General features: G+C 32.6%; 391 protein-coding genes, 7 tRNA genes and 3 riboswitches (2 of these 401 cut by a window edge). Of the genes, 187 read left to right on the forward strand and 211 right to left on the reverse strand.

Features of this window, described 5'->3' with window-relative positions; all coding sequences use genetic code 11:
• On the reverse strand, positions 1 to 1069 hold the 5' portion of the coding sequence (gene pafA / locus Q4487_RS05960) for an alkaline phosphatase PafA (RefSeq protein ID WP_303540921.1). 626 nt of this gene lie to the left of the window's left edge; the window shows 1069 of its 1695 coding nt (coding positions 1-1069); the start codon lies at positions 1067 to 1069; its stop codon lies off the left edge, out of view.
• A gap of 113 nt (positions 1070 to 1182) precedes the next feature.
• Between pafA and Q4487_RS05965 the strand changes: the two genes are divergently transcribed.
• Positions 1183 to 1920 carry an ABC transporter permease gene (locus tag Q4487_RS05965; RefSeq protein ID WP_100893654.1) on the forward strand — a complete coding sequence of 246 codons (738 nt, stop codon included), beginning with the start codon at positions 1183 to 1185 and terminating at the stop codon, positions 1918 to 1920.
• Entirely contained in the window at positions 1920 to 2687 is a 768-nt protein-coding gene (locus Q4487_RS05970) for an ABC transporter ATP-binding protein (RefSeq protein ID WP_303540920.1), read from the forward strand. The genes Q4487_RS05965 and Q4487_RS05970 overlap by 1 nt, the downstream gene beginning before the upstream one ends.
• Here Q4487_RS05970 and Q4487_RS05975 read toward each other — a convergent pair.
• The 9 genes from Q4487_RS05975 to porV form a co-directional block, all read right to left on the reverse strand.
• On the reverse strand, positions 2684 to 4189 hold the full coding sequence (locus tag Q4487_RS05975; protein WP_303540918.1) for a DUF389 domain-containing protein: 1506 nt from the start codon (positions 4187 to 4189) through the stop codon (positions 2684 to 2686). The genes Q4487_RS05970 and Q4487_RS05975 overlap by 4 nt on opposite strands.
• An 11-nt stretch (positions 4190 to 4200) precedes the next feature.
• Entirely contained in the window at positions 4201 to 5271 is a 1071-nt protein-coding gene (locus Q4487_RS05980) for a mannose-1-phosphate guanylyltransferase (protein WP_303540916.1), read from the reverse strand.
• Between the two features lie 4 nt (positions 5272 to 5275).
• Positions 5276 to 5875, reverse strand: a complete 600-nt coding sequence (locus tag Q4487_RS05985) for a SprT-like domain-containing protein (RefSeq protein WP_100893658.1) — start codon at positions 5873 to 5875, stop codon at positions 5276 to 5278.
• Positions 5876 to 6057: 182 nt separating this feature from the next.
• Positions 6058 to 6738, reverse strand: a complete 681-nt coding sequence (locus Q4487_RS05990; protein WP_100893659.1) for an SDR family oxidoreductase — start codon at positions 6736 to 6738, stop codon at positions 6058 to 6060.
• A complete protein-coding gene (locus tag Q4487_RS05995) occupies positions 6738 to 7697 on the reverse strand; it encodes a M28 family peptidase (protein ID WP_303540912.1) in 960 nt (319 codons plus the stop codon). Before Q4487_RS05995 ends, Q4487_RS05990 begins: the two co-directional genes overlap by 1 nt.
• An 85-nt stretch (positions 7698 to 7782) precedes the next feature.
• Positions 7783 to 9408: a pyruvate dehydrogenase complex dihydrolipoamide acetyltransferase gene (locus Q4487_RS06000; protein WP_303540910.1), complete on the reverse strand. Its 1626-nt coding sequence runs from the start codon at positions 9406 to 9408 to the stop codon at positions 7783 to 7785.
• Between the two features lie 3 nt (positions 9409 to 9411).
• Complete coding sequence (gene pdhA, locus Q4487_RS06005) at positions 9412 to 10410, reverse strand: pyruvate dehydrogenase (acetyl-transferring) E1 component subunit alpha (protein ID WP_100893662.1); 999 nt, start codon at positions 10408 to 10410, stop codon at positions 9412 to 9414.
• Positions 10411 to 10578: 168 nt separating this feature from the next.
• Entirely contained in the window at positions 10579 to 11061 is a 483-nt protein-coding gene (locus Q4487_RS06010; protein ID WP_303540907.1) for a cytidine deaminase, read from the reverse strand.
• Positions 11062 to 12213, reverse strand: a complete 1152-nt coding sequence (porV, locus tag Q4487_RS06015) for a type IX secretion system outer membrane channel protein PorV (RefSeq protein WP_100893664.1) — start codon at positions 12211 to 12213, stop codon at positions 11062 to 11064. It abuts the gene before it with no gap.
• Between the two features lie 405 nt (positions 12214 to 12618).
• Here porV and gldJ point away from each other — a divergent pair, with 405 nt between their 5' ends.
• The gene (gene gldJ, locus Q4487_RS06020; protein ID WP_100893665.1) at positions 12619 to 14286 is read left to right on the forward strand and encodes a gliding motility lipoprotein GldJ; all 1668 of its coding nucleotides are present in this window, start codon (positions 12619 to 12621) and stop codon (positions 14284 to 14286) included.
• A 67-nt stretch (positions 14287 to 14353) separates the two neighbouring features.
• Complete coding sequence (murF, locus tag Q4487_RS06025) at positions 14354 to 15631, forward strand: UDP-N-acetylmuramoyl-tripeptide--D-alanyl-D-alanine ligase (protein ID WP_303540900.1); 1278 nt, start codon at positions 14354 to 14356, stop codon at positions 15629 to 15631.
• A gap of 36 nt (positions 15632 to 15667) precedes the next feature.
• On the opposite strand, the gene Q4487_RS06030 is transcribed toward murF, so the two are convergent.
• Genes Q4487_RS06030 through Q4487_RS06050 form a run of 5 tightly spaced genes read right to left on the reverse strand, consistent with a single transcriptional unit; the run spans position 15668 to position 20044 of the window.
• Positions 15668 to 16444, reverse strand: coding sequence for an RMD1 family protein (locus Q4487_RS06030; RefSeq protein ID WP_303540898.1), 777 nt, complete (start codon positions 16442 to 16444; stop codon positions 15668 to 15670).
• Positions 16445 to 16446: 2 nt separating this feature from the next.
• Positions 16447 to 16746 (reverse strand): hypothetical protein, encoded by a 300-nt coding sequence (locus Q4487_RS06035; protein ID WP_303540896.1) that lies wholly within the window; start codon positions 16744 to 16746, stop codon positions 16447 to 16449.
• Between the two features lie 2 nt (positions 16747 to 16748).
• Entirely contained in the window at positions 16749 to 17723 is a 975-nt protein-coding gene (locus Q4487_RS06040; RefSeq protein ID WP_303540894.1) for a deoxyhypusine synthase family protein, read from the reverse strand.
• Positions 17713 to 18657, reverse strand: coding sequence for an agmatinase (speB, locus tag Q4487_RS06045; RefSeq protein ID WP_303540892.1), 945 nt, complete (start codon positions 18655 to 18657; stop codon positions 17713 to 17715). The genes Q4487_RS06040 and speB overlap by 11 nt, the downstream gene beginning before the upstream one ends.
• A complete protein-coding gene (locus Q4487_RS06050; RefSeq protein WP_303540890.1) occupies positions 18641 to 20044 on the reverse strand; it encodes an arginine decarboxylase in 1404 nt (467 codons plus the stop codon). Before Q4487_RS06050 ends, speB begins: the two co-directional genes overlap by 17 nt.
• A 582-nt stretch (positions 20045 to 20626) precedes the next feature.
• Here Q4487_RS06050 and Q4487_RS06055 point away from each other — a divergent pair.
• Positions 20627 to 22549, forward strand: coding sequence for a DUF294 nucleotidyltransferase-like domain-containing protein (locus tag Q4487_RS06055; RefSeq protein WP_303540888.1), 1923 nt, complete (start codon positions 20627 to 20629; stop codon positions 22547 to 22549).
• Entirely contained in the window at positions 22546 to 23211 is a 666-nt protein-coding gene (locus Q4487_RS06060; protein ID WP_303540887.1) for a PolC-type DNA polymerase III, read from the forward strand. Before Q4487_RS06055 ends, Q4487_RS06060 begins: the two co-directional genes overlap by 4 nt.
• A gap of 65 nt (positions 23212 to 23276) precedes the next feature.
• Here the strand turns inward: Q4487_RS06060 and Q4487_RS06065 are convergent, their stop codons facing one another.
• The 11 genes from Q4487_RS06065 to ccoS all read right to left on the reverse strand — a co-directional run bounded on the left by Q4487_RS06065 (position 23277) and on the right by ccoS (position 34475).
• Positions 23277 to 23687, reverse strand: a complete 411-nt coding sequence (locus Q4487_RS06065) for a heavy-metal-associated domain-containing protein (RefSeq protein WP_303540885.1) — start codon at positions 23685 to 23687, stop codon at positions 23277 to 23279.
• 66 nt (positions 23688 to 23753) lie between these two features.
• Positions 23754 to 26249, reverse strand: a complete 2496-nt coding sequence (locus tag Q4487_RS06070; protein WP_303540883.1) for a heavy metal translocating P-type ATPase — start codon at positions 26247 to 26249, stop codon at positions 23754 to 23756.
• A gap of 69 nt (positions 26250 to 26318) precedes the next feature.
• On the reverse strand, positions 26319 to 26876 hold the full coding sequence (locus Q4487_RS06075; protein ID WP_303540881.1) for an AraC family transcriptional regulator: 558 nt from the start codon (positions 26874 to 26876) through the stop codon (positions 26319 to 26321).
• A gap of 203 nt (positions 26877 to 27079) precedes the next feature.
• The gene (locus Q4487_RS06080) at positions 27080 to 28348 is read right to left on the reverse strand and encodes an acetyl-CoA hydrolase/transferase family protein (RefSeq protein WP_100893677.1); all 1269 of its coding nucleotides are present in this window, start codon (positions 28346 to 28348) and stop codon (positions 27080 to 27082) included.
• Between the two features lie 18 nt (positions 28349 to 28366).
• Positions 28367 to 29068 (reverse strand): sulfite exporter TauE/SafE family protein, encoded by a 702-nt coding sequence (locus tag Q4487_RS06085; protein WP_303540878.1) that lies wholly within the window; start codon positions 29066 to 29068, stop codon positions 28367 to 28369.
• A 2-nt stretch (positions 29069 to 29070) separates the two neighbouring features.
• Positions 29071 to 29517 (reverse strand): FixH family protein, encoded by a 447-nt coding sequence (locus tag Q4487_RS06090; protein ID WP_100893679.1) that lies wholly within the window; start codon positions 29515 to 29517, stop codon positions 29071 to 29073.
• An 11-nt stretch (positions 29518 to 29528) separates the two neighbouring features.
• Positions 29529 to 30944: a cytochrome c oxidase accessory protein CcoG gene (gene ccoG / locus Q4487_RS06095; RefSeq protein WP_303540875.1), complete on the reverse strand. Its 1416-nt coding sequence runs from the start codon at positions 30942 to 30944 to the stop codon at positions 29529 to 29531.
• A gap of 31 nt (positions 30945 to 30975) precedes the next feature.
• Positions 30976 to 31869 (reverse strand): cbb3-type cytochrome c oxidase N-terminal domain-containing protein, encoded by an 894-nt coding sequence (locus Q4487_RS06100; protein ID WP_100893681.1) that lies wholly within the window; start codon positions 31867 to 31869, stop codon positions 30976 to 30978.
• A gap of 4 nt (positions 31870 to 31873) precedes the next feature.
• Positions 31874 to 32068 carry a CcoQ/FixQ family Cbb3-type cytochrome c oxidase assembly chaperone gene (locus tag Q4487_RS06105; RefSeq protein ID WP_077407023.1) on the reverse strand — a complete coding sequence of 65 codons (195 nt, stop codon included), beginning with the start codon at positions 32066 to 32068 and terminating at the stop codon, positions 31874 to 31876.
• Between the two features lie 4 nt (positions 32069 to 32072).
• Positions 32073 to 34271: a cytochrome-c oxidase, cbb3-type subunit I gene (ccoN, locus tag Q4487_RS06110; RefSeq protein WP_303540871.1), complete on the reverse strand. Its 2199-nt coding sequence runs from the start codon at positions 34269 to 34271 to the stop codon at positions 32073 to 32075.
• A 3-nt stretch (positions 34272 to 34274) separates the two neighbouring features.
• Entirely contained in the window at positions 34275 to 34475 is a 201-nt protein-coding gene (gene ccoS / locus Q4487_RS06115; protein ID WP_100893683.1) for a cbb3-type cytochrome oxidase assembly protein CcoS, read from the reverse strand.
• A 184-nt stretch (positions 34476 to 34659) separates the two neighbouring features.
• On the opposite strand from ccoS, the gene Q4487_RS06120 reads away from it, so the two are divergent.
• Positions 34660 to 35919 (forward strand): alginate export family protein, encoded by a 1260-nt coding sequence (locus tag Q4487_RS06120; RefSeq protein ID WP_303540868.1) that lies wholly within the window; start codon positions 34660 to 34662, stop codon positions 35917 to 35919.
• Between the two features lie 68 nt (positions 35920 to 35987).
• On the opposite strand, the gene Q4487_RS06125 is transcribed toward Q4487_RS06120, so the two are convergent.
• Entirely contained in the window at positions 35988 to 38363 is a 2376-nt protein-coding gene (locus tag Q4487_RS06125) for a heavy metal translocating P-type ATPase metal-binding domain-containing protein (protein WP_303540866.1), read from the reverse strand.
• A gap of 121 nt (positions 38364 to 38484) precedes the next feature.
• Between Q4487_RS06125 and Q4487_RS06130 the strand changes: the two genes are divergently transcribed.
• Together Q4487_RS06130 and Q4487_RS06135 are read left to right on the forward strand one after the other, a co-directional pair.
• Complete coding sequence (locus Q4487_RS06130; protein WP_303540864.1) at positions 38485 to 39171, forward strand: Crp/Fnr family transcriptional regulator; 687 nt, start codon at positions 38485 to 38487, stop codon at positions 39169 to 39171.
• Between the two features lie 94 nt (positions 39172 to 39265).
• Complete coding sequence (locus tag Q4487_RS06135) at positions 39266 to 40108, forward strand: universal stress protein (protein ID WP_303540862.1); 843 nt, start codon at positions 39266 to 39268, stop codon at positions 40106 to 40108.
• A 65-nt stretch (positions 40109 to 40173) separates the two neighbouring features.
• Here the strand turns inward: Q4487_RS06135 and nagB are convergent, their stop codons facing one another.
• Together nagB and Q4487_RS06145 are read right to left on the reverse strand one after the other, a co-directional pair.
• The gene (gene nagB, locus Q4487_RS06140) at positions 40174 to 42102 is read right to left on the reverse strand and encodes a glucosamine-6-phosphate deaminase (RefSeq protein ID WP_303540860.1); all 1929 of its coding nucleotides are present in this window, start codon (positions 42100 to 42102) and stop codon (positions 40174 to 40176) included.
• Between the two features lie 342 nt (positions 42103 to 42444).
• Positions 42445 to 43308 carry an outer membrane beta-barrel protein gene (locus tag Q4487_RS06145; RefSeq protein ID WP_303540858.1) on the reverse strand — a complete coding sequence of 288 codons (864 nt, stop codon included), beginning with the start codon at positions 43306 to 43308 and terminating at the stop codon, positions 42445 to 42447.
• A gap of 392 nt (positions 43309 to 43700) precedes the next feature.
• Between Q4487_RS06145 and Q4487_RS06150 the strand changes: the two genes are divergently transcribed.
• From Q4487_RS06150 to Q4487_RS06170, 5 genes are all read left to right on the forward strand, one after another.
• Complete coding sequence (locus Q4487_RS06150) at positions 43701 to 44006, forward strand: hypothetical protein (protein ID WP_303540856.1); 306 nt, start codon at positions 43701 to 43703, stop codon at positions 44004 to 44006.
• A gap of 227 nt (positions 44007 to 44233) precedes the next feature.
• Positions 44234 to 44923, forward strand: a complete 690-nt coding sequence (locus Q4487_RS06155; protein ID WP_303540854.1) for an ABC transporter ATP-binding protein — start codon at positions 44234 to 44236, stop codon at positions 44921 to 44923.
• Positions 44924 to 44926: 3 nt separating this feature from the next.
• Complete coding sequence (locus tag Q4487_RS06160; protein WP_303540852.1) at positions 44927 to 47425, forward strand: TonB-dependent siderophore receptor; 2499 nt, start codon at positions 44927 to 44929, stop codon at positions 47423 to 47425.
• Between the two features lie 3 nt (positions 47426 to 47428).
• On the forward strand, positions 47429 to 48862 hold the full coding sequence (locus Q4487_RS06165; RefSeq protein ID WP_303540850.1) for a DUF3526 domain-containing protein: 1434 nt from the start codon (positions 47429 to 47431) through the stop codon (positions 48860 to 48862).
• A gap of 1 nt (position 48863) precedes the next feature.
• Positions 48864 to 50204 (forward strand): DUF3526 domain-containing protein, encoded by a 1341-nt coding sequence (locus tag Q4487_RS06170; RefSeq protein WP_303540848.1) that lies wholly within the window; start codon positions 48864 to 48866, stop codon positions 50202 to 50204.
• A 33-nt stretch (positions 50205 to 50237) separates the two neighbouring features.
• On the opposite strand, the gene Q4487_RS06175 is transcribed toward Q4487_RS06170, so the two are convergent.
• The 8 genes from Q4487_RS06175 to Q4487_RS06210 all read right to left on the reverse strand — a co-directional run bounded on the left by Q4487_RS06175 (position 50238) and on the right by Q4487_RS06210 (position 57569).
• Complete coding sequence (locus Q4487_RS06175) at positions 50238 to 51290, reverse strand: succinylglutamate desuccinylase/aspartoacylase family protein (protein WP_303540846.1); 1053 nt, start codon at positions 51288 to 51290, stop codon at positions 50238 to 50240.
• Between the two features lie 215 nt (positions 51291 to 51505).
• Positions 51506 to 51580: transfer RNA gene (locus Q4487_RS06180), tRNA-Val, on the reverse strand.
• 89 nt (positions 51581 to 51669) lie between these two features.
• The gene (locus Q4487_RS06185; protein WP_303540844.1) at positions 51670 to 52881 is read right to left on the reverse strand and encodes a folylpolyglutamate synthase/dihydrofolate synthase family protein; all 1212 of its coding nucleotides are present in this window, start codon (positions 52879 to 52881) and stop codon (positions 51670 to 51672) included.
• Positions 52882 to 52935: 54 nt separating this feature from the next.
• Positions 52936 to 53847 (reverse strand): energy transducer TonB, encoded by a 912-nt coding sequence (locus Q4487_RS06190; RefSeq protein ID WP_303540842.1) that lies wholly within the window; start codon positions 53845 to 53847, stop codon positions 52936 to 52938.
• Positions 53847 to 54233 (reverse strand): biopolymer transporter ExbD, encoded by a 387-nt coding sequence (locus Q4487_RS06195; protein ID WP_100893691.1) that lies wholly within the window; start codon positions 54231 to 54233, stop codon positions 53847 to 53849. The genes Q4487_RS06190 and Q4487_RS06195 overlap by 1 nt, the downstream gene beginning before the upstream one ends.
• A gap of 10 nt (positions 54234 to 54243) precedes the next feature.
• Positions 54244 to 54936 (reverse strand): MotA/TolQ/ExbB proton channel family protein, encoded by a 693-nt coding sequence (locus Q4487_RS06200; RefSeq protein WP_100893692.1) that lies wholly within the window; start codon positions 54934 to 54936, stop codon positions 54244 to 54246.
• A gap of 50 nt (positions 54937 to 54986) precedes the next feature.
• Positions 54987 to 56321, reverse strand: a complete 1335-nt coding sequence (gene nhaD, locus Q4487_RS06205) for a sodium:proton antiporter NhaD (protein WP_303540838.1) — start codon at positions 56319 to 56321, stop codon at positions 54987 to 54989.
• A 21-nt stretch (positions 56322 to 56342) separates the two neighbouring features.
• Positions 56343 to 57569: a Glu/Leu/Phe/Val dehydrogenase dimerization domain-containing protein gene (locus Q4487_RS06210; protein WP_100893694.1), complete on the reverse strand. Its 1227-nt coding sequence runs from the start codon at positions 57567 to 57569 to the stop codon at positions 56343 to 56345.
• A gap of 304 nt (positions 57570 to 57873) precedes the next feature.
• On the opposite strand from Q4487_RS06210, the gene Q4487_RS06215 reads away from it, so the two are divergent.
• From Q4487_RS06215 to Q4487_RS06255, 9 genes are all read left to right on the forward strand, one after another.
• On the forward strand, positions 57874 to 59016 hold the full coding sequence (locus Q4487_RS06215; protein WP_303540836.1) for an acyl-CoA dehydrogenase: 1143 nt from the start codon (positions 57874 to 57876) through the stop codon (positions 59014 to 59016).
• 235 nt (positions 59017 to 59251) lie between these two features.
• Positions 59252 to 63763 carry a glutamate synthase large subunit gene (gene gltB / locus Q4487_RS06220; RefSeq protein ID WP_303540835.1) on the forward strand — a complete coding sequence of 1504 codons (4512 nt, stop codon included), beginning with the start codon at positions 59252 to 59254 and terminating at the stop codon, positions 63761 to 63763.
• A gap of 6 nt (positions 63764 to 63769) precedes the next feature.
• Complete coding sequence (locus Q4487_RS06225; RefSeq protein ID WP_303540833.1) at positions 63770 to 65236, forward strand: glutamate synthase subunit beta; 1467 nt, start codon at positions 63770 to 63772, stop codon at positions 65234 to 65236.
• Positions 65237 to 65304: 68 nt separating this feature from the next.
• Complete coding sequence (locus tag Q4487_RS06230; protein ID WP_013621600.1) at positions 65305 to 65496, forward strand: cold-shock protein; 192 nt, start codon at positions 65305 to 65307, stop codon at positions 65494 to 65496.
• A gap of 163 nt (positions 65497 to 65659) precedes the next feature.
• Positions 65660 to 66319 (forward strand): ribulose-phosphate 3-epimerase, encoded by a 660-nt coding sequence (rpe, locus tag Q4487_RS06235; RefSeq protein WP_303540831.1) that lies wholly within the window; start codon positions 65660 to 65662, stop codon positions 66317 to 66319.
• Complete coding sequence (locus Q4487_RS06240; RefSeq protein WP_303540830.1) at positions 66319 to 67284, forward strand: YpdA family putative bacillithiol disulfide reductase; 966 nt, start codon at positions 66319 to 66321, stop codon at positions 67282 to 67284. The genes rpe and Q4487_RS06240 overlap by 1 nt, the downstream gene beginning before the upstream one ends.
• A 141-nt stretch (positions 67285 to 67425) precedes the next feature.
• Positions 67426 to 69417 carry a sensor histidine kinase gene (locus Q4487_RS06245; RefSeq protein WP_303540828.1) on the forward strand — a complete coding sequence of 664 codons (1992 nt, stop codon included), beginning with the start codon at positions 67426 to 67428 and terminating at the stop codon, positions 69415 to 69417.
• Positions 69404 to 70051 carry a response regulator transcription factor gene (locus Q4487_RS06250; RefSeq protein WP_303540826.1) on the forward strand — a complete coding sequence of 216 codons (648 nt, stop codon included), beginning with the start codon at positions 69404 to 69406 and terminating at the stop codon, positions 70049 to 70051. The genes Q4487_RS06245 and Q4487_RS06250 overlap by 14 nt, the downstream gene beginning before the upstream one ends.
• Before the next feature lie 106 nt (positions 70052 to 70157).
• Entirely contained in the window at positions 70158 to 70550 is a 393-nt protein-coding gene (locus Q4487_RS06255) for a hypothetical protein (protein WP_303540824.1), read from the forward strand.
• A gap of 166 nt (positions 70551 to 70716) precedes the next feature.
• Here Q4487_RS06255 and Q4487_RS06260 read toward each other — a convergent pair.
• From Q4487_RS06260 to mraZ, 15 genes are all read right to left on the reverse strand, one after another.
• Positions 70717 to 70790: transfer RNA gene (locus tag Q4487_RS06260), tRNA-Arg, on the reverse strand.
• Positions 70791 to 70808: 18 nt separating this feature from the next.
• The gene (locus Q4487_RS06265) at positions 70809 to 71258 is read right to left on the reverse strand and encodes a GatB/YqeY domain-containing protein (RefSeq protein ID WP_303540822.1); all 450 of its coding nucleotides are present in this window, start codon (positions 71256 to 71258) and stop codon (positions 70809 to 70811) included.
• Between the two features lie 98 nt (positions 71259 to 71356).
• Positions 71357 to 73333, reverse strand: a complete 1977-nt coding sequence (gene ftsZ / locus Q4487_RS06270) for a cell division protein FtsZ (RefSeq protein WP_100893739.1) — start codon at positions 73331 to 73333, stop codon at positions 71357 to 71359.
• Between the two features lie 46 nt (positions 73334 to 73379).
• A complete protein-coding gene (ftsA, locus tag Q4487_RS06275; RefSeq protein WP_100893740.1) occupies positions 73380 to 74738 on the reverse strand; it encodes a cell division protein FtsA in 1359 nt (452 codons plus the stop codon).
• Positions 74739 to 74741: 3 nt separating this feature from the next.
• The gene (locus Q4487_RS06280) at positions 74742 to 75461 is read right to left on the reverse strand and encodes a cell division protein FtsQ/DivIB (RefSeq protein WP_303540819.1); all 720 of its coding nucleotides are present in this window, start codon (positions 75459 to 75461) and stop codon (positions 74742 to 74744) included.
• On the reverse strand, positions 75458 to 76804 hold the full coding sequence (murC, locus tag Q4487_RS06285; protein ID WP_303540817.1) for a UDP-N-acetylmuramate--L-alanine ligase: 1347 nt from the start codon (positions 76802 to 76804) through the stop codon (positions 75458 to 75460). Before murC ends, Q4487_RS06280 begins: the two co-directional genes overlap by 4 nt.
• Entirely contained in the window at positions 76801 to 77892 is a 1092-nt protein-coding gene (gene murG, locus Q4487_RS06290; protein ID WP_303540815.1) for an undecaprenyldiphospho-muramoylpentapeptide beta-N-acetylglucosaminyltransferase, read from the reverse strand. The genes murC and murG overlap by 4 nt, the downstream gene beginning before the upstream one ends.
• Positions 77879 to 79072 (reverse strand): FtsW/RodA/SpoVE family cell cycle protein, encoded by a 1194-nt coding sequence (locus Q4487_RS06295; protein ID WP_303540813.1) that lies wholly within the window; start codon positions 79070 to 79072, stop codon positions 77879 to 77881. The genes murG and Q4487_RS06295 overlap by 14 nt, the downstream gene beginning before the upstream one ends.
• Before the next feature lie 19 nt (positions 79073 to 79091).
• On the reverse strand, positions 79092 to 80426 hold the full coding sequence (gene murD / locus Q4487_RS06300) for a UDP-N-acetylmuramoyl-L-alanine--D-glutamate ligase (protein WP_303540811.1): 1335 nt from the start codon (positions 80424 to 80426) through the stop codon (positions 79092 to 79094).
• Positions 80427 to 81650 carry a phospho-N-acetylmuramoyl-pentapeptide-transferase gene (mraY, locus tag Q4487_RS06305; protein WP_303540809.1) on the reverse strand — a complete coding sequence of 408 codons (1224 nt, stop codon included), beginning with the start codon at positions 81648 to 81650 and terminating at the stop codon, positions 80427 to 80429.
• Between the two features lie 26 nt (positions 81651 to 81676).
• Positions 81677 to 83140 (reverse strand): UDP-N-acetylmuramoyl-L-alanyl-D-glutamate--2,6-diaminopimelate ligase, encoded by a 1464-nt coding sequence (locus Q4487_RS06310; RefSeq protein WP_100893747.1) that lies wholly within the window; start codon positions 83138 to 83140, stop codon positions 81677 to 81679.
• Positions 83137 to 85143 carry a penicillin-binding protein gene (locus Q4487_RS06315; RefSeq protein ID WP_100893748.1) on the reverse strand — a complete coding sequence of 669 codons (2007 nt, stop codon included), beginning with the start codon at positions 85141 to 85143 and terminating at the stop codon, positions 83137 to 83139. Before Q4487_RS06315 ends, Q4487_RS06310 begins: the two co-directional genes overlap by 4 nt.
• A complete protein-coding gene (locus Q4487_RS06320) occupies positions 85143 to 85460 on the reverse strand; it encodes an FtsL-like putative cell division protein (protein ID WP_100893749.1) in 318 nt (105 codons plus the stop codon). The genes Q4487_RS06315 and Q4487_RS06320 overlap by 1 nt, the downstream gene beginning before the upstream one ends.
• Complete coding sequence (gene rsmH, locus Q4487_RS06325) at positions 85460 to 86356, reverse strand: 16S rRNA (cytosine(1402)-N(4))-methyltransferase RsmH (RefSeq protein ID WP_303540804.1); 897 nt, start codon at positions 86354 to 86356, stop codon at positions 85460 to 85462. Before rsmH ends, Q4487_RS06320 begins: the two co-directional genes overlap by 1 nt.
• Entirely contained in the window at positions 86343 to 86807 is a 465-nt protein-coding gene (gene mraZ / locus Q4487_RS06330; RefSeq protein WP_100893751.1) for a division/cell wall cluster transcriptional repressor MraZ, read from the reverse strand. Before mraZ ends, rsmH begins: the two co-directional genes overlap by 14 nt.
• A 239-nt stretch (positions 86808 to 87046) precedes the next feature.
• On the opposite strand from mraZ, the gene Q4487_RS06335 reads away from it, so the two are divergent.
• Positions 87047 to 87811, forward strand: coding sequence for an alpha/beta fold hydrolase (locus Q4487_RS06335; protein ID WP_100893752.1), 765 nt, complete (start codon positions 87047 to 87049; stop codon positions 87809 to 87811).
• Between the two features lie 24 nt (positions 87812 to 87835).
• The gene (gene yihA / locus Q4487_RS06340) at positions 87836 to 88456 is read left to right on the forward strand and encodes a ribosome biogenesis GTP-binding protein YihA/YsxC (RefSeq protein ID WP_100893753.1); all 621 of its coding nucleotides are present in this window, start codon (positions 87836 to 87838) and stop codon (positions 88454 to 88456) included.
• Here the strand turns inward: yihA and Q4487_RS06345 are convergent.
• Complete coding sequence (locus Q4487_RS06345; protein WP_303540799.1) at positions 88440 to 88814, reverse strand: GTPase; 375 nt, start codon at positions 88812 to 88814, stop codon at positions 88440 to 88442. The two genes, yihA and Q4487_RS06345, sit on opposite strands and share 17 nt — an antisense overlap.
• 124 nt (positions 88815 to 88938) lie before the next feature.
• On the opposite strand from Q4487_RS06345, the gene Q4487_RS06350 reads away from it, so the two are divergent.
• The 3 genes from Q4487_RS06350 (at position 88939) to Q4487_RS06360 (ending at position 92311) form a co-directional block, all read left to right on the forward strand.
• A complete protein-coding gene (locus Q4487_RS06350; protein ID WP_303540797.1) occupies positions 88939 to 89250 on the forward strand; it encodes a hypothetical protein in 312 nt (103 codons plus the stop codon).
• 68 nt (positions 89251 to 89318) lie between these two features.
• Positions 89319 to 91715: a TonB-dependent receptor gene (locus tag Q4487_RS06355; protein ID WP_303540794.1), complete on the forward strand. Its 2397-nt coding sequence runs from the start codon at positions 89319 to 89321 to the stop codon at positions 91713 to 91715.
• Between the two features lie 20 nt (positions 91716 to 91735).
• Positions 91736 to 92311 carry a type 1 periplasmic binding fold superfamily protein gene (locus Q4487_RS06360; RefSeq protein WP_303540793.1) on the forward strand — a complete coding sequence of 192 codons (576 nt, stop codon included), beginning with the start codon at positions 91736 to 91738 and terminating at the stop codon, positions 92309 to 92311.
• Positions 92312 to 92386: 75 nt separating this feature from the next.
• Here Q4487_RS06360 and gldC read toward each other — a convergent pair whose 3' ends face one another.
• Positions 92387 to 92725: a gliding motility protein GldC gene (gene gldC, locus Q4487_RS06365; protein WP_303540791.1), complete on the reverse strand. Its 339-nt coding sequence runs from the start codon at positions 92723 to 92725 to the stop codon at positions 92387 to 92389.
• On the reverse strand, positions 92726 to 93691 hold the full coding sequence (gldB, locus tag Q4487_RS06370) for a gliding motility lipoprotein GldB (protein WP_303540789.1): 966 nt from the start codon (positions 93689 to 93691) through the stop codon (positions 92726 to 92728). It lies immediately after the preceding gene.
• 96 nt (positions 93692 to 93787) lie between these two features.
• Here gldB and nadE point away from each other — a divergent pair, with 96 nt between their 5' ends.
• The 3 genes from nadE (at position 93788) to Q4487_RS06385 (ending at position 96650) form a co-directional block, all read left to right on the forward strand.
• Positions 93788 to 94576 (forward strand): NAD(+) synthase, encoded by a 789-nt coding sequence (nadE, locus tag Q4487_RS06375; RefSeq protein WP_100893760.1) that lies wholly within the window; start codon positions 93788 to 93790, stop codon positions 94574 to 94576.
• 170 nt (positions 94577 to 94746) lie between these two features.
• A complete protein-coding gene (locus Q4487_RS06380; protein WP_013621571.1) occupies positions 94747 to 95376 on the forward strand; it encodes a response regulator transcription factor in 630 nt (209 codons plus the stop codon).
• Positions 95377 to 95543: 167 nt separating this feature from the next.
• Positions 95544 to 96650, forward strand: coding sequence for an MBL fold metallo-hydrolase (locus Q4487_RS06385; RefSeq protein ID WP_303540786.1), 1107 nt, complete (start codon positions 95544 to 95546; stop codon positions 96648 to 96650).
• A 22-nt stretch (positions 96651 to 96672) separates the two neighbouring features.
• Here Q4487_RS06385 and dnaG read toward each other — a convergent pair whose 3' ends face one another.
• Positions 96673 to 98646, reverse strand: coding sequence for a DNA primase (gene dnaG, locus Q4487_RS06390; protein ID WP_303540784.1), 1974 nt, complete (start codon positions 98644 to 98646; stop codon positions 96673 to 96675).
• A gap of 208 nt (positions 98647 to 98854) precedes the next feature.
• Between dnaG and Q4487_RS06395 the strand changes: the two genes are divergently transcribed.
• Complete coding sequence (locus tag Q4487_RS06395; RefSeq protein ID WP_100893762.1) at positions 98855 to 99280, forward strand: hypothetical protein; 426 nt, start codon at positions 98855 to 98857, stop codon at positions 99278 to 99280.
• 161 nt (positions 99281 to 99441) lie between these two features.
• Here the strand turns inward: Q4487_RS06395 and Q4487_RS06400 are convergent, their stop codons facing one another.
• The 4 genes from Q4487_RS06400 to Q4487_RS06415 form a co-directional block, all read right to left on the reverse strand.
• Positions 99442 to 100506, reverse strand: a complete 1065-nt coding sequence (locus tag Q4487_RS06400) for a hypothetical protein (RefSeq protein ID WP_303540781.1) — start codon at positions 100504 to 100506, stop codon at positions 99442 to 99444.
• A 100-nt stretch (positions 100507 to 100606) separates the two neighbouring features.
• Positions 100607 to 101362: a hypothetical protein gene (locus tag Q4487_RS06405; protein ID WP_303540779.1), complete on the reverse strand. Its 756-nt coding sequence runs from the start codon at positions 101360 to 101362 to the stop codon at positions 100607 to 100609.
• A 13-nt stretch (positions 101363 to 101375) separates the two neighbouring features.
• On the reverse strand, positions 101376 to 101945 hold the full coding sequence (locus tag Q4487_RS06410; RefSeq protein WP_100893765.1) for an RNA polymerase sigma factor: 570 nt from the start codon (positions 101943 to 101945) through the stop codon (positions 101376 to 101378).
• Between the two features lie 111 nt (positions 101946 to 102056).
• Positions 102057 to 103034: a polyprenyl synthetase family protein gene (locus Q4487_RS06415; RefSeq protein WP_100893766.1), complete on the reverse strand. Its 978-nt coding sequence runs from the start codon at positions 103032 to 103034 to the stop codon at positions 102057 to 102059.
• A 203-nt stretch (positions 103035 to 103237) separates the two neighbouring features.
• On the opposite strand from Q4487_RS06415, the gene Q4487_RS06420 reads away from it, so the two are divergent.
• The gene (locus Q4487_RS06420) at positions 103238 to 103921 is read left to right on the forward strand and encodes a Lipl32 family lipoprotein (protein ID WP_100893767.1); all 684 of its coding nucleotides are present in this window, start codon (positions 103238 to 103240) and stop codon (positions 103919 to 103921) included.
• Positions 103922 to 103984: 63 nt separating this feature from the next.
• On the opposite strand, the gene rlmN is transcribed toward Q4487_RS06420, so the two are convergent.
• The 8 genes from rlmN to rsgA form a co-directional block, all read right to left on the reverse strand.
• Positions 103985 to 105028, reverse strand: coding sequence for a 23S rRNA (adenine(2503)-C(2))-methyltransferase RlmN (rlmN, locus tag Q4487_RS06425; RefSeq protein WP_100893768.1), 1044 nt, complete (start codon positions 105026 to 105028; stop codon positions 103985 to 103987).
• Positions 105029 to 105120: 92 nt separating this feature from the next.
• Positions 105121 to 106170: a tRNA preQ1(34) S-adenosylmethionine ribosyltransferase-isomerase QueA gene (queA, locus tag Q4487_RS06430; RefSeq protein WP_100893769.1), complete on the reverse strand. Its 1050-nt coding sequence runs from the start codon at positions 106168 to 106170 to the stop codon at positions 105121 to 105123.
• Positions 106171 to 106372: 202 nt separating this feature from the next.
• A complete protein-coding gene (locus Q4487_RS06435; RefSeq protein ID WP_303540772.1) occupies positions 106373 to 107602 on the reverse strand; it encodes a 3-phosphoshikimate 1-carboxyvinyltransferase in 1230 nt (409 codons plus the stop codon).
• Between the two features lie 33 nt (positions 107603 to 107635).
• Positions 107636 to 107962, reverse strand: coding sequence for a nucleotide pyrophosphohydrolase (locus Q4487_RS06440; protein WP_100893771.1), 327 nt, complete (start codon positions 107960 to 107962; stop codon positions 107636 to 107638).
• The gene (locus Q4487_RS06445) at positions 107962 to 109974 is read right to left on the reverse strand and encodes a DUF3858 domain-containing protein (protein WP_303540770.1); all 2013 of its coding nucleotides are present in this window, start codon (positions 109972 to 109974) and stop codon (positions 107962 to 107964) included. The genes Q4487_RS06440 and Q4487_RS06445 overlap by 1 nt, the downstream gene beginning before the upstream one ends.
• 45 nt (positions 109975 to 110019) lie before the next feature.
• On the reverse strand, positions 110020 to 111933 hold the full coding sequence (locus Q4487_RS06450; protein ID WP_303540768.1) for a DUF3857 domain-containing transglutaminase family protein: 1914 nt from the start codon (positions 111931 to 111933) through the stop codon (positions 110020 to 110022).
• A 54-nt stretch (positions 111934 to 111987) separates the two neighbouring features.
• On the reverse strand, positions 111988 to 112440 hold the full coding sequence (gene dtd, locus Q4487_RS06455) for a D-aminoacyl-tRNA deacylase (protein WP_303540766.1): 453 nt from the start codon (positions 112438 to 112440) through the stop codon (positions 111988 to 111990).
• On the reverse strand, positions 112437 to 113390 hold the full coding sequence (gene rsgA, locus Q4487_RS06460) for a ribosome small subunit-dependent GTPase A (RefSeq protein ID WP_303540764.1): 954 nt from the start codon (positions 113388 to 113390) through the stop codon (positions 112437 to 112439). Before rsgA ends, dtd begins: the two co-directional genes overlap by 4 nt.
• Positions 113391 to 113500: 110 nt before the next feature.
• Here rsgA and Q4487_RS06465 point away from each other — a divergent pair, with 110 nt between their 5' ends.
• Positions 113501 to 113944 (forward strand): hypothetical protein, encoded by a 444-nt coding sequence (locus tag Q4487_RS06465; RefSeq protein ID WP_100893776.1) that lies wholly within the window; start codon positions 113501 to 113503, stop codon positions 113942 to 113944.
• A gap of 63 nt (positions 113945 to 114007) precedes the next feature.
• Here the strand turns inward: Q4487_RS06465 and Q4487_RS06470 are convergent, their stop codons facing one another.
• From Q4487_RS06470 to Q4487_RS06485, 4 genes are all read right to left on the reverse strand, one after another.
• On the reverse strand, positions 114008 to 115090 hold the full coding sequence (locus tag Q4487_RS06470) for a bifunctional 3-deoxy-7-phosphoheptulonate synthase/chorismate mutase type II (RefSeq protein WP_100893777.1): 1083 nt from the start codon (positions 115088 to 115090) through the stop codon (positions 114008 to 114010).
• Positions 115091 to 115096: 6 nt separating this feature from the next.
• Positions 115097 to 115957 (reverse strand): prephenate dehydrogenase, encoded by an 861-nt coding sequence (locus tag Q4487_RS06475; protein ID WP_303540760.1) that lies wholly within the window; start codon positions 115955 to 115957, stop codon positions 115097 to 115099.
• 70 nt (positions 115958 to 116027) lie between these two features.
• The gene (locus Q4487_RS06480) at positions 116028 to 117173 is read right to left on the reverse strand and encodes a pyridoxal phosphate-dependent aminotransferase (protein ID WP_303540758.1); all 1146 of its coding nucleotides are present in this window, start codon (positions 117171 to 117173) and stop codon (positions 116028 to 116030) included.
• Positions 117170 to 117997 (reverse strand): prephenate dehydratase, encoded by an 828-nt coding sequence (locus Q4487_RS06485; protein WP_100893780.1) that lies wholly within the window; start codon positions 117995 to 117997, stop codon positions 117170 to 117172. Before Q4487_RS06485 ends, Q4487_RS06480 begins: the two co-directional genes overlap by 4 nt.
• A 413-nt stretch (positions 117998 to 118410) precedes the next feature.
• Between Q4487_RS06485 and gldA the strand changes: the two genes are divergently transcribed.
• Positions 118411 to 119301: a gliding motility-associated ABC transporter ATP-binding subunit GldA gene (gldA, locus tag Q4487_RS06490; RefSeq protein ID WP_303540755.1), complete on the forward strand. Its 891-nt coding sequence runs from the start codon at positions 118411 to 118413 to the stop codon at positions 119299 to 119301.
• Here the strand turns inward: gldA and Q4487_RS06495 are convergent.
• The 21 genes from Q4487_RS06495 to Q4487_RS06595 form a co-directional block, all read right to left on the reverse strand.
• Positions 119291 to 120379, reverse strand: a complete 1089-nt coding sequence (locus tag Q4487_RS06495; RefSeq protein WP_303540753.1) for a serine hydrolase — start codon at positions 120377 to 120379, stop codon at positions 119291 to 119293. The genes gldA and Q4487_RS06495 overlap by 11 nt on opposite strands.
• A 19-nt stretch (positions 120380 to 120398) precedes the next feature.
• Positions 120399 to 121199 (reverse strand): head GIN domain-containing protein, encoded by an 801-nt coding sequence (locus tag Q4487_RS06500; protein WP_303540752.1) that lies wholly within the window; start codon positions 121197 to 121199, stop codon positions 120399 to 120401.
• A 10-nt stretch (positions 121200 to 121209) separates the two neighbouring features.
• Complete coding sequence (locus Q4487_RS06505) at positions 121210 to 122298, reverse strand: acyloxyacyl hydrolase (protein WP_303540750.1); 1089 nt, start codon at positions 122296 to 122298, stop codon at positions 121210 to 121212.
• 62 nt (positions 122299 to 122360) lie between these two features.
• Positions 122361 to 123314 (reverse strand): methylenetetrahydrofolate reductase [NAD(P)H], encoded by a 954-nt coding sequence (metF, locus tag Q4487_RS06510; RefSeq protein WP_303540748.1) that lies wholly within the window; start codon positions 123312 to 123314, stop codon positions 122361 to 122363.
• Positions 123315 to 123427: 113 nt separating this feature from the next.
• Entirely contained in the window at positions 123428 to 126118 is a 2691-nt protein-coding gene (gene metH / locus Q4487_RS06515) for a methionine synthase (RefSeq protein WP_303540746.1), read from the reverse strand.
• On the reverse strand, positions 126118 to 127125 hold the full coding sequence (locus Q4487_RS06520) for a homocysteine S-methyltransferase family protein (protein WP_303541297.1): 1008 nt from the start codon (positions 127123 to 127125) through the stop codon (positions 126118 to 126120). The genes metH and Q4487_RS06520 overlap by 1 nt, the downstream gene beginning before the upstream one ends.
• Before the next feature lie 200 nt (positions 127126 to 127325).
• A riboswitch (SAM riboswitch) is annotated at positions 127326 to 127443 on the reverse strand.
• A 127-nt stretch (positions 127444 to 127570) separates the two neighbouring features.
• Positions 127571 to 128632 carry an NAD(P)/FAD-dependent oxidoreductase gene (locus Q4487_RS06525; RefSeq protein WP_013621542.1) on the reverse strand — a complete coding sequence of 354 codons (1062 nt, stop codon included), beginning with the start codon at positions 128630 to 128632 and terminating at the stop codon, positions 127571 to 127573.
• Between the two features lie 49 nt (positions 128633 to 128681).
• A complete protein-coding gene (locus tag Q4487_RS06530) occupies positions 128682 to 129269 on the reverse strand; it encodes a bifunctional precorrin-2 dehydrogenase/sirohydrochlorin ferrochelatase (protein WP_303540744.1) in 588 nt (195 codons plus the stop codon).
• 63 nt (positions 129270 to 129332) lie between these two features.
• Positions 129333 to 130115 (reverse strand): uroporphyrinogen-III C-methyltransferase, encoded by a 783-nt coding sequence (cobA, locus tag Q4487_RS06535; RefSeq protein ID WP_303540742.1) that lies wholly within the window; start codon positions 130113 to 130115, stop codon positions 129333 to 129335.
• Positions 130116 to 130119: 4 nt separating this feature from the next.
• On the reverse strand, positions 130120 to 132210 hold the full coding sequence (locus tag Q4487_RS06540; protein ID WP_303540740.1) for a HEPN domain-containing protein: 2091 nt from the start codon (positions 132208 to 132210) through the stop codon (positions 130120 to 130122).
• A 104-nt stretch (positions 132211 to 132314) separates the two neighbouring features.
• The gene (locus Q4487_RS06545; protein ID WP_013621538.1) at positions 132315 to 133562 is read right to left on the reverse strand and encodes a sulfate adenylyltransferase subunit 1; all 1248 of its coding nucleotides are present in this window, start codon (positions 133560 to 133562) and stop codon (positions 132315 to 132317) included.
• 111 nt (positions 133563 to 133673) lie between these two features.
• Positions 133674 to 134609, reverse strand: a complete 936-nt coding sequence (cysD, locus tag Q4487_RS06550) for a sulfate adenylyltransferase subunit CysD (protein ID WP_075695817.1) — start codon at positions 134607 to 134609, stop codon at positions 133674 to 133676.
• A gap of 55 nt (positions 134610 to 134664) precedes the next feature.
• The gene (locus Q4487_RS06555; protein ID WP_013621536.1) at positions 134665 to 135288 is read right to left on the reverse strand and encodes a phosphoadenosine phosphosulfate reductase family protein; all 624 of its coding nucleotides are present in this window, start codon (positions 135286 to 135288) and stop codon (positions 134665 to 134667) included.
• 18 nt (positions 135289 to 135306) lie between these two features.
• Positions 135307 to 135570 (reverse strand): DUF2061 domain-containing protein, encoded by a 264-nt coding sequence (locus Q4487_RS06560; protein ID WP_013621535.1) that lies wholly within the window; start codon positions 135568 to 135570, stop codon positions 135307 to 135309.
• Positions 135571 to 135782: 212 nt separating this feature from the next.
• On the reverse strand, positions 135783 to 136190 hold the full coding sequence (locus Q4487_RS06565; RefSeq protein ID WP_013621534.1) for an Rrf2 family transcriptional regulator: 408 nt from the start codon (positions 136188 to 136190) through the stop codon (positions 135783 to 135785).
• A 110-nt stretch (positions 136191 to 136300) separates the two neighbouring features.
• Complete coding sequence (locus Q4487_RS06570) at positions 136301 to 137464, reverse strand: PLP-dependent aspartate aminotransferase family protein (RefSeq protein WP_303540738.1); 1164 nt, start codon at positions 137462 to 137464, stop codon at positions 136301 to 136303.
• 124 nt (positions 137465 to 137588) lie between these two features.
• A complete protein-coding gene (gene thrA, locus Q4487_RS06575) occupies positions 137589 to 140972 on the reverse strand; it encodes a bifunctional aspartate kinase/homoserine dehydrogenase I (RefSeq protein WP_303540735.1) in 3384 nt (1127 codons plus the stop codon).
• Positions 140973 to 141037: 65 nt separating this feature from the next.
• Entirely contained in the window at positions 141038 to 142327 is a 1290-nt protein-coding gene (locus Q4487_RS06580; RefSeq protein WP_303540734.1) for an O-acetylhomoserine aminocarboxypropyltransferase/cysteine synthase family protein, read from the reverse strand.
• A 137-nt stretch (positions 142328 to 142464) separates the two neighbouring features.
• Positions 142465 to 142578, reverse strand: a riboswitch (SAM riboswitch).
• A gap of 330 nt (positions 142579 to 142908) precedes the next feature.
• Positions 142909 to 144165 (reverse strand): methionine adenosyltransferase, encoded by a 1257-nt coding sequence (gene metK / locus Q4487_RS06585; protein WP_013621530.1) that lies wholly within the window; start codon positions 144163 to 144165, stop codon positions 142909 to 142911.
• A 277-nt stretch (positions 144166 to 144442) separates the two neighbouring features.
• Positions 144443 to 147211, reverse strand: a complete 2769-nt coding sequence (locus Q4487_RS06590) for a carboxypeptidase-like regulatory domain-containing protein (protein ID WP_303540732.1) — start codon at positions 147209 to 147211, stop codon at positions 144443 to 144445.
• Positions 147212 to 147239: 28 nt separating this feature from the next.
• Positions 147240 to 148073, reverse strand: coding sequence for a GLPGLI family protein (locus Q4487_RS06595; protein ID WP_303540730.1), 834 nt, complete (start codon positions 148071 to 148073; stop codon positions 147240 to 147242).
• Between the two features lie 285 nt (positions 148074 to 148358).
• On the opposite strand from Q4487_RS06595, the gene Q4487_RS06600 reads away from it, so the two are divergent.
• Positions 148359 to 148979: a deoxynucleoside kinase gene (locus Q4487_RS06600; RefSeq protein ID WP_013621527.1), complete on the forward strand. Its 621-nt coding sequence runs from the start codon at positions 148359 to 148361 to the stop codon at positions 148977 to 148979.
• Positions 148980 to 149037: 58 nt separating this feature from the next.
• Here Q4487_RS06600 and Q4487_RS06605 read toward each other — a convergent pair whose 3' ends face one another.
• The 4 genes from Q4487_RS06605 to Q4487_RS06620 all read right to left on the reverse strand — a co-directional run bounded on the left by Q4487_RS06605 (position 149038) and on the right by Q4487_RS06620 (position 155794).
• A complete protein-coding gene (locus Q4487_RS06605) occupies positions 149038 to 151482 on the reverse strand; it encodes a sodium-translocating pyrophosphatase (RefSeq protein WP_303540728.1) in 2445 nt (814 codons plus the stop codon).
• Between the two features lie 120 nt (positions 151483 to 151602).
• On the reverse strand, positions 151603 to 152130 hold the full coding sequence (locus Q4487_RS06610) for an inorganic diphosphatase (RefSeq protein ID WP_013621525.1): 528 nt from the start codon (positions 152128 to 152130) through the stop codon (positions 151603 to 151605).
• An 84-nt stretch (positions 152131 to 152214) separates the two neighbouring features.
• Entirely contained in the window at positions 152215 to 154713 is a 2499-nt protein-coding gene (locus Q4487_RS06615) for a DUF5686 family protein (protein WP_303540726.1), read from the reverse strand.
• A gap of 103 nt (positions 154714 to 154816) precedes the next feature.
• Positions 154817 to 155794 carry a pyruvate dehydrogenase complex E1 component subunit beta gene (locus Q4487_RS06620; protein ID WP_100893806.1) on the reverse strand — a complete coding sequence of 326 codons (978 nt, stop codon included), beginning with the start codon at positions 155792 to 155794 and terminating at the stop codon, positions 154817 to 154819.
• A gap of 168 nt (positions 155795 to 155962) precedes the next feature.
• Between Q4487_RS06620 and Q4487_RS06625 the strand changes: the two genes are divergently transcribed.
• The 6 genes from Q4487_RS06625 (at position 155963) to Q4487_RS06650 (ending at position 161428) form a co-directional block, all read left to right on the forward strand.
• Positions 155963 to 156709 carry an electron transfer flavoprotein subunit beta/FixA family protein gene (locus Q4487_RS06625; RefSeq protein ID WP_100893807.1) on the forward strand — a complete coding sequence of 249 codons (747 nt, stop codon included), beginning with the start codon at positions 155963 to 155965 and terminating at the stop codon, positions 156707 to 156709.
• 3 nt (positions 156710 to 156712) lie between these two features.
• Positions 156713 to 157681 (forward strand): electron transfer flavoprotein subunit alpha/FixB family protein, encoded by a 969-nt coding sequence (locus Q4487_RS06630; protein ID WP_303540723.1) that lies wholly within the window; start codon positions 156713 to 156715, stop codon positions 157679 to 157681.
• Positions 157682 to 157772: 91 nt separating this feature from the next.
• Complete coding sequence (locus tag Q4487_RS06635; protein ID WP_303540721.1) at positions 157773 to 158405, forward strand: bifunctional nuclease family protein; 633 nt, start codon at positions 157773 to 157775, stop codon at positions 158403 to 158405.
• Positions 158350 to 159918: a NupC/NupG family nucleoside CNT transporter gene (locus Q4487_RS06640; protein ID WP_303540719.1), complete on the forward strand. Its 1569-nt coding sequence runs from the start codon at positions 158350 to 158352 to the stop codon at positions 159916 to 159918. The genes Q4487_RS06635 and Q4487_RS06640 overlap by 56 nt, the downstream gene beginning before the upstream one ends.
• 169 nt (positions 159919 to 160087) lie before the next feature.
• Complete coding sequence (locus Q4487_RS06645; protein WP_100893811.1) at positions 160088 to 160912, forward strand: thymidylate synthase; 825 nt, start codon at positions 160088 to 160090, stop codon at positions 160910 to 160912.
• A gap of 18 nt (positions 160913 to 160930) precedes the next feature.
• Positions 160931 to 161428 carry a dihydrofolate reductase gene (locus Q4487_RS06650; protein WP_303540716.1) on the forward strand — a complete coding sequence of 166 codons (498 nt, stop codon included), beginning with the start codon at positions 160931 to 160933 and terminating at the stop codon, positions 161426 to 161428.
• Positions 161429 to 161434: 6 nt separating this feature from the next.
• Here Q4487_RS06650 and murI read toward each other — a convergent pair whose 3' ends face one another.
• The 8 genes from murI to Q4487_RS06690 form a co-directional block, all read right to left on the reverse strand.
• Entirely contained in the window at positions 161435 to 162226 is a 792-nt protein-coding gene (murI, locus tag Q4487_RS06655) for a glutamate racemase (RefSeq protein WP_303540714.1), read from the reverse strand.
• Positions 162227 to 162321: 95 nt separating this feature from the next.
• A complete protein-coding gene (locus Q4487_RS06660) occupies positions 162322 to 162831 on the reverse strand; it encodes an OmpH family outer membrane protein (protein WP_100893814.1) in 510 nt (169 codons plus the stop codon).
• 57 nt (positions 162832 to 162888) lie between these two features.
• Positions 162889 to 163674 carry an OmpH family outer membrane protein gene (locus Q4487_RS06665; protein ID WP_100893815.1) on the reverse strand — a complete coding sequence of 262 codons (786 nt, stop codon included), beginning with the start codon at positions 163672 to 163674 and terminating at the stop codon, positions 162889 to 162891.
• Between the two features lie 101 nt (positions 163675 to 163775).
• Positions 163776 to 166400, reverse strand: a complete 2625-nt coding sequence (locus Q4487_RS06670; RefSeq protein ID WP_303540711.1) for an outer membrane protein assembly factor — start codon at positions 166398 to 166400, stop codon at positions 163776 to 163778.
• Positions 166372 to 167112, reverse strand: coding sequence for an isoprenyl transferase (locus Q4487_RS06675; protein ID WP_100893817.1), 741 nt, complete (start codon positions 167110 to 167112; stop codon positions 166372 to 166374). Before Q4487_RS06675 ends, Q4487_RS06670 begins: the two co-directional genes overlap by 29 nt.
• A 9-nt stretch (positions 167113 to 167121) precedes the next feature.
• The gene (locus Q4487_RS06680; protein ID WP_100893818.1) at positions 167122 to 167817 is read right to left on the reverse strand and encodes a DUF6089 family protein; all 696 of its coding nucleotides are present in this window, start codon (positions 167815 to 167817) and stop codon (positions 167122 to 167124) included.
• 118 nt (positions 167818 to 167935) lie between these two features.
• Positions 167936 to 168817, reverse strand: coding sequence for an NAD kinase (locus Q4487_RS06685; RefSeq protein WP_303540707.1), 882 nt, complete (start codon positions 168815 to 168817; stop codon positions 167936 to 167938).
• 4 nt (positions 168818 to 168821) lie between these two features.
• Complete coding sequence (locus Q4487_RS06690) at positions 168822 to 169478, reverse strand: CBS domain-containing protein (protein ID WP_100893820.1); 657 nt, start codon at positions 169476 to 169478, stop codon at positions 168822 to 168824.
• A 146-nt stretch (positions 169479 to 169624) separates the two neighbouring features.
• On the opposite strand from Q4487_RS06690, the gene Q4487_RS06695 reads away from it, so the two are divergent.
• The 6 genes from Q4487_RS06695 to clpX all read left to right on the forward strand — a co-directional run bounded on the left by Q4487_RS06695 (position 169625) and on the right by clpX (position 175070).
• Entirely contained in the window at positions 169625 to 170338 is a 714-nt protein-coding gene (locus tag Q4487_RS06695) for a pyridoxine 5'-phosphate synthase (RefSeq protein ID WP_303540704.1), read from the forward strand.
• Positions 170338 to 171108 (forward strand): alpha/beta fold hydrolase, encoded by a 771-nt coding sequence (locus Q4487_RS06700; RefSeq protein ID WP_303540702.1) that lies wholly within the window; start codon positions 170338 to 170340, stop codon positions 171106 to 171108. Before Q4487_RS06695 ends, Q4487_RS06700 begins: the two co-directional genes overlap by 1 nt.
• 19 nt (positions 171109 to 171127) lie before the next feature.
• The gene (locus tag Q4487_RS06705) at positions 171128 to 171478 is read left to right on the forward strand and encodes a phage holin family protein (protein ID WP_303540700.1); all 351 of its coding nucleotides are present in this window, start codon (positions 171128 to 171130) and stop codon (positions 171476 to 171478) included.
• Between the two features lie 98 nt (positions 171479 to 171576).
• The gene (tig, locus tag Q4487_RS06710) at positions 171577 to 172905 is read left to right on the forward strand and encodes a trigger factor (protein ID WP_303540698.1); all 1329 of its coding nucleotides are present in this window, start codon (positions 171577 to 171579) and stop codon (positions 172903 to 172905) included.
• A gap of 203 nt (positions 172906 to 173108) precedes the next feature.
• Positions 173109 to 173789, forward strand: a complete 681-nt coding sequence (gene clpP, locus Q4487_RS06715) for an ATP-dependent Clp endopeptidase proteolytic subunit ClpP (protein ID WP_100893825.1) — start codon at positions 173109 to 173111, stop codon at positions 173787 to 173789.
• Positions 173790 to 173834: 45 nt separating this feature from the next.
• Positions 173835 to 175070 carry an ATP-dependent Clp protease ATP-binding subunit ClpX gene (gene clpX / locus Q4487_RS06720; RefSeq protein ID WP_100893826.1) on the forward strand — a complete coding sequence of 412 codons (1236 nt, stop codon included), beginning with the start codon at positions 173835 to 173837 and terminating at the stop codon, positions 175068 to 175070.
• A gap of 47 nt (positions 175071 to 175117) precedes the next feature.
• Here clpX and Q4487_RS06725 read toward each other — a convergent pair whose 3' ends face one another.
• Positions 175118 to 175708 (reverse strand): hypothetical protein, encoded by a 591-nt coding sequence (locus Q4487_RS06725; RefSeq protein WP_303540694.1) that lies wholly within the window; start codon positions 175706 to 175708, stop codon positions 175118 to 175120.
• Positions 175709 to 175777: 69 nt separating this feature from the next.
• Positions 175778 to 177292 carry a GH3 auxin-responsive promoter family protein gene (locus Q4487_RS06730; protein WP_303540691.1) on the reverse strand — a complete coding sequence of 505 codons (1515 nt, stop codon included), beginning with the start codon at positions 177290 to 177292 and terminating at the stop codon, positions 175778 to 175780.
• A gap of 83 nt (positions 177293 to 177375) precedes the next feature.
• Here Q4487_RS06730 and Q4487_RS06735 point away from each other — a divergent pair, with 83 nt between their 5' ends.
• On the forward strand, positions 177376 to 178170 hold the full coding sequence (locus Q4487_RS06735; protein ID WP_303540689.1) for a DUF2797 domain-containing protein: 795 nt from the start codon (positions 177376 to 177378) through the stop codon (positions 178168 to 178170).
• On the opposite strand, the gene Q4487_RS06740 is transcribed toward Q4487_RS06735, so the two are convergent.
• Positions 178160 to 180901, reverse strand: coding sequence for an AsmA-like C-terminal region-containing protein (locus tag Q4487_RS06740; RefSeq protein ID WP_303540687.1), 2742 nt, complete (start codon positions 180899 to 180901; stop codon positions 178160 to 178162). The two genes, Q4487_RS06735 and Q4487_RS06740, sit on opposite strands and share 11 nt — an antisense overlap.
• Before the next feature lie 111 nt (positions 180902 to 181012).
• Positions 181013 to 181723, reverse strand: coding sequence for a queuosine precursor transporter (locus tag Q4487_RS06745; RefSeq protein WP_100893831.1), 711 nt, complete (start codon positions 181721 to 181723; stop codon positions 181013 to 181015).
• A 132-nt stretch (positions 181724 to 181855) separates the two neighbouring features.
• On the opposite strand from Q4487_RS06745, the gene folK reads away from it, so the two are divergent.
• Positions 181856 to 183001, forward strand: coding sequence for a 2-amino-4-hydroxy-6-hydroxymethyldihydropteridine diphosphokinase (folK, locus tag Q4487_RS06750; RefSeq protein WP_303540684.1), 1146 nt, complete (start codon positions 181856 to 181858; stop codon positions 182999 to 183001).
• A 164-nt stretch (positions 183002 to 183165) separates the two neighbouring features.
• On the opposite strand, the gene Q4487_RS06755 is transcribed toward folK, so the two are convergent.
• Positions 183166 to 183699, reverse strand: coding sequence for an RNA methyltransferase (locus Q4487_RS06755; protein ID WP_038505914.1), 534 nt, complete (start codon positions 183697 to 183699; stop codon positions 183166 to 183168).
• A gap of 157 nt (positions 183700 to 183856) precedes the next feature.
• On the opposite strand from Q4487_RS06755, the gene mutS reads away from it, so the two are divergent.
• The 12 genes from mutS (at position 183857) to Q4487_RS06815 (ending at position 195137) form a co-directional block, all read left to right on the forward strand.
• Complete coding sequence (mutS, locus tag Q4487_RS06760; protein WP_303541295.1) at positions 183857 to 186439, forward strand: DNA mismatch repair protein MutS; 2583 nt, start codon at positions 183857 to 183859, stop codon at positions 186437 to 186439.
• A gap of 142 nt (positions 186440 to 186581) precedes the next feature.
• Positions 186582 to 186653 (forward strand) — tRNA-Gly (locus Q4487_RS06765).
• A 45-nt stretch (positions 186654 to 186698) separates the two neighbouring features.
• Positions 186699 to 186782 (forward strand) — tRNA-Leu (locus Q4487_RS06770).
• Between the two features lie 166 nt (positions 186783 to 186948).
• Entirely contained in the window at positions 186949 to 187302 is a 354-nt protein-coding gene (locus Q4487_RS06775) for a hypothetical protein (protein ID WP_303540681.1), read from the forward strand.
• A gap of 10 nt (positions 187303 to 187312) precedes the next feature.
• The gene (locus Q4487_RS06780) at positions 187313 to 187816 is read left to right on the forward strand and encodes a hypothetical protein (protein WP_303540679.1); all 504 of its coding nucleotides are present in this window, start codon (positions 187313 to 187315) and stop codon (positions 187814 to 187816) included.
• Positions 187817 to 187835: 19 nt separating this feature from the next.
• On the forward strand, positions 187836 to 188021 hold the full coding sequence (locus Q4487_RS06785) for a hypothetical protein (RefSeq protein WP_303540676.1): 186 nt from the start codon (positions 187836 to 187838) through the stop codon (positions 188019 to 188021).
• Positions 188022 to 188274: 253 nt separating this feature from the next.
• Positions 188275 to 189048, forward strand: a complete 774-nt coding sequence (locus tag Q4487_RS06790; protein WP_303540674.1) for a hypothetical protein — start codon at positions 188275 to 188277, stop codon at positions 189046 to 189048.
• A gap of 11 nt (positions 189049 to 189059) precedes the next feature.
• Positions 189060 to 189797, forward strand: a complete 738-nt coding sequence (locus Q4487_RS06795; protein ID WP_303540672.1) for a hypothetical protein — start codon at positions 189060 to 189062, stop codon at positions 189795 to 189797.
• 3 nt (positions 189798 to 189800) lie between these two features.
• Positions 189801 to 190181, forward strand: a complete 381-nt coding sequence (locus Q4487_RS06800; RefSeq protein WP_303540670.1) for a DUF5071 domain-containing protein — start codon at positions 189801 to 189803, stop codon at positions 190179 to 190181.
• Positions 190182 to 190320: 139 nt separating this feature from the next.
• On the forward strand, positions 190321 to 192351 hold the full coding sequence (locus Q4487_RS06805) for an ATP-dependent endonuclease (RefSeq protein ID WP_303540668.1): 2031 nt from the start codon (positions 190321 to 190323) through the stop codon (positions 192349 to 192351).
• Between the two features lies 1 nt (position 192352).
• The gene (locus Q4487_RS06810) at positions 192353 to 194143 is read left to right on the forward strand and encodes a UvrD-helicase domain-containing protein (RefSeq protein ID WP_303540666.1); all 1791 of its coding nucleotides are present in this window, start codon (positions 192353 to 192355) and stop codon (positions 194141 to 194143) included.
• 85 nt (positions 194144 to 194228) lie between these two features.
• Entirely contained in the window at positions 194229 to 195137 is a 909-nt protein-coding gene (locus Q4487_RS06815; protein ID WP_303540664.1) for a hypothetical protein, read from the forward strand.
• Here Q4487_RS06815 and Q4487_RS06820 read toward each other — a convergent pair whose 3' ends face one another.
• Positions 195138 to 195899: an AraC family transcriptional regulator gene (locus Q4487_RS06820; RefSeq protein WP_303540662.1), complete on the reverse strand. Its 762-nt coding sequence runs from the start codon at positions 195897 to 195899 to the stop codon at positions 195138 to 195140. It abuts the gene before it with no gap.
• Between the two features lie 39 nt (positions 195900 to 195938).
• On the reverse strand, positions 195939 to 197081 hold the full coding sequence (locus tag Q4487_RS06825) for an MFS transporter (protein WP_034643121.1): 1143 nt from the start codon (positions 197079 to 197081) through the stop codon (positions 195939 to 195941).
• Positions 197082 to 197350: 269 nt separating this feature from the next.
• On the opposite strand from Q4487_RS06825, the gene Q4487_RS06830 reads away from it, so the two are divergent.
• The 3 genes from Q4487_RS06830 to Q4487_RS06840 all read left to right on the forward strand — a co-directional run bounded on the left by Q4487_RS06830 (position 197351) and on the right by Q4487_RS06840 (position 200858).
• Entirely contained in the window at positions 197351 to 198757 is a 1407-nt protein-coding gene (locus Q4487_RS06830) for a pyridoxal-dependent decarboxylase (protein WP_303540659.1), read from the forward strand.
• Positions 198758 to 198789: 32 nt separating this feature from the next.
• Positions 198790 to 199875: an SGNH/GDSL hydrolase family protein gene (locus Q4487_RS06835; protein WP_303518321.1), complete on the forward strand. Its 1086-nt coding sequence runs from the start codon at positions 198790 to 198792 to the stop codon at positions 199873 to 199875.
• Between the two features lie 164 nt (positions 199876 to 200039).
• Positions 200040 to 200858 (forward strand): DUF1080 domain-containing protein, encoded by an 819-nt coding sequence (locus Q4487_RS06840; protein WP_013621483.1) that lies wholly within the window; start codon positions 200040 to 200042, stop codon positions 200856 to 200858.
• Between the two features lie 50 nt (positions 200859 to 200908).
• Here Q4487_RS06840 and metE read toward each other — a convergent pair whose 3' ends face one another.
• Complete coding sequence (metE, locus tag Q4487_RS06845) at positions 200909 to 203227, reverse strand: 5-methyltetrahydropteroyltriglutamate--homocysteine S-methyltransferase (protein WP_303540657.1); 2319 nt, start codon at positions 203225 to 203227, stop codon at positions 200909 to 200911.
• Between the two features lie 157 nt (positions 203228 to 203384).
• On the opposite strand from metE, the gene Q4487_RS06850 reads away from it, so the two are divergent.
• Complete coding sequence (locus Q4487_RS06850; protein ID WP_034643358.1) at positions 203385 to 203846, forward strand: Lrp/AsnC family transcriptional regulator; 462 nt, start codon at positions 203385 to 203387, stop codon at positions 203844 to 203846.
• Positions 203847 to 203883: 37 nt separating this feature from the next.
• Here the strand turns inward: Q4487_RS06850 and Q4487_RS06855 are convergent, their stop codons facing one another.
• Together Q4487_RS06855 and Q4487_RS06860 are read right to left on the reverse strand one after the other, a co-directional pair.
• The gene (locus tag Q4487_RS06855) at positions 203884 to 204399 is read right to left on the reverse strand and encodes a hypothetical protein (RefSeq protein ID WP_303540655.1); all 516 of its coding nucleotides are present in this window, start codon (positions 204397 to 204399) and stop codon (positions 203884 to 203886) included.
• 127 nt (positions 204400 to 204526) lie between these two features.
• Positions 204527 to 206110, reverse strand: coding sequence for a S41 family peptidase (locus Q4487_RS06860; RefSeq protein WP_303540653.1), 1584 nt, complete (start codon positions 206108 to 206110; stop codon positions 204527 to 204529).
• Between the two features lie 159 nt (positions 206111 to 206269).
• On the opposite strand from Q4487_RS06860, the gene Q4487_RS06865 reads away from it, so the two are divergent.
• Together Q4487_RS06865 and Q4487_RS06870 are read left to right on the forward strand one after the other, a co-directional pair.
• Positions 206270 to 206905: a vancomycin high temperature exclusion protein gene (locus Q4487_RS06865; protein ID WP_303540651.1), complete on the forward strand. Its 636-nt coding sequence runs from the start codon at positions 206270 to 206272 to the stop codon at positions 206903 to 206905.
• Positions 206906 to 206918: 13 nt separating this feature from the next.
• Positions 206919 to 208193, forward strand: a complete 1275-nt coding sequence (locus Q4487_RS06870; RefSeq protein WP_303540648.1) for an NRAMP family divalent metal transporter — start codon at positions 206919 to 206921, stop codon at positions 208191 to 208193.
• A gap of 47 nt (positions 208194 to 208240) precedes the next feature.
• On the opposite strand, the gene acs is transcribed toward Q4487_RS06870, so the two are convergent.
• The 8 genes from acs to Q4487_RS06910 all read right to left on the reverse strand — a co-directional run bounded on the left by acs (position 208241) and on the right by Q4487_RS06910 (position 220253).
• Positions 208241 to 210148 (reverse strand): acetate--CoA ligase, encoded by a 1908-nt coding sequence (acs, locus tag Q4487_RS06875; RefSeq protein WP_303540646.1) that lies wholly within the window; start codon positions 210146 to 210148, stop codon positions 208241 to 208243.
• A gap of 319 nt (positions 210149 to 210467) precedes the next feature.
• The gene (locus tag Q4487_RS06880; protein WP_303540644.1) at positions 210468 to 212396 is read right to left on the reverse strand and encodes an OmpA family protein; all 1929 of its coding nucleotides are present in this window, start codon (positions 212394 to 212396) and stop codon (positions 210468 to 210470) included.
• Positions 212397 to 212406: 10 nt separating this feature from the next.
• A complete protein-coding gene (locus tag Q4487_RS06885) occupies positions 212407 to 213381 on the reverse strand; it encodes a type IX secretion system membrane protein PorP/SprF (protein WP_303540642.1) in 975 nt (324 codons plus the stop codon).
• An 11-nt stretch (positions 213382 to 213392) separates the two neighbouring features.
• Positions 213393 to 215642 carry a gliding motility-associated C-terminal domain-containing protein gene (locus Q4487_RS06890; RefSeq protein ID WP_303540640.1) on the reverse strand — a complete coding sequence of 750 codons (2250 nt, stop codon included), beginning with the start codon at positions 215640 to 215642 and terminating at the stop codon, positions 213393 to 213395.
• Positions 215643 to 215801: 159 nt separating this feature from the next.
• The gene (gene fabD, locus Q4487_RS06895; protein ID WP_100893856.1) at positions 215802 to 216686 is read right to left on the reverse strand and encodes an ACP S-malonyltransferase; all 885 of its coding nucleotides are present in this window, start codon (positions 216684 to 216686) and stop codon (positions 215802 to 215804) included.
• Between the two features lie 71 nt (positions 216687 to 216757).
• On the reverse strand, positions 216758 to 217276 hold the full coding sequence (locus Q4487_RS06900) for a gamma carbonic anhydrase family protein (protein WP_100893857.1): 519 nt from the start codon (positions 217274 to 217276) through the stop codon (positions 216758 to 216760).
• Positions 217277 to 217298: 22 nt separating this feature from the next.
• Entirely contained in the window at positions 217299 to 218030 is a 732-nt protein-coding gene (locus tag Q4487_RS06905) for a LytTR family DNA-binding domain-containing protein (RefSeq protein WP_303540636.1), read from the reverse strand.
• Between the two features lie 30 nt (positions 218031 to 218060).
• Positions 218061 to 220253, reverse strand: coding sequence for a histidine kinase (locus Q4487_RS06910; protein ID WP_303540634.1), 2193 nt, complete (start codon positions 220251 to 220253; stop codon positions 218061 to 218063).
• Positions 220254 to 220463: 210 nt separating this feature from the next.
• Here Q4487_RS06910 and Q4487_RS06915 point away from each other — a divergent pair, with 210 nt between their 5' ends.
• Positions 220464 to 221645 carry a VWA domain-containing protein gene (locus Q4487_RS06915; RefSeq protein ID WP_303540632.1) on the forward strand — a complete coding sequence of 394 codons (1182 nt, stop codon included), beginning with the start codon at positions 220464 to 220466 and terminating at the stop codon, positions 221643 to 221645.
• 68 nt (positions 221646 to 221713) lie between these two features.
• Here the strand turns inward: Q4487_RS06915 and Q4487_RS06920 are convergent, their stop codons facing one another.
• Complete coding sequence (locus tag Q4487_RS06920) at positions 221714 to 222739, reverse strand: type IX secretion system membrane protein PorP/SprF (RefSeq protein WP_100893861.1); 1026 nt, start codon at positions 222737 to 222739, stop codon at positions 221714 to 221716.
• Positions 222740 to 222858: 119 nt separating this feature from the next.
• Here Q4487_RS06920 and Q4487_RS06925 point away from each other — a divergent pair, with 119 nt between their 5' ends.
• The 3 genes from Q4487_RS06925 to Q4487_RS06935 all read left to right on the forward strand — a co-directional run bounded on the left by Q4487_RS06925 (position 222859) and on the right by Q4487_RS06935 (position 225173).
• A complete protein-coding gene (locus tag Q4487_RS06925) occupies positions 222859 to 223761 on the forward strand; it encodes a NifU family protein (RefSeq protein ID WP_303540629.1) in 903 nt (300 codons plus the stop codon).
• Between the two features lie 60 nt (positions 223762 to 223821).
• Positions 223822 to 224022, forward strand: a complete 201-nt coding sequence (locus Q4487_RS06930; RefSeq protein ID WP_100893863.1) for a dodecin family protein — start codon at positions 223822 to 223824, stop codon at positions 224020 to 224022.
• A gap of 329 nt (positions 224023 to 224351) precedes the next feature.
• Positions 224352 to 225173, forward strand: a complete 822-nt coding sequence (locus tag Q4487_RS06935) for a mechanosensitive ion channel family protein (RefSeq protein WP_100893864.1) — start codon at positions 224352 to 224354, stop codon at positions 225171 to 225173.
• A gap of 52 nt (positions 225174 to 225225) precedes the next feature.
• On the opposite strand, the gene tsaB is transcribed toward Q4487_RS06935, so the two are convergent.
• From tsaB to queG, 22 genes are all read right to left on the reverse strand, one after another.
• On the reverse strand, positions 225226 to 225909 hold the full coding sequence (gene tsaB / locus Q4487_RS06940; protein ID WP_303540626.1) for a tRNA (adenosine(37)-N6)-threonylcarbamoyltransferase complex dimerization subunit type 1 TsaB: 684 nt from the start codon (positions 225907 to 225909) through the stop codon (positions 225226 to 225228).
• Positions 225910 to 225991: 82 nt separating this feature from the next.
• Positions 225992 to 227323 carry a TolC family protein gene (locus Q4487_RS06945; RefSeq protein ID WP_303540624.1) on the reverse strand — a complete coding sequence of 444 codons (1332 nt, stop codon included), beginning with the start codon at positions 227321 to 227323 and terminating at the stop codon, positions 225992 to 225994.
• A 31-nt stretch (positions 227324 to 227354) separates the two neighbouring features.
• On the reverse strand, positions 227355 to 228494 hold the full coding sequence (locus tag Q4487_RS06950) for an efflux RND transporter periplasmic adaptor subunit (RefSeq protein ID WP_303540622.1): 1140 nt from the start codon (positions 228492 to 228494) through the stop codon (positions 227355 to 227357).
• Between the two features lie 33 nt (positions 228495 to 228527).
• The gene (locus Q4487_RS06955; protein WP_100893868.1) at positions 228528 to 229790 is read right to left on the reverse strand and encodes an ABC transporter permease; all 1263 of its coding nucleotides are present in this window, start codon (positions 229788 to 229790) and stop codon (positions 228528 to 228530) included.
• Position 229791: 1 nt separating this feature from the next.
• Positions 229792 to 231021: an ABC transporter permease gene (locus Q4487_RS06960; protein WP_100893869.1), complete on the reverse strand. Its 1230-nt coding sequence runs from the start codon at positions 231019 to 231021 to the stop codon at positions 229792 to 229794.
• Positions 231014 to 231715: an ABC transporter ATP-binding protein gene (locus Q4487_RS06965; protein WP_100893870.1), complete on the reverse strand. Its 702-nt coding sequence runs from the start codon at positions 231713 to 231715 to the stop codon at positions 231014 to 231016. Before Q4487_RS06965 ends, Q4487_RS06960 begins: the two co-directional genes overlap by 8 nt.
• A 264-nt stretch (positions 231716 to 231979) precedes the next feature.
• Positions 231980 to 232192 carry a hypothetical protein gene (locus tag Q4487_RS06970; RefSeq protein ID WP_303540618.1) on the reverse strand — a complete coding sequence of 71 codons (213 nt, stop codon included), beginning with the start codon at positions 232190 to 232192 and terminating at the stop codon, positions 231980 to 231982.
• 10 nt (positions 232193 to 232202) lie between these two features.
• Positions 232203 to 232742 carry a DUF420 domain-containing protein gene (locus tag Q4487_RS06975; protein WP_100893871.1) on the reverse strand — a complete coding sequence of 180 codons (540 nt, stop codon included), beginning with the start codon at positions 232740 to 232742 and terminating at the stop codon, positions 232203 to 232205.
• On the reverse strand, positions 232735 to 233463 hold the full coding sequence (locus Q4487_RS06980; protein ID WP_100893872.1) for an SCO family protein: 729 nt from the start codon (positions 233461 to 233463) through the stop codon (positions 232735 to 232737). The genes Q4487_RS06975 and Q4487_RS06980 overlap by 8 nt, the downstream gene beginning before the upstream one ends.
• A gap of 16 nt (positions 233464 to 233479) precedes the next feature.
• Positions 233480 to 234109, reverse strand: coding sequence for a hypothetical protein (locus tag Q4487_RS06985; protein WP_100893873.1), 630 nt, complete (start codon positions 234107 to 234109; stop codon positions 233480 to 233482).
• Between the two features lie 67 nt (positions 234110 to 234176).
• Positions 234177 to 234617 carry a cytochrome C oxidase subunit IV family protein gene (locus Q4487_RS06990; RefSeq protein ID WP_100893874.1) on the reverse strand — a complete coding sequence of 147 codons (441 nt, stop codon included), beginning with the start codon at positions 234615 to 234617 and terminating at the stop codon, positions 234177 to 234179.
• Between the two features lie 47 nt (positions 234618 to 234664).
• Positions 234665 to 235645, reverse strand: a complete 981-nt coding sequence (locus tag Q4487_RS06995) for a cytochrome c oxidase subunit 3 (RefSeq protein ID WP_303540614.1) — start codon at positions 235643 to 235645, stop codon at positions 234665 to 234667.
• 160 nt (positions 235646 to 235805) lie between these two features.
• Positions 235806 to 236387 (reverse strand): cytochrome c oxidase subunit 3, encoded by a 582-nt coding sequence (locus Q4487_RS07000; protein ID WP_100893876.1) that lies wholly within the window; start codon positions 236385 to 236387, stop codon positions 235806 to 235808.
• Positions 236388 to 236440: 53 nt separating this feature from the next.
• Positions 236441 to 237340, reverse strand: a complete 900-nt coding sequence (gene cyoE, locus Q4487_RS07005) for a heme o synthase (RefSeq protein ID WP_100893877.1) — start codon at positions 237338 to 237340, stop codon at positions 236441 to 236443.
• A gap of 146 nt (positions 237341 to 237486) precedes the next feature.
• Positions 237487 to 238287: an energy transducer TonB gene (locus tag Q4487_RS07010; protein ID WP_303540609.1), complete on the reverse strand. Its 801-nt coding sequence runs from the start codon at positions 238285 to 238287 to the stop codon at positions 237487 to 237489.
• A 161-nt stretch (positions 238288 to 238448) separates the two neighbouring features.
• Complete coding sequence (locus Q4487_RS07015) at positions 238449 to 239171, reverse strand: energy transducer TonB (protein WP_100893879.1); 723 nt, start codon at positions 239169 to 239171, stop codon at positions 238449 to 238451.
• Positions 239172 to 239232: 61 nt separating this feature from the next.
• Positions 239233 to 239625, reverse strand: coding sequence for a VanZ family protein (locus Q4487_RS07020; RefSeq protein ID WP_368411506.1), 393 nt, complete (start codon positions 239623 to 239625; stop codon positions 239233 to 239235).
• On the reverse strand, positions 239618 to 239998 hold the full coding sequence (gene gcvH, locus Q4487_RS07025; RefSeq protein WP_100893881.1) for a glycine cleavage system protein GcvH: 381 nt from the start codon (positions 239996 to 239998) through the stop codon (positions 239618 to 239620). Before gcvH ends, Q4487_RS07020 begins: the two co-directional genes overlap by 8 nt.
• A 146-nt stretch (positions 239999 to 240144) precedes the next feature.
• Positions 240145 to 247272 (reverse strand): cell surface protein SprA, encoded by a 7128-nt coding sequence (gene sprA / locus Q4487_RS07030; protein ID WP_303540605.1) that lies wholly within the window; start codon positions 247270 to 247272, stop codon positions 240145 to 240147.
• A 5-nt stretch (positions 247273 to 247277) separates the two neighbouring features.
• On the reverse strand, positions 247278 to 247859 hold the full coding sequence (ruvA, locus tag Q4487_RS07035) for a Holliday junction branch migration protein RuvA (protein WP_100893883.1): 582 nt from the start codon (positions 247857 to 247859) through the stop codon (positions 247278 to 247280).
• 32 nt (positions 247860 to 247891) lie between these two features.
• The gene (locus tag Q4487_RS07040; RefSeq protein WP_303540601.1) at positions 247892 to 250186 is read right to left on the reverse strand and encodes an NADP-dependent malic enzyme; all 2295 of its coding nucleotides are present in this window, start codon (positions 250184 to 250186) and stop codon (positions 247892 to 247894) included.
• Positions 250187 to 250241: 55 nt separating this feature from the next.
• A complete protein-coding gene (queG, locus tag Q4487_RS07045) occupies positions 250242 to 251171 on the reverse strand; it encodes a tRNA epoxyqueuosine(34) reductase QueG (RefSeq protein ID WP_303541292.1) in 930 nt (309 codons plus the stop codon).
• Positions 251172 to 251315: 144 nt separating this feature from the next.
• Between queG and ppk1 the strand changes: the two genes are divergently transcribed.
• The 7 genes from ppk1 (at position 251316) to thiH (ending at position 258959) form a co-directional block, all read left to right on the forward strand.
• Complete coding sequence (gene ppk1 / locus Q4487_RS07050) at positions 251316 to 253334, forward strand: polyphosphate kinase 1 (RefSeq protein WP_303540599.1); 2019 nt, start codon at positions 251316 to 251318, stop codon at positions 253332 to 253334.
• Between the two features lie 69 nt (positions 253335 to 253403).
• Positions 253404 to 253497, forward strand: a riboswitch (TPP riboswitch).
• A 113-nt stretch (positions 253498 to 253610) separates the two neighbouring features.
• Positions 253611 to 253814 carry a sulfur carrier protein ThiS gene (gene thiS, locus Q4487_RS07055; protein WP_100893887.1) on the forward strand — a complete coding sequence of 68 codons (204 nt, stop codon included), beginning with the start codon at positions 253611 to 253613 and terminating at the stop codon, positions 253812 to 253814.
• 23 nt (positions 253815 to 253837) lie between these two features.
• Entirely contained in the window at positions 253838 to 255700 is a 1863-nt protein-coding gene (gene thiC / locus Q4487_RS07060; protein WP_100893888.1) for a phosphomethylpyrimidine synthase ThiC, read from the forward strand.
• Positions 255701 to 255824: 124 nt separating this feature from the next.
• Entirely contained in the window at positions 255825 to 256439 is a 615-nt protein-coding gene (locus Q4487_RS07065) for a thiamine phosphate synthase (RefSeq protein WP_303540596.1), read from the forward strand.
• Entirely contained in the window at positions 256432 to 257094 is a 663-nt protein-coding gene (gene thiE / locus Q4487_RS07070) for a thiamine phosphate synthase (protein ID WP_303540594.1), read from the forward strand. The genes Q4487_RS07065 and thiE overlap by 8 nt, the downstream gene beginning before the upstream one ends.
• Complete coding sequence (locus tag Q4487_RS07075) at positions 257084 to 257857, forward strand: thiazole synthase (protein WP_100893891.1); 774 nt, start codon at positions 257084 to 257086, stop codon at positions 257855 to 257857. The genes thiE and Q4487_RS07075 overlap by 11 nt, the downstream gene beginning before the upstream one ends.
• On the forward strand, positions 257850 to 258959 hold the full coding sequence (thiH, locus tag Q4487_RS07080) for a 2-iminoacetate synthase ThiH (protein ID WP_303540591.1): 1110 nt from the start codon (positions 257850 to 257852) through the stop codon (positions 258957 to 258959). The genes Q4487_RS07075 and thiH overlap by 8 nt, the downstream gene beginning before the upstream one ends.
• Here the strand turns inward: thiH and ruvB are convergent, their stop codons facing one another.
• The 10 genes from ruvB to Q4487_RS07130 all read right to left on the reverse strand — a co-directional run bounded on the left by ruvB (position 258960) and on the right by Q4487_RS07130 (position 272658).
• Positions 258960 to 259982, reverse strand: a complete 1023-nt coding sequence (gene ruvB, locus Q4487_RS07085; RefSeq protein WP_100893893.1) for a Holliday junction branch migration DNA helicase RuvB — start codon at positions 259980 to 259982, stop codon at positions 258960 to 258962.
• Between the two features lie 49 nt (positions 259983 to 260031).
• On the reverse strand, positions 260032 to 260853 hold the full coding sequence (locus Q4487_RS07090; RefSeq protein ID WP_303540589.1) for a DUF2807 domain-containing protein: 822 nt from the start codon (positions 260851 to 260853) through the stop codon (positions 260032 to 260034).
• 143 nt (positions 260854 to 260996) lie between these two features.
• On the reverse strand, positions 260997 to 262802 hold the full coding sequence (locus Q4487_RS07095) for a cbb3-type cytochrome c oxidase subunit I (RefSeq protein WP_100893895.1): 1806 nt from the start codon (positions 262800 to 262802) through the stop codon (positions 260997 to 260999).
• A 46-nt stretch (positions 262803 to 262848) separates the two neighbouring features.
• Complete coding sequence (locus Q4487_RS07100) at positions 262849 to 263916, reverse strand: cytochrome c oxidase subunit II (RefSeq protein WP_303540587.1); 1068 nt, start codon at positions 263914 to 263916, stop codon at positions 262849 to 262851.
• A gap of 36 nt (positions 263917 to 263952) precedes the next feature.
• Positions 263953 to 265278 carry a quinol:cytochrome C oxidoreductase gene (locus Q4487_RS07105; RefSeq protein WP_303540585.1) on the reverse strand — a complete coding sequence of 442 codons (1326 nt, stop codon included), beginning with the start codon at positions 265276 to 265278 and terminating at the stop codon, positions 263953 to 263955.
• Positions 265279 to 265294: 16 nt separating this feature from the next.
• Entirely contained in the window at positions 265295 to 265855 is a 561-nt protein-coding gene (locus Q4487_RS07110; RefSeq protein WP_100893898.1) for a cytochrome c, read from the reverse strand.
• Positions 265856 to 265869: 14 nt separating this feature from the next.
• Positions 265870 to 266391, reverse strand: a complete 522-nt coding sequence (locus Q4487_RS07115) for a DUF3341 domain-containing protein (protein ID WP_013621427.1) — start codon at positions 266389 to 266391, stop codon at positions 265870 to 265872.
• Between the two features lie 2 nt (positions 266392 to 266393).
• Positions 266394 to 268136, reverse strand: a complete 1743-nt coding sequence (gene nrfD / locus Q4487_RS07120; RefSeq protein ID WP_100893899.1) for an NrfD/PsrC family molybdoenzyme membrane anchor subunit — start codon at positions 268134 to 268136, stop codon at positions 266394 to 266396.
• Between the two features lie 32 nt (positions 268137 to 268168).
• Positions 268169 to 271294, reverse strand: coding sequence for a TAT-variant-translocated molybdopterin oxidoreductase (locus tag Q4487_RS07125; protein WP_303540580.1), 3126 nt, complete (start codon positions 271292 to 271294; stop codon positions 268169 to 268171).
• 35 nt (positions 271295 to 271329) lie between these two features.
• Complete coding sequence (locus tag Q4487_RS07130) at positions 271330 to 272658, reverse strand: cytochrome c3 family protein (RefSeq protein WP_303540578.1); 1329 nt, start codon at positions 272656 to 272658, stop codon at positions 271330 to 271332.
• A gap of 230 nt (positions 272659 to 272888) precedes the next feature.
• On the opposite strand from Q4487_RS07130, the gene Q4487_RS07135 reads away from it, so the two are divergent.
• Together Q4487_RS07135 and Q4487_RS07140 are read left to right on the forward strand one after the other, a co-directional pair.
• Positions 272889 to 273260, forward strand: coding sequence for an SPOR domain-containing protein (locus Q4487_RS07135; protein WP_303540576.1), 372 nt, complete (start codon positions 272889 to 272891; stop codon positions 273258 to 273260).
• Positions 273261 to 273733: 473 nt separating this feature from the next.
• Positions 273734 to 274102, forward strand: coding sequence for an SPOR domain-containing protein (locus tag Q4487_RS07140; RefSeq protein WP_100893903.1), 369 nt, complete (start codon positions 273734 to 273736; stop codon positions 274100 to 274102).
• 71 nt (positions 274103 to 274173) lie between these two features.
• Here the strand turns inward: Q4487_RS07140 and infB are convergent, their stop codons facing one another.
• The 3 genes from infB to rimP are packed head-to-tail and all read right to left on the reverse strand — an operon-like array spanning position 274174 to position 278778.
• Positions 274174 to 277026 carry a translation initiation factor IF-2 gene (gene infB, locus Q4487_RS07145; RefSeq protein ID WP_303540573.1) on the reverse strand — a complete coding sequence of 951 codons (2853 nt, stop codon included), beginning with the start codon at positions 277024 to 277026 and terminating at the stop codon, positions 274174 to 274176.
• A 41-nt stretch (positions 277027 to 277067) separates the two neighbouring features.
• A complete protein-coding gene (gene nusA / locus Q4487_RS07150; protein ID WP_100893905.1) occupies positions 277068 to 278300 on the reverse strand; it encodes a transcription termination factor NusA in 1233 nt (410 codons plus the stop codon).
• Positions 278301 to 278313: 13 nt separating this feature from the next.
• Entirely contained in the window at positions 278314 to 278778 is a 465-nt protein-coding gene (rimP, locus tag Q4487_RS07155) for a ribosome assembly cofactor RimP (protein WP_100893906.1), read from the reverse strand.
• A 200-nt stretch (positions 278779 to 278978) separates the two neighbouring features.
• Here rimP and Q4487_RS07160 point away from each other — a divergent pair, with 200 nt between their 5' ends.
• The gene (locus Q4487_RS07160) at positions 278979 to 280328 is read left to right on the forward strand and encodes a cation:proton antiporter (RefSeq protein ID WP_303540570.1); all 1350 of its coding nucleotides are present in this window, start codon (positions 278979 to 278981) and stop codon (positions 280326 to 280328) included.
• 47 nt (positions 280329 to 280375) lie between these two features.
• Here the strand turns inward: Q4487_RS07160 and Q4487_RS07165 are convergent.
• A tRNA-Gln gene (locus tag Q4487_RS07165) sits at positions 280376 to 280450 on the reverse strand.
• Between the two features lie 155 nt (positions 280451 to 280605).
• Between Q4487_RS07165 and Q4487_RS07170 the strand changes: the two genes are divergently transcribed.
• Positions 280606 to 283959: a DUF2723 domain-containing protein gene (locus Q4487_RS07170; RefSeq protein WP_303540568.1), complete on the forward strand. Its 3354-nt coding sequence runs from the start codon at positions 280606 to 280608 to the stop codon at positions 283957 to 283959.
• Positions 283960 to 284022: 63 nt separating this feature from the next.
• Here Q4487_RS07170 and Q4487_RS07175 read toward each other — a convergent pair whose 3' ends face one another.
• The 3 genes from Q4487_RS07175 to Q4487_RS07185 all read right to left on the reverse strand — a co-directional run bounded on the left by Q4487_RS07175 (position 284023) and on the right by Q4487_RS07185 (position 286415).
• Positions 284023 to 284319, reverse strand: coding sequence for a co-chaperone YbbN (locus tag Q4487_RS07175; RefSeq protein WP_100893909.1), 297 nt, complete (start codon positions 284317 to 284319; stop codon positions 284023 to 284025).
• A 91-nt stretch (positions 284320 to 284410) separates the two neighbouring features.
• The gene (locus Q4487_RS07180; protein ID WP_303540565.1) at positions 284411 to 285637 is read right to left on the reverse strand and encodes a metallophosphoesterase; all 1227 of its coding nucleotides are present in this window, start codon (positions 285635 to 285637) and stop codon (positions 284411 to 284413) included.
• Between the two features lie 49 nt (positions 285638 to 285686).
• Entirely contained in the window at positions 285687 to 286415 is a 729-nt protein-coding gene (locus Q4487_RS07185; RefSeq protein WP_303540562.1) for a copper homeostasis protein CutC, read from the reverse strand.
• Positions 286416 to 286456: 41 nt separating this feature from the next.
• Here Q4487_RS07185 and Q4487_RS07190 point away from each other — a divergent pair, with 41 nt between their 5' ends.
• Positions 286457 to 287449: an isoaspartyl peptidase/L-asparaginase family protein gene (locus Q4487_RS07190; RefSeq protein WP_303540560.1), complete on the forward strand. Its 993-nt coding sequence runs from the start codon at positions 286457 to 286459 to the stop codon at positions 287447 to 287449.
• Between the two features lie 47 nt (positions 287450 to 287496).
• Positions 287497 to 290340 (forward strand): DNA polymerase I, encoded by a 2844-nt coding sequence (gene polA, locus Q4487_RS07195; RefSeq protein WP_303540558.1) that lies wholly within the window; start codon positions 287497 to 287499, stop codon positions 290338 to 290340.
• Between the two features lie 72 nt (positions 290341 to 290412).
• Here polA and Q4487_RS07200 read toward each other — a convergent pair whose 3' ends face one another.
• Both Q4487_RS07200 and Q4487_RS07205 read right to left on the reverse strand, forming a co-directional pair.
• Complete coding sequence (locus Q4487_RS07200) at positions 290413 to 290898, reverse strand: lipocalin family protein (RefSeq protein ID WP_303540556.1); 486 nt, start codon at positions 290896 to 290898, stop codon at positions 290413 to 290415.
• A 71-nt stretch (positions 290899 to 290969) separates the two neighbouring features.
• On the reverse strand, positions 290970 to 293594 hold the full coding sequence (locus Q4487_RS07205; RefSeq protein WP_303540554.1) for a DUF5916 domain-containing protein: 2625 nt from the start codon (positions 293592 to 293594) through the stop codon (positions 290970 to 290972).
• 241 nt (positions 293595 to 293835) lie between these two features.
• On the opposite strand from Q4487_RS07205, the gene rplM reads away from it, so the two are divergent.
• The 11 genes from rplM (at position 293836) to Q4487_RS07260 (ending at position 305014) form a co-directional block, all read left to right on the forward strand.
• A complete protein-coding gene (gene rplM / locus Q4487_RS07210) occupies positions 293836 to 294288 on the forward strand; it encodes a 50S ribosomal protein L13 (RefSeq protein ID WP_100893916.1) in 453 nt (150 codons plus the stop codon).
• Positions 294288 to 294674, forward strand: a complete 387-nt coding sequence (gene rpsI, locus Q4487_RS07215) for a 30S ribosomal protein S9 (RefSeq protein WP_100893917.1) — start codon at positions 294288 to 294290, stop codon at positions 294672 to 294674. Before rplM ends, rpsI begins: the two co-directional genes overlap by 1 nt.
• A gap of 254 nt (positions 294675 to 294928) precedes the next feature.
• Positions 294929 to 295960 (forward strand): 30S ribosomal protein S2, encoded by a 1032-nt coding sequence (gene rpsB / locus Q4487_RS07220; RefSeq protein WP_100893918.1) that lies wholly within the window; start codon positions 294929 to 294931, stop codon positions 295958 to 295960.
• A gap of 96 nt (positions 295961 to 296056) precedes the next feature.
• Positions 296057 to 297022, forward strand: a complete 966-nt coding sequence (gene tsf, locus Q4487_RS07225) for a translation elongation factor Ts (RefSeq protein ID WP_303540549.1) — start codon at positions 296057 to 296059, stop codon at positions 297020 to 297022.
• Between the two features lie 172 nt (positions 297023 to 297194).
• Positions 297195 to 297902, forward strand: a complete 708-nt coding sequence (gene pyrH, locus Q4487_RS07230) for a UMP kinase (RefSeq protein ID WP_100893920.1) — start codon at positions 297195 to 297197, stop codon at positions 297900 to 297902.
• 41 nt (positions 297903 to 297943) lie between these two features.
• Positions 297944 to 298501 carry a ribosome recycling factor gene (gene frr / locus Q4487_RS07235; protein ID WP_100893921.1) on the forward strand — a complete coding sequence of 186 codons (558 nt, stop codon included), beginning with the start codon at positions 297944 to 297946 and terminating at the stop codon, positions 298499 to 298501.
• A gap of 11 nt (positions 298502 to 298512) precedes the next feature.
• The gene (locus Q4487_RS07240; protein WP_303540546.1) at positions 298513 to 298911 is read left to right on the forward strand and encodes a hypothetical protein; all 399 of its coding nucleotides are present in this window, start codon (positions 298513 to 298515) and stop codon (positions 298909 to 298911) included.
• Positions 298912 to 299000: 89 nt separating this feature from the next.
• Positions 299001 to 301418 (forward strand): RND family transporter, encoded by a 2418-nt coding sequence (locus Q4487_RS07245; RefSeq protein WP_303540544.1) that lies wholly within the window; start codon positions 299001 to 299003, stop codon positions 301416 to 301418.
• Between the two features lie 68 nt (positions 301419 to 301486).
• The gene (gene asnS / locus Q4487_RS07250) at positions 301487 to 302920 is read left to right on the forward strand and encodes an asparagine--tRNA ligase (protein WP_303540542.1); all 1434 of its coding nucleotides are present in this window, start codon (positions 301487 to 301489) and stop codon (positions 302918 to 302920) included.
• A gap of 37 nt (positions 302921 to 302957) precedes the next feature.
• Positions 302958 to 304409 carry an RNA polymerase factor sigma-54 gene (gene rpoN, locus Q4487_RS07255; RefSeq protein ID WP_100893925.1) on the forward strand — a complete coding sequence of 484 codons (1452 nt, stop codon included), beginning with the start codon at positions 302958 to 302960 and terminating at the stop codon, positions 304407 to 304409.
• A gap of 122 nt (positions 304410 to 304531) precedes the next feature.
• Positions 304532 to 305014, forward strand: a complete 483-nt coding sequence (locus tag Q4487_RS07260) for a hypothetical protein (RefSeq protein WP_303540539.1) — start codon at positions 304532 to 304534, stop codon at positions 305012 to 305014.
• Here the strand turns inward: Q4487_RS07260 and Q4487_RS07265 are convergent.
• The 8 genes from Q4487_RS07265 to Q4487_RS07300 all read right to left on the reverse strand — a co-directional run bounded on the left by Q4487_RS07265 (position 305009) and on the right by Q4487_RS07300 (position 310166).
• The gene (locus Q4487_RS07265) at positions 305009 to 305683 is read right to left on the reverse strand and encodes a porin family protein (protein WP_303540537.1); all 675 of its coding nucleotides are present in this window, start codon (positions 305681 to 305683) and stop codon (positions 305009 to 305011) included. The genes Q4487_RS07260 and Q4487_RS07265 overlap by 6 nt on opposite strands.
• Positions 305684 to 305769: 86 nt before the next feature.
• Positions 305770 to 306252: a biopolymer transporter ExbD gene (locus Q4487_RS07270; protein ID WP_303540535.1), complete on the reverse strand. Its 483-nt coding sequence runs from the start codon at positions 306250 to 306252 to the stop codon at positions 305770 to 305772.
• Between the two features lie 17 nt (positions 306253 to 306269).
• Entirely contained in the window at positions 306270 to 306896 is a 627-nt protein-coding gene (locus tag Q4487_RS07275; RefSeq protein WP_303540533.1) for a biopolymer transporter ExbD, read from the reverse strand.
• Between the two features lie 12 nt (positions 306897 to 306908).
• Positions 306909 to 307358, reverse strand: a complete 450-nt coding sequence (locus Q4487_RS07280; RefSeq protein WP_100893930.1) for a hypothetical protein — start codon at positions 307356 to 307358, stop codon at positions 306909 to 306911.
• Positions 307359 to 307382: 24 nt separating this feature from the next.
• Positions 307383 to 308120 (reverse strand): MotA/TolQ/ExbB proton channel family protein, encoded by a 738-nt coding sequence (locus Q4487_RS07285; protein ID WP_100893931.1) that lies wholly within the window; start codon positions 308118 to 308120, stop codon positions 307383 to 307385.
• Positions 308121 to 308201: 81 nt separating this feature from the next.
• Positions 308202 to 308289: transfer RNA gene (locus tag Q4487_RS07290), tRNA-Ser, on the reverse strand.
• 67 nt (positions 308290 to 308356) lie between these two features.
• Complete coding sequence (locus Q4487_RS07295) at positions 308357 to 309385, reverse strand: asparaginase (protein WP_303540528.1); 1029 nt, start codon at positions 309383 to 309385, stop codon at positions 308357 to 308359.
• Positions 309386 to 309398: 13 nt separating this feature from the next.
• A complete protein-coding gene (locus Q4487_RS07300) occupies positions 309399 to 310166 on the reverse strand; it encodes a TatD family hydrolase (RefSeq protein WP_303540526.1) in 768 nt (255 codons plus the stop codon).
• Positions 310167 to 310274: 108 nt separating this feature from the next.
• On the opposite strand from Q4487_RS07300, the gene Q4487_RS07305 reads away from it, so the two are divergent.
• Positions 310275 to 310715 carry a TIGR02281 family clan AA aspartic protease gene (locus Q4487_RS07305; RefSeq protein ID WP_303540524.1) on the forward strand — a complete coding sequence of 147 codons (441 nt, stop codon included), beginning with the start codon at positions 310275 to 310277 and terminating at the stop codon, positions 310713 to 310715.
• Positions 310716 to 310805: 90 nt separating this feature from the next.
• Positions 310806 to 312149 (forward strand): cytochrome-c peroxidase, encoded by a 1344-nt coding sequence (locus tag Q4487_RS07310; protein ID WP_303540522.1) that lies wholly within the window; start codon positions 310806 to 310808, stop codon positions 312147 to 312149.
• Positions 312150 to 312219: 70 nt separating this feature from the next.
• Here the strand turns inward: Q4487_RS07310 and odhB are convergent, their stop codons facing one another.
• Both odhB and Q4487_RS07320 read right to left on the reverse strand, forming a co-directional pair.
• Complete coding sequence (gene odhB, locus Q4487_RS07315) at positions 312220 to 313440, reverse strand: 2-oxoglutarate dehydrogenase complex dihydrolipoyllysine-residue succinyltransferase (protein WP_303540520.1); 1221 nt, start codon at positions 313438 to 313440, stop codon at positions 312220 to 312222.
• Between the two features lie 27 nt (positions 313441 to 313467).
• On the reverse strand, positions 313468 to 316236 hold the full coding sequence (locus Q4487_RS07320; RefSeq protein ID WP_303540518.1) for a 2-oxoglutarate dehydrogenase E1 component: 2769 nt from the start codon (positions 316234 to 316236) through the stop codon (positions 313468 to 313470).
• 101 nt (positions 316237 to 316337) lie between these two features.
• On the opposite strand from Q4487_RS07320, the gene Q4487_RS07325 reads away from it, so the two are divergent.
• Positions 316338 to 316874, forward strand: coding sequence for an alpha-ketoglutarate decarboxylase (locus Q4487_RS07325; protein ID WP_303540516.1), 537 nt, complete (start codon positions 316338 to 316340; stop codon positions 316872 to 316874).
• Here the strand turns inward: Q4487_RS07325 and Q4487_RS07330 are convergent.
• Genes Q4487_RS07330 through Q4487_RS07365 form a run of 8 tightly spaced genes read right to left on the reverse strand, consistent with a single transcriptional unit; the run spans position 316871 to position 323037 of the window.
• The gene (locus Q4487_RS07330; protein WP_303540514.1) at positions 316871 to 318643 is read right to left on the reverse strand and encodes a DNA mismatch repair protein MutS; all 1773 of its coding nucleotides are present in this window, start codon (positions 318641 to 318643) and stop codon (positions 316871 to 316873) included. The two genes, Q4487_RS07325 and Q4487_RS07330, sit on opposite strands and share 4 nt — an antisense overlap.
• Positions 318644 to 318689: 46 nt before the next feature.
• Positions 318690 to 319052 carry an MmcQ/YjbR family DNA-binding protein gene (locus tag Q4487_RS07335; RefSeq protein WP_303540512.1) on the reverse strand — a complete coding sequence of 121 codons (363 nt, stop codon included), beginning with the start codon at positions 319050 to 319052 and terminating at the stop codon, positions 318690 to 318692.
• 11 nt (positions 319053 to 319063) lie between these two features.
• Positions 319064 to 319399, reverse strand: a complete 336-nt coding sequence (locus tag Q4487_RS07340; RefSeq protein WP_303540510.1) for a Dabb family protein — start codon at positions 319397 to 319399, stop codon at positions 319064 to 319066.
• An 11-nt stretch (positions 319400 to 319410) separates the two neighbouring features.
• Positions 319411 to 320049 (reverse strand): DUF4230 domain-containing protein, encoded by a 639-nt coding sequence (locus tag Q4487_RS07345; protein WP_303540508.1) that lies wholly within the window; start codon positions 320047 to 320049, stop codon positions 319411 to 319413.
• Positions 320050 to 320092: 43 nt separating this feature from the next.
• Positions 320093 to 320842: a cyclase family protein gene (locus tag Q4487_RS07350; protein ID WP_100893943.1), complete on the reverse strand. Its 750-nt coding sequence runs from the start codon at positions 320840 to 320842 to the stop codon at positions 320093 to 320095.
• A 21-nt stretch (positions 320843 to 320863) separates the two neighbouring features.
• Positions 320864 to 321994, reverse strand: a complete 1131-nt coding sequence (hemW, locus tag Q4487_RS07355; protein WP_303540504.1) for a radical SAM family heme chaperone HemW — start codon at positions 321992 to 321994, stop codon at positions 320864 to 320866.
• Between the two features lie 4 nt (positions 321995 to 321998).
• The gene (ruvC, locus tag Q4487_RS07360) at positions 321999 to 322553 is read right to left on the reverse strand and encodes a crossover junction endodeoxyribonuclease RuvC (RefSeq protein ID WP_100893945.1); all 555 of its coding nucleotides are present in this window, start codon (positions 322551 to 322553) and stop codon (positions 321999 to 322001) included.
• 7 nt (positions 322554 to 322560) lie between these two features.
• On the reverse strand, positions 322561 to 323037 hold the full coding sequence (locus Q4487_RS07365; protein WP_100893946.1) for a hypothetical protein: 477 nt from the start codon (positions 323035 to 323037) through the stop codon (positions 322561 to 322563).
• Positions 323038 to 323338: 301 nt separating this feature from the next.
• Between Q4487_RS07365 and Q4487_RS07370 the strand changes: the two genes are divergently transcribed.
• The 12 genes from Q4487_RS07370 to Q4487_RS07425 all read left to right on the forward strand — a co-directional run bounded on the left by Q4487_RS07370 (position 323339) and on the right by Q4487_RS07425 (position 340480).
• Positions 323339 to 324223 (forward strand): AraC family transcriptional regulator, encoded by an 885-nt coding sequence (locus tag Q4487_RS07370; RefSeq protein ID WP_303540502.1) that lies wholly within the window; start codon positions 323339 to 323341, stop codon positions 324221 to 324223.
• A 118-nt stretch (positions 324224 to 324341) separates the two neighbouring features.
• A complete protein-coding gene (locus Q4487_RS07375) occupies positions 324342 to 325646 on the forward strand; it encodes a GntP family permease (protein ID WP_303540501.1) in 1305 nt (434 codons plus the stop codon).
• Between the two features lie 163 nt (positions 325647 to 325809).
• Positions 325810 to 326820: an L-rhamnose/proton symporter RhaT gene (locus Q4487_RS07380; RefSeq protein ID WP_303540499.1), complete on the forward strand. Its 1011-nt coding sequence runs from the start codon at positions 325810 to 325812 to the stop codon at positions 326818 to 326820.
• Positions 326821 to 326894: 74 nt separating this feature from the next.
• Complete coding sequence (locus tag Q4487_RS07385; RefSeq protein WP_303540497.1) at positions 326895 to 328061, forward strand: mandelate racemase/muconate lactonizing enzyme family protein; 1167 nt, start codon at positions 326895 to 326897, stop codon at positions 328059 to 328061.
• Positions 328036 to 329484 carry an aldehyde dehydrogenase family protein gene (locus Q4487_RS07390; protein WP_303540495.1) on the forward strand — a complete coding sequence of 483 codons (1449 nt, stop codon included), beginning with the start codon at positions 328036 to 328038 and terminating at the stop codon, positions 329482 to 329484. Before Q4487_RS07385 ends, Q4487_RS07390 begins: the two co-directional genes overlap by 26 nt.
• Positions 329484 to 330431, forward strand: coding sequence for a 2-dehydro-3-deoxygalactonokinase (locus tag Q4487_RS07395; RefSeq protein ID WP_303540493.1), 948 nt, complete (start codon positions 329484 to 329486; stop codon positions 330429 to 330431). The genes Q4487_RS07390 and Q4487_RS07395 overlap by 1 nt, the downstream gene beginning before the upstream one ends.
• Positions 330421 to 331065, forward strand: a complete 645-nt coding sequence (locus Q4487_RS07400) for a bifunctional 4-hydroxy-2-oxoglutarate aldolase/2-dehydro-3-deoxy-phosphogluconate aldolase (protein ID WP_303540491.1) — start codon at positions 330421 to 330423, stop codon at positions 331063 to 331065. Before Q4487_RS07395 ends, Q4487_RS07400 begins: the two co-directional genes overlap by 11 nt.
• Positions 331066 to 331088: 23 nt before the next feature.
• Positions 331089 to 333146 (forward strand): DUF5696 domain-containing protein, encoded by a 2058-nt coding sequence (locus tag Q4487_RS07405; protein WP_303540489.1) that lies wholly within the window; start codon positions 331089 to 331091, stop codon positions 333144 to 333146.
• A gap of 25 nt (positions 333147 to 333171) precedes the next feature.
• Positions 333172 to 336402 carry a glycoside hydrolase family 2 TIM barrel-domain containing protein gene (locus Q4487_RS07410; RefSeq protein WP_100893955.1) on the forward strand — a complete coding sequence of 1077 codons (3231 nt, stop codon included), beginning with the start codon at positions 333172 to 333174 and terminating at the stop codon, positions 336400 to 336402.
• Positions 336403 to 336418: 16 nt separating this feature from the next.
• On the forward strand, positions 336419 to 336739 hold the full coding sequence (locus tag Q4487_RS07415; protein WP_100893956.1) for a hypothetical protein: 321 nt from the start codon (positions 336419 to 336421) through the stop codon (positions 336737 to 336739).
• A gap of 152 nt (positions 336740 to 336891) precedes the next feature.
• Positions 336892 to 338346: a sulfatase gene (locus tag Q4487_RS07420; RefSeq protein ID WP_100893957.1), complete on the forward strand. Its 1455-nt coding sequence runs from the start codon at positions 336892 to 336894 to the stop codon at positions 338344 to 338346.
• Positions 338347 to 338374: 28 nt separating this feature from the next.
• Positions 338375 to 340480 carry a glycoside hydrolase family 127 protein gene (locus tag Q4487_RS07425; protein WP_100893958.1) on the forward strand — a complete coding sequence of 702 codons (2106 nt, stop codon included), beginning with the start codon at positions 338375 to 338377 and terminating at the stop codon, positions 340478 to 340480.
• 80 nt (positions 340481 to 340560) lie between these two features.
• Here Q4487_RS07425 and Q4487_RS07430 read toward each other — a convergent pair whose 3' ends face one another.
• Both Q4487_RS07430 and Q4487_RS07435 read right to left on the reverse strand, forming a co-directional pair.
• On the reverse strand, positions 340561 to 342741 hold the full coding sequence (locus Q4487_RS07430) for a molybdopterin cofactor-binding domain-containing protein (protein ID WP_303540484.1): 2181 nt from the start codon (positions 342739 to 342741) through the stop codon (positions 340561 to 340563).
• Between the two features lie 2 nt (positions 342742 to 342743).
• Complete coding sequence (locus Q4487_RS07435) at positions 342744 to 343202, reverse strand: (2Fe-2S)-binding protein (RefSeq protein ID WP_100893960.1); 459 nt, start codon at positions 343200 to 343202, stop codon at positions 342744 to 342746.
• A 294-nt stretch (positions 343203 to 343496) separates the two neighbouring features.
• Here Q4487_RS07435 and Q4487_RS07440 point away from each other — a divergent pair, with 294 nt between their 5' ends.
• The 4 genes from Q4487_RS07440 (at position 343497) to Q4487_RS07455 (ending at position 351993) form a co-directional block, all read left to right on the forward strand.
• Positions 343497 to 345149 (forward strand): sulfatase, encoded by a 1653-nt coding sequence (locus tag Q4487_RS07440; RefSeq protein WP_303540480.1) that lies wholly within the window; start codon positions 343497 to 343499, stop codon positions 345147 to 345149.
• Positions 345150 to 345157: 8 nt separating this feature from the next.
• Entirely contained in the window at positions 345158 to 346642 is a 1485-nt protein-coding gene (locus Q4487_RS07445) for a sulfatase-like hydrolase/transferase (protein WP_303540478.1), read from the forward strand.
• Between the two features lie 429 nt (positions 346643 to 347071).
• Positions 347072 to 350239, forward strand: coding sequence for a TonB-dependent receptor (locus tag Q4487_RS07450; RefSeq protein WP_303540476.1), 3168 nt, complete (start codon positions 347072 to 347074; stop codon positions 350237 to 350239).
• 17 nt (positions 350240 to 350256) lie between these two features.
• Complete coding sequence (locus tag Q4487_RS07455; protein WP_303540474.1) at positions 350257 to 351993, forward strand: RagB/SusD family nutrient uptake outer membrane protein; 1737 nt, start codon at positions 350257 to 350259, stop codon at positions 351991 to 351993.
• A gap of 98 nt (positions 351994 to 352091) precedes the next feature.
• Here the strand turns inward: Q4487_RS07455 and Q4487_RS07460 are convergent, their stop codons facing one another.
• The gene (locus tag Q4487_RS07460) at positions 352092 to 353639 is read right to left on the reverse strand and encodes a tetratricopeptide repeat protein (RefSeq protein WP_303540472.1); all 1548 of its coding nucleotides are present in this window, start codon (positions 353637 to 353639) and stop codon (positions 352092 to 352094) included.
• A gap of 202 nt (positions 353640 to 353841) precedes the next feature.
• On the opposite strand from Q4487_RS07460, the gene Q4487_RS07465 reads away from it, so the two are divergent.
• The 27 genes from Q4487_RS07465 (at position 353842) to Q4487_RS07595 (ending at position 381898) form a co-directional block, all read left to right on the forward strand.
• Complete coding sequence (locus Q4487_RS07465) at positions 353842 to 355464, forward strand: sulfatase (RefSeq protein ID WP_303540470.1); 1623 nt, start codon at positions 353842 to 353844, stop codon at positions 355462 to 355464.
• Positions 355465 to 355496: 32 nt separating this feature from the next.
• Positions 355497 to 357422: an FAD-dependent oxidoreductase gene (locus tag Q4487_RS07470; protein ID WP_303540468.1), complete on the forward strand. Its 1926-nt coding sequence runs from the start codon at positions 355497 to 355499 to the stop codon at positions 357420 to 357422.
• Between the two features lie 2 nt (positions 357423 to 357424).
• Positions 357425 to 358540 (forward strand): hypothetical protein, encoded by a 1116-nt coding sequence (locus tag Q4487_RS07475; RefSeq protein WP_303540466.1) that lies wholly within the window; start codon positions 357425 to 357427, stop codon positions 358538 to 358540.
• Between the two features lie 393 nt (positions 358541 to 358933).
• Positions 358934 to 359548 (forward strand): lipopolysaccharide assembly protein LapB, encoded by a 615-nt coding sequence (locus Q4487_RS07480; protein ID WP_198519395.1) that lies wholly within the window; start codon positions 358934 to 358936, stop codon positions 359546 to 359548.
• A gap of 135 nt (positions 359549 to 359683) precedes the next feature.
• Positions 359684 to 360886: a GAF domain-containing sensor histidine kinase gene (locus Q4487_RS07485; protein ID WP_303540463.1), complete on the forward strand. Its 1203-nt coding sequence runs from the start codon at positions 359684 to 359686 to the stop codon at positions 360884 to 360886.
• 274 nt (positions 360887 to 361160) lie between these two features.
• A complete protein-coding gene (locus tag Q4487_RS07490) occupies positions 361161 to 363929 on the forward strand; it encodes a TrlF family AAA-like ATPase (RefSeq protein ID WP_303540461.1) in 2769 nt (922 codons plus the stop codon).
• A 211-nt stretch (positions 363930 to 364140) separates the two neighbouring features.
• Positions 364141 to 365133 carry an alpha/beta hydrolase gene (locus Q4487_RS07495; RefSeq protein WP_303540459.1) on the forward strand — a complete coding sequence of 331 codons (993 nt, stop codon included), beginning with the start codon at positions 364141 to 364143 and terminating at the stop codon, positions 365131 to 365133.
• A 41-nt stretch (positions 365134 to 365174) separates the two neighbouring features.
• Positions 365175 to 365711 carry a hypothetical protein gene (locus Q4487_RS07500; protein WP_157811058.1) on the forward strand — a complete coding sequence of 179 codons (537 nt, stop codon included), beginning with the start codon at positions 365175 to 365177 and terminating at the stop codon, positions 365709 to 365711.
• A gap of 339 nt (positions 365712 to 366050) precedes the next feature.
• Complete coding sequence (locus tag Q4487_RS07505) at positions 366051 to 367037, forward strand: alpha/beta hydrolase (RefSeq protein ID WP_303540457.1); 987 nt, start codon at positions 366051 to 366053, stop codon at positions 367035 to 367037.
• Positions 367038 to 367199: 162 nt separating this feature from the next.
• Positions 367200 to 367691, forward strand: coding sequence for a hypothetical protein (locus Q4487_RS07510; RefSeq protein WP_303540455.1), 492 nt, complete (start codon positions 367200 to 367202; stop codon positions 367689 to 367691).
• Between the two features lie 233 nt (positions 367692 to 367924).
• Complete coding sequence (locus tag Q4487_RS07515) at positions 367925 to 368341, forward strand: hypothetical protein (RefSeq protein ID WP_100893977.1); 417 nt, start codon at positions 367925 to 367927, stop codon at positions 368339 to 368341.
• Positions 368342 to 368370: 29 nt separating this feature from the next.
• On the forward strand, positions 368371 to 368529 hold the full coding sequence (locus tag Q4487_RS07520) for a hypothetical protein (RefSeq protein WP_303540451.1): 159 nt from the start codon (positions 368371 to 368373) through the stop codon (positions 368527 to 368529).
• Between the two features lie 86 nt (positions 368530 to 368615).
• Complete coding sequence (locus Q4487_RS07525; RefSeq protein ID WP_303540449.1) at positions 368616 to 369671, forward strand: ATP-grasp domain-containing protein; 1056 nt, start codon at positions 368616 to 368618, stop codon at positions 369669 to 369671.
• A 161-nt stretch (positions 369672 to 369832) separates the two neighbouring features.
• Positions 369833 to 371497 (forward strand): DNA mismatch repair protein MutS, encoded by a 1665-nt coding sequence (locus Q4487_RS07530; RefSeq protein WP_303540447.1) that lies wholly within the window; start codon positions 369833 to 369835, stop codon positions 371495 to 371497.
• A gap of 150 nt (positions 371498 to 371647) precedes the next feature.
• Positions 371648 to 372106: a hypothetical protein gene (locus Q4487_RS07535; protein ID WP_303540445.1), complete on the forward strand. Its 459-nt coding sequence runs from the start codon at positions 371648 to 371650 to the stop codon at positions 372104 to 372106.
• 71 nt (positions 372107 to 372177) lie between these two features.
• Positions 372178 to 372366 carry a hypothetical protein gene (locus Q4487_RS07540; RefSeq protein WP_303540443.1) on the forward strand — a complete coding sequence of 63 codons (189 nt, stop codon included), beginning with the start codon at positions 372178 to 372180 and terminating at the stop codon, positions 372364 to 372366.
• A gap of 80 nt (positions 372367 to 372446) precedes the next feature.
• Positions 372447 to 372749, forward strand: coding sequence for a DUF5031 domain-containing protein (locus Q4487_RS07545; RefSeq protein ID WP_303540441.1), 303 nt, complete (start codon positions 372447 to 372449; stop codon positions 372747 to 372749).
• Positions 372750 to 372968: 219 nt separating this feature from the next.
• Positions 372969 to 374627: a DUF3137 domain-containing protein gene (locus tag Q4487_RS07550; protein WP_303540439.1), complete on the forward strand. Its 1659-nt coding sequence runs from the start codon at positions 372969 to 372971 to the stop codon at positions 374625 to 374627.
• 1 nt (position 374628) lies between these two features.
• Positions 374629 to 375177 carry a LemA family protein gene (locus tag Q4487_RS07555; RefSeq protein ID WP_303540437.1) on the forward strand — a complete coding sequence of 183 codons (549 nt, stop codon included), beginning with the start codon at positions 374629 to 374631 and terminating at the stop codon, positions 375175 to 375177.
• A gap of 68 nt (positions 375178 to 375245) precedes the next feature.
• Entirely contained in the window at positions 375246 to 375620 is a 375-nt protein-coding gene (locus tag Q4487_RS07560; RefSeq protein ID WP_100893982.1) for a cupin domain-containing protein, read from the forward strand.
• Between the two features lie 113 nt (positions 375621 to 375733).
• Positions 375734 to 376669 carry a hypothetical protein gene (locus Q4487_RS07565; RefSeq protein WP_303540434.1) on the forward strand — a complete coding sequence of 312 codons (936 nt, stop codon included), beginning with the start codon at positions 375734 to 375736 and terminating at the stop codon, positions 376667 to 376669.
• Between the two features lie 62 nt (positions 376670 to 376731).
• On the forward strand, positions 376732 to 377220 hold the full coding sequence (locus Q4487_RS07570) for a hypothetical protein (RefSeq protein ID WP_303540432.1): 489 nt from the start codon (positions 376732 to 376734) through the stop codon (positions 377218 to 377220).
• Between the two features lie 229 nt (positions 377221 to 377449).
• Entirely contained in the window at positions 377450 to 378721 is a 1272-nt protein-coding gene (locus Q4487_RS07575; protein ID WP_303540430.1) for a site-specific integrase, read from the forward strand.
• Positions 378711 to 379745: a hypothetical protein gene (locus tag Q4487_RS07580; RefSeq protein WP_303540428.1), complete on the forward strand. Its 1035-nt coding sequence runs from the start codon at positions 378711 to 378713 to the stop codon at positions 379743 to 379745. The genes Q4487_RS07575 and Q4487_RS07580 overlap by 11 nt, the downstream gene beginning before the upstream one ends.
• Before the next feature lie 93 nt (positions 379746 to 379838).
• Positions 379839 to 380123, forward strand: a complete 285-nt coding sequence (locus Q4487_RS07585; RefSeq protein WP_303540426.1) for a helix-turn-helix domain-containing protein — start codon at positions 379839 to 379841, stop codon at positions 380121 to 380123.
• 10 nt (positions 380124 to 380133) lie between these two features.
• Entirely contained in the window at positions 380134 to 380649 is a 516-nt protein-coding gene (locus tag Q4487_RS07590; protein ID WP_303540423.1) for a hypothetical protein, read from the forward strand.
• Entirely contained in the window at positions 380639 to 381898 is a 1260-nt protein-coding gene (locus Q4487_RS07595; protein WP_303540421.1) for a DUF3987 domain-containing protein, read from the forward strand. The genes Q4487_RS07590 and Q4487_RS07595 overlap by 11 nt, the downstream gene beginning before the upstream one ends.
• Before the next feature lie 121 nt (positions 381899 to 382019).
• Here the strand turns inward: Q4487_RS07595 and Q4487_RS07600 are convergent, their stop codons facing one another.
• The 12 genes from Q4487_RS07600 to dinB all read right to left on the reverse strand — a co-directional run bounded on the left by Q4487_RS07600 (position 382020) and on the right by dinB (position 400160).
• Positions 382020 to 385139: a type I restriction endonuclease subunit R gene (locus Q4487_RS07600; protein WP_303540419.1), complete on the reverse strand. Its 3120-nt coding sequence runs from the start codon at positions 385137 to 385139 to the stop codon at positions 382020 to 382022.
• Between the two features lie 13 nt (positions 385140 to 385152).
• Positions 385153 to 386163, reverse strand: a complete 1011-nt coding sequence (locus Q4487_RS07605; RefSeq protein WP_303540417.1) for a PIN domain-containing protein — start codon at positions 386161 to 386163, stop codon at positions 385153 to 385155.
• 1 nt (position 386164) lies between these two features.
• The gene (locus Q4487_RS07610) at positions 386165 to 387328 is read right to left on the reverse strand and encodes a restriction endonuclease subunit S (protein ID WP_303540415.1); all 1164 of its coding nucleotides are present in this window, start codon (positions 387326 to 387328) and stop codon (positions 386165 to 386167) included.
• Entirely contained in the window at positions 387325 to 388830 is a 1506-nt protein-coding gene (locus Q4487_RS07615) for a class I SAM-dependent DNA methyltransferase (protein ID WP_303540413.1), read from the reverse strand. The genes Q4487_RS07610 and Q4487_RS07615 overlap by 4 nt, the downstream gene beginning before the upstream one ends.
• A gap of 62 nt (positions 388831 to 388892) precedes the next feature.
• Positions 388893 to 389216, reverse strand: coding sequence for a helix-turn-helix domain-containing protein (locus Q4487_RS07620; protein WP_303540411.1), 324 nt, complete (start codon positions 389214 to 389216; stop codon positions 388893 to 388895).
• Positions 389217 to 389739: 523 nt separating this feature from the next.
• On the reverse strand, positions 389740 to 390384 hold the full coding sequence (locus Q4487_RS07625) for a DUF4276 family protein (protein ID WP_303540409.1): 645 nt from the start codon (positions 390382 to 390384) through the stop codon (positions 389740 to 389742).
• A 9-nt stretch (positions 390385 to 390393) separates the two neighbouring features.
• On the reverse strand, positions 390394 to 391473 hold the full coding sequence (locus tag Q4487_RS07630; protein ID WP_303540407.1) for an AAA family ATPase: 1080 nt from the start codon (positions 391471 to 391473) through the stop codon (positions 390394 to 390396).
• 235 nt (positions 391474 to 391708) lie between these two features.
• Complete coding sequence (locus tag Q4487_RS07635) at positions 391709 to 392299, reverse strand: hypothetical protein (protein WP_303540405.1); 591 nt, start codon at positions 392297 to 392299, stop codon at positions 391709 to 391711.
• A 215-nt stretch (positions 392300 to 392514) separates the two neighbouring features.
• A complete protein-coding gene (locus tag Q4487_RS07640) occupies positions 392515 to 394023 on the reverse strand; it encodes a DUF5677 domain-containing protein (protein ID WP_303540403.1) in 1509 nt (502 codons plus the stop codon).
• A 172-nt stretch (positions 394024 to 394195) separates the two neighbouring features.
• Positions 394196 to 395725, reverse strand: a complete 1530-nt coding sequence (locus Q4487_RS07645) for an ATP-binding protein (RefSeq protein WP_303540401.1) — start codon at positions 395723 to 395725, stop codon at positions 394196 to 394198.
• Between the two features lie 215 nt (positions 395726 to 395940).
• The gene (locus tag Q4487_RS07650; protein ID WP_303540399.1) at positions 395941 to 398943 is read right to left on the reverse strand and encodes a DNA polymerase III subunit alpha; all 3003 of its coding nucleotides are present in this window, start codon (positions 398941 to 398943) and stop codon (positions 395941 to 395943) included.
• Positions 398943 to 400160, reverse strand: coding sequence for a DNA polymerase IV (gene dinB, locus Q4487_RS07655; RefSeq protein ID WP_303540397.1), 1218 nt, complete (start codon positions 400158 to 400160; stop codon positions 398943 to 398945). The genes Q4487_RS07650 and dinB overlap by 1 nt, the downstream gene beginning before the upstream one ends.
• 133 nt (positions 400161 to 400293) lie before the next feature.
• On the opposite strand from dinB, the gene Q4487_RS07660 reads away from it, so the two are divergent.
• Positions 400294 to 401049: an SOS response-associated peptidase gene (locus Q4487_RS07660; protein ID WP_303540395.1), complete on the forward strand. Its 756-nt coding sequence runs from the start codon at positions 400294 to 400296 to the stop codon at positions 401047 to 401049.
• A gap of 291 nt (positions 401050 to 401340) precedes the next feature.
• Here Q4487_RS07660 and Q4487_RS07665 read toward each other — a convergent pair.
• Positions 401341 to 401420: transfer RNA gene (locus tag Q4487_RS07665), tRNA-Leu, on the reverse strand.
• Positions 401421 to 401583: 163 nt separating this feature from the next.
• Between Q4487_RS07665 and Q4487_RS07670 the strand changes: the two genes are divergently transcribed.
• The 3 genes from Q4487_RS07670 to pth all read left to right on the forward strand — a co-directional run bounded on the left by Q4487_RS07670 (position 401584) and on the right by pth (position 403904).
• Entirely contained in the window at positions 401584 to 402525 is a 942-nt protein-coding gene (locus tag Q4487_RS07670) for a ribose-phosphate pyrophosphokinase (protein ID WP_100893984.1), read from the forward strand.
• A gap of 45 nt (positions 402526 to 402570) precedes the next feature.
• Positions 402571 to 403182: a 50S ribosomal protein L25/general stress protein Ctc gene (locus Q4487_RS07675; RefSeq protein ID WP_303540392.1), complete on the forward strand. Its 612-nt coding sequence runs from the start codon at positions 402571 to 402573 to the stop codon at positions 403180 to 403182.
• An 86-nt stretch (positions 403183 to 403268) separates the two neighbouring features.
• A complete protein-coding gene (gene pth / locus Q4487_RS07680) occupies positions 403269 to 403904 on the forward strand; it encodes an aminoacyl-tRNA hydrolase (RefSeq protein ID WP_100893986.1) in 636 nt (211 codons plus the stop codon).
• On the opposite strand, the gene Q4487_RS07685 is transcribed toward pth, so the two are convergent.
• The gene (locus tag Q4487_RS07685; protein ID WP_303540389.1) at positions 403905 to 404582 is read right to left on the reverse strand and encodes a hypothetical protein; all 678 of its coding nucleotides are present in this window, start codon (positions 404580 to 404582) and stop codon (positions 403905 to 403907) included.
• The gene (locus Q4487_RS07690) at positions 404579 to 408352 is read right to left on the reverse strand and encodes a reprolysin-like metallopeptidase (RefSeq protein ID WP_303540387.1); all 3774 of its coding nucleotides are present in this window, start codon (positions 408350 to 408352) and stop codon (positions 404579 to 404581) included. Before Q4487_RS07690 ends, Q4487_RS07685 begins: the two co-directional genes overlap by 4 nt.
• Positions 408353 to 408400: 48 nt before the next feature.
• Between Q4487_RS07690 and Q4487_RS07695 the strand changes: the two genes are divergently transcribed.
• The 7 genes from Q4487_RS07695 to mgtE all read left to right on the forward strand — a co-directional run bounded on the left by Q4487_RS07695 (position 408401) and on the right by mgtE (position 416470).
• Positions 408401 to 409330: a bifunctional riboflavin kinase/FAD synthetase gene (locus Q4487_RS07695; protein ID WP_303540385.1), complete on the forward strand. Its 930-nt coding sequence runs from the start codon at positions 408401 to 408403 to the stop codon at positions 409328 to 409330.
• Positions 409327 to 410637 carry an HTTM domain-containing protein gene (locus Q4487_RS07700; protein ID WP_303540383.1) on the forward strand — a complete coding sequence of 437 codons (1311 nt, stop codon included), beginning with the start codon at positions 409327 to 409329 and terminating at the stop codon, positions 410635 to 410637. Before Q4487_RS07695 ends, Q4487_RS07700 begins: the two co-directional genes overlap by 4 nt.
• A 90-nt stretch (positions 410638 to 410727) precedes the next feature.
• Positions 410728 to 411999 carry a serine--tRNA ligase gene (gene serS / locus Q4487_RS07705; protein WP_100893991.1) on the forward strand — a complete coding sequence of 424 codons (1272 nt, stop codon included), beginning with the start codon at positions 410728 to 410730 and terminating at the stop codon, positions 411997 to 411999.
• A 58-nt stretch (positions 412000 to 412057) separates the two neighbouring features.
• A complete protein-coding gene (locus tag Q4487_RS07710; RefSeq protein WP_303540381.1) occupies positions 412058 to 413845 on the forward strand; it encodes a tetratricopeptide repeat protein in 1788 nt (595 codons plus the stop codon).
• Between the two features lie 51 nt (positions 413846 to 413896).
• Positions 413897 to 414229, forward strand: a complete 333-nt coding sequence (locus Q4487_RS07715; RefSeq protein WP_100893992.1) for a DUF4286 family protein — start codon at positions 413897 to 413899, stop codon at positions 414227 to 414229.
• Positions 414230 to 414276: 47 nt separating this feature from the next.
• Positions 414277 to 415137 carry a 16S rRNA (adenine(1518)-N(6)/adenine(1519)-N(6))-dimethyltransferase RsmA gene (gene rsmA / locus Q4487_RS07720; RefSeq protein WP_303540378.1) on the forward strand — a complete coding sequence of 287 codons (861 nt, stop codon included), beginning with the start codon at positions 414277 to 414279 and terminating at the stop codon, positions 415135 to 415137.
• Positions 415124 to 416470, forward strand: coding sequence for a magnesium transporter (mgtE, locus tag Q4487_RS07725; RefSeq protein WP_303540376.1), 1347 nt, complete (start codon positions 415124 to 415126; stop codon positions 416468 to 416470). The genes rsmA and mgtE overlap by 14 nt, the downstream gene beginning before the upstream one ends.
• On the opposite strand, the gene Q4487_RS07730 is transcribed toward mgtE, so the two are convergent.
• Positions 416465 to 416917, reverse strand: a complete 453-nt coding sequence (locus tag Q4487_RS07730) for an Lrp/AsnC family transcriptional regulator (RefSeq protein WP_303540374.1) — start codon at positions 416915 to 416917, stop codon at positions 416465 to 416467. The genes mgtE and Q4487_RS07730 overlap by 6 nt on opposite strands.
• Before the next feature lie 161 nt (positions 416918 to 417078).
• Between Q4487_RS07730 and Q4487_RS07735 the strand changes: the two genes are divergently transcribed.
• The 8 genes from Q4487_RS07735 to Q4487_RS07770 all read left to right on the forward strand — a co-directional run bounded on the left by Q4487_RS07735 (position 417079) and on the right by Q4487_RS07770 (position 423616).
• The gene (locus Q4487_RS07735) at positions 417079 to 418230 is read left to right on the forward strand and encodes a histidine decarboxylase (protein ID WP_303540372.1); all 1152 of its coding nucleotides are present in this window, start codon (positions 417079 to 417081) and stop codon (positions 418228 to 418230) included.
• A gap of 103 nt (positions 418231 to 418333) precedes the next feature.
• A complete protein-coding gene (locus Q4487_RS07740; RefSeq protein ID WP_303540370.1) occupies positions 418334 to 419329 on the forward strand; it encodes an MBL fold metallo-hydrolase in 996 nt (331 codons plus the stop codon).
• A gap of 40 nt (positions 419330 to 419369) precedes the next feature.
• Positions 419370 to 421040, forward strand: coding sequence for a gamma-glutamyltransferase (gene ggt, locus Q4487_RS07745; protein WP_303540368.1), 1671 nt, complete (start codon positions 419370 to 419372; stop codon positions 421038 to 421040).
• Between the two features lie 17 nt (positions 421041 to 421057).
• On the forward strand, positions 421058 to 421423 hold the full coding sequence (locus Q4487_RS07750; RefSeq protein WP_303540366.1) for a cupin domain-containing protein: 366 nt from the start codon (positions 421058 to 421060) through the stop codon (positions 421421 to 421423).
• 2 nt (positions 421424 to 421425) lie between these two features.
• Positions 421426 to 422364: a 2-hydroxyacid dehydrogenase gene (locus Q4487_RS07755; protein WP_303540364.1), complete on the forward strand. Its 939-nt coding sequence runs from the start codon at positions 421426 to 421428 to the stop codon at positions 422362 to 422364.
• 31 nt (positions 422365 to 422395) lie between these two features.
• Positions 422396 to 422851, forward strand: coding sequence for a DUF1801 domain-containing protein (locus tag Q4487_RS07760; protein ID WP_303540362.1), 456 nt, complete (start codon positions 422396 to 422398; stop codon positions 422849 to 422851).
• A 7-nt stretch (positions 422852 to 422858) separates the two neighbouring features.
• Positions 422859 to 423242, forward strand: a complete 384-nt coding sequence (locus Q4487_RS07765; RefSeq protein ID WP_303540360.1) for a VOC family protein — start codon at positions 422859 to 422861, stop codon at positions 423240 to 423242.
• Between the two features lie 59 nt (positions 423243 to 423301).
• Complete coding sequence (locus tag Q4487_RS07770) at positions 423302 to 423616, forward strand: TM2 domain-containing protein (RefSeq protein ID WP_303540358.1); 315 nt, start codon at positions 423302 to 423304, stop codon at positions 423614 to 423616.
• Between the two features lie 55 nt (positions 423617 to 423671).
• Here the strand turns inward: Q4487_RS07770 and Q4487_RS07775 are convergent, their stop codons facing one another.
• The 4 genes from Q4487_RS07775 to Q4487_RS07790 form a co-directional block, all read right to left on the reverse strand.
• Positions 423672 to 424676 carry a carboxypeptidase-like regulatory domain-containing protein gene (locus Q4487_RS07775; RefSeq protein ID WP_303540356.1) on the reverse strand — a complete coding sequence of 335 codons (1005 nt, stop codon included), beginning with the start codon at positions 424674 to 424676 and terminating at the stop codon, positions 423672 to 423674.
• An 11-nt stretch (positions 424677 to 424687) separates the two neighbouring features.
• Complete coding sequence (locus tag Q4487_RS07780) at positions 424688 to 426496, reverse strand: lysophospholipid acyltransferase family protein (protein WP_303540354.1); 1809 nt, start codon at positions 426494 to 426496, stop codon at positions 424688 to 424690.
• A gap of 79 nt (positions 426497 to 426575) precedes the next feature.
• Complete coding sequence (locus Q4487_RS07785; protein WP_100894006.1) at positions 426576 to 427826, reverse strand: aspartate kinase; 1251 nt, start codon at positions 427824 to 427826, stop codon at positions 426576 to 426578.
• Positions 427827 to 427863: 37 nt separating this feature from the next.
• Complete coding sequence (locus Q4487_RS07790) at positions 427864 to 428343, reverse strand: GNAT family N-acetyltransferase (protein WP_303540352.1); 480 nt, start codon at positions 428341 to 428343, stop codon at positions 427864 to 427866.
• A 113-nt stretch (positions 428344 to 428456) separates the two neighbouring features.
• Here Q4487_RS07790 and fbp point away from each other — a divergent pair, with 113 nt between their 5' ends.
• Entirely contained in the window at positions 428457 to 429467 is a 1011-nt protein-coding gene (gene fbp, locus Q4487_RS07795) for a class 1 fructose-bisphosphatase (RefSeq protein WP_100894008.1), read from the forward strand.
• A 71-nt stretch (positions 429468 to 429538) separates the two neighbouring features.
• On the opposite strand, the gene Q4487_RS07800 is transcribed toward fbp, so the two are convergent.
• Positions 429539 to 429961 (reverse strand): TerB family tellurite resistance protein, encoded by a 423-nt coding sequence (locus Q4487_RS07800; RefSeq protein WP_100894009.1) that lies wholly within the window; start codon positions 429959 to 429961, stop codon positions 429539 to 429541.
• A gap of 236 nt (positions 429962 to 430197) precedes the next feature.
• Here Q4487_RS07800 and Q4487_RS07805 point away from each other — a divergent pair, with 236 nt between their 5' ends.
• From Q4487_RS07805 to Q4487_RS07850, 10 genes are all read left to right on the forward strand, one after another.
• Positions 430198 to 430923, forward strand: coding sequence for a GLPGLI family protein (locus Q4487_RS07805; RefSeq protein WP_303540349.1), 726 nt, complete (start codon positions 430198 to 430200; stop codon positions 430921 to 430923).
• 48 nt (positions 430924 to 430971) lie between these two features.
• Positions 430972 to 431730 carry a GLPGLI family protein gene (locus Q4487_RS07810; RefSeq protein WP_303540347.1) on the forward strand — a complete coding sequence of 253 codons (759 nt, stop codon included), beginning with the start codon at positions 430972 to 430974 and terminating at the stop codon, positions 431728 to 431730.
• A 94-nt stretch (positions 431731 to 431824) separates the two neighbouring features.
• Entirely contained in the window at positions 431825 to 432538 is a 714-nt protein-coding gene (locus Q4487_RS07815) for a GLPGLI family protein (RefSeq protein ID WP_303540345.1), read from the forward strand.
• Positions 432522 to 433232: a GLPGLI family protein gene (locus Q4487_RS07820; protein WP_303540343.1), complete on the forward strand. Its 711-nt coding sequence runs from the start codon at positions 432522 to 432524 to the stop codon at positions 433230 to 433232. Before Q4487_RS07815 ends, Q4487_RS07820 begins: the two co-directional genes overlap by 17 nt.
• A complete protein-coding gene (locus Q4487_RS07825) occupies positions 433222 to 433989 on the forward strand; it encodes a GLPGLI family protein (protein WP_303540341.1) in 768 nt (255 codons plus the stop codon). Before Q4487_RS07820 ends, Q4487_RS07825 begins: the two co-directional genes overlap by 11 nt.
• Positions 433990 to 434288: 299 nt before the next feature.
• The gene (locus Q4487_RS07830) at positions 434289 to 434495 is read left to right on the forward strand and encodes a hypothetical protein (RefSeq protein ID WP_303540339.1); all 207 of its coding nucleotides are present in this window, start codon (positions 434289 to 434291) and stop codon (positions 434493 to 434495) included.
• A gap of 70 nt (positions 434496 to 434565) precedes the next feature.
• Positions 434566 to 435306, forward strand: a complete 741-nt coding sequence (locus tag Q4487_RS07835; RefSeq protein WP_303540337.1) for a GLPGLI family protein — start codon at positions 434566 to 434568, stop codon at positions 435304 to 435306.
• A gap of 11 nt (positions 435307 to 435317) precedes the next feature.
• A complete protein-coding gene (locus Q4487_RS07840) occupies positions 435318 to 437990 on the forward strand; it encodes a carboxypeptidase-like regulatory domain-containing protein (protein WP_303540335.1) in 2673 nt (890 codons plus the stop codon).
• Positions 437991 to 438035: 45 nt separating this feature from the next.
• On the forward strand, positions 438036 to 441377 hold the full coding sequence (mfd, locus tag Q4487_RS07845) for a transcription-repair coupling factor (RefSeq protein ID WP_303540333.1): 3342 nt from the start codon (positions 438036 to 438038) through the stop codon (positions 441375 to 441377).
• Positions 441378 to 441460: 83 nt separating this feature from the next.
• Positions 441461 to 442777 carry a TlpA disulfide reductase family protein gene (locus tag Q4487_RS07850; RefSeq protein ID WP_303540331.1) on the forward strand — a complete coding sequence of 439 codons (1317 nt, stop codon included), beginning with the start codon at positions 441461 to 441463 and terminating at the stop codon, positions 442775 to 442777.
• Positions 442778 to 442788: 11 nt separating this feature from the next.
• On the opposite strand, the gene Q4487_RS07855 is transcribed toward Q4487_RS07850, so the two are convergent.
• Together Q4487_RS07855 and Q4487_RS07860 are read right to left on the reverse strand one after the other, a co-directional pair.
• Positions 442789 to 443448: a hypothetical protein gene (locus Q4487_RS07855; protein WP_100894019.1), complete on the reverse strand. Its 660-nt coding sequence runs from the start codon at positions 443446 to 443448 to the stop codon at positions 442789 to 442791.
• A gap of 154 nt (positions 443449 to 443602) precedes the next feature.
• Positions 443603 to 443962 carry a YraN family protein gene (locus tag Q4487_RS07860; protein WP_303540328.1) on the reverse strand — a complete coding sequence of 120 codons (360 nt, stop codon included), beginning with the start codon at positions 443960 to 443962 and terminating at the stop codon, positions 443603 to 443605.
• Between the two features lie 195 nt (positions 443963 to 444157).
• Here Q4487_RS07860 and Q4487_RS07865 point away from each other — a divergent pair, with 195 nt between their 5' ends.
• Both Q4487_RS07865 and Q4487_RS07870 read left to right on the forward strand, forming a co-directional pair.
• Positions 444158 to 445651: a DUF1800 domain-containing protein gene (locus Q4487_RS07865; RefSeq protein WP_303540326.1), complete on the forward strand. Its 1494-nt coding sequence runs from the start codon at positions 444158 to 444160 to the stop codon at positions 445649 to 445651.
• A 9-nt stretch (positions 445652 to 445660) separates the two neighbouring features.
• Positions 445661 to 447382 (forward strand): DUF1501 domain-containing protein, encoded by a 1722-nt coding sequence (locus tag Q4487_RS07870; protein WP_303540324.1) that lies wholly within the window; start codon positions 445661 to 445663, stop codon positions 447380 to 447382.
• Between the two features lie 63 nt (positions 447383 to 447445).
• On the opposite strand, the gene Q4487_RS07875 is transcribed toward Q4487_RS07870, so the two are convergent.
• Positions 447446 to 447616, reverse strand: coding sequence for a hypothetical protein (locus tag Q4487_RS07875; protein ID WP_157811061.1), 171 nt, complete (start codon positions 447614 to 447616; stop codon positions 447446 to 447448).
• A gap of 169 nt (positions 447617 to 447785) precedes the next feature.
• Here Q4487_RS07875 and metG point away from each other — a divergent pair, with 169 nt between their 5' ends.
• The 5 genes from metG to Q4487_RS07900 all read left to right on the forward strand — a co-directional run bounded on the left by metG (position 447786) and on the right by Q4487_RS07900 (position 454272).
• Positions 447786 to 449864 (forward strand): methionine--tRNA ligase, encoded by a 2079-nt coding sequence (metG, locus tag Q4487_RS07880; protein ID WP_100894023.1) that lies wholly within the window; start codon positions 447786 to 447788, stop codon positions 449862 to 449864.
• Positions 449865 to 449892: 28 nt separating this feature from the next.
• Positions 449893 to 450411, forward strand: coding sequence for a ferritin (locus tag Q4487_RS07885; protein WP_100894024.1), 519 nt, complete (start codon positions 449893 to 449895; stop codon positions 450409 to 450411).
• 423 nt (positions 450412 to 450834) lie between these two features.
• Entirely contained in the window at positions 450835 to 451314 is a 480-nt protein-coding gene (locus tag Q4487_RS07890) for a lipocalin family protein (RefSeq protein WP_100894025.1), read from the forward strand.
• Between the two features lie 41 nt (positions 451315 to 451355).
• Positions 451356 to 452060, forward strand: coding sequence for an OmpA family protein (locus Q4487_RS07895; RefSeq protein WP_100894026.1), 705 nt, complete (start codon positions 451356 to 451358; stop codon positions 452058 to 452060).
• A gap of 88 nt (positions 452061 to 452148) precedes the next feature.
• Positions 452149 to 454272: a Tex family protein gene (locus tag Q4487_RS07900; RefSeq protein WP_100894027.1), complete on the forward strand. Its 2124-nt coding sequence runs from the start codon at positions 452149 to 452151 to the stop codon at positions 454270 to 454272.
• Between the two features lie 65 nt (positions 454273 to 454337).
• Here the strand turns inward: Q4487_RS07900 and Q4487_RS07905 are convergent, their stop codons facing one another.
• Complete coding sequence (locus Q4487_RS07905) at positions 454338 to 454673, reverse strand: single-stranded DNA-binding protein (protein ID WP_303540296.1); 336 nt, start codon at positions 454671 to 454673, stop codon at positions 454338 to 454340.
• A gap of 401 nt (positions 454674 to 455074) precedes the next feature.
• On the opposite strand from Q4487_RS07905, the gene Q4487_RS07910 reads away from it, so the two are divergent.
• The 8 genes from Q4487_RS07910 to Q4487_RS07945 form a co-directional block, all read left to right on the forward strand.
• Positions 455075 to 455251: a hypothetical protein gene (locus Q4487_RS07910; RefSeq protein WP_303540294.1), complete on the forward strand. Its 177-nt coding sequence runs from the start codon at positions 455075 to 455077 to the stop codon at positions 455249 to 455251.
• 2 nt (positions 455252 to 455253) lie between these two features.
• Positions 455254 to 455835, forward strand: coding sequence for an ABC-three component system protein (locus Q4487_RS07915; RefSeq protein WP_303540292.1), 582 nt, complete (start codon positions 455254 to 455256; stop codon positions 455833 to 455835).
• 52 nt (positions 455836 to 455887) lie between these two features.
• The gene (locus tag Q4487_RS07920; protein ID WP_368411507.1) at positions 455888 to 456337 is read left to right on the forward strand and encodes an ABC-three component system middle component 5; all 450 of its coding nucleotides are present in this window, start codon (positions 455888 to 455890) and stop codon (positions 456335 to 456337) included.
• Positions 456324 to 458234 carry an AAA family ATPase gene (locus Q4487_RS07925; protein WP_303540288.1) on the forward strand — a complete coding sequence of 637 codons (1911 nt, stop codon included), beginning with the start codon at positions 456324 to 456326 and terminating at the stop codon, positions 458232 to 458234. Before Q4487_RS07920 ends, Q4487_RS07925 begins: the two co-directional genes overlap by 14 nt.
• Before the next feature lie 230 nt (positions 458235 to 458464).
• The gene (locus Q4487_RS07930; RefSeq protein WP_303540286.1) at positions 458465 to 459103 is read left to right on the forward strand and encodes a DUF4145 domain-containing protein; all 639 of its coding nucleotides are present in this window, start codon (positions 458465 to 458467) and stop codon (positions 459101 to 459103) included.
• 110 nt (positions 459104 to 459213) lie between these two features.
• Entirely contained in the window at positions 459214 to 459777 is a 564-nt protein-coding gene (locus Q4487_RS07935; RefSeq protein ID WP_303540284.1) for a hypothetical protein, read from the forward strand.
• 159 nt (positions 459778 to 459936) lie between these two features.
• Entirely contained in the window at positions 459937 to 460755 is an 819-nt protein-coding gene (locus tag Q4487_RS07940; RefSeq protein ID WP_303540281.1) for a hypothetical protein, read from the forward strand.
• A gap of 176 nt (positions 460756 to 460931) precedes the next feature.
• On the forward strand, positions 460932 to 461373 hold the 5' portion of the coding sequence (locus tag Q4487_RS07945) for a hypothetical protein (RefSeq protein WP_303540279.1). The gene runs 128 nt beyond the window's last position; only the first 442 of its 570 coding nucleotides appear in the window; the start codon lies at positions 460932 to 460934; its stop codon lies beyond the right edge, outside the window.

Genomic DNA, 461373 nt, shown 5'->3' on the forward strand with positions numbered 1-461373 from the left:
CTTTATCTAATTCCTTAAATAACCTTTCTAAGTCCCTATCTAATCTAATGTAAGTATCTTCAATCTCTTTAGAATTTACTCCAAATTGATGACCTACATAATCTGTAGATGAAAAACTAACAGCTAAAAAATCTGTAATTTCATCTTTACCTAAATTTTCTCCTTTTAAAGCTGCAATTGCAAAATCTGCTGTTAAGCTATTTCCGTATGGAGTTGCTTTTATAATGTCAAAACCTCTATTTTGCTCCCAAATAGCTGGTAAATTATGAGGAAATGATGTGCTTGTTTCTCCTTTAAACTTTCCTTCGTAATTGTTTTCATCAGAACCACTCTCTATGTAAGTACTAATATCTTTTAAAGTAGTCCAAGATTTTTTATATTTTTCAGCAGCATCAGAATCATTAAAAGCAGTAACCCAACTTGGTAAACTGTTCATATAATACGTGCTCGTTATAAAATTAGCCTCATCCTTACCCATAAACCAATATGCGGCATTAGCTGCGTGACCACCAGGCAGTACAGCACCTCTATCTTTTATAGCTACAGCAATTACTTTACCTTTTTTTTGAGTGTGTAAACGTAATTGATCTGTAACGGTTGTAGTTAACATTCTATGTGGACTCATTTTTCCTTCAGAACCACTTGTTCCTACACTGTTATAGTTGCTATCACCTGCACAATATACATTTACCCCTAAATCTTTATCATACCAGTTATTACCTATTATACCGTGCATAGCTGGTGTTGTACCAGTATAAACAGAGGTATGTCCAGGACCAGTACTTGTAGGTGAATAATTATAGTGATGATTTTTAGCATTAAACCCTTCATTAATCATACGTTTAAATCCGCCTTCTCCATATTGATTATAAAAACGAGTAAGATAATCGTACCTCATTTGGTCTACAATTATACCAACAACTAACTTTGGAGTTGTTTTTATAGGGGTAGCTCTTTGCTGCTCTACATCATTTTTACTCTTTCTTTTAGATTTTTTTTGCGCATTAACCTCCTCTACATTTGTCATAAAACAAACAGCTAATAATGCTACAAATAGACTTCTCTTCATTGCAAATAATTTTATTGATACCGTAAAAGTAAATAAATAAACTTTTAATTTTTTTATTTGAATGTCAAATGAGAGTTAATATTATTATTTTTACAGACAGAAGTCTATTTTATATGAATTACATAGCATCTATTGGCAGTTATTTTATAATGATTAAGGAGGTTTTTAAAAAACCCACAAAGTGGTCTATTATGAAAACTCTTATTTTAAAAGAAATAGACGAATTGGTTTTTGGTTCCTTGGGTATCATTATATTTATTTCGTTTTTTATTGGTGGTGTAGTAACCATACAAACTGCTTTAAACCTTACCAACCCTTTAATACCAGAAAGTCTAATTGGTTTTGCTGCTAGGCAATCTGTTATTTTAGAATTTGCCCCTACGTTTACCTCTATAATAATGGCAGGTAAGGTTGGGTCTTACATTACATCTAGTATAGGAACTATGCGTGTAACAGAGCAAATTGATGCTCTAGAAGTTATGGGGGTAAACTCTTTAAACTACTTAGTATTTCCTAAAATTATAGCTTTACTATTATATCCGTTTGCAATAGCCATTGCAATGTATGTTGGTATTTTTGGAGGCTGGATCGCTGGTGTTTTTGGTGGTTTTACCACAAGTGCAAGTTTTATTGAAGGAATACAACTAGACTTTATACCTTACCATGTCACCTACGCATTTATAAAATCTATAATATTTGCTTTTGTTATTGCCACAATACCATCTTTTCACGGTTATTATATGAAAGGTGGAGCTTTAGAAGTAGGTAAAGCAAGTACCACTGCCTTTGTTTGGACGAGTGTTGCTATTATTATTTTAAACTACATATTAACTCAATTACTATTAGGATAATGATAGAAGTAGACAACTTACATAAATCTTTTGGTGACGCACACATTTTAAAGGGTGTAACCACTAGTTTTGAAAAAGGAAAAACAAACCTAATTATTGGGCAAAGTGGATCTGGTAAAACTGTATTTTTAAAATGTTTACTTGGTTTATTTACTCCGGATAAAGGACACATTTGCTATAACGGAGATATTTATAACGATTTGTCTGCCGACCAAAAAAGAAACTTAAGACAAGAAATGGGAATGGTTTTTCAGGGCAGTGCTTTGTTTGATTCTCTTACTGTTGAAGGTAACGTAATGTTTCCATTAGAAATGTTTACAAAACAGCCTAAATCTGAAATGCAAGACCGTGTTAACACTGTTTTAAAGCGAGTAAACTTAATTGATGCACACCATAAATACCCATCAGAAATATCTGGAGGTATGCAAAAAAGGGTAGCCATTGCAAGAGCAATTGTAATGAACCCTAAATACTTATTTTGTGATGAGCCTAACTCTGGTTTAGATCCTAAAACCGCTATACTAATAGATAACCTTATTCAAGAAATTACTCAAGAATATGATATCACAACTGTGATTAACACTCATGATATGAACTCTGTTATGGAAATAGGAGAAAAAATCTTATTTCTTAAAAACGGACATAAAGAATGGGAAGGCACAAATAAAGAAATTTTTAAAACCGATAACAAAGCTGTCACAGATTTTGTTTATTCTTCTGAGCTATTTAAAAAAGTAAGACAAATGTATATTGAAGAAAGAAATTAGTTTGCTAATTCTCTAACTTGAATATTTTTATCTTTTAATCTTAATTTTAACCAATCCGCTATTTTTTTAGCATCAGCTTGCTTGTCTTTTGATTTTGTTTTGGGTTTCCAATTAATTTCAAAAACAGGGATAGTATCAACTTTTTTAAAGTCTGTACGTATAGTATAAGAATAACCTATAGAGGCCAAATTCTCATAATTAGCTTTAGCTTCTGCACTAACGTCATTAAAAGGAATTTGTTTAGATACAATTTTTTGTAATTGAGTTAACTCTTTTTCTAATAAGGCAATTTTTTCCTCTTTACCCATTAACTCAGCTTTTTTAGCTTGGTATAGCTCTTCTACATATTTTATTTGATCTACTTCTTTATTTTTAGAACCCTGAATAATTTTTAAATCAGTATTTGCAAGCTCTTTAAAATCTTCATTTTTTATTTCATTCCAACTAGCAATAATATTATCTGGCACTAATTCTTCGCCCATAAACATTACTTCTATTACAGATTTTTGTTCATTTTTATTCTTTCTAAATATTTTATCAAACAAAGAACTATCACCTCCGTGGTATTCAATATTAGTTAAATTATTTAAATACAAACCGTTACCTGCAAATTTATACTTTGCTATATTTTCTGTTATAAATTGCTGAGCCTGACTTTTAAACTGAGATTCCTCCCAAGCCTTAAAGAATGTCCAACTTGCAGGCACCATAACCAATATTGCAACTATAGATGCAAGCCTACTAATTAATCTACGACGCTCAGAGTTAGCGTAACGCACCATTGGAAAACGTAATATTTTTATAACTAAAAATGTAGCTAAAGCAATAAAAATAGTATTAATAGTAAATAAGTACATTGCTCCCGTTGCATAATCCCAATTACCAATTGCTAAACCAAAACCTACAGTACACAAAGGAGGCATTAATGCTGTTGCAATTGCCACACCAAATATAACACTGGCTATTGTTCCCTTTTTTGCACGTGCAATAACCAAGGCTAAACCACCAAAAAATGCAATAAGAACATCTCTAATATCTGGTGCTGTACGTGCTAAAAGTTCGGAAGACTCATCTCGTAAAGGAAAAAACTTAAAGAATAAAAAGGCAGTAAGTATACTTAACACCACCATTACCCCAAAATTTTTAAGTGAACGACGCAACGTATCAATATCATTAATAGCTAATGATAAACCCATTCCTAAAATAGGCCCCATTAATGGAGAAATTAACATGGCACCAATTACAACTGCTGTAGAATTGGCATTTAAACCAATAGAAGCTATAAAAATAGAACAAATTAAAATCCAAGAAGTATGCCCCTTAAAAGGTATATCTGCCACTATAGACTCTCTAGTAGCTTCTTGGTCTGTATTATTACGAATATCTAAAAGTTCCTTTAAAAACTTTTTAGTAGACCCAAGTAAACCCTGAAAATCTTTTTTTACGTTATCTGATGATTCACTACCAGTTACGTTATTATTTTGCTCTGTATTATTACTCATACACAATGGTATTATTCACCAAACTTATCTTTTACCTCGTTTAAGATAACTTTTATGTCTTGCTCTTTTTCTTTTGGACAAATTAACAAAACATCTTCTTTATCCACTACAATGTAATTATCTAAACTATCTAAAACTACAACTTTGTTCTCTTTGGTACGCACAATGTTGCCTGTTGCATTTCGGTCTAGCAATTTTGCTCCAACTACTGCATTCGTATTTTCATTCTTATCTAGCTTGTCATATAAAGATCCCCAAGTACCAAGATCATTCCAATCAAAAGTAGCTGGTAACACATGAATATCTTTAGAGTGTTCTAAAATGGCGTAATCAATAGATATATTTTCTGCTAATGCATAATTATCTGCAATAAACTTTTGTTCATCATTAGTATTATAGCTATCCATACCTGCAAAAAATAAATTATATTGCTCTGGCTGAAACGCTTTAAATGCATCAACTATTGTTTTAACGCTCCACATAAATATACCTGCGTTCCACAAGAAATTACCTTGACTAATAAAGTCCTTTGCTGTATTGTAATCTGGTTTTTCTCTAAACTGATTTACTTTTTTAATTTCAATAGCCGGATTCTTATCAAACTCTATATACCCAAACCCTGTATTAGGAAATGTTGGTTTTATACCTAAAGTACATAATACAGCTTCATTTTCGCACTTCGTAAAACACTGTTTAACGTCGTCTTCAAAAGCTTGCTCATCTTCAATCCAATGGTCACTAGGAGCAACAATCATAACAGCATTAGGATCTTTTTTCTTGATTTTTAATGCTGCATATAAAATGCAAGGCGCTGTATTACGCATAGCCGGCTCTAAAACTACCTGATCCTGTGTAAGCATAGGTAATTGCTCTAAAACTAAGCTGTTATAACTCTCATTGGTTAACACTAATATATTCTCTTTTGGAATAAACTTATTAAGCCTTTTAAAGGTTTTCTGAATTAGTGTATCACCAGAACCTAACATATCATGAAATTGCTTTGGATATTCAGCTGTACTTACCGGCCAAAACCTTGAGCCAATACCACCTGCCATTATAACTGCGTAATAATTACTGTTCATATGATTAGTCTTTTATAAGTTCTACTTCTGCATTGGGCTGAAAAACAAACGTTCTACCACTAGAGAGTTCTATACACTCGTATCTTTTTATTTTTTTTGCTCCTTTTTTAAATAATTTACCATTATAAATTCTAAAGACACTACCAATTGGTAACTCAAAAATATATGTTTTATTTGAAATAGGATCAAACTGCTTTAATGCTAACGATAACTTAGCATCAGTATCACTACTTGCCTTTGGATTTTTAAAATGATTTGCAATAACAGGAAGCACTTTTGTTGGAAAAATTTCTGGTCTAATAAAAGGCAACATTAACGCCTGAAATGTTTTTTTCCATTCTAAACCGTGAGGCTTTATTCGTCTCCCGTATTTTTCAAAAGCTACTAAATGTGCTATTTCATGTACTAAAGTGATTAAAAATCTATATTTATTTAATGATGCATTTACTGTTATTTGATGCATTCCATTAGACAACCTTCTATAATCACCGTGACGTGTAACCCTATCACCAACAATTTTAAGATGTACTGCATTGGCTTTAATTAAAGAAGCACAAGGCGCTACAGCTCTTTCTGGTAAGTATTTCAGAAGGGTTTTCTCCATATACACAAAAATAACAGATTCTACCTGTTAACACTAGGGTTTTAAGTATATTTTGTAGTAAAATACAACTTTTTATTTTCTTTATTTATTGATGTTGTACTTTTTGGATATAATATAGCAAAACAAAACTGCCTATTTTACAAACAGACAGTTTTATTAACTTGTATATTTCTTTAGTTGAACTAAGGTGTACTGTTACTAACTTGTAGCAATTTACCATTATACATTTTATGTCCAGTAAGGGCAAAATTCTCTATATACTCAGCCATTTCTAAAGCGGTAATTGGTGCTTTGTAACCAGGGAAAGCCTCTTCCAACATTTCAGTTTGTACAGCACCTAATGCAAGTACATTAAAAGAAGGTCCGGTTTCTTTAAACTCCTCTGCCCACAGCTCTGTTAACGTTACCACAGCTCCTTTACTAGAACTGTATGCAGATAGGCCCGCAAATTTAACACTGCCTTGCACACCTCCCATAGAACTAATAGTTACTACGTGTCCGTTTTTAGGCATTTTAGGTATTACTAATTTTGTAATACTTGCTACACCAAAAACATTTACTTTATATACAGCTTCAAAATCTGCTGTTGTAGTTTCTAAAAAAGGTTTATTGGCTAATTTTCCTGCATTATTAATTAATACATCTACTTGTTTCCAGTTAGTGTTTATAAACTCTTCTACTTTATTTAAATCTTCTTCTTTTGAAATATCAAACGAAAATGAAAAAATATTTGGATTTTTGAGCGATGCTATTGGCTCATTATTTCTAGACAATGCTAAAACTTTATGTCCATTACTTGCAAACAACTGTGCCATTTGAAACCCTATTCCTCTACTACAACCAGTAATTATAATATTTGCCATTAATTGTATTTTATTTCTTTTGTATCTGAATTTACAATGCCCTTTATTACGGGAACAAATTTATTTATAAGACTAGCCATATGATTAAAATCCATTACACTTGGCTCATCACCAACCTTGTGATAATGCTCAAAATTTGTAAAATCAAAAGTAGAATATGTTTGTGAAGGCACATTAAACTCTTGGTGAAAAGGATAATTATCTGACCTCATAAACAATCTAAACTCACCAGCTTTTGGTAAAAACCCTGCTATATTTTCACCTGCATAATTATTACTAATTTTTGCTAAATTAGACTCATTAAAGCCTGTTAAGTAAGTTAAATAATCTTTGTTTTGCATAGGTATGCCTATCATCTCAAAATTAAGCATAGCATATAAATTAAGATTTTCTTTCTTTAGCTTCTTAGCTAAGTGCTTAGACCCTAAAAGTCCCATTTCTTCTGCAGAAAACAATGCAAAAATTATGCTACGCTTATTCGCTTTTGTTTTTCCAAAATAGCGTGCAAACTCCATAACTGCAGAAGTACCAGATGCATTATCATTAGCTCCATTTGCAATAACATCATCACCGTCTGCTTTGGCACTACCAATATGATCATAATGTGCACCAAGAATTATAACTTCATTTTTAAGTTTGGGATCTGTACCTTCTATATAACCAACAATATTATATGCAACACCTTTACTTGCATCAAAGTTTGTTAATGTATCTTTATATGATGAAAAATAAGGTTTTACTCCGTTAGACTTAAAATTGTTTTCTATAAAAGAAGCAGCTTCTGCAATACCTTCTGTACCAGACATACGACCTTGCAGGTCATCTGAAGCTAAAAAGGCTACTATTTTCTCTACTTCGGCTGCAGTTGTTGCTATTTTATTATCTACCGTAACTTCTTGCGCCCTACTAGAACAAGAAACAATAGCTAATAAACCTAAAAAATAAAACGTCTTTTTCATATTTAATTTATTTAAGCACTAAAGATAAAAAAAGCATCTCATAAATTAATGAGATGCTTTTTAATATAATTTAATACTGTTTTAATTATGCAAGCATAGTAACAGGATTTTCAATATAACTTCTTAATGTTTGTAGAAACTGTGCTCCTACAGCACCATCTACGGTTCTATGATCACAAGCTAACGTTAACTTCATTGTATTTCCAACTACAATTTCTCCATTTTTAACAACTGGTTTTTCTACAATTGCACCAACAGATAATATTGCTGAGTTAGGCTGATTAATTATTGACGTAAACTCCTGAATTCCAAACATACCTAAGTTAGATACTGTAAATGTACTACCTTCCATTTCTGAAGGAGCAATTTTTTTAGATCTTGCTTTACCTGCCAAGTCTTTTACAGAAGCACCAATAGTTGTTAAACTCATTTGGTCTGCAAACTTAAGTACAGGAACAACTAAACCTTCATCTACAGCAACAGCAACACCCATATGAATATGCTTGTTGTAACGTGTTACATCATCTTTCCAAGTTGTATTTACTTGCGGATGCTTTCTTAACGCCATTGCACAAGCTTTTAATACCATATCATTAAATGATACTTTAGTATCTGGCAAACTATTAATTTGTGCTCTAGATGCTTTTGCATTATCCATATCTACCTCTATAGTAAGGTAAAAATGTGGAGCTGTAAATTTAGACTGACCAAGAACTTTTGCAATTACTTTACGCATTGAAGAATTTTTAACATCTTCAAAACCTTCTTCACCAACAGGTGCATATATAGCTGGTTGTGCTTTTGCTTCTGGAGCAGAAGCTTTAGCAGTTGCTGGTGCCGCATTAGAAATAGCAGAAGGAGTAAAGTTCTCTACATCTTTCTTTATAATTCTTCCGTTATCACCAGAACCAGTAACATCAGACAAATTAATTCCTTTATCTGCAGCAATTTTCTTAGCTAAAGGAGAAGCAAAAATACGCTTACCATCGGTAGAAGTATTATCTACAGCAGCAGCTTTTTCTTCTTTTTTAGCTTCTTCTTGCTTTGGAGCCTCTGAAGTTGCGGCAGCAGGAGCGCTATTACCAGAGTTAAGTACAGCATCTACATCTGTACCTTCTGGGCCTATAATTGCTAAAACTTCATCAACAGGAGAAGATTCTCCTTCTTTTATACCTACATATAATAGAGTACCAGAGTAAAAAGACTCAAACTCCATTGTAGCTTTATCTGTTTCAATTTCAGCAAGAATATCTCCTTCTTCAACTTTGTCACCAACTTGTTTTAACCAAGCAGCAACAGTACCTTCTTCCATAGTATCACTAAGACGAGGCATTTTAACAACCTCTACTCCTTCTGGAATAGCGGCTGAAGAAGTTTCTTTTGCAGGTGCAGCAGTCTCTTCTGGTTTTTCCTCTTGCTTTTCAGCAGCAGGAGCCGAAGTACCTCCAGATAATAAACCAGAAATATCTTCACCTTCATCTCCAATAATAGCTAAAAGAGAATCTACAGGAGCAGTATCTCCTTCTTGTATACCTATATGTAAAAGAACACCCTCATTAAAAGACTCAAACTCCATTGTAGCTTTGTCTGTTTCAATTTCAGCAAGAATGTCTCCTTCTTCAACTTTATCACCAACATTTTTAAGCCAAGCAGCAACAGTACCTTCTTCCATGGTATCGCTAAGTCTTGGCATATTTACTATAACTGCCATCTTTTATAATTTATGTTGTACAAATGGAAAATCTTCTTGTTCGTAAACCATATCATATAATTGGCTTACTGGTGGGTAGTCAGAATTTTCAGCAAATTCTTCACACTCTTTTACCATACGCTTAACTTCTTTGTCCATTGCAGAAATTTCATCTTCTGTAGCGTATTTCTTTTCTTTTATAACATCTAAAACCTGCGTAATAGGATCTATCTTCTTGTACTCCGCTACTTCATCTTTAGTTCTGTAGTGTTGTGCATCAGACATAGAATGACCTCTATAACGGTATGTTTTTATTTCTAAGAAAGTTGGTCCGCCTCCAGATCTTGCTCTTTCTACAGCCTTACTAACTTCTTCAGCTACAGTAACAGGGTTCATCCCTTCTACAGCCTTACAAGGCATTTCATATCCTAATCCTAGCTTCCAAATTTCTGTAGAATGAGATGTTCTAGCAACAGATGTACCCATTGCATAACCGTTGTTTTCACAAATAAAAACTACTGGCAGTTGCCAAAGCATTGCTAAGTTAAATGTTTCATGTAAAGATCCTTGCCTTACAGCACCATCTCCCATGTAACATAAAGTAACCGCATCGTTACCTGCATATTTGTCTCCAAATGCAAGACCAGCACCCAAAGGAATTTGACCACCAACAATACCATGACCACCATAAAAACGGTGTTCTTTAGAAAAGATATGCATAGAGCCTCCCATTCCTTGAGAAGTACCAGTTACTTTACCATAAAGTTCTGCCATTACTCTTTTAGGGTCTACACCCATACCTATTGGTTGTACGTGGTTACGGTAAGCCGTAATCATTTTATCTTTAGTAAGATCCATTGCATGTAATGAACCAGCCAATACAGCTTCTTGTCCATTATACAAGTGTAGAAAACCTCTAACTTTTTGTTGAATATATACTGCAGCAAGTTTATCCTCGAACTTTCTCCAGAATAACATATCCTTGTACCAATTAAGGTAAACTTCTTTGGTTATTTTTTTCATTGAAAACTATTTTAAAAAGTCTGTTTTACAGAGTAGCAAAAATACACATTAAATCCACTATCAAAAAAAAATTAAAGAAAAAGCACAGACAAGATGCCTATTGTTTTTTTTAATTAAATTTTTATCAAAAAATTAGGAATAAAAAAATAATTCATCAAAGAATATCGCTTATAAGAAAGAATTACTAAAAGCTAAAGGTAAAATATCTGATATAGAATTACATTTTATAACAGCACCTTCTTCTCCCATTAGCAATAATGAGATAGCTTCTTTTTGTTTTTGCTCATATTCTATCATAGATTGTCTGCAATTACCGCAAGGAGCAGCTGGCTCTAAAACCTTATAATTTACAGAAGTGGCAGATATTGCTACAGAAAGTATTTTTGTGTTTGGGTAAATTGCTGCCGCATGGTAAATAGCCACTCTCTCTGCACAAAGTCCAGATGGGTAAGCAGCATTTTCTTGATTGTTACCAAGTACAATTTTTCCGTTTTCTAGTAAAACTGCCGCACCTACAAAAAAATTAGAGTATGGTGCGTAAGCATTTTTACGTGCTTCTACAGCTTTAAGCATAAGATCTTTGTCTGTTACAGGCAACTCATTTACAGAGTCGTAAACAGACATATCAAAAGATAAGGTATGTTTCTTCATTTAGTCGTTTAATAATTCTTCACCTAGGTTAAAGGTAAGAGAAAAACGCAAAGTATTTTCTAATGGATTTTTTATTTTTGAAGTAGAGAATAAATAAGACAAATCTACCTGAGTTGCTTTAAACTTAAATCCGGCTCCAAGTGAGAAGAATTTACGTGCTCCTTTTAACTCGTTTTCATTAAAGTAACCCGTTCTAAGCATAAATGCATCTTGGTAAGTATACTCTGCTCCTAATGCCCAAGTTACCTCTTTAATTTCTTCACTAAAACCGTCTGGTGCATCTGTAAAAGAATCAAAGGCTCCCTCTAAAAAACTAATTTGTTGGTAACGTTCGTTGTCCTCACTATCTATTTGTCCGTCCTCATTAAAATCTTGAGGCGTTGGCACTAATAACTTATTAAATTCTGTATTTAAAGATAACGTATTATCTTGATCTAAAATAAAATCAAAACCACCACCAAATTTTAGGTTCCCTGGTAAAAAGTTTTGTTGTCCGTTATTATCATAAGATATTTTACTTCCAAGGTTAGATATATTAAAACCTGCTCTCCATCTACCATCAAACTTTTCGTAGGCAATTTCTGGAGATCTATAAAAACCAGATATATCTACTGCAAAAGCTGTAGCTGCACTAGTATCTTCACTAGAATCATCTGAAGGAAATTTTAAATTAGATGTTATAAACCTACCACCAACACCCATAGAAAAAGTGTTAGATAATTTTAATGCATAGGCACCTTCTAAAACAAACTCATTAGGTTTTGCTATTCTTGCAGGCTCATCTATAGTTTGTCTAAGTTCCACCTCTCCTAAACCAAAGTAACGCAAACCAAAAGCAAACGCACTCCTATCATCTATTTTATTATAAAAACTTGCGTTTAACAAAGCTACATCTGTAACTATGTTTTCTAAATAAGGTGTATAGCTAATACCAAAACCCATTTTTTGATCTGCAAAAGCAAACTTAGAGGCGTTCCATTGTAAGGAATAGGCATCTGCTGAAGTTGCTACACCCATATCTCCCATACCTGCTGCACGTGCATCTGCGGCAATATTTAAAAAAGGTACGGCTGTTGTAATTGATCTGTTTTGCTCTTGAGCATTGCCAAAATATACGGACACCAAAAGTGTTAAGGCTAGTATTTTTTTCATCGTTTTTATAATATAGGTTCTTTTCATAGTAATTTAACCATAATAAAATGGCACAATATTTTAATAAACGCTCTTTTTAAGAATATCTTATAAATTAAGAACTTTATTTTTTAACATTACTTATTTGACGGTAATATACTATAAAATTTAAAACTCTTTATTTCCTTATTATTAAGCACATAAGTAATTCTACAAAAAAGAATTAAAAAAATAATACTATTCTAATATTTACGCCGTTATAGATTTGTTGAACCTTGTTTTAATGCTTGTTTAAGTTTTTTTTAGGAACTATAAAATATTCTAAGAAAATTTGCGTTTAATAAGCCGATAGTAAGCAAAGTTTAAAAACAAATAAGTATAGTATAACTGCAATTTGCAGTAAAGTATAGAACTCAAGTCTTAATTATGAAAAAACAATTCATTAAAGTTGTACTCTCGTGTGCTGTTGTTGCAGGTAGCATAACTAGTTGTAAAAAATCATCTTCATCTAAAGATGTATCTCGTGCCACAGGTTGGAAGATTAACGCCAAAGAAGGTGGTTTTCAGCACAACTCTGATTTTAAAGAACAAGTTACCGCACCGGGTCTTGTATTTATAGAAGGTGGTACATTTACTAAAGGTAAGGTACAAGATGATGTTATGCATGATTGGAATAACACTCCAACACAACAACACGTACAATCCTTTTATATGGATGAAACAGAAGTAACTAATAAAATGTACCTACAATTTTTAGATTACTTAAAATCTGTATATCCACCAGAAGACCCAAAATATGCTAACATATATAAAGGTGCTTTGCCAGATACATTGGTATGGAGAAACAGACTTGGTTTTAATGAAACTATGACAAACAACTATTTAAGACACCCTGGTTATGCAGAGTATCCTGTAGTTGGTGTTAACTGGGTGCAAGCTACGCAATTTGCAGAATGGCGTACAGACCGTGTTAACGAATTAATGCTAGAAAAAGAAGGCTACCTTAATAAGGAAGCTAAATATAAAGCCTTAAACGGAGAGTCTGCGGGTACTTTTAGTACTGAAGCTTACTTAAACAGACCAGAGTCTGTTTATGGTGGACAAATAGATTCTTTACAAGGAAAAGCTAAAAAGAACGATTCTGTATCATCTTTTGCAAAAAGAAGTAGTGGTGTAATTTTACCAGAGTATAGACTACCTACTGAAACAGAATGGGAATATGCTGCACAAGCTAACCAAGGTTCTAGAGAATACAATAACTATAGAGGTAGAAAAAAATATCCTTGGGAAGGAGATTACACTCGTAACGGACAACGTGTTGGTAGAGGTGATCAATTAGCTAACTTTAAACAAGGTAAAGGTGATTACGGCGGAATTGCTGGTTGGTCTGACGATGGTGCAGATATTACCAACGCAGTTATGTCTTACAAACCAAATGATTTAGGTCTTTATGATATGGCTGGTAACGTTTCTGAATGGGTTGCCGATGTATACAGACCAATAGTAGATGATGAAATTAGTGATTTTAACTACTATAGAGGTAACATATATATGAAAACAGCAATTGGCGAGGACGGTAAAGTAAACGTACTTAGAGATTCTGTTGTTTATGACACATTACCAAACGGAAAAATAGTAGCTGTTAATTTACCAGGTGAGATTAAAATGGTTGCTGTAGATGAAGAAGAAACTTATTTAAGAACAAACTTCTCTTCTAGTGATAACAGAGGTTATAGAGATGGTGAGCCAGGATCTACAAGATTTTATGACAGGTTTAATGAAGCTGATGGTGACGAAGAAAATAAAAAATCTATGTACAACTCACCTACTAACAAAATAGAAAGAGATAGTGCTGGTAATTTTGTTAGAAACTATGATAAGTCTAACTACAGAACATCTTTAATTAATGATGAGGTTAGAGTATACAAAGGTGGATCTTGGAGAGACCGTGCATTTTGGTTAGACCCTGCACAACGTAGATACTTACCACAGTATATGGCTACAGATGATATTGGATTTAGATGTGCAATGTCTAGAGTTGGTTCTAAGTCTAAAACTAAGAACAAAACTGCAAGAGGTAAAAAAGTAAAATAATTTACAACAATATATTTTTTTAAAAAAGACTGCTCCTTTGAGCAGTCTTTTTTTTTATATTCGCCTTATGACAATAGCACAAATCCATCAACTATTTTTAACACATTCTACCGTTTGTACAGATACTAGAAAAATAACTAAAGACTGTATCTTTTTTGCCCTTAAAGGCGATAATTTTAACGGTAATAAATACGCTGCAGAAGCACTACAAAAAGGCGCTGCTTATGCTGTTGTAGATGAAAAAGAATACGCAATTAACAGTAATTTTATTTTGGTTGATGACGTATTACAAGCATTACAACAACTAGGTAAGTATCATCGTAAACAATGTAATGCAAAAGTAATAGGCTTAACGGGGAGTAACGGAAAAACCACAACCAAGGAACTTATTAAAGCTGTTATTCAAAAAAAATATAAAACCGTTGCAACTTTAGGCAACTTAAACAACCATATTGGAGTTCCTTTAACATTGCTTACTATTAAAGAAGATACAGAAATTGCTATTGTAGAAATGGGTGCTAATCACCTAAAAGAAATAGAATTTTTAAGCAACTTAGCAGAACCAGATTTTGGATATATCACCAATTTTGGCAAAGCGCACCTAGAAGGCTTTGGCAGCACAGAAGGTGTTATACAAGGTAAAAGTGAACTATACAAGTATTTAACTACAAACCAAAAACATGTTTTTTTAAATGCAGATGATCCTATACAAGAAAGTAAACTTGGGACTTATGTAAAAAAAATAGGGTTTAGCAGTAGCAATAGCAATTATTTTAAAATAGAATTACTTAGCGCAGACCCTTTTGTTACTATACAAGTGGAAGATATTACCATAACCTCTAACCTAGTTGGAGCGTATAATTTTACAAACTGTTGTGCTGCTATAACAATGGGTAAGTATTTTAATATAAGCTTGCCACAAATAAAAGAAGCAATAGAAGGCTACATACCTGCTAATAACAGATCTCAAATATTAGAACAAAAAGGATTTAAGATAATACTAGATGCTTACAATGCTAACCCAACAAGTATGGCGGCAGCATTAGACAATTTTAACGGTATAAAAGCTGCACATAAAATTGTTTTTTTAGGTGATATGTTTGAGCTGGGAAACACCGCAGCTGCAGAACACCAAGAAATAGCAGATAAGGCTTGTAAAATGAATTTCACCACTACTTTTTTAGTAGGAGAAAATTTTGCAAAAGCAAAAACTGAAGCAATACAACTTGCCACTTTTAACGACTTAAAAGAATACTTAAAAGAACATCCATTACAACCAAACAGCAATCTTTTAATAAAAGGTTCTAGAGGCATGGCACTAGAACGCATTTTAGATATATTATAAAAAAAGCCTCTCTGTAAAGGAGAGGCTTTTTAATTTTTAAGTCAGTTTTAAAATAAACATATCTAAAACTTCTATTACAATTAATATTATAATAATCCACTCTAGCCTACTACTTTCTTTGTGGTCCATAATATCTTTAAATAGCTCTAGATTTTCTTTAATAACACCTAAACGCTCATAAATATATCTGTACCTATCTTTTAAGTCAAACGTTTTTTTTAACTCTAAATTTAAAAGACTTAAAGCTTCATTATCCCAAGTTATATCTGGAGAATCAAAAATATAAAGGTTTTCAGAAATTTCATTCTTAATATTTAAAACCCTACCTATAAATCGTTTTAACTTATTACCAGATATATTTAGTTTTCCTTTTTGTTCTAGATATTTAGTATGCTCGTTTGTTTCTCCTAATAATTGCTCTGTTATATCAAAATAATTATCTAAAGCCACAGACTGCGATGCATTTAATACTATTAAACGTATAGCCTCATAATCAAAAGAAGGTATTATTATCTTGTTAAATGACACTTCTTGTATTGTTGGCTCTATAACAACATTTACTTCTTCAGAAAATCGCTCCTCTTTTAAACCTTTACAAAAGGGTTTAATACTATCTAAAATTGTTCTTTTTTCTTCTAAAGTATGATTAAAAAAACCAACCATACCATATTGAAAAATGTAAACAAATTTTGTGTCTCCCATTTTATAAAATAACTCGTCTCCGTCTGAAAAAATGAGATCCCAAGTTAAGTTACGCTTGCATTCTCTAATACTTATAGAGGCTGCAATTTGGTATGCATCTACGCTATACATAACTAATTTTGATCATCATCTAAAGGAATATCTGGTATAGCGTTAGGATCGTCATCATCAAAATTTTCATAATCATCCTCATCATAATTAGCCATAGTTACCTCTAACTTTTCACTAATTTTAACCAAATACTTTGTATCTTCTGTTAGTACTTCTACAGCTTCTATGCGCTCTCCTTTTGCGTTATAAAAACTTATAACATTAAGATCATCATAACCATCTGGATACTTCTCTACCAAAAGTTTTAAAACTTCTGGAGTAAGTTTTTTAAAATCTACAATAACTCTTTTTAAATTATCCATAGTTACATATTTAGCAAGTAAGCAAAAATTAATGGCGCAACAATAGTAGCATCACTCTCTATTATAAATTTAGGCGTATCTATATCTAATTTACCCCAAGTAATTTTTTCATTAGGCACAGCACCAGAGTACGATCCGTAACTTGTTGTAGAATCGCTAATTTGACAAAAATAACTCCAGAATGGTGTATCTGTACGCTCCATATCTTGGTACAACATTGGCACTACACAAATAGGAAAATCACCTGCAATACCACCCCCTATTTGAAAAAATCCAATTCCGTTTTCAGAATTCTCTGTATACCAATCTGCCAAGAATGTCATATATTCTATACCAGATTTTATAGTACTAGCTTTAAGCTCACCTTTTAACACATATGAAGCAAAAATGTTACCCATTGTACTGTCTTCCCAACCAGGACAAACTATTGGTAAGTTTTTTTCTGCTGCTGCATACATCCAAGAATCTTTTAAATCTATCTCATAATACTCTTCTAAAACACCAGAAAGTAGCATTTTGTACATATACTCATGAGGCAAGTAACGCTCTCCAGCAGCTTCTGCATCTTTCCAGATTTTTACAATATGTTCTTGTAAACGTCTAAAAGCTTCTTCTTCTGGTATACACGTATCAGTTACACGGTTTAAGCCTTTTTCTAGTAAATTCCACTCTTGTTGCGGAGTTAAATCTCTATAGTTAGGCACACGTTTGTAATGTGAGTGCGCTACCAAGTTCATAATATCTTCCTCTAGGTTTGCACCAGTACAGGATATAATTTGCACTTTGTCTTGACGAATCATTTCTGCAAATATTTTTCCTAACTCTGCAGTACTCATTGCACCAGCCAAAGAAACTAACATTTTAGATCCTTCGTTTAATTGATCTTCATACCCTTTTGCTGCATCTACCAAAGCAGCAGAATTAAAGTGTAAGTAGTATTTTTCTATAAAATTAGAGATAGCTCCTTTAGTTTTCATCTTCTTCAAATTTTGAAATAGTAGAGTTACCAGCTTTTAGATCTATAGCATATGCATTGTCATAAGCATCATCTACAGCTTCACCCATAAATTTATAACTCAACATTTTGTAGTATAATTTTGCTGCCAAAAAATCTGACGATTTATCTGCCTTATTAGGACAAAGCTCTACAATATCAAACCCTACAACATTTTTTTCTGTAAACACTTGTTTTAAAAACTCTAGTGTTTCATACCAAAACAGACCTCCTGGCTCTGGCGTTCCTGTAGATGGTAATATAGATGGGTCTAAAGCATCTAAATCTAAAGTAATAAAAACGTTTTCTGTCATTTGGTCTACAACCTTATCCATCCAATACTCATCATTAACCATATCATGGGCAAAAAATGTTTTTTCTTCATCCATATATGTTTTTTCAATAGCATCCATACTACGTATACCAACTTGCAATAAATTAGTTTGCTGGCTTGCCTCATGCACTGCACAAGCGTGATTGCAAGTTGTGCCCTCATAAGACTGTCTTAAATCTGCATGCGCATCAATATGTAAAACAGTTAGGTTATTAAAACACTCATTAAAAGCCCTAATAGTACCTATAGAAATGGAATGCTCACCACCAAATAACGTTACAAATTTGTTACGCTTAATGTACTTTTTAGTGATTTTATGCACCTCATCTACCATAGCTTCTGGCGAGCTATTTTCTGTAATGGCATCAGCAAGGTATATTCCTTGTTGGTATGGTTCTGTACCGGTTTCAATATCGTACAATTCCATATTTTCTGATGCAGCTAAAAAAGCTTCTGGACCTTTATCTGCTCCTTTTCCCCAAGTACTAGTTCCGTCATAAGGAACTGGGATTAAAACTACTTTTGCGGTTTCCAATTGCGCAAACTCATCTGGAATGCCTGCGTAATTATTTGTTGTGCTCATATCCTAAAATTTTAAGCAGATCTTCTGCCTTTTGTTGTTCATTAAATAATTTGGTTGTTATTTTTCCTTCTGCATCTTTGTTTATTAATATGTGCTTTGGCTGTGGTATTAAGCAATGTTGTAATCCGCCATAACCACCAATACTTTCTTGGTAAGCGCCTGTATTAAAAAACCCAATGTATAAAGGCTTATTTTTTTTATATTTTGGTAAATAAATAGCATTTGTGTGTTGCTCACTGTTGTAATAATCATCACTATCACAAGTTAAGCCACCAAGCAATACACGCTCATACTCATCATTCCACCTGTTAATTGGCAGCATAATAAACCTTTTATTAATTGCCCAAGTATCTGGCAATGTTGTAATAAAAGAAGAATCTATCATGTTCCACTTTTCTCTATCGTTTTGTTGCTTCTGATATAAAATTTCATAAATAGCTCCACCTGCTTCACCTACAGTAAAACTGCCAAACTCAGTAAAAATATTTGGCACATCTACATTTGCTTCATCACATGTTAATTTAATCTGATTAATTATTTCATCAATCATATATTGGTAATCATAATCAAAAACTAAAGAGTTTTTTATAGGAAAACCACCACCAATATTTAAACTATCTAGAGACGGACAAATCTTTTTTAATTTTACATAAACCTTTAAACATTTTAAAAGCTCGTTCCAATAGTATGCATTGTCTTTTATACCTGTATTTATAAAAAAGTGCAACATTTTTAACTGCACCTTATCATTATCTCTAATTTGATTTTCATAAAAAGGAACAATGTTTTTGTAGCCAATTCCTAAGCGAGAAGTATAAAACTCAAATTTTGGTTCTTCTTCAGACGCTATACGAATACCAACTTTAAAGTCATCCTTAATTTCATTAGACAACAAGTCTATTTCCTCATAATTATCTATAATTGGTATACAATTATGGTGTCCTTCATTAATTAACCTTGCTATGTTTGTTATGTACTGGTCTCTTTTAAAACCGTTGCATATTACATAAGTATCATCTTTAATTTTACCTTCTTGTTTTAAGTGCTCAACAATATTAATGTCAAACGCAGAAGAAGTTTCTATATGTATATTGTTATTTAAAGCCTCATGTAATACTGGTTTAAAATGAGAACTTTTTGTACAGTAGCAGTAGTGGTATTTACCTTTATATTGGTATTTTTCCATTGCAATAGCAAACCAATTTTTAGCTCTAGAAATATTATCAGAGATTTTTGGCAAGTATGTAAACTTTAACGGACTACCGTATTGTTCTACCAGCTGTTTTAATGGTATGTTATGAAACATTAAACTTTCACCATCTAACTTAAATTCTTCTTGTGGAAAATGATAAGTCTGGTCTATTAAATCAATATATTTAGTATTCATTAAATTATTATTTGATAAATTAAAATTTTAAAACACAGAAAAACTTGTGCTTTTGGGCGTTTTTGCGACTAAAATTTTAAAAAACTAAACAATGATTTGACGTTTCGTGGTTGGCACGAAAAAGTAGTCATGCTGACTGCTGACTATAGAAGTGTTACCGGAAGTTAGCTTTAAAATTCGGTTACCTATCTTATAGGTTGTTTTTGGGTATGACTTCCTAATTCCCAAAAATCCGAACATAGAAACATTATACATTTATGCTCAGCTATATGCTAAATTGCCAAAATCTAATATCTTATTTTGACGGGGCAAATGAAAACAAAAAAAATGAAAAAAATAATATTCCATCAAAAAAAATAAAAAAAATAATTTTCTGATAACATAAAGCTAACAGAACATTAAAAAAACCGTTTAAAACAAGTGACACAAGAGTTATAATCAATTTAAAAACAAGTCTTAAAAATCTTATATTTTTAAAAAAAAGCTCTTTTTTAAGCTAAAAACACTTGTTACTTTAAGCTATTTTAATTCCGTTTTTAACTTATTCTCTCTTAAATTTACAAAACAGTAGCAACAAAACGTATGAAAAATACCATATCACATAGAGTAGCAGATTTTTTAAAAAACTACCCACCTTTTAATCAATTATTATTAGAGGAATTACAAGAATTAGCTACACAAATATCTATTATTTACAAAGAAAAAGACGCAATTATATTTAATGAAAATGATACACCACACACTCATTTTTATATTATACATAAAGGTGCCGTATCTTTAAATAAAACAGAAACCAATACTATTGTAGATATTTGTGATGAAGGAGATATTTTTGGTTTACGCCCTTTAATTGCTAATGAAAATTATAAAATGCAAGCAAAGGCACATGAAGAAAGTATACTATATGCCATACCTATTATTACTTTTAAACCATTTGCTACTAGCAACAGAGATGTAGGTAATTTTTTAATAGACAGTTTTGCATCCAACACTAGAAACCCTTATTCTAAAAGTTACAGAGGCACTTTGTATGGAGAGCCAGAGAGCGGTGAAGTTTACAACCCTAGCGCAGAGTTGTTTGACTTGCAACCTGTAAAATATTCTAAAAAACTAGTAAGCTGTTCTCCTAAAACGCAAGCAAAAGTATTAGCCGCAAAAATGACTAGCAAAAATGTTGGTGCTATTTTAGTTTTAGAAGACAAATTGCCAATTGGTATTATTACAGACAAAGATTTGCGTAACAAAATTGTTACTGGAAAACTACCCATATCTGCTACTGCTAGGGAAATTATGACATCGCCAGTAATTACGTATTCTAAAAAATTAACTATTACACAGGCGCAAATGGCAATGATAAAAAGTAATATTAGCCATTTATGTTTAACAAAAGATGGTACTGTTAACTCTAAAGCTGTTGGCATTTTATCTAAACATGACGTTATGCTAGCGGTTGGCAACAACCCAACAGTACTAATTAAAGCTATAAAAAGAGCTACTAGAACTAAAGAGATTAAGCAGGTAAGAAAAAGTATTATGATGCTGCTAAAGGGATATTTAAATCAGAATATACCAATGACATTAATTTCTAAAATTATTTCTGAACTTAATGATGCCTGTATTAAACAAATTATAAAAAACTCTATTACTAAGTTAGATACTCCGCTACCCGTATCTTTTAGTTGGCTAGCATTAGGTAGCCAAGGCAGAAGCGAACAATTGCTACACACAGACCAAGACAATGCCCTGGTTTTTGAAGATGTTCCTGCAGAAAAACTAGAAGAAACAAAAGCAATATTTATAAATTTTGCCAAACAAGTAACACAAAGATTAAACGTTATTGGCTACGAGTATTGTCCTGCAGAAATGATGGCATCTAACCCAAAATGGTGCTTAAGCCTTAGTGAATGGAAAACCAATGTTACCTCTTGGATTACAAACCCAGGTAAGGATGAAGTACTACTGTCTTCTATATTTTTTGATTATAACAATGTGTATGGCAACCAAGAGTTGGTTACAGAACTATCAAACCATATATTTAAAACAGCAAAAAATTACCCTAATTTCTTTTTACATTTAGCTAGCGGATCTTTACAAAACCCATCCCCTACCGGTTTTTTTAGGCAATTTTTAGTAGAGCAAGATGGTGCAAATAAAGATTTTTTTGATATTAAAAGACGTGCACTTATGCCATTAACAGACGCTGCTAGAGTTTTAATATTATCCCATAATATTAAGTCTATAAATTACACTGCAGAGCGTTTTGAAAAATTAGCAGAGTTAGAACCTAACAATGCAGAGTTGTTTATTGCTGCATCTTATGCTACCAAAGCATTATTAAAATTTAGAACCAAACAAGGTTTATTACATAATGATTCTGGCAGGTATATATCATTAAGTAAACTAACTAAAGCAGAGAAAATAAAGCTTAAACGAACCTTTAGGACTATTAAAGAGATACAGGAATTAGTGTATATTAGATTTAAAGTATCAAACCTATTAAGATGATAAATTTCTTTAAAAAAAGTAAATTAGATTTACCAGAGTATTGGGTTGCTTATGAAAATCTTTTCAATACCAAACAGCCAGAAAACATACAAGATATTACGTTTGTTGTTTTAGACACAGAAACTACTGGCTTTAGTTATGAAGAAGACCGTATGCTTTGTATAGGTGCATTAAAATTAATAAATAAAGATATTAATGTGGGTGATAGTTTTGAGGTTTTTATACATCAAGATCACTACAACCAAGAGACTGCTGAAATACACGGGATATTAAAAGAAGGAAAAACTACTAGGCTTGAAGAGTTAGAAACTTTAAAACTTTTTTTAGCTTATTTAAAAAATGCAGTTATTGTTGCTCACCACGCAGGTTTTGATGTTACTTTTATTAACTCCGCTCTTGAACGCCACGGTTTACCTAAACTTAAAAATAAAATATTAGACACTTCTACACTCTACAAAAAAACACTTATACGCTCTAATTTATTAGAAAAAAAAGACCATTACTCTTTAGATGAATTAGCCGAGAAATTTAACATCTCTGTTAAAGACAGGCATACAGCCCTAGGCGATGCTTATATTACTGCTATTGCCTTTTTAAAGATTTTGGTAAAATTAAAAGAGAAAAAAATAACAACTTTAAAACAGTTACTCCGTATTTATTAAAAAAGCATAAAAAAAGCAGCAAAAAAGATATACCTATTTGCTGCTTTTTTTTAGTTAATTGTATATTATTCTTCTACACTCATTGCCATTTCATGATCATATTTACAACAGGCAGGTAATTCTTTATAAGCATCTTCACTACCCGTAGATTTTTCTGTGTCGTAACCAGATTCTGCTATAGCTTTATGAAATGCTTCTTCATTAGTTTTATCACCATTAAAAGCAATTGTAATTTGTTTCTTTTTAACATCCCAATTGGCACTAGCAACCCCCTCTACAGATTTTGCTGCTTTTTCTATAGTACTTTTACACATACCGCAGTTACCACGGACACCAAAAGTTGTTTTAGCAGTAGCTACCTCATCGTTTACAGTACTAATTTCTTTAGCCGACTCTGTTGTTTGCTTTTCTTCATTTTTACAACTTGTAAAGGCCAATAAGCCAAATACAGTTGCAGTCAAAATCATCTTTTTCATAGTAGAAATTTATTAATCTTTGTTAATATAATAATTTTTATGCTAGGTTTTAAAAGAGCTTTCCTATTATATTTTTATTTTTTTTAATCGTAATGCATTTGCAATTACAGAAACCGAACTAAAACTCATTGCTAAAGCTGCTATCATTGGAGAGAGTAATAACCCAAAAACAGGATACAAAACTCCTGCTGCTATTGGTACACCAATAGTATTATAAATTAAAGCAAAAAATAAATTTTGTTTAATATTTCCAAGCACTGCATTGCTAAGACTATAAGCCTTTACAACGCCTTGTAAATCACCTTTAACAAGTGTAATCATTGCGCTTTCAATAGCCACATCTGTACCTGTACCCATTGCAATACCAACATCACTTTTTGTCAATGCAGGAGCATCATTAATGCCATCACCAGCCATAGCTACTACTTTACCTTGTTGTTGTAATTTTTCAACTTCTTTTAACTTATCTTCTGGCAACATACCAGCTTTAAAACTATTTAAATTAAGTGAGTCTGATACAGATTTAGCTGTATTGTAGTTATCACCAGTAAGCATAATTACAGCTATGCCTTTTTGTTGTAATTGTTTAATTGCTTGCGCGCTGGTTTTTTTAATTTTATCTGCTATAACAACATATCCTACCACGGTTTTATCTACTGCTACATAAGAAACCGTTTTTCCTTGTTTTTGATATACATCTACTTCTTCTTCCATTGCTGAAGAAATAGCAGCATTGGTAAACTCCATCATTTTTAAGTTACCCAAACTTATTTTAGTATCAAAAATAACACCTTCTACACCTTTACCTGTAATAGCATTAAAGTCTTCTACTTTCAAAAAATTAGCACCATTTTCTTTAGCATAATTTACAGTAGCCGCTGCTAAAGGGTGCTCACTAGAACTGTTTAAAGAAGCTATATACTGTGTAATTTTATCTGTGGTAAAATCAGTTGAAAAACTACCTACTTTTTCTACCGTAGGTTTTCCTTCTGTAACGGTACCTGTTTTATCTACAATTAAAACATCTATTTTATTCATTAGTTCTAGAGCGGCCGCATTTTTAATTAAAACACCATTTTGTGCTCCTTTACCAACACCAACCATAACAGACATAGGAGTTGCTAAACCTAAAGCACAAGGGCACGCAATAATTAAAACTGCAATGGCATTTACTAGGGCAAAAACATAAGCAGGCTCTGGTCCCCAAATTACCCAAGCAACAAACGTAAGTATAGATATAACAACTACTGTTGGCACAAAATAACCAGAAACTTTATCTGCTAATTTTTGTATTGGTGCTCTACTACGACTAGCATCATTCACCATTTTCACTATCTGAGAAAGTAATGTATCTGCACCAACTTTTTCTGCTTGCATTAAAAAAGATTGATTGCCATTAATTGTACCACTACTAACCTCATCTTTTACAGTTTTACTCACCGCAATGGGCTCTCCAGAAATCATAGACTCATCTACCGTTGTTTTTCCTTCAGTAATAAAGCCATCTACCGGTATTTTTTCTCCTGGTTTAACCTTTAAAACATCTCCTTTTACAACCTTGTTTATTGCAACTTCCTCTTCTACCCCGTTTACAACTTTAATAGCTTTATTAGGCGCAAGTTTAAGTAACTCTTTAACAGCTGCATTTGTTTTACTATGTGCGCGGGCCTCTAATACCTGCCCCATTAATACTAGCGTAAGTATTACAGTAGCAGCTTCAAAATAAACGTGTACTGCTCCACTTTCTGTTTTAAATTCAATTGGAAAAAAATCTGGAATTAGCAAACCAAAAACACTAAATAACCAAGCTACACCTGCACCAATACCAATTAAGGTAAACATATTTAAATTCCATGTTTGTATACTTTTATAAGCACGCTCAAAAAATAGCCAAGTGGCATAAAAAACAACAGGAATAGAAAGCGCAAATTGTACCCAATTCCAATATTTTTGATTTAGAATAGTGTACAATGGATTATTAGGTAGCATATCACCCATTGCTATTAAAAAAATAGGTAATGTAAACCCTAACGCTACCCAAAATTTACCAATAAGCTTGTTGTATGTTTTTTCTTCTGATGAAAGACTAGGTGCCATTGGCACTAAGTCCATACCACAAATAGGACAATCCCCAGGCTCACCTTTTACAACCTCTGGATGCATAGGACAGGTGTATTGCTGTTCTGTAATAGCAGTTAAATTCTGTTCCTCTACCAAGTCCATTCCACAAACCGGACAGTCACCAGGCTTGTTATAAGTCTTATCCTCTTCACAATGCATTGGACAATAAAAAACACCTGTTCCTTGCCCTTTTGGCTTTTCTTCCTTTTTAGGTATAATCACGTGCTCACCAGCATTGTGTATACTATATCTATCTCCCTCCTTTTTTAAAGCTTCTTTTAAAGTATCTATAGAAATATGAGATTCAGACTCTATTATGGCTTCTGCTTTTTCTAAATTAACACTAGCATTGGTAACATCTTTTACATTAGAAAGTATTTTTTCTACGTGACCACGGCAACCATTACAAGTCATTCCGTGTATGTGATAAGTATGTTTCATTTTATCTCTATTTACACTACAAAACTAAGCAGACATTATTTGTAGTGTTTTCACAATTCCGATTCTTATTTATACAATTTGGTCTAGTGTTTTTCTGTCCCAATTACCTAAGCTTTTATAAGTACTCATAGACATTCCTGTAACTGTTTTAAACTGGCGTGCCAAATGGCTACTTGTTTTATAATTTAAGCTATAGGCTATTTCAGAAAAATTTAGTTGTCCTAACTGTATGTATTCTTTTACTTTTTCAATTTTTAGGTTGATGGTATATTTCTCTAACGTTATACCTTCAGACTTACTAAAAAGCTTACTTAATGCAGTTTCTGTTTTACCAAATTCTTTGGCTAGTGATTGAAAAATGTGTGCTGTTTCGCCACTTTCAATCTTATTAATTATAGCAACTTTAAGTTGTTCTATTAAAGTATCTGTCTCGCTTTCTATTATTTCAAAACCTGTTTTAGCAAGCACTTTACTTAGGTTTTCAAAACTACTTTCTATTCCTTTTGTTGCTATTACTTTACCTAGCTCAACAGACTCTACCACAAAACCTTCTGCATTAAAAATATCTAAAACCGAAGCTATACAGCGGTTACAAACCATATTTTTTATATAAAAAGTATCTTGCATAAGTAAAGCTTTGTGTAATTAAATTAATGTAGCTTTTATTTAAAAAACAACATAAAAAAAATACACAAATGAGCAATTTAAAGCTGCTACAATGGTGTATTTTTTTGTAATGAAATCATTGTAAACAATGCGTCAAAATTACTTAAAAAAAAGAATTACTAGTGTTACAACACTCTTAAAACAATACTTTTTAAGTTTTACATTTAGCTTTTAAAACGATTGTGGGCTTCTTTCTCTAACTCCTCTCTAAAATTAGGATGCGCAATAGAAATTAATGCCTTTGCTCTTTCTTGTAAATTTTTACCGTATAAATTAACTACACCGTATTCTGTGGCTACATAATGTACGTGAGCACGTGTTGTAGTAACGCCCGCTCCTTGTTTTAAAAACGGTGTTATTTTAGAAATACCTTTAGCTGTAATAGATGGCATTGCAAAGATAGGCTTACCTCCTTTAGATAAAGATGCTCCGCGTATAAAATCCATTTGTCCGCCTACACCAGAATATTGCCTGCTACCAATTGTATCTGCACAAATTTGGCCCGTAAGATCTATTTCTATAGCACTATTAATTGCTGTAACCTTAGGATTTCTGCGTATAATAGAAGTATCATTAGTATAAGCAGCTTCTTTAAAGTGCACCAATGGATTATCATCTACAAAGTCGTATAATTTTTGAGATCCTACAGCAAAACAAGTTACAATTTTTCCGTGTTTTACAGCTTTGTCCTCACCTGTAACTACTCCGCTTTCTATTAAAGGTAACACACCATCAGAAAACATTTCTGTATGTATACCCAAACGTTTGTGATTACCTAAATTACTTAATACAGCATTTGGTATATTACCTATGCCCATTTGCAATGTTGCCCCATCTTCTATTAAACCTGCAACGTGTTTTCCTATCTCTTGTTCTATGTTAGATATTGGTGTAATACCGTGTGTATGTATTGGCGTATTAACCTCAACAGCACAGTCTATATCTCTTATATGAATAATACCATCGCCGTGAGTTCTGGGCACGCAAGGATTTATTTGTGCTATCACTTTTTTAGCCGTTTGTATAGCTGGCAATGTAATATCTACCGACACACCCAAAGAGCAATAGCCGTGTTTATCTGGTGGTGATACTTGCACAACAGCAACATCTAACGGTAGAATTCCGTTTCTAAACAATAGGTTTATTTCGCTTAAAAAAATTGGAATATAATCTCCCTGTGTAGTGTTTATTAATTGCCTAACATTGCTACCAACAAAGCAACTATTCATTTTAAAACTATTGCTATAAGGTTCTTGTGCATACTTTGCCTCACCTTCTGTGTGTATAGATACAATTTCTACATTTTCTAATTCTTCATACCTATTACACAAAGCATCTATTAATACATTAGGAGTCATTGCAGCCCCTTGTAAAAATACTCTATTACCAGATTGTATAGATTTTGCGGCTTGCGCTGCAGAAACAATATTCATAAAATTAAATTTTAATAATTAGTGACATTCCATAGTTGTAGAAACCATTTCTACAACTGGTTTAGGAGATATGTAAGGAATACCAAGACCTAGACCTCTAAGTATAAAAAGCACACCTATTACAACCACAAAAACAGGAATTAATTGCTGAACTTTTTTACGTGCCACACCTTTTAACATTCCGCCAAAATAAACGGCAATTGTCATAAGTGGTATGGTGCCAGCTCCAAAAATAACCATATATAAAGAGCCTTGCGCTGCGTTACCCATTGCAATAGCACCAAACAATGCCATATATACTAAGCCGCAAGGTAAAAATCCGTTTAAAAAACCAATGGTTAAAAACGTGTCTGGAGTTCTTTTTTTTAGCTCTTTTCCTAATCTAGATTTTACTTTAGATATAAGTTTATAAATAGGTTTAGACACATTGTATTTTTGCATTTTTTTAGATGGAATTAAGACGATAACAATCATTAAAACTCCAATAGCTATTGACAATTTTTGTTGTAAACCAAAAACATATAAGCCTTTACCTAACAAACCAAAAACAAGCCCTATTAATCCGTAAGCAAGCAACCTACCAAAATGATAAATAAATATCTGAATTGTTTTTTTAAACTTACTATGTCTATCTACAGGTAACATAAAAGCTATGGGTCCGCACATACCAACACAGTGCAAACTTCCCATTAACCCTAATATAAAAGCAGATAGCAACATACTTAATACGTTATACTTTGTTTATGTAAATATTCTTCTTTGTTATATTGCCAAGCAATTTTAATGTCCCATCGACCATCTAACAAACGTTTGTCAGGTATGAGCAAATGTGTTTTGGATAAACTTATGGGTAAGCTAAAATCCAATTGCTTATTAGATGGTCTGTATAGGGACACTTTGCCTGTTATTTTTTGAGACTCTTGGTCTTTAGGAAAATTAATTAGTAGTCCGTCTTCCGTTTGCTCTATAGTTAGTTTATGAGTTAGTTTATATGCATTAGTAACATCATTAATTTCTTTTTGATAACCTAGCTCTGCCTTGTAATACTCCTCTGTAACCAAATCATGTTTAGCTCTGTTTTCAGAATTCATTCTAACAACAAAATATAATATAAAGCTAATGAAGCCTATAAATGCTAGTACAACTCCTGTTCCCCAATTTATTTTCATAATTTATTTTTTTATTTGTAGCTTCTTGGTGCTAAAAAGCGAGCTGTAGTAGTTTCTACTAGTTGTCCTTTACTGTACACACCAATTTTTAGCTTGTCTTTATCGCCATTTAAAGCCGCATTATTTATCTCTATAAACAATGTACCTTCTGCTAGTTCTTGCGCTGGCACTTTAAAGTTTTTATTTGTAACCAGCTTTATAGTTCCTTTGTGAGAAAGCAACTTAAAGCTAACATCATCTACATCTTCTGTTGTTTTGTTTACTAATTTAAAAGTATATACATTACTAATTATATTCCCTTCTTTATGCTCGTATAACTGACCTGGAAGTCTTAAAATATTTGCTTCTAAATCGTTTCTTAAAAACAACATTCCTACGAGCAACCCTATTAAAATAACCAATACAGCGGTGTAACCTTTAAGTCTAGGTGTAAACTTAAACTTAGCCTTTTTCTCTATATTATCTTCACTTGCATACCTAATTAGACCTTTTGGCAAGTTTACTTTTTCCATAATAGTATCGCACTCATCTATACAAGCAGTACAATTAACACACTCTAGTTGAGTACCATTTCTAATATCTATACCAGTTGGGCAAACATTTACACATTGTGCACAGTCTATACAATCTCCGTGACCAAGTGCAGAACGGTCTTCGTTTTTTCTAAACTTTTTTCTACCTTTTTCTCCTTCTCCTCTTTTATGATCATAGGCAACTACAATAGATTTATTATCTAAAAGTACACCTTGCATACGCCCATAAGGACAAGCTATAATACAAACTTGCTCTCTAAACCAAGCAAAAACAAAATAAAAAACAGCTGTAAAAATCAACAATGAAATCATTGTGCTGGTATGCAAAAATGGTCCGTCTGTAATATATTTTATTAAAGTATCACTACTAATTAAATATGCTAAAAACACATTAGCTATAATAAATGAAATGATAAAAAAGATAACCCATTTGGTTACTCTTTTTCTAATTTTAACAGCATCCCACTTTTGCTTATCTAAGCGCATTTGTGCACCACGGTCACCCTCTATCCAATATTCTATTCTACGGAAAACCATTTCTAAGAATATGGTTTGTGGACACATCCAACCACAAAAAATACGCCCAAAAGCAACTGTAAATAAGGCTATAAAAACAACGCCAATAATCATTGATATTACTACCAAATGAAAATCTTGCGGCCAAAAAGGAAAACCAAATATATTAAAACGACGATCTACAACATTAAATAATATAAACTGGTTGCCATTTATTTTTATAAAAGGAGATACTAGCAAAAATAACAGTAATGAGTAACTAACTAATTTGCGATAATTGTAAAATTTACCACTAGGTTTTTTAGGAAAAACCCAAGCTCTTTTACCGTCAGTATCTATTGTACCAATAGAATCCCTAAACTTTTCATCTGCAGCCATTTTTGTTATTTTTACTAGTAATAATACTCCTTTATTTACTCTCTTCTGTTGGTTCTGGTTTCCAGATATCTCCCTGCGGTTCTTTAGGACTAGCTGGTGTTGTACCTTGTAATGTTAAAACATAACTTGCTACTTGTGCACGCTCTAAAGGTTTTAATATTTGTTTCCAAGCAACCATACCTTTACCGTCTCTACCACCTTCTGATATAGTGTTAAAAACGTTTTTTATACCACCGCCTAAAAGCCAATATTCATCTGTAAGGTTAGGCCCTATACCACCACCACCATCTATAATATGACAAGCAACACAACTGGTTTCGTATATTTTTTTACCTGCCTTAATATCTGCAGCATCTGTTAGCACCTCTACAGTATTAACATCCACTAAGCCTTTAGCTGTTTTTTTGTATTCTTCTATTTCTATTTTGGCAGCAGCAACATCTTGCTCATATTCTAAAGCTTGGTCATAATCATTAAACACATGAAACCTTGCTAAATACACCACACCAAATATGATACCTGCATAAAAAAGGTACACCCACCAAGGCGGTAAATTATTATCTAACTCTTGTATACCATCATAATTATGATCTAAAATTATTTCATGCTCTTCTTCCATAGGTTTAGAACCTAATAGTTTAGCATATACTCTTTTACCCCATTTCCACTCAAACTTTTTAGTATCATCTTCTAAATACTTCTGTTTTGCTTCTTCTGGTAAGGTCTGAAACATTACATTCTCTATAGACCTAACTATTACTTCTGATGCTATTAAGATTAATAATACTAGTACTAAAAAACCTAAAACAATTGGGTAAGCAATAAACGCTGGTTGGTCACCAGAGTCTATAAAGTATTCCATCAATCCAAAAACGATAAAGAAAACTAGAGGTATCCTTATCCACCAAGGTGTCATATTTTTCATAGTATTATTCTTTTGTTAGGTTGGTTTTATCATCATCTTCTAGAGGTATATTACTTACCTCTTTAATATGCTCTTTTGTTGCTGTAAACACCCACCAGAAAAGTATGGTGAAAAACACAAAAAATATAAGTAGCGATATCATAGGATAGGTTGCTATACCTTCCATACTCTCCATATGACCTTTTATAAACTTTAGCATAATTTTATTTTTTAGCGGTTGTTTCTTCTGAGTTTTTTATTTTAATATCTGTACCTAAACGCTGTAAGTAAGCTATTAGAGATACTATTTCTCTGTCTCTCATTTCTACAAAAGGTTCGCCGTTATTTTTAGCATATTTTTTATCTGCTTCATAACTTTTTGCAAAATCTGGATCTGAATACAAGTTTTTCTCAATTTTAGTAGCCTGTACATCCATAGATTTTTCTGCGTTAGCAATATCTTCTTCTGTATATGGTACACCAAGGGTTACCATTGCTTCCATTTTAGCTTTAATATTACTTCTATCGTGCTCATTACGAACAAGCCATTGGTAAGCTGGCATTATAGAACCAGATGAGGTACTTTGCGGATCATACATATGGTTTAAGTGCCAATTGTCTGAATATTTACCACCAACTCTTAATAAATCTGGACCAGTACGTTTACTACCCCATAAAAATGGATGATCGTATACAAATTCTCCTGCTTTGGCATACTCACCGTAACGCTCTACCTCTCCTCTAAACGGACGTACCATTTGTGAGTGACAACCCACACAACCTTCTCTTATATATAAATCTCTACCCTCTAACTCTAAAGGTGTATATGGTTTTACACTAGTTATGGTTGGTATATTAGATTTTACCAAAATAGTTGGTATAATTTGTACTATACCACCAATTAAAATAGCTACAGTTGCCAATATTGTTAACTGTACTGGTTTGCGCTCTAACCAAGAGTGGTATGTTTCTCCTTTTGTTCTTTTTTTAGATACTCTGGTAAGTGGAGCAGCTTCTGCTAACTCATCCTCTACTTTTTGTCCAGAACTCACTGTTTTAAACACGTTAAATAACATAATAAATGCACCTAATATGTACATACTACCACCAATTGCACGCATCCAATACATTGGTATAATTTCTTTTACAGTTTCTAAAAAGTTACCGTAAACCAACGTACCATCTGGGTTAAAATCTTCCCACATCAAAGCTTGTGTAAAACCTGCTACATACATTGGTAATGCATATAAAATAATACCCAAAGTACCAATCCAGAAATGCGCATTAGCTAAACCTGTAGAGTGTAATTTTGTTTTAAACATTTTTGGTACCAACCAGTAGATCATACCAAAAGTTAAAAATCCGTTCCAAGCTAAGGCACCAACGTGTACGTGTGCAATAATCCAGTCACTAAAATGCGCAATTGCATTTACATTTTTCAATGATAACATAGGACCTTCAAAAGTTGCCATACCGTAACCAGTAATAGCTACTACCATAAATTTAAGTGTAGGATCTGTACGTACTTTATCCCAAGCCCCACGCAAGGTCAAAAGTCCGTTTATCATACCTCCCCATGAAGGAGCAAGTAACATAATAGAAAACGCTACACCTAGATTTTGTGCCCAATCTGGTAAAGAAGAGTACAATAAATGGTGTGGTCCTGCCCATATATATATAAATATTAAAGACCAAAAGTGCACAATAGACAACCTGTAAGAATACACAGGCCTGTTTGCTGCTTTAGGAACAAAATAATACATTAAGCCCAAAAAAGGTGTTGTTAAGAAAAATGCAACAGCATTGTGTCCGTACCACCATTGCACTAAGGCATCTTGTACACCGGCATAAACAGAGTAACTTTTTAATCCGCTAACTGGCAATTCCAAACTGTTAAAAATATGTAATACAGCTACAGTAACAAATGTTGCCAAGTAAAACCAAATTGCAACATATAAATGTCTTTGTCTTCTACGTAGCATTGTACCAATAAGGTTCCAACCAAAAGCTACCCAAACTACTGCAATAGCAATATCTATTGGCCACTCTAGTTCTGCATACTCTTTAGATGTACTATACCCTAATGGTAAAGTTATAGCTGCAGCAACAATTATAGCTTGCCAACCCCAAAAGTTAAAATTACTTAACCCATCACTAAACATACGTGCCTTTAACAAACGCTGCGTAGAGTAATATACTCCCGCAAAAATAGCATTACCTACAAAGGCAAAAATTACTGCATTTGTGTGTAGTGGTCTTAACCTACCAAAACTTAACCATGAAATACCATCGGTTAAATTTGGAAAAAGAAACATAAAGGCCAATAACAGACCCACTGACATACCTACAATACCCCAAAATATTGTAGCGTAGAGAAATTTCTTTACGATTTTGTTATCGTAATAAAACTGTTGTACTTCCATAATTTAATTCATCTTAGTTTGTTCGATTTTTTTATTCTCTAGAGTTTTAGAGCTCTTTTTTACTAGTTCATCTTCAAAAAGCATACGTACAGACGGTGTATAAGAATCATCATACTGACCACTCTTTACCGATACTATAAATGCTACAAAGAAAAACAGCGCTACTACAATACTTATAGTTAGCAACACATAAATTACACTCATACCTACCTGAATTTATAAGACAAAAGTAACGGCAATGCATTTTATAGAATATGATATATATCATACTTTACAGAAATACAGAAAAAATATATGCACTCTAAAAACTGTTAAGGTTACAGTGTAAATGTGCCCATCATTTAAAAGCTAGTATATTTGAAAAATCATTAAAAAAAAGAGAACTATAATGAAGTTATTGAAAAATACATTTTTTATTGGATTACTAATTTTTATACAGCAAGCTAACGCACAACAATTTGATTTAAGTGGAGAGTTAAAACCCCGATTTGAATACAGAAATGGCTATAGCACTTTAAATTCTGACGCTGTAGATCCTGCTTCTTTTGTATCGCAAAGAACAAGGCTAAATTTTGCTTATAAAAGCGAAGAGTTTAATGCCTTTGTAGCAGCACAAAATGTTAGAGTTTGGGGAGACAGAGCTACTTTAGCTACCACAGATGAAAACGGAATTACACTACAACAAGCTTGGGCAGAAGTTACCACAGGGAAATTTAGTTTTAAATTAGGTAGACAAGAAATTGCTTACGACGCGGAACGTATTTTTGGCGGTGCTAACTGGAACCAACAAGGGCGTAGCCACGATGCCTTTAAAATAAAATTTATGGCAGACGCTAATAACAGAATAGATGTTGGCTTTGCTTTAAACGAGACTTCACAATCTATTTTTGAGGAAGAATACACGTTAAACAATTATAAAAACTTTCAGTACTTATGGTACAACACCAAATTTAATAGAGTTGGGTTAAGCTTTTTATTTTTAAATACTGGTTTTGCTTTTGATGATAATAACGAACAAGAAATAGCATACAACCAAACTATAGGATTAACAACTGCTATAAATGAAAATAAATGGAGTGCAGATGCTTCTGTATACTACCAAACAGGAAAAATTGAAAATACAGATTTGTCTGCTTTAAATGCAAGTGCAAATTTTAGCTATAATTTAAATTCTGAATTTTTACTTGGTCTTGGCGCAGAGTATATGTCTGGTACAGATATGAATGAAACAAATGGCAACTTAAACTCTTTTACTCCTTGGTTTGGCACCAACCATAGGTACAATGGTATAATGGACTATTTTTATGTTGGTAACCATAGTAATTCTGTTGGCCTGGTGGATATTAATGCTAAACTTAACTATTCTAAAAATAAATTCTCTGCTAATTTAGCTCCACACTTTTTTAGTTCTGCAGCTACTATTGTAAATACAAATGGTATAGAACAAGATAGTTATTTAGGTACAGAAATAGACCTTACTTTAGGATACAAGGCATCAAAAAGTATTTTAATAAATGCTGGCTACTCACAAATGTTTGCTTCTGACTCTATGGAGATTATTAAAGGAGGAGACGCCTCTAAAACCAACAATTGGGCTTGGGCAATGATAACTTTTAAACCACATTTTTTAACTTATACCAAAAATTAATTACAGTAATTTTTAATCTATTTTAAGAACAGAGGAGCAACTATATACTTTATAAGTTGCTCCTTTTTTTATATCAGTTTTTTACCCACCAAATTAGTAGCTATAGTAGTAAACAAAACAATACTTATAGAACTTAAAGGCATTAAAATAGCTGCTATTACCGGCATTAACTGTCCTGTTGTAGCAAAATACAACCCAATTAAATTATATAATAAAGAAAACCCAAAACTAAGTTTTATAATTTTCATTGCACTTTTTGATGCTTTTATATATTGATATAGTTGTTTAAATTTTGATGCATCCAAAATACCATCACACGCAGGTGAAAATACATTTACATTTTCAGATATAGCAATGCCAACATCACTCTGTGCTAAAGCACCAGCATCATTTAAACCATCACCTACCATAAGTACTTTCTTTCCCTGCTTTTGCAAACTCTTAATAAAATCTAATTTATCTTCTGGTTTCTGATTAAAATATAGTGGTGTCAATTTAGGTAATAAAGCTTCTAATCTTTCTTTCTCCCCTTCATTATCACCAGATAAAACGCCTAAATCTAGTGTTTTTTGCATTTTAGAAAATAACTTAGACACACCATCTCTGTATTGGTTAGAAAAAACATATCGTCCTTTATAATCATCATTACTACTAATATACACCGCAGTGTTTTCTTGACCATTTACAGTCCCATTTCCTGCAAAATTTGCAGAACCCACTTTTATATTATCATCTTCTAAAATACCAACTATACCTTTTCCTAAGTGCTCGTGGTATTCATCTAAAGTTAAAATATCTTGCTCTGCTAACAAGTTATAAAGTGTTCTACTTAAAGGATGGTTAGATGCCCTTAACGTATTTTTTAAAAGCGATTCTTCACTAGCGCTCAATGCTAGCCCCTCATAACTTGCTGTGCTCTTTTGCGCTGTAGTTAGTGTTCCTGTTTTATCAAAAATAGCCGTAGTTAATTGCGCCAACTGCTCTATTGTTTGGGTGTTTTTTAGATAGAATTTTTTACGCCCAAAAATACGTAACATATTACCTAATGTAAAAGGTGCCGCCAATGCTATTGCACAAGGACAAGCAATTATTAAAACTGCAGTAAAAACATTCATAGCCTTACTACTTTCTATAAACATCCAAATAAATGTAGCTATAAAAGCAATACTTAAAACAGCTACCGTAAAACGTTGACTTATTTTATCTGTAATGGTTTGGAACTTACTTGTTTTATCTTCAGAAAAAACCGAATTACCCCACAGTTGCGTTAAATAACTTTGCGATACAGATTTTAAAGCTTCCATTTCTATTGCTCCTTGCAACTGCTTGCCACCAGCTAAAATTTTGTCTCCAGATGCTTTTTTTACAGCTTCAGATTCACCTGTAACAAAACTATAATCTATACGTGCATTACCTTTTAACACAATCCCATCTACGGGTATTAATTCTTCATTTCTAATTAAAAGTCTGTCTCCTTGTTTAATATCATAAACCTGTACTGTCTCTTCTTTTCCACCAGATAAAATTCTGGTTACAGCGATTGGAAAGTATGATTTATAATCTCTCTCAAAAGATAAAAATGAATATGTTTTTTGCTGAAAAAATTTACCTAATAACAGAAAAAATATTAATCCGGTTAGGCTATCAAAAAAACCAGTTCCCCAGTCAAAAGCAATTTCTAATGTACTACGCACAAAAAGCACCAAAACACCTAAAGCAATTGGTACATCTATATTTAATATTTTAGAAGAAATACTTTTATATGCTGATATTAAATAGTCTTGTGCTGAATAAAAAACAACAGGTAATGAAAAAGCAAACATTAACCACCTAAACACATTTTTATACTGGTCTAACCAAAACTCCTGCACCTCAAAATACTCTGGAAAAGACAAAAACATAACATTACCAAAAGCAAAGCCCGCAACTCCTAATTTATAGGTAAGACTACGATCTACGTTTTTTTTACCTTTGTCATAATCATCTAAAGAAATATAAGGCTCGTAACCTATTTTTGCCAATAATATAACCAATTGTTTTAAGCTTAACTCCTCTGGATTGTATGCAATACGTACCATTTTTTTAGGAAAATCTACTTGAGAACTACTTACTGCTTTCTGTAATTTATTCAAATTTTCTAACACCCAAATACAAGAGCTACAATGTATATGCGGTATGTAAAGATTTACTATTTGGTGTTTTTTTTCATTAAACTCTATAAGCTTCTCTAAAATCTCTGGAGTATCTAAAAAATTGTATTTCCCCTCTACCTCATTTGGTGTTGCACCTGCTGCAGATTGCAGGTCATAGTAATATGACAAATCGTTTGATTCAAAAATCTCAAAAACTGTTTTACATCCATTACAACAAAAATTCTTATCTTTAAAAACAATGGGTAAGGTGTCACAGTCATCTCCGCAATGAAAACATTTTTCTTTAGTCATATTTGCAACTTATTAAGCTTAAAACAAAGGTCTATTAAAGCTGAATTTTAAAATATGACAAATGTCAGGTTTTGCTTATTGTAGATACCGTAAATTTGTTGTGTTAGGTAAAAACATTATTATGAGTAGGTGTGAAAATTGTATTATTCGTCAGTTTAATTCATTACGAGCTATGAGCAAGGATGAGTTAAAAAAGGTATCAGACACTAAAGTTTCTAAAACCTTTAAAAAAGGTGATGCAATTTTTGAAGAGGGAGATAGGTTAGATGGTGTTTTTTGTGTTAGAGATGGTGTCTCTAAACTATCTAAATTGAGCTCTAACGGTAAAGACCAAATAATTAAACTTGCTACTAAAGGAGAAATATTAGGACAACGCTCTGTTATTGCAGAAGAATCTGCAAATTTAAGCGCAGTAGCCATTAAAGATATGGATCTTTGTTTTATTCCTAAAGAAAGTATTTTACACACATTAAATACCAATCCTAATTTTGCTGTTGAGGTACTACGCCATATGGCTAATGATTTAAGAGAGGCCGATGATGTTATTGTAAATATGTCTCAAAAAACAGTAAAACAACGTATTGCTGAAGCTTTTATTTACTTAAAAACAGAGTTTGGTGAAGACGAAAATGGGTTTTTGCTACTAAGTTTAAGTAGAGAAGATATGAGTAATGTTGTTGGTACTGCAACAGAATCTACTATTAGAATTATATCAGAATTTAAAAAGAAAGGTATGATTGAAACTTCTGGCAAAAAAATACGCATTACAAACCTTGACAAACTACAAAGCGTCGTAAGCGGTTTATAATATTTTATTACACTCTTATTTTAAAACTGATAAATGTCATAGTTTACGGTTACAACTACTTCTATTTTTACATCAGATATTTTAATATAGTTTGATGAAAAATATACTTTTACCCACAGATTTTTCAGAAAATGCAACTAATGCAATTTCTTATGCTCTTGAGCTTTTTAAAAATGAAAGCTGTACTTTTCATATATTAAATACTTACGTGCCAGCCATACCACATAGCAGGTTTATGGCAGAAAACTCTAAGACATTAGTTTTAGAAAAAGATACGGAAACGGCATCTAAAAATGGTTTAAAAAAAACAATAGAACGCATAAACCTTAAACACAAAAATCCGCTACATAATTACAGTACTATTTCTTCTTTTGATTTGCTAACTCATGAAGTTATAGACATTATAAAAAAAGAAAATATAGATTTTGTAATATCTGGCACAAAAGGTATAACTAATTTTAAGCGTGTATTTGTAGGTGCAAATACAATGCGAATTGTAAATGCTATTAAAGATTGTCCAGTTTTAGCTATTCCTAACAATTACAATTTTCAAAAACCAAAACAATTGGTTTTAGCTACAGATTTAAAAAGGAGTTTAAGTCCAGAAGCTTTACAAGCAATACTATTTATTGCACAAATGTACAATTCAACGGTACACATTCTTCATTTAAAAACTGATACTACTTTAGATGATTTTCAAAAATCAAATTTAAAAATTGTTCAAAACTGTTTAGCATCGGTACAACTAAAACTACACTTATTACCGTTTTACGCCAATAAATCTGAAATACTAAGTCAGTTTATAAAAGATTACGCAATAGATACTTTGGCGTTGGTTTATAACAACCGTAGCTATTTAGAAGAATTAATACAAGAACCTGTTTTACAAGAAGCAGACCACCACACTAAAATTCCGTTATTGGTTTTACCTAGCTAACCATTAGCTATAAAAAAAAGCGAAAGACATATATCTTTCGCTTTTATTAATATTTTTTTTACTGATTAAAAACGCCAACGTACAAATGCTTCCATTGCTGCGTAGCGTGCCATTCCCAACTGGTCATAAATAGATGCAGTTTCTTTATTACGATCTTCTGCTCTTTGCCAAAACTCTCTACTATCTGCGCCCTGAAAAACTACACCATCTTTTTGAGATTGATGTTTAAAAATACCGCGTCTTTTTTCTAATACCTGGTCTGGCCCCATTGGCACAGCCATTTCTATTTCATCTATTCCCCACTCTTGCCAAGCTCCCCTGTATAACCAAACCCAACAATTACTCATATATGGTTCTGACTTTAATCTTTTTACTGCTTCAAAAATAGCATCTAAACATACTTTGTGTGTGCCGTGTGGATCTGCTAAATCTCCTGCTGCATAAATTTGATGTGGTTTTACCTGTGCAATTAAATTCATTGTTAATTGTACATCATCCTCACCAACAGGATTTTTTTCTATAGCTCCCGTTTCATAAAAAGGAAGGTTCATAAAATGAATTTGATCATCATTTAAGCCTACAAAATGGCTTGTAGCCCTTGCCTCTCCTTTTCTTATTAAACCTTTTATATAACGTACCTCTTCTATATCTACTTCACTAGCTTTTTTATTGGCTAAAAATTTAGCCGCTTTAGCAAAAATCTCTTCTGCTCTTTTGTCTTCAATAGAAAATTTCTCGTTATAATCGCACACAAAACTAGCAAAACGCAAAGCCTCATCATCTGCTACTGCTATATTACCAGATGTTTGATATGCTACGTGTACTTCATGACCTTGTTCTACCAATCGTTTAAAAGTACCACCCATACTAATAATATCATCATCTGGGTGTGGACTAAAAATTAGTACTCGTTTTTTTTCTGGTGTGGCACGTTCTGGCCTGTTACTATCATCTGCGTTAGGTTTACCGCCTGGCCAACCCGTAATTGTATTCTGCAGCTTATTAAATATTTTTATATTGATGTCGTAAGCCGGACCAGAATCTGCCAACAAATCGCTCATACCATTTTCTATATAATCCGCATCTGTAAGCATTAAAACTGGCTTATTTAAGCGTAATGCTAAACCTAACACTGCCTTACGTATAAGTTTATCTGTCCACTCTACTTTTTCTACCAACCAAGGAGTATCTACTCTTGTTAGTTTAGAAGCCGCTTCTTTATCTAAAACAAATACAGCATTGTTATGTTCTTGCAAAAAAGACGCTGGTACTTTATTTGTTACTTCCCCTTCTACAGACTGGGCTATAATATTAGACTTACCCTCTCCCCAAGCCATTAGAATTACTCTTTTGGCTTCCATTATTTTTTTTACTCCTAATGTTATTGCTGTTCTTGGTGTATTACTTAAACCTCCAAAATCTTTGCTTGCTGCAACTCTAGTAATATGGTCTAACGCTACTAATCTTGTTTTAGAGTTTTGTAAAGACCCAGACTCATTAAAACCTATATGACCATTACCTCCTATACCCAAAATTTGTAGATCTAAACCACCAGCTGCTTCAATTTTAGATTCATAATCACTACAGTATTTAGAGATGTTTGTTTTGGTTAAAGTACCGTCAGGAATATTATAATTTTCTGGTAAAATATCTACTTGGTCTAAAAGTAGTTCTTTCATAAACCTAACGTAGCTGTGTATAGAGTCTGGCTCCATAGGGTAATACTCATCTAAATTAAATGTAACTACGTTGTTAAAACTTAGCCCCTCTTCTTTATGTATTCTTACTAATTCTGCATATAAACCTTTGGGCGTAGAGCCTGTAGCTAAACCTAATACGCACCTTTTATTCTCTCTCTGTTTTTCTCTAATTAAATTTGCAATTTCATTTGCTACGGATTTTGATGCGTTTGTAGAGTTTTTAAAAACAACCGTATTTATATTTTCAAATCTTTTTTCAAAACCTGTAGCCTTATCAATATTACTTTTTAACATGCTCTTTTAATTTATTTTGGGGTTAATTAAATCAAAGATTAAAAGTCTTTTTATATAATTTGATAGTTTTTAGACAAACACCATGTTTGGTGCACTATAGGTTAAAAAAAATCAATAAAAAGTATTTTTATTATGCATAACATTTATACTAATCATCTAGTATTACTTTTACTAAGTTATAAATACTGACTCTAGAAGTAAAGCAATAAACAATCTAATCACAAAAACTTAACAATTAACATAACACAATATTATAAAGTTAGTACTGCGTTAAAATTAAAAAAGCTTCTAAAATGTTAAATACATTTTAGAAGCTTTTTTAAAAATTTAGATTTAAAAGTACTACTGTTTTTTAGCAGACTTTTTAAATTTATATGTTACACCTACATTAATACCAAAAGAAGAATAAGGTACTTTTTGTGATAATTTTTTAGACGGATCTGTATTGTCATTTCTTAACTCATCTACATAGTTGGTTTTTTTAACATAACCTGGAGGCAAGTTATCTAAAGTATAAACACCTTCTGCAACCATATTACCATCTGGAGTAAATAAGTTAGTATTGAACTCTTGTAATTCAGAATCCTTACGCTTTAAGCTAATACCGTAGTATTCTGCTTCTACGTAAATACTAAAGTTGTTATCTATAGGAAACTTATACCCTAAGGCACCAACAAAACCTAATGGAAACTTACCGTGATAATCTTCTACATAATTAGTTTCTGAATAAGAACCTTCAGGAAGACTATATGGAGCTCTCTCTTCTTCTGATAATAATGTACTATTAAAAACTACAGCTTCTGTTTTACCTGCTACTTTTAACAAAGCACCAACACGACCATAAAAGTTATCTGTAAACTTATAAGCTACAGCAACAGTTGCCCCAAAAGCTCTACCTCTAGCAATTGCATCTACATCTACTCCTGGTACAGTTGTTTTATTTATTGTATGATCTGCACCATTTAAGTAACCTACACCTAAGTCTAAACCAACTTTTTCATTAAAAAAATAAGTTCCTCTTAGTTGAAAGTTAACACCTTCACCATAACTACCATAAGTATTCTCTACACTTGTTATTGTTGTTTCTGTTCCTAATTTCATTTCGGCGCTTCCTATTGCATAACCTGTACCTGCCGAAATTTCAAATTGAGCATAAGACATAGTACTAATTAAAATACCGACTAATAATATTACTCTTTGTTTCAAAATATATAGTTTTAAGTTAATATAACGTAAAGGTAGAAAAAAGGTAATTTAAGAAGTATTAATTTAATGTAATTTCTTACGTTTAACAGTAATATTGATAATTTGATAATAATTAACATAATTTAAGAAAATATACCCATTAAAACCCTTTAAAAACGCTGTTAAACATTGAATATAAATGATTACTTATTTTTACAGAATATATACTAGAAAGTATTATTTACTTGCAAAAAAACATATTTGTAGCTTATAACTTACAAAGTTATAAAACATTTTAACTTAAACTCATAACAGAAAAATATAATTTACTGATTACCAAAACTGTAAAAAGAAACTTTAAATAAAAAACAATTAAATAAATTAGAATATTTATTTTTGCAAATTATATTCTAATGACGGTAACTAAAAAAAATATATCTTATTTTTTATTATCTCTATTTTTAACTTTAAAAATAGCAGGGTTACATTCTATTGCTCATCATATTGATGAAGTTGATACTGATATAGAACATTGTGAAATTTGTACCATTACAAATGCAGTTAATTTTATTCCTGCACTTTGCGCAGAGGAAACAATTAATTCAGTTTCGTCTAATTTGGTATTAATGCAAAAACAGAATTGCAGTTTTACAAATTCTGTTTATACAAAAAGTCATTACTTACATAGTCTTTTCACAAGACCTCCTCCATTTATTTAATAGCCACTCACTAACTTTTATTGATACCATTATGGTATATAATTTACATTTTTAACCTAATGTAAACTATACTACTATATAGCATATTTTAATGCTCATAATACTTCAATAGTATACAAAGGCTAACTTTTTTTTAAAAAAAATATAACGTAGCAATAAACTGCACATAATATGTGCTGGCAATTTATTACTGCGCCACAATTACAATTAATTTTAATAGAACACATATGCTTAAAGCTGTAAACTTATCTAAGTCTTACAATGGAAAAATTGCATTGAAAGATGTTTCCTTTGAGGTATCTAAAGGTGAAATATTTTGTCTACTAGGACAAAATGGAGCCGGAAAAACAACAACTATAAATATATTTTTAGGCTTTTTAAAGAAAGACGGAGGCAAAGCTTTTGTACTTGATAAAGAAGTTGGCAAAGACAATACTAGCAACCTTACTGCTTACATACCAGAAACAGTTCATTTATATGAAAACTTATCTGGTATAGAGAATTTAAATTTCTTTAGTCAGCTTGCTGGTTTTAAATACTCCACAGATGAGTTAACCTCTTTTCTTGCTAAAACAGGATTACAACATAACGCAATTAATAAAAGACTATCTACCTACTCTAAAGGTATGAGACAAAAAGTTGGTATTGCTGTAGCACTAGCTAAAAATGCAGAAGTAATTTTTATGGATGAGCCAACATCTGGCTTAGACCCAAAAGCTACGGCAGAGTTCACAAAAATTTGTAAAGAACTGGCTAAAATGGGCAAAGTAATTTTTATGGCAACTCATGATATTTTTAATGCTGTAGAACTAGGAACCACTATTGGCATTATGAAAGAAGGTGTTTTAGCACAACAACTAAAAGCTAGTGAAATTAGCGCAGAACAATTAAACCAACTATACTTAGAAACTATATAACTGATGAAAAATTACATAATACTAATTATTTGCTCTTTAGTAGCACAATTAACGTACTCACAAATTAAAATAACCGGAAAAATCACAGATGATTTTGGCAATGTGGTACAGGGAGCAACTGTCTCTTACAACAAACAGAACAGCACTTTAAAAGGTGGTACAATTACAACTAAAAACGGAAACTTTAACCTTGAGGTTTCTGAAACAGGTGACTATAAAATTACGGTAAGTTATATTGGTATGACAACGGTAAATATTAAAAAAACATTTAACCAAATTACCAATTATGACTTAGGAACTATTGCTCTTAAAGAAAACGTAGAGCAGCTACAATCTGTAGAAGTTATTGGTAGAGCCAGAACAGATTACAATAGTGACTACTCGTTTTCTGCAACAAAAGTAGCAATTGCTAATAAAGAACTACCACAAGCAATAACATCTGTAACCAAAGAATTAATTGCAGACCGACTAGCTTTTCAAGTACCAGATGCAGTAAAAACAGTAAGTAATGTTTCAGTTACTGGTTTGTACAATCACTACAATATTCGTGGTATTACACAAGGTGATGACGGACAAGTGTTAAACGGAATGCGTACACGTCAATATTATTTTTTACAACCTATTACCTCTCACCTAGAACGTGTTGAAGTAATAAAAGGACCATCATCGGTAACGTTTTCAAGTGCAGATCCAGGTGGTACCGTAAATATGGTAACTAAAAAACCATTAGCAGAAAAGCGTAGTGAAGTTTCGTTAACAACAGGAAGTTTTGGAACCATAAGAGCTACGGCTGATTTTACAGGTCCGTTAAACGAATCAAAAACGTTATTATATCGTTTCAATGCTGCTATTCAAGAAGCAGATTCATTTAGAGATGTGGTAAACAATAATGCCATTTTGTTTTCGCCTTCTTTAAGTTATATACCAAATGAAACCACTTCGTTAAACGTGGAATTAATTTACAGCGATGCTGTAGGTAATTTAGATAGAGGTCAGCCTATTTTTGGATCTATCAATGGTAATTATGATATTAATAGCACACCAATTACTATGAATGTAGGTGCATCTAGTGATCATTACAAGAACAAAGAATTTATTTTCATGACAAACTTTAGTAAAAAGTTAACTGAAAATTTAGGTTTTAATGCCCAGTTTATGAAACAAACTTGGGATGAAGATTTAGCCGAGCATAGAGTTGATGGTACAGCTGTAGATATTGACGGAAACGTAATTCCTACCTTAGCTAGATTGCGTTATGATGAAAGACAACAATATTGGGAAACCGATAACTTTAGTACTTACTTTACGTACGACATAGAAACAGAGAAGATTACCAATAAAATATTGGTTGGTTATGACGCTACACGCTGGGAAAGAAAAATTGGTGCAGGCTTTTTGCGTGCCAGAAGATACTTAACAGTAGACGGTGGTCAGTCTAACTATGATCCTGACAACGCAGCTAATTTTCAGCAAATGGAGGTAGATGGTGTAACTATGCCAGTACCTGCAGTTCCTCATTTTAACTTAGCAGACCCTTTTAATGGTGCTAGAAATACAAATGCGTATAAATTGGCAGAATTAAGTATTCCTGCAAACCTAAATACATCAAATGGTTTCTACATTCAAAACCAATTTAAGATGGGTAAATTTTCTGCCCTGGTAAACTTAAGGTATGAGCGTTTTACTGATATTTTTGATTATGAAGGCGATGAACAAAAATTTACTAATGACGCTATTGTACCAAGATTTGGCTTAACCTATGAAGTGTCCAATACCATTAGTGCTTATGCCACATACTTAGAAGGCTTTCAGCCACACACCAATACAGTTTCGTTATCACCAACCGCAGAGGGCTTCTTTTGGTCTACATCACCAAGTAGATTTGATCCCCTTGAAAGTAGCCTAACAGAGTTTGGAGCAAAAGGAGAATTCTTAAACGGAAAAATATTTGCCAACCTAGCTGTCTTCAACATTACTCAAAAAAATATCCTTTTAGGTGATACTTATGATTTAGATAATTTAACTACAAGAGGTGAACAAAGAAGTAGGGGTTTTGAGATGGATGTATCTGGTTACATATCATCTAATTTTCAAATTACCGCATCTTATGGCTATTCAGATGCAGAAATTGTAGAAGATGCTATAGAAGAGTTCATTGGAGAATCTATTGGAGGTGCTCCAAAACACAATGCAAATATTTGGGGACGATATGATTTTACAAATGAAACCTTAAAAGGAATAGGCTTTGGTTTGGGTGCTCAATTTATGGATGAGCGTTATACGTGGTACAACCCTACATACAGTACAGATAGGTTGCTACTACCATCATACACTGTATTTGATGCAGCTGTATACTACAAACCAAATAATACAGGAATGCAGTTAACTCTCAAAATAAATAATTTATTTGACGAAACATATTGGCTAGGAGGCTTAAACCCATCTAGATTAGGACCTGGAGCCCCAAGAAACGTATTGCTAAATGCTACTTATAAATTTTAATGAATGAGGAAGAAAATAATTTTTATACTCGCTAAACAATTCTGGATTGATGCTCTACGATCCAGAGTTATGAGTATTACTGCTGTTTTAATGCTTTTGCTTCTTATCTTTTCTGCATATAGCGGTTGGGAAAATTACCATGAGCAAAATTATAGCAGAAATTTAGTTCAAGATGAAGTTAGAGAAAGCTGGGAAAATAATCCCGACAAGCATCCACACAGAATGTCTCACTACGGGTCTTTTGCTTTTAGAATAAAACATATTTTAAGTGTTTTTGATTTAGGAATGGAAAATTTTGTGGGCAATGCTGTTTTTTTAGAAGCTCATAAACAAAATACAGTTAACTTTTCTGAAGCAAGTATGTCTACTGGGCTACTTCGCTTTGGAGAAGTTAGCTTTGCTATGCTCCTAAAATTAATAGTTCCTTTATTGCTGTTTTATTTAGGCTATGCAACAATAGCAAAAGAAAGAGAAAACGGAACATTAAAATTATTAATAGGGCAAGGTATAACACGTAAGGAAATTGTAGTGGGCAAATGGTTAGGGCTCTGGTCTGTCTCTATAATTTCATTACTTACCGTATTTTTATTATTGTTGATTTTTGTTTTAACTGAAGAAAGCAATACGGAGGGTATTTTACTTCGGTTTTTAGTACTTTTTATATCTTACTTATTATTTTTTGGTGTTTTAAGCGCCATTACCATACTGGTTTCTTCATTTAGTAGAACTGCAAAAGGAGCCTTAATAAAGCTCTTAGGAATATGGTTACTGTTTGCTATTATTTTACCAAAGTCTTTACAAGCAATAGGATACTTTTTATACCCAACTCCTTCTAAAATTGAACTTGAAACTGCTGTAGAATTAGACTTGAGTAAAGAAGGTGATAGTCACGACCCAGACGATCCTCATTTTAATGCTTTAAAAGATTCTGTTTTAGTAGCTCACAATGTAACAAAAGTAGAAGACTTACCATTTAATTATGGAGGTTTTATTATGGCTGAAGGAGAATCTTTAAGTTCTAAAATATATCAAAAACACCAAAATAATTTGTACAAAGTGTATCAAAAACAAAATAGTTTAGAACGCGTATCTGCATTTATAAATCCGTTTACAGCCATTAAAAATTTATCTATGGCATTTTCTGGTACAGATTTTAAATCGTTCCTTCATTTTAAAGAAAAAGCAGAAGTATACCGTTTTAATTTGGCACAAGCAATGAACAAATTACAAATGGACTTAATACCTAACAAAGGTAAAAAAGGTCCTGAGGTTATTGACAGTACTTATTGGAAAGAATTTCCTCCGTTTACGTATCAATTTTTATCAATTGGCATAGTGTTTAAAAACGAATTACTGTCTATTACTGCACTACTACTATGGGAAGTCATAGCTATTTTTGGACTATTGCGTTTACCTAATCACTTAAAAGCCATTTAAAATGTATAAATTATTATTTAAATCGTTTTTTAGAACAAAAATTTTTGTCGTTAGTTTATTGCTATTAATTATAGTAGGTGTAATAAGCATACTTATTGGAAAACAATTTCTTATAAAACAAGAAAAAAATGTTATTGCCGCGCAAGAATTTCAAAAATTAAGTCTTGAAAAAAACATAGAGCATCATCCAAATGATTTAGGCTTATTGTTGTATTACCAAAGATTTACACTAATTAAGCAACAGCCAAATATTAGTGCAATATCTATTGGACAGAGTGATGTAAATCCACTATTACAAACTGTTACCATTAGAGCTCTTGAAGGTCAAAAATATGATAATGATTTTGAGAATCCCTCACTTTTAATGTCTGGCAATTTAGACTTAGGGTTTGTAATTATTTATTTGTTTCCTTTAGTTTTAATTGCTTTAATTTTTAATCTTTATTCAGAAGAAAAAGAAATTGGCACTTGGAAATTATTGGCCTCACAAACAGCAAAAAAAACAAACTTTTTACTAAAAAAATTGATTGTTAGGTTAGCTTTAGTCTTTACTGTTTTACTACTACTTTTATTTTTAGCCAGTGCCTTACTAGATATTCCAATGAGTTCTCCTTTTTGGGCAATAGTACTGCAAAGTATTATTTATTTAACATTTTGGAGTGCCATTAGTTTATGGGTAGTGTCGTTTCAAAAAAGCTCTAGTTTTAATGCGCTTACTTTAATATCTGCTTGGGTATTGTTAACTATTTTAATTCCTGCTATGGTAAACAATTATGTAATACACAAATACCAAGTACCAGAAGCATTACATACTATTGTAGAACAAAGAGATGGTTACCATGAAAAGTGGGATATGGAAAAGCACGTCACTATGGATGGCTTTTTAAAAGAGTACCCACAATTTAGTAATTACAACGTTCCTGAAGATGAATTTAGCTGGATATGGTATTACGGAATGCAACATATGGGAGATATAAATGCTAGAGAAACTAGTATAGAAATGAAAGAAAAACTAATACTTAGAGATAAGGTTAGTAAAAATATAGCCTTGTTTATACCTACTATGTACACACAGCTTAGCTTTAATAAAATTGCGAGTACAGATATGGTGAGTCATCTGCATTTTTTAGATAAACTTTCCGAATACCATTCAAATTTAAGACTTGGATTTTACTCCAAAATATTTGATAAAAACAGTGCTGAAACAGTGAATTGGAAAAATTACAATTCAAAATTCACTAAAATGAGTAGTAAAATAAACTGGAGAACTCTTTTTATACCTACTTTAATTTTTATAATACTGCTTACAGTCATATCTTATTTTAACTTAAAAAAGCTATAATTAAACATAGGACTTAACCTTAAAAGTTAAGTCCTATTTTTTTATTGGTGTACCTATACACATTACTGTTTCACCTATATTTACTGGTGGAGTTCCAATTTTATATAAAACAATTCCTGTTGATGGCGCATTAATACTTACTAAGGTTTTACCAAACTCATCTTTAATTACACCAACAGCATCACCAGTTTTTATATAATCACCAGCCTTTAAGTTGCTATAAAAAATACCTTTTTCTGTTGACTTAATGTAACTTTGCTTATTAAAGTAATTTTTGGTGCCTGGAGCTACAACCTTAGCATTATACATTTTCAGTTCTTTTAAAATACTATAAATACCATTTTTATTTAAGTCTACAGCTTCATTATGAACCGTACCTAATTTCCCTGCTTCAAAACTAAGCGCAACTTTACCATCTTGTACTGCCTGCTTAAACATATACTTGGCAGGTTCACTATCTTTTAAGCTATAATTATAAGATACTATATTAGAAAACCCACTACTTTTTGATAGCTGAGCAGCCTTTGCTGTTTTTTCTTGATTATTTCTATTGTCATAGTAACAAACAAATGGTAATAAATCTTCATTTGCATCACCTCCGTGGATATCTAAAAACACATCACTAACAGGAATAATTTTCTTAGTTATAAAATAGGCTATCTTTTGAGTAATGCTCCCGTTAACATCTCCTGGAAAGGCGTTATTAAGATTCACATTATCTAATGGGTTTACAAAAGGAGAACGGCCGTAGAACGAGCCTATATTAGCTATAGGTATTACAATTATATTACCTTTTAAGCCTTGCACGTTTATTTCATTTAAAAACTCTTGCAAAGCTACTATAGGAGGATACTCATAACCGTGCACACCTGCAACTATTGTAAGTGTTGGACCTGGTTTAATACCTTTTATAATAGTTATTGGCACATACGTTTTACTTTCGTTATCTGTAAAGTGAATTTTTAAATCTGTTCTACTCCCTGACTTTTTATTATTTAAAATTGAATCTATATTCTGTTGCCCTTGAACAAGGGTAATAGAACAAAAAAATAATAAAAAGATACTTAGGTAATTTACTAATTTCATATTGTAATAAATCTCTTTTTTAAAATCGACTTCTCTAAAGTTTTAGATCTATCAAAATTAATTATAAAGAACAATACGAATTATAAATTTAAGAAAGAGAATTTCTTGTTTAACACAAGCTTAACCAATTTTAAAAAGGCTTTATAATAGAAGAAAAAATATAGAAATTTTATAAAACAAAAAAGCTCCCGATAAATCGGAAGCTTTTGTTACTGTGGGCCCTACTGGATTCGAACCAGTGACCCCCTGCTTGTAAGGCAGGTGCTCTGAACCAACTGAGCTAAGAGCCCTCATTCACAATTTAGAAATTTGTTTTCCGTATTGCGAGTGCAAATATATAACTGTTTTTCATTTCTCGCAAATAAAAAATGAAAAAAAATTAAACTATTTCTGCAACAACAAAAGTGCTACCTCCAACGTAAATTAAATCTTCTTTTTTTGCTAAAGATTTTGCTTTTTCAAGTGCTTCTTTTACAGACGAATAAGCATTACCCTGCAACAAAAAACCACTTGCTTCACCTTTTAACTCCTCTGCATTTAACCCTCTTTCTATTTTTGGACAACAGAAAAAATAATTTGCATTTTTTGGAAAAAGAGGTAAAATAGCATCCAAATTCTTATCCTTAACAACTCCCAAGACAATAAAAAGCGACTCGTATTTTTGTGCCTCCAACTGTTTTATAGTTAAACTTAAGCCCTCTTTATTATGTGCTGTGTCACAAATTACCCTAGGTTGCTCTTGTAAAAGTTGCCACCTACCCATTAATCCGGTATTTTCTACCACATTTAGCAGCCCTTTTTCAATTGCACTATTAGTAATTATAAATTCTTTTAATTGTTTAAGTGTAGCTAAAACACCTTTTATATTTTTTTGCTGATAATTACCCAACAAAGATGTTTTGTATGTTTTTACCAAAATAGAATCTGCAAAAAATATTGGTGCGTTTTTTAAATTTGCAATTTCTTCAAAAATTGGTGCAGTCTCCGTTTGATTTTCACTTACTACAACCGGAATATTATTTTTAATAATCCCTCCTTTTTCTACAGCAATTTTCTCAAGAGTATCTCCTAATAAATCTGTATGGTCTAACCCTATGTTTGTTATTAATGAAACCTCTGGTGTAATTATATTGGTAGAATCTAATCTTCCGCCTAAACCAACTTCTATAATTGCAATATCCACATTTTCATTTGCAAAGTATGCAAAAGCCATTGCTACTGTCATCTCAAAAAAAGAGAGTTTATGCGCTTTAAAAAAAGACATATTATCTTCTACAAAGTTTATTACGTGACTTTGCGGAATTTTATCGCCATTAATTCTAATACGCTCCCTAAAATCTTTTAAATGCGGAGAAGTATACAAACCAACTCTATAGCCTGCCTCTTGTAAAATAGACGCTAACATATGACTACTAGAGCCTTTACCATTGGTACCTGCTACGTGTATACTTTTAAACTGTTTTTCTGGAGAGCCTAAAGCTTTAGAAAATAGCTTTATATTATCTAACTTACCATTAAACGCAGATTTTCCTTTGTTTTGGTATATTGGAAGTTGTGCAAACATCCAATCTAACGTTTGGCTATATGTCATTAAAGTTTATTAAATTGAGTAAATAAGAAGTAAAATTAAAGTAATTTTAGATAATTACTCTCCTAATTTAAAGTTTACAACAACAAATCCTATTTGTCTGCTTGGTGCCTTAGTATCTAAATTCCATTTATGTAAACGTGCTGTTGCCTCTGCTGGTTTTAACAAACAAGGGTGGTTATTAGTAGTACCTTTTACACCTGCAGTTGCAGATAGCACTTTGCCATTACGGTCTACTACTATTTTTACTACTACTCTACCCTCCTCGTTACAATCTTGCTTAACCTGGCCTTTATTTAAAAGTTTTCGTCCTGACAATCCGTAACCAGAACCGCCGCTTCCAGACCCAGGAGAACCATAGTAACTAGTAGCATATGGATTTCCTTGCGGATTACCCTTGTCACCAGCTTTATTATCATCTCCTTCACCTCCAGTAGCTTTACCGTCAGACTTAGCTAAACCACCAAAAAGGTTATCTACCTTATCTCTTTTAGCCTGTTCTGCTTTACGTTTACGTTCTGCCTCAGCCTTTTCTGCTGCAACACGTTGCTGCTCTTTACGCTCTGCTTCTGCTTTGGCTTTTTTTGCTGCAGCATCTGCCTTGCGTTTAGCTTCTTGCTTTTGCTTTATTAAAATAGATTCTTCGTTATCTTGTGTAACCAATTTTTCTGCAGCCTTTTCCAGCGCAGATTCTTGCTGCACTTCTGGTTCTGCAACTGGCTTTACCTCTTCTTGCTGTTCTTCTACAACTTCTTTGGTTGTTTTTACTGGTTCAGACTTTATTTTTTCTTTTGGTTGCACGTTACCCTTACCAAAATCCATCTGGCCAAAATTAACCGCAATACCTTTTTCTTCTGGAGGATCCATATAAGTTAACCCAACATAAAAAAGCAACAACAAGAGTACGCTTAGCAACAAAGTTGTAAGCGTAAAAGATTTTTTCTTGTGTTTGGTATCTAAGAACGACATTATTTAGCTCGCACAGCTAAGATAACCTTGTAATTATTTTTATTAGCAATATCCATAACATTTACTGCCTCTTTAACAGGTACTGTTTCTTCTGCCCTTAAAATAATTGTTGGTTTTTCTTGACCTTCTAGTGCTTTCTTTAATTCAATTTCAATATACTTCCCGTTTATTTTTTCACTATTCACAAAATACTCTAAGTTTTTATTAATACTTACAGATACATTTTGTGTATTGGTTGACTTCCCTTTTGCCTTTGGAAGCAACAGATCTAATGCATTTGGCGCGTTTGATGTTAACATAAAAAATACCAACAACAAAAACACAATGTCCGTCATAGACGACATACTAAAGTCTGGACTTACTTTATTTCTTCCTTTTAATTTCATCTAAAGGAATTTAAAGTGGTTCGTTTAATAAATCTAAAAAGTCTACAGCGTTTGCCTCCATCGCATGTACAACCTTACCTGTTCTGTTTACAAGGTGATTGTATCCAATATAAGCAATAATACCTACTACTAAACCTGCAACAGTTGTTGTCATTGCCGTATATATACCAGATGCTAAAGAACCCATTTCTGCTTGTCCGCCTGCAGATGCCATTTCATGGAATGCCAAAATCATACCAATTACAGTTCCTAAGAAACCAATCATTGGTGCAGCACCAGCAACAGTAGCTAAAATACTTACATTTTTCTCTAACTTATATACTTCTAATGTTCCAGCATTTTCAATTGCTGTATTTATATCATCTAAAGGTTTTCCTATTCTAGAAACCCCTTTTTCAGTAAGTCTTGCAACTGGAGAATCTGTTTGCGCACACAACATACGGGCAGCATCTAGCTTACCATTTGTTATATGATCTTTAATCTGATTCATAAAATTTTTATCAATTTTAGAAGCAGCCTTTATTGCAAAGATTCTTTCAAAATAAATATATAGAGCAACAAATAATAGAATTGCTAAAATTCCTATAATGATAATACTTCCTGCACCACCATTTACAATTAAATCTATTACCGATAGTGTTTTTTCTTCGGATACACTTTCTCCCATTACCACCTCATTAGCAGCATCTTGAAACAATAACATATATTTTCCAGTATTTAAGTTGCTCTTATAACGCTATTTTACAAATAAAATTATGCGTTTAGTATAAAATCTCTAATTAAAATAAAACAGCCAGCACCTGCTAAAAATCCTACTAATGCTAACCAAGCTATTTTCTTAAAATACCAGAAGAAGTCTATTTTTTCCATACCCATTGCAACTACACCTGCAGCAGAACCTATTATTAACATACTACCACCTGTACCAGCAGAATATGCAATAAAGTGCCATAATGGATCATCCATACCTTGTGGAAACATACCAATACTTGCAGCTACTAACGGAACGTTATCTATAACTGCAGAACCTGCACCTAATAACATTACAACAAAATCTGAATTTGGAATTGCAGCATTTAAGTTTTCTGCAAAGTGAAACAACATACCTAAAGATTCTAATGCAGCCACTGCTAATAAAATACCTAAGAAAAATAAGATACTTGGCAACTCTATCTTAGATAAAGAATGGTGAACTGGACTGTGATGAGAAGCAGCTTCACTTTCACCATCTACATTAGAAATACTAAATTTAGAATTACTGTATATTTCAGCAAATGTTGCAACAATAGCTAAAGAAAGCATCATACCTACATAAGGAGGCAAATGTGTTATTGTTTTAAAGAAAGGAACAAAAACAATAGCTCCTAAACCTAAGTATAACATTGTAGATCCAAATTTAGATTTCTTTTCACTATCTGCTTCTTCAACATCTTCAATATTACCTTTAAAAGCTTTAAATCTACTAGCTATAAATGTTGGTACAACCATACATATTACAGACGGTACAAATACGTGTTCTACTAATTGCGCTGCAGAAACCTTATCTGCAATCCAAAGCATTGTTGTAGTAACATCACCAATAGGAGACCAAGCACCACCTGCATTAGCCGCAATAATAATCATACCAGCAAACCACAAACGAGTTTCTTTGTTTCTAATTACTTTTTGTAAAATTGTTATTAATACAATTGTAGCTGTTAGGTTATCTATAATTGCTGATAAGATAAAAGCAAGAATGGAGAACAACCATAATAATTTACGTTTACTTTTTGTTTTTATAAATCCTTTTATTGTTGCAAAGCCATTAAAGTAATCTATGATTTCTACAATGGTCATTGCTCCTAATAAAAAGACCAATATTTCTGCCGTTTTACCTAAATGATGCAGTAAAATTTCATCTACGTGGCTAGGCGCTAATTCTCGCAAAGCCGCATCAACTTCAAAAACTGGCATATGAGCCAAAGCTATTACTGCCCATAACAATGCCATCATTGCAAGTGCAGGTATTAACTTATCTATTTTAAGATTGTGCTCTAAGGTTATTGCCAAATAACCAACAAAAAAAATAATTATTATAATGGTCTCCATTCTTCTTCTTCTTAGTTTAGTTTATATTAATTGTTTTAATGCTATCTCAAAGGCTGTTTTACTTAGCTCTTTTTTAGATGCGTTGTTTTTATATACATTCTGCATTGCTTTTTTAATGGTTTCAGATGTGTCTTGAAAAACTAACTCGTCATTCATTTCTACTCTTCTTTCCATAAAGTAAGCAAATACTCTTGCCATACCACAGTTAGATATAAAATCTGGAATTAAACTTACACGTTCATCTGTATATTCCATAATAGGACCAAAGAAAATTTCCTTATCTGCAAATGGTACATTAGCGCCGCAAGTAATAACTTCTAAGCCTGTATCTATTAACTGTGTTATTTGCTCTTTGGTAATTAATCTTGAAGCTGCACAAGGTGCAAAAATTTCTGCTTCTAATCCCCAAATTTGTTTATTTATTTCATCAAACGGAATCATATTCTCTGCTACAAGCGTGTTTCCGTTTTTGGCAAGGTAAAATTCTTTTATTTCATCAAAAGAAAAACCTTCTTTATTAATTACACCACCATCACGATCTATAATACCTACTATTTTAGCTCCCATTTGGCTTAAATAATATGCCGCTGCTGCACCAACATTCCCAAAACCCTGTACTATTGCACGTTTTCCTTTAATGGTACCACCATAAATATCATAAAAATGTTTTGCCGCTTCAGCAACACCAAAACCAGTAATCATATCTGCAACTGTATACTTACGCTCTACAGATGGTGAGTATGTACTACTCTCTATTACTTTTATTACTCCTAGTCTTAATTGACCTATACGGTTAATTTTATCTGCTTCTGTAGGTTTAAAGTGACCGTTAAAAACACCTTCTTGTGGGTGCCAAACACCAGCATCTTCTGTTATAGGAATTACTTCATGTATTTCATCTACATTTAAATCTCCACCGGTACCATAATAACTTTTTAACAAAGGAGCAACAGCATTATACCAACGCTTTAAAACACCTTTTTTTCTAGGGTCATTTGGATCAAAATTAATTCCAGATTTTGCACCACCAATTGCTGGTCCAGAAACTGTAAACTTAACCTCCATAGTTTTTGCTAAAGAAAGAACCTCGTTCATATCTAAACCTTTACGCATTCTTGTACCACCACCGGCAGCACCTCCACGTAAAGAATTTATAACTGTCCACCCTTCGGCTTCAGTTTCAGAATCTTTCCAGTTAAAAACTATTTCAGGTTGTTTATCCTCGTATTTTTGTAGTAAATCTTTCATTTTAAATTAATTGTAAAATTATGTAACATTATTTATGCATCGCTATTGTGTTAAAAATATCCCTCCCAAACGGGAGTTACTGCTGTCTCATAATTTTGATATTAAATCAATTAATAAAAATTCAATTCAACAAATATAAAAATATTGCGGCATTTTTAAACTTTTAACAGTCATAGAATGATTAATTTTTCATTAATTTTACGTTGAACAGCATTAAAACACGGAGAAAGAGAGCCCAATGCTGTTGAATATATCACAATATAAACCTATATTTGTACACATAAATTAACATTATCGCAATAAGATGGACTTTAAGTTAACAGAAGAACAATTAATGATTCAGCAAGCAGCAAGAGATTTTGCTCAAAATGAATTATTACCAGGAGTAATTGAAAGAGACGACGCCCAAAGGTTTCCTAAAGAAGAAGTAAAAAAAATGGGTGAATTAGGCTTTTTAGGAATGATGGTTGATGCCAAATATGGTGGTAGCGGTCTAGACACACTATCTTACGTTCTAGTAATGGAAGAATTATCTAAGGTAGATGCTTCTTGCTCTGTAATTGTCTCTGTAAACAACTCTCTTGTTTGTTGGGGTCTAGAAACTTTTGGTAACGAAGAACAAAAGAAAAAATATTTAACAAAGTTAACTACAGGAGAAAGCATAGGCGCTTTTTGTTTATCTGAGCCTGAAGCTGGTAGTGATGCCACATCACAAAAAACTACTGCAATAGATAAAGGAGACCATTACATATTAAATGGTACTAAAAACTGGATTACCAATGGTAGTTCTGCAGATTACTACCTTGTAATTGCTCAAACAGATGTAGAAAAAGGTCACAAAGGAATTAATGCCCTTATTGTTGAAAAAGGTGCTGAAGGTTTTGAAATTGGTCCTAAAGAAAATAAATTAGGAATTAGAGGTAGTGACACTCACTCTTTAATTTTTAACGACGTAAAAGTACCTAAAGAAAATAGAATTGGTGAAGACGGTTTTGGTTTTAAATTTGCTATGAAAACACTTTCTGGCGGAAGAATTGGTATTGCAGCACAAGCGTTGGGTATTGCAGCTGGTGCTTATGAATTAGCATTAAAATACTCTAAACAAAGAAAAGCATTTGGTACAGAGATTGCTAACCACCAAGCTATTGCTTTTAAATTAGCAGATATGCATACTTCTATTGAAGCTGCAAGAATGTTAGTTTACAAAGCTGCAATGGATAAAGACAATCATGAGAATTATGATTTATCTGGCGCTATGGCTAAATTATACGCATCTAAAGTTGCTATGGAGGTTTCTGTAGAAGCTGTACAAGTGCACGGTGGTAATGGCTTTGTAAAAGATTACCACGTAGAGCGTTTAATGAGAGATGCTAAAATTACACAGATTTACGAAGGTACTTCTGAAATTCAGAAAATAGTAATCTCTAGAAGCATTTTAAGAGATTAATTAGAAATATACGTTTGTTTTAACACAAAAGCTGTGCAATAAATTATTGCGCAGCTTTTTTTATATCTATTCTAAAAATTAACATTGTGAATTTGATAATTTACATACCCTTAAAAATTTAAAATTTCATTTAATTTATCAATACACTGAAAATGATGAATTAATTTTTAGGTTATCACCTATTCTTTAAACATAATTTAACAATTATAATATATTTGAAGAAATGTGATAATTTATGAAGCTGAAAAAACAAGGGTTATACCTACCGGATTTTGAACATGATAATTGTGGAGCTGGTTTTATCTGTAGCTTAAAAGGAAAGAAGTCTAACGACATTATACATAAAGCTTTAGAGATATTAGACAAGCTAGAACACCGTGGTGCTGTTAGTTCTGATGGCAAAACAGGAGATGGCGCTGGTATTTTAATAGATATACCACATGATTATTTTGTAGAGGTTTGTAATTTTAATTTACCAGAACCAGGTGAATATGCTGTTGCAAACATCTTTTTACCTCAAAAAGAAAACCAAAGAGATTTTTGTATCTCTGTATTTGAAGAAAACATAAAAAAGCAAGGCCTACAATTGTTAGGCTGGAGAGATGCACCTGTAAACAAAAATGTTCCAGGACGCATAGCTATGGAAACAGAGCCATTTGTTAAGCAAATATTTATTGCTAAAGAAAATAGTTCTCAAGATTATGCTGCTTTTAACCTTAAACTATACATTGCTCGTAAAGTAACAGAGCATACTATTTTAAGTTCTAAATTATCTGAAAGCGGATTTTTCTACGTTCCTAGTTTATCTACAAAAATCATTATTTTTAAAGGTCTTTTAATGCCACAAGACATTAAATTTTACTTTAAAGATTTAATGGATCCAAGAGTGGTTACAAGGCTTGCTCTTGTTCACCAACGTTTTTCTACCAACACCTTCCCTACTTGGGATCTTGCACAACCGTTTAGGTATATGTGTCATAATGGAGAAATAAACACATTACGTGGTAATGTATCTAGAATGCGCTCTAGAGAAGAACTACTAAAGAGTGATTTATTTGGTGATGAAATAAAAAATATACTTCCTATAATATTACCAGGAAAATCAGATTCTGCAACAATGGATATGGTAGTAGAATTGCTACTAATGACAGGTAGATCCTTGCCAGAAGTTATGATGATTATGGTACCAGAAGCTTGGGAAAAAAATCCAGATATGTCTCCTGCTAAAAGAGCATTTTACGAGTATAACTCTTGTATGATGGAGCCGTGGGATGGACCCGCATCTGTACCTTTTACAGATGGCAACTATATTGGAGCAGTTCTAGACCGTAACGGATTAAGACCTTCTAGATACTCTGTTACTAAAGATGGCTACGTAATTATGTCATCAGAAACTGGTGTAGTAGATATAGAACCAGAAAACATTGAGTTTCATGGACGTTTAGAGCCAGGAAAAATGTTTTTAGTAAATATGGAAGAAGGCCGTATTGTTAATGATGAAGAAATAAAAGAAAAAATTGCTCAATTAAAGCCTTACCAAAAATGGTTAGATAATAATTTGGTGCATTTAAAAGACATCCCTTATAACGACTGCCCTTTATTTTTAGGTGAAGAAAGCTTAGATAAAAGAAAATCACTTTTTGGCTATACGTTAGAAGATATAAACACCATTATATTACCAATGGGTAAGTCTGCCAAAGAGCCTATTGGCTCTATGGGGTCTGATACGCCAATTGCCGTTTTATCTGAAAAGCCACAACTTATATACAACTACTTTAAGCAACTATTTGCCCAAGTAACAAATCCTCCTTTAGATGGTATTAGAGAAGAGCTAATTACAGATATTAGCTTAACCCTTGGTAGTGATCATAATATTTTTGACTTTTCAGAATTACACTGTCGCAAATTAAAAATTCAGAATCCTGTAATATCTAAAGAAGATTTAGATAAGATAAAAAACTATGATGCTAGTCCTGATTACAAAGTAACATCTATTCCTATTCTGTACAAAATAGAACGTGGACACAACGCCCTAGAAGAAGCATTGGCATCTATATTAGACCAGGCATCTAAAGCAATAGATAACGGTACAAATATTATCATTTTATCAGACAGAAATGTAGATAAAGACAACGCACCTATACCTGCTTTGCTGGCTTTATCTTTTGTAAATAGCGGACTTCAAAAACTAGGAAAAAGATCTAAGCTAAGTATTATTATTGAGTCTGCAGAACCTAGAGAAGTGCATCATTTTGCATTATTGTTTGGCTACGGAGCAAGTGCAGTAAACCCATATTTGGTAAACGAAATTATTGCTGAGCAAATAGAAGAAAATGACATTACAGACATTACTTTTGATGAGGCAATTAAAAATTACAACAAAGGTATTGGCAAGGGAGTTTTAAAAGTGATGAACAAAATAGGCATCTCTACATTAAACTCCTACAGAGGTTCGCAATTATTTGAGTGTATTGGTATAAACACCAAGGTTGTAGATAAATATTTTCCAAACACACCTACAAGAATACAAGGTATTGGCTTATACCAAATAGAAAAAGAAATAGCAAAAAGACACCAAAAAGCATTTAACACTAAAGAAGTAGCAGCTAATTTAGAGTTAGAAATGGGTGGCGCATATAGATGGCGTAGAGATGGAGAAAAACACTTATTTAACCCACTTACTATTGCCAAATTACAAAAAGCAGTTCGTAATAACGAACCAAGCACATACAAGGAATACTCTAGTTTAATAAATGAACAATCTAAACATTTAATGACCATTAGAGGTTTGTTTGAGTTTTCTAACTATGACCCAATTCCTATTGAAGAGGTAGAACCATGGACAGATATTGTAAAGCGATTTAAAACTGGAGCAATGTCTTACGGATCTATTAGCAAGGAAGCTCATGAAAATTTAGCCATTGCAATGAACCGTATTGGCGGCAAAAGCAACTCTGGTGAAGGTGGTGAAGATGCAGAACGTTTTTATAAAAACGAAACTGGAGATTGGAGAAACAGCGCTATAAAACAAGTTGCTTCAGGTAGGTTTGGTGTTACATCTAACTACCTAACAAGTGCCAAGGAAATACAAATTAAAATGGCACAAGGCGCTAAACCTGGTGAAGGCGGACAATTGCCTGGACCAAAAGTAAATCCGTCTATAGCAAAAACAAGAAACTCTACTCCGTATGTAGGGCTTATCTCCCCTCCTCCACATCATGATATTTATTCAATTGAAGATTTATCTCAATTAATTTACGATTTAAAATCTGCTAACAGAGAAGCAAGAATAAACGTAAAATTAGTGTCAGAAGTTGGTGTAGGTACTGTAGCTGCGGGTGTAGCAAAAGCAAAAGCAGATGTTGTACTAATTTCTGGTCACGATGGTGGCACAGGAGCATCTCCTTTAACATCTTTAAAACACGCAGGTTTACCATGGGAGCTAGGTGTTGCAGAAGCACAACAAACCTTAGTAATGAACGACCTTAGAAACAGGGTTGTTGTAGAATGCGACGGACAACTAAAAACAGGTCGTGATGTAGCAATTGCCTGTCTGCTTGGAGCAGAAGAATTTGGTTTTGCTACCGCTCCTTTAGTGGCTTCTGGCTGTATTATGATGCGTGTTTGCCACTTAAACACTTGTCCGGTTGGTATTGCTACTCAAAATCCTGAACTGCGTAAAAAGTTTAAAGGAAAACCAGAACACGTAGTTAACTACATGTACTTTATTGCTCAAGAACTAAGAGAAATAATGGCGCAACTAGGTTTTAGAACTGTAAACGAAATGGTAGGTCAGGTTCAAAAACTAGATCGCAACAAAGCTATAGAACATTATAAAGCAGAAGGCATAGACCTTACTCCTATTTTACACCAAGTAGATGTACCTGCAGATACCAAACTTCACAACACACAAAAACAAGAGCACGATATATATAAATCTATAGAGTTTAAAATTATAGAAAAAGCACACCCATCTTTATTTAGAAAAGAAAAACTAACCTTAGATTTTCCTATTAAAAATACAGACAGAGCAGTTGGTGCAATTATAAGTAATGAAATTTCTAAGACCTATGGTGCAAAAGGCTTACCTATAAACACGCTACGTTTAAACTTTACTGGTTCTGCCGGACAAAGTTTTGGTGCCTTTGCAACCAGAGGTTTAACTATGACAGTTAATGGTAATACTAATGATTATTTAGGAAAAGGACTATCTGGAGGTAAATTAGTAATAAAAGTACCAGAAGGCGCCACTATAATTCCGGAAGACAATGTTATTACAGGTAATGTAACCTTATATGGTGCTACTGCTGGTAGAGCCTATATAAATGGTAAAGCAGGTGAACGTTTTTGCGTTCGTAACTCTGGAGCAAAAACTGTTGTAGAAGGCATTGGAGACCACGGTTGTGAATATATGACTGGTGGTGTAGCTGTAATTTTAGGCGAAGTAGGCCGTAATTTTGGAGCAGGTATGAGTGGTGGTATTGCTTATGTATTTGACCCAAACAAAACGTTTGAAAAAAACTGCAATAAAGAAGCTCTTAATTTACTTTCTGTAGATGAAGCCAATGATATTGCAGAACTAAAAGACCTTATAGAAAGTCATTACAATTACACTATGAGTCCTCTGGCACAACGCTTGCTAGAAAACTGGGAAAACAGTTTACCAATGTTTGTTAAAGTATTCCCTGAAGAATACCGTCAAGCATTAAAAAGATTAGAAGAAGAAGAAAAAGCTAGCATAATATAAAGCACTATGGGAAAGATAACTGGATTTTTAGAGTTCGAAAGAAAAATAGAAGACTATGCTCCTGTAGAAGAGCGTATAAAAAATTATAAAGAATTTACACAACCATTAAAGGAAACTGAATTAAAAGACCAAGGTGCACGTTGTATGGATTGCGGAGTTCCGTTTTGCCATAGCGGATGCCCATTAGGAAATTTAATTCCAGATTTTAATGATGCGGTTTACAAAGGAAAATGGGAAAAAGCTGCAAGCATATTGCACTCTACCAATAACTTCCCTGAATTTACTGGTCGCTTATGCCCTGCTCCGTGCGAGGAAGCTTGTGTATTAGGTATTAATGAAGACCCTGTGTCTATAGAAAATATTGAAAAAAACATTGTTGAAACTGCTTTTTCCAACGGATGGATAACTGCACAACCACCAAAAACTAGAACAGGTAAAAAAGTTGCTGTTGTAGGGTCTGGACCTGCAGGTTTAGCTACTGCACAACAATTAAACAGAGCCGGACATTTGGTTACTGTTTTTGAGCGTGATGCTAAAGTTGGTGGATTATTAAGATACGGTATTCCTGATTTTAAGATGGAGAAAAACGTTATTGACCGTAGATTAGAAGTACTAAAAGAAGAAGGCATAGTGTTTAAAACCAATACACATATTGGTGTAGATATTGATGCAAACACCCTAAAAGAAGATTTTGATGCTGTTGTACTTTCTGGTGGCGCTACAGTACGTAGAAACTTACCAATAAAAGGAGCAGAACTAAAAGGTGTTGTACAAGCAATGGACTTTTTAAAACAAAATAACAAACGCGTAGATGGCATTACAGATTTAGGCGAAGAAATAAAAGCTACAAACAAAGATGTTATTGTTATTGGTGGTGGAGATACTGGATCTGACTGCATAGGAACATCTATACGTCATGGTGCTACTTCTGTCTCTAATTTTGAGATTATGAGCAAAGCAACTCCAGAGAGGCCTGCAGACCAGCCTTGGCCGTTTTGGCCTATGCGTTTACGTACAAGCTCTTCTCATAAAGAAGGTGCAGAACGTTTCTTTAGCATTTCTACCAAGGAATTTGTTGGAGATAAAGATGGTAATTTAAAAGGATTAATCACCTCAGAAGTAGAGTGGATTAAAACTCCAGGACAAAGACCAAGCCTAAAAGAAGTTCCTGGAACAGAAAAAGAATGGAAATGCGACTTAGTTTTGCTTGCAATGGGTTTTACAGGATCGGAAATGACTGTAGCTCAACAACTAGGCTTAGAAGCAGATCCTAGAACAAATATTAAAGCCTCTGCAAAAAACTATATGACTAACGTACCTGGTATTTTTGTAGCTGGCGACCAAAGAAGAGGTCAATCTTTAATAGTATGGGCCATCTCTGAAGGCAGACAGGCTGCGCATCACGTAGATGTTTACCTAACAGGAAGTTCTACTTTACCATTAAAAGGAGAAGGCGATTTACCTAGAGTTTAGAAAAAAAAATAAAAATCACTTTGTATTGATATTATACTATCTTTGCACTTTAAATTAAAAATAAAATTATGAGTAACGGTACAGTAAAATTTTTTAACGACTCTAAAGGTTTCGGTTTTATCACTCCAGATGATGGTGGTAAAGACGTTTTTGTTCACATCAGTGGATTAACTCACGAAATAGCTGAAGGAGACAAAGTTAGTTATGACGTTGAAGAAGGTAAAAAAGGACCTAATGCAGTAAACGTTGAAGTCCTTTAATATATAAAGAATTTAACTTATTACATGCAAAGCCTGTTGTTTTATACAACAGGCTTTTTTGTTTTTTATAATCATCAATCTTAAACAAAATATAAAGCCACATTTACACTATATCAATTTACATCAAATGCGTACTTTTGCATAAATATCAATCTAAAACAAAATGAGCAACAATAAAATTGCACCTTCTTTATTAGCAGCAGACTTTGGAAACCTACAGAGAGATGTAGAAATGGTAAACAATAGTGAGGCAGATTGGCACCATATAGACATTATGGACGGCGTTTTTGTTCCTAACATATCTTACGGTATGCCTGTGTTAAAAAGTATAGCACAGCACGCTACAAAAACATTAGATGTGCATTTAATGATTGTAGACCCAGATAGGTACATAAAAACCTTTGCAGAATTAGGAGCAAATGTATTATCTGTACATTATGAAGCTTGTACACATTTACATAGAACTTTACAGGCAATTAAGGCTGAAGGTATGATGGCTGGTGTTGCCTTAAACCCTCACACAAGCGTACATTTATTAGAAGATATTATTAATGATATTGATGTTGTATGCTTAATGAGTGTTAACCCTGGTTTTGGAGGACAATCTTTTATAGAAAACACTTACAATAAGGTAAAAGCATTAAAAGAATTAATTACTAAGAAAAATGCAAAAACCCTTATAGAGATAGATGGCGGTGTTACTTCTAAAAATGCAAAAGCTTTAGTAGACTCAGGTGCAGATGTACTTGTTGCTGGTAGTTTTGTTTTTAAGAGTGATGACCCTACAGCTACAATTAAAAACTTAAAAGAACTTATAGGCTAGTGAATTTATTTGATGTTATAATTATTGGCGGCGGACCTATTGGTATTGCCTGCGGATTAGAAGCTAAAAAAAACGGACTTTCTTATCTTATTTTAGAAAAAGGGTGTATTGTAAACTCGTTATACAATTACCCTGCTAAAATGCAATTTTTTTCATCATCCGAAAAACTAGAAATAGACAACATTCCTTTTATCAGTAATGAAGCTAAACCCAAAAAAGAAGAAGCTTTAGAATACTACAGAAGAATTGTAAGTAGCAATGATTTGGACATTAATTTATTTGAAAAAGTAACTAATGTAACCAAAGACTCTACTTATTATATTGTAAAAACCAGTAAGACAACTTACACAGCAAATAACGTAATAATAGCTACTGGTTTTTACGATATACCTAACAAATTAAATATTCCGGGAGAAGACTTACCAAAAGTTACTCATTACTATAATAATCCGCATTATTTCTCTAAACAAAAAGTAGCAGTTGTTGGCGCAAGTAACTCATCTATAGATGCCGCTTTAGAATGCTGGCGTAAAGGTGCAGAAGTAACTTTAATTATTCGTGGCGCAGAAGTTGGTCAACGCGTAAAATATTGGGTACGCCCAGATATTATTAACCGCATAGAAGAAGGTAGTATAAAAGTAATTTATAATGCCAATATTACAGAAATTAAAGAGACCCAAATAACAATTAAAACTGTTGATGGCGCTATTACTTTACAAAATGACTATGTTTTAGCGTTAACTGGCTATAGACCAAATTTTGATTTTCTTACTAAAATGGGCATCACCTTGTCTAACGATGCAAAAAAGATACCAACACACAATACAGACACAATGGAAACCAATTTAAGTAACGTTTATTTAGCTGGTGTAATTTGTGGTGGTATGGAAACGCACAAATGGTTTATAGAAAATTCTAGAATTCACGCTAAAAAAATAATTAGCACTATACTACAAAAGAAATAATAATTATATTACACCCTGTTTTCAGGGATATACATTTCACTAACTTGCGGGGTTATAAAAAGCTATATAAAAGCCAACTTTGTAAACAGCGCTTAAATTAGCAAACCAAATTAAGTAATTAATTAAACAATTATTATTTTTTTGACTTTAACCAAACCAACATACAGTACATTTTTTCACAAATTAAAAACAACCCTAATTCTACTTTTAGTAAGTGTTTTTCAATTAGTTAATGCACAAGAGGCAGATAGCACTGAAACCAAAGAAGAAGACCCTTCTTTTTTTTCATTTTCTTGGTCAAAAATTCAAAAAGACAAAACACTACAACCTTTGTATGATGCGTTAAAGGATGCTGAATTTGGAGCGCAACGTTTTTCTATTTTTGATCAACTTATAGAACAGCACGCAAAAAAAGCAAATACAGATTCTGTCTTACATTATGGAAATCTGTACGTTAAAGAATTAGCCAACTGGGACAAGCCAGAAAACGACAAAAAGTACCTATATACCAAAGCTCATTATTATATGTCTATAGGTAGTTCTTTAAACGGACTTTCAGATAAATCTATTGAGTGGAACATAAAAGGATTACAAGAAGCAGAAGGTATTAACGACTATGAGTTTATGTACTTGCATAAAGTAAGCTTAGCCAAAAACTACATTGCCCAAAACAACATAGACAAAGCCATAGATTTACTTGAAGAATCTATAGATAAATATGGAAAGCAGCACTCTATAATAACAAACAAAGCTTTAGTACAACTAGGTAATGCTTATGCTCAAAAAAAAGAATATAGTAAAGCAAAAGAGTATTACAACTCATCCCTAGAACTGGCAAAACAGTTTAAAGATTTACAAATAGAATTAGAGGTAAGGCTACAACAAGCAAAACTTTTAGAATTTAACAAAGAGTACAACACAGCACTACAGCAATATGCAGAAATAAGTAACCAAGCAAAAGCAAATGATTTTAATGCCGTTTATTATGAAGGAGCGTTATTAATTGCTAGGTTATACTATAAGTTAGAAGAATACAATATTGCTAACATTGGTTTAACTATGGCCTACATTAATGCTGTAGACCATGAGAACTTACAATTTCAAAGAGAGGCATTAGTTATACAAGCTAGGAGTTTTTATAAGCAAGAAGATTACAAAAATGCATACGCAACTATGACTCAACTTTATGGAGTTTTAGATGAAATAAAAGAAAAGCAACAAAGAGAAATTATAAAAGAACTAGAGATACAGTACGAAACATTAAAAAAAGAACAAGCAATATCTGACTTAAAAGAAGATCAAATTAAACAGCAAGCCGAATTAGATAGGCAAAAAACCATTAAAGCTGCTTTTTTAATTGGATTTTTAGTGATTCTTATCCCTGTCATTGCTTTACTCTATACATACTACCAAAAAATACAAGCACAAAGTGAGCTTGCCAAAAAGAACGAAGAAATAAATAACCAAAAGGTTACTACACTTAAACAAGAGCAAGAATTAAAACTTATTAAAGCCTCCATTGAAGGTCAAGATGAAGAGCGCAAACGTATTGCTCAAGAATTACATGACAGTATTGGCGGTAATTTAGCTGGCATAAAATTACAATTGGCAAGTGTTAAAGAAAAAACAGAAACTTTAAATACAATTACAGGACAATTAGATGAAACCTATCAATTAGTTAGAGACATATCTCACACCCTAATTCCTAAAAAGTTTAGACAAGATGATTTTACGCAGCTTATAAAAGAATACACAAAATCTATTACCAACACAGGTGAACTTAATGTAGAGTTTTATCCGCACCCAGAAGAAAAAATAAACACCATTAATGAAATGGTAAAAATGGAGTTGTTTAAAATTATTCAAGAATTAATGACAAACACTCTTAAACACGCCAAAGCATCTAATACAGATATACATCTAAATTACTTTGAAGATAGCATTACCTTACTTTTTGAAGATAACGGTAAAGGTTTTAACAAAGAAAATAATGGAGACGGTATTGGGTTTACAAATATTAAAAGTAGAATAGAAAAACTAAACGGTACCTTACACATAGATTCTGCTGTAAACAGAGGAACAGTAATATCTATAGAAATACCAATAAAAAACACAACCAATGACAACTTATAACCTAATTATTGCAGACGACCATAAAATGTTTATAGACGGACTTACGAGTATTTTAGAAGATGCTCCTGAGTTTAATATTACTACAACCGCTAAAAATGGTGCGCAAGTAGTAAAGTATTTAGACATAAATGGTGCTGATGACATTCATTTATTAGTGACAGATTTAACTATGCCAGAAATAAATGGTATAGAATTAAACACTATAGTAAAAGAACGCTTCCCTGGTTTAAAAACACTAGTTGTTAGTATGCATATAGATGGTGGTATGATAGACACACTAATTAGAGGCAATGTAGATGGCTATGTACCCAAAAATGCTGAAAAAGATGAATTATTAGAAGCCATTAGAACTATAATTGGCGGAGAAAAATATTTTTCTACAGAAATAAAAAAAGCTTACACTGATGCAATGTTTGCAAGCAAAAAAGAAAAAGAGGTTTCTTTAACAAATAGAGAAAAAGAGGTTTTAAAACTTATTGCTGAGGAATACACTACACAAGAAATTGCAGACGAATTGTTTTTAAGCAAGCACACAATAGAAAGTTATCGTAAAAATTTAATTTCTAAATTAAATGTGAAAAATTTAGCTGGCTTAACCAAACACGCAATAAAAATGGGGCTTCTAGACGATTAAACCTACTCTACCCCTGTTTTCAGGGTATTCATTTTCACTAATTCAGGCGTATTCTTAGACCTGTAATAACTTCATCTTTGTAGTGTATTTAAAAAAGCACTCAATTATGAAAACTAAATTATTTGTATCAGTATTAGCAACAGCAGCATTATTTTTATCTTGTAGTAATGATAAAAAAACGACAGAACAAGGTCTAGCTAACACGCAAATTAAGTCGGACATTATTATTGAAAACACAAAAATAAGAACAGGCATTTCTGCTGCAGATGAAGAACGTTCTTTTATCATAGTAACAGGAAAATCTTTATTAAATGGTACAGCAACTGTAAAGACTACCAATTTAAAAGGTGAAGAAATACATTGTGAATCATTTCCTGCAAAACAATTAATTGATCAAGAATATAAAACAGCAAATTCTACCCTGAAAGAATCTCATATTATGGAAAATGTACAAAACTATTTTGAGGTTAATCACAGTAACGATTTAGCTAAGTCATAATATTACACTACATATCTACTAAAAAGCCATGCTATTTGCGTGGCTTTTGTTATTCTAAAATAAAAAATACTTGTTGATCCCTAAAAGCTCCGCTCTAAAAACAAAGAATCCAAAATTAAAACACAAGTAAACTTGCTTTTTTAATTTTGGATTCTTTGCTTATTCGTGACCCCGGAGGGATTCAAACCCCCAACCCTCAGAGCCGAAATCTGATGCGCTATTCAGTTGCGCCACGGGGCCTTATCAGCTTATAAAAAATTAAGCTAATTTATTTTTTACTATAGTAGAAATTGTTTTACCATCTGCTTTACCTGCTAGTTGAGAAGATACCATACCCATTACCTTACCCATATCTTTCATACCATCTGCACCTGTTTTAGCTATTACATCTTCAACAACTTTAGCAATATCATCCTCAGACATTTGTTCAGGCAAAAACTGCCCTATAACCTCTGCCTGTGCTAATTCTGGAGCAGCCAAATCTTCCCTTCCTTGCTCTGTATAAATAGCAGCACTATCTTTACGTTGTTTTACAAGTTTTTGTATAATTTTTATTTCCTCTTCTTCACTCAACTCAGTTTTTGCACCTGACTCTGTTTGTGCCATTAGCAAAACAGATTTTATAGCTCTTAATGACTCTAAAGCAACGCTATCTTTAGCTTTCATAGCTGTTTTCATTGCCGTCATTACATCTTGTTGTAAGCTCATAATTTATAATTTTTAGGAACACGAAGATAAAAAAATAAACCCGAAAACAATTACTGCTTTCGGGTTTATACACTAAATTATATAGTTTAAAAACTACACTAATCTACATTATCATGCAAAAAAGAATTGTTAGAACGTAATTGGATATCTTCTCCGTCTTCACTTAAAGTGGTTCTTGAAATTCTATTTTCTGGGTTACTATCATTTAAATTAACACCTTGGCGTAAATAAGCTGGCTTATTTTCCATATCACTTGCTGTGTTAATGTTGTTTTTAAACTTATGGTTAAAGTCTTTTAACTTTCTTCTACGCTCATCTGCTCTGTTTTTTAGCAAATCTTCAATTGGCGTATTCATAGGATCTACCTCTACTTGTCTTTCTTCTGGCTCAGCAGCTGGTGCAGGTTTAGGCGTTGGAGCTTGAGTTGCTTTTGGAGCTACTGTTTTCTTCTCAAAAGCTAATTCTTGATCAACAATTTTAGGCTCAAATTTTTCAGCTTTAGACTTAGCACCTGTAAGTTCTTTTTCTAGCTCCATATAGTCATCTAAACTATATCTTTTTTCACCTTCTTTATTGTATTCTAATACAGGAACAACTTCTACATGGTCTTTAACGTCCATATCATTTACCTCTTCATCTAAACTAAAGGTAATTGTATGTTCTTGTTCATCTTCTTCTACTTTCTGCTCCTTTTTAGGAATATCAAAACTAAATGCAAACTGATCTTCTTCCTGTACAACCTTTACCTCTTCTGCATCTACAACATCAAAATCTCTAACATCTACTATAACAAAGTCTTCTTCTTTTGGTGCATCAGCAACTACTTCATCATAAAACACATTAAAGTTTTTTATAAAATTTGTTGTTGGTATCAAATCCATTTCTGGCTTTTCTTCCTCAAATAAAGTATGCTTTATTACTTCTGGCTCCGCAGGTGTAACTTCTGTTTTAACAGGACTAGTTTCTGGTTCTACAACATCGTATACAACATTAGCTGCAGCAGGCGTTAAATTATGCGTTGCTTTTTGCTCGTCTTCTAGAGTGTGAATTATTTTTTTAGATTCTGTGTTTACAATATCATCTTGCTGATCTACATTAAAACCCGTAGCAATAACAGTTACCGCAATAGCGTCTCCTAAGTTTTCATCTTCACCAACACCCATAATAATGTTAGCTCCATGACCAGCCTCTGTCTGTATGTGGTCGTTAATTTCCCCTATCTCATCAATAGTAATTTCCTGAGCACCGGAAACTATTAATAACAATACGTTTTTAGCACCAGCAATTTTATTATCATTTAATAATGGTGAATCTAATGCTTTCATAATAGCTTCTTGTGCTCTAGATGAACCAGATGCGTTTGCAGAACCCATTATTGCAGTACCACTGTTAGATAGTACTGTTTTAGCGTCACGTAAATCTATGTTTTGAGTGTAGTGATGCGTTATAACCTCTGCAATACCACGTGCAGCTGTTGCTAATACTTCATCTGCCTTAGAGAAACCAGCTTTAAAGCCTAAATTACCGTATACTTCTCTAAGTTTATTATTATTTATAACAATTAATGAGTCTACATTAGCACGAAGCTTTTCTATACCAGTCTGAGCTTGCTGGCATCTCATTTTTCCTTCGAACTGAAAAGGCATTGTTACAATACCCACTGTAAGGATATCCATACCTTTTGCTTGTTTTGCTATTATTGGAGCAGCACCTGTACCGGTACCACCGCCCATACCAGCAGTAATAAACACCATTTTTGTATTGGAATCTAACATATTTTTTATGTCTTCCATACTTTCTATAGCAGCTTGTTCACCAACTTCTGGATTTGCACCTGCGCCCAAACCTTCTGTTAATGTAACCCCTAATCTTATTTTGTTAGGAACCGTACTGTTTTCCAATGCTTGTGAGTCTGTATTACAAACAATAAAATCTACACCATTTATTCCGGCCTGGAACATGTGATTTATTGCGTTACTACCACCGCCACCAACACCAATGACTTTTATTACGTTACTTTGATTTTTAGGCAAATCAAAAGAGATATTACTTTCTAATTCAGTGTTCTTGCTCATACTGTTATTTTACTGAGTTATTTTTTTTCAATTTTCAACTTATGCGTTACTCCGCATTATCTAAAAAGTCTTTCAACTTATCAGACCATTTTTCAAAAATGGATTTTCGTTCTGGTTTCACTTCTTTTTTGGTTGATGTGGCATTTGGTTCTTCAGTTTGGAAACCGTCTTCTTCCTGATTATTTTCTACTGCTATTTCTTTTTCTGCTTGAGCTTCCTCTAATGCTATTTCTTTGTTTTTAGCATTAGTTTCTATAGCATTCATTAATAAACCTACTCCTGTTGCGTATAGCGGACTTGCTATATCTTGAGTAGAATCTCCTGCTAAATGCTCATTAGGGTAACCTATTCTGGTATCCATACCCGTAATATACTCTACCAATTGCTTTAAGTGTTTTAACTGGCTACCACCACCCGTTAAAACAATACCACCAATTAGCTTCTTCTTTTGGTCTTCATGACCGTAATTTTTAATCTCCATATATACCTGCTCTATGATCTCTACAACACGAGCATGTATTATTTTAGAAAGGTTTTTAAGTGTAATTTCTTTAGGCTCTCTACCTCTTAATCCTGGTATAGAAACTATTTCATTATCCTTATTTTCTCCTGGCCAAGCAGATCCAAACTTAATTTTTAATAGTTCGGCTTGCTTTTCTATAATAGAGCAACCTTCTTTTATATCTTCTGTTATAACATTTCCTCCAAAAGGAATTACAGCAGTATGCCTAATAATACCATCTTTAAAAATGGCAACGTCTGTTGTACCGCCTCCTATATCTATTAATGCAATACCAGCTTCTTTTTCTTCTTGACTTAACACTGCGTTTGCAGATGCTAATGGCTCTAATGTAATACTGCCTAAATCTAAACCAGCACTTTTAATACACCTGCCCACATTTTTTATAGATGATACTTGACCAACAACTACATGAAAGTTAGCCTCTAGCCTACCACCATACATACCAATTGGCTCCTTAATTTCTGCTTGTCCGTCTACTTTATATTCTTGTGGTAACACATGAATAATTTCCTCTCCAGGAAGCATAATTAATTTGTAAACTTGGTTTACAAGTATATCTACATCATCTTCATTAATAACTTGCTCAGAGTCTGGCCTTGTTATATAATCACTATGCTGCAAACTACGTATGTGCTGACCAGCAATACCAACAACAACAGAGCTAATTTTTAAACCAGAAGTTGCCTCTGCCTCTTCTACAGCTTGCTGTATAGATTTTATAGTTTGCGTAATATTGTTTACTACACCTCTGTGTACACCAAGACTTTTAGATTTACCAATACCTAAAACTTCAATTTTACCGTATTCGTTCTCCTTACCAATTATGGCTACAATTTTTGTTGTCCCTATGTCTAACCCTACTGAATATTTACCTGGCTCCATAACTTAAATTTTGGTACACACTACTTGATTATTGTACTCTAAACTAACAGCTTTATAATTATTTAAAGCTTTATCTTTTGTTGCTTTACTATAAAAAGCCTTGTAATTATTAAACTTAGCTTTTAAATTTTCTACCTTCCCTAAACTAACCACGTAATCCTCTAACCTAAGCTTAAGCTGAAAATCATTGTCCTTTGCAATATGAATACCAATAATGTTTTTCTTTAAAAAATCATCGGCATTAACAAAATTCAAAAAAGCAAAGCAATTTTGAAGACTATCATCTGTAATTTTACCAGTAATAATTGGCACCCTTGCAGAGTGGTTATTAGATAAAGGCATACGCTTACCCTCGTCATCCAAATAAAAATTTGAATTTCCTTGAATACGCCCTATTGGTTTACGTTGTACAATTTTAGATGTAAGTTCCCCATTTACAGTAAGATAAACTTGAGCACTCTTCACCATTTTATTGGCTTCTAAAACCTTTTCTACTTTATTCAAAACTAGCGCATCTTTTGGCACGTTTGTAAGGCTTCCTAAATTTTGTATTAACAATTTATTAACCATCTGCTGAGTTATAAACAAATTGTCTTCGCCTAAAAACTCAACTGTTGTTTTTTCTATTTTTTTAGATTGATGCCTAACACCCGCAAAAGCGTATACTCCTAGCAATAAGAGCAATAAGAACACCAATTTTATGTAGCTCCAATTTACTTTCATATTACAAAAGCGTTTTTAATTTTATCAATCTCTTGTCCAATATCTCCAGCTCCCATAGCCACTAAAACTTCTGGATTCTGATTTTTTAGCTCATTTATCAATTCTTTTTTAGAACAGATTTTTTTATTCGGATTATTTATTTTACTCAACAACCATTCAGAAGTCACTCCTTCTATTGGCTCTTCTCTTGCAGGATAAATATCTAACAAAATAATACTTTGAAATTGCGATAAACTAATTGCAAAATCATCTATAAAATCTTTTGTCCTAGAAAATAAGTGTGGCTGAAAAACAGCTACTGTTTTTTTATTAGGATGCATTTCTGACACCGCATTATACACTGCATTTATTTCTGTAGGATGATGCGCATAATCATCTATAAAAACAAAATCTTCATTTTTAATACGGTATGAAAACCTACGCTGCACACCCTTAAAAGTACCCAACGCAGCAGCAACCACATCTGGAGATTTACCAGCTTCTAAAGCCATAGCAAAAGCAACTAATCCGTTTAACAAATTATGTCTTCCTGGTTTGCTAAATTTAACTCCGTTTATAACAGAATCTGGTGTTCTTATATTAAATATATAAGAGCCATTTTTTATTTCTATATCTGTGATACAAAAATCAGAATCATCATCTATACCATACGTAATACCATCTAAAGGCAAACCGTTACGCACAAACAATTTTCCGTCTGGTTCTAACCTGTTTACATAAGCAACAAAAGCATCTTTTAAATCGTCTCCTGTACCATAAATATCTAGGTGATCTGCATCCATAGAGGTAATGCAAGCAACATTTGGAGATAGTTGCAAAAACGACCTATCAAACTCATCTGCTTCAACAACTGAATAATCTGTTCCCTCTAATAAAAAGTTACTATTAAAATCCTCCGATATGCCACCTAAAAAGGCAGTAATTGGAGTTCCTGAATCATGTAACAAATGTGCTAAAATACTAGATGTTGTAGTTTTACCGTGTGTACCAGCAACCCCAAAACAGAAAGTATTTTTTGTGATAATACCTAAAACCTCAGACCTTTTTTTAACCGCATAACCATTAGTTACATAATAATTTAACTCTAAGTGATTTTTAGGCAAAGCAGGTGTATACACTACCAGCGTATTATTTATATTTTTATAATATTCTGGTATAAGACTTACATTATCCTGATAATGAATTTCTATACCAGATACAGCAAGTTCTTTGGTTAATGGAGTTTCTGTTTTATCATAACCAGCAACTTCTTTACCAATAAATTTAAAATAGCGAGCCAAGGCAGACATTCCTATGCCACCAATACCCAAAAAGTAAACGCTATGTATATCTTTTAAATTCATTTTTTTAATAACTTACTAACTTCTAAAGCAATATTTTTTGTCGCATTTGGCAACGCTTGCTTTTTTATATTTTCTCCTAATTCTATTTGCTTTTCTTTATTGCTAAACAAATCCGTAAAAACAGTTTTAAAACTAGCATCTAACTCTTTTTCTCTCAATAAAATAGCGGCATTTTTATCTGCGTATGCCAACGCATTTTTTGTTTGATGATCCTCTGCAACATTTGGTGACGGAATAAAAATAACCGGCTTACCAACAATACTTAACTCGGACACAGAACCTGCACCAGCTCTAGATATAATAACATCTGCAGCAGCATAAGCAAAATCCATTTTATTTAAAAAATCAAACACTAAAACATTTTCATTCTGACACTCTTTATACTCCTCATAATACAACTTTCCACATTGCCAAATTACTTGAACATCTAGAGTCGCAAACAAAGGCAATTGTTCTTTAATAAGTGTATTTACCCTTCTTGCCCCTAAGCTTCCGCCCAAAACCAACAATACTGGCTTATCTTTTTTCAATTTAAAAAACTCTAAAGCTTTTTGCTTAGAGACCTTCATCTCTACCAAATCTTTACGAACAGGATTTCCTGTTTTTATAATTTTATCTGCAGAAAAAAAACGATCCATACCATCATAAGCAACGCAAATTTTTTGCACTTTACCAGCTAATAATTTATTGGTAACACCTGCATAAGAGTTTTGCTCTTGCAACACACACGGAATATTTTTACCCGCAGCAACGTGCAATAATGGTCCGCTTGCAAAACCTCCTGTACCAACTACTGCATTAGGTTTAAACTTTTTTATAATTTGCCTAGCCTTAAACAAACTACTAATAACCTTAAACGGAAACAACATATTTTTAAATGTTAGCTTACGCTGAAAACCAGAAATCCAAAGGCCTTCTATTTTATACCCAGCCTGTGGCACCTTTTCCATCTCCATACGGTCTTTGGCACCAACAAACAAAAACTCAGCATCAGGATACATTTCCTTTAGCTCATTTGCTATTGCAATAGCCGGATAAATATGTCCGCCTGTGCCACCTCCAGATAATATAAATTTATAATTGTCCACTTAACACATCTAAAGGGTTAGACTCATCTACAACTTCTTTTTCTTTTACTGGATTTTTATTACTTGCACTAAGCACAATGCCTATTGCTAAACACGTCATCCAGATAGACGTACCACCACTACTAATAAGCGGTAATGTTTGTCCTGTTACAGGAAATAACTCTACTGCAACAGCCATATTTATAAATGCCTGAAAAACTATGGGTAAGCCTACACCTACCACTAATAACTTACCAAACACACTTGGGTTAGCATTTGCTACCACAACTATTCTAAATAACAGTAACAGATAAAAAAACATCACCACCAAGCCACCAACTAAACCATATTCTTCTACTATAATAGCATAAATAAAATCTGAAGAACTTTGTGGTAAAAAGTTTTTCTGAACACTTTTACCAGAGCCTTTACCAAGAACACCGCCAGATGCAATTGCAATTTTAGCACGCTCTATTTGGTAATCCTCACTAGTATCTTCGCCATTAAAAAAGTTAGATATTCTATTCTCCCAAGTATCTATTCTATTTTCAAACAAATCCGGAACTGCCTTTGCAACCAAAATAAACAATGCTAAACAAGCAATACCCGTACCAACGATACCCAATAAATATTTAATAGGATAACCACCTAAAAAAGTTAGAGTAAGTACCATAAAAAAAATAATTGCTGCTGTAGAAAAGTTAGCTGGCAAAATTAAAACTATCACCAAAAAAACAGGAATCCACAACGGAAGCACACTCTCTTTAAAAGTAACTACCTTATCTTTAATTTTTGCTAAATAACGTGCCACATATATCATTAACACAACTGCTGCTAATGTAGATGTCTGAAACGAAAAGCCCACAAACGGAATGTTTATCCACCTACTAGCATTTGCCCCACCAATTGTTTTTCCTTGAGCTAACGTATATCCCAAAAGCAACAATACTATTGGCATAGCAATTATAGATAGGCCTTTAAAAAAGTGCATTGGTATTTTATGCACGCCGTAAATTATTCCAAAGCCAAGCATTAATAAAAAAGCGTGCTTAACAAGGTGACTTACAGCCGTACCATTACCAACCACATACACCAAATTACTACTTGCGCTGTAAACTGGCAAAAACGAAAATAATGCCAATAGCGCAACTATGCCCCAAATAGCCTTATCTCCTTTTATATTTTTAAAATAACTTAACACTATACTTATTACTTATTTTTTACAAACTTTTTACTGCTGCTTTAAATTGGTTTCCTCTGTCTTCGTAATTCTCAAACAAATCAAAACTAGCACAAGCAGGGGATAACAATACCGTATCTCCACGTTGACCAATTTTGTATGCCATTTTAACAGCTTCATCCATTCTTTGTGTCTCAACAACTAAATCTACAACATTCCCAAATTCTTCAATAATTTTAGAATTATCTACACCCAAACAGATAATAGCTTTTACCTTTTCTCTTACCAATGGCATTAACGACTTGTAATCATTTCCTTTATCTACACCACCAACAATCCAAACTGTAGCAGATTTCATACTCTCTAATGCATAATATGTTGCATTAACATTAGTTGCTTTAGAATCGTTTACGTAATGTACGTGAGCAATTTTTAAAACACTTTCTAAACGATGCGATGCACCCTGAAAATTCTCAATACTAGCCCTAATAGTAGCTTTTCTAATATTTACTAATTTAGAAGCTGCTGAAGCTGCCATTGTATTTTTTAAATTGTGTTTACCTTCTAAAGCTAAGTTGTTTGTTGCCATCTCTATTGTATTATTTTGGGTCGTTATATGTATTTTATCATTCTTTAAACAAACACCTTCTTCAATTTGTTTTTCTATTGAAAATGGTATTAATTTTGATTTAACTGGGTGATTCTCTAGCCAACTTACAAGCACTTCATCGTCTGCATCATAAATTAAATAGTCTTCTTTTGTTTGGTTCTCTGCAATTCTAAATTTTGATGCGATATAGTTATCAAACTCATAATTATACCTATCTAAATGATCTGGCGTAATGTTAGTTATAATGGCTATATGTGGTTTAAAATCTACAATACCGTCTAATTGAAAACTACTAATCTCTAAGACATAGTAGTCAAAGTTATTTTCAGACACCATTTTAGCATAGCTATCACCAATATTGCCAGCCATACCAACATGCAAACCTTCTTCTTCTAAAATGTGGTTTACCATCATTGTAGTGGTAGTTTTACCATTACTACCCGTTATACCAATAATTATAGCATCTGTATATTTACTTGCAAATTCTATCTCAGAAATTACAGGAATACGTAGCGACAATAATTTTTGCACAAGAGTTACCTTGTCTGGTATACCAGGACTTTTCATTACCAAATCTGCATTTAAAATTTTAGATTCTGTATGCTGTTCTTCTTCCCAGTCTATCTCAAAATGTTTAAGAACTTTTTTATATTCTTCTTTAATTTTTCCTTTATCAGACACAAATACATTGTATCCTTTTTTTATTCCTAAAAGCGCTGTACCAACACCACTTTCTCCACCACCAAGAATTACTAACCTCTTCACCTATCTTACTTTTAAGGTTACAAAAGTTATAATTGCAAGAATTATACTTACTACCCAAAAACGGGTAACTATTTTACTCTCATGATATCCTTTTTTCTGGTAATGATGATGTAACGGAGCCATTAGAAATATACGCTTGCCCACACCAGAAACTTTTTTAGTGTATTTAAAATAACCTACTTGTAACATTACAGAAAGTGACTCCGCAAAGAAGATTCCGCATAATACAGGAATAATTAACTCTTTACGTATTATAATTGCTATTACAGCAATAACACCACCAATAGTTAAACTACCAGTATCTCCCATAAATACACTTGCAGGATACGCGTTATACCATAAAAACCCAATAAGAGCCCCTACAAAAGCAGCAATAAAAACCACTACTTCTCCGGACTTTGGAATAAACATTATATCTAAATAATCTGAAAATATAATGTTACCAGAAACCCAGGCAAAAATACCTAGTGTAAATACTATTATTGCAGATGTACCAGCCGCTAAACCATCTATACCGTCTGTTAAGTTTGCACCGTTAGACACTGCAGTTACAATAAAAATTACAATTGGAATAAAAATTAACCAAGCATAATTTTCTGCTCCTTCTCCCATCCAAGAAATTAGACTTGTATAGTCTAACTCATTATTTTTTACCAAAGGAACTGTTGTTGCCATTGACTTAATTTCTGGCACAGAAATAGGAGCCACTACAGATCCTTTTGTTGCTATACCAGCTATTGCATTTTCTTTAATAGTTACGCCAGGATGAAAATAAAGCGTACAACCTACAATTAAACCAAGCACAACCTGACCAAGAATTTTAAATTTTCCTTTTAATCCTTCTTTATCTTTTTTAAATATTTTAATATAATCATCTACAAAACCAATAACACCCATCCAAAGCATTGTTACTATTAACAATAAAATGTAGATGTTATCCAACTTAGCAAACAACAAAACAGGAATTAAGGTAGCTAGTATAATAATTAAACCACCCATTGTTGGCGTACCAGCTTTTTGCTTTTGTCCGTCTAAACCTAAATCTCTAACCGTTTCTCCTATTTGCTTTTTTTGAAGAAAAAGAATAATTTTTTTACCATAAACAGTAGCAATCAACAACGACACAATTATTGCCATTGCAGCCCTAAATGTGATAAACTGAAACAGACTTGCTCCAGGCAATTGATACTCTTTCTCTAAAAACTCGAATAAATAGTATAACATATATTGTTTGTTGTGTAACTAGCTTTTTATTTTTCTAAACCGGTTAGTATTTCTTTTACAATTTTATAATCATCAAAATCTATGCGCACACCATTTGTTTCTTGGTATGTTTCATGACCTTTACCTGCTATTAAAATAATGTCTTTTGGTTGCGCCAACTGACAAGCAGTTTTAATAGCCTGCTCTCTATTTTCAATAGTTAAAACTTTACGTGTATTTTGCGCCTCTACACCAGCCTCTATCTCTTTTAGTATTTCTGATGAAGATTCTGTTCTAGGGTTATCTGATGTAAAAACAACCTTAGTGCTCATCTCTGAAGCAATATGACCCATAACCGGACGTTTTGACTTGTCTCTGTCGCCACCACACCCCACAACGGTGATGACGTCTTCATTTCCTGTCCTCAATGCATTGATAGTGTTCAGTACATTTTTTAAAGCATCCGGTGTATGAGCATAATCTACTATGGCAGTAATATTTTTACTAGATATGTAATATTGAAACCTTCCGTCTACGTTCTCTAACTCACTCAAAAGACGTAGAATTTCCATTTTTTCTAACCCTAACAATTGTGCAGTTGCATATATTGCAAGCATATTGTAAGCATTAAAATCTCCTATTAACTTAGACCAAAGCTCATTATCATCAATCTTTAGTAATTGTCCGCTAAACTGATTTTCTAATATTTGAGCCCTAAAATCTGCGTATGTTTTTAATGCGTATGTCTGTTTTTTTGCCTTTGTATTTTGCAACATAACAGCACCATTTTTATCATCTATATTTGTTAGTGCCCAAGCGGTTTTTGGCAAACCATCAAACAATAATTTTTTAGTATCTCTGTATTCTGCAAAAGTTTTATGATAATCTAAATGATCATGTGATAAGTTGGTAAATATTGCACCCTCAAAAACCAAACCTTCTATTCTTTTTTGATGAATTCCGTGAGAACTGACTTCCATAAAACAAAACTCAACTCCGGCTTCACTCATTTCTGCCAAAGACTTATTTATTGTTAACGCATCTGGTGTAGTATGCGTAGTCTTAACCTCTTTATCATCTATCATTATTTTAATAGTTGACAACAAGCCTACCTTATAACCTGCTTTTTTAAATAACTGATACAACAAGCTACTAATAGTGGTTTTACCATTTGTACCAGTTACACCAACAAGTCTTAAATTTTTAGATGGTGTACCATAAAAATTAGAAGCCATTACAGCTAAAGCAGAATTACCATTTTTAACCTGCACATACGCAATACCATTAACCAAATCTTTTGGCATAGTTTCACATACAATAGTATTTGCGCCAGCGTTTAGAGCTGTAGTAATATAGTCATGACCATCTACAAGTGTACCTTTTACAGCAACAAACACATCGTCTAACCCAACTTTTCTAGAGTCAAAGCATATGGCATTTACCATAGTATCTGTTGTACCGTTTACTGCAACAATACCTACACCGTATAATATGTCTTTTAATAATTTCACAATAATTCTAACGTTATTTTAGACACTCCGCTTACAGCTGTTCCCTGAGACACAGATTGTGCTTTTACTTTTCCGTTTCCTTTTACATCTACTTTTATACCCATATTCTCTAAAAGAGATACTGCATCCATACCGCTCATCCCCTTAACATTAGGCACGGTACTATATTTTTTTTGCACACTTTTATAATATGCTTCATAATTACCATCTAAAGATTTACTAGTTACAGCTAAACCTTTTACTATATCTGTTTTTGGCGATGTTGCATATATTTTATGTGCAACCGATTTAAAAACTGGACCAGCAACATCTGCACCATAAAAACCTGCTTTTTTATCTGGGTCATGCACAACTACAATGCAAGAATACTTTGGCTCGTCTGCCGGAAAATAACCTGCAAAAGATGATATATACTGCAACTTATTTGGATCTTTAGCCACGTAGTTTTTTTGCGCAGTACCTGTTTTACCCGCCATAGAAAAATTAGGAGAATACAGTTTATGACCTGTACCTTTTTTACTCTCTACCACATTTTTTAACAAGGCCTGTACTTTTTTAACTGTTTCCTTAGAACATATAGACGGATTTATAACCTCTTTATCAAATTTATAAATAGTCTTATTCCACTCTTTAACCTCTTTTATTAATCTTGGTCTAACCATTTCACCACCATTAGCAATGGCATTGTAAAAAGTTAGTGTTTGTAAGGGCGTTAAAGACACCTCATACCCGTGAGACATCCACGCTAAAGAAATACCAGACCAACCTTTATCACCAGGATATCTAATAACCGGTTTTCCCTCTCCCTTAATAGGCAAACCTAAATCTCTATTTAAGTTCATCTCCATTAAACGATCTACAAATTTTTCTGGATTATTTTTATATCCATTATGTATAACCTTTGCAAAAGCTGTGTTAGAAGAATACTCAAACGCTTTTCCAAAAGAAATTTTACCATAACCACCCCATTTAGAATCACGTACAGTTCTATCGTAAATTTTCCAACGACCATTTTCTGTATCAACAACAGTACTTGTATCTATAATTTTATCTTCTAACGCTGCCACCATAGACACTAACTTAAATGTAGATCCAGGCTCAGAAGATTCTCCTACCGCATAATTAAGGCGCTCATAATACGTATTGTTTTTAGTACGCCCCAAGTTAGATATTGCTTTTACCTCACCAGTAGCAACTTCCATTACAATTACACAACCATGATCTGCATTGTATTTTTCTAATTGCCCTAATAAAGCGTGGTGGGCTATATCCTGTATATTAATATCTATTGTAGAAACAACATCATACCCGTCTTTTGGTTCCACATCATTATCCGGACCAATAGGTTTCCATTGTCCTTTTGCAATTTTTTGCTTTAACCTTCTTCCTTCTTCTCCACGTAAATACTCCCCAAAAGCACCTTCTAAACCAACTCTAGTATAGTGCCCCTCTTCATCTACTCGCTCATAACCTACACTACGCTCTGCTATTTTACCTAAAGGGTGTTCACGCACTGTTTTTTGCTCCACTATAAGACCACCTCTATTTGGACCTTTTTCAAAAAGAGGAAACTTTTTAATTTTTATATAATCCGAATAATCTAGGTTACGAGCAATAAGCTTATACCTATTTTTATTAGACCTTGCTTTTCTTAATAATTGCTGATAATAAGATGACGGTTTCTGAAACATTTTACCCAAAGCATCAGACAACGGTTTTATATTATCATTAAAATCTGAATTACGAACCGTTACCGCATCAAACCTAATTGTATATTTAGAAACAGATGTAGCCAACAAACTACCATCATCAGAAATTAAATTACCTCTATTTGGCTCTATAACAAAAACACGTTCTGTACGCTCCATAGCCAACTTACGGTACTTATCACCGTCTACTACTTGTATGCTAATTAGCTTTACAGCCACTGCAATAGCAAACAGAAACAGAAAGCCTGCAACTATATACAAACGAGTTAATATGTTTTTTTCTGATGTAGCCACTACTTAACAGGTATTACTCTTATTTTTTTTGGAGGAGTCTCTGACGGATATAAATCTCTTTTTTTCACCTCTTCAACAATTGAAGACTCTAGCTTTAACTCTTGTAAATTAGAACGCCCATCTAAAAACTGACTACGCAACTCTTTTACCTCTTCACTTAAAGCCGCAATTCTATGCACTTTTGCATCTGCACTATGCGCACTAGCAATCATTAAAGCAGCTAAAAAAGCCGCAAAAAGGATAAACATCCAATTTTTAGGAGCGTCACCGCTCACTAAAAACTTACCTTTTAATATGTCTAACAATCCTTTCCTCATTACTTACGCTCTGCAATTCTTAATTTTGCACTTCTTGCTCTGTTATTCAAAGCAATTTCTTCTTTAGATGGCACAATTAACCCACCAACCTTTTTAAACGGAACATCTATATTACCGTAAAAATCTTTTTCTGGCTCACCTTCAAACTGACCAGCTCTTATATATCTTTTAACCAACCTATCCTCTAAAGAGTGATAACTAATTAAACTTAACCTACCACCAACTTCTAACAAATCATTAGTTTGCTCTAAAAACTCCTTAATAACCTGAATTTCCTGATTAACCTCTATACGTATAGCTTGGTAAATTTGAGCTAAAATTTTATGCTCTTTAAATGCTGGTAAATACTTTTTTAAAACCTGCTTTAGTTCATCTGTAGTTTTTATTCCACCATCTTCTCTATGATCTATAATTGTATTTGCCATAGCATTTGCGTTTCTTAAATCGCCATACTGAAACAACACTTTTCTTAAATCATCATAAGCATAGGTATTTACCACATCATAAGCAGAAACGGTATTCTTCTGACTCATTCTCATATCCAAGTCAGCATCAAAACGAGTAGAAAACCCTCTTTCTGCCTTATCAAATTGATGAGAAGAAACTCCAAAATCACCCAATATTCCATCAACCTTACGTATGCCGTGGAATTTTAAAAACTGTCTTATATATCTAAAATTTTCGTTTATCAACAAAAACCTATCATCATCTAAAACATTAGCAAGCGCATCTTCATCTTGGTCAAAACCAATTAACCTACCTTTTTGCCCTAGCTTACTTAATATTTCTTTAGAATGCCCGCCACCACCAAAGGTTACATCTACGTACACTCCGTCTTCCTTAATATTAAGTCCGTCTACAGACTCCTTTAATAAAACTGGATTATGATAACTCATCTTCTTCACCTCCCATTACTTCTTCTGCCAAATCCGCAAAATTCTCTGCGTCTTCCTCAATTACTTTTTCATAACTATCCTTATCCCAAATTTCAATAATATTAATAGCAGAACTCAACACCACTTCTTTGGTAATATTTGCTATTTCGACTAAATTTTTTGGAATTAATAGACGCCCTGTAGCATCTAACTCTACAATCTTAACCCCTGCAGAAAAACGACGTATAAAGTCGTTATTCTTCTTTTTAAAGCGGTTTTTCTTGTTCATCTTCTCCATAAGAAGATTCCATTCTTCCATAGGATACAACTCTAAACAAGGTTGAAAAACAGAACGTTTTATAACAAAACCTTTATTTAGAACACTGGCCATCTGACCCTTAAGAGCAGAAGGTACCATGACCCTACCCTTAACGTCTGCTTTGCACTCGTATGTTCCTATGAAGTTTACCATTTAAAATCAGCTGAATTTTAAAACTGATATCAAAGATAAAAAATAATACCACAATTTACCACTAAATACCACATTGTTAATAAGTTTCCCCACCCAAAGTGCCACTTTTAGACTAACAACCTAAAAAACAGGATGTAATGTGGTGGTAGAAATCTAAATTTATCTACAAAAAAGAATGACGATTCTTTTTACGGAAATGCCTATATTTGCTACTTAATAGCATAAGAGCTATCCTATTAATGGAAGAAAAGATTATTACAGAAGGCAAATACAGATATATAGAGATTGGGGAGGGAACACCACTAATTATTTTACACGGATTAATGGGTGGATTGAGTAATTTTCAAGGTGTTATGGAACATTTTCCTGCAAAAGGGTACAAAGTTTTAGTACCAGAATTACCCATTTATGACAAGCCTTTACTAAAAACTACTGTAAAAAGTTTTGCCAAATTTGTTCAAGAATTTATTACTCACAAAGGACTAACAGACGTTATTTTGTTAGGAAATTCTTTAGGCGGACACATTGGTTTATTACATACAAAATTATACCCAGACACTGTTAAAGCACTAGTTATAACAGGAAGTTCTGGACTTTACGAAAGTGCTATGGGTGATGGCTACCCAAGAAGAGGAGATTACGACTTTATAAAGAAAAAAGCACAAGATGTTTTTTATGATCCAGAGGTAGCAACTAAAGAAATAGTAGATGAAGTTTTTGCAACAGTTAACGACCGTATTAAACTTGTAAAAACATTAGCCATTGCTAAAAGTGCCATTAGACACAATATGGCTAAGGACTTACCAAATATGCACACTCCTACTTGTATTATTTGGGGTAAAGATGACACTGTAACACCACCAGATGTTGCAGATGACTTTAAAAAATTATTACCAGACTCTGATTTGTATTGGATTGAAAAATGTGGTCATGCACCAATGATGGAGCATCCTGATGAATTTAATACCATATTAGACAACTGGCTACAAAAGCGAAATTTGTAAGCTTAACTCTTTAAAAATACTATCTTGAAAATAAAATCTGCCAGCTTTGTAATGAGTAACTCCAACGTAAGGTCTTGCCCAACAGACCCTATACCTGAGTACGCCTTTATTGGTAGATCTAATGTTGGAAAATCTTCTTTAATAAATATGCTAATGCAAAAGAAAAGCTTAGCAAAAACATCTGGAAGACCTGGAAAAACACAACTTATCAATCACTTTAAAATTAATGAAAATTGGTTTTTAGTAGATTTACCAGGCTATGGATATGCACGTGTTTCTAAAAAGGAAAAGAAAACTTTTCAAAAATACATTACAGATTACTTTAAAGAAAGAGTACAACTTGTTTGTGCCTTTGTTTTAGTTGATATACGGCACGAACCACAAAAAGTAGATCTAGAATTTTTAGAGTGGATGGGCGTAAATCAAATACCGTTTGCATTAATTTTTACAAAGGCCGATAAACTAAAACCCCAAGTAATACAAAAGCAAGCAGACAACTATATTAATGCCTTACTAGAAGGTATTTGGGAAGATGCCCCACAATATTTTATTACATCATCATCTAACAACCTTGGAAGAGAAGACGTACTAGAATATATAGGTGGTATAAACGAAAACTTTTACGCAGCTACTGCAAAAAAATAAAATTAGACTTTATTGCCTTTATTAAATCTTCTGCCTCACCAAAAGCGTTTAACTCTTTTGTTGAAATAAAACTATTTAACTTACCACCTTCCTCTTTTAAAATAATAGGTAAACTTGTATTTACGATATTAGTACCTTTATACATAGCTTCAAATTCATCTTTGTGCAAAAACACAAATTCTAAATCAGTTTCTTTTCTAAACTTTTTCCAAACAGTATTTTCTGTAAACACACCAAAAGTAATATCACACAAATTACAATTATAAGTAGATGGACAAAATATTTTATGTGCACTGTCTAACATAGAGTTACCCAGACCCGAATTTGCATTATAGATAAATATAACTTTAGTATTCATAATTTACTTTTTTAATTAGTCTTAACTTAAAACTATGCTTACAGTGCTAAACAACTAATGTTTTGTTAATTTTAATGACAACAATTTTCTTCACAAAATAAAAAAAGGTACATTCGCACAAGCTATGATTTTCAATAAAATTACATTATCGGTTTTTAGCCTTGTAATGATTGGGTTCCTATTACTAGGATCTCAAAACATACACACGCTAGCTTACCACTCTGATGATCATAGTGATTCTATAATACATTGTGAGCAATGTGATTTTATTTACACAAACAACCAGACCTCTTTTCTTGATTATGGTTACACCACAATACAGACGCCTTATATTTTTACCGAAATAAATGCTAGTTTTTATACAGATTACAAGCAGCCACAGGTTAAAAATATAGCTACGTCTTCCTATTTAAACAAACCACCTCCCACAGTTTAACTACTCTAATTTTTATCTTCTTAAATATTTTTAGAAGATTATTATCATTTACACAACAATACATTATTATGCGCTACACGCTAACAATACTATGTATTTTGGTGTCTCAGTCCTTTTTATTTGCTCAAGATTGCTCTAACATTCTTTTAGGAGAAGTGATAGATTTTCATGACAAAACACCTTTGACAGACGCTATTATACAAGTAAGAGGAAACAAAAAACAGGTTTACACAGATGAATTTGGAAAATTCACCTTAACAAACCTCTGTAACGGTACTTTAGAGTTAGAAATTTCTCATCCAGAATGCACAACTCGTTTTATTACAGTAGAAATTAATGGAAACACCCACAAAAAAATAACTTTAGAACATCATTTAGAACAGTTAAATGAAGTTAAGGTTACAGGATCTACTATTACTGAAACAAATTCTGCTCAAGAAAAAATTTTAAAAACAGAACAATTAGAACGTTTTGGAAGTAGTAACTTAGGTGATGCACTTAAACAAATAAACGGAGTATCTAGCTTAAATACAGGCTCTAACATTGTAAAACCAATAATACAAGGTCTAAGTGGTAGCCGCATACTTATAATTAATAATGGCACACGTATGCAAGATATGGAATGGGGTGCAGAACACGCCCCAAACATAGATATTAATGCCGCCAACAAAGTCACCATTGTTAAAGGAGCTGCCGCACTACAATATGGTGGTGATGCCATAGGAGGAGTTATTTTACTTGGGCAGAATAGAATTCCTAAAAAAGACACTATTTACGGTAAAACATTATTAAATGTAGTATCTAACGGCAGAGGCGGAAACATTTCTACCGAACTTACAAAAGCATATGAAAATGGTTTTTACATTAAAGGACAAGCATCTTATAAAAAATTAGGTGATGCAGAAGCTCCAGATTACATTTTATCTAACACAGGAGTTTCTCAATTTGGCGCTAGCATAGATTTTGGAAAACTTGGTTTTGAGAGTGGCTGGAATGCCTTTTACTCGTACTTTGATACAAACATTGGTATTTTAAGTGCATCTCACATAGGCAATGTAGACGATCTAATAACCGCTATTAATAGTGATGAGCCAAGCAAAATAAGCAGCTTTACCTATAATATTAAAGAACCTAGACAAAGTGTGAAACACCATTTAGGAAAACTTAAGTACTATAAGCGTTTTGAAGGCCTAGGAAAACTAAATGTACAATATGACATACAACAAAATCATAGATTTGAGTATGATATACGTGTTGGTGACGACAAAGGAAAAGCCTCTTTAGATCTTAAGCTCACAACACAAACACTAGCTGCAGATATAAATATTGACGCTTTTGAAAAGCAAAAGTTTTCATTTGGAATTATAGGTAGATATCAAGAAAATTTTCCTGATCCAAAAACTGGTGTACGTCGTTTAATTCCTGACTACGAAAAAGTAGATTTTGGAGTTTTTGCAACTACTGAATATAAACTTTCTGATGCCACTACTCTAGATGCCGGTATTAGGTACGATTACAGTAAAATTGATGCTCAAAAATTTTACATAACATCTAGATGGGAAGAACGAGGTTATGATGAAGATTATAGCGATATAGTTGTTAGCGATCGTGGCACTCAGCTTTTAGTAAACCCTAAATTTAACTACCATAATTTTTCTGCATCTGCTGGCCTAAAACATAAGTTCAGCAATGAAAATCAATTTAGATTTAATTATACATTAGCGCAACGCGCTCCAAATCCAGCTGAATTATTTAGCGATGGTCTTCATCATTCGGCTGCCCGAATTGAATTAGGAGATTTACGTATAAAAAGTGAAACATCACACAGAGTATCCGCAAGCCTAGGAAAAAACACATATACGTGGGGCTACGGGATTGAACCTTACTTAAATTTAATTAATGACTTTATTTTTATAGAGCCAACAGGAGCAGAATTCTCTTTACGAGGAGCATTTCCTGTATGGGAATACAGACAAACAGATGCACGTATGCTTGGTGTAGATGCATCTATCTATAATAATTGGACAGATAACTGGAGAACAGATCATAAATTTTCTATAGTTAAAGGTGTAGACAGGTCTAGTAACACTGCTTTAATTAACATCCCTTCTGCACGTTTACAAAACGGAATTGCATTTACAAAACAAGAGTGGCATAACTTTACTATTGGACTACAGAGCGAGTATGTTTTTCGTCAAAACGAATACCCTGACAATATTATGGTTTACTCACCACAGCAAGACCAAGAAGTGGAACTAAATATAAACACTGCACCAGATGCTTACCACCTATTAAAATTAGACACAGAAATGAAGTTTAACTTAAAAAACAGCAAAGCACTAACTGTTGGTCTAGGCATAAACAATTTATTAGATACAGAATATAGAGACTACCTTAATAGACAACGTTATTTTACAGACGATTTAGGAAGGTCTTTTATACTTAGATTAAAATTTAATTACTAACACTTAAACAATTGACAAAAATGATTAAAAGAAACACAATTTTTAAAAACATTAGAAAAGCAAGTTTAATTGCATTCTCTAGTATTGCTTTAATTTCATGTTCTGATGACGACGACGCTCCAGAAGAACAAAATGAAGAAGAAGTAATAACAACAATAATAGTAAAACTTACACCGGAAGCAGGAGGAACAACACTTACCCTAATGTCTAAAGATGATGATGGTAGTGACGGACCTAACGCTCCTGTAGTTGATGTTGAGCAATTAGCCGCTAACACAACCTACAACGCTACTATTACCTTATTAAATGAAACTGAAAGCCCTGCTGAAGACATTACTTTAGAAGTTGAAGAAGAAGATGACGAACACCAATTCTTTTACACTGTATCTGGTGCTATTAGCAGTACAGAATACACAGACATGGATGAAGATGGCAACCCTGTAGGCATAACGTTTACACTTACTACAGGAGATGCTGGCAATGGTACATTAGGCGTAACTTTAAGACACGAGCCTAAAAAGCCAAACGATGGTACTACCGCAGATGCCGGTGGAGCAACAGATGTAGAGCAAACCTTTTCTCTAACTGTAGAGTAATTTACTCTTGAAATTTAAAACTAAAAACTCCCAGATTTCTCTGGGAGTTTTTTAATTATAATAACTTAAATAATGTTAGCCTTTTTTAAGCTCTAGCTTATCTGCAAAATATTCGCAAAAGTCTTTCATTGTAGCAGTCATTTTTTCGTCTTGTGTAGCCTTTAAAAAAGTATCAGACATAGATACTAAGGTTTGATGAAAAAATACTTTCATTTCATCTACAGGCATATCTTTAGTCCATAAGTCTATTTTTAAAGATTCTTGGTTTTTACTATCCCATACAGATAAAAGCATTGCTTTTGCCTCTTCATTCTCTATTCCTCCGTCCTGTGCAGACCAGTTTAAGGTCTCTGGCACTCTGTTTTCATCTAGACCAACAGTTAACTTAATTTCTGATGTATGTATTTTTGACATTTATCTTTGTGGTTTATAATTAGATTTTTTAAAAATTTCTTCAGCAGGCAAGCTCAACATTTGCTGTAAAGTCACCTCATTATTATTCATAAAAGAACGTACAATTTGCCAACCCAAAAAGCGTCCTAATCTTCCTGGCGACTCAATATCTAACTCCAACTGAAACTTAGAGAAAGGAGCCGGATCCAAAAAACGCTTATTTAAATCCTTATCTGTACTATACAAGTATTGATTTTCTATAAAATTACGCCAAATTGGTTCTTCATTTGCAAAGGCCCAATCTAAATCTTCCTCACTATACTTTATTTTTTCTGCATCTGTCACAAAAGGTATTAACTTATCTTTTACATATAACTCTTTACCATAATAGACCAATTGCGCCAAAAAAGTTCTATCTCTTGTAGGATAAGGCACAACTTTTTTAGCAAAAGCATTAGCCACATCTGTAATTAAATATTTTTTATTTAAACCTTCAGCAATATAATTTTGTAGTCCTTGGTAAAATTTATGATCAGCACCTAAGTAATTATCCAAACCCAACAGCAAAAGCTTATTTGTTAGTATAACAGGACTAGCATAATTAACATCAGAAATAACCGTAATTACCTCAGGTTCTACTTCTTCAGGAAAGTAATATTTTACGTGTTGGTAAAATAACCTTAAGTCTTGTTCCTCTTTTTTAAAATCGCCAAAAGCAATATTAACTTCTTTTAACAAAGAAATTTGTAATGTATCTCTTAATTTCTCGACCCATAAACTATCTGGATATTGTGCAGGAAATAAGTAGGGGTACTTTTCCTTTAATACAGGAATATCAGCTGGTTTTGCATCAGCTATTTCCCTATCAAACCTAGCAACATCTAGTGTTACATTAACTTTAGCTATCTGTTTTTCTTCTTTAGATTCTTGTTTACAGCCTACAAAAAAGGCAAAAACAAAAAAAAGTATATAAAATGGTTGTTTCATTTAAAAGTAATTACAGTAACATTTTAATATTTAACTGTTACAGTTTATTTTTACAGGATACAAAGTTAACAGTTTTCAACGTAATAAAGGAATTCTATGCAAACAGAAAAAGTAACAGACCATATTGTTAATTGGCTTAAGGATTATGCAACAAAAGCAAACATTAAAGGATTTGTAATAGGTATATCTGGCGGAATAGATTCTGCTGTTACATCTACGTTGTGTGCCAAAACAGGATTAGAGTTACTTTGCTTAGAAATGCCTATACACCAAGCAGAAAGTCAAGTTACCAGAGCTAGCAAACACATAGACTGGTTACAAAACAATTTTGCCAATGTAAAAAGAGAACAAGTTAATTTAACACCTGTATTTGACAGCTTTATAGACACGCTACCAAATGTAGCTAATGAGGAAGATAGATTTTTATCTTTAGCAAACGCAAGAGCAAGGTTAAGAATGACAACTTTGTATTACTTTGCAGGATTAAACGGCTACTTAGTTGCAGGCACAGGTAATAAAGTTGAAGACTTTGGCGTAGGGTTTTACACTAAATACGGAGATGGCGGAGTTGACTTAAGTCCTATTGCAGATTTAATGAAAAGTGAAGTATATGATATAGCAAAAGTAGCTGGCATTAATTCTGACATTATTAATGCTGCACCTACAGACGGTCTATGGGGAGATGACAGAACTGATGAAGATCAGATTGGAGCATCATACCCGGAGCTAGAGTGGGCAATGATAGAAGACGCTAAAGGAAACACAAAAGATAATTTTACAGGAAGACAACAAGAAGTCTTTATTTTATACAAAAAACTAAACAGTGCTAACCAGCACAAGATGAATCCAATACCAGTTTGTGAGATTCCAAATGACTTAAAATAGTCAGTCATCGCAGATTATGTATTGTAAAACGAAAAAAAGTTAAATAATAGTAAATTCTAACAAAAAAGTTCCATTTTTGTTGAACAAACATACAATTTAACCTTACATCACTTGTCAGAATAAATTTAACATTGACAGGTTATGCTTAAATTTAATTAAAACCAAAAAAAATGAAAACAGTATTTATTGCAGATAGTCACCCTGTTGTGCAAGTGGGCATTACGCAGATGTTGAGTATAGAGACGGGCTTTAAAGTTATTGGCACTGCTAGAACTTCATCAGAACTTTTTGAGAAGCTGGAAAATGAAACTCCAGATATCTTAATGTTAGAGATGGATTTCCCTGAAATTAACGGGATTGCTTGTTTAAGAAAAATGAAGAAGAATCATCCAGACGTAAAAGTACTTATGTACAGTGGACAGTCTGAGGATGTTTATGCTATTAGCTCTATTAGAGCTGGTGCGCAAGGATACTTATCTAAAAACGCAGATTTAGATTATATAGTAGCTGCATTAGAAAAAATTAGTGATGGAAAAATGTTTATCACTAACGAACTAGCGCAAAGACTAGCTTTTGATGAAGGCACACAAAAACCTAGAAGATTATTTAGAAAACTATCTACAAGAGAGATAGAAGTTTTAAAAATGCTTGCCAGCGGAAAAAGAAATAAAGATGTTGCATTAGGTCTTGGCTTAAATGAAAAAACCATTAGTACTTACAAAGCTCGTTTAATGAAAAAATTAAACGTAGATAATATGGTAGACTTATTACAACAAGCAAAAGCATTAGATATTTTTTAGTAAACTAAATTACTAGATCTAATAAAAAAAGCCAGCTATAAGCTGGCTTTTTTTATTTACTTATTTGTCATAACACAATTAGTATTTAACTTAAGGTAATTTGCATAAATTTGTACCTAGAAAACAATTTAGGTTCTAAAATGCTAAAAAAAATATTTAGAAAAATAATGATTACAATTCTAATAATACTAGGCCTTTTAGTGGCTACCTACTTTATATTCACAAATTTTTATCCAAGTTTTGGCGGTGATGTTAGTAAAGAACGAAAAACTACATACCAAAAATCTAAGCAATATAAAAACAATAAATTTAACAACACCTTACCCGTACCTAAAGAGCTGAGCTTCTCTGAAACTCTATCATTAGCCTATAAATTTTTTACGACTAAAGTTAAAAACGGAAGACCCCAAAAAGACTTAACTGTACACAAAATAGACTCAACCAATGTTGCTAATTATAAAAAAGGTACTCGTTTAATATGGTATGGTCATTCGTCATTTTTATTACAAATTGATGGCAAAAACATACTATTAGATCCAATGTTAGGTAAAGTTGCAGCACCACACTCACTCTTGGGTGCTAATAGATTTAACAGTGAATTTCCTTTAGCTCTAGAAAAATTAAATAAAATTGATGCTGTTCTTTTTTCTCACGATCATTATGACCATCTAGATTATGAGACAGTAATAAAAATTAAAGATAGGGCACAACATTTTTATGTACCATTAGGAGTTGGCGTACACCTAGAAGCTTGGGGTGTACCAACAACAAAAATAACAGAGCTAGATTGGTGGCAAGGTACTAAGTTAGACAACTTAACTTTTGTTTGCACACCTGCACAACATTTCTCTGGCCGTAAGCTTAACAACGGGCAAAGCACACTTTGGAGTTCTTGGGTTATACAATCTAAAGAAGATAACATTTACTTTAGTGGAGATAGTGGTTACGCACCACACTTTAAAGAAATAGGCAACAAATATGGCCCGTTTGATATTGCTTTAATGGAATGCGGACAATACAACCAAATGTGGGCAGACATACATATGATGCCAGAAGAAACAGCTCAAGCAGGCGTAGATGTGCAAGCTAAAAAAATTGTTCCTATACACTGGGCCGGATTTAAATTAGCTTTACATAGTTGGACAGATCCTATTGTACGCGTAAAAGCAAAAGCTCTAGAATTAAACTTAGAGGTGCTAACTCCAGAAATTGGTGACGAAATTATAGTAAAAGACTCTATAAACAAAAGCTCTAATTGGTGGGAGAAATATTAAAAATAATTATAAACTCATTTAATTAAGAAAGTACTCTGGCTAATTTTTTACCTAGTAAAGAATTTAAGTTTAGGTAATTCATTATTTCTTGTAAAACTTCAGAATTATCTGTGCTTGGATCCTGGGTTTGTTGTTGTAGTTCCCCTATTCTCTTTTTTATCAAATAGCAACGTAGTGTTAAAATAGTTTCACTTACTAATTGACCAATACCTACATCTTTTGCCTTGGGGTAAATTTCTTTACGTCCCCAATCATGCAAAATGTATTTTTCTTCATCCATTAGTATGGATGAAATCTCTGAAACCAAATCTTGATTTAAGCCTCCAATAAACTTGTTAGCCTCAAAATGTTCTTTTTCGTTTAAGTTTTCAATCAATTTATAATAAATATCTTTAAACCTTGCATTAGTAAGTTCTATTTCATCTTCTTGTAAGTCTAAATAAATCTTCTCAAAAACACGAGCCTCAACAGTTTCTTTCTCTAAAATAAGATCTCCTTTTTCATCTTCTTTTAGTAGCAAATCATCAAACTGCTGTGTAGTATCACCATACAATAAAAGCAATTCAATTATTTTCTTTTCTAAAACATACTGTACATCTAATTTTTCTTGTACAGGTTCATTTTTAACTACCTGAAAAGGTTTCTGCTCTTGCTTTTTTTGTTTAGCAACATCTGCATCTTCTTTTTTACCAATCTGTGCTAACGTATTAAAAAGTACAGACTCTGAGATGTTCATTAACTGAGCACACTCTTGTATATAAATTTCTTTTTTAATTCGGTCAGGAATTTTAGAAATACTATTTACAATATCGCGTACAGTTTCTGCTTTTTTAATAGGGTCGTTGGCAGTTTCTTTAATTAATAAAGAAGCTTTAAACTGTATAAAATCTTTAGAGTTACTCTCTAAATACTTAAGTACTTCTTCTAAAGAGTTGTTTTTAGAGAAACTATCTGGATCTTCTCCTTCTGGAAAAGTACAAACTCTAACATTCATACCCTGCTCAAGAATCAAATCTATACCACGTAATGATGCACGTAATCCAGCCGCATCACCATCAAACAAAACAGTTATGTTTTTTGTAAGCCTATTTACTAATCTAATTTGGTCTGGTGTAAGCGCAGTACCACTAGATGCTACAACGTTTTGTATACCTCTTTGATGAAACTGTATAACATCTGTATAGCCTTCTACTAAATAACAATTATCTTCTTTTGCAATTTCTTGCTTGGCGTGGTAGATACCGTAAAGCACTTTACTCTTATGGTAAATATCACTCTCTGGAGAATTTAAATATTTAGCTGCTTTTTTATCATTAGTTAAAATACGACCACCAAAACCAAGAACTCTACCGCTCATAGACTGTATAGGGAACATAACACGCCCCTTAAATCTATCAAACTTACGAGCCTCTTTACCCTCTTGCTGCTTAACAATTGTTAAACCTGTCTTCTCTAAATACTCTAACTTATATTTTTTTTCTAAAGCTGTATTGGTAAAAGAATCCCACTGATCTAAACAATAACCAAGACCAAACTTTTTTATTGTTTCATCTGTAAAGCCACGTTCTTTAAAGTAACTTAAACCAATAGCCTTACCCAACTCACGTTCCCATAATACTTCTTCAAAGTATTTTTGAGCATACTCAGACACCAAGTACATACTCTCCTTTTCATTGGCCTGTTCTTTTTGTTCGTCTGTGCGTTCTGTTTCTTCAATCTCTATATTGTACTTTTTAGCCAAGTACTTTATAGCTTCAGGGTAGGTAAAATGCTCGTGCTCCATTAAAAATGCAACTACATTACCTCCTTTACCACTACTAAAATCTTTCCAAATTTGTTTTACAGGAGAAACCATAAAACTTGGTGAGCGCTCATCTGTAAACGGACTTAACCCTTTAAAGTTAGTTCCTGATTTTTTTAACTGTACAAAATCGCCAATAACCTCCTCTAAACGAGAAGTTTCATAAACTTGGTCTATAGTAGATTTAGAAATCAATTTTTAGTAAATTTTAAATAAGAGGGTAAATATAATGAACAAAACTGGCAAAAAATAAACTAATCTAAAATAAGTGTTTTTTGCATACACCCCTGTTTTCAGGGTGTGTATTTTGGCTAGCCAAGGGGTAATTTAAACTCTATAATGGCCGCACCTTTGTAACATCAAAATTAAGTAATCAAAAATTAATCTAAAAAAAATTAAAATTATGAGTTGGGGAATTTCTTTAATATTATTAAGCATTTTAGCTGTACCGTCTTTACTACTTTCTAAAAAACCAAATGCGAAAGAATTACTTGCAAAAATAGAGCCTTACCAAGGATGGATTGGGATGGTATTTTGTTTCTGGGGAATTTGGGGAATTGTTAGTGCTATTTTAACTATTGGCTGGTTAAGTACTTGGCCAATACTATGGATAACTTATTTAGTAGGAAACATTGTTACTGCTGCATTAGGTTTTATGTTAGGTTTTGGATTGATAAACAAGTATGTACTATCTAAAAACGAAGCTGCAAAAGAAAAAGCAGAAGAATTAAGAGCTAAAATTGCACCTAAGCAAGGGAAATTAGGTTTAGTAGGTCTTATACTTGGAGCTTGGATGATTGTTTCATCATTCTTATTTGTAGTAGCCTAATAACAAACAATACTTATTTGGTTGATAAGGAAAAGAATCTTGACTAGTTTAAATTGTCTCCGTAGTTTTTACTTGCTCAAGGTTCTTTATTTTTATAAATCGAAACAATAAAAAAAAATCCTAAGTTACTTACTTAGGATTTTTCTGTTTTCTACAAATAATTAAAGATCAAAACGCAATCCTAAAGAAATATTATGTTGGTCTACTAAAGCATCTTTAAAAATAGGATTAAGATCATACTTAACATATAATGTTGTATCACCAAAGCCTGCATATGCACTTAAACCATAAATAAGGTCTGATGTGTTGTAATCTCTTTTAAACTTATCTTTTACTTTTTTGCCGTTCTCTTTGTATTTTAATTTTTGACGTGTTCCTATATTAAATCCGCCATAGGCACCAATACCAATTCTAAATTTATTGTCTAAATAATAACGCATTTTTTCTTCTGTTTCTTCTTTTTTAGATGGTCCAAATTCAAAATGAACAGGAAATACCAAGTTATCCATTCTAAGTTTTGATTTGTCTAAATCATACTCAAACTCCTGCAATTCTGTTTGGTTACCATTCTCTACAAAGTATAAGTTATCATCTAACTTAAGTCCGTTAAACTGAAAAGAGAAACCATAATTTAAACGGACTGCATTAGAGTTTTTAAACAGTCTAGTTCTCCAATTAATTCCCATTTCAAAAAAACGACTACCACCTATTTTATAAGGAGAATCATCTAAAGATTGTCCGTCTATAATTGCATTGTTTAATCCAACAGCCAATACAAGTTCAGACACGGTTCTAACATCATACTTAACTTCTTGTTTTTTAGTTTCACTGTAAAAAATAGATTTGTCGTTAAATTTGATATCAAAAACATCTACCTCTACCTTGGTTGATAATGAATCTAATGAAGCAAGCTTATCTGTACCATTACGCTCTAATAATGATATTTTATTATCAATAATAGCAACCCTATTCTCTATATTTAAAGCTCTATTTTTTGCTGCCTCAGTTTTTAAATTTTGCGCCTGTTGTGCTGTTATTTCATTTTTTTCTAAACGCTTAGTTATAGCCTCTATTTCTGTTTTTAGTGCCTCTTTTTCATACAATCTAATTTGTTCTTTTTCTTTTAACAATAGATCTATTTTAGATTTAATTTGTTCTTGAGCAAATGATAGTTGCACACAAAAAACTGCTATAATTAATAAAATGTAATGTGTTGTTTTTTTCATAATAATTAAATTTTAGATGTGTTTTACTATTCCCCTAGCATATTGCAAACACAATAAGCTAGAAGAAAATATAAAACTCTGATTGATGAATGTTTATTTGTTAGTTAGTACGTGCGGCTACCGCAGTTTTTAATTTAAGGTAACGCCTTTTTAGGTTGTCAAAAATTTTATCTCTAAAGCTTACATCTAATTCACTTTCTGCTTCTATTAGTAAGGCCATAGCGTCTACAGACATACCTGCTTTAATTGCTTTTTCTGCTAAAATTTCTTGTTGCGCATTACGTAGTAAAGAGTCTACTTCTGCATCTGTAACTGCAATATTATTTTCCTCTAGTAAGGCTAGTTTCTCCATTACAACATTTAGCTTTGCATCTATAATTGTTTTCTGTGGCTGGTTAACTTTTAATTGTTTATTCGTTTTTTCATTTGCAACTATCTCTGCCTGTTCAGTTCTTTTAAATTGATTCTCTGGAGTTTCAATTTTTGTATTCTGCTTAATTATAGTGTTTTTCTCTTCTTTTATAATTATCTCTTTAGATGCTACAACAGTTGTATTTTCTTCTTTAAAAGGTGCATTAGTTTTTAAAATTGATTTTTTGCTATCATCTACTTTATCTGTACCTACCACTTGTGGCTTACTGTTACTAGATGTAGGCGCATTAAAAAACCAAACAGATGCTATTAATAAACCTATTAAACACGCTGCTATTGCAAAATATGCAGGTTTTTTATTTTTACTTTTTTCAGGCTTATTTTCTAGACCTGCAGCTATTTTAGACCACGCATTTTTAGATGGTTGAATCTCCCGATCTTGTAGCTTATCTTTTAAATGTTCTTCAAATTTTAAAGGTGCCATTGTTTTATTTTTTTTAAGATTCTATTGTTAATGAATCTGATTCTTTAATTTTTTCTAATTTCTCTTGCAGCATTTTCCTTGCTTTAAACAATTGAGATCTAGATGTGTTTTCTGAAATATGTAACTGCTCTGCAATTTCTGAATGTTTATACCCTTCTATTGCATACATTACAAAAACTATTTTATAGCCTTCTGGCAAAGCATCTATTAGCAACTGTACTTGTTCTACATCTAAATCTGGTGTGCTAGTAATATGCTTTGGCGCAGAGCGCTCATAAACTTCATCATCAAAAACTATATGCTGTTTTTTACGTAGAAAAGTAATACTCTCCCTAACCATAATTTTACGAACCCATCCTTCAAAACTACCTTCAAACTTAAAAGTATCTAAGTACTTAAATACTTTTAAAAATGCACTTACCATAACATCTTCTGCAAATTGCAGATCTTTTATGTATTGCCTACATACCCCTAGCATTTTAGGAGCGTATTTATTATACAAACGCTCTTGCGCCTCCCTGTCTGCAGCAGCTGCTTTTTTAATAAGCGTATTCTCGTTATTGTAAAGTTTAATAATTTTCACAGTGATGGTGTTCTATAAGTATAGACAACAAACATTACTGTAACGTTGCCCAGAAAATAAATTTATTTTAAAATAAACTACAACGCATTGATTACTAGATGAATAAAATTATTATTTTTTTCTGTCTACTACGTAATTTACCATTAGTTCTAGCGAACTTTTATAATCGGACTCTGGATATTTACTTAATAAAGCAAGAGCTTCGGTTTTAAAAGACATCATTTTCTCTTCAGCATAAGCCAAACCACCACTATCTTTCACAAAGTTAATTACCTCTTTAACTCGTTTTTTGTCTTTATTATGTTTTTTAACTGAGTTTATTAACCAGTTTTTCTCTTTTTTTGTGCAGTTATTTAGTGTATAAATTAAAGGAAGCGTCATTTTCTGCTCCTTAATATCTATACCCGTAGGCTTACCAATTGCCTCTTCTCCATAATCAAACAAATCATCTTTTATTTGAAAAGCCATACCTATTAGTTCTCCAAATTTCCTAAATGTTTCTACATCATCAGAATCTGGATTTACAGAACAAGCTCCTAAACTACAGCAAGCCGCAATAAGTGTAGCTGTTTTTTGTCTAATTATTTCGTAGTAAATATCTTCGGTAATATCTAGTTTACGTGCTTTTTCAATTTGCAACAACTCACCTTCACTCATTTCGCGTACAGCTACTGAAATAATTTTAAGAAGGTCAAAATCACCATTATCAATAGAAAGTAACAATCCTTTAGACAGTAAAAAATCGCCAACAAGTACTGCAATTTTATTTTTCCAAAGTGCATTTACAGAGAAAAAACCACGACGCTTGTTACTATCATCTACAACATCATCATGTACCAAAGTAGCTGTATGTATTAACTCTATAACAGATGCTCCACGATAAGTACGTTCGTTTACTTTGCCACCAGAAACCAATTTTGCTGTTAAAAACACAAACATTGGCCGCATTTGCTTTCCTTTTCTGTTTACAATATAGTATGTAATTCTGTTAAGTAAGGCCACTTTAGAAGACATAGATTCGTGAAACTTTTTTTCAAAAAGCTCCATTTCTTTGTTTACTGGGTCCTTTATTTGTGCTACTATTTTCAAAAAGGCAATTAGTTAAATTTGGAAAGGTAAAAGTAATTAAAATATTATATTCATAAGCTATGTTTTACATTTTAGTAATATAATGGGCTACCCCTGAAAACAGGGGTAAAACTTTCCCTACAAAAAGGTCTATTTAATCATAAAAATAGCTTCATCTTTGCCATATAATTATTAACAATAACAATTTTAAAAATCACACTAAGATGAAAAAAAATCTATTTGTAGCAGCAATGTTACTTTTTAGCTGTAGCGCAATTGTAAATGCTCAAAAACTTAAAAAATTTGGAAGTTCTGTTGAGAAGAAAATAGGACCAAAAACAATTAAAGTTCCTTACACAGATAATATTAGCTACTTAGGTTATGCATCTCCAGGTAATGAAGATGAAGTTAAAGACAATAAAAAGTTTTACTACATATACGTTTGGGTACCTTTAGCTGCTCCAGAATTAGGAGTAAGAATGGTTTCGCCTGCAAATGGTGATAAAATTAAAAATGCTGTTAAATCTGCAGATTTTGATGAGCACGCTTCTACAAAAGACTTTTTTGACACATACATTACTTTAGAAAGATCTGATATTGTTTCTGCTGATAAAGTTACTACAGAAGGAGCTAAAAGCGCTAACTGGGTTACTTTAGCATCTAATGATGATACATCTGAATTACCTAAGCAACCAAGTGGTAGCAGCTACAACTCTTTGTTACGTTACAAAAGTGAAATGAGCAACCCTACAAAAGCATTAACTGCTGGTTTATACAGAGTTGGTTTTACAACTTACAAAAGAGGTGAAGTTAAAGGAACATTTTTAGCCGAAGTTGCTGCTCCAATAAAAATACCAGGAGTTGTTATGGCAAAAACTATAGATGAGTTAAAAGCTCAAATGAAATAAAAAGAACATTGTGGTTAATGTGTTTTTTTAGAAAAAGGCAGGTGATTTATTTCATCTGCCTTTTTAGCTTTTATTAGCTAACTGTCCGCAAGCAGCATCTATATCTTTACCTCTAGAACGCCTAACAGTAACTGTTATACCATTGCGTTCTAATGTTGCAACATACATATCTATGGCCTTACTAGCAGCTTGCTGAAACTCCCCATCGTCTATAGGATTGTATTCTATTAAATTGACTTTTGATGGTGCAAATTTGCAAAAATCTACCAATGCATTAGCGTCATTCTGCGTATCATTAATACCATCCCAAACTACATACTCGTATGTAATTCTACTTTTAGTTTTTGAGTACCAATATTGCAACGCCTCTCTTAGATCTTTTAATGGAAACGATGCATTAAAAGGCATTATAGATGTTCTAATTTCATCTATAGCAGAATGTAATGATACTGCAAGCTTAAACTTAACCTCATCATCTGCCATTTTCTTAATCATTTTAGGAACACCTGAGGTAGACACTATAATTCTTTTAGGTGACATTCCTAAACCTTCTGGAGACGTAATTTTATCTATGGCTTTTAGAACGTTATTATAGTTCATTAAAGGTTCTCCCATACCCATAAACACAATGTTACTTAGTTTACGGTCAAAATACAATCTACTTTCATTATCTATAGCAACTACTTGATCATAAATCTCATCTGGATTTAAGTTTCGCATACGCTTTAACCTAGATGTTGCACAAAACCTACAGTCTAAACTACAACCAACCTGACTAGATACACAGGCAGTGGTTCTTGTTTTTGTTGGTATTAATACAGATTCTACTATTAAATTGTCATGTAATTTTACTGCGTTTTTTATAGTACCGTCACTACTACGCTGCATCTGATCTACCTTAATATGGTTTATAACAAAGTTAGCATCTAACTGCTGCCTAGTTTCTTTAGACAAGTTTGTCATAGCCTCAAAAGAGTGTGCCCCTTTTTGCCACAACCACTCGTACACCTGGTTTCCTCTAAAGGCTTTGTCTCCTTGAGCTACAAAAAATGCTCTAATTTGTTCCTTAGTTAAGGCTCGTATGTCTTTCTTCTTAATTGTTTCCACAGTACTAAAGGTAGTAGATAAAAGTTAATCCCGCCAATTTCTATACAAATAGAAAGCTGACGGGATTTTAATTGTATGTATTAAAATGTTAATTAGATAATTAACATTGCATCTCCGTAAGAGTAAAATTTGTAGCTTTCTAAAATAGCCTCTTTGTATGCTTTTTTCATAAGGTCATGACCTACAAAAGCAGAAACCATCATTAACAAAGTAGACTTTGGTAAGTGAAAGTTTGTTACCATAGAATTAGCAATACTAAAATCATAAGGAGGAAAAATAAATTTATTTGTCCATCCTTCATACGTATTTAAGTGTCCGTTAGAAGAAACAGCACTTTCTAAACCACGCATTGCTGTTGTACCAATAGCACAAATTCTACGCTTACCATCTATAGCAGAGTTTACTACTTCTGTTGCTTTTTCATCTATAACCAACTCTTCACTATCCATTTTATGTTTAGATAAATCTTCTACCTCTACCGGGTTAAAAGTACCTAAACCAACATGTAAAGTTAACTCTGCAAAATCTACACCTTTAATTTCTAATCTCTTTAATAAGTGTTTAGAAAAGTGTAAACCTGCTGTTGGCGCAGCTACAGCACCTTCGTGCTTAGCATATATTGTTTGGTAACGATCCTCATCTGTCTCCTCTACATCTCTTTTAATGTATTTAGGAAGTGGAGTTTCGCCTAAATCTTTTAATTTTTGTCTAAAGTCTGTATAAGAACCATCATATAAAAAGCGTAATGTTCTACCTCTAGATGTTGTGTTATCTATAACCTCAGCTACTAGAGTTTCATCATCACCAAAATATAATTTATTACCAATTCTTATTTTACGAGCAGGATCTACTAAAACATCCCATAAACGTTGTTCTGCATTTAACTCACGTAATAAAAACACTTCAATTCTTGCTCCAGTTTTTTCTTTATTACCGTATAAACGAGCAGGAAAAACTTTAGTATTGTTTAAAACCATTACATCACCTTCATCAAAATAGTTGATTAGGTCCTTAAACATTTTGTGTTCAATTTTACCGGTTTCTCTATGTATTACCATCAATTTAGCTTCATCCCTGTGTTCTGATGGATACTCGGCTAACAAATTGTCTGGAAGTTCAAAATTAAAGCTAGATAATTTCATTTAGTATTTTTTATGATGTTAACGGTTATACATAACCAATGAAAACTAAAAAGATATTTATTTTTATGTTAATAAAAAAGCACCCAATGTTTTACCATTTAGTGCATATTTTCTTAATTTTTGTTTTATGCGATTGCAAATATACTATCCTAGCATAGGCGTTGTCAAGTAAAACGCCAATTAAATAACAATATACCAGTATTTAGGCCTCTTTTATGCCAAATTTAAGCTGTTTTAAATCTGTCCAGAAATCTGGGTACGATTTTGACACTACTCCTGCATCATTAATAAAAATTGTTGTTTTTAAAGCCAAAGGAGCAAACGCCATTCCCATTCTGTGGTCATTGTACGTATCTATAGCAATGTCTTTATTAATTTTAGATGTTGATTTTATAGTTAAAGTTTTGTCTGTAACCTCTATAGACGCTCCTAATTTTGTCAGTTCTATTTTTAGAGCTTCCAACCTATCTGTTTCTTTAATTTTTAAAGTATGCAAACCTGTTAAATGGCATCCTAAACCTAACCCAAATGTAGTTACCGCTATTGTTTGCGCAATATCTGGGGCATTGCTAAGGTCTTTTGTAATTTCTTGTGTTTCTTTATCTGTTATCTTTTTTAAAATCACTTTATTATCTAAAAAAGTAGTTTCTACTCCAAAGTCTGTGTAAATATCAGCCAAAACACTATCTCCTTGCAAACTATCTTTTTTATATGCCGATAAGCTAATCTCGGTACCAACAGCAGACATTGCAACAATACTGTAATAGTAAGATGCCGAGCTCCAATCTGACTCTACAACCAATATAGTATCACTAACAGATTTTTTTGACTCAACCTTAATAGTATTACCCTCAAAAGAATTTTTTACTCCTATTTGAGTAAGTAGAGCAAGTGTCATTTTTATATAAGGCACAGAGGTAATTTTACCTACCAACTCTAACTCTAATCCATTATCTAAACTTGGAGCTGTTAATAATAATGAAGAAATATACTGACTACTAATATTAGCTGGCAAACTAACTTTTTGCTGCGTTATTTTTTTACCTTTTATGTGTAAGGGAGGATAACCACTGTTTTCTAAATAAGTAATATCTGCCCCTAAAGATGTTAATGCATCTACTAAAACACCAATTGGCCTCTCTGTCATACGTTTAGACCCTGTAAGCACAACCTCTTTACCATCTTGACAAGAAAAATACGTAGTTAAAAAACGCATTGCTGTACCTGCGTGATGAATATCTACTTCTCCTTTAGATACCTTAATTCCTTTACGCATAACAACTGCATCATCAGAATTAGAAAGGTTTTCTATTTTTATATTTGGATATAGGGCCTGTAACAATAACAAACGATTAGACTCACTTTTACTTCCTGTTATTTTAATAGCAGAATTTAATGTTTTGTTTTCTGGGGCTGATAAATGTAATTTCAATGTAAAAGACTTTAAGTGATTAAAAATAAGAACTTATTTTAATTTTTTATTATTGTGATGACGATCGTGATCTCTTTTTGTTTTAAGATCTAACTTTTTATCAAAAGCATCTTGCAAGTTTATACCTGTTTGGTTTGCAAGACAAAGCACAACAAACATAACATCTGCTAGTTCTTCACCTAAATCTTTATTTTTATCAGACTCTTTTTCGCTTTGTTCTCCGTATCTACGCGCAATAATACGTGCCACCTCACCTACTTCCTCTGTAAGCTGAGCCATATTTGTAAGCTCGTTAAAATAGCGAACTCCGTGTTCCTTAATCCAATTATCTACGGCTTCTTGTGCGTTTTCTATGTTCATTATATTTTTGTTAAAACCACCTTTTCGTTTTCTTTTTCAATAAGTAATTTAAAGTAATTTTTTACCGCAGCATAATAATCTGGCGTTACAATTGCCTTATTTATAGATTCTTTTACTAATAAGTGGACCTGATTATTTTTTTGGTTCACATTAAAAGTAAAAGATCCTAATTGCTCTGGTAAAGCTATACTTTTTACTTCTGGCAAAGTTTCTACTTTATATCCTGCAGGAATTTCTACAATAATTCTATAGGTTGTTTCTGTTGGATAACTAAAATCTATTGGATAACTCCTTTTTTCTAACTTAAAAGGGTTGCTTTTAGATCTGTAAAAAAACATTGGAGAAAAATAAATTTTATCACCAATAACATCTGCCTGACTTTCTTTTACAAATTTATAACTTTCAAGGATTGGTTTACTTAAATCTGTACTGTTTTTTACTTCAAAATCAGATATTTCTAAATCTAGAGCCTTTTCAATCTTTTCTATATAACTATCTTCATCTGCCTCATTGTAATTATTGCGATAAATCCTTGCATTATGAAGCTTAGCAACTTTTCTAACTGCACCAGATAGCACTCCGTTCTCATCTAACTTAGATGTCATCATTATAACTTTAGTAGATTGTTCATTTGGGTATAAACTTATTGTAGAAGAACCTCCATCTTTACTAATGATCCTTCCCTCCCAATTTAACACTCTTGTAGGCATTACATTAGGCATATTATAGATACTTGTTGCATCTAACAATACTATTCCTCTATCTGTTTTTATAGCAGAAACAACATAATTATAGCCTTCTCTAGTAGGAAATATTGGTATACCATTACCTCTAGTACTTACTAAAACAGGATATGCATCTAAACCGGCATACCTAAGCATAGAGGTTAGCATTAAGTTTATATCTGCAACATTACCAACACTTTCTTTATAAGCTTTACGTACTCCATTATATGTGTACTTACCATAAATACCATTCCATTTTACTTTACTCTTTACAAACTGGTAAATTACACCTGCCTTTTGCATTGGATCTGTAATTGAAGCAATCAACATATCTATATCTTGATTATAATAACCTGTTTTATTTAACTCTACGCCAAAACTAGGGCTATCATAAATTGTCTTTACTACATTCTTCCAAGTTGATGAATAATATTTAGGAATACTGTTAGGGTACTGCACAGAAGAAAGTTCATACTTTACGGCTGCTCTATAATTATCTATGTTATTTATATATGGTTCTTCTTTTAGAGCAGGAATATCTACTAGATTGTAAATATGCTTGTTTTCAAAAAAATCTACTTTATCCGAATTAAAATTTGTACTTACTGTTGCCCCTCTTGCTTCTCTACTTTTACTTTTTATAGTAATACCAGAATTAACTCTAGTTACCTTTGGATATATACCAAGATAACCTTTAGAATTTAACTTAAAGTTGTAATATTCTGGTGAAGAAAAAGAAGCTTCTATTTTATTTGCAGGTATACTGTGTTGAAAAATATAATCATCTACATTATATATGAACGGAGAGTTGATTCTATACTTATATTCTATTACACTACCATCTTTTATATTTGGCATTGTAAATTTTGTTTGGTCATAAAATTCTGATAACTCGGATTCAAAAATACCGTCCTTCTTCAACTTTGTTTCTTCTATATCACCATCAACTATATTATAGGTGATAGCTTTTAATCCCATAACTCTTTCCCTATTTCCCTGAGATGCTTTATAAAGCCTAATAGGCTTTGTAGCAAAATCATAACCATCTTTATTATAAATTTTAACTCTTTCAAATACCTCTGTAACTAATTCAAAACCGCTAGCATTATCATATCTAAAATAACTGCTTCTTTTTTTATATAAATAAGCTGCACTTGCGGATGAGTCTAAAGGATGTACCTTTTCATTTAGTTCTTGAATAGATACTTTTCCAAAATCAAAATCTTGAGCAGAAATTAAGCTAATGGTTAAACTGAATAGTACTACTAAACTGTATTTTTTAATCATAATAAATTGGGTTATTTGGTTGTGGGGTTTTAGCTAACTTTTGGTTTATTTTTTCACTAAAACAATTTTAGTATTATCTAGTAATGATACTTTTTTTCTAAAGTCACGATAGTCTTTGTATTTCTCTTTTGGATAATATCCTTCTTTAATAAGTAATTTTCTTTTGTACTCTACATTTTTTAAGTCTTCTGATAACTTATAAGATACACTGTACATTCCAAATTCGTTTTCTATTAAAGTGTTGTTAGGCATTGCCTCAACTTTAAAACTATTAGGAAGCAAAACATTAAACTCATCTTCATCTAAATAGCCTCTTTGTATTTCTAAAGGCAACTTTCTACTTCTATACCTATCTGGTACTCCATTATTTCTGTTTAACGCATTTACCCTAAACAACAATCTCTCTCCGCTTACAGAAGCGTAGTTTACTGCCTCTAAACTAACTTTTTCTGTAAATACAATACTATCTCTATTATTTAAAAAATTATAATTATTAATAGTTAAGTTGTTTATATAACTCCAGTAAGATGCATAATGCTTTTTAACATCAGTAGATGCCTTTCTTTCTATACTAAACCTATCATCATACTGTATTCCCTTTGTAGTAATAACTGCATCTGCAGAAATTGTTCCTGTATTAGACAATGTAATACGAGCTTCTGTTTTCTGATAATTATCTTCATTAACATAACTATCCGTTTGTACCAACTCACCTCCATCTGGCTTTATTACGTGTACCATTCTACCATCTGTAAAATCTCCTAAAAATCCAAATGGATGTATCTGAGACGTACAATCAATCCAATAATACTTATCACTGCTTTCTATTGCTAAAATTACATGGTTACCTTCTGCCAGTGATGCAAAATCTTTTTTAAAACTTTCTTTGTAATTACCAGCCTCTACGTGAGTATAAAATGCTTTTACGCCAACTGCCTGTAATAAGGCCATTGTGTAATTAGATAATCCTTTACAATCTCCATACTTTACCCTATCTACATCTAATGCAGATATAGGCTGCATACCTCCAATACCTACCTGTACACTTATATACCTTGTATTATCCTGCACATACTTATATACAATTTTTGCTTTTTCAATATCGGATTTAGCTTCTTTTGTTAATGATTTTATTGTATTTATGGTAGATTCTGGTAACTTATCTCTATTAACTAATAAATTAGAGTACATCCATTTACCTAAATCTTGCCAAGATTTTATTGAAGCATCGTAACCACCATATGTAAAGTTTATAGGTCTTATTTGCAGTTGTGGTGAAATCTTATGAAAAGCCGGACTTAAACTTTCTTTTTTTATTGCAGGTATATTTTTTACTGTATAAGAAGTACTTCCATTTTTTATTATTTTTTCAACATCTAAACCTGCCAAATTCTGCTCCTTAACTTCTGGCTTAAAGCTTTCATCATCATAAGTTAATGTGATACTACTTTTTTCTGTACTTAAATAAAATGAATCTAAAAAGTACCAAGTTGGTATTAATTCACCAGTATTAGAATTGGTGTACTCATAAGTAAACTCCATTGTGTAAGGGTAAGCTATTGGAGTATAGTCTAAATATTTTACTCTGGAGTCTGAGTATAATGTACTACCGCTTACTGCACTAACATCTTTAAAGTCTTTTTCTTTAAACTTACCTATTTGTTTACCAAACTGATTGTATACTAAGGCCTGTACAGAAACTACTTTCCTGTCTAAATCATACCCCACAGACGCATGTGTTGCACCATTTCCATACTTATTTAAAACAGTAACAATTCGTCTTAATTTAATACTCATTTTAGTTTTAGAACTAATATGAATATCCATTTGATCTAACCTAACAACAGCATTTGCATTTTTGGTTAAATTGGAATTAATTAATAAAGACTGATGATTAATTTCTTGTGCTTCAGATAGTTGTATGCAAAGAAATAATATAAAGAAAAAAAATACTCTCATTGGTTGGTTTTGGTTGAGCCTAAATTAATAAAAAACCTACAAAAATATATACGATTATTCTTTATTTTTTGTATCCATTATTATTGTTACAGGGCCATCATTAAGTAAATCTACTTTCATATCTGCGCCAAAGACACCTGTGCCCACAGACTTACCCATAGTAGTTTCTAATTGCTTAACAAAAGTAACATATAAAGGTTTTGCAAGTTCTGGCTTTGCTGCTTTTATATAAGAAGGTCTATTACCTTTTTTTGTTGCAGCGTGTAGTGTAAACTGGCTTACAACTATTACATCTCCTTTACTATCTAAAAGAGAGTTATTCATTACTCCGTTTTCGTCATTAAAAATTCTGAGATTTGCAATTTTACGAGTCAACCAATCTATGTCTTCTTTAGTATCTTCTGCTTCTATTCCTAATAAAATTAAAAGACCTGAATCTATTTTAGAAATTAGTTTTTCGTTAACAGTAACACTTGCTCTTGTTACTCTTTGTATTACTGCTCTCATTTTTTTTCTCCGTAAATATCCTGTCTGTAGTTTTCCTCTTCACCTGTAATCATTTGTACATAACTTTTATACCTGCTCCAAGCAACTTCATCATTCTCTAACGCATCTTTTACAGCACACTTGGGCTCATCTATATGCAAGCAGTTATTAAACTTACATTCACTTTTTAAAGCAAAAAACTCAGGAAAATAGTCACCTATCTCCTCTTTTTCCATATCTACTATTCCAAAACCACGTATACCAGGTGTGTCTATAATTTGAGCTCCAAAATCCAAATCGTACATTTCTGCAAATGTTGTGGTGTGCTGCCCTTGCATATGTTGTTCAGATATTTCTTTGGTTTTTATATTTAAATCTTTATCTATAGTATTTACCAAGGTAGATTTACCTACACCAGAATGACCAGAAAACATACTTATTTTTCCCGTCATCATTTCTTTTACCTTATCTACGTTTTTACCTGTTTTTGCAGAAATACCTGCGCAAGTATAACCAATACTACGGTACAATGCAGCTAAATATTTAACATCTAAAAGCTCATCTTCGTTATAGGAATCTATCTTATTAAATAATAGAACTGCAGGTATGCCATAAGCTTCCGCCGTCACTAAAAAACGATCTATAAAACTTGTAAATGTTTGCGGATTATTTAACGTTATCATTAAAAAAACCTGATCTAAGTTAGACGCAATTATATGTGTTTGCTTAGATAAGTTTACAGACTTACGTACAATGTAATTTTTGCGATCTTTAATTTCTGTAATGGTTGCATTGGTTTCATCTCCACTTTTTTCAAGCTCAAAAACAACTTTATCCCCTACTGCAATAGGATTGGTACTTTTTATACCTTTTAAACGGAACTTACCTTTTATCCTACAGTCATAAAACACACCGTCATCTGTTTTTACAGTGTACCAACTTCCAGTAGATTTATAAACAGTTCCTATCATTTTGTATTCTTTATTTTACTTTCTTTTTACAAAGAAACAATATATGTGTTATACTACCGTCTTTTTTTTATCGTTAAAAAAATATATAAACAACAAACAAATTAACAATTATGAAAAAATTATTATTTTTTGCATTTATCCTTTGCTTATCAACGGTAGATTTATCTGCCCAACAATTTAAAGTTATTACTAGTGTTGAGTCTATTGTTCCTAACGGATTAGGAAGATCTAGAATAATTTCTGCCAACGAAGAGAAAGATTACAAAGAGTATACTTCTACACAGACTGAAGAAGATAATACAAGAAACAAATCTAAAAGAGGTGATATTAGAGTTAAAGGTTTTGATGAAACTAAATTACTTAACTTTTATAACATCGGTGGAATTAGATTTCAGAATATAGCTGCTAATGACGCCATTATAACTTCAAAAATTAATGCAATGGTTGCAGAAGGTTGGGAGCTAGCCTTTGTAACTAGTGCTGTAGAAAGTGAAGCTGGTAAAGGTGATGGTAAAGGTATTTTTATTACCAGATATATTTTTAAGAAAAAATAATTTATTAAACCTTTTTATAAAAATCCCGATGCATTTTACATCGGGATTTTTTTATCTCTAAAATTATCCTTTAATAATTTTTTCTTGGTGGTTTATAGACTCTTGGTGTATTGCTTTAAACATTTTTAAAACAAACTCTTCACTTAAGCCTTTAGACTCACCTTCTAAAATCATAGCTCCTAAAATTTCGTTCCATCGTGTAGATTGCAAAACAGCAACGTTTTTTTCTTTTTTAAGCGCTCCAATTCCGTCAGAAATTTTCATTCTTTTTCCTAAAGTTTCAATTAACTGTGCATCAATAACATCTATTTGTGCACGTAAATTACTTAAATCTTTATTGTATTCCGCTTCAGGATCTGATTCTTTTCTTATTTTTAAATCGCGCATAATTTGCACTAATTTTTCTGGTGTTACTTGTTGTGCAGCATCACTCCATGCATTATCTGGATCAAAGTGAGTTTCTACCATTAATCCATCAAAATTAAGATCTAATGCTGTTTGTGACACATCAAAAATCATATCTCTGTTTCCTGTAATATGAGACGGATCGTTTATTAATGGTAAATCTGGAAATCTATTTTTGAACTCAATAGCCAGTTGCCATTCTGGTATGTTTCTATATTTTGTTTTCTCGTAAGTAGAAAAACCTCTGTGTATTGCACCTAAATTTTTAATTCCCGCAGTATGTAAACGCTCTATACCACCTAACCACAAAGATAAGTCTGGGTTAATTGGGTTTTTTACCAATACAATTTTATCTGTACCCGCTAAAGCATCTGCAATTTCTTGCATGATAAACGGACTTACAGATGTACGCGCACCAATCCATAATAAATCTATATCATGTTCTAATGCCAATTCTACGTGGGCTCTATTTGCAACCTCCGTACAGGTTTTCATTCCTGTTTCTTCTTTTACTTTTTGCAACCACTTAAGACCTAACAAGCCTACACCTTCAAAATTCCCTGGACGAGTTCTTGGCTTCCAAATACCTGCTCTATAATAACTTACATCGGTATCTTTTAATTGATGAGCAATTTTTAAAACTTGCTCTTCTGTTTCAGCACTACACGGCCCTGCTATTACTAGTGGATGATCTAGTTTCATGTCATCCAACCATGTTCTCATTTCTTTTGAATTTTCCATCTTTACTTAATTTTTATTCTGGGGTATTCCGTTTAATATTTCTTTTATTTTGTTTGCGTTTTCCATTTCATCATAAATACCTTTATAATTGTCTTCTTCAATCATTTTTTTAAAGGCATTTAAATTCTGAATATATTCTTCTAATGTTTCTAAAACATTGGTTTTATTCTGCTTAAAAATTGGCGTCCACATTGCTGGCGAACTTTTTGCCAAACGTACTGTACTCTCAAATCCACTGCCCGCCATATCAAATATATCACGTTCATTTTTTTCTTTCTCAATAACCGTCTTTCCTAACATAAAAGAGCTAATATGAGATAAATGAGACACGTATGCTATGTGTTTATCATGCGCTTCTACATTCATATATCTTATACGCATTCCCATTTCTCTAAAAAGATCTAAAGCCTTTTCCTGCAACTTAAATGCTGTTTTCTCTACTTCACAAATAATATTTGTTTTGCCTTTAAACAGGTTTTCTATAGCTGCAGATGGTCCAGAAAATTCTGTTCCTGCAATTGGGTGGCACGCAATAAAATTTCTTCTTTTAGGATGATTTTCTACTTGTTTACAAATTAAACCTTTAGTAGAACCCGCATCTAAAACAATAGCATCATCAGTAATTGCATCTAATATTTTTGGCAATTCTTTCACCATAACATCTACAGGTATACTCACAATTACAACATCTGCCAATTCCAAGTCTTGATAACTTGCCTTTTGGTCTATTACTCCTAAAGACAATGCTTCTTCTACGTGTGCATCATTAATATCTACACCATAAATTTTAGCATCAGCATTTATCCTTTTAATATCCTTGGCCATTGAGCCACCTATTAATCCTATGCCAATTATAAATACGTTCATTACTTATTTTATATGATACAAAAGCTATTGGTCGTAATACAAACTTTAACCAAACTCACTTTTAACTTCTTTATTTAAATCTACTTATTGCTTCTCTTATTTTTTCTTGTGTAACACATAAAGAAAAGCGTATATAACCTTCTCCATTACTACCAAAAATTGTTCCTGGCGTTATAAATACATCTTTACTATATAACACGTCATCTATAAACTCTTCTGATGAAACACTACCGGCTGGCAACTTTGCCCATACAAACATTCCTACTACATTTTTATCATAAGTACAATTTAATTTGTCTGCTAACTGAAAAATTAAATCTCTACGGGTAGCGTATATTTCATTTAATTCTGCAAACCAATCTTTACTACTTTTTAATGCTGCAATAGCTCCTTTTTGTATGCCATAAAACATACCAGAATCCATATTACTTTTTACTTTTAATACCGCGTTTAAATGTTCTGCGCTACCCAAAACCATACCCACACGCCAGCCTGCCATATTAAAAGTTTTACTAAGCGAGTTTAATTCTAAAGCACAATCTTTAGCATTTTCTATACTTAATATACTTGTTGGCGCATTGTTTAAAACAAAACTATATGGATTGTCATTTACCAATAAAATATTGTTTTTTAAAGCAAATGCAACTAGCTTCTGCAACTGTTCTTTTGTTGCAACAGCACCTGTAGGCATATGCGGGTAACATACCCACATTATTTTAACTTTAGATAAGTCTTGTTTCTCTAAGGCTTCTAAATCTGGAAACCAATTGTTATCTGCAACCAAATCATAATACTTAGGCTCTGCTCCTACTAAATTTGTTACAGATGTATATGTTGGGTAACCCGGATTAGGAATTAAAGCCGCATCACCAACATTTAAAAAAGCCATACTAATGTGCAAAATACCTTCTTTAGAACCCATTAAAGGTAAAATTTCGGTTAACGGATCTGCGGTAACATTAAAATTAGCCTTATAAAAAGATGCCATACTTTCTCTTAACTCTGGTAAGCCTTGGTAACTTTGGTATTGGTGTGCGCCTGCATCTTCTACTGCATTTTTTATAGCATCTACCACTATTGCAGAAGGTGCTAAATCTGGACTACCAATTCCCATATTTATTATAGGTTTACCGTCTGCCATTAAACCACGTACTTCTCTAAGTTTTTTAGAAAAATAGTATTCTTGTATTTGTTCTAGTCTATCTGCTGTTTTCATTCTCTTCCGTTTTTGTATTCACCTAAAATTTTAAATTCTTCTGCCATTATCTCTAATAATGCTTTGGCTTTTTTATAGTCTTTATACTTTAAAAAAGTAACATCTACAAAGAACGAATACTTCCAAGGTTGTTCTATTACTGGTAGTGATTGTATTTTTGTTAAGTTTAGGTTACAATCACTCATCACATTTAAAACGGCTGCCAAACTCCCTCGCTTATGATCTAAAACAAAACGTAATGATGCCTTATTTATCTCTTCCTCTGGCAACTCTTTATTTTCTTTTTTAAGAATGATAAAACGGGTTGCATTATTAGAAATAGTTTGTATTTCTGATGCTACAACTTCTAAATTGTATAATTCTGATGCAACTTTTGGCGCAATAGCCGCAATACCTTTTAAATTATCTTTTTCTATACGCTGTGCAGTTTCTGCTGTATCTACAGATTCTACCAACTTAATGTGCGAGTACGCTTTTAAAAAATCTTTACACTGCAATAAAGCCATTGGGTGCGAGTGTACTTCTTTTATATCTTCAATTTTTTGACCTTTTAAAGCCATTAAATGATGATGAATATTAAGATAATGCTCACCAATAATGTGTAAATCGTTATTGTAAACAAGCGCATAATTAGGAATTATAGAACCCGCAATAGAGTTTTCTATAGCCATAACCGCCTTGTCTGCGTAACCAGTCATTAGTTGGTGAATTAACTCATCAAAAGAAAGACATTCTACCAACTGCACATCCTCACCAAAAAACTCATTAGCTACTTGGTGGTGATTAGACCCCTTTATACCTTGTATTGCAATTTTTAATGCCATTTCTTTTTATCTACTTAAACGTCAATTTTTTGCATAAAAAAAGTCCCGTTATATACGGGACTTTAATTTATATCTATATTTAAAATATACTACAACAGTCCCGCACCTCTCTTAAAAAAGAAGTAAAAATAAAAACCGTTCCAGAAATATCTTGTATTCATTATTCTTGTATTATACGGCTAAGGTAATTATTAAATTTAAAAAACAAATTTTATTATTATTTTTTTTCACTCTTCTCACATTATTTAATATAACCGTAATTTTTTTAACAAATAATTAAGATATCAATTTTTAAAAACGTTAAAATTCCGTTAATCGTAATTGGCTTAACACCAAAAAAAGGCTTATAATTCCTATTCCTTTTAAAAACAAAATTCACTTATTTACGTTATTTTTGATAAAAAAATATAAGTATGTCTATTTCCGTACAAAACATCAGTAAAACTTTTGGAAGCCAAAAAGCATTAGATAACGTTTCTTTCGCCATAAATAAGGGAGAAATTGTTGGCTTTTTAGGCCCTAATGGAGCTGGTAAGTCTACACTTATGAAAATACTTACTACTTATATTTTAGCAGATAGCGGAGAAGCTGCTGTAAACGAATTTAGTGTTGCAGACAGAATTAACGTTCAAAAAAGTATTGGATACTTACCAGAGCACAATCCTTTGTACTTAGATATGTATGTAAAAGAATATTTGGCTTTTAACGCAAACGTATACAAGGTATCTAAAGCAAGAATTGAAGAAGTTATAGAACAAACTGGCTTAACACCTGAAGCACACAAAAAAATAGACCAACTATCTAAAGGATACAGACAACGTGTTGGTTTAGCTGCTGCTTTACTGCACAATCCTGAAGTTTTAATTTTAGATGAACCAACAACTGGTTTAGATCCTAATCAATTATTAGAAATACGTAAACTGATTAAAGAGATTGGTAAAGAAAAAACCATTTTACTATCTACCCATATTATGAAAGAGGTAGAAGCCGTTTGTGACCGTGTTGTAATTATTAATAAAGGTGTAGTTGTAGCCGATAAAAAGTTAACCGACTTAAGAGACGATACAGAACAAATTATAGAAGTAGAATTTGATTATAGGGTTGAAGAGCAATTACTAAACAGGTTGCCAAATGTGGTTGCTGTTAAAAACACTGCTGGTTTTGTGTATGAAATTACTTTTAATACAGATGTAGATATGCGCCCTGCTGTATTTGACTTTGCTCACGACAACGAATTAAAAACACTACAACTTAGCCGTAAAAACAAAAACTTAGAAAGTTTATTTACTGAGATTACAGGGTAGACTCATTTGCTTTTTCTACAAACTCCAATACAATTTCATCTAAAACATCTTGTATATTAGGATTTGTACAATTGGTTAGTATGCTTATTACTAAACCTTGTTTAGGGTACACAAAAAAGTTAGAGTAGCCGCCTACGCCATTACCAATATGGCCATAGTACACATTACCTTTTTTATCTGTGCTTACTTGCCAACCTAAACCGTAGTAGGTAGACTCACCATTTACTTCTTGCGCAGTTAAAAATTGTTGCTGTGTAGCTTGTTCTAGCAAATTGCCTTTTAAATATGCGTTTCCTAGTTTTACAATATCTGTAGTTGTAGATAAAAATCCGCCACCAGCTAATTTATAGTAATTATTAACCTCCATTGCTTTTCTAAATCCTTGTCTTTTTTGAGAATAAAATGTGGTAGCATTTAGAACAAGTTTATCTTTTACTTCTGCATATGTATTTTGCATTTGCAAAGGGTCTAAAACTTTTTTTTGCACATATTCTTCAAAAGGTATACCACTTGCCTCTTGCATTGCTAGTGACAATAAAACCCAATCATAACTATTGTAATGGTAATTTGTTCCTGGTTTAAAAAGTAAATCATCACCCTTAAAAATAGTAATACTCTCTTTAATAGTATATGGCATATTTAAACCATACTCTTTACCTTTGTAACCACGTATACCTGCGGTATGACTAGCCAATTGCCTAATTGCAAAGTCATACTTTTTTTTAGGATAATAAGGAACATAGGTATAAAAAGACTCTTCCAAATCTATTAAACCATCTTGCACCATAATAGCTAATGCAGTTGCTGCAATGGGTTTAGACACACTAGCAATTCTAAATACAGAATCGTCTGGGTTTATAGGTGTTTTATTATCTAAGTTAGAAAACCCATATCCCTTATTAAAAATAGTTTTATTGTGTTGTGTAGCCTTAATTGCAATACCTGGAATTTTGGAATTATTTACCAACGATTGCAGTAACTCATCAACCTTACTGTAATTAATATTATTAGCAACACCATTATCTTTAGAACTGCTAATTCTTTTTGTAAAATAAGATAAGAATCTTTTAAAACTCAATGTAAAGCAACTTTAGTTATTACTCTTTAAAGATAAGCTTTCCTTTGTAAAGCTCTTCTACATTTATATTAGCTGGCTTATAATAACTAATAACATCACCAACACCTCTAATTGTACCAGAAATACTCTCTTGCGGATTTACCAATATATCGTTAGAGCTTCTGTGGTTTACATTCACATTTTTAGTTATTAAATTTTCTGCATTAAGCCTAGAGTCTCCTGCTGCAAAAACAACATTTAAACTTTTTGCCGTTCCTTTCAAATCAAAATAAGCAGCACCGTTAGAAACTATAGACACTTTAGTATCTAACAACTCTAAAGTAAAAGATCCGGTAGTAAAGTCTGCTTCTGTGTCACCAAAATCTTCAGATAAAAGAGCTAAACTTGGATAACTTAAAACCCCATCACTACTAATATCAAAACCAGTACTACTACGTATAGATGTTAAGTTTGGTGCGGTAACATAAAAAGTAGTTAAACCATAGTCTCTAGTAAAATTACATCCGTTTGTATTGGTAAGTATCAATTTACCATCTACAACTTTAGCATCAATATCACTACGCAAATATTCTCCTGTTTCTACCTCAACCTTTTGTACTGGACCTTCCTTTATAACTAAAGCTGAATTTTCAAAAACAGTAATAGCTGTAAAAGGTTCTACCACAATTTCTTCTCTTATGGTATCTCCTGCATTCTGAAAACAATCAGATGCATTTTCGCTATTACAACCATACACTAAAACAAGTGTTAAAGTGTATAGCAAAATTGATTTACTTGTAATTTGCAATCCTATATTTTTAATCTGTCTTCTTGTAATCATCTTCATATTTTTAAAAACGGATTCCAACTCCAAATTCCACTGCCTCTGCTTTAGCTGCATGAGATTTTAAAGTTACAGCTGCAAACATTTTATCGCCAAAGTAACGTTTCAATCCCATTCTATTGTACATTCTTCCTTCAAAATCAAACGGATAATACACATAATAACCTAACTGTGTTACCACAGACATTTGGTTAATATATAACTCGTGACCAACAAAAACACCTACACGTTTATAATCGTCATTAGCATCTACATTTTTCTCTGGAAAAGCAATAGAATTGTATGTTATTAACTCCTTTAAAAACTTAGAAAAGAAAACATCTGCACCTAACTGAAACCCACTTTTTCTTCCAATTCTTTTATCTGCATAAGCCGATAAAATATAAAAAGGAGACTGTCCTAAACCAATAACATCACTCTCATTAACACCTCCTCTAAAGGCAACATTTAAGTGTATAGGTTGGTTGTAATTTATAGTATCTGTAATGGTCTTATATGGTAATTTTTCACCTCCATCTAAGTCATACGTTAAACCTGCATTTAACGCAATGGTGTTTGTAGATGTATTTGGCGCCTTAAAATTTGCATTAGAATAGTGCACCAATGTTAGCCCGGCTTTAAAACCCAAGCCTTTATAAATATTTTCTTTATGGTAATTAACCATTGCGTAAGTACTACTTAAAATATCAGACCCATATGCATTGTTTCTAAAGTTAGTTACTTTATCATAAGGGTTTGTAGTATAGGCAATACCTTGCCCCACTCTAAGCTGTACATTTCTCTTAAAAAAATAGAAGTTATAATGTGCATACGCACCATAGTTTTTACCCAAGGTGCTATTATTCATATCTTGGTAAATAAACGAGAACCCTAAATCTGGATAATTATACAATTGTTCCCAAGCCTCATCTCCAAAAGTTTTTTTATTGTAACTTAAAATTAAACCAGCCGGATGCGCAGATATTAAGTGTGCAATACTATTATTATGTAATGCAATAGAGCCGTAAAACTGACTAGCATCTATTACTATTTTACTTTTCTGCTGGGCAAAACATCCCACAGAAAACAAAGCAACAAAAAGGATTCTTATATTCATCGCGTGCAAAAATAGCAATTTTACATCCACAGCAAATCTTTATAAGCTAATACTTACAAAATTTAAAAAAGTTCCTTTGCTATTGCCTTAATATTATCAGACTTACCCATAGAGTAGTAGTGCAATACAGGTACACCTGCTGCTTTTAACTCCTTAGATTGTTGCACTGCCCAATCTATACCAACTTGGCGTACTGCTTTATTATCCTTACAGTCTTCAACAGCATCTACTAAATCTTGTGGCACATCAATTTTAAAAACTTGTGGTAGTAATTGTAAATGTTTTTTAACAGCAATTGGTTTTATACCTGGTATAATTGGCACATTAATTCCAAAATCTTTAGCTGCTTTTACAAACTCAAAATACTTATTATTATCAAAAAACATTTGTGTAACTACGTAATCTGCACCTGCATCTACTTTTTGTTTTAAGCGTTTTAAGTCTGTTAATAAAGATGGTGCTTCCATATGTTTTTCTGGGTAACCTGCAACCCCAATACAAAAATCAGCACAATTATCGGTCTCTATAACCTCATGTAAGTAAGATCCGCAATTAAGTTTCTGTATTTGATCTACCAAACTAACCGCATATTTATGCCCTCCTTTTGTAGGTTCAAAATACTGCTCTTCTCGCATAGCATCTCCTCGTAATGCCATAACATTATCAATACCCAAATAATGGCAATCTACTAACAAATACTCGGTTTCTTCTCTAGTAAAACCACCACATAAAACATGTGGCACCGTATCTACATCATATTTATGTTTTATAGACGCACAAATACCCACAGTACCAGGTCTCATACGCGTAAGTTTTTTATCTAACAAACCATCACGGTCTATATAAATATACTCTTCTCTAGACGTAGTAACATCTATAAAGGGCGGTTTAAACTCCATTAAAGGATCTATATTCCCGTACAATTCCTGAATATTTCTACCCTTTACAGGCGGTATAATCTCAAAAGAAAACAATGTTTTTCCGTTTGCGTTTTTAATATGGTCGGTTACTTTCATTTTTATATTTTTTTGGCGTTCCTACGGTCGGGCTTTCGGTAGTCGCTTTTTATGGCAAAAAAACCATAAAAGAGCTTCAACAATACCTTAATCCCTAACGCATCAACAAAACTTTAATCATCTGCAATATTTGGAGCAAGCCATTTTAAAGCCGTCTCTAACTCTATATTTTTTCTAGTTGCAAAATCTTCAACTTGATCTTCTTTTATTTTTCCTACTCCAAAATAACGTGCCTCTGGATTCGCAAAATAATACCCAGAAACCGATGCTGCTGGCCACATTGCCAAACTATCTGTAAGTTCTACACCAATAGTTTCTTTTACTTTTAAAATATCCCAAATAGTAGGTTTTTCTAAATGATCTGGACAAGCAGGGTATCCTGGTGCAGGTCTAATACCTTTATACTCTTCTTTTATTAGAGCTTCGTTATCTAAAGTTTCATTACTAGCATATCCCCAATGAGTAGTTCTAATGTCTTTATGCAGGCATTCTGCAAAAGCCTCTGCTAACCTATCTGCTAAAGCTTTTACCATGATAGAATTGTAATCGTCTAAATCTTTACGGTACTGCTCTGCAATTTCCTCTGCTCCAAAACCTGTACTAACACAAAAACATCCCATGTAATCATCTACACCAGCATCTGTTGGCGCAATAAAATCTGCTAATGCAAAGTTTGGCTTACCAGCATACTTTTTTAATTGCTGACGCAAGGTCCTAAACGTATGTTTACCGTTTGATGTGTCTAGTTCAATATCATCATCATTAATTGTATTGGCCTTAAACAAACCAAAAATTGCTTTTGCAGTAAGCAATTTTTCATCAATAAGTTTTGTGAGCATTTCTTGCGCTTCAGCAAATAAATCTGTGGCTTGGGTACCTACAATTTCATCGGTTAAAATATCTGGAAATTTACCGTGCAACTCCCAGCTTCTAAAAAACGGAGTCCAATCTATAAACTCTACCAACTTACTTAAATCATATTCCTCTATAACTTGTATTCCAAGTGTATTTGGTTTTATAATTTCTGATGTTTTCCAATCTATTTTGTACTTGTTTTTACGTGCTGCATCTATAGGCAAATACTCTTTATGTTTGGTACGCTTTAAAAACTGTTTTCTAAACTCTTCGTAATCTAGTTTTATAGTCTCTTTGTATTTTTCTCCTGTTTCTTTTTGCAACAAATCACCAACAACGGTTACCGCTCTAGAGGCATCATTAACATATACCACAGCATTTTTATATTGCGGATCTATTTTTACGGCAGTATGTGCTTTGCTTGTAGTTGCACCTCCAATAAGCAATGGTACACTAAAATTTTGGCGTTCCATTTCTTTTGCTAAAAAGACCATTTCATCTAAAGACGGTGTTATTAACCCGCTTAAACCAATAACATCTACATTATGTTCTTTTGCTGCTTGTATAATTTTTTCTGGCGGCACCATTACCCCTAAATCTACAATCTCATAATTGTTACAAGCCAAAACAACACCCACAATATTTTTACCTATATCATGTACATCTCCTTTAACAGTAGCCATTAAAATTTTTCCAGCTGAAGAAGACCCTCCTTCTTGCGGATTTTTAAGCTTTTCCTCTTCTATGTAAGGCAATAAGTAAGCAACCGCTTTTTTCATTACTCGTGCCGACTTTACAACCTGTGGTAAAAACATTTTTCCGCTACCAAACAAGTCACCAACAACGTTCATCCCTGTCATTAAATGACCCTCTATAACCTCTATAGGTTTGTCTACACTTTGCCTAGCTGCTTCTACATCTTCTACAATATACTGGTCTATACCCTTTACCAAAGCTCTGGTTATACGGTTTTGTATAGGTTTTTCTCTCCAAGATAAATCTACCGTGCTTTCCTTTGCCTTGCCAACTACCGTATCTGCAAAATCTAGCAAACGCTCTGTAGCATCATCCCTACGGTCTAACATTACATCCTCTACACGCTCTAATAATTCCTTAGGAATATCATCATAAACCTCTAACATAGTAGGGTTAACAATTCCCATATTCATACCTGCCTGTATGGCGTGATATAAAAACACCGAGTGCATAGCCTCACGTACAGGATTGTTACCTCTAAAAGAAAACGATACATTACTAACGCCACCACTTACACTACAATGCGGCAAATTCTCTTTTACCCAAGCCGTAGCTTCTATAAAGTCTATAGCGTTGCGTCTGTGCTCATCCATACCGGTGGCAACAGGAAAAATATTAAGATCAAAAATAATATCCTCTGGAGCAAAGTTTACTTTATTAACTAGAACGTCATAAGATCGTTTAGCTATTTCTATTCTACGCTCGTAATTATCTGCCTGACCAACCTCATCAAAGGCCATTACAATTACAGCTGCACCATAACGCTTAATAAGTTTTGCGTGGTGTATAAATTCTGCTTCGCCTTCTTTTAGACTAATAGAGTTTACCACACACTTACCTTGTACAACTTGCAAACCAGCTTCTATAATTTCCCATTTAGAACTGTCTATCATTATAGGAACTCTAGAAATATCTGGTTCTGCAATAATTAGATTTAGGAACTTAACCATAGCCTCTTTGCCATCTATAAGTCCGTCATCCATATTAATGTCTATTATTTGAGCTCCACCATCTACTTGGTGACGAGCAATAGCCAAAGCTTCATCAAACTTTTCTTCTTTTATTAACCTTAAGAACTTTTTAGAACCAGCAACATTGGTACGCTCACCAACATTTATAAAATTGGTGTTTTCCGTAACAATTAAAGGTTCTAGTCCGGATAGTTTTAAGTATTTAGGTTTTTCATTTTTCATTACGATGCCGTTTCTGCAGAAATACTTCTGGGTTTGTAATCTTTTGCTAAATTGGCAATTGCTGTAATATGTTCTGGTGTTGTACCGCAGCAACCACCAACAATGTTTACCAAACTCTTGTCTAAATATTCTTTTATTTGTGCAGCCATTTCCTCTGCAGTCTCATCATACTCTCCAAAGGCATTTGGCAAACCTGCGTTTGGATGTGCAGATACTCCAAAACTTGTTTTAGCTGCCAAAACCTCTAAATGAGGCACCAATTGGTTTGCCCCTAAAGCACAATTAAAACCAACAGTTAAAATAGAAATATGACTTATTGATATTAAAAAGGCTTCTGCTGTTTGTCCAGATAATGTTCTACCAGAGGCATCTGTAATTGTACCACTTACCATTATAGGAACATCTATATTGCGTTCTTCTTTTACTTCTTCTATAGCAAATAATGCAGCCTTTGCATTAAGAGTATCAAAAATGGTTTCTACCAACAAAATATCTGAGCCGCCATCTAGTAAAGCTTCTACTTGTAGTTTGTAGGCTATTCTAAGCTCATCAAAAGTAATACCTCTAAAACCTGGGTCGTTAACATCTGGAGACATACTTGCCGTTTTATTGGTTGGCCCAATACTACCTGCTACAAACCTTGGTTTATGTGGCTCTTTTGCAGTAAACTCATCTGCTACTTGTTTTGCAATACGTGCCGACTCATAATTTAGTTCGTACACTAAATCTTCCATAAAATAGTCTGCCATTGCTATGGTTGTACCAGAAAAGGTGTTGGTTTCTACAATGTCTGCCCCAGCTGCAAAATATTTACGATGTACTTCTGCTATGGCTTCTGGTTGGGTTAGCGAAAGTAAATCGTTATTGCCTTGTAATGGGTGTTCCCAGTCTGCAAAACGTTTGCCTCTAAAATCTTCTTCGGTAAATTTGTAGCGCTGTAACATTGTACCCATTGCTCCGTCTAGCACTAAAATTCTTTCTTTTAATATGTCTTGTATACTTTTCATTGTACCGTATAATATTGTGTTGTGCGTTAAGGATTGATGCGGCATCTTTTTGGTGGCAACAGTTTGTAAAACCTGTTTGCTAAAACCAAAAAATACAGCAGAAAGCCTGGCCATTTGTGCTTGCAAACAAATGGAACGCTATAAATAAAATATCAAGTAAGGTAAATGAGAGAAGACTGTGAATGTCTTTACTAATTTGTGAGTTATCTGCCGTGTTGTTTTGTAACAACTTAGTAGAATGTAGCACCTTCTTTAAATAAGAATAAAGGGTTGCTAAGGTTTCATAGGGTCTAATCCCTCCACCTTTCTTGATAACGTTTTCAGTGTATTAATGAACTAATTATGCCACAAAGTAACAGCACAACTTTTTTATAACCAAATATTGCTGGTAATTTTTAAGCCTACACGTGTTTTTTACACATATAGGCTTAAAATTGTAATATTTTTACGAAATGCTTTGTACAACTTCTTTTTTGGCTTCTTTTTTTGAACCATCAAAACCTTCTACACCACCTACGGTTGTGTATTTCATTACATAGCGTTTGCCTGGGTTTATGCGTTGGTATGCGCTTTGGCACATTACGGCTGCTTCATGAAAACCAGATAAAATTAGTTTTAGTTTTCCTTTATAGGTGTTAACATCACCAATGGCATATACACCAGGAATGTTGGTTTGGTAATCATAAGAGTTGTCTACTTTTATAGCATTTTTCTCTATTTCTAATCCCCAATCTCCTATTGGTCCTAATTTAGGTGATAGTCCAAATAACGGAATAAAATTATCTACTTCTACATAGCTTTCTCCTTTTTCCTCGTCGTTGTATTTTACAACTACAGCCTCTAAATGATCGTCTCCGTATAGTTTGGTTACTTGTGCCTCTGTAAACAATTTTATTTTACCTGCTTTTGCAAGTTCTGATGCTTTTTCTACAGAGTCTAAAGCACCTCTAAACTCGTTTCTACGGTGTACTAAAGATACTTCTGCTGCTACGTCTGCTAAAAATATTGCCCAGTCTAAGGCAGAATCTCCACCACCAGCAATAACAACTTTTTTGTCTCTGTATACTTCTGGGTCTTTAATCATATAAGCAACACCTTTATCTTCAAAATTAAGAATGTTCTCTATTTGCGGTTTTCTAGGCTCAAAAGATCCTAAACCACCTGCAATAACAACTACTGGTGCATTGTGCTTTGTGCCTTTGTTTGTGGTTACCACAAAAGTACCATCGTCTAACTTATCTAAAGTATCTGCTCTTTCTGCTAGAGTAAAACCAGGCTCAAAAGATTTTATTTGTTCCATTAGATTGGTAACCAAATCGCCTGCTAAAATTTCTGGAAAAGCAGGAATATCATAAATTGGTTTTTTAGGATATATCTCTGCACATTGTCCGCCTGGTTGTGGCAATGCATCTATTAAATGGCATTTTAGTTTTAACAAACCTGCCTCAAAAACGGTAAACAATCCTGTTGGTCCTGCGCCAATAATTAATATATCTGTCTTAATCATAATTTTAATTTTGTACTTACTAATGAGTATCTACTCTCATTTAAATGTTTTAATTATTATCTTTTTTATCTACTAAGGAACTTGTAATCTGGTTCATTTTATCTACTTTTTCTTCAAAATCTCCTTTTATGGTTTTTCTATAGTCGTTTAAGTTTTGAACCATTTTATTAATATCTTCTGGTATTACGTCTTCAAAAAACTGGCGCAAACGTTTTGCTGTTGTTGGCGACTTACCGTTGGTAGAAATACCAATTTTTACATTGCCTTTGGTTACAATTCCGCCCATATAAAAATCGCAATACGGAGGATTATCTGCTACGTTTACCAATTTAAATTGCGCCCTACAATCTTTATAAACTTGTATGTTTACATCTACATTATCTGTAGTGGCAACTACCATATGTTTACCATCTAAATAGCTTAGATTATAGACATCTGTAATAGTTGTAACATTAAATTTATTAGCCAATTCTAGTGTTTTTTCTGCATACCAAGGAGATACCATTGTAACTACAGCATCTGGACTAGATTTGGTTAAAAAGCGTAGTTTTTCTTCTGCCACATTACCGCCACCTACTATTAGCACGTGCAGTTGAGACGTTTTTAAAAAAACTGGATATAAATTGTTACGTTCCATTACTTTATTTTTAGTGTTACTGTTTTATTTACCTTATCAAAAATAACCAAATAACTGTACCACTTAATTTACGACTACTTCTTTTGTTTTTATCTGTTGTTGTACTTTATGTAATTGCGCTCTATGCCTAACAACATCACCAATAACAATAATTGCAGGATTAGACAACTCATTTTCTTGCACTACTTTTTCTATGGTTGATATGGTACCAACACCAACTTTTTCATTAACGGTAGTTCCGTTTTGAATAATTGCCACAGGTGTTTCTGCTTTACCTTGTTGTTGAAATAATTCTACTATTTCTGATAATTTACCCATACCCATTAAAATTACTACTGTTGCGCTAGACTTTGCTGCCAAGTGCACATCTGTAGATAATTTATGATTTTTAGTTGTACCTGTTATTACCCAAAAACTCTCTGAAGCTCCCCTTTTTGTAACCGGTATATTTTGAAAAGCTGGTACTGCTATTGAAGAAGAAATCCCCGGAACCATAGCTACTGTTACACCGTGACTAGCGGCATATTCCATTTCTTCTGAGCCACGACCAAAAATAAATGGGTCGCCACCTTTTAAGCGCACTACATTACCGTGACTTTTTGCTCTGCTTACAATAAGCTCGTTAATTTGTTCTTGTTGGTACGCGTAACACCCTTTTCTTTTACCTACAAAAATATGCTCTGCATTTGCTGCATAGGTTAGCAATTCTTTATTTACCAAAGCATCAAACAAAACAACATCTGCATTTTGCAATGCTTTAATAGCTTTTAGCGTAATAAGTTCTGCATCTCCTGGGCCAGCACCAACTACTGTAAGTAGTCCGTTTGTGTTTTGTTTGTTTGTCATAATTTTAAGCTTCTGCTAATTCTTTTTCTCTAAACTTTTGTACAACTTCTAAAAACACTTTAGAATCTCTAAGGTATGCTTCTGCAAATTCTTGCGTTGGTTTGTTGCTTTTTATTTGCAACGCCAACTCCTCAAAAGAAGTTTTTAATTCTATTAAGCCGTTTGACACAAAATGAGTATCAAAATCTTTAATAATGCTAATATGTGTATTTGTTTTTGTGTTCTGTGCTGTAAGCAATGCTTTAGCAGAGTTTACCATTGCAGAATAGGAATGAAAAATACTAGCAGACCATTTTTTATCTTCCAATGCAGCAGCAGCGTTTTCAATTTTTTCTTCGCTCTCAAACAATAAAGTTGCAATTAAATCTATAACAACACCAGCACACTCGCCTACACCAATAGCTTTTTCATAGCGTTCTGTATTTCCCCAGTCTATAAAATCTTCTGGAGTTAAATTATCTATAGCTGTAAGGTGTTTTAGAAAGTCATAAAAATAATGCTCCCCTTTTTCTTTGTAATACTCAGTAAATGATTGTCCGTTTGCATTAGCGTCAAAATCGTTTAAAATTAAACGCAATGCCTCTGGGCCTCTTTTACTTGGTACTTTTACAACTTTATCTGCAAAAACGCCATTACCATCACCTAAATTACCACCACCTAACAATACTTGTAAAGCAGGTGCTACCAACTTATCTTTTGTACGTACAGACATCCCTTGAAAACCTATGTTTGCCATATTGTGCTGACCACAGGCATTCATACATCCACTAATTTTTATAACAACATCTTTATTGTTTATGTATTGTGGATATTCTTCTGTAATTACTCTTTCTAACTCTGCTGCAATACCAGTACTACTAGCAATACCTAAATTACAAGTATCTGTACCAGGACAAGCAGTTATATCTGATGCTTTGTTATAACCAGCCTCTACAAAACCAAGTTTTTCTAGCTCTGTATAAAAGAAAGGAACCAATTCCTCTTTTACATAAGGTATTAGGATGTTTTGACGCAATGACAAACGAAATTCTCCGGCTGCATACGCATCTACTAAATCTGCTAATTGACGAGCTTCTTCAATATAAAAATCTCCTAACTTTACTTTTATACCAATAGCTACATAGCCCTGTTGTTTTTGAGGCACAAGGTTTGTGTTTTTCCATTGCTCAAAAGCTTCTGTATTTTTAATTGCTACCTCTGGTACTTTAGCATTTGCTACTTTTACCTTTGGATACGCATCTACATCTACAGGAAAAGAATCTTGTGGAATTGCATTTTGTTCTTCTTCTAACAATGCTCTAAATCCGTCTAAACCAATATCCTTAAGCAAAAATTTCATTCTGGCTTTTGCTCTACTTTTACGTTCTCCGTACCTGTCAAAAACACGAATAACACCATCCATTAACGGAATAATTTTATCGGCCTCTAAAAAAGTATACAACTCTTCTGCGTGGCGTGGCTGCGAGCCTAAACCACCTGCTAAAAGAACTTTAAAACCTCTAACTCCGTTTTCTATTTTTGCAATAAAACCAAGATCATGCATATAAGAAAGTCCTGTATCTGCATCACTAGAAGAAAAAGAAACCTTAAATTTTCTTCCCATTTCTTGACTAATCGGGTTTCTTAAAAAATACTGAAACATTGCGTGTGCGTACGGAGATACATCAAAAGGCTCATCTACATCTATACCAGCGGTTTCACTAGCTGTTATGTTACGTACTGCATTACCACAAGCTTCTCTAATAGTAATATCATCCTTTGCCAATTGCGCCCAAAGTTCTGGTGTACGCTCTATATCTACGTAATGTATTTGTATGTCTTGACGCGTAGTAATGTGCAAGCGTCCTGTAGAGTATTCTTCAGATACATCACAAATACGCTTAAGCTGTGTAGATGTTACTTTACCATATGGCAATTTAATACGAATCATTTGTACGCCTGGCTGACGCTGACCATAAATACCACGAGCCAAACGCAAGCTTCTAAACTTTTCCTCGTCTAACTTACCGTCATTAAACTGTTTAATTTTTGCTTCTAAATCTATAATATCTTTAGCTACTACTGGGTTTTCTATTTCTGTTCTAAAACTTTGCATTTGCTTATGATTATGGCTTTTATAATTACTATTATCCTATAGATTTAATAGGATTTTAAATAAAAAAGTGCCTGTAAAAACACTTCTTTGTATGGACTTTTAGCTTAACTTATAAATCCTGCACCAGCCGTTGTATTGGTTTGGGCATCAATTAAAATAAAAGCTCCGTTAGATTTATTGTCGTTATAACTATCAAAATAAATAGGCTTACTAAGTTTAATACTAACTTCTCCTATTTCATTTAAAGATAATTTATTATTGTTTTCTTGTTCTCCCGTATAATCTGTTGCTATAACACTATTTATACTATCAATTTTAGATAGCACACGGTTTGTATTATGTTGCACAATATACTTAGTTCCTGGTACTAGGTTTTTACTATCCATCCAACAAACTGTAGCAGTAACTTGTTTTTCAATTTTTGGAAGTTCATCTGTTTTAACAAGCATATCTCCCCTAGTAATGTTAATATCATCTTCTAAGGTAATATTTACAGAACTGCCTGCGGGTGCCTCTGCATATGTTTTATCAAAAAAGAATATCTCTTTTATTTTAGACTGAGTTAAAGAAGGTAAAACAGTTACGGCATCACCAACTTTTAAGCTACCTCCAGAAATTTTTCCAGCATACCCTCTAAAATCGTGAAACTCATCTGTTTTTGGTCTAATTACTGTTTGTACAGGAAAACGAACCTTACCAGCATCATATAAATCTTGTGCTTCTAACTCCTCTAAATGACCTAAAATTGTATCGCCATTATACCAAGACATTGCATCTGTTTTATCTACAATATTGTCACCTTTTAAGGCACTAACCGGAATATAACTAACTATTTGTTCTGCATAAGTACTTTTTGCATTTAAAGCTTCAAAGTCTTTTTTAATATTATTAAATACCTCTTCAGAATAGTCTACCAAATCCATTTTATTTACAGCAACTATTACGTTTTTAACACGCAATAAATTGTTGATAAAAAAATGACGGTATGTTTGTTCTATAACACCTTTTCTAGCATCTATTAAAATAATAGCTACTTGAGAAGTTGATGCACCCGTAACCATATTTCTGGTATACTCTACGTGACCAGGTGTATCTGCAATAATGTAACTTTTAGTTGGTGTTGAAAAATAGATATGAGCCACATCTATAGTAATACCTTGTTCACGTTCTGCAACTAAACCATCTGTAGCTAATGAAAAATCTAGGTAATCATACCCACGTTGTTCACTACTTTTTTTAATGGCTTCTAGTTTATCTTCAGTTAGTGATTTTGTATCGTAAAGTAACCTACCAATTAAGGTACTTTTACCATCATCTACACTACCTGCTGTTGCTATTTTTAGTACGTTCATTTTATGTGTATTAAGTATAAAGTTGCAAGTACAAAGACTTTGCTTCTCTTACTTTTATGTTTTAAACTTCTTTTTTAACTTATATACTTTAGACTAAGTAGTCTGTACTTTTTAAAAGTACCCTTGTTGTTTTCTTTTTTCCATTGCAGCTTCAGAACGTTTATCATCTATACGTGCGCCACGTTCAGATATTTTAGAATCTCTAATTTCCTCTACTACTTTATCTATAGAATCTGCTTTAGATAACACTGCTGCTGTACAAGACATATCACCAACAGTTCTAAACCTCACCCAACGTTCTTCTACAACCTCATCTTCTGCTCTAAAAACAACATCATCTTCTGCAGACCAGATTAAGCCATCTCTTAAAAAGATATTTCTTTTGTGTGCAAAATAGATTGATGGAATTTCAATTTGTTCTTTCTGAATATAGCTCCACACATCTAACTCTGTCCAGTTGCTAATAGGAAAAACACGTACATTTTGACCTATTTCTATAGTACCGTTTAACATATCAAACAATTCTGGTCGCTGATTCTTTTCATCCCATTGTCCAAAATCATCACGAACTGAAAAAATACGTTCTTTAGCTCTTGCTTTTTCTTCATCTCTACGAGCACCACCAATACAGGCATCAAACTTAAACTCTTCTATAGCATCTAATAAGGTTGTAGTTTGCAGCATATTTCTACTTGCATACTTACCAGTTTCTTCTACTACTTTACCTTGGTCTATAGAATCTTGTACATTTCTTACAATAAGCTCCACACCCAATTCTTTAACCAATTTATCTCTAAACTCTATAGTTTCAGGGAAATTATGACCTGTATCTATATGCATTAAAGGAAAAGGTATTTTAGCCGGCCAAAATGCTTTTTGTGCCAAACGTACTAGAGTAATACTATCTTTTCCTCCAGAAAACAACAAAACAGGTTTTTCAAACTGCGCTACTACTTCTCTAAAAATGTAAATAGCTTCGTTCTCCAAAGCATTACCCAATCCTTCTAAAGAGGCATTGGTTGTTGTTTGTGATTTTGTATCTTTTATCAATGTTTCCAAAATATTGGTGTTTTGTTTTATATCTTTTTTAATCCTCTTTATCCTAAGTGTGCAAACCACACTCTCTGTTCTCTAAAACCTTAGTAGGATCAAAATATTTATGTTCGTTTGGTAAATTACGTTCTGCTAAATATGCATCTAACTGCACATCTGACCAGTGGTAAAACGGACTTACTTTTAAAATTCCGTCTTTGCTTAAGCTTAAAATTCCTAGTGAATCTCTAAGTGCCGTTTGGCCTTTTCTTAAGTTAGTAAACCATACATCTGGTTTGTGTTCTGCCATAGCTCTTTTAAAAGGCTCTAACTTAACTTGCTCTGTAAACTCTTTATGTTTTGGATCTTCTATAGATGGTATTCCCATTACAGCATCTCTGTGTGCACTTGTTTGTAAAGGCACATATAGTTTTACGTTTAAATCTAGTGTAGAAATTAACTCTTCTGCATGTTTATATGTATTTGGTGTATTATAACCAGTGTCACACCAAATAACAGGAATATCTTTTTTAATTGCTGTTACTGCATTTAATATAGCAACCTCATAAGGTCTAAAATTGGTGGTTATTACAGCATTTTTTGCATATTCTACAGCCCAAGAAATTATTTCTTCTGGCGGAATACCTCTAAACTGAGCATTTAAATTTTTTATGATATCTTCTGTAAAACTCATCTTTACTATACTTATATGTTATTTACCCCACTTAATTGAATTCCAAACACGTTCGTGAAAAAAATACAATACCATTTTTGTAACTAATTCTATTAAACCTATAGAGAATGCTAATTTTAAAGTTCCTGTAACAAACCAAGAAATTAAAACAGTGTCTATTGTACCCACTACTCTCCAGCTAATAGACTTTACTATGCTCCTTTTAGGACTCTCTGACTGTTTGTCTGACTTGTAACTTCCTTTAGAAGTTTCTTTATTTAAAATCAATTGATCAGCAATCATTTACTTAATTTTTAATACCCTATTTAATTAGTAGGAATTACAAATGTAAAACTTTTAATGATAGTAACTGTTAAAAAACGCATAAATCCTATGGTTTTAGTAGATTAATAAAAAATAAGAAGTTTTTTTGATGAATATGAAGTATCTGTAACAGAACACAATAGAATAATTGCGTTGTTATACAGTTAAAAACAAAAAAAGAATGTAGACTTTTAAATAAGGTTACTAAGAGTGGTGTTTTTATAGATTTCTAAAGCACTGTCTCTTACTTTTAGCATTAGCTTGTGAACAGAACAAGTACCCTCATCTGGGCAGTCGTCACACTTTTCATAAAAATTTAAACTTACACAAGGTACCATTGCAATAGGCCCTTCTAACACTCTAATAACATCTGTCATTAAAATTTCTGATGGCTCTTTAATTAAGTAATAACCACCACCTTTGCCTTTTTTAGAAGACAAAACTCCTGTTCTACGAAGCATTAATAAAATACTCTCTAAAAATTTTTGAGATATGTTATTTTGTTGCGCAATTTCTCCAATAGGAACCGGATTCCTATCTTCTTTTTGAGCTAAATAAGTTAAGGCCTTAAGCCCGTATTTGGTTTTTTTGGATAGCATAGTACAAAGATAGGCAAAATTGGGATTTAAAAAAGTGCTGATTTTAAGCTAACTATTTTTAAATTAAACCCTTATTATAAAAGCCTAAATATATACTTTATTACTACAACTTACCCCAATGCTTGCTTTATATCTGCAATAATATCATCTATATGTTCTAAACCTACAGAAACTCTAACCGTACCATCTGTAATGCCCACAGCTACTCTATCTTCTGCCGCAAGTTTACTATGCGTTGTAGATGCTGGGTGAGTTACAATACTTCTAGAATCACCTAGGTTTGCAGAAAGCGATAACAACTTAATTGCATTAAAAAATTCTTGGCCTGCTTGCAAACCTCCTTTTACTTCAAAAGCAACAATACAACCACCTGCTTTCATTTGTTTTTTAGCTACTTTGTATTGTGGGTGCGACTTTAAAAAAGGATATTTTACCCAGTTAACTTTTGGGTGCGCCTCTAGATATTCGGCTAACTTCAATGCATTTTCAGAATGCCTGTCTACTCTTATTGCTAACGTTTCTAAGCTTTTAGACAATACCCACGCGTTAAAAGGAGACAATGCAGGCCCTGATATTCTAGAAAAACGATAAACCTTATCTATTAAATCTGCACTACCAACCGTTATACCTGCTAAAACACGACCTTGACCATCTATTAATTTTGTCCCAGAATGTATCACTAAATCTGCACCAAACTTTATAGGTTGTTGTAAATAGGGCGATGCAAAACAGTTATCAATAATTAAAATAAGATTGTGTTTTTTTGCAATAGCACCTAGTACTTCTAAATCTAAAATATCTACAGCCGGATTAGTAGGTGACTCAGCATATAAAATTTTAGTTTTTGGAGTGATTAAAGCCTCAATACCTTCTAAATTATGAGCGTCAAAATAACTTGTGGTCACGTTCCATTTGGGGAAAAAGTTAACAAATAAACTATGTGTAGAGCCAAATATACTTTTAGATGATATAATATGATCTCCGCTCTCTACTAACGCAGCAAAAGTTGAAAACACAGCAGCCATACCAGAAGCAAAAGCAAAGCCAGCCTCGGCTCCTTCCATTTTGCATATTTTTTCTATAAATTCTGACGTATTAGGATTAGAATATCTAGAGTAGATATTTCTATCTTTTTCCTCTGCAAAAGATGCACGCATATCTTCTGCATCCTCAAAAACGTAACTAGATGTTAAGTATAAAGGTGCAGAATGCTCTAAAAACTGAGAGCGCTCTATTTGTGTACGTATTGCGTTAGTTTCAAATTTATTATCCATAGTATTTCTTTTATTCTTGACTATCTGCTATTAGCCATTAGCGCTATATTCTTTTTTCTTTACTCTATTCTCTATGCTCTATTTTCTTACCCCTTCTCTCTTATCTCCAGTTTCTACACAAAGTCTATCCTTTCTCGGCTATTCTTAAAATATCTCCAAAAACACCTCTTGCGGTTACGGCGGCTCCTGCTCCTGCACCTTGTATTACTAATGGATTTTCACCATAAGACTCGGTATAAATTTCGATAATAGAATCTGATCCTTTTACTTGTCCTAATGCACTTTCTTTAGGAACAGACACTAATTTTACATCTAAAATTCCTTTTTCTTCTTGAAGATTACCGTGCAAATCACCAACATAACGCAGAACGTGATTTGGTTTTTGGTCTGCCTTAATTTTAGAAAATGCCGTATCTAAAGCATCAGACTGACTTAAAAATTCTGTTTTGCTTCCTTCTCTTAATGCTTCCGGAATTAAATTTTGAATATTAATATCTGCAAATTCATTACTTAACTCTAACTCACGTGCTAAAATCAATAGTTTTCTACCAACATCATTACCACATAAATCTTCACGCGGGTCTGGCTCAGTGTATCCATTTTCCATAGCCTCTTTTAAAACTGTAGAAAAAGGTACATTTGCTTCAGAATACGTATTAAAAATATAACTTAAGGACCCGGAGAACACCCCTTTAATTCTAGTAATATTTTCACCCGACAAATGCAATAACTTAATAGTATCTATCAATGGCAAGCCAGCTCCAACATTAGTCTCATACAAATATTGTTTCTGATTTTTAGCTAATATCTCTCTAAGTTTTTTGTAATAATCAAACCCTAAAGTATTTGCTATTTTGTTAGACGATACTAGATCAAATCCATTTTCTACCAAATCAACATAATTAGCCACAAAATCCTCATTTGCAGTATTATCTATTGCTATTAAATTTTCTAAATGATGTTTTTCTGCATACTCAAAAATATCTGTAAGCTCATAGGATTTTCCTTTTTCATTTAACGTAGTAGGCCAATCTTTTCCAATTCCTTTTTTACTTAGTAGTACTTTTTTAGAGTTAGCAACGGCAAAAACATTAAGGTTAATTCCTTTACGTTCTTCTATGGCTTTAGCAGATTTTAATAACTGTTCTATTAATGTACCACCAACAGTACCGTGACCAAAAATAGCTATGTTTACTTTTTTAGCAACACCAAATATTTGTCCGTGCATTACATTTAAAGCCTTGTGCAAACTAGCTTTTTTAACCACTAAACTCACGTTTTTACCAGACACCGTATTATTAAACAATAATGGTACAATTTGGTTTTTTATTAATGCATTGTATGGTTTATGAAACGTACTTAAATCCTGACCAACAATAGATATTACAGAAACATCTTTTTGCACTGTAATTAGATTGATGTCTTTAGAATAAAAATCTGATGCAAACTCGCGCTCTAAAACCTGTTTTGCCTTATCTGCACTTACAGCATCTACCACCAAACCAATACCACGTTCTGATGAACCTTGGGAAATAATACTAACACTAATTTTTTCATCGCCAAGTGATTTAAATATACGTGCATCTATACCAGCCTTACCTAACAAACCACGGCCTTCTAAGTTTACAAGAGCAACATTTTCTATCACAGAAAGTGATTTTATACCCTCTTTGGTTGTTTTTGCGCTAATTAATGTTCCCTCATTATCACCATTAAATGTATTTAAAATACGTAACGGAATATTTTTTTCTAATAAAGGAATTATGGTTTTTGCGTGTAAAATAGTTGCTCCAAAATTTGCCAGTTCATTAGCCTCTGAATAGCTTAATTGTTCTATACGTTTTGCATCAGAAACATAATCTGGATTAGCGGTAAAAATACCATCTACGTGTGTATAACTCTGTAACTCTACAGCATTTAAAAAGTTAGCAAATAAAGAGGCAGAATAGTTACTACCGTTTCTGCCTAAAGTTGTTGTTTTACCATCTTCTGTAGACCCAATAAAACCTGTAATAACAGGTACAACATTACTAGCTAAACTAGAAATTAATTTTTGTGTTTTAGATTTAGACTCCTCCTCTAACACGTTTGCATTTCCAAAATTGGCATCAGTTTTTACTATTTTTCTAGAATCTATAAATTCAGCTTTTACACCTTCTTTAGCAAGTGCTTTTACAACATATTGTGCAGAAAGCAACTCTCCGTATGCCAAAACTTGATCTTTAATTTTTAAGCTATAATCACCCAACAAGGCAACACCTTCTAAAATTTGCAAAATTTCTGTGTATATCTCAGAAAAATTTAACGCTAAACTATTTTGCTGATATGCTTTAAACTCATTAAAAGCTAGAGTATACTCTTCTCCCCTTGCTGCTAAATCCAACAATTGTTCTAATACATTTGTAGATTCTCCGCGAGCAGAAACCACAACCGCTATATTTTCAGAATTAGCAACTTTAGAAGCTATTTTAGTAACTACGTTAGATACACCTTCTCCGTTAGCTAAAGACTTACCTCCAAACTTAATTACCTTAAGTTCTTCTCGTTTTTTATGATCATTAAAAATACCATTTAGCAATTGCTCTAACTGATCAAACTCTATTAAAAACGCATCATGGCCATGTAGTGAGTGTATTTCACCATAGGTAACATTACTATTAGCTTGTGCCAGTTGTTTAAAGGTATCTTTATTTTCTTTGGCTGTAAAAAACAAATCAGAATCTACACCTACAATATGTATAGATGTGTTGCTATTTTGCAGGTTAATAAAAGCCTCATTACCATCTCTGGTAATATCTATGGTTTTTAACAACTGGTTCATTAACTTATATGCAGATAATTGAAAACGCTCTTGCAATTTTTTACCGTGGTGGGTTAGCCAACTTTCCACATTAAATAACTGTTGTTCTTCATTTGTGCTTCGGTTAAAACGAGCCTTAAAAGATTCTGGTGTACGGTAGCATAACATTGCGTGCATACGGGCATCATGTACAGGTTGCTTAGAGTTTACCAAAAACTGTTCTTGAATTTGACAGTTTGCAATAAGCCAGTCTGTAGATTTCCAATCTGATGCAACCGGAATTAAATGCTGCGTTAATTTTGGATTTAGTGCAGCCATCTCCCAGGCAATACCACCTCCTAAAGAACCTCCTATTATTGCAAAAAGCGAATTGATATTTAGTTCTTTTAATCCTAATAAAAACAAATGAGCAATATCTTTAGCTACAAAATCTTTATAGTTTTCTATAATAAAGCCATCAAAACCATTACCAGGAATATTAAAAGACAATACCGTGTATTTTGTGGTGTCTATACATTTGCCTTCACCTATTAGTGTAGACCACCAGCCATCTTCACCAGAAACATTAGAGTTACCTGTTAAAGCGTGATTTACAAGTACAATTGGCGCGGTGTGCAATTCTGCTCCAAATACCTGATATGACAAGTCTATATCTTGTGTGCTACCACTTAGCGTTGTATATTTTTTTAGTTTGATATGATGCAACATAGTAAGCTGTTTTAACCTAAATAATTATTAGGTTATTTGTAATTTATTTTGAGAACGTAAGTTTATTAAGCTGTAACTGTAGATATAGCTTTAAAAGCCTCTTCTAAGTCTAACTTTAAATCTTCTATATCCTCTAAACCAACAGACAAACGAATTAAATCTTGACCAACACCTGCAGACTCTTGCTGCTCTGCTGTTAATTGTTGATGCGTTGTACTTGCTGGGTGAATTATTAAAGATTTTGTATCTCCTATGTTTGCTAAAAGAGAGAATATTTTAGTGGCATCTGTTAGTTTTTTAGCAGCTTCAAAGCCACCTTTTACACCAAATGTAACTAAGCCACTTTGACCTTTTGGTAAGTACTCCTTGGCTAAGTCATAGTATTTATTGCTTTTTAACCCTGGATAGTTTACCCAAGCAACCTCATCTCTACCCTCTAACCAAGTAGCCAATTCTAATGCGTTTGCACTATGTTGTTTTATACGCACTGGTAAAGTTTCTAAACCTTGTATAATTTGGAATGCATTAAACGGACTTAAAGCTCCTCCGAAATCTCTTAAACCTTCTAAAATTAATTTATACGTAAATGCAGCATTACCAAGAGCCTCACTATACACCAAACCGTGGTACCCGGCAGATGGTTCTGTAAACTCTGGGAACTTTCCATTTGTCCAGTCAAAAGTACCTGCGTCTACAATTGCACCTCCTAAAGAAGTTCCTTGTCCGCCTATGTATTTTGTTAGCGAGTGTATTACCAAGTTTGCACCGTGCTCTATTGGGTTTAGTAATGCTGGTGATGCTACTGTATTGTCTACAATAAATGGCACTTGTGCTGCTTTTGCTTCTTTAGAAATTGCTTTTAAGTCTAAAACATCTAGCTTAGGATTTCCTAATGACTCTACAAAAAATGCTCTTGTATTTTCTTGCACTGCTTTACCAAAACTCTCTGGATTAGATGCATCTACAAAAGTAGTTGTAATACCTAATCTTGGTAAGGTTACATTTAACAAATTAAATGTACCACCGTACAAACTGCTAGATGCTACAATGTGGTCTCCTGCTCTTAAAAGCGTTAATAAACCTGTAGAAATTGCTGCTGTACCAGATGCAAATACTACTGCTCCTACACCACCCTCTGCTGCTGCTAGTCTGTCTTGTAATATTTGATTTGTTGGATTGTTTAAACGCGTGTAAATAAATCCTAATTCTGATAAAGAAAATAAGTTTGCTGCGTGGTCTGTATCTTTAAAAACATAAGACGACGTTTGATAAATAGGCACTGCTCTTGTACCTGCTGTTTCTGATGGAGTGTGACCTGCGTGTAATGCTTTTGTTGCTAATTTTTGAGTACTCATAATTTTGTTTTTTATAGTTTAAATTGAAAAAATAAAAAAGTCAAAACCACGCCTTGCCGACTTTGCAAGATGGTTTAAAATTAAATGAGTTAAAAAGAAATTGGAAATTTACCTTTTTTGAAATAAAAAAGCTTGTTTCGTTATCTGCCTATAGTACCGATGTACTTGGTAGAATTTAGCACCTTCTTTGTTTGAACAAAGGGTTGCTAAGGCTTCATTGGGTCTAATCCCTCCGCCTTTCTTGATAACTATTCAATAAGTGTTTTGAACTTTGAGCTACAAATATATGTTCAGAAAAATTTAATATCCTAATCTTTTTTGAAAAAATATTGATTTTAACCTTTTTAACAAGCTTAAATAACAGAAACACAATAATTGTTTGTTTTTGTAACGATTTTTTAAATTAAAACTTTATTTGTGTTAGGGATTGTAGTGAAAATCCTTTTTTATTTTTCTTAAAAAAGATTGCAACAAAAAGCCCGACCCTTGTGGTAACACCCAAATAAATAGCAAAATATTAAACACAAAAAAAGTGCTTTACCGTTACAGCAAAGCACTTATATATTATTAAAAACTTTATTTTAAAGGTTAAAAGCGGTTTTTACTGCGCTTACCATATCTAGTTTTTCCCAAGTAAAAAGTTCTACTTCTTTCTCTACCTTACCATTGTATGGAGACTCAAAAACTTTTGTGATTGTTTTTGGTTCTTTCCCCATATGACCATAAGCTGCGGTTTCTAAATAAATAGGGTTTCTTAGCTTTAAACGGTCTTCTATGGCAAACGGGCGCATATCAAAAATTTGCGCTACTATTTTGGCAATTTCTCCGTCTGTTAAATTTACTTTTGCAGTACCGTATGTGTCTACATAAATAGAAGTTGGCTCTACCACACCAATGGCGTAACTTACTTGTACCAAAATCTCATCTGCAATACCTGCTGCTACTAAATTTTTAGCTGCGTGCCTTGCTGCATATGCTGCACTACGGTCTACTTTACTTGGATCTTTACCACTAAATGCTCCACCACCATGGGCGCCTTTACCACCGTAGGTATCTACTATAATTTTACGTCCTGTAAGACCTGTGTCTCCGTGTGGACCACCAATTACAAATTTACCTGTTGGGTTAATGTGGTACTGTATTTTGCTTGTAAATAATGCTTGTACCTTCTCTGGAAATTGCGCTATTACTTTAGGCATTAAAATAGAGATAATATCTGATTTTATTTGCGCTAACATTTTTTCATCATTAGCATCAAAATCGTCATGCTGTGTAGACACAACAATAGTATCTATACGCTGTGGCACGTTATCGTCTGAATATTCTATAGTTACTTGCGCCTTAGCATCTGGGCGTAAATAAGAAATTTGTTTACCCTCTCTACGCAATGCGGCAAGTTCTTGTAATATTTTATGCGAAATATCTAATGCCAGTGGCATATAGTTTTCTGTTTCTTTGCTAGCGTAACCAAACATCATACCTTGGTCACCTGCACCTTGCTCTTCTTTAGAGCCACGGTCTACACCTTGATTAATGTCTTGTGACTGCTCATGAATTAATGAGATAACACCACAAGAATCTCCACTAAACTGGTAAGCTCCTTTTGTGTAACCAATGTTATTAATTACCTCACGTGCTATGTTTTGCAAGTCTACATAGGTATTGCTTTTTACCTCACCTGCAAGTACTACTTGCCCAGTTGTAACTAGGGTTTCACAAGCTACTTTACTTTCTGGATCAAAAGCTAAAAAATTGTCTAATAATGCATCACTAATTTGATCTGCAATTTTATCTGGATGTCCTTCACTTACAGATTCTGATGTGAATAAATATGCCATAATATTGTGCTTCTATTGTTAATAGAGGAATGGTAAGTTAGATTGCAAAAAAACAGGAAAAGGCGTCAAAAAAAAATTAACTAAATCTGTTTTAGCATTTTTTGTAGTACTGAGAATCAGTATACGAGGTTGCAATCAGTCAAATCCTTCCTCTTAAATTAGATTGCAAAAGTATAAAATTAGATTGGTTCTAAAATAGTTTTAACGAAAAAATAAGAGGCTACAGTTACAAATTAATTTGCAATCCATAGCCTCTATATAAACAAACAATGCTGTATTACAGGTTGTACCTTACTTTTAAGGTTACATATCTAGGTTGTATAAAATACTCACTTGTGCTAACAAACAAAGTATTATCACTATCCTGATTTAAAGATTCTGTATTAAATAAGTTAGTTACTCCTAAAATATACTCCCATTTACTATCCTTTTTTTGATAACCTAAGGTAGCATCCATAAAAGAATATGTATTTAAACTTTCTATCTCGTTTTTGTAATTGTAATAAGAGTAGTCTGCATTAAAAATAAAATCTCTTAAAAAAGTAGCATCTAGTTTTACGCTTGGTTGATGTGTATAATATTTTATACTAGAGCCATTTGGCTGCTCATAATTGTTTACTGCTAGGTTGTATCCAAACTCTATATTTGGCGCATTTAAAAAACGTGTTCCTAAGCTACCTCTGTAAGTAGTTGTAAAAGACTCATTAATTGCCTGTTCATTATCTACTATTTGGTTAAACTTAGAATAATTCATAGTTGCTCCTAAACCAGCTTTTATTTTACCAAAAGTACGCTCAAAAGATCCGTTTGCAGAAAAGGTCTCGTCTGCAAAGTTAGAGTTAAATGGAGACGATATTCTGTTAGATGTTTGTATAAACTCTTCATCTGATGTTGCAGGATAATCTGGATTAGGGTAATTTAAGAAGTCTGAGATGTTACGTACTTGGTCTACCCTTTTGTTATATGATAATGATGCTCTAATATTACTAAAATTAAACATATTAAAATTGTTATAACGCAATGTTAAGTTGTGAGACAATGCACTTTCTAAATCTCTGTTACCCTGAAAAAGAGAATTGTAATTGTTCATTACAAAAGAAGATGCAAACTGGTTAACATCAGAAAAACTAGTCATCATTCTGTAATTAAAGTTGATATCCTCGCTCTTTTTAATTTGTAATCTTGTATTAAAACTTGGTAATAAACGTACAAAATCATCTGTAACAGTAGATCCTAATTGTTCATTTTTTGTAGTGTAATTGTGTACAGATACACCTGGTGTAAAGGTAAATGCACCAGCTTTTACTCTATACTCAAAGGCCATATAAATATCACTAAAGTTATACTTAACATCGTTCTCTACAGAGCTCACTGCATCATCTAAGCTATATTTTGCTCCACTATCTAGTATCTGAAAAATTTCTGAATTAAATTTTTGTGTACTTAATAGAGAGCCAAGTGTAAACTTTACATTACTCTTATCTCCTGTAATATACCAGTAATCTATTTTTGCATCTAGCTTATTGGTTTTTACCATTTTGTCTTGCACAACATCATAACCATCTTGGGCTTGGTCCATACCTAAAACCTCATCTAACCTGAATTGATCACTCTGTGCTAAAGCAGCATTATAAAAAGGATCTTCTTCTTGAATTAAATACTGTGCCTCTACTGCAAAAATATTTTTAGCATTTAATGTGTAATAGTAATTAGCGTTTTGATTAATGCTGTAAGGATCTTGCTTTTGAACCTCATCTATATTACCCGTTAAATTAGAGAATAAATCTTGCACTTCTTTTTGACTAGATATTCTTCCAAAAATATCATAATCAAAATGGTTATCTGCATTTGGTTTGTAACTAGAACTTAATTTAATAAGAGCCAAATCACTCCTTTGGTTTGTAACACTCTCTGTAAGTTCATCTGGAGATGGTTGGCTACCATCTGCATTAGCCTTATATTGTCTAAATGTATTTTGTTGCATATCTGTAACATTACCAGAATAAATTGCAAAACCACTTAAATCCCACGTTTTTTTTGGTGAATAACTAAAGTTAGCTGCACCAAACTTAGAACTAATTTCTTGAGCTCTATTGTTTTGTAATGTTAAAAAACCCATATCACTAGAACCTACATTAAAGCTTGTACCAGTGTTAGCACTACCGCCATTACCAAAACCACCCGTAAATCTAAAATAGTCTCTACGTGTAAATGGCACCTCGCCAATATTGTTAAAATTGGTAATTAAGTTTATACTATAATTAGGGTTGTAATAAAATAATTTAGGGTGCGCAATATAACGTTCCTCATTACCAACGCCTGCTGTAATTTCTCCAAACCAAAAATTCTTTTTACCTTCTTTTAGTTTTATGTTAATTGCGTAATTGTCTTGATTATCTGTTACACCTTTTAATTGTCCAACCTCATTATAGTTTTTTAAAACCTGAATTTTATCTAATGCATTTGCAGGTATATTTTTAGATGCCAATTTACTATCACCATCAAAAAAGTCTTTACCCTCTACCATTACTTTACCAACAGACTGCCCTTCTACTTCAATTTCTCCATCATCATTAACCTCTACACCTGGTAAATTTTTAAGAACATCTTCAAGCTTTTTTTCTGTACCTGTAGCAAAAGAATCTGCATTATACTCTATAGTATCTCCTTTTACATTAACGGGCATCTCATACGTGATTTCTACACCATCTAAACTTTCAGCTTCATCTAATAGTGTAAAATCTCTTTTAATATCTGCCTCTTTAGTTTCTAAAATAATTTCTCTTGTTTTAAAACCTAAATAACTTACCTTAATATTGTATTTAGAGTTTTCCTCTACATTCATTTTGTAAATACCTTTTTCATTGGTAATTCCAAAACCATCTAACGCTTTAGTTTCTGCATTAATAGCTACTACATTAGCCATTTCTAAAGGATTATTAAGACTATCCTTAACAACACCAGTCACAGTAATTTTTTGAGCCTGTACTACTCCGGTTACGGCAATACAAGCCATAACCATAAAAATTTTTATGATTTTTTTCATTATAAATTTATATTAAAACTGATGAAATTTAACGACCTCTACCTCTTGATCCTCTACGCTGCTGAAAATTCTGCAACATCTCCTGACGCTTTTTTACCATAAGAGCATCAAAATCTTTTTGATTAATATCTTTTCCTTTGGTTGGTGCTTTTACCTCTACAACATCATCTGCGTTCATAACAATTTTACTACAAACCAAAGTAGATCCTTCTTGTTCTACCTCTAAAATTAAACCAGGTAATCCCCAGTATTCTGCAGGACCTTGACTAATAGGAATATCTAATGTATACCAAGCCACAACTGTTTTTTCTGTAGGTATTTCACGTTCAGGCTGTTCTCCTTGTCTACCACGCCTAAACATTCTAGTCATAGAACCTACACCTGTAGTATCTATTGGAGTTGTAAGTGTTGCCTTATAAACTGTATAGTTTCCTATTTTTTTAGTTTCTGAGCCCATTTTCCACTCAGGTTTTTTTAGCTCATCCTTAATTAAAAAGTTTTTACTATACATTTCTACTTGGTTGGTATAGTTTTGCTCTTTAATATTTTTGTAATATTTACCAGTAGAACCACTACCCATAAAACGCATCCAACCTGGTCCGCTACCTCCAGGAGCCTCTAATTTTTCATCTTCTACGTAGTAAGACTCGGTTCTGTTAAACGTTAAAATATATGTTTTTTCCATAGCGCTTTTCATACGCTCCATAATTTCTTTTTTACGAGCCTCTGGCATATCTCTACCTCCAAAATCTGGCGCTTTAGTAAGCTTTGTTTCATAAATGGCTTTACCTTGAAATTCTTGAGCCGTTGCAGTAAACACTGTACTTATTAATGTTATTGCTATTAAAAAAATATTTCTCATTTTATCTGTGGTTTATATCCTTGTGGGATAGTTAGCTTTCAACTACTTAGACTGTCAACTTTTAATTTAGTTTAATTGCTAACCATCTTTTTTTTGAAAAAATCATTTTACACATACGTATATGACTTATTTTATCGTTGTAACTTTGCATAAATACAATGGTTTGCTACTGTTTTTAAAAAGTTTTGAGTTTATTACTGTAAACATTTTTAGATACTAGTCTTATCTTGTATATTGTGCGACCCCTATATCGGTCTAATAAAAAAATTAAAACACATACAGAATATGCATATTGCAGTAGCAGGAAACATAGGTGCAGGGAAAACAACTTTAACTAGATTACTAGCCAAGCATTTTAATTGGCAACCAAATTTTGAAGATGTAGTAGACAATCCTTACTTAGATGATTTTTACAACCAAATGGAGCGTTGGAGTTTTAATTTGCAGATATACTTTTTAAATAGCAGATTTAGACAAATTTTACAAATTAGAGAAAGCGGTAAAGATATAATACAGGACAGAACAATTTATGAAGATGCCTTTATTTTTGCTCCTAACTTACACGCAATGGGCTTACTAACAAACAGAGATTTTGAAAACTACACAAGTCTTTTTGAGTTAATGGAAAGCTTAGTACAACCACCAGATTTGCTTATTTATTTAAGAAGTTCTATTCCTAATTTGGTAAACCAAATACATAAAAGAGGAAGAGAATATGAAAACACCATTTCTATTGACTATTTAAGCAGGTTAAATGAACGCTATGAAGCTTGGATACACGGTTATGACAAAGGAAACTTATTAATTATTGACGTAGATAATTTAAACTTTGTTGATGATCCTGAAGATTTAGGATTTGTTATTAATAAAATAGATGCCGAAATAAACGGATTATTTCAGCCTTAAAAAATAAAAACCACACTAAAAAGTGTGGTTTTTTTTATTGACTTAATAATGTCTTATATCATTTTTTATAATCTAGTTCTACTTCAATAGAATTAGAGTTATTGTCTTTAGATACATTAACCTCTATACCTTCTTTTTCTTTAGCAGCTTTTACTTTTTCTGTAATTTCTTCTACAGTACCATTTACAACTTGTACATTTTTATTTACTTCTCCGTCTTTTGTAGTTATTGTTGTAATAGTTGCTACAGCCAAATCGTTATTAGTAGCATCAACTTTTACATTAAATTCTTTTTTAGTTTGATGTTCTTCAGATGCAGTTCCATCCTCTATATGTCCGCCTAAAATAGGAGCTATAACCAAGCCAATTAAACACGTTAATTTTATTAATATATTCATTGATGGGCCAGAAGTATCTTTAAAAGGATCACCAACTGTATCCCCTGTAACCGCAGCTTTGTGTGCATCAGAACCTTTAAAAGTCATTTCTCCGTTAATCTCTACTCCTGCTTCAAAAGATTTTTTAGCATTATCCCAAGCTCCACCAGCGTTGTTCTGAAAAATTGCCCAAAGCACACCACTTACTGTAACGCCTGCCATATAACCACCAAGCATTTCTGCAATGGCCATATTATTCATACCAAATAACATAGGAACAAATGCAATTACTAACGGAAAACCTATGGTTAACAAACCAGGCAACATCATTTCTTTTAAAGATGCTTTAGTAGAAATTGCTACACATTTATCATACTCTGGTTTTCCTGTACCTTCCATAATACCCGGAATATCTTTAAACTGCCTACGTACTTCTTGTACCATTTCCATAGCTGCTTTACCAACAGCGTTCATAGCCAATGCAGAGAATACTACAGGCACCATACCACCAACAAATAACATAGCTAAAACTGGAGCTTTAAAAATATTAATACCGTCTATGCCTGTAAACGTAACGTAAGCAGCAAACAATGCTAAAGATGTTAATGCCGCAGAAGCAATAGCAAAACCTTTACCAGTTGCTGCAGTTGTATTACCAACTGAGTCTAAAATATCTGTACGCTCACGCACAATTGGTTCTTGCTCACTCATTTCTGCTATACCACCTGCATTGTCAGATATTGGTCCAAACGCATCTATAGCCAATTGCATAGCCGTAGTTGCCATCATTGCAGAGGCAGCCAAGGCTACACCATAAAAACCAGCAAAAGCATAAGAGGCCCAAATAGCACCTGCAAATAATAAGACTGACGGGAATGTAGAAATCATACCAGTTGCCAAACCTGCAATAATGTTAGTACCTGCACCTGTACTAGATTGTTGTACAATTTTTAAAATAGGTTTTTTACCCAGACCTGTATAGTATTCTGTTACTGATGAAATTACAGCACCAACTACCAAACCAACTAGGGTTGCATAAAAAACTCGCATAGAGGAAATAGCTACCTTTCCTTCTCCAAAAAATTCCATTTGCATTGTTTCTGGTAGCATCCAAGTAACTAATGCAAAACAAGAAACTGCAACTAAACCTATAGAAACCCAATTTCCTAAATTTAAAGCACCCATAACCTGTGCCTCTTTAGCATCATTATTCTTTATTTTAACCAGTATTGTACCTATAATAGAAATTATAATACCAGCGCCAGCAATAGCCATTGGCAGTAAAATTGGCCCAATACCTCCAAAGGCATCTTGTATAGAGCCTCCCATATCTTTTATAACATAATTACCCAAAACCATAGCTGCTAAAACAGTAGCTACATAAGAACCAAACAAATCTGCTCCCATACCTGCTACATCACCTACATTATCACCTACATTATCTGCAATTGTAGCTGGGTTTCTGGGATCATCTTCAGGAATACCTGCTTCTACCTTACCTACCAAATCTGCTCCCACATCTGCAGCTTTTGTATAAATTCCGCCTCCTACTCTAGCAAACAAAGCAATAGACTCTGCTCCTAAAGAGAAGCCTGCAAGTGTTTCTAATACAATTGTCATATCGTCAACATTTGTCCATCCGTTAGGCATAAAAACGTATTGATAAAAAATTATAAAAAAAGCGGTCAACCCTAAAACTGCTAAACCTGCAACACCAAGTCCCATTACAGTTCCGCCACCAAAAGATATTTTTAAAGCATTAGGCAAGCTAGTACGTGCTGCTTGTGTGGTTCTAACATTTGTTTTGGTTGCTATTTTCATACCTATATTACCAGCAAAGGCAGAGAATATAGCTCCAAAAATAAAAGCAACTACAATTAACCAATGAGTTGTGGGTACTACAACAGATACTATTGCGAGTAATACACTTACAATAACCACAAAAACAGATAAAAGCTTGTACTCAGCATTTAAAAATGCCAATGCACCTTCGTAGATGTGATCTGAAATTTCTTTCATTTTACCATCACCAGCATCTTGTTTCATTACCCAAGACTGTTTTATAACCATATAAACCAGTCCTAATATCGCCATTATAATAGGCGCATAAATAATCATTGACTCCATATTTTTATAATTGTTTAATTATTAGCCTAGTAAATGTAAGAAAATGAAACTTAACAAAAAAACCCTTTCATATTTATCATATGAAAGGGTTTTTAGGTAATTTACTGATGATTTTACATTTTAAATCTTAAAAGCATTTTTAGATTTAAATTCACTTTCATCATATCTCTCTATACATTTATTTAAAATATCGTAAGCTTCCTTGGCATCTCCCCAACCACCTACGTCTACTTTTTTCTTCTCTAAATCTTTATACACCTGAAAGAAATGTTCTATTTCTTTTATTTGGTGAGGGTTCATATCTGATAAATCATTTAATATGTTCCAAATTGGATCTGATACAGGTACACAGATAATTTTTTCATCTGGACCTTTTTCATCTGCCATATGAAAAACCCCTATTGGTTTTACTTCTACAACACACATTGGAAAAGTTGGCTCCCCTCCTAAAACTAATACATCTAATGGATCACCATCTAATGCTAAAGTTTCTGGTATAAAACCGTAATCTGCAGGATACATCATTGAAGAAAATAACATTCTATCAAAACGTATCTTTTTTAAATCAAAATCGTATTCGTACTTATTTCTACTTCCTTTTGGAATCTCTATTAATACATCAAAAGATGTTTTTCCGTGTTTAGTCATTCTTATTATTAATTATTGTACAAAAATAGTGTAATCTATAGTAACAGAAAGTATTTTTTAGTTTAAATTAATGATAGCATTATATTAAAAATTAAACCCAAAAGAACCTGTTACACTAAAAGGTCTTGCATTTGGATTATCAAAATAGTTTCCTCTAAAGTTAAAGTCAACGCGTAATATTTTAAAAATATTGCCTATTCCAAAAGAATATTCCCAGTACATCTGGTCTGACGGTGCCATTAATGGAATATTGGTTGGTGCATTTAAAGCTATATTTTCTGATGAAAGTTCTCCCCAAACACCTCTTAAAACTACAATTTCTCTTAAATTAAGCTTTCTCATAAATGGTATACGAGAAAACAGCCTACCATTAAAATTATGTTCTAAATGCACAGATGCGTACGTATCTGTTACAAATTCATAAAAATCTAGGTTAGGAAATGTGTTGTAGATAGAAAATAATGTTTGGTTACCTGGTATTACATTAAGCAAACCTAAAGGTACCTCACCAAATGTTTTGCCAATTTCTACAGTACTATACAACCTACCAAAACCACCAATTTGCCATGGTTGGCCGTAAGAAAACTGAACCTTATCATAATCAAAATCACTATCCATTGGACCTTTAAATCCTTTAGAATAATTAAATAGCAGGGTACTATACTCGTCATTTATGTTTTTACGTTCTACTCCGTAACCAATTGTACGTTTACCTGGCGTATAAATTAATGTTGTAGTAAAGTTTAACTGCTTAATTTGTGACGAGATCCCTGTTGGAGACTCTGCATCTACATAATCTAAACTAAACGCATTTGGCAAAGCAGAACTTAGCTTCCTGTATGAGTTACCAACTCGTAGTCTTAAATTATTAACGGGTTCTACCTCTATACTAAAGGCAGATAAATCTATATTTGTTAACCTGTCATTAGAACCTACAGTAAATACAGATGAGGAGGCAATACTTCTACCCAACACATCATTGGTAGCTGTTAAACTAAGCCCTAGTTGTTCTATATCTTGCCTGTGTCCTCCTGAAATTATTAGTCTACTTTTTTTATCTACCAACCACTTAGCAGAAATACCGTGTTTTACTTTATCATCATCAAAACCATAGGCCAAATAACCTTCTACACGCCAAGGATCATTTTGTCCAAAATAAGTACGTGCGCCTGCTCTTACACGAACGCCTTCTGCATCATTATAACCAAAAACACTGTACACGTCTCCTATATCTAAATTCCACTTATCTATTTCTACATAACCAGAACCTAGTATACTAACTATGTTATAGTAGGTGTTAAATTTAGGAACTGTTTTTAAGGTGTCTAGCAATTGATATACACCTTTTTCATCTTTATTAAGTTGCTCTAACCTATTTTCTGTCCAAAAATTATCATCCCTACTAAAAGCTTCCGGACTGTACTCATCCACGCTCTCTTTATAGAATTTTTTATCTTTAGGTACATCAAACTTATAGTTATTGTAAATAGTAGTACGCTTACCATAAATACCTTTAGAAGTTTCTTTTTTGTTAAGACTAAAATCGCTTAACATATAATCTCTTTTTAAAAGAAAAACAGAATCGTTAACAACATCAAACTCTTGCTCTATATAAATTTCTTTTACCCAGTTTATATTGGCACTTTTTGTAACCTCTAAATTTATTTTTTTAATTGCGTAAGTAGAATCGTTTACCCAAAAATCTCCTTTAAAAGTAAGCTCATTTTTACGTCTAGGATAGTAAATAATATTGTAACACCATTTGTTGTCTATAAAAGCACTATCTGCTAAAGCATAGTTGTAAACATCTACGCCAGTTTTAGAAAGTGGACTAGTAAAGCTTTTATCAAAAAACTTTAAGTAATTGTTGTAGATATCATAATCTGAATATAAATCCTCTACAAATGCTGATATAGCTTGATTATTAGAAAAGCCAGAATTTTTACTTCCTTGTAACTTTTCTTTTTTAACTCCTAAAACATTATCACCATTAACTTTATGAAAAGTTTCGTTTAAAAAAATTGGCAAGTACGTTTTACCCGTTACTCTAGAGGTATCTAAATCGTTAAAAACAAACTCTAAACCTCTAAACATTTTACTTTTTATTAAAGCACTGTCTATGGTATTTAGGTCAAACTCTACTTTCTCATACTTATCATACTCATATTGATTGTATTTACGTAAGCCATTTTCTCGTTTTTTAGCCCATATTTTTTTTAGAATATCTATTGCTGGATTATTTTTTTTAGAAAGTTTGCCCGAAAAAATAACAACTTCGTCTAACTGTTCTCCAGATTCTTTTAATACTGCTTCAATTTTATAGGTAACCTTTGTTTTAAGTGTTATCTCTAAAGTTTCATATCCAACAAATGACACTTGTAAAAGACTGTGATTATTATCAGACTCCATATAAAAGCGACCATCATCGTTAGTTATGGTACCTTCGGTAGAATTTTTAAATAAAACATTGGCAAATGCAACTGGCTCACCAAATTCATCTACAACAACACCACTTACTTTTGTTTGCGCATAATTTAAGAGGCAAACAAAACAAAATAGAACAAAAAAGAATTTTTTTATCATAACTAATTCTTAAAAGCAACCTATTGATTTATAAAGTTTTTAGAAAAAGAAAAAAGCTTTGCCACACAGGCAAAGCTTTAGTTCTTTATAAAAAACTAAAATCTTATTTATATAAAACTTTTTTAACTGCCTTAATAACGTCTGTATGGTTAGGCAACCATTCTTCTAATAAAACAGGAGAATAAGGAGCAGGTGTATCTGCTGTGTTTATTCTTTCTACAGGAGCATCTAAATAATCAAATGCATTAGACTGTATATGGTATGTAATTTCTGTTGCTATGTTACCAAAAGGCCAAGCTTCTTCTAAAACTACTAATCTGTTGGTTTTTTTAACTGATTTTAAAACCGCATCGTAATCTAAAGGTTTAACTGTTCTTAAATCTATAATTTCACAGCTAATGCCTTCTTTTGCCAACTCATCTGCAGCAGTGTAAGCCTCTTTAATAATTTTACCAAAAGAAACTATAGTAACATCTGTACCTTCTCTTTTAATATCTGCAACACCTAAAGGCAATGTATATTCTCCTTCAGGAACTTCACCTTTATCACCATACATTTGCTCAGACTCCATAAAAATAACAGGGTCATCATCTTGTATAGCTGCCTTTAATAAGCCTTTTGCATCCATAGGATTAGACGGCACAACAACTTTTAAACCAGGACAATTAGCAAACCAGCTCTCAAAAGCTTGTGAGTGAGTAGCAGCTAACTGGCCAGCAGAAGCAGTAGGACCACGAAAAACTATAGGACAATTAAATTGCCCACCAGACATTTGTCTAATTTTTGCAGCATTATTTATTATTTGGTCTATACCAACCAAAGAAAAGTTAAATGTCATAAACTCCACTATAGGTCTATTTCCGTTCATTGCAGAACCAATAGCTATACCAGCAAAGCCTAATTCAGAAATTGGAGTATCTATTACTCTTTTAGCGCCAAATTCATCTAACATACCTTTAGATGCTTTGTAAGCACCATTATACTCAGCTACTTCTTCACCCATCAAATAGATAGATTCATCTTTTCGCATCTCTTCAGACATAGCCTCAGCAATAGCCTCTCTAAACTGTAATGTTTTCATTTACGTGGAATAAATTAATATAATGATAAAAACGCTAGCAAAAATAGGAAATAATCTTTCAATTACAGTTAACATACTGGCAAAAAAACGATAAAATTTATTATGCATGCATAGTAAATTACAAATTTTATTGGTATCTTAGCCAAGTTATTATAAAATTGATAAAAGATGAAAATATTAGTCTGCATAAGTAACGTACCAGACACTACTTCTAAAATTAACTTTACAGAAGGAGATACTAAGTTTGATACAAACGGTGTACAATTTGTAATTAATCCAAATGATGAATTTGGTCTTACAAGAGCAATGTGGTTTAAAGAAAAACAAGGAGCAACTGTACATGTTGTGAACGTTGGTACCGCAACAACAGAACCTACAATAAGAAAAGCATTAGCAATTGGTGCTGATGAAGCAATACGTGTTAACGCAGAACCTACTGATGGTTTTTTTGTAGCACAACAACTAGCCGAAGTAATTAAAAACGGAAGTTACGATCTTGTAATTGCAGGTCGTGAGTCTATTGACTATAATGGAGGTATGGTACCAGGTATGATTGCCACATTATTAGATATGAACTTTGTAAATACTTGTACCGGCTTAGAAATTGATGGCGACACTGTTACAGCTACTAGAGAAATAGATGGTGGTAAAGAAAAAATAAGTACGTCATTACCTTTAGTTATAGGCGGACAAAAAGGTTTAGTTGAAGAAAGCGATTTAAGAATACCAAATATGAGAGGTATTATGATGGCTCGTAAAAAAGCACTAACAGTTGTAGAACCAACCGGAGCAGATGCCGCAACTAACGATGTTAGTTTTGATAAGCCTGCTGCAAAAGGAGCTGTAAAACTAGTTGATGCAGATAACATAGACGAGTTAATTAACTTATTACATAACGAAGCAAAAGCAATCTAATTTATGTCAGTTTTAGTATACACAGAATCAGAAAACGGAAAATTTAAAAAGAGTACTTTTGAAGTAGCTTCTTATGCTTACGCAGTAGCTCAACAATTAGGCACAACTGTTACCGCTGTATCTTTTAATGCAGAAGGTAATGACACTCTAGGTAACTATGGTGTTACTAAAGTGTTAAACATTAGCAATGACACTCTAAAAACTTTTAACGCAAAAGCATATGCACACGCGTTAACAGAAGCAGTTGAGAAAGAAACAGCTAAAGTCGTTATAATAGGCTCTAGCACAGATAGTAAATATTTAGCACCTATGGTGGCTGCTAAATTAAAAGCTGGTTATGCTCCAAACGTGGTAGATGCTCCAGAAAGCACATCACCATTTAAAGTAAAAAGAACAGTATTTAGTAACAAAGGTTTTGCTCATACAACTATAGACACAGATATTAAGGTTGTTGGCGTATCTAACAATGCATTTGGCGCTAAAGAAAATAGCGTAACTGCAGCAGTAGAAGATTTTTCTCCTGCTATTACAGATACAGACTTTTCTACTAAATCTATAGAAATAGATAAAGTTGTTGGTAAAGCAACTATTGCAGATGCAGATGTAGTTGTATCTGGTGGTAGAGGTTTAAAAGGTCCAGAAAACTGGGGAATGATTGAAGAATTAGCAGACGTACTTGGTGCTGCAACAGCTTGTTCTAAACCAGTATCAGATTTAGGATGGAGACCTCACAGCGAGCACGTAGGACAAACAGGTAAACCTGTAGCAAGTAATTTATACATTGCTATTGGTATTTCTGGAGCTATACAGCACCTTGCTGGAATTAGCGCTTCTAAAGTAAAAGTTGTAATTAATACAGATCCAGAAGCTCCTTTCTTTAAGGCTGCAGATTATGGTATTGTTGGCGATGCTTTTGAAGTAGTTCCTACCTTAATCGAAAAATTAAAAGAATTTAAAGCGCAAAACGCTTAATTTTTTATAAATTGTGCCCATACTAAAGGGCTGCTTAAATACAAGGTAATCCCTTTTATTTAGGCAGCCCTTAGTAATTTTAAATTTTAATATGAGTTTAGTACGACTAAAAATAAAAGGAATATCATACAGCCAAACACAAAATGGCGCTTATGCCCTTATATTAAATGAAGTAGATGGTGATAGAAAACTACCTATAGTTATTGGTGCTTTTGAAGCCCAATCTATAGCAATTGCCTTAGAAAAAGAAATTAAACCACCAAGACCACTAACGCACGATCTTTTTAAAAATTTTGCAGATAGATTTGCTATCGTAATTAAACAAGTTATAATACACAAACTTGTAGATGGCGTTTTTTACTCTAGTATTATTTGTGAAAGAGATATGGTTGAAGAAATTATAGATGCCAGAACAAGTGATGCTATAGCATTAGCATTACGTTTTGACGCCCCTATATTTACTTACAAAACTATTTTAGACAAAGCTGGTATTTTCTTAAAATTCTCTTCTAAAGATGAAGATGATGACCCAGATAAAGATGATAGTATTATGGTTGATGAAATTCTACAAGAAGGAGAAACCGTAGAACTAGAATCTAACCCTTCTGATGCTTACAGAGAATTAAATTTAAGTGAGCTACACGAAGAATTAAATAAAGCAGTTACAAATGAAGATTACGAGAAAGCTGCAAAATTACGAGATGAAATCTCAAAAAGAAAATAACACTTACACAAAACTTACTATGAAAAAAAGTTACTGGATTTTCCTATTTGCTTTTTTTGTTATATTTCCATCTATAGCACAAGACTCTATACCTGCGCAAGCAGCTGTAGAGACCATACAAACCACAACAACAGATACTACAATAAAACCTATTATAGACAATGCAGGATTTTCCGTTAGCAGTTTATTAAGAGGACTTTTAGGTATGGCTGTTTTAATACTAATAGCCTTTTTATTTAGCGCAAACCGTAAAGCCATAAACTGGAAAACAGTTGGTATTGGTCTGGGCTTACAACTAATTATTGCAATTGGTGTGTTAAAAATTGAATTTATTGCTGTTGTTTTTGATAGCGTAGGTAAAGTTTTTGTTAGCATACTTGATTTCACCACTAAAGGGAGTAAATTTTTATTTGAAGGATTGGTAACAGATATGGATAAATTTGGATTCATATTTGCTTTTCAAGTTTTACCAACTATCATTTTCTTTTCAGCATTAACATCTGTATTGTTTTACTTAGGAATAATTCAGCGTGTTGTAAAAGCACTAGCCAAACTATTAACAAAAACACTAGGTATATCTGGCGCAGAAAGTTTATCTGTAGCTGGTAATATATTTTTAGGACAGACTGAAGCTCCACTACTAATAAAAGCTTATTTAGAAAAAATGAATAAGTCTGAAATTTTATTAGTTATGGTTGGCGGTATGGCAACAGTAGCTGGCGCTGTTTTAGCTGCTTATATTGGGTTTCTAGGAGGAAATGACCCTGTTTTAAGATTAGAATTTGCTAAACACTTATTAGCCGCTTCTGTAATGGCTGCTCCAGGTGCTATTGTAATTTCTAAAATCTTATACCCACAGACTGAAAAAGTGGACACAAATGTGCACGTTTCACAAGACAAAATAGGTGCTAATATATTAGACGCTATTGCAAACGGAACAACTGAAGGTTTAAAATTAGCTGTAAATGTTGGCGCAATGCTTTTAGTATTTGTTGCCCTTATTGCAATGGTTAACGGAATCCTAAGTGGTGCTGCAGGCTTTGATGGTATTACAATAAAATCTTTAGACATATCTTGGCATTTTACATCATTAAACACCATAATAGACAACAATCACAAACAATACGACTGCTTGTCACTAGAGTTTATTTTAGGCTACATTTTTGCGCCATTGATGTGGCTAATAGGTGTTGCAAAAGAAGATGTAATGCTTATGGGACAATTACTAGGAGTAAAATTGGCCGCCAGTGAATTTATTGGATACAAGCAATTAGCAGAACTAAAAAATATTGCTGCTAATCCGCATTTTACTTACAACAAATCTATTTTAATGGCTACTTATATGCTTTGTGGCTTTGCCAACTTTGCTTCAATTGGTATACAAATAGGTGGTATTGGATCTTTAGCTCCTAATCAAAGAAAAACATTATCAGAACTTGGACTTAAAGCTGTATTAGGAGGCTCTATAGCATCATTACTTTCTGCTACTATTGCAGGTATGATATTAGGCTAACATCAACCTAAAACACAATAATTTTACAAACTAGCTAATAAGTTTTAGATATATGATTTAATCATTATTCAAAACTTATTATACTATTACTTATTATTTAATTACTTATTTTTACATAAGACTAAACAATTTCTGTTTACACCAAACAGAAGAAAGATGCTGCTTTAAAATGAAACAATATCACGACTTACTTAAACACGTACAAGAAACAGGAAACCAAAAAGGAGACCGTACCGGTACCGGAACAATAAGTGTTTTTGGTCACCAAATGCGTTTTGACCTTAGCAAAGGTTTTCCTATGGTTACCACAAAAAAATTACATTTAAAATCTATTATATACGAATTACTTTGGTTTTTAAAAGGTGATACAAATATTGCTTATTTACAAGAAAACGGAGTCCGTATTTGGAATGAGTGGGCCGATGAAAATGGAGATTTAGGACCTGTCTACGGACACCAATGGCGTAATTGGAATAGCGAGGATATTGACCAAATTAAAGAGGTAATTGAAACACTAAAAAACAACCCTAACAGCAGAAGAATGATGGTTACCGCTTGGAATCCTAGCGTATTACCAGACACATCTGTTTCTTTCTCAGAAAATGTAGCAAATGGTAAAGCAGCACTTCCTCCTTGTCACGCATTTTTTCAGTTTTACGTTGCAGATGGCAAATTATCTTGCCAGCTGTACCAAAGAAGCGCAGATATCTTTTTAGGTGTACCATTTAACATTGCTTCTTATGCCTTGTTTACTATGATGATGGCACAAGTTTGTGGTTATGAAGCAGGAGACTTTATTCACACTTTTGGTGATGCTCACATTTACAATAACCACCTAGAACAAGTAGAACTACAACTAAGCAGAGAACCTAGAGCTTTACCTAAAATGATATTAAACCCAGAAGTAAAAAATATTTTTGATTTTACTTTTGAAGACTTCACTTTAGAAGGTTATGATCCACACCCACACATTAAAGGAAAAGTAGCCATATAAACATATAAAATATTAATTGTGCAAAAAATAATTGCTATTGCAGCTGCTGCAGAAAATAATGCTTTAGGAAAAGACAATAACTTACTTTGGCATTTGCCAGATGACTTTAAACGCTTTAAAAAACTTACCACCGGCAACCCAATAGTAATGGGTAGAAAAACTTTTGAAAGCTTTCCTAAGCCTTTACCCAACAGAAAGCATATTGTAATCACCAGAGATAAAAACTACACTATAGAGCATAGCAATTGCGTTGTTGTACACTCACTACAAGACGCCCTAGACATTACAAAAGACAATGAATTAGTTTATATAATTGGGGGCGGAGAAATATACAAATTAGCATTAGAAAACACACACCAAATAGAACTAACAAGAGTACACGCTACTTTTGATGCTGACACTTTTTTTCCTGAACTAAATGATGACAACTGGGAAGTAGTTTTTGAAGAATACCATCCAAAAGATGACAAACACAAAATAGACTTCACTTACATAACATATGTGCGCAAATGCTAAATAATTTTAAAAATCTAGATAATTAACAGCTATAGAAGCATCTACATTTTTTAGAAAAGATTTTAAAATAGACACATCTGCATTAGTAAAAAACTTATGGAAAGAAGAAACATTATCTCTGTTTAATAAATTTTCTTTTTCTAAAATAACCTTAGTCTGTTTAGCAACCGCCTCACCAGAATCTATAATATTTACGTGCTGAGGCAACAACTCTTTAAGCACAGGAATTAAGTATGGATAATGAGTACAACCCAAAACAAGATAATCTATATTTTTAGCTAACATAGGAGCTAATAACGCTTTTAAAAGATCTTTACATTCCTTTGATGCTGCCTTACCAGATTCTATTAAAGGAACCAAACCCTTACCTTCCTTTTCAATAATTTTAATGCCCTCTGCGTGGTTTTTAACCGTACTATGGAACAAACTACTAGACAAGGTACCTTTAGTTGCTAAAACACCTACAGTTTTAGAGTTAGATTGCAACACTGCTGGCTTTATAGCTGGCTCTATACCAATAAAAGAAACACCTGTATACGTTTGCCTAAGATAACTAATAGCATTAGTTGTTGCTGTATTGCAAGCAACAACTATTATCTTACAATTATACTCTAACAAAAGCTCTGTATTCTTAATACTAAGCTTTAATATATCCTCTGCAGATTTCTCTCCATAAGGTGCATTAGCACTATCTGCAAGATAAATAGTATTCTCTAAGGGTAATAATTTATGAATTTCTTTCCAGATAGATGTACCACCTACACCAGAATCAAAAACACCAATAGGATTGTTATGCATTGTAACCTATAATTTAAAAGCCTAAATATACTATAAAGTAACAAAAAAGGCCGTGCAAATAGCACAGCCTTTATGAAATAAACTAGTATAGCTTATTAGAATTTTAATTCCTTTTTTACGTCTGCTAAAAGATCTTTTCCTTTAGAAACAAGAAGACCTGCACCTGGACTAGCATCAATTACATAGTCAAAACCTTGAGCAGCTGCTACTTTTTCTATAGCTTTCATTGCAGACTCTTGTATTGGAGCTAACAATTCTTGTTGCTTTTTTTGCAATTCTTGCTGTGCCGCTTGCTGTGCAGTCTGAATTGTTTTTTGGTATGTCATTATTTCTTGCTCTCTTTTTGCATTTTCTTCTGCAGTTTTAGAAGCTGCTTCATTTTGGTACTGCGTAGCTTTATTTCTAGCTTCTGCCATACTTGCCTGTATGTCTGCACCTAAAGTTTCGTTTAACTTCTTTAATTCTGCATCTGCGCTCTTCATTGCAGGCATTTCTTGTAACAACTGCTGTACATTAATATGCGCAACTTTAGACTGTGCGTTTACAAATGCTGTTGTAGCTACAAATAATACTAATGCTACTGCTATCTTCTTTAAATGTTTCATAATAGTAATTGAATGTTAATTTAAGTATTTAGTTAATTTTAGTGTATAGACTCTTTTTTAATTACCGTCCTTTTCTTCTTTGGTTTTCTTTTGTTTAGCTGCCTTTTCTTCTAATAATTTTTTTCTTCTAGCTTCGTAAGCTTTTTTACGCTCTTCACGCAACTTTAACTGCTCAGCTCTTTTTTCCTCTGCACTCTTAGCTCTGGCCGCGTCCGCCTCTTTAGCTTGTTCTTGCCTAACCTTTAAAGCTTCTGTAATAGGCTTGTCTTCTTCTTCGTCTTCAAACCTACTTCTTGCACTCTTTTTAGGAGCACTAATTTTTCTAGTCCTAGAAATAGCTCTAAGTACTAACTCACTAATGTCATTTCTTTTTTCTGCATACAACATTACAACATCTGCAGATTTATCAAAAATAAAATCGTAATTTTTATTCTTACCTATCTTTTGTACCTCATTAAAAACCTGATCTTGTATTGGCTGCACCAGTCTTAACTTTTGCATAACCAAATCTCCTTGAGGACCAAATCTATCTTGTTGGTATTGTAGCATTTCTTTTTCTAACAATGCTATTTCTTCCTCACGTTCTTCTATTAACTCGTTAGTTAATAAAACTTTTTCTGCAAGCAAGGTTTGTCGCATATCAAAGATTTGCTTTTTCTCACCTTCAATCTCTAACTTCCATTTTTCAACTTTACTAGCAAGTTGCGCATTAGCCTCCCTATACTCTTCCACATTCTCTAGAATGTATTCCATATCTACATAGGCAACCCTTACACCTCTCTGGGCAAAAATACTAGTTGACAGTAGCAACGTAGTTAAAATTAAAAGAACTTTTGTTTTCATTTTGTTTATCGTTTTAATACATAGAAAATATCGTGCCAAAAATATTAATCACCTAAATACAAGCTTATTAACATATGGTAAATTAGAAATATTCTTTGTAATTAAAACTGCTGACCAATGATGAAGTGTGTTTGCCATCCACTTGGCTCAGTAGAGGTAGGTAAGTTATCCTTATCAAACCCATAACCAAAGTCAATTCCTAATAGACCAAAAGCTGGCATAAATATGCGCAACCCTACTCCGGCCGATCGTTTAATTTCAAACGGATTAAATTCAGTAAAATTGTTGAAAGAGTTACCTCCTTCTAAAAATCCTAGTGCATATATAGATGCTGATGGTTTTAAAGTGATAGGATACCTAAGTTCCATAGAGAATTTATTATAAACCACACCACCTTCTTGCTCATTAGTACTTGCTACTACTGGCGTTAAAGATTGGTTTTCATACCCTCTTAATTGTACAGTTTCTCTACCATCTAAAGTAAAGTTTCCTAAACCATCACCACCAACAAAATAACGCTCAAAAGGCACATTACCTATATCATTGTTATAATTACCTAAGAAACCAAACTCTGCGTTAGAACGTAAAACTAAATCACCAGTAAGCGTTGTGTACCAATCTCCTTTAAAACTAGCTTTATAAAATTCTAACCATTTAAATCTGTCTTCTTCTATTTTTTCTAAACGAGTTTGCTGAAAAGGACTTAAACTACCAGTAGTATTTCTTACCTCCTGTAATTCATCACTCTCCTCTTTTAAACCTTTATAATCTTTATCAGAAAATAATGAGTAAGGTGGTGTTGCTTTAAGTTTAAATTGAAAACTAGATCCTCCACGAGGAAATATTTTACCACCTGCTAAAGATTCTCTAGACAATCCAAATGTATAAGAAAGTGAATTTGCAGAACCATTACCAAAATTAAACAAACCTATGTTGTAATCTTGAAAATCATATAGTTGATATGCTAATGAATGAGAAGCTACAAAATAATCATCAGGCCATTTTAATCTTTTTGCCAAACCTACAGAAATACTAGAAATTGAAAACTGTCTACTTTTATCAATCTCGTTAGAAGTATAATCGTATGCAAACTGCTGTGTTCTAGATAAAGAAGTATTAAATTGTACTGGTTTTTTACCTCCTAGCCATGGCTCAGAAAAATTAAGACTATAAACTCTATACGTTCTACTTGCCTGTAATCTAATAGCAAATGTTTGTCCGTCTCCCATAGGAACAGGCGTATAAGCTTCTTTTTTAAATATATTTTTTAATGAGAAGTTATTAAAAGACAACCCTAAAGTACCTATAAAGCCACCACCGCCGTAGCCACCTTGTAATTCTATTTGACTAGAACCAGCCTCTAATACACTATAATTAATGTCTACAGTACCTGCATCAGGATTTGGATTAAGTACATCTGGCTTAATACTTTCTGCATCAAAATAACCTAAAGCACCTAATTCTCTTATACTCCTAATAATATTGGCTTTGTTATATTTTTGACCAGGACGTGTTCTTAACTCTCTAAAAATTACGTGGTCGTTTGTTTTATCATTACCAGTAACTGTAACGTGATCAAGAAACGTTTCTTTACCCTCTATAATTCTAATTTCAAAATTAATGGTATCATTCTCTGCAGAAACTTCTACTGGTGTTATTCTAGAAAACATATAACCATTATTCTGATACAAACTACTTAAATCGTCTGGATCTGGCTTTGTGTTATCTTCAATTCTTTTTTTAAGCAATACACCATTATATGTATTCCCTTTTTTAATACCCAAAGCTCTTGTTAAAAATGCATCTGGATATACGGTATTACCAACAAAATCTATATCTCCAAAGTAATACTTATTACCTTCTTCTACTTTAATATTGATTTTAATATTATTATCATCAACATCTGTAATAGTATCAGAAACTACTCTTGCATCTCTATAACCGCTTTCTGCATATTTCTCTACAAGAGAAGTTAAGTCGTTCTTGTAATCTTCTTCTATGTATTTAGATTTTTTCCAAAAACGGTAAAACTTTTTCTTTTTAGTTTTCTTTAGTGCTTTACGTAGTTTTTTTGCTGCCAACTGATCGTTACCATCAAAAGTAATATCACTAATTTTTACCTTTTCTCCTTTTTTGATATTAATTACCATTTTCTGAGCATTGGTTTCTGATGTATCTACAGCAGTTACAATATTCACATTAGTATTTAAATACCCTTGTTTTTTGTACTTATTTTTTAGGTAATTCTCTGTATTATTAATAAGACTCTGAGTAATTTTTTTACCCTTTTTAAGATCTGTATCATCAATAATATCTGCTACTTTACGTTTTTTAACTCCGTACACAGTAACATCTGTAAGCGTAGGGCGCTCTACAATATTAAGTTCTAAAAAAACTTTTTCTCCCTTTATATCAGTAATATAAAAATTAATATCACTAAAAAGCTCTAAACCCCATAGCTTATTAATTACCGCACTAATTTCTTCTCCAGGAAGCGTAATTGGTTGTCCAACCCTAAGACCGGTAAAAGTGACTACAGTCTGCTCGTTATAGCTTTTTACGCCTGTAATTTCTAAACCACCTAAAATATACTTTTTACCATCTTCATAAGATGTTTCTTGCGCAAAAGCGACTAAGTTTGTAAAAAGGAAAAGGATGGTAATAATTGAACCAAAAGTAATGGTTCTTTTGGTTGTGTTAGTTGAGTTGTTCGCTAGTTTTTCCAAATCTTCGTTCTCTGTTCTGATAATTTTTAATTGCGTCTACTAAATGATGTTCTTTAAAGTCTGGCCAAAGTACATCTGTAAAGTACAGCTCTGCATACGCTATTTGCCAAAGTAAAAAATTACTTATACGGTGTTCACCGCTGGTTCTAATAAGTAAATCTACGTCTGGTAAATTTTGCGTGTAAAGATGGTTATTAATAATGATTTCATCAATATTTTCGGGAGAAATTATATTATTTTTAACTTTGATACTAATTTCCTGAACAGCTGTTCTAATCTCATCCCTAGAACCATAACTTAATGCCAATGTTAGCGTCATACCAGTATTTGCCGAGGTTTTAGCTATAACATTCTTAAGTTCTTCACCTGCTTTTTTAGGTAACAAATCTAAGTTACCTATTGCATTAAGTTTTATGTTGTTTTTGTTAAGAGTTTTAACTTCTTTCTTTAATGAAGACACCAAAATACGCATTAACGTATCTACTTCTAGCTTTGGTCTATTCCAATTTTCTGTAGAAAAAGTGTATAAAGTTAAGTAACCAACTCCTATTTTTGCGCAATTCTCTACTACTCTACGCACTGTTTTAACACCATTCTCATGGCCAAAAATACGTAGTTTTCCTTTTTGTTTAGCCCATCTACCATTACCATCCATAATAATGGCTAAATGGTCTGGTATGTTTTCTTTATTTAAATCTTCTATAGTATCCATAAGTATAATTTACTCAAAACAATCTGAGCACGGTTTTCTACCAAAGGTGTAAGTTAGTGTAAAACCTGAAAAAACATACCAATCATCACTAAAAATATTTCCAAACTTAGGATCTATTAAGGTAGATACGTTAGCTTTTTCCGGATTACTAGCGTCTAAATTGTCTGTAAACGTGTATCTAGCACCAATTTCTGCGCCTAAGATAAAAAATTGATTTAATCTATACTTTAATCCAACTGTCATTGGAATAGCAAAATCGCCTTCTCGCTGATCTAAATCTTGCAAAAAGCCTACTTCAAAGTAATTATAATCGTACCTAAAATAGGTAACGCCTGTATATAAATAAGGAGTAAAAGCTGGCCCTAACTTGTGCAGATTGTATTCTACAAAATTAACCTCTAAGCCAGCAGAAAATTCTGTTACAGTATTCTCCATTTTTAGCTGTCTTTTTTGCCTGTAAGCTAAGCCCGACTTTAAATCATCTGCAACAAATTTACCGTGTAGTATACTTGCGCGCCACGCATAGCGTTTACTTTTGTTCCACTTAAAAATACCTCCATAAGCAAAGCCACTTGGACTAATATAGTTTGTTTTACCAACATCACCTATATTATTTAACCCTCCAGCAAGTACACCTACCTCATAGGTTTGCGCACTAACGACTCCAAAAAAGGAAAATAATAGAATTGCAATAAATATTCTCATAACTCATATAAAGTTTGCAAATGTAACACTATAGGATTTTAGTAGCATCCTATTATTACACCTCTGTTCTCTCTCTTGAATAACAGTTTTATACCCTATTTATTGTTTTAAAAAACAATTAATTACGTTTATCTTCTCCCCACAAAAGTTTATTGCGTAAAGTTTTTAGAAAGCTTTCAGAAGTATATTCAATCATTTTAACTGTAAAATCGGCTTTTTTAACCGTTATTTCTGTACCATTTTCCAAAGTAACAATTCTGGAATCTAAAGAAAGTAAATGATTTTTTTCTCTACCCGAAACTTTTAATTTAACCACTGTATTATCTGAGATAACTAAAGGTCTCGCATTTAAATTATGTGGTGCAATTGGTGTTATAACCAAAGATTTTGCCGTTGGTGTAATTACCGGCCCACCGCAACTTAAAGAGTACCCTGTAGAACCTGTTGGTGTAGAAACTATGAGTCCGTCTGCCCAATAAGAGTTTAAATATTCATCATTTAAAAAAGTGTCTACTGTAATCATAGACGTAGTATCTTTTCTACTTACAGTAACTTCATTTAAAGCAAAGTTTATAGTCCCAAATTCTGGTATATCTACATTTGAGCTTACTGCTACCAAGCTCCTATCTACAACAGTGTAATCTTTTGCAACAAACTCTTGCACTACCTTTTTAACGTCTTCTTTTTTAAAAGTTGACAAAAACCCAAGACGACCTGTATTTACACCTACAATTGGTATCCCTAAATCTTTAACAAAAGTTATAGCGCGTAATATTGTACCATCACCACCAAAACTTACAAACATATCAAAAGTAGCATCTAAACCGCTATCTTCTGTAAAAATTGAAAAAGGCTCAATTTTTTTTGACGTTGTAATAAAATTATAAAAATCTTCTTCAAAACTAATAGCTGCATTATGTAGTTTTAACTCACTTAAAAGTTCTACTACATAGTCTACAGTATCGTCGTTATAAGTTTGTCCGTAAATGGCAACTTTCATACAGTTATACGTTTAAGTATTTATCTAAATAATTAGAGCGCTCTTTTAAATCTTCAAGAAAAAGATCATCATCATTACCATATAAAATACTGTAATTATAACGCCTAAAAGACTGTGTAATTTCATTTAAATTTGCAGAAGTTATTTTTAATGTAACCTGCGCTACATCATTCTCTATTTCTGTAATAAAAGCCCCGTATAACTTAGCATTATTACTTTCTACAATTTGTGCTATTTCACTAAAAGAATAATCAGATATTCCTTTTGCAACAACTAAAATACCTCCTGGCTCTGTAAAAAACGGTGTACCTATAAATAAAGCCACAATATCTGTTAAGTCATAATAACCAACAAAAGCTTCATCTTTATCTAACACAGGTAAAATATTAGCGTCATTTTTAGAAAAGACCTCCAAAACATCCAACCATGAAGTATCAGAGTCAACACAAAAAGTTTCTAGATTGTATTTATAATCTTCAATTTTTTTCCCTTTTTCAAAAGTTTTAAAATCGTTTTCAGCAATCATCCCTACTAACTTGCTTTTATCTACAACAGCAACATGTGAAAAAGTAGTTGTTTTAAAAAAACGAATTACTTCTTCCATACTGTCATTTATAGAAAACGTAGGAATTGTTGATAATATATTAGACTGTATCTGCATAGCTTAAATATTATTGCAAATTAATAATAATTTTTTCGACCAAGGTCATAAACACCAAGGCTTTTAATAAAAATAAAAAACCTTTACTAACTAACAACAAAAGCTATGCCTTATTTGTATTTTTGCAATAGCAAAAGAAAATTAAAATGACAAAATTAAGTGTTAACGTTAATAAAATTGCCACACTAAGAAACTCTAGAGGCGGCGATGTACCTAATTTATGTAAAGTTGCAACAGATATAGAGTCTTTTGGCGCAGAAGGTATAACTATTCACCCAAGGCCAGATGAACGACATATTAGATACCAAGATGCGCGAGATTTAAAAAAAATTGTAACTACAGAATACAATATAGAAGGTAACCCTATTAAAAAATTTATAGACTTAGTTTTAGAAACACAACCTACACAGGTTACCTTAGTGCCAGATGCTATAGACGCCATTACATCTAATGCTGGCTGGGACACCATAAAAAACAAAGATTTTTTAAAAGAGGTTATTACCACATTTAAAGCTAACAGCATTAGAACTTCTATTTTTGTTAATGCCGATTTAAAAATGATTGAAGGAGCTGCAGAAACAGGAACAGACCGCATAGAGTTATACACAGAAAGTTTTGCTGATGCATACGCAAAAGGAGACAAAAATGGTGTACAGCCTTTTACTGATGCTGCAATTTTGGCACACAAATTAGGCTTAGACATAAATGCAGGCCACGACCTTAGCTTAGATAACGTTGCTTATTTTAAAGAGAAAGTTCCTAACCTATTAGAAGTATCTATTGGACACGCTTTAATTAGCGAATCTCTTTATTTAGGATTAGAAAATGTTGTAAATATGTACTTAAACAAATTAAAATAATGCCACAGTTACATTCTAAAATACTTGGAGAAGGACAACCTTTGTTAATCTTACACGGATTTTTAGGAATGTCTGACAATTGGAAAACCCTAGGCAATAAATACGCAGAAGAAGGCCTACAAGTACACTTAATAGATCAGCGCAATCACGGTAAAAGTTTTCATTCTACCGAGTTTAATTATGACATTCTTGCCAATGACATTGAAGAATATATTAATGAGCACAATTTAAAAGACTGTATAGTTTTAGGACACTCTATGGGGGGTAAAACCGCAATGCAATTAGCTTGCAGTTACCCAGACTTGGTTAGTAAACTATTAATTGCAGACATTGCTCCTAAATTTTACCCACCACACCACCATGAAATAATTAATGGTTTAAAAGCATTAGACCTTAATATAATTAACTCCAGAACACAAGCTAGCGAAGAGTTAGCCAAACACATTTCTAACGCAGGTGTGCGTCAGTTTTTACTAAAAAACCTGTACTGGGTAGAAAAAGGGAAACTTGGATTTAGATTTAATTTAGACGTTTTAGCAGAACGTATGGAGCAAATTGGAGAAAACATAGGTGCATCTGCTACATACAACAGACCAACCTTATTTTTAAGAGGAGACAAGTCTGAGTATATTTCACCTATGGATACAGATATTATAAAAACTCATTTTCCTAACGCAGACATACAAACCATAACAAACGCAGGTCACTGGTTACACGCAGAAAACCCTAAGGAATTCTTAGAAAAATCGCTTATCTTTATAAAAAGTTAACCCATTAAATACACAAGCTATGAAAACCATTCTACGTATATTATTAAGTGCCATTGCCGTTGTTGTATTATCTAAAGTTTTGCCAGGTATTGGTGTAGACAGCTATACTACCGCAATTATTGTTGCAGTTGTATTAAGTTTATTAAACTTTTTTATTAAGCCATTACTTGTGATACTTACATTACCAGTAACCATTGTAACTCTAGGGCTATTTTTACTTGTAATAAACGCATGCATTATAAAATTAGCAGGCTATTTTGTTTCAGGATTTACTGTAGATAGTTGGCTGTGGGCCATAGTATTTAGCTTATTATTATCGCTATTACAATCTATATTATTTTCTGTCTTAAAAACCGATAAGGAAAAATAACATACCCTTTTGTATTACAACAATTTAAAAACTTGTAGACCTAATTAAAATGTACTATTTTTGCAGCCCATTTTATTTAAGTAAAATCAGATTCAAAAATGAATATTACAAAAGAGCAGATTGATGCATTGAATGCAGTTGTAAAAGTTGCTATCACTAAAGAGGATTACCAAGATAAGGTAAAAGCAATTCTTGATGATTATAGAAAGCAAGCAAACATACCAGGTTTTAGAAAAGGACATGTACCAATGGGCCTTATTAAAAAACAATATGGTAAGGCTGTTTTAGTAGACGAAGTAAATAAACTTATACAAGACAACCTAAATAAATACCTAACTGAAGAAAAGTTAGATGTTCTTGGTAACCCTTTACCAAAACAACAAGACGACTTTAACTGGGATGCAGAAAATCTAGATTTTGAATTTGAATTAGGTTTAGCTCCAGAATTTGAAGCTCCAATTAAGACAAAAAAAGCAATTACACAGTACAAAATAGTTGCAGATAAAAAAATGATAGATGAGCAAGTAGAGCGTATTGGAAAACAATACGGCAAACTTATCTCTAAAACTGAAGTATCTAAAAAAGACGAGGTAACTGGTACTTTTACTAACGAAGAAGAAGAAATAAGCAATAAAACTACTATAGAACTAAGCACTATAAAAGCTAAAAAAGCTACTGATGCTTTAGTTGGAAAAAAAGTTGGTGATGTTGTTACATTAAAAACTAAAGGTCTTTTTAAAGAAGATTACCAATTATCTAGCGCATTAGGTTTAGCAGCAGACAAATCTGCAGATTTAAACACAGAAGTTACTTTTACTATTGAAGAAATTAACGAGCGTGAGCCTGCTGAAATGAACCAAGAGTTGTTTGATAAGTTATTTGGCGAAGAAAAAATTTCTTCTGAAAAAGAACTTAGAGACAAAATTAAAGAAGATACAGAAAAGCAATTTGAGCAGCAAGCTGATCAAAAATTGTTAAATGACATTACTGAAAACTTTATTGAAAATGTAAAGTTTGATTTACCTACTGAATTCTTGAAAAAATGGATTCAAATGACAGGTGAAAAACCGTTAACAGAAGAAGAGGCAGCAGCTGAATTTGAAAAATCTGAAAAAGGTTTACGTTACCAGTTAATTGAAGGTAAAATTATTCAAGAGAACAAGCTTCAAGTAGAGTTTGATGAATTAAAGGAATTTGCTAAAGGTTTCATTAAATCTCAAATGGCACAGTACGGACAATTAAACCCTGCTGAAGAGGAATTAGACAATATCGCTGGTAGAATCATGTCTAACCAAGATGAAGTAAAAAGATTGTCTGAGCAGTTAATGAGCCAAAAACTATTAACGCTTTACAAAGAAAAAGCTAACCTTAAGACTAAGGAGCTTTCTTATGATGATTTTATTAAAGAAGTTTACGGAAAAGAGTAAATTTTATCATATGCACTGTTAAAAAAAAGCTAGTGCATATATGTTAAAACAAAAAATTCCGTTAAATTTAGTATCAAACTATAGTGCAAAGCTTCAAAAGCAAATTAGACTATAGGTCGTCACTAAAAAAAATAAGTATATTTACGGTGCCGAAAGTATAAATTTTCGGCACCTTTTTTTATTTAAAATACCAAATACTACATATGGACTACGGAAAAGAATTTAAGAACTACGCCATAAAGGACCAAGGGATAAACAGCATGTACTATGATAAAATCTTAAGTACAATGTACCCAAGCAATATGACGCCTAACATTATCGAAGAAAGACAACTAAATGCTATTGCAATGGATGTTTTCTCTAGATTAATGATGGACAGAATTATATTTTTAGGAACAGGTATTAATGACCAAGTTGCTAATATAGTACAAGCACAATTATTGTTTTTAGAAAGCGCAGATGCATCTAAAGACATTCAAATATATATTAACTCTCCAGGAGGTAGTGTTTACGCTGGTTTAGGCATCTATGACACTATGCAGTTTATTAAACCAGACGTTGCTACAATATGTACTGGTATGGCAGCATCTATGGGTGCAGTTTTACTTTGTGCAGGTGAAAAAGGAAAACGTAGTGGCTTAACACACTCTCGTGTTATGATTCACCAACCATTAGGTGGCGCACAAGGGCAAGCTAGTGACATAGAAATTACAGCAAGAGAGATATTAAAACTTAAAGATGAGTTGTATAACATTATTGCAACACACTCTGGCCAACCTTTTGACAAAGTTAGCGATGACAGTGACAGAGATTACTGGATGAAAGCTGACGAAGCAAAAGCCTATGGTATGATAGACGAAATATTAGTAAGGGACAAGAAATAAAACCGACTAATAAACACCTTACTCCCAAAGAGAAGAAGTAGACTTATGGCAAAGGAAAATTTAGAATGTTCTTTTTGTAAAAGAACCAAAGCAGAAACCAATATATTAATTGCTGGCGAAGGTGCACATATTTGTGACCGTTGTATAGAGCAAGCATATGGTATTGTTATAGAAGACACTAAACAGTCTAAAACAGACAGTTTATCTGCAGAACTGGTTCTAAAAAAACCTATGGATATAAAAGAGTTTTTAGACACTTTTATTATAGGACAAGAACGCACCAAAAAAGTAATGTCTGTTGCAGTATACAACCACTACAAAAGATTATTACAGCCCTCTAGTGCAGATGACGATGTAGAAATACAAAAAAGTAACATTGTAATGGCTGGGCAAACTGGCACCGGAAAAACATTAATGGCTAAAACAATTGCCAAAATGTTAAACGTACCTTTAGCAATTGTAGACGCTACTGTATTAACAGAAGCAGGCTATGTTGGTGAAGATGTAGAGAGTTTACTAACACGTCTTTTGCAAGCTGCTGACTATAATTTAGAAAAAGCAGAACGCGGCATTGTTTTTATAGATGAGATTGATAAAATTGCTCGCAAGAGCGATAACCCTTCTATTACAAGAGACGTTTCTGGAGAAGGAGTACAACAAGGTCTATTAAAACTATTAGAAGGTACGGTTGTTAACGTTCCGCCAAAAGGAGGACGTAAGCACCCAGATCAGAAATTTATTGAAGTAAACACAGAGAATATCTTATTTATTGCTGGTGGTGCTTTTGATGGTATTGAGCGTATTATAACTAAGCGTTTAAATATGCAAGCAGTTGGTTACAGTGCATCTAAACTAGATGAAAACGTAGACAACTCTAACATACTACAATACATTATTCCAAAAGATTTAAAAGAGTTTGGTTTAATACCAGAAATTATTGGTCGTTTACCTGTACTAACACATATGAATCCGTTAGACAAGAAAACACTACGAGCAATACTTACTGAACCTAAAAATGCTATCATAAAGCAATATGAAAAGCTTTTTGCTATGGATAACATTAAGTTTTCTATAACAGATGAAGCTTTAGATTATATAGTCTCTAAAGCAATAGAGTACAAATTAGGAGCAAGAGGTTTACGTTCTTTGTGTGAAGCTATTTTTACAGATGCTATGTTTGAGTTACCTAGTAGCGAAGACAAAGAATTTAAAGTAACACAAGAGTATGCAGAGAACAAACTATCTTACGAGACAGTTAAAAAATTAAAAGCCGTTTCATAACAAAACGGCTTTTACAATCTATATTTAAAAATATCCTAAAGTTTTCTTTAGGATATTTTTTTTGCTAAAACTTTAATTTTAGCTGTTTTCTTTTCTTGTTCTGGCTTCACCATTACTTTTTTTAAAAGATCTAGACATACTTTTTGTATTACCTGAGAGTCAGAATACATTTCATGACCAAAGTTCTCTACAACCTCTAATTCTACACCAATAGTCTCAGACCATTTTGTAGAAGGTCTATACAAGTCTTTACTACCAAAAAGCATTTTTACATCTCCATCTACACGCTCTACCTCTTTACGCACTCTAGTTGCAGACACCGCATATAAAGATTTCATAGGCAAACCTTTTAAGTTTGCTTTCCAAGCAATAGACCCACCCATACTAAAAGCTAAGTAATGAGCTGGTTTTGTTTCTTTTTTTAATAAATGAGATACCGCTGTATCTATACCACCTTCTACAAAGGCAGTATGAATATTTTTTTCGGTTTGCTTTAGCAAATCTACATTTGCCAACTGCTGAATATCATAATACTCAATCTCATAATACTGCTGTAGGTATGCCAAGTATGAGGTAATCCACATTCCCTTTTTAGGACCCCACATATCTGACAAAACAACTAGTCTTTCTGAATTCATATTTTATAGTTTTATATACTGGTTAGGTTTATATATGCAATATGAAGCATAACTAGTAAATAAACCAATTTATTTGTTCATTAGAAGCAATTCATCGATATAGTCCCTTTTATTAGACAATCTTGGTATCTTATGTTGCCCTCCCAATTTACTTCTATCTTTTAACCAATCATAAAAAAGATTCTCCCTGGAAATGTGCACTTTAGGCATATTTAAGGTTATATTATTATAACGTTTAGCTTCATAATCTGAGTTTAAAGATTTTAAAGCATTATCTAACAACTCTGTAAAATGATTAATATCCGCAGGTTCTTTTCTAAACTCTATAATCCACTCGTGTGCTCCTTTTTCCCTACCTACCATAAAAACAGGTGCAACAGTATAATCTTTTATTTGTGCAGCAGTTTTTTTGCATACCTTTTTTAATGCCTCTTCTGCATTTTCAATAATTAACTCCTCCCCAAAAACATTTATATGGTGCTTGGTACGGCCTGTAATTTTTATTCTATACGGACTAACCGATGTAAACCTTACTGTGTCTCCTATTTTATAACGCCACAAACCTGCATTAGTAGTAATTACAATAGCATAGTTTTTATGTAATTCCACATCCCAAAGTGCTATTACTTTTTGATCTTCAGCCCCATATGCATCCATCGGAATAAATTCATAAAAAATACCATAATCTAACATCAACAATAAATCATCTGCATTGTTTCTATCCTGTATAGCAAAGAACCCTTCAGATGCATTATAAATTTCATAATAGTTAAACTGTTTACGCGGCAATAAGGCTTTGTATTGATCTTTATAAGGGCTAAAACTTACACCTCCGTGAAAATAAACCTCAAGATTTTCCCAAACCTCAAACAAATGACTTTTACCTGTTTGCTCTAACATATTGTTAAGCAACACCAACATCCAAGATGGCACACCCGCTAAACTTGTAACATTTTCTAGTTTACTTTCGTTAATAATTGCATCTAACTTCGTTTCCCATTCGCTCATTAAAGACACTTTATTACTTGGCGTACTACTCATTTCTGCCCAAAAAGGCATATTATCAATTAGTATAGCAGATAAATCTCCAAAAAAGCTCCCATTATCCTCGTATAAATCTTTACTACCACCTAAACGCAAACTCTTGCCTGTAAACAATTGTGAGTTTTCGTTATTATTAAGGTACAAGCACAATAAATCTTTACCAGATTTAAAATGACAATCTTCTAAAGCCTCAGAACTAACTGGTATAAACTTACTTTTAGCATTAGTTGTTCCGCTACTTTTAGCAAACCACTTTATACTTGTAGGCCAAAAAATGTTTTGTTCCCCCCTTCTAGTTCGCTCTACAAAAGGCTCTACTTCCTCATAAGAAACAATTGGCACACGAGCAGCAAATTCTTTGTAATTTGTGATAGACGCAAAGTCGTACTGCCTACCAACCTCAGTATCTTTAGCAATACTAAGCAACTTAAACATTACTTCTTCCTGAACCTCAGCTGGGTATTTTAAAAAAAGTTCTATTTGGTGATACCGCTTTTTTAGCAACCAAGAAGCAATAGAATTAACAAAAGGTATTGACATTTTTAGGTATCTTTATCCTGAAAATTTTCAGTAGTTATTTTGATAAAAATAGCCCATACAACTTTAATATTCAAATACATTTTATGCAGTACCAAGGTGTTTTACAAAAAATGCAAACCGAGAACGGAAACCCTATACAATATTATTTAGTTTTTGAGAATGATTTTTTAAATGTTAATCAGATTTTAAACAAATCTGTAGAAATTTCATTTATAAAACACCAATGCCTTAATTGCAAGTTAGACAAGCCCATATACAGACAAGGTTTTTGCAAATCGTGTTTTTTTGAGATTCCAACCGCAGGAGATTGGATTATGAGACCAGAGTTAAGTACAGCACATTTAGACCAAGAAGATCGAGATTTAGCTTACGAAAAAAAAGTTCAACTACAGCCACATATTGTTTACCTAGCAAACTCTAGCAACGTAAAAGTTGGTGTTACACGCAAAACACAAGTACCAACAAGGTGGATAGACCAAGGAGCACACGAAGCCATAGAGATAGTAGAAGTACCAAACCGTTACTTAGCAGGCATTACAGAAGTTGCTTTAAAAGACCATATAGGCGATAAAACCAACTGGAGAAAAATGCTTACCAATACTGTAGATGACGAAAACTTAATTGAGTGGCGCAACAAACTAAAACAATATATACCTGAGGAAGCTGCACAGTATTTTATTGAAGATAATAAAGAAACTCATTTAGAGTTTCCGGTAATGCAATATCCAGAAAAAGTAAAAAGTCTTAATCTGGATAAAACACCTAATTACAAAGGCACACTAAAAGGCATTAAAGGCCAGTACCTAATTTTTGAAGATAATACCGTTTTTAATATTAGAAGTAACGAAGGCTACTACGTAAGTTTAACTATTGCTTAGTAGTATCTTTTTCTGTCTCTTTTTTCTTTTTACCAAACAAGCCTCCTAAAATTTCCTTTACAGCTTCTTTTTGGGTTTCTTGTTTGGTACTAGTTTCTGCATCTTTTTCTACAGCAGTAGTATCTTTTTTACCTAACAAGCCACCTACAACATCTTTTACAACAGAAGTTTTAGCATCATCTTGGGTTAAAGAATCTGTTTTAGATTTATTTTTATTTAGCAAATCGCTAATAACACTAGTTGCTTTATCTTTCCCTTTTGCTATTAGTTTTTGTTTTTCTATTTCTATTAACTGACTTGTTAAGTTTTTAACACCACTAGTTAAATCTGTTTTAACCTCTGGACTTGTAAAATTACCTCCAATATTAGCCGTTACAGGTATTGTTAAATCCTCTAAGTTTTTATCATCTATTTTAGCTATTAACTTAGTAACATCATTACCCAAATATTTAGCAGGTACTTCTACAGTGGCATTGTAAGCCAACTTACTATCAAATGTATGACTACCAGCAACATTCATTACAATATCTCCATAATTAAGCTTAAATGGCTTAACAGACACCTTACCATTATCAAAAGATAAAGCAGTTTTTAATCCGTTTAAATTTAATTTTTCAGGTTTTAAAAAACTAAGCTTATCACTTAATGCTGTTACAAATTTCTCTTGCTTACCATCTAACTCTGTCTGCATTAACTCCGCCAATACCTTACCAGATATTGTAGTTAAGTCTGGCGTAAAATCATCTTTTAAATTACCCGCTACAGAAATATCAGAATTTAAATTACCTCTAATAATTTTTGCTACAGGCGCTAAAACCTCTAACATCTCTAAACCTTTTAAAGCCTGACTGATATTAAACTGGTTCATTCCTAAATTCATAGCAAAAGTAGCAGCTTCATTTTTAGTAGAAACCTCACCATTAAAAGCCATTTTACCACCAAATAAAGATGTAGTCATATTAGACAATTTTGCTGTTTCATCTTTAATACGCAGTGTACCTTTTACATCTTTAAGCGTTAAATTATCATACAATACCGTATTTGCATTGGCAGTAATTGTTGCATCTAAAAACGATGGTATTTTCAATTTCTCTTCAGTAACAGGTTGCTTCTCTTCTGTTTTTTCAGTTGATGTTTCTGTAGCCTCTTCCTCATCTACCATAAAATCATTTAAAGCAAACGTATTAGAATTTAAAGCAAAATCTCCTTTTACTTTTTCATCCTTAAACATAAAACCTAACAAATTTGTAATTGTACCTTTTGCTGAAAAATCTGTAGTACCAGTTTTTCCTTGGAACTCATTTAACGATACCGTTTTTGGATTAAATGACAAAGATGTTGTTGTAATCTGCACAGGGTTTTTAAGCTCATCAGAATTATACTCAAAATCCTTTAAATCTAACGTACCACTTGTTGTTGTGTTTTGATATTGTTCTTTCTCTATAGATGCCATATCAAAAGCTGTAGTAATATCTGCCTTAAGCATTCCTTTTAAATTTAAATCTGCTGGCGCAGGATACGCCTGTGATATGTTAGCCAAATTCATATTACCATCTAAATGCGCTTTAACCTTAGTGTTACCCATTAGATCTGTAATTTGAGAGTTAAGATTAAACCTATCCTGATCTATTGCAAAAGCTAATTTTTTAATATCTACTGAAGTATCCTCTACCAAACCAGTTGTGTTATCTATAGCCGCATTTATAAAAATACTAGTAACAGACTTAGGTAAATCTGGATATTTAAATGATGCATTATCAGAATTTAACTTTACTGAAAATTTAGGAATATGTGTTTCATCAACAACACCATTAAGTTTACCTTCTACCGTAAATTTCCCTGTAGTTTTTACGTTTTCAATACTTTTAGTATACTCTTCTGGCACTAATGCTAAAAAGTTTTTAAACTCACTAGACAATGTTTTAAAGTTGATGTTTACCTCTTGGTTATCATCATTAACCTTAACAAAACCATCAAAAACTAATGGTAATTGGTTAATTAAAGCTTCGTTCTTTAAAAAAGAATACTTACTCTCTTTTAAATCTACACCAATTAGAGCATCTAAACCTACTTTATTTCTATTAAGATAATTTGTACCACCCATACCAAAAGACACAAGCGCATTTGTTTTAGTATCTAACTCAGACTTCTCTAGAGATAAATCTCCTGTACCAGAATGCTGCAATTCTGTTAGAGCTAAAGCCATACCAGAAGTTTGGTCTACATATACAATACTAGAGTTTGTAATTTTATAAGATTCCATAGCCAATGTAAAGCTACTCCCCTCTTCTTCTACCGTTTCTGGAGTTGCAGCTGCAGACGGATCTTTTTTAGCAATATCGTAATTAGCAATACTATCTTTATTAACCATAATATTTACAGATGCACCATCTACAGCCAAGCTTTTAATACCAATAGCCTCAGACGGATCTTTAAACAACTCTGTAATTGCCAGGTCTAATGAAATTTCTTTAGAAGCAAACAGCGTATCACCCGCAAAAGGTGCCTTATTTGTTAACACTAAATCATTAATAGTAACATTTGCATTAGGAAAGCTAGAAAACAAACTAAGGTCTGCACTAGCAAAATCTAATGTAGCCTCTATATTGTTATTTACTTTATCCTTAATTATTTTTTCAATTTTACCTTGTAAAAAGAAAGGAGCTGCAATAAGCAGAACTACTATTAACAATACTACAATACCTATAATTTTTAATATTTTCTTTTTCATACAGAACTATTTTTTTTCTTTTTTAAAATTGAGCTAAACCAGGTAAACAAATTAGATATTTTTAGATTGTATTATAAATCTTACAATTAAAACAACTAAAGGTCTATTTTATTATGACTCCAATGTTATTTCTTGGTTTATTTTTAAATTAAATCTTTTTCTCATTATATATACGAAGAAATACAACAAAGGGGTGTCTACAAATGCTATAATTATCTTAAAAATAAAACCACTAATTAACAAACCCGTAAACTTTTCCCAGCCAATTTCTCCAAAAGAACACAAAAGCAGCAAAACTGTACACGTGTCTACAAACTGAGAGAAAAAAGTTGAAAAATTATTACGCAACCATAAATGCTTACCTTTTGTTATTTTTTTCCAGAAATGATACACTTGTATATCTACAAACTGCGCAAACAAATACGCTAACATAGATGCCGTAACAGCTAAAATTGTGTTACCAAAAACATCTTTAAACATTGCATTGCTAACAGAAGACCAACTTGTGGCTTCAGAAGCAGATGCTAAATACACTATTAACAATGAAAAAAATGAAGCAAAAATACCAGCTATTACAATTTGGTTAGCACTTTTTTTACCGTAGATTTCAGAAATTAAATCGGTTAACAAAAAAGTAACAGGATAAGGTAGCACACCCACAGAAATCTCAAACAAGTTTGCCCCAAAAATGGTAACATCTCCAAAAGGTTGCCAAATAAAAAATTTCTGAAAAATAAGATTAGACACCACCAAAGACGTTATAAAAAGTGCTCCTAGGTACAAATATATTTTAAAGGCTAATTTTTTATCTGTTTTGTTCATATATAGGGTCTCCTGTTCTAATTTACTTGTAATTTGTAAAGATACTTAAGTTAAGCTTTTAATACCTTTACAAAAAAGATATTTAATTTTAAGATAGCGCCTTAAAAACTATTTTATTTACTTTGTTTTTAAATGAAGAAGAACGTTACAACTGCATACCTATCTATAGGAAGTAATTTAGGTGATAAGATAGTAAACTTACAAGATGCCATTTTTTTATTAAAGGAAAAAGCAGGTAGCATTGCTGGTATTTCTAAAGTTTACAAATGCGAATCATGGGGTTTTGAGTCGGACGACTTTTTAAACGCCTGCGTTGCTATTAACACAACTAAAGACCCTTTTGAGCTTTTAGATATTATTTTTGAAATAGAAACACACTTAGGAAGGCAGCGAACAGATGAAGCTGGTTACCAAGCCAGAACCATAGACATAGACATTATTTACTATGGCAAAGAGGTAATTAACACCGAAAAATTAGTGGTGCCACACCCAAACTTACAATTTAGAAGTTTTGTTTTGCGCCCTTTAGCAGATGTTGGTCCGCAATTTTACCACCCAATATTAAACAAAGATTCTAGAAACCTTTTTCAGGAATGTAAAGATAAAGGAGCTATAGAGCGCACAGAAAGAAGACTATACCCTAACAGAGAAAGTTTACTAGCAAAAGCACAGTTTTTAGCCATAGAAGGTAACATTGGCGCTGGTAAAACAACATTAGCTAATAAAATTTCTGAAGATTACAATGCTAAATTAATTGTAGAGCGCTTTGCAGATAACCCATTTTTACCCAAGTTTTATGAAGACCAAACAAGGTATGCTTTTCCGTTAGAAATGTCTTTTTTAGCAGACCGTTACCAGCAATATTCAGACGATACATCTCAGCTAGACTTATTTAGGTCTTTTATGGTTAGTGATTATGACATTTTTAAATCGCTCATATTTGCAAAAGTAACCTTACACCAAGACGAATTTAAGCTATACCGTAAGTTGTTTGATTTAATGTATAAAGATGTAAAAAAGCCCGATGTTTTTGTATACTTATACCAAAACACAGAGCGCTTAATTGCCAACATTAAAAAACGTGGTCGTGAATATGAACAGGATATACAGACAGATTATCTAGAAAAAATTAACAAAGGTTATTTAGATTTCATAAAAAGTTATCCGCAGCAAAATACCTTTATTATAGATGTTAGCGACCTTGACTTTGTAGCTAATGACGCTGATTACGAGCACATTTTACACGAAATACAAGGTTACATTTTACGTAATCTTTAAAAAAAGCCGAGTATTAAATTAACAGTTATTTCACAATTTATTTGCAATATTCAAAACGTTTTCTTTAATTGCATATCTCTTAACAGAGGAACTAACTAACTCAAACTACATAATGGACCCAACTTAGTTGGGTCTTTTTTTATACCTTAAAAGTAAAAAATGTTTTATTTGTCTTGTAGTTTAGACCACAAATCCCAAACCACAACACCTGCACTTACAGAAATATTTAAAGAGTGTTTTGTACCGTATTGCGGAATTTCTAAAACCACATCACTAGCTGTAACTACATCTTGTGCCACACCCTTAACCTCATTACCAAAAATTAGTGCATACTTTTGGTTTTGCGTTATTTTAAAATCATTTAAAAAAGTAGCATTTTCTGCTTGTTCTACAGCAAGTGTTTTATAGCCATTGCTTTTTAACTGCTCTATTAAAGGCAAAGTTTCATTTACATACTCCCAAGCTACACTATCTGTAGCACCTAATGCTGTTTTTTGTATGTCTTTATGTGGCGGTTTAGCAGTAATACCGCACAAGTATATTTTTTCAATTAAAAAAGCATCAGCTGTTCTAAAAACAGAACCAATGTTGTTTAAACTTCTAATATTATCTAAAACAATAACAATAGGCGTTTTTTCTGCTTGTTTAAACTCTTCAATATTTAATCGCTCTAATTCGTTATTTTTTAACTTTCTCATTCTATTTATATCTAGTAAACTTATCCACAAATATCAACAAAGGTTTTGTAACCAAAGAGAAAAACTTAAATTCGTTTTGTAATTTTTAAGTTAATCAATAAGATTTTTCAATTTGCCTAAAACAAGTACACCAAAAAAGAAAAAGGTAACACCTTTAATGCAGCAATACAACGCTATAAAAACAAAGTATCCAGATGCTATGTTGCTTTTTCGTGTTGGAGATTTTTATGAAACCTTTGGTGATGATGCCGTTAAAGCATCAAAAATATTAGGTATTATTTGTACACACCGTAACAATGGTAGCGAAAAAACAGAATTGGCTGGTTTTCCGCATCACTCCTTAAACACCTATTTGCCTAAATTGGTAAAAGCTGGCCAACGTGTTGCCATTTGTGACCAGTTAGAAGATCCTAAACAAACTAAAAAAATTGTAAAAAGAGGCGTTACAGAATTGGTAACTCCTGGGGTGGCTTTAAATGATGATATTTTATCTGCCAAAACCAACAACTTTTTATGTGCAGTACATTTTGGAAGAAAAAAAATAGGTGTAGCATTTTTAGATATTTCTACAGGAGAATTTTTAACATCAGAAGGTACAGAAGAACAAATTGATAAATTACTACAAAACTTTGCACCAAATGAGGTCTTAGTTTCTAAAACACATAAAAAGGATTTTTTAAAAGCTTTTGGTACCGAGTTTCATACCTTTTTTATAGAAGATTGGATTTTTCAGGAAGATTACGCTCAAGAAACACTAACCAAGCATTTTAACACTGCAACTTTAAAAGGTTTTGGCGTGGCACATTTAGAGCAAGGTATTATGGCATCTGGTGCTGTTTTACATTATTTATCTGAAACGCAACACCACAAACTACAGCACATAAATACGTTACAACGTATTGCCGAGGAAGAATACATTTGGATGGATAGGTTTACTATTAAAAACCTAGAGCTATATCACTCCTACAACCCAAATGCAGTTACCCTTTTAGATGTTATAGACAAAACCATATCACCTATGGGTGGGCGTATGCTAAAACGCTGGTTGGCGTTGCCTCTAAAAAATGTAGAAAAGATAAAAAGAAGGCATCAAGTTATAGAGTACCTACAAGCCAATGATACCATTTTGCATAAACTACAACAGTCTATAAAGCAAATGGGAGACTTAGAGCGTTTAATTTCTAAGGTAGCAACGGCTAAAATATCACCCAAAGAAGTAGTACAACTAAAAAATTCTTTAGAAGCAATACTACCAGTTAAGCAACTTACTAGTAGTAGCAAAAATGACGCTGTAAAACTTATAGGCGACCAATTGCACGGTTGTGATATGCTACGCGCTAAAATTAAAGAAATGATTAGTGAAGATGCACCTGTTAATATGCTTAAAGGTGAAACTATTGCTAATGGATATTCAGCAGAGTTAGATGAGCTACGCGGATTGGCATTTTCTGGTAAAGATTATTTAAATAAGATGCTAGAAAGAGAAACCGAACGCACCGGAATTACCTCTTTAAAAATAGCGAGTAATAATGTATTTGGATACTATATAGAAGTACGTAACACCCACAAAGACAAAGTACCAGAAGAATGGATACGCAAGCAAACCTTAGTAAATGCAGAACGCTACATTACTGAAGAATTAAAAGAATACGAGAGTAAAATATTAGGCGCAGAAGAACGTATACAAGTTTTAGAGCAAGAGCTATTTTCTAAACTTGTTGTTTGGATGCAAGAGTACATTGCACCTGTACAACACAATGCACAGTTAATTGCGCAACTAGATTGCCTTTGTGGTTTTACACAATTGGCTACAGACAATAAATACACCGCTCCTGTAATAAACAACTCTACAGACTTAGAAATTGTAAATGGTAGACACCCTGTTATAGAAAAACAATTACCAGTTGGCGAAACTTATATTGCCAATGATGTTACTTTAAATAGAGAGGAACAACAAATAATAATGATTACAGGGCCAAATATGAGTGGTAAATCTGCCATATTACGCCAAACAGCCTTAATTGTATTATTAGCGCAAATGGGAAGTTTTGTGCCAGCAGAAGCTGCTAAAATTGGTTACGTAGACAAAATATTTACTAGAGTTGGCGCCAGTGACAATATCTCTATGGGAGAATCTACGTTTATGGTAGAGATGAACGAGACTGCATCTATCCTAAACAACTTGTCTGAACGTAGTTTGGTATTGTTAGATGAAATTGGCCGTGGTACAAGTACATATGATGGTATTTCTATTGCCTGGGCAATATCAGAATACCTACACCAACACCCAACACAAGCAAAAACATTGTTTGCCACACACTACCATGAGTTAAATGAAATGACAGCTACGTTTAGCAGAATAAAAAATTACAACGTATCTGTAAAAGAATTAAAAGACAATGTTCTGTTTTTACGCAAACTTACTCCTGGTGGTAGTGAGCATAGTTTTGGTATACACGTAGCAAAAATGGCCGGTATGCCACAGCAAGTAATTTCTAAAGCAAATAAAATACTTAAAAAGTTAGAGAAATCTCACTCTAGTGAAGAGCTCACAACAAAGCTAACAGATGCCCAAAACGAAATGCAACTGAGCTTTTTTAATATGGATGACCCTCTGCTATTAGAGCTAAAAGAAGAAATAATTGATTTAGATATTAACACGCTAACACCGGTTGAAGCCTTAATGAAACTAAATGAAATAAAAAGATTGCTTTCTGCACAAAAAAAAGATGAAGTGTAAAACGCTCATTTTATGTTATTTGAAAATAAATTCTAAAATTAGACAAAAAATATTGATATTTTTTTTGAAAATAGCTTTGTGGTTTAGAAAAATGTCTTAAATTTGCACCCGCATCTGATAAAGATGTACGCTCATAAAAATTGCGAAAGTAGCTCAGGGGTAGAGCATCACCTTGCCAAGGTGGAGGTCGAGGGTTCGAATCCCTTTTTTCGCTCAGAAAAAATTATACCAATTGCCTGTTAGTAATAACAGCTAATTTGCTCGAGTGGTGGAATTGGTAGACACGTTGGACTTAAAATCCAATGGACATTAGTCCGTATGGGTTCAAGTCCCATCTCGAGTACAAAGCCCTTGTTAATCTCACGATTTTCAAGGGTTTTTGCTTTTTATACCTTTTTGGTTTTCACTTATTTTAATTTACTCTAAAAATTTTAATTCGCATAACTTATAAAATAAGGTACTATTTTACCTACTTATTTTTATATTGCCATAAAATATAGCCAATTTTTATGAGTGACATTACACCACACAACCAAGAAGACAACCAAAACCAGCAACAACAAGAAACTCATCAAGCGCAACCTATTATTATTAACCAAAATAATAATAGCAACTCCAATCCAATTGGTATAGCCGGCTTTATAATCTCTATACTTGCATACCTATTATATTGTATTCCTATTGTGGGACACTTAATATGGATTTTAGGACTTGTTTTATCTATAATTGGACTTTTTAATCGTCCGCGAGGGCTTGCCATTGCAGGTGTAGTTATCTCTTTAATATGGATAATTTTTTATGTTATGCTTATTGCAGGATTATTGTTTTTTGATGCGGCGTCAACAGGTTTAGAGGGGTTCTAGAAAATATATTATGACTATAAAAACCTACGCCTTACTCTTTTTTCTATTTCTTATAAACGTCACTGGCACTTGTCAATACACACAAGAAACAGACAGAACAAGCCATTTAAAATCTGGCTTTTATATTTTAAATGATTCTGTTGGAGTAAAAGTTTTTGTTCCAAGTTTTAATAAAACACAATACGTTAACACAAAAACATTAATTCCTATTACAGCAATTAAAAAGTGTTCTACTGTTGGTATAGATGCTACATTTGGAAATACTAGAGAAAAACAGTTTGGTTTAAACCTAACCTTTACACCCAATGGAGATATTAAAATGCAAATTGCTACAGACATAGCTTTTGAAGAGCGTAAAAGCATAGGCTTGTTTATAGATAACAAAATTATTAATGCCTTTTACGTAAATAGTAAAATTAGAAACGGAAATTATTTTTTAGCTCTAAATTTACCTTTTGCCGAGATTAAGAAATTGGAAAAGAAAATTAATACAGAACTTAAAAAAAAGAAATAAAACACTAGTTTTAACAGCTATGAGAAAAACAATATTAATTATTGGTGTAGCACTTGCCCTTGTAAATGTTGTATACAGTTTTATGAGAGACACAGAAACTGTGCTATTTTTTGGCAAGGATATAAACATATGGGTATATAGATTAATTTGGGCATTTATGGCTGTACTTATTTTTAATGCTTACCGTAAAGAAGCTAAAAAATAAATTATTTAGTAACGGTAATACACCTAATTACTACAAATAAACATTAACGCATTACAATACCCTATATATACTTTAATTTGTACTTTTTAATTGAAGTACAAAAATGATGCGTAATAACATAAAAAATACAACCATAACCAGCAGATTTAATTTTCTGTACCTATTCTTGCTATTTTTTTTTGTTGTCATATTGTTTTTTCTTTATGTACTTATAATTAGCAAAGAAGAGATTATACTGTTTTTAATAGCCTTTATGGCTTTTGTGCTCTATGGTATTTATATGATTGTAAAGAGTCTCACTTTTTATAGAGTAGACTCTAAAAACATTAAAATTGGCATATTTAAAACATATACTTATAATGAAGTAAAGAGTATTGAGTTACATAGTTCTGTACCTTCTAAATTTATGTTTTTTACCATTTATGAAAAAGGACTTACCATACACCTAAAAAACAATAAAAAAATATACCTAAAAGAGGCTTACTACACTAACTTTTGGAAACTACGTTTACACTTAGACAACACCTTTGGCAATAAACAGATAAAAATAAGTAAACCTGTTACTAATAGTACTATTGCTATTACTAACAAAACCACATCAATACCATTTTATATTACACTAGTAAAAATAATTATATTAATAGCACTAACTTCCTCTATTATATTATTGCTAGACCTGTTTATTACCAACTACCTAGATCCAGGATATTTTATATTTAGTACAGGTACATTTCTTTTTTTGTTACTTTTTACAACACAAATGGGTTATATAGAAAGTTCTAAAAATTACATCATTATAAAAAACTTAATAAATCCGTTTGTAAAAAAAATAATACCTACAAATGATATAACCCACACAACTAAAGAAACAGTGGGCGGTGGCAAAAACAAAAGAACATTTATAATTATACACACCGTGTATCATAAAAAATTTAAAGTTACCATAGATTTTATAAGTCAAAAAAGAGAAAAAAATATTGTAAAACAGTTTAAAAAATTAGCCATCCCTTACAAAGATTACACCTAACAATATATTGTATGAAAATAACAAAACGACTTAAAATTCTATTTTTTGCATTTGTAATATGCAATAGTACATTAGCTCAAGAAGATTATAATTATTCTGACGAGCTACTTACAACCACATTTAAAGCCTACCAAGCCGTAGATTTTGATATGGCAAACAGCATGTTTCCTTTTGTAAAGCAACGTTTTGTAGAACACTTAAAAGATACTACTAGTTTTGCTAACCCATATGATAGTTTATCTAAACATATAAGCATACAATACAGTCTAGATAGTGTAGTAAAAACATATACCTGGAGCCAAAGAGACTCCGGATGTTGCCACAGCTCTGTAATTTATGCACAATACAAAAACAGTAGTGGATCTATTAAATATATAAATTTAAAAGATAAAGATGATGGAGATCAAGATGTTTTTATACTTGGTGTACACCATATAAAAATTAATAACAAACCGCACTACTTGTTATTAGGCTGGGGAACCTGTTGTGGTGGCAAACATTACAGTACAGCCAAAGTATACAAAATAGAAGATGGTGAATTGCAAAAAAGCGACGCTGCTTTTATAGGAGAAACCTCTATTTTTACAGAAGCAAACCGTGGGCAAGACATTAAAATAAAATACGATGAACAAAAAAAAATATTGTCTTATTTTAGTTACCCAGAAGATGAGGAAACTGGTTTTTACGGAAAAGAACAAACACATACCCAATGGAAACTAACCAATAAAGGGTTTAAAAAAGAAAAATAACCATTGCAACCACAACTACCAAAACACAAAGGAGACCTAGAAGCTATAGCAGACTTAAAAAACTATAGTTATGAGCAAGTAAAACCAATAGTGCCAGAGTTATTAACTTGGTTACAAGATTTAAACTGGCCCGTTGCAGGTCCAATAGCATCGTATTTACAGTCTATAACAAAACATATTACAGATGATATTATTGCCATTTTAAGGGGCCAAGATGAAGTTTGGAAATACTGGCTTGTGTTAGTTTTTGGTACAAATGCAACAGCACCAATAGATCCAAAATTACTGGCTGAATTTAAACGAATTGCTACACAACCTACTAAGGCAGAAATAGCTGAAGAAACACAAGAATTGGCTTTAGAGGTGATTAAAAAAACAAAGTAAAGCAAGTAAGTAACCAACTACACATAATTACATACCATTTATAGATTTCCGTAATAACATAACTAATATTGTCTTTAAATTGTAGGGGTGATAATTATGCATAATTATATTTTTTATAATATGCGAAAATATATAGTAGATGAAAATCAAAAAAATAGAAGTTAAAAATTTTCGCCTTTTAGAAAATATAAACTGCAATTTAGAAGACGACATAACATTAATTGTTGGAAAAAATAATACTGGAAAAACATCTTTTTTTGAAGCAGTAAAGTTAGCAACCTCCACAGATGGGAAATTTATTTTTGAGGACTTTTCTCAGAGTTGTTATGCTGTATTTAAATCCTCTTTCAATAAATATTTAGAATCTAGAAAAGAAGGAATCACAGAAGAGAACCGAGAAGAAATCGAAAAACAACTATTAGCTGAAATTCCTAAAATCAAAATCAATTTTGAAATTGAATACAATAAAGGAAATAATGAATCTCTTGTAGAACTTAGTGAATTTATAACTGATTTGGAGGACGCTAGAAATGATGCTACGATTTGTATTTCTTTTGAACCAAAAAATACTTTAAAAATATTTCAATCATTTGAAAACAGAGAAGAAAAAACAATAGAATTAATTGAATATCTTCATAAAAACATAAAATTATTATACGAAACAGTTTGTTATGCAGTAGATAAAGAGTCTGGTTACACAAGAATAATTGAAGATAGTTTTAAAACTAAAATTCAAAAAGTAATGCTTTTTGAAAATATAAAAGCAATGCGAATTTTAGATGACACAAAAGGAGATGTACACAATGCGTTATCTTTAGGCTTCTCTAATTACTACAGTCATAGAGACAAGACTGACAATAAAGATGTTGAAGAATTAGAAAAAACTCTCAAAGGTGTTGCTTCTGATTTAAAAAATAAATATAAAAAAGTACTAGAAAATATAATGCTCGAACTAAAGAAGTTTGGAGCTAGTACACCTGTTTCGATACCACCTATAGAAATTGATTCAATATTTGATTCTGAAAAAGTATTAAAAAACAACATTCAATATTTATATAAACAAAATGAAATAAACTTACCTGAAAGCTATAATGGACTTGGTTATAGCAATCTAATTTACATGATTCTAGAATTAGCAAGTTTCATTGAGAAATTTAAAAATTCAAAAGACGAGAAGCTCTCAAATTTCCTTGTTGTACTTATTGAAGAGCCTGAAGCCCATATGCATCCTCAAATGCAGCAAGTGTTTATCAGCCAAGTTTCAGAAATGGTAAACGAAGCTAAAGAAAAGAATAATATACAGATACAAGTTATAATTACAACTCATTCTTCGCATATACTTTCAGAATCTGGGATTGAAACAGAATTAGGATTTAATAGAATTAGATACTTCAATAGATTGCAAACTGCATCCGGAGGATATAAAATAACAAATCAAGATTTTAATAATTTAAAAATTAAAGATGATGAACGAACTTTCAGATTCTTAAGACAATATTTAACGCTCCATAAATCGGATTTATTTTTTGCAGATAAAGTAATATTAGTTGAAGGTACAACCGAACGTATGCTTTTACCTCAAATGATTAAAAAATCTGCAAAATCATTATGTAATGAATATGTCTCTATACTTGAAGTTGGCGGAGCTTACGCACATTCTTTCCGTGAAATGTTAGAGTTTATAAATGTTAGAACTTTAATAATTACAGATATTGATTCAAGTAATGATAAAGATGGTAAATGTCCTGTTTCAGAAGGTGAACACACAACAAATTATACTTTAATCAAATGGTTGCCAAACAAAAAAACTATATCCGAATTAACTAGTTGTAAAATTGAAGACAAAATCCAAGAAAATATTCGTGTGGCATATCAAACAAATGAAAATGGTTATAACGCAAGAAGTTTTGAAGATGCTTTTATAAATACTAACAAAGAGTTTTTTTTAACCGAACATCCTATTGAAGAAGAAAAATACATAAAGGATGAATTTGCTTATCTAAGAAATAAAAACATTGATATATCTGAAAAGATACCAGATAAATTTAGTTCTAAACAAAAAACAGAGTTCACATTCGATATTATGTCTTTTAACGAAAAGGAATATGGAGAATGGAAAGTTCCAGAATATATAAATGAAGGCTTGATTTGGCTAGCTAAAAACGATTAAGATGGTAGCTATTGAACAAATAAAAAAACATATAGAAGAAAATAAAAGCTATGTACTTGAAGCTGGTGCAGGTTCAGGAAAAACATATACTTTAATTCAGACCATAAATCACGTTTTAGAAACAAGAGGAGAAACCATCAAATTAAACAATCAAAAAATTGTTTGTATTACTTACACTAATGTTGCAAAAAATGAAATTATTGAAAGACTAGAAAATAATCCTTTAGTTATTGTTTCAACTATTCACGAATTTTTATGGGATTGTATCAAAAGATTCAATAAGCAATTAATAATTGAATTGGATTTATTAAATGATGTAATGCTTATTGATAAACCTGAAAAATATAAAACTGGATTAAAAGAAAGAATTACGGAAGTAACTTATGATGATAGTGGTTATAGAGATTTTGAACAAGGGAGTCTACATCACGATGATGTAATAGCTTTGTCATTACAAATGTTTAAAAATTATACTACTTTAACTCAAATCTTAGGTCAAAAATATCCTTATATTTTTATAGACGAGTATCAAGATACAGCAAGTGAAACGGTTGATGCTATTATAAATTATCTACTTGAAAGAAATAAAGCAAAACTATTAGTTGGTTTCTATGGAGATTCATATCAAAAGATTTATGATGAAGGGATTGGTTCTCTGCAATCCTATATTGATGACAATAAACTTGAACTCGTGACAAAAGATGATAATTATCGTTCTTCCATAAGTGTAGTTAATTTACTAAACAATATTCGAGATAATATAACGCAAACAATACCTGAAAGTAAAGAAAGTATTGAAGGAAGCGTTCAATTTATTAATTGTACGAATGCTCCTAAGCTATCAAAAGAAGGTATTAGGGTTTATAACAAAAGAATTATACCTAAAAAAGATTCAGACTATCAAAGTATTGTTACAAAACTAGAAGCAGAAGGTTGGGATTTTTCAGAATCTGGGGATGATAAAATTTTAATAATTGCAAATAGTAAAGTTGCAGAAAGAGCAGGTTTTGGAAACCTATATAAAACTTATTCAAAAAGATTTTATGACCCTAAAGCTGAGTTATTAAGTAGAGAAAATCATTTTGCCACATATTTCTTTGGTTCCAAAGACAAAAAAACTTCTAAAGAACGTGAAACTGGAATAGAGCATTTAGTTTCTTTTTGGGAGAACAAAAACCATAACAGAGTTATAAAATATTTAAAACAACAAGGTATTTTTAGTTCGCTAGCTAAACATTCTGACAAACAAGAAATAGAAACTAAATTAAACGCATTAATTACTTTAAGAAAGACAGGAACAGTTAAAGATGTTTTTAATTTTTGTAAAGAAAATAAGCTCTCGCTTCCCTCTAGAAAATTACAGAAATTCATAGAAAAGCTCAATGTAAATCCATCAACTATTAGTGATGAAGACGAGTTAAAAAGAGCAACTAAAAACAAAACATTCTATAACGCATTAATGCTAACTAATTATAGCGAAATGATTTGTGCTTTTAAACACATTCAAGAACAAACTTCATATTCAACTAAGCATGGTACAAAAGGAGAAGAATATAGAAATGTTTTGGTGGTAATTGATGATACAAGTTGGCCTCAAAAATATAATTTCGAAAAATTCTTTAATGATACTGATGATAAAGAACATAGAAAATTAAGAACCAAAAACCTATTTTATGTTTCTTGTTCTAGAGCTAAAGAGAATTTAGTCGTTTTGGCTTTGTCGCAAATGGGAGAATCAGCAATGGATAAAATAACAGAATGGTTTGGAGCAGAAAACACATCCACCCCATAAAAATTAACAACACTAACACCGCACCTACTCCAACTTTATGTAAATTAGCTTTACTGCACTACGTACTCTTAAACCAATAATAACTATGTTTAAAAAGTTGTTTACTTATTTATGTTTTACACTAGTTACTTTTGGTGGCATATCTCAAACCAAAAACAATGCAAATTTATTAGGTAGCTTTCCGTTTACTTTTACTCCTAAAAATAACATTGCCGTAGAGGCCATTTTAAATAAAAAAGATACTGTTAGCCTAATGCTACATACAGCTGCAGAATCTATCACTATAATTGAAAAAAGCACTAACAAAGCTACTAGTGTACTATGGAACACAGAAGAAACTGTAGAAAGTTGGGGCGGAAAAAGCACATCTAGACATAGCAACAGTAACACGTTACAAATAGGAGGTTTTAATTGGAGTAATTTACCTATTTGGGAAAATAAAAACTCAGGCCCAGGAACAGATGGCAAATTTGGACCTAGTTTATTTAAAGGCAAAGCCCTACATATTAGCTTTACAAACCATAAAATTACGGTATACAAAACAATACCTACAAAAATAAAAGGCTATACAAAAGTACCTTTATACTCTAAAGACGGCTTTATGTTTTTAGGCGGTGTAAGTAGTATAGCATCAAAAAAATATGAGAATTCATTTTTAATTCATTCTGGCTACACTGGTTTCCTATTATTTGATGACAATTTTGCTAAAACTAATAAATTAGATTCGCTTTTAAAAATAACTGATACTAAAACGCTTAAAGATTCTTATGGTAATGTGCTAAAAACACAAAAGGCAATTTTACCTAAATTTAAAGTTGGTAAAACTACATTTAAAAATGTACCTATTGGCTTTTTTAAAGGCGCAATTGCTAGGCAAAGTATGAGTGTTTTAGGCACTGATTTTCTAAGGAGGTTTGATTTTTACATTAACACAAACAGAACGTTTATATACTTAAAACCAAACAAAAATTACAATATGGCTTATAATAATTAGCTATTTTAAATCTATAGAAAATTTAGAAGGACTAACCCCTGTATGCTTTTTAAAAAATCTAGAAAAACTACTTAAAGACTCAAATCCCAACTCAAACGCAAGTTCTTTAATTGTAATTTCACTTTTTACAAGTTGCCTTTTTGCTTCTGTAATTTGGCGCTGCTGTATAATTTGTTTTGCTGTTAAGTTTAATTTTTCAGTTAAAATCTGATTTAATCTTTTTTCAGTTATACCCAACTCTTTTGCATAATAATTAGCTTTAGTTTCTTTTAGAAAAGAGGTTTCCATCAACTCTAAAAAATCAAACACTCTTTTTTGCTTAAGGTCTTGTGCTATAAAATTTTCATTACCAATACGTATTAAACTTAGTAATAACACCTTTAAAAGTGTTTTCATCATTATGTATGATGCTGCTGTGTTGTACTCTTCTACCACTAAATTAATAGCGTTTTTTACCTTTGCAACTTGCTTAGGGGTTTTTAAAACTAATTGGGGTTGTTTATTAAAGAGCGTCATTACATCTAAGGCATACTCTACATCATCTTCTTCAATTAAATCTCTTTCAAAATTTAATAAAATTCCATTTTTAACTTCAAACGCTGTATCCGGAAAAAAATCGTTTAAAGGTTTAAAATATACAACAGCATTATAATCCGCAGTTAAGCAAAAATAAATTCCAAAAGAATTACCAGAAAGCATAGTTGTCTTTTTAGTTAAGCTTTTCTCTATCTTTATTTTATGTTTTAAATTGGTTACAGGCATCTATATTTAAAATTTAATTTAAATATAGGCATACTATATTTATTGGTTATGCTCTTCTATTTTTTTAAATGCATAATAAAGTACAATACCTATAACCAGAGCTAATAAAGCAGCTACAGTATACACAATAGCATAATTTGTAGATATATATTCTATAAAAGTTGATAAAAATTGGCCGCCAAAAACTCCCATTGAATACAAGCCTAAGTTTTTTCCCAAATTTTTAGGCGCACTAACCTCTATCATCATATGGTTTAAAAGTGGTATTGTAAAGCCAAAACCTGTGCCAATAAATACAGCACTTAAAATCAATAGAGGTATACTATTAAAAAAAGCTAGTGTAACATACCCTAGCATAAAAAATAAAAAGCCCAAAGCTACCACTTTACCATCTCCTATTTTTTTAACTGCCCTAGGCATTTGACTTGCTGTAATAATAGCAATTACAGATATAAATGCCATAAAATAACCAGTGTAAGACTCTGTAAAACCAATAGATTTTGGCAAATAAATGGGTAAGGTTACAAAACTAACAAAGAACAATACCATAGACAGTAATGAAGCATAAAAAATAGTTTTTATAGCTAGCTTACTTTCTTTTTTCTCTTGTTTAACCACAACTTCATCACTTTTAATTGTTTTAAACAATGTTTTTATAACCAACAACCAACACACAATTGCTAATAAATATATAAAAAACGGATACTGCCAATGCCACTGCCCAAGTATACCACCAATAGAAAGAAAAATTACACCACCTAATTCTATAGACATACCTTGCCAAGCAATAAGTTTCATTCTTTTTTCACCCGTAAAAAAATCTGCAATAAAAGAAGTTACTGACACTTGCACTGCAACTGTAGCTGCTCCTAATAAAAACCGGTCTAGCATTAAAATATAGTCGTTTGTAATATACGCCCCAGCAACTCCTAAAAGTGCATATGGCACCAACCCCAAACACAACATAGTATAAGAACCTGTTTTATGTAAAAGTTTACCCACTATTGGTGCAAATACTACTACTCCCAAAGATGGTAGTGTAATTAACCAACCTGGAGAAAAACTAAAATTTAAATTTTCTACAATTCCTGTTAAAGACGGCGCAATAACTGTACCTACCATTATTGTTAAGCTACTTACCAATAACAGTGTAAATATTCCTAAGTTTGTTATTTTTTTCATATTGCAAAATTGCAATACTAATTTGCTTTCTACTGTGCCATTTTTCTAATAGAGTATACCAAAATGGAAATAACTAAACTACGCGTAAACTCTTCTGCCTTTTGTATATTAAATATGAGATTCTATTGCAAAAAAATAACTCATATTAAAACTAAAATAGCATAGGTTAACTTTTAAAAAACAATAAAAATAACATTTAGGTTACTTTGTTTTTTTAACTTGTAAACCAATTAGGCATCCTATTTTACACCATAAAGCTTTATTAAATTATGAATAAACTGCTTGAAGAAGATTTTAATAATTTTGACCAATTATTACAAAAAGTAGCTAAACAAGGCACTGCATATTTTAAAAATATTGATACAGAAAAAACTACTTTACCTGTGTTAAATACTATTTATGAAGGCTTAAATAAAGAGGGTATTGGAGGATTAAATACACTTAAGTTATTTAATAAAAAATTTAAAGACACTATTGTTGCTTCTTCTGGCCCTAGATATTTGGGCTACGTAGTTGGCGGGTCTACACCTGCTGCTGTTATTGGTGATTGGCTCACAACTATTTATGATCAAAATCCGCAAACAACCTCTGCCCAAGGAGATGTATCTGTGCAAATAGAACAAGAAACTATAAAGTTATTGTTAGATTTGTTTGCTTTACCACATAACTTTTTAGGCGGGTTTGTTTCTGGTGCTACAATGTCTAATTTTACTTGCTTGGCAGTAGCCAGGCAATGGTTTGGGAAACAAAAAGGAAAAGATTTTGCAAAAAATGGCATTTCTATACCAATAAATATACTATCTGCTGTACCTCATTCTTCTGCTATAAAATCTTTATCTATGCTTGGTATAGGCAGTACTAACGTTAGTAAAATAAAAGTTGAAGAAGACAACAGAGAGTCTATAGATATTAATGATTTAGAGCAAAAAATTAAAGCTTTAGACAACCAACCATTTATACTTATCTCTAGTGCAGGAACGGTAAACTCTGCAGATTTTGATAATTTTGAAGCTATAAACACATTACATAAAAAATATAATTTTTGGTGGCATATAGATGGTGCGTTTGGTGCTTTTGCAGGATGCTCTCCAAAATACAAACATTTAGTTAAAGGCTGGGAAAATGCAGATAGCATAACTATAGATTGCCACAAATGGCTGAATGTACCATATGATAGTGCCGTTTTTTTTATTAAAGAAAAGCACAACTTACTACAGCTTCAAACATTTCAAAATTCTAATGCTCCATATTTAGGAGACCCTTTAGAAAACTTTAATTATCTAAACTTTTTACCAGAAAACTCTAGAAGACTAAGAGCTTTACCTGCTTGGTTTTCTCTTGTTGCCTATGGTATAGATGGTTACAAAGATATTGTAGAAAACTCAGTTAAAATGGCACAAATGTTAGATGAGTATATTACTCAAAATAACGAGCTAATACTACTAACCCCTACACGTTTAAACAATGTTTGTTTTTCTTTAAAGGATAAAAATAAACAAGATAAAATACCTCTTTTTATAACCGAACTAAACAAAGAAGGTAAAGTGTATATGACACCAACAGTATATAGAAACACTAAAGGAGTTAGGGCTTCTTTTGTAAATTGGCGTACCAATAAAAAAGATATTACTGTAGTTATAACAGAAATTGAAAGAGCCCTTAAAACTACTTATTAACACTAAACCAACAATGTATTATTTTATATAAAATGAAATTTTCTTTTTACGTTCTCATCTTATCAATTGTAGTGCTTACTTCTTGTAAAAGCACTACAAAAACCATAATAACCAATACAAATAAAGACATTACATATTGGGGAAGAGTAAATAGTAACACTACAGATAGCACAGACTTACACTGGTCTGGTACATCTATAAAATTAAATTTTGAAGGCACTAGCATACAAGCATTATTACAAGATGAAAAAGGAGAAAACTATTATAATGTTCTTGTTGATAATGACAGCGCTAAATTATTACGATTAGATACTACAAAACGCTATTATACGCTTGCCAGCAATTTAAAAAAAGGAAAGCATACTGTAGAGCTATTTAAAAGAACAGAATGGGATAAAGGAAAAACAAGCTTTTTTGGTTTTAAACTGAATAAGCAAGGTAAAATATTACCAAAAGACTCCCCTAAAGCTAGAAAAATTGAATTTTACGGAAACTCCATTACTGCTGGTTATGCTGTAGAAGATTTTACCGGAAAAGACAGACCAGATAGTACATACACAAACAATTACCTAAGTTATGCTGCCCTAACTGCCAGACATTTTAATGCAGAATACAGAGCTATTTGTAAAAGCGGAATTGGAGTTACAGTAAGTTGGTTTCCTATAATAATGCCAGAGCTTTACAATAGACTAGACCCCAATAACGAAAACAGTGTATGGGACTTTTCTTTATACCAACCAGATGTAGTAGTTGTAAATTTATTTCAGAATGATTCTTGGATAGTGAATATGCCAAAAAATGAAGAGTTTAAACACCGGTTTGGGAACAAAAAACCAGAAGATGACTTTTTTATTACTGCTTATCAAAACTTTATTACTAGCTTAAGAAAAGAATACCCTAAAGCTAAAATTATATGCGCTCTTGGAGCTATGGATGCCACAAAAGAAAACTCTAAATGGATGAATTTTATTAGCAAAGCAGCAGCTAAAATAGCAGATAAAAATGTTTACACACATTTTATGCCCTATAAAAACACTCCTGGACACCCAAGTATAAATGAGCAAAAAGAAATGGCCAAAAGTCTTATTGCTTTTATTGATAAAAACATAAACTGGTAAGTATTTTTTTTATTTTACAATTACATTTCTGCAATGTAAAATTTAAACGTGCTAATTTAAAAACAAACAAAGCTGTAAGTTTTTTCTACAGATTTAACATCATATACATTACAACTCTCCCTTAAATTTATATTTTAGCAGATCCTAAATAATCTACCAAAAATATGAAAACCAAAACCTATAATGTAATTGTTATTCTTATATGCTCACTTTTTATAATGAGCTGCAACAATAACAAACCAAAATGGAAACAACTTTTTAATGGTAAAGACCTTAAAGGTTGGCAAGTAAAAATAAGAAACCATCCGTTAAATGATAATTACGCCAATACTTTTAGCGTAAAAGATGGCAACATACAAGTGCGTTATAACAACTACGGAGATTTTAATCAGCAATACGGACACCTATTTTACAAAAAGCCTTACAGCGCATACTTAATTGGTGTAGAGTACAGGTTTGTAGGAGAGCAAGCCAAAGGTGGTGAAGGTTGGGCTACTAGAAATAGTGGTATTATGATTCACGGACAGTCTCCTAATACAATGACGGTAGAGCAAGATTTTCCTAACTCTATAGAAGTACAACTTTTAGGAGGCAACGGAAAAGATGACCGCCCTACTGCTAATATTTGCACACCTGGTACACAGTATGTGTTTAATGATGAGATAATACAAGAACATTGTGCAAAATCTACATCTAAAACATACCACGGAGACCAATGGGTACGTGTTGAAGCTTTGGTTTTAAAAGATTCTTTAATAGTACATTATGTAAATGGTGAAGAAGTGCTGCGTTATACAAAACCTCAACTAGACCCTGTAAACGGAGCCAAAGAAGGAAAACCATTAACTAGTGGTAGCATCTCTTTACAAAGTGAGAGTCATCCTGTAGATTTTAGAAAAGTAGAAATAGTAAACCTAGAAAAATACATCACAGATAAAGCTAAGCTTACAGAAGTAATTAATGAACTACTTACCAAAAAGTAAAAAATTAAAAGCCTTTAGTAAAATCTAAAGGCTTTTTTATTCAGCTTATTTTAATAGGCAGTTTTTAATTTAGAACGCATTGTTTTTGCAGCAGCTACCAAATTTTCTAAAGCAGCTTTTGTTTCTGGCCAATCTCTAGTTTTTAATCCGCAATCTGGATTTACCCAAATATTATCTACAGGCAACAACTTACTTGCTTTTTCTAAAAGATCTTCTATCTCTTGCAATGTAGGTACACGTGGCGAGTGTATATCATAAACACCAGGACCAATTTCATTAGGATATTTATAATCTACAAATACGTTTAATAAATCCATTTTAGATCTAGAGGTTTCTATAGTAATTACATCTGCATCTAATTTAGTAATATGCTCTATAATATCATTAAACTCAGAATAGCACATATGCGTATGTATTTGCGTTTTATCTGCCACTCCAGAAGTAGCTATTTTAAAACTCTCTACAGCCCAAGTTAAATATGCATCTCTATATTCTTTTCGTAATGGTAAACCTTCTCTAATTGCAGGTTCATCTACTTGAATAGCCTGTAAACCTGCTTTTTCTAAATCTACAACCTCATCTCTAATTGCTAAGGCTATTTGCTTACAGGTTTCAGACCTTGGTTGGTCATTACGTACAAAAGACCATTGTAAAATAGTAACCGGCCCTGTTAACATACCCTTTACTACTTTAGAACTTAAAGACTGTGCATAGGCAGACCATTTTACTGTCATTGCCACTGGTCTAGATACGTCTCCAAATAATATTGGTGGTTTTACAGCTCTACTACCATAACTTTGTACCCAACCAAAACTAGAGATAGCAAAACCATCTAGTTTTTCTCCAAAATACTCTACCATATCATTACGCTCACACTCACCGTGCACAAGTACATCTAACCCTATTTTTTCTTGAAAACGTATGGTTTCTTCAATTTCTTTTTGAATTAATGTATTATAAGCATCCAAACTAAGTTCTTTTTTCTTGAATTTAGATCGCCAACTCCTTACTTCTTTTGTCTGTGGAAAAGACCCAATAGTTGTTGTTGGGTATACTGGTAACTTTAGTTTATTTTTTTGAATTTTTTGACGTGATGAAAACTCTGCATTACGCTCACTATCATTTGCAGTTAACAAACCTATTCTTGCTTTTACCGCAGCATTATGTATAACTAAAGATTCTTTTTTTGCTTTATGCGCCTTAGTGTTACTTAATAATTTAGCAACAACCTCTTTGCTTTTGTCTGCTGTTCCAAGTTTTTTAAGTGTAACTAATTCATCAATTTTTTGCTTAGCAAAAGCCAACCATTGCTTTACACTAGTTGGTAGTGTTTCTTCATTTTGTTCTAAATCTAAATCGTAGGGCGTATGTAATAATGAGCAAGATGTAGCAAGCCAAACCTTATCTACCCCTAATTGTGCCACTACATTTTGCACGGTTGCTAAGGTTGCTTCAAAGTTATTTTTCCAAATGTTTCGTCCGTCAACCAAACCTAAACTAAGTATTTTATCATTCTTAAAATTAGCAGCATTTAAAATATCATTTAACTGCAAAGAACAACGCACCAAATCTAAATGTAAAGCGTATACTGGTAACTGAAGTACAGTTTCTAAATTATCTCCATAACAATCAAAATAACTAGTTAAAATAATTTTTAAGTCAGGAAATTTACCGGCTAATTGGGTATACAATTTAGTTACTGCCTGCCTATCTTTAGCTGTAAGGTTTAATGCCAAACAAGGTTCATCTAATTGTACGTGTGTTGCCCCAGCTGCAACCAACTCTGTTATCAACTCAAAAAATACAGGTAACAAATTGTTTAACAAATCTATTTTATTAAAGCCCTCCTCTTTTTCCTTTCCTAAAAGCAAATAAGTAACCGGACTTAATACTACTGGTTTTGTAGTAATGTTATGTGCTAATGCTTCTTTAAACTCCTCTACAGGTTTTAAAGAGAACAATTCAAAATCTTGATTAGCTGTAAACTCTGGTACTAAATAATGATAATTGGTATCAAACCACTTAGTCATTTCCATAGCAGTAACATCAAACTCATTATTTTGTAAGCCTCTTGCCATAGCAAAATATAAGTTTAGCTTAGATTCTTTTTCTTTTATTTTCTGATATCTTGCAGGAATACAACCGTAGGTTAAGGTAGCATCTAAAACCTGATCGTAAAAAGAAAAATCGTTAGACGGAATAAGATCTACTCCTGCCTTTTGCATTAACTTCCAATTGTAAAGTTTTAACTGCTTACCCATTTCTACCAATTCGGTTTTAGTAGCTGTACCTTTCCAGTACTTCTCGCTTACTTTTTTTAACTCCCTTTTAGCTCCAATTCTTGGGTAACCTAAAACATTAGTTTTCATAGCATTGTAAATTTATTATTCTATGCAAAGTTTAGTATAATAAATATTTTAGCTAAATAAGTTGTTGATTTTAGAAATAACAACTACAAAATATGTAGTAAAAAGAATAATAATCTTTTATACATTTGTTTCAAATCAATTTTTAGATAAATTTTCTATGAGCAACTTAGACCAGATAGATGTACAACTTTTACGATTACTACAATTAAACGCTAACCTAACTTCTAAAGAATTGGCCAACAAAGTAAATTTATCTACAACGCCTGTTTTTGAACGAATAAAAAGATTAGAAAGAAACGGATATATAAAAAAATACGTTGCCGTTTTAGATGCAGAAAAGTTAGAGAAAGGATTAACTGTGTTTTGTAATATTAAACTAAAGCAACATACAAAAGATATAGGGCACAATTTTGTAAAAGAAATTAAGTCTATTAAAGAAGTAACAGAGTGTTACAATATTTCTGGTGATTTTGATTTTTTACTTAAAGTGCAAGTAAAAGATATGCTGCATTACCAAGACTTTGTTTTAAATGGTTTAGGATCAGTAAAAAGTGTAGGAAGTACACACAGCACATTTGTAATGGGAGAAATAAAAAACACCTACGCTATACCAATTTAGATACAATGTAAGTGTTTAAAAATCTTGTGTTTTTTATTTAGAATCTCTTTATTGTTTTTATAGTGTACATAATACCTATAGATACCGTAGACCATTCTGTATTATCTCCTAATTGTATGCCTGTATATGATAAATTAAGCTCTGTACTTTCTCCCATTAAATAACCTATTTGAGGTCTGTAATAAAAGCCACCGTCATTACCATCATTAAGTCCAAAACCCTGACCTAAATCTGCGCCAAAAGAAAAAGAATTGGATGTCCAAACACGCACAGAAGCTGCAGCTTTTAAAAACTGAATATCAGGTAAATCATTAGTAATAGTGCCTGTATGGTATTTTTCTGCAAAGCCGTGTATATAGCCACCAGTTACACCTAAGTCTACTACTTCACCCAATGCCCACATATGGCCTATATCTGCAGCAACCATTAAACTTACATTATCTGTATAATCATCTAAAGGAATACCACCTTGTATACCTATTTTTAATCCTTCTTGTGCAGATAAGTTTACAGCCATTACTGCAAACACAATTAGTAACGTAATTTTTTTCATTTTTTGTTTGGGGTTTAGTTATTTATTGCCAAAACTAAACGCTTACATAAAAGATGCATAATTAATGTTGCAAAACACTTGTTTACCGTTGTAGAACAACTGTTTTATAAAGTTGTACAGTAAAAACTTATTTATTTATTGAATTTAAAATCCAATCTAGCTCTGGATCGTAATTGTTTGCACGATCCTCTAAAGTAGGTGTAATAACTATGTCTGGTTTAACGCCATACCCCTCAATTTCAGTTTTAAAAGGTGTTTCTAAAACCATTAATCCAAAGTATAACATTAGCTTAGAATTTGGCAGTCTTACCAATTTTGTTTGGCCTGCAACAGTACTATTATAAGCACCGCCTGTTTCCTCACCAACAATAATGCCTCTTTTACGTGCTTTTATAACATTAGAAAATACAGAAGATGCAGAAAAAGAACGGCCATTTATTAATACATACACATTACCTTTATAATTATTTTCTTTAGGTGCTGCTATCTTAGATTCCTTAAACTTATATACTAGCTTCCCATTTTTTTTGTGCGCCTTAAAAACTTCTTTAAAAAATAGAAACGGCACAAATAAAGACTTGTATGCTGCTCCATAAACTGTTTTGTTACGAGACATATAAGACTTTATCATTGGGTATCTTGTGTTTACCTCTCCTTCCTCAATAAACTTAAATTTATCCTTTGCTAAGTAAGAATATAAATCGTGAATTTCTACCAATCTACCACCTCCATTATCACGTAAGTCTATAATTAAATTTTCAGTTTTTGCTGAGTCTATTTTTTTAAAAGCCTCTTCATAAAAAGCTTCGTAATCACCTCTAGCAAAGCTTCTAATTTTCATATAAGCAACGCTACTATCTTCACCTATAAAATCTAAATTTCTGTTATAATACTTTTCAGAGTAACTATATCCGTATTTATGATAATCCTTTAGTTCTTTCTTTAACTTTTTTGAAGCAAGTTTTCGTTCTTCTTTCGTCTTTTTAATTGGTTTTTTATCATTTAAACTATCTTTTTTTACTTTAGGAAACCTTGTAGAGTCTCTTGGTATTCTTCTAAAAATTTTGGTATATAAACTATCATTTTTAGAAAATGTAACCTCTAAACTATCTAATCTACCTTTATCATAATAGTAATATCTAGCTAATTTCTGCGCAGAATATTTGTTATGAAAAGTTGTGTTATAGCCGTCTGAAGAAAAATAAGTTTTGTATTTTTTTAGCAAGTCATCAACAGAATCATCTCCTAACTTTACCACTCTGCTCCCTACCATTGTACTATCTTCACCTAGTGTATTCTTCACCAAAACAGCATCTTCTACGTTTTCAAACCTTAAATAAGACCATTCGTTTTTAAGTTTATTAAAAGCTTTATTTTCTTTACGGGTGTATTTTTTTGTTGGTACAGAAATACCTGCGTGTCCTTGTCTAACCTCCGCTACAACAGGAGCCAATTTTTCATAAAAGGCATAAGTAGTCATTGGTTTTGTAATACTACTCTTTAAAGTAGTAAACTTAGCATCTAACTCCTTTTTTGGCGTATACAGGTATAATTGAGGATGTAATTTTTGTAGTTTTCTATAAGCTACATCAACATCTTTATGCAGTTCATCTACACTATGTAACTTGGTTATTTGATGATTGTGTTTTTCTATACTGGCGCATGAAGTAATTAACAGTAATGGCAAAAGGTAAAACAATAATTTTCTCAAGGGTTATGGTTTTATGGTTTTGAACTATATTTTCTTAATTGCAAGAAACACAGCACATTTTATGCCAATAAAGTTAAAATATTATGTAAACTAAAAATATATTTTAACAATACTTTATTTTTAGCAATTCTATAGCTCTATTTTGTACCTTTAACTTGTATGAATAAAAAAATTATCATAACTATTTCTATACTTGTTCTATTGCCATTATTGGCAATTTTTTGTTCTAATAATATTATTACAAACTCAGCTAAGGGCAAAACTTTTTATAATGTAGATGCTATTCCTTACAATAAAGTTGGTGTTGTTTTAGGCACAACAAGTAAGCTTGTTAACGGTAGTCCAAATCCTTACTACGTACACCGTATAAATGCAACTGTTGCTTTGTACAATGCAAAAAAAATAGACTTTGTTTTAGTTAGCGGTGATAATGGAACTAAATACTATAACGAACCAGATACTTTTAAAAGAGAACTTGTAAAACAAGGAATACCAGAGGATAAAATATTTTTAGATTATGCAGGTTTTAGAACATTAGATTCTATGGTGCGTGCGCACGTAATTTTTGGGCTTAACAAGGTTACCGTTATATCTCAAAAATTTCATAATGAAAGAGCTATTTATATTGCAGAAAAAAAAGGCCTAACTACCGTTGGCTTTAATGCCAAAGATTTAAAAGGAAAAGCTGGTTTAAAAGTACAGACTAGAGAATATTTAGCACGTGTTAAAGTGTTTTTAGATTTACTACTTAACACAGAGCCTAAATTTTATGGAGAAAAAATAACGATAGAATAGTACTTACACTGTAATGCAAAAGATTAAAACTTTACTTAAAAACTTAGGTCCAGGATTGCTTTTTGCGAGTATGGCAATTGGTACATCTCACCTTGTACTATCCACCAAAGCTGGTGCACAATATGGTTGGATTATGTTGGTACCAATTGTACTAGCAAATATTTTAAAATATCCTTTTTTTGAATTTGGAATTAGATACACCAACGCAACAAACAAAACACTTATACAAGGGTATTTAAACCGTGGCAAAGGGTATTTGTGGTTTTATGCACTTATTACACTAGTATCTACATTTACCATTTTAGCAGCTTTATACTTGGTTACATCTGGTCTATTAATAAACCTTTTTAACCTTACAAATGTATCTATTACTGTTGTTGCTCTTGTACTATTCAGTTTTATATCTGCACTATTAATTATTGGTAAATATGTTTTTTTAGAGAAGTCTTTAAAAATTGTAGTATCTATTTTAGGAATTGCACTTTTAGTTACCACTATTGTAGTTGTTTTTAAGGGAAAGGTTGATGAGGTAGCAAACTTTAAACCCACACCTCTTTTTAATAATGCTGGTATTTTATTTATTATTGGTTTAGTAGGTTGGATGCCTACTGCGGTAGAGACCTCTAGCTGGTTAAGTATGTGGACTATTGAAAAGCAGAAACTAACAAACAAAAAACTAAATCTTAAAGAAGCATTATCAGAATTTAACTTTGGATATATAGTTACAGCTATACTTGCTTTTTTCTTTATGACCATTGGTTGCTTATCTCTTTACGGTACAAATACTAAAATGAGTAGTAGCGCTGTTGGTTTTGCAGACCAGCTAATAAATTTATTTACGGTACATATTGGAGAGTGGACAACTATTTTTGTGTCTACAGCCACTTTTGCCACAATGTTTAGCTCTTGTATGACGGCACACGATGCTATTGCGAGAGTTAGTATAGATGTTATACAGAAGCTAAAAAGCACACCAATTACCATAACTGAAGAAACAAAACCACAAAGTAAATCTTACTTTACCTTAGCTGTAATAGTATTAACCATTGTAAACTTAGCCGTTATAATCTTTTTTAATTCTAATATGGGTAAGGTTGTTGCCTTAGCTACTTTTGTATCTTTTATTGTAGCTCCCGTTGTTGGTTATATGAATTTAAAAAATGTAATGAGTAACGACGTTGCTAAAGAAGACAGACCTAAAAAATGGCTACAGCTACTTACGTATGCAGGTATTTTATTCCTAAGCTTATTTGCAATTTATTACTACTACATAGAAATTATTGCATAAAAAAGACCGACTTATATAAAATCGGCCTTTAGAATTTATTCTTTTATTTAAAGAGAGTTGTCCATAATTTCCTGAACAATTTCTGGATTTAACAACGTACTAATATCACCTAAATTATCTGTGTCATTAGAAGCTATTTTACGCAAAATACGACGCATAATTTTACCACTCCTTGTTTTAGGTAAACCAGTTACAAACTGTATTTTATCTAATTTAGCAATAGGTCCAATATGTTCTGTTATTTGCTGATTAATCTCTTTTCGTAAATTATCTCTATCTCTAGTTTCTCCAAATTCTTTTAAAATAACATAACCATACAAAGCATTTCCTTTAACATCATGTGGAAACCCAACAATTGCAGACTCTGCTACAGCTGGATGCTCATTAATGGTATCTTCTATAGGTGCAGTACCTAAATTATGTCCAGATACAATAATTACATCATCTACACGACCTGTTATTCTGTAATAACCAACACCATCTCTTAAAGCACCATCACCCGTAAAATATTTGTCTTTATAGGCTGAAAAATAAGTATCTCTGTACCTTTCATGATTACCCCAAATTGTTCTTGCAATAGAAGGCCACGGAAATTTAATACATAAACGCCCCTCTACCTGGTTGCCCTTTAACTCTTGTGCGTTTTCATCCATTAAGGCAGGTTGTATACCAATAAAAGGTAACGTTGCGTATGTAGGTGTTGTTGGTGTAACATAAGGTATAGGAGAAATCATAATTCCGCCTGTTTCTGTTTGCCACCAAGTATCTACAATAGGACTATTATTTTTACCAACATTACTATTGTACCAATGCCAAGCCTCTTCGTTAATAGGTTCACCAACAGAACCTAATACTTTTAAAGAAGATAAGTCGTGATTTTCTACAAAATCTATATTCTCTTTTGCCAAAGCTCTAATAGCAGTAGGTGCAGTATAAAACTGAGTTACTTTATGTTTCTCTATCACTTCCCAAAAACGGCCAAAATCTGGATAAGAAGGCACACCCTCAAACATTACCGTAGTTGCTCCGTTAGCCAAAGGACCATACACAATGTAAGAGTGCCCTGTAATCCAACCTATATCTGCGGTACACCAGTAAACATCATTCTCTTTATACTGAAAAATATTTTTAAAAGTATACGCCGTATATACCATATAGCCACCTGTAGTATGCACCATACCTTTTGGAGTACCTGTAGAGCCAGATGTATATAAAATAAATAAAGGATCTTCGGCATCCATAATTTCTGCAACACAATCCCCATATGCCTCGTCCAAAAGTGGCTGTAACCATTTATCACGCCCCTCTTTCATTTTTACTTCTGCATTGGTACGCTTGGCTACTAATACTGTTTTTACACCAGGACAGTCGTCCAAAGCCACATCTACAATACCTTTTAAATCTATAGATTTTTTTCCTCTAAAAGATCCATCAGAAGTAATTACTATTTTACAGTCAGAGTCATTAATTCTTGTTGCTAAAGCATTAGAAGAAAAACCTGCAAAAACAACAGAGTGTATAGCTCCTATTCTTGCACAAGCCAATAGAGATACCGCTAACTCCGGAATCATAGGCAAATAAATACAAACACGATCTCCTTTTTTAACTCCATTTTCTTTAAGCACATTTGCCATTTTACACACACGTTTATGTAGCTCATAATAGGTTATGTGTTGTGCCTCTTCATTAGGGTTGTTAGGCTCAAAAAGAATAGCTGTTTTTTCACCTCTAGTTGTTAAGTGTCTGTCTATACAATTCTCTGTAATATTAAGCTTTGCATTTTCAAACCATTTTACCTCTGGCTTAGAGAAATCCCAACTTAAAACATTATCCCACTTTTTCCTCCATAAAAAATGCTCTTCTGCAATTTCTTCCCAAAAGGCTTCTGGGTTACGTACAGATTTTCGGTATACCTGAAAATATTCCTCTAAATGTTTAATGTGATAATTACTCATGTGCTATTTGTTTTGTGCTTGTGATTACTAATAACTAGTAAAACTCTAATAAAACAACAGTTTACATTTTAGATGTTATAGTACATCAACATAAAAACATATACTTAATAAATTTGCTAAATATGTATTATTATGCACCTAAAAACTGTGTTTTACAGAATAATTTCCTATAAAATTAATTGAATTATTAAATATAGGAAAATCTAGAAAAGTATCAATTTAAATAAGACAAAAAAATTATAGTAATATTCAATAAACTTGAGTGATTTAAAAAACAGTCCCATAAGTGATAGGAGACTATACAAAAAAAAGAGCTGTATTAATACAGCTCTTTATAATTTAGAACAACAATGTTGCACCTTCGGTTTTCTGCATGAAAGTAATCTATACAATAGACACCATTTACACATTTGTTTAGCACATGATCTTCTCCATAACCAATGGTGTATAATATATTTTTAGAAGGAACACCATTACTTAATAAGTAATTTTTAATATTATCTGCCCTACCTTGAGACACTCTAAAGTTAGATGAAGAACCTCCTTTACTATCTGTATGCGATTCTATTTGAAGATTAAACTCTGGAAACTTTTTAATTATTTTTATTGCTTTATCTAATTCTGCAATAATACCTGGAGTTAGTTTAGTGCTTTTGGTTTTAAACTCAAACTTACTTAGTTTAAGCATTGTTTTGCCTTCCTTTTCTACAACAAAATCATCTGCAAAATCTAAATAAATTGGTGTTTCCTTTTTATTTTTTAAATCATCTGCTGTATAAAATTGTCTAAATAAAGAGTACTTTTTTTTAGATGCAATAACTGTAATTTTTGTTTGCCAAGGTAACTCTATTTCATAAGATCCATCATCTGCAGACTCTATCTCTTTTATAACTTTATTATTTTGATCTAATACCTTTATAGGCACATTAGCAACCCTAACATTATTTAAAGCGTTTAATGTTTTTCCTTGTAAGACAATGGTATTTAACTTAGGCTTTTCTGCTACTTTAAAACCATAAATATCATCTTTACCCTTACCTCCTTCTCTGTTAGAAGAGAAATACCCTTCTAAACCACCAGTTTCATCATTTTTAACAATAAAGCCAAAATCATCTTTAACAGAATTAATACCTTCTCCTAAATTAATTGGCACGCCAGCGCTACCATCTGCTTTTAAGTTAGACTTGTAAATATCCATACCTCCATAACCATAAAACACATCTGAAGAAAAATACAATCCGTTTTCAAAAACAAAAGGCGAAATTTCGTTTCCGGGAGTATTTACTCTTGGCCCCAGATTAATTGGTGCAGACATAATTTGTCCGTTACTGGTATTAACATAGTAAATATCTGTACCACCGTAGCTACTATCCTCAAAATTAGCAGCAAAGTATAAACGTTGAGAAGCTGCATCGTAAAAAGGATAGTAAAAACTAGTACTTAAATGTTTAAGCACGTAGTTAAAGTTTTTATTGCGATCTACTCTTGCTATAGAAAGTGCATTTTTCCCTTTTTCATCATATAACATTTCGCCATCTTTTTCATTAGACAACACGTAAAATAGCTTTTCTAATTCTGATGAGTAATATGGTGTTGCTTCGTGAAAATTAGCTTTTGGTATACCATCAAATGCTTTTACATTAGTAATATCGCCATCTGCCTCAATTTCACTTTCGTATATATCTAAATATATGGTTTCTTGCTTTTTCTTTTTCTTAACTAAGGTTAGAGCCCTGTCACTAGTAAATAATAATTTTTCTTTATAAAACGATGGAGAAAAATCTGCAGCTATACTGTTTGCTTTTACATTAAAAACATTGTAATTAGGTATCACAACATCTTCTTTATTTTCTATATCAAAATTAAACTTTGCATTTTCTGCCCAAGAAGCTTCTTTTAAAATAGTATCATTTTCTAAATACTTATTCATTTCATCCTTACCAGATATAGCGTATAAGCTACGCAGCATTTTATTGTAATGAAATGGAGATACAATAGCATCACTCTCCAATATTAACTTGTACGTATCCCAAGATTTCTGAAACTGTTTTGTATTAAAATATGCCTCTGCATAGTTTAAAAACTGCTGTGTAGTAAGTACAGTCTCTTTACTCTCTTTTTCATATTCTTTAACTGCTTGCTCGTATTTATACTGAAAAAAATAACGATCTCCGGCTGATTTTAAATTTTGAGCACAAACAGATAGTACAACTAAATTTAAAAGTAAAAAGCTAAGTTTAAATTTCATATTGTTTGTATTAAAAGAATCTTGGTGTATCTATTTGTTTAGGTTTTTTATTGTCTTTTGAGCGCTTACTTCTTTTTGTTCCTCCTGATCTACCCAAATAAAACTTTAAAATAACCTCATGAGAACCATCATTATAGTTCTTAAATGCGTTTGTAGAATAGTCATACGAATAACCTACATACATAGAATTAGAGACTTGAAAACCAGCCAAACCACTTATAGCATTATCAAACCTATACGATGCTCCAACAGTAACTAAATCACTAATTAAAAAATTAGCAGATAAATTTACGTTTAAAGGAGACTCATTAATATAATTTATTAAAAATGCTGGTTTAAATTTTAATCCGTCACTTAAATCAAACACAAGGCCACCTATAAAATTAACTTGAGTTTTATCTTCTTCAATAACAGCAACCTCATCATTATACAACGTACTGGTTAATATGTTAGGTACAGAAAGACCTAAATACCAATTGTCTGCATATACAAAAGTACCTGCTCCTATAATTGGGTAAAACTCATTATACTGTGTATCTTGTAATGCAGGTTCGTTCTGAAACTCAAAATCTCCTTTTGTAAAATCGATATCTAAAATTGAAGCCCCTGCATTTATACCAAAAGACCATTTTACATAGTCTGATAGTTTTACTTGGTAAGAGTAAGAGATGTTTATTAAAGACTGACTCATTGGCCCTAACTTGTCTGAGTAAGCATTAAAACCCAATCCTGTTTTTTCATTAGAAAAAGGTATGTTTGCCCCTATACGTATGGTTGTAGGTGAGCCAGGAACTCCTACCCATTGCGTTCTGTATAAACTCATTATTTCTGGGTCTTCTACACTTCCTACATAAGCAGGGTTAAAACTTCCAATATTATACATATACTGTGTATACTGCGGTTCTTTTTGTGCAAAGACGTTAGCACTAACAAAAAACAACATAAGTATACCTAAGTACTTATACATCTGCGTGGATTTTTTCATTTGTTTTTGTATCATCTTATGATTTGAATCCATCCTTTTTTAACTTCTGAACCATCTGCCAAGTCTAACACATAAAAATATGTACCATTTGGCAAATCTCCTTTTTTCCAAGTACCATCCCAATTGTTTTGGTAATTAGTAGCACTGTATACTTCACTACCCAACCTATTAAATATAACAAGTGTATTACCTGTATAGTTTTCTATACAATTTATGCGTAAAAAATCGTTTACACCATCTGCATTTGGAGAAAACTGATTAAATAAAAATCCGCATTCATCATTACTTCTTGGTTCTACAGTAACAATTACAGATGCTGTATTATTTTCTACATTGGCAATATCCAAAGGAAAAGAATCCGTTATTTCTACCGTGTTTTCGTGTGTACCATCTTCTAGCACCATAGCTGTTATTTCTAACACCTGTTCTTCATTACCTAGTATTTCATTTAGCGTCCAAATACCAGTAGCAACATCATAATTGCCCGCTGTAGTTGTATGTGAAACATATGTAAAACCCATTGCATTTTCTATACGGTCTGTAACACTTATATCTGTTACCAAACCATCGGTCTCGTTAGTAAGTGTTATTGTAAAAACAACAATATCGCCTACAGTTGTGGTTGTTTTATCTACCGATTTAGAAACAGACATATCAATCTGTTTAATACCAACAGTAACCGAGCTTTGGTTATTAGCAGTAGCTAAATCTACAGGGTTACTACTTGTTATCTCTGCGGTGTTAATATGCGAACCTCCGTCTACAACAGTTGCTGTAATTTGTATTGATGTACTTTCACCAGCTGCTAACTCTGGTATTGTCCAAATACCTGTTGCACTGTCAAAAGTCCCTAGTTGTGCTACATCAGAAACATAACTAAAACCTGTAGTTGCATTTAAAACATCTGTAATTTCTATAGCTGTAACTGCATCACCAGTTAGGTTTTCTACAGTAATTGTAAAAGTTACATCTTCACCTGTAAAAACCTCATCTTTATCTACCGTTTTTACAACAGATAAATCTGTATCTGTAGGCGCGCAATCTACTACTGTAACCGTTATTGTAGTTGTTTCTGCTTCACAAGGAGCAACAAAACCAGTAGTTATATATGTAAACTGATATTCTCCTAGTGGCTGGTTTGCAAAATCTACACTATTAGCGTCTATTGTAATTGAACTAGATGCTGGCTGAGAAACTAAAGTCCATTCCCCTGCATCTGCGTCTGTTAATTGATCGTCTAAATTTACTACAGTTACTCTGCCATTACCTGGTAGAGAACACGCAGTAGTGTTTGTACCTGTACCAGAAGATGGTTGGTCATTTATTGTTGCTACAACCTCTACCCTTGCAGACGTACAACTATTTGCTGTTGCCTCTACGTAATAAGATGTTGTAGTTGCCAATATTGGTGTATCAAAATTTAATCCTGTATGTACTAATGCTCCTCCAGTAGGCGCATCATACCACAATAAAGAACCATCTGTTGTTGTGCCTGATAATGTTACTACACCTTCTCCACACCTAGATACAGAAGTACCAGTAACGGTTGGACTATTATTTTGAACTATTGTTATTTTTAAAGGTGGACTAACACAGTTATTAGCCTCGTCTAAATAAAACCCGTAAAACTCTCCCGAAAATCCAATTACAGAACTATCATAATAAGATGAGTCATCTAACAAATCATCACTACTACTCCAAGTTAGTACAGTACCCGCAGGTGTTACACTAGATACATAATCATTTAAGTCTTTAGTAAAGCTATCACAAAAGGTAGTTTCTTCACCAGTTCTTAACTCTGGTGCATTAGGAGTTGTAGCACAAACAGGCTCATTATCTATAATTGCTATTCTATCAGAACCCGCTAAAGGGTTTATATCATAGTTTGCATTTTCAGATATGGTAATAATTACACTTTCATCTCCTTCAATTAAAGTATCATCTACTATACCTTCAATATCTAAACTAACACTCCTACTAAGAACAGGAATTAAAATAGAACCTCCTACAGTGTTGTAATCTACACCATTGGTTGCCGTACCAGATATAGTAAAGTTTACACGTAAGCCAGTAAAAGTATTGCCGGTTCTAGAAATTCTAAAACTTCCTGATACAGAACCAGTCTCCGCCGCATTAGCATCTGCCTGAACTGAAACCTGTTGCGCTGATGCAAAAAAACCAAAACACAAAAATAGTACTAGAAAGCAATATGCTTTGTGTTTTTTTATAATACGGAAACTGTCTAATTGTTTAATTTTCATTTTCTTTTATAGATAGTGTTACTCAACTATAATTTATAACAGATAGACTACAATATTAACCAAAATGCCATTCGTCGATAAACAAAATCGACAAAGAACATATTTCACCTCTCAGTAACAGTTATTACCAATAACTTTACTTTTTTATATATGAGGTATTTAGGCTAATTCTGCCGATGTAGTTTCTGATGCTCTATTAATTTTTTTCACCAATCCTTGTAAAACTTTACCTGGACCAACCTCTGTAAATAAAGTTGCACCATCTGCAACCATATTTTGCACACTTTGTGTCCATTTTACAGGAGCAGTTAATTGAGATATTAAATTCTTTTTTATTTCTTCTGCATCTTTTACCGCTGTAGTAGGTACATTTTGGTAAATTGGACAACTTGGCTCGCTAAACGTAGTGTTTTCTATTGCAGCAGCTAATTCTTCTCTTGCTGGTTCCATTAATGGCGAATGAAATGCGCCACCAACTGGTAATAACAATGCTCTTCTTGCTCCGGCTTCTTTTAACTTTTCACAAGCTGTGTTTATAGCTTCTACTTCTCCAGAAATAACTAACTGTCCTGGGCAATTATAATTTGCAGCAACAACAACACCATCAATTTCTTCACAAACTTTTTCTACAACATTGTCTTCTAAACCTAAAACAGCTGCCATTGTACTAGATTGCATTTCACAAGCCTTTTGCATAGCTAATGCTCTCTGAGAAACTAATTTTAATCCGTCTTCAAAAGTTAACGTACCATTTGCAACTAAAGCAGAAAATTCTCCTAATGAATGCCCAGCTACCATATCTGGTTTAAAAGCATCACCCATAACTTTACTCATAATTACAGAGTGTAAGTAAATTGCAGGTTGTGTTACTTTTGTTTGTTTTAGGTCTTCTGGTGTACCTTCAAACATAATGTCTGTAATACGAAAACCTAATATATCGTTTGCTTTTTCAAATAATTCTTGCGCCAAAGGATACTTTTCGTAAAGGTCTAAACCCATTCCTACAAACTGTGCTCCTTGACCAGGAAATATATATGCATTCATTTTTTTTGTTTTTAAGTTGATTGACAAAAATAAGTAAACTTATGTAGAACGCATATTGCTTTTACCAAAGTTTATTCCTTGTCTTTAAACCAACTAGAATAAGTTACGTAATTATTAGCTATACGGTTCACTTCGCCCTCGCTTAATTCTACGCTTATATCCTTAATTTTCTTTGCTGGCATACCTGCAAATACCGTTCCAGAAGGTATATGAGTCCCTTTTGTAACTACTGCACCAGCAGCAATAATACTATTACTTTCTACAATACAATCATCCATTACAATACTACCCATACCTATTAAAACATTATCTTTAATAGTACAACCGTGTACAATGGCATTATGCCCAATAGAAACGTTATTACCTATAGTAGTTGGACTTTTTTTATAGGTACAATGTATAACAGCGCCATCTTGCACATTAACTTTATTACCCATTTTTATAAAATGTACATCTCCACGTAGCACAGCATTGTACCAAACACTGCACTGGCTACCCATTACTACGTCGCCAACAATTGTTGCATTTTCTGCAATAAAACAATCTTCTCCAATTTGTGGTGCTTTTCCGTTTACTTCTTTAAGTATCATAGTGCAATTATGTATTTAAAATTTATTGAAAATAAGATAAAAGTTCTTTCTTTTTAGATGCGGAAACTAACAATTCTTTACCATTGTGCAATACCACACTACCACCTTTTCCTTTTTTGTATTTAGCTATTGCATTTACATTTACTAAATATGATTTGTGTATACGAGCAAACGGAAAATCTGCCATTGCCTCTTCAAAATACTTTAGTGTTTTACTCACTAATATCTTTTTATTCTCTAGGTAAATTTCGGTATAATTATCATCGGCTTTGCAAAAAAGAATATCAGCAACATTTAAAACCTGAAAACCATCTTGCTGTGGCAATGTTATTTTACCATCTATTTTATTAGTTTTTGGCTGTAAAATTTGGTCTTCCAAAGCATTTTCTTTGCTTCTAATTTCACCTACATATTCTACCGCCTTAATTAACTCGTCTATATTAATGGGTTTCATTAAATAATACGCAGCATGACTATTTAAAGCGTCCATAGCATATTGGTTGTATGCCGTAACAAAAACGGTTTCAAAAGTTCTGTTTGGCACTTGGTCTAGCAAATCAAAAGCATTGCCAAATGGCATTTCTACATCTAAAAAAATTAAATCTGGCTGGTGTTTTTCAATTAATTCCAAACCTTCTTTTATAGACGCTGCCTCTCCTAACAAATGTACAGTCGGACAATATTTAGTTAAATAGTTGGTTAAAATTTCTCTGCTATTAGCCTCGTCTTCTACTATAATTGCGTTTAACTTCATTCTATATTATTTAAAAATAACCACCTATTATTAGTCCTTTTTTAAGGTTAACAACACTTTTGTACCAGAACCATCACTACTTAAATCTTTTATACTAACATCTACTTTGTCTTTGTACATACTATTTAAAATAGCAACTCTTTTTTTAATATTACCCATTCCTTTAGAGCGCTGTTTCTTTTGGTTTTGCGTTTTTAACTCGGCACTCTTTTTTCTACCTATGCCATTATCTTCTATAGTAATTTCTATAGTCTCTTTATTTTTTTGTTTTAAATTGATGTTTAAAAAACCTAACTCATCTTTATAGCGTAAGCCGTGCCAAATAGCATTTTCTATATATGGCTGAAGCAACATTGGTGGAATTTGAAAAGCTGCAACATCTATATTTGGATCTGTTGTTATGGTATAATTAAATTTATCTGAAAAACGAGAATGTTCTAACTTCACATACAACTCTAATAACTCCAACTCTTTTGTTAGTGGTATAAAATCTTCCTCAGAGTTTTCTAAAACGGCACGCATTAAGGTTGAAAATTCACTTAAAAAGCGATTAGCACTACGCTCATCACTCTTAGAAATATAATTATTTACAGAGTTTAATGCATTAAAAATAAAATGCGGATTCATTTGTGACCTCAACGATTTTAATGCTAATAAATTATTCGCTAATTTTTGTTGCCTGTTACTTCTGTAAAAGAAAAAAGCAGCAATACCAAAAAGGAACATCCCTAAAACTAAGGCATAAATTAAAATCTTTTGCTTAATAGATGTTGTAGTGTATAAATCTTGCTTAGTCTGCGCCAAGCTAGATTTACTCTCATACAACTCCTTATCTTTTTCTAGACCTGTAATACGGTTTTGTTTTTCTGCAATTTGCTTGCTTAGGCGCTCTGCCCTAGAAATTTCTTGTTCTTTACGAGCATATAATGTATCTGCCACAGCAGCATATTTTTTATAGGTTTCTAAAGCTTTAGAGTAGTCTCCTTTATCATCATAAACCTCAGACAGTTTACGCGTGGCATCTTTTTGCACCACCAAATCATCTTCACTAGCAGCTTCAGAAATACTTTCTTCTAAGTACGGAATGGCCTCGTCTAACTTATCCTGTACAATTAAATTGTTTGCTATTTTGTAATTTATACGCTGTCTTGTTATTGGCGCCTCTACTTCTTTAGTAACAGCATTTCTTTTTACTGCCTTCTTTTTAGATGAGTTTTCTAGCAGTTCTATATCTTCCAAACTCTGCTGGCGCAATTTCATTTCCTCATTATACAAGCTGTTTTTATTATAGAAATCTGCAGCTCTATCATTTACTTCTAAAGCACGTTGTGGAGCCTCTGTTTTTGCAGACTTTAAAGAATTTTTAAAGTAACCTACAGCTTCTTCAGTTTGGTTTGCATCACCGTAAGCTTCTGCTATTTTGGTGTTTAAATCTGTGATTTTAGGTTTTACAAGTTCTTTTTTAGCTAAATCTAACCCTTTAGTGTAATTAGCTACTGCTCTGCTTGTATTTTTTAGTCCTTTATAGGCATCACCCAAACCTTCATACAAGACTATTTTTTTATAGGTTGATAACTTTGCACTTCCATCTATCTTTAAAAATAGCACTTCAGCTTTTTTATACTCTTTATTTAAAAGGTAAGCATTGGCTAACAATAACTGAGACTCACCTGTAGTACTATACGTTAAAGACTCCTTGTAATTATCAACAGCAAGGTCATACTGTTTATGATACTGGTATATTTCACCTAATAAGGCGTAAGATGCCGCACGCTCTTTGTTATTACCTCTTTTTCCTAATTGTTCTAAAGAAACTCTAATATAATCTATACTCTTACCAATGTCTATTTTTTTAAACTGCTTAGCAGAATCTAAATACATTTTATGTAATGCACTTTTGCTTAATTGCACATCTTCATCTAAGCCTTCTACTAAAACATCTACATCTTCATCATCCTTAATACGGTATTCTACTGTTTCAAACTCTAAACTCTTAAACAACAGATAATCTCCAACTTCTGCTTTTATGCGATATGCACCAAAAGCATCTGTATATACTATTGCTCCGCTAGTAGCAGAAACCTCTACACCAGAAATAGGATTTCTATTTTCTTTAGTTTTAACAGTGCCTTTAATCGTAAATTGTTTTCCTGTATTAACTTGAGAAAAAGCAATTACTGATACAAACAATAAGTATAGTAGTATGTATTTTTTTAACTTCATTATTACAATTAGATATGGTAAACTTAGTTGTTTTATCTGACTCTAAAAAATGCTAAAACGCAGCTTTTACAACAAAAACAATTGCTTTAGACAGCCTTACAAAGTCTAATGGTTTGTTTACTCACCCAAAATGCCTGTTCCCTCATTCCTCGTTTTTTATAAGAAACATTAAAAATACTTTTACCCTGTAACAAATAAAAAATAAGCAAAATGAAAAACGTAAAACAAATAGCAGGCATAGCATTACTAACCTTATGTATAGGAACTACAATTAGCTGTAACGCTAATACAAAACCAAAAAAAGAAATAACTTTAGCTACACAAGCTTTAGCGAACACTAAAAAACCAGAAAAAAACGTGGTTAAAGTGGCATTATTATTAGACACTAGTAACAGTATGGACGGTTTAATAAACCAAGCAAAAGCACAACTTTGGGATATTGTAAACAAATTTAGCTATGTAAAATGTGGTAATGAGGTTAGACCAGAATTACAAATTGCCTTGTACGAGTACGGTAATAGTACTATTGAAAAACAAGATGGTTACATTAGGCAAGTATTAAACTTTAGCAACGATTTAGACGAAATATCTGAAAAACTATTTTCTTTAACTACAAATGGTGGAGATGAATATTGTGGTGAGGCTATTAGCACATCTATTAAAAATTTAGATTGGGGTACAAATCCAGATAATCTTAAAATGATTTTTATTGCAGGTAACGAGCCTTTTAATCAAGGTAAATTAGACTATAAAGATGCTACATCTGATGCTAAAGAAAAAGGTATTGTTGTAAATACCATTTTTTGTGGAGACTACAACCAAGGTACAAATAGTCATTGGAAAAACGGCGCACAATTAACAGGTGGCGAGTACATTGCTATTAACCATAATAAAAAAGTAATACACATAGATACTCCTTATGACGATGTAATCATCACTCTAAATAAAAAATTAAACAAAACATATGTTTCTTACGGTAGCTTAGGGAGTTCTAAAATGGCATTACAATCTGTACAAGATGATAAAGCTGCAGAAATGGAAGAAGCTGTTATGGTAAAAAGAGCAGTAAGTAAAAGCTCTAGATTATACAATAATGCCTCTTGGGATTTAGTTGATGCGTCTAAAAACAAAAATTTTAGTGTATCTAAGATTGATAAAAAACAACTGCCTAAAGAGTTACAAAACAAATCTACAAAAGAGATTGAAGCTTTTATTGAAACAAAGGAAAAGCAAAGAAAAACTATACAGCAACAAATTAAAGAAGCAAATACAAAACGAGAAGCTTATATTGCTAAAAACCAAAAAGAAGGCTCTAAAGGTGAGTTAGAAAATGCAATGATTTCTGCTATTGTAAAACAAGGAAAAAGTAAAAACTATACGTGGGATAAATAATTTTTATTAAAAAATAAGAAAGTCTGTGATTTTACAATCACAGGCTTTCTTATATCTATTTATTTATCTTAATAATTTACAGCAGGACATTTACAGTCAAACCTCTTTTCAGATACTTGTCCAAAATTATACCCTAAAGTTAATTGATGAAAACCACCATTATCAAACCTAATATCTCCCATTTGGTAAGAGTAATTATAAGACACTAAAAAGTTTTTATAGTTAACACCAACAATAGGCGTAATTAATTGCAATCTTTGTTCTTTAGTGCTTCCGCTAGTATTTTGGTATAAAGCACCATCAAAACTACGTCTGTAAGACAAGCCACCCCAAAGCGTACCAAAATCTAAACTACGGTAAACTTTTGCGTTCATATCTATGGTTTTTTCATTGGTAAAATCTGTCATTTGTAACATTACAGAAGGCTCTAATTGCCAATCTCCTTTACCAAAAACATAACCTGCAGACAATACATATCTTCTTAAATTATCTACAACAGTTGCATTAGGGTCATCTGCCCTATCTTTATAGTATACATTACGTTTACTATTTAAAACATTTAAAATAGTAGCGTGTGCATAAAACTCCATATAATTATATGACGCTCCTAAATCCATATTATAGTATGATGAACTAATGTTTCCACCAGTAATAATTGGATCTGGAGTAACAGAATTAAACTCGCTCTCATCTAAATTACTTTGCATTATACCTGCACTAATACCAAAAGAAAGCTGATTTAAATTTCTTAAATCTCTAGAAAAACGTAAATGATGTGCGTACGTTAGTTTTACACCTGTTTGTGAGTGGTAACCATTAGCGTCATTAAAAATAATAGCTCCTACTCCACTTTTTTCATTTAACCTAAAATGTGCATTTATTGTTTGTAAGTTTGGTGCCTCTTCAACATCAAACCATTGTTTTCTTATGGTAGCTCTTATTTTACCTCCTTCACCAATACCTGCCATAGATGGGTGTACTAAGTAGTAGTTATCCGACAAATAATCAAAATAGACAGGAATCCCTTCTTGCGCTGTTAGACTAGAAATACCAAGTAACAGGAAAGAAAACAAGGCTAAAAATAAGTTTTTCATAAATTAAGGGCTATAAGTCCAAAAGTATTAAATTTATATTAAAACGTTTACATACACTATATTATTATATATGGTATGAGTGAATTTGTTTGTACTTTTGTAAAAATTATTTTTTTAAGATGAAAGAGCATAATATTACCATATATACAACAACAAATCCAGCTATATTAAAGTTTGAAACTAATCACTTTATAACTAAAAATAATAGCTACGAATATAAAAATATTGATGATGCTAAAAATTCTCCTTTAGCGCAGCAATTATTTTACTTACCATTTATAAAAACTGTTTATATCTCTGGTAACTTTATAGCATTAGAACGTTTTGATATTGTTGCTTGGGATGATGTTAGAGATGAAGTAGCCCAGCAATTGGTAGAATATTTAAATAGTGGCGAAGTTATTGTTCACGAACAAGAAGACCCACAAAGTGTACCTGCAACAGTTTATGCAGAAAATACACCTAACCCAGCAGCTATGCGTTTTGTTGCTAATAAATTAATTGTACCAACAATTTTTGAATTTAAAAATAAAGAAGAAGCAAAAGATTCTGAGTTAGCTACAGAGTTATTTAAATTTCCGTTTGTAAAAGAAGTTTTTTTAGATGAAAATTATGTTTCTGTTACTAAGACTGAAGATGCAGATTGGAATGAGATTACATTAGAAGTTAGAGAAAGTATACAAGCATTCTTAACAGAAGGAAAAGAGGTTGTATCTGCCAATAGTATAAGCAAGCAAAAACAAGAAGCGCCTGCTACACAATTACAAGATGAAAACTTAGACGACACCTCTAAACAAATTATTGACATTTTAGAAGAATATATAAAACCTGCTGTTGCTAGTGATGGTGGTAACATTATGTTTAAGTCTTACAACGAGACTACAAAAACCGTAAACGTTGTATTACAAGGTGCTTGTAGTGGTTGCCCGTCTTCAACTTTTACTCTTAAAAGCGGTATAGAGAATACACTTAAAAACTTAATGGGAGACAAAATAAATGAAGTTGTTGCTTTAAACGGCTAATAATCAGTTTTAAATGTAAAATAATTTTGCTATTTTTATAGAAATCTAAACACATTAATTATGGCAATTTTAAAAGTTATTGAAGTATTATCAAACTCTGACAAGAGTTGGGAAGATGCAACCAAAAAAGCAGTTGTACAAGCATCAAAATCTGTAAAAAACATTAAATCTGTTTATGTACAAGACCAAAGTGCAATTGTTAAAGACGGTGAAGTAACAGAATTTAGAGTAAACCTTAAAATTACTTTTGAAGTAAAATAATTTTTACCTATTTAAATAATACAATCAAATAGCGCCTTTTTAGGCGCTATTTTTTATTTTATAAGCTATTCAAGAAATTAACTATAAGTCACTTTTTTTAACCTCACATAATTAATAACCAAATAAGCCATTAGAGCCGCTTAGCAGTCTTAAATTAACAACTACATACCCTAGCATAAAAGTCTTAAAAAGCATTATAAATAGACTTTACAAACAACATAGAGGTACAGCTCTTTAAAATCATAATTTGATTTTTAATATAATGTTAAAGCGCATTTAGAAGAGTATTTTTTTTCTTTGCTTTGTATAAACAAAAAGAGAAAATGAAGATGAGTATATTAACAGATTACGAAGAATACGCAGAGAAATTTATAGCTAAGTTCTGGGAGTTTCTCCCTAACTTAATAGTAGCAGCAATTATTTTAATAGTGGGTTTATGGGTAACAAAATTCATTAACCGTATGGTAGCAAAATTCTTTGCGGTTAAGGATTATGACCCAACGTTAGAATCGTTTTTGCAAAGCTTTATTAAAATTGCTTTAAAAGTAGTTTTATTTGTATTAGTTATAACTCAGCTTGGTGTACAATCATCATCATTGGTAGCAGTTATTGGTGCAGCTGGTTTAGCAATAGGTTTAGCACTGCAAGGTTCTTTAGCTAATTTTGCTGGTGGTGTTTTAATTCTACTTTTTAAACCTTTTAAAGTAGGTGACTTTATCACGGCACAAGGAGTAGATGGTACAGTTAAAGAAATATCAATATTTACAACAAAGCTAACTACTTTTGGTAATCAAGTTGCCATTATACCAAACGGACAGTTATCTAACAACAACATTGTAAACTACAATATAGAAAGCACAAGAAGAGATAAAATTACAGTAGGTATTGGATATAGTTCTAATATTAAGCTTGCAAAAGAAATTTTATTGCAAATATGTAGCGAAAGGCAAGACATACTTAAAGAACCAATGCCAGAAGTATATGTTGCAGAACTTGCAGATAGCTCCGTTAATTTATCTTTACGTTTTTGGGCTAAAAACGAAGATTTTTGGGCAGCACACTTTTATGTTATAGAGGAATTAAAGCTTAGGTTTGATGATAATGACATTGAAATTCCTTTCCCACAACGTGTTATGAATCAAGCTAAATAATTAAATTTAAAATTGATAAAATTACAACCTCATTTAACTACGTTAGATGGGGTTATTTTTTTACCTTAGGTTTTACAATCATAAAGTCCTTAAGGTAGTATGGCTCAAAATAAGCCACATCTTCAAAATCTGAGTTTTTAAACTTAATAAATGACAATGCACACATTTCTTTAGCAGAAGGCACAGCATCTAAAATATATGCTGTATTTGCAGCGTCTAAAGTGTTTTTAATTTTTTCTGCTCCAGAACCTACAAAGTGTACTTTACTATATGTGTTTAAAACATCCTCATAAGAAGTTTCATCAATAATTTTTGCCTCAGTTTCTTTAACCTGAGTAAAATCATTTAAGAAAACGGCAGAATACACCTCCATACGTCTTGCATCTAAAACAGCTACAACAGCTTCATTTTTTTTAGGTTTTGTTTGATGTGCTAAACTAGACAACGTAGCAATAGAAATTAATGGCACATCTAAAGAAAAACATAATCCTTTGGCTGCAGAAACACCAATTCTTAAACCTGTATAAGAACCAGGACCTTTGCTAACTGCAATAGCGTTAATATCTTTTAATGTTAAAGAAGCCATTTTTAAAGCTTCTTCTATAAAAATATGCAGTTGTTCTGCATGCGAAAAACTAGCACTATTGTACTCTTTTAAAGCCAACACTTTTCCGTCTTTAGCCACACTTACAGAGCAGTTAGTGGTAGCTGTTTCTATATTTAAGATAATTGCCATAGCCTACAAAGATACAAGTTATAACATAAAAAAAGTCCATTAAACATATAGCTTAATGGACTTTAAAAATTATGTATTTAATTTACTCTAGCGTAACTGGTATGCCATAGTATATTTCTAATATTTTAATTCTGAATATGTAGTTGTATTTAGCATTTACCACATCTACAGCTGCATTATCTAATCTAGATTGTGACTGACTAAAATCAAAAGCATTCATTAAGCCAACATCAAAACGTTCTTTAGCAAAATCATACGCTTGTTTTCTTGCATCGTATGTTTTTTGAGCAGCCTCATATCTTTTTCCAAAAGACCTAACATCTAAATATGCCTGATTAATACTTGCCTCTAATGCTAGCTTCTCTTGCTCTGCCTGTAGCTTAGTTTGCTCCAAATTAAGTTTGGACCTTCTAATGTTATTACGTACGCTAAAACCGTTAAATACAGGTACACTTAAACTCATACCATAACCAATACCATCATTTTCTGACAACTGATCTGTAAAGCTTGCATTGGTAATTCTTTTTACAAAACTAGAATAACTAGTATTATACCCAATAGATGCATTTAGTGTAGGATATAAAGCTCCTTTAGCTATTTTAACATCTTTTTCTGCTATATCAATATTTGTCTCTGCTAATTTTATATTACCTCTAATTGTAAGTGCTTTATCATAAACTTCTTTTGCTGTATAATTATATATCTCAGACGGCGGAACCTCATAACTAGATTCTGCTATATCAAAATTTTGATAATCTGTAATTTGTAATAATTGAGCCAAAAATAATCTTCTAAGCACAACATTATTTTCACCATTCACTTTTTGCTGCTCATAATCAGCTATAGTTGCTTCTAGTTCTAACAAATCTCCTTTTGGCACTGTACCAGCTTCAACTAATGCTTTTGTACGTTCGTAATCTTTATCTGAAAGTTCAGACTGAAGTACTATAACCTTTAAAGACTCTTTGGCTGCTAACACATCTAAATAAGCATTAGCCACATTAAGTACAATATTATCTTTAGTACCATCTAATCTGTATTGACTAGCAATAGTATTTAATTTTGCTTTGTTATAATTATGTATGTTACGCAAACCGTTAAAAAGTGTAACTCCAGATGACAGACCAGCGTTTAGAGAGAAAAACGTACCAGATACCCTTTGATTCGTAGTCTGGTCAAAACCAGAACCCTTACTCCATGAACCGTTAGTTGAACCATTTAAGCTTGGTAGAAAATCTCCCAAAGCATCAGACTCACCTAATTTAGTACTCTCTAATTGCAATTCTAACTGCTCTACATCTATATTGTTTTCTAATGCATAATTTATACATTCTTCAATACTCCATTTTTTTTGTTGCGCATTGGTTAATGTGGCAACAAACAGAAGTAGTATTAGTGATATTTTAAGTTTCATATATTTTTGTTTGATGATATTAGTGTTTTACCTACTCTTTATCTTCAGTAGTTTTTTCTTCATCATCGCCTTTTTTAATAGGCTCAGTTTTGTTCCAAATTTTAACAGCATCGTTTTCTGTAAGTCCAGATAGTATTTCTACGTTTACACCATCAGAAATACCAATTTCAATGTCTTTACGCTCAAACTGCTGATCTCCTTTTGCAACTTCTACATAAGGCTTATCCGTGTTTTTATCAAATTGCAACAATGCTTCTGGTAATACCATAACATCACTTTTCTTTTCTAATATAAAAGATGCATTTGCACTATAACCAGCACGTATCATTACTCCTTCATCAACCACAACATCACCTTCAATTTTAAATTGTACAGCACCTGTTTCTTCAACTCCCTTTGGTGCAATAAACCTTAATTTAGCATCAAATTCTTTATCATCTACAGCTCCTAAACTAACTTTTAAAGGCATACCAACTTTAAGTTTTCCTACTTCACCTTCATCTACTTTACCCTCAAAAATCATTTTTTTAAGGTCTGCAATAGATGCTATAGTTGTACCATCATTAAAGTTATTACTTTCAATTACCTGGTCTCCTTCCTCTACAGGAATTTCTAAAATTGTACCACTTACAGTTGCTCTAATGTTTGTATTTGCACTAGAAGAACCACCAGCAGAACCTTTTCTAATAATTTGATAATCTGCTTGTGCGTTAGATACATCTTGCTGAGCTTGGTCATACCTTAGCTTAATATTATCAAAATCTTGCTTAGAAATAACGTCTTTTTCAAACAAAGCCTTATTTCTGTCATACTCTAATTTTACATTATTTAATGCCAACTGTGCAGTTTTAACTCTACCACTAGCTTGGTTTAAAGACTGCTCATTAGGTACAACCTTAATAACTGCAATTAAATCTCCAGACTTAACCTCTACGCCTTCTTCTAAATATATTTTTTCAATAATTCCAGAAATTTGAGGCTTTATCTCTACTTCTTCCTCTGGCACTAATTTACCAGTAGCAACAGATTTTTTCTCTATACTAGAGATAAATGGTTTTTTAGTTTCATAAGAAATTGAAGACTTACTATTTGTCTTAATAAAGAAGGCTGCTGCCCACAATACAGCCAATACAGCTACCACTATTAGTGTATATTTTAGCACTTTATTCATTTTGATTGATTTAGTTATATTTAGTTTTAATTTTTATTCTTCTCTTAATGCATCAATTGGTTTAATGCTTACTGCTCTTTGCGCAGGTATTAGTCCTATTAGCGTTCCTAAAACCACCATAATACCTAATGCCCCTAACACATAGGAAATTGGTAAAGTAGGGTTTGTATATGGAAAATCTGTTCCTTGCGTAGCCGCATCTATACAAAACAATACAAATGCTCCTAAGACAATACCCATAATACCAGAAACAACTGTTAAAAAAACAGACTCTAGTAAAATTAGGTTACGTACCTCTCTAGGTGTTGCTCCTAAAGCACGCCTAACACCTAACTCTTTTGTACGTTCTTTTACAGATATTAGTAATATATTACCAATACTTATTACACCAGCTAATATGGTTGCTATACCTACTATTAAAGACAAAAATGTAAGTCCTTTTGCAAAGCCTGTAATTCTATTAAAAATTTCTCCTAAATTAAAAGCACCAATAGCTCTTTCATCATCAGGATTAACTCTGTGTATACTTTTTAATACCGCTTTTACATCTTTTTCAGCTTGTATAACATCTGCATCATCATAAGCTGCAATGGTTAGCCAATCTACATTTTCTCCTGTATTGTATAATTTTTTATAGGTAGAATAAGGTATATACATATCTGTATCTCCCTCAAAACCACCTCCAGGAACATATTTATGTACACCTACAATTTGAAAGTAAATATTATCTACCCTAACAAATTCACCAATTGGGTTTTCTCCTTCTTCAAAAAGTTCTTTTTCTGTACGCTCTCCAATAACTACAACTTTACGAGCTTGCTCTATATCTTCATCGTTTATAAAACGACCACCATCATATATTTTTTTAGTTGCTATTTTAGTATAAATAGGAAAATCCCCATAAACAGGTGCTGTACCAGATTTTTGACCTCTAACTACAGCGGCTTGGCTTCCTCCAAAAACTCCTTTTGCATTTCTTGGTGCTATGTATTGTATTTCTGGAATTCTGTTTTTTAATGTATTTACATCCTCTAATTTTAATTGTAAAGAACGTCCGGTTTTAAAACCTTCATAAGGCATACTTGTACTTTGCGCCCAAACAAACATACTGTTCATTGCTGTACTCTCAAAAGCACGTTCAAAACCGTTATCCAAACCTTTTGCTGCACCAGCTAAGGCTATGTATATAAAAATTCCCCAAAGCACACCAACTACGGTAATTGCTGTTCTGGTTTTATTTTTTCCAATAGAACCAAAAATCTCTTGCCAAGTATTACTATCAAATATAAACTTCATACTATTCGTCTCTTAATGCTACAATTGGTTTAATCTTGGCCGCTTTTCTGGCTGGCACATATCCTGCAAGTGCACCACATATTATTAATAGAATGGTTGCAAAAATTGCAATTCCGGTGTCTATATATGGGTCGGTAATAAAATAATCTTCTAGAGTATCTCCCATTGCATTGAGGAGAACAGTACCTAAAATCATCCCTATAAAACCAGATATTGTGGTAATAAAAATAGACTCTAGCAAAATTGTGCTAATAACAGATTTAGGTGTAGCCCCTAGTGCTTTACGTATACCCAATTCTTTGGTACGCTCTTTAACTACAAAAACCATAATATTACTAATACCTATAATACCAGCTATAATGGTACCAAATGCTACAAAAGAAACTATAATTTGCAACACACTTGCTAGTTGCTGATTTTGTTTTAATTGGTCTGCAATGTTTCTAATAAATAGTCCGTTTTCATCATTAGGATTGATAAACTTTTTGCTTTTAAGATATTTTTCTAAGCTATTTTCTAAAGACATAGCTCCAGAATACCCTATTTGAGGTTTAAAGCCCAATACTATTTGCCCTATTTTATCTGTATTCTTTTCTATAAGTTGTCTTGTAGTATACGGTATGTAAATTTTTCGTTCTTCATTATCTCCACCATCATCTTGAAAAACTCCTATAACTTTAAAAGAACTACCTGCAATATCAATATATTCACCAAGAGATTCTTCTCCTTTAAACAAATCCTTTTCTACCAACCTACCAATAACTGCATACTTGGTTTTGTCTTTTATATCTTGATTGTTGATATAACGCCCCTTCATCATTATTGTCTTCTCGTTAAATTGATGAGAAGGAGCTACACCCATATTGGGATAGTTATTAGACTCGTTTTTGTATTTAACCAAACCGCTCCTTGTAATTCTAGGAGTAACATAGTCTACAAACATTGCAAAGTTTTTTTCAATGTCTTCAAGGTCACTATTATCAAACTCTATTTGTCTATCTGCTTTGTAACCAGAATATGGTACAGATGTTCTACCAGGAAAAATAAAGAATACATTGGTTGCGTCATCTCCAAAAAATTTGGCAAACGTATTTGTAAGTCCGTTACCAAAGCCAAAAAGCACAACAAAAATGAAGATACCAATAGCTACCGTAAATCCCGACAAAAATGTTCTTAACTTATTTTTTTGAATGGTTTCAAAAATTTCTTTCCAAGCGTCTCTACTAAACATATTGCGAAGCTCTTACTTGGTCTACCTTTTTATCTTCTACTATTACACCATCTTTTAAGTGCACAATACGCTTACACATATCTGCAATATCTGGCTCGTGAGTTACAATTAAAATAGTATTACCTGCGTCATTAATCTTTTGCAAAAGATCCATAACCTCATAAGATGTTTTACTATCCAAGGCTCCTGTTGGCTCATCTGCCATTAATACTTTAGGTTCTGCTGCCAAAGCCCTAGCAATAGCCACACGCTGCTTTTGACCTCCAGAAAGCTCACTAGGTAGGTGACCAGACCATTGTTTTAGTCCAACTTGCTCTAAATATTTAAGTGCCTTTTCTTGACGCTCCTTTCTACCAACACCTTGGTAATATAAAGGGAGTGCTACATTCTCTGCTGCACTTTTATAATTGATAAGATTAAAAGATTGAAAGATAAACCCTAAGAATTTATTTCTGTACTTAGCCGCCTTTGTTTCATTAAGATTCACAATTGGCACACCATCTAAAGTGTAAGTACCCTCATCTAAAACATCTAGCATTCCTAAAATATTAAGGAGTGTAGATTTTCCAGATCCTGAAGAACCCATAATTGCAACAAGTTCTCCTTCTTCTACATTAAAATTGATACCTTTTAAAACGTGCAACGAATTGCTACCCATTTTATAAGACTTATGAAGGTCTTTAATTTCTATCATTGGTGTTAGTTTTTTTTTGGCTTTGTACTTAGTACATCTGTAAGACTACCCAACTTATGTTTAGTTACAATTAAAATGTGAAAAAAATGTTAAAATTAAAATTAGCAGTTAAAAAAAAACCACTATCCCATAAAAACAGGGATTTTATTAATCTTAATATTTTTTAAAAGTAAACAAACAACAAGCAATTATAGTAATTTACTGTGTATAAGGATGCTAAGAAAACTAAAATTGTAGTGTATTACTACTAATAGAATGTTAAAACTAAGCTTTCATTTTTTTATAAACGAAGTAAAATAACACACCAACCAGTACATATGGAACTGCCATTAGATACTTAATACCATTATTTATACCCTTTGCAACTGTAACATTACCCTCACTTTCTAAAACTGCTCTACACATTGCACATTGTGCTTCTGTTGCTTGAGGTAGCAAAAAAAACAAAACAATAACAAAGAATAATATTTTTTTCATAGCTGTATTCTTAAACATAGTAAGGAGATATCATAACATAAACTACAACACCAGTAACCGCAACATACAACCAAATAGGAAAAGTAATTTTTGCTAATTTTCTATGTGCGTCATATTGCTTTAAGTAAGCTTTAGCATAAGTTCTCATTACCAAAGGTATTATTATAATAGATAATATAATATGCGTAATTAAAATGAACAAGTAAATATATTTTACAACACCTTCACCTCCAAAAGGCGTAGATTCTGAAGTCATATGATACGCAATATACATTACCAAAAAAGCAAGAGAGAACACTATACAAGTGGTCATTAAATTTTGATGCAGCTTTTGCTTACCATTTTTAATAGCAATTACGGCTGCAATTAAAAACACAGCAGTAAGTCCGTTTATTGACGCATAAATAGGAGGTAAAAAAGATAAAGGCTCTACATCTGGTATTTTAACTTTAAATAAAAGAGCTACAACCACAGGCACTATAATAGATACAACTGTAATTATTTTATTAAACCTTTTCTCTTTTACACTAGCGTCTTCAACCTTACTCATCTAACAACTTTTTTATATCTTCTTTTAAAATACTTATCTGCTCTTTTTCTCCTTCATCATTAACACCTTCTGCTTCAGATATTGTTCCTCTGTAATAAATAAGTGGATTTCCAAACTCATCTACTCTAGAACGAATAAAACCCCTCTTATCTACTAAGGCAAACATACCAGAGTGCTCAAAACCACCTGGCACGCTAGGGTTTTGTTGTGCAAAGATATTAAATCCTTTGTTTGCAAGCTCATAAATAAGATCCCTATCTCCAGTCATTAAATGCCAGTCTAAATTGGTAATTCCGTACTTTTCTGTGTATGTCTTTAAAGTAGTAGGAGTATCATTCTTAGGATCTATGGTGAAAGAAGCAATACCAAAGTTTTCTACATCTTTAAAATCATTCTGAATTTTAACCAAGTTCTTTGTCATTATAGGACAAATTGTAGGACAGGAAGTAAAAAAGAATTCTACTATATAAACTTTACCTAAATAATCTCTATTAGAAACCACTAAGCTATCTTGATTAATAAAGGTAAAATCTGGAACTCTTTTTTTATTACCGTTAATTTCTATATATGCAAGATTACCTTTATTATCTTTCTTGTTCATACGATCGTTTTCTACAATAGTATCATCACTAATTCTACTTATAATTTTTGGTATAAAAATTATTCCAAAAACCAAGATTATAAAAGAAATCCAAATATAGTTGTAATTATTTTTTTTCATAAAAAGCTACTTTACGTTACTTACGTTCTGCGTTGTTCTTTTTTAAGGCCATACGGTATTCGGCTAAGATAATCTTAACATCATCCTCCATCTTATTATTTAACTCAGCCACAGAAATGGTGTTAAAACCGTATTTAGTACCCTCATCTTCATCATCTGTTCTACCACGTAGATTTAAATCTTTGTCTACTATAAAAACATAAGGAGAGCTTAAATCGTCCTCTAAAGTTATGTCTGTTCTTAATTCTTTATGAAAAGATTTAATTTGATCTGCATTACCATATACAAATTTCCAATTTTTGATATCAGCCAAAACAGAAAGTTCCTTTTTAAGTTTTTCTACTTCTTTTTCTTGCCCGTTTGCTACAAGCATAACAAACTGAAAATCTTTAAACTCAAAAAAGTGTTTGTATATTTTTTGATTTAAGTTAAATGCAGTTCCTTTTTTCTGCTCTACATTATCACCTAGAAAGCCAACTATAGAAATTTTATTTTTTAATTGTGTATCTGTAGAAAAACTAGATAACTCACCAACATTATTAGTTAGTATTGGTAGTCTACCAAAATTGTGTATGCCACTGGCAAAAAAAAGGTAAGCTACAATTGGTAGGATAAATAAAACTACCATTACAAAGGTTTTTTTCATAATGGTACAAAAATAAAAAAAGACGGTTTAAAAACCGCCTTTATATATTGTTAAATGATGCTAAATGTTAGAAGTTCCACTTTATAAAACCACTATGGTAAACATCATAGATATAACTACCCTCTGTTAATAGTATAAATACTAAGTAACTTATTAAAAATACTGGTGTCCATACTATAGATCTTCTAAACCCTTTTTTCTCGTCACGCAAGTGCATAAAGTCCCAAGCAATGTAATATGCTTTTACTATTGTTAATACTATAAATATTAAGTTTAGAGGCTTTAAGTAAATAAATGGAGACAATAAAAAGTTTAATGTAGAACCAAAAAAACCAGGCTCAAAGGCAGAAATTAATGGTTTCATTAAAATTGCTGGCTTATAAATACCTAAAATAACTTCTACTAAAGTTACAATAGATAAAAATATTAAAACACCCCAAATCTTCTGGATATTATCTTTAAACTTTAATTTTCCTCTAAAAATCGCTAATTTATGTTCGTGTGCCATTTTATGCTATATTATTATACGTAATGTAATTCTTTTTTAATCTGCTATTATACTAGGTAGAAGAAGGTAAATACAAATACCCAAACTAAATCTACAAAGTGCCAATAAAGACCAACTTTTTCTACCATCTCATAATGTCCTCTACGCTCATAAGTACCTATGATTACGTTAAAGAATATAATGATATTAATTAATACTCCTGAGAATACGTGAAAACCGTGAAAACCTGTAATAAAGAAGAAGAAATCTGCAAACAATCTGCTCCCGTATTCATTATGAATAAGGTTTGCACCTTCTACAACGTATTTAGAACCTGCTAGCCTTTTTAAAGACTCTTCTCTTGATAAAAGAATTTTGTGTCCGTTTTCATCAATGTTTTCAACTCTAACTAAAATATTAGGATCTGCTTTAAAACCTGTTACCACTTCATTAACAGAATATGTTGGCAAAGCACTTTCTCCAAAAAACCAAACACCCTTATTGTTTGTATGGTCTACTCTATCCTCGTGTAAAGGAGTTGCAAAATCTCTAATTGCAGCTCTCTCACCTGTATCTGCATTAACAAATTGTAATATTCTACCACCTTTTGTCTCAATAGCTCCAAAATCACCTTTAATAAAAGTAGCCCATTCCCAAGCCTGTGAACTTAAGAAGATAATACCACCAATAACAGTAAAAAACATATACCAAGTAACTCTTGTTTTCTGTAGTTTATGACCTGCGTCTACAGCCAATACCATAGTTACAGAAGACATAATTAAGATAAATGTCATTATAGCAACATATATCATAGGAAAATTACCGTGTACCAAAGGAACGTGGGTAAATACTTCATCTGCAATAGGCCAGCTATCTGCAAATTTAAATCTAGAAAATCCGTAAGCTGCTATAAAGCCAGAAAAAGTTAATGCATCAGAAACGATGAAAAACCACATCATCATTTTACCATAGCTAGCGCCTAAAGGTTTGTTTTTACTTCCTCCGCTCCAAACACTTTCCGCTGTACCTGTTGTTACCGTAGTATCCATATACAATTTAAAATTTATAAACTAAGAACGTTTAACTACGCTCTATTATTTTTAAAAAACACTTAAATAAACCCAAAGTCTAGTTAAGTTCCGCAAATTTACATTTTTTTCGGCTATACAAAAACCAAAATTTAACTGAAATTAACTTTATTTCTATTTATTATCGATATAAATAAAAGAATAAGATTAAATAAACCCATAACAAATCTAAGAAATGCCAAAAGGTTGCTCCTATTTCTAAACCATTAACCTCTGTTGATGAGTACTTATTTTTTAGTTGATTTACAATAACAACTATTAAAGAAACAAGCCCCGCTACAACGTGCGCCACGTGCACAACAGCAATTAAAAAGATATAAGACATTGTAATACTACTTGTTGGTCCAGTAAAATAAAACCCATTACCTATTAACTGAGAAAAACCAACAAATTGTAATACTATAAAAATTATACCCAAAGCCAGTGTAACCAACAAATATGTGGTTGCTTGTGATTTTTTATCCTTTTTGGTTGCTTGTACCGCTAAAAAGTAAGTAATACTACTCACCACTATAATTAAAGTACTCCAGAAGAAAGCAGATGGCAAATCAAAATCTTTTAACCAATCTTCTCTAGAGCTACTAACTATATATGCACTAGTCCAACCTGCAAATGCCATAATTAAACTAACAATACCAAACCAAAGCATCATTTTTTTAGCATTGTCTGACTTCTCTTTTTCTGATTTTTGAGTTAAATCCATTTAGTAAACACTTATTAATTTAAAAGTAAAATTAATTACCTATCTATAATTTATTACACAAACTTATCTACAACATATACCACTTGCATAAGCGTAATGTAAGTAACACTTGCTAACATTAATTTTCTGGCAGAAGCATTATCTCTATTATCAAACAAGCGAAAAGCAAAAAACAACATTACTCCGCCCATAATAAACACAATTACAGCAGCCACTACAGACAACTGCAATGCTCCTGTAAAACCAAAAGCTGGTACTACAGATATTATCATCATCCAAATAGTATACATAATTATCTGAATAATTGTTCCTTTATCTTTTTTACCTGTTGGCAACATTTTAAATCCGCCTTTCTTATAATCTTCATCTAGCATCCAACCAAGAGCCCAAAAGTGAGGAAACTGCCAAAAAAACTGAATCATAAACAATGTTCCTGGCTCTATGCCAAACTCATTTGTTGCTGCAACCCAACCTAACATAAATGGTATTGCACCTGGAAAAGCACCAACAAAAACAGCTAAAGGTGTTTTAGTCTTTAAAGGTGTGTAAACACAGGTGTATAAGAATATAGATATTGCTCCAAACATTGCTGTCTTTGGATTTACTAAATACAAAGCAACAATACCTGCAATTGTCATTGCTACAGCTACAATAGATGCAGTAGTAACCGTCATTCTACCGGCAGGAATAGGTCTGTTTCTAGTCCTATTCATTAACGCATCTAAATCTTTTTCAATAATTTGATTAAATGCATTTGATGCACCTACCATACAGTACCCACCAAAAGCCAATAATAGCAAAACAGTAAAATCTATTTTATCTGCGCCTAAGAAATAACCAGCTATTGAAGAAAAAACTACACTTACAGCTAGCCTTGCCTTTGTTATTTCTTTAAAATCTGCAAATGCCGAAACATCTGTAGCTTCATTTGCTGTACCAACCGCAGTTTTCATCCTTAATTTTTATGGATTGCAAAGATATAACCTAATTGATTTCTTTACAACCAATTATGAAGGTTTATATTTTGGTTGATAATTAAACAAACTACACAAAAAAACCGCTTGTTAAAACAAGCGGCTTCTATAGTTATTACACAAACTTATTGCAATTTAAAATTAATTGGTATTGAGTAAGGAACAACAACATTGCTTTTACCTTGTCTACCCGGAGTCATCTTTGGCAACTTAGCAATAATGCGCTGCGCCTCTTTTTCTAAAATTTTAGAAGGACCTCTCATTTGCACGTCTTTTACAACACCATCTGTACCAATTTTAAACATTACACTAACTTTACCCTGCTCTCTCATTTCTATAGCTGCATCAGGGTACCTAAAATAACGTTTTACGTGTTTTTGCATTTTTTTATTAAAACAGTCTTTTCGTTTATTTTTTGCAACTTTTTCACAACCTGGAAAAATTGGAACCTCTTCTACTACATCTAATGGTATTATTGGTTCTTCAATAATTTTGCTTTCTATAATACTACTTACAGCCACAGGTTCTTCTGGATCAGCTTCCGTATCATCAATAAAATCTGTAACATCTTCAACTGTGTCATCATCTGCTATTTTAATTTTATCTGGGTTTGTAACAGCTTTTGCCAACACCTTTTCTTTTGGCTTATCTTCTTCAACTTTAAAGTTATCTAAATCTGGATGATATTCTACCATCTCTGCCTCTAGCTCTGTTGGTCTTACCTCTTTATCCTCTACAAAAGCATAAGAAGACTCTAAAGCTAAATAAACCAGACCCATTGCCACAACAAGACCAATTTGAAAGTTTAAGAAACTGTTTTTTCGTAGATTTGCATCGTGCTTACTCTTTTTTGGAGTTGCATTGGTAGACGCTCTGTGACTTCCATTGCCGTGGAAATCATCAGAATTTTCTGTGTTTGTTTTCATAATACTATTTTTTATTTGTTACAATTATGTTAAAACACAAATAGTATACCAAAAAACCCCAAGCAACTGCTTGGGGTTTAATTTTTTATAAAAAAATTGACATAAAAAAAATCCGAACCAAATTGGTCCGGATTCTTATATAACTTAAAAGCAATTACTGCTTATTGTAATCTAAAAGTAATAGGTAAGCTAAATGGAACACGTACAGCTCTACCTCTTTGTTTACCAGGTGTCATCTTAGGAAGTTTACCAATAATTCTGGCTGCTTCTTTTTCTAAGTTTTTGTCTGGACCACGCATTTGAACTTGACCAATAGAACCGTCTTTCTGAATAACAAAACGTACACTTACTCTACCTTGAATACCCATTTCTTGAGCAATTTCTGGATACTGGAAGTGCTTTCTAATGTGCTTGTTCATTTTTTCATTAAAACAATCTCTTAAAGCTTTTGCTCCTTTTTTCTTTACTTTTTCACATCCTGGGAAAATTGGCACATCTTCAATTACAGAAAAAGGTACATCTACATCTACTTCTACTTCTTCTTCTACAACGTCTTCAACATCCATTACTTCTTCTTCCTCATCAGACTCAGTATCTTGTATAACAGACTCCTCTATCTCTACGTCATCTTCAACAACGGCAATCTCTTCTGGTGCTGCTGGTGGTGGCGGTGGAGGTGGTGGAGTTTTAATTTGTTCTGTCATTGGAACTTCTTCATCTAACATATCATCCACATTCTGTGTAATGTCATATGAGTTATCTTCATCGTATTTTTTGTACTCTAATGCTTGCCATACAAGAAACATAACAAGAGCTAGTCCTATTGCAAAATAAAGACCGCTGTTTTTTGTTAAGTCAGCTTGTGGATTTTTCTTTGGTTCCATAGGTTTTAATTTAGTGTTCGCTAATTTAAATAAATATTATCTAAATAAACAATTAATTTTTTCATTTTAATATTCTTTCCCGTAAAAAAAGTCGGTTTGCAACAATTAAGCCTACAAAAACACCTATTGTGTTTGCTACAAAATCTAAAAACTCTGCACTTCTTGTAACGGTAACTGTGTTTTGTAATACTTCAATAATTATGCCATAAGCAATTAAAGAAAATACTAAATACCATACAATTAGACTTTTAACTTTTTTCACCTTAAAAAACTCTTTTAAAGAGAGTACCCCTAAAATAGTTGCAACACTATAAAATGTAAAATGAACTAACTTATCTATGTTAGGTATTTTTACGGAAGGAAGATCTGTATTACTAAAAGAAAATAAGCTGAGTAATGTAATTAACACTACCCAGCTTATAAATAATATGGTATAAATTGGCTTTTTAACCACCAATTAAGTCTTTATAATCAGCATCACTCATCAATTCTTCTGCCTGAGATGCATCACTTATCTTAATTTTTATCATCCAACCATCTCCATAAGGGTCTGTATTTACCTTTTCAGGCTCATCTTCTAAAGACTCATTAAATTCTATTATTTCACCTGTTAATGGTAAAAATAAATCTGAAACAGTTTTTACAGCCTCTACAGTACCAAAAACCTCATCCTTATCTAAGGTCTCATCTAATGTCTCAACTTCAACATAAACTATGTCTCCTAACTCTCCTTGAGCAAAATCTGTAATTCCAACAGTGGCTACATCGCCATCTATTTTAACCCACTCGTGATCCTTAGTATACTTTAATTCTGATGGTATGTTCATTTTAGTATTATTTTAATTAATGCAGCAAATGTAACAGATAAAAAATGATTTGAAAATTATTTAATTTGAAAAATTACAAGAAAATTTTCTTTTTAAATAAGGATTTAACAATTACACATAAAACACTTACAAATTAAGACTTGTATTTAGTTTCCAAAGTTGTACTTAAATGTAAAACCTGTATTTATAGTTGTTTGCGGGAAAGCTGTAGAAACCGCAAATTTAGAGAACGAATGATCATAAAAGAAAGCTACCTCTAAAGATTTGCTTAACGCATAATCTGCTCCAAACTTTAATGAAAATACATTTTGACCAGATGTTATTTGATTATTATTTAACTCTAGGTTTCTAATGATAGTAATATTGTCTTTTAAAGTAGCATCTAATTTTAAATTTAAATCTCCTTTAAAACGCATTTTATCTCCTCCTATATTAGTAACAAAATTTACATCTTTAAATCTATATCCTAAACCAACTGTATAATCCTTACTATCTAACTCGGTTAACAAGTTATTATCAAAACTCATTGTTAAAGCCCTCATTGTTTGTAATTCTGCCACAATACTCATAGAGTTTTTCATTTCAAAATCTAAACGTACTAGTGGGTTAAATTGATCTGTTAACACCACATTTGCCATAATATTCTCTGGCAAGAAATCTTGAGTTTCAGGATCTATGGTTGTATTTTCTCTTTCTAAATTGGTTTGAAAAGAGTTGATATTGTATGATGCTCTATAACCGTGACTAATTGAAAAACGCTTAAATTTTTCTTTAAACCAATTAATACGCATTAAACCTGTATACTTTAGCCTCCAGTTTGGAATTGGAAAATTCCTAAATGCACCTAGTTTTACCTTTGAGGCATCTTGACCTGTGTATGCCGCAACAAACGCTGGCAGTAAAACATTTTGACTTGTTTTTCCGTAACGCTCTGGATACCCTTCTGCATCTCTTGCTCCAGTATTGTTTGCTAATCGGTTTGCTATAATTAATCTATTCTCTTTAAACTGATCAAAAGTAGAAGACTCAAACTCATCACTTTTTGCAAAAGCTGTTTTTATCATCATTGTAGAGATACCAAAATTACCAAAGTTATTACCTAAAAGATTTTGGTACTCATACTCTCCGTTTTCTATAGCTACAGAAAAACTTTCTTGGTAGCGTTCAGATAAATTTCGGTTAGCAGTAATATCTATGGTTAAATCTCTAATTGGTTCTGCTACGGCAGTTATATCTAACTGTCTGTTTGTTTCTTGTACAAACTGTTCATTAAAATCTGAAAACGTAGTTAACCACCCTCTCCTAGCTGCATCATAACGTATGTCTTCTTGACTACCAAAAACAAATCCTAAACTAGGCTTTGTTGTTCCTACAAAACCAATTGAGTTTGTATAACCAGGAAGTTGCTTACCTCTTGTTTCTGTGTAATTAAAATTTACACGTTTAACCATTGTAACTAGGTCGGTAGCAATTTTACCAAACCCTCCGTTTTTAGCTTTTGGAGTATTCCCCGCTTTATCTTCCCTGTTGGTTGTAAGTTTTGCTTTCCCTTTAGATTTTTTAAGACCTATTTTATCATACAATTTCTGCATTGTTAAATTGGTTGCAATTGTATGTGTACTTGCATTTTGTATTCTATTAATATCCTCGCCCGCAACTTCTTTTAATGCATCACCTCCACGTTGCCAGTCAAAATTACTAGTATAAACGTATTGTGCACTTATAAAATCTAATGCTGGTATTTTATCAAAAGGAATATCATAGTTTAACTCAAATTGTTGCGCGTGTCTGTTTGGCTCACCAATATCAAAGAAACCATCCCAAATATTTAGCTCATCGTTAATTGCTAAGTCTGCACTACTTTCATCTTTATAATAATTACGAATAATATTATTATTAGAAGCTGATATATTAAAACGCAACGACTTGGTTAAACTGTAATTGATATTATATTGCCAGTTAAACATATAGTTACGTTGCTGCAACTCTGGCAACGCCAAAGCATCTACTCCAGGCTCTACAACATCTCTAAAACGTTGTTGATTAAACTGACGGTTAATATTTGAATTTACCGCAATACTAGTTGGCAACAAGTTTAAATTGATATCTTTTAACCACTTTAAGTATTTACCTGTAAATAAAGAATCTTTTTTAGCAAAAGGTGCAATTTCTACTGGCTCAAAATTGTGTGCATATGTTAAGCCTGCCACCACATTTTGATCTTTTAATTTAGCAACTTCAAAATCTCTATGATTTGTTTCGTTATAAGAATAGTTAAACGTAAAGTTTTCTACGTCGTAAAAATTAGCATCTGCTTCTTCACTTCTATTTTTACGAACTCCAATAAAGTTTATACTTGTTCTTTTTGTGTAATCTTGTGCTTGTTCTTCTATAGCATCTGCATCTTCTTTAGATTGTGCAGCCGCAATTCTATCTTCTAATTTTAAATCGTCATAAACAGGATCAAACTCTGGTGTAATTAACTGCTCAGAAATTCCGTAATTAAATGGTAATTGTATTCCTAACTTTTTAGGCAATAACTGACCTAAATTAATATTAGTAACAGCATCATAAGACATAGCATCTTCTCTTGCACGCTCATTAGGCATTTGATCTATACCGCCAAAACCAGAAGTACTTTTACTACCTGTTACAGATACATCTGCAAAATCTGCAAAATTTAAATCTACAGCTCCAATTGCTGCCCATCCTCCTTTGCTATCTAAACCTGCTAAACGAAGCTCATTAAACCAAACTTCTCCACGTGCAGGGGCATCATCTGTATTTTTAACACCCACCATCATACTACGTATACTTCCTAATGAAGGGTTTCCTCTTAAACCAATACGCATTACACCTGGTTGGCGAGCATCAAACTCATTTACAGGAACAACTTCACCATCTATAATTTCGTAATAATTAATTTGATTTAGTGTTTGTCCGGCTATACCATAAGATTTTATTTTGTTTAAGTCAGCCAACTCTATTAATATCTCATTATCATCTGGCCAAATCTTTTCTCTATCACTCTCTCCGTGTGCAGTAAATTCTAATGGAACTTCTATTTGATAAAAATTCTGACTAAAATCTGTTCCTATTCTTAAAAAACCTACTAATGGTCTTTCTCCATCAGGAAAATCTGTTTCTAAAATTTCTTCTGCGTGAATAAACATTTTAAGACGCTCATACTGTCTAATATCTACATCTACATTTTTAAATACACCCCTAGAATCTTGAGGCTCTAAATTTTCAATTTTAAAAGAAAGCGATTGTTCGTTTTGCTGTACAATTGTATTGTTATTATTTAACTGTTCTCTACGTAAACCAGGAGGCAGGTCATAAATAATTGGAGAACGTGTGTTGTTTTCTTCTATATTTACTGTTGCAACGTCTACAAAAGTACCATCATCATCAGGGTTATTATCTACGTCTGGCTCTAAAGATTTTGTATATGTACGCCAATCTCCTCGTACCAAATCTAATGTTGCAAAACGCATTACTACATTATCAGAAAAGCCAGTTAAATACATACGCATAAAACTAATAGATCTAAAATCTGTAATACCTCCAATAGCATCAGAAAAATCACTTAACGGAATTTTATACTGTATCCATCTTCTATTTAAAACATTACCATTTGGCAACGTTGGTGTTTGCCCTTCTTTTATATCTGTAACGTACTTGTCATTTATAGAGGTATTAGGCTTAATAGGAATTCTGTACTCATAGTAACTGTTTACAGTATTCATTGTTAAATCTCTATCTATATCTTCTACATCTGGTAACGTTGTAGACCCACGGTTAGTATTTGTAACCTGTATAGGTGAATTTCCTTGTGGATTATTATAATTAATATAGCGTTCTAAAATACTACCGTCCTTATTTAAATAATATTCATAGTTATCTAAAGCAGGGTCATTAGCTGGGTTGTTTGTAAATATAGATGACTCATCTGCATCACTTAAACCATCATACCCTAAATCTTGTAATGTTCTATTATTTTCTTCCGCATCAAAAGCATACACTAAAGATTGTGTTGCTGGTACTTTCCCCCAAGATGTTTCAGACACCAAGTCATTACTACTAACACCTGGCAATCCGTTTTCATATTGTTTTTTTCCATCTTTTAAAATATCTTCTGAGATATTACCAATATTAAAAACCAATTCTCCCTGACTAGTTGTTTCTCCATCCACGTAAGGATCTAAAACCCAAAACTGAACAAACTCAACATTTGCTTGCTCAAAATTTGTACTACTCATTGGGCGCATAATACCTGCCCATTTTTCTTCTGGCGCTTCTGTACTAAAATCCGCATTGTTATTATAAGGTCCTTTTTGATTTGGATAGTATGCCAAATCTAAAGTTCCCTGAGTTGTTGTTTGTCCTTGTGCAATCTCTACCTTAGGAAAAACCTCATCTATAAAAACTCTTCTAGTTGCGTTTAAAGAAATATCATTATCATTAATACCAGAAGGTCTTTGGTTAGAATAAAAAAGACGATCTATAGAATACCAAGCCATTTTAGCTCTACCAAAACCATTTCTTAAGTTTTCTGTATCATTTGGAGCACTACCATATAATTGTCCGCTTGGATCTGCAAACTCTAACGGCGTACTTGCTAAATACCACCCCAAAGAAGATCGGATATCTATTAAAGATTGTGCTCCTTCAAAATCATCTATATAAGTAGTTGTTTCTCCTTCAAAATTTGCGTTTTTAGGAGAATTAGGCTTTAAAAAAGCAACCTCACCACGTACCGATAAGTTAGACGGCACATCTGTATCTATATTTGGCAACTTATTTACCAACCTAGTTAAAAACGGAATTTCTGTAGAGAAATTACCATTTAAACCAAACATTGTATTATTTACAGGTTCTACACCGTAAGATGATTTTTGAGTAAGGGGACGCTCATTTAAATTTAAAAATGTAGCTCCCAAAACAAATTTATCATTAAACTGATGCTCTACATTTACCCCTGTAAATCGTCTTGTTTGCTGACCAAATACAGCATTATTTTCTACAGATATATTTATTGGTGTATTACTAGCCTCTAAACTTGGATCTAAAATTTGTACTGTTCCGGCAGAGTAATTTACAGTGTAATCTATACCTTCTTGCAATTGCCTACCTCCTGCAGTAACACGCACAGAACCTCTTGGCACATTAAATGCTCCAATAGGAATACCATTTATACCAGCAGACTTATATTTACCTTTTATTAAAAATTTGTTTTTATCTGCATCTTCTAGAGCAGCAGACTTTGTACGTGAATACATATTTCTAAACACATACTTTTTTTGGTTATCATTATAACCTTGATCATTTTCTACATCATAAACACCACCACCCAATTCATTAAAAATATATTCTCCAAAAGGTTCCACTTTTGTAAACATTATATTTCCGTTCTGAGAGTCTATTGTTAAACCTTCTACATAATCAAAAAATCCATCTCCACCAGATTGCACATCATTGTAAGCATTTAACCTATCTAAGTTAAAAACATCTAATAAAATACGCTCTTGTAATGGTTTTGGAGTTGTTGGCCAACCAGAACCTGCACCTTCTGCAACTGGAGTAATGTAGTTTCTTGGAGTTGGGTCTGTATATAAAATATTTAATTTAAAATCTTCTTGACTTAACTGATATGCGCCCGTGTTATAAATGTTTTTCATCATTAAATCCCAGATAGGATCTTGCACGGCAGTAATATTACTTTTAAGTAATTTTAAAATTAGCGTATTATTTTCTACTATTGGTGTAGCACCTGCAGAAACAGATGTTGCCTCTAAGCCTCCATTTGCAAATTCACCAACTTGATAAACCTTTCCTTGGTAAGTATATTGAAAAGCTACCCCTAAAACCTCATCATTACTTAAGCGCTGACTTAATGAAATGTAACCTAATTGAGAGTTAAATGTATACTCACCCTTACCAATATCTAATTTTCTTGCGTTTTCTAAAATTGTATAATCAAAACCCTGATTAACTGTATATCCAGGTACATTAAAACCAGCTTGCACAGTTGCTATGTCTCTAATTTGATTAGTAAGAGAACCACCATTACCTATTAAAGCAGGATCATAGTCATTGGCATTGTTAAATGGTAAATTATCTGCAGTACTAGCGTTAAAAAAACCTGCTGGCGCACCACCACTTTTACCAATTCTTGTTTGGCCAGAATTAGATTCACCTAAATCTTGTACTGCAACTACATTTCTAACATTTAATGTCTCTTGTCTTCTGTTGGTTACCCAAACCTCTAACCTTGTAATTTGTACTTGACTACGTATGTATGGATAGTTCTCTAAAGCAGCATCATAATTATCTCTAAAATATTGCGCTAAAAAAAAGTGTTTATCTTCATCATAATCTAAAGCTGAAAAAGAAAATTCTTCTACTGTACCGCCACCTTGCGCAACAACAGTATTGTTTTGAGATCTTTGTTCTGATAAAACTGCCGTAACCAATGTTTTACCAAATTGAAGCTGTGTTTTAACACCAAATAAACTTTGTGCTCCTGTAATTAAAGAGCTGTTTAACGGCATACTAATATTACCAACTTCTATTTTTTGTATAATATCATCCTCTGTAGGCGTATAGTCTAGTTTTACTAAATTCTGAAAATCAAAAGTTGCCTCTGTATTATAATCTGCACTAACTTGCAATCTTTCTCCAATTTTACCCAGCATACTAAGTTGTATCTGCTGGTCAAAATCAAAAGACGTATTAGTACGCTGTCTTGGAGATAAAGACGGGTTATCATTTTTTTGCCAAATAACACCCAAATCCATAGCAACAGAACCTGTTGGAATAACCTCTATGGTATTACCACCAAATATTGATTGAAAAAAATTGTTATTTACATAAAAATTAGGCAATAAGTTTTTTCTAGCCTCTTCACTACCCGCTTTTTTACCAGAAAAAGCATCTGCTTTTTCTTTAAAATAGTTTTTCATTCCCTCTTTACGAGCCAACTCAAAATATTCATCTGGGGTTAAGTAAATAGGATAACTTATATTAAACTCTCCTACTTTTTCTGAGTAAACATACTTATCTAAGTCTGGATCGTATGTATATTTAGAAACAATACTGTTAGGGTTTGGCAACGCTATTTTACCAAGCGCCACACCTGTTTTTACTGAATCTTGTTCCTGTTCTTGTTCACCATCTTGCGCAAACGCAAAAGTTGTTGCACCTAAAAAAAGCACACATATAAATACAAACCTATATAATGGTGAAAGATTTTGTTTTGCCCCTGTTCTCAAACTTATTACAAATTTTTCAGCGCCAACTTAATAATGTTTTCAACGCTTAATGTTGGGTCCTGACTAACAACTTTGTCAACGGTTTTCTCTGCTTGTTTGCGAACAAAACCAAGAACCTCTAAAGCAGATAACGCTTCTTCTTTATTTGTATTGTTTGAAGAAGTAGAAACTTCATCAATATCGTATATTTTTAATACTTTATCTTTTAAATCTAAAATAACACGTTGTGCAGTTTTTGCTCCAATACCTTTTACAGACTGTATTGTTGCCACATCTCCACCAGCAATTGCATCTCTCACCTGAGCCGGTGATAACGATGACAACATTGTTCGTGCAATACTAGGTCCAATTCCTGAAACAGAAATTAATAATCTAAAAATTTCTCGCTCAGATTTTTCTGCAAAACCAAACAATGTATGCGAATCTTCTTTAACTTGTAAATGTGTATACAACTGTATATTTTCTGCATCTGTCACCTTAGACAAAGTATGCAGTGATATGTTTACAAAGTAACCTACACCATTACACTCAATTACTAAAAATGTTGGATTTTTCTCTACTAATTTCCCTCTTAAATGTGTAATCATATGAATGGTATAGGTTGGTTTGTATTATTTATTTACTGATTGTTTTTAGCCTTTTTTCTTTTTTCTCTCTCTTGTGCATCTATAACAGCCACTGCGGTCATATTTACCATCTCGTCTACATCTGCTCCTAATTGAAGAATATGTACAGATTTACGTAATCCTAACATAATTGGTCCAATAGAATCTGCGTCATTTAACTCTTTAAGCAATTTATATGTAATGTTGGCCGACTCTAAATTTGGAAAAATAAAAGTGTTTACTTTTTTTCCTGCTAATTTAGAAAAAGGAAACTGACTTTGTAACAACTCTTTGTTTAGAGCAAAATCCATCTGAATTTCACCATCTACAACCATTTCTGGATGATCTCTATGAAGAATCTCTACAGCCTTCCTAACCTTTACTGCATTTGGAGCACTAGAAGAGCCAAAGTTTGCATAAGACGTCATTGCTATTACAGGATCAAAACCAAAAGTTTTAGCCACATTAGCCGTCATTAAAGCTATATCTGCTAATTCTTCTGCATTAGGATTAATGTTTATAGAGGTATCTGCAACAAATAAAGGTCCCTTGTCTGTAACCATAATATTAACCGTTGCCACTTTTTGCACATTAGATGCTCTACCAATAACTTCAAAAACTGGTTTTACCACTGTTGGGTATGCTCTAGAATAACCAGAAATCATACCATCTGCATCACCAACTTCTACCATCATAGAGCCAAAATAGTTACGCTCTCTCATTTTAGCTTTGGCGTAGTAAAACGTAACTCCTTTACGTTTTCTGTTTTCCCAAAACTTAGTAGCGTATAATGTACGTTGCCCCTTAGACTCTGTTGCTTTAGTATCTATAATTTGTACATCTGCATCAAACTCTAGCTCTGCTTTAAGCTCTAAAATAGTTTCTTTTTTACCTAATAAAATTGGCTCTGCAATACCTTCTTCGTATGCAATTTGAGCTGCTTTTAACACATCTAAATGATCTGCTTCTGCAAATACAATTCTTTTAGGATTTACTTTTGCTCTGTTGTGTAATAAACGTACAACTTTATTGTCATTACCAGAACGTCTAATTAATTCTTCTTTATACTTATCCCAATCTTCAATAGGCTGTTTTGCAATACCACTATCCATAGCAGCCTTTGCTACAGCTAAAGGAATTTCTGCTATTAATCTTGGATCAAAAGGCTTAGGAATAATATAATCTTCACCAAAAGTTAGCCTTGTTTCTCCGTATGCAATATTTACTTGTTCTGGTACTGGCTCTTTTGCCAATTTAGCTATTGCTTTAACCGCAGCCATTTTCATAGCTTCATTAATACCCGTAGCTCTTACATCTAAAGCTCCTCTAAAAATAAAAGGAAACCCTAAAACATTATTTACTTGGTTAGGATGGTCAGACCTTCCTGTAGCCATAATAATATCTTTTCTTGTTTTTACAGCTAAATCATAATTTATCTCTGGATTAGGATTAGCCATTGCAAAAACAATAGGTTTTTTAGCCATAGAAATCAACATCTCTGGAGAAACAATATCTGCAATAGATAAGCCTACAAAAACATCTGCTTCTACCATTGCTTCATCTAAAGTATCTATTTTTCTGTCTGATGCAAACTCCGCTTTTTCTTTAGATAAATTGTCTCTATCAGACCTTATAACACCTTTACTATCTAGCATTACAATATTTTCATCTTTAGCACCAAATGCCTTATACAATCTTGTACAAGATACAGCAGCAGCACCTGCTCCACTTATTACAATACGTACTTCATCAATTTTTTTACCAGCAATTTCCAGTGCATTTAATAATGCTGCAGCAGAAATAATTGCTGTACCGTGTTGGTCATCATGCATTACAGGAATATCTAATTCCTCTTTTAATCTACGCTCAATCTCAAAAGCAGCAGGTGCACTTATATCTTCTAAATTAATACCACCAAAAGTAGGTGCTATCATCTTTACGGTTTCTACAAATTTATCTACATCTTTAGTATCAACCTCTATATCTACACCATCAATATCAGAAAATATCTTAAACAATAAGGCTTTTCCTTCCATTACTGGTTTAGATGCTTCAGGACCTATGTCTCCTAAACCTAAAACAGCTGTACCATTAGAGATTATAGCAACTAAATTACCTTTAGATGTATATTTATATGCGTTTTCTTTATCTTTTTCTATTTCTAAACAAGGCTCTGCTACGCCCGGAGAGTATGCCAATGCTAAGTCTCTTTGTGTTGCATAAGGCTTAGTAGGAACAATTTTTATTTTACCTGGTTGCGGTTTTGCGTGGTAAATTAAAGCCTCTCTTCTATTCTTCTCGTTGCTCATTGTTTCTAATTTTAAGATGCAAATTTACGGGTATCCCAGCAATTAAATTATAATATTATTCTAAAAAATCTATGTTGCGTTGTAATCCCGAAAATTTAGTACGCTTCACTGCAGATTTCTTAAACACTTTTCTAAAAACATCTTCTGTTATCTCTTCCCAGTCTTTTTTGGTCATAGATAATAAATCTGGATGCGGATTAAATAAGGGCTCTTGGTGTGGCTTAGAAAACTTATTCCAAGGACATACATCTTGGCAAACATCACAACCAAAAATCCAATCATCAAACTTACCTCTAACCTCAGCAGGAATTTCATTTTTTAATTCTATGGTAAAATAAGATATACACTTGCTACCATCCACAACATAAGAATCTACAATTGCCTGCGTAGGGCAAGCATCTATACAAGCGGTGCAGGTACCACAATGGTCTGTTACAGCACTATCGTAAGCCAATTCTATATCTACAATTAACTCTGCTATAAAATAAAAAGAACCTACTCTTTGAGTTATTAGGTTACTGTTTTTACCTATCCAACCCAAACCGCTTTTTGCCGCCCAAGCTTTGTCTAAAACAGGAGCAGAATCTACAAATGCCCTACCCTCTACCTCACCAATATTGTCGGTAATAAACTCCTGCAATGCTCTTAGTTTAGATTTTATAACGTGATGATAATCTTGACCGTAAGCATATTTAGAAATCTTTAAAGCATCATCATTTTGAGTAGCCTCTGGATAATAATTTAGCAGTAATGATATTACAGATTTAGAGCCATCAACTAATTTAGTTGGATCTAGACGTTTGTCAAAATGGTTTTCCATATAAGACATTTGCCCATTCATATTTTTATTTAACCAACTCTCTAAACGAGGAGCTTCTTCCTCTAAAAACTCAGCTTTAGAAACTCCACAAGAAATAAAACCTAGTCGTTTGGCTTCTTCTTTTATCAAAGTCGTTGCATTTTCTTTATGTACAAGAGGTAACATCACAAAGCAAATTTAAAGTTTTACTAGTAATAAAAAATTATTTAGTCATGCTAATACTAATAAACGCACTTGCAAAAGCAATAACTTAACAAAATACTTACATATCTTTATTGCAAAACATATAAATTGCCTATTTTACTATTTATGAGCAAGCTTTTCAATTCTAAATATTACCACAGAGATTTATCTTGGTTACGTTTTAACCATCGAGTTTTACAAGAAATTAAAGACAAAAGAAATCCGCTGTATGAGCGTATAAAATTTTTAGCAATTTTTTCTTCTAATTTAGATGAGTTTTTTAAAGTTCGTGTATCTGACATTAGACAAATAAAAGACTTAGAAAAACCACTGCGTAAAAAATTAATAACTAAACCAAACAAGGTACTTGCAGAAATTAAAAAACAAGTTAACCAACAACAACAAGAATTTGGAAGTGCTTTTTTAGATGAAATTATTCCCGATTTAAAAAAGGAAAATATTCACTTAATTAATTTTAAAGATTTTAACAAACAACAAAAACTATATGCAGAGGATTATTATAGTTCTAATTTAAAAAACACAGTAAATATACAAACTGGGCCCACTTCCATTAAAAATTCAATTTTCGCAAAAAATGAAGCATCATACCTAGTTGCTTTAAAAGATGAAGAACAAATAGAATTAGTTGAGATACCTGACAACCAACCACGCTTTGTTGTTTTTCCATCTACAGACCAAACATTTTACATTACTTTTTTAGATGACATTTTAAAACACAACCTCTTAAACAAAAACAGTAAAGAGTACTATGCTTTAAAAATTTCTAGAGATGCAGAACTGTATATTGAAGATGAATTCTCTGGAGATCTAATGCAAAAAATTCTTGATGCATTACCTAAAAGAAAAACAGGGCAAGCAACACGTGCACTTATAGACGCAAGCGCTCCAATTGCACTTTTAGAAGCTGTTAAAAATGCATTAGACATATACAACACAGATATTATTTTTGGTGGTGTTTATCATAATTTTAAAGATTTCTTTAGTTTCCCAAATCCAACAAAAAAGAAACTAAACAACGTAAACCTAGAGCCTATTCCCCATTCTTTACTAACTAAATACAACTCTGTTTTTGACGCCATAGAAGCAAAAGATCAACTTATACATTATCCGTATCAATCTTTTGAGCCCGTTATAAAATTATTAGAAGAAGCTGCTGTTTCTCCAGAGGTAAGAACCATAAAAATGACTTTGTATCGTTTAGCAAAAACATCTAGGCTAAATACTGCTATTGCAAAAGCTGCAAAAACAGGTAAAAATGTAATTATTTTTATTGAGGCAAAAGCAAGGTTTGATGAGGATAACAATTTAAGATGGGGTAAAATATTTAAAGAAAATGGTGCAAAGGTAATTTACAGCTATCCAGGAATTAAAGTACACTCTAAAATCTTATACATAGAAAAAGAGATTAAGGGCAAACTTAAAACCTATAGTTACATTGGAACAGGCAATTTTAACGAAAAAACGGCTAAGCTATATACCGACTTTGGCTTAATGACGGCAAATAGCAAAATATGTAAAGAGTTAAATCGTGTTTTTCTGGTTTTAGAAGGTGTTTTAATTGTTCCTAAAGCTAAAAAACTACTTATATCTCCTTTTACATCTAGGCATATATTTTCTACTATGGTAGAAAAAGAAATTGAATTAGCACAAGCTGGCAAAAAAGGCTTAATTGTCTTAAAAATGAACAGTCTTGAAGATAAAAAAATGATTCAACTACTTTACAAAGCTAGCAATGCCGGTGTACAAATACGGTTGTTAATTCGCGGGATTTGTTGTTTAGTTCCTGGCATAAAGGGCCAGAGCGAGAACATAACAATTACCAGTATTTTAGACAGATATTTAGAGCATGGCCGTGTTTACCTTTTTGGAAATAATGGAGACGAAAAACTTTTTATTGGATCTGCAGATTGGATGACGCGCAACCTATCTCACAGAATAGAAGTAATTACCCCTATAAAGGATAAAGAGAATTTTAAAATAGTAAAAGACATTTTAAATATTCAGCTATCAGACAATGTAAAAGCAAGAGTTATAGACGCTGATCAAAAAAATAATTATGTTACAAACAATAACACCATAGTACAATCTCAGCTAGCTACTTACAACTATTTTAAAAATCAATAAGTCATCTTTTTCTTATAATAGTTTTATTTTTTATTAGGTCTTATCATAATTTATTTAATACATTTGTTATGTAAACTTTAGGGGTGTTCTTTTTAAGAACTGAGAAATACCCTTTGAACCTGATGCTGTTAGTACAGCCGAAGGGAAAAGTTGAATTCTTTTTATGATTTCTATCTTTTAGTGTTTTTTCCGTTTCTGGAGAATGCATTTTCACACACAGTTTACGATTTAGTTGGATTTTTTAACGCTATAACCTAGCACTTAAAATGTATCGTTATGATACCCATAAACGTAAATAACAAAGAGCACTTAATTCCTAGAGAAACTAATGTGTCTCAACTAATAAAAACTCTAGAAATAACCATTTTTGGTGTTGCCATTGCCATTAACGGCGGTGTAATACCAAAAAGCAGCTGGAGTTCTACCATTTTACAACCCCATGACAATGTATTACTAATACGTCCTGCTCAAGGAGGGTAACCTAAAAACTTAAAAGATTTATAATGAAAAAGAAAGACACCGCACCTAAGCAAAACGGTATTACAAGACAACCATTTCCTAGTTCTAAAAAAGTATATGTTTCTGGTAAATTACATCCAGAAATTAAAGTTGCAATGCGAGAAATTGCATTAAGCGATACTGTAGACTCTATGACCAAAAAGAAAACACCTAATGAACCCGTAACGGTTTATGATACTTCTGGTCCTTATACAGATCCAAACAAAGAAATTGATATACACAGCGGTATAGAACGCATTAGAGAACCTTGGATTAAAAAGCGTGGAGATGTAGAAGAGTTAGCATCTTTTTCTTCGGAGTATTGTAACGAGCGTTTAAACGATGCTAGTTTAGACCATATGCGTTTTAAACTTTTAAAAAAACCACTACGTGCAAAAAAAGGACAAAACGTAACCCAATTACATTACGCAAAAAAAGGAATTATTACTCCAGAAATGGAGTACATAGCTATTCGTGAAAACCAACGAATAGATGAAATGACCGAAATTAGAAAACAACACAAAGGCGAACATTTTGGTGCTAATATTCCAGAGAAAATTACTCCAGAATTTGTACGTAGTGAAGTTGCTAGAGGTCGTGCAATTATACCATCAAACATAAATCATCCAGAAGCAGAACCTATGATTTTAGGTCGTAACTTCTTGGTTAAAATAAACGCAAATATTGGCAACTCTGCAGTAACTTCATCTATAGAAGAAGAAGTAGAAAAAGCAGTTTGGGCTTGCCGTTGGGGAGCAGATAATATTATGGATTTATCTACCGGAGAAAACATTCATGAAACTCGTGAGTGGATCATACGTAACTCACCAGTACCAGTAGGCACCGTACCAATTTACCAAGCTTTAGAAAAAGTAAACGGTGTTGCCGAGGATTTAACTTGGGAAATTTTTAGAGACACTTTAATAGAACAAGCAGAACAAGGTGTAGATTATTTTACCATTCACGCTGGTGTTTTATTACGCTATGTACCAATGACTGCAAAACGTGTTACAGGCATAGTTTCTCGTGGTGGTTCTATTATGGCAAAATGGTGTTTAGCTCACCATAAAGAAAGTTTTTTATATACTCATTTTGAGGATATTTGCGAAATATTAAAACAATACGATGTTTCTTTTTCATTAGGAGACGGCTTACGTCCTGGCTCTGTAGCAGATGCTAATGACGAAGCACAATTTGCAGAATTAGAAACACTAGGAGAATTAACTCAGATTGCACGCAAACATGAAGTACAGTGTTTTATAGAAGGTCCAGGTCACGTGCCAATGCACATGATTAAAGAAAATATGGAAAAACAAATTGAAGTTTGTGACGAGGCTCCTTTTTACACCTTAGGCCCTTTAACTACAGATATTGCTCCAGGTTACGACCATATTACGTCTGGTATAGGTGCTGCAATGATTGGCTGGTACGGCTGCGCAATGCTTTGCTACGTTACACCAAAAGAGCATTTAGGCTTACCAAATAAAGAAGATGTGCGCGTAGGTGTTATCACCTATAAATTAGCGGCTCATGCTGCAGATTTAGCCAAAGGTCATCCGGGTTCTCAGCACAGAGACAATGCCTTAAGTATGGCGCGTTTTGAGTTCCGTTGGGAAGATCAGTTTAATTTAGGACTAGATCCAGAACGTGCTCGTGAGTATCATGATGAAACCTTACCTGCTGCAGGCGCTAAAGTTGCTCATTTTTGCTCTATGTGCGGACCAAAATTCTGTTCTATGAAGATATCTCAGGAAGTACGAGACTTTGCTGCCGAAAACAAAATTGCAGACGACAACGAAGTTATTGCAAAAGGAATGGAAGAAAAATCTAAAGAGTTTAAAGAAAAAGGATCAGAAGTGTATTTGTAATATAAAGTGGAAGTTCCTACGCCTTTTACTAAGTAAGGCGTAGGCGGGCTTTCCGTTATATCTTTTGCTAAAAAAGAGCAAAAGGATGCCACTACAATCCCTAACTTTAAAAAAACCTAATAAAATGATTGTACTTATAGCACCAGAAGAAGATGTACCTAACGAAATAGAAATACTTCATCAACTATTTAACGCTGGCCTACAATATTATCATTTAAGAAAACCTTTTAAAGACTTAAAGCAACATAAAGAGTATCTAAACAAAATAAAACCAGAATACTACAACCGTGTTATTATACATCACCATCATGAACTAATAAATAGTTACAACTTAAAAGGTATTCATTTTCAAGAACAAAAACGTAGAGATACTATAGACAATGCTACACGGTATTTTAAAGACTTAAATATGTTTGGCAAAACCATAAGTTCTTCATTTCATGATCCAGAAGAATTAAACAGTTGTTATTTTGAGTTTGATTATCACCTGCTTAGTCCTGTTTTTAATTCCATATCAAAAAAAGGTTATAAAGGGCGTGGCTTTAATGTAAATCATATAAACAAAACAATTGTTGGTATGGGAGGGGTTACAGCAGAAAACCTTAGCAAATTTAACACATTAGGTTACAAAGGAATTGGCGTTTTAGGAGGAGTTTGGAATAGCAAAAACCCTTTAGAAGCATTTAAGCAAATAAATGAGGCTTACATTACTAGCCTAAAAAACAGAAATAATGATTAGTAAATTACATTATATAAGTCAAGGTGATACTCCAGAAATGCATTTGGCTAACATACAAAAAGCATGTTCTTCTGGTGCAGATTGGGTACAATTACGCCTAAAAAATATAGACGAAGAAACCTTATTGCAAACTGCTTTAAAGGCCAAAGAAATAACTTCTCATTTTCAGACTAGATTAATTATTAACGATCATTATAAAATTGCCAAAGAAGTAAATGCAGATGGTGTGCATTTAGGAAAAACAGATGCTTGCCCGTTAGAAGCACGTGAGCATTTAGGAAAATGGATTAGTATTGGCGGTACTGCAAACACCTTAGAAGATTGTGAAAACTTATTAAAAAAAGAAGTAGATTATATTGGTTTAGGCCCATTTAAATTTACCACAACAAAGCAAAATTTAAGTCCAACTTTAGGCTTACAAGGATACCAAGCAATTATAGATGAGTTAAAAACAAATACTCCAATAATTGCCATTGGCGGCATTACTATAGCAGACGTTCCTGAGTTATTAGAAACAGGAATTTACGGTATTGCAGCATCAACAGAAATTACAAGCAATTTTAACAACATTGCCACTTTAAATAAAATTTTAAGCACACCTGCAACACAAGAGCAAGTGTATAAGTTTGATAAAAATAAAAACGATGAAGGATAATTTAATAATAGCAGACAAAGAGTTTTCATCAAGACTATTTACCGGAACAGGAAAATTTAGTTCTTCAGCCGTAATGAAAAATGCTTTACTAGCATCAGAAAGTGAACTAGTTACAGTTGCGTTAAAACGCGTAGATGTAGCAGATGAAGATGACGATATTTTATCACACTTAAATCATTCTAGAATAAATCTTTTACCAAACACCTCTGGCGTGCGTACAGCAAAAGAGGCAGTTTTTGCTGCTCAATTATCCAGAGAAGCATTGGAAACTAACTGGGTAAAATTAGAAATTCATCCAGACCCAAAATACTTGTTACCAGATCCTATAGAAACTTTAAAAGCTGCAGAAGAATTGGTAAAACAAGGCTTTGTAGTTATGCCTTACATACACGCAGATCCTGTTTTATGCAAACGTTTAGAAGATGTAGGCGTACAATGCGTAATGCCATTGGGCGCACCAATTGGTAGCAACAAAGGATTAAAAACAGTAGATTTTTTAGAAATAATTATAGCACAAAGTAACGTTCCTGTAATTGTAGATGCAGGCATAGGAGCACCGTCACACGCAGCACACGCTATGGAACTAGGTGCAGATGCAGTTTTGGTAAATACTGCAATTGCCGTATCACAAAACCCAACTGCAATGGCAAACGCATTTAAATTAGCTGTAGAAGCTGGTCGTTTGGCTTACAATGCAAAGCTAGCTCCAATAAAACAAACTGCAGAAGCAAGCTCACCTTTAACCTCTTTTTTAAATGAGTAATTTTACATCACTTTTTAATAGGTATAGTTGGGACAACATTGTTGCTGATATTTACAGTAAAACCAGCACAGACGTAGAAACCGCTTTACAAAGTAACAAACGTAATCTAGAAGACTTTAAAGCGTTAATTTCCCCTGCTGCAAAGCCATACTTAGAGCAAATGGCACAAATGAGTAGTGCATTAACTAAAAAACGCTTTGGTAACACAATGCAAATGTATGCGCCAATGTATTTAAGTAATGAGTGCCAAAACATATGTACTTACTGCGGTTTTAGCTTAACAAACAAAATACCTAGGCGTACGCTAACTGACGCAGAAATTTTAAAGGAAGCTGCCTTTTTACGTAGCAAAGGGTATAACCATATTTTATTAGTAACTGGTGAAGCCAATAAAACTGTTGGTGTAGACTACATAAATAATGCTATTAAACTGTTAAAGAAAGAGTTTGCTAATATTACCATAGAAGTACAACCATTAGATCAAAACGAGTATGAATTGCTTGTAGAAAATGGCTTGTACGCCGTTTTGGTGTACCAAGAAACCTACCACAGAGACGAATATAAAAAACACCATCCTAAAGGTAAAAAGTCTAATTTTGATTACAGGCTAGAAACACCAGACCGTTTAGGCAAAGCTGGCGTACATAAAATTGGTGTAGGTGCTTTATTTGGCTTGGAAGATTGGCGAGCAGACAGTTTTTTTACTGCTTTGCATTTACAATATCTACAAAAAACCTATTGGCAAACTAAATATTCTATCTCGTTTCCTAGACTTAGACCATATACGGGTGGTTTAGAACCAAAAGTAGTAATGGAAGATGCAGATTTAGCACAGCTGATATGTGCTTATCGTTTGTTAGACGAAGATGTTGAGCTATCTATGTCTACGAGAGAAAGCGAAAAATTTAGAAACAACATTATCAACTTAGGAATAACATCTATAAGTGCAGAGTCTAAAACAAATCCTGGAGGTTATGTTGTAGAACCACAATCTTTAGAACAGTTTGAAATTTCTGATGAACGTAGCACAGAAACTATTGCACAAATGTTGCAAAGCAAAGGTTTTGAAGTTGTGTGGAAAGATTGGGAAAATGCGTGGTAGTTAAAACAGACCTCCTTGCACACTTCCTTTAATTCTACCTAAATGTTTGTATGCCAATTCTGTTACCTCTCTACCACGAGGTGTACGCATAATAAAGCCTTGTTGTATTAAAAAAGGTTCATATACCTCTTCTATAGTTTCTGCACTTTCAGATACTGCGGTTGCCAATGTAGTAATACCTACTGGGCCACCTTTAAATTTATCTATAATAGTGGTTAATATTTTATTATCCATTTCGTCTAAACCGTGTGCATCTACATTTAATGCATTTAGTCCAAACCTAGAAATTTCTATATCAATTTTACCATTGCCTTTTATCTGCGCAAAATCTCTTACTCTTCTCAACAATGCATTACAAATTCTAGGTGTACCCCTACTCCTACCCGCTATTTCTATTGCAGCTTCTAAATCTATAGGTACATTTAAAATTTCTGCACTACGTTCTGCTATAGTAGACAATAATTCTGTTGTATAGTATTGCAATCTACTCTGAATACCAAAACGAGCCCTCATAGGAGCCGTTAAAAGCCCAGAACGTGTTGTTGCACCAATAAGGGTAAAAGGGTTTAAATTTATTTGTACAGAGCGTGCATTTGGCCCTGACTCTATCATTATATCAATTTTATAATCTTCCATTGCAGAATACAAGTATTCTTCTACAATAGGACTAAGTCTATGTATTTCGTCAATAAAAAGAACATCTCTTTCATCTAAGTTCGTAAGCAAACCTGCTAAATCTCCTGGTTTATCTAAAACTGGTCCAGATGTAACTTTTATACCAACACCTAACTCATTAGCTAAAATATGAGCCAATGTAGTTTTCCCTAAACCTGGAGGTCCGTGAAAAAGAGTATGATCCAAAGCCTCTCCTCTCTGGTTAGCAGCTTCTACAAAAACTTTTAGGTTTTCTAAAACTTGATCTTGACCAGCAAAATCATCAAAACTTAAGGGTCTTAATGCTCTTTCTATATCAAATTCTTCAGAAGAAAAATTTTCTGATGTTGGGTCTAGGTTTTCATTCATAGTCTAACAAAGATACTAGAAATTGAAAGCTTTCTAATTAGAAAATAATCTATTCCTTTTTAATTAATTGAGATGCGTTTAAAAAGTCTGTAATTGTAATTTTAGGAGTTCCGTACAAATATGTTTTAGAGCTACCTTTAGATGATAAATCAAAGCTTTCTGTGGCAAATATTCTAGCATCTGGAGATTCATCTAAGTTAGCAGATACAGAAGTTCCTTTTAGTGATTCTGCTCTTAATTGAGAATTACCAAATAGATCTATGTCTAGATCTGTAGCTGCACCCTCAAGTTTACTATCAGCATTACCGTGCATTGTTACTTTAGCCATTTGCGCTTCCAAATACAGCCCTAAGTTACTTTTTTGATCTTGACTAATAACTAACTCATCACAATCTACATTAAGTTCTGCATTGCTATTACCAGACATTGAAATAGTAACAACATCAGCAAGCGTATTTAAGTTAAGCTTAGAACTTCCTTGGAGATTAATATCTAAATAATCTGTAGTAACAATATCCTTCATATCTAAACGACCATCTAACATAGTTATACCGTTTAATCCCATATAATTTACTGTTAACACTAGTTTTTTTCTTGAGACTATTCTGTAAAAAGAACTAATTTCTAATATACTATCTGTTACTTCAAACTTAAGAACATCTAAAAGATTATCATCACCTATAAAAGTGTAACTGTTTTCCCTTGCTTTTTTAAGCTCAATCCGTAAATCATCAGCTATTTTAATGGAGTTAAAAGGTGGCAACTCATTAGTTACCTCAATAACAGTTTTACTTCCTTTAATTTTTGGTTTTTTCTGCGCGATACTTACTACTGATGTAAGTAGCAGTATACTTAAAATAATTTGCTTCAAAATATGGTGTGTTTAATGGTTTGTGTTTGTTGTTAAACAAGATACTAAAATACAGCTTAACTATATATTATTGCCAAGAATGATGCCAAAAAAAAAGCCTTTTAAAATAAATTTTAAAAGGCCTTATATAATTTTTATGAAGTCTAGTGAGTAAGTTCTTCTTCACCAGCTTGAAGAGGTACTACTTGAGGAACATAATCTTGTCCTGGTATTACATATTCTCCGTTTTCATTTGTTTTACTATAATCATATGCCCATCTGTGAACTTCAGGAATAGCACCTGGCCAGTTACCGTGAACATGCTCTACAGGAGTTGTCCACTCTAAAGTAGTAGCTTTCCAAGGATTTTGCTCTGCCTTTTTACCGTAGAAAATACTATAGATAAAGTTACCAACAAAGACTAACTGAGTAGCTCCTGCTATTAAAGCAAATACTGTTATTAAGATGTTAACATCAGTAAGCTCATCAAACATTGGGAATGCTGTATTTTCATAATAACGTCTTGGTACACCAGCCATACCTACAAAGTGCATTGGAAAGAAAACACCATAAGCACAAATAGCAGTGATCCAGAAATGAACATAACCTAAGTTTTTATTCATCATCTTACCAAACATTTTTGGGAACCAGTGGTATACACCTGCCAATAAACCATATAAAGCAGATATACCCATTACTAAGTGGAAGTGAGCTACCACAAAGTAAGTATCATGAACGTTAATATCCAATGTACTATCTCCTAAAATAATACCAGTTAAACCACCAGTAATAAATGTAGAAACAAATCCAATTGAAAATAACATTGCAACATTCATTTGCAAGTTACCTTTCCAGATTGTAGTAATCCAGTTAAATGCTTTTACAGCAGATGGTATTGCTATTAATAAAGTTGTAAATGTAAATACAGAACCTAAGAAAGGATTCATACCTGAGATAAACATATGGTGACCCCATACAATTGTAGATAAGAATGCAATTGCAATAATTGACATAATCATTGCTCTATAACCAAAAATTGGTTTACGAGCATTTGTTGCCATAACATCAGATACAATACCCATTGCTGGTAAAATTACAATGTATACCTCTGGGTGTCCTAGGAACCAAAATAAGTGTTCGTATAATACAGGTGATCCACCTTGATAGTGTAATACCTCTCCTTGTATAAATATATCTGATAAGAAGAATGATGTTCCAAAACTTCTATCCATAATTAATAACAATGCCGCTGAAAATAAAACCGGGAAAGAAACAACACCAATTATAGCAGTAACAAATAATGCCCAAGTTGTTAAAGGTAATCTTGTCATAGACATACCTTTTGTTCTTAAGTTAATAACTGTTACAATATAGTTTAATGATCCCAATAAAGATGATGCTATAAATATAGCCATAGATACTAACCACAATGTCATACCTGCGCCAGAACCTGATTGAGCCATAGGTAATGCAGACAAAGGAGGGTAGATTGTCCAACCTGCTGCTGCTGGTCCTGACTCTACAAAAAGAGAACAAACCATTATAACTGCAGATGTAAAAAATAACCAATAAGAGATCATATTTAACAATCCTGAAGCCATATCTCTAGCTCCAATTTGCAATGGAATAAGTAAGTTACTAAATGTACCACTTAAACCTGCTGTAAGTACAAAGAAAACCATTATAGTACCGTGCATAGTTACCAATGCTAAATACACATCAGCATCCATAACACCACCTGGTGCCCATTTACCTAATACAGCTTCAAATAAAGGAAAAGATTCACCCGGCCAAGCCAATTGCATTCTAAATAACAATGACATTGCTATACCAATGAAACCCATAATTAAACCAGTAATTAAATACTGCTTTGCAATCATCTTATGATCCATACTAAATATATATTTAGTAATGAAGGTTTCTTTGTGATGATGTCCGTGATCGTCGTCGTGTTCGTGTGTTCCTGACATAATCAGATATTCTATTTTTGTTAGTTAACTTAGTTTCTTAAATCAATTATTTTACGGCAACTCCTGTAGCGGTTTCACCACCAAAAGTTTTCTGAGAAGCCATCCATTTGTCATACTCCTCTTGAGTTTCAACAATTATCTTCATTTGCATATTGTAGTGAGATTTACCACAAATTTTATTACAAAGTAAAATATAATCGTACTCCCAAGGATCACTATTTGGCTCTCCTGCTGCAGCTTTTTTAGCTCTAATCTTATTAGCTCTTTTCACCTTATCAATTACATCAGGATCCTGACGCATTTCTTCTGTAGTTTTTATAGGTGTAAAAGAGAATTGAGTAATCATACCTGGTACACAATTCATTTGCGCTCTAAAGTGAGGCATATAAGCTGAGTGTAATACATCTTGAGAACGCATATGGAAATTAACTTTTCTTCCCACTGGTAAATGTAATTCTTTAACAATTACATCATCAGCTCCATTAGGATCTGACTCATCTACACCAAGAATATTAGCCTTATCAATATCAATCATTCTAACGTTTGCCTCACCTAATACATTATCTGCACCACCGTATCTAGCTGTCCAGTTAAATTGTTGTGCATAAAGCTCTACAATTAATGGATCGTCCTCATCATTAATATCCATTATATTAGTCCAAGTGTATAATCCCCAAAGGATTAATCCAGCTAAAACTATTACCGGAATAATTGTCCAAATAAATTCTAGCTTATGGTTATCAGCATAAAACAATGCCTTCTTACCTTTTTCACCACGGTATTTATAAGCAAAATAGTGTAATAAAAATTGAGTTATTGTTTGTACAATAAATATAATAAGCATTGAAACAAACATCAAGCTATCATACTCAGCTCCATGAGCAGAACCTGCTTCTGGCAACAATACTTTTGTATACTTGTAAAAGCTAAAGATTGTTATACCGTAAATAAATACCAAGAAAGCAAACATTAGATAACCGTTAACTTTGTTATCGTTATCAGTTGCTGTTTCATTTTTAGCCGCTCTAAGTTGCGACAATTCAAAAATTTTGGTCATTTGCCAAATTGCTATGGCTACTAAGACTAAAACCGTTATAGTTAAAACTGTAATCATTGTATGATTTATTTTATGCTGTTGTAAACTTCCTTATTAATAATGAAAATGCTTGCTCTCTCCAATAAATGGATTTCTCTTTGGCTGTAATGGAGCTGTTGTTAAAGCTCTAAAAACAACAAAAATAAACAGACCGGCAAAGAATAAAACAGAACATATTTCTGACAATCCTATAGACCATTGATCTCCTACTGTTGCAGGCATAATCATATTAAATATATCTAAGTAGTGACCCGCTAGTATAACTACACCTGCCATAATAACAAACCAGTTAACTCTTTTGTAATCACTATTCATTAACAATAATAATGGAAACAAGAAGTTCATAGCTACCATTCCAAAAAATGGCAAGTTATAATCTTGTATTCTTGTTACATAGTATGTAACCTCTTCTGGTATGTTAGCGTACCATATAAGCATAAACTGAGCAAACCATAAGTAGGTCCAGAAAATACTAATACCAAACATAAACTTAGCTAAATCATGAATATGACTATCGTTTACATCTTCTAAAAGACCCTTAGACTTTAAGTATATTGTTACCATTGCTATAACTGTAATACCAGACACAAACATACTAGCAAACACATACCAACCAAACAGAGTACTAAACCAGTGTGGATCTACACTCATTATCCAATCCCAAGACATCATAGACTCAGATACCAAGTAAAATACTAGGAAACCTGCAGACCATCTGAAATTTTTAACAAAGTTAGTATTATCATCAGCAGCATCTTGTGCTAAAGATAATTTACGAGATATTGTTCTATAAGCAATCCATCCTCCTAAGAAAATAGCAGCTCTTATTAAAAAGAAAGTTCCATTTAAGTAACCCGCTTTACCCTGCAATAATTTATCGTGAGCTACAACATCAGCATCCATCCAAACAAATAAATGGTTCATATGCGCTACAGAAGCAAGTAATATTACAAAAACAATAATACCTCCTGGTGCCAAGTAAGCCGTTATACCTTCCATTACTCTAAATAATAAAGGAGACCAACCTGCCTGTGCTGCTCTTTGTATTGCATAAAATGCTAATACACCTAATGCTATCATAAAGAAAAAGAAAGCAGCAACATACAATGCAGCCCAAGGTTTATTTCGCAATTGATGTAATAAATGCTCATCATGACTACTATCATGACCTTCTGCGTGAGCAGTATTGCCATGAGCATCTGATTTATGGTCTTCTGCAGCAACTTCATGATCTCCGTGACCACTAGTATGACTAGCTACAATTTCTTTAGCATCTTCTACTGTGCTAGGCATAGAGATAAAGCCTATTGCAATACCTATAGCACCAACAGCCATTAATATAAAAGAAGCTATTTTTAGTCTGTTTGAAAAAGTGTACATATTCTTAATCTATGTATTATTTAGTTAAGTCTTGTTTCAATTGCATTACGTATTCCGCAACTTGCCAACGTTCATCGTGATTAAGTTGATTAGCGTAAGAACCCATCGAATTTAATCCGTAATAAATAGTATGGTAAGTGCTACCTACTGTAATATTTCTTCCTGCATCTGCATAATTAGGAACACCTAATATTTTCTCTCTCTTCACTAAATTCCCTTGACCATCACCCTTATTACCGTGACAAATTGCACAGTTAATAGCATACAACTCTTTACCTTTAGTTAAATTAACTTCTGTTTTTAAAGAGTCTAATGGGCTAGCCTGCAAACGAGCTAATTCTTTACCTTCAATATCATTAGCAAATTCATAAGGCATATGACCTCTAGATATAGTGTTTTCTACTGGCAAACCAGCTTCCATACCGCTAGGTAAAAAATCTACTTTTTGGTACGTTTCATAACCTACTGCCTCGTACATATTAGGCATATATTGGTAATTAGGACTGTTCTTATCTGCACAAGATGCCATAAGAAGAGCTATTCCTAAAACCAAACCTATATTTTTAAATATCTTCATAACTGTTATTAAGACTATTTTTCTGAAATATTAATTTCTACTGCTCCTGTGTCTGCTAACAAAGATTTTAATTCTTCTTCATTATCATGAATTTCTATTTCCATTAAAAATAGATCATCTGTTGTTCTTACATCTGGATTTTCAGCTTGTTTAAAAGGCCACAATTTACTTCTCATGTAAAATGTTATAACCATTAAGTGAGCTGCAAAAAATACAGTAAGTTCAAACATAATTGGAACAAAGGCCGGCATATTTTCTAGGTAACTAAAACTAGGTTTACCACCAATATCCTGAGGCCAATCTTCTATCATGATGTAATTCATCATAAGAGTTGCTATTGTAATACCTATACAACCATAAATAAAAGCAGTTATGGCTATTCTAGTAGGAGCAAGCCCCATAGCTTTGTCTAACCCGTGAACAGGAAAAGGACAATATACCTCTTCTATATGATGCTTAGCTGCTTTTACTTTCTTAACAGCGAGCATCAATATATCATCATCATTATAAAATGCGTGAATAACTTTAGATGCCATAATTATTTATTGTTATTTAAGTTCTTGGCTTGTCCAGCCCAATCATCTCTTTGTGCTCTTCCTGGGAAAGATCCTGTAATAGAATCTAATAGGTCATACTCTTTCTGTGTCATTTTACTAACCTGAGCAAAACTATATATCCCAATCTGGTTTAATGTTTGTTCCATTTGCGGACCAATACCTTTAACTTGCTTTAAGTCATCTGGTGTATCAGTAGCAACATCAAACTTACCTAAAGAACTTAATAAGTCAGAAACCTTTTCTTCCTCATTACCAACTACCACCTCTTCTTTTGCTTCTACAGGTGTAGCTGCAACAGTATTAGTATAAATTGTCTTTTCTGGCATAGTATACATAGGTTTACCTGCATCTCTTAACTTCTTGTACTTACTACCAGAAGCTTTCAAAATAGATTTTACTTCTGCCTGCGCTATTACAGGGAATGTTCTAGAATATAATAAGAACAATACAAAGAAGAAACCTATTGTACCAATAAATATACCTATATCTACAAACGTAGGAGAGAACATTGTCCATGAAGATGGTAAATAATCTCTATGTAATGATGTTACAATAATAACAAAACGCTCAAACCACATTCCTATGTTTACTACAATAGAAATAGCAAAAGAGAACATAATACTAGTACGCAATCTCTTAGACCACATAAATTGCGGAGAGAAAACATTACAAGACATCATTGCCCAGTATGCCCAAGCGTAAGGTCCTGTTGCTCTGTTTAAGAAAGCGTATTGCTCGTATTCTACACCAGAATACCAAGCCATAAACAACTCTGTAATATATGCACAACCAACTATAGAACCAGTAATCATAATTACAATGTTCATTAACTCTATATGCTGTACTGTAATATAAGCTTCTAAGCTACACACTTTTCTCATAATAATAAGAAGCGTGTTCACCATTGCAAATCCTGAGAAAATTGCACCTGCCACAAAATATGGAGGGAAAATTGTTGTATGCCATCCTGGTATAACCGAAGTGGCAAAATCAAAAGATACAATAGTATGTACAGAAAGTACAAGTGGAGTTGCCAAACCTGCTAATACAAGAGAAACCTCTTCAAAACGCTGCCAATCTTTTGCTCTACCCGTCCAACCAAAACTTACTAAACTGTATATTTTCTTCTGAAACGGCTTAACAGCTCTATCACGTAACATTGCAAAATCTGGTAAAAGACCAGTCCACCAGAAAACTAATGATACTGATAAGTAAGTAGAAATTGCAAAGACATCCCATAATAATGGTGAGTTAAAGTTTACCCATAAAGAACCAAATTGGTTAGGAATAGGTAATACCCAATACGCCAACCAAGGACGCCCCATGTGTATTATTGGAAACAAACCTGCCTGCACTACAGAGAAAATTGTCATTGCCTCTGCAGAACGGTTAATAGCCATTCTCCATTTTTGTCTAAACAGCAATAGTACTGCAGAAATCAATGTTCCCGCGTGCCCAATACCTACCCACCATACAAAGTTGGTAATATCCCAGGCCCAGCCTACTGTTTTATTTAATCCCCAAGTACCGATACCTGTAGATACTGTGTATATTATACAACCAACTCCCCAAAGGAATGCTATTAATGCAATAGAGAAAACAATCCACCACTGTTTGTTTGCTTTCCCTTCTACAGGAGCAGCAATATCCACAGTTACATCGTGGTATCCTTTATCTCCAATTACTAGGGGTTTTCGTATAGGTGCTTCGTAATGCGACGCCATAATTTATGTTCTAGTTACGTTCCGTTAATTAATTATGATTCTTGTGTATTTCTCACTTTAACATGATAGAAAACATTTGGTTTTGTACCAATGTGCTCTAATAAATGATACATACGGTTACTTTCTTTTAACTCAGCAACCTCACTTTCTTTATCATTTACATCTCCAAATACCATTGCACCACTACTACATGCAGCAGAACAAGCCGTTTGAAACTCACTATCTTTTACTGTGCGTCCGTCTCTCTTAGCATCCAAAATAGACTTTTGAGTCATTTGAATACACATAGAGCATTTCTCCATTACTCCACGAGAACGAACATTTACATCTGGATTAATTACCATTTTACCTAAATCGTTATTCATATGGTAATTAAACTCGTCATTGTTGTTATACAAGAACCAGTTAAAACGACGTACTTTATACGGACAGTTGTTTGCACAATATCTTGTACCAACACATCTATTATACGCCATATGGTTTTGACCTTGTCTACTGTGAGATGTTGCAGCAACAGGACAAACTGTTTCACATGGAGCGTGATTACAGTGTTGACACATTACTGGCTGAAAAGCTACTTGAGGATTAGCAGAAGGATCTTCCAACTCACCAAATCCACTTAAAGAACCCTTATCTCCAGTTAAACCATCAAATTCATCTTTCTTAACATTATCCCCTTCAAAAGTATTTTCAGAAGAATAATATCTATCTATACGCAACCAGTGCATATCCCTAGACTTACGCACTTCATCCTTACCAACAACAGGCACATTATTTTCAGCGTGACAAGCTATAACACAAGCCCCACAACCAGTACATGCATTTAAATCTATTGATAAATTAAAGTGATGACCAACAGAACGATCAAAATCATCCCAAAGACTAACTGAAACAGCATCTACTTCGTTATGATTTAAAGATACCTGAGGAACTGGGTTCCATTCTGCGTGATCTTTAGTATTAAAAATTTCTAATGTAGTTTCTTTGATAATATCACCTCTACCCATTAATGTCTTATGAAGCTGCACACAAGCAAACTCATGCATACCCTCTGCTTTAGACACAGATACAGATTGATTAGAAACACCTCCTTGATATAATGCATACGCATTAACACCTGTTTGCATTTCTGCTTGTAAACCAGATTTTCTTCCGTAACCAAAAGAAAGCCCAACAGAACCTGGCGCTTGACCTGGCTGAATAATTACTGGAACCTCTTTTAACTCAACATCTCCTACTTTAAGATTTACTTTACTACCATCTAAACCGCCGTTAGCCACATGATCATTAACAAGACCTAACTTTTCAGCATCAGCTTTAGATACAGTAACATAATTATCCCAAGATACTCTAGTAATTGGATCTGGAAACTCTTGCAACCATGGATTATTAGCCTGCTGACCATCTCCCATACCCACCTTAGAGTACAAAGCTAACTCCATACCAGATGAAGATGCCTTAGATAACTTAGAAGCCGCCATAGATAAATCTACTAGAGATGAAACTATCGACTCTTCTTCAGAAACAACTGAAGCAACAGTTTCCTCAACAACATCTACAATAGTAGCAGGTGCTTTATAAACACCATCATGTAACGCCTGATTCCACTTTCCGCCTCCTAACACAGAAGAACTCCAAGTTTCCTTAATATAATCATAATACGTCTTATCAGATCCCATCCAAACTAGTAACGATGATTGGAATTGACGCGTATCAAAAATCTCTTTAATTGTTGGCTGTATTAATGCATAATGTCCTTTTTTAATTTGAACATCACCCCAAGATTCTAAGTAATTAGGAGCAGCAGCAGCATAAGTAGACACAGCTACAGTCTCATTATTACTTTGTGAAAAAGCAACAGATAAATCTACCTTAGACAATGCATCTGTAAACTCAGCCGAATTTGGCATTGTATAAGCAGGGTTTACACCATCCATAATAAGCAGACCCACCTTACCGGCTTTCATATCTGCCATTAATTTAGCAACAGCCTTAACACTACCTTGTCTTACATATTTTGGTGCCTTAGCATCAAAAGCAACACTAGACTGCTTTTCATTAATTGCCAAAACAATCGCTTGAGCATCTTTATCATCTAAACCCGTTACAACAACAGCTTTACCTTTAGCCTTTTTAAACTCTTCTGCAGTAGCTAAAACAGCTTTTTCTACAACAGCAGGCAACTCACCACCTACAGACACATTCATTACTTTAGCGTAAAATTTAGCTAAAGCAATTTTCTGCTGTGTAGGAGTTAACAACACTCTTTTATCTGCATTAGCACCAGTTAACGACATATTTGCCTCAAACTGAATGTGCCTTGACATTTTTCCATTTTTTGGAACACGACCAGCAGAATACCCACTATCATATCCACCACCTTGCCAATCACCAAGAAAATCTGCTCCAAAAGAAACAATTAACTCAGCTTTCTCAAAGTTATAATCAGCTAATGCTCTTTCACCATACTTTTCCTCAAAAGCATTTAATGCAGCATCAGCAGAAATAGCATCATAAGTAACATGATTTACATTTTCACCGTAAACCTCCTTAAACTCAGCAATCAATCTAGAAGTAGATGGACTAGCGTAAGTTTGCGTCAATAATGCAATTTGCTTACCAGAACCCTTCAACGCAGTTAATTTTGACTTAACCACACCATCTAAAGCAGACCACTCAACAGCCTCCCCTTTAGACACAGGACCCTGCAATCTCTTACTATCATATAATGACAAAACAGAAGCTTGCACACGAGCATTTGCGGACCCGTTTACTTTAGCATCTGTATTATTTTCAATTTTTATTGGCCTACCCTCTCGAGTTTTTACCAAAACACTTGCAAAGTCAAAACCATCTGCTATTGTTGTTGCATAATAATTAGCAACACCAGGTATAATTTGATCTGGCTGAACAACATAAGGTATTGATTTTACAACCGGCCCTTCACAAGCAGCCATTGTTGCAGCAGCAGTACTAAAACCTACATACTTTAAGAAATCCCTTCTATTAGTAGAACTTGCTGCTAAACCTTCCTTATCACCTAAGAAATCTTCAACAGGTATCTCCTGAACAAATTCGTTCTGTTTTAGCGCCTCAACAATGGAATCGTTAGGATTTAACTCCGCTTCGCTTTTCCAATATTTTTTGTTTGATGACATACGATATATCTGAAATTATCTTCTTTTACAATCAATTAATAGTGACACTTACCACATTCTAAACCACCTTGCATAGCAGCCGTAAGCTTCTCTACACCATACTTTTTAGAAAGCTCTTCATGAATTTTATCATAATAAGCATTACCTTCCATTTTCACATTTGTTTCTCTATGACAGTTAATACACCACCCCATAGTTAATGGAGCATGCTGACTAACAACTTCCATCTCCTCAATTGGACCGTGACATGTCTGACACTCAACTCCAGCAACACTTACGTGCTGAGAGTGATTAAAGTAAACAAAATCTGGTAAATTATGTATCCTAACCCACTCTACAGGCTTAGACTCACCAGTATATTTTTGACCTTCTTCATCCCAACCAACAGCAGCATAAAGCTTTTTAATCTCCTTAGTATAGAACTCATTTGTATAACCATTTTCAATATCAGACTGAGAAGGACCCTCTGGATTACCCTTGTACTCATATATCGATTTATGACAATTCATACAAACATTCAAAGATGGAATACCCGAAGTCTTAGAAACCCTAGCAGAAGAATGACAATACTTACAATCTACCTTATTATCTCCAGCATGAACTTTATGAGAAAAATGAATTGGCTGAACTGGCTCGTAACCCTGATCTATACCCACTTGCATAAAGTAACCATATACAAAGTAAGCACTAGTTAATAACAAGAATACAACAGAAACCAAAACCAAAAACTGGTTTTGAACAAACGCTTTCCAAATAGGAATTCGTTTTTCAGCTCTTTCTCTCTCAACATCAATACCATTAGCTTTAGCAATGTTACGCAAAGTCTTGTTAACCATAAACAACATAGCAACCAACAACGCAAAAACCAAAGCCAACGCCCCTAAGATAATCTCATTAGAAACCCCACTAGAGGAACCACCTGATACATCACCTGAAACAGGAACAGCAGCACTAGCAGCAGGCTTTTCTTCCACTGCAGCTGTATAAGCCAAGATATTATCAATATCTCCATTACTTAATGTAGGAAAAGCAGTCATTGCAGTATTGTTATACTCTGCAAAAATCTTATTAGCATAAGAGTCCCCAGACTTAATAACACCTGAACTATTTTTAACCCACGCATAAATCCACTCACGATCTAAACCTTCTTCCTCTAAACGAGACTCCACATTCCTTAAAGCAGGACCAGTTCCTTTTCTATCCAAAGAGTGACATGATGCACAATTTTGATTAAAGATCTGTTTCCCCTTTGCAGGATCAGCATTTTCTGATTGAGAAAATAGGGATACTGAAAATAGCATTGCAGCTATCAGATTGACACCCAAAAATTTAGAAAGTTGATTACGGTATAAAACCTTTTTCATATTTAAAATATTTCTATCGAAATCCTGGCACGATAATTACTATATAACAGGCACACGCCCTATATCGCTTCTTAAATTGAACGCAAAAATACGACATAGACTTAAATTTGGAAATGTTAAGGGATTGATAATTTATAATTTATAATTGTTCTAAATAATATTTATGCGTTATGTTTGATTTATAATAATTTACATTTGCATAAGCTTATTAATATTAACACGTACAACTAATGAAAACACTTTATACAAGCATAATATGCCTTACCCTAAGCACTTTTTGTTTTGCTCAAGAAGGAGACGTTACTATAAAGCAAGACAAAAGCCTTGAGAAGCTTTTAGATTTATACACTGAAAGCAATAAAACATCAAAATACTACACTATACAAATACACTCTAGTCAAAGCCCCAGTAAAGCTAACAGCAAAAAAAGTGAAGCACAAGAAAGCTTTACAAACTGGTTTTCAGAAATTAGTTTTGACCAACCAAATTACAAGGTGAGAATAGGAAAATTTAACACAAAATTTGAAGCCCAACAAAAACTAATAGAAGTACACAAAAAGTATCCTAACGCATTTTTAATTGCAGACCAAAAGGAAAAATAATCTATACAAACACAATTAAAAGAGCGATCCAGAAATGGGTCGCTCTTTTTTTTATAACGTAATTAAAAACTTACTTATATAAAACGAAATCACAAATTTAATCTTAAGCAAATAAAAACACCACACACCAATATTACACCTGAGTTTTTTTAAAAATATCTAACCTACCCAAGAAGAAAACATCAACAGCAAACAACATAAGAATCTTAAAAAACCCTATAGACATAGAGAGAGAGAGAGAGAGGGAGTAACAAATAAAATTGCAAAATAAACACCGGAAGCCCCAACAATAAGTTTTATCACACAGCTTAATAAGACACAACACAAAGGAATACTATTTTAATAGCTAACCAGAAAGAAAAATAAAAAAACACAACCTAAAGCCGAACCATCTATTATACACAGACAAATAGACAACATTTTTATGTAATAAAATAAAACACTAATTTTATAAGAAACAAAACCCTATACATATGAAAACAACAAAGATCTACATCAGTCTATTTTTCCTGACTTTTTTCTCTACACTATGTTTTGCACAAGAAAGCGAAATATCAATAAACGAAGAAGAAAACAAAACAACAACAGTTAACCAAAACACATTACTAGCTCCTCCCTTTGCCATACAAATACACCAAAGCACAAACATAGCCGAAGCGAATAAAATAAAATCTGAAGCAAAAAGGAATTTCCCAGGAATGAGCACTAAGCTAAAAAGCAACCAAAACATACACAGCATTACACTTGGCAATTTCAACAACATAAGGGAAGCCAACCAGAAGCTAAAGACAGTTAAAACAAAATACCCTTCAGCAGTATTAATATCTAATCAAAAGGAATAAATACTAGATTAACATAAAACAAAAAAGCGACTCATTTCTGAGTCGCTTTTTTTCATATGATTTAGAAATTATTATTTCAATTTCTTTTTAACCGCTACCTCTTGGAAAGCTTCAACTATATCACCTTCCTTAATATCATTGTAGTTTTTAACCTGAAGTCCACAATCATACCCTTTAGCAACTTCTTTAGCATCATCCTTAAATCGTTTTAAAGAAGCAAGTTCTCCTGTGTAAATTACAACACCATCACGTATTAAACGTATACCTGCATTCCTAACCAATTTACCCGTTAATACCATACAACCTGCAATTGTACCCACCTTAGATATCTTAAAGGTCTCACGTATTTCTGCAGTACCAAGTATCTCCTCTTTCATTTCTGGGGAAAGCATACCTTCCATTGCATCCTTAAGATCATTAATTGCAGCATAAATAATAGAATACATTCTAATATCTATTTCCTCTTTTTCTGCAATTGCTCTTGCATTACCCATTGGCCTTACATTAAACCCAATAATAATTGCATCTGAAGCAGAAGCTAACAATACATCTGACTCCGTAATAGGACCAACAGCTTTGTGTATAATATTTACTTGTATTTCTTCAGTAGAAAGTTTCTGGAAAGAATCCGTAAGTGCTTCAACAGAACCATCAACATCACCCTTAAGAATAATATTAAGCTCTTTAAAGTCTCCTAAAGCAATACGTCTACCAATTTCATCTAAAGTAATATGACGCTGTGTACGCACAGATTGCTCTCTTTGTAACTGAGAACGCTTAGAAGCAATTTGCTTAGCCTCACGCTCATCCTCTAACACATTAAACTTATCACCTGCCTGTGGCGCACCATCTAAACCTAAAATAGATATTGGTGTAGAAGGACCAACCTCTTGAACGTTATTACCACGTTCATCTTGCATTGCCTTAATTTTACCACTACAAGTACCAGCTAAGACATAGTCACCTATTTTTAAAGTACCAGCTTGCACTAAAATTGTAGAAACATAACCCCTACCTTTATCCAAGAACGCCTCTACCACTGTACCTGAAGCTAACTTTTTAGGGTTTGCTTTAAGCTCTAACAACTCAGCCTCCAATAAAACTTTCTCTAAAAGCTCTTTGACACCAGTTCCCTTTTTAGCTGAAATATCTTGAGACTGAATTTTTCCTCCCCAATCTTCAACCAATAAGTTCATCTGCGCTAAACCTTCCTTAATTTTATCTGGATTTGCAGTAGGTCTATCTATTTTATTTATTGCAAAAATTATAGGAACTCCAGCCGCTTGTGCGTGACTAATAGCTTCTTTTGTTTGAGGCATAATATCATCATCTGCCGCAACAACTATAATTGCAATATCCGTTACTTGAGCACCACGTGCACGCATTGCCGTAAAGGCCTCGTGACCCGGAGTATCCAAGAACGCTATTTTTTGTCCATTATCCAACTGAACCCCGTAAGCACCAATATGCTGTGTAATACCACCACTTTCACCAGCAATTACATTCTCTTTACGAATGTAATCCAATAAAGATGTTTTACCATGATCTACGTGACCCATTACCGTTACAATAGGAGCTCTTTCTTTTAAATCTTCAGGAGCATCAACCTCTTCCACAATAGATTCTTCAATCTCTGCAGCAATAAACTCAACTTCGTATCCAAACTCTTCAGCAACTATAGATAATGTCTCAGCATCTAAACGCTGATTCATCGTCACCATAATTCCTAATGACATACAAGCAGATATTATCTGAGTACTAGAAACCTCCATCATAGTAGCAACCTCACCAACAGTAACAAACTCTGTTACTTTTAAGATTTTACTTTCTGCTTCTTGCTTCTCAAGATCCTTCTCTGTCTGTTGACGGTGCTGATCTCTTTTATCTCTTCTATACTTAGCTCCTTTTCCTTTTTTAGACTTACCTTGAAGTTTCTCCAAAGTTTCTCTAACCTGCTTTTGAACTTCTTCTTCAGTAGGCTCAACTTTTACAACTGGCGCATTAAATCTACCTTTACCTGGTCCAGATTTACCCCTGTTATTTCCACCTTGTCCACCTCTATTATTACCACCTGGCTTGTTATTACTAACAATTCTCTTTCGGCGTTTTTTCTTATCACCTCCAGCACCAGCAGCATTCTTAGGAGCTTCTTTCTTTTTAGGCTTATTAAACTTAGACAAATCAATTTTTGCACCCGTAAGCTTAGGTCCAGATAATTTTTGATATTGAGTAGTTATAACCGTATTCTCCTTAGCTTCTGCCTCAGTAGTCTCAGCTGGTTTTTCCGCTTCAACTTTTGCTTTTGGCTCTTCTTTTTTAACAGGAGCAGGCTTTTTGGCTGCAGGAGCAGACTTCTTTTTACCCGCATCTAAATCTATCTTACCAACAGTTTTAGGACCCGCTAACTCAACTTTACCCGTTTTTATGGTTGTAGATTCTTTTGCCACAGGTTTTTCAACCGGCTTAGACTCTTCTTTAACCACTGGCTTTTTAGCCTGAACAGGTTTTTCTTCTTTAGGAGTTACTTTTTCCTCAACAGGAGCTGGCTTCTTTTTACCTGCATCAAGATCTATTTTACCAACAGTCTTTGGGCCAGATAATTCTGCTTTAGCCTTAACAACCTCTTGCGCAGCTGCTCTTTTCTCTCTTGCCAAACGCTTTTCTTCTTGCTCTTTTTCCAATTGCAATCTAAGCGCTTCTTTTTCTTTACGTTTTTCCTCGCCAACTTCCTTAGAAGCAACTTTCTTGCTCTTATCTGTTTGGAATTCATCCAAAAGAATTTGATGCACCTCATTGGAAATCTTAGTAGTAGGCCTTGCCTCCACCTCATGTCCTTTGGACGAAAGATGGTCTATAGCCCTATCTAAAGAAATATTTAATTCCCTGAGGACCTTATTGAGCCTTATTGTTGCATTCTCTGCCATAAACAAGTATTCGTATTCTTAAATTTTTGCTAATATATAGCTTAATCTTCTAATTCTTCTTTAAGTATGCGCACAACTTCTAAAATAGTTTCAACTTCTAAATCTGTACGCTTTGCTAAATCTTGAGAATCTTGCTCTAATACGCTTCTTGCAGTATCTAAACCAATCTTCTTAAATTCTTCTATAATCCAGCTATCAATTTCATCAGAGAACTCTGTTAACTCAACATCCTCTTCTACTCCTTCACGGAATACATCAATCTCATAACCAGTTAATTGCCCCGCCAATCTAATATTATGACCACCTCTACCAATTGCTCTTGAAACCTCATCTGGTTTTAAGTAAACTTGCGCAGTCATTTTCTCATCGTTTAACTTAACCGATGATATTTTTGCAGGACTTAATGCTCTTGTAACTAACAATTGTGGATTGCTAGTCCAGTTAACAACATCAATATTCTCATTTCCTAATTCTCTTACAATACCATGTATTCTAGAACCTTTTACACCCACACAGGCACCAACAGGATCTATACGATCATCATAAGAGTCTACAGCTACTTTTGCCTTTTCTCCAGGGATACGCACTGCTTTTTTAATAGTAATTAAACCATCAAAAACCTCTGGTATCTCTTGAAAAAATAATTGCTCTAAAAATTTAGGCGATGTTCTAGACATAATAATAGAAGGCTTATTACCCTTAAGCTCTACACTTTCTATAATACCACGAACATTATCTCCTTTTCTAAAGAAATCTGAAGGTATTTGCCTGTCTTTAGGCATTACAATTTCATTTCCCTCATCATCAACAAGAATAACCGCTCTATGCCTAATATGATGCACTTCTGCCGTGTATATCTCCCCTTCTAGATCTTTAAATTGCTTATAAATAGTAGTATTATCATGCTCATGAATTTTAGCTATTAAATTTTGGCGTAATGCTAAAATTGCACGTCTTCCTAAATCTATAAGCTTCACCTCTTCAGATACATCTTCTCCTACCTCAAAATCTGGTTCAATCTTACGCGCATCTGTTAATGAAATCTCTTCATTAGGTTCTTCTACCTCACCGTCTTCTACAACAACACGATTTCTCCATATTTCTAAATCCCCTTTATCAGGATTTATAATAATATCAAAGTTATCATCAGAACCAAATTTCTTTTTCAAAGCGTTACGAAACACTTCTTCCAAAATTGCCATTAACGTTACCCTATCTATGAATTTATCATCTTTAAATTCCGAGAAAGATTCTATTAGCGCAATATTTTCCATATTGATTTATTTATTAAAATTTTAATATAACTTTTGCTTCCTTAATATCAGAAAATGAAATTTCTTCCTTTTTCTGAACAGTAACTTTACCTTTACCTACGGGCTTCTGCTCTCTTGCTTTCCACTCTAGAGTAATAGTATCTTCCGTTGCAGCAGTTAATTCTCCTTCAAAATTACGACCTTCTATTGTTTTTACCTCTAATTTTCTGCCAATATTTTTTGTATACTGCCTAGGTAAAACCAATGGCGTAGAAGCTCCCGCTGAAGCAACCTCTACAGAAAAGTCTTGCTCTTCTCTATCTAAGTTGTGATCTATAGCTCTGCTAACCGCCACACAATCTTTAAGCGTAACACCATTATCACCATCTAAAACAATATTAATTTTATGATCTGGTGTTATAGTAAAATCAATTAAAAACAATGATGGGTTTTCTTTTAAAGCCCCCTCCAACAAAGATGTAACTTGCTCTTTAAACATAACTCTTTTTACAGAAATTTTATTAAACCAAAAAAAGTATAGTTAATAAAAGAGGGGACTATTAAGTCCCCTCATGAATACAGTATATTCTTTCAGCGATGCAAATATACATATTATTTTTCACAAAATAAAGCGATCCTCACTGTTGTTTAGGTAATTATGTATATTTTTAAAAACTAAACACAAACTAATATCCAAAAATGGAAATATTATCCTCTTACAATCTTATTATTGCCGCATCGGTTATCATTATTATCTCTTTTCTTTTTAACGGAATTTCTAAAAAAACTAACATTCCATCCGTATTAATGCTTATTGTTTTAGGTGTTATTTTAAAATACGTATTAGAATTTATTGGAGAAGACAGCATTAATTTTTTCCCATCACTAGAACTACTAGGTATTGTTGGACTTATTATGATTGTGCTAGAGGCAGCACTAGAGTTAAAACTTAAAAGAGAAAAATTAGTTCCTATTTTAAAATCTATGGCCATTGCACTAGTAGGCCTTATAGCCTCTGCGTATGTTGCAGCCTTAATTTTACATCAGTTTATAGACGGTATGACAATGCAATCTGCCTGGCTATACGCAACACCCTTGTCCATATTATCTAGCGCTATAATTATACCTAGTGTTAGCGGGTTGTCAGAAAATAAAAAAGAATTTCATATTTATGAAAGTACCTTCTCTGACATTATGGGAATTATGATGTTTTACTTTTTAACTGGCAATTTAAACCCAACCGAAGGAGCTGGTAATGGTGCTGCAGGTTTTGCTGGCAATATTGGCTTAACAATTGTAATATCTATAATTGCTAGTTACGCTATAATATTGGTTTTTCAGCAGATAAAATCACAAGCAAAGCAATTTTTACTAATTGCAGTACTCCTACTTTTATATGCTTTAGGCAAAAAGCTTCACCTATCATCTTTAATTATTATTTTAATATTTGGACTTATAATTGCCAACATGAACTTGTTCTTTGGCGGATTCCTATCTAAATACCTAAATAAAGAGCGAGCAGAGCAAATTTACCACGAACTACATATTATTACACTAGAAACAGCTTTTGTAGTACGTACGTTCTTCTTTGTTATTTTTGGCATCACCATCGTCATCTCTTCTTTATTTAGCATTAACGTAGCAATTACCAGTATTCTAATAATTATATCTATATATGTAATTAGATTTATAATTCTACGTGTTTTTGTTGGTAGCGATATTTTACCACAACTTTTTATTGCCCCTAGAGGATTAATTACCGTTTTATTATTTTATGCAATACCACAAGAAGCACAAATAGAAACTTTTGATTCTGGAATTTTACTTTTTGTGATAATAGGAACTAGCTTAATTATGACCGGCGCTATGATTAAAGACAAACGTAAAATGAATACCATTTTAGACGAAATTGATGAGGATATAGATGAATTAGACAAACTACATGACGAAAATGCTAATGACGATTACGAAAGCATTAACAACAATAACACAGACTTAGAACTACCTGAAGAGGACGGCACAGACAGCGAAGATCACATAAACCATTAAAAACAAAAAACCCGATATCAAGTTGATATCGGGTTTTTACTTAACAGTGGTTGGCCCACAAGGACTCGAACCTTGAATGTCGGTACCAAAAACCGGTGTGTTACCAATTACACCATGGGCCAATGTTTGTTTTGAGGGTGCAAATTTATAATAAACTTTCGTTTACACAAAACATTTTTCAAAAAATTTTCAAAACTTTGTTAAACCTTTATAAAATTTTATCTTTCATATCTCAATTTATTACTAAATTCGCCTTAATTCATAAACAAAAAACTGTATGTTCTCTAAGAATTTTAAAAAATGGGATACTATCCTTGGTTGGGTAGCTTTTTTAATAGCATTTATTACTTACTTAATAACTGTAGAACCTACAAGTAGTTTTTGGGATGCTGGTGAATACATAGCAACTTCTGCAAAATTGCAAGTTGGTCACCCACCAGGAGCACCTTTACTACAAATGATAGGTGCGTTTTTTGCCATGTTCGCAACAGACAAAACCCAAATTGCAAGTATGGTAAACTTTGTTTCTGGCGCATCTAGTGCTTTTACCATTCTGTTTATGTTTTGGTCTATTACCAATTTGGCCAAAAAAATTATACTTAAAGAAGCTAACAGCGCATTAACCAATAGCAAAGCTATTGCAATACTAGGTAGTGGCTTAGTTGGTTCTTTAGCCTTTGCTTTTTCTGATAGCTTCTGGTTTAACGCTGTAGAGACAGAGGTTTACGCAATGGCAAGTTTTATTATGGCTTTGCTTTTATGGTTAGGTCTTAAGTGGGTAGATGAATTAGACCACCCAAGAGGAAACAGATGGATTATTATGATCTCTTTTGTAGTAGGCCTTACTTTTGGTATACAGTTTATGGGCTTTTTAGCCATACCAACAATAGGACTATTATTCTACTTTAAAAAATACAAAGAAACCACAGTTAAAAACTTTTTAATAGCTAACATTGCCGTTATTGCTATTTTAATGTTGGTTTACAAATTCTCTTTAACATACGTTCTAAAATTATTTGGTTGGAGTGAAGTGTTCTTTATTAACAGTATTGGACTACCTTTTAACTCTGGTTCTATAATAATGGGTTTACTTTTTATTATTGCTTTTGCCTACGGATTAAATTATACCAGAAAAAATAACTTTAAAACAGCAAACACAATTGTTTTATGTTTAATGTTTTTATTTTTAGGTTTTTCTACATGGCTAATGTTACCAATACGTGCAAATGCAGACGTTGTTATTAATGAAAATGACCCGTCTGACGCTAGATCTCTTTTAGCCTATTACAACAGAGAACAATACCCAGGAGTAGACAGCCCTGTTTACGGAGCATATTATTCTGATGCCTTTTCTTCTGGTGGAGATAAAATAGACGGCAAGCCAAAGTACGAGCAAGATGAAAAACTAGGAAAATACATTATTGTAAACAACTACAAAGAAGCAGAACAAGGCCCAGACAAAAAACATGTTGGACTTTTACCTAGAATGTGGTCTAGAGAAAATGCAGAAAACTATATGAAATATTATGGTGGTCTAGATTTTAAAATAAAACCAAAGTATTTAGGAAATTCACAATTAAGAAGCATATGCCAAGAAGTAAAGAATGGTCACGCTAGCGGAGAAATAGCAACAGAACAATACATTGGATTTTTAAAAGAGGTTCTAGATAAAGATTACATAGAAGTAATACCTCCAAGCATATGGGACAACATTAGATACATGATGGATTTTCAGTTTGGATATATGTACTGGCGTTACTTTATGTGGAACTTTGTTGGCAAACAAGATGATTTACAAGGTAGATACAACAACCACGGTAATTGGATTAGCGGAATAAATTTCATAGACAACTATTTAGTTGGCAGTCAAGATAACTTACCAAGTGATGTTGCAAATAACAAAGGAAGGAACACTTATTTTTTCTTACCTCTTATATTAGGTATTATTGGTATTCTTTTTCAAATTAAAAGAGATCCTAAACAATTTTGGGCATTATTGGTATTCTTTTTATTTACCGGTTTAGCCATACAGTTTTACACCAACCCAACTATATTTCAACCAAGAGAAAGAGATTACTCCCTAGTTGGTTCTTTTTATGTATTTGCAATTTGGATAGGATTAGGTGTTGCTGGTTTATATGACGAACTTAAAAAACTAACATCAGCAAAAATTATAGCTCCAATTATAACAGTTGTTTGTTTATTAGCCGTACCAACACTTATGGCTTTTCAAAACTGGGATGACCATGATAGGTCTGATAGATTTACAGCAAACAGTACCGCTAGATCATACCTAGACTCTACAGAAGAAAATGCAGGAGCTATGATATTTACTATTGGTGATAATGACACTTTTCCTCTTTGGTACTTACAAGAAATTGAAGGTTACCGCACAGACGTACGTGTTATTAACACAAGTTTATTTGCTACAGATTGGTATATAGATCAAATGAAGAAAAAGGCATACACTAGTGATCCTATTCCGTCTCAATTAACACACAACAAATACAGGTTTGGATCTAGAGATGTGGTTTACGAGCAACCTTTACCTCAATTTAAAGACAAAAGGTTAGACATTAAAGATTTTATGAACTGGATTGCGAGTGACAAACCAACAAATAAAATAAGATACATATATAAGCAGCAAGGAGCAGATCTTAGTCAGTACCCAGAAAGCTTTTTAGACTTAATATACTACCCTACTAAAAAAATACGCGTACCCGTAAACAAGAAAAATGTTTTAGAAAGCGGATTAGTTAAACCTGAAGATGCAGATTTAATAGTAGATTATATAGATATTGATTTACCTAGCGCTTTGAGCAAGAATCGTTTATTAATGTTAGATATACTTGCAAATAATGATTGGAAACGTCCAATTTATTTCTCTGGAGGTAGTTTTGATAGTGGTGAATACATTTGGATGAAAGAGTATTTACAATTAGATGGTTTAGCATACAAACTAGTACCAATTAAAACAAAAAATGCAAGTCCGTATGAAATAGGCCGTATTGATAGCGACCTAATGTACAGTATTGTTAAAAAATGGAAATGGGGTAACTCTGGTAGTCCTGACATTTACCACGACACACAAACAAGATCACAGTCTATTAGCTTTAGAGGCAACCTTGCCAGACTTACAGAACAACTTATTGAAGAAAATAAAATAGAAAAAGCAAAAGATATTATAAATATAGCTGTGACAAATATGCCTGTAGACTACTTTGGCTACTACGCCTTTGTAGAACCTTTTGTAGATGGCTACTATAGAGTAGGCGAAACTAAAAAAGCAAGAGAACTTTTTGCACAGTTAAAAACTAAGTACCAAGAAAACCTAAGCTACTACAACACCTTAGACTTGGATGAACAATATGTTAGAGAAAATGATATTTTAGGTGACCTAGAGAGCTACTTTAGACTAATAGACATACTTAAAAGAAATAACGAAACAGAACTAGCAGAGAAAGAAGAATTAATTGCTACAGAGTTCTTAACTAAATTCTCTCACTTTAACAGATCTAGAAGGCTACTAAGAGAAGAAACTCCAGAAGAGCCACCAATGACAGATCCAGATTTACCAGACTCTAATACAGTAGACACAAGCGCTACTGTATTAGATAGCACTAACAACTAACATAAAGCTAACCTTGGGTTAGCTTTATGCAATAGTATAAATTAAATAATAGGATTTTATATATTATAAATACTCGTTAAGTAAAGTAATAAGAGTATTTGCGTCTTGTTCGCCGCTTTGGCGCCAAACCATTTCGCCATTTTTGTAGATCATCAATGTAGGTAAGCCTTTTACTCGCAATGCTTGCGCAAGCTCTTTATTCTTATCTACATCAATCTTAATAATTTTACCTTTATCACCTAGTGCCGCAGCTACATCCCTTAAAACAGGGTGCATTTGTGATGATTGCTCATTCCATTCTGCATAGAAATCTAGCAATACAGGTACTTGTAAATCTATTAGTTCTCCAAATTTAGACATAAATAAATCTTTGGGTTGTTAATCAAAAGTAAGAAAAATTGTTAAATTATATAGTTTAGCCCATCTTTTTACAACTATTTGAGTCATAAAACTATGCCAATTCTTTCTTTTTTAGTGTAATTACAGTTATTTCTGGCCAAATACCAACTCTGCCTGGATATCCTAAAAAGCCAAAACCACGGTTAACATTTATATACTGCCCCATTTCTTTGTAAATACCAGCCCAATAGCGGTACCTCCATTTAATAGGACTCCATTTAATCCAACCAGGAATTTCAATTCCAAATTGCATACCGTGTGTGTGTCCACTTAGCGTTAAGTGGTAATGATATTCATCTTTAATAACCTCATGCTCCCAGTGAGAAGGGTCGTGGCTCATCAATATTTTAAAATCGTCTTTTGCAATATTAGCACTGGCCTTTTTTAAATCTCCTGCTTTTTTAAATCCTCCTACACCCCAGTTCTCTACTCCAACTAAAGCTATTTTATCTTCTCCTTTTTGCAAAAATCTGCTATCATTTAAAAGTAAATCAAAACCTATTTCCTTTTGAGTGCTCTTCAGTTTATCTAAATTTTCTTCTTTTAGCTCTTCAGAATCCCAACTAACATAATCACCATAATCATGATTCCCCAAAACAGAGTATTTACCATCTTTAGCTTCAAGCTTAGAAAATATTGTTTTCCACGGATCCATTTCTTCTGCTGTATTATTTACCATATCCCCGGTAAACAACAAAACATCACTCTTTTGCTCGTTAATTAAATCTATAGCATATTTAATTTTTTCTTCATCATCAAAACTACCACTATGTATATCAGATATTTGTGTAATTTGATATCCATCAAAAGCATCTGGCAAATCATCAAAAGTCAATTCATACTTTAGAACCTTAAAATTATACTTCCCTTTAGCCATACCATAAAGCAAAGCTCCAAAAGGCAAAGAAGCCAAACCTAAACCTATTAAACTTAAAAAACGCCTACGGCTTGGCAGCGCAAACTCTTTAGACTCTCCAAAAAACTTAGTATAAACTCCTGCTAAAAAACGTATAATATCCTCAGAAAAAAGAAAAATAATAAGCACTAAGTTAAAAGCCATTACACTTAATAGAAAACCAAAAGCATAGCTCATAGGAATACTAATTACTCGCCCTTCATTACCAATACTAAATTGATAAATAAAGTTAAAAACAGCTAAAAGTGAAACTACAATATATAAATAATGAAGCCAATTAATTCTAGTAGCAGTTTTTAATGCCTGAAAAGCATAAAACCCTAAAACCGAATAAACAAGGACAAAAATAATCCAACGAAGCATAATCTATTTTTTTTACAAAGGTATTTGTTTGACAAGCAGAAACACCTATTTAAGACTTATTTAACAAAGCAACCACCTGTTTTATAGTAGCTACATTAGAAATTGACACCTGGTTTTCAACTAAAAAACAATTAGAATTCATAGACAAAGGAACATCTTCGTCTAAAGTTTTAAAAAAAGAAGTTCCAGACATATGCAATGCTTTAAACCCCTCTTCTTTAAAACCTACAACATTATCAACCTTTAATCCTCCACCAGGCATTATAACGCAAGTAGCAGATTTCCTATTCAACTTAGAAAGCAAAGAAAAGCCTAACGGAGCTGAAGCTTCTTGACCAGATGAAAGCACATAATTCACCCCCATATTTTGCAACTCTAAAAAAGTAGCTTCCGGATTTTTAATCCAATCAAAAGCCCTATGAAAAGTAAATTTTAATCCTTTTGATGCATTTATTAAAAGTTGTGTTCGCTCTTTATCTAATGTAAAATTTTTATGCAACACGCCAGAAACAACACCTGCACAACCAAGCTCTACACATAAAGCAATATCTTGTTTCATTACTTCAAATTCAGAATCTGAATATGTAAAGTCTCCGCTTCTAGGCCTAACCAATACGTGCACGGGTATATTCACAGCATTTAGCACAGCTTTAACAAGGCCATAAGAAGGAGTTACACCACCAACACCAAGCTCCATACACAACTCTATTCTAGTAGCACCAGCTTTTTCTGCGTTTAAGGCAGATTCCAATGAATTTGCACACACTTCTAAAATCATAATCATTATATTTAAAGCCTAAAATTAGTCAACCTACTATTATGAAACGAAGAAAGTTTTTAAAAAATTCATCTTTAAGTACAGCCGGCATCATCTCTGCTCCATTATTAGCATCTTGTGATAACAAAAAAACAATTGCTCCCGATTTAAAAGTAGAGACAATTAAACCAATTGCTATTTGCACTTGGAATTTTAAAAATGCCAATGATAAAGCCTGGGAAGTTTTAGCTAAAGGCGGAAACTCTTTAGATGCTGTTGAACAAGGTGTAATGGTTGAAGAAGCAAATGCCAACAATAATACAGTAGGCTTAGGTGGCAGACCAGACCGTGACGGAAATGTTACATTAGACGCATGTATTATGGACAAAGATGGCAACTGCGGATCTGTAGTTTATTTACAAAATATTGTACACCCAGTTTCTGTAGCACGTAAGGTTATGGAAGAAACACCACATATAATTTTAGCTGGCAAGGGTGCAGAACAGTTTGCTTACGAACAAGGATTTAAAAAAGAAAACTTACTTACAGAAAAATCAAAAAACGATTGGTTAGAGTGGAAAAAGACATCTAAATACGAGACAATTATTAATATAGAAAACCACGATACTATTGGTATGCTAGCTATGGATGAAAAAGGAGATATATCTGGTGCTTGCACTACTAGCGGTATGGCTTACAAGGTTGGTGGGCGTATTGGAGATTCTCCAATAATTGGAGCTGGTTTATTTGTAGACAATGAAGTTGGCGGCGCAACCGCTACAGGTGTTGGCGAAGAAGTAATTAAAACAGTTGGTAGTTTTTTAATTGTAGAATTAATGCGACAAGGAAAATCACCTCAAGAAGCTTGCGAAGAAGGCGTAAAAAGAATTATGGCTAAAAATAAAGACCGTGAAGATTTCCAGATTGGCTTTTTAGCAATGAATAAGAAAGGAGAAACAGGTGGCTATTGTGTTCATCCTGGTTTTACCTATCGCAAAACAACCAAAGAGAGCAACACTAACGAACACGTAAATTCTTTTTACAAGAAAGACTAAATACAAAACAACAATTAGTAGTTTTGACACTTAATTAAGATTATAAGATGGCAGATCAAAAAAGACTTTTTTTACTAGATGCATACGCACTTATTTTTAGAGGATATTATGCGTTTATAAAAAACCCAAGAATAAACTCTAAAGGACTAGACACATCAGCAATACTAGGTTTCACCAATTCACTATTAGATGTTATAAAAAGAGAAAGGCCAGACCATTTAGCAGTTTGTTTTGATCGTGGTGGAAGTGTAGATCGTGTAGAAATGTTTGAAGCCTATAAAGCCAACCGTGATGCCACACCTGAAGCTATAAAATTAGCCATACCCTACATAGAGAATATCTTAAAGGCAATGCACATACCTGTGATTGTTAAAGAAGGTTTTGAAGCCGATGACATTATAGGAACATTAGCTAAAAAAGCAGAAAAAGAAAACTACAAAGTTTTTATGGTTACACCAGATAAAGATTTTGCTCAGTTAGTATCTGAAAATATTTTTATGTACAGACCAATGTTTGGTGGCGGTTATGAAACTTGGGGAATACCAGAAGTATTAAACAAATATGAAATTGAAAGACCTGAGCAAGTTATAGATTATTTAGGTATGATGGGAGATGCCGTGGACAACATTCCCGGACTGCCTGGTGTTGGAGATAAAACCGCAAAAAAATTCCTTGCAGCATACGGTAGTATGGAAAATCTTTTAGAAAATACGCACGAGCTAAAAGGTAAAATGAAGGAAAAAATAGAAGCCAACAAAGAACTTGGCTTACTTTCTAAAAAATTAGCTCGCATAATGTTAGATGTTCCCGTAGAGTTTAATGAAAAAGAATATGAATTAGACCAACCAGATTTACCAAAAGTCACCTCTATATTTGAAGAGCTAGAATTTAGAAGACTTGCTGACAACCTTATAAAAACATTTGCTACAGAAACAACTACCACAGCCACAAGTAGCAATAATGACAAATCTACCAAAACAACAACCAAAACAGCTGCTGCCGGAGCTGGTCAGTTTTCATTATTTGGCGGCGGCGATTCCGCTTCTGCTACGCAAGTACAGCAAGAGTTATCTAGCAGAAAAACAAGTAAAGACATTCCGCACATATACCAAAGTGTAGCACCTGGAATGGCTATGAAATTGTTTTTACAGAACTTAATGAAACAAACATCTGTCTGTTTTGATACAGAAACAACAGGACTAAATCCGCTTACAGCAGAGTTAGTAGGAATTGCTTTTTCTTGGGAAGCCAGCAAAGGCTATTACATTCCTTTTCCTGAAGCAAGGGAAGAAGCACAAGAACTCATAGAGCAATTACGCCCGTTTTTTGAAGATGAAAACATTGAAAAAGTAGGTCAGAATTTAAAGTACGACATTAAAGTATTGCGCAAATACAACCTTATTATAAAAGGAACATATTTTGACACTATGTTAGCTCACTATCTAATAAATCCTGATATGAGACATAATATGGATGTGTTAGCCGAAACATACTTAAACTACACTCCTATTTCCATAACTGAATTAATTGGCAAAAAAGGTAAAAACCAGTTATCTATGCGCCAGGTTCCTGTAGAAAAACAAACAGAGTATGCGGTTGAAGATGCAGATATTACTTACCAACTAGCAAGCCACTTTAGACCAGAACTTAAAGACGCAAAAACAGAAGATTTATTTAACAGCATAGAAATTCCACTATTAAGCGTTTTAGCAGATATGGAGCTAGAAGGTATTAACCTTGATGTTGACTTTTTAAATTCTCTCTCTAATGAGTTAAACATAGATATTAAAAACCTAGAAACTAGTATTTATGAAGCTGCAGGCGAAGAATTTAATATAGCATCACCAAAACAATTAGGAGAAATACTTTTTGGAAAACTAAAACTTGTAGATAAACCTAAAAAAACAAAAACAGGTCAGTATTCTACAGCAGAAGATGTACTCTCTTATCTTGCACAAGATCATGAGATTATTAAAAACATACTAGAATACAGAGGTTTAGCCAAGTTAAAAAGCACTTATATTGATGCTTTACCAGAACAAGTAGAGGAAAGCACTGGCCGTGTACATACAGACTATATGCAAACTGTTGCCGCTACAGGAAGACTAAGTAGCAACAACCCCAACTTGCAAAACATACCTATACGTACAGAGCGCGGAAGACAAGTACGTAAAGCTTTTGTACCAAGAGATGAGAATTACACACTATTAGCAGCAGATTACTCACAAATAGAGCTACGTATAATTGCTGCTTTAAGTGATGAAACAACAATGATTGAAGCATTTAAAAACGGAGAAGACATTCACGCCTCTACAGCTTCAAAAGTATTTAACGTTCCTTTAGAAGAGGTTACTAGAGAGCAACGTAGTAATGCAAAAACAGTAAACTTTGGAATTATATACGGTGTATCTGCTTTTGGATTAAGCAACCAAACAGATTTAAGTAGAGGAGAATCTAAAGAACTTATAGACGCTTATTACGAGACATACCCAAAACTTAAAAAGTACATGAGTGAATTAGTAGACTTTGCAAGAGACAATGGTTATGTACAAACAGTTTTAGGAAGACGTAGATACCTAAAAGATATAAACTCCAGAAACGCTGTTGTGCGTGGAGCAGCAGAACGTAACGCCGTTAACGCACCAATACAAGGTAGCGCAGCAGATATTATTAAAATTGCAATGATTAACATACACAAGAAACTTACTGAAGGTAATTTTAAAACCAAAATGCTTTTACAAGTACATGATGAACTTGTTTTTGACGCTCACAAAACAGAATTAGAAGAAGTAAGAACACTTATTAAAACAGAAATGGAAAATGCATACTCGCTTGCGGTTCCTTTAGACGTAGAAATAGGAACAGGAGATAATTGGCTAGTTGCTCATTAATTAAAATACAATAAAACAAAAAGGACATTAGATTTTTCTAATGTCCTTTTTTATTTTTTAAATAGAATGGTTTTAGTTTTTTGTAAAAACAACATCTAAACCTTCATAATTACCTTCATCAATATCTTCCCCTGCAATAATTAGCGTATTACCATTTAAGTCAACCGTAATAACAGTTTTTCCTCCTGTAGGATCTGTAATTGTTAATTGGTCGCCATCTAAATCCCAAGCACCAACTAAAGTATCTGTTTCTTCAGGACAATCAACTTCTATGCCCGCTCCATTAGATTCAATTACAAAATAATTTAATTTATCCTTACCAACAAATGTATCATCAGCATTAAAAGTATATGTAATTATTTTACAACCTTGATCTATAAGATTCTTTGCTATTTCTTGAGGTAAACTCACTTCTGAGGATTCTTCCCTTGTAAAATCAGAAATTACCCAAGTACCCACCAAGCTGTTCTCTGAAAAAATTTCTTTATCACTATCCGTAGAACAAGAACTTCCAAACATACATACAGCAGCCATTACTATAAAACTCTTTTTTATCATCTTTTTAGTCGATTAGTTTTCTTTTTAAAAACGCAAAATAACACATAATAGTATATCTACCAGTTTTTTACTTAAAGTATAAACCTATAAGTGGCCTTAAGTAAAATTGTATTATCCTTTTTACGATCTAAAATCTGCCTATTTAAACTTCTACCTAAAGCATCATCAGGATTAACATTACCAGTAAGTCCTTGAGACCAAACTAAAAATATTTCGGACCCTGGTATATACTCCCAGCGCAACACTAAATTAGACCTAAATTGTACAAATGAAAAATCTGGATCTCCAAATTCATAATCTGTATTAGAATCTACATCTTCATCAATTAAATAAACACCATTATTTTCCGTTATTTGATTTTCATTAAACAGTATTACTCTATTATCAATACTACCAGCAACGGGATTATTAACATAATTAAAATTAGAATATCTACCTCTAGAAATGAAAGGCTGACCATAATATTGTAAACTTAAATTAGGATTTAAGTTATAATTTAAACGTATAGAACTACTAAATGTGTTCTGATCTATTTCTCCTAAAATATACCTAGTCTCATCACTTGTTTCTCGCTTAGTTATGTATTGTGTTTTACTATTTTCTGTAGAAAACTCATTATCCATAGACAAACTAAAAGCATCTATCGGCTGGTATGTAAACCTAAACACATACCTATTATATTTAAATGTATCCTCTGCACCTTTATTACCAACATAACCAACAGTAGCATAAAATTTTCTTCTATTATCTGAACCTGCAAACAACGCAAAACCACCCTGTTCTGCAAAACGCCATCTTGGACCACCACGCAAGTTTGCATTGCTATAAAAAACAGGATCATAAGTAGCCTCTACCTCTGTCCACCAATTATTTTTATAACTTATATTACCATTAAACTGGTATGACATTCTATTATAATTGCCATCAAAATCAAACGTAGAGTACTGCCCTAATTGCAAACGTATGTTTCTGTAAAAATCTGTAGGTTTTAAAAACAAACGCTGCACTTCTGCAAACTGTGTAATCTTATCTGCCTGTCGCAAAAAGCCTATATCATTTAATTCTAATTCCGGAGAATACCAAAGTACACCGCCCTCATATCTCCAATCTCCACCACCAGCTTTACCAAACTCCAGTTTACCACCTGTACCCGACAAAGAGGTTCTTGAATCGTCAAATTTTACATGACCAGCATCTACCCTGTTAAATAAATGCGCAATAGATTTTTGTGTTTGCGCAATAGCTTCTTTAGAACCATTAACAGAACTAGCTACAAAATTACCTTCTATATAATACTCTCTATTTTTCCAATTATGCTTAAAATCTACCCCAGCAGAAACTGCAGACTTGCGTAAAAAATCTAAATTATCTTCAAGTCTTCTATTTGTTGATGTAAAAATTGCACCAACATATGAATTTCTATTATTAAAATCTTTTTGAGCTCTAGCAACTAAATAATTTGTAAGCGGCTCAACAAGCTCATCTCTTTTTTCTCCATTAGCATCTATCTCTGCATACATTTTACCTGTGACACTTTCTAAAAGCCCTAATGACCAACCGCTTTTAGTTTTACCCGAAAACTTAGCAGCCCCTAAAATTGTAGTGTTTTTTGGCACATCTACAAACTCACCATCCTCTAAAGCAGGTCTGCCGTGTGGATTACGACCAATACGCCTACTGTAAAATAAGTTATCTTGACCACTACCAAACTCATAATCAAAAATATTCTTATTCTCTATAAAAAATGGACGCTGTTCTTTAAAAAAGATCTGAAAACCATCTAAAGCTATTGCTCCAGGATCGGCTTCAACCTGACCAAAGTCTGGATTTACTGTTAAATCTAACGTAAGATCATTTGTAATACCAATTTTAGCATCTAAACCTCCATTTAATTTATAGTCAGAGCCATCTCTATACGGATTACCAACCTCTTTTGGATAACTATCATATTGATTTACTACAAAAGGCTGAATCTCTAATTGTTTTTGTGGCTTTATGTTTAACAAACCTCTAAGCTCACCAAACTCACTCACATACCCAGAAGATTCTAACGGAATACGTTGCCAAATAGACCTTTCTTCAGCTCTAAAAATTCTACGTTTAACTTGCAAACCCCATACTTGTTCTTCTGCATCTCCAAACTTTAACTGACTAAAAGGTATTTTTAATTCTGCTGTCCACCCCTCTTCATCAATTTTAGAGCTGCCGTACCAAATAGGATTCCAACTACTATCCCAACTACTTCCGTTTTCAGATATAAACTCATCACCTTTAACACCTGCAACCGTAAACGTAAAAGAAAAAGCGGTTCTTTTATCATTATAACTATCTATATTTACTTCTACCCAATCTCCCTGAAAACCATCTCTCCTTGATAAACGTTTTTCAATCTTATCCAAATCAGCATCATAACATTTAAAAGCTATGTAAAGAAATTTGTCATCATACACAATTTTAAATTTAGTGGGCTGCGTAGGAGATGTGTTTTCATCTGGCCTCCATTCTACAAAATCTCCTTGCCACTCGGAGTTATTCCAAGCATCATCTGTTAAATGACCATCAATTACAGGCGATTTTTTATTTTCTACACTATTTGTAGTGTACACCCTCTTTGGAACTTGTATATTTGCACTTTCTTGAGAAAAAAGCGCAGTAGTTAAAAATACTAGAGCACTTGTTATGTTAAATTTAAACATTAGTGGTTTTGGTTATTTTTTAAAAGAAGTTGTAAAAATAAGACTCCTGTTACAGATTTATAATTAAAAATGACAAATTTTTGTTAAAATCAAAAAAATTAAAGCTTCGCAAATCAAGAAAACAATAGCATTTAGAAAAAACAATAAAAATAAACGGAAATAAGCATTTGTATTTCAAGTAAATAATTGTACATTTGCACCCCGTTTATCGGGATTAAGTAAATAATAAAAATATATTAGTGTGGATACATTAAGCTACAAGACAATTTCAGCCAATAAAGCAACCGTTTCTAAGGAGTGGTTATTGGTTGATGCTGAAGGAGAAACGTTGGGTCGTCTTGCTTCTAAGGTTGCAAAAATCTTAAGAGGAAAGAACAAACCTAATTTTACACCACATGTGGACTGTGGGGATAACGTAATTGTTATCAATGCAGAGAAAGTTACTCTTAGCGGTAACAAATGGCAAACTAAGACTTATATTAGACACACAGGTTACCCTGGTGGACAAAGGTCTCAGACAGCTATTGAAATGTTGGAGAAAAACCCAGCACGTGTAGTGGAAAAATCAATAAAAGGTATGTTGCCAAAAAATAGATTGGGCGCTGAGCTTTTTCGTAACTTAAAAGTTTACGTAGGTTCTGAGCACAACCAAGAGGCACAAAAACCAAAAGCAATAAACTTAAAGGACTTATAATGGAGGTAATTCATAAGATAGGCAGACGTAAAACTGCTGTTGCACGTGTATATGTTTCTGAAGGAAAAGGTAACATTACAATCAACAAAAAAGATTTAAATGAATATTTCCCTACTGCTACTTTACAGTACAAAGTGAAACAACCATTTGCTTTAACTAGCAATGAAGAAAACTTTGACGTAAAAGTAAATGTTTACGGAGGAGGTATCACTGGACAAGCAGAAGCTATTAGACTAGCTCTTTCTAGAGCAATGTGTGAGGTTGATGCTGAAAACAGATTAGTATTAAAACCAGAAGGTCTTTTAACTAGAGATCCAAGAATGGTAGAGCGTAAGAAATTCGGTCAGAAGAAAGCCCGTAAGAAATTTCAATTCTCTAAGCGTTAAGAATATATTCCGGAACTTTGTTCCGGTTTTTTTACATCAGATTTTATCTGATATTTTATATCGTTGGAACATCACCAACAAAACAAGTTCATTGAGAAGTCTTTAGAAAAAATCTAAAGCATAAATTAAAACAAGTTGTCGTTGTTATTTATCACCATATGAATAACACTAGTTTAGCATCTAAATGTTAAAGACTGCATACGCACTACTTTAGCATTGCTAAGTAAAACGGAACGTAAACTATTACAAAAAAAATGGCAAACAAAATTGAAGTAAAAGACTTATTAGAAGCAGGTGTACACTTTGGACACCTTACAAGAAAGTGGAACCCGAATATGGCACCATACATTTATATGGAGCGTAACGGAATACACGTTATTAACTTATACAAAACTGCTGCAAAAATTGATGAAGCTAATGAAGCTTTAAAAAAGATAGCAGCATCAGGTAGAAAAATACTTTTTGTAGCTACCAAAAAACAAGCAAAAGACATCGTTGCAGACAAAGCAGGGAAAGCAAATATGCCTTACATCACAGAAAGATGGCCAGGTGGTATGCTAACTAACTTTGTAACTATTCGTAAAGCTGTTAAAAAAATGGCTTCTATTGATAGAATGAAAAAAGATGGTACTTTTTTAACTTTATCTAAAAAAGAACGTTTACAAGTAGATCGTTTAAGAGCTAAATTAGAGAAAAACTTAGGTTCTATCTCTGATATGACACGTTTACCAGGAGCTTTATTTATTGTAGATACAATGAGAGAGCACATTGCAGTTAAGGAAGCTTTAAAATTAAACATTCCTATTTTTGCAATGGTAGATACAAACTCTGATCCAAGACCAATAGATTACATTATCCCATCTAACGATGATGCATCTAAATCTATTGAAGCTGTATTAACACATGTTTCTGACGCAATTATTGAAGGTTTAGCAGATCGTAAGTCTGATAAGCAAGCTGAAAAAGAAGGTAAAGAAGCTGCTGCTCCAAAAGCAAAAGCTGCACCAGCTCCAAAAGCTGAGGCTACAACTTCTGCAGATGACTTAACTAAAGTAGAAGGAATTGGACCTAAAATAGCTGAAATTTTCCAAAACGAAGGAATTAAAACTTATGCAGATTTAGCCGCAAAATCTGTTGAAGATTTAAGCGCTATCTTAACTGCTGCTGGTTCTAGTTTTGCATCTAAAAATCCTGGTTCTTGGCCAAAGCAAGCTAAAATGGCTGCAGATGGTAAATGGGACGAGTTAAAAGTATGGCAAGACAATACTAAAGGTGGTATAGAGTAATCTAAACAACCTTTTATATAAATAAAACAAAATATTAATTTAACATCGTTCTAAAAAAATAATATTTATTTAGAGCAATATTAAAACATAAATAAGATGGCAAAAATTACAGCTGCAGAAGTAAATAAACTAAGAAAAGCTACTGGCGCAGGAATGATGGACTGCAAAAAAGCATTAGTTGAAGCTGAAGGTGATTTTGACAAAGCAATTGACGTATTACGTAAAAAAGGTCAAAAAGTAGCAGAAAAAAGAGCAGATCGTGACTCTAGCGAAGGTGCTGCTGTTGCTAAAGTTAACGCAGAAGCTAACAAAGGTGTTGCAATTGTATTAGGTTGTGAAACTGACTTTGTTGGTAAAAACGATAACTTTTTAGCTCTTGCAAACCAATTAGGAGAATTAGCATTAAACTACAACTCTAAAGAAGAGTTTTTAGCTGCTGATTTTGGAGGAATGACTGTTGCTGAAAAACTAGTTGAACAAACTGGTGTTATTGGTGAAAAATTAGAAATTAACGCTTTTGAGACTGTAGAGGCTCCTTACGTTGGTTCTTACGTTCACATTAACAAACTTGCTGCTGTTGTTGGTTTTTCTGCAAAAGTAGAAAACATAGAAACTCTAGGTAAAGACGTTGCTATGCAGATTGCATCTATGGGTGCAACTACATTATCTTACAAAGATTTTGATCCTGCATATGTAGCATCAGAAACTGAAGCAAGAATTGCTGTTATTGAAAAAGATAATATTGAGTTAGGTCGTTTAGGAAAAACTCTTAAAAACGTACCTCAGTATATTTCTATGGCTCAATTAACTCCAGAAGTTATGGCTACTGCAGAAGAAGATGCTAAAGCACAACTTAAAGCAGAAGGTAAGCCAGAGCAAATTTGGGATAAAATTTTACCAGGTAAAATGGAAAGATTTGTATCTGATAACACTACTCTAGATCAAGAGCAATGTTTATTAGACCAAAACTTTATTAAAGATGAAAAAATTAGCGTAGCATCTTACGTTTCTTCTTACGGCGATGTTACTGTAACATCTTTTAAAAGAGTTGCTCTTGGATAATAAGACACAAAACTTTTAAAGTTATAAGTAAAGCCGTTTTCTATTTTTAGAAAACGGCTTTTTTATTTAAATAAACGGATACTAATACAACAAAATATTAGAATTAAATATAAGACATACTTTACCGTTCATTTTTTTCATTATTTTTGCTAACCATAAACAACACCAGAAAATGCAATACAAAAGAATACTTTTAAAACTAAGTGGAGAAGCCTTAATGGGTTCTAGACAATACGGAATAGACCCAATTAGACTTGCGGAATATGCTAAAGAAATAAAAGAGGTAACAGACAAAGGTATTCAAGTAGCAATAGTTATTGGTGGCGGTAACATTTTTAGAGGTGTTGCAGGAGCAAGTAACGGTATGGACCGTGTACAAGGTGATCATATGGGTATGCTAGCCACTGTAATTAACGGCTTAGCACTACAAAGTGCTTTAGAAGACGCTGGTGTACAAACAAGATTACAAACTGCCATTAAAATAAATGAAGTAGCTGAGCCTTTTATTAGAAGAAAAGCTATGAGACATTTAGAAAAAGGACGTGTAGTAATTTTTGGCGGAGGAACAGGTAACCCGTACTTTACTACAGATTCTGCCGCAGTATTACGAGCAATAGAAATTGAAGCAGACGTAATATTAAAAGGTACAAGAGTAGACGGTATTTATACATCTGACCCTGAAAAAGACAAAAACGCAACTAAGTTTGACAAAATATCTTTTCAGGATGTACTAAATAAAGGTTTAAAAGTAATGGACACAACAGCCTTTACTTTGAGTCAGGAAAATGAATTACCAATTGTTGTTTTTGATATGAATACAAAAGGTAATTTATTAAAATTACTATCAGGAGAAAATATAGGAACAGAAGTAAATCTATAAGTGGTACAGTTAATGCTGAACCAAGATTAAATATTAACACGATGAACGAAGAAATTAATTTTATATTAGACAGTACTAAAGAGAGTATGAATGGCACAATAGACCATTTAGAAAAAGCATTTATTAAAATTAGAGCTGGTAAAGCTAGTCCTGTTATGCTATCTAGCGTAATGGTAGACTACTATGGCTCATCCACTCCTCTTTCTCAAGTAGCTAATGTAAACACTCCAGATGCAAGAACAATATCTGTTCAGCCTTGGGAAAAAAATATGCTTCACGAAATAGAAAAAGCCATAATGAACTCTAATCTTGGCTTTAACCCTATGAACAATGGTGATTTTGTTATTATTAACGTACCGCCACTAACAGAGGAAAGAAGAAAAGATTTAGCAAAACAAGCAAAAGGTGAAGCTGACGATGCCAAAGTAGGTATAAGAAACGCTAGACAAGAAGCCAATAAAGAAATAAAAGCTCTTGAAAATGCATCTGAAGACTTAAAAAAGAATGCTGAAGCAGATGTACAAGAACTTACGAATGAATTCACAAAAAAAATAGATTCATTATTGGTGACTAAAGAAGCCGAAATAATGAAGGTTTAATTTATTTTTTAATGAAAATTAACTACAGAGAAGATTTAAACAAAGTTGAAATTATTGACAATATAAAAAGTCAAAAAAGTAACGGCAAAGTCTTCTCTGTACTTATTATACTAAGCTCCAGTTTAAATATTATTAACAACCAGAGCAACTTACTCTTCTACCTCTCCATAGCCCTCTTAATTGCATCAATAAGTTATGCAATTTATATGTTTACAAAAAAATCTTATAAAGAAACATATAACCTAAGCGAGATTGCACAACTCAAAACAATTAAAATATTTAGCATAACCTATTACAGGTTTCAACTAAGCAACAAAAAACACAGAGACCTAGAAGTTTCTAAACAAAGTACCACTGCCGCAGAACTTATAGATTTCTGCAAACAACACAAAATCAAAATAGAAGATTAAGTTTTATTTACTATTAACACGTATTTAAAGCCCATTTCTTGGGAACACTAATAATACTTCTTTACCTTTGCGCACCTTAATTACATATAATGGTTGCAAAGATTACGCAAGGTTTTTGGGCAAAAACTGCTCGGATAATTCTAAGAAATAGAATTCTCATTATACTACTAATAATAGCTTTCACCGTTTTTCTAGGTTTTCAATGGAAAAACATGAAGTTTTCTAACTCAGAAGCTAATTTATTACCAGATCATCATCCGGTTAATATTAAATATCAGTCGTTTTTAAAGTTATTTGGCGAAGAAGGTAATGTTATTGCTATTGCTGCAAAAGACAGTACACTTTATACTCCTGAAAAATTTAACAGATGGAATAAGCTTAGCAAACAGCTAGATGCTTTTCCGGAGGTTGATTTTGTTTTATCTACAGACAACCTTAAAGAGCTTGTAAAAACTGAAGACGGGCAAAAATTTATACTTCAAAACTTTATAAAGTCTAAACCAAGAACCACCAAAGAAATAGATAGTCTAAAACAGCATTTATTTAACAATATGCCGTTTTACGAGAACCTACTTTACAATAAAGAAACAGGCACTATTAGAACTTTAGTGTATTTAGATAAAGACATTGTAAATACATCTGTACGTAAAGATTTTATATTAAAAGACTTTAAACACCTTACAGATACATTTGAAAAAGAAACAGAAATGAATTTGCATATATCTGGAATGCCATATATACGCACAATGAATTCTAAAAATATTATAGACGAAATAAACAAGTTTATACTTGCTGCACTTGGCGTAACGTCTTTAATATTCTTTTTCTTTTTTAGGAGTTTTAGAGCCACGTTTATATCTATGTGCGTAGTAATTATTGGCGTAATGTGGGCCTTTGGTATTCTAGGTCTTTTACAGTATGAAATTACAGTACTTACAGCTCTAATACCACCATTAATAATTGTAATAGGGATACCAAATTGTATCTTTTTAATAAACAAATACCAACAAGAAGTTAAAAAACACGGAAACAAAGCACTGTCTTTACAGCGTGTAATTTCTAAAATTGGTAATGCTACGTTAATGACTAACATTACAACAGCATCTGGTTTTGCTACTTTTATTATTACAGATAGTCAACTACTTAAAGAGTTTGGTATTGTAGCATCTATAAACATTATTGGCATTTTTATTTTATCACTATTAATTATACCAATTGTTTACAGCTTTTTACCAATGCCAAAAGACAAACACTTAAAACACTTAAACACAAAGTGGATTGATACTTTTGTCAGCTGGATGGAAAACATTGTTAGAAACAAAAGAATATCTGTTTATATTGTTTCTGTTCTACTATTAACAATTAGCATCATTGGTATTTACCAAATAGATATTTCCGGAAGCCCTATTGAAGATATGCCAAAAAAGGCTGAGTTTTTTAAAGACATACGGTTTTTTGAAAAAGAATTTAAAGGCATAATGCCTGTTGAAGTTGTAATAGACACCAAAAGAAAAAATGGAGTCTTAAAACCAGCTACTTTAAAAAGAATGGATAAATTTGGTGAAGTAATTGAAGAAATTCCAGAGCTTTCTCACCCAATATCTGTAGTTAATCTTGTGAAATATTCTAAGCAAGCATTTTACAACGGAATTCCTAAATACTACCAACTACCAACCACACAAGAGAATAATTTTATTATGGATGTGGCTCGTAATTCTCAAAGCAATGGTAATTTACTAGAAAGTTTTGTAGATTCTACAGGACAAACCGCACGTATTACAACATTTATGAGAGATGTAGATACAGAGCGCATGCAGGATATAGAGAGTAGACTGCAAGAGAATTTAGACAAAATATTTCCTAAAGAAAGATACAATACATTTTTAACAGGTAAGGCTCTTTTATTTTTAAAAGGAACAAAGTACCTAGTTAACAATTTAGTGCTTTCTCTTGCACTAGCCATTGCACTTATAGCCCTTTTTATGGCTTATTTGTTTAGGTCTTTTAGAATGATTATTATATCACTAATACCAAACTTACTACCGTTAATTATTACCGCAGGTGTAATGGGCTTTGTAGGCGTACCAATAAAACCATCTACAATTTTAGTATTTAGTATTGCTTTTGGTATTTCTGTAGATGATACAATTCACTTTTTAGCTAAGTATAGGCAAGAACTAGTGGTTAACAAATGGGCAATTAAAAAATCTGTTTATGCCGCATTAAGAGAAACAGGAGTTAGTATGTTTTACACCTCTATTGTTCTATTTTTTGGCTTTTCAGTCTTTGTAATTTCTAACTTTGGAGGCACAGTTGCATTAGGTGCATTAGTATCTGCAACGTTACTATTTGCTATGTTAGCAAACTTAATATTACTACCGTCACTACTACTCTCTTTAGAACGTAGTATTGCAAATAAAGAAGTTCTAAAAAAACCACAAATAGATATTTTACCTAAAGACGAGGTTAAAATCAAGAAAAAAAATCAAATCAATAATCAAAACTAATTTGAGTATTTTAAAGACGATTTAAAAAAAGTTATCTTTATCACTTAAAATAAGAAGTATATTTTATAATGAACACAAACAGCATTAAGGATTTATTGTCCGGAAAACATCTTTTACAAGAAGTAACCGTTAGCGGTTGGGTAAAAACATTTAGAAGCAACAGATTTGTTGCCTTAAATGATGGTTCTACTATACAAAACATTCAATGTGTTGTAGATTTTGAAAAATTAGACGAAAGTTTACTAAAACAAGTATCTACTGGCGCTGCTATTAAAGTAAAAGGTACACTTGTAGAAAGTCAAGGAAAAGGACAGTCTGTAGAAATACAAGTTTCTACCTTAGAAATTCACGGTGGTGCCGACCCAGAGACTTATCCAATTCAGCCTAAAAAACACACTTTAGAATTTTTAAGAGAAAAAGCACATTTACGTGTAAGAACAAACACTTTTTCTGCAGTTATGCGTATGCGCTCTGCATTATCTTTTGCTGTACACCAATACTTTCAGCAAAATGGATTTTACCACGTGCACACACCAATTATAACTGGTTCTGATGCAGAAGGAGCTGGAGAAATATTTAAAGTATCTACTTTAGATAGCAAAAACCCACCTTTAAATGAAGATGGTACCGTAAACTACAGCGAAGATTTTTTTGGTAAAGAAACCAACCTTACGGTATCTGGCCAATTAGAAGCAGAAACTTATGCAATGGGTCTTGGTAAAGTATATACATTTGGACCAACATTTAGAGCAGAAAACTCTAACACATCTAGACATTTAGCAGAGTTTTGGATGATAGAACCTGAAATGGCTTTTTTCGATTTAGATGCTAATATGGACCTAGCAGAAGATTTTATAAAAAGTGTATTATCTTATGTATTAGAAAACTGTAAAGACGATTTAGAGTTTTTAGAAAAACGTTTATTAGACGAAGAAAAATCTAAACCTGCAGCAGAACGTAGTGATATGCCTTTAATTGAAAAATTAAAATTTATCACAGAAAATAACTTCAAAAGAGTAACTTACACAGAGGCTATAGATATTTTAAGAAACTGCAAACCAAACAAAAAGAAGAAGTTTAAATACTTAATTAATGAATGGGGTGCAGATTTACAAAGTGAACACGAACGTTTTCTAGTAGAAAAGCATTTTAAATGTCCGGTTATATTGTTTGATTATCCTGCAAAAATAAAAGCATTTTATATGCGTTTAAATGAAGACGGAAAAACAGTAAGAGCAATGGACATTCTTTTCCCTGGTATTGGAGAAATAGTTGGTGGCTCACAAAGAGAAGAACGTTTAGATGTTCTTTTAGAAAAAATGAAAGCATTAGATATAGACGAAAAAGAATTATGGTGGTACACAGACCTACGTAAATATGGTAGTGCTGTACACAGTGGTTTTGGTCTTGGTTTTGAACGTCTAGTACTTTTTGCTACCGGAATGGGTAACATTAGAGATGTAATTCCTTTTCCAAGAACACCTCAAAATGCTGAATTTTAATAATTAACAAACAAAATCATAAAAAGAATTAACATTAATGCTTAAACAACACCTACAATTTAAGTTATCTCAAAAGTTGTCTCCACAACAGATTCAACTTATGAAGTTAATTCAACTTCCTACTCAGGCTTTTGAACAACGTTTAAAACAAGAGTTAGAAGAAAATCCTGCTTTAGAAACCGGTAAAGATGAAGCCGATTCTATAGAGGATGAATATGATGATTTGTACGATAATGATACTGAAAAAATTGAAGCTGAAGATATTAATATAGATGAATATCTTTCTGATGATGAAGTACCAGATTACCGTACACAAGCAAATAATTACAGTGCAGATGATGATGAAAAGAGTATTCCTTATGCAGCAGGAACCTCTTTTCATCAATATTTAATGACCCAGTTAAATACGGTTTACTTAGACGATAAAGATTGGTCTATAGCCGAGTTTTTAATTGGAAGTGTAGATGAAAGCGGATACATACGTAGGCCAATTACAGACATTATGGATGACCTGGCTTTTACACAAAATGTATTTGCCGAAGAAAAAGACATAATAAAGGTTTTAAATTTAGTACAAGAATTAGACCCTCCTGGAGTTGCTGCAAGATCTTTAGAAGAATGTTTAATTATTCAATTATCTAGAAAGGAACAAACACCAGAGATAGAATTAGCTATTCAGATTTTACAAAAGTCTTTTGATCAGTTCACAAAAAAACATTACAAAAAACTAATACAAAAGCACAACATTACTGAAGAAGAACTAAAAGGTGCTATTTCAGAAATTGAAAAACTAAACCCAAAACCGGGCGGATCGTATGCTGGCAACACAAGAGCTATTGAGCATATTGTACCAGATTTTTCTATAAAAATTGCTGAAGGAGAACTAGAACTTACTTTAAACGGAAGAAATGCTCCTGAGTTGCACGTATCTAGACAGTATAACAATATGCTAGAAGGATATAAAAACTCAAAAACAAAATCTAAATCTCAAAAAGACACTGTTTTCTTCATCAAACAAAAGTTAGATGCAGCAAAATGGTTTATAGACGCTATAAAACAAAGACAACAAACACTCTTTGTAACAATGAGCGCTATTATGAACTACCAAGAAGAATATTTTTTAACTGGTGATGAGCGCAAACTTAGACCAATGATATTAAAAGATATTGCAGATACTATTGGTATGGACGTATCTACAGTCTCTAGAGTAGCAAACAGTAAGTACGTAGACACACCTTACGGAACCAAATTGATAAAAGAATACTTTTCTGAATCAATGAAAAACGAACAAGGCGAAGATGTATCTACTAAAGAGATTAAAAAAATACTAGAAAATGTTATTGGCGAAGAAGAAAAAAGAAAGCCTTTAACAGATGACAAACTTGCTGCTATACTAAAAGAAAAAGGATATCCTATTGCACGCCGTACAGTTGCAAAGTACAGGGAGCAATTAAACATACCTGTAGCAAGGTTAAGAAAACAAATTTAATGAAGGGATTTTACAAGATTATATCCTCTATTTTCCACCCTTTATTTATTCCCATAATTGGTTGTATTTGCTATTTTAAAATAACACCACAGTATTATACTCAAAATCATTTTTTAGGTAACATGTTACCTATTCTAATTTTAACTGTTATTGTACCTGTAGTGTGCTATATTATACTTAGGAGTATAGGTATAATCACATCCTACAGTTTACCAACCATAAAAGAACGCAAATACCCTTTATATATTAGCTTAGGATTATTACTACTTGTTGTTTATAAAGTTATACCTAACAACTACAGTGCAGAACTTTTCTTTTTCTTTCTAGGTATGCTTGCTGCTATATTTAGCTCTCTATTGTTACTTTTTATTCGTTTTAAGAGCAGTTTACACGCCGTAGGAATGGGAAGCTTACTTATGTTTTTAATAAGCCTTAGCGTGCATTTTGAGATAAATATTATTTATGCAATTGCAATTACTATTTTATGCACAGGTTTAGTATCTACAGCTAAACTCTATTTAAAAACAAATACTACTTTAGAAATAATTGTTGGTTTTGTAATTGGATTAACCTCACAGTTAATCACCATTAAATATTGGCTATAATATATAAAAGTTAAAACCTACTCGTATTGGCTTCATATTTAATTGCTCATCACCAACATAGGCATTATCTAACAAGCTATTTAACCCGTAATAAACGTGTATATTCCACGTATTGTACCCAATGTTAAATTGTAGTCCGTATCTAAAGTTAGATACATCTGTGTTTTTAAATACGTCTTTTAAATCATCAGAAACAAATTTAGACTTAGCGCTAAAAACATAACCCAATTTTACACCTGCATAAATTCTAAAAAACTTATACTTAGTAGGTGTAGATCTTCGCCAACGAAACTCTATAGGCATTTCTATCAAATGAGTTTCTATTTTACTACGCGTATAATCAAAATCATCATCAACAAGAACATAACTAATAGTATTATCCTGTTTAGAAGCAACTAAATTAGAATAGTAATTATTTACTGCATAGCCTAAACCTAACCCAAAGCCAACTGTTCTATTTTTATTAATAGGTAAATCTTTAATAAAACCAAGTTGTAAACCATATGGTAAGTTACGTTGATCTAAATTAGCTGGCTTATCTGCAAAAGTGTTATAAGTAACACCTACATAGAACTGATCCTCTAAATAAAGACTATCTACTTCTTTATTTTGCGCATATACAGAACTACCTAGCAAAACAAAAAATAATAAAAAACTTAAACAACGCATAGCAAATAATAAAAGTTAATGTATAAAAAAAACGCTTCAAATAGTTTTACCTATTTGAAGCGCATATAATAGTTTAACTATCTAAATTATTGTAAATTTTTAAAAGCATCACCTTCATAAGTGGTGTAATTTACTTTTAAAGCATTTACTTTTCTCAACTCTTCTTTAATATCCATAACAATACCCATATTGGCATTCTTATCTATTTTTAAAGCAGTTGTTATAGAACTTTGAACCTCTTGAGGCTTCTTAGCTATTTCTTCTAAAACGTAATCTCCTACTTCAGAAACATTAGCAAACTTATCGTTTAACTGTATCTTAGGCTGTTTACCAAAAGCACTTTGATATTTTTCTGTAGGTTGACCAACAAAAATATAAACTACTCTGTCTTTCTTTTCTAGCTTTTTGATTTCAGAAGCATTTGGCAACTCGTTTGCTACCATTGGCTCGCTATCTTTCATCACTGTAACCGTCATAAAGAAAAACAAAAGCATAAATACAATATCCGGAAGAGAAGCCGTAGAAACTGGAGGTAATTCTCCGTCTTTTTTCTTTTTAAATTTTGACATATTCCTTTGTATTAATATTAATTTGTTGTCGTTTCAGCTTCAGATAATATTTGCGGATAAAGACCTTGAATCTTTTTGATTCTAACCTTTAACTTTTCTTTAGTCTCATCTGGAGTTTCTTGGTTTGAGTATGCCGCTTCCATTTCTGTAAAAGACATATTGTAACCAAGTTTTTTAGCTGCTCTGTTACGTAAAGCGTTATACGCTGCAACTAGCTCATTCTGTACTGTAATGTAAACAGAATACTTAGTTTCACGATCGTTCTTTAACGATATAACCGCTTTAATTGGGTTATCAGAAGACTCTGGACTTCTTACTCCTTCACAGTAATCACAGTAATCAGGATCTCCCTTTACCGCTCCACCGTTATCTAAAAAAGCAATTGCTGCATCTTTTAAATTTTTAAGATCCATAAGATCCTCTTCTACTAGCAACTGACCATCTTTACCAATTTGCACAGTAAAAATATTCTTTTGCTTTTTTATTACCTGTTCTTCATTAGGCGGCTCTTTAGGAGGCAACATACGATCTAAACCTGCATCTGTTTCTATAGTAGTAGTTACTAAGAAAAAGATAAGGAGTAAGAAAGCAATGTCTGCCATAGAACCGGCATTTACTTCTGGTGCTCCACCTCTTCTTGCCATAATTATTATTTTTTATTTACCAATTAGTTTTTTTACACTTGGTACAATCATTAGAACAACAGCTATCACTGCTAAAATTAAGAAAGTATAAATACCTGTTCCAATGTTTTTAACTGTACTAGTTGTAGCATTCATATCTGTTAAAAACTGAGGATCTAAATCGTCTCCGTTTGAAATAAAATACGAAATAATTACTACAAGTGCAAAACCAACTAAAGCAAATAAAGCTTTTTTAAGGTTTTCTGGAGTAGAAAACAAGTTCTTTAGTGTATAAACCAATGCTACAACTACTGCTACACCTAATAAAAGGTAAGTAATCATAAACATCATATTCATCGCACTACTGTTTGCTGCCTCAGCTGCTACCTCAGGAATAGTAAAATCCCCTGATGGTAAAAAATACCATAGCACAGCTGATATAACGCCTATTACAATTAAGGCTATTTTTATTATTTTTTGCATAATGCTTTTGTATTAAGGTCCGACTTATTTTTTGTGATCTACCAACATATCAATCAATGAGATTGATGAATCTTCCATATCATTTACAATACTATCAATTTTAGCAATGATGTAGTTGTAAAAAATTTGAAGAATAATGGCAGTAACAAGACCAAATACAGTTGTTAATAATGCAACCTGAATATCACCTGCAATTAAAGATGCACTTAAGTTACCAACTGCTGCAATCTTTTGGAAGGCCTGGATCATACCAATTACTGTACCCATGAAACCAAGCATTGGCGCAATAGCGATAAATAAAGACAACCAAGAAACGTTTTTCTCTAACTGTCCCATTTGTACACCACCGTAAGCAACAACAGCTTTCTCAGCAGATTCTACGCTTTCACCAGCTCTATCTAAACCTTGGTAAAAAATAGATGCTACAGGTCCTTTTGTGTTTCTACATACTTCTTTAGCTGCTTCTACACCACCAGATGCTAATGCGTCTTCAACTCTTTGCTTTAATTTAGCAGTGTTTGTGCTTGCCATATTTAAATAGATAATTCTTTCAATTGCCACTGCAAGACCAAGAATTAAACATAAAAGTACAATACCCATAAAAGCAGGTCCACCAGTAATAAATTGTTCTTTTAAAACTTGAACAAAACCTTTTGGCGCTTCTTTCTCCGCTGCATCTTGTAATAATGTAGCTGCATTTACTGTATTTGTACTAAAAACAAACAACCCAGCTACAGCTAGGATAGATGATAATCTTTTCATTTTCGAAACTTAATTTAGTTAGTTAATAGGGTTAAAGATAAAAAAAAAATGTTATAATAAAATTAAACGCAAACTTATCTGCAGAGAGGAAGGGATTCGAACCCTCGATACACTTTTGATGTATACACACTTTCCAGGCGTGCGCCTTCGACCACTCGGCCACCTCTCTCTTTATAAGTTTAACGGCGTCCAAATAACAAAAAAAATATTAGTTAAAGAAATATAATATGTTATTTTTATTGCAATTCTCCACGCAAAGGAGTTTCAAAAAGTGTTTTAAATAGCTTTGGAGACACTCCTGTTCCTAATAAATACATTAACTTAGTTACAGCCGCCTCTGTTGTAATATCCTTACCATTAATAATTTGCAAGCTTTGTAATTCCTCACTAGTTTCATACTGACCCAGCAAAACACTACCTCCAGAGCACTGCGTAACATTAACAATATACAATCCTTTTTTTATTGCATTTTTTAAGTCATCTAACAGCCATTTCTCTGTTGGAGCATTTCCTGCACCATAAGTCTCTAAAACCAATCCTTTCAAATCAGGAATATTTAACACACTTTTAAGTACATTTTTATTTAAACCAGGGAATAATTTTAAAATAGCAACATTGTCATCTAAGTTTTTATGCACTTTTAATGCTTTTTGATGCTTCTTTTTCCTTAAGTACTCTTTGTTCACTTTTAAATGCACTCCAGATTCTGCCAATTCTGGGTAATTTAAAGATGCAAAGGCTTCAAAATGCTCAGCATTTATTTTTGTTGTTCTATTGCCTCTATACAATTTATACTCAAAATACAAGCAAACCTCCTGTATTACTGCCTTATTATTTTTTTGTAATGCAGCCACCTGTATAGATGTAATTAAATTTTCTTTAGCATCTGTACGCAAATCTCCAATTGGCAATTGAGAACCAGTTAATATTACAGGCTTACTTAAGTGCTCTAACATATAACTTAATGCAGAAGCAGTGTAACTCATAGTATCGCTACCATGCAAAATTACAAAACCATCAAAGGCCTCATAGTTATCCTCTATAATTGTTGCAATTTTTACCCAGTGCGTAGTATTCATATTAGACGAATCTATAGGCTCATCAAAAGAAACACTATCCACAGAACAGTCTAACTGTTTTAATTCTGGTATACTTTTCATTAGATTATTAAAATTAAAAGCCTTTAATGCTCCTGTTTTATAATCCTTAACCATACCAATTGTACCACCAGTATATACCAATAATATTTTTGTAGTATCTGCCATCTTACCTATCACTTTAAACACCAAAAACGTCTATAGAATTTTTAGTAGTTATCTCTGCTATTTCCTTTATATCCTTATTATATATGTCTGCTATTTTTTTAGCAACATTAATAAGGTATGCACTTTCATTTCTTTTTCCTCTAAATGGTGTAGGGGCCAAATAAGGGGCATCTGTTTCTAAAACAATGTGCTTAAGATCAATTTCATTTAAAAACTTATCAATTTTGCCATTTTTAAAAGTCACCACTCCACCAATACCTAATTTCATATTATAAGAAATTGCTAGTCTTGCTTGTTCTAATGTCCCTGTAAAACAATGAAAAATACCATATAAATCATCGCCTTTTTCTTCTTCCAAAATTTCAAAAACTTCATCAAAAGCATCTCTACAATGAATAACTATAGGCAACTTGTACTTTTTTGCTAATTGTATTTGATGTTTAAAAGCGTATTGCTGCTCTTTTAAAAACGTTTTATCCCAAAATAAATCTATTCCTATTTCTCCAACGGCATAAAACTTACGTTGCGCCAGCATTTCTTCAATATGCAACAACTCTACATGGTAGTTTTCTTTTACATGCGTTGGATGCAAGCCCATCATTAAAAAAACATTATCAGGGTAAGCATCTTCCAGTGACAACATAGATGCTGTATATGTAGAATCTATTGCAGGAATAAAAAATCGTTCCACGCCTTTATCAATTGCATTTTGTATTGCTTCTTCCCTATCTTCATTAAAAGCTTCACTATATAAATGTGTATGTGTATCTGTAAATATCATACCGCAAAAATAGAATTATCTAGTAGATTTTATTGTTTTTAGGTTGATATAGTTTGTTTTTACTTTCTCTTTTAAAGATTGATATATATTTGCACAAAAATTAAATACATGTCTAGTTTAAAAAAATTCTTGCTTCATAAAGATTACACTAAAATTAATTTAACACTTACACCTACTAATCATTTTGAAATAAAAGCAAAAATAAATAACGTTTCAGGCAGATTTATTTTAGACACAGGAGCATCTAACACCTGCATAGGCATAGATAAAATTGAAAACTTCAAACTAACACCTGAAGATTCTGAAATAAAAGCTGCTGGTGCTGGCGCAACAGAAATGGACACTCAGATTTCAACTAAAAACACCATAAAAATTGGGAATTGGAAATATAAAAAATTAAAAATTGTCTTGTTTGATTTGGTACACGTTAACCAAGCCCTTATTAACCACAACGCATTACCTGTAGACGGTATTATAGGAGCAGATATATTAAAAAAGACTAAAGCAATTATTGACTACAATAAAAAATGTGTTTATTTTAAGTTATAATTAACACTTACCTTATATATACGTATTGTACCGATTTTTTAATGATAGTTTTTAGCAAACTTTCAATTTTGCCTATCAAATATCCTAATCATGTCAATATCAAAAATAAATACATACTGCTTACTAGTAGTTGGTATTTTATTTACAAGTAGTTGTTCTAATGACGATGACAACTATCAAAAAGCAGAAACTAGTGTTTTAGAAGACAAAATAACCTCTCTTTACGGATCTTTAGAAGCTTTACAATTACCTGCAGAGACCAACTTAAGCAAAATACCGAGCGACCCAAAAAATCCGCTTACAGCAGAAAAAGTTGCTTTAGGTAAATTTCTTTTTCACGAAACAGGATTAGCACTAAACCCTAAAAAAGAAATTGGAGCTAATACATATTCTTGTGCTAGTTGCCACCATGCAGCGGCAGGTTTTCAAAGCGGAAACTTACAAGGCATTGGCGAAGGTGGTTTTGGTTATGGGTCTAAAGGAGAAACAAGACATATGTCTATAGACTACCTAGAAGAGGACCTAGATGTACAACCTATAAAATCTCCTAGTATTTTAAACACTGCCTACCAAAAAGTAATGTTATGGAATGGTCAGTTTGGAGGAACAGGCGAAAATGCCGGAACCGAAAGCAACTGGACAGTAGACACCCCTAAAGAAAGAAATAACCTTGGTTTTGAAGGTATTGAAATACAAGCAATAGCCGGCTTAGGTGTTCACAGACTACTTATAGACACAGATTTTTTAAACAATAATGGTTACAAAAGCTTATTTGATGCTGCTTTTCCTAATGTACCCGAAGAAAATAGATATTCTACAATAAATGCTGGTTTAGCAATTGCCGCTTACGAAAGAACAGTGCTTGCAAACCAAGCTCCTTTTCAGGAGTTTTTAAAAGGAAATGAAGTAGCCTTATCTCCTAAAGAAATAAATGGAGCTAATTTATTCTTTGGAAAAGCTGAATGTTTTAAATGCCACTCTGGCCCAGGATTAAACAAAACAGGTTTTTATGCATTAGGAATGAATGATTTAGACCCTAACAGCTCTCATATTATTATTGATGAAACAACAAAAAAAGGCAGAGGCGGATTTACCGGTAAGGAAGAGGATAATTACAAATTTAAAATTCCATCTTTATACAACTTAAAAGACGCAACAAACTTTGGTCACGGCGGAAGTTTTACTTCTATTAAAGACGTAATAGAATACAAAAACAAGGCTGTAGCAGAAAACAACAATGTACCTCAAAATCAATTAGCTTCAGATTTTGTTCCACTAAACTTAACAGAAGAAGAAATTAATGATTTAACAGCTTTTGTAGAAAATGCATTATACGACACTAATTTAAGCAGATACACACCAGAAAGTTTACCGTCTGGCAATTGCTTCCCTAATGCAGACAGCGAATCTAAAACAGATATGAATTGCAACTAGCAAAGCAATTCTCATAAAAAAAAGGGCTGAAGTTAAAACTTCAGCCCTTTTTTATATCTATTAATTAAGATTACATTTCTAATGCTTTCTTAACATCATTATTCATTAATAACTCTTCTGGGTTTTCTAGTGCCTCTTTAACTGCAACTAAGAAACCTACAGATTCTTTACCATCAATAATTCTATGATCATAAGATAAAGCTACATACATAATAGGAGCAATAACCACTTCACCATTTTTAGCAATTGGTCGCTCTACTATATTGTGCATTCCTAAAATAGCACTCTGCGGAGGGTTAATAATTGGTGTAGATAACATAGAACCAAAAACACCACCATTTGTAATGGTAAATGTTCCGCCTGTCATTTCATCTACAGTAATTTCACCTTCACGAGCTCTAATAGCCAAACGCTTTACTTCTGACTCAACTCCTCTAAAAGTTAAGTTTTCTGCATTTCTAATTACAGGAACCATTAACCCTTTTGGGCCAGATACTGCAATACTAATATCTGCAAAATCGTAAGAAATCATCTCCTTACCATCTATCATTGCATTTACAGAAGGATACATTTCTAATGCACGCACAACCGCCTTAGTAAAGAAAGACATAAAACCTAAACCAACACCGTGCTTAGCTCTAAAGTCATCTTTATACTGACTACGTAACGCAAAAATAGGAGACATATCTACCTCGTTAAATGTAGTAAGCATTGCTGTTTCATTTTTAGCTGAAACCAAACGCTCTGCTACTTTACGACGTAACATTGACAACTTAGAACGAGTTTCGCCACGGTTACCACCAGTAGTTGGTGTTCCCATAGATGGTACTGCTTTTACAGCATCATCCTTAGTAACTCTACCATCTTTACCTGTACCCTGCACAGCAGATGCCTCTATTCCTTTTTCACTTAATATTTTCTTTGCTGCAGGAGACGCTGTTCCTGTTGCATATGTTTTTGCTGCTTCTGCAGGCTTAGGAGCAGCAGCTTTTGGAGCAGCTTCTTCTTTTTTATCTTCTTTAGCAGGTGCTTCTGCACCACCTTCTGGTTTTGCTGCAGATGTATCTATTAAACAAACAACGGCACCTACTGCAACAGCATCACCCTCTTCTGCTTTTAATGTAATTATTCCGCTTTCCTCTGCAGGAAGCTCCAAAGTAGCTTTATCAGAATCTACTTCTGCAATAGCTTGATCTTTCTCTACATAATCTCCGTCTTGCACTAGCCATTCCGCTATTTCTACTTCGGTTATCGATTCTCCCGGTGAAGGGACTTTCATTTCTAAAATCATCCTACTTTATTTGATGTGTTATTGTGTTTATCTTTTTGTCATATTGTCTTTGCTTTTATCAAAGACATAATCTATTACTTGTTGGTGTCTACGTTTAGAACGTACTGCACTACCAGCTGCAGGCGAAGCATAAAAACGTCTAGATGCAACCCTAAGCTTATTAGCGTTAGCAAAATGCATCATTATATGACTCCAAGCCCCCATATTTCTAGGTTCTTCCTGTGCCCATACAACATCATCTGCATTTGTATACTTAGCAATAATCTCGTTCATTTTTTCTGCCGGTAACGGGAACAACTGCTCCACTCTTACCAAAGCAACATCATCTCTATCTTGAGCTTCCTTTTCTGCCAATAAATCATAATAAAACTTACCAGTACAAAAAACTAGAGACTTAACTTTACTAACATTTACAGTAGTATCATCTATAACTTCTTGGAAAGTTCCGGTTGCAAGTTCCTCTACGGTAGAAACTGCTTTTGGATGCCTTAACAAACTCTTAGGTGTAAATATAATTAAAGGTTTTCTAAAATTAACCTTCATTTGTCTACGTAAAATATGAAACATTTGTGCTGGCGTAGAAACATCTGCAATAAACATATTATCTCTAGCACACAATTGCAAATACCTTTCCATACGTGCCGATGAATGCTCTGCACCTTGACCTTCATAACCGTGTGGCAATAACATTACCAAACCGTTTTGAAGTTTCCACTTATCTTCTGCTGCAGATATATATTGATCTAACATAATTTGAGCACCATTACTAAAGTCTCCAAATTGTGCTTCCCAAATTGTAAGTGTTTTTGGACTAGCCATAGCGTAACCATAATCAAACCCAACCACACCATACTCTGATAATAGTGAATTGTATATTTGAAAATTAGCTTGCTCTTTAGATAAGTGATTTAATAAGATAATCTCTTCTTCACTTTCTTCGACTTTCATAACCGCATGACGGTGAGAAAAAGTACCTCTTTCTACATCTTGCCCAGACATACGAACACCAAAACCTTCTTGCAACAATGTACCGTAAGCCAGAAGCTCACCCATTGCCCAGTCTAACTTATCAGTCTCAAAGAACATTTTTTTACGATCTTTCACCAACTTTTCAACCTTACGCAAGAACTTTTTATCACCAGGCAATTCTGTTATTACCTTAGCAATTTCTGTTAATTTGTCTTTATCAAAAGTAGTATCAACAGATTTCATCATCTCCCATTCTCTGACAGAGTCAAAACCTTTCCACTCATCAGCCATAAAAGGCGTAATGATTGTTTTATCTTCTTTTCTAGAATCCTCTAACTCCTCCTCTAAAGAAGCCTTGTATTCTTTTTCTAATTCCTTAACAAAACCTTTTTCTATAACACCTTCAGATAATAAACGCTCTGCGTAAATATCTCTAGAGTTATCATGTTTAGATATTGCTTTGTATAATTTAGGCTGTGTAAAACGAGGTTCATCACCTTCATTATGCCCGTACTTTCTATATCCTAATAAATCTATAAATACATCTCTATTAAAACGCATTCTGTACTCCAATGCAAATAAAGAAGCGTGCACTACAGCCTCTGCATCATCTGCATTTACATGTAGCACAGGACTTAAAGTTACTTTAGCAACATCTGTACAATATGTAGACGACCTAGCATCTAAATAATTAGTAGTAAAACCAATTTGGTTATTTACAACAATGTGTATAGTACCATTTGTTTTATACCCGTCTAGGTTTGCCATTTGCACTACTTCATACACCAAACCTTGACCCGCAATAGCAGCATCCCCGTGCACAACAATTGGTAATACTTTTGAAAAATCTTCTGGAAAATGAGCATCTTGCTTAGCCCTTGCAATACCTTCTACTACCGCACCTACAGTCTCTAAGTGAGATGGATTTGGCGCAATATTCATTTTTATTTTATTTCCATTACTAGCCTTACGCTCAGATGTCCATCCTAAGTGATATTTAACATCTCCATCAAAAATTTCTTGCTCGTAATCCTTACCATCAAACTCACTAAATATATCTTTAGCTGCCTTACCAAAAATATTGGTAAGCACATTAAGTCTACCACGGTGAGCCATACCCATTACAAACTGCTCTACTCCCATTTCTGCAGCACGTTCTACAACAGCATCTAAAGCAGGAATTAAAGACTCATTACCCTCTACAGAAAAACGTTTTTGACCTACATATTTTGTGTGCAAAAAACTCTCAAAAGAAACGGCTTGGTTTAACTTTTTAAGAATATGCTTTTTTCTATCAGCACTAAACCTAGGGTGATTATCATTTACGTTTAACCAGTTCTGAATCCACTCTACTCTCTCTGGTTTACGGATATACATATACTCTACACCAATAGCATCACAATAAATACTTTTTAAGTGTTTTATAATCTCATCAAGAGATACAGCACCAATACCCAGGATTTCTCCTGCCGTAAACACTGTACTTAAGTCCTCGTTAGACAATCCAAAATTGTCTAACTCTAATGTTGGTGTGTATTTTCTTCTTTCGCGAACTGGGTTTGTTTTAGTGAACAAGTGTCCTCTAGATCTGTACCCATCTATTAACTTAATTACTTTAAATTCTTTCTGTAAAGACTGTGGCATTGCAGCTTCTATTGCCGGTCCGTTTTCAGAAAACTCTTCTTGTGCTGTTTCTTGACCAAAGTCAAAACCTTGAAAAAAGGCACGCCAACTTGGCTCTACACTGTCAGGGCTAATTAAGTATTTATCATATAAAGTCGCAAAAAATGATGTATGCGCTGCGTTTAAAAACGAATATTTATCCATTGAAATTCTTCTCTGTCTTGTGAACAAAATTTATTCAAAAATACAACTTTTAGCTTTTATAAGCATATCTTAGTGCTTAATAATGAAAAAAAATAACAAGAATGAGAAAAAATAAGCATTTCCTTTCAAAATTATTGATTTTAAGTATCTTGATAACAACTTTTACTGCAAATAAAGCATTTAGTCAAGTTAGCACTAATGATTCTGACTTTTGGAAAAACGTACATTTTGGTGGCGGACTAGGTCTTAGTTTTGGGAACGATACTTTTAATGCCAGTATTTCTCCTAGTGCAATTTACCAGGTTAACCAGCAATTTGCAATTGGCACTGGTTTAAACTTCAACTACTCTAAGTTTGGAGACAACACACTAACAGCATACGGAGCAAGTGCATTAACGTTATTTAACGTGATACCTGCCATACAATTATCTGCAGAGTTTGAACAACTGCGTGTTAACCGTAATTTTAGTTTTGATGGAGCTAACATTTCAGACAACTACTGGAGTCCTGCACTATTTTTAGGCTTAGGATACTCTAGCCAAAATGTGACTTTTGGTTTGCGTTATGATGTGTTGTATGATGACGAAAAAAGCATTTATACAGATGCTCTAATGCCTTTTATAAGAGTTTATTTCTAATCTACTATTTGCATTTTTTTAAGTAAGAACGATGCATTCATGTTTTTACAAATTCCGTCTTTAAACTTATAATCAAAATGCAGTTCATTATCTATAATTTCTGCATCAAAATAATGATTTTTAACCCCTGGCAACTCATCTGCAGCCTTACACAAACTAAGATCGTGAGTAGCTATAATTCCGGTAGATTGTGATGCCACCAACTTCTCTACAAATTTACGAGAACCAATAGCTTTATCTGTACTATTTGTTCCTTTTAAAATTTCATCTAAAACAATAAAATAGCGATCGTTTTGTATTTCATCAACAATAAATTTTAATCGCTTCAACTCAGAAAAAAAGTACGACTCCTCATCTGTTAATGAGTCTGTTGTACGCATACTTGTAATTAATTTTATAGGAGAATATTCAGCTGCCGTACCACATATTGGCAAACCCATATTAGCCATAACAATTTGTAATGAAACTGTACGCAAAAACGTACTTTTACCAGCCATATTAGCACCAGTTACTATAAAAAACTCTGCATTATTTATATCTATATCGTTTTTAACACTTTTAGTAGGATCTAGCAATGGATGTGCTGCGTTTTTAACCAATAACACCTTACCGTTATTATTAATATTTGGGTACACATAATTTGCATTATTATAAGCAAAATTACCTAAGCTATTATACGCATCAAAAAAAGCAATAACGTTAAACCACTCTTCTACAGAAGACCCGTATGCTTTTATCCATTGTTCTATCTTATAAGATTGATGAATATCCCATAATAAGAAACCGTTACCCAAAAAGCCAAAAATCATATTATTACGCTGATCTAAAGCTCCTAAAATCCTTGAAAACTCGTGTAAAACAGCAGAAGTTTTTTTACTGTTTTTTACAATAAGCTCTCTTTTTTCTTTTAGTAGATTAGACGTAAACTCAACATTTTCTATCTCTACAATTAATTTTTGATACTGCTGAAAAGTACTTTGAATTTTACCCATATCTGCAGCCAACTTACTTACTTTTTTAAAATAAGTACCCGTAATTAACAAGCCAATAAAAAACCAACCCGCTATTAAAAAACCAGATATAAAACCTAAAAAATACAAAACAAAAAGCGCAATACTTACTACAGTAAATACTGTTGGCACAAACTTCATAAACACAGGAACAAAAGCTGTATGTTTTTGCATCCACGCCACAATAGTTTTATAAGACACCTCAGCTTTTACAAGCGTTGCAATAGCTGCAAATTCTTGCCTCCATTTAGGCTTAGAAGCCAATTCCTTAACCGCTTCTTGCTTGGCCTCTATATCATCAATATTATTAGCCGTAAACTGTTTAGCCAACTCCTCACTACCTTGCTCCAAAGCTGTTCTATTGCTAAATTGATAAAAAGATCCTTTACCAAACAAATCTATATCTTGACTATAAAAATGAAGTGGATCTGCAAACTCTTCTCCATCCGGAAGATTATGAAACTTACGGTGCAAAACATCTATCTCTATCTCGTTAATCTTAATAAGAGCTAAAAATTTATGATAACCGTATTGCAAATCTGAATGCCTAGAAACTAAAAAAACAAAACCAATTATAGCTCCTAAAATAACAGCCATAATAGCTTTAGAATTACCCATAAAAAAGTAAATACCAAAACCTGCTAATAAAAAAACAGCCAACCTAAGCAAGCTAGAAACTAACAATTTAGATTTTACTTTTGAGGACTCCTCTTTATATGTAGTAATATTTTGAGTATAAAATTCGATAAGCTCTTTCATAACTATTGTAGTAGGGTAAAAATTTTAGAATTAGTAAAGATATTTGTTATTCTTCTAATTTTTCTAATTCTGCTTGTTGTTTTTTGGTAAGTTTAGACACTACCAAGTCATAGGAATGATCTATTAATTCTTTTAACACTACAGGAGAAATACGCTCTATTTCTATTGTATTCCAATGCTTTTTATTCATATGAAAACCAGGAATAATAACTCCGTCATACTCTTCACGCAATACCACAGCACGTTCTGGATTACACTTTAAGTTTACCTGAGGAGGTAACCTCTCTAAAGAAGTCAAGGCAAACATTTTTCCCATAACCTTAAAAACCAAAGTGCGCTCATCAAAAGGAAACTCTTCTGTAATTCCTTTTTTAGTTAAACAATACGCCCTAAAGTCCTCTATGTTCATATACCCAAAACTTATATTGTTGTAGAATCATACACAACAACCTTATCCCATAAATGAGCAGACTCCTCTATAAAAGTTAAGTGAGCCTCTTCATCTTGGTATTTTTGTTGATTTTCTACCGATGTAAAAGACACCAATAAACTAAAAGTAAAACTACCATCTACAACATCTCTTGTTGCATTTGGTGCCACCCCAATAAAATTAGTGTTTGCATATTCTGAAGCATCTAAAAACTTACGTAAAGACGTTTTAAATGCTTTTTTATCATCTTCACTATTTGGATTTTTTAACCAAAAATATACGTTATGCACAAATGTTGGCTCAAAATTATTTCTATCAACCTTCATAAATATTTTATTTACTTATTTATCTCTTTTTCTATATGCTTAACCTCTTGCTTGTTTTCTATTTTTAAAGCAGAATAATCTAAAGACCAACCAATAGTTTGCACTATTGTCTCTATTAAAAGAATAGCTTCTATAGCTTCTTTACGCGCAGTATCCATTAATCCGCTCACAGGTATCTTCTCTAAAATATGCTCTTTTGCTTCTTTATTAACATTAGTTAAATCTTCAGGTGAAAACGAGTTAAATAATCCGTTTTTAATATCATAAAACTGAAGCTCTGGAGAAACAGACAACACTTCTGGTTCTGGAAAATTTGTAAGCACAATTTTCTTTTTTACATCATCTGCATTTAAAAGAATCTTTTTTAAGTCGTACCCAATTTGAACCTTAGCATTAATAATTACCAATGCCTTTTTTTTACTACTCACCAAGCTCATAAAATGCTCCTTGGTATTATGGTACTGATACACCTCTGCAAAATCTCCTTCTACAGAAATCAACTTACAAACCCTTTTTATCTTTTCTAATAAAACAGTGGACTGTGTATGCGTAACTTCTTTTGTTTTTTTAGTTCTAAAAAAAGAGTACACCCAATACATAAGTATAGCACCCAAAATTAACCCTAAAAAAACCTCTATTAAACTATCCATTTTTTATTTTAAGTATTACTAAAAAGTACTTTGCAACATTGTACTACTCTTCAATTTTATACAAAACCGGCCTACTAGGGCTTGCATCATTCTCAAAAGGAGCTACTTGCAAATTTAAAAAATATGTACCATCCTCTATAGTATTAGCAACATATATAAATTCTGTTATAGTAGCATTCTCCCTAATTTTACCGCTAAAATTCCAAAAAGCCCTGTGCGAAACCAATAGTCCATTATCTTTTTCCTTGTCTACAGAAGGCAAATCTATAAGTAAATGCTCTACTCCTTTTTCCTTTAAAAACGCAGCTCCTTCTTCTAACATATAAGGCGGGTTTGTATTAGAGTACTGCGCGTTAATTTTATCGGACAAATTAGGAATTGTACGTATTACAACTGCTTCTCGCTTTTTTTTACCCAAAGCATATTGCAATTGCTTTTTAGAAATCACAAAATCGTCTCCCATTTTTTCTGGAGCTATAGTAATAACCTCTGCTAAAAAGAAAAATTGTTTTAATTTTTGATTTACAGACATAAATTTTTCTGTAATATGACCCGCACATTCTGTATGCGTACCGTGCGCATGCGGATTAAAACTTATATTTTTAAAGTTTACAGATGAACCCTCGCTTACCAAACCAACAAAATCACCATCTGTATGTGGCTCTATAACTGGCGCACCAACATACCAAGCGTTTACATTAGACTCATTACCTTTTAAGGGCATACTAATATCTAACGCATCATTTAAATTTATTGAATATTTTTTTGTTCTTACCGTAATAACTGCCTTCATAAATCTCTTTCTGTATTAATTTTATAAGTTAACAATAAATAAATCTGCTGCTATACCATCACTTAAAAATTTACCTTTTGCTGTTACTAAAAGCGTATTGTTTTTAAGTTGCAACAAACCTTTTTCAATTTTTTTATTTGCTTCTTTTTCTAAATAAACCACATATTTTAACCCAAAATCTTCCTCTACCTTTTGCAGAGAAACTCCCCAAATGGTTCGTAAACCGGTCATAACATACTCATTATACCTATCTACAACAGACAATTCTTCTACTTCTTTAGGCAACTCATTTAAAGCAATGGCTTTAATATATTTAGGATTATTATTCACATTCCAACTTCTACTTTCCCCATTAAAAGAATGTGCAGACGGGCCAACACCTAAATATTTTTTACCCAACCAATATGCGGTATTATTTTTAGAAAAATAGTCTGGTTTTCCAAAGTTAGAAAACTCATAATTTACAAAACCCTCTTTAGCCAATTCTTTTACCAATATTTTATGGTGCTCTTGGGCAACACTATCTTTAACTGGTGCTATTTCTCCCTTTTTTATAAATTTCTCCAAGGCTGTTTTAGGCTCTACGGTTAGCGCATAACTAGAGATATGTGGCAAACCAAAAGATAGAGCTTTATCTATATTTTGCTTCCACTTATTATTACTCATCCCAGGAATACCGTAAATTAAATCTATAGTAATATTAGAAAAATGCTTTGTCGCTTCAATTATACAATCTTCTGCTTCGTTAGCATTATGCGCCCTATTCATCAGTTTTAAATCATCTTCAAAAAAAGACTGCACTCCAATACTAAGTCTATTTACCTTAGAAGCTGCTAATTGTTCAATTTTTAAGGTTGATAAATCATCTGGATTAGCCTCTAAAGTTATCTCTGGATTACCAATAACATTGTAATTGACATAAACTGTTTTTATAAGTTGATTTATTTCTTCTGTATCTAAAACAGACGGTGTACCTCCACCAAAATAAATAGTCTCTACGTTAGTATTTGTAAACTCACTTTTGCGTAAAATAAGTTCTTTAGAAATTGCCTGAAGCATTTCTTCCTTTTTACCCATTGTGGTAGAAAAATGAAAATCACAATAATGGCAAGCTTGTTTACAAAAAGGAATGTGAATATAAATACCAGCCATTTTGTTATTTTTTTACTCTGCTTTGGTTTTGCTTCACAAAAGAATCCCAACCAGAATAACTTTTACCAGTATCTATTTTATTGCTATTATAATAATGACAAACCGCAGCTGCCAAACCATCTGTAGCATCTAAATTTTTAGGCAATTCTTTTAACCCCAACATATTTTGCAACATACCAGCCACTTGCTCCTTACTAGCATTACCATTACCTGTTATTGCCATTTTTATTTTTTTAGGCATATACTCTGTTACCGTTAATTGCCTAGACAAACCTGCCGCCATAGCAACTCCTTGTGCGCGACCCAACTTTAGCATTGACTGTACATTTTTACCGTAAAACGGAGCCTCTAAAGCCATTTCATCTGGGTGATACGTGTCAATAAGCTCTATGGTACGCTCAAAAATAAGTTTTAATTTAGTGTACGGATCCTTATATTTTTGCAATAAAAGCTCATTCATTTGCAAAAACTCCATTTTTTTTCCTACCACTTTTATGATGCCAAAACCCATAATTGTAGTTCCAGGATCTACTCCTAAAATAATTCTCTCTTTAGACACTAATTTGCTATTTGGTATTTATTACTAACGGAATTCTAAACTTAGCTTTTACAGGAATTCCTCTTTTTAGAGCTGGTTTTAACTTTGGTAGGCTTTTAATACCACGAGTAATTATACCATTAAAACCTGGTATTTGACTATTAACAATAGAGTCTTGTTCTATATGTAAAATAGAAATTAAACCCTTGTTATCTATTAATACATCTATGCGTATGGTATCTTTTATTTTTCTATCTAAAACAAACTCAAAATCCCCTAAAATCTCCGAGTAATGTAACAACAACATCTCCTCAAAACACTTTTTTTGAACTTCTTTTGAAGCGAGTTCATCACACCCTTCAAACAACGGAAATTGATCTATAGCATTCCAATCTATACCTCCCATTTCTTGTTCTATTATCTTCTGAGTTTTTTCGGCTCTAGAATCAAAAAAATCGCAAGAAACACAAAGAAATATCATAAGAATTAAAGCTGCTCTTTGCATAAAAACTGAATTCTAGGCGAAATTTACAATTTTTTAATCAAGTGAACAGCATAGTCACTAAATTAGAATCACAATACAAGCTCTCATTTACAGGCAACAAACAAGTGGCAACTCCTTTTAAACACCCTAAAGAATAGTTTTTTCTAGTTAAAATAACATAACAAATTACCACACCTAACCACCTAACACTATTTTACCTAAAATTTTAATTTTTAAATTATTTAAGGTTAATTTTCTATATTTATGATCTAATCAAAAGAAAACAACCTCCTGTTTTTTAAGATTTTAATACTATCTTACTATGAAATTAACGTATAAACAAACAGAGAAAAGACCCGAAAATTCTTTTCTTGCTCGCCAAGACAGAATGCCTTGTATAGAACAAAATTGGCACTTTCATAAAGAGCTAGAGTTAATTTATTTTATTAAAAGTACAGGCACTAGATACGTAGGTAACTCTATTGGAAATTTTGCCCCTGGAGAACTATATTTAATAGGAAGCAACGTTCCTCATCTATTTAAAAATCATAAAGAATATTATGCAGACAAACTAGAAGATGAAGCCGTAGATTTAATTGTTATTAAATTTGAAAACGATTTTCTTGGCTCAGATTTTTTAGATTTAGCAGAAGCAAAAAGACTACAAACTCTTTTTCAGAAAGCAAATATGGGACTGCAATTTTCTAAAGCTGCAACCTACCTTGTACACAACCACATCCTTGGATTAGTAGGAAATCAAGGTCTTTCTAGAATTATTGGATTACTAAAAATACTAGATATATTATCTGTTAGCGAAAACTACAAACCACTATGCACAGAGGTTATAACAAACACATACAACAAAAACGAAAAAGATCGTATGGCAAAAGTAATTACGTTCTTAACTGAAAATTTTGACAAAAAAATAGAACTAGAAGAGGTATCTTCAATTGCTTTTATGACTCCAAATGCATTTTGCAGATACTTTAAAAAAAGAACTAAAAAATCTTTTACACAATACCTTAATGAAATTAGATTAAGACACGCTTGTAAATTATTAATTGAAGGAGAAATGCAAATCTCTACTGTCTGCTACCAATCTGGCTTTAATACTTTAACAAACTTTAATAGGCAGTTTAAAACCTTAATGAAGGTTACACCATCTGAATATATGGAAAAATACAACCAAAGAATATCTGCATCATAAGCTAATAAAAGCACACATTTTAAAAAGGTATAATAATGCTACTATTAGGTAAGAGTGCGATATCAAAAATCATTTCTTGCTATTATATTTGATCCATTAAAAAACAAACATCTTACTTATGTCTGCCCTAATTATATTAATAATCTGCATTATTTTATTAATTGTAACTGTTACCGTTTTTAAAGTACACCCAATACCAGCATTACTTGTTTTTGGACTTATATTGGGGTTAGCAACAGGAGAATCTGTTGCCGTTGTAACCGAAAGCTTACTAAGCGGCTTTGGCAACACATTAAAATGGATTGGCTTAATTATACTTTTTGGAGCTTTACTAGGAGAAATATTATCTAACACAGGTGGGGCTGACGTTATTGCCGATAGTATTATTGGTTTATTTGGCACCAAATACCTACCCTTAAGTATGGCTGTTATAGGTTTTTTAATAGGAATTCCTGTTTTTATGGACGTTGCCTACTTAACTTTACTACCAACATTACATGTTTTATCCAAAAAGTCTGGACACTCTATTTTAGTACTTGGCTTATCTTTAGCAATAAGTCTAACAGTTGCTCATGCACTAATACCCCCTACTCCAGGACCACTAGCAGTTGCAGCAGCTTTTAACATTAATGTAGGCACAATTATTCCATTAAACGTTATAGTTGCTATTGCTGCAATACTAGGAGGCTTAGCTTGGCTAAAATTTAATAAAAAAAACCTTCAAATAACTAACAAAATAGATAACAGCAAAATAAATCAAACTAAAAAAAAGGTTTTAACTGGCTATAAAAAAACACTCCCTTTTGCCGCTTTATTAATTCCGTTAGCTTTAATGTCTATTGGTACTATTTTTAAAGAGGAAAACCAATTAATATCGTTTATAAAAAATCCTATTTGGGCCTTACTAATTGGTATTGTATTTGCATTACCATTACTTGGGAAAAAGAATTTTTCAACCAAGCTAAACAATTACTTTAATACTGCAGGGTCTAAAACCGCTATTGTTATTTTAATTACAGGAACTGGTGGTGCATTTGGTCAAGTTATAAAAGATACTGGTATTGTTAGCGACCTATTTACAAGCACAGACTCAATTTCATCTATGGGTATAATTGTGCCATTTGCACTAAGCATGCTGTTTACAACAGTTACAGGATCTATAACTGTTTCTTTAATAACAACAGCATCTATTGTTGCCCCGCTAATTAGTAACGGCACTTTAGACCCTGCCTTTACAACAGCTGCAATTTGCGCAGGCTCTTTAGGAATTATTCACGTAAACAGCAGCTTCTTTTGGTTGTTTAAAGAAATACACCAAGTATCTGTACCAAAACTCCTAAAGTCATTTAGCTTACTTACTGCTATTGTTTCTTTATCTGGCGGATTAATGGTATTTATTGCCTACATACTTACTAGAAAATAAAACAATTGTCAATTTTGTGCTTATAGGGTAAAATAATGCTGCTCTAAGGTAAAATTCTTCAATATGTACGTTTAATATTAGGGTTTCTTTGTGTAACAAGGATGAAGAACCTATTACCAACACACACTTCATCCAAATCAACTAACACAAAAACCACATAATAATGGACACATACACGCTAGCAATTATACTTGTTGTATTTGCAAGTTTTTTCCAAGGAACCTTTGGATTAGGAATGAAATATATAGCACCACTAAAATGGGAAGCTTGGTGGTTAGTACAAGCATTTATTGCTATGATTTTTGTTCCTGTAATTTGGGCATTAATTGTAATTCCTGATTTATTTAGTGTATTGGCCAATGTAGACGCTAGCACTTTTTGGACAGCCTCTCTTTATGGTTTTTTATGGGGAATTGGAGGTATACTTTTTGGAGTAAGTGTAGAAAAAACAGGAATCTCTATAACCTATGGTATTGTAATGGGGTTAGCAGCATCTATGGGATGTATTATTCCTCTATTTCAAATTGACGGCGCTTTCTCGCAACCATCTTTCCCAATTATATTAGTAGGCGTAGCTCTGCTATTAGTAGGCGTGGGTATTACTGCAATAGCTGGCGTTAAAAGAGATAAACTTAAAAGCAATAATGAGTCATCTAGCAATAAATCTATAAAACTAGGCGTATTAATTGCTGTAGCGTCTGGCGTATTATCGGCTTTTTTAAACGTAGGTTTTTCTAATGCTGCTCCTGTTGCAAAAATAGCAGTAGATAGTTATTGTACTAGTGCACAAAATGCAAGTTTAGCGTCTTGGGTAGTTGTTTTAATTGGAGCATTTGCTATGAACGGCGGTTATGCTATTTACAGGCTTGCTAAAAACAAAACCTGGAATTCTTTTAAAGTAAAAAATAGCAAAAAAGCATACATATGGGCTATTGCCACAGGTATATTTTGGTTTGCCGCTCTTGGTGTTTATGGCCAAGGAGCTGCTTTAATGGGAGATTTAGGTCCTGTTATTGGATGGCCAATTTTATTAGGTTTAGCATTAATAATAAGTAACATTTGGGCATATAGATCTGGAGAATGGAATAATGCCAAAGGCCCTTTTAAAATTCTTTTAGGCGGACTAGCTGTACTTATTTCTGCCATTTGCATTTTAGGATACGCAAACTACTAAAACAAACCAATTAACTATAAAACACAGTTCTAAAGCCGTTCTGCTTTTTAACTTGAAAAAAAATCCAATTTGGTATGAAAATTAAACACATAGAACCTTACGTAATCAGCCACGAGTTGGATACTCCTTTTTACTTTTCTCAATGGCAATACAACACAAGAAAAATTTGTCTTGTAAAAATAACCTTAGAAGATGGCACCTATGGCTGGGGAGAGGGTTATGGCCCAGCAGGTGTAATTAAAGCCGGTATAGAATTTTTTACTCCTTTTCTTATAGGAAAACAAGCCATTGAAAACGAAGTTTTATGGCAAGAAATGTACCGAAGATCTATGGATTACGCCCGAAGCGGAAGCTTACAAGCCGCATTAAGTGCAATAGATGTAGCGCTGTGGGATATAAAGGGTAAACTACTAAATAAATCTGTAGCCGTTTTATTGGGCGGATTAAAAAACCCCACCATACAACCTTATGCAACTGGACTATATTTTACAAGAGTAGACAATTTAGAAAAAGTACTTACTGAAGAAGCAAAGCTTTATAAATCTCAAGGTTTTAAAGCCATTAAAATGAAAGTAGGCTTAAGCATTGAGGAAGACGTAAAATATGTAGCAGCCATACGCAAAGCAATTGGCAATGATGTTAGATTAATGATTGACGCAAACCACGCATATAGTTACCAAGAAGCAATAGAACTTTGCCGAAGAGTAGAAAAATACAATATCTCATGGTTTGAAGAACCAGTTTCTCCTGAAGATTATGACGGCTACAGAAGATTAAGAGAAAACACTACAATACCAATTGCTGGTGGCGAGTGTGAGTACCTAAAATTTGGATTTAAAAGGCTACTAGAAAAAGAGTGTGTAGATATTGCACAACCAGACATTTGTGCCTCTGGAGGACTGACTGAAGCAAAAAGAATTGCAACCCTAGCCCAAGCATTTAACAAAGATATTGTACCACACTCTTGGGGAACTTGGATTGCCATTAGCGCTGCTGCACATTTTGTAGGCAATCTAGATAAAAATCCGGGAAGAATGTATAACGACCTACCAACTATGGAATTAGACAGGTCTGAAAATGCATTGAGAGACATAGTTACAAAGTGTGACCTTACCATAAATAACGGACTATTGTGCGTTCCTAACACCCCTGGTTTAGGCGTAGATGTAAATATGGATGAATTAGAAAAATACCTTGATAAAGAAATACATCAAAATGAAAAAAGATTTAAAATTCGGTAATAAAAAACTATATATAAATGGCGAATTAAAAGATGCTTCTAACGGAGCGTCTTTTGATGTAATATGTCCTGCCGATGAAAAACCAGTAGCTAATATTGCTTGGGCTAGTAAAGAAGACACAAAATTAGCGCTACAGACTGCTGAAGAAGGATTTAAACACTGGTCTAAACTACCATTAAAAGAACGTTTAAACTGGATAGATAAGCTAAGAAATAAAATACTAGAAAAAAGCGACTTACTACGCAGTAGTATTATGCATGAAATGGGAAAAACTTGGGAAGGAAGCGAAGAAGACCTTACAAGTATCACCAATTCTCTAGAATATTACTCTAAGGAAATTACTAAACGCCATGACATTAAAATAGAAGATAAAGAAGGTTCTCACGAACATAAAATTGTTTCACAACCTCTTGGTGTTGCTGTAGCCTTTTTGGCTTATAATTTTCCTTTATTAAATTTAGGTTTTAAACTAGGTCCTGCGTTAGCTGCCGGTTGCAGCATTATACTTAAACCATCTGAATTTTCACCTTTATCTGCATACATTATAGGAGAAATTTGTCACGAGATTAATTTTCCTAAAGGTGTTGTTACTGTTATTTGTGGTGATGTATCTGATGTTGGCATTCCGCTATGCGAAAGTAAAATTCCACGTTTAATAACAATGATTGGCTCTACAGAAACTGCACAAAAATTAATAGAGCAAAGCAGTAAAACTTCTATAAAAAGATACAGTATGGAGTGCGGTGGCAATGCTCCTTTTATTGTTTTTGACGATGCAGATTTAGAACTTGCAATAAATATTGGTGCCGCATTAAAAGTTGGCAATACAGGACAAATATGTGTTGCTCCAAACAGGTTTTACATTCACACTTCTGTTATCAAAAAATTTACAGAAGGCATTGTAAACAAATTTAAAAGTACAACCATTGGTTTTGGCAAAGAAAATAAACCACAAATGGGACCCTTAACCAACAAGCAATCTGTAAACAAAGTACAAGGTATAGTTACAGAAGCTGTTAACCAAGGGGGAGAAATACATTATGGAGGCAAAGCAATAGACGAACCTGGTTATTATTTTGAGCCTACAGTAATAACATTTAAAGACTCTAACCCAGAAATTTTACAACATGAAATTTTTGGTCCTGTAGCACTAATTGTTCCATTTACAACAAAAGAAGAAGTTATAGAATTAGCAAACAATACAGATGCCGGTTTGGCATCTTACGTGTTCTCTAAAAACGATGAAACTCTTGCTTATTTTTCTAGCAAATTAGAGTTTGGAGAAGTACAACTTAACGGTGTAAAATACGATATTTATTTACCTCACGGCGGTGTAAAAAACAGCGGAATTGGTGTAGACTGCTCTACATATGCTTTAGATGATTATCTAATTAAAAAAAGAGTTTCTAAAGCATTAAACTAATGGCAACACCAGATTATTTTATTAGTTGTGATTGGGGAACATCTAACTTTAGGTTACGTGTTGTAGAAACAGCTACGCTTAGTATTGTTGCTGAACATAAAACAGACTGTGGAATAAAATCTCTCTATGAAAAATTTTTAAAACAAAGAGATAAAGAACAAACACAGTTTTTTGCAGACTACCTTAAAACACAAATTTTACTTTTACCCAAAAAGTATCAAAACTATATTATAATTGCGGCAGGTATGGCCTCTTCTAACATTGGTTTATTTGAGCTTAATTATGCTGACTTTCCTTTAAATACAAATGGCAAAAATTTAATTTGGAAACACCTAGTTTTTAACAACAACTTAGAGGTATTGTTAATCTCTGGAGCCAAAACAAATTTTGGGATGATGCGTGGTGAAGAAGTACAAGCAGTAGGGTTAGAACAACAACTAAACCCTTATAAAAAAGGAATTCTGTTATTACCTGGTACGCATAGCAAACACCTAACATATGATAACGGAATTTATACGCATCTAAAAAATTATATGACAGGTGAGTTATTTGAAGTGATCTCTAGAAAAAGCATCTTAGCAAATTCAGTTAATCTTAACTCTTCAACTTTAATAAAAACTTCTTTTTTAGAAGGCGTACAACTTGGGCTAAAAGGACAATTAAGCGCTAGTTTATTTTCAATTAGAGCAAAAGATTTACTTCAAACATCAACCAAAGAAGAAAACTTTTATTTTTTAAGCGGACTCCTTATTGGTGATGAAATTAGCTATCTAAAAAATAATGACGAAAACATATTTTTAGTAGCACCCGATCCTGTTTTTAGTTTATATAAAATTGCGTTACAACAAATTATAACACAAGAACAATTAATTCTTTTTAATGATAAAACATTAGAAAATGCACTTTTAATTGGCCAAAAGAAAATACTACTTCAATATGAAAACTAAACATCCTTTTAATTGGGAATCACATAGTAAAGCACCAATTGTAGGTATTGTACGAGGATTACCTTTAGACACCGTTATTAGCATTGCAAACGCATATGTTTTGGCTGGTTTATCTACTATAGAAATTACTATGAACACCACTGGAGCTTCAGAAATAATTACAGAAATAAGAAACAAGTTCCCAAATTTAAATGTTGGTGCCGGTACAGTTTGCTCTGTAGAAGATTATAATAATGCTATTGCAGCAGGTGCGCAATTTATTGTAACCCCTGTAATTAATGAGGAAGTTATAAAAAAAGCTGTAGCAGATGACGTTCCTATTTTTCCGGGCGCTTATTCTCCATCAGAAATCTACAAAGCTTGGTCTTTGGGAGCTTCTGCCGTAAAGATTTTCCCTGCAACGCAGCTAGGCCCTACTTTTGTTAAAGATATACTAGCACCTTTAAATAATATAAAAGTACTACCTACTGGTGGTGTTACTAAAGAAAATATTGCTTCGTTTTTTGACGCAGGTGCTACTGGTGTTGGTATGGGAAGCTCCTTATTAAACAAAGAACTTATTAAGCAAAACGATTTTAATGGTTTGGCAGAACATTTTAAAAACATTAAAGCAGAGATTAAAGCATATTTATAATTGAGAACTATAAAAACCAAACTATGAAAATTATTGAAAAAATACTCTTAACCTGTGTTATCCTATTGGTGCACTCCAGTTTTTTACACGCTCAAAAAGCAATAACACTAGAAGATAGCAACGTAAAAATTACCGTAGATGGTACTACAGGTAACTTTACTGTAATTGAAAAAACTTCTGGTCAAATATGGAATCCAGATCCTTGGGAAAATGCTGCTGGTTTACTAACACTTACAGATAGTAAAAAAACTAAGCAAACAGTAAATATATCTAACAGTAAAAAAATAGAACTTACCAAAAAAGATAAAAATACGGTTGTAATAACATTTAGCAACCCTACTTTTAAAGATGGTTCTATAGCTAAAGGTGTAACACTACAAACTAAATTAAGTTTAGATACTAAAACATCTAAACTAAGAGCAGAAATTATAAGCTACAAATCTAGCAATCATAAATTAATAAATCTAAGGTATCCATCTCGCTACTTTAGCTTAAAAACAGATAAAGATATAGGTGCCGCTGTGATACCACAAAAGCAAGGCATCATCTGTCCGTCTTATATTTTCCCTATGAATGGTGGTCGTTTTTGTAAATGGGATGATACCACATATAATAATAAATCTATAGGTACTTTAGAGCTTTTTAATAACGGCACAGGCTTATCTATGCCATGGTGGGGAACCTACAATAAAAAATCTGCAGTAGTTGGTATTATTGACAAAGACGTAAGACCAAAATTATTTTTTAACATTAATAATAACGGTCAGTACTTATTTAATGCAAAGGGTAAAATGTCTACCTACCAAAGAGTACAATTTTTAGATCCTGTATGGGACATATCAACACCTAACCAAACAATTGGAGGCATAACTTACTCTTTTATTCCTAAAGGAGATTATGTAGACATGGCTAAAGAATACAGAAAAGAAGCTAAAAAACGTGGCCATTTTGTTTCTCTAAAAGATAAACTAGCAAGAAATCCAGATGTAGATAAACTGCCAGGTTCTATCTACTTTGGTATTTATGGCGGCTACCCTCATTATGTAAATATGCCAGGTATGGCTTTTACTTTTGATGATTTAAAAAATATGATTACTACAATACACGACACTCTAAAAGTAGACAATGCTTTTATACATGCCTGGGGAACTTTCTCTAACTACGTACCTAACAACTGGCCAATAAGTGAAGAACTTGGTGGTGTTAAAAAACTTAAAGAAGCGGTAGATTTAACTAACAAATATGGTTACTTATACTCTTCATACCACTCCTACTCTGCTTTATTAGAGAACGATCCAGATTTTTCTACCGAATTTATGTGGAAAGATGCTAACGGTAAATTACAAGAAACCAATAGCAGATGGGCACGTGTAGATAGTAAATACCAATTAGGTTTGGCAAAAAAACACATCACTGAAGAAATAAAAGCATTAAACTTAAAAGCAGATATTACAGATATTACGTTTGCTGCTTATAGAGAAAAAGGAAAAGAAGGGCGTATTGCTCTTGCCAAATACATAGACTCTTTAAACCTTGTAAACGGAACAGAACACGGCCAAGAAGCTTGGATTCCTTATTTTGATATGTTTGAAGGCTTAACTTATCTTGGCAATCCTCCACTTTCTACTATTTCTAAAAAGGCTCCACTTTTTAATCTTGTATACCATGATGCTATTGCTGTTTTTGGAAAAATACAAGATCCAGATAACGAGGTTACTAACAATGGTGATTTTAGAATAAAGTCATTACGCAGCATACTTTTTGGTAGAGGAACAACTATTTTCTTTGCTCCGTATGAGTTTGACGGTATGTCTAGTATGATTAAAATGGCTAACAAATTAGTAGCTCCAATACACAAAGAAACATTTTATGCCGAATTAGAAAGTCACGAATACTTAAGTAAAGATTTTAAAGTGCAACGTACAAAATTTTCTAATGGAACTACTGTAATTGTTAACGTAGGTAATGTAGACCAAAAAATAGAAAACGGACAAACAATTCCTGGTTATGGCTATTATGTTACCAGAGAAAACGGAGAAATTAACAAAGGAAGCTACCAAGTTAGTTTGTTAGAAAACTAATTACTAAGGCATTTTAAGCATTTTTATGAGACACGGATTAACACTTGTGCTTTTACTTTTTGTAGTTGCGCAAAGCGTAACAGCGCAAAATGATTGGGAAAACGAGCATATTTTTGAAATAAATAAAATGGAGGCTCGTGCTGCTAGCTATTCTTATAATAATGAAAATGATGCCTTAAAAGGTAACAGAGAAACAGCCAAAGTAAAGTCTCTAAATGGTATCTGGAAATTTAAATACACAGCTAAATCTATAGATAGACCAACAGATTTTGTTGCTACAAATTTTAAAGGTGATGACTTTGTAGATATCCCAGTTCCATCTAACTGGGAATTAAAAGGGTACGGGCAACCCATTTACACAAATATTACGTACCCTTTTACACCCAACATACAAGACCCTAACTTAAAGTATGATTGGAAAGGACCACAACCTCCAAAGCCTCCTAAGATTTATAGAGATAATCCTGTTGGTAGTTATTATAGAGATTTTGAGGTTCCTAAAGAGTGGAATAATCAGTCTATAATATTACACTTTGGTGGAGTTTCATCTGCATTTTATGTTTGGGTAAATGGTAAAAAAGTAGGCTACAGCCAAGGAAGCCGTTTAGCTGCCGAATTTGACATTACTAACTACATAAAAAAGGGAGTTAAAAATAGAGTTGCCGTTCAAGTTTTTAGGTGGAGTGATGGCAGCTACTTAGAAGATCAAGATATGTGGCGACTAAGCGGCATACACCGTGAGGTTTTATTATTAGCACAACCAAAAATTGCTATTAATGATTTTTATATAAAAACCAAGTTTGATGCTAATATTGAAGATGCAAAATTACAAATTAGACCTAAAGTTTGGGTTAAAGAAAACCAAGATAATTTAAAAGGCTATACTGTTACAGCTATGCTATATAATACAGATAATAAAAAAGTACTAAACAAAGACTTATCTGTAAACGTAGACAAAATTTACAACGAACGTTGGCCACCTAGAGACATCCCTAAATTTGCTTTGTTAGAGGCTAACATTAAAAGGCCTAACAAATGGTCTGCAGAAAACCCGTACTTGTATACCGTTGTTTTAACCGTTAAAGATCCTAGTGGAAATGTAGTAGAATCTAGAAGTCAAAAAATAGGATTTAGAACTGTAGATTTTAGTGCTAAAAATGAGTTATTAATTAACGGAAAGCCTTTAAAGATTATGGGTATAAATAGACATGATCACCATCCAAAAAATGGAAAAGCACTAAGCAGAGCAGATTTACGTAAAGACGTAGAGCTACTAAAACAGTTTAATTTTAATGCAGTACGCACATCCCACTACCCAAATGATCCTTATTTTCTAGAACTTTGTAATGAGTATGGCATTTACGTAATGGCAGAAGCCAATATAGAATGTCACCATTTAGGCAGTTTTATACCGTATTCACCTTCTTGGGCAGCTCCTATTTTAAGCAGAGTGTACCGTATGGTAGAGCGCGATAAAAACAACCCTAGCATTATTTCTTGGTCATTAGGTAATGAGTCTGGTACTGGTCCGGCTTTTGCAGCAGCAGCATCTTGGGTCAGAGATTATGATTCGTCTAGGTTTATTCATTATGAAGGTGCACAAGGAGACCCAAATAATTCTGCCTATATAGAAGACGCTGGTTACAAATCTAACAACTGGCCATCTATGGCAAACCCAACAGACCCTGCATTTGTGGATGTCATTAGTAGAATGTACCCAGATCAATCTCAACTAGAAAACCTTGCAAACAGTGCATACATAAACAGACCTATAATTATGTGCGAGTATATGCACGCTATGGGAAATTCTATGGGCGGTTTAGGTGAGTTTTGGGATATTATTAGAGCTAAACCAAACTTAATTGGCGGTTTTATTTGGGATATGGTAGACCAAGGATTAGAGAAAAAAGATCCAAATGGCAATACCTTTTACGCTTATGGCGGCGATTACGGAGAAACTCCTAATGACCATAACTTTTGTATTAACGGTGTTTTTGCCTCAGACAGAACTCCAAATCCACACGCTTGGGAAGCAAAATATGTTTTTCAACCGGTTGCTTTTGAGGCTGTAGATTTACAAAATAAGCAAGTACGAATTATAAATCGTTTTGCCTTTACAAATTTAGACAAGTACGTTATTAAATGGGCGTTATCAGAAAACGGAAAAGAGCTTCAATCTGGAGAACTTCCAAAACAAGATATTCCTGCATCGTCATCAGCAATAGTCACAATACCATTCAACAATAAAAAAACTAACCCTAATTCAGATTACTGGCTACGTATATCACTTCACGAAAAAGCAGATCGCTTATGGGTTAAAAAAGGGTATGAAATAGCTAAAGAACAACTGCTATTACAGGCTAAAAAATCTATTCAAAATTACACATCAACCTCTAACAAAAATATCAACGCTTTAGAAAGCAACGATGCTTTTACTATTACTGGTTATAATTTTACAGCAGTTATAACCAAAGACAAAGGGTTGTTAACATCGTACAAAATTAAAGGTATAGAACAAATAACTTCTCCTTTAAAACCTAATTTTTACAGACCACCAATAGATAATGACATAAGAGGAGCCAGCAATAAAGTTTTAAAAAAAGGGCGCCAATTTTGGAAAAACATAGCAGACAATATTAAAACCTCAGAAACAAAAATTAGCTCTAAAAACAAAAAACGCATTACAGTTACAGCCAATCAATTTGTGAGTAATAAACTTAGTTTTAACACCAATTATACATTTTATAGTGATGCAACAATAGCCGTGAATTTTAATGTAAAAGCAGACACAACTTTACCAGAACCAGTTAGAATTGGCTTAACAATGGGCATTAATAAACAACTGAAGAAAACCGCTTATTATGGCAATGGCCCGTTTGAAAATTATAGTGATCGAAAACGAAATTCTGAAGTAGGAGAATACCAATCTAAAACAGATGCTATGTTTACAAATTATGTTTTACCACAAGAAAACGGAAACAGAACAGAAACACGCTGGCTAAAACTAACTAACAACCAAAAAACAGGCTTAGAAATTACAGGAAATCCTGAATTTAGTTTTTCAATTTGGCCGTACTCTGCAAATAATATAGAGATGGCAAAACATCCATTTGAATTAAAAAAAGAAGATTTCTACACACTTAATATAGATTATAAGCAAACAGGATTAGGTGGCACTTTATCACATTTACTAACAGAATACAGGCTTAAATCTGGTGAATACAGTTTTCAGTTTTTAATTAAATCGATTAAATAACATTTATAAAAAAAATATGGAATACAAGTTTAGTCATATTGGAATACCAACTACAGAAGAAAAAGAATGGGACGGTTTTTACGAACCAGGAAAAATACACTACACAGAGTTTGATAAAGACGAGTACAATATAGAATGGGTAAAATTTGATGCTGATAGCCCAATGCCAAAGTTAATGCGCACCATACCACACGTTGCTTATTTTGTAGATAATATGGAAGATGCCTTAAAAGGTAAAGACATTTTAGTTGATACTTTTTCTCCTGGAGAAGGTGTACGCGTTGCTTTTATAAAACACAACGGAGCTCCTGTAGAATTTATGGAGGTAAAAGAATAACTCTCTACCCGTAAATAACTCCATTTTAATAAAAATCTATTACTGTAGAGTTAAAATAATGTTACAACAAGGTAATTTGCTTTAATCATTTTACCTTTTTTTTCTTTTAATTTGTTGTAATTCACTCATTACTAATAGTGAAACACATACAAATGAAGAAAAGTATTATTTATCTATTATTAACTTTTATTGCTGTACACCTACAAGCGCAAAAACAACCAAACATTGTTTTCTTATTTTCTGATGATGCTGGTTATGCAGACTTTGGTTTTCAAGGCAGTAAAATAATGAAAACTCCAAACCTTGATAAGCTAGCAAAGTCTGGAGCTAAATTTACCCAAGGCTATGTTACAGATGCTACCTGCGGACCATCTAGGGCCGGCTTAATTACAGGTAAATACCAACAACGTTTTGGATACGAGGAAATTAACGTTCCTGGCTATATGAGTGCCAATTCTAAATTTTTGGCAGATGACATGGGCTTACCATTAGACCAGTTAACAATTGCAGATTACCTAAAAAAATTAGGGTACAAAACTGCTATGTATGGCAAATGGCATTTAGGCGATGCAGACCGTTACCACCCAACTAAGAGAGGGTTTGATGAGTTTTATGGTTTTAGAGGTGGTGCGCGTAGTTACTTTGGCTACAATGATGTTTCTAAAGCCAATTTAGACAACAGAATGGAAAGAGGTTTTGGCAACTACCAAGAGCCAACCAAATACGTAACCGATGCTTTGGCAAACGAAGCTGTTTCGTTTATTCAGAAAAACAAAGACAATCCTTTTTTTATATACTTAGCTTTTAATGCTGTACATACACCAATGCAAGCAACAGCAGAAGATTTAGAAAAATTTCCTAATTTATATGGCAAACGAAAAGAGCTAGCTGCTATGACATTAGCACTTGACAGAGCTTGTGGCAAAGTAATAAACAAATTAAAAGAACTTGGTTTAGATAAAAACACAATTATAGTTTTCTCTAACGACAATGGCGGACCAACAGATAAAAATGCATCTTTAAACTTACCATTAAGTGGCACAAAATCTAACCATTTAGAAGGCGGAATAAGAGTGCCTTATTTAATAAGTTGGCCAAAACAAATAAAGTCTAAAACGGTATACAATTACCCAGTTAGCACTCTAGACTTACTACCTACTTTTTACGCAGCAGGAGGTGGAAAAACTGAAGACTTAAAAGACATAGATGGCGTAAATCTTTTGCCATATATAAATGGTGAAAATAATGCTAGACCGCATAATACCTTATTTTGGAAAAAAGAAGTAAGACTTGCCTATAGAGAAGGCGACTGGAAATTAATACGTTTTGCAGACAGACCAGCAGAGTTATATGATTTATCTACAGACACTGCAGAACTAAATAATATTGCTTTTAAACATCCAGAAAAAGTAAAATCTATGTTTAAAAAAATGTTTGAATGGGAGTCTACATTACAACGACCACTTTGGATGCTAAAAAGAAGTTTTGAAAATTACGACATTGACCGTATGGATAGGTACAGAACTCCCGAAAAAGTAAAAAAAGAGATGCAACAGTACAACTCTCCAATAAAAGAGAAACGTCAATTTGAAAAAAACAACAAATAACAAACTAACTTATACTCAATTTTAAAATATGAAACAATTTACACTTATAGCCTTTAGCGCTCTGGTTCTTTCCTCTTGCGGACAGGATAAAAAAGCAAAGATTCCGGAAGCAACTGCAAATACAGAAAGTAAAGATCTAGCTCTAAACTTAGATCCTAACGCAGGTATTATAAATAATGCCAATAGTCCGCATGTTGCTTTTAAAAGTATAGATATGGGAGATTGCCAATGGACAGAAGGTTTTTGGGCAGATAAATTTAAAATTGCCGAAACAAAAATGGTTCCCTATATGCGAAGTTTACTAACTGGTGATACTGGCCACGCATTAAACAACTTTAAAATTGCTGCTGGCTTAAAAGAAGGTGAACACAAAGGTATGCATTGGCACGATGGTGACTTTTATAAGTTTATGGAAGCCACAATGTATGTTTATGCACAAAATAAAGACGAAGCTTTATTAAAAGAAATAGATAGTTATATTGACATCATTGGAAAAGCACAAGAAAAAGATGGCTACCTACAGACTCAAATTCAGTTAAAAGATGATCGTTCTAGGTATGAAAACCGAAAGTTTCATGAAATGTACAATTCTGGACACTTATTAACTAGTGCTTGTATTCATTACCGAATTACGGGTCAGACTAACTTTTTAGATATAGCTGTTAAACACGCAGATTTGTTACACTCCTTATTTATGACAGATGATGAGCGATATGGTCGTTTTGGTTTTAACCAAACACAAATTATGGGCTTAGTAGAATTGTACAGAACAACAAAAGACAAACGCTATTTAGAGTTAGCAGAGAAATTTATTAACAACAGAGGATCTTATAAAGTTGCAGAAACACCAGAAACAAAAGGATATCCTATTGGAGATATGGTGCAAGAGCGCACACCTTTACGTAAATCTGATGAAGCAGTTGGCCACGCGGTTTTAGCCTTGTATTATTATGCCGGAGCTGCAGATGTTTATGCAGAAACAGGAGAACAAGCCTTAATTGATGCTTTAGATAAATTATGGATGAATGTTGCACTTAAAAAAATGTACGTAACCGGTGCTGTTGGTCAAACTCACTACGGAGCATCAACTAATAGAGATAAGATTGAAGAAGGTTTTATAGACGAGTACATGATGCCAAATATGACTGCATATAATGAGACTTGCGCCAATGTGTGCAACTCTATGTTTAGCTATCGTATGCTTGGCGTACACGGTGAATCTAAATATGCAGATATTATGGAAACCGTATTATACAACAGTGCATTATCTGGTATTAATTTAGAAGGAGACAGGTATTACTACGCTAATCCACTTAGAGTAATTCACGGCTCTAGAGACTATGACAAAATGAACACAGAGTTCCCAACAAGACAAGCTTATTTAGACTGTTTTTGTTGTCCTCCAAACCTAGTTCGTACAATTGCAAAAGTATCTGGCTGGGCATATAGCAAATCTAAAAATGGTATTGCTATAAACCTTTATGGTGGTAACACATTAAAAACAACACTTGCTGATGGCTCTAAGTTAGAGTTGAAACAAGAAACAGCTTACCCTTGGAATGGAGATGTAAAAATAACAATGCAAGCCTGTAAAAGCACTCCTTTTGATGTGCTTGTTAGAATTCCGGATTGGGCAGAAAACACAAAAGTACTAGTAAATGGCAAAGAGATTAACGCTACTGTAAAAGCTGGTGAGTTTACTACTATTACCCGACAATGGAAAAAAGATGATGTAATACGTGTTGCAATGCCATTAGATATAAATTTTGTAGAAGGTCATGAACGTATTGAAGAAGTACGTAACCAAGTAGCCATAAAAAGAGGTCCTCTTATATATTGTGTAGAATCTGCAGATTTACCTAAAGACACTAGTATTTTAGATGTATTTATTAAAGGTGATGCGTCCCAACTAAAATCTGAGTACAGGCCAGACTTTTTAGGTGGAGTATCTGCAATAACAGGAAACGTTTTACTACGTAAGGATGCTAGTAAGGCAGATAAAATGTATCACAAAGTAAAAAAACCAGAGTGGAACACTTACAATACAACCTTTGTTCCTTATTATGCTTGGTCTAACAGAAACAATGAAAAAGAAAGTGAAATGACTGTGTTTTTACCAGTTGTTTGGGAATAAATAACACGTTAGTTTTTATTAAAAAAGGGGATAAGTTGTACAACTTATCCCCTTTTTATATTTTAATTAAATATAGGTAATTACACTAACTTATGATCTTTTAATGGTAAACTTCTATACCTATCTCCTGTTGCTTTAAAAATTGCATTAACAATTGCTGGCGCAATAACAGGTACTCCTGGCTCACCAACACCCGTTGGTTTTTCATTATTTTCTACTATTTCTACATGAATTTTTGGTGCTTGTGGCATACGTAACATTTGATAATCACCAAAATTGGTTTGTTCTATGGCACCATCCTTAGCCGTTATTTTACCATAGAAAGCTAAAGACATACCAAAAATAGCAGCACCTTCCATTTGTGCAATAATTGTATTTTTATTTACAGCCAAGCCACAATCTATAACAGAATGTATGTTGTGTACTTTTACTTTATTATTTATAACAGACACCTCAACTACAGAAGCCACATAAGATAAAAAACTATAATGTACAGCAAGTCCCATTGCATGACCTTCTGGTAACTTTTTACCCCAATCTGCATTTTTAGCCGCCAGTTTTAGCACGTGTTTTAAACGAGCAGTATCATATTTATATTCATTTTTTGTATCTTCAATACGGTCACTACCAATTAAATTTAACCTAAACTCTAACGGATCTACTCCTGCCTCATTAGCTAATTCATCAGCAAAAACATTTATTGCAAAACCGTGCGGAATATTTATAACAGAACGCATCCAACCTATTCTAACGTGTGCTGGTGCTTCACCGGTTTCTACTTGCATATTAGGAATTTCAAAAGGTACATTAGTTGCACTTGAAGCTTCAAACGGAGCAGGATGCAAAATACCAGGAGAAAATGTAGAACCTATAGATGGTAATGCAAAACGATGCAACCAACCTGTTACTTTTCCGTCTTTATCTAAACCACCTTTCATATATTGTGCAGCTACGGTATGGTAATATCCGTGTTTTACATCATCTTCTCTTGTCCAAACAACCTGTACAGGAGCATTAATTGCCTTAGAAATAGCTGCTGCTTCTACCACATAATCTGGTTTAGATTTTCTACCAAAACCACCACCTAAAAATGTCACATTTACAGTAACATTCTTTTCGTCTGTATTTAAATAAGCACTAACCTCAGTCCTTGTACGTTGTGGTTCCTGTGTTGGTGCCCAAATTTCACAATTATCACCTTGCACCCAAGCAACAGCATTAGGCACCTCCATTGGCGTATGTACCAAATGTGGCAGTTGGTAGGTACTTTCTATTGTTTTAGATGCTTTTTTAAATGCATCATCTACATTACCAACAGACTTAGCAACCTTACCTTTTTTATGTACGTTAGCTGTTAACTCTTCCATATAAGCATCTGAGTTATAACCTTTGTTATCACCCAAATCCCATTCTACTTTTAAAGCCTCTTTACCTTTAAAAGCTGCCCAAGTATTTGTAGCAACAACAGCCACACCTCCTAATGGACCAAAAGGCTTTTCTACTCTAGGAATTTCTACAACATCTATAACACCTGTAATTTTTAAGGCTTCAGTTTTGTCAAAAGACTTTACTGTACCAAAAGTAACAGGACAACGCTTTATTGCTGCAAATTTCATATTATCTAAACGCTTGTCTAAACCAAAAACAGCGCTTCCGTTAGATAAGTTTTCTACATCCTTACTTGGTAAATACTTACCAATATATTTAAAATCTTTAGGATCTTTTAAAACAACATCTTTGGGAACCTCTATAGTTTTTGCTACCTCTACAAGTTCTCCAAATCCTATTTTTTTACCACTATTACTTATAACAAAATGGTTTTCTGCTTTTAATTCTGATGCAGGAACTTCCCATTTTTTAGCAGCAGCTGCAATTAAAACTGCTTTTGTAGCAGCACCAATTTTACGCATTTCTTCATACAAAAGACGTACACTTTTAGAGCCATCTGTATTTTGATCGCCATATTTAGCATCACCTACAGCTTGTTTAATACTTACTCTATCCCAATCTGCCTCCATCTCATCTGCAATAACAGACGTTAGAGAAGTACGTACACCTTGTCCCATTTCTGATCTTGATGCTACTAAAATTAGGTTACCATCAGAATTAAGCTGAACAAATAAATTAGGATTAAACTCTATTATTTCTTTTGGCTCACAACCTGTAAAAAGCGTTGTACCAGAAGCTATTATTAAACCTCCTGAAGCCAAACCTAGACCTTTTAAAAAACTTCTACGACTCACATTTTTAACATCCTTCATAACTAGCCTTTGTTTTTTAATTCAACAGAATGGTTTATTGCCTTTTTTATACGCGGATATGTACCACATCTACATATGTTACGCACCATTGCATTATTAATATCTTCATCAGACGGGTTGCTATTACCATTTAACAAAGCAGTTGCAGTTATTAATTGTCCAGATTGGCAAAATCCACATTGTGGTACATTATGTTCTGCCCAAGACTTTTGTAATAACTGAAGGTTTTCTGTTTGTCCCTCTACCGTAATTAATTCATTTTCTCCCACCGCAGAAACAGGTAATTGACAAGAATTTACAGCATTGCCGTCCATTAAAACCATACAAGCACCACAAAAACCTTTACCGCAACCAAATTTGGTTCCAGTAAAACCTATAATATCTCTTATTGCCCACAACAAAGGCATATCCGGATCTACATCTATAGTATGTATTTCTCCATTAATTTTTAGCTTGGTCATAAATCTTAATATTTAGTTTTGTAAAGATGTCTATGTTTTAAATTTACACAAAAATAAGTAGAACAATGCAGCGTAAAGACTGTATTAACACTTTATTTTAACACAGATAAAAGATACTAATTTATAGCAACAAAGCTTTTATTACCTCTAAAAACTAAACATACACCCTAAAGCACTTACAAAGAACATAAAAAAGGTAAAATAGTGTATGCTATAGATAAATTATAAGCATATTAAATTGCTACTTTTAAGTTCTTTTGATAGTATCAAATATTAACTTTTCTGAAGCAAATAATGAAATACGCACCAATAATACTTCTACTTTTTATTATTAGTAGTTGTCAATCTCAAAAGGAAAACAAAAAGCAAGCAACACAAAAGCCAAACATTTTATTTATTGCTATTGATGATTTACGCCCAGAACTTGGCACGTATGGTTCTAAAATTGCACAAAGTCCAAACATAGATGCCTTAGCAAATACAGGCTTACAATTTAACAATGCCTATTGCCAAGAAGCTATTTGTAGTCCGTCTAGAGCTAGTTTAATGACAGGAGCCAGACCAGAAAGCATTAATGTAATAGAAAATTTCACCTATTTTAGAGATGCCAATCCAGATATAGTAACACTACCCCAACAACTATGGGCTAATGGATATGAGACAGTGCATACTGGTAAAATTTTTCACGGAAAATATAATGATCCTAAGTTATCATGGAGCAGAAAACCAGTACCGCATAGCGTATTGAGCAGTGAAAAAAAGCCGAAATTTGGCTTTAAATTACCCGAAAATATAAAAATGCAAAAAGAAAATAGCGCAGCTATGATTGCTAAATATGGCAAAAATGCATTGCGTAATGGACTAGGAAAAGGTCCTGCTTATGAATTTGCAGACTACCCTGATAACACATATGAAGACGGTTATAACACAGACTTAGCAATTGCTACATTAAAAGATATGCTGCGTAAAAACCCAGACAAACCATTTTTTTTAGGTTTAGGAATGAAAAAGCCACATTTAGATTGGCAAGCTCCAAAAAAATATTGGGATTTATACAATGAAGAAGATATAAAGTTAGCTGCACAAAAAAATGCTCCAAAAGACGGTGCAACTATGGGTTTACACGCATCATTTGAATTAAGAGCAAGAGCCGATATTCCTAAAAAAGGTGGTATTAGTGACGAGCAAGCTATAAAATTAAAGCATGCATATTTGGCTTGCGTTAGTTACATAGATGCACAAATTGGACGTATGTTAAAAGCGTTAGATGAATCTGGACAAAGAGATAATACCATTATTATTTTATGGAGTGATCACGGTTGGCATTTAGGAGATATGGGCATTTGGGGAAAAGCAACTAATTATGAAATTGCCACTAGGGTACCTTTAATTATTTCTGCTCCTAGTATGTCTAAAAATATTAGAGGTACAAAAACAGATGCCCTAGTAGAACTTGTAGATATGTACCCTACTCTTTGCGACTTGGTAGATGTTTCAGTACCTAACACTGTAGAAGGACAGAGTTTTAAACCTCTTTTAACCAACCCTAAACAAGACTGGAAAACAGCCGTTTTTAGTCAGTTTCCTACGCCTGCATTAAGAGAATGGGCTGCAAACCCGCTGTCTAAAGGTATGAAAGAAACTTCTTTTGGTCCTTTAATAGAAGAAGTAGAGGCTAAAATAAAAAAACAGCAAGGAGACAAATGGAACAGAGACCTATTTGAAAATAAATTAATGGGCTACTCTATGCGTACAAAAAACTACAGATTTATAGTATGGAAAGATTATACTAACAAAAATGCTGAGCCTATTTTTATAGAACTATACGATCATATAAAAGACCCAACAGAAACTATAAATATTGCGAAAGAAAACCCTGAACTAGTAACTAAGTTATTAGCACAATTTAATAAAGGTTGGAAAGGAAACTTAGCACAACTTAACTAATCTTAATTATGATATTACTTAAAAACTCTAAAACTATTTTTTTTGCAGCATCATTGTTGGTATTAAGCTGTACTAATAAACCAAAAAAAGTAGCGCAAATAACTCCAAAAGTTGACACAAACACAAAGCAACCTAATATTTTACTTGTGCTTTGCGATGATTTAGGCTATTCTGATGTTGGTTTTAATGGCAGTACAGATATTAAAACTCCTGAGTTAGATAAATTAGCTAGTAATGGCACAATGTTTACCTCGGCTTATGTTGCACATCCGTTTTGTGGCCCAAGTAGAGCAGCATTGTTAACAGGTAGGTATCCGCATACAATTGGCTCACAGTTTAATTTACCTGCTAACGGAGAATCTTTGGGCAAAGGTATTTCTACTAACGAGCAATTTATAGCCAAAACACTACAAGAATCTGGCTATTACACAGGAGCTATTGGAAAATGGCATTTAGGAGCAACACAAGAGTTTCATCCCAACCAAAGAGGTTTTACAGATTTTTATGGTTTTTTAGGCGGAGGGCATAACTACTTTCCTGAAGAATACCGTCCTAAATATGAAAAACAAAAGAAAGCCAATAAAAAAATAATTAGAGATTACATACTGCCTTTAGAACACAATGGCAAAGAAGTTAAAGAAACAGAATATTTAACCGATGCCTTTTCTAGAGAAGCATCTCGTTTTGTTAAAGAGGCTTCAAATAAAGAGAAACCCTTCTTTTTATATTTAGCCTACAACGCACCACACGTACCGCTTGAAGCCAAAGAAGAAGATTTAAAAATATTTTTAGACATAAAAGACAAAGACAGAAAAACCTATGCAGCAATGGTCTACGCTGTAGACAGAGGAGTTGGCGCCATTGTAAACACATTAAAAGAAACAAATCAATTAGAAAATACTTTAATTATATTTTTAAGTGATAACGGCGGAAATACAGACCATGGCGCAACCAATTTTCCATTACACGGAAGAAAAGGAGATACTTGGGAAGGTGGTTACCGCGTACCAATGTTTATGTATTGGCCAAAACACATTGCCAAAGGAGAAAAAAATAATTTCCCAATTAACAGTTTAGACCTCTACCCTACCTTGGCTCATTTAGCAAAAGCAAGGATTCCTAACAATAAAATTTTAGACGGAAAAAATGCTTGGGAATCTATATTAACTAATAAAGATCTGCATAAAAAAGAAACTTTATTTGCTATGCGCCACAGAGAAGGCTACACAGATGTATCTGCAAGAAAAGACGAATGGAAAGCCCTAAAAGTTAGCAAACAACCTTGGAAGCTTTTTAAAATTACAGAAGATATTGGAGAAGAGAATGACTTAAGTACAAAACACCCAGACATATTAAACTCACTTGTTAGTGATGCAGAAAAATGGAGTAAAACACATACAGAACCACTTTGGTTTGACCCTACGTATTTGCAAGAAATGTGGAAAGACAGCACAATGGCTACTTTTAATAACACATTTCTTAATCCTAAATAACTAGCTATTAAAATTACAATACACTAAACTCCTTATTAAATATAGTAAGGAGTTTTTTTACACCTCATCTTATTACCTACTAACAAGCCATTTAGACCTTAAAACAACTACAGTCAAGGGTCATCTACCCCTATTTACATCTCCTTACCTTAAAATAAACCCTTTTTAATCAAAAAGGTTAAAATAATGTTATCGAAAGGTAAAATTGATAAATAGACACCCTGTTTTTTACGTTTCTTTTGGGATATGAAACTAATTTTTATGATGTCCGCATTTTTTTCAATAACACTTTTTCTTTTTAAAAGAATAAATGCAATTCATCTTAAAGAAAATGAACTACAAAAACCACGTATTAATGTTCAAGTATTTAATGCTTAGCATACAAAACACTATGTAACTAAAAAACTCCTAACGTAACAACTCAGAATTATGAAAAAACCAAAAAATGAACAAAGTAGAAATTACTTTTCCTTATTTAATAAGTTGTTTTTATTGCAACTTATTTTATTTAGTTCATTAGTAATACCATTACAAGCTAGCGCTAATGACAATACAACTTTAAACACACAAGAAAAAACAATTACAGGTAGCGTATCTGATGATATGGGACCAATGCTTGGTGTTAGTATTGTTGTAAAAGGAACAACTAACGGAACAACAACAGATTTTGATGGTAATTACAGTATAACAGTAGATGGCAATGATACTGTTTTAGTATTTACATATATTGGCTACAAAACACAAGAAGTAACTGTAGGCAGTAAATCTACCATTAATTTAAAAATGGAAACAGATGCTGAAAACCTAGAAGAAGTAGTTGTTTTAGGATATACAACAAGAAAAAAAGGAGAAGTTACTGGCTCTGTTAGTGCTATTAAAAGTGAAGATATAGAAAAAACGTCTAATAAAGATTTAGCTAAATCTTTAGCAGGTAAGGTGTCTGGCTTAATTGTGAATGATAGAGGTGGTTATCCTGGATCTACAGGAGACGTATCTTTATTAATTAGAGGTAAATCTACCTTAAACAATAACTCACCCTTAATATTAATAGATGGTGTAGTATCAGGATCTTTTTCTCAATTAGCTCCACAAGATGTAGCATCTATTACAATACTTAAAGATGGTGCTGCAGCAATTTATGGTGCAAGAGCAGCAAACGGTGTAATTTTAGTAACTACTAAAAGAGGTAAGTCTGGAAAACCAAGAATTAACATCTCATCATCATATAACTTATCATCATTTTCTGTAAGACCAGATCTTATGTCGTCTGAACAATATGCGATTTATGAAAATGAAATTACAGATAGGTTAGGACAAGCTCCTCGTTTTACACAAGAACAAATAGACAATTACGCAGCAGGAACAGATCCTATAAATTTTCCAAGTACAGATTGGAGCGATTTAACTTTTGCTAAAACATCTCCAGAGTCTAGAAACTCAATCTCTATTTCTGGTGGTAGTGAAAATGTAAAATATTTTGTTAGTGGTGACTTTATAAAGCAAGTAGGTTTATTTAAATCTGGCGATTTAAAATTTAGACAAAACCAAGTACGCTCTAACTTAGATATTAAAATTACAGATGATATTAAATTAGGTGTAGATATTTCTGGAAGATTTGGAAACACACAAGAACCTGGTGTAGATGCAGGTTTTATTTACAAGCATATTTATACTAATGAGCCTACAGAAGTTGGCATTTACCCAAATGGTTTACCTGGTTGGGGTGGCGAAAACGGAGCTAACCCATATGTAATGTCTAGTAACGAGTCTGGCTTTTTAAAAAGAATAGACAATACTTTACGTGGACGTTTTTCTTTAGATTGGGACTTAAAAAAAATAACTCCAGGATTAACATTTAAAACCTTTGTTGGTATACGTAGACAAAATAACGATCAGAAATCATGGTACACACCATGGACAGTATACACTTACCAAGGAGATACAGGAGAATATGTGCCATCTACAGGTAAATCTCAAAGAGGTGGAGAAAGAATACTTAGAGAAGGTTTTTGGAAATTTGATGAAGTACAAGCAAACGCAACATTATACTATAAGAAAAAGCTAGGAGAAAACCATTCTATAAGCACCTTTGTAGGTTATGAGCAAGCACAATCTGAACAAAGACAGTTTTGGGCTCAACGTCAAGGTTTTCCAACAAAAGAACACACAGAATTATTTGCTGGTAGTGATGATGGGCAACAATCATACGGAACATCTCAAGAATGGGGAAGAGTTAATTACTTTGGATCTTTCTCTTACGATTACAAAAAGAAATATTTTGTAGACTTTACAATTCGCCATGACGGTTCTAGTAACTTTGGACCTGGCAAAAGATATGGTACCTTCCCTGGTGTTGCAGCATCATGGGCAATTAACAAAGAATCTTTTTTAGACAATGCAGATTGGTTAACAGATTTAAGACTAAGAGGATCTTGGGCAAAAATGGGTAACGACCGTATTGGAGCTTTTCAATACTTAACACGTTTTGATTATGGAGGACCAACTAACACTGCTAACCCAAATTTTTATGTATTTGGAGCTCCTGGTGTTAGCTACAATGGTTACACACCAGACAATGTACCAAACCCTAACATTACATGGGAAACAGCTTATATGAAAAATATTGGCTTGGCTTTCTCTATGTTTGACAGTAAGCTAACAGGTGATTTTAATTACTTCTATCAAAATAGAGAAGATATATTGGTTACAAGAGCAGCTGCTATACCAGATGCAGCAGGTTTAACTTTACCTGCAGAAAATATTGGTAAAGTAGATAACTTTGGATGGGAACTAGAACTTGGTTGGAGCCAGCAAGTAACAGATAACTTTAGCTATAATATTGGTGGTAATGTTACCAAAGCAAAAAATGAAGTTGTTTACTTAGCAGAAGCTGAAGACGTACCAGAATGGAGAAAAAGAGAAGGATACTCTATAGACTCTTACATTACATACCCTACTGCTGGTATTTTTAGAGACCAAGCACAAGTAGACGCTACAGATGTTAAACTTAATGGTACTGTAGAAGGTGAGCCTATTTATCTAGATACAGATGGCAACGGAAAAATAGACGCTAATGATAGAGTAAGAGATTTTAGCTCTAACATACCACAAATACAATATGGTGTATTTGGAGGATTTAAATACAAAAATTTTGACATGAGCTTCCTTTTTCAAGGGCAAGCAGAAGCTAAAATGTTAGTATTTTTTGATCAGGCTGGAGCAAAACCAGAATATGTATTTAACCAAAGATGGACACCAACAAACAGAGACTCTAAATACCCAAGAGCTTTTGGGCAAAGTGATAGTTTTAGCGGAAACCAAAGTGGTAATTCTGCTAATTTTCAAGGAGCAGATTTATACTTAGAAGATGCATCTTTCTTAAGACTTAAAGAAATAGAAGTTGGCTACACCATACCTAAAGACAAAATTAAATTTTGTGACATTAAAATATTTGCTAAAGGCTTAAACTTATTTACAATGTTTTCTGATGTTTACAAGCTTGGCTTAGATCCAGAGGCAGCAGGTTACAACAACTTTATAGGTAGTACATACCCATCTTTAAAAACATATACGTTAGGTGTAAACTTTAGTTTCTAATATAAAAAAATACAGATATGAAAAATTTAAAATTAATATACGCGTTATTGACAATTGCCGTAATTAGCTTATCTAGTTGTAATGATGTATTAGATGTAGAAGCTAGAGATGCTTTTGCAGAAGATCTAATATACAATGATCCAGAACAGCTAGAAAGACTAGTATACACCGTTTACAACAGTACAGAAAGCTGGGGAGTAAACAAAAGACAATGGTGGGGACGTAGATTTAATTTAGAAGTAGGTTCTTACGAGGCTATTTTTAACTTTAAACTATTAGACCAGTTTAGACTAAGAGCAGGTATGACGCCTGGTACTGTTGGTATGCTAAACGGAAAATGGGATAACTATTGGGATTATGTGCGTTTAGCTAATGAGTTTTTAGACAAAGTAGATGATAGTGCTGCTATGGAAAAAGACCCAGAAACAGTAACTCTTTTAAAAGCCGAAATGCGTTTTTTACGTGCTAATATCTACAGTAAGTTAATTCGTTTTTATGGCGGAGTACCAATTTTAGAAAATGCTTTAGGTTTAGATGATGATTTTGCATTAACACGTAACAGTTATGAGGAGTGCGTAGATTTTATTGTAAGTGAACTAAATGATGTTGCAACAGTTTTACCTGAAACAAGATCTAGCGGAGAATTTGGTAGAGCTACCAAATTAGCAGCTTTAGCTGTAAAATCTAGAACATTATTATATGCAGCTAGTAAATTACATGACCCTGCATTTGCACCTAGCAACGATCCACTTTATGTTTACACAAAACCTAACAAATGGCAAGATGCTGCAGACGCTGCAAAAGCAATAATAGATATTGTTGGCGCTAGAGATTTAATTGCCGTAGCAAATGCAAAAGAATATCAGAACTTATTTTTATCACCAAATGAAGATATTCTATTTGCCAGACCATACAGTGCACTTTATTATGATTTTGGTACCGATACCAATTCGCTTCCAGACCAGACTTTTTCTCCTAGCGGATATAGTGGCTGGGCATTAGCTGCACCAACACATAACTTTGCTTTGCAATTTAATATGGCAGATGGTACCACAACTAATGATGCTGGTTTTGATCCTAATAATCCTAACGATGGTAGAGAAATGAGATACTATGCAGACCTTAATTACAACGGTGCAGAATTTAGAGGTCGTAAAGTACAATATTTTTTATCTGAAGATGTAACTGCAAACCCTCATGGGTTAGATTCACCTGAAGGATTAGGAAACAAACAACACTCTTCTAAAACAGGATACAATATTAGAAAGTTTCAAGATGAAAGTGTTGGTACATTAAATGAAGAAGGTATGATTGATGGCTTAACTGGTATATCTCCAGAACGCCCATACATTTTATACAGACTAGCAGAGGTATATTTAAACTATGCAGAGGCACAATACCATTTGGGTAATGAAGGTGTTGCTACAACTTATTTAAATAAAGTTTCTAGCAGGGCATTACAGCCAGCAATAACTGCAACAGGAAATGATTTATTAGAAGCCATAAAAAGAGAAAGACGTATAGAACTTTGTTTTGAAGGTCACAACTTTTTTGATGAAAGAAGATGGATGAATGAAGATCACTTAGGTTTTGATGTAAAAGGACTACAGTGGACAAAAGCAACAGACGGCACAGAAACAAGCCAAGAAGTAACAGTAGTAGAAAGACCATGGTTAACACAACATTATTACTTGCCACTACCAGCATCTGAAGTAGAAAAGGCACCAACAATGTCACAAAACTTTGGATATTAATATAAAAGTTAGTTTAGTTCTCAATTGTTTGAGTTAGTTTATTTGTAAACTATAAAGAGTCGTACATACAGTACGACTCTTTTGTTTTATACAGTAGTTTAAATAGAGTTTATATAATTAACCAAATTTACATCCCTGTCTATCTTCATTTTTTTACGTAATCTATGCCTTGCTACGTGCACACTACCAATAGAAATGCCTAGTAAATAAGCCATTTCTTTACCACTAAAATTTAACTTAATTAAGGCACACACTTTTAAATCTGCAGAACTTAAATCTGGAACTTTATGTTTTAAACGCTCGTAAAAGCCTTCATTCTGAGCTAAAAATCTATTATTAAAAGACTCCCAAAGTGTAACAGAACGTTTTCTTATCAATTTTAAAATTACTGGTGTTTTAGTAGTTGTGTTTTCTTTTTCTATATAATCACTTAGTTCTTTTATTACTTTTTCACGTTCTATTAATTGTAGCGTATTAATCATTAACTCACTATTTTTAATTGCAATCTGCTCATTAGAGTCCTGCTGTTTTTTCTGGTGTTTTAAAAACCGTACCCTAGACCTAATTACTAATGCTGCTATTATTAATAAAAACACAATTACAAAAAACAAGATTCTAAAACGCAATATTTCTTGTGTCTGGCTAGCCAACTCTAATTTTTGTTGGTTTAGTATTTTATTCTTTTCGTTTAGTTGAACATTGTAATGATTATGAATTGTCAAAAACCCCTGATTGCTATCGTTCCTAGGATTAAGATACTCATCATTAATATCGTTAGCTTTACGTAAATTAATATATGAATTTTTATAATCTTTAAGTTTATATAATATACTTGCATATTTTGCATACACATAGCTCATATAAAAAGTTAATTCCCCTTCAATGTCTTTTATAACTAGTGCTTTTTCATAATACTGTTTTGCTAATTCTAGATTGTTTTTCTTTCTGTAAATTTTTCCTAATCTTGCGTAAAGCACAATTAAAAAACTCTTGTGTATAGATGCCGGACTTTCATCAATAATTTTTTCAGAGCTTATTAATAATTTTAAGGCTTCATTTAAGTTATTATTCTTTTCTAATATAGATGCTTTTTTCTCATTTAAATAAGCCTTATAAATTGGGTTTATTTTTGTTTTAACAGCAATCTCTTCACAATTAGCAATATATTTTTCTAGCATTTTTGTGTTAGATTTTCGCTGATAATACAAGGCTAAATTATAATTAGCACTATACATCTCAGAAAGCTGAATTTTATTTTTATCAAAAGAAATTCTATAAAAAGTATTTGCTTTTTTAAAGTTGTCTCCCGCTAAATCATCTTGTTTAAAAAGGTAATTTAAGTATCCTAATTCTTCATTTGATTTGGCCATTAAAAGAGTATCTTTTATTTCTTCTGCCATTAATAAAGCATCACCTCCGTACCTAAAAGCATCACTATAATTAAGATTAACACGCTCTAAAAAACATAAATTTAGCAACCTATTAATTGCCTTAGAAGAGTCTTTATTTTTTAAAGCAGCATCATACTCTTTTTTAATATCAGTTACACTACTGTTATAATAAACAGCACGCTTTTTAACATCTACCTTAAATGCATGAAATTGTTGCGCCTGTAAGGTGCTTATAAGCGACGCATTAAGTAACACAAAAAAAACAATAACAATATTTAAGCGCAATAACCCCCTGTAAAACATAAACTTAAACACATTTTAAATAATTAATAACCTTTTTTAAAGTTAAGTAAAAAAAGACACTAAAACAGTAATGTTAAGTTTTTGTAAGGTGATTTTTTAGTCCTTTTATAAGAGTTTGTTCTAGATTTGAGAAGACTCACCAACTCAATTTAGAATGAAAAAATTAATTAAAATAATCTGTTTTATTTTGATAACAATTAGCTGTTATTCTCAAAAAAAAACTAATATACTTTTTATTGCAATAGATGATTTAAGACCAGAATTGGGTTGTTACGGATCTAACATTGCCATTACTCCAAATATAGACAAACTAGCAAGCGAAGGTTTATTGTTTAACAATGCATATTGCCAACAAGCAATCTGCGGACCATCTAGAGCAAGTTTGCTTACAGGCATACGGCCAGAGACAAGTGGTGTTTATCATAACTACATAAAGTTTAGAGATGTAAATCCGGATGTAGTTACCCTACCACAGCAATTTAAAAATAACGGTTATGAAACTGTGTATTGTGGTAAAATTTTTCATCATGGAGATTTAGATGATGAATTGTCATGGAGCAGACAACCTGCAATAGATAGTATGCTTGTAAAAAACATTAAAAGACCTGGCGGTTTTGCTTTAGAAGAAAATAATAAAAATAGAAAAGAACAAAGAACTAAAATGATTGCCAAATATGGTGAAGTAGCCAAATACGGATTGGCAATGGGTCCGGCTTATGAAAACGCAGATGTAGAAGACAATGAATATTTAGATGGGTACAATACCGAATTAGCCATTGCAACTATGAAAGAAATGAGCGCTAAAAGCAATACCCCATTTTTTCTTGGATTAGGATTTAACAAGCCACATTTAAACTGGACATCTCCAAAAAAATACTGGGACCTATACAGCCCAGACAAAATTAAATTAGCATTAGAAAAACAAGGACCAAAACAAGGTGCAGAAATGGGCTTACACGCTTCTTTTGAGTTAAGAACTAGAAGCGGCATACCAAAAAAAGAAGAAATTAGTCGCGAGCAAGCTCTTAAATTAAAGCACGCATATTTGGCTTGTGTAAGCTATGTAGATGCTCAAATAGGAAAAATAATAACCGAGCTAGAGAAAGAAGGTTTAAGAGAAAACACCATTATTATTCTTTGGAGTGATCATGGCTACCATTTAGGAGATATGGGAATTTGGGGCAAAGCCACAAATTATGAAATTGCAACTAGAGTTCCTTTAATTATTTGGACACCAGATATGCCTAGCAAAAATAAAGATAAAAAAACCGATGCTTTAGTAGAGTTGGTAGACATTTACCCTACCCTATGCGACTACGCAAATATACCAGTGCCAAATTATGTAGAAGGGTATAGTTTTAAACCATTAATAAATAACCCTGCACAAAAATGGAAATCTGCTGCTTTTAGTCAGTTTCCTACTCCTGCATTAAGAGAATGGGGAGCATACCCATTAAGACCCGCAATGAAAGAAACTTTTTTTGGGCCACTAATTAAAGATGTTGAAGACAGAATAATTAACCAGCAAAAAGAAAATTGGGATAGAGACTTGTTTGAAAATAAACTTATGGGATATGCAATGCGCACAAAAAAGCATCGATTTATTGTATGGAAAGATAGAGACAACCCACAGAAACAACCTCTTTTTATAGAATTATATGATCATGATAATGATCCGTTAGAAACTACAAATATTGCCAATGTTAAACCAAAACTAGTAAAAAAACTAATGACAAAGTTTAATAAAGGATGGCAAGGAAATAGACCAAAAAAATAAACCAAGCTACTTATTATACAAAATACTGAATTATGGAAAGAAGAGATTTTTTTAAAAAAGGAACTAAAGCTGCTGTTGCTGCTAGTGTTATTCCTATGATAACAACAGCACACTCTGGCCCAGAAGATATTGTTTACAATAGAGATACTGACAAGTGGTATCATTTAGGAAGTGGCAAAACAGGTATGCCAAACAGAAAAAAAACAGCAACCTATGACGTAGTTGTTATTGGTGGTGGTGCAGCTGGTATTAGTGCCGCAGTTTCATCTGCTCGTAACGGATCTAAAACCGTACTTGTACAAGACAGAGCTGTATTAGGCGGAAATGCATCAAGCGAAATGCGAGTACATTTAAACGGTGTAAACAGATTAAAAAGTGGCAAAGCAGAAAGAGAAACGGGTATTATTGAAGAAATGTTGCTTTTAAACAGGTTTTATAATGAGCAAGAATCTTTTCCTGTTTTTGACCATGTCTTATACGAGTTTGTAACCCGCGAGCCAAACTTAACACTAATGCTAAATACACAAGCAATAGAAGCTGTTATGGATGGCAACAAAATTACGGCTGCAATGTGTTGGCAATCCTCTACAGAAATGCTGTACACACTTAATGCTTCTATTTTTATAGATTGTTCTGGAGATGGCTTACTTGCAGCAACCGCAGGAGCAGAATACAGAACAGGAAGAGAAGCAGCATCAGAATTTAATGAAACCTACGCGCCAAAAGTTGCAGATGGATGGCAAATGGGAGCCACATTATTAATGTCTTCTGTAGATATGGGAAAACCTATGAAATATAGTCCACCATCATTTGCAATAAAGTATGATTTTGAAAAAGCACATCCTAAACGCAAATTTGCTGGTTTCCAAGACGGACTTTGGTGGGTAGAGCTTGGTAGTGATAATGATATTATTGCAGATTTTGAAAAAAACAGACATCGTTTAATGGGTTATTTGCACGGAGTATGGGATTTTATTAAAAATTCCGGGAAATTTCCTGAGGCAGAAAACTTAGCTTTAGACTGGGTTGGTTCTTTGCCTTGCCGTAGAGAATCTCGTCGTTTTATAGGAGATTATATTGTGTCTGAAAAAGATTTAACAGAGCACAAACATTACCCAGATGCAGTTGCTTTTGGTGGTTGGCCAATAGACGAACACATTCCTGGAGGCATAGATAATATCTCTGAACCACCAACTCATTTTCATTACCATTTTCATAATATTTATGAATTTCCGTTTAGAAGTTTATACTCTAAAAATATTTCTAATTTAATGTTTGCTGGTCGTAATGCTAGTCAAACCCACATAGCATTATCATCTAGCCGTATAATGGCAACTTGTGCACTAATGGGGCAAGCTGTTGGTACCGCAGCCAGTATTTGTACTAAAAAGAAAATATTACCCAGAGAAGTGGGCAAAAACCATATAAACGATTTGCAAGAACAATTGCTTAGAGATGATGTTTACATACCTAAAAGACCTGCAAATGACCTTAAAGATTTAGCCAAAAAAGCAAGCTTAATTTTTGCTTCTACAACTTCTTCTGGCGATGCCAAACTACTTACCAACGGAATTTCTAGAGATATAGATGGTAAAATTAACCATTGGATGTCTAAAGGCTTACCTGCAGAATTACAATTAGAGTGGGATGCACCTACAGCATTGTCTGCCGTAGAAATAAAATGCGACACAAATGTAAACCGTAATATCATGATGCGTAAAGACAGTAGAAATGATGAGTTATTTACAAATGGTGTACCAAAAGAAATGGTAAAAGCTATTAAAATTGAAGGAAGGATAAATGGTAAATGGACAGACTTAGGAGCTATTGACAATAACCAAACTAGGCTTATTAAATTTAAGTTTAACAGTAGTAAAGTAACCGCTGTTAAAATAAAAGTATCAGAAACCTACGGAGCTAATGATGTAAAACTGTTTGAGGTTCGTTGTTATAAATAATTATGCTAAATAAACTACATATACTTATTGTGATTTTCTTCTTGATTTTTTTTCAAAAAGAGAATCACAATAATCTTAACAACATAGAGCACAAGGTTACTATTCATCATCCTGGAGAAAAAACACCTGTTAATACGGTATTAACCCAAGTTAAAGATAAAGCTGGTTTTACTACAGGGTATTTTATGGATGTAGAATCTGTAATATGTTTAGAAAATGTGTGTAAAATAATGCCTGTACGTTTACATTGGGATGACATAGGTAATTACCAACGTTACGAGCTTGAAGAATTAGCTACCCTAGAAAAATATGAAGCAGATGTGTTTACTGCTAACGACTACAAAAAACTACACCGTATTCTTTTAAATAAAAACTCGCCATTTAAAGAGGTTTTTATAGACGATATATTAACCGTAGAAAATGAACTTAGTACTAATGTAGACGCAATATCTGGTGCTACAGCTTTAGAACTAGACACCAAAGATACAGTGCCCGGAGCTGCGCTTACCTGTTTTACTCTATGGCATTGGGCAAACGGAGATGTAGTTACTACCATACAACAATTAACCGCTAAAACTGCTTCTGCAAAACAATTAGCTGCTTACATAAAAACCAAAAAACCTACGTATTACGCCTTGGCTTTAAAAGAACTAACCCACAGAAAACTATATAAAAAAACGTATTTAGAAGCTATTTTTAAACATATTAATAATACAACAGCAATTGTAAAACCAACAATTACTTATTTTGAAAGCGCTACAAAAAACATCTATTTTAAAAATATAAAAAAGTTATTTATTAAAGGAAATTCTGAGCAAAAAATAGCGGCTTTAAAATCTATTACAACAACAAGTAAACAAGCAACTCCCACTTATTTAGAAAGCATTAGCAGCTATGCAAATACATTACAAACTTACCAAGAAGTAGATGCTTTAATACATATGCTAGAAGAAAAACAATACTTCTCTAACCAAACGGCAAACAACCTAACTCCTTTACTAAACGGAGATTTTTTAACTGCAAGGCGTGTATACTGGTTTTTATCAAACAAAAAGCTAAGCAACACACAAAACAAAGCAGTTATTAAGTTTAAAAAATTATACAAGAACAAAATATAAACTTCTTCCCTACCGTTTAAACCATCAATCTTTAGAAAAAAATACAAACTTAAAGTTATGTACTAATTAAACTTTAGGTACATTTATTAGGTTATAATATGTGACTATATAACTAACATACTTAAAAAACTAGAAACAACTACTAAAACGTTATATGTTAATTAATTAGAAAGTTTTTTAGATTTGAGAGAATAACCTTATTTTTGTGACCTAAATAACTTACCTTTAAGGTGATAAACACCCAGTTATTAACTAATAAAAGATTGTAAATGAAATAAAATTAAATGTTCTTTTTAACCGTTCTTCTTTTCCCCAAAAGAGGTTTTATAATATTTGAACACTATTATAGGTAAAAAAGAAAATATACAAACCTAAGAACTTTAACCTATGAAAATGAAGAACTTACTACAGATTTCTGTATTTGTGCTTCTGTTAACTAGTTGCTCCCCATCTAATGAGTCATTAGCAGACAAGTACAAACAAAACGGAGAAACCGAAAAAGCCATAGAATACTACAAATTGGCTATTGAGGACGGCAGCACTAGGTCTATGAACAAGTTAGCCCTACTCTACGTTAACAACCACAACCTTAGCGAAGCTAAAAAATACTATAAGATGAGTTTTGAGCAAGGCAATAGTTCTGCTGCTCAAATATTAGCATCTTTGTGCGCCAGTAATGAAGATTATGAAGGCACCATAAAATATAGTAAAAAATTAGCAGATAACGGAAACTTAGATGTGGTATACAATTTAGGAAATGCTTATTTAAAATTAAAAAAGTACGACCAAGCTATTAAATACCTAGAGTTAGACTCTACATCTGTTTTTACTAAAAACCTATTAGGAGAAGCATATTACAAAAAAGGAGATTTAGCAAATGCCGAAAAAGTATGGAAATCTGCTGTAGACAACCATAAAAAAGGACGCGCAAATTCTCATCAAAAATTATTAAAACTATACCTAAAACTAGGCAAAACAGAGCAATACAATAAATACAAAAACATATAGTGTAATTGTAGTTGGCAAGCTATTGACTAATGTACAATATAATGTACAAAACATCGTTTAAAGGTATGTAAAGTCCTGTGAAATACGTTTTTTTCGTTTTTTACAACCTACTGTAAGTAAAAAAAGCTACTACCTATGATAGCACCAAAAGAACATATTAAAGAACGAGAAAGGTTAGATTCTCTACAATCTTACTCTATATTAGATTCTTTACCAGAGTCTGACTACGATAACATTACAGCTATAGCCGCAGAAATCTGCAATATGCCTATGGCTATGATAACGTTTATAGATAAAGATAGGCAGTGGTTTAAGTCTAGCTATGGTATAGATGTAGATGAAATGGACAGACAAATATCATTCTGTGGGCACGCCATACACAAAAACAATCAGGTTTTTATGGTACCAAATACTAGTGAGGACGAACGTTTCCATGACAACCCATTGGTAACCGGAGACACTAGTGTAATGTTTTACGCAGGCGTACCATTTACTACAGAAGAAGGTTTGCCTCTAGGCACATTATGTGTTGTAGACCAAAAACCAAACACACTTACAGAGCATCAGCAAAAATCTTTACAAGCACTATCTAAACAAGTAATGAACTTGCTTAGCCTTAGAAAAAGTAAAAGAAGATTAGAAGAAGAGCTACAAAAGCAAGAAGAAAAAAATGTAGACCTAGAACGCTTTGCCTTTATTGCTGCTCACGATTTAAAGTCTCCTTTAAACAACGTATCTAGTTTAACAAGTATGTTTTTAGACATATATGAAGCTAAAATAGATGATGAGGGCAAACAAATTTTAAAGATGATTATAGACTCATCAGACAAGTTAAAAGGCTTAATAGAGGGTTTGTTAGATTACAGTAGAAGCGAAAGTATTTTAGGTAAAAACAAAGTAGACGTAAAAGTAGAAACTGTTAAAAACACCATTTTTGGACTCTTTTCTTTTGAACAAAATATAGATTTTACCCTAAAAAATACAATTACAGACTTGTATCTTAATGAAACTGCATTAGACCAAATATTAATAAACTTGGTAACCAATGCCATTAAATATAATGATAAAGAACAAATAAAAATAGAGCTAGGTGTATCTGACTCTGATACTCATTACCATTTTTATGTATTAGATAATGGCCCAGGAATACCTACAGAAAAGCAAGAACAGATATTTAAAATATTTGAAGTTAATGCCAACCAAGACAAATACGGCGTACGTGGTAATGGTATAGGTTTGGCTACAGTAAAAAAAATAGTGGAAAAATCTGGTGGCAGCATTTATGTAACCTCTAAAGTTGGCGAAGGAGCAAAATTTAGTTTTAGCATAAAAAAATAAAAACTTTAATTATAAGTAAAGTTGTAGCCATACAACAAAGGCCTTGGTATTTTACCAAGGCTTTTTTTATACATACAAACTATACACGTATTAACACCAAAAAAGTAATAAAATGGCACAACCATACATTTTATTTTTTGCCGTAAAAAAACATTTATAAATTGTAAGAAAAATAAACTAAAAACTAAAATGTGCGTTTACACAGCCATATTGGAGGAATAAACACAATTAATTGCGTTTATTTATAGTTGTACTGCATTGAAAAACAAATTTTATGAGTAAAAAATATCCGAAAGGTTCTGAATGGAGAAAATGGGATTTACACGTTCATACACCTTCCTCAATTTACCATAGATATGGTGCAGATACTGAAGAAACTTGGGAAAAATATATTGACGATTTAGAAAAATTACCTTCTGATTTTTCAGTATTAGGAATCAATGATTATTTCTTCATTGATGGCTATGAGAGACTTGTTAAAGAAAAGACTACTAACGGTAAACTTAAAAACATTGACCTTTTATTACCTGTTGTTGAATTTAGAATTGAAAAATTTGCAGGAATCGATTTCAGACAATTAAAGAGAATCAATTTACACGTTATTTTTTCTAACGAATTACCTTTAGAAACTATCAAAAGTCAATTCTTACAAACTCTTGAACAAAGTTATTTTTTAGAAAATGGAGAACAATGGACAAGAGCAATAACAAAAGAAAGCGTTCAAGAACTTGGTGCAAAAATAAAGAGTAATGTTCCCCCAGAGCAATTACATAAATATGGTACTGATTTAACTGAAGGATTCAATAATTTAAATGTAAAAGAGGATAAGATTTTCGAAGCGTTACAAAAAGATTGTTTCAAAGGAAAATACCTAATTGCTATTGGAAAAACAGAATGGGGTGATTTAAAGTGGACTGATGCGTCTATTGCGACTAAAAAATCAATAATTAACAAAGCGGACATTGTTTTTACAGCTTCTGAGTCCATTGAAGCTTATCATAAAGCCAAATCACAACTAACAGCTCAACAAGTAAATGATATACTTTTGGATTGTAGTGATTCGCATTATTTATCCACAGAAACTGACAAGGATAGAATTGGTAACTGTTTTACTTGGATTAAAGCAGACCCTACTTTTGAAGGATTAGTTCAAATATTATATGAACCAAATGAGAGAATAAAAATCTCTGATAGCAATCCGAATTTAGAATTTGATAAACCTTACATCTCAAATATCACAATTAATGATGATGTAAACGTATTTCAAGATGAAGAAGATTTAAGTTTTTCAAAAAATGAAAGCATACCTTTAAATCAGAACCTCGTTGCAATTATCGGAGGACGTGGGGAAGGGAAAAGTATGCTTACAGATTATTTAGCCAGTAGTTTTATAGGCCAAGAACATTCTAAAGAGGGTGATTTCAATAAAAATGGTGTTGTTAATTTATCATATCATAAGTCGAATCAAAGTGAGGAGGATATTATAAATTTTGACTTGACCGAGGATAAAAAAGCTGTTGATTTCATTTACATCAATCAAGGTCGTCTAAAAAACTTAGTTGAAAAGAAAGACAAGCAATTCCAACTTGCAAATTCAATCAGACGATTAGCCAAACTAAAGCAACCAGAATTTAATACAGAGTTAGACAAGAAAATTCGTGAATCGATTAATGAGTATCACGAACTGGAGAGGTTCTTCAAACAAAAGGATGAGGATAATAATTTAATAAACTCAATAGAATATTTAGAAATTCAAGAAAAATCAATTAACGATTTCATTAGCAATATCACTACTAGTGAAAATAAAGATAAACTTGAAAAATATTCAGAGAACTTAAGGCTTAGAAACAACTTAAACTCTAAGCTGAAGGAATTATTGGAGTTAGAAAACGAACTTAAAAATGCTATTGAAGAACTCAATTTAAAAATCATCAAAACAAATGGAGATTTAAAAAGAATATCAATTATTGAATTGAATTCTTTACAAAAACAATTTGACGAAATCAACAATTGGAAAGGTGAACTCGAAAAAGAAATAGCATCTATATCTGTAACTATATCTGTTGTTAAAGAGGAATTCAAGGATTACAAAGGTGACCTAACAACGCTTTTAAATGACATTGATAAATTTCAAAAAAGCTTATCTGAAATTCGTGAAAACATTGCTGTCTCAAAAACTAGAAAAGAAAGACTTGAAAGTTTGAAAATATCAATTTTCGAAACGACAGACGATTCTAATTCAGTAATAGACAAGATGAAGCTTGACTATGACAACCAAGTCTTTGAGCTTATTAAAAGTTGGGATGAATTTAAGGATGTAGATTCAAAAGACACCTTAAATCCCTCTCAAAAATCTATAATGAAAAACCTTTTAACTGACCTTGAAATTGAGGTTAAAGTAGATTTTGATGTTTCAAAATTCTATGATGAAATATATCATTGCATAGATGGAGCAAAATGGAGAATTAAAGGAAATAAAGAAGCTCAAAAAAACTCCTTTGAAATTCGAGACTTAGATACGTTTTTTGAATTTCTTAGAAACAGATATCTTGAATTTTATCATTATTATGGTATTCATAGTAAAACTTTTAAAAACAAACTCTTTGACGAACTAGAAAGGAAAAAGTATTTAAAAGTATTTCCGATACTGAAGTACAAAGGCAAGGATTTAAACAAAATTTCTGTTGGACAAAAAGGAACTGTTTATTTAAAGATGATGCTCGCAACAGAAGCTTTTTCTAAACCAATAATTTTTGACCAACCAGAAGATGATTTAGATAATGAGTTTATTATGCAAAATCTGATTGGGCTTTTCAAGGAATTAAAGCAATACAGACAAGTGATTATTGTTACACATAATGCAAACTTGGTTGTAAACGCAGATGCAGAACAAGTAATTGTCGCTTCAAATCTTGATGGAAAACTTAATTACACTAGCGGAAGTCTTGAGGATAATGAAATAAATTCTAAAATCTGTCAAATCCTTGAAGGTGGAGAAATTGCATTTGAAAAAAGAAGAAATAAATATCAAAAAATAGGATAAAAAACGCCTTACAACAATGGCTATAATTAATACGGGTTTTGGTGCTGAACCCAAAGTTTAGGTATATTTAGAATGTCCGCCAAATCTTTTGGATTTGGCTTTTAATAATGAAAAGATAAAAACAAAAATAAAAAGCTTTGGCTAAGTGCTTAATCGAAAGTTTACTACTTTTAATTCCCTTACTAACCATAGCCGAACCGTTACCACAATTATGAAAAAAACTTTTTTGCTTATTTTATTATTTTGTTTTGCAATCGTTAGTTCTCAGAATATTTATGATTATGAAAAAGAAATTAGCAATAAAGAATACTATGATTTTAAAGAAATTGATTTTGAAAATACAAATGATAATTTAAAACTTTCTGGAACCTTAATAACACCAAAAACTGTTTTTGAAAAAATAGTAATTATAGTACCTGGAAGTGGACGAGACACAAGACACTCTCATTTTGTGTTAGCAGAAGAATTTTTAAAAAACAATATTGCCGTTTACAGATTTGACGAGCGTGGAATTGGAAAATCTGAAGGAGATTATTCTGAGTTAGCGGGAGATTTGTCAACTGATTTAAGCTACGCATTAAAGGAATTACAAAAACAATTTCTCGATAAAAAATTTGGAATAATAGGACACAGCCTTGGTGGAATTGCAACTCTTAATGTTATTAATAATGATTTAGATTTCGTCATTTTAATTGAAACACCAATTATAAAAAATGGAGCTTTTCTAGTTAACCAATTTGAAAGGAATTACGAAAGTAGTATTCCTGAAGTAATGCGCAAGGAAAAAACCAAAACAGAAATTACGTCATTTTTGAAAGGATATATAGACTTAATAAGTAAAAGCACACCTAATTCTTGTAAAAAGGAAATAAAGAAGTATATCAGAAAAAAAGGATTTAATAAAAGGTTTATAGTATTGTTAAAAGACACTTTTTTAGTAGAAATGGCTAGAACTAATTTAGAAGATACAGTTAAGGATCTTTCTATAAAAACTTTATATCTTACAGGAACAAAGGATAAAATTATTAATCACAAGCAAGAAGTTGATTTAGTCAAATCTTTTAGAAATCCTAATATTGAAATAAGAGAATTTGATAGTCTGAATCATTATTTAACCAATAGAAATGGTAAAGTTGGCTCATCACTTTACGAAATGGATAAAGAACCGCTCAATATGATTATTAATTGGATAATAGAAAAATAACTGTCTACAACATTTTACTAAAAATCAAAAACCCTCTTAAATTGACCATTAGAAAAAGAAATATTGGATTAAAAAAACAGAACGCAGATGGACTTTTCATTCAAACACAACTGTTACGCAGATGGACTTTTGCCTTAATACTTTTCATTTCACTAATTTCTTGTAAAAATGTAAAAACAGAATCGAGTTGCGGATTTGAGTTCTTTGAAAAAACAAGCGGATTTAAGTTTCCAAAAAATATTTTAATAATTGACTGTTACGATAGTTTAGAAGGAATGATATGGGTGCATCTAGAATTTGACCCGAAAACCGCATCAGAGTTCATTATACAAAACGAAATGCATCAATATTCTGATAAGATAGAAAACGAACTCTTTAAACTACATGGCTCAGAGGATGACCAAATGATTAAAAGTTTAACAACTTTTATGAATGACAGTATTCAACCGATTACTAAAAATCAACATACATACTTAAAGACAATTAAAAGAGAGCATCAGTATGTAATTTATATTATTAATAAAAATAGCGGATATTTTTGGGGACTAATACAATATCCTGATTGGGGCGGAGAATAAAAACGTTGGAAAAAAAAGTCTACACGTAATGCAGGTTTTAGTACTTAACTCAAAGTTTAGTGTATTTTTATAAAGTCTACCAAATCTTTTGTTTTGGCTTTTAATAATGAAAAGATAAAAACAAACAAAAACATTTGGCTAATCACTTAAACGGAAACAAAAGTGCCTTTTTATTCCCTTACTAATCATAGCCAAAGCCGTTAGGGGCAATTCCACTCATTTCCAAGAAGAATCGGTTATTTTGAGGAAACGTTTTACAAGAATTAAAAAATTTACAATAATCAAATTAACAAAAAGTTACTCAAGATTTGAAAAACCAATTAAAAAATTAAACACAAAATGAAATTAATAGTATCAATTTTTTTATTATTCTTAACAACAAATTCTTTTTGTCAATCTCACTCATTTTATTCTAAGCCAGATACCTTAATCATAAAATCTAAAATATTTGATACAGAACGAAAAATAACGGTTAGTTTACCATTAGATTATGAAAAAATAAAAGAACCAAAAAACCTTATCGTTTATGTAGATGGCGATAATGAGGAAATTACTGGAACAATTTTACAAGCAACGAATAATTTATATCTATACGATGATATTCCTCAAAGTATTTTAGTAGGTATTTTTCACCAAGACAGAAATGAAGAATTGGTAGAAAAAAAGAAACTTTTTAAGTTTTTAGATAGTGAAGTCATTCCAATGATAGCCAATAAGTACAATATCAAAAAGAAAATTACTATTGTGGGACATTCCTTTGGTGGTTATTTTTCAACTTACTGTTTCTTGAAAAATAATACAGTTTTTAATAATTGCATATCTATAAGTCCAGCGTATTGGCCAAATGATTCCGACATTTATGACATTGTAAAAAAAGAACTTGAAAAAGAATCAAAACTAACTGGTAATCTCTATCTAGCAATTGGCGACAAAAGATGGGATGACATTTCATTACGTGAAGATTTTTTCAAATTCACAACCATTTTAGAGAAAGGAGACAATAATATCAACTTTCAATACAATGATTTGGTTGGTTTTAATCATAATTCTTCACCGACTGTTGGCTTTGGTTTAGGTTTAAATTTTTGTTTTGATCAACTAGAATGGAATAGCGTTATTATCGACCAAAATAATCGAATAAAGTCATTTCCCGATTTCTGGCAACATTACGAACTAAAAGCTGACGCACTAAAACACCTCGAAAAATATAAAGAAGCAAACGAAGCCTATAAAGTAGCTTTAAACAAACTAAAATTAGATAAAGAAGTTTCAGTTTCCGACAAAGAAAAAATTGAAAATAGATTACAAAAGAAAATGAAAAAATAGCAGAAAACTACCTCTAACACCGAATATAATTTATTGCTAGTTCTAGCCTACTTACGAAAATCCTCACAGATTTTCTATTCGGTTTGTATTTGCTAAATTAGGTGCTCAAACCACGCAACTAATCTTATATAAACACATTGGCATTCATTTAAAAACAACCATATGGAAAAAATATTTATTACTCAAGACGGAATATGTCAGATTTATCCCGACAAGATAGTATTGTCTAAAAAAGGTATTTTCGGGAATATGAATAAAGCAAGTCTAACCTTAAATAGAGTTAAGACCATATTAGTTTATGGAATATTTAGCATAATAGCTTTAAATATAGCCATTAAAACCTATACTACTGGAAGCACATCTTATGCTATAGGTTTAGGATTATTAGGTTTAGTACTTATATATATTATGATAAGCAAACTGCGAAACTCAGACAAAACCGTAATAGAAAGAAAGTACGTGAAAGGCATCACTTTTAAGGAAGAAAAAAAAGGAATAACTCTACCTCAATTTAAGGTTAAATTTGAAAATAAAAATGGAAATCTTGATTTAATTTCTATTCCCTTGACAAGTTCATTTTTATCTTCAGATGGACAAGACAATATTGAAAAAGCCATTAAAATAATGACCGAAGCAGAATTATTGAGCAGTTAAAAAAACAAATACCAACAATGGCTATACTCAATGCGGGTTTTAGTACTTAACTCAAAGTTTAGTGTATTTTTATAAAGTCTACCAAATCTTTTAATTTGGCTTTAAAATAACAAAAAATTAAAACAAAATAAAAAGTTTTACTAAATGTTTAACAGGAAATTCATTACTTTTAATTTCCGTACTAACCATAGCCGAGACGTTGTGTGTAATTTAACAAAACCGATAGAAAACTAATGAGCGAAATAACTTTACCATATCACTTAATAATTCCAAGCCTGATTTCAATAATAGCTTTGGGAGTAATATTTCTTAAAAGAAAAAAGTTATTCGCGAATGGGAAATGGAAATGGTTTTGGATAAGCACAACTGTATTTTTAGGACTTTATCTTCTGATTGTTGGAGGAGCGACTTATTCTGACTTTACATCGGAACTGACTCTACAAAAATTTGACTTAAATAAAGACGGATTTTTTAGCGGAAATGAAATTACGCCTGAACAGCAAGAAGCAATGAAAAATATGACAAGTGATACTGGAAGAAATTTTTCATTTATAACTGGATTAATTTTTTCTGGAATTATTGCGCTCTTTGTTTTTGGAATTGGAAAAATAACTGAATTAATAAAAAAGAAAAAAATGATGGCATCTTAATTCAACTAAATAATGATAGCGGTAAAGAATTGAATCTACTTTTTATAAAAACGGATAATAAATTAGTATACAAACTTAAAGTAATTGGTGAATTTCCGCATAACTATATTGGTGCTAGAGTAACTGATTATTTCACTTTTAAAGAAGACAAATTTGAATTTGAAGATTGTGGTTACTTTGAAGGGTAAAACGTTTTACAAAAATGATTAAAAACATAAAGCGGTTTAAATTTAATTGCCTAAAACCCATACAAACAACCGCTAAACAAAAATAAATGAACAAAATAGCAATACTATACCAAGCTCAAATTACGCCTGTAAAAGATGGAATTCAAAAACCTATGAAACCAGGAGGTTATTCTGATAGCGGAGCTGATATTGCCTTTGAATTAATAAAAAACAATATTAATGTAATTACACCTGTGGAAAATCCAAATCAAAACAATGATAAAGATTGGGTTTTTCCTGATACAAAAATAGGGATTGAAGCGGCATTACAAAAGGGTGCAAAAATCTTTTGGCTAAATACCGTTTTATATAAACACCATAACATAGAAAATTACTTTAACAAAGGGTTAGATTTTGTAGGACAAACAACTAAATTAGTTGATATTTATGATGATAAAATGTTTACTAATAGTTTATTAAAATCTAATAATATTCCTATTCCTAAAAATGAATTAATAACTATAGAGAACTACAATAATTTATTGCTAGAATTGGAGTTTCCGGTTGTTCTTAAGCCCATTAGAGGAAGAGGTAGCCAAGGCGTTACTAAGATTGAAAACAGTAAAGAGCTCACAAACAACCTTAACAAAATATTTAAAAAAAGTAGCTACGGAAATGCTGCCTATGTAGAACAATATTTAAATGGACAAGAAATTACAATTACTGTAATGCCTCAGGGGAATTATGTAATCAACAACAAAAAAGAATATTTTAATAGGCCTTGGTGTTTGCCTGCTGTTAAACGATTTAATCACAATAATGGAATTGCTCCTTACAACGGAACCGTAGCTGTGATGGAAAACAGTGAAGTTTTAAGCGATAAGGAGTTGCAAACAACTGAAATCCAAGAAGTATATGAGCATTGTGTTAAGTCGGCCCAACTAATTGAAATAAAGGCACCAATTAGAATAGATTGTAGAGCTAACGGTGAAGGGAAATATTTTTTATTTGACCTAAATATGAAACCGAATATGACTGGACCATCTAGGCCTCATAGAAAAAAACAAGACAGCCTAACTTTACTTTCTGCAAGAAAAATAGGATGGAATTACTTTGATTTATTAAGTAATATATTGAATCAAAAATGGAAATTCAACAGCTAACAAAGTTTAAATATAATAGCTAGTTGTAGGCTGCTTACAAATCCCGAAACGTAGGGATTAGCAGATTTTTTATTTGGTTTGTATTTGCTAAATTGGTTTATGAAACACGCAATAAACCATATACAAACACGTAAACAGTTAAAAAACTAACCTTACAGAATATGAATTGGATTTTAGGAGTTATTATCATTTTAATTTTACTCTATCTTTTAAGTAATTACCGAAAGAAAAAAAGAAGAAAAAAAACTCTAAATAATTTAGTAAACAATTGGAGTAAACAAAAAAGCAAAGATGAATTTCATTTTGTATCAATAGAAAAATATTTTAATAATAACAACGAAAAAAAAGATACCTTTCATACCATATCTGATAGATGCGCAACTGATTTAGACATTAATGAAACTTTTAAAATAATTGACAGAACTTCTTCAAAAATTGGACAACAATATCTGTATTACAAATTAAGGTCAATTAAAAACAAAGATAAATTAAAGGATTTTAGTAATTTAACACTTCTATTTGAAGAAAATGAAGATTTAAGATTAAAAGCTCAATTAAATTTAACGAGTTTAAACTCTAATGATTCCTACTCACTTGAAAGTTTAGTTACATCACAACCAATTGAAAAACCAAAAATTATTTGGTTAATTTATACATTATCTATTTTATCAATATCTTTTATTTTTTTAGGTTTTTTCTTTCCTATATTTTTCATTTTCCTTATTCCTATACTTGCAACAAATATGGTATTTCATTATAAGAATAAGTGGGAAGTTTCAAATTATATTGATGGTGTAAGCCAACTTTCTAAAGCACTTGTTGTTTCGAAAAACCTTGTCAGTTATCCAAAAATTAAAAATCACTTTAACAACACTTCATTTATAAAAGAAATTGAAGCAATTAGTTTAAAAACAGCTTTTATAAGTTTTGAGAAAAAAGTTGATAATGAATTTGCAATTGCTTTTTGGATAGTAACAGAATTTATAAAAGTTCTTTTAAATTTTGAGTATATTATTTTTTATAGTTTTATTGATTCAATTACAAAAAGGAAAGAAGACCTTAAAAATATGTTTCATTTTATAGGCGAAATTGATTCTGCTATATCGACAGCTTCATTAAAAGCAAGTGAATATGAATTGTGTGAACCGAAATTTATAGAAGAAAAGGAATTAGTTGTAAAAGATATTTATCATCCATTGATTAAAAACTGTATAGTCAACAGTTTAGATTTATTAAATAAAAGCTTATTACTAACTGGTTCAAATATGTCTGGGAAAACAACATTTATTAGAAGTGTATCAATAAACAGTGTTTTAGCACAAACAATCAATATTTGTTTTGCAAAAGAATATGTTGCTCCATTTTTTAAATTGTATTCTTCAATAAGAATTACTGATGACATATTAGAAAACACAAGTTATTACCTTGAGGAAGTTTTAACTATTAAAGAATTAATAGATGCCTCTAACAGTAAAAATCCTTGTCTTTTTGTATTAGATGAAATTTTTAAAGGAACTAATACAATAGAGAGAATTTCGGGAGGAAAAGCTATATTATCATATCTTAATAAAGGAAATAACGTTGTTTTAGTTTCGACACACGACATTGAATTAACCAATATTTTAAATAAAGAGAATTTTGAATTATTTCATTTTAGTGAGTTAATAGAAAACAATGAGCTCACTTTTGACCATAAACTAAAAGAAGGAAAATTAAAAACTAGAAACGCAATTAAGATATTAGAATTATACAATTTTCCGAAGGAAATAATAGGAGACGCAAGAGAAACTGAAAAAATAACATTTGCCAATACCATATGTAATTAATTGCCTGTCTAGTGGCTACTTACAAATCCCGAAGCCTTGGCACTCTCGGAATATTCTATTCGGTTTTTATTTGCTAAATTAGGTACTTAAACTAGTAACTACCCAAAGCCTAACTGTTAGTAAATATTAAAATAAAACAATCTTATCCAAATGAAATATAGAAGTATAATTACATTCTGTTTGCTAATACTTTTGCTCCTGTTTGCATCAATGACTAACTCAACAGGCCCTTCCTATGTTCATGCAGAAATTAAACCTATTTCAATTAATAAAAAAGGTGAGATACTTTGCAAAACTCGTTTTACAAAAAACGAAATGGGCGCTTATAGTCCTATGAAAATAGAATATGGATTTTGCGTTATTACTAAAGATACAATTATAGAATTTAAAACAAAAACAATTAACCCTAGTCCTGAGGCTTCTTATTATGACCAAACAAAGTATTGGTATGATAAATTTGAATCTGAAACAAACCAAAAACAATTAGACGAAATAAAAAAAAGTATTCTTAAAAACGAATATGATTTCTCTTTAAATCAAATTGACTCTTTTAAAATAGATAAAGTAATGTCAATTTCAGATTTTGAAAAAACTAAAAAATATCTCTAAAAAATAATAAACAAAAAGCATTACATAACGCTTACAGCAAAGAATATTATAGTGATAAAAAGGTTCATTTAATGTATGATTTTGGAGATATTCTAATTTTTAACAATAATAATGATATTGATAATAATAAATTAGAACTAGAACTGGGAGCTGAATTTAACTACTATAATTCTTCTAATAGTTTAATTAATGATAAGGGTGAAAGTATAAACTTAGGGTTTGAAATTAATAAAGTGACAGGTATATTAATAGTCAAATAAAGAGTATAAAAAAATATCATATATAGCAATGTGGTAACCTTTAAATATTGCTTTAAACAACAATCTATATTACTCGAATAATGAAAATAGCAATTATAACATTATCTTTAGTTTTGTGTATTTCTTCTTGTAAACAAAAACATAAAAACACAGAAAAAAGTGTTACATCTGCTACCAGTCTGGAGATAGAAAAAAAAGAATTTAAGGCTATTATTGATTCTTCTAATGTTAAAGGAGCAATATTAATTTATGACTTAAAACAAGACACCTACTTTTTTGCAACCAATTTAGAGCCAAATAAAGATTTTGAATTAAATACTTTTATAAAAAAAAGAATGAATTTAACTCTTATGGCTTTAAAAAAGTTAAACGTTCTAAAATAAATATATCTATAGCTTAAGCCATTTTTTATGGTTTTTTTTAAGCCTTATAATACATATAATTTACTCTTAGTAAAAAATTTAAGAATTAAATTCGGTATTCTATTTTCTCATTAATAAAAACAATACTAAATTGCCCTACATAAATATCACCCAAAAATAAAGTATTTACGCACTAAGTATTTAATAAAAACCAACGTTTATTAGGCCAATTAAAGAATTATGACAACTACACAATTAAAACAACAACTGTTAAGCGCACACCAAAGAGATAAAAAACTTTCATTATTAGGTTTCATATTAATAATAGTTGCCATAGCAATTGTTGCAAGTTTAGTATACGTATATGCTTATGACGCTGTTGCCAGCTATATACAAAATATGCTAAAAGGAATTACAGACACTGCAAATAGTGACGAAACCCCTTTTTACTACAAATTAATTGTGCCTGCTATACTAGTTTCTATGTTAGCTGCACCAGTATTAAAGCTTATTGCCTTAACAAAAAGGCCTAAATTAATAGATGAACTTATTCTTAAAATTGATAATGGTACTATAGCATCTAACATAGACCAAAGAACTGTATATAAAATTATAATACCGCTTTTAAAAATTAACATAAGGCTAGCTCCTGTAGAATATGTTACCATAGTACTAGACCAAGATACCAAATACAAACCTTACGACTTACCTATTGAACCCTATGACATTCCAGATTTAAAGCTAATATTAAGTGGTGTAAACACAGAACAAATAAATAAAGCTTGGGATGAATTATACAGTACCAGTGAAAATAAAAACGAAGAAATAGAGTATCCACTAAAGCCTAAGGATGAATTTAAAAAATTTATAGATACTACATTATTTAATGAGATTAACCAGTTAGAGCAAGATAGAAACAAAGACAAAAAGAAGTACATAAAATACCTTATATTTTCTGTCATAATTGTTCTTATTTTCGGGGGCGGATATGCTTATCTACAGTTATCAAACACTCCATTTAAATCAGAATATATCATTTATGCTTTCTTTATAGCATTTGGACTTTCATACGCCTATATAATTGCTCTTAGCACTAGTAAAGTTAAACCAGGTACAGTTACAGTTGCTAATTCTAGTAATAGTTTTAAAACTAAAATTTTAAAACCGATGATTGACTTTATTAACCCCAATTTTCATTTTGTATTACACGGACATATTACCTTACCAGAGTTACTAGAAACTGGTCTATTGCAAAACAAACATTACATTATAGATGGCAATGACCAAATATTGGGAGCGCATAAAGGAGTACCTTTTCAGATGAGTGATCTTGATGTAGCATACCAAGAAAACTTTTCTAGTGAAAAAAGTGGTCCAGACCAAGTTTTTTATGGTCAGGCTTTTATTGCTAAATTCAACAAAAAATTTAGCTCAGAGTTATATTTAGTTCCAAAGAAAACTTCTAAAAAGAAGGTTATAGATTCTGTTTCTGAAACCTTAACACTAGGAATGGCAGGTACAAGAACCACAGATATAGATATGTATACTAGTTATGATTTTGGCTCTAAAGTAATGCTAGAAGACCCAGAGTTTTCTAAATTATTTAATGTGTATTGTAATGACCAAACTGAAGCTAGGTACATTTTAACTCCGGCTTTAATGGACAAAATAAAATCAATAGCCAATAGAACCAAAGGAGATTTATTTATCTCTTTTAAAAATAATAGAATATCAATCTTAAATAATAGCGGTTTAAATAATTTTGAACCTGGAAGATTTAAATCTTTAAGTAAAAATGACAATGAACTCTTATTAGAGTTTTATTCTAATTTACACAACCAATTATCAATTATAGACGATTTAAAATTAAACATTAACATCTGGAATAAAAACAATTAAAATGGGAGCAGGAATAATAGTAACATTAGTAGTACTTGCAGTTATAGTCATTACAATCATTTCAATTTTTAATAAAATGACAAGGGCCAAAAACCAAATTGAAAACTCAATTTCATCATTAGACGCATCCTATATAAAACGAAGCGACCTTATACCCAATTTGGTTGAAACAGTAAAGCAATATATGACTTATGAAAAAGGTACATTAGAAAAAATTACGGCGCTAAGATCATCAAAATCTAACTCAGACCCAGCAATAGAGAAAGAAGGAAGTCAGGCTTTAAAAAATTTAATGATACAAGTAGAAAATTACCCAGAACTTAAAGCAAACTCACAATTTACCAACTTACAGTATAGTTGGAACGAGTCTGAAGAGCAAATTGCAGCTGGCAGAAGATACATTAGTACCTCTATTACACATTATAACAATTCTATTAGCACATTCCCAGCAAATACTGTTGCTAAGCTATTTGGATTTAAAAGCTACCAATGGCAATATGCAACTAAAGAGCAACAAGAAAATATAAAAGCTAATGAATTGTTTAATTAAACAAAGTATTACCAATATTTATACTTAAAAATAAATTATATTGCTACAATCATTAAAAAGTATAAAAAATGGAACGATTTAGTAAAAAATTTATTACCACAAAGGATTTAGAATGGGAAGAACTTGGCGGAGGAGTGTCAAGAAAATTCTTAGGTTATGACAACCAAATTATGATGGTAAAAGTAAAGTTTAACAAAGGTGCACTAGGTGCTCCACACCAACACTTTCATACGCAAGCTACCTACTGTGTATCTGGTAAGTTTGAATTTGAAATTAATGGTGAAAAGAAAATTGTTGAAGCAGGAGATGGTGTTTATATAGAACCTAATCTACTGCACAGCGCTGTTTGCCTAGAAGAAGGTATGCTTATAGACACGTTTAGTCCTGTTAGAGAAGATTTCTTAAGCGGTGACGGTGTTTCTTATTTTGGAGATAAGAAATAACACTTAAAAAATGCTGTTATAAAAATAAACAGTACCTTATTATTAAAATTTCCGAAGCTTTGTTGCACGCGTTCCTGAGCTTCGGATTTTTTTTGGCTTATATTTAAAAAACTATGAAACAAATTATACTGTTATTAGCTTTAATTTTATTTTCAAACTTATTAAGTGGCCAATCTGAAAATGACATTACTACGTTTAGCAAAAAACTAGATCAATTTTATAATGTGCGCGATTTTTGCATTTCTAAAAACGGTAATGAAGCTTATTTTACAATACAGAGTCCTTCTGCAGAAATTTCTAAAATAGTAACACTAAAAAAAGAAGGCAACCAATGGTTAGAACCCAAACTACTACCTTTTTGTGATGAGTTTATGTATCTAGAACCTTTTTTATCTCCAGATCAAAATAGGCTATTTTTTGTATCAGACAGGCCTTTGGATGATACCACCAAACAAAAAAAAGATTTTGATATTTGGTATGTAGATAAAGATACCAAAAACAATAGTTGGTCTAAACCAAAAAACTTAGGCAAGTCTGTAAACTCTAGTTTAGATGAGTTTTACCCTACAGTAAGTAGCAACAACAATTTGTACTTTACAATGGCATCACCAGATGGCTTAGGTAAAGACGATATTTATTTTTGTGAGTGGAAATTAGGCGCATACCAACCTCCTGTTATTTTAAATGAAAATATAAATAGTGATGGTTATGAGTTTAATGCCTTTGTATCTAAAAATGAAGACTTTTTGTTATTTACAAAATACGACACAGCAGACGGTCAAGGAAGTGGCGATTTATACATTTCTAAAAAAGACAAAAATAACAATTGGGCTAAAGCCACAAACTTAGGTCTTCCTATAAACACAAAATACATGGAGTATTGTCCTTTTTATGATGAAGAAAACCAAAAACTATACTTCACCAGTAAAAGAAAAAATTTAAAACCACAAGAGTTTAAAACAGTTTTAGATTTTACAAACTACGTAAAAGAAGCCAAAAACGGTTTAAGTAAAATATATGTTACCACTTTAAAAATTCTAAAAAATTAAACTAAAAAAACATATGTGGTACAATAATTGGTTAAGACACACAGAACCAAAAATCTTATTTTATGAATAACTCTAAACTATTACTATTATCATTATTTATTTTAATAACTACAGCCTCTTGTAGTAGTGATGACGACGACGCCAGTCAAGAACTATACACACAAGAAGACTTAAGCATTATGCACAACAATAGCTCTAAAACCTGGCAATTAGAAGCATATTACAGTGATTATAATTACAAGCAAAAAAGTAAACAAAACGATTGTCTTGTAGATGATATTTACACTTTTAAACCAGACGGAATTATAGAAGTAGTAGCGGGATTAGAAAATTGTTACTACGGAGATAACGAAATTGCTGAAGCGGAATATCGTTTTTATGAAGATGAAGGGCTCTTATATATAACTATAATAAGAGGCGAAGTAACTGAAGATCTTGTCAAAACTACTTCTTTTTCCTTACATCTTATAGAGCTAACAGAAAACAGAATGGTGTTTGCTAGTGGAGACAAAGACAACTATAAAATATCTTTAATTTTTATAGCAGAATAAGTCTAAAAACTTAAAAAGCCTTGATATCACTATCAAGGCTTTTTTATTGTACTCGAGGTGGGAATCACTAGCGTTAATTTTGCAACAAAGGTAAAAAGAGCAAAAACAACTTAAACACCCTATAATTAATGAGTTTGAGTTATTCGAATTAAAAAATAAGTTAAAGAAGATTAAGTTAAATTCAATAGAATTAACTATTTTTCGGCAAAATATCGGCAAAAATTTAGTTGTGAATTTAAAATATTTCGTCATAAGAGGTAAAAAAAAATACGTTAGTATTTATGTACGTTTTTGGGATAGTAAAAGGATTGACCAAAAAACAAAAACTGGAATTAGCGTTAGTTTTGAAGATTGGTCAGAAAAAAAACAACGACTAAAAATAAAACCATCAGCAACAAATTTTGATTTTATAAACGATAAACTTAACAAGTTAGAAATCTTTATTGTTGACCAGTACAACCAAGATTATAGCAACAACAAAATTATTTCTAAAACTTGGCTCAAAGAAAGTGTTGCTAACTTCTTTGGGAGAGTAGATAAAAATGAAGAACACAAACTGTACTTCGTTCCTTGGGTACAGAGATATGTAAAAAATGCTCCTAATAGATTACATAGAGGGCAACAACTTAAACAAAGATCAATACAGAATTATAAATCAGTCCTCAATAAACTTGTTGCATTTGAGGCACATCAAAAAACTCAATATCGATTTGAGGATATAGATTTAGATTTTCACAGAGAATTTATTACATATTGTAGAGACATTGAAAAGTTAAATAATAACTCAATTGGTAATTTAATCTCTAGAATTAAAACTTTTTGTAGAGAAATAGAATTAGAAGGATTTAAAATTAACCCGCAATTCAAGAGTCCTAAATTTGATATCCCAAAAAATGAAACGTTTGATACTTATTTAAATGAATCTGAAATAAATAAAATTTACAACTTTGACTTTAGTTATTCACAGCGCCTTAACAATGCTAGAGACCTCTTCATTATTGGCCTTAGAACAGGATTACGTATAAGTGATTTATTGAAAATTGAAAAGAAAAACATTTTAGATAATGTTATTAATATAACAACTACTAAGACCAACCAAAACTTAACAATTCCGATACACCCGCAATTTGAAGCTATCCTTAAAAAAAGGAAAGGAAAATTACCTGATAAAATTTCAGATCAAAAGTTCAATAAATACATTAAGGAAGTATGCAAAGAGGCGAAAATTGATACACCTACCTATGGCTCTGGATTAAAAAAGAATGCTAAGAAAAAAACGCTAGGGATTTATCCGAAACATCAATTAGTTAGCAGTCATATATGCAGACGTAGTTTGGCTACTAACTTATTTTTAGAAGGATTTGAACCCTCAATAATTATGAAGGCTACAGGTCATAAAAGCACAAAACAGTTTTTAGTATACATTAAGGCATCAGAAGATGAACATATAAAAATGCTAAGCGATTATTGGAATAACCAAAATTTAATTAATGAAAAATAATTTTGAAGGAGTTCTTAAAGATTTAGAAATTAACTTTACAAAACTAACTAAGGAGGGTATTAAAATATTAATAGAAAAAAATGTAGTTAAATTTAAAAGCGAGTTAAGTGATGATGATAAATTTTACTGGAAACAAGTGAAACCTATTATCAGAAATCACTTTGGTTTTCAAGGAAAATTTTATGAATTAAACGACGTTATATACAACGAAATTTACACAAGCATAAAAAAATTAATTGAATTACCTAATACCATTAAATATAGTGTTGAAGCCTTACATTTCGAACTGAAAAAAACTCTAGATCGAGATTTATGGGCTAATATAATTAGAGAATCTTATAAAATTGAATATAAAAATTTTGAGAATAGGTTTACTTTAGAGGATGACGAGTATGAACTAAGATTTGAAGGTCTTTGCCTTGAGAAGACTAAATCTAAGGATTGGGTTAATTATATTAATCGTCAAATAATGTGTTCTCCAATAACAATCTATATATATTTGGTTGGAGGAATAAACAATAAAGATGAACTAAATTTAATTGAAAATATAATAGATGAAGAGGAAAGTTTTAATTACATAAACTATTGGAGATATTGGTTCCAATTAGAACGATACGGCTCGTACTGTGAAAAATTGATAAGCAAACATCAACTGAATATAGAAAATAAAGATATATACATCCCTAGTCCAAATTTATATAATGTTATACACAATATAAATCGTTTCCCTAAAGTCTTCAAAAATGCTTATAATTGTGAATTTCATATTTACCTTGTTTGCAAGTCCATCGATATGAAACCAACTGATTTCTCTTACTACTTCGACATTTTAAAAAGAGATGGTTTTTTTATACCCAAAATAGCTATTAAAGATTATCTGAATTTTATAAATAACGTTTTTCAACTTAACGAAAAAAGAATCAGAAAGGAATTAGCTAATAGAGTACACGCTAAAATTATTAAGCACATAATAAAATTAAAAGTCGAGTTTGACAATGAAATTGCCAGCATAAACAATAGCTAAAGTATAATCTGTTAAAAAATTTGCCAGATTACTGTCATTAAAATGGACTAAACTGCTTTTAAATTTGCCTTATGAATCAAAAATTATAAGGTAATGAAAAAACAAATTCTTCAAATTGAAAACACACAATCTTCGGATTTTATCCCTCAAATAGTTCTTGAATTAAAGAAGGCATTAGATGATGACAATAAAAATAATATTGACTCAGAAAAACTTCTTACAAGAGAAGAAACTGCTGAAATGTTGTCCATTTCTCTTGTTACTCTATGGAAATATTCAAAGGACAATATAATTCCTGCATACCGAATTGGTACTAAAGTGAGATACAAAAAGAGTGAAATCTTATTAGCTCTTAAAAAAATGAACCAATTTAAATAATCAGGAAATTATGAATCTTCACAATGCTATTATTAGTCTTAGCAAAAGACTAGAACAAAATAATAACCTTAGGGTAACAGATAATGATATTAAGGCATTCAACTGTATAATAAAATATGTAAATAAAACTATGGATAAAAACATATCGTTGAACCAAAGTTTTAAAAAATTATATACATATAATTTAGGACTTTTAGTGCAAAAATATGACACAACAATTGGTTGCTCAATACCTCATTCAGAGTTACATCAAATACTAAATACGCCTTACAATATCATATTAGAAAATTTTACCAGTGTAATTAATTACCAATATAAATATAAAGTGATAAAAAGGGCTGGTATAGACATTCATACACATCCAGCTCTTATCACAGCAGATGTTAAATTGACAAATTTAGAGAAATTAAATCCCATATTATCCCAATATAATTTTAAAGACCTCTTTTTAAAAGATGCTTGGGAAGCTGAAGAAATCGATGAGCTTATTACAAAACAATTAAATAATTTTATTAATGAGCTATAAAGAAATTGAGTCGGTAATAGAACCAAGTAATAAGACATTAGCGTTAGAACTCTTGGAAAACATAATTTCTAAGTTACCATCAGAAATCAGTCAAATAATTGAAGAATCATTCACACACAAGCGTATTCCAAAAGAATACTTATTTAGTTCTATATTGTTTGCTTACTGTAATGCCTCAGGTTTAGCTTTCAATATAAAGCATAGAGGATATACAAATTACAGTAACTTGTATTTTGCCCTAATTGGAAGTAGAGGAGATATTAAATCTCCTGCTATGAGCTTAGCAACAGCACCATTGAACACTTATGACAATGATAAGTACGATAACTATATAATGGAGAAAAAGGCTCTTGAATCTATTAGTATGCCTACAGAGCAAAATAATAGAAAACAATTATTAATACAAAATGCTACCATTGAAGCCGCAATGTATACCCATTGTAAAAATCCTTATTCGATAGGTATATATATTGATGAGTTATCTTTCCTAATTGAAAAAATGGCAAGTAAAAATAGTAATGAAGGCAAAGATTGGAGAACATTTTTACTTCAGGGAAATACTAACCACCATATAGACATTGCAAGAAAAACAACAGAAAGCTATAGACTAAAAAAATCTTGCCCTTCACTTTTAGGGTCAATACAAACTGAGTTTATTAATAAACTTTTTGCAGACGGCAATTTAGAAAGTGGTTTTATAGATCGTATTCTCTACACAACAAAATTAACTAATAACAACAAGTTATCTAGAAACAAAGTTTCAGATAAAGTAAAAATAAATTACAATGAGTCGCTGAACAATTTACTAACTTATCGATGCGCTATTGAAGATCAAAATACCTCTTTAGAAATATTACTAAACAAAGAAGCCGATGAATTAATCTACAATTACTTACAAAGGTTAATAGATGAGCAACTGATACTACCTGAACAGGAAAAGGAATACAATGCAAAAATGCAAATTAACATATACAAATTAGTTCTAATAACTCATCTTGTTAAAAATTCGAAAAACCAAAACTATCAATCAAAAATCACTAAAGAAAGTGTAGAACTCGCAATTTCAATAAATGAATTTTATTTTTTAAATTTTAAGACTATTCTGTCACATAAAGCAACCGAAATAAATGAAAAACATTTTTTACATGAATTAATCAAACGGGCTAAGAAAAATAAAGCTACGCAAACAGATATTACTAAAATTTTAGGTTTATCTAAAGGGTATGTATCAAAACTCTGGAATAGATAATTTGGAAACTGGAAACTGGAAACTCGATAGGAACTATCAAAACTTGCCTCTTTAATAAAAAAAAAGAATAAGAATTTGCTGAGCTCCGGTTATAGATATTGCTAACTATACTTAAAAAAAACTAATTTTTTCCAGTAAAAATTTCAGCCAGTAATTCACTTTGCAATAACACTTTATCAGCTTCCATTTTTGCCACATCTGGCGGATAACCGTATCTCATCAATATTTTCTTTACTGTCAATCTCAATTTAGCTCTTACATCATCTCTTTTACTCCAATCTACAGTTGCATTTTTTCTAATGACATCTACTATCGTATGAATCAATTCTTTCATTTTGTCATCATCCAAAAAGCTCGTTGAGTCATTTTGTTTTAAAACACTATAAAAAGCATATTCTTCTGGCGTTAAGCCTAAATCATCTGACTTACTATCTTCTAAACGCATTTCTTTAGCGATATCTGAAAGTTCCGCTAATACTTGTGCTGAATCTATTTGATTGTTATGATAACGCTTCACAACTGATTCTAACATTTCGGAGAACTTTTTTCCTTGTACTAAATTTTTGGTTTTACGAATACTCACTTCATCACTTAATAATTTTTTTAGGAGTTCAAAAGCAATATTTTTCTGTTGCATATTTTTCACTTCCAATAGAAACTCATCAGATAAAATACTCACAGATGGAGCTTCAATTCCAGCAGCATCAAAAACATCAATTACACCATCACTCGATAAGGCATCATCTACAATTTGCTTAATTGCGGTTTCTACTTCATAATCAGATTTTATTCCGCCACCTGTAAATTTATTTATCCGTGCTTTTACAGCTTGAAAAAATGCGACTCCGTTTTTAATAGCATCTGCATCTGGACTTGGAATTGACATTGCAAAAAGCTTAGATAATAAAGTCACTTCCTTTAAAAAACGTTCCTTTAGTTTTTGAGTAGTCAAAATGAAGTTTTGAGCACCTAATAATACTTGTAACTTTTGAGCTGTATCAACTTTGAAATAGGCTTTAAAATCAAAACCATTGAACATTTGTTCTATGATTTCAAATTTCTCTTTCATTCCTGCAATAGCTTCTTTTATATCTACCACAGGTGAACCTTCACCGCCACTTTGTAAATAGGTAGCCATTGCTTTTCTTAAGTCTTGACCAATACCAATATAATCTACAACTAAGCCTCCTGGTTTATCTTTGTAAACTCGGTTGACTCTAGCAATAGCTTGCATTAAATTTGCTCCTTTCATTTTTTTATCTACATACAAAGTGTGCATACTTGGAGCATCAAAACCAGTAAGCCACATATCACGTACAATCACCAATTTTAAATCATCATTGGTGTCTTTCATTCTAGTGGCTAAATCTTTTCGTTGATTTTTAGTTGTATGATGTGGTTGGAATAATTCTGGGTCGTCTGAAGTACTCGTCATTATTACTTTAATTATTCCTTTATCCAAATCGTCATTGTGCCAATCTGGACGTAATGAAATAATTTCATTGTATAATTTCACGCAAATATTACGTGTCATACCAACAATCATTGCTTTACCTTCAAATACTTTTTGTCGGTCTTCAAAATGGGTTACAATATCTATAGCAACATCTTTTAGTCTATCAGGATGTCCAACTACAGCATCAATTGTGGCAGTTTTCTTTTTTGCTTTTTCTAATTGTTCTTCTGTAGCATCTGAAATGTCATTGATTTCATCATCTAATTTCTTAGCTGTTTTTTCATCTAGTTTAATTTTAATCAAACGAGATTCATAACTTATAGGAACAGTTGCTCCATCATCAACTGCTTGTTTGATGTCATAAACATCTATATAATCACCAAAAACTGCTGGTGTAGATTTATCTTCTTTTTCTATTGGAGTACCTGTAAACCCTATATAAGAAGCATTAGGCATTGCATCTCGTAAATACTTTGCATTCCCGTATCTGGTTTCCATTCCTTCATCAGTTTCTACTTCACGAGCTTTAAATCCATATTGACTTCTGTGTGCTTCATCTGCTACTACTACAATATTGGTGCGTTCTGATAGTGTTTCGTAGACATTGCCTTCTGCTGGTGCGAACTTTTGAATAGTTGTAAAAATGACACCACCACCAGATACTTTTAATAGTTCTTTTATATGTTCTCTATTATTAGCTTGTACTGGTGTTTGCCTTAACAGTCCAACACAATTACCAAAAGTCCCAAATAGTTGGTCGTCTAAATCGTTACGGTCTGTAAGCATTACAATGGTTGGGTTTTCCATTTGTGGATGCGTTATTATCTGCCCACTATAAAACACCATTGATAACGATTTACCCGAACCTTGTGTGTGCCATATTACACCTACTTTTCGGTCACCATCTTTTGAATGTGTAGCTCTTAATGTTTGTTCAACTGCTTTTTGAACCGCATAGTATTGATGATAGGCTCCAACCTTTTTAATTTTTACTTGAGAAATTAAGCCAGTTTTTTCATCTTTCTTTTCTTCTTTTTCAAAAACGGTACAATATCTAATTAATTCTACTAATACTTTTTTATCAAGCATATATTCTGTTAGAATCTGTAATTCTGTTCTAACATCATTCGCTATTTCTTTAGGTGTTTTCCAAGATAAAAAACGAGTAAATGGAGCAGATACACTTGACGTTTTCGCATCTATTCCATCTGAAATAACACAGATAGCATTGTAGTAGAAAATACTTGGTACTGCTTTTTTATAATTCTGTATTTGGGTATATGCTTTCCGTATCGTTGCTTTCTCGTCTGTCGCACTTTTTAATTCTATAAATACTAAAGGCAAACCGTTAACATAGATAACTACATCAAAACGTTTTTCGTTATTATTTTCTTTAACTGCCAGTTGGTTCACTACCCAAAAACTGTTGTTTTCTGGATTTTCTACATCTAACAGGATTACATTAATTCCTTTTGTTCTTCCTTCTTTGGTGTATTCTACGGTTACGCCATTGGTTAATAATGAATGGAAACGTTCATTGTTTTCCATTATATCTTCTGTACCTAAGTTTATCACCTTTTGGTAGGCTTCTACTCTTGCCGATTCTGGAAGTGTTGGGTTTAGTTTTTTTAATGAATCTTTAAAATGATTTTCTAGTAATACCGAAGCAAATGATTCTCTTTGTGGAAACTCACTAATAGGAGAAATATCTGTGCCATTATAATAGGTGTAACCTTGACCAACTAATTGGTCAATTAAAGATTGTTCTATTGTGTTTTCTGTCATCTAATATTCTTTTTTACTCCAATAATTCACTTAATTGACTTCGATTCTCTTTTGAAAGGAGTTCTTTTTTCGCATCAAATAGTTCTCCTATGAATTCTTTTACATCTGTATCATCCATAATTCTACGGATTTCTTCATTTTCTATTGAAGCATTGAGAATAGCTTCAATTTCTTCATCAGAAAAATAATTTATAAAAGATGATATTTCGGCAATTCTACTGTGTGTATTTCTGAAGGAATTAGAGTTGATTAAACGTGTAATATTGCCTGCATATTTACTACGTAATTTTGTACTTGAAATTTCTCCACTATCAATCTCAACAACATAATCTTCATCATCAACATTAACTAATAATATTTTGTTGTCATTAATTCCGTACCAAAATTCCTTAATATTAGTTTCTGAAACATCAGGTGTAAGTTCATTATTTAGTTTTTCTAAAAAATAATCATCAGTAAATTGACTTATACTTTCTTGTTTAAATTCATCAAAAGTTTTTATAACAACAATATTATGATGTCTGTTAAATGCTTCTGCTAAGCGAATATCATCAGTACAAACAAATATTTTTTTATTAGGTATTTCCTGAAGATGCTCAAGAACAGAGAAATAAATAATTGCGTCTTTAAAGCCTTTATCCGTATTATCACCACCTTCAAATGGAGCCAATTTTTTATACGCCAAGTCTTTTATTTCTTCTAAAACTTGAAAGTCTTTTAAATCTATAACTTCAAAAGGTATTGTTTCTGTTGCTCTTAAATTATCAATGTATTCATCAATTTTAAATGACTTTGTATTTTCTTCTTTAAGACCAACTAATTGATGAAATGGGTTTACAACAAATTTATCTTGGTTACTTTTTAATTTAGTTCTCTTCTGTCTTATGGTCTCTTGAATTACAGCTTCAGGAATAACTATATCAGCAACTAGAGTAAACTTTTCTAAATCAACTCGATTCCCTAAGAAATTATTGATGTCAGTATTTCTCATTTTATTTGTATCAAAGACTACTTTTTCCTTCATACTATTTTATAAATTCTTTAATTCTAATTTCTCCACTCATTAACTTAGGTAACAATTCATTTCTTGTTTCCTTTAATGATTGAATTTGTTTAGAGTTATTATGTTTTTTATCAAATATATTTTGAAATAGAGAAGAAGCTTTCTCTAAAGAATCACTATCAGGGATAATAACCTCTATTTTTCTTAATTCCGACTGTCTAATACCTTCGACAGTAGAACCAGATGCTCTAGCCTGTAAAAGATGTTGGCCATATCTAGAAAATAAATAATGATACAAGTATTGAGATGTTATGTTCTCATTTACTCTAAGAGCAAAAAGTCTTTGTGATAAAATATATTTTTTGTCATCATTTATGTAATACATTTCGCCTAAAGGAGCTTCAGATGTTAAGAGAATATCACCTTTTTGTAACTCGTCTTTCATCCATAAATCATATAATGCTTCATCTCCAAAATTCATTGCATCTCGCCTTACAATTTTTCCTTTCTTTATGGTCTTAGCTGATAATGCTGGTATGCCTGATTCTGACCAATCCATACCTAGTTTTTTAGGTGTTTTTCCACGATAATCAATGATTATATCAACTAATTCTTCAATAGATAAAATCTTCCAATTATCAGGTAATTCATCACCAATTTGATATTTACCAAACCATTCTTTAAAAATAGTTTGTGCGGTGGTTTCTAAGCTTTTGTTTTGGGCTTGTAGGTTTTCTATTTTATCATCAAAAGCGGTTAGTATGTTGGCTATGGCTTTTTGTTCTGCTATGTTTTTTGGAGTAATTATTTCTAATTCTTTTAACAATGATTGGGTCAAAAGTGGTTGGGCTGCACCAATTGAAACATTGTTAAGTTTCATATCCTTCAACTTATAAAACAAGTATTTAAAATCCGAATTTTCATTTGGTTTTATTCCTAAAGCATTATCAGAAAGCCAAAATTTATTTTCTTCTTTAAATACATTTCCACAATATGCTCCTACACGTCCGATTATTATAGTTTCATTTTCATAATTATATTTATTACCATAGCTATGAATTCCATTTCCTCCATAAACGGGATAATTACCTTCACTTTTTGGACGTGTTTTACCGCTAAAAATACTTATTGAATCTCCCAGAGTCGTTGCCACCCAATTGTTTGGGATTTCATTGACACCACTCATAAACTAAATCCAATTTTAGAAAGTTGAGTAGCAATTTCTTCGTTAAGTTCCTGTTCCTTATTCATTTGTTGTTTTAAGGTTGCAGTTAACGTTTCCATTTTATCTTTAAAAGGAATACCATCCTCTTCTTCATCTTCAATGCCAACAAAGCGACCTGGCGTTAATACGTAGCTGTGTTTCTCTACCTGTTCAATTTTTGCAGCTTTGCAATAGCCTTTTATGTTTTGGTAATTTTCACCTTTCCTCCAATTTAGATAAGTGTCACGTATTTTAGCAATGTCTTCTTCAGAAAAATCTCGGTGTACACGGTCTTTCATAAAACCCATTTCTGAGGAGTCAATAAATAGAATTTCTTTACTTTGGTTACTTTTTTCTCTACGTAAAAACCAAATACAAGCAGGAATACCTGTATTATAAAAAAGTTGTTTTGGTAAGGCTACAATACACTCTACCAAATCATTTTCTACTAAGTTCTTACGTATGTCACCTTCGCCAGAAGTGTTAGAACTTAAAGAACCGTTAGATAAAACGGTTGCCATAACACCTTTTGGAGATAAGTGATAGAGCATATGTTGCATCCATCCAAAATTGGCATTTCCGTTCGGTGGTGTTCCGTGTTTCCAACGTCCATCTTCTTGTAAGATATCTACACCCCAATCCTTTTGGTTAAAAGGTGGGTTAGCTAAAATAAAGTCAGCTTTTAAGTCTGGGTGTGCATCTTTTAAAAAAGTTCCTTCGGTATTCCAAGCTACAAACTTGGAATTAATGTTACGTATGGCAAGGTTCATCTTAGAAAGTTTCCAAGTAGTTTGGTTGCTTTCTTGTCCGTAAACAGTAATATCTTTTATGCTTCTTCCGTGTTCAGTAACAAATTTCTCACTCATTACGAACATACCGCCAGAACCACTAGCTGGGTCGTACACACGACCTTTATATGGTTCTATCATTTCTACCATTAGTTTTACAATGGCTTTTGGCGTATAGAATTGACCTCCTTTTTTTCCTTCGGCATTGGCAAATTCACCTAAAAAATATTCATAAACTCTACCAAAAAGGTCCTTGGAGTTTTCGTTTTCGGCTTGTAATTCTGTATTTGAGATTAAGTCAATTAGTTCACCCAAAGAAGTTTTATCTAAGTTGGCTTTACCATAAACTTGTGGTAGTACATTTTTAAGTTCTTTGTTTTCTTTTTCTACCGCTTCCATTGCCTCATCAATGGTTTGTCCAATACTTGGCAATTTAGCTTGAGCGTGTATATGAGTCCAACGTGCTAGTTTGGGAACGAAAAAAGTGTTTTCGGCAATGTATTCGTCTCTATCTTCAGGGTCAGACCATTCGTCAGCTTCTAGTTTGTGATAGAGTTCTGTAAATGATTCTGAAATATATTTTAAAAACACAAGCCCTAAGACTACGTGTTTGTATTCCGCAGCATCAATGTTTTTCCTAAGCTTGTCAGCTGCTTTAAAGAGTTTTTGTTCAAAGGTGTTTTTGGTTTTTGCCATTATAATTTGCGCGGATATATAAAATTTTTGTAATTATAAGTAATATTAGTTCTTTTTGTATATTAAAACAAAGGATTTTTTATGAGATATCTATTAGCTTTCTCATTTAATTCTTCTGTTGTTAATTGCTTGCTCTTAATTAACCATTTATCTATATCCTGCTTGGAAAAAAATAATTTGCTTCCTTTTTTTATAACAGGTATTTTACGTTGATACACCAAACCATAAATAGTACCTTTTGCAAAGCCAAGGTAGTCTACCACCTCTTTTGTACCCATAAGTTTTAAACTAGAATTATTAACTTCATCCAGTTCATTTTGAATAGAATCTACTTTTGTTTCTATCAACTCTAATTTTTCCATAATTAAATCAAAAGGGTTTTCCATAAAAAAAAGTATTTAATTTTCAATGATGACTTTTAAAGGCATTGGCCATTATTTAACAGCACCATCCTTTTGCTTTATTCCATAACGGCTTTCAGTAATAGAGCTTAAATATAAAATTTGAATTTACAAGTCTTAATTTATGTCTATTACTAAACCTTAAAAAGATATTGTTGCTTACAAATTAGAACTGTTCTTTATCTATTACCAATAAATTGTATAGTTGGTATGCAATAGTTTACAAATGGTAAGTTTTGAAGCATATATATATATTTACCCTCCAGAAATATCTATGAAATTATAAATTTAGGATCAATAAAAGTTGCTACACGAATGGCGTGCTTTTACAAAGAAAAACATGTTAATCGTAGGTAGGAAAGTCGTGTGATAAGGCCTATGTTTATATATTATAAATAAAAAAAGCTCAAAGAACCAGTATTGGAATCTATGAGCTTACTGTAATAATGCCTCAAATTAACGAAGAATTTGTTTGTATTATCATCTTAGCACTTTGTTGGCAATTGGTTTATTCTGATAATTTTTCTATAATTTTTTGCATCCAATTATTAAATCGTGGGCATTTATCCATGATTGACTGAATATCTAACATTCCAAAAATCAATTCACTATCAGCAACCTTATCATATTTGAAAATTCTTTCTAGTCTTTTTGAAGGTGCATTCTCAGGATTACTGTTGATATCCTCTGGGTTAGGATATTCTTCTATAATATTTTCTATTAAAAGAAGTTTGTCGTCTTCATCAATAACTAATTCAAAACCATCTTTTTTCGCAAACATTAAAGCCTCAAGTTCATGTCTTTGTATATATGGGATTATATTTTCGTTATTGTCAAAATCTATAGATATGCCATCTTCAATTTCATTAATTAATTTCGAATCAATCGTAAAGTTGGGGAAATTGGTAGGAAGACGGAAAAAATCAATAAATGTTGTTATTATTACATTTCCTTGTGCAAGAACTCTGTTGATGTCATTTTTTAAATATTCATAATTGACTACTCCTCCTTTTTTATGCTGTTTTCGATTAGTTATAATGGTTTGAGTATTCATTGGATTTTTGAAACCAAGATTGTATAAATATGGAATGACCACATCATTTATGAAAATAACTTCAGTATCTCCCTCTACAATAAAAACTAATCTTTTCATTTTTATTATTTAAAGAGGTTGACCACCAAACACATTTTTACCCCATACATCCCCCAAACTATAATCTTCCAACCAACAATTTAATTCTTCATTATTTAATCGATGAAACACTGTTTCATTTTTTTCTCTATCAGCAACAATTATATCATTTGGTTCAAAATTATCTATTAAATTTATGGATTGAGTAGAAACAATAAGTTGAGTTTTATCGGTAACTTTTCTCATTAAACTCGCCAGTTTGTTTATAGCTACAGGATGTAAACCTAATTCGGGTTCATCAATTATAATAGTTTTTGGCGGTTCAGGTTGCATAAGCAAGGTAGCCAAACAAATAAACCTTAATGTTCCATCAGATAAATTATATGCATCAAAATAAGCATCATAACTACCCACTTCTTGCCATCTCAATTTAATTTGATTTTCATTTCTACCTGATGGTTCAAGAATAAAACCGTCAAAAAACGGTGCTATAGACTTTATAGTTTTTTCTATTCTTATAAAGTTTTTAGGATATGAATATTTTAAATGATATAAGAAAGCAGCAATATTAGATCCATCTTTTTTTAAAAAAATATCATCATCGATATTACTAAAACCTTTCATAGGTGAAGTATCACTAGTATCATGGAAGTGATATACTTTAAATTCTTTTAATCTGTCATTAACATAAAAAGCTTGACCATGGTAAGTATATTTAAACTGTGATTCAGTAATACTTTTTTCATAATTTTGATAATGCCATTTATATGATTTAAAGGCCGTATCAATTGATTTAATGTATAACGAGTCCTGATTATTTGCTAATTTTACTATAAAACGATTTGTATCTTTACGTTCGCTACCAAAATGGAAGTCAAAAAATATTTCTTGAGTATTCTTTTTACCAAAATGAAGAAAGCTATCTGCTCCTCCTTTGCGAATAACGTAGTCTGCTAGATTTTGCTCATAGATAGCTCTAACTAGGGAAAAAATAGATATAAAATTACTTTTACCTACTCCGTTTCCACCAATCAATATATTTAAAGACTTTAGATGAACGCTTTGCTCTCTAATTGATTTATAACCTTTAATATCAATTTTTGTAATCATACTATAAAATACTAAAGCAAATATAGTAAAATGGAACTTTGATTTGAAACTATTGTATGTTTATGAATTTAGCATAAGTAAAAAGGTAATTTAAACTTGTTTCTAAAGCCCTAAGGTATGAGTAATTACTTAGTTAAACACTAACTGCAAGTAAACACCAAACTAAAAATCAGTGAGGGTTATCAGAAATAAACGAGAAAAGTAAATTACTTATAGCCATTATTGGCAAACGTTTTTATTTTTTTGTTTCCGAATGACCAACTTTGGTTGAGTCCATTTCGTCGGTTTGAGACTTGGTTTGATAATCTACCTTGGTGTCGTGGGAATTATTTTGAGTTTGGAAAGTTAATTTTAATTCTTTTATGTTCAATTCCGTCCGTATTAATTTTAGTTCTAATTTATCTACTTTATCAGATAGCTTATTAGTTTCTGAAAATGACAACCAAAGAGAGATAATTGTTGCAAAAGCAATGATAATTTGAAAAAATCCAGTCGATATGTTGTTAAAAACACTTGAACCAAACAAAAGTCCCTCGTTTAATATGGATTTTGAAGAAAACAAAGTAATTCCTTCATCAGTTGCAAAACAGTATGGGTTTGTTAATTCGGACTCATTTTTTTTACAATACACTAACTTTTTATAATATAAATAATCTAATTGAATATTTACATCATGAAAATTTTCCTCTATGTTTTCACAAATCTGTTTAATAGTAAATTCCCATTGTTTTGATGGATTAAGACCACCATTTTTCATTCGTTCATTAGATAAGAACTCTAATATTTTCTGCTTAATCCTATATGATTTTGGTGTAAAGTATTTCATTTCTCAAATGTGGTAAAACGTTCATTATAATAAACGTAGGACAAGTGACAAGCACTTTCGTTTCGATTTATTACTTAGCTAAATATAAATATTTTGCTTTTATCTTTTCTACTATAAACGCCAAATTTTATATTTAGCGGACTTTATTAATATGCACAGAACTTTCGGTTTAGCAGAAACGCCCTATGTTTTTTATACCGTGTTAGTGGTAGTGCTTATTCCGCAGTTTCTTCATTTGGGAGTATATATTTTTTATAATAAACCATATACTGTTCCCAAATTCTACTCTCAATATCTAATAGTTTTTCTTTCAATTCCTTAACATCATCATCTTCAAAATCGTCAAGTGCACGAATAAGAAAATTACTAGCTAGAGGCAAACAACAAAATGCGGGAATGAGTCCAGCAAAATGATTTTTATTGTCATTATACCAATATAAACCGTTGTGCATTGGGTTAAAACTTTTTGCTAAATGATATTTTGCGATAACTTGCCATTGTCCGTGAACAACTCCAGAAGTTCGTTTATACAGAAAATAGTATTGGTTATCTTTCCCCCAAACTTCTTCTGCCATCTGGTCAATTCTCTTATCGAAAATATCACCACGTTCAGTTGCAACACTTATTTCTCTAACTCCAGCTTCTTTGATTGCGTCTGCAACCATTTTTTCAGCTTCTTTTTTCATTTTGTCGTCAATTGCTTGTTCTGCAATTTTTTGACCAAAAAATTTATCCCTACCGGTTGTGAAATCCCTAAATCTTTGATGAAGATTTATGTCTTTACGTTTATAAAGCCAACTACCAACAATAAATGATTCCAATGTTGTTCTAAATACAATTTCGGCAATCTCTCCTTTATGCGTTTCAACTAAATCTACGACATCGAACGTCAAATTACAGATTCGAGCTATGAAGCCCATATTTACTTCAGCTATAAACTTCGGATAAATCGAAAGCAAATTGAGCTCTTTGAATTCTGAATACAATTGTTTCAGTTCATCAGTCAATTTTTCGATTTTCATTTCTTTAAAGTTGTCTTCTTCCATTTTTGAATCGTCTGGTTTTGGCATTAATGGTGAGCGTACATAGTTATAGAGCCAAATAGATTCACATAATTCCAAATCTAAATATTCTGACTGTCCAATTGATGGTGGAAACAAAGACATTACTCTAGAAATATTTATGGGGTTCAATATTTCATCAATTTCATTCCAGTTGAAAATTTGGAAAGGGTCTTCTTGTCCAATATGTTTGTATTGAACCATTATATACTTACATAAAATTGAAATATCTGAACGACCGTCTAGAATCTCTTTATAGCCTATGAAAATAGTTTTTATGTCTGGTTTTAAATCATATTTAATTTTAAAGTCAAAGAGTTCAGAGTAAAAACCTAATATTTGTTCAAATCCTTTTTTAAATGATGTTTTGAAAATTATATCTAGAAGTTCTTTGTCTTCTTTTATCAACTTTACAGTGTGAGTAAGATTAAAATGAAATTTTTGTTCTAAATCAAATTTGTCATTTACATAATCAGCAATTTCAGCAAAGTCTTTTTTGACAGTTTTGTAGTAAAATTCATTAAGCGCGATTGATATGTGTAGAAATTCGGGTAATCTTTCTGACCAAGAAAATGGTATAATCATTCCAGGATAAGGGTCAAATGCCTTTTGAAATTCAGTTCGCGTTTGTCGAATTCGACTTCTTTTCTTTTTAGCTGACATTTTTTTCTTAATGATTTTTTTGCATTACCGCTAACGGTCTCGGCTATGGGCAGTTGGGGATTTACGCCTTAACTTTTTGGTTTAGCTTTGACCTTTGTTTATGTTCATACTTTTGTTTTATCACTATCGCCCCAATTGCTTATAGCCATTGTTAGGGGCTGGCTTTTTTTAGTTATAATGTTTCAATAAAATTCCTCATCAAATTTATAGAATCTCTTAATTGTTCAGGTGTAAACCTTGTGTTGTTTGTGTTTTCGGGGTGATGGATTTGATGTCTGATATAATCCGTTAAAATAATATTCTGAACATTTATAGACACTCCGTCTCTGTTAAATTTGTTATAGGGCATTGTTGTTTTACCGTTTCTATAATTATTCATTTCTCCTTCTAATTCAATATAGCCATAAAGTTCATTATGATATTCTTCGGTTATTTCTGAAAATGCTAAGTAATTTACTTCATTCAATGATGGGTAAGGCAATCGATTTGGCAGTACATTTTCAATTGATTTTGTTTGATTATCTGATTTAACCAATCTCAAATGCTGAAATTCTAATGCTTTTACCAAAGAAGCACTATGACTTGTTATAATAACTTGTGTATTTGCAGTATTTGATAAGTCTATAAATGCTTTAATTAGCTTTTTTTGGTGTTCTGTGTGTTGAGATGTCTCAGGTTCTTCAATTGCGTAAACAACACTTGGTATATTCTCTTGCACTTTTCTTCTCTCCACTTCTGCTCTGAAAAAATTAAGGAGAATTAGTCTTTTAACTCCACTACCTCTTTTGTTTATTGGAATATCTTCATCTCCTGCAATAGAAACACTTTTAAAAACATCTGTCCATTTCAAGCTTTCAGTTGCTGGAATTATTGGATTTAAACTGTTGGCTATTTCTGGATTCATTTCTTGAATTTTAGCCAATGTTCTTGTAGCTACATCTTGTAGTTTTGTTTTTACTTCAGTTGCTATTTCGTCAAATTTTGTTTTAAGTTCTGAATCATTTAAAATTTGCTTTACAGCTTCTTTTAAAGGGTCTTGTACTTCACTATCTCCGTCACTATTTTTTCTATCTGACTGAAATAACGAATACAATGGTAAATATGATTGTAATTTATCCCAAATTGATTTTGTGTCTCCTTTGGTTACATCAATTTCAATTTCTGATAAACCTAAATCAGATGTATAATGTTGCCAAATCGCTGTTCTCATTACAGCATTTATTGTTTGATTACTACAAGTTATAGAGTTGTCTCTAATAATCTTTTGAAGGTCAGTATTTTTCTTTAATAGTAAATCTTTGCAATTATTTCCTGTTGGGTGATTCGCTTTAACGAAAACTTTTTCTTTTCCTCCATTCGAATATTTTTTAACAATCTCGAGTTGATTATTTGAATTTAGAAGATATTCGTTTTGTAAAGTTGTTTGGTTGGTACTATCTATTACAATATTTGTAGGCAGTTCTTCAAAGCAAACTGAAATAATAGTTTCTTTATTTCCATTTGCAAGTGCTTGCTTGTTTACGTCATCTTTATCGAGTTTAACAACACCTTTACCACAATTAAAAAATATGTCAAGAGCTTCTAAAACTGTTGATTTTCCAATATCGTTTTTACCAACAAAAGTGGTTAAATCGCCAAATTCAATTTCGACTTCGTTTTGGTAACTTCTAAAATTTTGAATTTTTATTGTTTTAATTTTCACTTTGTAGTATTTTCTTTCGTGTTCGGTTTTTGCTTTACCAAACTACATATAAACTCAATTAATTGCGTTTATTTCTACAATACGGTTGTATAAACGCACATAATGTAGTTTGGTTAGTTTTGGTTGTTAAATTTTCTTACAATGTAAAACTATTTTTTTTACTACAATTACGGATATGTGTAATTGGGTAAGAATTATTTATAACTGGTATATAATTAGTTATGAGTAACCTTTTCTTTTAGATTTTTAAAAGTTGGTTTGTCTGATGCTCTTGGATCTCCTTGCAGTGCAATTTTGCGTGTCCAAATAGCAGCTATACTATAATGTCCAAATTCTTCAGTTACTTTACCGTAACACGCATACACACCAATACCTGTTATAGGATATTTATCTACTACTTTTGTAAAGTGTACAACATCAAAATAAGTGCCTTCTTGATCTATAAACGTACTAAAGCGCATATGTTTGTTATGCTTAGTGGTATTAAAACGTGTGTTTACCAAAATGCCATACAACAAAACTTCTTTATGAATATAATTTTTCATTTCTGTTGCTTTTGTGTTGCTAAGTAGTTGTTCTGCTATCATATCAAAATAGCTATACAACGGAAACCCCAAAAGCTCCATTTGGTCATACGCATCTTCTAACCAAGAATGCTCTAATACTGGCAACTCAAAATTTCTGTGTTTAGGTTTAAATAAACTAGGATTTGTGTTTCTTTTCTTAGACTTATTTAATTTAAAAATTGCTTGCCAGTGCAATTGGTTTTTCTGTAGCTTGGTAAAGCTAAAAGCGCCTATTCTTATTAAAATAGACAACTGCTCTATGCTTATGGCAATACGATCTATAAAATCATCTAAAGAACTATAGTTACCATACAATTGTCGTTCTGTAAGTAAACGTTGTATCACCAATTTTTCAAGGTTCTTTAAGTACCCAAAGCCTAAGTAAATATCCTTGCCCTTAATTATATTATGGTTGTTGCTATTGTTAATACATGGCGGATGTATACGAGCACCACACATACGAGCTTCGTGTATGTAATGTTCTGCAGAATAAAAACCACCTCCGTTATTTAATACAGCTACCATAAACTCTAATGGGTAGTAACACTTTAAATACATACTCTGGTAACTTTCTACAGCATAGGATGCAGAATGACCTTTTGCAAAAGCATAGCCTGCAAAGCTTGCTATTTGTTCCCAAACCTTTGTAGTTAATTGGTCTGTGTAGCCTTTTACTTTACAGTTTGCCTTAAACTTGTTTTCTACCCGTGTAAACTCTTCTCTAGATCTAAACTTACCGCTCATTCCTCTACGCAACACATCAGCTTCGCCTAAGTCTAAATCAGCAAACTGATTTGCAACTTTTAAAACATCTTCTTGATACACCATAATACCATAGGTTTCAGGCATTATGTCTGCTAAAATAGGGTTTGCTTGTTTACGTCTTTTAGGATCTCGGTGTCTTCTTATATATTCATTCTTCATACCAGAGCTAGAAACGCCCGGTCTAATAACAGAACTTGCAGCCACCAAACCTAAATAATCATTAACCCTAAGTTTACTCATTAAACCACGCATAGCAGGAGACTCTACATAATAAGCACCAATTGCTTTACCTTGGCTTAAAAGTTTGTTGATGTTTTTATCTACTTTAAATTTTTCAACCTGAGTAATATCTATGTCACTTACTTCTGGTCTATTTTCTTTAATAATGTCTATGGCATCTTTAATTTTAGCCAAACCTCGTTGTCCTAAAATATCAAATTTAAATACGCCAACATCTTCTGCTATGTTCATATCAAACTGTACCGTTGGGAAACCCTTAGGCGGTAAATCTGTTGCTGAATAATAATGTATTGGTTTTTCTAGTATTAAAATACCTGCAGAGTGTACACTAATGTAATTTGGAAAACCTCTAATAAGTGCACTGTATTTTAAAACCAGTTTTCCCATTTCATCTATGTCATTCATAGAAAAATGACCTTTGCATAGTTTGTTTATTTCTTCTTTAGGTAAACCAAATACTTTACCTAATTCTCTAACAACAGCCCTGTATTTAAAAGTATTATAGGTTGCTAATAAGGCTGTATTTTTAAATCGATTAAAAATATATGTGGTAACATCTTCTCTATCTTTCCAACTAAAATCGATATCAAAATCTGGAGGCGAAGCACGGTAAGGATTGATGAAACGCTCAAAATATAAATCTAACTCTATAGGGTCTACATCTGTAATTCCTATTATATAAGCAACAATACTATTTGCACCACTACCACGGCCAACGTGTAAATAACCCTTAGAATTTGCATAGCTTACTATTTCGTGATTAATTAAGAAATAGGAAACAAAATCCATTTCTTTAATTGTTCTAAGCTCCACTTCTAAACGTTTTGTAACGGCATTAGTTATAATAGAATATCGTTTTGGTAGTCCAATTTTACATAGCTTTTTTAGATATTCAAAATCAGCTTCTTTAGAGGCTCCAAATACTTGTTGATTCTGAGATGCTCTGCTTTCTCCAAATCCAAAACTTATAGAACAAGTAGACAACAGCTTTTTAGTATTTTCTATAATAAAAGGGAAGTCACTATAAGTTTTTAGCAACTCATTTATAGGTAACATTTTTTCTGAAGGTAGTCCTTCTTCTGTTTTTTGAAGTTTACTTAATAACGTATTGTTTGCTATTGCTCTTAGCAAACGGTGCGCATTAAAATCTCTCTTGTTTCTAAATGTAACAGGTTGTTGAATTACTAATTTTTCTTCATAAGATTTGTATTTAGAAAATGGTAAGCGTCTTAAATTCTCTACAGATATACCTATGTATTCATTTGGTTTAAATTCTGTTTTTTCTAATTGTAAAACCTTTTCAAAAGGATAAATAAAATACGCATTTGCTAGCTCTGGTGCTTCTTTAGGTAAAGGTTGTGATTTATGAGAGTACAGTGATAAAAAATCATTTAATTCTTTAAATCCTTCATTGTTTTTAGCTAAACCAACATACAATTGTTCTGCTCCGTTCCTAAAGTCAATACCTACAATTGGTTTTATTCCATATTCCTTAGATTTACGAATAAAGTTTAAACAAGCAGATGTATTATTGATATCTGTTAGAGCCAAACAAGACACACCAAGACCTTTAGCCATTTCCAAAAGGTCTATTTCTGAAAATGTGCCAAAACGCAAAGAATAATATGTGTGACAATTTAAATACATTATTGTTTTCTATGTGCTAAAACAATTGGTGGTTCTCCACTAAATGGATTATGGAAACGACCTATAGTTTTTGCGCCCATAGATGTTGCTCTCATGATACTTTTTTCTCCATACTTTTTACGTATATGATCCATAGCATCATATAAATTTAGCATTTCTTCAGTATCATCAAATAGGTTTATTTGATAATTACCAGTTACTATGTCTGTATATTTTACGCCAACCAAGCGTATTAACAAACGTCTATCGTATAAACGCTCAAATAACTCTAATATCTTAGGTATTAAAATATGATCTGCACTCGTATAAGGTATTTTTATTTGTTTTGAATAGGTTTGATAATCCGAATACCGAAGTCGAACAGAAATGCAAGCAGTTAATTTATCAGCTCTACGTAATTGATAAGCTAAATTTTCTGCCATTGCGGTTAATGTGGTTCGTAACTGAACCATATTTGTTGTGTCTTTAGAAAATGTACGCTCTGTAGAGATAGATTTACGCTCGTGAAACGGAATTAATGGAGGTCTATCTATTCCGTTAGCTCGTTTCCATATCACTTCACCTTTTACACCTAAAGCACTAACCAACATTTCTACAGGCATTTCTTGCACTATCTGAACTGTTGTAATTCCTAAATTACGCAATGTTTGGTATGTTTTTGTGCCTACAGAAGGTATTTTCTGAATTGATAATGGCGCTAAAAATTGTTTTTCTAAACCATTGTCTACTCGCATTTGATTATTGGGTTTAGCCTCGCCAGTAGCAACTTTAGAAACAATTTTATTTGATGATAAACCAAAAGATATAGGTAAACCTGTTTCTTTAATTATAGTATTACGTAATTCTGTTGCAAATTTGTACGTGCCAAAAAACTTATCCATACCTGTTAAATCTGCATAGAACTCATCTATACTTGCTTTTTCAAACAAGGGTACACGTTCTTTTATAATTTGGGTAACAGTTTGCGAGTGCTTTGTGTAAATACTAGAGTCTCCTCTAATTACTGTAGCTTCTGGGCAAAGCTGTTTTGCTAATTTCATCGCCATACCAGAGTGTACTCCAAACTTCCTAGTCTCGTAACTACACGCAGCAACAACACCTCTGTCTCCTGTGCCTCCAACTAATAATGGTCGCTTTAATAACCTTGAGTCAATTAAGCGTTCACAAGACACAAAAAAAGTATCCAAATCTAAATGTAATATTGATTCCGGTTTCATATATTGGAAATAATCCAATTTTAAAACTGGATATTCTCCAAAATTACACATTAAAGCAAATCAAAACTCATTTTTAACATTGTTGTTATTAACAACAGTAATTTTTAGTAATTTGTAGCAAACGGAATTAATTATGTGTTACGGAATTAGAGTAGTTAAAAAAGCTGAAGAAATAAAGATGTTTTATAACATAAAATCCATTGAAAATAATAAGTCCGTAGATAGTGAACATATATATAATTATGCTAATGGTTTTGCACATCCTAATTTATGGGTTTTGCCTCAGGAAAAAATTGGGTATATGGTTCCAATGAAATGGGGACTAATTCCACCTTATGAGTTAGGTGAAAATTCTAAAGAGTATTATAAAAAAACTGTAAAGTATGGCTCTGGATTAAATGCAAGGTCTGAAAAATTATTTTACTCTAATAATTATAAAAATAGTGCAACAACAAAAAGGTGTATTATTCCTGTTGATGGCTTTTATGAACCGCATACTGCAACAAAAAACGGAAAAGATTTTAAAATTCCCTTTTATTTTCAACGAAAAAATGAAGCTCCAATTAATGTTGCTGGAATATATACACTTACAAAAGATAATGTTGCAACGTTTACTATACTTACCAAAGAGGCTACCCCATTATTCTCTAAAATTCACAACAAAAAAAATAGAAGGCCTGTTTTGTTGCAGGATGCTGATATTGATGTATGGTTAGATAATTCTTTAACTGAAAGTGACATTATAAATGTAATTGATGATGATATGCCTGATGAGCTTTTAACTACATATCCTATTAGCAAAGATTTGTATAAACGAGATGGTCAGGGAAATAGAGAAGGTATTATAACACCTGTAAAGTATGATGAAATCCAAATTAACTATAAATGATGTTTCCAGTTTCCAGTTTCCTATCGGATTAAAACTACCTAATTAAGTAAACAGTATAAATACAAGCAACAAAAAACAAATAATAATTCTGTTGCTAAATGATATTTTTACAAAAGCAACAAAAAATTACCACGACCTCTATTGCAACAAAAATTAAAAATCAATTCTTAAACTAATGCTTATGTAATTCTTATTTTAAAATTTTCAAAAAAAAATCGGCAAAAATTCGGCATAAAAACAAATAAAAAAACCGCAAATAATTGAAAATCAATTAAATACGGTTTTTATCAGTACTCGAGGTGGGAATCGAACCCACACTCCGAAGAACTGGATTTTGAATCCAGCGCGTCTACCAGTTCCGCCACTCGAGCAATTGTAACGGACTGCAAAAATAAAAATAATTTCTTGTTTTTTTGCAAAAAATAAGAACAATTATCCTTTAGCTTAACAAATAAATTTTTAAATTTGCACCTCGTTAAAAAAAGGGCATTTAAGCCCTTGATTACGACCAACATAGAAATCAACAACACAACAATGTCATACTCGGTCCCAGAACCTAAAATTTTTGCTTGTACACAAAGTACAGCTTTAGCTGAAAAAATAGCCAAATCATTTGGATCAGACTTAGGAAAAGTAAAATTTTCAAGATATAGCGACGGCGAATTTCAGCCTTCTTTTGAGGAGTCTGTTCGTGGCGCAAGAGTCTTTATTATTGGATCTACAAATCCAAGTTCAGAAAACTTAATGGAAATGTTACTTATGTTAGATGCTGCTAAAAGAGCATCTGCTAGGCATATTACTGCTGTTTTACCATATTTTGGTTGGGCAAGACAAGACCGTAAAGACAAACCTAGAGTGCCAATTGCAGCAAAGCTAGTAGCAAAAATGCTAGAATCTGCAGGTGCAACAAGGATTATTACAATGGACTTGCACGCAGATCAAATTCAAGGTTTCTTTGAAAAACCAGTAGATCATTTATTTGCTTCTACTTTATTTTTACCTTACTTAAAAAGTTTAAAACTAGACAACCTTACAATTGCTTCTCCAGATATGGGTGGTTCTAAAAGAGCTTACGCATACTCTAAAGCTTTAGAAAGTGATGTTGTTATCTGTTACAAACAAAGAGAAAAAGCCAATATTATTTCTCATATGGAACTTATTGGTAATGTAGAAGGTAAAAATGTTGTTCTTGTAGACGATATGGTAGATACCGCTGGTACATTAACAAAAGCAGCAGACCTTATGATGGAAAGAGGTGCGCTTAGCGTAAGAGCTATTACAACGCACGCCTTACTTTCTGGTGACGCTTACGAAAAAATTGAAAAATCTAAACTTTCAGAACTTATAGTAACAGATTCAATTCCGTTAAAAAAGCAAAGTCCTAAAGTTAAAGTTGTAGAATCTGCTGAGTTATTTGCAGATGTTATGACTAGAGTTCACAACAATACATCTATTAGTTCAAAATTTTTAATGTAAAACCGAACTAATACACTAATTTTGCACATTAATTAAATATATATAATGAAGTCAATTACAATTACAGGATCAAAAAGAGAAAGCGTAGGCAAAAAAGCAACAAAAGCCTTACGTAATGCTGGAATGGTTCCTTGCGTAGTATACGGAGGAAAACAACCACTACATTTTTCAGCACCAGAATTAGCTTTTAAAAATTTAGTGTACACTCCAAACGCGCACACAGTTGTAGTAGAGATGGAAAACGGAGAAAAAGTGAACGCTGTTGTTCAGGATATCCAATTTCACCCAGTATCTGACAGAATTATCCACGTAGATTTTTACCAATTATTTGATGATAAAGCGGTAACTATGGATATTCCTGTTCGTTTAGTAGGTAACTCTCCAGGTGTTAAAAACGGTGGTAGATTATTATTTAGAAAAAGAAAGCTTACTATTAAAGCTTTACCTGGTAAATTACCAGATTTCTTTGATATCGATATAAACAAATTAAAAATTGGTGGTAACATAGCAGTTGCTTCATTATTAAATGATGATTTTGCTATTTTACACCCAGATAATACAGTTGTAGTACAAGTTAAATCATCTCGTAACGTTGTTGCTTCTGATGATGATGAAGAAGAAGGTGAAGCCGCGGCTGAAGCTCCTGCTGCTGAATAAATTACTGCACAAACAAAATAAAGCATCCTGCCTTGGAATTTACCAAGTTTCAGGATGCTTTTGTATTTTTAATACTTTTATATAGTATGATAGTACAATTTTTTAAATCAATTTTTAGAACAAAACCCTTGTTCCAATTAGAAGAAAAAGATCCTATGAAAAAGTTTTTAGTTGTTGGCCTTGGCAATATTGGCGCAGAATACACAGAAACAAGACATAATATTGGCTTTAAAATACTTGATGCTTTTGCAAAAAAAGAATCATTAACATTTGAGTCTCAAAAATTAGGAGCCGTTACCACATATAAAATAAAAGGGCGTACTATTCTTTTTTTAAAACCATCTACTTATATGAATCTAAGCGGTAAAGCCATTAGATACTGGTTAGAAAAAGAAAAAATACCACAAGAAAATCTATTAGTTATTACAGACGACATTAATTTACCTTTTGGAACTATTAGAGTTAAAACAAAGGGTAGCGACGGTGGTCATAACGGACTAAAAGATACACAAAACGTGTTACAGACAACAACCTATAATAGGTATAGGTTTGGTGTTGGTGCAGATTTTGGCAAAGGCAGACAAGTAGACTACGTTTTAGGCGAGTGGAACCAAGAAGAGCAAGATAAAATGCCAGAACGTTTAGAACGCTCTATAGAGCTTATTAAATCTTTTGTATTGGCTGGTGTTAAAACTACCATGAACCATTTTAACAACTCTTAACTAACGTGCTTTAAACTGGTAAACTCCAGAGTCAGACGCATTGCCTTCTGCATCTGTAGTAACTACTTTCCAATAATACACTGTATTTATTACCACACCTACTTTAACAGTAGTATTATTAGGCGCATTTGTTGCTAGCAAACCACTTGGCGGTGTAGTTGTTCCAAAGTAAACTTTATAATTTGCTATGTCATTATCTACATCTTCAGCAAGCCACTCTAAAGTAACATCATTATTTGTATCTTTAAATACAGTTTGCCCAGATTTAGGAGAAATTATTTCTGCTGCAAAAGGCGGATATGTAGTTTGTGATCCTGCGTTGTAAAACTTCCAAATTTCACTAGCAGTAGTCTCAGAAACCTCATCGTTTTTAGCAGTTACAAACCAAGAATAAGCAACACCTTTATCTAATACTACTTTTTGCTTTGTAGTTGTGGTACTTAGTGTCTGCGTTAAATTAGTATTTAAGTTAGTTATTTTAACCTCATACAAATCTGTTCTTGCAGAAGCATTCCACGCCAACTCTACTTCACTTGTATTTGTTGTACCTAAAGTAACACCTGTAGTACACTCGGAGCTCTTTAACGGAAAAAGTAGCTCTGGCGTAGTTGGTGGTTTGGGTGAACTTTTAGAACATGACAGTGCCAATAAACACACAAGTATTAATATTTTTTTCATTTCTTAATTAATTTTGTTTCTCCATTAACCTCAGCACCATTAAACTTTACCACATACACACCTTTTGCTAAACCAGATACGTCTAATGTAACCGTACCATTATTTATAGTATGCTTCTTTTGCTGTAATACCTGTCCGCCTAACGTATAAATAGCAACTGTAACCTTTCCAGTCAAAGTTTCTAAATAAGCTATTGCTTCACCTGCGGTAGGGTTTGGAGAAATTACCGGATTAGCTGCAATATAAATTTGCTTTTCATACACCCCTTGACACTCTAAACCTGTAGATACTTTTATTGTATTTAATCCGTTTTTAAGTGCTAGATTTTTTGTTTTATCTGTAGTTTGCACTAGTACACCATTTAACTCTACATTGTACAATTTTGCTCCACTGAGCTCTAATTTAAGTGTTCGGTTTGTTACGGCAGATAGCACAGAAAGTACATCTGGTTCTTTAATTACAACAGTAACACAATAATCTTCGTATACTTTTACACCATCTGTTCCTGTAAAGCACAACACATAAATACCTGCATTTAAATTATCTAACGTAAGTGTGTTGGTAAATTCCTGTGTAATATTAACTCCCGCACCTGTTATTGTAACACTATAATTTATTTCCTCTATTGCATCAATAAAAATTTCTCCATCATTACTAGTAGTACATGCTTCACTAGCTACAGAAATAGCAAAATTATCTGGCATAAACCTGTAAACAGCACAACCATTAACATCTACCTCTACCCCATTTGGTGTTCCCAAACACGCATCATCACCATCATCAAAAACTCCATCATTATCTGCATCTGGACGCAACATTCCCTCTACACAAATCTCTAAATTAAAATCTTTTATTTCTCCTCCGTCAGATGATGCTCCGTCTTTTACTTCTAAAATCCACTCCCCTAAAATAGACTCGCCATTTAAAGATGCCAATGAACCCAAAGGCCTAACCGTACCACCAATTGCCGCTCCTGCTCCACTACCACATACAAAACTGGCACTGTCATCATCAAAAACGGCATTTATATCTTGAAAATCGCCACAAGAGTTAGATGTTAAAACTACTCTTGTACCTTGCGGAGATACTAGACTTACTGTTAAATCACTTAAAAAGCTATGGGTAATATCTACAGTTACATTTACATCTGTAATTGGTAAATCATCTAAAAAAGTAATTTTAGATTGTAGTACAGATGTACCTACTGTTGGTATTGTTTTAGGTAAATCATCTGCTTCTTTTATTGCACAACTAACCAAGGCTGTTGTAAAACTGTAAGCGGGCCCAAAAGTACCTTCCGCACACAAACTTTTTGGTTTAACACGCCAGTAATAAGTTGTTTCTGCCTGTAAACTAGTAGGCTTGTAATATGTAAACGGAGTAGATTTTGTTTCTATAATATTAGTAAAAGCAGCATCTGTTGCAATTTCTAAGTCATAAGATGAGTATGCAACATTCTCTTCCCAAGAAAGTGTCTGATTCATATTTACACTCATAGCTCCGTTTCCTGGAGAAATTAAACCTACATCTGCAAAAGTGGTATTTCCAATAACCAGAGTTAAAACAACCCCAGTTGAATTGGATGTTGAGTTAGACAATACTGTTACCTCATAAGTGCCCGGAGCAACATTTACAGTATTAGAAAAAGTTAAGTCTACATTAGTATTATTTGTATCTGCAGTAGGCACAGAAAAGTTAACTCCTAAATTTGCTGGAGCACCAAAAACGCTAAACGTAGAGGTTTCATCAAAACCATTATTTACAGTATATTTAAAAGGAACTAATACATCGTTAGGCTGGCAAACATTATAGGTTAACGCCTCAAACTCTAGGTTAACATCTGACGTATTTATAGTAAAGTTTGTTGTATTTATAGCATAATACACATTATTAGTAGGCATCACTTTTATCCTTGCTGTTGTGGTAACTACGTTTGGTATTTGCACAATGTGCGACCCGTCATTAACCACATTCTCTGCTAATAAAGTAGGAAAAGACAAACCTGAATCTATAGACAAATATATATTTACAGTTTCTGTATTTATAGGCGCAGCGCTAGTACCTGCCACATCCCAAGTTACTTGCTGTACAGAACCAGACTGGTACACCTGGTTAGTTGATTGAGATGTTACCGCAAAAGGACCGGCTGAATTTATAACACGCACATTCATAGTTTCAGACACAACTTGTCCGCCTCCAACAACATTATCTCTTACTGTTAATGCAAAATTTAAATCTCTCTCTACATCAGAAATAGTTTCCCAAGAAGCTCCTTCAGACGGGTTAGTTTGTGTTAAGTTACCCTGAATTACACGTTCTATTTTTGGAAAATAACGTTCTTTTTTTGTTGTTGGTTTTAATGACCTAAAATTTGCTCCACTTGGGTTCTCTGGTCCAAAGTTACTACGTGTTACAACACCATTATCTATTTGTTCCCAGGTATAAGTTAACACATCTGCTGTATCAGGATCTGTAGCATCACCCGTTAACACAAAAGGGGTTGATTTAGGAATTATATAGTTTGATAAAGGACTTATTACTGGCGGATTGTTAGTTATTGAAGTACTGACACCACAACTTAAACTACTAACATATTCTGCTATCTGAAAAATACTGTAATAATGAAAATAATCGTCACCATTGGCTTGCACATTGTTGCCATCTGCAATACCTGCATACCCCATAATTGTAGATCCGCTAGCTGGTTCTGCTTGCACTAAAGTACCTTCAGAATCAAAAGACCACGTATGGTTAGCCCCAAACTGATGCCCTATTTCATGTGCAACAAAATCAACATCAAACAAATCTCCTTCTGGTGTACTACGAGAGGAGTATGCTCTACCTTTCCAGTTGTCATCACATACAGAACCTACAGTACCAGCATTACCTCCGTTTGGTCCTTGATGAAAAAGATGTCCTACATCATAATTAGCAGAACCAATTACGGTAGAAAATGTATTTTGAGCTTGTGTATTTAAACTACCAGAGTACGGATCTGTAGATGCATCTGTGTAAATTACTTGATCTGTATTGGCAATTAACTCTAAATGTATTCCTAAATCAGTTTCAAAAACCTCATTAACTCTTGTTAACGTAGCATTTATTGCTGCCAAGGCGTCTACTACCGTACCTCCGTGGTATGTTGTATACTCTCCTGAAGCCGAAATTGCTATTCTATACGTTCTAAGCGTTTGGTCATTTATTTGCTTAGCTGCAGAAGCTTTTTTGTTGGCTGCAAGTACTGCTTTTGTATCACAAACAAATTCATCTTTATGCTGGTGCGCATCTGCTCCGTAAACAATATATTGTCCATCTTTTATTTTAGATGGTTGCATATAAATAGCCTCTTCTCTATCTCCATGTACAATCATACTCTGCACGCCTTTGTGAGACACACTAAAACGCACACGCTCTTTAGAGTTTTTTACACCGTAACCAACGTAAGACTTTATATTCGGATATTTTAAAGCTAATTCTGGAGCAAAAACAGCGTGCTCTTCTACATAAAAAGCTTCTAACTCTCCATCATTATGAGGAAAGTAAACTACATTTTTTCCTTTAGCACTAGAATTTGACTCTTCTAGTTTAGATAAAAAAGCAGATTCATCTAAATAAAACGTTTTTGCTTTATTTGCATCTATATTTTGCATAGATTTAGCCACTGAATTTTGTTCCAAAACACCAGTTTTCCAGTAATTCTGTTGCGCAATACCGTAAAAGCTACCAAATAATATGGTTATTGAAAAAACAAGGCGTAGTTTTGTAATCATTCAAAGCAGTTTAATATTCAAAAATAGTCTTTTTATTATTTTAGTCTCGTGATAACAATTAAAAGCATTTCAAAATTCGACAAAGCACACGCTACAGTTATTACTATTGGTACTTTTGATGGTGTGCACATTGGTCATAAAAAGATACTAGAAAGACTCATAAATAGTGCCAAACTATTAGAAATAGAAAGTACAGTACTTACTTTTTTTCCGCACCCTAGAATGGTTTTGCAACAAGATAGCAATATTAAACTACTTAACACTATTGAAGAGAAAGAAATGATACTAAGCAACTTAGGCTTAGATTTTTTAATTATTCATCCTTTTTCTAAAGAGTTTTCTAGATTAAGCGCCATAGAATTTGTTCGTGACCTCCTAGTTAATAAACTCAATACTAAAAAAATTATTATAGGTTATGACCATAGATTTGGACGTAACCGTAATGCAGACATTAACGATTTAAGAAACTACGGTACTACGTTTGATTTTAATGTTGAGGAAATTACCGCACAAGAAATTGATGATGTCTCTGTTAGCTCTACTAAAATAAGAAAAGCACTTGCAGAAGGTGATGTAAGTAAAGCAAATAGTTATTTGGGCTACAATTATATGCTAACAGGTATAGTTACTAAAGGCAAAGGCTTAGGCAGACAATTAAATTACCCCACAGCAAATATTTATATTAAAGAAGAATACAAACTAATTCCTAAAAACGGAGTATACGTTGTTAAAGCAAAACTAAACAACTCTACAGTTTTTGGAATGATGAATATTGGCTACAACCCAACTGTAAACGGCACAGAAAAAACCATAGAAGTTAATTTCTTTAATTTTGATGGTGACCTTTACGGTAAAAAAATACAAGTAGATATCTTAGACCGTATTAGAGATGAAGTAAAATTTAGCTCTTTAGACGATTTAAAAGAGCAACTTGCAAAAGACCAAGAAACTGCCACTAGTTTAATTGCTAAACTATGAACTCCTTTCTTTTAAAAAAAATAGACAACGCGGGCCTAATTCTCTTTAGGACTTTTTTTGGTATTTTAATTAGTTTAGAGTCTTTTGGCGCTATACTTACTGGCTGGGTAAGAACAAATCTTGTAGAACCTACTTTTAATTTTAGTTTTATAGGTTTTGAGTGGCTAACAGTGTTTACAGGTCCAGGTATGTACGCCTACTTTGTTTTAATGGGTATTACTGGTATTTTTATTTCTATAGGTTACAAGTACAAATACAGTATGCTTGCCTTTGCTATTTTATGGACAAGTGTATATTTAATGCAAAAAACATCGTACAACAACCATTACTACCTTCTAATGCTAATTTCGTGGATAATGGTATTTTTTCCGGCAAACGCAGACAATTCTGTAGATGCTAGAAAAAACCCCGAATTGCGCACTAATAAAATGTATGCTTACTACAAGTACATTATTGTGCTGCAATTAATTATAGTTTACACGTATGCCTCTGTAGCAAAATTATATGCAGACTGGCTAGATTTTGGTTTTATAAAAGTATTGATGCAAAATAAAGCAGGTTACTTTTTAATTGGAGACTTTTTACAACTTGCTTGGGTACACAAAATTGTAGCTGTTTTTGGTATTTTATTTGATTTACTAATTATTCCGGCACTGTTGTGGAAACCAAGTAGAAAAATTGCATTTATACTCGCTATATTTTTTCATTTGTTTAACTCTATTGTTTTTCAAATTGGTATTTTCCCTTACTTAGCTTTAGCTTTTACTGTTTTCTTTTTTGAACCACAAAAGCTTAGAAATATCTTTTTCTTAAAAGAAAAAAAACATAAAGAATACTCATTAGCAATTCCAAAACACAAAACTATTATTATTGGTGTTTGGGTAATTTATTTCTTATTTCAGCTAGGTTTACCAATTAGACATCACTTTTTTAAAGATGATGTACTTTGGAATGAAGAAGGCCACAGGCTTAGTTGGCGTATGATGTTGCGCTCGCGTAGCGGAAGTGTTAGTTTTACTACTGTAGACAAAAACACAAATAAAAAAACACGCATTAATCTAAACAATTATCTTACAAAAAAACAACGTAGAAAAATTGGTGCCTACCCAGATTTTATTTGGCAATTTGCACAACACTTAAAACAAGAAGCCAAGGAAGACGGTAAGGATATTGCTGTTTACGTAAAATCTAGAGTAAGCATTAACGGTAAACCATACCAACCATTTATAGACTCAACTGTAGATTTAGCACAAGAGAAATGGCATCATTTTAAACACAATAATTTTATTTTACCAAGTCCTAAGTAAAGTATACAGCCACAAAGTCTTCAACTTTTACGCATTCTCTTTTGCGCAATCCCTTTTTACCATTAAATTTGCTATTAAAATTAAAAATAGATGCTACAGCTTCAAGCTATTCGAGAACAAAAAGACGAGATTATTATCGCCCTAAAAAAGCGTAATATAGATGCAGCTCCTTTGTTAGAAAACGTACTTTCATTAGATGAAAAACGTAGAGATGCACAAACCAAATTAGACAACACACTTGCAGAAAGTAATAAGTTATCTAAAGAAATTGGTATGCTTTTTAAATCCGGAAAAGCATCTGAAGCAACTACTTTAAAAGAACGCACTGTTTCTTTAAAAGAAGAATCTAAAACATTACAAGAAGAGCTAAATACTGTTGCAGAGCAGTTACAAACATTGTTATACCAAATTCCTAATGTGCCACACCCAAGTGTGCCTGCAGGTAACACAGATGAAGACAATGAGGAAATTTTTAGAGAAGGAGATATTCCAGAATTAATTGAAGGCGCATTGCCACACTGGGAACTTGCTAAAAAATACGACATTATAGATTTTGAACTTGGTGTTAAAATTGCTGGTGCTGGATTTCCTGTTTACAAAGGAAAAGGCGCTAGGTTACAGCGTGCACTTATTGCTTACTTTTTAGATAAAAACACAGCTGCTGGTTACCAAGAAATTCAAGTTCCGCATTTGGTAAATGAAATTTCTGGTTACGGTACTGGTCAATTACCAGACAAAGAAGGACAAATGTACCACGTTACAGAAGACGACTTGTATTTAATACCAACTGCAGAGGTCCCTGTAACTAATATTTTTAGAGACACCATTGTTAACCAGAAAGATTTTCCTATTACCTACACAGGCTATACACCTTGTTTTAGGAGAGAGGCTGGTAGTTATGGTGCACACGTTCGTGGCTTAAACAGACTACACCAGTTTGATAAGGTAGAACTTGTACGTGTAGAACACCCAGACAATTCTTATGCTGCCTTAGATGGTATGGTAGAGCATATAAAAGATATTTTAAGAGAATTAAAGTTACCATACAGATTGCTACGCCTTTGTGGTGGCGACCTTGGTTTTACAGCTGCTCTTACGTTTGATTTTGAAGTGTTTTCTACTGCACAAGACCGTTGGTTAGAAATTAGTTCTGCTTCTAATTTTGAAGCATACCAAGCAAACAGACTTAAGTTACGTTTTAAAGACGAAAATGGTAAAAGCCAATTTGCACATACATTAAACGGAAGCTCTTTAGCTTTACCACGTGTTTTAGCTGGAATTTTAGAAAATTACCAAACAGAAAATGGCATTAAAATACCAGAAGTTCTTGTGCCTTATTGTGGTTTTGATATGATAGATTAAGGTTCTTTAACAAGAACTTCTTATATTCTTGGTATCTTTACTTTTAAAAATAGATTTCTTGAGAATATTTATACTTATACTAGCCTGCTGTTTTGCACAACTTTCTGTTGGGCAAAACAGCTTTTTAGCTAAACAGTATTTTGATGATGGCGATTTTGACAAAGCCGTAATTTTTTACGAAAAGCTTGTAAAAGAAAACCCAAGAAGATCTGACTACCAAACATTTTTAATTAGCTGCTACCAGCAACTAGAGCGTTATTCTGATGCTGAAAAGCAAATACAACAGAATTTACAGTCAAACAATCCGCACCCAGTATATTACATAGACTTAGGACATAATTACACCCTACAGGGTAATGATGCAGAAGCCACTAAATATTACGACTTAGCATACTCAAAAGTAGCAGAAAACCCCAGAGACGGCTATGGTTTAGCCTACAGGTTTCAAAAATATTCCCTTTTAGAATATGCTGCAAAAACATATAGCAAAGCAATGGAATTAAATCCTGACTTGGATTTTAATTTTCAGTTAGCACGTATTTACGGAGAACAAGGCAATGTAGAAAAAATGTTTTACAGCCTACTTAATATCATAGGTAAAAACCCAGATAAAATGCCAACTGTAATTCGTAGTTTAGACGATTTTATCACATCAGATTCTGATTACAGAAACAACATCATTTTAAAAAAACTAATTCTTAGAAACGCACAACGCACCCCAGATATTATATGGAATGAAATGTTGAGCTGGCTATTTATACAGCAAAAACAATTTAACAGTGCTTTTAGTCAAGAAAAAGCTATTTACAAACGCTCCCAAGAAAGTAGTTTAAGAAGGCTGCAAACATTAGCCAACATTTGTGTTGATGAAAACCAAAAAGAAACTGCCCAAGAGGTCTACAATTATATTGTAACCAACAGCACCAGAGAAGACAATATAAAACTCTATGCAGAACTACAAAGAATAGAGCTAGATTTAGAATTGTCTGAAAATAAAAATATAGAAATAGCACAAAAATCTTACAACTATCTTTTAGAAACTTATGGTTATAAAACGCACACTATACTGCTACAATTAAAGTATGCTAACTTTTTAGCTTTTAAGAAGAATAATTCTGAAGAAGCAATAACTGTTTTAAAAAAGACATTAGAATTACAACTTAACAAGTATGAAGAAGCTAAAATAAAAATGACTTTAGCAGATATACTTGTTTACAACAAAAGGTTTAACGAGGCTCTAATTTACTATACACAAATTCAGAAAAACTTAAAAAATGATATTCTAGCACAAAATGCTAGGTTTAAAGTTGCAAAAGCTAGTTTTTACAAAGGTGATTTTGACTGGGCTTTGGCGCAATTAAAAGTGTTACGCAGCTCTACATCTCAGCTAATTGCTAATGATGCTATGCAATTAAGCTTATTAATTTCTGATAACAGCCTTCAAGACTCTACTAAAACAGCATTAAAAAAGTATGCTACGGCAGATTTATTAGCGTATCAAAACAAGACAACAGAAGCCATTACCGCTTTAGATGATATTTTAGTAAACCACAAAGGTGAAAAAATTGAAGACGAAGCTTTATTAAAACAAGCAGAACTACTTATACAACAAAAAAAGTATGAGAAAGCCGAGTTTAATTATCTAAAAATTATAGAATTTTACGCCTCTGGAATTTTAGCTGATGATGCCCATTATGCCTTAGGCGAACTATACCGCACTATTCTTCACAAGCCAGAAGAAGCAAAATACCATTATGAAAAAATAATTTATGGCTACCAAGACAGTTACTATTTTCCGTTATCCAGAAAAGAGTTTAGAAAACTTAGAGGAGACGCTATAAATTAGTTATAGCTTTGCAGATTGTAAAAAAATAAACATCACACTAAAAAATATATTATGTACATATACAATGTAACCATTAACATAGAAGAAGCAGCACACGACAAATGGTTGTCTTGGATGAAAGAAACACACATACCAGATATGCTAGCTACAGGTAAATTTACAGGAGCTAAAATGTGCAAAGTAATTATAGAAGAAGAAATGGGTGGCGTAACATACTCTGTACAGTACAGCACGCCAAACAAAGAAACTCTAGAGGTGTATTACAAAGAAGATGCAGATAAGTTGCGCGAAGAGGCTAACAAGCATTTTGCGGGTCAGTTTGTAGCTTTTAGAACAGAATTAGAAGTTATTGGAGAAGCTGTTTTAACTCCTGCTAAAAAGTAAACCACTACGCCGTAAAACCTGGTATTAAATTATTAGCTACACAATTTATGTCTAAAAAGAAAAAAGAGTTTTTTAAAAAAAATAAGGCCGAACGCAGAAATGATAGCCCCGTAAAGGCTAAAAAACACCTTGGTCAGCATTTTTTGACAGATGAAGCTATTGCACAACAAATTGCTGAAACATTAACCCATAAAGGGTACACTAATGTTATAGAAATTGGGCCAGGTACAGGCGTGCTTACCAAGTACATTTTAAAACACAATTTAAATTTAATAGCTATGGATTTAGATACTGAATCTATAGCATATTTAAATCAGAATTTTTTATTAGAGCACCCAGAATTACTTACACGTAAAGGAACGTTTAAAGTTGTTGAGGCCGATTTTTTAAAACAAGATTTAACCACCATTTTTGGTGATGAGCAATTTGCTATAAGTGGTAATTTCCCGTACAACATATCTACACAAATTGTGTTTAAAACACTAGAACACAAAGAGCAGATACCAGAGTTTACAGGAATGTTTCAAAAAGAAGTTGCAGAGCGCATTTGCTCTAAAGAAGGCAGCAAAGCATATGGTATTTTATCTGTACTAGCACAAGCATATTACCACGCAGAATATTTATTTACAGTACCGCCAACAGTTTTTAATCCGCCACCAAAGGTAGATTCTGGCGTACTTAGACTAACACGTAAAGAAAACTTAGACATTGGCGTAGATGAAAAATTACTATACCGTGTTGTAAAAGCAGTTTTTAATCAACGTAGAAAAACTATTAGAAATAGCTTAAAAACCTTTGAACTTTCTGATAATTTAAAAGAAGACCCTATCTTTGGCAAACGTCCAGAACAATTAGCAGTTGCGGATTTTGTAGCACTTACAAAAAAGATAGCCAATGACACCGTTTAAATTAACAGACGAGTTTTTACAGCACATAGAAGCATTAATTTCCAATCAAAAAGATACTGACATTCAGCTTCTTTTAGAGGAAGTACACTATGCAGATATTGCAGAAATTGTTAATGAGCTAAACACCGATGACGCTACCTATATTATTAAATTATTAGATAGTGATAAAACCTCTGATATTTTAACTGAATTAGATGAGGACGTTAGAGAATCTATTTTAGGAAACTTATCTACAAAAGAAATTGCAGATGAGCTTAATGAGTTAGACACAGATGATGCGGCAGATATAGTTGCAGAGTTACCACAGAACATTGTAAAAGAGGTAATTTCTGAGCTTGAAGATAGAGAACACGCAAAAGATATTGTAGACCTTTTACGTTATGACGAGTACTCTGCTGGTGGTTTAATGGCAAAAGAACTTGTGAAAGTTAACGTAAACTGGAATGTACTTACCTGCGTAAAAGAAATGCGCGCACAGGCAGAAAACGTTACCAGAGTACACTCTATTTACGTGGTAGATGACGAGGAAAAACTTAAAGGCAGACTGTCTTTAAAAGATTTACTTACCACATCTACAAAAACACATATTAAAGATGTGTATATCCCAAAAGTAGATTCTGTTTCTGTAAACGAAAAACCAGAAGAAATTGCAAAAATAATGTCTAGGTATGACCTTGAAGCCATACCTGTTGTAGACGAAATTGGCAGATTAGTTGGTAGAATTACAATTGATGATATTGTAGATGTTATTAAAGACGAAGCCGATAAAGATTATCAAATGGCTGCTGGTATATCACAAGATGTAGAGGCAGATGATAGCATTTTAGATTTAACAAAAGCACGTTTGCCTTGGCTAATATTAGGTCTTTTTGGTGGCGTAGGTTCTGCCACTATAATGGGTACTTTTGAAGGCGTTATAAAAGGGCATATTTCTCTTTTATTGTTTACACCATTAATTGCCGCTATGGCTGGTAATGTTGGTGTACAATCTAGTGCAATTGTTGTGCAAGGTATTGCCAATGATGATTTAAAAGGTAGTATGGTAAACAGACTAATAAAAGAAATACTTTTATCTGCACTTAACGGCACCATATTAGCCATTATACTTTTTTGTTTTGCTTGGCTTATGGAGGGCGATGTAAAAATGGCATTTGCCATATCTATATCTCTTATAGCTGTAATTATTGTAGCTGGTATTATTGGCACATTTGTACCTATTTTTTTACATAAAAGAGGAATTGATCCTGCCATTGCAACTGGGCCATTTATAACAACAAGTAACGATATTTTTGGTATAATTATTTATTTTTCAATAGCTAAACTATTTTTATAAAGCATAAGCTGTATCGTTTTTTATTTCTTCTAACACAAAAGAACTTTGCACGTTAGATATTCCTTTTATTACAGATAACTTATCCAAAACAAATTGCTGATACTGCGTCATATCACTAACAGCAACTTTTAATAAAAAATCATAATTACCAGACAAGTGTTGGCAACTCATTATTTCTGGTAAATGAGCAACATTATTTTTAAAATTATCTATTAATTCCCTAGAGTGTGTTGCTAAAGTAATATGGCAATACACCTTAATGGTTTTATTAATCATTTCTTCGTTAAGCAAAGCCACATACCCTTTAATGTAATTTTGCTGTTCTAGTTTTTTAATACGCTCAAAAGTAGGCGACACCGTTAACCCTATTTTATCTGCAATTTCTTTAGTGTTTTGCTTTGCATTTTGTTGCAACAGCATTAGTATTTTTTTGTCTAGAGCATCCATATCAGTATATTTTTTTGTTAGGTCGATAATTTTTAAATAAAAACAGAATAATCAAATTGAAAATAAACCATAATCCAGTATAATTTATCAAACTAATATCAAATTAAAGATACTTTGACTGAAAATACTAATTTTACAGTATTAAAACCTACTAAACTACTATGTATCAAAATATATCAGAAAAAGACGCAGAACGCCTTTACAAATTAAAGGAAAACATAGCACAAGCCAGAGACTCATTTTTAGGGTATCCTGTATCTAAAGATTTTGATTATTCTGAGCTCAGCAGCTTTTTACAATACCCAATAAACAACTTAGGAGATCCGTTTGAAGATGGCACATACAAGGTGCAAACACACGAAATGGAAAAGGAAGTTGTTGGTTTTTTTGCTAAACTATTTAGAGCACAACCAACAGATTATTGGGGATATATTACTAATGGCGGCTCTGAAAGCAACTTATACGGATTATACTTAGCACGTGAGCTATACCCAAAGGGAATGGTATATTATTCTGAGTCTACCCACTACAGTGTGCGTAAAAATATTCATTTATTAAATATTCCAAGTATCATTATACGTTCTCAAGAAAACGGAGAAATAGATTATGAAGATTTTGAGAATACAGTTAAAATGAATCGTCATAAACCTGCCATTGTACTTACCACGTTTGGAACCACAATGAAGGAAGCAAAAGATGATGTTTCTAAAATAAAAGGTATTTTAAAAAACTTAGCTATACAAGACCATTACATACATTGTGATGCTGCTTTATCTGGAACCTACGGAGCCTTTATGGAGCCGCGTATACCGTTTGATTTTAGAGATGGTGCAGATAGTATATCTATAAGCGGACATAAGTTTATAGGGTCTCCAATTCCGTCTGGTGTTATTATTACTAAGCGTAGCAATAGAGACCGTATAGCAAAAGGCATCTCTTACATTGGCTCTTTAGACACTACAATTACAGGCTCTAGAAATGGTCACAGTCCATTATTTTTATGGTATGCGCTTAAAAAAATAGGCGTAGAAGGTTTAAGAGCTCGTTACCAAAAAAGTTTAGAAACCGCTGTGTATTGCGAAAATAGGTTAAAGGAAATTGGTGTAAACGCTTGGCGTAATCCAAATTCTATTACCGTTGTTTTTCCTAAAACAGCGTTAGAAGTTAAACAAAAATGGCAATTGGCTACAGAGGGTAATGTTGCCCACGTTATATGTATGCCTAATGTTACAAAAGCACAAATAGACGAGTTTATTTATGATATGTCACAAGCCAGCACTATTGAAGAAGAAGAATTTGAGCTAGATTTTTAGATTAACACTACTAGTTTAGAACCCAAAAGTCAATGGATGTTATTTCCATTGGCTTTTTTTGTTGCCAATTGGTTATCTTTATAGAACAACAAAGCAACTACCAATGATAAAAAACTTATTAAACATATGTGTTTTACTCCTTTTATTTAATGCTTGCAAACCCAAAGACAAACCTGCTACCGCAACAGATAACACAGACCGTAATACAACTAATAGCTCACCTACAAAGATTAACAATACTGCTTTAATTATTTTAGGCACTGTACAAGATGCTGGCTCACCACAAATAGGGTGCAAAAAAGACTGCTGCAAAGACTTATTTACAAATCCAGATGCTAGCAGAAAAGTAGTTTCTTTAGGAGTTATAGACACCAAAAACAAAGCAACTTTTTTATTTGAAGCCACACCAGATATTGCCACACAAGTAAAAGCGCTAAAAAACAGTGCAAACTTTAATGCTAAAGAAACTCCTACAGGTATTTTTTTAACGCACGCACATATTGGTCATTATGCAGGTTTAATGTTCCTTGGTAAAGAAGCTATGAATGCCAATTGCGCGGCGGTTTACGCTATGCCTAAAATGAAAACCTTTTTAGAGAATAACGGACCTTGGAGTCAGCTTGTGGCTAACAAAAACATAGAAATAAAAGCTACTGAAAACAACAAAAAAATACAGCTAACTCCTTCTTTAAAAGTAGTTCCGTTTACAGTGCCACATAGAGATGAGTTTTCTGAAACCGTAGGTTACACTATAATTGGACCAAACAAAAGCGCTTTATTTATTCCGGATATTGACAAGTGGAATAAGTGGGAACAAGATATTATTGCTGAAATTGCAAAAGTAGATTATGCTTTTATAGATGCTACTTTTTATGATGCCGAAGAAATAAACAACAGAGATATTTCAGAAATTCCTCATCCATTTATTGTAGAAAGTATGGAGCTGTTTAAAGAGCTTCCTAAAGCAGAAAAAAGCAAAATAAATTTCATTCATTTTAATCATACAAATCCAGCCTTAAATACAGAAAGCGCTAAGGCAAAACAAATTATACAAAACGGATTTAACATTGCGCAGATTAACGGTATTTACAACTTATAAAACGCCTTACAAATATTATATTTACTCTAAAATTACACCTATGAAAATTAAACTGTTTTACCTTTTAGTTTGTGCACTTTTCACTACAGTTACCAACGCACAGACCTATGCTAAAAATGGTATGGTAGTGTCAGACAACAGTGCGGCATCTAAAGTTGGTGCAGAAATCCTTAAAAAAGGTGGCAATGCAATAGATGCATCTGTTGCAACTGCTTTTGCTTTAGCCGTTACGCATCCACAAGCTGGTAATATTGGCGGTGGTGGCTTTTTAGTTTTTATGAAATCTGACGGTAACGCTACCACAATAGATTTTAGAGAAAAAGCACCTTTAAAAGCAACTACAAATATGTTTTTAGATGAACAGGGCAACTTAATACCTGGCTCTAACCACAATGGTTTGCAATCTGTTGGTGTACCCGGCACGGTTGCAGGGCTATTTATGGCGCATAAAAAATATGGTAAGCTACCTTGGGCATCACTTGTACAGCCAGCTATTGATTTAGCAGAAAACGGTGTGCCTTTGTCTTACACGCTGTATAAACATGCCCTACATTATAAAAAGGAATCTGAATTTATGGCCAATTATTTTACCAATGAAAAAGGAGAAATAACACAAATGGATGAAATTTGGAAACAACCTGTACTTGCCGCAACGCTAAAAGAAATTAGAGATAATGGTAAAGACGGTTTTTACAAAGGTAAGGTAGCCAAAGAAATTGCTCGTTTTATGAAAAAAAATGACGGTTTAATTGCATTAAAAGATTTAGCAAAATATGAAGCCGTAGAAAGAGCTCCTTTAAAAGGAACTTATAAGGGGCACGACATTTTTGTAATGCCACCTCCTAGTTCTGGTGGAGTTGCACTGTTAGAAATGATGAATATTATGGAGTTAGCAGATTTTAATAACGCGCCTTTTAACTCAACACCTTACGTACATTTGGTAGCAGAAGCTATGCGTAGAGCTTTTGCAGATAGAGCAGAACATTTGGGAGATCCTGATTTTAATTTAAATATGCCCTTAGAGAAACTCACCTCTAAAGAATTTGCTAAAAATAGGTTTAAAAATATAGATTGGCAAAAAGCATCTGTAAGCGATTCTACCAAATTTGGACAAATTTACGAGGGCAACAATACCACACATTTATCTATTTTAGATAAAGAAGGCAATGCCGTATCGTTAACCTACACTTTAGAACATTCCTACGGTTCTAGATTAGGTTCTCCTAAACTTGGATTCATTTTTAATAATGAAATGGGAGATTTTAATCCGCAACCAGGTTACACAAACAGCAAAGGCTTAATTGGTTCTGCTGCTAACATTATTAAGCCAGAAAAAAGAATGCTTTCTAGTATGACACCTACAATTGTAGCTAAAGACGGTAAAGCTGTTTTGGTTATTGGTAGCCCAGGCGGAAGAACAATTATAAACACGGTCTTTCAGACAGTTTTAAATGTAATTGAGTTTGATATGCCTATACACAAAGCTATTGAAGCTATGAAAATTCACCACCAATGGTTACCAGACCGCATTTTGTATGAAAAAGATTTACTATCACCAGACACCATAAAGGCATTAGAAGCTATGGGACATATAATGGTAGAACGCGAGCACTTAGGCAGGCTAATGGGTATTACTGTAGATACTGAAAATAAAGTTTACATAGGAGCATCAGATTCTTCTAGTCCAGATGGTGGTGCAATTGGTTATTAATTTTAATACATTTTATTTTGAAAACCATCAACCTAAAAGAAAAACTAGGCAAGTTTAGTAAACAGTGGCATCCGCACCAAATTGCTGTTGTAGACAATATGCAGGTACTTTTAGCCAAATTAAAAGGCGACTTTGTTTGGCACGCACACGAAAATGAAGATGAACTTTTTCAGGTACTAAAAGGTACATTGTATATGCAATTTAGAGACCGTACAGAAATAGTAAAAGAGGGCGAAATAATTGTGGTTCCTAAAGGCGTAGAACACTGCCCTAAAACTAAAAATGATGAAGTTGTAGAGGTTTTGTTGTTTGAGAAACAATCTATTTCTCACACAGGCACTGTTATTGACGAGAAAACACAAACTGAATATCCAAAAATATAATAATGAAAGTATTGCATTTAGATAAAAATCATCCTTTAATAATAGAACAATTTAAAGATTTTGGTTTTATAAATGATATAGATTACACAGCAACTAAAGAGGAAGTTGAAGCTATTATTCACAACTATGAGGGATTAATTATACGCAGTAGATTTCCGTTAGACAAAGCATTTTTAGACAAAGCAGCCAACCTAAAATTTATAGGAAGATTAGGTGCTGGCCTAGAAAATATAGATACAGATTACGCTACGCAGAAAGGTATTTTTTTAGCTTCTGCCCCAGAAGGCAACCGCAATGCTGTTGGCGAACACACATTGGGTATGATTTTATCTTTGTTTAATAAGTTAAATAAAGCAGGCCAAGAAATCCGTAATGGCAAATGGGACAGAGAAGGCAACCGAGGTATTGAGCTAGACGGTAGAACCGTTGGTATAATAGGCTACGGAAATATGGGTAATGCTTTTGCTAAAAAACTACGTGGTTTTGATGTAGATGTATTGTGCTATGATATTAAAGATGGTGTTGGCAACAAAAATGCAACTCAAGTATCATTAAAAGAGTTACAACAAAAAGCAGATGTATTAAGTTTACACGTACCACAGTCTAATTCTACCACAAATATGGTAACAACAGACTTTATTAATGACTTTAAAAAACCATTTTGGTTGTTTAATACTGCTCGTGGTAAATGTGTAGTAACAGCAGATTTGGTGGCGGCATTAAAAAAAGGTAAAATATTAGGCGCAGGACTAGATGTTTTAGAATATGAAAAAGCCTCTTTTGAAAATATGTTTACAGATAATGAACTCCCTGAAGCTTTTGAATACTTAATACAATCTGATAAGGTTTTGCTTAGTCCGCACGTAGCTGGCTGGACCGTAGAAAGCAAAATTAAACTTGCACAAACTATTGTAGATAAGGTAAAAGCAAAGTTTTTGTAACTTTAAAAGTGAACCAAAAGAACACAAGATTATGCAATCTAGAGCCGTAACACCAGACCAATATATAAATGAACTACCAGAAGAGCGTAAGGAAGCTGTTTCTAAAATTAGAGAAATAATTTTAAATAATATTCCTGCTGGATTTACAGAAACTATGAGTTATGGTATGTTAGGCTATGTTGTACCCCATACCTTATATGCAGATGGCTACCATTGTGACCCAAAGTTGCCACTACCTTTTATGAATGTGGCATCGCAAAAAAACTTTATTGCCTTGTACCATTCTGGTATTTATGCAGACCCAGACTTGTTAAATTGGTTTACTACAGAATATCCTAAACATTGCAAACGCAAGTTAGATATAGGCAAAAGTTGTATAAGATTTAAAAAGTTAGATTATATCCCATACGAGTTAATTGGCGAACTGGCTACAAAAATGACGGTACAACAATGGATAGATTTATACGAGAAAAACACTAAAAAATAAAACCGATATGAAAAGAGTTACAGGCTTAGGAGGTTTCTTTTTTAAAACAGAAGACCCAGACAAAATAAAACAATGGTACAAAGACAGACTAGGTCTAGATACAGACCGTTATGGTTGTACCTTTTGGTGGAAAGATAAAGAAGGAAACGATTGTAGTACCCAATGGAGTCCAATGAAAAATGACACCACGTATTTTGAACCTAGCCAATCTTCTTTTATGATGAATTTTAGGGTTGAAAACTTAGTGAAATTATTAGAAGTATTAAAAGCAGAAGGTGTTACTATTGTTGGTGAAATAGAAGAATATAGCTACGGAAAATTTGGATGGATACTAGATCCTGACGGAAATAAACTAGAATTATGGGAGCCAAAAGATGATGCTTTTAAGTAATAATTAAAAAAAATTACTACATTTAACCCACAATTAAATTAAACCAACACACAAAAATTATGTCAGAAGAAAACAAAGATTTTAACACAGAAGCAAAAGAAACAGCTAATGAATTCTCTGAAGGCTTGAACAATATGGCTGGTGGAGAAAATAAGAAAATGCTTGCAGGTATTTTAGCTATTGTAATTGGTTCATTAGGAATTCACAAATTTATATTAGGTTACCAAAAAGAAGGTATTATTCAAATAATAGCAACTATATTGACGTGTGGTTTAGCAGGTATTATCGGGCTTATTGAAGGTATCATATACTTAACAAAATCTGATGAAGAATTCTACAACACATACCAAGTTGGTAGAAAGCCTTGGTTTTAAGGAATTAAAACAAATTACAGAACAGAAGGGCTATCTATTTTTTAGATGGCCTTTGTTAGTTTACAAACTCATAATCTAAGGGTAATGTATTTGCTATTCTAAGCAAGCCCATATCGCCGCCAAACAACACCACATCTACAGGAGAATGGTTGCCATAAGCATCTATTTTAAAAGGGTTTTGAGTTACTACAACAAAAGAATTACTCCACCTATTATACAACACATTTAAGCGCTCTAAAGTCTGCGTTACTTTGGTGTTACCATTGCCTACACTTTCTACTTTGTAATAGTCATAAGGGTTTACTTCTAAACTCTCTTTAAAAATTCTAAAATTTTCTTCTGTTAGTCTCTTTGCAGACAAAGCACGCATAAAATGTAATGTAGACCCATAATAAGTAAGTTCTCTATTTTTAATATACTTACGCCTTGTTTTTTTATCTATTTCCTTAAACAAGGTAGTGCCTGCATAAAACACAGAACCTGTTAACCTAAAACCATTTATATTGGTTTTATACCTAACCTCAAAATCTTGTAAATGATACTCTAAATTATACCCTAAAAATTTATTTTGAACTAGAATAGGCTTGTTGGCATAAGCATAAAGTACATCTTCTTTTTTACTGTAATACAAACGTATGTCATCTTCATTTAAAATTTTACATTTTTGTGCTGGTAAAGTGGGGCCTAAAAACTGATTTCTAAAGATGCGTAATTTCTTTTCTCTACTCCAAGTGTCTGGTTCCAGGACAACCTCATTTAACTCTTCTATAGCTTCTTGTAAGTAAATAGCACCTACAGTTGTTTTACCAACTACATTTACAACCTTATTTTTAAATCCAAAATAACTTACAACTAAAGGTGAAGTACTATTTTTTTCTGTAGAAATACTAAAGTAACCATTTGTATTTGTAACCACACCAATGGTTGTACCATCATAAAAAACAGATGCTCCTTGCAAAGGTTCTTTACTAACCTCATCTAAAACATAACCACTAACAGTATTTTGCGTGAATACTTGTAGAAAAAGAAGTGCAAATAAAAAAAAGAAACTTGTTTTCATTTGCACTAGTATTATTCTGTTTGTCCGTTGTGTAGTTTTTGTTCCAATTCTGCCTGAAATTCTTCCATAACCGGCTTAACAGTACTTTCTGGTATATCTGCAATTTTAATATACATTAAACCATCTACAGAGTTATTAAAAAGCGGATCTACGTTAAATGCCACCACTTTTGCATTTTGTTTAATGTATTTTTTAATTAAAACAGGCAAGCGTAAGTTACCTGGTTCTACCTCATCAATAAGTCTATCAAACTTATTTAAATCGGCTTCAGTTTCATCAAAAATAAATTCTTTATCTGCGTCTTTTAATTTTACCTTAAACTCTTTTTTAGGCCTAATATACTGCGCTACATACGGATCCCAGTAGTTAGATTTCATAAACTCTATCATTAAAGATTTAGAGAAATTAGAAAACTGATTGCTTATACTTACACCACCTATTAAGTACTTATACTCTGGGTGCCTAAGTGTTGTGTGTACAATACCTTTCCAAAGTAAAAATAGAGGCATTGGTTTTTGCTGGTATTCCTTTACTATATATGCCCTACCCATTTCTATGGTTTGCTGCATCATACCATACAGTTCTGGCTCTAACCTAAAAAGATCTTGAACATAAAAACCATCTATACCATATTTTTTAAATATTTCTCCTCCAAGCCCCATACGGTAAGCACCAACTATAGCTTTACCATTATCATCCCAAAGAAAAAGATGGTGGTAATAATTATCAAATTCATCTAGATCTATGGCCTTATTAGTTCCTTCACCAATAGCTCTAAAAGTAACCTCTCTTTGTCTACCTATTTCTTGTAAAATAGAAGGCATATCATCTGCCGTAGCCAAAAAAACTTCATAAGATTTACTTTGTAAAAGTCTACAATCTTTTTTACGTAATTCTTCAATCTCCTTTTCTATAATGTCTCTGCTAATAGGTGTTGCTATTTTTTTAGGAGCTTTGGGTATTTTTAATGTTGTAGGTACTTTATCTATCAACCTTTCTTTTTCAAAGGCATTAGATAACATATATGTTTTTCTACGCAATAAATCTGTAAAATCTGCTAAGCTCTTGTGTTCGTTCTGAGTTTTTACAGTTATAGGCTGACCAATTCTAACTTTAATGACTCTGTTTTTTTGCGTAGTTACTTCAGACGGTAATTTAGCAGTTCTAAAAACATCACTAATTTTAGACAACCTGTAAAACAACCTACTATTTTTAGCGTGAAAGTATATTGGAACCACAGGCACTTCTGCCCTTCTAATAAGCTTTAACGCAGTTTCTTCCCAGGGTTTATCTACAATTAATTTTCCATCTCTATAAGTAGATACTTCACCTGCCGGAAAAATACCCAATGGATGTCCTCCTCTTAAATGTAGCATCGCATTTTTAAATCCGGCTAAACTACTTTTTACATCTTTTCTAGTCTCAAAAGGATTTACAGGTAATATGTAAGGCGACATTGGCTCTATTCTATTTAACAGAAAATTAGCCATTATTTTAAAGTCGGCCCTATGTTGCAAAAGTAATTTTAACAACAAAACACCATCTATACCACCCAGCGGATGGTTAGATATGGTGATGTATGCTCCGTCTTTTGGAAGTCTTCTAAAGTCTTCCTCAGGAATCTCAAATTTAATTTGGTAATGCTCTAAAATAGCATCTAAAAAAGCGGTCTCTGTTAGGTGCTTATGGTCATCATAAAAGGCATTAATACTAGATATTTTAGTCACCTTCATTAACAACCAACCTATAAAAGTACCAACAAAACCAAACTTATCTACTTTAATGGCCTGCGCAACTTCTTTTGCTGTAACTAATCCCATAAATTATATTGTGATAAACAAATATAACTTATTAGTTTTAATGTAAAACAATGTAGGTTATTTTAATACCAACAATATGTTACTTTACTACTAGTTGTACGGTTTCTTTAGCTCTTTGTTCAAGTAAAATTTCTTTTCCGTTTTGTATACTTTCTATAGCCTTTGTGTTAAAATGACGAATAGTGAATAAAGAAACTCCCTCTTGGTGGTTTACCTTAAATTTTCCTTTTAGTTTGTTAAGTAAATCTGGTAACTGATCAAACTTATTATCTACACACACTGAAAAACTAATGGCAGAGTTCTGAATTAAGTCTACCTTCATTTTATGGTCATGCAACAATTTAAACAACTCACTAATACTATCCTCAACAATAAAAGAAAAATCTAATGAAGAAAGTTTCATTAAAACCAAATCTCTTTTAATAATAAAACAAGGTACTTTTGGCTCTATCCCTTCACCTTTACCAACAGTGGTTCCTGCATCTAATGGGTTTAAAAAAGATTTTACACGTAGCGGAATTTCTTTACGCTGTAAAGGCTGTAATGTTTTTGGGTGAATTACAGACGCACCATAAAATGCAAGTTCTATTGCTTCTCTGTATGATATTTTGTTTAACAACTGTGTTTCTTCAAAATACCTTGGATCTGCATTTAAAACACCAGGTACATCTTTCCAAATAGTAACCTCTGTAGCATTTAAGCAATACGCCAAAATAGCAGCAGAATAATCAGACCCTTCTCTACCTAAAGTAGTTGTAAAGTTATTATCATCACTCCCTAAAAAACCTTGCGTTATGTTTAGTTTGCTTTTATCTATACCAGCAGTAATTTTCTCTTGTGTTTTGTCCCAGTCTACAATTGCGTCTCTATAATTATCACTCGTTTTTATAAACTCACGAACATCTAACCAATTGCTTTGTATATTAACTTGGTTTAAATATGCATTTAAAATAGTAGTAGAAAGCAACTCTCCGTAACCAACAACTTGGTCGTACACAAAACTACGTTTTGGCGACTTGTTCCACGCTAAAAAGCCCTGTACCTCATCAAACAAAACTTTAACTTTAGCATAAACTTCATGCTGTTTATTGTCAAACAAATCATTTAAAATATTTGTATGAAAATCAACAATTTCTTGAATTGTTGCTGGTAAAGCAGCCTTATCATTAAAATAAGCATTTACAACATCTTCCATTGCATTTGTTGTTTTGCCCATTGCAGAAACAACTACCAAAGTGTTAGTATGCCCAACTTGTTGTAACACATTTACAACATTTTTTACACCAGTAGCATCTTTTACAGAAGCGCCACCAAATTTAAAAATCTTCATTCTATTATCTTATATTTTGTATTAACTAGCCTATGTATTAAAGGTTAGCTATGTAATTTTCAATTCCTTTTTCATCTAAATGTACAACGTCCCAATCTCTTTTTACGTCTGCACCTTTACTTTGGTAAAATTTAATAGCTGGCTCGTTCCAATCTAAAACTTCCCAACATATACGTTTTACACCTTGACTATGGCCGTATTTTATAACCTCATTTAATAACAAAGTTCCTAAACCAGAACCACGCATTTTTTGAGTAACAATTAAATCTTCTAAATGCAAAACAGGACCTTTCCAGGTAGAATATCTGTTATACACCAAAGCAAGACCTGCTATTTCATTATTTGCCTCTGCAACAAAGCAGTGAAACAATTTATGATCTCCAAAACCATCTAAAATTAAATCATCTACAGTAACTTCTACCGCTTCTGCTTCTTTTTCAAAAAGTGCCAGTTCCTTAATTAAATTAAGTACTTGCGGCATATCTTCTATGGTTGCATCTCTAGTAATAAACTCCATAATTTTTCTTCTAATAAACTGCAAAGTAACACGTTTAAGCGACTTTAAATAACGAAAACGTTGTAGTATCACAAAATTATCGATATTTGTACTTAAATAAAACACAGCTATTGATGGACAAAAAAAACAAGACTTTAGGAGAATTTATCATTGAAAACCAATCCTCATTTCAATATTCTTCTGGGGAACTCTCTAAACTAATTAACGCCATACGTTTAGCCGCAAAAGTGGTAAACCACGAGGTAAACAAAGCAGGATTAATAGATATATTAGGCGCTGCTGGCGATACTAACATACAAGGAGAAGACCAACAAAAGCTAGATGTTTTAGCAAACGAAAAGTTTATACAAACGCTAAAAAACAGAGAAATTGTTTGTGGTATTGCATCGGAAGAAGAAGATGATTTTATTAGCATTAATAGCCAAGATGAGCAACACCAAAACAAATATATTGTACTTATAGACCCATTAGATGGTTCTTCTAACATAGATGTAAACGTATCTGTAGGTACAATTTTTTCTATATACCGTAGAGTAACACCTGTTGGCACACCAGTAACAATAGAAGACTTTTTACAACCAGGCGATAACCAAGTAGCAGCAGGTTATATTGTTTATGGTACATCTACAATGTTAGTATATACAACAGGTGATGGTGTAAATGGTTTTACACTTAACCCAGCAATTGGTACTTTTTACTTGTCTCACCCAAATATGCAATTTCCAGAAACAGGTAAAATATATTCTGTTAACGAGGGTAACTACATACACTTTCCGCAAGGCGTAAAAGATTATATAAAATATTGCCAGCAAGAAGAAGGAGACAGGCCATACACCTCTAGGTATATTGGCTCATTAGTATCAGATTTTCATAGAAATATGATAAAGGGTGGTATTTATATGTATCCAAAAAGTAGTAAAGCCCATGAAGGTAAACTGCGTTTGTTGTATGAGTGTAACCCAATGGCATTTTTAGCAGAACAAGCAAATGGTAAAGCAACTAATGGTAAAGAGCGTATAATGGCTTTAAAGCCAACAGAATTGCACCAACGTGTACCTTTTTTCTGTGGTAGCACAAAAATGGTAGAAAAAGCAGAAGAATTTATTGCTAAAGCAAGTAAATAATAAACTTAAAAGCTATAAAAACAAAAAACGAGGCAAAAGCCTCGTTTTTTTATACTTGTAAGCCTATTTGTTTATCTTCTAACAAACATAGCATAATCTTCAAAATCTAATTTTCCACCAAAAATAGTTATAGATCTAGAAATTACCTGATCTGCCGACTCATTAGAATATCCTAAACCAATAGCATATTTTTTAATAAGCAAACGCTCATCATCATCAATATTATGATCTGCAAATATAATTTTAAACAAATCGTACATACGCTCTAAACGTCTGTCTAAACTTGTTGGCGGATCTATTGGATATTTCCCTGGATTTTTCATTACCTCTTTGTACTCAGTTTCAGTAATATCTAATTTACGTGCAAAACGGTCTAAAACAACTTGCTCTGCATCATTAACCTCACCATCTACACTTGCTAAAGAAGCAATAGATGCAAAGTGTGCAACATTTTTTCTATGTTGGCTATTACCGTATAAATCTTTAAAAGACATAATTTATAATTTAATTTAGACTGCAAATATAATTTTTTGCAATTATAGAACTTCAAAATTTTAAAATTATTTTGGGCGTTCGTTAAAACAGCTGTTTTTAACGCCGTGCTATACGTTACTAATCCTCGCAAAAAAGCTGCGGGTTATTCACTACTATCACTAACGCAGTAAAAAGTAACCGCTTTGTTTTAATGTAAGATTTTACTTATATTTATAATGTAACAACCTCATAAGTAATGAAGCATTTTATATTACTCATCTTTTTTAGTTTAAGTATTATTAGCGCTCAAACGCAAAAAGGAAAAGCCACCTATAAACTAAAACACCCGAAAATAGATGTAGTAAACCCAACAAAAAAACCATCTGCAATAGGCAACAGACTAACAGAGTCTATAAAAACAGCCCAAGAGCTCATAGAATTTAATTTGGTTTTTAATAATAAAGAGTCTGTTTTTTACAGAGAAGAAAAACTATATGCAAACCTAGACAAGTTTACTAAAGGTATTATAGAAGTATTAAGCGAAGGTAGTTATTACAGTAACATAGCTACCAACCAAAAATTAAAATCTACCTCTTTTGATAATCAAAAATTTATTGTAAACATTTACCAACCACAGCCTTGGAAAATTAAAGACACAACCAAAACCATACTTGGTTATACTTGCCATAAAGCCACACTTACCAAAACAAATAAAAAAACAACAAAAGACTATACTGTAGAAGCTTGGTTTAGCAAAGATATACCCTACTATTTTGGCCCAGACGAGTACAATGGTTTACCAGGACTTATTTTAGAACTAAAGCTAAACCCTAAACAAACAATTTACTGTACAAGTGTACAACTGCAGACTAAAAAAAATAAACTACTTACAAAACCTACAGAAGGAACTTATGTAAACTCTAATGAAGAGTTTGAAGACATTGTAAAAACATTAGCCTCTAAAGTAAAGCAAAAACATTAATTAAGGTACACGTAAACCTTCTTTTTTATTTATTACAAAACTTTAAAAATGATATTGATTAAAGAAAGTAAGTTTCATTACCAAAAAAGATTTCTAATTATTACCATCCTCTTTTGTATATCAATTACAAATGCTCAAATACAAAAAGGTATGGCTACTTATAAGAGTAAACATCCAGAAATAGATGTAGTAGACCCAACAAAAAAACCTTCACATACTAGAGATCAGATTAAACAATCTATAAAAACAGCGGATGAACTAATTGATTTTAACTTAGTGTTTAATAACAAAAAATCTCTGTTTTATAAACAAGATAAAATATATACTAATGTAGACCGTATTACCAGAACTATGATTAATGCCACTTATAGTGGTACTTATTATTCAGATATTGAAAACAATGAAAAATTAAGAGTTGTTACTTTTTCTGGAGAAACCTTTATAGCCAATATTAACAAAAATCTGCCTTGGAAAATTACTGATACAACAAAAGTTATACTTGGCTACACATGCTACAAAGCAACATTATTAAAAAAAAATGAGAGGACTAAGAAATACAATACCATAGAAGCTTGGTTTAGTAAAGAAATACCCTATTATTTTGGACCTTTAGAATTCAATGGTTTACCAGGACTTATTTTAGAACTAAAGCTAAATCCTAAACAAACAATATACTGTACAGGTGTAAAACTACAGAGTAAAAAAAATAAACTACTTACAAAACCTACCGATGGTAAACATATAGAATCTCTTGGAGAACTAAATAAAATAGCCATAGAACTAATGCGTAAAAAAAGACAGAAGTAAACACATTAATAAAGAAAAAGAATACAAATTATTTTTAAACTAAAAATATAGTTTTATATTAGCAAGGTCATCATCAATAAACAACAGGCTATATATGAAACATTTACTCTATTTAATTTTACTACTTCCTTTTTTTTCTTTAGCTCAAATACATAGCGGTACTATAACCTATAATGTTGCTTTGAATAAGGAAGAAGATGAAAGTTACAAAGGCAAGGAAGAATTAAAAGTGTTAATGATGTCAGTAAGTAAAGCTGCAGCAAACGTAAACTACAAACTTCAGTTTAACGCAGCATATGCAAAGTTTAATGTGGACAACAAATTAGCTGTAAAAGATAGTTATTTAGAAAATTTAGCCAGTATTATTTCTGGAAACAAAGGAACTTATTACACATCTTTATCTGAAAAAAAACAGATAATAAAAACAGATGCAGGTATAAATATTGATGCTCCAATAGAAAATGAAGATTGGGACCTAACTAAAGAAACTAAAAAAATAGGAGATTTTTTATGCTATAAGGCAACAAAAGTAAAAACAGTACCTAAAGGAGATGTTACTGTAGTAGCATGGTATACACCAGAAATACCATTTGCTTATGGTCCAAACCATTACGTAGGTCGGTTACCAGGCCTAATATTAGAATTAAATGGCTTAATGGCTACTTACAAAGCCAAAGAGATAAAACTAAACCCTAAAAAAGCAATTGTTATAAAGTGGCCAAAAGAGAAAAATAATATGTCTGCAAGCGAGTATAAAAAAGCTGGTGACAAACTCTATCAAGATCGTAAAGATGAGCGTAAAAGATAAACATAGTATTGTTGTAAACGTTATGTTTCTAGTGTTGTGCTTTACTAGTGTAATAGCGCAAAAAACAACGTCTGGCAGTATTACATATACAGTTAATTTAGCTCCAGAATTAATTAAAAACATTTCTAAAACAAATAACCCTAGTACAAGAGCAATATTAAAAAACTCTAAAGAAGTTAGTTACGCTTTAAATTTTAATAGCAAATTATCTACCTATCAAAAAAATGAAAGCTTGTATGATGAAAGCAAACAAAAACTTAACTTAGTTACTACTGGAGCAGGCGGTGCAAGTATATTCTACTACAACACAAAAGATAATACTTTACTTAAACAGTTAAAATTAGGAGGAGATACTTTTTTAATTACTCAAAACACTAAAAAATGGAAGCTTTTAAATTCTTCAAAACAAATAGGAAAGTACAATTGCTACAAAGCAAATCTTTTAGATAAAAACAATGAACTAACCAAAATAACGGCTTGGTATACTTTAGATTTTCCCTTACCATACGGCCCAAAAGATTACAATGGTCTACCAGGCATAATATTGGAGTTGTACGAAGGTAAATTCTTTTTTAAAGCATCTAAAATACAGTTATCAAATAAAGATAAAATTATAGAAAAGCCAGTAGACGGTATTAAACTAACACAAGAAGAATTTAATAACAGATTTAAAGGTTTTTTTGATGAAAAATAGTGTTGTAAAAATTGCCCTTATAATTAGTGCTAGCTTAGGCTTTATTTCCAATAATAGTTACGCGCAGAACGCTAAATTTCTAGAGATTATTTATAAAAAAGAGGTTAGTTTAAAAGTTGATACTGCAAAAAACAACGCTCATAAAGTAAACTTATCTGCGTTTAACACCTCTTTAGCAGATGCTGTAGAGGATATAAGATACAGCTTAAAAATATCAAACAATAATTCTGTTTTTAAAGTGGTAGAGAGTTTGGATAATGATTCCAAAAATAACACATTAAAAAAAGCGGCAATAAGTATTGGGGGAACTAATGGAGATTTTTACATAAACAAACAAGACTCAACAGCCATACTCAACAAAACTTTGCTAGACGCTAATTTTAGAGTGCTACTAAAGCAAAAAAAATGGAAGATACATAAAGAGAATAAACTTATAGGAAAGCACCTATGCTATAAAGCAACAACAATTGACACTGTAAATAATAGTAAAGGAACTCATCAATTTAAAGTAAATGTTTGGTTTACAACTCAACTACCACCCTATTTTGGGCCTAGTGCATATTGTGGGTTACCAGGTTTAATTTTAGAAGTTGAAAATGGTAAAATGAAATTGACTGCCACCGAGGTATCTATTGTAAAACCATTTAAAATTAGAAAACCTAAGTCTGGCAAATTAATTACTGAAGATGAGGATAGCTTAAATCAAATTAAAGCTGAAAAAAATATAAAAGAACATTTTAATGATGTATTCAGATAAAATGGGAAGAATTAGCAAAAGCTAGTAAGCAAAGAAGATAATCACTAAAATGGCTAACATTTACAAATAATATACTTGTTAAAATATTGTTAAATTAATTAATTTTTGTAATAATAATAATAATACATTTAAGGAGTCGAAAATAGTATAGGTTTTTTCAAAGTCTACCTATACCTTTTTTGGCAACTAGCTAGTAACCAACGTTGGTTTTTTATTTAAAGACTTTGATAAATGACTTTGAACTTATTTTTATTTACTAATCAACCTAAAAAATAAATAGGTTACAAAATTAAAATGTTATGAAAAATATTTCAAAATTTATACTTGCAGCAGTAATACTATCGGGAGCCTTATTTACTACCAACACCCAGGCTAAACTAAAAAAAATAGAAAAAATGGAATATCATAAAACCATTCCCTGCCATGATGTTTTTACTATCTGCGATAATGCAAATCCAGATAGTTATGAAAGTTTTGATCTATGCATGAGAAGAAACGGCTGCTAATAACTTTATATATTCAAGCGAATGTATTGATTCGCTTGAATATATTAAAATCTTTAAATCAAAAAAAAATATGGGAAAAATCACAAAAATTATTCTGATTATATTTCTTTTCTCAAAATTCACATATTCTCAAAGTTTAAGTGGTATAGTTAAATATAGCGGAGCGATAAATAAAACATATGCGGATAGCATCATAAATGTAACATCTACTAAAGAAATCCCCTCTACTCACAAAGATTTCATAGTTGATATGTATAAAAATGCAAAAGAAGTAGATCTATTTTTACATTTTAGAAATAACGAGTCTTATTATTATTTGCAAGAAAGTTTAGATGAGCAGGATAAATACAATACAACAGTTGGGGCTGTAAGTGCCATACCATATTACAGAAACGCAGCTAACAATAGTACCTATGAAATTAGTAAATACGTTGGTATTGTTAAAAAAACTCCTCTTGATTGGAAAATAACTAATAAAACAAAAAAAATTGGCAAATATGTTTGTAACCAAGCATTAGCAACTGAAACTTTATTTAGTAGACAAGGACACTATTATACAGAAAAAGTAGAGGCTTGGTTTACCACAGAAATACCTGTAAGTTTTGGCCCAAAATTATATACTGGTTTACCTGGTTTAGTATTAGAGATTAATAAAAATAAGATTTCTATTACAGCCACAGAAATAAATTTAAACCCCACAAAAGGTGTAAACATTACAGTGCCCAATTTAAATAAAATAATTACCCAAGAACAGGCTAATAAAAAGTGGGAAGAATTAGCAGAAGCTAGTAAGCAAAGAAGAAAAAAATAGTTAAATGAAGTATGACTAAAAAGCTATTTTTTATATTCTTCATTATTTCATTTATTGCTTACAGCCAAGAAATTACATACAAAGGCTTTGTGCAAGACAGCGTGCAAAGTCCTTTGCCTAATGCTAATATTTTAGCTTTTCCAGATAGTGATGATGCAGAAACTGCTTTTGCTATAACCAATGAAAAAGGCGCATATATTTTACGCTTACAAAAAGGCTATACCTACCAAATTAACATTAGCTACATAGGCTATAAAAAACTAGTAGTTTCCACTACAGCAACAGAAAAAACCACTAAAAACTTTGTTTTACAGGAAGATGTAAACACTTTAGACGGTGTAGAGCTTACCTATAAAATACCTATAGAGGTTAAAGAAGATACTACTGTTTATGATACAGATGCGTTTACCAATGGCAAAGAACGCAAACTACGAGAAACATTAAAAAAACTACCTGGTTTAGACGTAGACAGGGAAGGTAATGTAACCTCTAACGGTAAAAAAATTACCAATGTTTTGGTAGACAACAAACCCTTTTTTACTGGAAACACCAAAATGGCTGTAAACAACATACCTGCCAATGTAGTAGACCAAATAGAGGTTATAGATAACTATAGTGAAATTGCTATGCTTAAAGGGTTGCAAGACACAGATAAAATGGCACTAAACATTAAACTTAAAAAAGACAAAAAACGCTTTTTGTTTGGAGATTTAGATGTTGCTGCTGGCCATAAAGACAGGTATGCCATACACCCAAATGTATTTTACTACAGTCCTAAAACCAATATTAATTTTATTGGTGATGTAAATAATACTGGCGAAAAAGCATTTACGTTTAGCGACTATATGGAGTTTGAAGGCGGTTTTAGTAAAATATTGGCTGGTTCTGGCAGTATGTCTAGTTTGTTTCAGTCAGACTTTAGTCAGTTTTTAAACAACAATAATTTTAAAGAGCGTAGTCAAAAATTTGGTGCGTTTAATCTACGCCAAGCTATAAATAGCACCACAGATATTAGTGGCTATGTTATTGCATCTAAAACAGATACCGATACAGAAAACCAAACCGAGAATATTTACCAAAACAACAACGATCCTTTTACAGAAAACAGAACCACCACTGGCAATGCCAATAACTTTTTTACCATTGGTAAAATAACACTAGATTATGACCCAACCTACAAGGAGGATTTTGCTTTTAATACGTTTGTAAAACTAACCAACAACAATGGTTTAAACACTATTAACACAAACAGTCCAACAAACACCAATAGCATACGTACCGCTAATGATATAGATGCATTAACCTTAAAACAAAACGTAACCTATAGTCGTAAATTAACAGACAACCACACCGGCACTTTAGAGGCTACACACAGTTACACCATAGACAAGCCCAAGACAAATTGGCAAACAGATAAAGAAATACTACAAGAATTAATTCCGTTACAGGCAGATGATGTGTATAACATACAACAAACCAAAGAAGTAAAAACACACAGTGTAAATGCCATTGTAAAAGACTATTGGGTGTTAAACAACTACAACCATTTGTATTTTAGTTTGGGTATAAACTCAAACTTTAACTCTTTTGTAAATGAAGATGTACAGCTCTTAAGTAGCGGAGAAGTAAACAATTTTAATACTGCTGATTTTGGTAACAACCTACGGCATAATTTTATAGATACTTATGTAGGTTTAGAATACAAATTTAGAACTGGTATTTTCACGTTTAAACCTGCCGTATACCAACATTATTTTAATTGGTCTTTACATCAGTTACAAACAAAAACAACCAATACAAAAACGGTACTTACACCAGAGTTTACCACAGAAATTAAATTTAAAAACGGCGCAAAAGCAAATTTTAAGTACAAAGCAAATGCTCGTTTTCCTTCTGTAAATAACCTAGCAAGTAATTTTATACTCCGTAATTTCAATTCGGTTTTTAGAGGTAATACTAACTTGGAAAATGAGTTTTTTCATACCACAAGTTTTAACTACTCTAAAAGAAGTTTATTGCGTGGTTTATTTTACAACTTAAATATTAGATACAATAAAAAAACAGAGCAATTAAAAGGAGAAACGCAGTTGCAAGGCATTAACCAGTTTAATTCTTTAATACTGTTTACACAACCGGAGGATAGCTGGGTATTTAGTGGCAATTTTAATAAAAGAATAAAAAAAATAAGGGCTAAATACAGAGGCTCCTACAACTACAGTAATTTTTATCAGCTTGTAAACTCAGAGACACAAAAAAACACCTCTGGCAGATTCTCAAATACCGTAAGCCTAGAGACTGTTTTTAAAAAAGGCCCAAATTTAGAGGTTGGCTACACACAAACCGATAGTGACTACAACACATCTGTAGGGAAAAACAAGTATAGAAGCACCAATTTTTTCACCTATTTAGATTATGTTTTTCTAGAAGATTTTACCTTAAAAGCAGAATATAATTTTGATAATTATGTAAATAAAGACCGAAACATAGATAATACTTTTGACAATGCTATGGTTTCTCTTTTTTACCAACAAGAAGATAGTCCTTGGGGTTTTGAAATTAAAGCTACTAACCTATTTGACACACAGTTTAAGCAAGACAATTCTTTTAGTACATTTTTAATCAGCGATAGTAAAACCTTTATTTTACCACGCATTGTACTTTTTAAAATTAGCTACAAACTCTAATTGTTTAAAATTGTAGCTTTATATTTGCAAAAAATGTATTGACTTTTGGGAAAATCTCTCATTTTAAAATCGTTGGCACAGCTTCCGCAAATGCAGAAACTGCAAACTACTGTTGCCAAAAATGAAAAAAACACAACACTTACAGGTTTAACAGGCTCTGCCCTATCCTTTGTAATAGCTGAAACTTTTAAAGAAGCAGACACTCCTTTTCTAGTTGTTTTTAGCGACAAAGAAGAGGCGGCTTATCATTTAAATGACTTGGAGCAATTGGTAGGCGAAAAAGATGTGCTGTTTTATCCTGGTAGTTACCGTAGGCCTTACCAAATAGACGAGGTAGATAATGCTAATGTGCTGCTACGTGCAGAGGTTTTAAACCGAATTAATTCGCGTAAAAAACCGGCATTACTAGTTACCTATCCTGATGCGCTGTTTGAGAAAGTGGTAACCCGTAAAGAACTAGATAAAAACACATTAAAAATTAAGGTTGATGACACCATTACCCTAGATTTTTTAAACGAAGTTTTGTTTGAGTATAAGTTTAAACGTGTAGACTTTGTTACCGAACCTGGAGAATTTTCGGTTCGTGGTGGTATTGTAGATGTTTTTTCGTTTTCTAATGACGTGCCATACAGAATAGAATTTTTTGGTGATGAAGTAGATAGCATTAGAACTTTTGATGTAGAAACACAATTGTCTACAGACAAAGTCACTAAAATTACCATTGTACCCAATGTAGAAAATAAATTTTTAGACGAAACCAGGGAGAGCTTTTTAAAATATATTGCTTCTAAAACTGTCATTTTTTCTAAAAACACAGAGCTTTTACACGACAGACTAGACTCTCTTTACGCAAAAGCAGAAGAAGCTTTTACAAAACTTACAGGCGAGCTAAAACACGCTCAACCTAAGGAGTTATTTGTAGATTCTAATCAGTTAAAAAAAGAGTTTGATGCATTTAATGTTATAAGCATTCATCAAACAGCAACAAATGCAGATAAATCTATTGTTTTTCATTCTAAACCACAGCCGTCTTTTAATAAAAAGTTCGACTTGCTTATTGAAAACCTAGATCAAAATCACGCTAATAACTATACCAATTATATTTTTTGTGCCACAGAGCAACAAGCAAAACGTTTTCATGATATTTTTGATGAAGTAGAACAAGATGTACACTATAAAACAGTTGTATTACCTCTTTTTCAGGGTTTTATTTTAGATGATATAAAAGTTGCCTGTTATACAGATCATCAAGTTTTTGAACGTTACCATAAATTCAACCTTAAAAATGGATACGCTAAAAAGCAAGCTATAACACTTAAGGAACTTACCAAATTAGATATTGGAGATTATGTAACACATATAGATCATGGTGTTGGTAAATTTGGTGGTTTACAAAAAATAGATGTAGAAGGTAAAAAACAAGAGGCTATAAAATTAATGTATAGTGAGCGAGATGTGTTGTACGTAAGCATACACTCACTACACAAAATATCTAAATTTGCAGGCAAAGACGGTAAGCCTCCTAAAATTTTTAAACTAGGTTCTGGTGCTTGGAAAAAACTGAAGCAAAAAACCAAAACTAGAGTTAAACAAATTGCGTTTGACCTTATTAAAGTGTACGCCAACCGTAGACTTAAAAAAGGATTTAAATACGCTCCAGATAGTTATTTACAGCACGAGTTAGAGGCATCTTTTATTTATGAAGATACGCCAGACCAAAGTAAGGCCACCGAAGATCTAAAAAAAGATATGGAGAGTGATAGGCCAATGGATCGCCTTATTTGCGGTGATGTTGGCTTTGGTAAAACAGAGGTTGCTATACGTGCCGCTTTTAAAGCTGTAGATAATGGCAAACAAGTAGCTGTTTTAGTTCCAACAACTATATTGGCTTTTCAGCACCATAAAACATTTGCAGAGCGTTTAAAAGATATGCCTGTAACGGTAGACTATGTAAACCGTTTTAGAACTGCAAAAGAGAAAAAAGAAACACTACAACGCCTAGCAGAAGGCAAAGTAGATATTATTATAGGCACACACCAATTAGTTAATAAAAACGTAGTTTTTAAAGACTTAGGCTTGCTAATTGTAGATGAGGAGCAAAAATTTGGAGTTGCTGTAAAAGATAAATTAAAGTCTATTAAAGAAAATGTAGATGTACTTACATTAACTGCTACGCCAATACCAAGAACGTTGCAATTTAGTTTAATGGCTGCCAGAGATTTATCTACAATAAATACAGCACCACCAAACAGATACCCAATAGACAGTCACGTTGTACGCTTTACAGAAGACACTATTAGAGATGCAGTTTCTTACGAGATACAAAGAGGCGGACAAGTGTTTTTTATACACAACCGTATAGAAAACATTAAAGAGGTTGCTGGTATGTTACAGCGTTTGGTTCCTGATGCTAAAATTGGTATTGGTCACGGACAAATGGACGGTAAAAAACTAGAGACTTTAATGCTTGCTTTTATGAATGGTGAGTTTGATGTTTTAGTGTCTACAACTATTATAGAAAGTGGATTAGATGTTCCTAACGCCAATACTATTTTTATAAACAATGCCAATAATTTTGGTTTAAGTGATTTGCACCAAATGCGTGGCCGTGTTGGGCGTAGCAACAAAAAAGCTTTCTGTTATTTTATTACACCACCTTATGACTCTATGAGTAACGATGCTCGTAAACGTATACAAGCATTAGAACAATTTACAGAATTAGGTAGCGGTTTTAATATTGCTATGAAAGATTTAGAAATACGTGGCGCAGGTGATATTTTAGGTGGTGAGCAAAGTGGTTTTATTAATGAAATCGGTTTTGATGCATACCAAAAAATACTTGCAGAAACGGTAGAAGAATTAAAAGAAAACGAGTTTAAGGATTTATACGAAGAGGTAGAAGGCAAAGACAAAGTGTTTGTAAAAGAAACCCAGATAGACTCGGATTTTGAACTTTTATTTCCTGATGATTATGTAAATAATGTTACAGAACGATTAAACTTATACACTCAATTAAACTTAATTACCACAGAAGAAGGTTTGGTTAAGTTTGAAAAAGAATTAGTAGACCGTTTTGGAGAAATACCTAGTCCTGTTGAAGACTTGCTAAACTCGGTTCGTATAAAATGGATCGCAAATAGCCTAGGTTTAGAAAAAATTGTACTTAAAAAAGGTAAAATGATTGGGTATTTTATAGCAGATCAACAATCTGGATTTTACCAAAGCCCAAAATTCACTAAAGTATTACAATTTGTACAAGCCAATACTGCTATATGTAAAATGAAAGAAAAACAAACCAGAGCCGGCTTACGCTTACTTTTGGTTTTTGATAAAATTACAACAGTAGAAAAAGCATTAAAAAGCTTAGCTCCTTTTAATACGCATTAAAACAAATGCAAATACACAGTTTGGTTCGGTTTTTGAAAATAAGCTAAATAACTAAGCATTAACCATTGCTAAAAAAGCATACTATGAAAAAAATACTAACATTATTATTTGCTCTTATTGCTGTATCTGTAACATCACAACATACCATATCTGGCGTATTTTCACCAGCTAAAGACTATACTTGGCTTATTGCATACCAACTTAAACCTGGCACACAAGTTTATGTTGCTGATACTAAAATAGAAGATGGTAAATTTAAACTAGAGCTACCTACCAACGCAGCTGCCGGAACTTATAGATTGGTGTATGCTGTACCACAAGAAGAGTTTAATTTTGATGTTTTATACAATGGCAAAGAAGATATTGTACTTAATTTTAATGCTCAAGATGGTGCAACGTATACTACATCAGAAGAAAATAAAATAGTAAACAGTTATTTTTTAGAAATTAATGCTTTGCAAAAGCAGGTTATAGATTTTTACACATCTAACAGTACAAATAAAAAAGAACTAGCAAAGCTTTACAATAAAATAAATAGCACACAAGCTAGGTATGAAACTGATGCTAAGGATTTAATTGCACTTAATTTTATTATAGCCAACAAGCCATACATTGCAAAAAAACATGAAACAATATATGAGTTTGTTGAGCATAAAAAGCAAAATTATTTTTCTGCAATAGATTTTAAAAACAAACAGCTACAAGCCTCTTCGTTTTTAACAGACAAAACATTAAATTATGTGTACACATCTTTACCGTTAAATAAAGTTACAAAAGATGAAACTGAGACAATTTTACAGCAAAATATACAAACTGTAGCTAGCAAACTAGATGGTGTTCATGAGACATTTAAGTTTAGCCTTTTTTATGATATGTGGATTTATGCTGCCAGTGCAAAGTATGATAAAACATCAGACTTTATAACCACTAATTACCTTAAAAAACTTGGAAACATAACTAACAACCAAGAAATTATTAAAAATATAGATGCACATACTAGATTAAGAATTGGCGCAAAAGCACCAGAAATTACTTGGAATGATGGCAAAAATAGTCTTAGCAAATTATCTGGAGCAGATAATTACGTTGTTGTTTTCTGGAGCAGTACATGTTCTCATTGCTTAAAAGAACTACCAGAATTAAACAAAGCAATGCAAACGCTACCAAACACAAAAGTACTTGCTGTTGGTTTAGAAGACGAGTACAATTATTGGGACACAGAATCTGCTAAACTAAAAAGTTTTACTCACGCTTTAGCTCTTGGCAAATGGGATAGTAAATACGCAGATTTATATAATGTTTCTGCCACACCTACCTACTTTATTTTAGATAAAGACAAGAGAATTGTAAATAAACCAGAGACTTACAAAGAGGCTCTAGAATATTTAAAAAAGAAATAATAAAAATAGACTTACAAGGCCTTTAGATCTTTAATAGTTTTAAAGGCTACGTCTACTTGCTCATCATTTACTAAAATGGTAAACTCGTTGGTTGTAGAAATTACCTCAAAAAGCACAATACCTTCCCAAGCTAAACGCTGAAAAATAAAGTAATAAATACCAGGTACAGATACGTTTTCTGCTGGTAGCTTTACAGTTATAGACGATAAATTTTCGGCCTTTTGCGTACACCTTTCGTGCTTAAACAACTCTTCAACCGTCTTATCTAATGTATTGTTTACAACTATATTTAGCTCATTTACTCCTCTAGAAGATGTGTAAAAAACATCTTTATTTTTATTAACCTCTTTTAATAAATTAGTTTGATTATCAAGAATAGAATCAGATAATAAAAAAGTAAAATCTGTTAAAGAAGACCTTACAGTAATTTCACCTATATTTTTAAGAACCTTTACAATTTTGTGAGTAGCTCTAAACTCTAAATCATCAGATAATCGTTTTAAGGCCATAACAATGGCTCCGTTTCTAATATCTTTCCCTAACTCAGACTCTATTTCTGGTTTAATAATTCTAGATAAGGAAGTTAAATTAATAATACTCTGTGCTAAAGCACTTTGTAGAAAGGGTTTCTTTTTAATATACTCTTCTACTACTGATGATATTGTTTTCATCTTGTTATTGGGGTTTGGTTGTTTGCTCTTAATTTGGTTAAAAAACTATTCTTATTAGACTTATTAGAATAAAAAATGTCTTTTGAAAGTTCAAAATTAACAAATTGTTTTAAATGTAACAATTGCAATGTAATAAAAATTGGTGTCTCTTTTTTTAAAAATGATAAAAAGCGTCGGTTAAATGCTCAATTTTTAAATTATCTTCATTTTTTAAGATTGTGATAATATCAAATCTAACTTCTACATCTAAATCATTATCAGACACATAATGATCTGCTGCCATAACAAGAAGTTTTATTTTTTTTGCTGTTACAGTATCAGCAATGTTCTGCAACGCATCACTACTTCTAGATTTTACCTCTATAATTGCCAAAGTATCTTTTTGCTGCGCAATAATATCAACCTCAGCTTTTAGATAGCGGTAATTAAGATGTTTAATAGTGTACCCATTGTCTCTTAAAAACTGTACAGCAAGCTTTTCTCCTTCTTTACCAAACTGATTGTGATCTCCCAAAATTTAAATTTAACATACAAATTAGTGTATTTTACCGAAAAATAAAGCTTTTCATCATCTAAAACGCTTTATTTTACGTACCTAATAAAGTGAGCGTGTTAACTTTTTTAACTAATTATATACTCATTTGTATATTTTAACGTTAAAAGTAAACACGTGACCTAATAACCAAACAATACAAATGCAACAATAATTATGGCATATTTTGTGAATTGCAATACTGCATCGCTAAACCCCATAGGTGGTAATCTAGACAAAAACAAAGCAGAACACCTTTACAGACGATTAGGTTTTAGTGCCTCTGTTGACACTATAAATAGCGCTATTGGAGAGCCAATCTCCGCACATATAGATATGCTAATCAATGAGGCGTTAAATATGCCTGAAATTCCTGAACCAAGCTGGGCTAATTGGACTTGGGCTGATTATCCTGCAGATGATGATGCCAGAAATGCCTTAAGAGCACAGCACACAATAGAATTTAGGAGTCAATATGTTAAAAGCTTTATAACCAATAACCTTAGAGACCGTTTGAGTTTTTTCTGGAGCAATCATTTGGTTACAGAAATGATTAAACATGGTTGTAATTCCTTTCAATACCACTACATAAATTGTTTGCAACGTAACGCAGTAGGAAATTTTAAGGAGTTTGTCAGGCAAATGGGGCTTGAGAGTGCAATGCTTTATTATTTAGATGGTGTATTTAATAACGGTAATAACCCTAATGAAAATTACGCTCGTGAATTATATGAACTATTTACTTTAGGAGAAGGTAATGGATATACCGAAGAAGATATTATCGAAACTGCAAAAGCTTTAACTGGCTGGGTAAATCGTGGAGATGCAGGTTGTACAGCTGTTACTTTTGATGCAACCAAATATGATTCAAGCTCTAAAACCATTTTAGGACAAACTGCTAATTTTGACTATGATGGAGTTATAGATAATTTATTTGAACAAAGACCAAACGAAATAAGCTGGTTTATATGTAAAAAATTATATGAGTTTTTTGTACACCCAGATTCTACTGATGATGCAAATAACGCCGAAGTTATTATTCAAGGTTTAGCTGCAACTTTTAGAGCAAATGATTTTGAAATAGCACCTGTTCTAGCTCAACTTTTTAAAAGTGAACATTTTTATGATGAAGAGGCTGTAGGAGTAATTATTAAGAGTCCGTTTGATATATATATTAATTTATTGAATGAAACAGGTTTTAAATCTGATTCTGAAGAAGATTTAATTGAAAATATAATACAAACTTGTAAGTTATTAGGCCAAGAAATCTACAACCCTCCTGGTGTTGAAGGCTGGTATAGAGATAGGTATTGGATTAACACTAACTTTATGATTGGCAGATGGTTATCCTCAGAGATGTTTTTGCAAATTTTTTGGGATTTTGACTCAGAACAATTTAGGACTTTAGCTTTGAATGTAACTGGACCTAGTGGAATGACAACAAACGACCCAGATGAAGTAACAGACGCTATTTTAAACAAACTACTACCTAAAGGTATTGCCGACGATGAAAGAGAAAATGCTTATGACGTATTTAGAAGTGATGTTCCAGAACAATATTATATTGGAGGTATAGATGGATCTTGGAGTCTTTATTACCCTGGAGCAGAAAACCAGGTATACCAACTACTACTACACATTATTAGACAACCAGAATTTCAATTAAAATAACCACTTACTATGTGCGATACAAATTCTAAAGTACAACATGCAGACAAAGAGGCTCATGACTTAGAGCATAAAAAATGGAACAGACGTTCTTTTTTACAAGCTATGGGTATGGTTGGTTCTGGATCTATGCTACTAGGTAGTAATGTACTTAATGCTTCGGCTACATCACCTTTAGCTACTGCTATAGCTGATGCAGAAGCAGACGGAAAAATATTAATATTAATTAGACTTGCAGGTGGTAATGATGGCTTAAGTACCGTTATACCTATAGAGCAATATGACACATATGCTAACGCAAGACCAAACATATATATACCAGAAAGTAAAGTATTAAAATTAACTGATAATTTTGGAGTTCCTTCTTATATGGCGCCTTTAGAGCGCATGTGGGGAGAAGGCCAATTTAAGGCTGTACACGGCGTTGGTTATGAAGGACAAAGTCTTTCTCACTTTACAGGGTCAGATATTTTTGCTAATACAGACTTAAATACTACTGGATTTACAGGAACAAGAACTGGTTGGATGGGTAGACACTTTGAAGAGTGTTTTCCTGATTATCTTATGAGTCCACCACCTGCACCAGCAGCTATACAAATAGGACAATACGGAAGCTTGGTATTTGAAGGTGAAGAAACAAATTATGCCTTTGTAACTAGTAATATTAATCAATTAGAGAAAATTGCAGAAACAGGTGATAATTTTGCCTTAGATCCAACTCTTTTTGATGGTTGTATGTATGACGATCAACTTAAGTTTTTAAGAGGCGTTGCAAATACAACTTATGAGTATTCTGGAACAATACACGAGGCTTACAAACGTGGTGAAGCCTTAGGTTGTGGCATAGAATACCAAGACAATAGTTTTGCTAAACAATTAGCTGTACTAGCTAAACTTATTAAAGGAAATTTAGGTACAAAAGTATATATGATTTCTATGGGTGGTTTTGACACGCACGGTAATCAACCATTAGCACATGAACGACTAATGACCAACTTATCTGTTGCAGTAAGCGATTTTTATCAAGACTTAGCCTGTACAGATCAAGATGATAAGGTTTTAAGTATGACCTTCTCTGAGTTTGGACGTAGAATATATGAAAACGGATCTAACGGTACAGATCACGGTAAAGCTAGTCCTACTCTATTTTTTGGATCAGGATTAAACGGTAGTGCTTTTGTTGGTGATCATCCTTCATTAGAAGATCCTAATGAAAGAGGAAACTTAGAGTACACAATGGATTTTAGAGATCTTTACGGTACTGTTTTAGCAGAATGGCTATGTGTACCAAGAAATTTAGTAGAACAACATCTTTTAGGTCGTCCTTACGTACCTGTAAACTTAGGTTTTAATTGTAGCGGAGAAGATTTTCCAGATATTGCTATAGATGATGAAAATCCTGTTTTACCAGGACCTGGAGATGGTGGCACTGACCCTACTGACCCAACAGAACCTGAACCAATACCAGAAAATGTTATTGTACACAAACCATATTACCCAACAAAAGGAAACCCTTCTATACATTTAGAAATGCCTTTTACTGCACACGTAGACATACAGTTATATAATATTTTAGGTCAAAACTTAGGAACAGTGTACAACGCTATGACTACAGAAGGAGATCAAGAAATTAACATAAGAGAACGCATACCTGTAAACCTTGCTACTGGTAAATATATTTACAGAATAAGTGTTCAAAATCAGAAAATGAGCAAATCTGTAATGGTATCTTAATCAGTTTACATTACAATTAATTGTTACTCAAAAGCACCTATTATTTTAATTTTAGGTGCTTTTTTATGTCAGTTTAGTATTGCTCTTTTTTGTTTTAAAGTCGAGCTCTTTTTTAACTCTAGAGTTTTTATTTTTATATACTCTAGTTACATCTTCTTCATTTTTAGGAACATCTTTTAATTTATCTAAATCAACAGATTTTAAAATATCTTTGTGTACTGGTTTGCCACTCATATGATTACATTTTATACTATTACAACTAAAAAGTACGTCTTATATTTTAATTAATCGGTGTATCACAACTATTTTTAAGTATTAAGGGCATCAACCTTTACATTTATTTCAATCTTTTTCTTTAGTACTGCTGGCTAAAAATGTATTTTTGCAGCTTAATTCAATTTTAATGGCACAAGAAACTAAAACACCAAGCAGATATACAATTACAGCAGCATTACCCTATACAAACGGACCAATACATATTGGCCATTTGGCAGGTGTATATGTACCTGCAGATATTTATGCACGTTATTTAAGAGGCACAAATAAAGATGTTGCATTTGTATGTGGTAGTGATGAGCACGGTGTTGCCATTTCTATGAAAGCCAAAAAAGAAGGTATTACACCTAAAGAAGTTATAGATAAGTACCACGCAATTATTAAACAATCTTTTTTAGATTTTGGTATTACGTTTGATAATTACTCGCGTACTTCTGCACAAGTACATCATGATACAGCTTCTGAGTTTTTTAAAAACTTATATGACAAGGGTGACTTTATAGAAGAAACTACAGAACAATTGTATGATGCAGAAGCTAAGCAATTTTTAGCAGATAGGTTTGTAATTGGTACGTGCCCAAAATGTGGTCATGAAGAGGCTTATGGTGACCAATGCGAAAATTGCGGATCTACCTTAAATGCTACCGAGCTAATAAACCCAAAATCTACAATATCTGGTGCTGTACCAACATTAAAAGAAACAAAACACTGGTTTTTACCTTTAGATAGATATGAAGACTTTTTAAAAGAATGGATTTTAGAAGGACACAAAAACGATTGGAAACCTAACGTTTACGGACAATGTAAATCTTGGATTGATGACGGTTTAAAACCACGTGCAGTAACAAGAGATTTAGACTGGGGAATTCCTGTTCCGGTACCTGGCGGAGAAGGCAAAGTACTTTACGTTTGGTTTGATGCTCCTATTGGTTACATATCATCTACAAAAGAGTGGGCTGCTCGCGAGGGCAAAGACTGGGAGCCATACTGGAAAGACGAGAATACAAAAATGCTTCATTTTATTGGTAAAGACAATATAGTATTTCACTGTATTATTTTTCCTAGCATGTTAAAAGCACACGGAGATTTTATTTTACCTGAAAATGTACCTGCAAACGAATTCTTAAACTTAGAAGGTAATAAATTATCAACCTCTAAAAACTGGGCCGTTTGGTTGCATGAGTATTTAGAAGATTTTCCTGATATGCAAGATGTGTTGCGTTATACATTAACTGCAAATGCACCAGAAACTAAGGATAACGATTTTACTTGGAAAGATTTTCAGGCACGTAATAACAACGAGTTGGTTGCTATTTTTGGCAACTTTATAAACAGAGTTGTGGTATTAACAAACAAATATTACAATGGTGTTTTACCAACACCTGCTGCATTTACAGACGTTGATAAAGCTACTTTAGAAGAGGTTAAAAAATACCCAAGCATAATTTCTAGCTCTTTAGAACGATATAGATTTAGAGAAGCCGGACAAGAATTAATGAACCTTGCTAGACTTGGTAACAAGTACCTAGCAGATGAAGAACCTTGGAAAGTTATTAAGCAAGATGAAGAACGTGTAAAAACCATAATGTATGTTGCTTTACAAATAGCATCTGCGCTAGCTGTTTTAAGCGAACCTTTTTTACCGTTTACATCAACAAAACTTAAAAATATTTTAAATGTAGCTGCGGCAGATACAACTGTAGAATGGAACACAGTTTCTACCTTAGATGTATTATTACCAGCCGGACATACAATTAACAAAGCAGAGTTATTGTTTAGAAAAGTTGAAGACAAAGAAATTGAAGCTCAACTAGCAAAATTAGAAGCTACAAAAAAAGCAAACCTACAAATGAATAAAGAGGTTACTCCACAAAAAGACACCATTACTTTTGACGATTTTACAAAGTTAGATATGCGTGTTGGTACTATAATAGAAGCAGAGAAAATGCCAAAAGCTAAAAAGTTATTGGTTTTAAAAGTAGATACTGGTTTAGATACACGTACTATAGTTTCTGGTATTGCAGAAAGCTTTACTCCTGAAGAAATTGTAGGCAAAAAAGTAACTGTACTTGTAAACTTAGCACCAAGAGCATTACGTGGTGTAGATAGTGAAGGAATGATTTTGATGACAGAGAATGCAGACGGCAAATTAGTTTTTGTAAATCCAGATGAAGATGGTGTAAATAGTGGAGAAACAATTAATTAATTTGTAATTTTATAAAAAGCAGAAAATTATGTTATCAAAAAATATAGAAAAAGCACTTAACAACCAGATAAAAATAGAAGCAGAATCTTCTCAAATTTATTTAGCAATGGCTTGTTGGGCAGAGGTTAAAGGTTTAGAAGGTGTTGCTGGTTTTATGTACGACCAGTCTAACGAAGAAAGAGACCATATGCTTAAGCTTATTAAGTTTGTTAATGAACGTGGCGGACACGCACAAATATCTGAGCTTGCTGCACCAAACGTTACTTTTTCTTCTTTTAAAGAAATGTTTGAAAAATTATTTGAGCACGAAGTTTTTGTATCTAACAGTATTAACGAACTAGTACATATTAGTTTACAAGAAAAAGACTATGCTACGCATAACTTTTTACAATGGTACGTATCTGAGCAAATAGAAGAAGAAGCTATGGCACGCACTATTTTAGATAAAATAAACCTTATTGGAGATGATAAAGGTGGCTTGTATTTATTTGATAGAGATATACAGCAAATAACAGTATCTACCGCCTCTACAGAAAACCCACAATAAGTTTAACATAATAATCTTATTTAGATTAATTTAAAATAACTACTTTTGCCTTACTATTTTTAGGCATAAGTAGTTATGGGCAAAAAGAAGGACAAGAAAAAAGAAAAAAAAGCATTAAAAAAATTACTAAAGGATACTCCTAAAGTAGCCGGTAAGGTAAAAAGCAAATGCTGTAGCAAATACAAAAAGTCTGAAAGCAAGCGATGTAAAAAATGTCCTTGTTTTGATTTGCTTAAAAAAGTGGCATAAACCTATGCACTTTATCTAATTTTTATTTTTATTTACACCTAATTAACACTACTTCCAGTATCTTTACATCATATTTGGACTACAAAATTATTTGCATCATTATTTTATGCAAATGAGTTACACTGTGGTCTAATAATTGAGTTATTTCGTATATACATAAAACAAATAAATATTATGAAACAGTTAATAGTACTACTACTTGCAGTAAGTTTAGTTTCTTGCGGAGCATCAAAAACAGTAAGAACATCAAAAAAAGTAATTAAAGGAGAATGGACACTTAGCAACATTACTTATAGTGAAGCTGGTGAATACAACGTTACACTTTTAAATGATGTATCTAAAGATTGTTTTAACGGTAGTTCTTGGTCTTTTATACCTAACAACAATACAGGTAAGTACAGCATAAACAATGCAAATTGTGCTACAGGAGAACGTAATTTCATTTTTACAATTCAGGAAATTGATGAAACTACAGGTTTGTATGACTTTTTAATTAAGCCAACAGACGCAAAAGGAAAAAGCCAAAACAATGTTGGTTTTAGATTATCATTGGCATTGTTAACAGAGTCTAACATGACATGGACACAAACATTATCTGTAGATGGTAAACCATTTACTATTACAATGAATTTTACAAAAGCAGACTGGCAATAAACACAACCCATTACTTATTAAATAATTTTAAAAATAAACACATGAAAACAACAATAAAAAAAATAACATTAGGTGCTTTTGCATTACTATTAATGGCAAATTTTACAAGCTGTGATGCGGTACAAAATGCAAACAACAAACAAAAAGGTGGCGCAATAGGTGTTGCTGGTGGTGCAATTTTAGGAGCAATAATTGGTAACAACGTTGGTAAAGGTAATAGCGAGTTAGGTGCTGTTATTGGTGGTGTTGTTGGTGGTGGTGCTGGTGTACTTATTGGTAACAGAATGGATAAGCAAGCTCAAAAAATTGAGAACGAAATTCCTGGTGCACAAGTAGAGCGTGTAGACAATGGTATTGTTGTAACTTTTGATGAAAATAGTGGTGTATTTTTTGACACAGCTAAATACAACATTAATGGTGCTTCTAAAACATCTTTAGATAAATTAGCAAGTGTATTTACAGAGTATCCAGATACTAACATATTGGTAGTAGGCCACACAGATAGTTCTGGTGCTGCAGATTATAATATGACATTATCTAAAAATAGAGCAAACGCTGTAACATCATACTTAACAGCTAAAGGTATTGCTGCTAGTAGATTTACTACACAATGGTTTGGTGAAGAACAACCAACTAACGACAATTCTACTGCAGAAGGTAGAGCAAAAAACAGAAGAGTTAACGTTGCTATTTTACCTAATGAGAAAATGATAAATGATGCTAAAATGCAGTCTGGCGAAAACTAGAAAATTTATAGCATAGAAATTCGATTAAATCAATTGAGTTAAATATATTAGAGACCTTATAAAACTAATTTTTATAAGGTCTTTTTTAATGATAAAATATATACTTAAACACACACAGTTACCAGAACTAAGTGTAAAAAATACTATAGAGCTTTTAAATGAAGATTGCACCATACCTTTTATATCTAGATACAGAAAAGAAAAAACAGGTAATTTAGACGAGGTTCAAATTGGTGATATTGTTACTTATAAAGCACAGTTTGAAGCCTTAGAAAAAAGAAAAACAGCAATACTTAAAGCTTTACAGGAGCAAAATGTTTTAACCACAGAACTCCAAACTAAAATTGCTGCTACAGACAACCTTACTACTTTAGAAGATATGTACTTGCCTTATAAGAAGAAGCGCAAGACAAAGGCAGAAACCGCTATTAAAAATGGTTTAGAGCCATTGGCTAAAATAATAATGGCACAGCGTAATGATGAAATTGAATACACTGCCTCTAAATACTTAAACGAAACCATTATTAATGAAGACTTGGCTTTAGAAGGAGCCAGACATATTATTGCTGAATGGATTAATGAGCGTAGTGATATTAGAAACGGCATACGTTACCAGCTTGAAAATTACGCCCTAATTGCTACCAAAGTAATTGGCACTAAAAAAGAAGACGAAAAAGCGCAAAAGTTTAGAGATTATTTTGACTGGAGCGAGGCTTTAAAACGTTGCCCATCACACAGGTTACTTGCCATTTTAAGAGCCGAAAAAGAAGGTTTTATTCGTGTTAAAATAGAAATAGACAAAGAACGTGCTTTAGACAAAATTGAAAGTAGAATTATTAAAAGCAACAACGCGTGTAGCTCTCAAATAGAACTAGCCATACAAGATGCTTACAAAAGACTACTACTACCCTCTTTGTCTAACGAGCTTTTAAAAAATGCCAAAGAAAAAGCAGATGCAGATGCAATAGCTGTATTCTCTAAAAATTTAAAGCAGTTACTTTTAGGTTCTCCGTTAGGCGAAAAAAGAATTTTAGCTTTAGATCCCGGCTTTAGAACCGGTTGCAAATTGGTATGTTTAGATGCGCAAGGAGATTTGTTGCATAATGAAACCATTTATCCGCATGCACCACAAAACAAAAGCACAGAAGCTATTAAAAAAATTAGCTCGTTAACAGATGCTTATAAAATTGAAGCCATAGCAATTGGTAACGGTACAGCATCTAGAGAAACAGAGCATTTGGTAAAACAAATACATTTTAAAAACCCTGTAGAGGTTTTTGTGGTAAGCGAGGCAGGAGCATCTATATACTCGGCATCAAAAATTGCTAGGGATGAGTTTCCAGATTATGATGTAACCGTACGTGGTGCAGTTTCTATTGGTCGTAGACTAGCAGACCCGTTAGCAGAATTGGTAAAAATAGATGCCAAATCTATTGGTGTTGGGCAATACCAACATGATGTAGACCAAAGCAAACTAAAGCAATCCTTAGATACCGTTGTAGAGAGTTGTGTAAACTCGGTTGGTGTAAATATAAACACTGCAAGTACTTCTTTATTAAGTTATGTGTCTGGTATTGGTCCAAAATTAGCAGAAAATATAGTAAACTACAGAAACGAAAATGGTGCTTTTACAAGCAGAACAGCCATAAAAAAAGTACCACGTTTGGGTGGCAAAGCTTACGAGCAAGGCGCAGCTTTTTTACGTATAAAAAATGCTAAAAACCCGTTAGATGATTCTGCCGTACACCCAGAAAGTTACAGCATAGTACAACAAATAACTAAAGATGCTAAAGTTAGCATACAAGAGTTAATTGGTAATAAAGAAGTACTGCAAAAAGTAAACCTGCAAAACTATTGTACAGATACTGTTGGTTTACCAACATTGCAAGACATTGTTAAGGAGCTAGAAAAACCAGGTTTAGATATTAGAGAAAAAGCAAAAGTGTTTTCTTTTAACCAAAACATACGGTCTATTACAGATTTAAGCCCAGGACAACTACTACCTGGCATAGTAAACAACATTACCAATTTTGGTTGCTTTGTAGATGTTGGTATTAAAGAAAGTGGTTTAATACACATATCTAACTTAGCAGATACTTTTGTAAAAGACGTTAATGAGCACGTAAGTCTACACCAACAAATACTAGTAAAAGTATTAGAGGTAGATGTTGCCCGTAAACGCATACAACTAGCATTACACAAAAATATGTAATACAAAAAAGGCTTTCTAAACCAGTATAGAAAGCCTTTTAAATTTTGGTTAGTGTTTGGTATATTTTATCCTTTACCAAGCATTAAAATCTCGTTACAATTAACTTCTGTAATGTATTTTTTTTCTCCTTCTTTAGTCTCGTAAGACCTGCTAACCAACTTGCCCTCTAAAGCAATTTCTTTTCCTTTGGTAATATATTTTTCTACAATTTCTGCAGTTTTACCCCAAGCAACAACATTGTGCCATTGGGTATCTGTTACTTTTTCGCCAGCAGCATTTTTGTAAGTCTCGTTAGTAGCTACAGAAAAGCGTGCCAATTTTTTACCGCCATCTAAGTTCATAATTTCCGGGTCGTTACCTAAGTTCCCAATCAACTGTACTCTGTTTTTAAGTGCGTTCATAATTTGTGTGTTTTAATGTTTAACAGTTAATACTACCAAAGCACTATTGCATTGGCACTGCAAACTTATGGGCACCAGCAAATTTTAGTCGGGTACAAAGCGCTTACTTTCGGTTGTAAATGTTTGTAGTCGTTTAAAAACGACACAAACAACCTTAAAATGTTATTGTAAATAAGCATTTTCTAATACATTTTATACATAAAATTGGGCCAATTACACATTTCCGTAATTGCAGTACATAAAATAGTTTTAAATTGTGAAAAAAAAAATAGCAACCAAACAAACAACTAGAAAAGCAATATGTGCGTTTACACAGCCATTTGGGCGGAACAATCGCAATGATTTGAGTTTATACACTAGTTAGGCATAATGCAAAAAAAATCGAAATAAACAATAAAATTATGAATGAAACTATTACACTTATTGCAAATATCTGCGGAATACTTGGTTTTTTTATAAGCATTTTTGCTGTTTCTAAAGTCTTTAAACTAAAACAACAGATTAAAGGAGACAATAACAGTAATGTTAATGTTAAAGGAAATGTTGGCGGTAATTTTGTTGGTAGAGACAAAAATTAAAGATGGCTGACAACAATAATGAAGTAAAGATTGAAGATTCTAACGTTGGAGGAAATTTAGCAGGTAGAGATTATACTGACAAAAGTATTTCAGTTGTGAATAACTACCAATCTCGTTCAACATATTTGGAAGACCTTTACAATAGATATGAAAAAGAAAAAGTATCAAACCCAGAGTTTAAAGAACTTTGTGAGGAATTAGATTATTTAAATTCGGTTATAGATAATGACGTAATAGGATTAGAGAAAAAACTTGAAAATGGTGGGCGTGAAAAACTACTGGATTATGCTCTAGATGTAAAAGATAGATTTCATCGTAAATTAATGAAAACATCGCAATATTCAGCAATTGCTCAAGACATAAACGTTTTTTTACTTACTAAAGTAAGGAGTAGTTTTATGCGAGAAATTTATACTTTAATATGTCAAAATGAATCAGAAGAAAGAATAAACTTCCTCATTACAGAAAGAATAATTAAACCTGTTCAAGAGGATTTAGGAATTAATCTTTTTAGATACAATGAAGACGATATAATGGGAATGATATTTTTCCTAACTGGTAATTGTCATATAAAATGGAATTAATCTTATGCTAGTATATCATCCAGCTTTCGATATTTATAACTGCGCATTTAGAATGTTACAGCTTCTTTCTAAAATGGAAGAAACTGAAATTGAACTAGACAAATTAAGAATTTGGGACTTCTATTTAACCTTTCCAAATGAAGCAAGGCGAATTACTTTTCCAAGAGATTTGTCTGAATTAAAAAAAATATTTAAAAATAAGCCAGACAATCCTTATGAAGATTTAATTGACCCAAAAAGGATTGCAGAACGTATGAAAACCTATCAGCTTTCCGCCTTAAGGTATTTAGCATCTTATGGATTGATTGACAGTGCTTTATTATCAAAAAATATAATAAAAAGAACAGATAAGCCACTACCTTCTGAGCTACAGGAAAAGTTAGCTGAGACAAATACTGAAAAAGAAAATATAATAAAACTAGTTAAGGGGTTTAATTTTTTAGCACTTCGAGGATTAAAAGAAAGAACTGGACTTTTAGAATTTAGATATGACAGAAAATAAACCTCAAATAACAATTAAACAAATTATTATAAGAGATTATAGTAATCGTATCGCTTATAGCGAATCATTCCATTTTGGCATAAATATTATAAGGGGTAAAAATAGCTCTGGAAAATCTACTATCTCAAATTTTATATTTTATATATTGGGAGGAGCTTTTAATAATTGGACTTCAGAAGCTCGAAAATGTAAAGATGTAACAGCAGAAATTCTAATTAATGGTGCGGAATTTACATTAAGAAGAGATATTAGTGATTCTGTACTTACACCGTTACAAATATTTTGGGGAAGTTATGAGAAAGCAAAATCCGATGGTCTAAATTGGAAGATATTTCCTTATAAAAGTAGTGACAACGTTTTAAGTTTTTCGAATATTCTTTTTAATGCTTTAGACTTTCCTGAGGTAAAAGGAGATTTAGATAGTAATATAACGATGCATCAAATCTTAAGGCTTTTATATGTTGACCAAGAAACACATCCTCAAAGTTTATTTAGATTTGAAAACTTCGACCCACCATTAACAAGAAAAACAATTTCAGAAATTTTACTTGGTATTTATGATGATTCTCTTTATTCAGACAGAATTAGTCTTAGAGATAAATCTAAAAATTTAGATTTAAAGGAAAGGGAATATAAAAATCTAATTAATGTAGTAACTCATTCCGGTGTCTCTGCAAATAGGGAAACAATAGAAAAAGACATAAAAAAATCTAATGATAATCTTACAAAAATTAGTTCTGAGATACAATCTCTTAGAGATGTAGAAAAAGTAAAAACCACTAAAAGAACAGAAACCAATACCGAGAAAATTAAAAAAGAATTAATAGGATATAAAAATGTAGTAAATAAGATTACAACTAAAATCAATCAATATGATTTAGAAATTGCTGATTCCAAACAATTTATATCTACTTTAAATAAAAGAGTTTCGGAACTATACAATTCTATTCTAACAAGAAAGACAGTTGGCGATTTAACATTAACACATTGTCCACAATGTTTGGAAATACTAAGTACAGAAGTAATAGATAACCACTGTAAATTATGCAAACAACCTCTTGAAGAAGAAGCTGAAAAAGCAAATGCTAAAAGGTTACTTCAAGAAATGCAGATACAAGTAAAAGAGTCAACTAAATTACTTGAGAAAAAAGAAAAAACATACGCTGATTTACAAGGTCAATTACCAATAAATATAGAAAAACTTAGATATTATCAAAAAGAACTTGATGCCTCTATCTTAAATCCACAATCAACTAGAAATGAAAGAATTGATAATCTATTAGTTTCAAAAGGATTTATAGAAAGTGAAGTTGAAAATCTTACTAAACATTTACAAATTGTTGAATTAATTGAACAGCTTAAATCAGAAATCTCAGAATTAGAAAAAGAAATTACGGGATTAAAACTTACTATATCCGAGAAAGAAAACGACCAAAAACATAAACATTCTTTAGTTGTGAGCAAAGTTAAGGAAATTGCTATTGGCATACTTAGAAAAGATTTGCCTCGACAAGACGAATTTAGAACAGGAAAAATAGTAGAAGTAGATTTTTTAAGAGATTCTTTCACTTTAGACGGAAACAATAACTTTTCTGCTAGTTCTAAAACATTTTTTAAAAATGCGGTTATCTTTTCAATTTTCTTCGCTAGTCTTGAATTAGATTTTATGAGATACCCTCGTTTTATTCTTTGTGACAATATGGAAGACAAAGGAATGGAAAAAGAGAGAACTCAAAATTTTCAAGAAATAATAACAAGTATATCAAGTGATTACTTAGAAAAGGAAAAGTCTCATCAAATTATATTTACGACTTCAATGGTTTCTGATAAATTAAATGGTTCTGAATATTGTGTGGGAAATGACTATAATACAGATAATAAAACACTGAAAGTATAAAAGCACTATGCCTAACAAGGCACATAAAACATAGCTATTAGATGCTTAATCAAAAGGTTTCTGCTTATTTACAAAGACCGCCAAATTTTTAAATTTGACGATTTACAATAATAAAGATAAATAGTAAAATTTAAAATTCGGCTTGACTTTAATCCGAAAACAATCGCTAATTTTTCACGCTAAAAGCCATATACAAAATTGTTGGCAAACATTTAAGAACACACATAAATATGCAAGTAAATACTTCCTCAGGAACATACCAATTCAGACCTTTACCAGACGAATGTCCATTTTGTCATAATTTGATTTCACCAAACGTAATATCTGGCTTTAAAGGAAAAAGTCAACTTGAAATTTTTATGTCGTGTCCAAAAGATACTTGCAGACAAACATTCATTGGATATTACAACTATGTTGGAGGTATTTGGATTTACGATAACAGGACAACTATTGGGAACCTACTAACTAAAGAGTTTAATGCATCTATAGTAGAGGTTTCTCCATCATTTGTTCAAATATACAATGAAGCCTATTCAGCGGAACAACACAATTTGAAAGAAATTTGCGGTGTTGGGTACCGAAAAGCACTTGAATTTTTAATAAAAGATTACGCAATTTTAAAAAATGAAACCGAAAAGGGGGAAATTTTAAAAATGCGATTAGCAGGTTGCATAAAAGAATATGTTAGCGATGAAAGAATTAAAACAGTTGTAAAAAGAGCAGTTTGGCTTGGAAACGATGAAACTCATTATGTGAAAAAATGGGAGTCAAAAAATTTACAAGACCTTAAAAAATTAATTGAATTGACTGTCCATTGGATTGAAATGGAAAAACTAACAGAAAGTTTTGAAACTGAAATGCCAGAATAATAAAAAACGATTTGCCAAAAACGTTAGCAAACATTTACACGAACATTGAATTAATAAAAATTTATCTCAAAATACACATAAATAATATGGCCAAAATGACAATTAACGTAATGGGACTTGAACAAGGGAAGAACATTATGAATGTTATTATGCAAACTGTTAAGCGGGAAGGAAAATATGAACTACCTGTTAGGGATAATGTACAGCCTGAGGATTTAATGGCGAATAAATTAGTCGGATATAAGGTTTTGAAAAGAAAACTTGTTAGAAATTACCCTAAAGCAGCTGATATTTATGAATATAATGCTGGAGAAAATTTTGACCAAGCTGATGTAAAAGGTGCGCATAAATTTCTTGAAGAGGAAAAAAAACGTATTAACAAAAAAACTTTTTTAACTACTTATCAATACATCTATCTACCAATTTTTCTTTTGTTTGGTAGTTTTGGAATATTTAAATCTTATTCTGACAGTGAACTTAAGTCTAATTATAACAATCTTAAAATTCAGAGCGATTCTATCAATAAAAATTATAAAAACGTGATAACAAAATATGATTCTCTAAAAAAGGCATATAGGATTAAGAGTACAGAATTTGATTCTCTTGAGAATAAAATAACTCAATTAACAAATGATAAATTAAACGATACAACTCTTGTTAAAATTAAAAAGTAGTTGAATAAAAAAAACGACTTGCCAATATTGTGTATAAGTAATAGCGGTTTAATCGCTAAAACAAAGGAAATTTAAAAAAGATCTGTGTTTAACCGAATAGTGGTTGCTCTTTTCCAGTGCTACTTTTCATATACAAGACCGGTTAGCCTTAATTAAAAAATGAATAAACCAATACTAATAGTACTTATTTTAATAACAATTTTATCTTGTAAAACTGAAAAGTCAACTGAAATAATTGTTATTGGAACACTTCATAAACCAGAATCTAATTTTAATTCAGAAATTCTCTTTAATATATTAGAAGACGTTAAACCTGATTTTATATTACGAGAAGTAGATTCTTCATTCTTTACTTCTGATTTTAGATACAAAAATGTATCAACAAGTAATGAAGCTATAGCATCAGAAAAATATTTTAAAAAATATTCCAAGACAAAATTAAGACCTTATGAGTTTGAAGGCAGAAATGAATACCGATTAAATATTGGTTCACGCCCAACAGACGGTTTTACAACAAAATTATTGGATAGTTTAAAAAAAGCTAATTTATTAACTGCTGCTGAATCTAAAATTTACAATAAATATGAATCTCTTTTGGAGCCACTAATAATATTGGCTTCTAAATCACCTGAAAATTTTAACAACAGCACAACGGATAGTATTTGCGCAGAAAGACAGTATTATCAGTATAAAATGTTATCGAAAATTACAAATGTAAGAGATGAGTTCTCAAATCGCTTTCATACCAAACCAAATGGAGAAAAAATAAGTTACCGAGATGGGTTTCAGTTAGCTTGTGATTTTTGGGATTTAAGAAATAAAACAATGGCAAAAAATATAATGAAAATTTCTGAACAGAACAATGGCAAACGAATTGTTGTTCTCTGTGGATTTATGCATAGATATTATATTTTAAGTGAATTGAAAAAACTAACCAAAGGCAAGAAAATTATAATAAAAGAATATTACGAAGAATAAAACTAAGCACAACAACTCATAAAATTAATTGCTAGTTCTAGCCTATTTACGAAAGTCCTTTCTGACTTTTTTACTCAGTAATTATATACTAAATTAGTTACTTAAAACACGCAACTAACCAGATACTAACCGTTAGCAAATATAAAAAAGAACAAAAAAATAATTAATATAAAAAAATGAAAAACAAAATATTATTCATTCTGACTTTTTCAATTCTTTTCATTTCTTGTAAAAATGAAAATAATCAAAAAAAGATAGCCCCTGTAATTAGTGAGATAAAACCAGAAATAAAAAGCATATCCTATAAAGAAAAGGCTGAATCAGAAATAATAAGTATAATATCTGAATATGAGAATATCAGTTCTGTCAAATGGAATTCAAATCAGATATATAAAATTAAGGGTCAAATTGACCCAAATGAAAATATAACCGCTTTTTTACTTAATGGGCAACTTAGAAAAATGGAAGTTACTAAAAACTTAAAAGGCTTAGTAAAAATTTCCGAATTCTATTTAAAGGACAGCAATTTAAAACTAGTAATAGAAAAGGAAACCATTTCTAATGATTCAATAACTGAAAATCATTTTTATTTTAATAATAATAAACTTTTAAAAAAAG

The organism is Cellulophaga sp. 3_MG-2023 (assembly GCF_030546975.1).
GTDB lineage: Bacteria > Bacteroidota > Bacteroidia > Flavobacteriales > Flavobacteriaceae > Cellulophaga.

What these genes read in the sequence shown, in the direction of transcription:
- Q4487_RS05965 (WP_100893654.1), top strand. Translation starts at nt 1,183, where the DNA reads ATGAATTACATAGCATCTATTGGCAGTTATTTTATAATGATTAAGGAG.
- Q4487_RS05970 (WP_303540920.1), top strand. Translation starts at nt 1,920, where the DNA reads ATGATAGAAGTAGACAACTTACATAAATCTTTTGGTGACGCACACATT.
- Q4487_RS05975 (WP_303540918.1), bottom strand. Translation starts at nt 4,189, where the DNA reads ATGAGTAATAATACAGAGCAAAATAATAACGTAACTGGTAGTGAATCA.
- Q4487_RS05980 (WP_303540916.1), bottom strand. Translation starts at nt 5,271, where the DNA reads ATGAACAGTAATTATTACGCAGTTATAATGGCAGGTGGTATTGGCTCA.
- Q4487_RS05985 (WP_100893658.1), bottom strand. Translation starts at nt 5,875, where the DNA reads ATGGAGAAAACCCTTCTGAAATACTTACCAGAAAGAGCTGTAGCGCCT.
- Q4487_RS05990 (WP_100893659.1), bottom strand. Translation starts at nt 6,738, where the DNA reads ATGGCAAATATTATAATTACTGGTTGTAGTAGAGGAATAGGGTTTCAA.
- Q4487_RS05995 (WP_303540912.1), bottom strand. Translation starts at nt 7,697, where the DNA reads ATGAAAAAGACGTTTTATTTTTTAGGTTTATTAGCTATTGTTTCTTGT.
- Q4487_RS06000 (WP_303540910.1), bottom strand. Translation starts at nt 9,408, where the DNA reads ATGGCAGTTATAGTAAATATGCCAAGACTTAGCGATACCATGGAAGAA.
- pdhA (WP_100893662.1), bottom strand. Translation starts at nt 10,410, where the DNA reads ATGAAAAAAATAACCAAAGAAGTTTACCTTAATTGGTACAAGGATATG.
- Q4487_RS06010 (WP_303540907.1), bottom strand. Translation starts at nt 11,061, where the DNA reads ATGAAGAAACATACCTTATCTTTTGATATGTCTGTTTACGACTCTGTA.
- porV (WP_100893664.1), bottom strand. Translation starts at nt 12,213, where the DNA reads ATGAAAAAAATACTAGCCTTAACACTTTTGGTGTCCGTATATTTTGGC.
- gldJ (WP_100893665.1), top strand. Translation starts at nt 12,619, where the DNA reads ATGAAAAAACAATTCATTAAAGTTGTACTCTCGTGTGCTGTTGTTGCA.
- murF (WP_303540900.1), top strand. Translation starts at nt 14,354, where the DNA reads ATGACAATAGCACAAATCCATCAACTATTTTTAACACATTCTACCGTT.
- Q4487_RS06030 (WP_303540898.1), bottom strand. Translation starts at nt 16,444, where the DNA reads ATGTATAGCGTAGATGCATACCAAATTGCAGCCTCTATAAGTATTAGA.
- Q4487_RS06035 (WP_303540896.1), bottom strand. Translation starts at nt 16,746, where the DNA reads ATGGATAATTTAAAAAGAGTTATTGTAGATTTTAAAAAACTTACTCCA.
- Q4487_RS06040 (WP_303540894.1), bottom strand. Translation starts at nt 17,723, where the DNA reads ATGAAAACTAAAGGAGCTATCTCTAATTTTATAGAAAAATACTACTTA.
- speB (WP_303540892.1), bottom strand. Translation starts at nt 18,657, where the DNA reads ATGAGCACAACAAATAATTACGCAGGCATTCCAGATGAGTTTGCGCAA.
- Q4487_RS06050 (WP_303540890.1), bottom strand. Translation starts at nt 20,044, where the DNA reads ATGAATACTAAATATATTGATTTAATAGACCAGACTTATCATTTTCCA.
- Q4487_RS06055 (WP_303540888.1), top strand. Translation starts at nt 20,627, where the DNA reads ATGAAAAATACCATATCACATAGAGTAGCAGATTTTTTAAAAAACTAC.
- Q4487_RS06060 (WP_303540887.1), top strand. Translation starts at nt 22,546, where the DNA reads ATGATAAATTTCTTTAAAAAAAGTAAATTAGATTTACCAGAGTATTGG.
- Q4487_RS06065 (WP_303540885.1), bottom strand. Translation starts at nt 23,687, where the DNA reads ATGAAAAAGATGATTTTGACTGCAACTGTATTTGGCTTATTGGCCTTT.
- Q4487_RS06070 (WP_303540883.1), bottom strand. Translation starts at nt 26,249, where the DNA reads ATGAAACATACTTATCACATACACGGAATGACTTGTAATGGTTGCCGT.
- Q4487_RS06075 (WP_303540881.1), bottom strand. Translation starts at nt 26,876, where the DNA reads ATGCAAGATACTTTTTATATAAAAAATATGGTTTGTAACCGCTGTATA.
- Q4487_RS06080 (WP_100893677.1), bottom strand. Translation starts at nt 28,348, where the DNA reads ATGAATATTGTTTCTGCAGCGCAAGCCGCAAAATCTATACAATCTGGT.
- Q4487_RS06085 (WP_303540878.1), bottom strand. Translation starts at nt 29,068, where the DNA reads ATGTTGCTATCTGCTTTTATATTAGGGTTAATGGGAAGTTTGCACTGT.
- Q4487_RS06090 (WP_100893679.1), bottom strand. Translation starts at nt 29,517, where the DNA reads ATGAAAATAAATTGGGGAACAGGAGTTGTACTAGCATTTATAGGCTTC.
- ccoG (WP_303540875.1), bottom strand. Translation starts at nt 30,944, where the DNA reads ATGGCTGCAGATGAAAAGTTTAGGGATTCTATTGGTACAATAGATACT.
- Q4487_RS06100 (WP_100893681.1), bottom strand. Translation starts at nt 31,869, where the DNA reads ATGAAAAATATGACACCTTGGTGGATAAGGATACCTCTAGTTTTCTTT.
- Q4487_RS06105 (WP_077407023.1), bottom strand. Translation starts at nt 32,068, where the DNA reads ATGCTAAAGTTTATAAAAGGTCATATGGAGAGTATGGAAGGTATAGCA.
- ccoN (WP_303540871.1), bottom strand. Translation starts at nt 34,271, where the DNA reads ATGGAAGTACAACAGTTTTATTACGATAACAAAATCGTAAAGAAATTT.
- ccoS (WP_100893683.1), bottom strand. Translation starts at nt 34,475, where the DNA reads ATGAGTGTAATTTATGTGTTGCTAACTATAAGTATTGTAGTAGCGCTG.
- Q4487_RS06120 (WP_303540868.1), top strand. Translation starts at nt 34,660, where the DNA reads ATGAAGTTATTGAAAAATACATTTTTTATTGGATTACTAATTTTTATA.
- Q4487_RS06125 (WP_303540866.1), bottom strand. Translation starts at nt 38,363, where the DNA reads ATGACTAAAGAAAAATGTTTTCATTGCGGAGATGACTGTGACACCTTA.
- Q4487_RS06130 (WP_303540864.1), top strand. Translation starts at nt 38,485, where the DNA reads ATGAGTAGGTGTGAAAATTGTATTATTCGTCAGTTTAATTCATTACGA.
- Q4487_RS06135 (WP_303540862.1), top strand. Translation starts at nt 39,266, where the DNA reads ATGAAAAATATACTTTTACCCACAGATTTTTCAGAAAATGCAACTAAT.
- nagB (WP_303540860.1), bottom strand. Translation starts at nt 42,102, where the DNA reads ATGTTAAAAAGTAATATTGATAAGGCTACAGGTTTTGAAAAAAGATTT.
- Q4487_RS06150 (WP_303540856.1), top strand. Translation starts at nt 43,701, where the DNA reads ATGACGGTAACTAAAAAAAATATATCTTATTTTTTATTATCTCTATTT.
- Q4487_RS06155 (WP_303540854.1), top strand. Translation starts at nt 44,234, where the DNA reads ATGCTTAAAGCTGTAAACTTATCTAAGTCTTACAATGGAAAAATTGCA.
- Q4487_RS06160 (WP_303540852.1), top strand. Translation starts at nt 44,927, where the DNA reads ATGAAAAATTACATAATACTAATTATTTGCTCTTTAGTAGCACAATTA.
- Q4487_RS06165 (WP_303540850.1), top strand. Translation starts at nt 47,429, where the DNA reads ATGAGGAAGAAAATAATTTTTATACTCGCTAAACAATTCTGGATTGAT.
- Q4487_RS06170 (WP_303540848.1), top strand. Translation starts at nt 48,864, where the DNA reads ATGTATAAATTATTATTTAAATCGTTTTTTAGAACAAAAATTTTTGTC.
- Q4487_RS06175 (WP_303540846.1), bottom strand. Translation starts at nt 51,290, where the DNA reads ATGAAATTAGTAAATTACCTAAGTATCTTTTTATTATTTTTTTGTTCT.
- Q4487_RS06185 (WP_303540844.1), bottom strand. Translation starts at nt 52,881, where the DNA reads ATGACATATAGCCAAACGTTAGATTGGATGTTTGCACAACTTCCAATA.
- Q4487_RS06190 (WP_303540842.1), bottom strand. Translation starts at nt 53,847, where the DNA reads ATGTCGTTCTTAGATACCAAACACAAGAAAAAATCTTTTACGCTTACA.
- Q4487_RS06195 (WP_100893691.1), bottom strand. Translation starts at nt 54,233, where the DNA reads ATGAAATTAAAAGGAAGAAATAAAGTAAGTCCAGACTTTAGTATGTCG.
- Q4487_RS06200 (WP_100893692.1), bottom strand. Translation starts at nt 54,936, where the DNA reads ATGTTATTGTTTCAAGATGCTGCTAATGAGGTGGTAATGGGAGAAAGT.
- nhaD (WP_303540838.1), bottom strand. Translation starts at nt 56,321, where the DNA reads ATGGAGACCATTATAATAATTATTTTTTTTGTTGGTTATTTGGCAATA.
- Q4487_RS06210 (WP_100893694.1), bottom strand. Translation starts at nt 57,569, where the DNA reads ATGAAAGATTTACTACAAAAATACGAGGATAAACAACCTGAAATAGTT.
- Q4487_RS06215 (WP_303540836.1), top strand. Translation starts at nt 57,874, where the DNA reads ATGGACTTTAAGTTAACAGAAGAACAATTAATGATTCAGCAAGCAGCA.
- gltB (WP_303540835.1), top strand. Translation starts at nt 59,252, where the DNA reads ATGAAGCTGAAAAAACAAGGGTTATACCTACCGGATTTTGAACATGAT.
- Q4487_RS06225 (WP_303540833.1), top strand. Translation starts at nt 63,770, where the DNA reads ATGGGAAAGATAACTGGATTTTTAGAGTTCGAAAGAAAAATAGAAGAC.
- Q4487_RS06230 (WP_013621600.1), top strand. Translation starts at nt 65,305, where the DNA reads ATGAGTAACGGTACAGTAAAATTTTTTAACGACTCTAAAGGTTTCGGT.
- rpe (WP_303540831.1), top strand. Translation starts at nt 65,660, where the DNA reads ATGAGCAACAATAAAATTGCACCTTCTTTATTAGCAGCAGACTTTGGA.
- Q4487_RS06250 (WP_303540826.1), top strand. Translation starts at nt 69,404, where the DNA reads ATGACAACTTATAACCTAATTATTGCAGACGACCATAAAATGTTTATA.
- Q4487_RS06255 (WP_303540824.1), top strand. Translation starts at nt 70,158, where the DNA reads ATGAAAACTAAATTATTTGTATCAGTATTAGCAACAGCAGCATTATTT.
- Q4487_RS06265 (WP_303540822.1), bottom strand. Translation starts at nt 71,258, where the DNA reads ATGAGCTTACAACAAGATGTAATGACGGCAATGAAAACAGCTATGAAA.
- ftsZ (WP_100893739.1), bottom strand. Translation starts at nt 73,333, where the DNA reads ATGAGCAAGAACACTGAATTAGAAAGTAATATCTCTTTTGATTTGCCT.
- ftsA (WP_100893740.1), bottom strand. Translation starts at nt 74,738, where the DNA reads ATGGAGCCAGGTAAATATTCAGTAGGGTTAGACATAGGGACAACAAAA.
- Q4487_RS06280 (WP_303540819.1), bottom strand. Translation starts at nt 75,461, where the DNA reads ATGAAAGTAAATTGGAGCTACATAAAATTGGTGTTCTTATTGCTCTTA.
- murC (WP_303540817.1), bottom strand. Translation starts at nt 76,804, where the DNA reads ATGAATTTAAAAGATATACATAGCGTTTACTTTTTGGGTATTGGTGGC.
- mraY (WP_303540809.1), bottom strand. Translation starts at nt 81,650, where the DNA reads ATGTTATACTATTTATTCGAGTTTTTAGAGAAAGAGTATCAATTGCCT.
- Q4487_RS06320 (WP_100893749.1), bottom strand. Translation starts at nt 85,460, where the DNA reads ATGAGGAAAGGATTGTTAGACATATTAAAAGGTAAGTTTTTAGTGAGC.
- rsmH (WP_303540804.1), bottom strand. Translation starts at nt 86,356, where the DNA reads ATGAGTTATCATAATCCAGTTTTATTAAAGGAGTCTGTAGACGGACTT.
- mraZ (WP_100893751.1), bottom strand. Translation starts at nt 86,807, where the DNA reads ATGGTAAACTTCATAGGAACATACGAGTGCAAAGCAGACGTTAAGGGT.
- Q4487_RS06335 (WP_100893752.1), top strand. Translation starts at nt 87,047, where the DNA reads ATGGAAGAAAAGATTATTACAGAAGGCAAATACAGATATATAGAGATT.
- Q4487_RS06345 (WP_303540799.1), bottom strand. Translation starts at nt 88,814, where the DNA reads ATGAATACTAAAGTTATATTTATCTATAATGCAAATTCGGGTCTGGGT.
- Q4487_RS06350 (WP_303540797.1), top strand. Translation starts at nt 88,939, where the DNA reads ATGATTTTCAATAAAATTACATTATCGGTTTTTAGCCTTGTAATGATT.
- Q4487_RS06355 (WP_303540794.1), top strand. Translation starts at nt 89,319, where the DNA reads ATGCGCTACACGCTAACAATACTATGTATTTTGGTGTCTCAGTCCTTT.
- Q4487_RS06360 (WP_303540793.1), top strand. Translation starts at nt 91,736, where the DNA reads ATGATTAAAAGAAACACAATTTTTAAAAACATTAGAAAAGCAAGTTTA.
- gldC (WP_303540791.1), bottom strand. Translation starts at nt 92,725, where the DNA reads ATGTCAAAAATACATACATCAGAAATTAAGTTAACTGTTGGTCTAGAT.
- gldB (WP_303540789.1), bottom strand. Translation starts at nt 93,691, where the DNA reads ATGAAACAACCATTTTATATACTTTTTTTTGTTTTTGCCTTTTTTGTA.
- nadE (WP_100893760.1), top strand. Translation starts at nt 93,788, where the DNA reads ATGCAAACAGAAAAAGTAACAGACCATATTGTTAATTGGCTTAAGGAT.
- Q4487_RS06380 (WP_013621571.1), top strand. Translation starts at nt 94,747, where the DNA reads ATGAAAACAGTATTTATTGCAGATAGTCACCCTGTTGTGCAAGTGGGC.
- Q4487_RS06385 (WP_303540786.1), top strand. Translation starts at nt 95,544, where the DNA reads ATGATTACAATTCTAATAATACTAGGCCTTTTAGTGGCTACCTACTTT.
- Q4487_RS06395 (WP_100893762.1), top strand. Translation starts at nt 98,855, where the DNA reads ATGAGTTGGGGAATTTCTTTAATATTATTAAGCATTTTAGCTGTACCG.
- Q4487_RS06400 (WP_303540781.1), bottom strand. Translation starts at nt 100,506, where the DNA reads ATGAAAAAAACAACACATTACATTTTATTAATTATAGCAGTTTTTTGT.
- Q4487_RS06405 (WP_303540779.1), bottom strand. Translation starts at nt 101,362, where the DNA reads ATGGCACCTTTAAAATTTGAAGAACATTTAAAAGATAAGCTACAAGAT.
- Q4487_RS06420 (WP_100893767.1), top strand. Translation starts at nt 103,238, where the DNA reads ATGAAAAAAAATCTATTTGTAGCAGCAATGTTACTTTTTAGCTGTAGC.
- queA (WP_100893769.1), bottom strand. Translation starts at nt 106,170, where the DNA reads ATGAAATTATCTAGCTTTAATTTTGAACTTCCAGACAATTTGTTAGCC.
- Q4487_RS06440 (WP_100893771.1), bottom strand. Translation starts at nt 107,962, where the DNA reads ATGAACATAGAAAACGCACAAGAAGCCGTAGATAATTGGATTAAGGAA.
- Q4487_RS06445 (WP_303540770.1), bottom strand. Translation starts at nt 109,974, where the DNA reads ATGATTAAAAAATACAGTTTAGTAGTACTATTCAGTTTAACCATTAGC.
- Q4487_RS06450 (WP_303540768.1), bottom strand. Translation starts at nt 111,933, where the DNA reads ATGAGAGTATTTTTTTTCTTTATATTATTTCTTTGCATACAACTATCT.
- dtd (WP_303540766.1), bottom strand. Translation starts at nt 112,440, where the DNA reads ATGAGAGCAGTAATACAAAGAGTAACAAGAGCAAGTGTTACTGTTAAC.
- rsgA (WP_303540764.1), bottom strand. Translation starts at nt 113,390, where the DNA reads ATGATAGGAACTGTTTATAAATCTACTGGAAGTTGGTACACTGTAAAA.
- Q4487_RS06465 (WP_100893776.1), top strand. Translation starts at nt 113,501, where the DNA reads ATGAAAAAATTATTATTTTTTGCATTTATCCTTTGCTTATCAACGGTA.
- Q4487_RS06470 (WP_100893777.1), bottom strand. Translation starts at nt 115,090, where the DNA reads ATGGAAAATTCAAAAGAAATGAGAACATGGTTGGATGACATGAAACTA.
- Q4487_RS06475 (WP_303540760.1), bottom strand. Translation starts at nt 115,957, where the DNA reads ATGAACGTATTTATAATTGGCATAGGATTAATAGGTGGCTCAATGGCC.
- Q4487_RS06480 (WP_303540758.1), bottom strand. Translation starts at nt 117,173, where the DNA reads ATGAAAACAGCAGATAGACTAGAACAAATACAAGAATACTATTTTTCT.
- Q4487_RS06485 (WP_100893780.1), bottom strand. Translation starts at nt 117,997, where the DNA reads ATGGCATTAAAAATTGCAATACAAGGTATAAAGGGGTCTAATCACCAC.
- gldA (WP_303540755.1), top strand. Translation starts at nt 118,411, where the DNA reads ATGTCTATTTCCGTACAAAACATCAGTAAAACTTTTGGAAGCCAAAAA.
- Q4487_RS06500 (WP_303540752.1), bottom strand. Translation starts at nt 121,199, where the DNA reads ATGATTACAAGAAGACAGATTAAAAATATAGGATTGCAAATTACAAGT.
- Q4487_RS06505 (WP_303540750.1), bottom strand. Translation starts at nt 122,298, where the DNA reads ATGAATATAAGAATCCTTTTTGTTGCTTTGTTTTCTGTGGGATGTTTT.
- metF (WP_303540748.1), bottom strand. Translation starts at nt 123,314, where the DNA reads ATGAAAGTAACCGACCATATTAAAAACGCAAACGGAAAAACATTGTTT.
- metH (WP_303540746.1), bottom strand. Translation starts at nt 126,118, where the DNA reads ATGAAAAATGAAAAACCTAAATACTTAAAACTATCCGGACTAGAACCT.
- Q4487_RS06520 (WP_303541297.1), bottom strand. Translation starts at nt 127,125, where the DNA reads ATGAAAAGTATACAAGACATATTAAAAGAAAGAATTTTAGTGCTAGAC.
- Q4487_RS06525 (WP_013621542.1), bottom strand. Translation starts at nt 128,632, where the DNA reads ATGATTAAGACAGATATATTAATTATTGGCGCAGGACCAACAGGATTG.
- Q4487_RS06530 (WP_303540744.1), bottom strand. Translation starts at nt 129,269, where the DNA reads ATGGAACGTAACAATTTATATCCAGTTTTTTTAAAAACGTCTCAACTG.
- cobA (WP_303540742.1), bottom strand. Translation starts at nt 130,115, where the DNA reads ATGACAAACAAACAAAACACAAACGGACTACTTACAGTAGTTGGTGCT.
- Q4487_RS06540 (WP_303540740.1), bottom strand. Translation starts at nt 132,210, where the DNA reads ATGCAAAGTTTTAGAACAGAAATAGAAAACCCAGTAGTAGCTAAAGAT.
- Q4487_RS06545 (WP_013621538.1), bottom strand. Translation starts at nt 133,562, where the DNA reads ATGAACGTACTAAAAATAGCAACAGCAGGTAGTGTAGATGATGGTAAA.
- Q4487_RS06555 (WP_013621536.1), bottom strand. Translation starts at nt 135,288, where the DNA reads ATGAGTTTTACAGAAGATATCATAAAAAATTTAAATGCTCAGTTTAGA.
- Q4487_RS06560 (WP_013621535.1), bottom strand. Translation starts at nt 135,570, where the DNA reads ATGATTGCTGATCAATTGATTTTAAATAAAGAAACTTCTAAAGGAAGT.
- Q4487_RS06565 (WP_013621534.1), bottom strand. Translation starts at nt 136,190, where the DNA reads ATGCTATCCAAAAAAACCAAATACGGGCTTAAGGCCTTAACTTATTTA.
- Q4487_RS06570 (WP_303540738.1), bottom strand. Translation starts at nt 137,464, where the DNA reads ATGGATAATAAATTTGAAACTAACGCAATACGTACACAAATAGAGCGC.
- thrA (WP_303540735.1), bottom strand. Translation starts at nt 140,972, where the DNA reads ATGTTGCATCATATCAAACTAAAAAAATATACAACGCTAAGTGGTAGC.
- Q4487_RS06580 (WP_303540734.1), bottom strand. Translation starts at nt 142,327, where the DNA reads ATGAGTACTCAAAAATTAGCAACAAAAGCATTACACGCAGGTCACACT.
- metK (WP_013621530.1), bottom strand. Translation starts at nt 144,165, where the DNA reads ATGGCATATTTATTCACATCAGAATCTGTAAGTGAAGGACATCCAGAT.
- Q4487_RS06590 (WP_303540732.1), bottom strand. Translation starts at nt 147,211, where the DNA reads ATGAAAAAAATCATAAAAATTTTTATGGTTATGGCTTGTATTGCCGTA.
- Q4487_RS06595 (WP_303540730.1), bottom strand. Translation starts at nt 148,073, where the DNA reads ATGAGAAATATTTTTTTAATAGCAATAACATTAATAAGTACAGTGTTT.
- Q4487_RS06600 (WP_013621527.1), top strand. Translation starts at nt 148,359, where the DNA reads ATGCATATTGCAGTAGCAGGAAACATAGGTGCAGGGAAAACAACTTTA.
- Q4487_RS06605 (WP_303540728.1), bottom strand. Translation starts at nt 151,482, where the DNA reads ATGGAGTCAATGATTATTTATGCGCCTATTATAATGGCGATATTAGGA.
- Q4487_RS06610 (WP_013621525.1), bottom strand. Translation starts at nt 152,130, where the DNA reads ATGACTAAACACGGAAAAACATCTTTTGATGTATTAATAGAGATTCCA.
- Q4487_RS06615 (WP_303540726.1), bottom strand. Translation starts at nt 154,713, where the DNA reads ATGATAAAAAAATTCTTTTTTGTTCTATTTTGTTTTGTTTGCCTCTTA.
- Q4487_RS06620 (WP_100893806.1), bottom strand. Translation starts at nt 155,794, where the DNA reads ATGAAAACATTACAGTTTAGAGAGGCTATTGCTGAGGCTATGTCTGAA.
- Q4487_RS06625 (WP_100893807.1), top strand. Translation starts at nt 155,963, where the DNA reads ATGAAAATATTAGTCTGCATAAGTAACGTACCAGACACTACTTCTAAA.
- Q4487_RS06630 (WP_303540723.1), top strand. Translation starts at nt 156,713, where the DNA reads ATGTCAGTTTTAGTATACACAGAATCAGAAAACGGAAAATTTAAAAAG.
- Q4487_RS06635 (WP_303540721.1), top strand. Translation starts at nt 157,773, where the DNA reads ATGAGTTTAGTACGACTAAAAATAAAAGGAATATCATACAGCCAAACA.
- Q4487_RS06640 (WP_303540719.1), top strand. Translation starts at nt 158,350, where the DNA reads ATGAAGATTACGAGAAAGCTGCAAAATTACGAGATGAAATCTCAAAAA.
- Q4487_RS06645 (WP_100893811.1), top strand. Translation starts at nt 160,088, where the DNA reads ATGAAACAATATCACGACTTACTTAAACACGTACAAGAAACAGGAAAC.
- murI (WP_303540714.1), bottom strand. Translation starts at nt 162,226, where the DNA reads ATGCATAACAATCCTATTGGTGTTTTTGATTCTGGTGTAGGTGGTACA.
- Q4487_RS06660 (WP_100893814.1), bottom strand. Translation starts at nt 162,831, where the DNA reads ATGAAACATTTAAAGAAGATAGCAGTAGCATTAGTATTATTTGTAGCT.
- Q4487_RS06665 (WP_100893815.1), bottom strand. Translation starts at nt 163,674, where the DNA reads ATGAAAACAAAAGTTCTTTTAATTTTAACTACGTTGCTACTGTCAACT.
- Q4487_RS06675 (WP_100893817.1), bottom strand. Translation starts at nt 167,112, where the DNA reads ATGGATACTATAGAAGATTTAAATAAAGAAAACATACCAGACCATTTA.
- Q4487_RS06680 (WP_100893818.1), bottom strand. Translation starts at nt 167,817, where the DNA reads ATGAGAATATTTATTGCAATTCTATTATTTTCCTTTTTTGGAGTCGTT.
- Q4487_RS06685 (WP_303540707.1), bottom strand. Translation starts at nt 168,817, where the DNA reads ATGAAAGTTGCCATTTACGGACAAACTTATAACGACGATACTGTAGAC.
- Q4487_RS06690 (WP_100893820.1), bottom strand. Translation starts at nt 169,478, where the DNA reads ATGCAGATACAGTCTAATATATTATCAACAATTCCTACGTTTTCTATA.
- Q4487_RS06695 (WP_303540704.1), top strand. Translation starts at nt 169,625, where the DNA reads ATGACAAAATTAAGTGTTAACGTTAATAAAATTGCCACACTAAGAAAC.
- Q4487_RS06700 (WP_303540702.1), top strand. Translation starts at nt 170,338, where the DNA reads ATGCCACAGTTACATTCTAAAATACTTGGAGAAGGACAACCTTTGTTA.
- Q4487_RS06705 (WP_303540700.1), top strand. Translation starts at nt 171,128, where the DNA reads ATGAAAACCATTCTACGTATATTATTAAGTGCCATTGCCGTTGTTGTA.
- tig (WP_303540698.1), top strand. Translation starts at nt 171,577, where the DNA reads ATGAATATTACAAAAGAGCAGATTGATGCATTGAATGCAGTTGTAAAA.
- clpP (WP_100893825.1), top strand. Translation starts at nt 173,109, where the DNA reads ATGGACTACGGAAAAGAATTTAAGAACTACGCCATAAAGGACCAAGGG.
- clpX (WP_100893826.1), top strand. Translation starts at nt 173,835, where the DNA reads ATGGCAAAGGAAAATTTAGAATGTTCTTTTTGTAAAAGAACCAAAGCA.
- Q4487_RS06725 (WP_303540694.1), bottom strand. Translation starts at nt 175,708, where the DNA reads ATGAATTCAGAAAGACTAGTTGTTTTGTCAGATATGTGGGGTCCTAAA.
- Q4487_RS06730 (WP_303540691.1), bottom strand. Translation starts at nt 177,292, where the DNA reads ATGTCAATACCTTTTGTTAATTCTATTGCTTCTTGGTTGCTAAAAAAG.
- Q4487_RS06735 (WP_303540689.1), top strand. Translation starts at nt 177,376, where the DNA reads ATGCAGTACCAAGGTGTTTTACAAAAAATGCAAACCGAGAACGGAAAC.
- Q4487_RS06740 (WP_303540687.1), bottom strand. Translation starts at nt 180,901, where the DNA reads ATGAAAAAGAAAATATTAAAAATTATAGGTATTGTAGTATTGTTAATA.
- Q4487_RS06745 (WP_100893831.1), bottom strand. Translation starts at nt 181,723, where the DNA reads ATGAACAAAACAGATAAAAAATTAGCCTTTAAAATATATTTGTACCTA.
- folK (WP_303540684.1), top strand. Translation starts at nt 181,856, where the DNA reads ATGAAGAAGAACGTTACAACTGCATACCTATCTATAGGAAGTAATTTA.
- Q4487_RS06755 (WP_038505914.1), bottom strand. Translation starts at nt 183,699, where the DNA reads ATGAGAAAGTTAAAAAATAACGAATTAGAGCGATTAAATATTGAAGAG.
- mutS (WP_303541295.1), top strand. Translation starts at nt 183,857, where the DNA reads ATGCAGCAATACAACGCTATAAAAACAAAGTATCCAGATGCTATGTTG.
- Q4487_RS06775 (WP_303540681.1), top strand. Translation starts at nt 186,949, where the DNA reads ATGAGTGACATTACACCACACAACCAAGAAGACAACCAAAACCAGCAA.
- Q4487_RS06780 (WP_303540679.1), top strand. Translation starts at nt 187,313, where the DNA reads ATGACTATAAAAACCTACGCCTTACTCTTTTTTCTATTTCTTATAAAC.
- Q4487_RS06785 (WP_303540676.1), top strand. Translation starts at nt 187,836, where the DNA reads ATGAGAAAAACAATATTAATTATTGGTGTAGCACTTGCCCTTGTAAAT.
- Q4487_RS06790 (WP_303540674.1), top strand. Translation starts at nt 188,275, where the DNA reads ATGGCTTTTGTGCTCTATGGTATTTATATGATTGTAAAGAGTCTCACT.
- Q4487_RS06795 (WP_303540672.1), top strand. Translation starts at nt 189,060, where the DNA reads ATGAAAATAACAAAACGACTTAAAATTCTATTTTTTGCATTTGTAATA.
- Q4487_RS06805 (WP_303540668.1), top strand. Translation starts at nt 190,321, where the DNA reads ATGAAAATCAAAAAAATAGAAGTTAAAAATTTTCGCCTTTTAGAAAAT.
- Q4487_RS06810 (WP_303540666.1), top strand. Translation starts at nt 192,353, where the DNA reads ATGGTAGCTATTGAACAAATAAAAAAACATATAGAAGAAAATAAAAGC.
- Q4487_RS06815 (WP_303540664.1), top strand. Translation starts at nt 194,229, where the DNA reads ATGTTTAAAAAGTTGTTTACTTATTTATGTTTTACACTAGTTACTTTT.
- Q4487_RS06820 (WP_303540662.1), bottom strand. Translation starts at nt 195,899, where the DNA reads ATGCCTGTAACCAATTTAAAACATAAAATAAAGATAGAGAAAAGCTTA.
- Q4487_RS06825 (WP_034643121.1), bottom strand. Translation starts at nt 197,081, where the DNA reads ATGAAAAAAATAACAAACTTAGGAATATTTACACTGTTATTGGTAAGT.
- Q4487_RS06830 (WP_303540659.1), top strand. Translation starts at nt 197,351, where the DNA reads ATGAATAAACTGCTTGAAGAAGATTTTAATAATTTTGACCAATTATTA.
- Q4487_RS06835 (WP_303518321.1), top strand. Translation starts at nt 198,790, where the DNA reads ATGAAATTTTCTTTTTACGTTCTCATCTTATCAATTGTAGTGCTTACT.
- Q4487_RS06840 (WP_013621483.1), top strand. Translation starts at nt 200,040, where the DNA reads ATGAAAACCAAAACCTATAATGTAATTGTTATTCTTATATGCTCACTT.
- metE (WP_303540657.1), bottom strand. Translation starts at nt 203,227, where the DNA reads ATGAAAACTAATGTTTTAGGTTACCCAAGAATTGGAGCTAAAAGGGAG.
- Q4487_RS06850 (WP_034643358.1), top strand. Translation starts at nt 203,385, where the DNA reads ATGAGCAACTTAGACCAGATAGATGTACAACTTTTACGATTACTACAA.
- Q4487_RS06855 (WP_303540655.1), bottom strand. Translation starts at nt 204,399, where the DNA reads ATGAAAAAAATTACGTTACTAATTGTGTTTGCAGTAATGGCTGTAAAC.
- Q4487_RS06865 (WP_303540651.1), top strand. Translation starts at nt 206,270, where the DNA reads ATGAATAAAAAAATTATCATAACTATTTCTATACTTGTTCTATTGCCA.
- Q4487_RS06870 (WP_303540648.1), top strand. Translation starts at nt 206,919, where the DNA reads ATGCAAAAGATTAAAACTTTACTTAAAAACTTAGGTCCAGGATTGCTT.
- acs (WP_303540646.1), bottom strand. Translation starts at nt 210,148, where the DNA reads ATGAGTAATTATCACATTAAACATTTAGAGGAATATTTTCAGGTATAC.
- Q4487_RS06880 (WP_303540644.1), bottom strand. Translation starts at nt 212,396, where the DNA reads ATGAAATTTAAACTTAGCTTTTTACTTTTAAATTTAGTTGTACTATCT.
- Q4487_RS06885 (WP_303540642.1), bottom strand. Translation starts at nt 213,381, where the DNA reads ATGAAAAAATCCACGCAGATGTATAAGTACTTAGGTATACTTATGTTG.
- Q4487_RS06890 (WP_303540640.1), bottom strand. Translation starts at nt 215,642, where the DNA reads ATGAAAATTAAACAATTAGACAGTTTCCGTATTATAAAAAAACACAAA.
- fabD (WP_100893856.1), bottom strand. Translation starts at nt 216,686, where the DNA reads ATGAATGCATATATATTTCCTGGTCAAGGAGCACAGTTTGTAGGAATG.
- Q4487_RS06900 (WP_100893857.1), bottom strand. Translation starts at nt 217,276, where the DNA reads ATGATACTTAAAGAAGTAAACGGAAAAGCACCACAAATTGGAGAAGAT.
- Q4487_RS06905 (WP_303540636.1), bottom strand. Translation starts at nt 218,030, where the DNA reads ATGAAGTTAAACGCAATTATAGTAGAAGACGAGGCTAATAGCAGAGAA.
- Q4487_RS06910 (WP_303540634.1), bottom strand. Translation starts at nt 220,253, where the DNA reads ATGAAGTTAAAAAAATACATACTACTATACTTATTGTTTGTATCAGTA.
- Q4487_RS06915 (WP_303540632.1), top strand. Translation starts at nt 220,464, where the DNA reads ATGAAAAACGTAAAACAAATAGCAGGCATAGCATTACTAACCTTATGT.
- Q4487_RS06920 (WP_100893861.1), bottom strand. Translation starts at nt 222,739, where the DNA reads ATGAAAAACTTATTTTTAGCCTTGTTTTCTTTCCTGTTACTTGGTATT.
- Q4487_RS06925 (WP_303540629.1), top strand. Translation starts at nt 222,859, where the DNA reads ATGAAAGAGCATAATATTACCATATATACAACAACAAATCCAGCTATA.
- Q4487_RS06930 (WP_100893863.1), top strand. Translation starts at nt 223,822, where the DNA reads ATGGCAATTTTAAAAGTTATTGAAGTATTATCAAACTCTGACAAGAGT.
- Q4487_RS06935 (WP_100893864.1), top strand. Translation starts at nt 224,352, where the DNA reads ATGAGTATATTAACAGATTACGAAGAATACGCAGAGAAATTTATAGCT.
- tsaB (WP_303540626.1), bottom strand. Translation starts at nt 225,909, where the DNA reads ATGGCAATTATCTTAAATATAGAAACAGCTACCACTAACTGCTCTGTA.
- Q4487_RS06945 (WP_303540624.1), bottom strand. Translation starts at nt 227,323, where the DNA reads ATGAAACTTAAAATATCACTAATACTACTTCTGTTTGTTGCCACATTA.
- Q4487_RS06950 (WP_303540622.1), bottom strand. Translation starts at nt 228,494, where the DNA reads ATGAATAAAGTGCTAAAATATACACTAATAGTGGTAGCTGTATTGGCT.
- Q4487_RS06955 (WP_100893868.1), bottom strand. Translation starts at nt 229,790, where the DNA reads ATGAAGTTTATATTTGATAGTAATACTTGGCAAGAGATTTTTGGTTCT.
- Q4487_RS06960 (WP_100893869.1), bottom strand. Translation starts at nt 231,021, where the DNA reads ATGTTTAGTAGAGACGCTTGGAAAGAAATTTTTGAAACCATTCAAAAA.
- Q4487_RS06965 (WP_100893870.1), bottom strand. Translation starts at nt 231,715, where the DNA reads ATGATAGAAATTAAAGACCTTCATAAGTCTTATAAAATGGGTAGCAAT.
- Q4487_RS06970 (WP_303540618.1), bottom strand. Translation starts at nt 232,192, where the DNA reads ATGAAAAAAATATTATTCTTTGTTATTGTTTTGTTTTTTTTGCTACCT.
- Q4487_RS06975 (WP_100893871.1), bottom strand. Translation starts at nt 232,742, where the DNA reads ATGAGTAAGGTTGAAGACGCTAGTGTAAAAGAGAAAAGGTTTAATAAA.
- Q4487_RS06980 (WP_100893872.1), bottom strand. Translation starts at nt 233,463, where the DNA reads ATGAAAAAAAATAATTACAACTATATTTGGATTTCTTTTATAATCTTG.
- Q4487_RS06985 (WP_100893873.1), bottom strand. Translation starts at nt 234,109, where the DNA reads ATGAAAAAAACCTTTGTAATGGTAGTTTTATTTATCCTACCAATTGTA.
- Q4487_RS06990 (WP_100893874.1), bottom strand. Translation starts at nt 234,617, where the DNA reads ATGGCACACGAACATAAATTAGCGATTTTTAGAGGAAAATTAAAGTTT.
- Q4487_RS06995 (WP_303540614.1), bottom strand. Translation starts at nt 235,645, where the DNA reads ATGGATACTACGGTAACAACAGGTACAGCGGAAAGTGTTTGGAGCGGA.
- Q4487_RS07000 (WP_100893876.1), bottom strand. Translation starts at nt 236,387, where the DNA reads ATGGATTTAACTCAAAAATCAGAAAAAGAGAAGTCAGACAATGCTAAA.
- cyoE (WP_100893877.1), bottom strand. Translation starts at nt 237,340, where the DNA reads ATGAAAACTGCGGTTGGTACAGCAAATGAAGCTACAGATGTTTCGGCA.
- Q4487_RS07010 (WP_303540609.1), bottom strand. Translation starts at nt 238,287, where the DNA reads ATGAAAACAAACACAGAAAATTCTGATGATTTCCACGGCAATGGAAGT.
- Q4487_RS07015 (WP_100893879.1), bottom strand. Translation starts at nt 239,171, where the DNA reads ATGGAACCAAAGAAAAATCCACAAGCTGACTTAACAAAAAACAGCGGT.
- gcvH (WP_100893881.1), bottom strand. Translation starts at nt 239,998, where the DNA reads ATGAACATACCATCAGAATTAAAGTATACTAAGGATCACGAGTGGGTT.
- ruvA (WP_100893883.1), bottom strand. Translation starts at nt 247,859, where the DNA reads ATGATTACACATTTAAGAGGGAAATTAGTAGAGAAAAATCCAACATTT.
- Q4487_RS07040 (WP_303540601.1), bottom strand. Translation starts at nt 250,186, where the DNA reads ATGAGCAACGAGAAGAATAGAAGAGAGGCTTTAATTTACCACGCAAAA.
- queG (WP_303541292.1), bottom strand. Translation starts at nt 251,171, where the DNA reads ATGTTACCTCTTGTACATAAAGAAAATGCAACGACTTTGATAAAAGAA.
- ppk1 (WP_303540599.1), top strand. Translation starts at nt 251,316, where the DNA reads ATGAGCAAGCTTTTCAATTCTAAATATTACCACAGAGATTTATCTTGG.
- thiS (WP_100893887.1), top strand. Translation starts at nt 253,611, where the DNA reads ATGATACCCATAAACGTAAATAACAAAGAGCACTTAATTCCTAGAGAA.
- thiC (WP_100893888.1), top strand. Translation starts at nt 253,838, where the DNA reads ATGAAAAAGAAAGACACCGCACCTAAGCAAAACGGTATTACAAGACAA.
- Q4487_RS07065 (WP_303540596.1), top strand. Translation starts at nt 255,825, where the DNA reads ATGATTGTACTTATAGCACCAGAAGAAGATGTACCTAACGAAATAGAA.
- thiE (WP_303540594.1), top strand. Translation starts at nt 256,432, where the DNA reads ATGATTAGTAAATTACATTATATAAGTCAAGGTGATACTCCAGAAATG.
- Q4487_RS07075 (WP_100893891.1), top strand. Translation starts at nt 257,084, where the DNA reads ATGAAGGATAATTTAATAATAGCAGACAAAGAGTTTTCATCAAGACTA.
- thiH (WP_303540591.1), top strand. Translation starts at nt 257,850, where the DNA reads ATGAGTAATTTTACATCACTTTTTAATAGGTATAGTTGGGACAACATT.
- ruvB (WP_100893893.1), bottom strand. Translation starts at nt 259,982, where the DNA reads ATGAATGAAAACCTAGACCCAACATCAGAAAATTTTTCTTCTGAAGAA.
- Q4487_RS07095 (WP_100893895.1), bottom strand. Translation starts at nt 262,802, where the DNA reads ATGTCAGGAACACACGAACACGACGACGATCACGGACATCATCACAAA.
- Q4487_RS07100 (WP_303540587.1), bottom strand. Translation starts at nt 263,916, where the DNA reads ATGATTACAGTTTTAACTATAACGGTTTTAGTCTTAGTAGCCATAGCA.
- Q4487_RS07105 (WP_303540585.1), bottom strand. Translation starts at nt 265,278, where the DNA reads ATGTACACTTTTTCAAACAGACTAAAAATAGCTTCTTTTATATTAATG.
- Q4487_RS07110 (WP_100893898.1), bottom strand. Translation starts at nt 265,855, where the DNA reads ATGAAGATATTTAAAAATATAGGTTTGGTTTTAGGAATAGCTCTTCTT.
- Q4487_RS07115 (WP_013621427.1), bottom strand. Translation starts at nt 266,391, where the DNA reads ATGGCATCTAAAGTTATTCACGCATTTTATAATGATGATGATATATTG.
- nrfD (WP_100893899.1), bottom strand. Translation starts at nt 268,136, where the DNA reads ATGGCGTCGCATTACGAAGCACCTATACGAAAACCCCTAGTAATTGGA.
- Q4487_RS07125 (WP_303540580.1), bottom strand. Translation starts at nt 271,294, where the DNA reads ATGTCATCAAACAAAAAATATTGGAAAAGCGAAGCGGAGTTAAATCCT.
- Q4487_RS07130 (WP_303540578.1), bottom strand. Translation starts at nt 272,658, where the DNA reads ATGAAAAAGGTTTTATACCGTAATCAACTTTCTAAATTTTTGGGTGTC.
- Q4487_RS07135 (WP_303540576.1), top strand. Translation starts at nt 272,889, where the DNA reads ATGAAAACACTTTATACAAGCATAATATGCCTTACCCTAAGCACTTTT.
- Q4487_RS07140 (WP_100893903.1), top strand. Translation starts at nt 273,734, where the DNA reads ATGAAAACAACAAAGATCTACATCAGTCTATTTTTCCTGACTTTTTTC.
- infB (WP_303540573.1), bottom strand. Translation starts at nt 277,026, where the DNA reads ATGGCAGAGAATGCAACAATAAGGCTCAATAAGGTCCTCAGGGAATTA.
- nusA (WP_100893905.1), bottom strand. Translation starts at nt 278,300, where the DNA reads ATGGAAAATATTGCGCTAATAGAATCTTTCTCGGAATTTAAAGATGAT.
- rimP (WP_100893906.1), bottom strand. Translation starts at nt 278,778, where the DNA reads ATGTTTAAAGAGCAAGTTACATCTTTGTTGGAGGGGGCTTTAAAAGAA.
- Q4487_RS07160 (WP_303540570.1), top strand. Translation starts at nt 278,979, where the DNA reads ATGGAAATATTATCCTCTTACAATCTTATTATTGCCGCATCGGTTATC.
- Q4487_RS07170 (WP_303540568.1), top strand. Translation starts at nt 280,606, where the DNA reads ATGTTCTCTAAGAATTTTAAAAAATGGGATACTATCCTTGGTTGGGTA.
- Q4487_RS07175 (WP_100893909.1), bottom strand. Translation starts at nt 284,319, where the DNA reads ATGTCTAAATTTGGAGAACTAATAGATTTACAAGTACCTGTATTGCTA.
- Q4487_RS07180 (WP_303540565.1), bottom strand. Translation starts at nt 285,637, where the DNA reads ATGCTTCGTTGGATTATTTTTGTCCTTGTTTATTCGGTTTTAGGGTTT.
- Q4487_RS07185 (WP_303540562.1), bottom strand. Translation starts at nt 286,415, where the DNA reads ATGATTTTAGAAGTGTGTGCAAATTCATTGGAATCTGCCTTAAACGCA.
- Q4487_RS07190 (WP_303540560.1), top strand. Translation starts at nt 286,457, where the DNA reads ATGAAACGAAGAAAGTTTTTAAAAAATTCATCTTTAAGTACAGCCGGC.
- polA (WP_303540558.1), top strand. Translation starts at nt 287,497, where the DNA reads ATGGCAGATCAAAAAAGACTTTTTTTACTAGATGCATACGCACTTATT.
- Q4487_RS07200 (WP_303540556.1), bottom strand. Translation starts at nt 290,898, where the DNA reads ATGATAAAAAAGAGTTTTATAGTAATGGCTGCTGTATGTATGTTTGGA.
- Q4487_RS07205 (WP_303540554.1), bottom strand. Translation starts at nt 293,594, where the DNA reads ATGTTTAAATTTAACATAACAAGTGCTCTAGTATTTTTAACTACTGCG.
- rpsI (WP_100893917.1), top strand. Translation starts at nt 294,288, where the DNA reads ATGGAGGTAATTCATAAGATAGGCAGACGTAAAACTGCTGTTGCACGT.
- rpsB (WP_100893918.1), top strand. Translation starts at nt 294,929, where the DNA reads ATGGCAAACAAAATTGAAGTAAAAGACTTATTAGAAGCAGGTGTACAC.
- tsf (WP_303540549.1), top strand. Translation starts at nt 296,057, where the DNA reads ATGGCAAAAATTACAGCTGCAGAAGTAAATAAACTAAGAAAAGCTACT.
- pyrH (WP_100893920.1), top strand. Translation starts at nt 297,195, where the DNA reads ATGCAATACAAAAGAATACTTTTAAAACTAAGTGGAGAAGCCTTAATG.
- frr (WP_100893921.1), top strand. Translation starts at nt 297,944, where the DNA reads ATGAACGAAGAAATTAATTTTATATTAGACAGTACTAAAGAGAGTATG.
- Q4487_RS07240 (WP_303540546.1), top strand. Translation starts at nt 298,513, where the DNA reads ATGAAAATTAACTACAGAGAAGATTTAAACAAAGTTGAAATTATTGAC.
- Q4487_RS07245 (WP_303540544.1), top strand. Translation starts at nt 299,001, where the DNA reads ATGGTTGCAAAGATTACGCAAGGTTTTTGGGCAAAAACTGCTCGGATA.
- asnS (WP_303540542.1), top strand. Translation starts at nt 301,487, where the DNA reads ATGAACACAAACAGCATTAAGGATTTATTGTCCGGAAAACATCTTTTA.
- rpoN (WP_100893925.1), top strand. Translation starts at nt 302,958, where the DNA reads ATGCTTAAACAACACCTACAATTTAAGTTATCTCAAAAGTTGTCTCCA.
- Q4487_RS07260 (WP_303540539.1), top strand. Translation starts at nt 304,532, where the DNA reads ATGTTACCTATTCTAATTTTAACTGTTATTGTACCTGTAGTGTGCTAT.
- Q4487_RS07265 (WP_303540537.1), bottom strand. Translation starts at nt 305,683, where the DNA reads ATGCGTTGTTTAAGTTTTTTATTATTTTTTGTTTTGCTAGGTAGTTCT.
- Q4487_RS07270 (WP_303540535.1), bottom strand. Translation starts at nt 306,252, where the DNA reads ATGTCAAAATTTAAAAAGAAAAAAGACGGAGAATTACCTCCAGTTTCT.
- Q4487_RS07275 (WP_303540533.1), bottom strand. Translation starts at nt 306,896, where the DNA reads ATGGCAAGAAGAGGTGGAGCACCAGAAGTAAATGCCGGTTCTATGGCA.
- Q4487_RS07280 (WP_100893930.1), bottom strand. Translation starts at nt 307,358, where the DNA reads ATGCAAAAAATAATAAAAATAGCCTTAATTGTAATAGGCGTTATATCA.
- Q4487_RS07285 (WP_100893931.1), bottom strand. Translation starts at nt 308,120, where the DNA reads ATGAAAAGATTATCATCTATCCTAGCTGTAGCTGGGTTGTTTGTTTTT.
- Q4487_RS07295 (WP_303540528.1), bottom strand. Translation starts at nt 309,385, where the DNA reads ATGGCAGATACTACAAAAATATTATTGGTATATACTGGTGGTACAATT.
- Q4487_RS07300 (WP_303540526.1), bottom strand. Translation starts at nt 310,166, where the DNA reads ATGATATTTACAGATACACATACACATTTATATAGTGAAGCTTTTAAT.
- Q4487_RS07305 (WP_303540524.1), top strand. Translation starts at nt 310,275, where the DNA reads ATGTCTAGTTTAAAAAAATTCTTGCTTCATAAAGATTACACTAAAATT.
- Q4487_RS07310 (WP_303540522.1), top strand. Translation starts at nt 310,806, where the DNA reads ATGTCAATATCAAAAATAAATACATACTGCTTACTAGTAGTTGGTATT.
- odhB (WP_303540520.1), bottom strand. Translation starts at nt 313,440, where the DNA reads ATGATTTTAGAAATGAAAGTCCCTTCACCGGGAGAATCGATAACCGAA.
- Q4487_RS07320 (WP_303540518.1), bottom strand. Translation starts at nt 316,236, where the DNA reads ATGGATAAATATTCGTTTTTAAACGCAGCGCATACATCATTTTTTGCG.
- Q4487_RS07325 (WP_303540516.1), top strand. Translation starts at nt 316,338, where the DNA reads ATGAGAAAAAATAAGCATTTCCTTTCAAAATTATTGATTTTAAGTATC.
- Q4487_RS07330 (WP_303540514.1), bottom strand. Translation starts at nt 318,643, where the DNA reads ATGAAAGAGCTTATCGAATTTTATACTCAAAATATTACTACATATAAA.
- Q4487_RS07335 (WP_303540512.1), bottom strand. Translation starts at nt 319,052, where the DNA reads ATGAACATAGAGGACTTTAGGGCGTATTGTTTAACTAAAAAAGGAATT.
- Q4487_RS07340 (WP_303540510.1), bottom strand. Translation starts at nt 319,399, where the DNA reads ATGAAGGTTGATAGAAATAATTTTGAGCCAACATTTGTGCATAACGTA.
- Q4487_RS07345 (WP_303540508.1), bottom strand. Translation starts at nt 320,049, where the DNA reads ATGGATAGTTTAATAGAGGTTTTTTTAGGGTTAATTTTGGGTGCTATA.
- Q4487_RS07350 (WP_100893943.1), bottom strand. Translation starts at nt 320,842, where the DNA reads ATGAAGGCAGTTATTACGGTAAGAACAAAAAAATATTCAATAAATTTA.
- hemW (WP_303540504.1), bottom strand. Translation starts at nt 321,994, where the DNA reads ATGGCTGGTATTTATATTCACATTCCTTTTTGTAAACAAGCTTGCCAT.
- Q4487_RS07365 (WP_100893946.1), bottom strand. Translation starts at nt 323,037, where the DNA reads ATGCAAAGAGCAGCTTTAATTCTTATGATATTTCTTTGTGTTTCTTGC.
- Q4487_RS07370 (WP_303540502.1), top strand. Translation starts at nt 323,339, where the DNA reads ATGAAATTAACGTATAAACAAACAGAGAAAAGACCCGAAAATTCTTTT.
- Q4487_RS07375 (WP_303540501.1), top strand. Translation starts at nt 324,342, where the DNA reads ATGTCTGCCCTAATTATATTAATAATCTGCATTATTTTATTAATTGTA.
- Q4487_RS07380 (WP_303540499.1), top strand. Translation starts at nt 325,810, where the DNA reads ATGGACACATACACGCTAGCAATTATACTTGTTGTATTTGCAAGTTTT.
- Q4487_RS07385 (WP_303540497.1), top strand. Translation starts at nt 326,895, where the DNA reads ATGAAAATTAAACACATAGAACCTTACGTAATCAGCCACGAGTTGGAT.
- Q4487_RS07390 (WP_303540495.1), top strand. Translation starts at nt 328,036, where the DNA reads ATGAAAAAAGATTTAAAATTCGGTAATAAAAAACTATATATAAATGGC.
- Q4487_RS07395 (WP_303540493.1), top strand. Translation starts at nt 329,484, where the DNA reads ATGGCAACACCAGATTATTTTATTAGTTGTGATTGGGGAACATCTAAC.
- Q4487_RS07400 (WP_303540491.1), top strand. Translation starts at nt 330,421, where the DNA reads ATGAAAACTAAACATCCTTTTAATTGGGAATCACATAGTAAAGCACCA.
- Q4487_RS07405 (WP_303540489.1), top strand. Translation starts at nt 331,089, where the DNA reads ATGAAAATTATTGAAAAAATACTCTTAACCTGTGTTATCCTATTGGTG.
- Q4487_RS07410 (WP_100893955.1), top strand. Translation starts at nt 333,172, where the DNA reads ATGAGACACGGATTAACACTTGTGCTTTTACTTTTTGTAGTTGCGCAA.
- Q4487_RS07415 (WP_100893956.1), top strand. Translation starts at nt 336,419, where the DNA reads ATGGAATACAAGTTTAGTCATATTGGAATACCAACTACAGAAGAAAAA.
- Q4487_RS07420 (WP_100893957.1), top strand. Translation starts at nt 336,892, where the DNA reads ATGAAGAAAAGTATTATTTATCTATTATTAACTTTTATTGCTGTACAC.
- Q4487_RS07425 (WP_100893958.1), top strand. Translation starts at nt 338,375, where the DNA reads ATGAAACAATTTACACTTATAGCCTTTAGCGCTCTGGTTCTTTCCTCT.
- Q4487_RS07430 (WP_303540484.1), bottom strand. Translation starts at nt 342,741, where the DNA reads ATGAAGGATGTTAAAAATGTGAGTCGTAGAAGTTTTTTAAAAGGTCTA.
- Q4487_RS07435 (WP_100893960.1), bottom strand. Translation starts at nt 343,202, where the DNA reads ATGACCAAGCTAAAAATTAATGGAGAAATACATACTATAGATGTAGAT.
- Q4487_RS07440 (WP_303540480.1), top strand. Translation starts at nt 343,497, where the DNA reads ATGAAATACGCACCAATAATACTTCTACTTTTTATTATTAGTAGTTGT.
- Q4487_RS07445 (WP_303540478.1), top strand. Translation starts at nt 345,158, where the DNA reads ATGATATTACTTAAAAACTCTAAAACTATTTTTTTTGCAGCATCATTG.
- Q4487_RS07450 (WP_303540476.1), top strand. Translation starts at nt 347,072, where the DNA reads ATGAAAAAACCAAAAAATGAACAAAGTAGAAATTACTTTTCCTTATTT.
- Q4487_RS07455 (WP_303540474.1), top strand. Translation starts at nt 350,257, where the DNA reads ATGAAAAATTTAAAATTAATATACGCGTTATTGACAATTGCCGTAATT.
- Q4487_RS07465 (WP_303540470.1), top strand. Translation starts at nt 353,842, where the DNA reads ATGAAAAAATTAATTAAAATAATCTGTTTTATTTTGATAACAATTAGC.
- Q4487_RS07470 (WP_303540468.1), top strand. Translation starts at nt 355,497, where the DNA reads ATGGAAAGAAGAGATTTTTTTAAAAAAGGAACTAAAGCTGCTGTTGCT.
- Q4487_RS07475 (WP_303540466.1), top strand. Translation starts at nt 357,425, where the DNA reads ATGCTAAATAAACTACATATACTTATTGTGATTTTCTTCTTGATTTTT.
- Q4487_RS07480 (WP_198519395.1), top strand. Translation starts at nt 358,934, where the DNA reads ATGAAGAACTTACTACAGATTTCTGTATTTGTGCTTCTGTTAACTAGT.
- Q4487_RS07485 (WP_303540463.1), top strand. Translation starts at nt 359,684, where the DNA reads ATGATAGCACCAAAAGAACATATTAAAGAACGAGAAAGGTTAGATTCT.
- Q4487_RS07490 (WP_303540461.1), top strand. Translation starts at nt 361,161, where the DNA reads ATGAGTAAAAAATATCCGAAAGGTTCTGAATGGAGAAAATGGGATTTA.
- Q4487_RS07495 (WP_303540459.1), top strand. Translation starts at nt 364,141, where the DNA reads ATGAAAAAAACTTTTTTGCTTATTTTATTATTTTGTTTTGCAATCGTT.
- Q4487_RS07505 (WP_303540457.1), top strand. Translation starts at nt 366,051, where the DNA reads ATGAAATTAATAGTATCAATTTTTTTATTATTCTTAACAACAAATTCT.
- Q4487_RS07510 (WP_303540455.1), top strand. Translation starts at nt 367,200, where the DNA reads ATGGAAAAAATATTTATTACTCAAGACGGAATATGTCAGATTTATCCC.
- Q4487_RS07515 (WP_100893977.1), top strand. Translation starts at nt 367,925, where the DNA reads ATGAGCGAAATAACTTTACCATATCACTTAATAATTCCAAGCCTGATT.
- Q4487_RS07525 (WP_303540449.1), top strand. Translation starts at nt 368,616, where the DNA reads ATGAACAAAATAGCAATACTATACCAAGCTCAAATTACGCCTGTAAAA.
- Q4487_RS07530 (WP_303540447.1), top strand. Translation starts at nt 369,833, where the DNA reads ATGAATTGGATTTTAGGAGTTATTATCATTTTAATTTTACTCTATCTT.
- Q4487_RS07535 (WP_303540445.1), top strand. Translation starts at nt 371,648, where the DNA reads ATGAAATATAGAAGTATAATTACATTCTGTTTGCTAATACTTTTGCTC.
- Q4487_RS07540 (WP_303540443.1), top strand. Translation starts at nt 372,178, where the DNA reads ATGTATGATTTTGGAGATATTCTAATTTTTAACAATAATAATGATATT.
- Q4487_RS07545 (WP_303540441.1), top strand. Translation starts at nt 372,447, where the DNA reads ATGAAAATAGCAATTATAACATTATCTTTAGTTTTGTGTATTTCTTCT.
- Q4487_RS07550 (WP_303540439.1), top strand. Translation starts at nt 372,969, where the DNA reads ATGACAACTACACAATTAAAACAACAACTGTTAAGCGCACACCAAAGA.
- Q4487_RS07555 (WP_303540437.1), top strand. Translation starts at nt 374,629, where the DNA reads ATGGGAGCAGGAATAATAGTAACATTAGTAGTACTTGCAGTTATAGTC.
- Q4487_RS07560 (WP_100893982.1), top strand. Translation starts at nt 375,246, where the DNA reads ATGGAACGATTTAGTAAAAAATTTATTACCACAAAGGATTTAGAATGG.
- Q4487_RS07565 (WP_303540434.1), top strand. Translation starts at nt 375,734, where the DNA reads ATGAAACAAATTATACTGTTATTAGCTTTAATTTTATTTTCAAACTTA.
- Q4487_RS07570 (WP_303540432.1), top strand. Translation starts at nt 376,732, where the DNA reads ATGAATAACTCTAAACTATTACTATTATCATTATTTATTTTAATAACT.
- Q4487_RS07580 (WP_303540428.1), top strand. Translation starts at nt 378,711, where the DNA reads ATGAAAAATAATTTTGAAGGAGTTCTTAAAGATTTAGAAATTAACTTT.
- Q4487_RS07585 (WP_303540426.1), top strand. Translation starts at nt 379,839, where the DNA reads ATGAAAAAACAAATTCTTCAAATTGAAAACACACAATCTTCGGATTTT.
- Q4487_RS07590 (WP_303540423.1), top strand. Translation starts at nt 380,134, where the DNA reads ATGAATCTTCACAATGCTATTATTAGTCTTAGCAAAAGACTAGAACAA.
- Q4487_RS07595 (WP_303540421.1), top strand. Translation starts at nt 380,639, where the DNA reads ATGAGCTATAAAGAAATTGAGTCGGTAATAGAACCAAGTAATAAGACA.
- Q4487_RS07600 (WP_303540419.1), bottom strand. Translation starts at nt 385,139, where the DNA reads ATGACAGAAAACACAATAGAACAATCTTTAATTGACCAATTAGTTGGT.
- Q4487_RS07605 (WP_303540417.1), bottom strand. Translation starts at nt 386,163, where the DNA reads ATGAAGGAAAAAGTAGTCTTTGATACAAATAAAATGAGAAATACTGAC.
- Q4487_RS07610 (WP_303540415.1), bottom strand. Translation starts at nt 387,328, where the DNA reads ATGAGTGGTGTCAATGAAATCCCAAACAATTGGGTGGCAACGACTCTG.
- Q4487_RS07615 (WP_303540413.1), bottom strand. Translation starts at nt 388,830, where the DNA reads ATGGCAAAAACCAAAAACACCTTTGAACAAAAACTCTTTAAAGCAGCT.
- Q4487_RS07620 (WP_303540411.1), bottom strand. Translation starts at nt 389,216, where the DNA reads ATGGAAAACCCTTTTGATTTAATTATGGAAAAATTAGAGTTGATAGAA.
- Q4487_RS07625 (WP_303540409.1), bottom strand. Translation starts at nt 390,384, where the DNA reads ATGAAAAGATTAGTTTTTATTGTAGAGGGAGATACTGAAGTTATTTTC.
- Q4487_RS07630 (WP_303540407.1), bottom strand. Translation starts at nt 391,473, where the DNA reads ATGATTACAAAAATTGATATTAAAGGTTATAAATCAATTAGAGAGCAA.
- Q4487_RS07635 (WP_303540405.1), bottom strand. Translation starts at nt 392,299, where the DNA reads ATGAAATACTTTACACCAAAATCATATAGGATTAAGCAGAAAATATTA.
- Q4487_RS07640 (WP_303540403.1), bottom strand. Translation starts at nt 394,023, where the DNA reads ATGTCAGCTAAAAAGAAAAGAAGTCGAATTCGACAAACGCGAACTGAA.
- Q4487_RS07650 (WP_303540399.1), bottom strand. Translation starts at nt 398,943, where the DNA reads ATGTATTTAAATTGTCACACATATTATTCTTTGCGTTTTGGCACATTT.
- dinB (WP_303540397.1), bottom strand. Translation starts at nt 400,160, where the DNA reads ATGAAACCGGAATCAATATTACATTTAGATTTGGATACTTTTTTTGTG.
- Q4487_RS07660 (WP_303540395.1), top strand. Translation starts at nt 400,294, where the DNA reads ATGTGTTACGGAATTAGAGTAGTTAAAAAAGCTGAAGAAATAAAGATG.
- Q4487_RS07670 (WP_100893984.1), top strand. Translation starts at nt 401,584, where the DNA reads ATGTCATACTCGGTCCCAGAACCTAAAATTTTTGCTTGTACACAAAGT.
- Q4487_RS07675 (WP_303540392.1), top strand. Translation starts at nt 402,571, where the DNA reads ATGAAGTCAATTACAATTACAGGATCAAAAAGAGAAAGCGTAGGCAAA.
- pth (WP_100893986.1), top strand. Translation starts at nt 403,269, where the DNA reads ATGATAGTACAATTTTTTAAATCAATTTTTAGAACAAAACCCTTGTTC.
- Q4487_RS07685 (WP_303540389.1), bottom strand. Translation starts at nt 404,582, where the DNA reads ATGAAAAAAATATTAATACTTGTGTGTTTATTGGCACTGTCATGTTCT.
- Q4487_RS07690 (WP_303540387.1), bottom strand. Translation starts at nt 408,352, where the DNA reads ATGATTACAAAACTACGCCTTGTTTTTTCAATAACCATATTATTTGGT.
- Q4487_RS07700 (WP_303540383.1), top strand. Translation starts at nt 409,327, where the DNA reads ATGAACTCCTTTCTTTTAAAAAAAATAGACAACGCGGGCCTAATTCTC.
- serS (WP_100893991.1), top strand. Translation starts at nt 410,728, where the DNA reads ATGCTACAGCTTCAAGCTATTCGAGAACAAAAAGACGAGATTATTATC.
- Q4487_RS07715 (WP_100893992.1), top strand. Translation starts at nt 413,897, where the DNA reads ATGTACATATACAATGTAACCATTAACATAGAAGAAGCAGCACACGAC.
- rsmA (WP_303540378.1), top strand. Translation starts at nt 414,277, where the DNA reads ATGTCTAAAAAGAAAAAAGAGTTTTTTAAAAAAAATAAGGCCGAACGC.
- mgtE (WP_303540376.1), top strand. Translation starts at nt 415,124, where the DNA reads ATGACACCGTTTAAATTAACAGACGAGTTTTTACAGCACATAGAAGCA.
- Q4487_RS07730 (WP_303540374.1), bottom strand. Translation starts at nt 416,917, where the DNA reads ATGGATGCTCTAGACAAAAAAATACTAATGCTGTTGCAACAAAATGCA.
- Q4487_RS07735 (WP_303540372.1), top strand. Translation starts at nt 417,079, where the DNA reads ATGTATCAAAATATATCAGAAAAAGACGCAGAACGCCTTTACAAATTA.
- Q4487_RS07740 (WP_303540370.1), top strand. Translation starts at nt 418,334, where the DNA reads ATGATAAAAAACTTATTAAACATATGTGTTTTACTCCTTTTATTTAAT.
- ggt (WP_303540368.1), top strand. Translation starts at nt 419,370, where the DNA reads ATGAAAATTAAACTGTTTTACCTTTTAGTTTGTGCACTTTTCACTACA.
- Q4487_RS07755 (WP_303540364.1), top strand. Translation starts at nt 421,426, where the DNA reads ATGAAAGTATTGCATTTAGATAAAAATCATCCTTTAATAATAGAACAA.
- Q4487_RS07760 (WP_303540362.1), top strand. Translation starts at nt 422,396, where the DNA reads ATGCAATCTAGAGCCGTAACACCAGACCAATATATAAATGAACTACCA.
- Q4487_RS07765 (WP_303540360.1), top strand. Translation starts at nt 422,859, where the DNA reads ATGAAAAGAGTTACAGGCTTAGGAGGTTTCTTTTTTAAAACAGAAGAC.
- Q4487_RS07770 (WP_303540358.1), top strand. Translation starts at nt 423,302, where the DNA reads ATGTCAGAAGAAAACAAAGATTTTAACACAGAAGCAAAAGAAACAGCT.
- Q4487_RS07775 (WP_303540356.1), bottom strand. Translation starts at nt 424,676, where the DNA reads ATGAAAACAAGTTTCTTTTTTTTATTTGCACTTCTTTTTCTACAAGTA.
- Q4487_RS07780 (WP_303540354.1), bottom strand. Translation starts at nt 426,496, where the DNA reads ATGGGATTAGTTACAGCAAAAGAAGTTGCGCAGGCCATTAAAGTAGAT.
- Q4487_RS07785 (WP_100894006.1), bottom strand. Translation starts at nt 427,826, where the DNA reads ATGAAGATTTTTAAATTTGGTGGCGCTTCTGTAAAAGATGCTACTGGT.
- Q4487_RS07790 (WP_303540352.1), bottom strand. Translation starts at nt 428,343, where the DNA reads ATGGAGTTTATTACTAGAGATGCAACCATAGAAGATATGCCGCAAGTA.
- fbp (WP_100894008.1), top strand. Translation starts at nt 428,457, where the DNA reads ATGGACAAAAAAAACAAGACTTTAGGAGAATTTATCATTGAAAACCAA.
- Q4487_RS07800 (WP_100894009.1), bottom strand. Translation starts at nt 429,961, where the DNA reads ATGTCTTTTAAAGATTTATACGGTAATAGCCAACATAGAAAAAATGTT.
- Q4487_RS07805 (WP_303540349.1), top strand. Translation starts at nt 430,198, where the DNA reads ATGAAGCATTTTATATTACTCATCTTTTTTAGTTTAAGTATTATTAGC.
- Q4487_RS07810 (WP_303540347.1), top strand. Translation starts at nt 430,972, where the DNA reads ATGATATTGATTAAAGAAAGTAAGTTTCATTACCAAAAAAGATTTCTA.
- Q4487_RS07815 (WP_303540345.1), top strand. Translation starts at nt 431,825, where the DNA reads ATGAAACATTTACTCTATTTAATTTTACTACTTCCTTTTTTTTCTTTA.
- Q4487_RS07820 (WP_303540343.1), top strand. Translation starts at nt 432,522, where the DNA reads ATGAGCGTAAAAGATAAACATAGTATTGTTGTAAACGTTATGTTTCTA.
- Q4487_RS07825 (WP_303540341.1), top strand. Translation starts at nt 433,222, where the DNA reads ATGAAAAATAGTGTTGTAAAAATTGCCCTTATAATTAGTGCTAGCTTA.
- Q4487_RS07830 (WP_303540339.1), top strand. Translation starts at nt 434,289, where the DNA reads ATGAAAAATATTTCAAAATTTATACTTGCAGCAGTAATACTATCGGGA.
- Q4487_RS07835 (WP_303540337.1), top strand. Translation starts at nt 434,566, where the DNA reads ATGGGAAAAATCACAAAAATTATTCTGATTATATTTCTTTTCTCAAAA.
- Q4487_RS07840 (WP_303540335.1), top strand. Translation starts at nt 435,318, where the DNA reads ATGACTAAAAAGCTATTTTTTATATTCTTCATTATTTCATTTATTGCT.
- Q4487_RS07850 (WP_303540331.1), top strand. Translation starts at nt 441,461, where the DNA reads ATGAAAAAAATACTAACATTATTATTTGCTCTTATTGCTGTATCTGTA.
- Q4487_RS07855 (WP_100894019.1), bottom strand. Translation starts at nt 443,448, where the DNA reads ATGAAAACAATATCATCAGTAGTAGAAGAGTATATTAAAAAGAAACCC.
- Q4487_RS07865 (WP_303540326.1), top strand. Translation starts at nt 444,158, where the DNA reads ATGGCATATTTTGTGAATTGCAATACTGCATCGCTAAACCCCATAGGT.
- Q4487_RS07870 (WP_303540324.1), top strand. Translation starts at nt 445,661, where the DNA reads ATGTGCGATACAAATTCTAAAGTACAACATGCAGACAAAGAGGCTCAT.
- Q4487_RS07875 (WP_157811061.1), bottom strand. Translation starts at nt 447,616, where the DNA reads ATGAGTGGCAAACCAGTACACAAAGATATTTTAAAATCTGTTGATTTA.
- metG (WP_100894023.1), top strand. Translation starts at nt 447,786, where the DNA reads ATGGCACAAGAAACTAAAACACCAAGCAGATATACAATTACAGCAGCA.
- Q4487_RS07885 (WP_100894024.1), top strand. Translation starts at nt 449,893, where the DNA reads ATGTTATCAAAAAATATAGAAAAAGCACTTAACAACCAGATAAAAATA.
- Q4487_RS07890 (WP_100894025.1), top strand. Translation starts at nt 450,835, where the DNA reads ATGAAACAGTTAATAGTACTACTACTTGCAGTAAGTTTAGTTTCTTGC.
- Q4487_RS07895 (WP_100894026.1), top strand. Translation starts at nt 451,356, where the DNA reads ATGAAAACAACAATAAAAAAAATAACATTAGGTGCTTTTGCATTACTA.
- Q4487_RS07900 (WP_100894027.1), top strand. Translation starts at nt 452,149, where the DNA reads ATGATAAAATATATACTTAAACACACACAGTTACCAGAACTAAGTGTA.
- Q4487_RS07905 (WP_303540296.1), bottom strand. Translation starts at nt 454,673, where the DNA reads ATGAACGCACTTAAAAACAGAGTACAGTTGATTGGGAACTTAGGTAAC.
- Q4487_RS07910 (WP_303540294.1), top strand. Translation starts at nt 455,075, where the DNA reads ATGAATGAAACTATTACACTTATTGCAAATATCTGCGGAATACTTGGT.
- Q4487_RS07915 (WP_303540292.1), top strand. Translation starts at nt 455,254, where the DNA reads ATGGCTGACAACAATAATGAAGTAAAGATTGAAGATTCTAACGTTGGA.
- Q4487_RS07920 (WP_368411507.1), top strand. Translation starts at nt 455,888, where the DNA reads ATGTTACAGCTTCTTTCTAAAATGGAAGAAACTGAAATTGAACTAGAC.
- Q4487_RS07925 (WP_303540288.1), top strand. Translation starts at nt 456,324, where the DNA reads ATGACAGAAAATAAACCTCAAATAACAATTAAACAAATTATTATAAGA.
- Q4487_RS07930 (WP_303540286.1), top strand. Translation starts at nt 458,465, where the DNA reads ATGCAAGTAAATACTTCCTCAGGAACATACCAATTCAGACCTTTACCA.
- Q4487_RS07935 (WP_303540284.1), top strand. Translation starts at nt 459,214, where the DNA reads ATGGGACTTGAACAAGGGAAGAACATTATGAATGTTATTATGCAAACT.
- Q4487_RS07940 (WP_303540281.1), top strand. Translation starts at nt 459,937, where the DNA reads ATGAATAAACCAATACTAATAGTACTTATTTTAATAACAATTTTATCT.